Source organism: Jatrophihabitans sp. GAS493, assembly GCF_900230215.1.
Taxonomy (GTDB): domain Bacteria; phylum Actinomycetota; class Actinomycetes; order Mycobacteriales; family Jatrophihabitantaceae; genus MT45.
Genome location: NZ_LT907982.1, coordinates 632083 through 1091067 on the forward strand (window position 1 = coordinate 632083; position 458985 = coordinate 1091067).

The 458985-nt window shown below is 67.5% G+C and carries 422 protein-coding genes, 3 tRNA genes, 1 pseudogene and 1 riboswitch (2 of these 427 cut by a window edge); of the genes and pseudogenes, 199 read left to right on the forward strand and 227 right to left on the reverse strand.

The annotated features are described in order from the left end of the window. A pseudogene (locus CPH63_RS23605) lies at nt 1-286 on the forward strand (DUF4157 domain-containing protein); its annotated part reaches 242 nt to the left of the window's first position; the annotation flags it as partial. Between the two features lie 2414 nt (nt 287-2700). After that, on the forward strand, nt 2701-3219 hold the full coding sequence (locus tag CPH63_RS02880) for a YbjN domain-containing protein (RefSeq protein ID WP_096301490.1): 519 nt from the start codon (nt 2701-2703) through the stop codon (nt 3217-3219). On the opposite strand, the gene CPH63_RS02885 is transcribed toward CPH63_RS02880, so the two are convergent. Beyond that, nucleotides 3212-4216: an oxidoreductase gene (locus tag CPH63_RS02885; RefSeq protein WP_096301491.1), complete on the reverse strand. Its 1005-nt coding sequence runs from the start codon at nt 4214-4216 to the stop codon at nt 3212-3214. The two genes, CPH63_RS02880 and CPH63_RS02885, sit on opposite strands and share 8 nt — an antisense overlap. Nucleotides 4217-4284: 68 nt before the next feature. Here CPH63_RS02885 and CPH63_RS02890 point away from each other — a divergent pair, with 68 nt between their 5' ends. Continuing rightward, complete coding sequence (locus tag CPH63_RS02890; RefSeq protein WP_096301492.1) at nt 4285-5502, forward strand: PLP-dependent aminotransferase family protein; 1218 nt, start codon at nt 4285-4287, stop codon at nt 5500-5502. 33 nt (nt 5503-5535) lie between these two features. Continuing rightward, a riboswitch (cobalamin riboswitch) is annotated at nt 5536-5743 on the forward strand. Between the two features lie 29 nt (nt 5744-5772). Continuing rightward, nucleotides 5773-6429 (forward strand): 5,6-dimethylbenzimidazole synthase, encoded by a 657-nt coding sequence (gene bluB, locus CPH63_RS02895; protein WP_096301493.1) that lies wholly within the window; start codon nt 5773-5775, stop codon nt 6427-6429. Here the strand turns inward: bluB and CPH63_RS02900 are convergent. Continuing rightward, nucleotides 6417-7205, reverse strand: a complete 789-nt coding sequence (locus CPH63_RS02900; RefSeq protein ID WP_157749235.1) for a DUF4328 domain-containing protein — start codon at nt 7203-7205, stop codon at nt 6417-6419. The two genes, bluB and CPH63_RS02900, sit on opposite strands and share 13 nt — an antisense overlap. Before the next feature lie 39 nt (nt 7206-7244). Here CPH63_RS02900 and CPH63_RS02905 point away from each other — a divergent pair, with 39 nt between their 5' ends. The 7 genes from CPH63_RS02905 to CPH63_RS02940 all read left to right on the forward strand — a co-directional run bounded on the left by CPH63_RS02905 (nt 7245) and on the right by CPH63_RS02940 (nt 15477). Continuing rightward, nucleotides 7245-7715 carry a GNAT family N-acetyltransferase gene (locus tag CPH63_RS02905; protein ID WP_096301495.1) on the forward strand — a complete coding sequence of 157 codons (471 nt, stop codon included), beginning with the start codon at nt 7245-7247 and terminating at the stop codon, nt 7713-7715. 212 nt (nt 7716-7927) lie between these two features. Then, nucleotides 7928-10585: a glucosidase gene (locus tag CPH63_RS02910; protein WP_096304903.1), complete on the forward strand. Its 2658-nt coding sequence runs from the start codon at nt 7928-7930 to the stop codon at nt 10583-10585. A 10-nt stretch (nt 10586-10595) separates the two neighbouring features. After that, nucleotides 10596-11084, forward strand: coding sequence for a hypothetical protein (locus tag CPH63_RS02915; protein ID WP_096301496.1), 489 nt, complete (start codon nt 10596-10598; stop codon nt 11082-11084). 237 nt (nt 11085-11321) lie between these two features. Further along, nucleotides 11322-11915 (forward strand): TMEM165/GDT1 family protein, encoded by a 594-nt coding sequence (locus CPH63_RS02920; protein WP_096304904.1) that lies wholly within the window; start codon nt 11322-11324, stop codon nt 11913-11915. 93 nt (nt 11916-12008) lie between these two features. Then, a complete protein-coding gene (locus CPH63_RS02925; protein ID WP_096301497.1) occupies nt 12009-13250 on the forward strand; it encodes a D-arabinono-1,4-lactone oxidase in 1242 nt (413 codons plus the stop codon). Between the two features lie 44 nt (nt 13251-13294). Further along, on the forward strand, nt 13295-13855 hold the full coding sequence (locus tag CPH63_RS02930) for a PH domain-containing protein (RefSeq protein WP_096301498.1): 561 nt from the start codon (nt 13295-13297) through the stop codon (nt 13853-13855). After that, nucleotides 13852-15477, forward strand: a complete 1626-nt coding sequence (locus CPH63_RS02940; RefSeq protein WP_197704545.1) for a PH domain-containing protein — start codon at nt 13852-13854, stop codon at nt 15475-15477. The genes CPH63_RS02930 and CPH63_RS02940 overlap by 4 nt, the downstream gene beginning before the upstream one ends. On the opposite strand, the gene CPH63_RS02945 is transcribed toward CPH63_RS02940, so the two are convergent. Further along, nucleotides 15470-16102 (reverse strand): TetR/AcrR family transcriptional regulator, encoded by a 633-nt coding sequence (locus CPH63_RS02945; RefSeq protein ID WP_096304906.1) that lies wholly within the window; start codon nt 16100-16102, stop codon nt 15470-15472. The two genes, CPH63_RS02940 and CPH63_RS02945, sit on opposite strands and share 8 nt — an antisense overlap. A gap of 128 nt (nt 16103-16230) precedes the next feature. Between CPH63_RS02945 and CPH63_RS02950 the strand changes: the two genes are divergently transcribed. Continuing rightward, nucleotides 16231-17133: an oxygenase MpaB family protein gene (locus tag CPH63_RS02950; protein ID WP_206745635.1), complete on the forward strand. Its 903-nt coding sequence runs from the start codon at nt 16231-16233 to the stop codon at nt 17131-17133. Here CPH63_RS02950 and CPH63_RS02955 read toward each other — a convergent pair. Continuing rightward, nucleotides 17130-17888 (reverse strand): SRPBCC domain-containing protein, encoded by a 759-nt coding sequence (locus CPH63_RS02955; protein ID WP_096301499.1) that lies wholly within the window; start codon nt 17886-17888, stop codon nt 17130-17132. The genes CPH63_RS02950 and CPH63_RS02955 overlap by 4 nt on opposite strands. Nucleotides 17889-18004: 116 nt before the next feature. After that, complete coding sequence (locus CPH63_RS02960) at nt 18005-19435, reverse strand: NarK/NasA family nitrate transporter (RefSeq protein ID WP_096301500.1); 1431 nt, start codon at nt 19433-19435, stop codon at nt 18005-18007. A gap of 257 nt (nt 19436-19692) precedes the next feature. Between CPH63_RS02960 and nirB the strand changes: the two genes are divergently transcribed. Genes nirB through CPH63_RS02975 form a run of 3 tightly spaced genes read left to right on the forward strand, consistent with a single transcriptional unit; the run spans nt 19693 to nt 23788 of the window. Further along, a complete protein-coding gene (gene nirB, locus CPH63_RS02965; RefSeq protein ID WP_096301501.1) occupies nt 19693-22257 on the forward strand; it encodes a nitrite reductase large subunit NirB in 2565 nt (854 codons plus the stop codon). Further along, entirely contained in the window at nt 22254-22670 is a 417-nt protein-coding gene (nirD, locus tag CPH63_RS02970) for a nitrite reductase small subunit NirD (RefSeq protein ID WP_096301502.1), read from the forward strand. The genes nirB and nirD overlap by 4 nt, the downstream gene beginning before the upstream one ends. Then, complete coding sequence (locus CPH63_RS02975) at nt 22667-23788, forward strand: uroporphyrinogen-III synthase (protein ID WP_241895791.1); 1122 nt, start codon at nt 22667-22669, stop codon at nt 23786-23788. Before nirD ends, CPH63_RS02975 begins: the two co-directional genes overlap by 4 nt. A 9-nt stretch (nt 23789-23797) precedes the next feature. On the opposite strand, the gene CPH63_RS02980 is transcribed toward CPH63_RS02975, so the two are convergent. The 4 genes from CPH63_RS02980 to CPH63_RS02995 form a co-directional block, all read right to left on the reverse strand. Then, nucleotides 23798-24919 (reverse strand): hypothetical protein, encoded by a 1122-nt coding sequence (locus CPH63_RS02980; protein WP_096301503.1) that lies wholly within the window; start codon nt 24917-24919, stop codon nt 23798-23800. Nucleotides 24920-24993: 74 nt separating this feature from the next. Next, a complete protein-coding gene (locus tag CPH63_RS02985) occupies nt 24994-29202 on the reverse strand; it encodes a bifunctional nitrate reductase/sulfite reductase flavoprotein subunit alpha (protein WP_096304909.1) in 4209 nt (1402 codons plus the stop codon). A 148-nt stretch (nt 29203-29350) separates the two neighbouring features. Beyond that, nucleotides 29351-30778, reverse strand: a complete 1428-nt coding sequence (locus tag CPH63_RS02990) for a gluconate:H+ symporter (RefSeq protein ID WP_096301504.1) — start codon at nt 30776-30778, stop codon at nt 29351-29353. Nucleotides 30779-30790: 12 nt separating this feature from the next. Then, nucleotides 30791-31351 (reverse strand): gluconokinase, encoded by a 561-nt coding sequence (locus tag CPH63_RS02995; RefSeq protein ID WP_096301505.1) that lies wholly within the window; start codon nt 31349-31351, stop codon nt 30791-30793. Nucleotides 31352-31460: 109 nt separating this feature from the next. On the opposite strand from CPH63_RS02995, the gene CPH63_RS03000 reads away from it, so the two are divergent. Both CPH63_RS03000 and CPH63_RS03005 read left to right on the forward strand, forming a co-directional pair. After that, entirely contained in the window at nt 31461-31952 is a 492-nt protein-coding gene (locus CPH63_RS03000; protein ID WP_096301506.1) for a GNAT family N-acetyltransferase, read from the forward strand. 32 nt (nt 31953-31984) lie between these two features. Beyond that, the gene (locus CPH63_RS03005) at nt 31985-32809 is read left to right on the forward strand and encodes a class I SAM-dependent methyltransferase (protein WP_096301507.1); all 825 of its coding nucleotides are present in this window, start codon (nt 31985-31987) and stop codon (nt 32807-32809) included. Nucleotides 32810-32822: 13 nt separating this feature from the next. On the opposite strand, the gene CPH63_RS03010 is transcribed toward CPH63_RS03005, so the two are convergent. Continuing rightward, entirely contained in the window at nt 32823-33332 is a 510-nt protein-coding gene (locus CPH63_RS03010; RefSeq protein WP_096304910.1) for a DUF664 domain-containing protein, read from the reverse strand. Between the two features lie 32 nt (nt 33333-33364). On the opposite strand from CPH63_RS03010, the gene CPH63_RS03015 reads away from it, so the two are divergent. Next, nucleotides 33365-33649 carry an acylphosphatase gene (locus CPH63_RS03015; protein ID WP_096301508.1) on the forward strand — a complete coding sequence of 95 codons (285 nt, stop codon included), beginning with the start codon at nt 33365-33367 and terminating at the stop codon, nt 33647-33649. Nucleotides 33650-33666: 17 nt separating this feature from the next. On the opposite strand, the gene CPH63_RS03020 is transcribed toward CPH63_RS03015, so the two are convergent. Beyond that, complete coding sequence (locus CPH63_RS03020) at nt 33667-34119, reverse strand: group II truncated hemoglobin (protein WP_096301509.1); 453 nt, start codon at nt 34117-34119, stop codon at nt 33667-33669. A 165-nt stretch (nt 34120-34284) separates the two neighbouring features. Here CPH63_RS03020 and CPH63_RS03025 point away from each other — a divergent pair, with 165 nt between their 5' ends. Both CPH63_RS03025 and CPH63_RS03030 read left to right on the forward strand, forming a co-directional pair. Further along, nucleotides 34285-34803: an OsmC family protein gene (locus tag CPH63_RS03025; protein WP_096301510.1), complete on the forward strand. Its 519-nt coding sequence runs from the start codon at nt 34285-34287 to the stop codon at nt 34801-34803. After that, a complete protein-coding gene (locus tag CPH63_RS03030; RefSeq protein WP_096301511.1) occupies nt 34803-35600 on the forward strand; it encodes an alpha/beta fold hydrolase in 798 nt (265 codons plus the stop codon). Before CPH63_RS03025 ends, CPH63_RS03030 begins: the two co-directional genes overlap by 1 nt. A gap of 14 nt (nt 35601-35614) precedes the next feature. Here CPH63_RS03030 and CPH63_RS03035 read toward each other — a convergent pair whose 3' ends face one another. After that, the gene (locus tag CPH63_RS03035; RefSeq protein WP_197704546.1) at nt 35615-36271 is read right to left on the reverse strand and encodes a TetR/AcrR family transcriptional regulator; all 657 of its coding nucleotides are present in this window, start codon (nt 36269-36271) and stop codon (nt 35615-35617) included. Nucleotides 36272-36366: 95 nt separating this feature from the next. On the opposite strand from CPH63_RS03035, the gene CPH63_RS03040 reads away from it, so the two are divergent. The 3 genes from CPH63_RS03040 (at nt 36367) to CPH63_RS03050 (ending at nt 38755) form a co-directional block, all read left to right on the forward strand. Next, complete coding sequence (locus tag CPH63_RS03040) at nt 36367-36972, forward strand: TIGR03086 family metal-binding protein (RefSeq protein ID WP_096301512.1); 606 nt, start codon at nt 36367-36369, stop codon at nt 36970-36972. Between the two features lie 30 nt (nt 36973-37002). Next, nucleotides 37003-38448: a PQQ-binding-like beta-propeller repeat protein gene (locus CPH63_RS03045; protein WP_096301513.1), complete on the forward strand. Its 1446-nt coding sequence runs from the start codon at nt 37003-37005 to the stop codon at nt 38446-38448. Between the two features lie 94 nt (nt 38449-38542). Further along, on the forward strand, nt 38543-38755 hold the full coding sequence (locus CPH63_RS03050; RefSeq protein ID WP_096301514.1) for a hypothetical protein: 213 nt from the start codon (nt 38543-38545) through the stop codon (nt 38753-38755). Nucleotides 38756-38763: 8 nt separating this feature from the next. Here the strand turns inward: CPH63_RS03050 and CPH63_RS03055 are convergent, their stop codons facing one another. After that, the gene (locus tag CPH63_RS03055) at nt 38764-40065 is read right to left on the reverse strand and encodes an ankyrin repeat domain-containing protein (RefSeq protein ID WP_096301515.1); all 1302 of its coding nucleotides are present in this window, start codon (nt 40063-40065) and stop codon (nt 38764-38766) included. A gap of 118 nt (nt 40066-40183) precedes the next feature. On the opposite strand from CPH63_RS03055, the gene CPH63_RS03060 reads away from it, so the two are divergent. After that, nucleotides 40184-40663 (forward strand): hypothetical protein, encoded by a 480-nt coding sequence (locus CPH63_RS03060; RefSeq protein WP_096301516.1) that lies wholly within the window; start codon nt 40184-40186, stop codon nt 40661-40663. Nucleotides 40664-40719: 56 nt separating this feature from the next. Here CPH63_RS03060 and CPH63_RS03065 read toward each other — a convergent pair whose 3' ends face one another. Beyond that, nucleotides 40720-41634: a LysR family transcriptional regulator ArgP gene (locus CPH63_RS03065; protein WP_096301517.1), complete on the reverse strand. Its 915-nt coding sequence runs from the start codon at nt 41632-41634 to the stop codon at nt 40720-40722. 73 nt (nt 41635-41707) lie between these two features. Here CPH63_RS03065 and CPH63_RS03070 point away from each other — a divergent pair, with 73 nt between their 5' ends. Next, complete coding sequence (locus CPH63_RS03070; protein WP_096301518.1) at nt 41708-42334, forward strand: LysE/ArgO family amino acid transporter; 627 nt, start codon at nt 41708-41710, stop codon at nt 42332-42334. Between the two features lie 22 nt (nt 42335-42356). On the opposite strand, the gene CPH63_RS03075 is transcribed toward CPH63_RS03070, so the two are convergent. Further along, nucleotides 42357-43589: a mannosyltransferase family protein gene (locus CPH63_RS03075; protein ID WP_157749236.1), complete on the reverse strand. Its 1233-nt coding sequence runs from the start codon at nt 43587-43589 to the stop codon at nt 42357-42359. A gap of 234 nt (nt 43590-43823) precedes the next feature. Between CPH63_RS03075 and CPH63_RS03080 the strand changes: the two genes are divergently transcribed. Together CPH63_RS03080 and CPH63_RS03085 are read left to right on the forward strand one after the other, a co-directional pair. Further along, entirely contained in the window at nt 43824-44855 is a 1032-nt protein-coding gene (locus CPH63_RS03080; protein WP_096301520.1) for an SPFH domain-containing protein, read from the forward strand. Nucleotides 44856-44930: 75 nt separating this feature from the next. Then, nucleotides 44931-45281: a hypothetical protein gene (locus CPH63_RS03085; protein WP_096301521.1), complete on the forward strand. Its 351-nt coding sequence runs from the start codon at nt 44931-44933 to the stop codon at nt 45279-45281. Nucleotides 45282-45322: 41 nt separating this feature from the next. On the opposite strand, the gene CPH63_RS03090 is transcribed toward CPH63_RS03085, so the two are convergent. The 3 genes from CPH63_RS03090 to CPH63_RS03100 all read right to left on the reverse strand — a co-directional run bounded on the left by CPH63_RS03090 (nt 45323) and on the right by CPH63_RS03100 (nt 47187). Then, nucleotides 45323-45805, reverse strand: coding sequence for a hypothetical protein (locus CPH63_RS03090; RefSeq protein ID WP_096301522.1), 483 nt, complete (start codon nt 45803-45805; stop codon nt 45323-45325). A gap of 105 nt (nt 45806-45910) precedes the next feature. Beyond that, nucleotides 45911-46633, reverse strand: a complete 723-nt coding sequence (locus tag CPH63_RS03095; RefSeq protein ID WP_096301523.1) for a ZIP family metal transporter — start codon at nt 46631-46633, stop codon at nt 45911-45913. Next, nucleotides 46630-47187, reverse strand: coding sequence for a TetR/AcrR family transcriptional regulator (locus tag CPH63_RS03100; RefSeq protein ID WP_371364831.1), 558 nt, complete (start codon nt 47185-47187; stop codon nt 46630-46632). The genes CPH63_RS03095 and CPH63_RS03100 overlap by 4 nt, the downstream gene beginning before the upstream one ends. 243 nt (nt 47188-47430) lie before the next feature. Between CPH63_RS03100 and CPH63_RS03105 the strand changes: the two genes are divergently transcribed. From CPH63_RS03105 to CPH63_RS03130, 6 genes are all read left to right on the forward strand, one after another. Then, nucleotides 47431-48798: a cytochrome P450 gene (locus tag CPH63_RS03105; RefSeq protein WP_197704547.1), complete on the forward strand. Its 1368-nt coding sequence runs from the start codon at nt 47431-47433 to the stop codon at nt 48796-48798. A gap of 67 nt (nt 48799-48865) precedes the next feature. After that, nucleotides 48866-50599: a VWA domain-containing protein gene (locus CPH63_RS03110; RefSeq protein ID WP_096301524.1), complete on the forward strand. Its 1734-nt coding sequence runs from the start codon at nt 48866-48868 to the stop codon at nt 50597-50599. 27 nt (nt 50600-50626) lie between these two features. Then, a complete protein-coding gene (locus CPH63_RS03115) occupies nt 50627-51721 on the forward strand; it encodes a DUF3533 domain-containing protein (RefSeq protein ID WP_096301525.1) in 1095 nt (364 codons plus the stop codon). Between the two features lie 45 nt (nt 51722-51766). Continuing rightward, a complete protein-coding gene (locus tag CPH63_RS03120) occupies nt 51767-52354 on the forward strand; it encodes a DoxX family protein (RefSeq protein ID WP_096301526.1) in 588 nt (195 codons plus the stop codon). A 27-nt stretch (nt 52355-52381) separates the two neighbouring features. Continuing rightward, nucleotides 52382-53314 carry an ABC transporter ATP-binding protein gene (locus CPH63_RS03125; protein ID WP_197704548.1) on the forward strand — a complete coding sequence of 311 codons (933 nt, stop codon included), beginning with the start codon at nt 52382-52384 and terminating at the stop codon, nt 53312-53314. After that, on the forward strand, nt 53301-54092 hold the full coding sequence (locus tag CPH63_RS03130; RefSeq protein WP_096301527.1) for an ABC transporter permease: 792 nt from the start codon (nt 53301-53303) through the stop codon (nt 54090-54092). The genes CPH63_RS03125 and CPH63_RS03130 overlap by 14 nt, the downstream gene beginning before the upstream one ends. Nucleotides 54093-54103: 11 nt before the next feature. Here the strand turns inward: CPH63_RS03130 and CPH63_RS03135 are convergent, their stop codons facing one another. From CPH63_RS03135 to CPH63_RS03165, 7 genes are read right to left on the reverse strand one after another with little or no spacing between them, the layout of a single operon-like run. Next, entirely contained in the window at nt 54104-54715 is a 612-nt protein-coding gene (locus CPH63_RS03135) for a helix-turn-helix domain-containing protein (RefSeq protein ID WP_096304915.1), read from the reverse strand. After that, on the reverse strand, nt 54712-55407 hold the full coding sequence (locus tag CPH63_RS03140) for an NRDE family protein (protein WP_241895793.1): 696 nt from the start codon (nt 55405-55407) through the stop codon (nt 54712-54714). Before CPH63_RS03140 ends, CPH63_RS03135 begins: the two co-directional genes overlap by 4 nt. Beyond that, complete coding sequence (locus CPH63_RS03145; protein WP_096301529.1) at nt 55373-56293, reverse strand: hypothetical protein; 921 nt, start codon at nt 56291-56293, stop codon at nt 55373-55375. Before CPH63_RS03145 ends, CPH63_RS03140 begins: the two co-directional genes overlap by 35 nt. Beyond that, complete coding sequence (locus tag CPH63_RS03150; RefSeq protein ID WP_096301530.1) at nt 56290-58182, reverse strand: twin-arginine translocation signal domain-containing protein; 1893 nt, start codon at nt 58180-58182, stop codon at nt 56290-56292. The genes CPH63_RS03145 and CPH63_RS03150 overlap by 4 nt, the downstream gene beginning before the upstream one ends. Then, complete coding sequence (locus CPH63_RS03155) at nt 58179-58697, reverse strand: hypothetical protein (protein ID WP_096301531.1); 519 nt, start codon at nt 58695-58697, stop codon at nt 58179-58181. The genes CPH63_RS03150 and CPH63_RS03155 overlap by 4 nt, the downstream gene beginning before the upstream one ends. Beyond that, entirely contained in the window at nt 58694-59446 is a 753-nt protein-coding gene (locus CPH63_RS03160) for a hypothetical protein (protein WP_096301532.1), read from the reverse strand. Before CPH63_RS03160 ends, CPH63_RS03155 begins: the two co-directional genes overlap by 4 nt. Then, nucleotides 59443-60006 (reverse strand): MauE/DoxX family redox-associated membrane protein, encoded by a 564-nt coding sequence (locus tag CPH63_RS03165; protein WP_096301533.1) that lies wholly within the window; start codon nt 60004-60006, stop codon nt 59443-59445. Before CPH63_RS03165 ends, CPH63_RS03160 begins: the two co-directional genes overlap by 4 nt. 182 nt (nt 60007-60188) lie before the next feature. Here CPH63_RS03165 and CPH63_RS03170 point away from each other — a divergent pair, with 182 nt between their 5' ends. Together CPH63_RS03170 and CPH63_RS03175 are read left to right on the forward strand one after the other, a co-directional pair. After that, nucleotides 60189-61376, forward strand: a complete 1188-nt coding sequence (locus CPH63_RS03170) for a hypothetical protein (RefSeq protein ID WP_096301534.1) — start codon at nt 60189-60191, stop codon at nt 61374-61376. A gap of 82 nt (nt 61377-61458) precedes the next feature. Beyond that, entirely contained in the window at nt 61459-62325 is an 867-nt protein-coding gene (locus CPH63_RS03175) for an oxidoreductase (RefSeq protein WP_096301535.1), read from the forward strand. A gap of 33 nt (nt 62326-62358) precedes the next feature. On the opposite strand, the gene CPH63_RS03180 is transcribed toward CPH63_RS03175, so the two are convergent. Both CPH63_RS03180 and CPH63_RS03185 read right to left on the reverse strand, forming a co-directional pair. Continuing rightward, nucleotides 62359-63801, reverse strand: a complete 1443-nt coding sequence (locus CPH63_RS03180; RefSeq protein WP_096301536.1) for a caspase family protein — start codon at nt 63799-63801, stop codon at nt 62359-62361. Continuing rightward, the gene (locus tag CPH63_RS03185) at nt 63774-64193 is read right to left on the reverse strand and encodes a hypothetical protein (RefSeq protein WP_096301537.1); all 420 of its coding nucleotides are present in this window, start codon (nt 64191-64193) and stop codon (nt 63774-63776) included. The genes CPH63_RS03180 and CPH63_RS03185 overlap by 28 nt, the downstream gene beginning before the upstream one ends. A 246-nt stretch (nt 64194-64439) precedes the next feature. On the opposite strand from CPH63_RS03185, the gene CPH63_RS03190 reads away from it, so the two are divergent. The 4 genes from CPH63_RS03190 (at nt 64440) to CPH63_RS03205 (ending at nt 69194) form a co-directional block, all read left to right on the forward strand. Next, a complete protein-coding gene (locus CPH63_RS03190) occupies nt 64440-66374 on the forward strand; it encodes a hypothetical protein (RefSeq protein WP_157749238.1) in 1935 nt (644 codons plus the stop codon). 22 nt (nt 66375-66396) lie between these two features. Further along, entirely contained in the window at nt 66397-68406 is a 2010-nt protein-coding gene (locus CPH63_RS03195) for an ATP-binding protein (protein WP_157749239.1), read from the forward strand. A gap of 50 nt (nt 68407-68456) precedes the next feature. Further along, the gene (locus CPH63_RS03200; protein WP_197704549.1) at nt 68457-68687 is read left to right on the forward strand and encodes a PIN domain-containing protein; all 231 of its coding nucleotides are present in this window, start codon (nt 68457-68459) and stop codon (nt 68685-68687) included. A 192-nt stretch (nt 68688-68879) separates the two neighbouring features. Then, on the forward strand, nt 68880-69194 hold the full coding sequence (locus CPH63_RS03205) for an SRPBCC family protein (RefSeq protein WP_206745636.1): 315 nt from the start codon (nt 68880-68882) through the stop codon (nt 69192-69194). 273 nt (nt 69195-69467) lie between these two features. On the opposite strand, the gene CPH63_RS22030 is transcribed toward CPH63_RS03205, so the two are convergent. Both CPH63_RS22030 and CPH63_RS03215 read right to left on the reverse strand, forming a co-directional pair. After that, complete coding sequence (locus tag CPH63_RS22030; protein WP_157749240.1) at nt 69468-69746, reverse strand: hypothetical protein; 279 nt, start codon at nt 69744-69746, stop codon at nt 69468-69470. 10 nt (nt 69747-69756) lie between these two features. Continuing rightward, on the reverse strand, nt 69757-70539 hold the full coding sequence (locus tag CPH63_RS03215; protein ID WP_096301542.1) for a hypothetical protein: 783 nt from the start codon (nt 70537-70539) through the stop codon (nt 69757-69759). A gap of 399 nt (nt 70540-70938) precedes the next feature. Here CPH63_RS03215 and lon point away from each other — a divergent pair, with 399 nt between their 5' ends. The 3 genes from lon to CPH63_RS03230 all read left to right on the forward strand — a co-directional run bounded on the left by lon (nt 70939) and on the right by CPH63_RS03230 (nt 74477). Then, entirely contained in the window at nt 70939-73275 is a 2337-nt protein-coding gene (gene lon, locus CPH63_RS03220; protein WP_096301543.1) for an endopeptidase La, read from the forward strand. A gap of 105 nt (nt 73276-73380) precedes the next feature. Continuing rightward, nucleotides 73381-73845 (forward strand): GNAT family N-acetyltransferase, encoded by a 465-nt coding sequence (locus CPH63_RS03225; RefSeq protein WP_096301544.1) that lies wholly within the window; start codon nt 73381-73383, stop codon nt 73843-73845. Further along, complete coding sequence (locus CPH63_RS03230; protein ID WP_096301545.1) at nt 73842-74477, forward strand: TMEM175 family protein; 636 nt, start codon at nt 73842-73844, stop codon at nt 74475-74477. The genes CPH63_RS03225 and CPH63_RS03230 overlap by 4 nt, the downstream gene beginning before the upstream one ends. On the opposite strand, the gene CPH63_RS03235 is transcribed toward CPH63_RS03230, so the two are convergent. From CPH63_RS03235 to CPH63_RS03255, 5 genes are read right to left on the reverse strand one after another with little or no spacing between them, the layout of a single operon-like run. Then, a complete protein-coding gene (locus CPH63_RS03235; RefSeq protein ID WP_096301546.1) occupies nt 74470-74676 on the reverse strand; it encodes an RNA-binding S4 domain-containing protein in 207 nt (68 codons plus the stop codon). The two genes, CPH63_RS03230 and CPH63_RS03235, sit on opposite strands and share 8 nt — an antisense overlap. Before the next feature lie 13 nt (nt 74677-74689). Then, a complete protein-coding gene (locus tag CPH63_RS03240) occupies nt 74690-75058 on the reverse strand; it encodes an FKBP-type peptidyl-prolyl cis-trans isomerase (protein WP_096301547.1) in 369 nt (122 codons plus the stop codon). A 7-nt stretch (nt 75059-75065) separates the two neighbouring features. Then, nucleotides 75066-75536: an NUDIX domain-containing protein gene (locus CPH63_RS03245; protein ID WP_096301548.1), complete on the reverse strand. Its 471-nt coding sequence runs from the start codon at nt 75534-75536 to the stop codon at nt 75066-75068. Next, the gene (locus CPH63_RS03250; protein WP_157749241.1) at nt 75530-75706 is read right to left on the reverse strand and encodes a hypothetical protein; all 177 of its coding nucleotides are present in this window, start codon (nt 75704-75706) and stop codon (nt 75530-75532) included. The genes CPH63_RS03245 and CPH63_RS03250 overlap by 7 nt, the downstream gene beginning before the upstream one ends. 32 nt (nt 75707-75738) lie before the next feature. Then, on the reverse strand, nt 75739-76107 hold the full coding sequence (locus tag CPH63_RS03255) for a hypothetical protein (protein ID WP_096301550.1): 369 nt from the start codon (nt 76105-76107) through the stop codon (nt 75739-75741). A 102-nt stretch (nt 76108-76209) separates the two neighbouring features. Between CPH63_RS03255 and CPH63_RS03260 the strand changes: the two genes are divergently transcribed. The 4 genes from CPH63_RS03260 to CPH63_RS03275 all read left to right on the forward strand — a co-directional run bounded on the left by CPH63_RS03260 (nt 76210) and on the right by CPH63_RS03275 (nt 78997). Continuing rightward, on the forward strand, nt 76210-77100 hold the full coding sequence (locus CPH63_RS03260; protein WP_096301551.1) for an Fpg/Nei family DNA glycosylase: 891 nt from the start codon (nt 76210-76212) through the stop codon (nt 77098-77100). Between the two features lie 15 nt (nt 77101-77115). Beyond that, nucleotides 77116-77463: a rhodanese-like domain-containing protein gene (locus tag CPH63_RS03265; protein ID WP_096301552.1), complete on the forward strand. Its 348-nt coding sequence runs from the start codon at nt 77116-77118 to the stop codon at nt 77461-77463. 194 nt (nt 77464-77657) lie between these two features. After that, a complete protein-coding gene (locus tag CPH63_RS03270) occupies nt 77658-78485 on the forward strand; it encodes a glycerophosphodiester phosphodiesterase family protein (RefSeq protein ID WP_241895794.1) in 828 nt (275 codons plus the stop codon). Nucleotides 78486-78598: 113 nt separating this feature from the next. Then, nucleotides 78599-78997 (forward strand): ATP-binding protein, encoded by a 399-nt coding sequence (locus CPH63_RS03275; protein WP_096301553.1) that lies wholly within the window; start codon nt 78599-78601, stop codon nt 78995-78997. Nucleotides 78998-79042: 45 nt separating this feature from the next. Here the strand turns inward: CPH63_RS03275 and CPH63_RS03280 are convergent, their stop codons facing one another. Both CPH63_RS03280 and CPH63_RS03285 read right to left on the reverse strand, forming a co-directional pair. Continuing rightward, nucleotides 79043-83809, reverse strand: coding sequence for an NAD-glutamate dehydrogenase (locus CPH63_RS03280; protein WP_096301554.1), 4767 nt, complete (start codon nt 83807-83809; stop codon nt 79043-79045). Between the two features lie 120 nt (nt 83810-83929). Next, nucleotides 83930-84514: an HhH-GPD-type base excision DNA repair protein gene (locus CPH63_RS03285; RefSeq protein ID WP_096301555.1), complete on the reverse strand. Its 585-nt coding sequence runs from the start codon at nt 84512-84514 to the stop codon at nt 83930-83932. Nucleotides 84515-85018: 504 nt separating this feature from the next. Between CPH63_RS03285 and CPH63_RS03290 the strand changes: the two genes are divergently transcribed. After that, the gene (locus CPH63_RS03290) at nt 85019-86215 is read left to right on the forward strand and encodes a glycosyltransferase family 2 protein (protein WP_256385812.1); all 1197 of its coding nucleotides are present in this window, start codon (nt 85019-85021) and stop codon (nt 86213-86215) included. A 287-nt stretch (nt 86216-86502) separates the two neighbouring features. On the opposite strand, the gene CPH63_RS03295 is transcribed toward CPH63_RS03290, so the two are convergent. Then, complete coding sequence (locus CPH63_RS03295; protein WP_096301557.1) at nt 86503-87189, reverse strand: DUF1684 domain-containing protein; 687 nt, start codon at nt 87187-87189, stop codon at nt 86503-86505. 55 nt (nt 87190-87244) lie between these two features. Here CPH63_RS03295 and CPH63_RS03300 point away from each other — a divergent pair, with 55 nt between their 5' ends. After that, nucleotides 87245-88231: an NAD(P)H-quinone oxidoreductase gene (locus CPH63_RS03300; protein ID WP_096301558.1), complete on the forward strand. Its 987-nt coding sequence runs from the start codon at nt 87245-87247 to the stop codon at nt 88229-88231. Here CPH63_RS03300 and CPH63_RS03305 read toward each other — a convergent pair. Then, nucleotides 88228-89421, reverse strand: coding sequence for an aminotransferase class V-fold PLP-dependent enzyme (locus CPH63_RS03305; RefSeq protein ID WP_157749245.1), 1194 nt, complete (start codon nt 89419-89421; stop codon nt 88228-88230). The genes CPH63_RS03300 and CPH63_RS03305 overlap by 4 nt on opposite strands. A 109-nt stretch (nt 89422-89530) precedes the next feature. Here CPH63_RS03305 and CPH63_RS23370 point away from each other — a divergent pair, with 109 nt between their 5' ends. Then, nucleotides 89531-90193, forward strand: coding sequence for a bacterial proteasome activator family protein (locus tag CPH63_RS23370; RefSeq protein WP_096301560.1), 663 nt, complete (start codon nt 89531-89533; stop codon nt 90191-90193). Here CPH63_RS23370 and CPH63_RS03315 read toward each other — a convergent pair. From CPH63_RS03315 to serS, 7 genes are all read right to left on the reverse strand, one after another. After that, entirely contained in the window at nt 90101-91018 is a 918-nt protein-coding gene (locus tag CPH63_RS03315; RefSeq protein WP_197704551.1) for an NAD-dependent protein deacetylase, read from the reverse strand. The two genes, CPH63_RS23370 and CPH63_RS03315, sit on opposite strands and share 93 nt — an antisense overlap. 10 nt (nt 91019-91028) lie before the next feature. Then, nucleotides 91029-91886: a helix-turn-helix transcriptional regulator gene (locus tag CPH63_RS03320; protein ID WP_096301562.1), complete on the reverse strand. Its 858-nt coding sequence runs from the start codon at nt 91884-91886 to the stop codon at nt 91029-91031. Between the two features lie 354 nt (nt 91887-92240). Further along, nucleotides 92241-94088 carry a fibronectin type III domain-containing protein gene (locus CPH63_RS03325; RefSeq protein WP_096301563.1) on the reverse strand — a complete coding sequence of 616 codons (1848 nt, stop codon included), beginning with the start codon at nt 94086-94088 and terminating at the stop codon, nt 92241-92243. Continuing rightward, nucleotides 94085-94684, reverse strand: coding sequence for a signal peptidase I (locus tag CPH63_RS03330; RefSeq protein WP_096301564.1), 600 nt, complete (start codon nt 94682-94684; stop codon nt 94085-94087). The genes CPH63_RS03325 and CPH63_RS03330 overlap by 4 nt, the downstream gene beginning before the upstream one ends. 27 nt (nt 94685-94711) lie before the next feature. Further along, a complete protein-coding gene (locus CPH63_RS03335) occupies nt 94712-95353 on the reverse strand; it encodes a hypothetical protein (RefSeq protein ID WP_096301565.1) in 642 nt (213 codons plus the stop codon). A 142-nt stretch (nt 95354-95495) separates the two neighbouring features. Continuing rightward, nucleotides 95496-96341: an HAD family hydrolase gene (locus CPH63_RS03340; protein ID WP_096301566.1), complete on the reverse strand. Its 846-nt coding sequence runs from the start codon at nt 96339-96341 to the stop codon at nt 95496-95498. Continuing rightward, nucleotides 96338-97621, reverse strand: a complete 1284-nt coding sequence (serS, locus tag CPH63_RS03345) for a serine--tRNA ligase (protein WP_096301567.1) — start codon at nt 97619-97621, stop codon at nt 96338-96340. The genes CPH63_RS03340 and serS overlap by 4 nt, the downstream gene beginning before the upstream one ends. Before the next feature lie 206 nt (nt 97622-97827). On the opposite strand from serS, the gene CPH63_RS03350 reads away from it, so the two are divergent. Together CPH63_RS03350 and CPH63_RS03355 are read left to right on the forward strand one after the other, a co-directional pair. After that, the gene (locus tag CPH63_RS03350; RefSeq protein WP_096301568.1) at nt 97828-99261 is read left to right on the forward strand and encodes a hypothetical protein; all 1434 of its coding nucleotides are present in this window, start codon (nt 97828-97830) and stop codon (nt 99259-99261) included. Between the two features lie 92 nt (nt 99262-99353). Then, the gene (locus CPH63_RS03355) at nt 99354-100739 is read left to right on the forward strand and encodes an HNH endonuclease signature motif containing protein (RefSeq protein WP_096301569.1); all 1386 of its coding nucleotides are present in this window, start codon (nt 99354-99356) and stop codon (nt 100737-100739) included. Between the two features lie 69 nt (nt 100740-100808). Here the strand turns inward: CPH63_RS03355 and ilvA are convergent, their stop codons facing one another. Then, nucleotides 100809-102113 (reverse strand): threonine ammonia-lyase IlvA, encoded by a 1305-nt coding sequence (gene ilvA, locus CPH63_RS03360; protein WP_096301570.1) that lies wholly within the window; start codon nt 102111-102113, stop codon nt 100809-100811. 168 nt (nt 102114-102281) lie between these two features. Here ilvA and CPH63_RS03365 point away from each other — a divergent pair, with 168 nt between their 5' ends. Both CPH63_RS03365 and CPH63_RS03370 read left to right on the forward strand, forming a co-directional pair. Next, a complete protein-coding gene (locus CPH63_RS03365) occupies nt 102282-103802 on the forward strand; it encodes an MFS transporter (RefSeq protein WP_096301571.1) in 1521 nt (506 codons plus the stop codon). Nucleotides 103803-103882: 80 nt separating this feature from the next. Continuing rightward, the gene (locus CPH63_RS03370; RefSeq protein WP_096301572.1) at nt 103883-104536 is read left to right on the forward strand and encodes a TetR/AcrR family transcriptional regulator; all 654 of its coding nucleotides are present in this window, start codon (nt 103883-103885) and stop codon (nt 104534-104536) included. A gap of 60 nt (nt 104537-104596) precedes the next feature. Here CPH63_RS03370 and CPH63_RS03375 read toward each other — a convergent pair whose 3' ends face one another. Beyond that, a complete protein-coding gene (locus tag CPH63_RS03375; RefSeq protein ID WP_371364834.1) occupies nt 104597-105370 on the reverse strand; it encodes an isocitrate lyase/phosphoenolpyruvate mutase family protein in 774 nt (257 codons plus the stop codon). Nucleotides 105371-105444: 74 nt separating this feature from the next. Further along, complete coding sequence (locus CPH63_RS03380) at nt 105445-106956, reverse strand: MFS transporter (RefSeq protein ID WP_096301574.1); 1512 nt, start codon at nt 106954-106956, stop codon at nt 105445-105447. Between the two features lie 95 nt (nt 106957-107051). Here CPH63_RS03380 and CPH63_RS03385 point away from each other — a divergent pair, with 95 nt between their 5' ends. From CPH63_RS03385 to CPH63_RS03405, 5 genes are all read left to right on the forward strand, one after another. Further along, a complete protein-coding gene (locus tag CPH63_RS03385) occupies nt 107052-107777 on the forward strand; it encodes a TetR/AcrR family transcriptional regulator (RefSeq protein WP_096301575.1) in 726 nt (241 codons plus the stop codon). A gap of 135 nt (nt 107778-107912) precedes the next feature. Further along, a complete protein-coding gene (locus CPH63_RS03390) occupies nt 107913-109097 on the forward strand; it encodes an inorganic phosphate transporter (RefSeq protein WP_096301576.1) in 1185 nt (394 codons plus the stop codon). 13 nt (nt 109098-109110) lie between these two features. Further along, a complete protein-coding gene (locus CPH63_RS03395; RefSeq protein WP_096301577.1) occupies nt 109111-109437 on the forward strand; it encodes a hypothetical protein in 327 nt (108 codons plus the stop codon). 40 nt (nt 109438-109477) lie between these two features. After that, the gene (locus CPH63_RS03400) at nt 109478-109825 is read left to right on the forward strand and encodes a metallopeptidase family protein (RefSeq protein ID WP_096301578.1); all 348 of its coding nucleotides are present in this window, start codon (nt 109478-109480) and stop codon (nt 109823-109825) included. Nucleotides 109826-109829: 4 nt separating this feature from the next. Beyond that, nucleotides 109830-110237 carry a hypothetical protein gene (locus tag CPH63_RS03405; RefSeq protein ID WP_096301579.1) on the forward strand — a complete coding sequence of 136 codons (408 nt, stop codon included), beginning with the start codon at nt 109830-109832 and terminating at the stop codon, nt 110235-110237. A gap of 6 nt (nt 110238-110243) precedes the next feature. On the opposite strand, the gene CPH63_RS03410 is transcribed toward CPH63_RS03405, so the two are convergent. Next, the gene (locus tag CPH63_RS03410) at nt 110244-110930 is read right to left on the reverse strand and encodes a TetR family transcriptional regulator (protein WP_172892152.1); all 687 of its coding nucleotides are present in this window, start codon (nt 110928-110930) and stop codon (nt 110244-110246) included. A 67-nt stretch (nt 110931-110997) separates the two neighbouring features. Here CPH63_RS03410 and CPH63_RS03415 point away from each other — a divergent pair, with 67 nt between their 5' ends. The 5 genes from CPH63_RS03415 (at nt 110998) to CPH63_RS03435 (ending at nt 115048) form a co-directional block, all read left to right on the forward strand. Then, nucleotides 110998-112455: an MFS transporter gene (locus tag CPH63_RS03415; RefSeq protein ID WP_096301581.1), complete on the forward strand. Its 1458-nt coding sequence runs from the start codon at nt 110998-111000 to the stop codon at nt 112453-112455. A gap of 204 nt (nt 112456-112659) precedes the next feature. Beyond that, a complete protein-coding gene (locus CPH63_RS03420; RefSeq protein WP_241895875.1) occupies nt 112660-112881 on the forward strand; it encodes a zinc-ribbon domain-containing protein in 222 nt (73 codons plus the stop codon). A 178-nt stretch (nt 112882-113059) separates the two neighbouring features. Then, nucleotides 113060-113833, forward strand: a complete 774-nt coding sequence (locus CPH63_RS03425) for a cutinase family protein (protein ID WP_096301582.1) — start codon at nt 113060-113062, stop codon at nt 113831-113833. 117 nt (nt 113834-113950) lie between these two features. Then, complete coding sequence (locus CPH63_RS03430; protein WP_096304919.1) at nt 113951-114244, forward strand: co-chaperone GroES; 294 nt, start codon at nt 113951-113953, stop codon at nt 114242-114244. Between the two features lie 51 nt (nt 114245-114295). Continuing rightward, nucleotides 114296-115048 carry a phosphatidylcholine/phosphatidylserine synthase gene (locus CPH63_RS03435; protein WP_096301583.1) on the forward strand — a complete coding sequence of 251 codons (753 nt, stop codon included), beginning with the start codon at nt 114296-114298 and terminating at the stop codon, nt 115046-115048. Nucleotides 115049-115078: 30 nt separating this feature from the next. Here CPH63_RS03435 and pheA read toward each other — a convergent pair whose 3' ends face one another. Continuing rightward, nucleotides 115079-116020, reverse strand: a complete 942-nt coding sequence (gene pheA, locus CPH63_RS03440; RefSeq protein ID WP_096301584.1) for a prephenate dehydratase — start codon at nt 116018-116020, stop codon at nt 115079-115081. Nucleotides 116021-116052: 32 nt separating this feature from the next. Then, on the reverse strand, nt 116053-116688 hold the full coding sequence (locus CPH63_RS03445; protein ID WP_197704553.1) for a DUF4446 family protein: 636 nt from the start codon (nt 116686-116688) through the stop codon (nt 116053-116055). A gap of 97 nt (nt 116689-116785) precedes the next feature. On the opposite strand from CPH63_RS03445, the gene hisC reads away from it, so the two are divergent. Together hisC and hutI are read left to right on the forward strand one after the other, a co-directional pair. Then, nucleotides 116786-117868, forward strand: a complete 1083-nt coding sequence (gene hisC / locus CPH63_RS03450; RefSeq protein WP_096301585.1) for a histidinol-phosphate transaminase — start codon at nt 116786-116788, stop codon at nt 117866-117868. Continuing rightward, entirely contained in the window at nt 117865-119019 is a 1155-nt protein-coding gene (gene hutI, locus CPH63_RS03455; RefSeq protein WP_096301586.1) for an imidazolonepropionase, read from the forward strand. Before hisC ends, hutI begins: the two co-directional genes overlap by 4 nt. 20 nt (nt 119020-119039) lie before the next feature. Here hutI and CPH63_RS22700 read toward each other — a convergent pair whose 3' ends face one another. Next, a complete protein-coding gene (locus CPH63_RS22700; RefSeq protein ID WP_197704554.1) occupies nt 119040-119807 on the reverse strand; it encodes a VOC family protein in 768 nt (255 codons plus the stop codon). A 12-nt stretch (nt 119808-119819) separates the two neighbouring features. After that, a complete protein-coding gene (locus tag CPH63_RS03465; protein WP_096301587.1) occupies nt 119820-120206 on the reverse strand; it encodes a VOC family protein in 387 nt (128 codons plus the stop codon). 100 nt (nt 120207-120306) lie between these two features. On the opposite strand from CPH63_RS03465, the gene CPH63_RS03470 reads away from it, so the two are divergent. From CPH63_RS03470 to CPH63_RS03515, 10 genes are all read left to right on the forward strand, one after another. After that, nucleotides 120307-121059 carry a Clp protease N-terminal domain-containing protein gene (locus CPH63_RS03470; protein WP_096301588.1) on the forward strand — a complete coding sequence of 251 codons (753 nt, stop codon included), beginning with the start codon at nt 120307-120309 and terminating at the stop codon, nt 121057-121059. A gap of 92 nt (nt 121060-121151) precedes the next feature. Continuing rightward, complete coding sequence (locus CPH63_RS03475; RefSeq protein ID WP_096301589.1) at nt 121152-122564, forward strand: cytosine permease; 1413 nt, start codon at nt 121152-121154, stop codon at nt 122562-122564. Beyond that, nucleotides 122557-123027: a nucleoside deaminase gene (locus CPH63_RS03480; protein WP_096301590.1), complete on the forward strand. Its 471-nt coding sequence runs from the start codon at nt 122557-122559 to the stop codon at nt 123025-123027. The genes CPH63_RS03475 and CPH63_RS03480 overlap by 8 nt, the downstream gene beginning before the upstream one ends. Before the next feature lie 12 nt (nt 123028-123039). Then, a complete protein-coding gene (locus tag CPH63_RS03485; RefSeq protein WP_197704555.1) occupies nt 123040-123582 on the forward strand; it encodes a GNAT family N-acetyltransferase in 543 nt (180 codons plus the stop codon). A gap of 58 nt (nt 123583-123640) precedes the next feature. Further along, nucleotides 123641-123943, forward strand: coding sequence for an urease subunit gamma (locus CPH63_RS03490; protein WP_096301591.1), 303 nt, complete (start codon nt 123641-123643; stop codon nt 123941-123943). Continuing rightward, nucleotides 123940-124269: an urease subunit beta gene (locus tag CPH63_RS03495; protein ID WP_096301592.1), complete on the forward strand. Its 330-nt coding sequence runs from the start codon at nt 123940-123942 to the stop codon at nt 124267-124269. The genes CPH63_RS03490 and CPH63_RS03495 overlap by 4 nt, the downstream gene beginning before the upstream one ends. Beyond that, complete coding sequence (locus tag CPH63_RS03500; RefSeq protein ID WP_096301593.1) at nt 124262-125986, forward strand: urease subunit alpha; 1725 nt, start codon at nt 124262-124264, stop codon at nt 125984-125986. The genes CPH63_RS03495 and CPH63_RS03500 overlap by 8 nt, the downstream gene beginning before the upstream one ends. Further along, nucleotides 125986-126690 carry an urease accessory protein UreF gene (locus CPH63_RS03505; RefSeq protein WP_096301594.1) on the forward strand — a complete coding sequence of 235 codons (705 nt, stop codon included), beginning with the start codon at nt 125986-125988 and terminating at the stop codon, nt 126688-126690. Before CPH63_RS03500 ends, CPH63_RS03505 begins: the two co-directional genes overlap by 1 nt. Nucleotides 126691-126781: 91 nt before the next feature. Then, nucleotides 126782-127387, forward strand: a complete 606-nt coding sequence (ureG, locus tag CPH63_RS03510) for an urease accessory protein UreG (protein ID WP_096304922.1) — start codon at nt 126782-126784, stop codon at nt 127385-127387. Then, nucleotides 127384-128088, forward strand: a complete 705-nt coding sequence (locus tag CPH63_RS03515) for an urease accessory protein UreD (RefSeq protein WP_096301595.1) — start codon at nt 127384-127386, stop codon at nt 128086-128088. Before ureG ends, CPH63_RS03515 begins: the two co-directional genes overlap by 4 nt. A gap of 3 nt (nt 128089-128091) precedes the next feature. On the opposite strand, the gene CPH63_RS03520 is transcribed toward CPH63_RS03515, so the two are convergent. The 8 genes from CPH63_RS03520 to CPH63_RS03555 form a co-directional block, all read right to left on the reverse strand. Beyond that, entirely contained in the window at nt 128092-129597 is a 1506-nt protein-coding gene (locus CPH63_RS03520; RefSeq protein ID WP_157749246.1) for a S9 family peptidase, read from the reverse strand. Between the two features lie 285 nt (nt 129598-129882). Continuing rightward, on the reverse strand, nt 129883-131145 hold the full coding sequence (locus tag CPH63_RS03525; RefSeq protein WP_096301597.1) for a hydroxyacid-oxoacid transhydrogenase: 1263 nt from the start codon (nt 131143-131145) through the stop codon (nt 129883-129885). Between the two features lie 64 nt (nt 131146-131209). Next, nucleotides 131210-131839, reverse strand: coding sequence for a hypothetical protein (locus CPH63_RS03530; RefSeq protein WP_096301598.1), 630 nt, complete (start codon nt 131837-131839; stop codon nt 131210-131212). Between the two features lie 59 nt (nt 131840-131898). Beyond that, a complete protein-coding gene (locus CPH63_RS03535; RefSeq protein ID WP_241895799.1) occupies nt 131899-133437 on the reverse strand; it encodes a nucleobase:cation symporter-2 family protein in 1539 nt (512 codons plus the stop codon). 76 nt (nt 133438-133513) lie between these two features. After that, complete coding sequence (pucL, locus tag CPH63_RS03540) at nt 133514-134386, reverse strand: factor-independent urate hydroxylase (protein ID WP_096301600.1); 873 nt, start codon at nt 134384-134386, stop codon at nt 133514-133516. An 82-nt stretch (nt 134387-134468) separates the two neighbouring features. After that, nucleotides 134469-137078, reverse strand: a complete 2610-nt coding sequence (locus CPH63_RS03545; protein ID WP_096301601.1) for a molybdopterin cofactor-binding domain-containing protein — start codon at nt 137076-137078, stop codon at nt 134469-134471. Continuing rightward, on the reverse strand, nt 137071-137883 hold the full coding sequence (locus CPH63_RS03550; protein WP_096301602.1) for an FAD binding domain-containing protein: 813 nt from the start codon (nt 137881-137883) through the stop codon (nt 137071-137073). Before CPH63_RS03550 ends, CPH63_RS03545 begins: the two co-directional genes overlap by 8 nt. Then, nucleotides 137874-139271: an 8-oxoguanine deaminase gene (locus CPH63_RS03555; RefSeq protein ID WP_096301603.1), complete on the reverse strand. Its 1398-nt coding sequence runs from the start codon at nt 139269-139271 to the stop codon at nt 137874-137876. Before CPH63_RS03555 ends, CPH63_RS03550 begins: the two co-directional genes overlap by 10 nt. 240 nt (nt 139272-139511) lie before the next feature. Between CPH63_RS03555 and CPH63_RS03560 the strand changes: the two genes are divergently transcribed. Then, nucleotides 139512-139946, forward strand: coding sequence for an HNH endonuclease (locus tag CPH63_RS03560; protein ID WP_096301604.1), 435 nt, complete (start codon nt 139512-139514; stop codon nt 139944-139946). A gap of 171 nt (nt 139947-140117) precedes the next feature. Next, nucleotides 140118-141359, forward strand: coding sequence for an EAL and HDOD domain-containing protein (locus CPH63_RS03565; protein WP_096301605.1), 1242 nt, complete (start codon nt 140118-140120; stop codon nt 141357-141359). A gap of 45 nt (nt 141360-141404) precedes the next feature. Here the strand turns inward: CPH63_RS03565 and CPH63_RS03570 are convergent, their stop codons facing one another. The 5 genes from CPH63_RS03570 to CPH63_RS03595 are packed head-to-tail and all read right to left on the reverse strand — an operon-like array spanning nt 141405 to nt 146211. Beyond that, the gene (locus tag CPH63_RS03570; protein ID WP_096301606.1) at nt 141405-141869 is read right to left on the reverse strand and encodes a hypothetical protein; all 465 of its coding nucleotides are present in this window, start codon (nt 141867-141869) and stop codon (nt 141405-141407) included. 30 nt (nt 141870-141899) lie between these two features. Beyond that, the gene (locus tag CPH63_RS22040; RefSeq protein WP_157749247.1) at nt 141900-142589 is read right to left on the reverse strand and encodes a hypothetical protein; all 690 of its coding nucleotides are present in this window, start codon (nt 142587-142589) and stop codon (nt 141900-141902) included. A gap of 9 nt (nt 142590-142598) precedes the next feature. Beyond that, a complete protein-coding gene (locus tag CPH63_RS23470) occupies nt 142599-143963 on the reverse strand; it encodes an ABC transporter permease (protein ID WP_096301608.1) in 1365 nt (454 codons plus the stop codon). Beyond that, the gene (locus CPH63_RS03590) at nt 143960-144727 is read right to left on the reverse strand and encodes an ABC transporter ATP-binding protein (protein WP_096301609.1); all 768 of its coding nucleotides are present in this window, start codon (nt 144725-144727) and stop codon (nt 143960-143962) included. Before CPH63_RS03590 ends, CPH63_RS23470 begins: the two co-directional genes overlap by 4 nt. Then, nucleotides 144724-146211 (reverse strand): efflux RND transporter periplasmic adaptor subunit, encoded by a 1488-nt coding sequence (locus CPH63_RS03595; RefSeq protein ID WP_157749248.1) that lies wholly within the window; start codon nt 146209-146211, stop codon nt 144724-144726. The genes CPH63_RS03590 and CPH63_RS03595 overlap by 4 nt, the downstream gene beginning before the upstream one ends. A gap of 171 nt (nt 146212-146382) precedes the next feature. On the opposite strand from CPH63_RS03595, the gene CPH63_RS03600 reads away from it, so the two are divergent. The 3 genes from CPH63_RS03600 (at nt 146383) to CPH63_RS03610 (ending at nt 149118) form a co-directional block, all read left to right on the forward strand. Continuing rightward, nucleotides 146383-147210, forward strand: a complete 828-nt coding sequence (locus CPH63_RS03600; protein WP_197704557.1) for an alpha/beta fold hydrolase — start codon at nt 146383-146385, stop codon at nt 147208-147210. Nucleotides 147211-147397: 187 nt separating this feature from the next. Then, the gene (locus tag CPH63_RS03605; protein ID WP_096304923.1) at nt 147398-148525 is read left to right on the forward strand and encodes an acyl-CoA desaturase; all 1128 of its coding nucleotides are present in this window, start codon (nt 147398-147400) and stop codon (nt 148523-148525) included. A 182-nt stretch (nt 148526-148707) separates the two neighbouring features. Next, nucleotides 148708-149118 (forward strand): hypothetical protein, encoded by a 411-nt coding sequence (locus CPH63_RS03610; protein WP_096301611.1) that lies wholly within the window; start codon nt 148708-148710, stop codon nt 149116-149118. A 531-nt stretch (nt 149119-149649) separates the two neighbouring features. Here the strand turns inward: CPH63_RS03610 and CPH63_RS03615 are convergent. From CPH63_RS03615 to uraD, 7 genes are all read right to left on the reverse strand, one after another. Further along, on the reverse strand, nt 149650-151563 hold the full coding sequence (locus CPH63_RS03615; protein ID WP_096301612.1) for a DUF6801 domain-containing protein: 1914 nt from the start codon (nt 151561-151563) through the stop codon (nt 149650-149652). 420 nt (nt 151564-151983) lie between these two features. Further along, complete coding sequence (locus CPH63_RS22045) at nt 151984-153381, reverse strand: DUF6801 domain-containing protein (RefSeq protein ID WP_157749249.1); 1398 nt, start codon at nt 153379-153381, stop codon at nt 151984-151986. Between the two features lie 404 nt (nt 153382-153785). Further along, complete coding sequence (locus CPH63_RS03630; protein WP_096301614.1) at nt 153786-155507, reverse strand: DUF6801 domain-containing protein; 1722 nt, start codon at nt 155505-155507, stop codon at nt 153786-153788. 277 nt (nt 155508-155784) lie between these two features. Further along, nucleotides 155785-158718, reverse strand: a complete 2934-nt coding sequence (locus tag CPH63_RS23475) for a DUF6801 domain-containing protein (RefSeq protein WP_172892125.1) — start codon at nt 158716-158718, stop codon at nt 155785-155787. Nucleotides 158719-158951: 233 nt separating this feature from the next. After that, a complete protein-coding gene (gene deoC, locus CPH63_RS03645; RefSeq protein ID WP_096301615.1) occupies nt 158952-159614 on the reverse strand; it encodes a deoxyribose-phosphate aldolase in 663 nt (220 codons plus the stop codon). Between the two features lie 6 nt (nt 159615-159620). Then, nucleotides 159621-159941 carry a hydroxyisourate hydrolase gene (gene uraH / locus CPH63_RS03650; RefSeq protein WP_096301616.1) on the reverse strand — a complete coding sequence of 107 codons (321 nt, stop codon included), beginning with the start codon at nt 159939-159941 and terminating at the stop codon, nt 159621-159623. Nucleotides 159942-159944: 3 nt separating this feature from the next. Continuing rightward, a complete protein-coding gene (uraD, locus tag CPH63_RS03655) occupies nt 159945-160499 on the reverse strand; it encodes a 2-oxo-4-hydroxy-4-carboxy-5-ureidoimidazoline decarboxylase (RefSeq protein ID WP_096301617.1) in 555 nt (184 codons plus the stop codon). Nucleotides 160500-160732: 233 nt separating this feature from the next. Here uraD and allB point away from each other — a divergent pair, with 233 nt between their 5' ends. From allB to CPH63_RS03675, 4 genes are read left to right on the forward strand one after another with little or no spacing between them, the layout of a single operon-like run. After that, complete coding sequence (allB, locus tag CPH63_RS03660; protein WP_172892153.1) at nt 160733-162127, forward strand: allantoinase AllB; 1395 nt, start codon at nt 160733-160735, stop codon at nt 162125-162127. Continuing rightward, the gene (gene alc, locus CPH63_RS03665) at nt 162124-163179 is read left to right on the forward strand and encodes an allantoicase (protein WP_096301618.1); all 1056 of its coding nucleotides are present in this window, start codon (nt 162124-162126) and stop codon (nt 163177-163179) included. The genes allB and alc overlap by 4 nt, the downstream gene beginning before the upstream one ends. Before the next feature lie 12 nt (nt 163180-163191). Beyond that, nucleotides 163192-164757, forward strand: a complete 1566-nt coding sequence (aceB, locus tag CPH63_RS03670) for a malate synthase A (RefSeq protein ID WP_096301619.1) — start codon at nt 163192-163194, stop codon at nt 164755-164757. A gap of 30 nt (nt 164758-164787) precedes the next feature. Further along, a complete protein-coding gene (locus tag CPH63_RS03675; protein ID WP_096301620.1) occupies nt 164788-166014 on the forward strand; it encodes an aldolase in 1227 nt (408 codons plus the stop codon). Here CPH63_RS03675 and CPH63_RS03680 read toward each other — a convergent pair. The 6 genes from CPH63_RS03680 to CPH63_RS03705 form a co-directional block, all read right to left on the reverse strand. Then, nucleotides 166004-166702: a hypothetical protein gene (locus CPH63_RS03680; protein WP_157749250.1), complete on the reverse strand. Its 699-nt coding sequence runs from the start codon at nt 166700-166702 to the stop codon at nt 166004-166006. The two genes, CPH63_RS03675 and CPH63_RS03680, sit on opposite strands and share 11 nt — an antisense overlap. A gap of 102 nt (nt 166703-166804) precedes the next feature. Then, a complete protein-coding gene (locus CPH63_RS03685) occupies nt 166805-167584 on the reverse strand; it encodes a hypothetical protein (RefSeq protein WP_096301622.1) in 780 nt (259 codons plus the stop codon). Then, nucleotides 167581-168264 (reverse strand): aminodeoxychorismate/anthranilate synthase component II, encoded by a 684-nt coding sequence (locus CPH63_RS03690; protein ID WP_096301623.1) that lies wholly within the window; start codon nt 168262-168264, stop codon nt 167581-167583. The genes CPH63_RS03685 and CPH63_RS03690 overlap by 4 nt, the downstream gene beginning before the upstream one ends. Then, nucleotides 168261-168422 carry a hypothetical protein gene (locus tag CPH63_RS22535; protein WP_096301624.1) on the reverse strand — a complete coding sequence of 54 codons (162 nt, stop codon included), beginning with the start codon at nt 168420-168422 and terminating at the stop codon, nt 168261-168263. Before CPH63_RS22535 ends, CPH63_RS03690 begins: the two co-directional genes overlap by 4 nt. A gap of 2 nt (nt 168423-168424) precedes the next feature. Beyond that, on the reverse strand, nt 168425-169273 hold the full coding sequence (locus CPH63_RS03700; protein ID WP_197704558.1) for a class E sortase: 849 nt from the start codon (nt 169271-169273) through the stop codon (nt 168425-168427). A gap of 2 nt (nt 169274-169275) precedes the next feature. Further along, complete coding sequence (locus CPH63_RS03705) at nt 169276-170079, reverse strand: DUF881 domain-containing protein (RefSeq protein WP_096301625.1); 804 nt, start codon at nt 170077-170079, stop codon at nt 169276-169278. Nucleotides 170080-170188: 109 nt separating this feature from the next. On the opposite strand from CPH63_RS03705, the gene CPH63_RS03710 reads away from it, so the two are divergent. After that, on the forward strand, nt 170189-170449 hold the full coding sequence (locus CPH63_RS03710; protein WP_096301626.1) for a cell division protein CrgA: 261 nt from the start codon (nt 170189-170191) through the stop codon (nt 170447-170449). 106 nt (nt 170450-170555) lie between these two features. Beyond that, the gene (locus CPH63_RS03715) at nt 170556-170987 is read left to right on the forward strand and encodes a PH domain-containing protein (protein ID WP_157749251.1); all 432 of its coding nucleotides are present in this window, start codon (nt 170556-170558) and stop codon (nt 170985-170987) included. Here the strand turns inward: CPH63_RS03715 and CPH63_RS03720 are convergent. Genes CPH63_RS03720 through CPH63_RS03730 form a run of 3 tightly spaced genes read right to left on the reverse strand, consistent with a single transcriptional unit; the run spans nt 170984 to nt 174091 of the window. Then, nucleotides 170984-171871, reverse strand: a complete 888-nt coding sequence (locus CPH63_RS03720) for a rhomboid family intramembrane serine protease (protein ID WP_096301627.1) — start codon at nt 171869-171871, stop codon at nt 170984-170986. The two genes, CPH63_RS03715 and CPH63_RS03720, sit on opposite strands and share 4 nt — an antisense overlap. A gap of 22 nt (nt 171872-171893) precedes the next feature. Beyond that, on the reverse strand, nt 171894-172418 hold the full coding sequence (locus CPH63_RS03725) for a peptidylprolyl isomerase (RefSeq protein ID WP_371364839.1): 525 nt from the start codon (nt 172416-172418) through the stop codon (nt 171894-171896). 20 nt (nt 172419-172438) lie between these two features. Then, nucleotides 172439-174091: a glycosyltransferase family 39 protein gene (locus CPH63_RS03730; protein ID WP_157749252.1), complete on the reverse strand. Its 1653-nt coding sequence runs from the start codon at nt 174089-174091 to the stop codon at nt 172439-172441. A 353-nt stretch (nt 174092-174444) separates the two neighbouring features. Here CPH63_RS03730 and CPH63_RS03735 point away from each other — a divergent pair, with 353 nt between their 5' ends. Then, nucleotides 174445-176175 (forward strand): GGDEF domain-containing protein, encoded by a 1731-nt coding sequence (locus CPH63_RS03735; protein ID WP_096301630.1) that lies wholly within the window; start codon nt 174445-174447, stop codon nt 176173-176175. Nucleotides 176176-176228: 53 nt separating this feature from the next. On the opposite strand, the gene CPH63_RS03740 is transcribed toward CPH63_RS03735, so the two are convergent. From CPH63_RS03740 to CPH63_RS03760, 5 genes are all read right to left on the reverse strand, one after another. Next, a complete protein-coding gene (locus CPH63_RS03740) occupies nt 176229-176762 on the reverse strand; it encodes a DUF2020 domain-containing protein (protein ID WP_157749254.1) in 534 nt (177 codons plus the stop codon). Between the two features lie 113 nt (nt 176763-176875). Beyond that, nucleotides 176876-177592, reverse strand: a complete 717-nt coding sequence (locus CPH63_RS03745) for a type 1 glutamine amidotransferase (protein WP_096301632.1) — start codon at nt 177590-177592, stop codon at nt 176876-176878. Then, nucleotides 177589-178854 carry a Mur ligase family protein gene (locus tag CPH63_RS03750; RefSeq protein ID WP_096301633.1) on the reverse strand — a complete coding sequence of 422 codons (1266 nt, stop codon included), beginning with the start codon at nt 178852-178854 and terminating at the stop codon, nt 177589-177591. The genes CPH63_RS03745 and CPH63_RS03750 overlap by 4 nt, the downstream gene beginning before the upstream one ends. Nucleotides 178855-178959: 105 nt before the next feature. Continuing rightward, nucleotides 178960-180843, reverse strand: a complete 1884-nt coding sequence (locus tag CPH63_RS03755) for a protease pro-enzyme activation domain-containing protein (protein WP_197704559.1) — start codon at nt 180841-180843, stop codon at nt 178960-178962. Nucleotides 180844-181140: 297 nt separating this feature from the next. Continuing rightward, entirely contained in the window at nt 181141-182793 is a 1653-nt protein-coding gene (locus CPH63_RS03760) for a hypothetical protein (protein ID WP_157749255.1), read from the reverse strand. Nucleotides 182794-182886: 93 nt separating this feature from the next. On the opposite strand from CPH63_RS03760, the gene mptB reads away from it, so the two are divergent. From mptB to CPH63_RS03775, 3 genes are all read left to right on the forward strand, one after another. Beyond that, nucleotides 182887-184374 carry a polyprenol phosphomannose-dependent alpha 1,6 mannosyltransferase MptB gene (gene mptB / locus CPH63_RS03765; RefSeq protein ID WP_157749256.1) on the forward strand — a complete coding sequence of 496 codons (1488 nt, stop codon included), beginning with the start codon at nt 182887-182889 and terminating at the stop codon, nt 184372-184374. Between the two features lie 195 nt (nt 184375-184569). Next, nucleotides 184570-185502 carry a PIG-L deacetylase family protein gene (locus CPH63_RS03770; protein ID WP_157749257.1) on the forward strand — a complete coding sequence of 311 codons (933 nt, stop codon included), beginning with the start codon at nt 184570-184572 and terminating at the stop codon, nt 185500-185502. Nucleotides 185503-185537: 35 nt separating this feature from the next. Next, nucleotides 185538-189446, forward strand: a complete 3909-nt coding sequence (locus CPH63_RS03775; RefSeq protein WP_206745639.1) for an ABC transporter ATP-binding protein — start codon at nt 185538-185540, stop codon at nt 189444-189446. Here CPH63_RS03775 and CPH63_RS03780 read toward each other — a convergent pair. Further along, nucleotides 189443-190834, reverse strand: a complete 1392-nt coding sequence (locus CPH63_RS03780) for an aminotransferase class V-fold PLP-dependent enzyme (protein WP_096301638.1) — start codon at nt 190832-190834, stop codon at nt 189443-189445. The genes CPH63_RS03775 and CPH63_RS03780 overlap by 4 nt on opposite strands. 120 nt (nt 190835-190954) lie before the next feature. Here CPH63_RS03780 and CPH63_RS03785 point away from each other — a divergent pair, with 120 nt between their 5' ends. The 7 genes from CPH63_RS03785 to CPH63_RS23610 all read left to right on the forward strand — a co-directional run bounded on the left by CPH63_RS03785 (nt 190955) and on the right by CPH63_RS23610 (nt 199316). Then, complete coding sequence (locus tag CPH63_RS03785; RefSeq protein ID WP_197704560.1) at nt 190955-191350, forward strand: hypothetical protein; 396 nt, start codon at nt 190955-190957, stop codon at nt 191348-191350. 2418 nt (nt 191351-193768) lie between these two features. Then, nucleotides 193769-193957, forward strand: coding sequence for a hypothetical protein (locus CPH63_RS03800; RefSeq protein ID WP_157749258.1), 189 nt, complete (start codon nt 193769-193771; stop codon nt 193955-193957). Nucleotides 193958-194481: 524 nt separating this feature from the next. Further along, on the forward strand, nt 194482-195375 hold the full coding sequence (locus CPH63_RS03805) for a DNA-processing protein DprA (protein WP_096301641.1): 894 nt from the start codon (nt 194482-194484) through the stop codon (nt 195373-195375). A gap of 203 nt (nt 195376-195578) precedes the next feature. Continuing rightward, nucleotides 195579-196139 (forward strand): hypothetical protein, encoded by a 561-nt coding sequence (locus tag CPH63_RS22540; protein WP_172892154.1) that lies wholly within the window; start codon nt 195579-195581, stop codon nt 196137-196139. Between the two features lie 907 nt (nt 196140-197046). After that, a complete protein-coding gene (locus CPH63_RS03820; RefSeq protein WP_157749260.1) occupies nt 197047-198018 on the forward strand; it encodes a hypothetical protein in 972 nt (323 codons plus the stop codon). A gap of 39 nt (nt 198019-198057) precedes the next feature. Further along, nucleotides 198058-198873: a hypothetical protein gene (locus tag CPH63_RS03825; RefSeq protein WP_096301645.1), complete on the forward strand. Its 816-nt coding sequence runs from the start codon at nt 198058-198060 to the stop codon at nt 198871-198873. 200 nt (nt 198874-199073) lie between these two features. After that, entirely contained in the window at nt 199074-199316 is a 243-nt protein-coding gene (locus CPH63_RS23610; protein WP_096301646.1) for a winged helix-turn-helix domain-containing protein, read from the forward strand. On the opposite strand, the gene CPH63_RS22710 is transcribed toward CPH63_RS23610, so the two are convergent. After that, a complete protein-coding gene (locus CPH63_RS22710; RefSeq protein ID WP_206745640.1) occupies nt 199291-200805 on the reverse strand; it encodes a hypothetical protein in 1515 nt (504 codons plus the stop codon). The genes CPH63_RS23610 and CPH63_RS22710 overlap by 26 nt on opposite strands. 32 nt (nt 200806-200837) lie before the next feature. Between CPH63_RS22710 and CPH63_RS03840 the strand changes: the two genes are divergently transcribed. From CPH63_RS03840 to CPH63_RS03855, 4 genes are all read left to right on the forward strand, one after another. Next, nucleotides 200838-201251 (forward strand): hypothetical protein, encoded by a 414-nt coding sequence (locus CPH63_RS03840; protein ID WP_157749261.1) that lies wholly within the window; start codon nt 200838-200840, stop codon nt 201249-201251. Between the two features lie 118 nt (nt 201252-201369). Next, on the forward strand, nt 201370-202905 hold the full coding sequence (locus tag CPH63_RS03845; protein WP_096301648.1) for a replication initiator: 1536 nt from the start codon (nt 201370-201372) through the stop codon (nt 202903-202905). 17 nt (nt 202906-202922) lie between these two features. Continuing rightward, a complete protein-coding gene (locus CPH63_RS23615; RefSeq protein WP_096301649.1) occupies nt 202923-203135 on the forward strand; it encodes a helix-turn-helix domain-containing protein in 213 nt (70 codons plus the stop codon). Between the two features lie 80 nt (nt 203136-203215). Then, the gene (locus tag CPH63_RS03855) at nt 203216-204271 is read left to right on the forward strand and encodes a site-specific integrase (RefSeq protein ID WP_197704562.1); all 1056 of its coding nucleotides are present in this window, start codon (nt 203216-203218) and stop codon (nt 204269-204271) included. 92 nt (nt 204272-204363) lie between these two features. On the opposite strand, the gene CPH63_RS03860 is transcribed toward CPH63_RS03855, so the two are convergent. Beyond that, nucleotides 204364-204436 (reverse strand) — tRNA-Ala (locus CPH63_RS03860). 92 nt (nt 204437-204528) lie between these two features. Beyond that, entirely contained in the window at nt 204529-205083 is a 555-nt protein-coding gene (locus CPH63_RS03865; protein ID WP_096301651.1) for a DLW-39 family protein, read from the reverse strand. Nucleotides 205084-205217: 134 nt separating this feature from the next. Between CPH63_RS03865 and CPH63_RS03870 the strand changes: the two genes are divergently transcribed. Continuing rightward, nucleotides 205218-206345 carry a geranylgeranyl reductase family protein gene (locus CPH63_RS03870; protein ID WP_096301652.1) on the forward strand — a complete coding sequence of 376 codons (1128 nt, stop codon included), beginning with the start codon at nt 205218-205220 and terminating at the stop codon, nt 206343-206345. A 125-nt stretch (nt 206346-206470) separates the two neighbouring features. Here the strand turns inward: CPH63_RS03870 and CPH63_RS03875 are convergent, their stop codons facing one another. The 9 genes from CPH63_RS03875 to dnaA all read right to left on the reverse strand — a co-directional run bounded on the left by CPH63_RS03875 (nt 206471) and on the right by dnaA (nt 218444). Beyond that, entirely contained in the window at nt 206471-207202 is a 732-nt protein-coding gene (locus tag CPH63_RS03875; RefSeq protein ID WP_096301653.1) for a polyprenol monophosphomannose synthase, read from the reverse strand. Between the two features lie 147 nt (nt 207203-207349). After that, nucleotides 207350-207423, reverse strand: a tRNA-Ile gene (locus CPH63_RS03880). Nucleotides 207424-207520: 97 nt separating this feature from the next. Next, nucleotides 207521-208333: a DUF3566 domain-containing protein gene (locus tag CPH63_RS03885; protein WP_157749262.1), complete on the reverse strand. Its 813-nt coding sequence runs from the start codon at nt 208331-208333 to the stop codon at nt 207521-207523. A 3-nt stretch (nt 208334-208336) separates the two neighbouring features. Next, complete coding sequence (gene gyrA, locus CPH63_RS03890; protein ID WP_371364841.1) at nt 208337-210808, reverse strand: DNA gyrase subunit A; 2472 nt, start codon at nt 210806-210808, stop codon at nt 208337-208339. 166 nt (nt 210809-210974) lie between these two features. Further along, on the reverse strand, nt 210975-212969 hold the full coding sequence (gene gyrB, locus CPH63_RS03895; RefSeq protein ID WP_096301656.1) for a DNA topoisomerase (ATP-hydrolyzing) subunit B: 1995 nt from the start codon (nt 212967-212969) through the stop codon (nt 210975-210977). 405 nt (nt 212970-213374) lie between these two features. Beyond that, nucleotides 213375-214007 (reverse strand): DciA family protein, encoded by a 633-nt coding sequence (locus CPH63_RS03900; RefSeq protein ID WP_096301657.1) that lies wholly within the window; start codon nt 214005-214007, stop codon nt 213375-213377. 161 nt (nt 214008-214168) lie between these two features. Beyond that, complete coding sequence (gene recF, locus CPH63_RS03905) at nt 214169-215299, reverse strand: DNA replication/repair protein RecF (RefSeq protein ID WP_096301658.1); 1131 nt, start codon at nt 215297-215299, stop codon at nt 214169-214171. A 100-nt stretch (nt 215300-215399) separates the two neighbouring features. Then, nucleotides 215400-216533 (reverse strand): DNA polymerase III subunit beta, encoded by a 1134-nt coding sequence (gene dnaN / locus CPH63_RS03910; RefSeq protein WP_096301659.1) that lies wholly within the window; start codon nt 216531-216533, stop codon nt 215400-215402. 357 nt (nt 216534-216890) lie between these two features. Next, complete coding sequence (gene dnaA / locus CPH63_RS03915) at nt 216891-218444, reverse strand: chromosomal replication initiator protein DnaA (RefSeq protein WP_096301660.1); 1554 nt, start codon at nt 218442-218444, stop codon at nt 216891-216893. A 564-nt stretch (nt 218445-219008) separates the two neighbouring features. Here dnaA and rpmH point away from each other — a divergent pair. From rpmH to CPH63_RS03955, 8 genes are all read left to right on the forward strand, one after another. Beyond that, nucleotides 219009-219146 (forward strand): 50S ribosomal protein L34, encoded by a 138-nt coding sequence (rpmH, locus tag CPH63_RS03920; protein ID WP_091352580.1) that lies wholly within the window; start codon nt 219009-219011, stop codon nt 219144-219146. Between the two features lie 43 nt (nt 219147-219189). Next, complete coding sequence (rnpA, locus tag CPH63_RS03925) at nt 219190-219561, forward strand: ribonuclease P protein component (protein WP_096301661.1); 372 nt, start codon at nt 219190-219192, stop codon at nt 219559-219561. A gap of 13 nt (nt 219562-219574) precedes the next feature. Next, nucleotides 219575-219880: a membrane protein insertion efficiency factor YidD gene (gene yidD, locus CPH63_RS03930; protein ID WP_096301662.1), complete on the forward strand. Its 306-nt coding sequence runs from the start codon at nt 219575-219577 to the stop codon at nt 219878-219880. Between the two features lie 14 nt (nt 219881-219894). Then, nucleotides 219895-221019 (forward strand): membrane protein insertase YidC, encoded by a 1125-nt coding sequence (gene yidC, locus CPH63_RS03935; protein ID WP_096301663.1) that lies wholly within the window; start codon nt 219895-219897, stop codon nt 221017-221019. Between the two features lie 111 nt (nt 221020-221130). Beyond that, a complete protein-coding gene (locus CPH63_RS03940) occupies nt 221131-221784 on the forward strand; it encodes a R3H domain-containing nucleic acid-binding protein (RefSeq protein WP_096304928.1) in 654 nt (217 codons plus the stop codon). 14 nt (nt 221785-221798) lie between these two features. After that, a complete protein-coding gene (gene rsmG, locus CPH63_RS03945; protein ID WP_096301664.1) occupies nt 221799-222458 on the forward strand; it encodes a 16S rRNA (guanine(527)-N(7))-methyltransferase RsmG in 660 nt (219 codons plus the stop codon). Nucleotides 222459-222541: 83 nt separating this feature from the next. After that, nucleotides 222542-223492 (forward strand): ParA family protein, encoded by a 951-nt coding sequence (locus tag CPH63_RS03950; protein ID WP_371364002.1) that lies wholly within the window; start codon nt 222542-222544, stop codon nt 223490-223492. 55 nt (nt 223493-223547) lie between these two features. Continuing rightward, on the forward strand, nt 223548-224615 hold the full coding sequence (locus CPH63_RS03955) for a ParB/RepB/Spo0J family partition protein (protein WP_096301665.1): 1068 nt from the start codon (nt 223548-223550) through the stop codon (nt 224613-224615). Between the two features lie 51 nt (nt 224616-224666). Here the strand turns inward: CPH63_RS03955 and CPH63_RS03960 are convergent, their stop codons facing one another. Beyond that, nucleotides 224667-225266 carry a nitroreductase family protein gene (locus tag CPH63_RS03960; RefSeq protein WP_096301666.1) on the reverse strand — a complete coding sequence of 200 codons (600 nt, stop codon included), beginning with the start codon at nt 225264-225266 and terminating at the stop codon, nt 224667-224669. Nucleotides 225267-225334: 68 nt separating this feature from the next. Here CPH63_RS03960 and CPH63_RS03965 point away from each other — a divergent pair, with 68 nt between their 5' ends. Then, nucleotides 225335-226570: a pyridoxal phosphate-dependent aminotransferase gene (locus CPH63_RS03965; protein WP_172892282.1), complete on the forward strand. Its 1236-nt coding sequence runs from the start codon at nt 225335-225337 to the stop codon at nt 226568-226570. Between the two features lie 51 nt (nt 226571-226621). On the opposite strand, the gene CPH63_RS03970 is transcribed toward CPH63_RS03965, so the two are convergent. Both CPH63_RS03970 and CPH63_RS03975 read right to left on the reverse strand, forming a co-directional pair. Next, a complete protein-coding gene (locus tag CPH63_RS03970; protein ID WP_096301668.1) occupies nt 226622-228478 on the reverse strand; it encodes a bifunctional diguanylate cyclase/phosphodiesterase in 1857 nt (618 codons plus the stop codon). 280 nt (nt 228479-228758) lie between these two features. Next, nucleotides 228759-229877, reverse strand: coding sequence for an N-acetylmuramoyl-L-alanine amidase (locus CPH63_RS03975; protein ID WP_096304930.1), 1119 nt, complete (start codon nt 229875-229877; stop codon nt 228759-228761). 188 nt (nt 229878-230065) lie between these two features. Here CPH63_RS03975 and CPH63_RS03980 point away from each other — a divergent pair, with 188 nt between their 5' ends. Genes CPH63_RS03980 through CPH63_RS03995 form a run of 4 tightly spaced genes read left to right on the forward strand, consistent with a single transcriptional unit; the run spans nt 230066 to nt 236678 of the window. Next, nucleotides 230066-231346 (forward strand): AI-2E family transporter, encoded by a 1281-nt coding sequence (locus CPH63_RS03980; RefSeq protein ID WP_096301669.1) that lies wholly within the window; start codon nt 230066-230068, stop codon nt 231344-231346. Nucleotides 231347-231378: 32 nt separating this feature from the next. Then, nucleotides 231379-232281, forward strand: coding sequence for an NADP-dependent oxidoreductase (locus CPH63_RS03985; RefSeq protein WP_096301670.1), 903 nt, complete (start codon nt 231379-231381; stop codon nt 232279-232281). After that, nucleotides 232281-236183: an ATP-dependent RNA helicase HrpA gene (gene hrpA / locus CPH63_RS03990; protein WP_096301671.1), complete on the forward strand. Its 3903-nt coding sequence runs from the start codon at nt 232281-232283 to the stop codon at nt 236181-236183. The genes CPH63_RS03985 and hrpA overlap by 1 nt, the downstream gene beginning before the upstream one ends. A gap of 24 nt (nt 236184-236207) precedes the next feature. Beyond that, the gene (locus tag CPH63_RS03995; RefSeq protein WP_096301672.1) at nt 236208-236678 is read left to right on the forward strand and encodes a hypothetical protein; all 471 of its coding nucleotides are present in this window, start codon (nt 236208-236210) and stop codon (nt 236676-236678) included. Nucleotides 236679-236859: 181 nt separating this feature from the next. On the opposite strand, the gene trxA is transcribed toward CPH63_RS03995, so the two are convergent. From trxA to CPH63_RS04030, 7 genes are all read right to left on the reverse strand, one after another. Further along, nucleotides 236860-237189: a thioredoxin gene (trxA, locus tag CPH63_RS04000; RefSeq protein WP_096301673.1), complete on the reverse strand. Its 330-nt coding sequence runs from the start codon at nt 237187-237189 to the stop codon at nt 236860-236862. A 15-nt stretch (nt 237190-237204) separates the two neighbouring features. Further along, complete coding sequence (locus tag CPH63_RS04005) at nt 237205-238173, reverse strand: DMT family transporter (protein WP_096301674.1); 969 nt, start codon at nt 238171-238173, stop codon at nt 237205-237207. 15 nt (nt 238174-238188) lie between these two features. Then, nucleotides 238189-239451, reverse strand: a complete 1263-nt coding sequence (locus CPH63_RS04010; protein WP_096301675.1) for a type III PLP-dependent enzyme — start codon at nt 239449-239451, stop codon at nt 238189-238191. Nucleotides 239452-239748: 297 nt separating this feature from the next. Continuing rightward, on the reverse strand, nt 239749-240759 hold the full coding sequence (gene trxB, locus CPH63_RS04015) for a thioredoxin-disulfide reductase (RefSeq protein WP_096301676.1): 1011 nt from the start codon (nt 240757-240759) through the stop codon (nt 239749-239751). A gap of 92 nt (nt 240760-240851) precedes the next feature. Beyond that, complete coding sequence (murJ, locus tag CPH63_RS04020; protein WP_096301677.1) at nt 240852-242855, reverse strand: murein biosynthesis integral membrane protein MurJ; 2004 nt, start codon at nt 242853-242855, stop codon at nt 240852-240854. Then, nucleotides 242848-245187 carry a hypothetical protein gene (locus tag CPH63_RS04025; protein ID WP_157749263.1) on the reverse strand — a complete coding sequence of 780 codons (2340 nt, stop codon included), beginning with the start codon at nt 245185-245187 and terminating at the stop codon, nt 242848-242850. The genes murJ and CPH63_RS04025 overlap by 8 nt, the downstream gene beginning before the upstream one ends. After that, complete coding sequence (locus tag CPH63_RS04030) at nt 245184-245618, reverse strand: NUDIX hydrolase (RefSeq protein WP_371364846.1); 435 nt, start codon at nt 245616-245618, stop codon at nt 245184-245186. The genes CPH63_RS04025 and CPH63_RS04030 overlap by 4 nt, the downstream gene beginning before the upstream one ends. Nucleotides 245619-245731: 113 nt before the next feature. Here CPH63_RS04030 and CPH63_RS04035 point away from each other — a divergent pair, with 113 nt between their 5' ends. Beyond that, on the forward strand, nt 245732-247150 hold the full coding sequence (locus CPH63_RS04035) for a CCA tRNA nucleotidyltransferase (RefSeq protein ID WP_096301680.1): 1419 nt from the start codon (nt 245732-245734) through the stop codon (nt 247148-247150). 136 nt (nt 247151-247286) lie between these two features. Continuing rightward, entirely contained in the window at nt 247287-248282 is a 996-nt protein-coding gene (locus tag CPH63_RS04040) for an SMP-30/gluconolactonase/LRE family protein (protein WP_096301681.1), read from the forward strand. Here CPH63_RS04040 and CPH63_RS04045 read toward each other — a convergent pair whose 3' ends face one another. Next, the gene (locus tag CPH63_RS04045) at nt 248283-249698 is read right to left on the reverse strand and encodes an HNH endonuclease signature motif containing protein (protein WP_096301682.1); all 1416 of its coding nucleotides are present in this window, start codon (nt 249696-249698) and stop codon (nt 248283-248285) included. A gap of 101 nt (nt 249699-249799) precedes the next feature. Continuing rightward, nucleotides 249800-251125 carry an MFS transporter gene (locus CPH63_RS04050; protein WP_197704563.1) on the reverse strand — a complete coding sequence of 442 codons (1326 nt, stop codon included), beginning with the start codon at nt 251123-251125 and terminating at the stop codon, nt 249800-249802. A gap of 84 nt (nt 251126-251209) precedes the next feature. Between CPH63_RS04050 and CPH63_RS04055 the strand changes: the two genes are divergently transcribed. Continuing rightward, nucleotides 251210-251803, forward strand: coding sequence for a YqgE/AlgH family protein (locus tag CPH63_RS04055; protein WP_197704564.1), 594 nt, complete (start codon nt 251210-251212; stop codon nt 251801-251803). A 17-nt stretch (nt 251804-251820) separates the two neighbouring features. Here CPH63_RS04055 and CPH63_RS04060 read toward each other — a convergent pair whose 3' ends face one another. The 4 genes from CPH63_RS04060 to CPH63_RS04075 form a co-directional block, all read right to left on the reverse strand. Then, on the reverse strand, nt 251821-252543 hold the full coding sequence (locus CPH63_RS04060) for a CPBP family intramembrane glutamic endopeptidase (protein ID WP_197704565.1): 723 nt from the start codon (nt 252541-252543) through the stop codon (nt 251821-251823). Further along, nucleotides 252540-253511, reverse strand: a complete 972-nt coding sequence (locus tag CPH63_RS04065; protein WP_096301683.1) for an NAD(P)H-binding protein — start codon at nt 253509-253511, stop codon at nt 252540-252542. Before CPH63_RS04065 ends, CPH63_RS04060 begins: the two co-directional genes overlap by 4 nt. 66 nt (nt 253512-253577) lie before the next feature. Continuing rightward, the gene (locus CPH63_RS04070) at nt 253578-254399 is read right to left on the reverse strand and encodes a transglutaminase family protein (protein WP_241895803.1); all 822 of its coding nucleotides are present in this window, start codon (nt 254397-254399) and stop codon (nt 253578-253580) included. Nucleotides 254400-254432: 33 nt separating this feature from the next. After that, entirely contained in the window at nt 254433-255047 is a 615-nt protein-coding gene (locus tag CPH63_RS04075) for a TetR/AcrR family transcriptional regulator (RefSeq protein ID WP_096301684.1), read from the reverse strand. A 129-nt stretch (nt 255048-255176) separates the two neighbouring features. On the opposite strand from CPH63_RS04075, the gene CPH63_RS04080 reads away from it, so the two are divergent. Beyond that, nucleotides 255177-256070 carry an MBL fold metallo-hydrolase gene (locus CPH63_RS04080; RefSeq protein WP_096301685.1) on the forward strand — a complete coding sequence of 298 codons (894 nt, stop codon included), beginning with the start codon at nt 255177-255179 and terminating at the stop codon, nt 256068-256070. 107 nt (nt 256071-256177) lie between these two features. On the opposite strand, the gene CPH63_RS04085 is transcribed toward CPH63_RS04080, so the two are convergent. From CPH63_RS04085 to CPH63_RS04095, 3 genes are all read right to left on the reverse strand, one after another. Further along, a complete protein-coding gene (locus tag CPH63_RS04085) occupies nt 256178-257278 on the reverse strand; it encodes an inositol-3-phosphate synthase (protein WP_096301686.1) in 1101 nt (366 codons plus the stop codon). Further along, entirely contained in the window at nt 257278-257913 is a 636-nt protein-coding gene (locus tag CPH63_RS04090; RefSeq protein WP_241895806.1) for a PadR family transcriptional regulator, read from the reverse strand. The genes CPH63_RS04085 and CPH63_RS04090 overlap by 1 nt, the downstream gene beginning before the upstream one ends. 230 nt (nt 257914-258143) lie before the next feature. Continuing rightward, nucleotides 258144-259118, reverse strand: a complete 975-nt coding sequence (locus tag CPH63_RS04095) for a TetR family transcriptional regulator (protein ID WP_096301687.1) — start codon at nt 259116-259118, stop codon at nt 258144-258146. An 86-nt stretch (nt 259119-259204) separates the two neighbouring features. Between CPH63_RS04095 and CPH63_RS04100 the strand changes: the two genes are divergently transcribed. From CPH63_RS04100 to CPH63_RS04115, 4 genes are all read left to right on the forward strand, one after another. Further along, entirely contained in the window at nt 259205-260512 is a 1308-nt protein-coding gene (locus CPH63_RS04100) for an acetyl-CoA C-acetyltransferase (RefSeq protein WP_096301688.1), read from the forward strand. Further along, the gene (locus tag CPH63_RS04105) at nt 260509-261831 is read left to right on the forward strand and encodes a 3-oxoacyl-ACP reductase (protein WP_096301689.1); all 1323 of its coding nucleotides are present in this window, start codon (nt 260509-260511) and stop codon (nt 261829-261831) included. The genes CPH63_RS04100 and CPH63_RS04105 overlap by 4 nt, the downstream gene beginning before the upstream one ends. Nucleotide 261832: 1 nt before the next feature. Further along, nucleotides 261833-262774: a MaoC/PaaZ C-terminal domain-containing protein gene (locus CPH63_RS23620; RefSeq protein WP_197704566.1), complete on the forward strand. Its 942-nt coding sequence runs from the start codon at nt 261833-261835 to the stop codon at nt 262772-262774. Between the two features lie 221 nt (nt 262775-262995). Next, on the forward strand, nt 262996-264423 hold the full coding sequence (locus CPH63_RS04115; RefSeq protein WP_096301690.1) for a DUF6801 domain-containing protein: 1428 nt from the start codon (nt 262996-262998) through the stop codon (nt 264421-264423). Nucleotides 264424-264590: 167 nt separating this feature from the next. Here CPH63_RS04115 and CPH63_RS04120 read toward each other — a convergent pair whose 3' ends face one another. Genes CPH63_RS04120 through CPH63_RS04130 form a run of 3 tightly spaced genes read right to left on the reverse strand, consistent with a single transcriptional unit; the run spans nt 264591 to nt 268018 of the window. Then, nucleotides 264591-265610, reverse strand: a complete 1020-nt coding sequence (locus CPH63_RS04120; protein WP_096301691.1) for an alpha/beta hydrolase — start codon at nt 265608-265610, stop codon at nt 264591-264593. After that, on the reverse strand, nt 265611-266480 hold the full coding sequence (locus CPH63_RS04125; RefSeq protein ID WP_096301692.1) for an SDR family oxidoreductase: 870 nt from the start codon (nt 266478-266480) through the stop codon (nt 265611-265613). Next, a complete protein-coding gene (locus CPH63_RS04130; RefSeq protein WP_096301693.1) occupies nt 266477-268018 on the reverse strand; it encodes an NAD(P)/FAD-dependent oxidoreductase in 1542 nt (513 codons plus the stop codon). Before CPH63_RS04130 ends, CPH63_RS04125 begins: the two co-directional genes overlap by 4 nt. A 78-nt stretch (nt 268019-268096) precedes the next feature. Between CPH63_RS04130 and CPH63_RS04135 the strand changes: the two genes are divergently transcribed. The 3 genes from CPH63_RS04135 (at nt 268097) to CPH63_RS04145 (ending at nt 271538) form a co-directional block, all read left to right on the forward strand. Beyond that, on the forward strand, nt 268097-268696 hold the full coding sequence (locus CPH63_RS04135; protein ID WP_096301694.1) for a TetR/AcrR family transcriptional regulator: 600 nt from the start codon (nt 268097-268099) through the stop codon (nt 268694-268696). Between the two features lie 122 nt (nt 268697-268818). Continuing rightward, the gene (locus CPH63_RS04140; RefSeq protein ID WP_096301695.1) at nt 268819-270429 is read left to right on the forward strand and encodes a molybdopterin-dependent oxidoreductase; all 1611 of its coding nucleotides are present in this window, start codon (nt 268819-268821) and stop codon (nt 270427-270429) included. A 41-nt stretch (nt 270430-270470) separates the two neighbouring features. Next, complete coding sequence (locus CPH63_RS04145) at nt 270471-271538, forward strand: glycosyltransferase family 2 protein (protein WP_096301696.1); 1068 nt, start codon at nt 270471-270473, stop codon at nt 271536-271538. Here CPH63_RS04145 and CPH63_RS04150 read toward each other — a convergent pair. Then, nucleotides 271535-273307 carry a substrate-binding domain-containing protein gene (locus CPH63_RS04150; RefSeq protein WP_157749264.1) on the reverse strand — a complete coding sequence of 591 codons (1773 nt, stop codon included), beginning with the start codon at nt 273305-273307 and terminating at the stop codon, nt 271535-271537. The genes CPH63_RS04145 and CPH63_RS04150 overlap by 4 nt on opposite strands. Nucleotides 273308-273420: 113 nt before the next feature. Here CPH63_RS04150 and CPH63_RS04155 point away from each other — a divergent pair, with 113 nt between their 5' ends. Next, nucleotides 273421-274518, forward strand: coding sequence for a branched-chain amino acid aminotransferase (locus CPH63_RS04155; RefSeq protein WP_096301698.1), 1098 nt, complete (start codon nt 273421-273423; stop codon nt 274516-274518). 22 nt (nt 274519-274540) lie between these two features. Further along, a complete protein-coding gene (locus tag CPH63_RS04160; RefSeq protein WP_096304936.1) occupies nt 274541-275299 on the forward strand; it encodes an SDR family oxidoreductase in 759 nt (252 codons plus the stop codon). Between the two features lie 31 nt (nt 275300-275330). Here CPH63_RS04160 and CPH63_RS04165 read toward each other — a convergent pair whose 3' ends face one another. Then, nucleotides 275331-276578: an MFS transporter gene (locus CPH63_RS04165; protein ID WP_157749265.1), complete on the reverse strand. Its 1248-nt coding sequence runs from the start codon at nt 276576-276578 to the stop codon at nt 275331-275333. Nucleotides 276579-276648: 70 nt separating this feature from the next. Between CPH63_RS04165 and CPH63_RS04170 the strand changes: the two genes are divergently transcribed. The 6 genes from CPH63_RS04170 to CPH63_RS04195 all read left to right on the forward strand — a co-directional run bounded on the left by CPH63_RS04170 (nt 276649) and on the right by CPH63_RS04195 (nt 283230). Next, entirely contained in the window at nt 276649-277188 is a 540-nt protein-coding gene (locus CPH63_RS04170; RefSeq protein ID WP_096301700.1) for a MarR family winged helix-turn-helix transcriptional regulator, read from the forward strand. Nucleotides 277189-277758: 570 nt separating this feature from the next. Then, the gene (locus tag CPH63_RS04175; RefSeq protein ID WP_096301701.1) at nt 277759-278469 is read left to right on the forward strand and encodes a SipW-dependent-type signal peptide-containing protein; all 711 of its coding nucleotides are present in this window, start codon (nt 277759-277761) and stop codon (nt 278467-278469) included. 13 nt (nt 278470-278482) lie between these two features. Next, complete coding sequence (locus CPH63_RS04180) at nt 278483-279661, forward strand: signal peptidase I (protein WP_096301702.1); 1179 nt, start codon at nt 278483-278485, stop codon at nt 279659-279661. Further along, a complete protein-coding gene (locus CPH63_RS22055; protein WP_157749266.1) occupies nt 279658-280611 on the forward strand; it encodes a hypothetical protein in 954 nt (317 codons plus the stop codon). The genes CPH63_RS04180 and CPH63_RS22055 overlap by 4 nt, the downstream gene beginning before the upstream one ends. A gap of 166 nt (nt 280612-280777) precedes the next feature. After that, entirely contained in the window at nt 280778-281644 is an 867-nt protein-coding gene (locus tag CPH63_RS04190; protein WP_157749267.1) for a hypothetical protein, read from the forward strand. Further along, nucleotides 281641-283230, forward strand: coding sequence for a GGDEF domain-containing protein (locus CPH63_RS04195; RefSeq protein ID WP_096301704.1), 1590 nt, complete (start codon nt 281641-281643; stop codon nt 283228-283230). Before CPH63_RS04190 ends, CPH63_RS04195 begins: the two co-directional genes overlap by 4 nt. 34 nt (nt 283231-283264) lie before the next feature. On the opposite strand, the gene dcd is transcribed toward CPH63_RS04195, so the two are convergent. Then, the gene (gene dcd / locus CPH63_RS04200) at nt 283265-283843 is read right to left on the reverse strand and encodes a dCTP deaminase (protein WP_096301705.1); all 579 of its coding nucleotides are present in this window, start codon (nt 283841-283843) and stop codon (nt 283265-283267) included. Nucleotides 283844-283940: 97 nt separating this feature from the next. Between dcd and CPH63_RS04205 the strand changes: the two genes are divergently transcribed. Beyond that, a tRNA-Gly gene (locus CPH63_RS04205) sits at nt 283941-284014 on the forward strand. Nucleotides 284015-284031: 17 nt separating this feature from the next. On the opposite strand, the gene CPH63_RS04210 is transcribed toward CPH63_RS04205, so the two are convergent. Beyond that, complete coding sequence (locus tag CPH63_RS04210; RefSeq protein WP_096301706.1) at nt 284032-284625, reverse strand: TetR/AcrR family transcriptional regulator; 594 nt, start codon at nt 284623-284625, stop codon at nt 284032-284034. Nucleotides 284626-284720: 95 nt separating this feature from the next. Between CPH63_RS04210 and CPH63_RS04215 the strand changes: the two genes are divergently transcribed. The 7 genes from CPH63_RS04215 (at nt 284721) to CPH63_RS04245 (ending at nt 291231) form a co-directional block, all read left to right on the forward strand. After that, on the forward strand, nt 284721-285968 hold the full coding sequence (locus tag CPH63_RS04215; RefSeq protein WP_096301707.1) for an MFS transporter: 1248 nt from the start codon (nt 284721-284723) through the stop codon (nt 285966-285968). A gap of 89 nt (nt 285969-286057) precedes the next feature. Further along, the gene (locus CPH63_RS04220) at nt 286058-286336 is read left to right on the forward strand and encodes a GlsB/YeaQ/YmgE family stress response membrane protein (RefSeq protein ID WP_096301708.1); all 279 of its coding nucleotides are present in this window, start codon (nt 286058-286060) and stop codon (nt 286334-286336) included. A gap of 69 nt (nt 286337-286405) precedes the next feature. Continuing rightward, on the forward strand, nt 286406-286648 hold the full coding sequence (locus tag CPH63_RS04225) for a MerR family transcriptional regulator (RefSeq protein ID WP_096301709.1): 243 nt from the start codon (nt 286406-286408) through the stop codon (nt 286646-286648). A 98-nt stretch (nt 286649-286746) separates the two neighbouring features. Continuing rightward, nucleotides 286747-287247: a hypothetical protein gene (locus CPH63_RS04230; protein ID WP_096301710.1), complete on the forward strand. Its 501-nt coding sequence runs from the start codon at nt 286747-286749 to the stop codon at nt 287245-287247. A 7-nt stretch (nt 287248-287254) separates the two neighbouring features. After that, nucleotides 287255-289150: a penicillin-binding transpeptidase domain-containing protein gene (locus CPH63_RS04235; protein WP_172892155.1), complete on the forward strand. Its 1896-nt coding sequence runs from the start codon at nt 287255-287257 to the stop codon at nt 289148-289150. Between the two features lie 193 nt (nt 289151-289343). Beyond that, nucleotides 289344-289772 (forward strand): hypothetical protein, encoded by a 429-nt coding sequence (locus CPH63_RS04240; RefSeq protein ID WP_096301712.1) that lies wholly within the window; start codon nt 289344-289346, stop codon nt 289770-289772. 91 nt (nt 289773-289863) lie between these two features. Then, the gene (locus CPH63_RS04245; RefSeq protein WP_206745643.1) at nt 289864-291231 is read left to right on the forward strand and encodes an MFS transporter; all 1368 of its coding nucleotides are present in this window, start codon (nt 289864-289866) and stop codon (nt 291229-291231) included. A gap of 5 nt (nt 291232-291236) precedes the next feature. Here CPH63_RS04245 and CPH63_RS04250 read toward each other — a convergent pair whose 3' ends face one another. From CPH63_RS04250 to CPH63_RS04270, 5 genes are all read right to left on the reverse strand, one after another. Then, nucleotides 291237-292241 (reverse strand): methyl-accepting chemotaxis protein, encoded by a 1005-nt coding sequence (locus CPH63_RS04250; RefSeq protein WP_096301713.1) that lies wholly within the window; start codon nt 292239-292241, stop codon nt 291237-291239. Nucleotides 292242-292340: 99 nt separating this feature from the next. Continuing rightward, nucleotides 292341-292586 carry a hypothetical protein gene (locus tag CPH63_RS04255; RefSeq protein WP_096301714.1) on the reverse strand — a complete coding sequence of 82 codons (246 nt, stop codon included), beginning with the start codon at nt 292584-292586 and terminating at the stop codon, nt 292341-292343. 27 nt (nt 292587-292613) lie between these two features. Continuing rightward, on the reverse strand, nt 292614-295424 hold the full coding sequence (locus CPH63_RS04260) for a hypothetical protein (protein ID WP_096301715.1): 2811 nt from the start codon (nt 295422-295424) through the stop codon (nt 292614-292616). Beyond that, nucleotides 295402-297477 (reverse strand): flagellar biosynthesis protein FlhA, encoded by a 2076-nt coding sequence (flhA, locus tag CPH63_RS04265; protein ID WP_096301716.1) that lies wholly within the window; start codon nt 297475-297477, stop codon nt 295402-295404. Before flhA ends, CPH63_RS04260 begins: the two co-directional genes overlap by 23 nt. A 121-nt stretch (nt 297478-297598) precedes the next feature. Continuing rightward, nucleotides 297599-298651: a glycosyltransferase gene (locus CPH63_RS04270; protein ID WP_096301717.1), complete on the reverse strand. Its 1053-nt coding sequence runs from the start codon at nt 298649-298651 to the stop codon at nt 297599-297601. A gap of 179 nt (nt 298652-298830) precedes the next feature. Between CPH63_RS04270 and CPH63_RS04275 the strand changes: the two genes are divergently transcribed. After that, nucleotides 298831-299163: a hypothetical protein gene (locus CPH63_RS04275; RefSeq protein WP_096301718.1), complete on the forward strand. Its 333-nt coding sequence runs from the start codon at nt 298831-298833 to the stop codon at nt 299161-299163. Nucleotides 299164-299185: 22 nt separating this feature from the next. Here the strand turns inward: CPH63_RS04275 and CPH63_RS04280 are convergent, their stop codons facing one another. Continuing rightward, nucleotides 299186-300577 carry an HNH endonuclease signature motif containing protein gene (locus tag CPH63_RS04280; protein ID WP_096301719.1) on the reverse strand — a complete coding sequence of 464 codons (1392 nt, stop codon included), beginning with the start codon at nt 300575-300577 and terminating at the stop codon, nt 299186-299188. A 157-nt stretch (nt 300578-300734) separates the two neighbouring features. Between CPH63_RS04280 and CPH63_RS22060 the strand changes: the two genes are divergently transcribed. Further along, entirely contained in the window at nt 300735-300872 is a 138-nt protein-coding gene (locus CPH63_RS22060) for a hypothetical protein (RefSeq protein ID WP_157749268.1), read from the forward strand. On the opposite strand, the gene CPH63_RS04285 is transcribed toward CPH63_RS22060, so the two are convergent. The 28 genes from CPH63_RS04285 to CPH63_RS04420 form a co-directional block, all read right to left on the reverse strand. Next, nucleotides 300873-301973, reverse strand: coding sequence for a flagellar biosynthesis protein FlhB (locus CPH63_RS04285; protein WP_096301720.1), 1101 nt, complete (start codon nt 301971-301973; stop codon nt 300873-300875). It abuts the gene before it with no gap. Next, nucleotides 301973-302737: a flagellar biosynthetic protein FliR gene (locus CPH63_RS04290; protein ID WP_096301721.1), complete on the reverse strand. Its 765-nt coding sequence runs from the start codon at nt 302735-302737 to the stop codon at nt 301973-301975. The genes CPH63_RS04285 and CPH63_RS04290 overlap by 1 nt, the downstream gene beginning before the upstream one ends. Before the next feature lie 13 nt (nt 302738-302750). Further along, nucleotides 302751-303020 (reverse strand): flagellar biosynthetic protein FliQ, encoded by a 270-nt coding sequence (locus CPH63_RS04295; protein WP_096304938.1) that lies wholly within the window; start codon nt 303018-303020, stop codon nt 302751-302753. A 63-nt stretch (nt 303021-303083) separates the two neighbouring features. Further along, nucleotides 303084-303965, reverse strand: coding sequence for a flagellar type III secretion system pore protein FliP (fliP, locus tag CPH63_RS04300; protein WP_096301722.1), 882 nt, complete (start codon nt 303963-303965; stop codon nt 303084-303086). 20 nt (nt 303966-303985) lie between these two features. Further along, entirely contained in the window at nt 303986-304576 is a 591-nt protein-coding gene (locus CPH63_RS04305; RefSeq protein ID WP_172892156.1) for a flagellar biosynthetic protein FliO, read from the reverse strand. Nucleotides 304577-304591: 15 nt separating this feature from the next. Further along, nucleotides 304592-305362, reverse strand: coding sequence for a flagellar motor switch protein FliN (gene fliN, locus CPH63_RS04310; protein ID WP_096301724.1), 771 nt, complete (start codon nt 305360-305362; stop codon nt 304592-304594). Continuing rightward, on the reverse strand, nt 305359-306309 hold the full coding sequence (locus CPH63_RS04315) for a flagellar motor switch protein FliM (protein WP_172892157.1): 951 nt from the start codon (nt 306307-306309) through the stop codon (nt 305359-305361). The genes fliN and CPH63_RS04315 overlap by 4 nt, the downstream gene beginning before the upstream one ends. A 202-nt stretch (nt 306310-306511) precedes the next feature. Beyond that, entirely contained in the window at nt 306512-307027 is a 516-nt protein-coding gene (gene fliL / locus CPH63_RS04320) for a flagellar basal body-associated protein FliL (protein WP_096301726.1), read from the reverse strand. A gap of 75 nt (nt 307028-307102) precedes the next feature. Then, entirely contained in the window at nt 307103-308041 is a 939-nt protein-coding gene (locus CPH63_RS04325; protein ID WP_096301727.1) for a flagellar motor protein MotB, read from the reverse strand. 2 nt (nt 308042-308043) lie between these two features. Next, the gene (locus CPH63_RS04330) at nt 308044-308814 is read right to left on the reverse strand and encodes a motility protein A (protein WP_096301728.1); all 771 of its coding nucleotides are present in this window, start codon (nt 308812-308814) and stop codon (nt 308044-308046) included. Between the two features lies 1 nt (nt 308815). After that, on the reverse strand, nt 308816-309163 hold the full coding sequence (locus CPH63_RS04335; RefSeq protein WP_096301729.1) for a flagellar FlbD family protein: 348 nt from the start codon (nt 309161-309163) through the stop codon (nt 308816-308818). 154 nt (nt 309164-309317) lie between these two features. Further along, nucleotides 309318-310118 (reverse strand): flagellar hook-basal body complex protein, encoded by an 801-nt coding sequence (locus CPH63_RS04340; RefSeq protein ID WP_096301730.1) that lies wholly within the window; start codon nt 310116-310118, stop codon nt 309318-309320. Between the two features lie 92 nt (nt 310119-310210). Further along, complete coding sequence (locus tag CPH63_RS04345; RefSeq protein ID WP_096301731.1) at nt 310211-310639, reverse strand: flagellar hook assembly protein FlgD; 429 nt, start codon at nt 310637-310639, stop codon at nt 310211-310213. Nucleotides 310640-310705: 66 nt separating this feature from the next. Next, nucleotides 310706-312298, reverse strand: a complete 1593-nt coding sequence (locus CPH63_RS04350) for a flagellar hook-length control protein FliK (RefSeq protein WP_096301732.1) — start codon at nt 312296-312298, stop codon at nt 310706-310708. Next, complete coding sequence (locus CPH63_RS04355; protein WP_096301733.1) at nt 312295-313347, reverse strand: NlpC/P60 family protein; 1053 nt, start codon at nt 313345-313347, stop codon at nt 312295-312297. Before CPH63_RS04355 ends, CPH63_RS04350 begins: the two co-directional genes overlap by 4 nt. Beyond that, complete coding sequence (locus CPH63_RS04360; RefSeq protein WP_157749270.1) at nt 313344-313781, reverse strand: hypothetical protein; 438 nt, start codon at nt 313779-313781, stop codon at nt 313344-313346. Before CPH63_RS04360 ends, CPH63_RS04355 begins: the two co-directional genes overlap by 4 nt. After that, on the reverse strand, nt 313781-315097 hold the full coding sequence (locus tag CPH63_RS04365; RefSeq protein WP_096301735.1) for a FliI/YscN family ATPase: 1317 nt from the start codon (nt 315095-315097) through the stop codon (nt 313781-313783). Before CPH63_RS04365 ends, CPH63_RS04360 begins: the two co-directional genes overlap by 1 nt. Further along, nucleotides 315094-315786, reverse strand: coding sequence for a FliH/SctL family protein (locus CPH63_RS04370; RefSeq protein ID WP_096301736.1), 693 nt, complete (start codon nt 315784-315786; stop codon nt 315094-315096). The genes CPH63_RS04365 and CPH63_RS04370 overlap by 4 nt, the downstream gene beginning before the upstream one ends. After that, on the reverse strand, nt 315779-316894 hold the full coding sequence (gene fliG / locus CPH63_RS04375; RefSeq protein WP_096301737.1) for a flagellar motor switch protein FliG: 1116 nt from the start codon (nt 316892-316894) through the stop codon (nt 315779-315781). The genes CPH63_RS04370 and fliG overlap by 8 nt, the downstream gene beginning before the upstream one ends. 61 nt (nt 316895-316955) lie before the next feature. Then, nucleotides 316956-318590, reverse strand: a complete 1635-nt coding sequence (gene fliF / locus CPH63_RS04380; RefSeq protein ID WP_096301738.1) for a flagellar basal-body MS-ring/collar protein FliF — start codon at nt 318588-318590, stop codon at nt 316956-316958. Further along, nucleotides 318590-318937: a flagellar hook-basal body complex protein FliE gene (fliE, locus tag CPH63_RS04385; protein ID WP_096301739.1), complete on the reverse strand. Its 348-nt coding sequence runs from the start codon at nt 318935-318937 to the stop codon at nt 318590-318592. The genes fliF and fliE overlap by 1 nt, the downstream gene beginning before the upstream one ends. 26 nt (nt 318938-318963) lie before the next feature. Continuing rightward, the gene (locus CPH63_RS04390; protein WP_096301740.1) at nt 318964-319383 is read right to left on the reverse strand and encodes a flagellar basal body rod protein FlgC; all 420 of its coding nucleotides are present in this window, start codon (nt 319381-319383) and stop codon (nt 318964-318966) included. Between the two features lie 5 nt (nt 319384-319388). Further along, nucleotides 319389-319730 (reverse strand): flagellar basal body protein, encoded by a 342-nt coding sequence (locus CPH63_RS04395; RefSeq protein WP_197704568.1) that lies wholly within the window; start codon nt 319728-319730, stop codon nt 319389-319391. A 165-nt stretch (nt 319731-319895) separates the two neighbouring features. Further along, the gene (locus CPH63_RS04400; RefSeq protein WP_157749271.1) at nt 319896-320291 is read right to left on the reverse strand and encodes a hypothetical protein; all 396 of its coding nucleotides are present in this window, start codon (nt 320289-320291) and stop codon (nt 319896-319898) included. Next, entirely contained in the window at nt 320242-320664 is a 423-nt protein-coding gene (gene fliS, locus CPH63_RS04405) for a flagellar export chaperone FliS (protein ID WP_157749272.1), read from the reverse strand. Before fliS ends, CPH63_RS04400 begins: the two co-directional genes overlap by 50 nt. 127 nt (nt 320665-320791) lie before the next feature. After that, nucleotides 320792-322093, reverse strand: coding sequence for a flagellar filament capping protein FliD (gene fliD / locus CPH63_RS04410; RefSeq protein WP_096301744.1), 1302 nt, complete (start codon nt 322091-322093; stop codon nt 320792-320794). A gap of 211 nt (nt 322094-322304) precedes the next feature. Further along, entirely contained in the window at nt 322305-323129 is an 825-nt protein-coding gene (locus CPH63_RS04415; RefSeq protein WP_096301745.1) for a flagellin, read from the reverse strand. A gap of 135 nt (nt 323130-323264) precedes the next feature. Continuing rightward, a complete protein-coding gene (locus CPH63_RS04420; RefSeq protein ID WP_197704569.1) occupies nt 323265-324176 on the reverse strand; it encodes a sigma-70 family RNA polymerase sigma factor in 912 nt (303 codons plus the stop codon). A 567-nt stretch (nt 324177-324743) separates the two neighbouring features. Here CPH63_RS04420 and flgN point away from each other — a divergent pair. From flgN to csrA, 5 genes are read left to right on the forward strand one after another with little or no spacing between them, the layout of a single operon-like run. After that, nucleotides 324744-325247, forward strand: coding sequence for a flagellar export chaperone FlgN (gene flgN / locus CPH63_RS04425; protein ID WP_096304939.1), 504 nt, complete (start codon nt 324744-324746; stop codon nt 325245-325247). Next, complete coding sequence (gene flgK, locus CPH63_RS04430) at nt 325244-326617, forward strand: flagellar hook-associated protein FlgK (RefSeq protein ID WP_096301747.1); 1374 nt, start codon at nt 325244-325246, stop codon at nt 326615-326617. Before flgN ends, flgK begins: the two co-directional genes overlap by 4 nt. After that, the gene (locus CPH63_RS04435; RefSeq protein WP_096301748.1) at nt 326614-327501 is read left to right on the forward strand and encodes a flagellar hook protein; all 888 of its coding nucleotides are present in this window, start codon (nt 326614-326616) and stop codon (nt 327499-327501) included. Before flgK ends, CPH63_RS04435 begins: the two co-directional genes overlap by 4 nt. An 8-nt stretch (nt 327502-327509) precedes the next feature. Continuing rightward, nucleotides 327510-327944, forward strand: coding sequence for a flagellar assembly protein FliW (gene fliW, locus CPH63_RS04440; protein WP_157749273.1), 435 nt, complete (start codon nt 327510-327512; stop codon nt 327942-327944). A 36-nt stretch (nt 327945-327980) separates the two neighbouring features. After that, the gene (gene csrA / locus CPH63_RS04445; RefSeq protein WP_091352301.1) at nt 327981-328217 is read left to right on the forward strand and encodes a carbon storage regulator CsrA; all 237 of its coding nucleotides are present in this window, start codon (nt 327981-327983) and stop codon (nt 328215-328217) included. Between the two features lie 38 nt (nt 328218-328255). On the opposite strand, the gene CPH63_RS04450 is transcribed toward csrA, so the two are convergent. Further along, nucleotides 328256-328732: a MarR family winged helix-turn-helix transcriptional regulator gene (locus CPH63_RS04450; protein WP_096301750.1), complete on the reverse strand. Its 477-nt coding sequence runs from the start codon at nt 328730-328732 to the stop codon at nt 328256-328258. A 455-nt stretch (nt 328733-329187) separates the two neighbouring features. Between CPH63_RS04450 and serA the strand changes: the two genes are divergently transcribed. The 3 genes from serA (at nt 329188) to CPH63_RS04465 (ending at nt 333363) form a co-directional block, all read left to right on the forward strand. Beyond that, nucleotides 329188-330399, forward strand: coding sequence for a phosphoglycerate dehydrogenase (serA, locus tag CPH63_RS04455; protein ID WP_096301751.1), 1212 nt, complete (start codon nt 329188-329190; stop codon nt 330397-330399). A 176-nt stretch (nt 330400-330575) separates the two neighbouring features. Beyond that, nucleotides 330576-332408, forward strand: coding sequence for an acyl-CoA dehydrogenase (locus tag CPH63_RS04460; RefSeq protein ID WP_096301752.1), 1833 nt, complete (start codon nt 330576-330578; stop codon nt 332406-332408). Between the two features lie 121 nt (nt 332409-332529). Continuing rightward, on the forward strand, nt 332530-333363 hold the full coding sequence (locus CPH63_RS04465; RefSeq protein WP_197704570.1) for a tyrosine-protein phosphatase: 834 nt from the start codon (nt 332530-332532) through the stop codon (nt 333361-333363). Between the two features lie 45 nt (nt 333364-333408). Here the strand turns inward: CPH63_RS04465 and CPH63_RS04470 are convergent, their stop codons facing one another. The 5 genes from CPH63_RS04470 to CPH63_RS04490 all read right to left on the reverse strand — a co-directional run bounded on the left by CPH63_RS04470 (nt 333409) and on the right by CPH63_RS04490 (nt 342109). After that, nucleotides 333409-335250 carry a thioredoxin-like domain-containing protein gene (locus CPH63_RS04470; RefSeq protein WP_096301753.1) on the reverse strand — a complete coding sequence of 614 codons (1842 nt, stop codon included), beginning with the start codon at nt 335248-335250 and terminating at the stop codon, nt 333409-333411. Nucleotides 335251-336137: 887 nt separating this feature from the next. Then, nucleotides 336138-337478, reverse strand: a complete 1341-nt coding sequence (locus CPH63_RS04475) for a dihydrolipoamide acetyltransferase family protein (protein WP_096301754.1) — start codon at nt 337476-337478, stop codon at nt 336138-336140. 3 nt (nt 337479-337481) lie between these two features. Next, nucleotides 337482-338456, reverse strand: coding sequence for an alpha-ketoacid dehydrogenase subunit beta (locus tag CPH63_RS04480; protein WP_096304941.1), 975 nt, complete (start codon nt 338454-338456; stop codon nt 337482-337484). 50 nt (nt 338457-338506) lie between these two features. Then, nucleotides 338507-339769, reverse strand: coding sequence for a thiamine pyrophosphate-dependent dehydrogenase E1 component subunit alpha (locus tag CPH63_RS04485; protein ID WP_096301755.1), 1263 nt, complete (start codon nt 339767-339769; stop codon nt 338507-338509). A gap of 222 nt (nt 339770-339991) precedes the next feature. Continuing rightward, nucleotides 339992-342109 carry an AAA family ATPase gene (locus tag CPH63_RS04490; protein WP_197704572.1) on the reverse strand — a complete coding sequence of 706 codons (2118 nt, stop codon included), beginning with the start codon at nt 342107-342109 and terminating at the stop codon, nt 339992-339994. Between the two features lie 284 nt (nt 342110-342393). On the opposite strand from CPH63_RS04490, the gene CPH63_RS04495 reads away from it, so the two are divergent. The 4 genes from CPH63_RS04495 (at nt 342394) to CPH63_RS04510 (ending at nt 347115) form a co-directional block, all read left to right on the forward strand. Then, nucleotides 342394-345045: a glucosidase gene (locus CPH63_RS04495; protein ID WP_096304943.1), complete on the forward strand. Its 2652-nt coding sequence runs from the start codon at nt 342394-342396 to the stop codon at nt 345043-345045. Next, on the forward strand, nt 345042-345701 hold the full coding sequence (locus CPH63_RS04500; RefSeq protein WP_096301756.1) for a nucleoside/nucleotide kinase family protein: 660 nt from the start codon (nt 345042-345044) through the stop codon (nt 345699-345701). The genes CPH63_RS04495 and CPH63_RS04500 overlap by 4 nt, the downstream gene beginning before the upstream one ends. Nucleotides 345702-345792: 91 nt before the next feature. Then, nucleotides 345793-346611, forward strand: coding sequence for a 2OG-Fe(II) oxygenase family protein (locus CPH63_RS04505; RefSeq protein ID WP_096301757.1), 819 nt, complete (start codon nt 345793-345795; stop codon nt 346609-346611). A gap of 72 nt (nt 346612-346683) precedes the next feature. Further along, nucleotides 346684-347115, forward strand: coding sequence for a pyridoxamine 5'-phosphate oxidase family protein (locus tag CPH63_RS04510; protein WP_096304944.1), 432 nt, complete (start codon nt 346684-346686; stop codon nt 347113-347115). 65 nt (nt 347116-347180) lie between these two features. Here CPH63_RS04510 and CPH63_RS04515 read toward each other — a convergent pair whose 3' ends face one another. The 7 genes from CPH63_RS04515 to CPH63_RS04545 form a co-directional block, all read right to left on the reverse strand. Next, nucleotides 347181-348620, reverse strand: coding sequence for a nicotinate-nucleotide adenylyltransferase (locus CPH63_RS04515; protein ID WP_096301758.1), 1440 nt, complete (start codon nt 348618-348620; stop codon nt 347181-347183). Between the two features lie 154 nt (nt 348621-348774). Continuing rightward, nucleotides 348775-350643, reverse strand: coding sequence for a glycosyltransferase family 39 protein (locus tag CPH63_RS04520; RefSeq protein WP_096301759.1), 1869 nt, complete (start codon nt 350641-350643; stop codon nt 348775-348777). A 225-nt stretch (nt 350644-350868) separates the two neighbouring features. Then, a complete protein-coding gene (locus CPH63_RS04525; RefSeq protein ID WP_096301760.1) occupies nt 350869-352692 on the reverse strand; it encodes a phosphoenolpyruvate carboxykinase (GTP) in 1824 nt (607 codons plus the stop codon). Between the two features lie 237 nt (nt 352693-352929). Then, nucleotides 352930-354315, reverse strand: a complete 1386-nt coding sequence (locus CPH63_RS04530) for a TldD/PmbA family protein (RefSeq protein ID WP_096301761.1) — start codon at nt 354313-354315, stop codon at nt 352930-352932. Further along, nucleotides 354315-355841: a TldD/PmbA family protein gene (locus CPH63_RS04535; protein WP_096301762.1), complete on the reverse strand. Its 1527-nt coding sequence runs from the start codon at nt 355839-355841 to the stop codon at nt 354315-354317. The genes CPH63_RS04530 and CPH63_RS04535 overlap by 1 nt, the downstream gene beginning before the upstream one ends. Before the next feature lie 68 nt (nt 355842-355909). Then, nucleotides 355910-357334: a hypothetical protein gene (locus CPH63_RS04540; RefSeq protein ID WP_096301763.1), complete on the reverse strand. Its 1425-nt coding sequence runs from the start codon at nt 357332-357334 to the stop codon at nt 355910-355912. Between the two features lie 75 nt (nt 357335-357409). Beyond that, the gene (locus CPH63_RS04545) at nt 357410-358048 is read right to left on the reverse strand and encodes a DUF998 domain-containing protein (RefSeq protein WP_157749274.1); all 639 of its coding nucleotides are present in this window, start codon (nt 358046-358048) and stop codon (nt 357410-357412) included. Nucleotides 358049-358168: 120 nt separating this feature from the next. Here CPH63_RS04545 and CPH63_RS04550 point away from each other — a divergent pair, with 120 nt between their 5' ends. Beyond that, nucleotides 358169-358702 (forward strand): NUDIX hydrolase family protein, encoded by a 534-nt coding sequence (locus CPH63_RS04550; protein WP_096301765.1) that lies wholly within the window; start codon nt 358169-358171, stop codon nt 358700-358702. Between the two features lie 62 nt (nt 358703-358764). Here CPH63_RS04550 and CPH63_RS04555 read toward each other — a convergent pair whose 3' ends face one another. Further along, nucleotides 358765-359631: an LppX_LprAFG lipoprotein gene (locus CPH63_RS04555; RefSeq protein ID WP_096301766.1), complete on the reverse strand. Its 867-nt coding sequence runs from the start codon at nt 359629-359631 to the stop codon at nt 358765-358767. Nucleotides 359632-359717: 86 nt separating this feature from the next. Between CPH63_RS04555 and CPH63_RS04560 the strand changes: the two genes are divergently transcribed. Beyond that, nucleotides 359718-361511: an acyl-CoA dehydrogenase gene (locus CPH63_RS04560; protein WP_096301767.1), complete on the forward strand. Its 1794-nt coding sequence runs from the start codon at nt 359718-359720 to the stop codon at nt 361509-361511. A gap of 64 nt (nt 361512-361575) precedes the next feature. Here CPH63_RS04560 and CPH63_RS04565 read toward each other — a convergent pair whose 3' ends face one another. After that, a complete protein-coding gene (locus tag CPH63_RS04565; RefSeq protein WP_096304945.1) occupies nt 361576-362316 on the reverse strand; it encodes an HAD-IIA family hydrolase in 741 nt (246 codons plus the stop codon). A gap of 124 nt (nt 362317-362440) precedes the next feature. On the opposite strand from CPH63_RS04565, the gene CPH63_RS04570 reads away from it, so the two are divergent. Both CPH63_RS04570 and CPH63_RS04575 read left to right on the forward strand, forming a co-directional pair. Then, complete coding sequence (locus CPH63_RS04570; protein WP_197704574.1) at nt 362441-363916, forward strand: amidohydrolase; 1476 nt, start codon at nt 362441-362443, stop codon at nt 363914-363916. Between the two features lie 25 nt (nt 363917-363941). Next, nucleotides 363942-364457 (forward strand): tRNA (cytidine(34)-2'-O)-methyltransferase, encoded by a 516-nt coding sequence (locus CPH63_RS04575; RefSeq protein ID WP_096301768.1) that lies wholly within the window; start codon nt 363942-363944, stop codon nt 364455-364457. Between the two features lie 129 nt (nt 364458-364586). Here CPH63_RS04575 and CPH63_RS04580 read toward each other — a convergent pair whose 3' ends face one another. From CPH63_RS04580 to CPH63_RS04595, 4 genes are all read right to left on the reverse strand, one after another. Then, a complete protein-coding gene (locus CPH63_RS04580) occupies nt 364587-365270 on the reverse strand; it encodes a hypothetical protein (RefSeq protein WP_096301769.1) in 684 nt (227 codons plus the stop codon). A 70-nt stretch (nt 365271-365340) separates the two neighbouring features. Further along, on the reverse strand, nt 365341-366732 hold the full coding sequence (locus CPH63_RS04585) for an aspartate aminotransferase family protein (protein WP_096301770.1): 1392 nt from the start codon (nt 366730-366732) through the stop codon (nt 365341-365343). An 83-nt stretch (nt 366733-366815) separates the two neighbouring features. Continuing rightward, the gene (locus CPH63_RS04590; RefSeq protein WP_096301771.1) at nt 366816-368306 is read right to left on the reverse strand and encodes a CoA-acylating methylmalonate-semialdehyde dehydrogenase; all 1491 of its coding nucleotides are present in this window, start codon (nt 368304-368306) and stop codon (nt 366816-366818) included. Between the two features lie 48 nt (nt 368307-368354). Next, nucleotides 368355-368822 carry a GNAT family N-acetyltransferase gene (locus tag CPH63_RS04595; RefSeq protein ID WP_157749275.1) on the reverse strand — a complete coding sequence of 156 codons (468 nt, stop codon included), beginning with the start codon at nt 368820-368822 and terminating at the stop codon, nt 368355-368357. Nucleotides 368823-368886: 64 nt separating this feature from the next. Here CPH63_RS04595 and CPH63_RS04600 point away from each other — a divergent pair, with 64 nt between their 5' ends. The 4 genes from CPH63_RS04600 to CPH63_RS04615 all read left to right on the forward strand — a co-directional run bounded on the left by CPH63_RS04600 (nt 368887) and on the right by CPH63_RS04615 (nt 374442). Continuing rightward, nucleotides 368887-369573, forward strand: coding sequence for a hypothetical protein (locus CPH63_RS04600; RefSeq protein ID WP_157749276.1), 687 nt, complete (start codon nt 368887-368889; stop codon nt 369571-369573). A gap of 80 nt (nt 369574-369653) precedes the next feature. After that, nucleotides 369654-371177: a carboxylesterase/lipase family protein gene (locus CPH63_RS04605; protein ID WP_206745644.1), complete on the forward strand. Its 1524-nt coding sequence runs from the start codon at nt 369654-369656 to the stop codon at nt 371175-371177. 107 nt (nt 371178-371284) lie between these two features. After that, the gene (locus CPH63_RS04610) at nt 371285-372901 is read left to right on the forward strand and encodes a GMC family oxidoreductase (protein ID WP_096301775.1); all 1617 of its coding nucleotides are present in this window, start codon (nt 371285-371287) and stop codon (nt 372899-372901) included. A 50-nt stretch (nt 372902-372951) separates the two neighbouring features. After that, nucleotides 372952-374442 carry an aldehyde dehydrogenase family protein gene (locus tag CPH63_RS04615; protein ID WP_096301776.1) on the forward strand — a complete coding sequence of 497 codons (1491 nt, stop codon included), beginning with the start codon at nt 372952-372954 and terminating at the stop codon, nt 374440-374442. A gap of 87 nt (nt 374443-374529) precedes the next feature. Here the strand turns inward: CPH63_RS04615 and CPH63_RS04620 are convergent, their stop codons facing one another. Together CPH63_RS04620 and CPH63_RS22545 are read right to left on the reverse strand one after the other, a co-directional pair. After that, nucleotides 374530-376467, reverse strand: a complete 1938-nt coding sequence (locus CPH63_RS04620) for an alpha-amylase family protein (protein ID WP_096301777.1) — start codon at nt 376465-376467, stop codon at nt 374530-374532. Nucleotides 376468-376613: 146 nt separating this feature from the next. After that, nucleotides 376614-376769, reverse strand: a complete 156-nt coding sequence (locus CPH63_RS22545; protein WP_096301778.1) for a DUF6131 family protein — start codon at nt 376767-376769, stop codon at nt 376614-376616. A 277-nt stretch (nt 376770-377046) separates the two neighbouring features. Here CPH63_RS22545 and CPH63_RS04630 point away from each other — a divergent pair, with 277 nt between their 5' ends. Further along, nucleotides 377047-378777 carry a thiamine pyrophosphate-dependent enzyme gene (locus CPH63_RS04630; RefSeq protein ID WP_096301779.1) on the forward strand — a complete coding sequence of 577 codons (1731 nt, stop codon included), beginning with the start codon at nt 377047-377049 and terminating at the stop codon, nt 378775-378777. Nucleotides 378778-378816: 39 nt separating this feature from the next. Here the strand turns inward: CPH63_RS04630 and CPH63_RS04635 are convergent, their stop codons facing one another. After that, nucleotides 378817-379425, reverse strand: a complete 609-nt coding sequence (locus CPH63_RS04635; protein WP_096301780.1) for a malonic semialdehyde reductase — start codon at nt 379423-379425, stop codon at nt 378817-378819. Between the two features lie 80 nt (nt 379426-379505). On the opposite strand from CPH63_RS04635, the gene CPH63_RS04640 reads away from it, so the two are divergent. Beyond that, nucleotides 379506-379883 (forward strand): helix-turn-helix domain-containing protein, encoded by a 378-nt coding sequence (locus CPH63_RS04640; protein ID WP_096301781.1) that lies wholly within the window; start codon nt 379506-379508, stop codon nt 379881-379883. A 10-nt stretch (nt 379884-379893) separates the two neighbouring features. Here CPH63_RS04640 and CPH63_RS04645 read toward each other — a convergent pair whose 3' ends face one another. Beyond that, entirely contained in the window at nt 379894-380649 is a 756-nt protein-coding gene (locus CPH63_RS04645; protein WP_197704576.1) for an SDR family oxidoreductase, read from the reverse strand. Between the two features lie 164 nt (nt 380650-380813). Here CPH63_RS04645 and CPH63_RS23110 point away from each other — a divergent pair, with 164 nt between their 5' ends. Next, nucleotides 380814-381368, forward strand: a complete 555-nt coding sequence (locus tag CPH63_RS23110) for an FKBP-type peptidyl-prolyl cis-trans isomerase (protein ID WP_241895810.1) — start codon at nt 380814-380816, stop codon at nt 381366-381368. Nucleotides 381369-381424: 56 nt separating this feature from the next. Here CPH63_RS23110 and CPH63_RS04655 read toward each other — a convergent pair whose 3' ends face one another. The 14 genes from CPH63_RS04655 to CPH63_RS04720 form a co-directional block, all read right to left on the reverse strand. After that, nucleotides 381425-381769: a hypothetical protein gene (locus tag CPH63_RS04655; RefSeq protein WP_096301782.1), complete on the reverse strand. Its 345-nt coding sequence runs from the start codon at nt 381767-381769 to the stop codon at nt 381425-381427. Between the two features lie 64 nt (nt 381770-381833). Then, the gene (locus tag CPH63_RS04660) at nt 381834-382295 is read right to left on the reverse strand and encodes a nuclear transport factor 2 family protein (protein WP_096304949.1); all 462 of its coding nucleotides are present in this window, start codon (nt 382293-382295) and stop codon (nt 381834-381836) included. A 34-nt stretch (nt 382296-382329) separates the two neighbouring features. Continuing rightward, nucleotides 382330-382950, reverse strand: coding sequence for an FMN-binding negative transcriptional regulator (locus CPH63_RS04665; RefSeq protein ID WP_096301783.1), 621 nt, complete (start codon nt 382948-382950; stop codon nt 382330-382332). A gap of 54 nt (nt 382951-383004) precedes the next feature. Next, on the reverse strand, nt 383005-383817 hold the full coding sequence (locus CPH63_RS04670; protein WP_096301784.1) for an HDOD domain-containing protein: 813 nt from the start codon (nt 383815-383817) through the stop codon (nt 383005-383007). After that, on the reverse strand, nt 383814-385286 hold the full coding sequence (locus tag CPH63_RS04675; protein ID WP_096301785.1) for a sensor domain-containing diguanylate cyclase: 1473 nt from the start codon (nt 385284-385286) through the stop codon (nt 383814-383816). Before CPH63_RS04675 ends, CPH63_RS04670 begins: the two co-directional genes overlap by 4 nt. An 83-nt stretch (nt 385287-385369) precedes the next feature. After that, on the reverse strand, nt 385370-386665 hold the full coding sequence (locus tag CPH63_RS04680) for an RNA polymerase sigma factor (RefSeq protein ID WP_096301786.1): 1296 nt from the start codon (nt 386663-386665) through the stop codon (nt 385370-385372). Nucleotides 386666-386794: 129 nt separating this feature from the next. Continuing rightward, nucleotides 386795-387217: a YciI family protein gene (locus CPH63_RS04685; RefSeq protein WP_096301787.1), complete on the reverse strand. Its 423-nt coding sequence runs from the start codon at nt 387215-387217 to the stop codon at nt 386795-386797. A gap of 619 nt (nt 387218-387836) precedes the next feature. Continuing rightward, a complete protein-coding gene (locus CPH63_RS04690) occupies nt 387837-388970 on the reverse strand; it encodes a winged helix DNA-binding domain-containing protein (RefSeq protein WP_096301788.1) in 1134 nt (377 codons plus the stop codon). Next, on the reverse strand, nt 388967-390103 hold the full coding sequence (locus CPH63_RS04695; protein WP_096301789.1) for an SLC13 family permease: 1137 nt from the start codon (nt 390101-390103) through the stop codon (nt 388967-388969). Before CPH63_RS04695 ends, CPH63_RS04690 begins: the two co-directional genes overlap by 4 nt. A gap of 64 nt (nt 390104-390167) precedes the next feature. Then, entirely contained in the window at nt 390168-391265 is a 1098-nt protein-coding gene (locus tag CPH63_RS04700; RefSeq protein ID WP_096301790.1) for a 3,4-dihydroxy-2-butanone-4-phosphate synthase, read from the reverse strand. 1 nt (nt 391266) lies between these two features. Next, entirely contained in the window at nt 391267-391761 is a 495-nt protein-coding gene (locus tag CPH63_RS04705; RefSeq protein ID WP_096301791.1) for a flavin reductase family protein, read from the reverse strand. After that, complete coding sequence (locus tag CPH63_RS04710) at nt 391758-392258, reverse strand: NADPH-dependent FMN reductase (protein WP_096304950.1); 501 nt, start codon at nt 392256-392258, stop codon at nt 391758-391760. The genes CPH63_RS04705 and CPH63_RS04710 overlap by 4 nt, the downstream gene beginning before the upstream one ends. Before the next feature lie 148 nt (nt 392259-392406). Next, a complete protein-coding gene (locus CPH63_RS04715) occupies nt 392407-392841 on the reverse strand; it encodes a nitroreductase family deazaflavin-dependent oxidoreductase (protein WP_096301792.1) in 435 nt (144 codons plus the stop codon). A gap of 79 nt (nt 392842-392920) precedes the next feature. Further along, on the reverse strand, nt 392921-393373 hold the full coding sequence (locus tag CPH63_RS04720) for a MarR family winged helix-turn-helix transcriptional regulator (protein WP_096301793.1): 453 nt from the start codon (nt 393371-393373) through the stop codon (nt 392921-392923). Nucleotides 393374-393612: 239 nt separating this feature from the next. Between CPH63_RS04720 and CPH63_RS04725 the strand changes: the two genes are divergently transcribed. Beyond that, a complete protein-coding gene (locus tag CPH63_RS04725) occupies nt 393613-395325 on the forward strand; it encodes an ABC transporter ATP-binding protein (protein WP_371364853.1) in 1713 nt (570 codons plus the stop codon). A 30-nt stretch (nt 395326-395355) separates the two neighbouring features. Then, nucleotides 395356-396249 (forward strand): amidohydrolase family protein, encoded by an 894-nt coding sequence (locus CPH63_RS04730; protein ID WP_096301794.1) that lies wholly within the window; start codon nt 395356-395358, stop codon nt 396247-396249. A gap of 43 nt (nt 396250-396292) precedes the next feature. Here CPH63_RS04730 and CPH63_RS04735 read toward each other — a convergent pair whose 3' ends face one another. The 3 genes from CPH63_RS04735 to CPH63_RS04745 all read right to left on the reverse strand — a co-directional run bounded on the left by CPH63_RS04735 (nt 396293) and on the right by CPH63_RS04745 (nt 401287). After that, nucleotides 396293-397924, reverse strand: a complete 1632-nt coding sequence (locus CPH63_RS04735) for an esterase-like activity of phytase family protein (RefSeq protein WP_096301795.1) — start codon at nt 397922-397924, stop codon at nt 396293-396295. Between the two features lie 73 nt (nt 397925-397997). Further along, nucleotides 397998-400544 (reverse strand): aminopeptidase N, encoded by a 2547-nt coding sequence (gene pepN, locus CPH63_RS04740; protein ID WP_096301796.1) that lies wholly within the window; start codon nt 400542-400544, stop codon nt 397998-398000. Next, nucleotides 400541-401287 carry a Type 1 glutamine amidotransferase-like domain-containing protein gene (locus CPH63_RS04745; protein WP_197704577.1) on the reverse strand — a complete coding sequence of 249 codons (747 nt, stop codon included), beginning with the start codon at nt 401285-401287 and terminating at the stop codon, nt 400541-400543. The genes pepN and CPH63_RS04745 overlap by 4 nt, the downstream gene beginning before the upstream one ends. An 18-nt stretch (nt 401288-401305) precedes the next feature. Here CPH63_RS04745 and CPH63_RS04750 point away from each other — a divergent pair, with 18 nt between their 5' ends. Then, nucleotides 401306-401617, forward strand: coding sequence for a 4a-hydroxytetrahydrobiopterin dehydratase (locus tag CPH63_RS04750; RefSeq protein ID WP_096304952.1), 312 nt, complete (start codon nt 401306-401308; stop codon nt 401615-401617). Between the two features lie 12 nt (nt 401618-401629). Here the strand turns inward: CPH63_RS04750 and CPH63_RS22550 are convergent, their stop codons facing one another. The 5 genes from CPH63_RS22550 to CPH63_RS04770 all read right to left on the reverse strand — a co-directional run bounded on the left by CPH63_RS22550 (nt 401630) and on the right by CPH63_RS04770 (nt 407797). Then, nucleotides 401630-401800, reverse strand: a complete 171-nt coding sequence (locus tag CPH63_RS22550; protein ID WP_172892158.1) for a hypothetical protein — start codon at nt 401798-401800, stop codon at nt 401630-401632. Nucleotides 401801-401839: 39 nt separating this feature from the next. After that, nucleotides 401840-402553, reverse strand: a complete 714-nt coding sequence (locus tag CPH63_RS04755) for an ABC transporter ATP-binding protein (RefSeq protein ID WP_096301797.1) — start codon at nt 402551-402553, stop codon at nt 401840-401842. Beyond that, nucleotides 402550-403416: an ATP-binding cassette domain-containing protein gene (locus tag CPH63_RS04760; RefSeq protein WP_096301798.1), complete on the reverse strand. Its 867-nt coding sequence runs from the start codon at nt 403414-403416 to the stop codon at nt 402550-402552. The genes CPH63_RS04755 and CPH63_RS04760 overlap by 4 nt, the downstream gene beginning before the upstream one ends. Then, nucleotides 403413-406559, reverse strand: coding sequence for an FtsX-like permease family protein (locus CPH63_RS04765; RefSeq protein ID WP_096301799.1), 3147 nt, complete (start codon nt 406557-406559; stop codon nt 403413-403415). Before CPH63_RS04765 ends, CPH63_RS04760 begins: the two co-directional genes overlap by 4 nt. Nucleotides 406560-406666: 107 nt before the next feature. Beyond that, nucleotides 406667-407797: a HoxN/HupN/NixA family nickel/cobalt transporter gene (locus CPH63_RS04770; protein WP_371364856.1), complete on the reverse strand. Its 1131-nt coding sequence runs from the start codon at nt 407795-407797 to the stop codon at nt 406667-406669. 187 nt (nt 407798-407984) lie between these two features. Between CPH63_RS04770 and CPH63_RS04775 the strand changes: the two genes are divergently transcribed. From CPH63_RS04775 to CPH63_RS04785, 3 genes are all read left to right on the forward strand, one after another. Next, nucleotides 407985-409388: a hemolysin family protein gene (locus tag CPH63_RS04775; RefSeq protein WP_096301801.1), complete on the forward strand. Its 1404-nt coding sequence runs from the start codon at nt 407985-407987 to the stop codon at nt 409386-409388. Continuing rightward, a complete protein-coding gene (locus CPH63_RS04780; RefSeq protein ID WP_096301802.1) occupies nt 409385-410437 on the forward strand; it encodes a hemolysin family protein in 1053 nt (350 codons plus the stop codon). The genes CPH63_RS04775 and CPH63_RS04780 overlap by 4 nt, the downstream gene beginning before the upstream one ends. Nucleotides 410438-410677: 240 nt before the next feature. Then, nucleotides 410678-412153, forward strand: coding sequence for a PAS domain S-box protein (locus CPH63_RS04785; protein ID WP_096301803.1), 1476 nt, complete (start codon nt 410678-410680; stop codon nt 412151-412153). Nucleotides 412154-412187: 34 nt separating this feature from the next. On the opposite strand, the gene CPH63_RS04790 is transcribed toward CPH63_RS04785, so the two are convergent. The 5 genes from CPH63_RS04790 to CPH63_RS04810 form a co-directional block, all read right to left on the reverse strand. Beyond that, nucleotides 412188-413351: an agmatinase family protein gene (locus CPH63_RS04790; protein ID WP_096301804.1), complete on the reverse strand. Its 1164-nt coding sequence runs from the start codon at nt 413349-413351 to the stop codon at nt 412188-412190. A gap of 206 nt (nt 413352-413557) precedes the next feature. Beyond that, nucleotides 413558-415831 (reverse strand): cation-translocating P-type ATPase, encoded by a 2274-nt coding sequence (locus CPH63_RS04795; protein WP_241895813.1) that lies wholly within the window; start codon nt 415829-415831, stop codon nt 413558-413560. Beyond that, complete coding sequence (locus CPH63_RS04800) at nt 415828-416067, reverse strand: heavy-metal-associated domain-containing protein (RefSeq protein WP_096301805.1); 240 nt, start codon at nt 416065-416067, stop codon at nt 415828-415830. The genes CPH63_RS04795 and CPH63_RS04800 overlap by 4 nt, the downstream gene beginning before the upstream one ends. A 51-nt stretch (nt 416068-416118) precedes the next feature. Beyond that, complete coding sequence (locus tag CPH63_RS04805; RefSeq protein WP_096301806.1) at nt 416119-416973, reverse strand: hypothetical protein; 855 nt, start codon at nt 416971-416973, stop codon at nt 416119-416121. Nucleotides 416974-417048: 75 nt separating this feature from the next. Then, entirely contained in the window at nt 417049-417537 is a 489-nt protein-coding gene (locus CPH63_RS04810) for a DUF4395 domain-containing protein (RefSeq protein WP_096301807.1), read from the reverse strand. Nucleotides 417538-417608: 71 nt separating this feature from the next. On the opposite strand from CPH63_RS04810, the gene CPH63_RS04815 reads away from it, so the two are divergent. Continuing rightward, nucleotides 417609-418880, forward strand: a complete 1272-nt coding sequence (locus CPH63_RS04815) for a multidrug effflux MFS transporter (RefSeq protein ID WP_096304954.1) — start codon at nt 417609-417611, stop codon at nt 418878-418880. Here CPH63_RS04815 and CPH63_RS04820 read toward each other — a convergent pair. After that, nucleotides 418868-419632 (reverse strand): class III extradiol ring-cleavage dioxygenase, encoded by a 765-nt coding sequence (locus CPH63_RS04820; RefSeq protein WP_096304955.1) that lies wholly within the window; start codon nt 419630-419632, stop codon nt 418868-418870. The genes CPH63_RS04815 and CPH63_RS04820 overlap by 13 nt on opposite strands. 95 nt (nt 419633-419727) lie before the next feature. Then, a complete protein-coding gene (ppk2, locus tag CPH63_RS04825; RefSeq protein ID WP_096301808.1) occupies nt 419728-420642 on the reverse strand; it encodes a polyphosphate kinase 2 in 915 nt (304 codons plus the stop codon). 473 nt (nt 420643-421115) lie between these two features. On the opposite strand from ppk2, the gene CPH63_RS04830 reads away from it, so the two are divergent. Both CPH63_RS04830 and CPH63_RS04835 read left to right on the forward strand, forming a co-directional pair. After that, nucleotides 421116-422009 (forward strand): diiron oxygenase, encoded by an 894-nt coding sequence (locus CPH63_RS04830; protein ID WP_096304956.1) that lies wholly within the window; start codon nt 421116-421118, stop codon nt 422007-422009. A 61-nt stretch (nt 422010-422070) separates the two neighbouring features. Next, nucleotides 422071-423741 (forward strand): FAD-dependent oxidoreductase, encoded by a 1671-nt coding sequence (locus CPH63_RS04835; protein ID WP_096301809.1) that lies wholly within the window; start codon nt 422071-422073, stop codon nt 423739-423741. Nucleotides 423742-423759: 18 nt separating this feature from the next. On the opposite strand, the gene CPH63_RS04840 is transcribed toward CPH63_RS04835, so the two are convergent. Beyond that, nucleotides 423760-424590 carry an SDR family oxidoreductase gene (locus CPH63_RS04840; RefSeq protein ID WP_096301810.1) on the reverse strand — a complete coding sequence of 277 codons (831 nt, stop codon included), beginning with the start codon at nt 424588-424590 and terminating at the stop codon, nt 423760-423762. A gap of 65 nt (nt 424591-424655) precedes the next feature. Between CPH63_RS04840 and CPH63_RS04845 the strand changes: the two genes are divergently transcribed. Next, complete coding sequence (locus CPH63_RS04845) at nt 424656-424955, forward strand: GNAT family N-acetyltransferase (RefSeq protein ID WP_096301811.1); 300 nt, start codon at nt 424656-424658, stop codon at nt 424953-424955. 18 nt (nt 424956-424973) lie between these two features. Here the strand turns inward: CPH63_RS04845 and CPH63_RS04850 are convergent, their stop codons facing one another. Then, entirely contained in the window at nt 424974-425249 is a 276-nt protein-coding gene (locus CPH63_RS04850) for a DUF2277 domain-containing protein (protein ID WP_096301812.1), read from the reverse strand. An 81-nt stretch (nt 425250-425330) separates the two neighbouring features. Between CPH63_RS04850 and CPH63_RS04855 the strand changes: the two genes are divergently transcribed. After that, a complete protein-coding gene (locus CPH63_RS04855) occupies nt 425331-426350 on the forward strand; it encodes a Gfo/Idh/MocA family protein (protein ID WP_096301813.1) in 1020 nt (339 codons plus the stop codon). Nucleotides 426351-426443: 93 nt separating this feature from the next. Here CPH63_RS04855 and arfB read toward each other — a convergent pair whose 3' ends face one another. Both arfB and CPH63_RS04865 read right to left on the reverse strand, forming a co-directional pair. Beyond that, nucleotides 426444-426836 carry an alternative ribosome rescue aminoacyl-tRNA hydrolase ArfB gene (gene arfB, locus CPH63_RS04860; RefSeq protein WP_096301814.1) on the reverse strand — a complete coding sequence of 131 codons (393 nt, stop codon included), beginning with the start codon at nt 426834-426836 and terminating at the stop codon, nt 426444-426446. Between the two features lie 66 nt (nt 426837-426902). Further along, a complete protein-coding gene (locus tag CPH63_RS04865; RefSeq protein WP_096301815.1) occupies nt 426903-428495 on the reverse strand; it encodes a succinic semialdehyde dehydrogenase in 1593 nt (530 codons plus the stop codon). A 99-nt stretch (nt 428496-428594) separates the two neighbouring features. Here CPH63_RS04865 and CPH63_RS04870 point away from each other — a divergent pair, with 99 nt between their 5' ends. After that, nucleotides 428595-429266 (forward strand): HAD family hydrolase, encoded by a 672-nt coding sequence (locus tag CPH63_RS04870; RefSeq protein WP_096301816.1) that lies wholly within the window; start codon nt 428595-428597, stop codon nt 429264-429266. A gap of 1 nt (nt 429267) precedes the next feature. Here CPH63_RS04870 and CPH63_RS04875 read toward each other — a convergent pair whose 3' ends face one another. Beyond that, entirely contained in the window at nt 429268-430305 is a 1038-nt protein-coding gene (locus CPH63_RS04875) for a PHB depolymerase family esterase (protein WP_157749277.1), read from the reverse strand. 122 nt (nt 430306-430427) lie between these two features. Here CPH63_RS04875 and CPH63_RS04880 point away from each other — a divergent pair, with 122 nt between their 5' ends. The 5 genes from CPH63_RS04880 to CPH63_RS04900 are packed head-to-tail and all read left to right on the forward strand — an operon-like array spanning nt 430428 to nt 435256. Beyond that, nucleotides 430428-432047, forward strand: coding sequence for an AMP-binding protein (locus CPH63_RS04880; RefSeq protein ID WP_157749278.1), 1620 nt, complete (start codon nt 430428-430430; stop codon nt 432045-432047). Continuing rightward, on the forward strand, nt 432044-433339 hold the full coding sequence (locus tag CPH63_RS04885; protein WP_157749279.1) for an acyltransferase: 1296 nt from the start codon (nt 432044-432046) through the stop codon (nt 433337-433339). The genes CPH63_RS04880 and CPH63_RS04885 overlap by 4 nt, the downstream gene beginning before the upstream one ends. Beyond that, nucleotides 433236-434063 carry a phosphosulfolactate synthase gene (locus CPH63_RS04890; RefSeq protein WP_096304957.1) on the forward strand — a complete coding sequence of 276 codons (828 nt, stop codon included), beginning with the start codon at nt 433236-433238 and terminating at the stop codon, nt 434061-434063. Before CPH63_RS04885 ends, CPH63_RS04890 begins: the two co-directional genes overlap by 104 nt. Next, on the forward strand, nt 434056-434454 hold the full coding sequence (locus CPH63_RS04895) for a VOC family protein (RefSeq protein WP_096301820.1): 399 nt from the start codon (nt 434056-434058) through the stop codon (nt 434452-434454). Before CPH63_RS04890 ends, CPH63_RS04895 begins: the two co-directional genes overlap by 8 nt. Nucleotides 434455-434482: 28 nt before the next feature. Continuing rightward, complete coding sequence (locus CPH63_RS04900) at nt 434483-435256, forward strand: SGNH/GDSL hydrolase family protein (protein WP_096301821.1); 774 nt, start codon at nt 434483-434485, stop codon at nt 435254-435256. Between the two features lie 12 nt (nt 435257-435268). Here the strand turns inward: CPH63_RS04900 and CPH63_RS04905 are convergent, their stop codons facing one another. Next, the gene (locus CPH63_RS04905) at nt 435269-436039 is read right to left on the reverse strand and encodes a peptidyl-tRNA hydrolase (RefSeq protein ID WP_096301822.1); all 771 of its coding nucleotides are present in this window, start codon (nt 436037-436039) and stop codon (nt 435269-435271) included. Between the two features lie 129 nt (nt 436040-436168). Here CPH63_RS04905 and CPH63_RS04910 point away from each other — a divergent pair, with 129 nt between their 5' ends. Next, complete coding sequence (locus CPH63_RS04910; RefSeq protein WP_096301823.1) at nt 436169-436642, forward strand: hypothetical protein; 474 nt, start codon at nt 436169-436171, stop codon at nt 436640-436642. A 14-nt stretch (nt 436643-436656) separates the two neighbouring features. Here the strand turns inward: CPH63_RS04910 and CPH63_RS04915 are convergent, their stop codons facing one another. After that, nucleotides 436657-437643 (reverse strand): alpha/beta fold hydrolase, encoded by a 987-nt coding sequence (locus tag CPH63_RS04915; protein WP_096301824.1) that lies wholly within the window; start codon nt 437641-437643, stop codon nt 436657-436659. 82 nt (nt 437644-437725) lie between these two features. Between CPH63_RS04915 and CPH63_RS04920 the strand changes: the two genes are divergently transcribed. From CPH63_RS04920 to CPH63_RS04945, 5 genes are all read left to right on the forward strand, one after another. Further along, entirely contained in the window at nt 437726-438136 is a 411-nt protein-coding gene (locus tag CPH63_RS04920) for a VOC family protein (RefSeq protein ID WP_096301825.1), read from the forward strand. Nucleotides 438137-438210: 74 nt separating this feature from the next. Further along, the gene (locus CPH63_RS04925; protein ID WP_096304958.1) at nt 438211-438969 is read left to right on the forward strand and encodes a DeoR/GlpR family DNA-binding transcription regulator; all 759 of its coding nucleotides are present in this window, start codon (nt 438211-438213) and stop codon (nt 438967-438969) included. Next, nucleotides 438962-440221, forward strand: coding sequence for an MFS transporter (locus tag CPH63_RS04930; protein ID WP_096301826.1), 1260 nt, complete (start codon nt 438962-438964; stop codon nt 440219-440221). Before CPH63_RS04925 ends, CPH63_RS04930 begins: the two co-directional genes overlap by 8 nt. Nucleotides 440222-440277: 56 nt before the next feature. Beyond that, nucleotides 440278-441576 (forward strand): hypothetical protein, encoded by a 1299-nt coding sequence (locus CPH63_RS22065; RefSeq protein ID WP_157749280.1) that lies wholly within the window; start codon nt 440278-440280, stop codon nt 441574-441576. Nucleotides 441577-441727: 151 nt separating this feature from the next. Then, complete coding sequence (locus CPH63_RS04945; RefSeq protein WP_172892159.1) at nt 441728-443413, forward strand: HNH endonuclease signature motif containing protein; 1686 nt, start codon at nt 441728-441730, stop codon at nt 443411-443413. 128 nt (nt 443414-443541) lie between these two features. Here CPH63_RS04945 and CPH63_RS04950 read toward each other — a convergent pair whose 3' ends face one another. Then, the gene (locus tag CPH63_RS04950; protein ID WP_096301830.1) at nt 443542-444006 is read right to left on the reverse strand and encodes a PaaI family thioesterase; all 465 of its coding nucleotides are present in this window, start codon (nt 444004-444006) and stop codon (nt 443542-443544) included. A gap of 32 nt (nt 444007-444038) precedes the next feature. Here CPH63_RS04950 and CPH63_RS04955 point away from each other — a divergent pair, with 32 nt between their 5' ends. Both CPH63_RS04955 and CPH63_RS04960 read left to right on the forward strand, forming a co-directional pair. Beyond that, nucleotides 444039-445631 carry a class I adenylate-forming enzyme family protein gene (locus tag CPH63_RS04955; RefSeq protein WP_206745645.1) on the forward strand — a complete coding sequence of 531 codons (1593 nt, stop codon included), beginning with the start codon at nt 444039-444041 and terminating at the stop codon, nt 445629-445631. 102 nt (nt 445632-445733) lie between these two features. Beyond that, a complete protein-coding gene (locus CPH63_RS04960; protein ID WP_157749281.1) occupies nt 445734-446270 on the forward strand; it encodes a hypothetical protein in 537 nt (178 codons plus the stop codon). A gap of 49 nt (nt 446271-446319) precedes the next feature. Here CPH63_RS04960 and CPH63_RS04965 read toward each other — a convergent pair whose 3' ends face one another. The 4 genes from CPH63_RS04965 to CPH63_RS04985 form a co-directional block, all read right to left on the reverse strand. Beyond that, nucleotides 446320-446688 (reverse strand): VOC family protein, encoded by a 369-nt coding sequence (locus tag CPH63_RS04965; RefSeq protein WP_096301832.1) that lies wholly within the window; start codon nt 446686-446688, stop codon nt 446320-446322. 138 nt (nt 446689-446826) lie between these two features. Next, nucleotides 446827-447744 (reverse strand): PAC2 family protein, encoded by a 918-nt coding sequence (locus CPH63_RS04970; RefSeq protein WP_096301833.1) that lies wholly within the window; start codon nt 447742-447744, stop codon nt 446827-446829. Nucleotides 447745-447922: 178 nt separating this feature from the next. Beyond that, nucleotides 447923-448807 carry a hypothetical protein gene (locus CPH63_RS22070; protein ID WP_157749282.1) on the reverse strand — a complete coding sequence of 295 codons (885 nt, stop codon included), beginning with the start codon at nt 448805-448807 and terminating at the stop codon, nt 447923-447925. Nucleotides 448808-448824: 17 nt separating this feature from the next. Further along, nucleotides 448825-449121: an STAS domain-containing protein gene (locus CPH63_RS04985; protein WP_157749283.1), complete on the reverse strand. Its 297-nt coding sequence runs from the start codon at nt 449119-449121 to the stop codon at nt 448825-448827. A 168-nt stretch (nt 449122-449289) separates the two neighbouring features. Here CPH63_RS04985 and CPH63_RS04990 point away from each other — a divergent pair, with 168 nt between their 5' ends. From CPH63_RS04990 to CPH63_RS05020, 7 genes are all read left to right on the forward strand, one after another. After that, nucleotides 449290-449808, forward strand: coding sequence for a flavin reductase family protein (locus tag CPH63_RS04990; RefSeq protein ID WP_197704580.1), 519 nt, complete (start codon nt 449290-449292; stop codon nt 449806-449808). A gap of 105 nt (nt 449809-449913) precedes the next feature. Continuing rightward, nucleotides 449914-450888, forward strand: coding sequence for a phosphatase PAP2 family protein (locus CPH63_RS04995; RefSeq protein ID WP_157749284.1), 975 nt, complete (start codon nt 449914-449916; stop codon nt 450886-450888). Between the two features lie 213 nt (nt 450889-451101). Then, nucleotides 451102-452727: a hypothetical protein gene (locus CPH63_RS05000; protein WP_157749285.1), complete on the forward strand. Its 1626-nt coding sequence runs from the start codon at nt 451102-451104 to the stop codon at nt 452725-452727. 56 nt (nt 452728-452783) lie between these two features. After that, nucleotides 452784-453884 carry a hypothetical protein gene (locus tag CPH63_RS05005; RefSeq protein ID WP_157749286.1) on the forward strand — a complete coding sequence of 367 codons (1101 nt, stop codon included), beginning with the start codon at nt 452784-452786 and terminating at the stop codon, nt 453882-453884. A 53-nt stretch (nt 453885-453937) separates the two neighbouring features. Beyond that, nucleotides 453938-454564 (forward strand): pentapeptide repeat-containing protein, encoded by a 627-nt coding sequence (locus CPH63_RS05010; RefSeq protein WP_172892160.1) that lies wholly within the window; start codon nt 453938-453940, stop codon nt 454562-454564. Nucleotides 454565-454630: 66 nt separating this feature from the next. Continuing rightward, a complete protein-coding gene (locus CPH63_RS05015; protein ID WP_096301842.1) occupies nt 454631-455830 on the forward strand; it encodes an LCP family protein in 1200 nt (399 codons plus the stop codon). A 7-nt stretch (nt 455831-455837) separates the two neighbouring features. Then, complete coding sequence (locus CPH63_RS05020) at nt 455838-456545, forward strand: GNAT family N-acetyltransferase (RefSeq protein WP_096301843.1); 708 nt, start codon at nt 455838-455840, stop codon at nt 456543-456545. 35 nt (nt 456546-456580) lie between these two features. Here CPH63_RS05020 and CPH63_RS05025 read toward each other — a convergent pair whose 3' ends face one another. From CPH63_RS05025 to CPH63_RS05035, 3 genes are all read right to left on the reverse strand, one after another. Then, nucleotides 456581-457990: a serine hydrolase gene (locus CPH63_RS05025; RefSeq protein WP_096301844.1), complete on the reverse strand. Its 1410-nt coding sequence runs from the start codon at nt 457988-457990 to the stop codon at nt 456581-456583. Between the two features lie 71 nt (nt 457991-458061). Next, on the reverse strand, nt 458062-458895 hold the full coding sequence (locus CPH63_RS05030) for a patatin-like phospholipase family protein (RefSeq protein ID WP_096301845.1): 834 nt from the start codon (nt 458893-458895) through the stop codon (nt 458062-458064). 56 nt (nt 458896-458951) lie between these two features. After that, nucleotides 458952-458985, reverse strand: the 3' portion of a protein-coding gene (locus CPH63_RS05035) for a cytochrome P450 (RefSeq protein WP_371364861.1). Its footprint extends 1346 nt past the window's final position; only the last 34 of its 1380 coding nucleotides appear in the window; its start codon lies beyond the right edge, outside the window; its stop codon occupies nt 458952-458954.

A 458985-nucleotide genomic window follows, 5' to 3' on the forward strand; every position in this document is an offset into this window, starting at 1 on the left:
GCGGGCCGGCGGCGCATTGGACGCCGGAACTCAGCTGGGGATCGACAGCGCGCGGGGCTCCGGGCGGCCGCTGGAGGGCGAGGTTCGGTCGAGCATGGAGACGGCGTTCGGGGCGGACTTCTCCCGGGTCCGCATCCATGACACCCCGACCGCCAGCCGCATCTCGCGCTCCATCTCCGCCACCGCCTTCACCACCGGCAACGACATCTTCTTCAGCCAGGGCGCGTACCAGCCGCAGTCGCCGGAGGGGCAGCACGTTCTGGCCCACGAGCTCGCCCATACCGTCCAGCAGAAATCGAGTGGCATTCAGCGGCTCTGGCCCTTCGACAAGAGCGATGAGGATAAGACCAACGAGGCGGCGGCCAAGGCGAAGAAGAAGGCGCTGATCAAGGCACGCGCCGAGATGAAGGCCAAAGACGCCGCGGCCCGCCTGGAGGCCAAGCGCATCAACGAGACGACCAAGGCCGAGAAAGCGAAGATCGCCGGCAGCTACGCCGGCGCCAAGACCGCGAAGAACGACAAATCCGGCCAGCACAAGACGCTCGAACGGGACTTCCAGATGTACCTGGACCGCGAGCAGGCCGCCCGGGCGCAGGCCCGCCACGACATCACCGGTGGGGTCGGCACGGCGGAGAAGAACGTGGCCGCCGATCTGGCCGAGGAGGAGGCGGCCGATCGGGTCTGGAGCGGAGCCCCGGTGCGCATCCGAGCCTTCCGGCCGCTGCGCTTCGATGAGTTCGACCGGGCGTTGAACGAGGTTCGGCAGGTGGCCGCGCAGGGCCTGGCCGACGAACAGGGGGAGGCCGCGAGTCTGCTGGAGGCCAACGAGAAGGCCCACGGCGCGCCCCTGAAGCCGGAGAAGGCGGTCAAGAAGGTCAAGGAGAAGCGGCAGCTCGATCGGGCGCAGGTACGAGCCGCCGAAAGCAAGGGCCAGAACCCGATCGACGCGGCCGCGGCCGACATGCAGAAGGCCGAGGCCACAGCGGCGGCGAAGATCAGCAAGCGCCCGATGGGGGTGGGCGAGACCGAGCGGGCGAAGGCCGACGCAGCCCGCAAGGGACCGGAGGAGAAGTACGGGCCCAACGACGACCTGGAGGACGCCAAGACCTACACCGGCTACGCCGCAACGGCGGCCAAAACCGCCGGCGGAGCCACCAAGACCGGGACGAAGGGCGTGGTGCACGGCCACGTCGGCGGAGCCACCGAGGGACCACAGTCAGCGATCGCCGAGGTGGTCGGGGCGAGCGTCGCCGGCCTCGGTTATGTCATGGCGCTTATCTCCGACCTGCTGGCCTTCGCCGGCACGGTCACCGACATCAAACGGGGAATCGCCGATCCGGGCGCCAAGCTGCAGGCCACCCGCCAAGCCGTCGCCGTCGTCTCCGACGCCGCCTCCGTCACCCGGGCCGCCCTCTACTCAGCCCGCGAGGGCGTGCAGAACTTCGGCGGTGCGGCCACGGTGGCCACCGAGGCGGGCAGCGCGCTACCGATCGTCGGCTTGATCATCTCGGTACTCGCGGCCATCGACGACGCGCTGGAACTGGTGCCGCGCTCACAGCGCCTGGGCACCGGCCTGGAGTCGGTCGACGTCGCCGTGCTGGCCGGGAAGGCGCCGCTGGCCGCATCACTGGACCGGGTGAACTCCCGCAACGCCCAGCTGGTCGAGCAGTCCACCTTCTCGCTGGCCAAGAACTCCACCATGATCGGCCTGCACGTCGCCGAGATCGCCAGCGCCGGCGGCTTCGGCATCCCGATGGCGGCCAAGCTCGCCGTCGGCATCACCAGCCTGGCTCACTCGCTCGGGCACACCATCTACGACACCGTCGGTGAGAGTCGCTCGTCGGATGCGAAGAAGGCGTTCAGCGTCAAGCACGAGGAGGGCGCGTCCCGCAACGTCGTGAAATACGACATCGGCAGCTCGGTCGACATCGTGATCGTCGCCGCCCAGAAGCACAAGCTCGACTACGCAAGGAAGATCCTCCTCGAGTACGGGGTCACCGAAACCGAGATCACCTCGATGCGGCTGCACGAACTGCGCGAGAAGGTGCTCGACGGGCTGGAGGCCGAAGGCGATCCGAAGACGGTCAAGGAGAAGATCGACGAGGCGAAGGAGTCGATCTCCGAGACCCTCGGCATCGAGAAGAAGCCGACCGGGCAGAAGAAGGAGGAGAAGTCGACCCTGGCCAAGGTGGTGGCCGCGCCGGTCGCCGTCGGCTCGGGTATCGCCGCGCTCCCCGGGATGATCGGGACAGCGCTCACCGACGTCAAGCACAAGCATTCCGAGGCCAAGGAGCTCGTCGATGCCAAGAACAAGCTGAACTACGGCGGCAACAGCGGTCGGGGCATCGGCGCCCGGGCCCAGCACATGGTGCGGGACAGCAAGAAGATCGAGAAGTCCTACGCCAAGGTTCGCTTCGACCTGGCCGCCGACGGGGCGGACGTCGAGACGCTCCCCCGCACGGCGGAGGACAAGAAGAAGCGGGCCAAGGTGGCGGCGGCCAAGATCGAGACGACGAGCCAGGGCGGGGCCCGCAAGATCGACCCGGCCTTCATTCAGCGGGTGACCGACGCCAGCGACGTCGAGCTCTTCACGATCTTCGAGAGCATCGACCGGAAGGACCCGCTCATCGTGCCGAACCTGGAGTTCCTCGAGTACGAAGCCACCCGGCGCTCGGCCGAGGTCAAGAAGAAGGCGAAACGATGAGCGGCCCGAAGCCACTTCACCGACCGTTACGGAGTTCGGCCGAGCGGGTCTACCTCGACAACGGCTGGCCGGCCACGGCGATGGAGGATGGCACCGGCTTCACCCTCTACATCGAGGGCAGCGAGAACGCCTGGTCGGCACTGGCCCTCACCGACGACGAGTCGTCCAGCTTCGCCTTCTATTCGCTGTCGCCGGTGGACGCCGCCCCGGCCGACCTCGACCGGATGGCCGAGTACCTGCATCGGGCCAACCTCGGGCTGCTCAGCGGCACCTTCGAACTCGACTACGACAGCGGTGAGGTGCGCCTGCGCAGCGGCCTCGACTTCGCGACGCTCTCCCCAGAACTGCTGGCCGACGACGCCGTCCTCGACTCGATCCTGCTGGACCTGTCGGCGGCCAACGTCGGCACCTTCGACCGCTACCTGGTCGGGTTGGTGGCGATCACGCTGGGCAGCGGCGATCCGGCCGACATCATCCGGGAGATCGAGCAACCGGAGCCCGACGAGATCAGCTGAGGATCTGCTCCGCCTGGAACCGCGCGATGAGCTCAGCCTCGCGCTGTGGGCTCAACCCGGCCTTGCGGGGACGGGTCAGACCGGCCGTCTGCTCCCAGGCCAGTGTGTCGGTCAGCTGTTCGGCGATGGAGCGATGACGCAGTCCAGCCGCCGTCGCGGCCGCGCCGGAGCGGGCCGCGAAGCCACCCCAACCGGGCTCGACGATCCACATCGGGATCGACTCCTCACCCATGAACTCCTCGACGCCCTGTTCGACCAGCCAACTGCTGGGAATCGACACGACCGGGCCGGAATGCCCTCCGATTGCGCGCGACTGCGCGATCCACTCCTGAAACGGAGTCGTCGCACCGACCGCGTTGAAGGTTGAAGTGAGTCCACTTTCGGCACCAGCCAGCAACCAGGCGGCGAGGTCACGGACGTCGATGGACTGGGTCGGGGCGTCGGGCGCATCCGGCACCAGCATCGGCGTCTGCCGATCGCGGGCGGCCCGGGCCACCCAGTACCCGGTGCGGTCGGAGTGGTCGCCCGGCCCGCCGATCAGGCCGGCCCGGGCGATCAGCAGCCGATCGCCGACGGCATCGCCGCAGGCCAGCTCGCAGGCCGCCTTCGCCGCGCCGTACTCGGCCCGGGTCACGACTTCCAGGTCGGTTGCCGGGAGGATGGGCGCTGACTCGTCGGCCCCGACCTCGTCGTGTGTGGCATAGACGCTGGCCGAGGAGACGTAGCTCCAGTGCCGGGCCGTCGGCGCGATCGCGGCCAGCGCAGCCCGGACGAAGCCGGGCTGCCAGGAGACCTCGAAGACCGCCCCCCACTCCCGTCCGCGGAGCGCGTCGTAGGCATCCGGGCGACTCCTATCGGCGGTGACGAGCTGCGCTCCGTCGGCCACCGATCCGCTCTCACCGCGAGCCAGGCAGGTGACGGAGTGGCCCCGCCGCAGCGCCGCCGCGGAGATCTCGCGCCCCAGCCAGGCGGTCCCGCCGAGCACCAACACGTCCATACCTGGCACTAAACCAGCCCTCGATAAAACGGTCGAGCATCGATCGCTCTCCGCGTAATGTCCCGGCCATGAGTCAGCCGACGACAGCCACCGCGCCACCCGGGCCGCCACCCGTCTTTGCCCGGCGGATCGCCGGGGTGGCCAGCTCACCGGTGCGCGAACTGCTGGCGCTCATCGCCCGTCCGGGGGTGATCTCCTTCGCCGGGGGACTTCCGGCGCCGGAGCTCTTCGACCTGCCCGGGCTGCGGGATGCCTTCGCCACCGCGCTCAGCGACGACGCCGGACGCCGCAGCCTGCAGTACGCCCCGACCGAGGGCAACCATGAACTCCGCGAACTCGTCGCGGCACGGCTGACCGACCGCGAGCTTCCGACCGCCCCTGAGCACCTGCTGGTCACCACCGGCTCGCAGCAGGCCCTCACCCTGGTCGCCACCGCACTCCTCGACCCGGGCGCGGTGGTCGCCGTCGAGGAGCCGACCTACCTGGCCGCGCTGCAAAGCTTCCAGCTGGCCGGTGCCCGCATCGTCCCGGTGGCCGGCGACCGCGACGGGATCCTCCCCGACGCGCTGGCCGCGGTGATCCGGCGCGAACGCCCGACGCTGCTCTACCTCGTGCCGACCTTCGCCAACCCGACCGGCCGCACCCTCACCGCGCCCCGACGTAGGGCGGTCGCCGAGCTCGCCGAGGCGCACGGGCTGTGGGTCGTCGAGGACGACCCGTACGGGGAACTGAGGTATGCCGGTCAGCGGCTGACCCCGCTGGCCGCCGAGCCCGCGGCCGCCGGGCGGGTCGTCTATCTCGGGAGCTTCTCCAAGGTCGGCGCTCCCGGTCTGCGACTGGGGTGGCTGCGGGCACCGGCCGACCTGCTGGCCCGCCTCACCGTGGTGAAGCAGGCGGCCGACCTGCACACCTCGACGGTCGACCAGGCGGCGGCCGCGGCCTACCTGCGCACGCACGACCTGAACGCTCATATCGAGACGCTGCGCACGGAGTACCGACGACGCCGGGACGCGATGACGGCGGCGCTGCCGCGAGTGCTTCCACCCGGCTCGGAGTGGAGCGAGCCGGACGGCGGCATGTTCGTCTGGGTGCGGCTGCCAGGCGCCGTGGACGCCGCCGCGCTGCTGCCGGTGGCGTTGAGCCACGAAGTCGCCTTCGTCCCCGGTGCGCCGTTCTACGCCGCTGAGCCGGATCCGGCCACCCTGCGGCTCTCCTTCACCGCGCACACTCCGGGCGAGATCACCGAGGGCATGCGGCGCCTGAGCCGGGTCTTCGCCGGCGTCTAGGGCAGGGGCTACGCTCTGGGCGGCAACACATGCGAGGTGCTCAGCCACCGCGGTGCAGCGATGTAGCGCAGCGGCCGAGAGAATCGGGAAGCCGGTGCGAATCCGGCACAGAGCCCACTGCGGTATTCGGGGAGTTGCCGGCCGGCGCGCGAGCGCAGCCACTGGGCCTCACGGTCTGGGAAGGCGGCCGGTGGATGGCGATCCGAGAGTCCGAAGACCGGCCTCGCAGAACTGGTCGCAGCGCTGCGACCCGACAGTGGGAGTTCTGCAATGCCGTTACCCGTAAGCCTTCCCCAGCAACCGACGACCGACCTGTACGACGTGATCAACCGCCGCCGCGACGTGCGGGCCCAGTTCACCGGCGAACCCATCCCGGGCGAGGCACTGGAGCGAATTCTGGGGGCCGCGCACGCCGCCCCGAGCGTCGGTATGACCCAGCCCTGGGACTTCATCCTGGTCCGCGACCAGGGGCTGCGCCGCAGCTTCCAGCAGCACGTCGCGACCGAGCGGGACGTCTTCAACTCCACGCTCAGTGACGTCGACGCCCAGACCTTCGCCCGGATCAAGGTCGAGGGCATCCTGGAGTCGACGCTCGGGATCGTCATCACCTACGACGCCGACCGCGGGTCGCCGGCCGTCCTCGGACGCCACGCTATCGCCGACGCCGGCCTCTACTCGACCTGCCTGGCCATCCAGAACCTCTGGCTGGCCGCGACGGCCGAGGGGCTGGGGGTCGGCTGGGTGTCGTTCTACCGTGAGCCGTTCCTACAGCAACTGCTGGAGATCCCGGCCGGTGTGCGTCCGGTCTGCTGGCTCTGCGTCGGGCCGGTGACCCACCTCGAGGAGGTGCCGGACCTGGAGCGTCTGGGCTGGCGGTCCCGGCGCCCGGTCGCCGACGCCATCCATCTGGATCGCTACACCGGCTGACCGGCGCCGATCCGTTCGGCGTGTGTCTGCCCGGACGCGGCGACTAGGAGGCGCCCAGTGCGGGCTGTGAGTACGGGGATGGCGCAGAGGAGCAGGGCGAGGATCACCGCGGTCGATGTGGAGAAGATCGCCGCCACAAAGATCGGCAGCAGTGCGAACGACTGCCCGAGCCACCCGGCCCACCACCAGCCAACCAGAGCTCGCTTGGGATGGCCGGGTGGGAAGAGGTCGGCGACGGATTGGTACGGAAACCAGTACTGGATGATCGGGATGATGAAACCGAGAACGCCCCAGATGGGCGAGCGGCGGGCCGGTAGCCCGGCACGCTGAGCGAAGACGGCCGACCGGTATAGCCAGATCATGAAGATGATCTGGACGGCGAGGGTGGCGACACCGAGCAACTCGACCCCGCCGAAGAGGAGGAAAACCCGCGACGCATGGCCGTCGAACGGGTCGGCGGCGGTGCCGTCGGTGTAGACCTGGCCCTGACTGATGGCCGTGCGTACCCCGTCGAAGAGGTAACCCATCGCCACCGCGACCAGGACGAAGGTGAGGCCGTAGATGGCCGGAGCGGCCATCAGGGCCCGATCGACCCACCGGGCGGCCTGGGTCTCGCGGGCCAGATCGGCCTGCGGATTGCCGGCCTGCGGATTGGGGAGGGTGTGGCCGGTCCACGAGATGCCGTCCCACCACCGCAGCAGTCCGACCTGCGCCGGATCGGGGTACCAGCCGGCCATCATCGGCACAGTCTCCCCCATGCTCGAGACATCAGCCACCGCACCGACCCGGAGCACCCGGCGGCCTAGGGTTTCGGTATGACCGACGAATTACCGGTGATCCGCCCAATCCGTCCCACTGAAATCGATCAGATCCTACAGTTCTGGAGCGTCGCCGCCGAGGACGCGCACCGCCCGCCGGACAGCCGAGATGCCGTGGAGCGGCTCATCGTCCGCGACCACGGTGCGCTGCTGGTCGCGGTCGAGCCTGATGCCACCGCCGGCGCTGGCGCCGCCGCCGGCACGGTCACCGCCGAGATCATCGGTTCGGTGATCGCCGGCTGGGACGGCTGGCGCTGCCACATCTACCGGTTGGCGGTCGCCCCCACCCGGCGCGGAGCCGGTCTCGGGCGGGCCCTGCTCAGAGCCGCCGAATCGCGCTTCCTCGAGTTCGGCGGCACCCGCGCGGATGCGATGGTGCTAGACGCGAACACCCTCGGGCAGGCCACCTGGTCAGCCAACGACTACCGGCGCCAGCCAGAGTGGTCGCGCTGGGTGAAGCCGTTGTGACCCGTCTCCGACTTCGTGCCGTGGCGCGGCCCGATGCCCCTCGCGCTACCCGTTGCGACGGGGACAGGGAAGGTTTTCGTCACCCCGAAACGTGGGTGACACGTGCGGGACGGCAGAGTTAGCCCGTGAGCACCTCCCAGTCCGCGAACGCGACGGCCTCCGGCAAGTCGCAGTCCCATCCCGACTCCCCCACCGTTGCGAGCAGCCAGCATCTGAGCGCCGAACACGCCCGGCTGGCCGAATCCCCGTCGGCCAGCGGCCCGTGGCGGCTCTGGGGTCCGTACCTGGCCGGACGCCAGTGGGGAACCGTCCGGGAGGACTACTCCGCCGAGGGAGACCCGTGGTCGTCGTTCACCTTCGACCAGGCCGTGGCCCGCAGTTACCGCTGGGGCGAGGACGGGCTGGGCGGCATCTGTGACCGCTTCGGCTTTCTGAACTTCTCCGTCGCCCTCTGGAACGGCAGGGACCCGATTCTCAAGGAGCGGCTCTTCGGCCTCACCAACTCCGAAGGCAACCACGGCGAAGACGCCAAGGAGTACTGGTGGGCTCTGGACGGAACCCCTTCGCACAGCTGGATGAAGTGGCTCTACCGCTACCCGCAGGCCGAGTACCCCTATCAGCAGCTGCGCGAGGAGAACGCCAAGCGCGGGCGCAATGAACGCGAGTACGAGCTCGGTGACACCGGCATCCTCGACGGTGACCGGTTCTTCGACATGACGGTCACCTACGCCAAAGCCGCCCCGGACGACATCTGCGTCACCATCACGGTCACCAACGAGGGTCCGGAGTCGGCCCCCCTGGACGTGCTGCCGCAGCTCTGGTTCCGCAACACCTGGGCCTGGGGGCGGGACACTCGCAGCGGACGCATCGATCAGCTCCTCCCACCCACCCTGGCCGTCGGCGGGGTGGAGGCCGTCGAGACCACGCACGGCTTCCTCGGCCGCTACTTCGTCGCCGCCAAGGGCAGCCCGGAGGTGCTCTTCTGCGAGAACGAGACCAACTCCGTGGCCCTCTTCGGGGCGAAGGCCAATCGGACCAAGTTCACCAAGGACGGCATCAACAACCGGATCGTCAACGGCGATACGAAGGCGGTGAACTCCCTCGGCGAGGGCACGAAGGCCGCCTTCTGGTACCACTTCGACGCCATCGAACCGGGCGAGACGGTGAGCATCGAGCTGCGCATGTCGCAGAACGCCCCGGACGAGTTCACCTTCGGCCCCGGCTTCGACGCGGTCAACCGCGACCGGCTGGCGGAGGCCGACGAGTTCTACTCCACCGTCATCCATCAGGGCATGAGCGCCGATGACTACCACGTGGCCCGGCGCGCCTACGCCGGCCTGCTCTGGGGGAAGCAGCTTTACCGTTACGACGTCGAGCAGTGGCTGGAGGGGGATCCGGTCGGCGCCCACGCCCCGGATGCCCGTCAGGGTAAGGGTGGGCGCAACACCGGGTGGCGGCACATGTCGCTGGCCGACGTCATCTCAATGCCTGATGAGTGGGAGTACCCCTGGTTCGCCGCCTGGGATCTGGCCTTCCACGCCATTCCGCTGGCCCACGTCGACCCCGAGTTCGCCAAGGAGCAGCTGGTACTGATGTGCCGGGAGTGGTCGATCCACCCCAATGGGCAGCTGCCGGCCTACGAATGGGCCTTCGGTGACGTCAATCCGCCGGTACACGCCTGGGCGGCCTGGCACGTCTACCGCATCGACGGCTACCGCGACCGCGACTTCCTGATCCGCGTCTTCACCAAGCTGCTGCTGAACTTCTCCTGGTGGGTTAACCGCAAGGACTCGACCGGTTCGAACCTCTTCGAGGGCGGGTTCCTCGGCATGGACAACATCGGCCTCTTCGACCGCTCGGCGCCCCTGCCGCCGGGGTATCGCCTCGAGCAGTCGGACGCGACGAGCTGGATGGCCTTCTACTGCCAGCAGATGTTCAAGATCGCCATCGAATTGAGCCGCAGCGACCCGGCCTGGGAGGATGCGGCGACGAAATTCCTCGAGCATTTCCTCTGGATCTCCCGGTCGATGAACGACTTCGGTTCGCAGGGCTCGTCGCTCTGGCACGAGGAGGACGGTTTCTTCTACGACGTGCTGGTCGACCCCGACGGCAACGCCCAGCCGATGCGGGTGCGTTCGATGGTCGGGCTGCTGCCGATCCTCGGCGCCACCGAGGTGCCCTCCTGGTTGGCGCTGGAGTGCCCGGACGTGACGGCCCGGCTGCGCTGGCTGCAGCGGCGCCGGCCGGAACTGGTGGGGCCGCTGCTCTCCCGCTCCGGGCCCGGTGGGCGTCAGATGCTCCTATCTTTGTTGAACCCTGAGCGTCTGCGCCAGATCCTGAGCCGCCTCTTCGACACCGACGAGTTCCTCTCGCCGTTCGGGATCCGGTCGCTCTCGGCCGCGGCGAAGGAGAGGATCACCGCCGAGGTGAAGGGCGAGAGCCAGTCGATCGAGTACGAGCCCGGCGAGTCGCGGACGGCGCTCTTCGGAGGCAACTCGAACTGGCGCGGACCGGTGTGGTTTCCGGTGAACGTGCTGCTGGCCGACAAGCTGCGAACCTACGGACGGCACTTCGGCGACTCCTTCAAGATCGAGATCCCGACCGGCTCCGGCGACTGGAAGACCCTTATCGACGCGGCCGATCTCATCGACTCCAGCCTCACCGCGCTCTTCCGTCCAACCGACGGGCGGCGACCGGCCGACGGCGAACGGATCGAGTCGAGCAAGAGCCCGCTCTGGAGCCAGCACCCCACCTTCAGCGAGTTCTTCGACGGCGACACCGGCGAGGGTCTGGGGGCGACCCACCAGACCGGGTGGACCGCGCTGGTCGCCCACCTGCTGAATCCCAGACTCCCGGCCGACCCTCGGTAACGTGTAGCCGGTGCCCGACTTCATCGAATGGTGCGGCTTCCTCGGTGCCTGGCTGCTCGTCGCCGGGGCGCTCTACCAGGCCGTCCTGGAGTTGCGGGATCAGGACATCCGCCGCGACGAGCTCATCGAGGCGTCGGCCAAGATCCCGCCACCGCCGCCCGTCTCGGCCTGGTGGTGGCTGCTGCCGCCGGCACATTTCTGGCTCACCCGCCAGCGCCGCGAAGCCAGCCGGCAGCAGGTGATGGCGCAACTCCCGGACGAGATCATGGATGGCCTGATCGACTTCATGAACAAGGCACGGGGCTGGTTCATCGTCGGCTCGGGTGGATTCCTCATCGCCATCGCCGAGACGTGGGATCTGACCGAGAAGTACGAATGGAACGACTGGACCTTCTGGGCGATCGTCGTCGTGATGGCGTCGCTCTGCATCTTCCATTCGATCTACGTGGTGGCCCGCTCCGAACGGGCCCGTAAGCACCATCACAGCAAGGCAGCGTGAAACCTCGGCTAAGCTGCATAGGCGAAGGGGAGTAGTCCCCAATCTGGCAGGTCGACATGCTGGCGCTACCGCGCCCGGCCGCCAGGCCCGTTCGACCGGCCGCCAGGCTCAGTACCTGGTCAGTAGGTCGGCTCCGGGTGGACGAGACCTTCGGTTCTAGCCAGTTGTCTTCCAAAGGCTAGGCCGAAGCGGGCTGTCCGGCTCACCTCGGTCCTGCCGCGACCGAAAGTGATCGACGTGAATTTCGCAGTAGTAGCAGTTGTGTTCGGCATCGTGCTGATCGCCGAGCTCCCCGACAAGACCATGTTCGCGTCGCTGATGCTCGGCACCCGCTTCGCCGCCCGGTGGGTCTTCATCGGGGCGGCGGCCGCCTTCCTCGTCCACGTCATCATCGCCGTCACCGCCGGCAGCCTGCTCGGGCTGCTCCCGCACCGCATCCTCGAGTTCATCATCGCCGCGCTCTTCCTGGCCGGCGCGATCTTCATGTGGCGTGAGTCCCGCAGCAAAGAGGAGGGCGAGGAGGAGGCCGCCGCCGCGAAGCCCGGCAACGGCACCGCGTGGGCGGCGATCGCGAGCTCCTTCGGCGTCATCTTCATCGGTGAGTGGGGCGACATCACACAGATCGCCACGGCCAACCTCGCCGCCAAGTACCACGACGCGCTCTCGGTCGCGGTCGGGGCCACGCTCGGGCTCTGGACCGCCGCGCTGATCGCCATCACCGCCGGCAAGACGCTGCTGCGGATCATCTCGGTGCAGCTGCTGCACCGCGTCGGCGCGGTCATCTTCCTGGGGTTCGCGGTCTTCTCCCTGGTCGAGGCCTTCCGCAGCTAACCCCCTCCCGCTCCGCTTTTGGCACACCTGCAGGGATTATCCCTGCAGGTGTGCCAAAAGCGGGGGGTGGAGAGGCGGGGGTAGCGTCGGGTGATGCCGTACAACTGGGCTCGTAACGTTCGGTTCACCCCGTCTGACGTGCAGCGGCCCGCCTCCCTGGCCGAACTGCAGTCCCTCGTCGCCCGCGCCGACCGCGCACACGCCCTCGGCAGTGGACACTCCTTCAATCGACTGGCCGACACGACCGGCGAGCTCATCTCCGTGGCCGACCTGCCGCAGTTCATCGCGATCGACGAGTCGACGATGACGGTCTCCACCAGCGCCGGCATTCGCTACGGCGCGCTCGGCGCCCACCTGCATGGACGGGGTTTCGCGCTGCGCAACCTCGCCTCCCTGCCGCACATCTCGGTCGCAGGGGCAGTGGCGACGGCGACCCACGGCTCGGGGGTGACCAACGGGAACCTGGCCTCGGCCGTCCGGGCCCAAGAACTGGTGCTGGCCGACGGGAGCATCCGCACCATCAGCCGCAGTGACGCGGAGTTCAACGCCACCGTGGTCGGGTTGGGGGCCCTCGGAATCGTCACCACCCTCACGCTGGAGATCGTCGATACCTTCGACGTCCGCCAGTACGTCTACGACGACCTTCCGTTCCCGACCTTCTACGAGCAGACCGAGACGATCCTGGGCGCCGCGTACAGCGTCAGCCTCTTCACCGACTGGCAGTCTCGGCGTTTCAACAATGTCTGGCTGAAGCGACTGGCCGACGACGTCGTTCCCGATCCGACCAGCTGGATGGGTGCGGCACTGGCCGACGGACCGCGACACCCGGTGCCGGGGGCCGATCCGCGGGCCTGCTCTCAGCAGGGTGGGGTAGCCGGGCCCTGGCACGAGCGCCTTCCGCACTTCCGGCTCGAATTCACGCCTAGCAACGGCGACGAGCTGCAGTCGGAGTATCTCCTGCCCCGCGCGCTGACCCGGCCGGCCGTGCAGGCGCTGGAGGCGATCGCACCGCAGATCGCCCCCGCGCTGATGATCTGCGAGATCCGCACGGTGGCGGCCGACGAACTCTGGCTGAGCACCAGTTACGGCACTGACAGCTGCGCGCTGCATTTCACCTGGCGTCCGGACGCCGAGGCGGTAGCCGTCGCGGTTCGGGCCATCGAAGCTGCGCTGGAGCCGTTCGCCCCCCGTCCGCACTGGGGGAAGGTCTTCAGCCTGCCCCCGGCGACGCTGGCCGGCCGCTACGGGCGGTTCGCCGACTTCCAGCGGGTGAGGCGCGAATACGACCCGGCCGGAAAGTTCGGCAACGACACGCTCGACCATCTCCTGGGCTGACCGAGCTTGCAGGGGAGATCGGCGCTTGTGGCAGGCTGGTGGCGATGGCTGATTCTGCGGATACGACAACATCGGCTCAGCTGCAGTTGCGCGACCCCGCGCATCGAGTCAGCCCTCGGGCCAAACGCTTCTGGACGCTGCGCGCCCTCATCCCGTGGCTGGTCATCGTGATCGTCGAGGTCGTCATCGCGGTGGCGATCAAGGTGCAGCACCACGGCAGTGTCAGCGGCCAGCACTCGGCTCAGCGTGGTTTTCGCGTCATGCTGATCATCCTGGCGGTGACGCTGCTGGTGGCGACGGCCCACCTGATCGTGATGCCCCGCTGGCGCTACCGCGTCCACCTCTGGGAGGTCACCGACTCGGCCGTCTACGCCCAATCCGGCTGGATCACCCAGGAGCGGCGTATCGCGCCGCTGTCCCGGGTGCAGACGGTGGACGTCCAGCGCGGCCCGCTGGAGCAGTTGTTCAAGCTGGCCAACGTCACCGTCACCACCGCATCGGCCGCCGGACCGATCAAGGTCCACGGTCTGGACACCAAGACCGCCGACGATCTGGTGGCCCGACTGACCATCGCCACCGCGGCCAGCGTCGGGGATGCTACGTGACCGACGTGCCGCACCACGAGCCCGAACTGGTCGAGGCGCCGCCGGTCGAGGTGCCGCTGGTCGAGGCGCCGCTGGTCGAGGCGCCGCTGGTCGAGGTGCCGTGGCGGCGGCTCAGCTCCCGGATGCTGCTGGTCCATCCGGTCCGCGAGGTCGGGCGCTTCATCCCGATTCTGATCGGGATCGTGCTCTTCGGCGGCCACAACGGTAACGGCCACTGGTGGGGTTTGATCGGCGTCGTGCTGGTGATCGGCGCGAGCATCATGCGCTGGGCGACGACCAGCTTCCAGATCACGCCGGATCAGGTGCAACTGCGAACGGGCTTATTTCGAAAGCGCATTCTCACCACGCCGGCGGATCGGGTTCGCACCGTCGATGTCACCGAGCACGCGCTGCATCGGCTGCTGGGACTGGCCAAGGTCAGCATCGGCACCGGCATCTCGGACGAGAAGAAATCAGGCATGGTCCTCGACGGCCTGAGCGTATCCGAGGCACGTTCCCTGCGCGGGGAGCTGCTGCATCGCACCCGGGTCAGCCCGCAGAGTCCGGGCCGACCGGTGGCCACAGCGCCGGAGCCGTTGCCGGAGCGTGAGGACGAGCTGCTGCGCCTGGACCCGTCGTGGATGCGGTACGCCCCCTTCACCTTCTCCGGAGCCATCACCGGCCTGGCCATCGTCGGCGTCTCCTTCAACGCGCTCGGTCAGTCCGACGTCGACGCCAGCAAGATCCGGGCCGTGCAGGACACCTCCCGGCACCTGGAGCGTCTGCCACTGTGGCTCAGCGTCATCCAGGTGACGCTGAGCCTGCTGGCCGTCGTGGCGCTGCTGTCGATCATCGGCTATGTCCTCTCATTCTGGAACTTCCGGCTGACCCGGCATAGCGGCGGCACCCTGCAGGTGACCCGCGGACTGCTCACCACTCGCTCCACCAGCATCGAGCATCGGCGTCTGCGTGGCGTGGAGATCAGCGAGCCGATCTTCCTGCGCGCGGTCCGCGGCGCACGGCTGGTGGCGGTCGCCACCGGGCTGCGCATGGGACGGGGCTCGCAGCGGGGCGGCACCGTGCTCGCCCCGCCGGCACCGTCGCGGGTGATCGCAGATCTGGCCGGCACCGTGCTGGGCGAGATCGCGCTGCGCGAGGCGCAGCGAAACTCCTCGGGCACCGACGCGGCAACGGTGACCCTCGTGCCGCATCCGGCGCGGGCGCGCCGCCGGCGCATCAACCGGGCGATAACCCCGTGGCTTTTACTGGTGATTCTCCTCATCGTGCTCTGGGCTACCGCAGGCCTTCCGAAGTGGTTCGCGGTTGCGGCGGCCGTCGGCGCGCTGCTCGCCATCCCGATCGGGGTGGATCGTTACCGCTCGCTCGGGCACCGGTTCGTCGACGGATTCCTGGTTACCCGTTACGGCAGCCTGGTCCGGCGGCGGGTGGTGCTCGAGGCGGACGGGATCATCGGCTGGAACGAGCGGCGCACGTTCTTCCAGCGGCGGGCCAGGCTCGTCAGCCTGATCGCCACCACGGCGGCCGGCGGGCAGCACTACGCGGTGCCCGATCTGGCCCCGGAGGAATCCCTGCGGCTCGCTCGTCAGGCCACGCCTGGGCTGCTGGAACCCTTCCTCAGGTGACGCCTTGGCTGGTCCCGCCCTCGCTGGCCAGCCGCAGGCCGGCCAGCAGCAGCGCGACGCAGTAGTCCACCAGCTGCTCCCGGGTCACCTTCAGGGTGCCCTCCAGCCAGCCGATGAAGAGGTTAGACAGCGCGCCGATGAGCGCGCTCGCGCCCAGCTCCGCTACGTAGGGTGCGGTGGCCACCGTGTCGAGCTGGGCCCGGATCAGGCCTTCAAAGGTGGGCATCCGGGCCAGCCCACGCTCGCGCAGGGTGAGATCGGCCTGCGGCTCCAGCAGCAGGATGCGTCCCTTGCGCCGGTCATCGGCCAGCACCGCGACGAAGGCATCCACGGCGGCTCGAGCCACCTCGACCGGATTATCGTTCGGCTGCGCCACCGCCCGCGTCAGCGCCTCCGAGGCCTCATCGAGAACCTGGTCGTAGACGGCCAGCACTAGCTCGTCGCGGTTGGCGAAGTTCTCGTAGAAGTATCGATCGGTGAGCTTGGTGGCCCGGCAGACCGAGCGCACCGTGACGGCCTGGCTGCCTTCGGTGCCGAAGAGCTCCAACGCCGCCGCCAGCAGCGCGCTTCGCCGGCCGTTGCGACGCTCCTCAAGGGTCGTCCCGGCCCAGACGCTGCTGCTCACACCGCTGATCATCCCTTATCGGCCGGTGCGTTCAAGTCCGCCGGCGAGGTTGACGACGGCCGTCCTCATACCCTAGGTTGAGGACAGATGTCATCAGTTGCCACTGACGCCGACCCGTGGAGGCAGTTGTGCCGGAGTACCTTGGCCCCGATTCACTCACCTGGAAGCACTTCGGTGATTGGCGCGGCATGCTGCTCACACTCTGGGCCGGCTCGATGCAGAACATGCACCCGCAACTCGGCGCCGGAGTGGAGGAGCACTCGCACTTCTTCGACGAGCGCTGGGAGCGCCTCTACCGCTCGCTCTACCCGATCGGCGGCGTGGTCTACGACGGGCCCCAGGCGGCCGAGACCGCCCGCAAGGTGCGCGACTATCACCTGAATATCAAGGGGATCGACAAGGCCGGGCGCCCCTACAGCGCGCTCAACCCGGAGACCTACTTCTGGGCCCACACCACCTTCCTGCTCAGCAGCGTGCTGGTCTGCGAGTACTTCGGCACGCCGTTGACGCTGGCCGAGAAGGAGCAGATCTACGCCGAGGGTGTGCAGTGGTACCGCCTCTACGGCCTGAGCATGCGCCCGGTCCCGCCGGACTGGGCGAGCTTCATGGAGTACTACGACTACATGTGCCGCGAGGTTCTCGAGGACAACTGGGCCACCCGGGCCGTCCTCGACCTGAAGGCCATCGCCGCTCCGCCGAAATTGGCCGGACTCCCGGATGTCGTCTGGCGGGTGCTGCGCGGGCCGACGACCCGGCTGCTGCTCTGGATCACGGTGGCGGCCTACCCGGACTCGGTGCGCCGCCGCCTGGGCTATCGCTGGACGAAACTCGACGCACTGTTGTTCAAACTGGTGGGACGCTCGATCGCCCTCGGCTGGCACCTGGTGCCGCTCGATCGCCGCTACCACCCGCGGGCCGCCGCCGGTTGGCGACGTAGCCGCGAGCTGGCCCGCACCGGTGAGTTCACCGACGAGCCGCTGGTCGAATCACCGGCAATCTACGAGCCGAAGTGGGCGGGCACGCACATCTAGCGCATGTACATCAGGGAGCCGGGCGTGGTCAGGATCTCGCCCGTCTCCAGCCAGGTCTTCAGGCCGGAGAGGATCATCGGCCAGCCGCCGTAGACCTGCGAGTTGGCCCCTTCGCGCAGTTGATCGTGGGTCACGACCAGGCGGCATGAGTCGCCCACGGGCTCGATCTCCCAGGTAACCCTGGAGGTTCCCTCGGCTTTGACCTCATCGTCCCAGAGGCAGTTCATCGTCTGGACGAGCCGCCGCGGCGGGTCGACCTCCAGGTTCACCCCGTCGCCGAGGACGACGCCCGGCGCCCCGGGGTTGGTCATCTCCATGCTCGAGCCGACGCTCCAGTCGGAGGTGACCCGGTTGCCGAACTGGAACTTGCCGCGAGTCTCGCCATCGGTGATCGCCTCCCAGAGACGCTCGCGCGTGGTGCGAATGTAGATCTCGAAGATCTTCTCCATCGAATTCTCCAGTCTCGTCTTGAGGTCACTGAGCCCAGCGACCCATGTTTCTGAGTACTTACTGACCCATCGATCGTGAACCAGACGGATGGGAACCGCGTTCAGGTAGTGCAACTTCTCCCGACCCGCACGTCGGGTCACCACCAGCCCGGCCTCCTCCAGCACCTTCAGGTGCTTCATGACGCCGAAGCGGGTGATCCCGAAGCGCGCCTCGAGAGCACTGAGGCTCTGCCCGTCGGTCGTGAAGAGCTCGTCGAGCAGAGCGCGCCGAGTCGGATCGGCCAGCGCGCGAAATACCTCGTCCACATCTCGAACGATAGGTGACCATTTAGTCACATGTCAATGCCTGAGACGCGAACGATCCTGCAGATCGGGGGCTCTGGCGCCCGATCTGCAGGATCGTTGCTGAAGCGAACCGGGAGTCAGACGCCGGCCAGCCTTCCGCGGCGGGGTGCGACGTACACGCCGACGGTGAGCGCCGCGCAGATCAGGTAGTACACGATGAACGCCACGTAGGCCGCATTGCCGTTGTGATAGTTCAGGAACGACTGCCGGAAGGCGATGTTGACGAAGACACCACCGAAGGCCCCGATCGCCCCGGCCACCCCGATCAGCGCATTGGAGAGCCGGCGGGCGTCATGGCTGGCCTTCGCAGCCGTCACCCCATCGGCCACCAGCACATCGGACTTCGCCTTGAAAATAGCGGGAATCATCTTGTAGGTCGATCCGTTGCCGATGCCACTGAAGACGAAGAGCAGGATGAATCCGACGAAGAAGACCGGCAGCGACTTCTCGATTGAGGCAATCAGCACCACGAGCGCGGCCGCCGCCATAGCCAGAAAGTTCACCATCGTCGTGCGCGCACCGCCGACCCGATCGGCCAGCCAACCGCCCACCGGCCGGATCAGCGATCCGATCAGCGGCCCCAGAAAGGTCAGGTAGGCCACCTTCACCGGATCCACGGCGAGCTTATGGGTCGTCGCGTTCATCGACAGGAAGTGCGCCGGGAACTGGTTGCTCAGCACCTGCCCGAAGGCGAAGCCGAAGCCGATGAAGGAGCCGAACGTCCCGATGTACAGCACCGACATGACCCAGGTGTTCGGATCCTTGCAGACGTCACGCAAGGCGTGCTTCTCGTTGCGGACCTGGCTGAGGTTGTCCATGTAGAGCGCGGCACAGGTGGCAGCGATCACCACCAACGGGATGTAGACACCCAGAATGACCCGGGGATGTTCCTTGCCCGCCGTCGCCAGCACGAGCAGACCGACGAGCTGGACCACCGCGACCCCGAGGTTGCCCCCACCGGCGTTGAGGCCGAGGGCTGCGCCCTTGAGCCGCTGCGGGTAGAAGGCGTTGATGTTGGTCATCGACGAGGCGAAGTTGCCGCCGCCGACGCCGGCCAACGCGGAGAGCACCAACAGCTCGCCGTAGGTTGAACCCTCTTTCAGGAAAATCGCGGCACCGACGGTCGGGATCAACAGTGCGAGTGCACTGACGATCGTCCAGTTCCGACCACCGAAGCGGGCCACGGCCAAGGTGTAGGGAATGCGCACGCCAGCTCCGAGTGCGGTCGGCAGCGTCGTGAGCATGAACTTCTGGGCCGCCGCATCAGCCGGTACCTTGCTCAGCCCGTACTTGGGTCCGAGAAAGAGAACGAAGACCGACCAGAGACTCCAGATCGAGAATCCGACGTGCTCGCTGAAGATGCTGACCAGCAGATTTCTCCGCGCGATCGGGCTACCGGTTTCATTCCAGAACGTCGGATCCTCCGGGTCCCAATGGTCTATCCAGCGTCCCTTACGCTCTAGGGCAGCGGTACTGCCGGCGGGCGGCGCCTCGGTTGTCGCGGTCATCGATTGCTCCTCGTTTTGGGTGTGAGCAGACCGTCGCCAGCGGATGTTTCGAGTGTGTGTCCGGACCTGCTACGGGTGTAGAAAATTCCTCGCACAGGCCGCTCAACTGGCTGTGAATTCGGATATTTCCGGTGCTCACAACGGTGCTCCGAGCGCGTGAGCAGTACTTAGCAATTGGGAAATCCAGCTGTCGCCCGACTGCCATCGGGCACTGCGAGATTGTGACGTCGCACAGACGAAACCGGAGGAACCCACGAATGTCAGAGCAGCTCGCACCGCCGCAGATCAAGCGCCTAGTCGTCGTCGGCAATGGCATGGTCGGGCAGCGCTTCGTGGAGCGCTTCGCCGCGGCCGACGCCGACCGGGCCTGGATGGTCACGGTACTCGGCGAGGAGCCGCTCGCCGCGTATGACAGGGTCGCGCTCTCCTCCTTCTTCGACGGCAAGAGCGCAGCCGACCTCGACGTCGTTACCGAGGGTTTCTATGAAGATCCCGGCTACACCCTCGTCGTGGACGAAGAGGCGATCGATATCGACCGGGACGCCAAGGTCGTCAAGACACGCTCTGGCCGCAGCTACCCCTACGATGCTCTGGTGCTCGCGACCGGCTCCTACCCGTTCGTCCCGCCGGTGCCCGGGCACGACCTGGACAACTGCTACGTCTACCGCACCATCGCCGACCTGGAGGCGATCCGCGAGGCGGTGGCCGCGGCCCGCCAGCGCGGCGGGGGACGGTCGGCCGGCATGGTGGTCGGCGGCGGCCTGCTCGGGCTGGAGGCGGCGCATGCCCTGCGATTACTGGGCATCTCGCCGCACGTCGTCGAGATGGCCCCGCGGTTGATGCCGCTACAGGTCGACGAGGGTGGTGGCCAGCTACTGAAGGGGTTGATTGAGGATCTCGACGTCACCGTTCACCTCGGCACGTCAATCGCCAAGATCGAGCCGGATCGGACCCGCCTGCTGGCCACGCTGACCAACGGCACCGAACTCGACCTGGATGTCGTCGTCTTCTCGGCCGGTATCCGCCCGCGTGACCAACTGGCCCGCGACGCGGGTCTCGAGGTCGGGCCGCGCGGCGGGATAGCGGTCGATCTGGGGTGCCGGACCAGCGACGAGAGTATCTTCGCGATCGGCGAATGTGCCCTGATTGATGGACGAATCTGGGGTCTCGTCGGGCCGGGCTACACGATGGCCGAGGTTGCGGCGAGTCAACTGCTGGACTCCGGGGTGCCCGCCACCTTCACCGGCGGCGATCTCTCGACCAAGCTGAAGCTGATGGGCGTGGACGTGGCGAGTTTCGGCGATGCCCTCGCCGGAGCCGAGGGTGCTCTTGAGGTGGCGATCAGCAATCCGATCAACGGCACCTACGCCAAGCTGGTGGTCGACGACGCCGCCCAGACGATCCTCGGGGGCGTGCTGGTCGGTGACGCGTCCAAGTACGCCGCGCTCAAGACCATGGTCGGCCAGTCCCTGAACGGTGATCCGGTCGGGCTCATCAGCGACGTCGAGGGTTCCAGCGGTGGCCTCACGCTCTCCGATGACGCCCTTGTCTGCTCCTGTGAGAATGTCACCAAAGGCAGCATCTGCTCCTCGATCGTCGAGCAGGGTCTCACCGACGTGGCCGGGATCAAGGCCTGCACCAAGGCCGGCACCGGCTGCGGGTCCTGCGTGCCGCTGCTGAAGACTCTGCTGGCCGAGACCGGAATCGAAGTGTCGACCGCGCTCTGCGAGCACTTCGCCATGAGCCGGGCCGAGCTATTCGACATCGTCCGGGTTCGGCAGCTGAGGACCTTCAGCGAGATCGTCAGCGCACACGGCACCGGGCGTGGCTGCGACATCTGCAAGCCGGCGGTCGCCTCGATCCTGGCCAGCCAGAACAACGGGCACATCCTGGACGGCGAGCAGGCGGCGCTGCAGGACACCAACGACCACTTCCTGGCCAACATGCAGAAGGACGGCACCTACTCGGTGATTCCACGAGTGGCGGGCGGCGAGATCACGCCGGAGGGGCTCATCGTCATCGGCGAGATCGCCCGCGACTACGGCCTGTACACCAAGATCACCGGCGGCCAGCGAATCGACATGCTCGGCGCCCGCGTCGAACAACTGCCCGACATCTGGCGGCGTCTCGTCGAGGCCGGCTTCGAGTCCGGTCACGCCTACGGGAAATCGCTGCGGACGGTGAAGTCCTGCGTCGGCTCGGACTGGTGCCGCTACGGCGTGCAGGATTCGGTGACGCTGGCCATCGACCTCGAACTGCGCTACCGCGGCCTGCGTTCACCGCACAAGATCAAGGCCGGTGTCTCCGGCTGCGCCCGTGAGTGCGCGGAGGCGCAGAGCAAGGACATCGGCGTCATCGCGACCGAGCACGGCTGGAACCTCTACGTTGGCGGCAACGGCGGATTCCGACCCCGGCACGCCGACCTACTGGCCACCGACCTCGATCGCGAGACGCTGATCCGCACCATCGACAGGTACCTGATGTTCTATGTGCGCACCGCCGACCGGCTGCAGCGCACCGCGGGCTGGGTGGAGTCGCTCGGCGGCGGCACCGACGGAATCGCGTATCTTCGCTCGGTGATCATCGACGACAGTCTCGGCATCTGCGCCGACCTCGACGCGGCCATGGAGGCCCACGTCGGCAACTACGCCGACGAATGGCGCGGGGTGCTCGACGACCCGCAGCGGCTCAGTCGCTTCGTCTCCTTCGTGAACGCCCCGGGAACCCCCGACCCGACCATCTCCTTCCGCGAGGAGCGCGGCCAGATCCGCCCGGCCCCACAGACCCCACTGCTTCAGATCCTCGAAGGAGCCGTCCGATGAGCACAGCCACCGTCGTCGAGATCAGCGAACCCACGTCCGCCGCTGCCCCCTGGCAGCGCGTCTGCGAGTTGACGCAACTGCAGCCGGAGCGGGGCGTCGCCGCGTTGATCGGGCAGACCCAGATCGCGATCTTCCGCACCTACGACGATTCCCTCTATGCGATCGGCAACATCGACCCTTTCACCGGCGCCGCGGTTCTCTCCCGGGGCATCGTGGGTACCCGGGGCGAGCGCCCGACGGTAGCTTCGCCGCTGCACAAGCAGGTCTTCGACCTCGCGACCGGGCGTTGCCTCGACAACGACGAGGTCACCGTGGCCAGCTATCCGGTACGCCTGGCCGGATCGGTGGTGGAGGTCATGGTGGAGGTAGCGGCGCAGTCCACGGGCCGCGACGCCGAGCTGTACCAACCGTGACCTCGCCGTTGGCGCAGATCGCTCCGGTGCCCCCACTGGCGGGCTACACGGTGGCGGTAACCGCGTCGCGTCGGCGGCGGGAGTTCGGGGCGGCCCTTGAACGGCAGGGGGCAGCCGTCGTCTACGCCCCCGCGGTACGCATCATCCCGCTCTCGGACGACGCGCTGCTGCGCGAGGCCACCCTGCACTGCCTGGCCCGGGGGGTGGACATCGTGGTCGCCACCACCGGCATCGGCCTGCGCGGCTGGATCGAAGCGGCCGAGGGGTGGGGCATCGGCGAGCAGCTGCTCGACACCATCGGGCGCGCCGAACTGATCGCCCGGGGGCCGAAGGTCCGCGGTGCGGTACGGGTAGCCGGCCTAACCGAGGCGTGGGCTCCGGAGTCGGAGTCCACGATCGAGGTCCTCAGCCATCTCGGGCAGCGATCGCTGCACGGCAAGAAGATCGCGGTCCAGCTGCACGGGGAGCCGCTAGCCTGGTTCCTCGACGCGCTGCGCTCCCAGGGGGCCGAGGTGATCGAGGTGCCCGTCTACCGTTCCGTGCTGCCGGAGGATCGTGCGCCGCTGACGCGCCTCATCGGCACGATCGCCGCCCGCGGCGTCGACGCGGTCGCGTTCACCAGCGCGGCGGCCACCGCGAACCTGCTGAAGGTCGCCCAGACGATGCAGTTCAGCGAGGTGATCACGGCGCTGAGCACGGACGTGCTCGCCGCCTGCGTCGGCCCGGTCACCGCGGCGCCACTGACCGCGCATGGAATCACGGTGGCCCAACCGGAGCGGTTCCGCCTGGGCGCGCTGGTGAAGACCATCGTCGACGAGCTGCCGAAGTGGCGCGGCCGCAGTATCGTCTCGGCCGATCGAGCCATCGAGATCCGCGGACAGGCGGTGGTGGTGGACGGGAAGCTGCTGCCGGTGGGGGGCACCGGGATCGCCCTGCTCCGGCGGCTGGCCGACGAACCGGGACGGGTGGTTCCGCGCGAGGAGCTGCTCAACGCACTCCCCGGTGGCGGCACCGACCCGCACGCGGTCGAGGTCGCGATCGGACGGCTCCGGGCCAGCCTGAACGATCCGCGAATCGTGGAGACGGTCGTGAAGCGCGGCTACCGTCTCTGTAGCTGAAGCCGAAACTTACTTCTTCGCCAGGCCGGCGACGAGCGCCCAGCAGGTGATCGCCGAGCCGACGGTGGTCCAGTACCCGTACTGCTCGTAGATGGCGGCCGCCTGCTTCGTCTCCTCGGCCAGGGTGGCCGCATTCATCTGCGGGTCCGAGGCATTGCGCACGCTCACCCAGGGCGGCGGATCGGCCAGGTCGCTGCAGGCCAGGCCCAGCGCGGCGTCGTCCATCTCGACGGCCTTCGCATCGGGCTGGAACGTCCTTAATCCGTAGTGGTTGTTGGCGTCATCGAAGGCGAAGAAGTCCGTCGAGAGCACCGACACGGGGTTCTTCGCGCTGTCGGCGACGATGCTCGGCCCACGCTCGGCCGGCGGCAGATGGGCGGCATTCACCGGAATCAGCTTGGTATTCGCCGTGTGGAAGTGCGAGTGCGACGGCTGCTTGCCGGCGCTGCTGTAGGACGCGGTCGCCCACAGGTCATGCTCGAAACGTTTCGTCGCATCCCAGCGCACCCGCGACGAGACGATGACGTCCCCGAGCAGCGTGTCGGCACCGACTCCGCCGGCGGTCCCGGTGGTGATGACCAGCCGCGGCTGAACCTGCCCGATCATCTGCCGCCAGAGGGCCCGGATCGGCAGCGCCGGCCCGTCGGTCGAGGGGTGCAGGTCTGACTTCACCAGCACGACGCTGAAGTCACCGATCCGGGTCATCGTCCAGATTCCGGCCTGATTCTTGCCGGCCATCAGCGACGGTGCCCCCTTCTGCACCGACTTCTTGAGCTCCTCCCACCCGTTGCGGTAGCGGGTCCAGGCCTGGGTCGGACGCCCCGGAGTCAGTACGTCGGCCAGTGCCTCGCCCTCGGCCACCGTGTAGGTGACGATAAGGGCATCAGCCTTCGGCAGCGGGTCGGTGTCGGCCGGCGGCGGGTTCAGCGTCATCGGCATCGGGACCAGGCCGGCCGGCCACGGGATCGGGTCCGGATGCAGCGATGCGACCAGAGCCTGCGCCTGCTCGGTATCCGGTGCGACGGCGAAGCGGTAACCCGACGCCGCCTTCGGATCGAACTCGATGATGTGACGGGCGACGGCGGCCGTCTGCGCATCCAACTCCAGATCCTGCGAAAGCGTGGCAACCACGAGCTGTCCCCCTCAAGCGCGCACACCGGATGCGGCAACCAGCTAGAGGCGGCTACTCGCCCGGTTGATACAGCTCAGTACACGTCGCGCAGGTATCGCTTGTCTACCGTCAATTGCTTGACGTACGCCGCGGCCGCCTCCTCGCTCAGCCCGCCATGGCGGGCGACGATCTCGCGCAGCGCCTGGTCGACGTCCTTGGCCATCCGGGAGGCATCGCCGCAGACGTAGAAGTGGGCGCCCTCCTGCAGCCAGGCATAGAGTTGCCCACCCTGCTCCCGCATCCGGTCCTGCACGTAGACCTTCGCCCGCTGGTCGCGGGAGAAGGCCAGGTCCAGCCGGGTGAGCAGTCCGTCGCGCTGCATCCCCGCCAGCTCGTCTCGGTAATAGAAATCGGTGGCTTCGCGCTGCTCGCCGAAGAAGAGCCAGTTGCTGCCGTGGTGACCCCGGGCCCGTCGCTCAGCCAGGAAACCCATGAAGGGTGCCACCCCGGTGCCGGGACCGATCATGATCATCGGGGTCGAGGGGTCCGCCGGCGGCTTGAATTGTTTCGCCCGCTGCACCGCCACCGCAACCTCGTGACGGTCCGGAGCGTCGGCCAGGTAAGTCGAGCAGACGCCCTTACGCCACAGGGACTGTTGGCTCTCATACCGCACCACCGACACGGTGATCCGGGCCGTCGCGGCATCGGTCATCGGGCTGGAGGAGATGGAGTAGAGGCGCCGCTGCAGCCGCTTCAGCACCCCGCACCACTCCTGCGCCGTCGCCGTCACCGGGAACTCAGCGAGTATGTCGACCGCCTGCCGCCCCCAGAGCCACTGGTTCAGAGCGTCCTTGGCCGCCGGGCGTAGCAACTGCTGCAACTCCCGTTCCCGGGAGCGTTCAGCAATGAATCTCAGCAGTTCCGGTGCCGCCCGGGCGATCTCGAGTGAGCTCTGCAGCGCCTCGCCGAAGGGTAGCGAACCGATCCCGGGAAGCTCCACCGGCTCACTCCCGGCCATTCCGGTGACATCCAGCCACTCGGCGACCAGGCGCGGGCAGTTCTGCGGCATGACGCCCAGGGCGTCACCGGCCTCGTAGCTCAGACCGGTCTGGCTCAGATCGAAGGTGAATTGGCGTACCTCCTTCTGAGCCCCGGGCAGGCTCAGCAGGCGATTGCCGACCAGCTGGGCTCGTTCGGTCGAACGGTTTGGTTGGGACGTCCCAGCTCCAGCCGCGCCCCCAGCAGCGTCCCCAGTCGCCCCGGCGACAGCCGGAGCGACAGCGCTCGGCCGCGGTGGGGCCTGCTGCTGCCGCAGCGAGTTGATCGCCTGCTCAAGCCATCCGCTGGCCTGCTCGTCGAAGTCCGGCTCACAGTCGACCCGGGGCAGCAGTCGCAGCGCACCGAGCTCGTCCAGGCGCTCGTCGATCTTGCGGCCGTGCCCGCAGAAGTCGTCGTAGCTGGAATCCCCCAGCGCCAGCACCGCGTACCGGATTCCGTGCAACTTCGGAAGATCCGTCGAATTCAAGGCGCTCCAGAAGGATGCGCCGTTGTCCGGGGAGTCGCCGTCGCCAAAGGTGCTGGTCACGACGAGCAGGTCGGTGCGTGGGGTGAGGCTGGTTGGGTCGCACTCATCCATGGCCAGCAGCCGGGGCGGGCGGCGCAGTCCGGCGGCGATCCGTTCAGCGGCGCTGGCGGCTACCTCCTCGGCGTTGCCGGTCTGTGATGCCCAGACGATCACCACCTCCCGACTACCGGCCGCCGGGCCCGTCTCGCCCGGCGGCCCAGCACTGCGACGCGGAGTTCGCGAGTACCGCCCGGCGAGCATGCCGTTCACCCAGAGCGCCCGTTCGGGATCGAAGGGAGCACCCGGGGGCAGCACCGGCACGCCGGTCACGCTGGGGTCGCTGATCGTCAACGCGGCCAGGAACCCACTCAGGTAGGTGCGCTGATCATCCGAGAATTCCGGTGGGTTGAGCGTGTCGATCGCCACCAAGCTCGCCAGCTCACGCGTCTCGAGCGCATCGCTCAGGCTCAGCTGACTGCTGATCGGTGCCGGCGCCGGCTGCTCCTGCGCCGGCGGCCGGGTCACCGCGCCGGCGACCCGGGTCACCGCGCCGGCGACCCGGGTCAGGCTCACCGCGCACGCTTTGAATTCGGGTTGGAAGGAGATCGGGTCGACGGCGTCATTGGTGACCGCGTTGACGCTCAGGTACTCACCGAAGACGTCGTTCCAATGAAACGGCGTGAAGCAGTTCCCCGGCCGCACCCGGTCAGTGAGCTGGGCCGGCAGCACCGCCCGCCCGCGGCGCGACGCGAGCTCCACCTGATCGCCCTCAGCTATCCCCAAGTGCTGCGCGTCGGCCGGGTGCAGCTCGACGAAGGGTCCGGGGTTGAGCTTGTTGAGTTTGGCGACGCGCCCCGTCTTGGTCAGCGTGTGCCACTGGTGCTGCAGCCGTCCGGTGTTGAGCACGAAGGGGTAGGTGTCGTCGGGCAGTTCGGCCGGCGGCAGGTGTGGACGGGCCTGAAAGACGGCCCGGCCGCTCGGCGTGGCGAAGGCCAGCCGTGGCGCGTGGCCGTCATCGCGGGCGAACAGGTGCTGACTGACGCCGTCGTTGAGGTAGCGGATCGGGCTGCGGTCGCTCAGCGAGCCGGGCGCACTCGGCCACTGCACCGGGTTGTCCCGCAGCCGCCGGTAGCTGATCCCCCGCAGATCATGACCGGTCTTCGGGTTCCAGGTCCGCTTGATCTCCTCGAAGATCTCCTCGGCGTTGTTGTAGGAGAAGCCGTCTGAGTAACCGAGCTCGCAGGCGATGCGGGCGATGATCTGCCAGTCCGGCAGCGCGCCGCCCGGTGGGTCGGCCGCGGCGCGCAGCAGCGTCACATTCCGCTCCGAGTTCACCATCACCCCCTCCGACTCGGCCCACATTGCGGCCGGGAGCACCACATCGGCGTAGGCGTTCGTCTCGGTCTCGGCGAAGACGTCCTGGGTGATGACGAACTCGGCCGCCTCCAGCCCGTCGATGACGGTCTTGCGGTTGGCGACGGAGGCGACCGGGTTGGTGCAGATGATCCAACACGCCTTGATCCGGCCGGCGGCCAACTGCTCGAACATGTCGATCGTCCCGGTCCCCACGTCGGTGCGCAGGGTTCCGCCCGGCACTCCCCAGAGGTCCTCGATGAAGGCGCGCTCCTCGGCCACCGCGACCGAACGCTGCCCGGGCAGGCCGCCGCCCATGTACCCCATCTCGCGGCCGCCCATGGCGTTCGGCTGCCCGGTCAGCGAGAACGGCCCGCTCCCCGGACGGCAGATCGCCCCGGTGGCCAGGTGCAGGTTGCAGATCGCGTTGGTGTTCCAAGTGCCGTGGGTGCTCTGGTTGAGCCCCATCGTCCAGCAGCTCATCCACTCGCCGGCCTCGCCGATCCAGGCCGCGGCCTGGAGAAGCTGCTCCTCGGGGATGCCGGTGACCTCGGCGACGACGGCCGGCGGGTAGTCGGCCAGGAACTCCTCCATCGCCTCCCACCCCTCGGTGAACTCCTCGATGAAATCCCGGTCGACGTGGTCACTGGCCACGAGCAGGTGCAGCAGGCCGTTCAGGAGGGCCAGGTCGGTGCCTGGCCGGATCTGCAGGAATAGGTCGGCCTTGTCGGCGGTGGCGTTGCGGCGCGGGTCGACGACGATGAGCTTTGCCCCGGCCTTCACCCGATCGAGCAGGCGCAGGAAGAGGATCGGGTGGCAGTCGGCCATGTTGGCGCCGATGACGAAGAAGACGTCCGCGCGGTCGAAGTCCTGGTAGGAGCCGGGCGGGCCGTCAGAGCCGAGCGAGGACTTGTAGCCGGTGCCCGCGCTGGCCATGCAGAGGCGTGAATTCGACTCGATCTGGTTGGTGCCGATGTACCCCTTGGCCAGCTTGTTGGCCAGGTACTGGGCCTCGGTGGTCATCTGCCCCGAGACGTAGAGGCAGAGCGCGTCCGGGCCGTGCTCGTCCAGCAGCTGACGCAGCCGCCTCGCCACCTGCGTGATCGCCACGTCCATCGCCGTCGCCTCAGCCTCGTCACCGCGGGCCGGGCGGACCAGCGCGTGGGCGAGGCGACCGGGCGCGGCGAGCATGTCGGCGGTGGTGGCCCCCTTCGTGCAGAGCCGCCCGAAGTTCGCCGGGTGTGACTTGTCGCCGGTCGCCTTGAGGACACGCCGGGTTCCGTCCTCGGCGGTGGCGACCTCCAGCACCATGCCGCAGCCGACGCCGCAGTAGGAGCAGACGGTCTTGACGCTCGTGGCCGGCGCCCGCTGGCTTACGGTCGTCATCTGCCCCTCGCTCTGCTGCCCACTGCGAAGCAAGCTATGTCGCGGGCATTACGCGAAGGTCACCGTCGGCCGTACGTACGGGTTTCGATCTCCTCACCGGCGCCGGGGCACCCTGTGAGGTCGGGCCGTGCCGGCCCGGGGCGAGGGATCAGAGAACCGTTGACAGCCCCATCACGAAGCTGAAGCCAACCACGGAGACGGCCGTCTCCATCACCGACCAGCTCTTGAACGTCTGCCCGATGGTGAGGCCGAAGAGCTCCTTCACCAGCCAGAATCCGGCGTCGTTCACGTGCGACAGGAACAGCGACCCGCAGCCGATGGCCAGCGCTAGCAGGGCGGCATGGGTCGAGGTCAGGTCCGTGGCCAGCGGGGCGACGATACCGGCCGCGGTGATGGTGGCGACCGTCGCCGAGCCGGTGGCCAGCCGCAGCGCAACCGCGATCAGGTAGCCCAGTACCAGGACGGAGATGTTGGCACCGTTGGCGAACTTGGCCACCGTGTCGCCGACCCCGGCGCCGATGAGGGTCTGCTTGAAGCCGCCGCCGGCCCCGACGATGAGCAGCACCGCGGCGATCGGGCCGACACTGGCACCGATCCGGCTGGAGATCCGGTTACCGGTGAAGCCGACCGCGTACCCGAACGTCACCATGGCCAGCAGCACGCCGAGGGTCAACGCGACCAGCGGCTCGCCGATGAAGTCGAAGAAGACCCGGATCTGCGGTGGGTTCTTGGGCGTGTCCCAGATGATGTCGGCCAGCGCCTTGCCGAGCATCAGCATGACCGGAAAGAGGATCGTCAGCAGGGTGACCAGGAACGTCGGCGGTCGCTTCACGTCGTCGCTCTGGGTCTTGGCCTTGGTGGTGTCGACGCCACCGGCAACCGCCGGCGGATCGACCGGGACCCAACGGGTGATCGGGATGGAGAGCAGCGGGCCACAGATGACGACGGTTGGGATCGCCACCAGCAGTCCGAGCGCCAGCGTGGTGCCCAACTGTGCGTGCAGGGCGGCGATCGCGATCAGCGGCCCGGGATGCGGCGGGATCAGTCCGTGCAGGGCGGAGAGGCCGGCCAGTGCCGGGATCGCCACCCGCATCAGCTTCAACTTCGAGCGCTGCGAGACGAGCACGATCACCGGCAGCAGCAGCACCAATCCGATCTCGAAGAACATCGGCAGGCCGATGATGACGGCGACCAGTGACATGGCCCAGGGCACCAGTTTCGGCGGCGTCTTGGAGAGGAGTTTGTCGATGATCTGGTCGGCGCCGCCGGAGTCGGCCAGCAGCTTCCCGAGCATGGCGCCGAGCGCGATGAGCAGGCCGACCTCCTGCAGCGTGGCCCCGACACCGTTCTCGAAGTTGGTGATGATCTTGGCCGACGGCACGCCGGCCGCGAAGCCGACGAAGGCCGAGCCGAGCATCAACGCCAGGAAGGGATGCATCTTGACGACGGTGATGAGCAGCACGATGAGGGCGATACCCAGGACCGTGACCACCATCAACCGCGTGTCATGGGAGTTCCACGGTTCAGAAGCTTTGGCCGCGGCGAGCGTCGAATTCGCGAGCAAGGGTGCTGTCATGCCAGCTCCGATTCAGTTGATTGGGGGAATGGGCTTCAGATCGAGGCGATTCACGATCTCGGTTACCTCGTGCTGGGGGGTACCGCCGACGGCGATCGTCAGCGCGTTCTCGTCGGCCGTCGGTGCTTCGAGGGTGTCGATCTGCGATTGGAGTAGCGAGGAGGGCATGTAGTGCCCGTGGCGCGCGGTGAGGCGGGTGGCGATCTGATCCTGGCTGCCGGAGAGAAACACGAAGACGACGTCGTGGCCCCGCAGCCGGTCGCGGTAGATCTTCTTCAGAGCCGAGCAGGTGATGATGCCGGGTGTGCCGCTCGCCTCGTGCTGGTGGATCCAGGCGGCGATGGTGTCGAGCCAGGGCCAGCGATCCTCGTCATCCAGCGGGTGACCGGCCGCCATCTTGGCGACATTGGCCGCTGGGTGCATGTCGTCGCCCTCGGCCAGGTCCCAGCCGAGGCGGCCGGCCAGCAGGCCGGCCACCGTCGACTTGCCGCTGCCGGATACGCCCATGATCACCAGCACCAGAGGGGTGCTTGGAGGAGTCGCCTCCGGGTCACGATTCTCATCCGCTGGCATACCGTCTCCTGACCTGGCACCGTCGTGGGACCAATTTCGGGGGTTGCCTTCGATCCTCGCATTGACGGTGTGCGGACAGAGAGGCGGCACGCGCGCGAGACTGGACGGCATGATCGAAGTTCGGGTTCTGACCGCCGATGACTGGCGACTCTGGCGCGCTCTGCGGCGCGACGCTCTCCGCGAGTCGCCCGGAGCCTTCGGCTCGACGCTGGCCGAGTGGTCCGGGCGGGGCGACACAGAGGATCGCTGGCGCGCTCGCCTCGACGACGTCGAATTCAACGCCGTGCTACTGCTCGACTCGGTGCCGGTGGGGATGGCAAGCGGCACCAGGCCGGGCGCCGACGGCATGGTCGAGCTGATCTCCCTCTGGGTCGCCCCGTCAGCTCGCGGGCTTGGCGTCGGCGACGCGGCCGTGGCCGCCGTGCTGCAGTGGGTCGCCGCCGGGCTGCAGTGGGCCGGCGCGGAGCCTGCGGTCCGACTGTCGGTGAAGGCGGGGAATTCCAAGGCCATCGCGCTCTACCGGCGGCACGGCTTCGTGCCGGCCGGCCCCTCACCGGAGGACCCCGACGAGATCTTGATGATCCGGCGAAAAGTCGCGTGACTTCGCCCCCGATGTCATGTCAGGGTGCAGTCATGGACGAATGGGCTGAGCTCAACCGCAGGCACTGGGACGAGCGGGCCGCACCGCACGCCGCCTCCGATAACTACGCGTTCTCGCAATTCGTCGAGGACCGGCAATTCCTCTCCGAGGTGATCCGCTTCGACCGGCCCCGCCTCGGCGACCTCACCGGACTGCGCGGCGTCCACCTGCAGTGCCATATCGGCACCGACACCATCTCGCTGGCCCGGCTCGGCGCGAGGATGACCGGACTCGACTTCTCCCCCGCCTCGCTCACCCAGGCCCGCATCCTCGCCGCCCGCACCGGCAGCCCGACCGACTTCGTCGAGGCGGAGGTCTACTCGGCTCCCGAGGTGCTCGAAGCGGGTTCCTTCGACCTCGTCTTCACCGGGATCGGCGCACTCTGCTGGCTGCCGTCGATCCGGCGCTGGGCCGATGTCGTCGCCACCCTGCTTCGTCCGGGCGGGCGGCTGCATCTGCGTGAGGGGCATCCAATGCTCTGGTCGCTGCAGGACGGCCGGGACGACGACCTGCTGGTCGTGGACTTCCCCTACTTCGAGCAGCCCACGCCGACGGTCTGGGATGAACCGGGCACCTACGTCGAGACCGACCACCAGTTCGTCCACACGACGTCAGCGGACTGGAGCCACGGAATCGGCGAGATCGTCACCGCCCTGATGGACGCGGGGCTGGAGCTCACCATGCTCGTCGAGCATGACAGCGTGCCCTGGGAGGCCTTGCCAGGACAGATGGTGAAGTTACCCAACGGCGAGTACCGGCTGCGCACTCGCCCGGAGCGACTGCCACACACCTACACGCTGCAGGCCGTCCGGCGCTGAGCGGTTGACCCGGCTACTCCCCGACCTCGCCACCGGCTATCTCGGCAACGATGTCCAGCTGCCCGAGGTGCCGGGCGTACTCCTGGATCAGGTGCAGCAGGATCCGCTCCAGCGTCGCCGGCGGCGCACCGTCCCAGCGGGGTCCAGGCGCGCCGACCGCGTCGAGGTCACTCCCCTCGACGATCTCGCGGGTACGCCGACCCTGCGCCTTGAGTCCGGCGATCAGATCGGTGAAACCCTCCTCCCGCGATACGTGGAAGCGCTCGCCGACCCGATCGCCCCACGGCCCGGCTACCTCGCGCCCCTGAAAGCCCCACTCCAGCCAGCGAAGCTCCACGAAAGTCAGGTGTTTGGCCAGCTCGATCGGAGTCCACCCGGTGGGCAGCCGGCTCACCCGCAGCTCGTGGTCGGGCAGGGACAGCAGCTTGTCGATGATCCGGGAGCGGAAATAGTCGAGGTAGCGCAGCAGCACCTCGGCCCGCGAATCGACGGGATCAGTCGGTGACGGAAAGGCCATGATCATGACGCATAGCATGCCGTGCTTAGGTGAAGGCCATGCAACCGGTTCGCCTGGAGGTGCTCGTCAGCGGCGACGTTCAGGGCGTCGGCTTCCGTTGGTGGACTCGGAGCCAGGCGGTGGCGCTCGGTCTGCAGGGTTCGGCCCGCAACCTCGCCGACGGCCGGGTCGCGATCGTCGCGGTGGGACCGGCCGAGAAGTGCCAGCAATTATTGGATAGTCTAGGCCTCAGTGACGCGCCGGGGCGGGTGCGCAGCGTCGACCCGACCTGGGCTGAGGTCGGCGCTGACGGCGACGTTCCCCCCGGTTTCGTCACCGGCTAGGAGGTCGTCGGGATCGCTCAGTCCTGCCGGCCATCCCACGACCAGTGAGGCATGGCGAGCCCGCGCGGTACGTCGACGCCGGGAGCGGAGTAGACGAGCACGTCGGCCACCGCCCACTCCATATACGCCCGCAGCGCCGCCCGGAACTCGGAGTCGGCCGGAAGGCCGGCATCGTCGGCGGCGACCACGAAGCACTCCACGAAGCGCCGCCCCAGATCGGTCATGTCGCCGTTGCCCGAGTGCATCTGCTGCACCTCAGACTGATCGCCCATCGCCGTCGAGTAGTCCGGTGGGCCGCCGAATACCTCACCCCAGTACGCCGCCAGCCGTTGTACGTGCTGCGGATTCTGGTCGGGGTGGGAGAAGGGATGGTTCAGTTCCGGGTCGGCCAGGCAACGCGCATGGTGGGCCGTGGCCAGAGCCAGGAAGGCCGGGGCCCCGCCCGCGAATTCGTAGAGCGTCGGACGCACGAGTCAAGCGTGCCACAGACGACCGGAGTCTGCTCGATGCGTGATTGCCCTCGATCCGCAATTGCGTAGTCGCCATGGCGCGAAAGTGGTTAGGTCGAGGTATGACCGAATCCGCTCCGAGTGTCGCCCGTCTGACGGCGCCCGGCAACCCATCATGAACGCCACATGATCCATCGCTACGTAGCCCAGCTGCGGTGGAGCGGGTCGACCGCATCCGGTTACCGCGACTACAGCCGGGCCCACCTGGTCCAGACGCCGCCGGCGGCCGCCGAACTGGCGGTGAGCGCTGACCCGTCCTTCCTCGGTGATCGGCCGCTGCAGAACCCCGAGCAACTTCTGCTCGCGGCCGCCGCATCGTGTCAGATGCTGTCGTTTCTCGCGCTAGCCGCACGCGCTCGCGTCGATGTGCTCGGCTACCGCGACGAGGCCGAAGCGCTCATGCCGGTGACGCGGGGCCCGATGCGGATCACGACGATCACGCTGCGGCCAGAGATCGTGGTCGCGGACGGGGTCGACCTGGAGCGGGTGTCGGCGCTGGTCGCTCAGGCCCACGAGGAGTGTTACATCGCGAACACGCTGAACGCCGAGATCGTGATCGAACCGGAGGTCAGCTGGGCGGCTGCCCAACCTTCCGAATCCCAGCGCTCAGCTTCCCAGCCGCCAGTTGTTGAGACGCCGGCCTGATGCTCGCCCGCCCGCCGCTCGGCAGCTTCAGCTGCGGGCTCGGTGCCCCGATCCTGGTACTGCCCTGGTTTGGACTCGACGGCACGGTCACCGCCGCCGCGATCGAACCAGCCTTCGAGCGGGTCGCCAGATCGGGCAACCCCGGCAACTGGCGTCGCCTGTACCTCGACCTTCCCGGCACCGGCGACTCCGACCCGGTCGCGCCCACCTCTGACGCGGTGCTGGATGCGATCGAGGAGACCGTCGAGACGCTGCTCGGCGACGCACCGCTACGTCTGATCGGCTGCTCCTACGGTGGCTACCTGGCCGCCGGGTTGGCCCGACGACGACCGGCGCAGGTTCGGGCGATGCTGCTGGTCTGCTCCGGGGTGAGGATCGACCCGCTGCGGCGCGACCTGAGCGGCGTCCTCGCCTCGGATCCCGAGCCGGAGTGGCTGGCCACGGTGCCACCGGCGCTGCAGGAGCATTTCAGGGTGGCCGTCGGGAATCAGCAGCAGCTGATCGCCGATCGCCTCACCACCGCCTTCGCCACCAATGCCCCGACCGACGAGGATTACCTGATGCGGCTGCGGGCGACGGGGTACCCGCTGTCGGATGAGGCGTCGGACCGGATCTTCGATGGATCGGTCGCGCTGATCACCGGACGGCGGGATCGGATCGCCGGGTTCCGCGACCAGTTCAGCCTGCTGGAACGCTTCCCGCAGGCGAGCTACGGCTGTCTGGCCCGTGCCGGTCACTACCTCCCCTTCGAGGAGGCGGAGCAGTTCGCCGGGCTGCTCGGTGGGTGGCTGGCCTGAGCGGCCTCGGCACGCTACTCGGGTTTCGGGGTCCGCCAGCGCTCGCCGAGGACTCCCGGCTTCGGCGCCGACCCAGGCAGCGGCGAAGGTGCCTGCGACTCGACGGCCCCGACGCGCAGGCCGTCCAGCACCAAGGCGAGATAGCGCAGCCGCAGTTGCCGGCCGCCATCGGCGCCAGGCAGTCGAACCTCCATCAGCATCTCCAGCAGGATCGTCACGTCCTCGACCGTGATCTCCGGACGGAGTACCCCGGCGGCCGCGGTGCGCCCGAAGAGCTCGGTCGACAGCCTCCCCGCGCGACGGGCGAGGGCGCTCGACTCCGGCGTCGCAGCGAAAGTGCCGGCCAGCCGCTGGGCCAGTGCCTGCGATCCGCCCTCGACCACCCGCTGCAGGAACTGGGCATAGACGCTCCAGGCGTCGTCGCGCCCGTCCTGCAAGGCGAGCTGCAGGTCGGCGATATACCGCTCCAGCCCGTCGAGTGCTAGCGCCCGTAACAAACCGTCTTTACCGTCATAACGACTGTAGAGGGCACTGATGCCGACTTCAGCCGCTGCCGCGACGGCCGAGATGGGTGCCCCGGGGTCAGCCAGGAACACCCGGCGGGCGGCGTCGAGGATGCGCTCGTTGTTCCGTGCCGCCTCAGCCCGCCGGCCGTTCAATGGGGAGTTCATCTCGCGAGAATAGCACTGGAACGAACCATTCCGTTCTGATACTCTGAACGGAAGGAAACATTCCGTTCAGATTTTCTGACGAAAGGGTAGCTGCAATGACCGAAGCATCACCTGCTCTCTGGGCCGTCTTGAACGGCTCGTTCTCGGCGCTCCGCAGCGTTGTCGAGGAGGTCGAACCGGACGCCTGGCCGAGCCCGAGCCCCTGCAACCAGTGGAGCGCCCGGCAGGTTCTCGAGCACGCCGCGGGTGATCAGCTGGCCTGGGCCGCGACCGTCGCCGGCGCCGGTCCGCTGCCGGACTATGACCCGTTTCAGCCGTCGGGAAGCGAGCCCGGCACCGCGGCCGAACTCCTCAACCCCGCACTGGCCGCTTCGGCGGCGGCCTGGGCCGCGGTCTCCGCAGCGACGGAGACGGTGCCGACCCCGCTCCCGCAGGGGAAAATGCCGCCGGAGTACGCCGTCGCCGCCTGCGCCATGGACGCGGCGATCCACGCCTGGGACATCGCCATGGCCACCGGCCAGCCTTCGCCGTTGAGCAACGAGCTGGCGGTCGCCCTGGAGCCCGCCGCGCAGATCATCGCCGAGCCGCTGCGCGAATACGGCGTCTTCGGTCCGATCGTGAGCGGCGCCGCGGGCGGCGATTCCGGGGCCGCCGAGCGCCTACTCCGCTTCCTCGGGCGTGACCCGAATTGGGGGGCGTGACCAGAACAGCGGGAGGCGGCACACTGAAGTATGGCGACGGGAGCGAACCGCACCGTGGCGCTGCTGATCATCGCGATCGCAGCGCTGGCCGGCTGCACGAGTTCCGCCGATAACGCCAGCCCCTCGGCAACAAGGGCATCCGACCCGTCCATCGCCGGCCCGTCCACCGCCGGCCGGTCTATCGCTGTCCCGTCCACGGCTGGCGTTTCGTCGGCCGGCCTGTCGTCGGCAGACTGGCCGATGTACCACGGTTCGCCCGACCGCAGCGGGCGCTCGACCAGCATGCCGGCCGCCAACGGGCCACTGCAGCTGATTCACTCCTTCACGCTGGACGGGGAGGTCCTCGCCTCGCCCTTGATCGTGCACGGGCTCACAATCCTCGCCACCGAGAACGATTCCGTCTACGCCTTCGACTCGAAGTTCCAACCGGTCTGGAGACGAAGCCTCGGTTCGCCTTCGCCGGCGCAGGAACGCCTCTGCGGCAACATCGACCCGCTCGGCATCACCGGCACTCCGATTTATGACCCGGGCACCGGCTCGATCTACCTGGTGGCCGAACATGGCGGGGCGGTGCGGCACGAGCTCTACGCGCTCGATTCGACGACCGGGGCGGTCCGCTGGAGCCGCAGCGTCGACCTACCGGGAGTGAGTGCGAAGGACATGCAGCAGCGCGGCGCACTGGCCATCGCTCACGGCCGGGTCTGGGTCTCCTTCGGCGCGCAGGCCGGTGACTGCGGCGACTACAAGGGGCGCGTGGTCGCAGTGGCGCTCGACGGCCGGGGCGCACCAGTTTTCTACAGCCCACCGACAGTGCGCGGCGGTGGAATCTGGAATCCGAATGGCCCGACGATCGACGCCGACGGGAACGTGCTCGTCGTGTCGGCCAACGGCGCGGCCTTTCCGGGCGAGGCCTACGACCACACCAACAGCGTGCTCAGGCTCGACGCGTCGGCCCGGTTGCTGGACTCCTTCGCCCCGTCGGACTGGGCCCAGAACAACCAGGGTGACGTCGGCCTCGGATCGCAGGGCGTCAGCCTGGTCGGCTCGAAGTGGATCGTGCTCGGTGGCAAGTCCGGACCCGTGTACGTGCTCCGTCAGTCGGCCCTGGGCGGTATCGGCGGCCAGGTCGACATGCAGGAGATCTGCCGATCCTTCGGCGGCGCGGCAGTCGAGGCAGACGACGTCTACCTTCCCTGCACAGACGGGGTGCGCGCGGTGCGAGTGGACGACACCGGGCACCTGCACGTGCGGTGGCACGCGGCGAGTTCGATAACCGGGTCGCCGGTGCTCGGCGGCGGGCGGATCTGGGTCATGGATACCCGCGGCGGCGTTCTGCACAGCCTCGACCCGGAGACCGGTCGCAGCGTCGCCCAGATCGCCGTCGGTGAGGCGAACCGCTTCGCCACGCCGGCAGTCTCCGGCCCGGACGTCGTCATTCCGACGTTGGCCGGCGCGGTCGTGGTCCGCACGTCGTAACGTCGCCGTTAGGTGTGCCAGTTGGGCCCGTTTGGACGAATTCCTTGTTGGGTAAATGGTTTCTGTGACCACAACTAGGCAACGTAGATACGGAATGACTCGCCGGGGATATGGCATTCTCGTCCCCATCGTCGTCGTCTGGCTGCTCATCGGAGTTCTCGCCGCCGGACAGCGTCACTACTTCAAGGATTCGACACAGACGTGCGCGAAGGCCAGCACGATCGCGGTGACCATCGTCGCCGGGCCGCTCAACTACCTAGGCCTCAACCCGAAGCTGAGCTGCGACCTTCCGCAGCCGTCAAAGTAACGTGATCGCTACTCGCGCTTCAGAACATCAATGATTTGTTGGTGATCGAAGTGTTCGGCCCACTCCAGCGGAGTTGAGTCGAAGCGCCGGTCGCGCAGTGCGCGATCGGCGCCGAGGGTGAGCAGCGTCTGCACCAGCTCAGCGTCTCCGTCGCCGGCCGCGGTATGCAGGGCGGTCTGCCACGGTTGGTCGACCGCAACGTCGGCTCGCCCCAAAGCATTCACCGAGAACCCTTTACTTACCAGCAGTTCGACGACCTCTGACCGTCCCCGTCCGGCCGCCCAGACAACTAGCGCGGGGCGCCGCTCCCGGGTCGCGGCGAGCACGCCCGGGTGGACTGCCTCTATTGCTTCGACCGCCCCGGCGTCGGCTGCCAGGAGCGCCGCGATGCAGGAGTCGACCCCGTCCAGCTCGGCCTCTGGCACGCCGAGGTCGCGAAGCAGTGCGGCAACGCCAGCATTGCCAGTGGTAAGGGCCAAGGCGATCGGCGTCGAGGTTGACCCTCTCGACCAGGGAACTCTGACGGTTGGCGAACTGACGTCGACGCCTTGCTCGGCCAGCAGCGCGACCCGCTCGCGCTGGTCATGGGTCACCGCCCAGCTCAGAACGCTGCCGACCATCGCGGCGGGCGAGTCGAGGGCGTCCCCGAGTAACTGATGCCAGACGCCGGGTGGGTCGTTCTGCCCCAATCCGAACTCGAAGAGCAGTCGAAGATGATCGTCGTCGGGTTGGAACATCCGGTTGTACAGGGTCTGAGCGTCGTTGGCCGCGGCCCCGAACTCGAGCAGCGTCCGGCCTAGCCCGGCCGCCTGCGGGTGCGCCGGTCGCTGCTCGTCGGCGGACCCGAAGACCCCGGTCAACACGGTGAATGGGGTAGCCAGGCCGAGGAAGAAGCGTCCGTCATTCGGATCGGCCCCGGCTTCGATGAGGAGTCGGGTGGTCTCGATCGTCGCCGACCGGCCGATCGGCGCGTCGAGCCGGGCGTAGGCCTGGTACATCAACGGGCTCCAGCCGTAGGGACCGGTGGGGCGGGTCGCGGCGGGCGGGTCGGCTTCGAGAATTCGTCGCACCGACGGCACGTCGGCGACCGCCGCGGCGACTGCGATGTCTGCGGCCGGCAAGTCCGGCTGCTCGGCCAACTGGCGGGCGGCCTCGGCTCGCTTACCTGGGCCGTCGCTGTCGAAGTTGAGGATCGCTAGACGCAGGAAGGAATCGGCCTGACTCTCCCCGGCGGCGGCCGGGGTGAGGAACCAGCTGCGCGCGTCGATCTCCGACTGGAGGTCGGCAGCGGTAAGTGGTTCGTTCGGCATTTGTCGCGATCGTATCTCCGATACCCGGTGTATCAGCCTGGCCACGGTGAACTCTGGTTCTGCATAGCTGCCTGCGGCGGACCTGAAGTGACCCGACGTCAATCAACCGGAGTCGAAGATGGAGAAGGAATCCAAGCCCTGCACGTGCCCCGAATGCACTACCGAGGCGTCCAAGCTCGGACGCATCGTCACCGTGTTTGCTCCGTTCTTCGCCATCTTCGCCGGCTGGCTGGCCGGATTCGTCGGGAAGAACGTCCCCGGTGTGGCACTGGATCCGAGCCAGATCGCCGCCTTCATGCTGACCGCGACAACCGCCGTACTGAGCACCACCTGGAAGTGGATGCAGGGCTGGCAGCAGCACGAGCTACTGGTCTCCCAGGGCAGTGTCGCGCCTCGACGGTACGTCCACAATGCGACCTGCCCGGTCACCCAGTCGGTGGCGGCGGCGCAGTCACGCAAGGTTCGTCGGGCCGCGAAGAAGGGACGCTCGTCTTCGGAGCCGGCATCGCATCGGCCGCCGGTCGACTCTGTCTCCCCCATTGCCGAGCCGGCGCAACCTTCGGTGGATCCATGGCAGTTGGAGTTGCAGCCGGTCTGAGGGTGAAGGAGGGCGTCGCCGCTACTCAGGTCGCACGGAGCCGGTCAAAGCGCCGGTCAGAGCATCTCTGCGGCGGCGACTCGCACCGCGTCGGCCACGAGGTCCAGCGACGGCGAGCGTAGCCGCCACTGCTGCCAGTAGAGGTCGACGTCGATTCGACCCCGTGGCTCGATCGGCACGAGTGCCGGGCCGACGGGCGGTCCGACGGGCACAGCTGGGTTCTGCAGGTCGGGGACCATGCCCCAACCGAGGCCGAGCCGGACCGCCTCGAGGAAGGCGCCTGAGCCCGGGACGTGATGACGCGGCGGATCGAGCGTCCGGCGCGATCGGGTGGCCAGGTAGTCGTCTTGCAGCCGGTCTCCGCGATCAAAGACGACGACCGGTGCCCGGGCCAGACTCGCGACGGTGGCGCCGTCGGCGAACCAGCGGTCGATGAATGCCGGCGAGGCCGTCGGGCGATAGCGCATCCGGCCCAGACGCTCGACGCTGCAGCCCGGCACAGCATCGGCCGACGACGTTACGGCGGCCATCACCGCGCCCTGTCTCAATAGTTCGGCGGTACGTTCCTGGTCGTCGCGGTGTAGGTCGAAGAGCAGCGAGGAGCTGACTGCGGCCAGAGCCGGGAGCAGCCAGGTGGCCAGGCTGTCGGCATTTACGGCCAGCGGGATCACCACCCGGCCGGGCGCACCGAGGGAGTCCGCTCGCCGGATCTCCTGCACCGCGTCGGCCGTGATCATCTGAATCTGCCGGGCCAGTCGCAGCAGCAGCTCGCCGGAGGGCGTTGGCTGCACCGGTTTGCCGCGGGTCAGCAGGACTCGACCGACCATCGTCTCCAGAGCCTTGATGCGTTGACTGATCGCCGACGGGGTCACGTGCAGCGCGCCGGCCGCCGCCTCGAAGGTGCCTTCCGAGACAGCGGCGGCGAGCGCCTCCAGCTGGGCCGGGTTCAGGTTCGCCGCGTCCGCCTGCATGATTAGCAATACTAATGGTTCATCAGAATCATTAGTTGGACTACAGCCTGGCCGATCGCTAGCTTTAGCAATCATGACCTCGCCCGCCCTAACCGCGCCGGCCGCGCTGGCCGCCGGCCTCTTCTTCGGGCTGTCGCTCATCGTGGCCATCGGCGCCCAGAACACTTACGTTCTGCGGCAGGGGCTGCTACGCAGCCATGTGCTGGCGGTAGTCGCGATCTGCGCACTCTCCGATGTTGTCCTTATCTTTGCCGGTGTCGGCGGGGTCGGTGTTGCGCTTCACGGTCGCGCCGGGCTACTCGAAGTGGTCCGGTTCCTGGGGGCGGGCGTGCTTCTCATCTACGCGGCGCTGGCTATTCGACGCCTGCTGCGCGGCGAGTCGGCGCCCGCCGCCGATCAGGGAGTCGTCACCTCGCTGGCCGTGGTGGTCGCGACGTCGCTGGCCTTCACCTGGCTCAACCCGGCGGTCTACCTCGACACCATCGTCCTGCTTGGATCGGTCGCCAACAGCCACGGCAGCCAGGAGTGGTGGTTCGGTCTCGGAGCCATGGTCGCCAGCATCGGCTGGTTCGTGGCGCTCGGCTTCGGGGCGCGGCTGCTGATCCCGTTCTTCCGAAGCCCGCGGGCCTGGCGCCTGCTGGACGGGTTCGTCGCCCTCGTCATGGCGACGACCGCCGTACGGGTGCTGCTCGCTGGCTAGTAGTTCGCTCGCGGCGGCACGGTCAGTCCGCCCAATATCCAAGACTGAAGGCGCTCGTGTTGTAGACGGCCAGGATGACGCATAGCGCGAATACCACCCGCAGCAGCGTCCTACTTCGTCCGGCGGCCGTGGCATAGTCGGCGAGTCCGATGAAGATCGGGAAGAACGACAACTCGTAGCGCGCCGCTGATACGTAGGTATAGCTCGTCATGAGACTGACCAGGGTGGCGACGATGAGCGTCGCCTCGGCATATTGGCGGCCTCGAAGGAACAGCACAGCTGCGATAACCGCTATCGCGACGAAGACCAGGTCCAGAGCGAACTGCACCCGACGGTCCGGGCTAGTCGCGTTGAGCGCTTTGCCGACCGTGTGGACCGCGGTCTGCCAGGGCCACTGCGCCCGACGCCCCCAGCCGAGTTGCTCCTGGCGCTGCCACTCGTTGAGATGGCCGGTTTTCGCGGCCAGGAACCCGAAGTACGCGACGAGGCCGACCGGGCCGAAGCAGAGCCCGACCAGGTCACGGGACAGGAGAGGTCGCCGCTGCTGTCGGAACTGCTGCCCGAACATGACCAGCAAGGCAATGAAGAGAAAGAGTCCATTGATCCGAGTGAACGAGGCCGCCGCGCAGAGTAGGCCGGCGAACAGCCACTGCTGCCGGGTCCCGCAGAGCCACGCTCCGATCGCAAATACCAGGAAGAGCGCCTCGGAGTAGGAGGCCAGGAGGAATACCGAATACGGGCTGAACATGAAGAGAACGGTTGCCGCCAGGGCGACTCGACGCCCGCCGACCTCGTTCGCCAACGTCCAGATCAGTAGAGCGACACCGAGGGACGCCACGGTCGTCACCAGCCAGAGGGCGACCTCGATGCTGAGCGGGGTGATCCGTCCACCGCTGATCACCTCGGCGACGCCCTTGGCCACCACCGGATACCCGGGGAAGAATGCCTGCGCGGTTCCGGCGATGTGAGAGCCGAAGTACCCGTGCTGGATGATCGCAACGTAGTAGCCGCTGTCCCAGTGCATGAAGAGGCGGAAGTACGAGCCACTTCCGGCGTAGCGAGGATCGACCGACCGATGGAGCGTGTTCGCCAGCAGGCCGACCGACGTTCCGAAGGCGCGGGCGGCAAGCCAGATAGCGACGGCGGGCCAGAGCACGGTACGTCGGCTGTCTCCAACGCCACGCGGAATTGGGAGGATCGGGCCGCGGCGGCGGAGTGCGGCTGACCCGCTGAAGAGTGCTGCTTCGTCTGTCACAGATTCCCGTCGGTTCAAGCACCCATCGCGCTCCAGTCGGTCAATCTAGCGCCAATTTCACAGCCAATCCACTGCGCTCCGGTGGATCTTCAGGATTGACGGAGCCGGAGTGAGACCTCGACTACCTGCAGTAGCGGGTCGATCAGACTTCGTCACTCCGAGCCACACCGGCGGCTGAGGGTTGGTAGCGTCCGACCGTCAAGCAAGCGTGCAGGCCTCAGGAGAACCAACTACATGATCAGCATTCGCAGCCGTCACAGTCCCCAGACCGATGAGTCGGCCAGCGTCGCCCATGGGCCGGGGCGCACTACGCTGATCGCCGGCATCGCCCTGCTGGTCTCGGTCGCGGTGATCTACTTCCTGGTCTGGGAAGGCGAGTCGTTCGGCAGCACCGACGGCGGGCACGTGGCCATCGTGCGCAACGGTGGCCCGTTCGACAACACCAAGATCCGGCAGGTCCTGCAGTCCTCGTCCGGGCGAACCAACATCGGTATGTACTCGTCAATGCATGAGTACCCGACGTCGCAACGGTTCTTCACGATCAGCTCATCGGCCAACGCCGACAGCAACGAGTCCGTCACCGTGCCGACCAGCGACGGCGTGAACGTCGGGATCGAGGGAACCGCTTACTTCACCATCAACACGCTGCCCGGCTCCGACGGCTCGTACTCGGTGCTCAAAGCCTTCGACAATGCCTACGGCACCCGTAAGTTCAACTGCCCGGACAAGAACTCGCGATCCGTCTGGGAGGGCGACGCCGGGTTCTCCTGCTTCCTCGATCAGATCGTGGAACCGGTCATCAACAACGATCTGCGCACCAGCGTGGGTGACGTTCGCTGCCAGGACCTGGTGAGCTCCTGCTCGCTGGTGCAGAACGCAACGGCCACCGTCGACCCGTCGACCGTCGGGGCCGGAAACGTCAACCTAGCCAAGATCGAGGCCGGCATCTCAAGCTCGCTGCTCTCCGACCTGAACGAGACGCTGGGCGGGCCGTACCTGACCAACGTGCGCTTCAATCTGGCCAAGATCGATCTGGACCCGAGCGTGCAGGCGGCCATCTCCAAGGCACAGTCGGCCTTCGCCTCGGTCTCCCAGAGCCAGGCCGATCTGAAGAATGCACAGATCGAGGCGCGCGCGAACGCAGCGAAGCAGGCTGGGTACGCCGCCTGCCCGGTCTGCGCCCAGATCGATCTGACCCAGGCGCTGCCCAAGGGAATCACGGTCTATGCGCCGGGCAACGGCAACATCGCCATTCCTACGAAGTAAGGCGATACGCTCTCGCCCGGACGGACTGGCAGACGGACCAGCAGACGGACCGAGAGACGGACTAGGAGACGGAAGATGGCGGCTCGGCTGATCGGCTTCGCGATTCTTGGGATCGTCCTGTTCATCGCGCTGTTGGCGGCGGTGTACCTGATCAGCAAGAGCCGCCAGCCGAACGGCGGCCGGCGCGAGAAGGACATCAGCGTGCGGCCGTCGCTCTGGTGGGCCGACTCGCGGGCCATCAACGAAGGCCATGCAACCGAGTTCAGCATCATCCGCGTCGATCAGCGAACTCAGGAGGTGTTGGAGCGCCGGATCCTGAGCCGGATCGCCAACAGCCTCCCCGACTATCAGGCCCGGCTGGACGCCGAGCAGGACAAGGCCTACGAGATCGCCCGTACGGCCAATGTCGGGCTGTACCGCCGATAGGCGAGGGCTATGGAGTCGACGCGCTAGCGGTCATCCCGCGGTCATCCCGTTGTCATCCCGTTGTCGATGACAGCCGCGCCGATCGGGACAAGGCGGCGGGCCAACTCGACCAGCACGACGACGTAGTGCTCCTCGGCCGTGGTCCCGGTTGCCGGAGCCGAAGGGGTGGCCGGGGTCAGCTCAAGGGTGAAGGCACGACTGGACGGATCGAAGAGGAGCCGGTCGATGCGCGGGGCCAGCGCGCTGAGCCCGGATGGCTCGCGGAAGGCCAGCAACGCCGAGGCGGCCGGCACGCTGGCCGGCAGGTTGGCCCCCGCAGTGCACCACGACCGAGCCTCGCCGGCGTCGAAGAGCACCCGCGTCGTGCGCACCAGCGAGTTCTCCGACGGCGCACAGATTGCCCATAGATTCCAGGCGGTTATCGCCCGAACGGCCTGACTCTGACTGCTCGGCGCGCATCCGGCCGTAGCGCCGAGGAGGAGCATCGACGCGGCGGCGAGAGCCAAGCTGCGAAGCGAGCGCATGAGTACCTTGAGTTGGGCCAGCGGCGAATAGTCGGGGTGGGGACGCGAGGTCCGGCGGAGGGCGCTTCTTCGAACGTAGTTCTCCGAGCCCGGAGTGGGAAGGGCTCAGCTGACCGTGGAGAGGGCGGCCGCGACGGCAAACCCCAGGACGGTGATCAGCCCGGCGGCATTCCCGGTCTTGCGGGTGGCCTCGGGGATCATCGCGTCGATCAGCATCACCAGGAGCGCTCCGGCGGCGAAGCCGTCGATTCCGGCCTGGAATCCGGGGGATGCGACCCCAGCGAGGGCGTACCCGCCTACGGTGGCCAGCGTGCAGACCGCGGCGATGAGCAACCACAGCCGGCGGATCCAACCAGCTCGCCGTCCCGCGGCCAGCATCTGCGTCGACGACCCGATCGCCTCCGGCAGGTTGGAGACGAAGATCGCCGCCAGCAGTCCGACGCTTACGCTGTCGCCGATCGCCAGGCCGATACCGAGCACCGCCTGCTCGGGTATGCCGTCAAGCAGGGCCCCGAGGGCGAGCGAGGCGCCGGAGCCGGCGGCCGAGTCCGAACCGGAATCCCTCGATTTTCCCAGGCCTTCGACGTAGCGATTGGCTAGGAAGTAGGTGATCGCACCGAGAGCGAGCCCGGCCGCCACCGCATGCGCACCACCGAGCGCGGCACCCTGTTCGGCGAGGTCGAAGCTCACGGCACTGATCAGCGCCCCGGCGCCGAAGGCCAGCACCGCTCCGATCCAACGCTGCGGCCAAGCGCGGAAGATGCCGAGCCACGCCCCGATGACCAGTGACGACGCGGCCAGCGCGCCCCAGCCAAGCGCAGCGATCAAGGCTTACCGACGCTCGCCGGCCCCAGCAGGAGCGTCGCCGCTCGAACGGCGACGCCGGTGACCCCTCGGATGTCACCGCCGTCCTCGACGATGGTCGCGGTGAGTTCGCGGATCCCACCGAGCAGCAGCGTCGCCATCTCCCGCGACACCGGACCAGCCCCGTCGCGCCGGAACTGGTCGTTGTCGGCCAGTTGCAGTAGCAGTTCGATGATCGTCTCGAGGGTGCTGCGCTGCACCTCGTGAGCGATGGCGCCGAGGCCGGGAAGTTCGCGGATCCAGCTCAGGGTGATCTCGGGCTCTGATACGACCGCCTCGACATAGGCCTCGATCGCCCGCTGGATCTGGGTTTCGCGGGGTGCCGCTGGGTCTACCGCCGCCGCGATCTGCAGCTTCATCAGCTCGTTCACCGTCGTCAGAAGCGCGATGTAGCACTCCTCGCGGCTGTTGAACTCGGCATAGAAGGTGCGGCGTGAGGTGCGGGCATTCCGGACGATGTCGGCCACCGTGGAGTCCCGGAAGCCCTTCTCCCGAATCGAGGCGGCGAGCCCGTCCAGGAGCCGGTGCCGGAACGAGCCCGGCTCGTCCGTTCCGGTCGATCGGGGCCGACTCGCAGGCCCGAAACCCGTGGCAACAACCTCGGTGGTCAGGGTTTCACGGGTCGTCACGTTATTACGGTATCCGATCTGTCTGATCTGTGGTGTTGTCCAATCAGTGTTTCGCTGAGCTTCCGGCAGTTTCTTAAGCCATCTTGCCAGCTCGCGGTACGCAGGCGTACCGTCTTCGAGAATGGAGTGCCCATGACGTGGACGATGCGGGGTGAAGAGGCGGTTCACGATGCGGTGCTGCCACCGGGTCCGGCGCTACCCCGAGCCGTGGTGGGCCTAGCCATCCTGGCCTCCCGGCGGCGCACACTGCGGTGGCTGCGCAACCGCTACGGGCCGGCCTTCTCAACCAACATTCCGATATTCGGACCCTCGGTCGTCATCAGCGATCCGGCTCTGGTGCGACAGCTGTTCATGACCAGCCCGGAGGTCGCCGGCACCGTGCAGCCGAATCTCGGGCAGGTGCTCGGCCGGAACTCCTTCTTCAACCTCGACGGGAAGGCCCATCTGCGGCAGCGAAAACTGCTCGTCCCGCCGTTTCATGGCAAGCGAATGCAGGGATACGAGGCGATCATCGAGGAGGAGACGCTGCTCGAGGCTGCGACCTGGCCGCTGGGGCAGGAGATCCAGACCCTCCCCCCGATGATGCGGATCACCCTCAATGCGATCCTGCGCGCGGTCTTCGGAGCGGAGGGCGCGGAGTTCGACTCACTGCGAGTGCTGCTCCCCAAGCTCGTCGAACTCGGTTCGCGGTTGATGTTCGTCCCGACACCGCGACTGGGCTACCAGCGGTGGACGCCGTGGGGGCGTTTCGCCGGCTACCGCCGCGAATTCGACGCCATACTCCAGACGCTGATCGACAAGGCCCGATCCGACCCCGGGCTGGCTGAGCGGGAAGACGTGCTCGCCATCATGCTGCGTAGCACCTACGACGACGGCCAATCCATGACGACCGAGGAGATCGCCGACCAGCTCCTGACGATGCTCGCCGCCGGGCACGAGACGACGGCGACCACTCTGGCCTGGGCGATCGAACGCCTGCGTCGGCATCCGGACATCCTGACTCGACTGGTCGCCGAGGTGGATGCCGGCGGCTCGGAACTGCGCCAAGCCACGATCCTCGAAGTTCAGCGCAACCGGTCAGTCATCGACCTGACCGCACGCAGCGTGCTCGCCCCGAGCATGCGCCTCGGTGAATGGAGCATTCCCCAGGGCTACACGGTGATGGTCGGCATCGACCTGGTGCACCATGACGACTCGATCTTCCCGAACGCGGCTGTCTTCGACCCGGACCGCTTCCTCGGCACCCATCCCGACACCTACGCGTGGGTTCCATTCGGCGGTGGGACCCGACGCTGCATCGGTGCGGCCTTCGCGAATATGGAGATGAACGTCGTGCTGCGCACGCTGTTGCGGGAGTTCGAGCTCATTCCGTCTGGCGAGCCGGACGAACGCTGGCACTCCCGTGGTGTCGCCTTCGCCCCGGCCAAGGGTGGGCGCGCCGTCGTGCGCCGTCGCGCAACGACGCAGAACGGTGTGACGCCCAACTCATCGGTAACATGACTCGAGCCGGCGAATCGCGAATCCGGCGGGCCATACCCGATCGCAAGTAAGTGAGGACCACCGGAGCATGGCAGGACGGCACAGTGCTTCAGGTGGGACGGGCGACTCGCCCCAGCCTGCTCGGCGGGCGCGGCCGGCCCGGGAAGCCAGGTCCGCGCGCCCCCGCCGCCGAGTGCTGACCGGCGTCGTCGTCGCCCTCCTGGTTGCCGGCACAGCCAGTTACTTCGCCTTCAAACCCGGCGACGACGCCACCACCGCCGGTCAGGCCGCGGCGACGAAGACACCCTGCACCGGCAATCTCAACGTGCCGGTGGTAGTCAGCGCCGAGCTCCTGCCGGCCGTGCAGGCATTGGCCAACAAATGGACGGCCAGCAAGCCGTCCGTCGACGGAGCCTGCGCGCAGGCCGCGGTCACCGTTCAGGACCCATCGTCGGTGGTCTCGGAACTGGCCTCAGCCGCGGCACCCACCGTCTGGCTTCCCGATTCGACCACGTGGAGCAGCAAGCTCACCGCCGTCCGCCCATCGCTGGTGACGCAGGTCGGCTCGGCCGGGACCTCGCCGCTCGTCGTCGCGGCGGCGGCGGGCAGCAGCGCCGCGCTCGGCAGCGAGGCCGCAGCCGGATGGAAGGGAGTTCTCTCCGGGAGCGTGCCGATCTCGATCGCCGATCCACGCACCTCCGGCGCCGGCGCGCTCATCACGACCACGGCGGCGTCGCAGGCCGGCACCGAGCCGGGAGCGCAAGCGCAGGTCGTCGGTCTCTTCATGCGCATGCAGACCGCTCCGCTCACCTCGCCCACCGACGGGTTCGCCAGCTTCAAGGCCAACCCGTCCACGGCCCGCTCGTTCGTGACCAGCGAGCAGCAGGTCTACGCCGCCAACCAGCAGGCCGGGACGGTGCTGGCCAAGGCGATCTACCCGGCCGGCCCGGCGGTGCTGCTGGACTATCCGATCCTCACCGTCGCCTCCACGAACCCGTCCCCGAGCGGCGCCGCCGGCGCGGCGGCCTTCGCCAAGACACTCACCTCCGCCGCCGCTCGGCTCCAGTTCGCCCAACTCGGCCTGCGGGACGAGCAGGCCGCGCCGCTGGCCGGGGCGGCCACGCTCCTCGGGGTCGAGTCGCCGGTCGTCGAGGCGGCGCCGGCCCCACCGGAGCAGCTGCAGGCCCTCTCCGGCCGGCTCTGGCAGGCCGCGCTGAAACCGTCGCACATGCTCTCGGTGATCGACGTCTCCGGTTCGATGAATGATCCGGCGGTCCCGGGCGGCAGCTCGAAGATCGTCATCGCCTCCAAGGCCACCCAGGTCGCCACCAGCGTGGTGCCGCCGAGTTGGACCGTCGGCCTCTGGGTCTTCTCCACCAAGGCTCCCCCGGCCAATCCCTGGACCGAACTCGTCCCGCTCGGCATCGTCGGCCGGAATCGGCCGCAGCTGCTGGCGGCGGACCGCGCCCTCCCGCAGCAGACCGGCGGGAACACGGCACTCTATGCGACGGTGCTGGCCGCCTTCGCCGACAGCAGCCGCCACTACGATCCGAAAGCGGTCAATGTCGTCGCACTCTTGACCGACGGCTCCAATGTCGACCCGAACAGCAGCATCACGCTGGCCGACGTACTGGCTACGCTGAAGACGCAGTACAACCCGGCAAAGCCGGTTCGCATCGTGACGATCGGCTTCGGCCATGATGCGGACACCGCCGCCCTGAAGAAGATCTCAGACGCGACGGGTGGGCAGTCATATCAGGTGAACGACCCGTCGCAGATCGGCGGAGTGCTCCTCGATGCAATCGTCGCCAACAACACCTGACCCGCCGGGCCCGACGAGAGGCGACGCATGCCCCGCCAGCACGACTCCGACGACGCCACGCCCGATGAGAACGGCCCCCTAGCCGCCCAGCAGGGCTTCCTCAGCGAACTCTGGGACGCCATCTCCCCCCGGACGGTGGCCCTGGTCGTCGGGGTCCTGGCCCTGCAGTTGGGGTTCATCCTCTCCTACGTGGGGGCCTTCCACGCGCCGAGGCCGCACAGCATACCGGTGGCGATCGTCGCCCCGGCCTCGACCTCGGCGCAACTGGTCGCGAAGCTCAACGCCATCGACGGCAGCCCGATCAAGGTCGACGCGGTAGCCAGCGAGGCGATCGCTCGGCAGAAGATCCTCGACACCTCCCGCTCCGGGGCGCTGATCGTCGACCCGACCGGTAAGCAGGACCGCCTCCTCATCGCCTCCGGTGGCGGCACGTCGGTCGCTTCGGCCGTCGAGCAGGTCGTGCAGCAGGCTGAGGCCAGCCAGCAGCGCACCGTCGCCGTGGAGGACGTCGTTCCGCTGCAGTCCGGAGACGGGCGGGGACTCACCGGCTTCTACCTGGTGATCGGCTGGATCGTCGGTGGCTATCTGGTCGCGGCCCTGCTCGGCGTCTCGAAGGGCGCCCGGCCGGCAACCCCCCGGCGGGCCCTCATCCGGCTGCTGGCCGTAGTGCCGTACGCCATCGCCTCCGGATTCGGCGGCGCCCTCATCGTCGATCAGGTACTGGGCGCGCTCACCGGACACTTCGTCGCGCTCTGGTGGCTCGGCGCCCTCATCGTCTACGCCAGCGCGGCGGTCACCATGGCGCTCCAGGTGCTCTTCGGAGTGCTCGGTATCGGCATCACCGTTCTCGTCTTCGTGGTGCTCGGTAACCCCAGTGCCGGTGGCGCGTACCAGCCATCCCTGCTGCCTCCGTTCTGGCGGGCGATGAGCTTCCTGCTCCCGAACGGTGCCGGCACCGACACCGTTCGCCGGATCGTCTACTTCGCCGGGGTGGGGATCGGCTGGCATCTGTTGGTGATCGCCGCCTACGCGATCGGCGGAACGGCCGTGGCACTGATTGGCTCACGGGCACATCAGCGCCGCGCCCTGGCCGGCGACCGCGAGGCCGGGCTGCTCGTGTAGCGGCCGCAGGAGCGGCGATCCGGACCGAGGTGCCAAGATGGATGAATGGCCCTCGTCCGAAAGCTCGCCCGCCCGCTGCTCGCCTCCGTATTCGTCGTCGGAGGGATCGACGCTATTCGCCACCCCGCGGGGAAGGCCCCGAGCGCGGAGAAGGTGACCGGACGGCTGGTCAGCCAGCTACCCGGCGTCACCTCGACCGAGCAACTGGTGCGCCTGGACGGAGTGGCGAAGGTAGTCGGTGGGATCGCCCTGGGCACCGGAACCTTCCCGCGATTGGCTTCATTGGTGCTGGTCGGCAGCATGGTGCCGACCACGGTGGCTGGACACGCGTTCTGGGATGAGCAGGACCCGTCCAAGCGCGCGGCCCAGCGGCTTCAGTTCATCAAGAACGGGGCGATCCTCGGTGGCCTGCTGCTGGCCGCGGTCGACACCGAGGGGAAGCCCTCGATCGGTTGGCGGGCCCGCCGCACGGCCCGCGAGCTCCGGCGTAGCGCAAAGTCAGCCGGCGCGGCGATCGGTGAGACCACGCACTCCTTCGGCCTATCGGCCCAGCAGCTCGGCCAGACGGCTCAGCAGCTTGGGCAGTCGGCCCAGCAGCTCGGCCAGTCAGCTCAGCAGCGCCTGCCGATCTAGGGCATCGCTCTTTCGTATCCTGTGGGCGTGACAAACGCCGCCGAACGATCCGAGGCGATCCGGACGGTCGCCCTCTGCAAGAACTACGGCCACCGGCCGGCCCTGATCGATATGGATCTGCGGGTCGGGGTCGGTGAGGTCTTCGGGTTTCTCGGACCCAACGGCGCTGGAAAATCCACCACGATCCGGGTGCTCCTCGACCTGCTCCGCCCCACCTCGGGCGACGTGACGATGCTCGGGCTGCGTCCGCGGCAGGACGGTCCGGCGCTGCGCCGGCGGATCGGCTACCTTCCCGGCGAATTCGTCATCTACGGCCGCCAGAGCGTGCGCGAAGCCCTCACCGGCCTGGCCCGGCTGCGCGGCGGTGTCGCCCCGCAGCGCATCGCCGAGCTGGCCGAACGCTTCGATCTCGACCTGAGCCGAACCTTTCGCGAGCTATCAAAGGGAAATCGCCAGAAGGTCGGCCTGCTGCAGGCGTTCATGCATGATCCGGAGCTGCTCATCCTGGACGAGCCGACGGACGGGCTGGACCCCTTGCTGCGGCAGCGCTTCGTCGAGTTGGTCAACGAGGTCCGGGCCGACGGCCGGACGGTCTTCCTCTCCTCCCACATCCTCTCCGAGGTGCAGGCCACCGCAGATCGCGTCGGCATGATCCGGGGTGGGCGCCTGGTGGCGACGGACTCGGTGGAGTCGCTGCGGGAGCGCGCGGTGCGAAGCGTCGAGATCCAGTTCGAGGAAGAGGTCGACGCTGCCGAGTTCGGGCGGCTGCCGAACGTCCTTGCTGTCTCGGTGACCGTTGAGGGCGAGGTCTGGGTGCTGCGCTGCCAGCTCGCCGGCGGGGCCGACGGGCTGGTCAAGGCCGCGGCCCGCCACCCGGTGCGCACGCTAAGGGTGGATGAGCCGGACCTCGAGGACGTCTTCGTGACGCTGTACCGGGAGGCCGACGATGGCGACCGCTGAGGTAGCCCGGCTGACGCTGCGGCAGAACCGGCGCGGCGCGTTCGGCTGGATCGTCGGGGTAGCGGCGCTGACCCTGCTCTACAGCTCCAGCTACAAGAGCATCGGCGGGGCCAAGTCGGCGGCGATCAGCAGCTACCCGGCCTCACTGAAGCAGGCGTTGAACCTTCAGGATCTCACCTCGCCGGTCGGCTACCTGAATGCGACTGTCTTCGGAATACCCTTACTTTTGTTGACGACTATCTATGTCGTCAGTGCCGCGACCCGCTCGGTGGCCGGTGACGAGGAGTCCGGTGCCCTGGACCTCATCCTCGCTTACCCGGTTAGCCGCAGCAGCCTGGTGCTGGCCCGGATGCTGGCGATGGTCGCCGTACTGGTCGGCTGGGGGGTAGTGCTCTTCGGTGTCGTGCTGCTGCTGCGCGCGCCGACCGGTCTCAGCATCGGCGTCAGTGCCCTGGCGGCCGAGACCTTCACCTGGCTGCTGCTGGGCTGCAGCCTGGCCGGGATCTCACTGCTCATCAGTGCCGCCATCGGGCACCCCTCGAACTCGCTCGGCATCGCCGCCGGCGTGATGCTGCTGGCCTATCTGGCTGATAGCTTCATACCGCTCATCGACGGTCTAGCCTGGGTGCGAAACCTCTCGCCCTACTACTGGTTCGTCGGTAGCGACGCGCTCTCCAACGGGCTGAGCCTCTGGCACTGCGCGCTGCTCGCCGGCACCGCCGTAGCCGCCACCGCACTGGCCGCAGTGGCGCTGAACCGGCGGGATATCGGGGTCTGATCCCGGCTGTACTAACGTCTGGCCGGTCGGGACCGGACGTGGAGGCGCTCGCCCTGCGGTCCGAAGAGGCTGAGGACCTCGGCTGGTTCCGGGCCTGGATTGCCAAAGAAATGCGGGATGTGTGTGTCGAACTCGGCGACTTCCCCCGGCGTCAGGATCATGTCGTGCTCGCCGAGGAGTAGGCGTAGACGTCCGGAGAGTATGTAGAGCCACTCGTATCCCTCGTGCACCTGCTGCTGCGGCTCGCCCGCGGGCCAGTTCTTTGCGATGACCATCTTGTAGGCCTGCAGGCCCCCCGGACGCCGGGTGAGCGGGATGATCGTCATCCCGCGGCGCTTCAGCGGACGGGCATGCACCCGCGGGTCGCCGGTCGTCGGCGCGTCGACCAGCTCGTCCAGGGGGACCTGGTGGACGCGGGCCAGCAGGAGCAACAACTCCAAGGTGGGTCGCCGCTGCCCGGACTCCAGGCGGGAGAGCGTGCTCACCGAGATGCCCGTTGAGGTGGAGAGTTGCGCGAGCGTTGCCCCTCGACGCTGACGAAGCGCCCGCAGGCGAGGTCCGACCGCATCGAGAACATGGTCGAGGTTGGACTCAGCATTGGGCGTGGGCTCTGCGCCGGTCATGGACTCGGCTCGGCCCACTGCCGGCTGCTCCACTCGGCGACCTCCCCTGAGGCGCTGTGGCCCAGTTGATAGGCATAGTCCACCCGCAGCAGCCCCGGACGGGCCGCAATGAACTGGCCATAGACCGTCTCATAGCTGTCCCCCTCGACCGGCATCCGGACGAGGAGCGCACCCGGCTCCGGCACCGGCTCGGCCGCCTCCAGCGGGGCCAGCCAGCCGGCCCAGAGTTGCTCAGTCGTTCCGGCCAGCGAAGGCGAGACTCCGGTCAACCGATCCATGAAACGTTCGTCACTGGGAGCAGCTTGGCCGTCGGGCTTGAACATGTGAGTCCCCGGGGCCAGCTCGTACCGTTGCAGCCGCGCGCCGTCGAAGCTCCACCAGGTGAGCGCGCCCGGCGTGGCCAGCACCAGATTGAAGGAGGCCATCGGCGCGATGTCAATGAAATCCGGCCAATCCTCCCGGTGCCGCAGTGCTAGCAGCGGCAGCACGCCCCGGCTCGCGGCGCCGGGCTCGGCCGTCCGCCGCTCCGGGCGATTGAGCACCACCGATGTCGCCCCGGCGCGCAGGTCGGAGGCGCACCAGGTGCCCCCGGCGCTGCGGTCACGGCCACCGATCACCGACGGCTGCTCCGGCCACCAGGCGCCCGGTCCGTCGAATTCACGACTGGCCAGTTCGTCCCGCAGCGTGAGCATCAGGATCGGGATAGCGGCCGACGGATCCCAGCGGCAGAAGACGGTGCACACGGGGCGAGCCTATGTCCATCCGTGCCGGCCGGCCCAATGAGCTCAGCGCTCGCACTACCAACGCGGTGACTATGACGATGATTATGGCGATGACTATGACTATGACGATGACGGCCAGGGGGATCGCCACCCGGGCCGCACCGCCAGCCTCACCGCCCGTCGACCCATAGATCAGCGACCAGCCGAGCAGCCCGACCACCGCGGCCTGGACCAGTTCAACCGCCCGCAGCGACCATGGGGCGAGCGCGTCCAGGCGTCGATGCAGCGTCATGAGATCGGCCGGGCGCCGTACCCGTGCGGTGAGCAGAACCGCGCAACCCCGCATCGCGCCGAAGGTGAGGCCGGCCAGCATCGCCCAGTACGGTTCGGCGCTCAGGGCGGCCAGCGCGGCGAAGAGGTAGGTGCCGGCGGTCATGATGTACGTCGCGAAGCCGACCCCGATCTGGGCACCGAAGCCCAACGCGTAGACCCAACGCCGGTAACGCATCAGCCACTCCTCGTCGACCTGACGGGGATGCATCGGTAACTGCCGGCCAACCACGCCCAGGTCGGAGCCGAGGCAGACGAGGGAGGCGACCACCCCGATTCCGACCCGGTTCGTGAAACCCAACGGTTGCAGTAGCAGAGCGATCGTAGCGGCGCCCGCCCCGAGGATGGCTCCGCCGGCGACGGCTCCCCCGACGAACCAGGCGCAGGTCAACCAGTAGCGATGGCCTCGGGCGCCTTCGGCGATCGGGTTGATGGCCGAGATCATCGACAGGCCGCAGGGTGACCAGGTGCCGCGCGCGCCGGCGGCGACGGCCATCACGAGGGCGGCCACCACAAGACTCGTCACGCCGTCACCCGTACCGTCCGCGAGCCGATCAACACATTGCGGCCCCTATCCACTGCGTAGGCCGCGACGGTGTGGTCGCCGGCAGTCGTGCTGACCTGCATGGCGAATCCGTAGTTGCCGTTGACGGCATAGATCCGGTTGACGTCCGGCCGCAGGTGCCCGCTCGGGAAGACGCCGACCTGGCTGCCGTCCACGACGACGGCGATCGGCAGCTCCGTCCCGTACTCGTCCGGGTTGAAGGCCCAGCCGTTGAGCGCCACCGACAGGCCCATCGGCGTCACCGCGTCAAGGCTGCCGAGCACGCCGGCCGGACCCACCCGAACCGTCCGCCGGCCGATCAGCGGATTTCCGATGCCGCCACCGACGTTGATCCCGTAGACGTAGATCGTGTGCAGTCCCGGTGCCAGCGTGATCCGGGTGTCGAAGCCATGCTGGCCGGTCAGGCCGAATGCCGCGTTGACGTCCGAGCGCGGGCGATCAGCCGGGAACCAACCGATCCCATGCGACTCGGTGTAGATGGCGACGTTGATGGAGTTGGCCGGCAGATTCGGGTCGAAGGCCCAACCATTGACCCGCACCGTGTCTGCGGCGACGACGCAACTATCCAGATTGCCGCGGGGTTGCGCGCCGAGATTCACCTCCAGTGATCGCTGCGCGATGAGGTTGTTGCCGCCGCCGGCGACGTTGATTCCGTAGACGGCGAAGGTGTGATGGCCGTCGGCGACGTTGAGATGCACGTTGTACCCGTGTTTTCCGGTGATTCCGAAGGCCCGGTCCACATCGGGGCGATCGACGCCGGTGGGGAACCATCCCGCCAGCGCACCATCGACGTACACCGCGACCTTGATCTCGGTGGAGGGAATGTCCGGGTCAAAGGCCCACCCGCCCAGGTGAACGTCGTTGCCGACGGCCGAAAGGACGTCCAGCTGCCCGACCGGCCACGCTTGGTTGACGTCGACACTTCGCCGGGCGATAAGGGGATTCCCCGATCCCGCCCCGACATTGATCGCGTACAGGTCGAAGGTGTGCCGACCGGTCGGGGCCTTCAGCGTGATGTTGAACCCGTGATTTCCATGCGCTGCGAAGGCCCGGTTCACGTCGGATCGGGGGGCGTTGGTGGGAAACCAGGAGATGCCACGTCCGTCCTCATAAACCGCCACGTAGACCGACGTGCCGGGCTGGTCTCTATCCAGCGCCCACCCGGAGAGCTGCACCGTGTTGCCCGAGGTCGTGATCCGATCGAGCGATCCGATCGGGACCGACCCCGAGTTCGATACGCAGGGTGCCGACTGGGTGGCGGTGTTGTTGTCGGTTGCGCTCGCGGTGCTGCAGACGCCGCCGTACTGCTGCCAGGGTGGGGTGCAGGAGACCAGGCGGCAGAGCACCGGTCCGGTGGCGGAGGAAGGAATGTGGGTGCTGCACTGCCCGTAGCGGAACTGGTTGCAGGCGACGAGCCGCTGATCGCAGGTCGTCTTGTTGCAGTGACAGGGGTAGCGACCGTCTCGATAGGCGTTGCAGTCTACGTAATAGCGGGCTGAACCACCGCAGAATGACGAGTGGTCCGCCTTCCACCAGCCGCCGATGAAGGAGTCGGGTGGGCAGACGTTCTGACCGCCGTTGATCGTGCAGCAGAAGACGGTGTACCCGTCGCTGCAGCTGGTCGCGGTGCCGCAGACCGTCGCGTACGCGCTGGCCGGGCGCACCAGGTAGTTCAGCGGATCGGTGACCACCGCCGCCCCCACGATCGCCGCGCCTCGTAGGAATCCGCGGCGATCCGGCCCCGCCCGCCGCCCGAGACGCGCAGCGACCCGCTCCACGATTCGCTCGACCCTCCGCTCGAACGTCCGCCCAGACGTCTGCTCCGTCGACTCACCAACGCCGCTGATCACCGGGCGGCCACCTCGACGCCGGCCAGAATCGTGTTCACTTCACGGCACAGCGGACCGACCCGCCCCCGGTCACCGAGCACGATGAACAGGCACATCGGGTGACCGCGGTGGGTGAAGAATCGCTGGTAGCCGGCCTGGCCAGCCACCCGCCGCTGCAGTGCGGCCGGGTCGAAGTCGGCCGGCGTGGGGCGCGGTAGGCCCGGTGCCGCGTAGAGCGCGGTCCCCAGCTCGTCCGGTCCGAACTGCAGTAGCGAGACGAAGATGTCGGACGATCCCATCCGCTCCACGGCACCGGTGCCGTAGTCACCCCGCCCGGCCGGCAGCGGGAAGTTACCCAGATGCAGGATCGGCCGGGTCACCTCTCCGGCCCATCCCAGGTCACCACCGGCCGAGGCGCGACTGACCGGCGAGGCGAAGGAGCTGACCGGTAGCGGGCGCTGATAGATCCGGCCTTCCCACGGCTTCGGCAGCGTCACGGCGAGTCCCAGACCGGAGAGACGGGCGGGCGCACTCATACCGGCGGGTACAGCGATGGATGGCCCGGCGCGATGCCCGCCTCCAGCAGCACGCGGTCGACGTCGCCCTCCCGTTCGGTGTCCCGGCGTGGCTTGCGAATGCCGTCGAGCGGCGGTTGCAGCTCACGCCGGTCGCCCTCGGATTGCGCGATCAAGGCCGTCACCTGGCTGAACGAGGTGCCCGACCCGGCGCCCTTGGTCCGGCCGGTCGGTCCGTCGACGACGACCACGTACGGCGATCCGGGGACGTCGTAATCCTGCCAGGCGGCGGTGGAGAGCAGCAGGTCGACGCCGGCCGGAGCGAGCTCGCGCAGGCTCGCGGGGCTTTCGTCCACTCCGTCCTTGGCGACGATCACCAGCCGGCTGCCCGCGGGGAGGGCCCAGCTTCCCGGGCGGCCCAGCTCCTCCCAGAACCCGGCGCAGCCGGCGCAGCCGGAGGAGAGGAAGGCGATCACCGTGTCGTGCTCCACCTCTACCGTGCGCAGGTGCACGACCTCGCCGTCCAGGGTCGAGCCGTCGATGTCGTGCCCCGGCGACCATTCGTCGCGTCGCTGCACCTGATGCGTAGTCGCCGACCGTGGGGTCTCCGGGTGCTGGACCCCGGGTGCGGTCTTGAACGGCGGCGGCTCGTCGCCTCCGTCCAACTCGTGCAGTCGCCGCAGCACACCGGCGTAGCCGCTGAGCAGTCCGGCGACCAGCACGCAGAGCACCAGCAGCAGCGCCGTCTCCACCGCGATCAACACGATCATGTCGTCTCCACCTTTCGGCCGGCCGGACCGGCTAGACCGGCTGGACCGGCTAGCCGTAACAGGGTCGGCAGCTGGGTCATCAGCAGATAGCTGCTCCAGGCCAGCAGCAGCACCGCGACGAGCAGGGGAATGCCGAGCAGCGGCTGGCCGGCGAATTCCGCGCGCAGCGACGGCGTCGGGTGCAGCGCGCCGATCGCCGCACTCACCCCGAAGAGCAGGTTGACCGCGACATGCCAGCCGCTGACGGGGCTCGCACCGGCGCCGAAGCAGCCACACTCCTGCTCGGGGGCAACCACCCGCATTCGCCAGGCGAAGGCGGCCAGCGTGGCGTAGCTGAGCGCCAGCAGCAACGCCGGGCCTCGGCCACCGACCAGCAGCACGACGAGCCCGATCACCACCTCGCCGACCCCGGTCAGCCGCGCGGCTGGCTTCGCCGCCCACCCCGATCCACCCGGGATCCGCGCGGCGGCCAGCGCCGCACCACCGGCCGCTGGATGGCGAATCTTGTACAGGCCGGCGGCGAGCAGCAGCAGTGCTCCGGCGGCCAGAATCCCCGTCACCGCTTCACCGTCCTACGAACCCGCCCGGAATCGCCGACTCGACACGCGGCGGAAGCAGATTTCCCGCCATGAACCGCTTAAGTAGCGGCGGCCCCGGACGATTGGGCTCCCTAGAGGACAGCGGCGGCCACGAGATCGCATGGGACAGCTACATACGTATGAGCAGAGCAGGATCGACGAGCTTGCGGCGGCGTACGTCTCGCCGCTATCTGGCATGTCTTCTGCTGCTCCTGCTCACGCCCTTCTACAGCTTCCTGGACAGCACCCACGCCGCCTGGACGGCCTCCGATGCCAACCCGGGCAACACCTTCACCACCGCCAACTGGCCCGCCAAACTCGCCTTCTCCACCCCTCCGGCCGACGCCACGATGGGTACAACCTTCACCACCTCACCCGTGGTGAGCGTCCAGGACGCCGCGGGCAACCCGATCGCGACACCGAACGTGCCGGTCACCCTGACCCTGAACGCGGCCCCGACGCCGGGCGGGACGCTGACCTGCACGACGAACCCGCTCACCAGCAGCGCGGCCAGCGCCACCTTCACGGGCTGCTCGATCAACATCGCCGGCACCTTCACCATCACCGCGTCGTCCCCCGGCCTCACCAGCGTCACCAGTGCCGTCTTCACCGTCTACGTCGCCCCGACCAAGCTCGTCTTCACCACCGCTCCGGGAACTCCGTACGCCTACATGTACTTCCCGACGGTCCCGGTGGTCAGCCTCGAGGACGCCAGCAGCAACGTGGTCGGCGGCGCGCCGCGCAACGTCACGGTGTCGGTCAGTGCCGGCTCGATCGCGTGTACGGCGACAACGGTGGCCAGCAGCGCCGGCACGGCCAGCTTCCCCAACTGTGCGATCAGCCCGACCGACACCACCACCAAGTCCTACACGGTGACCGCCTCGTCACCGGGGTTGACCAGTGCCACCACCAGCGTCACGGTTACCGGTGTCCGGGTCGGCTTCCAGACCTACACCTACACGTGTGGTGGAGTGCTCGCCCCCACGGTTGCGGCCCCCGGACCGTCCTATCTGCTGCAGGTGAACAACTGTGGCTTCACCCCGGGCAGCACTCTGACCACCAAGGTGGTCCTGCTGAAGGGCGGTGGCGACACCACCAGCACGCTGATCACCAACAACAGCGGCGCCGCCATCACCGTCTCCGGGATCGTCGCAACCTCGCCGGCGAGCCACAGCGGAACCCCGCCGCCGAGTCCGAACACGCTGACCATCCCGGTCGGGCAGAGCGCCTCGACTGGCACTGAGACCTCGAGCGCTGACGTGACCAACTGCAGCAGCACCGACTGCATCTGGCAGTGGAGCATCCCGACGATGCCGAACATTCAGTTCGGCGGGTCCCGGCTGATCCAATAGCCGCGGATCGCTGGTCCTACCCAACGCGCTGCTCTGAGGTGAAGGCTCGGTGCTGGAACATTCAGTCCGTGGAAGGAAGACCATGACGACCGCACTCTCAGCCGGCACCCTAACCCTCGCCGACGACCTCACGATCACCCGGATGGGCTACGGAGCGATGCAGCTGGCCGGCCCCGGTGTCTTCGGACCGCCGCGGGACCGCAGCGAGGCGATCGCTGTGCTGCGGGCCGCAGTTGACGCCGGAGTGACGCACATCGACACCAGTGACTTCTACGGCCCGCAGGTCGTGAACGAGATCATCAAGGAGGCGCTGTACCCCTACCCTGAGGATCTCCACATCGTGACCAAGGTCGGCGCCCGCCGTGGCGCCGACGCATCCTGGAACCCGGCGCTCGGCCGGGATGATCTGATTCTGGCCGTGCACGAGAACATCTCCCGTCTCGGACTCGAGGCGATGGACGTGGTGAACCTCCGACTGCACACCCACCTGCCGATCTCTGAAGACTCGATCGCCGAGGAGTTCGCGGTACTGGCCGAGTTGCGGGAGCAGGGACTGATCCGGCACCTCGGGTTGAGCGAAGCGTCGAGCGCCCAGCTCACCGAGGCACTGACGATCGCCCCGGTGGTGACCGTCCAGAACCTGTACAACGTGGCCAACCGGCAGGACGACGAACTCGTCGCTCGCTGCGAGCGGGAGGGTATCGCCTTCGTGCCCTACTTCCCGCTCGGCGGGTTCTCGCCGCTGCAGGCCGACGAACTCGACGCGGTGGCGGCCTCGCTCGACACGACCAAGCAGCAGGTCGCCCTGGCCTGGCTGCTGCAGCGCTCGCCGGCGATCGCGCTGATCCCGGGGACCTCGTCGCGGGAGCATCTGCGGGAGAACCTGGCCGCGGCGGACCTGACCCTCCCGGCCGCGGCGATCGCCGAGCTGGACGCGATCGGCGGGTAGCCCGCCGACGGACAGCTCAGGGGGCTAGCTCCGTTAGGTCTTGGCCGAGATCTGAACCGCGCAGTCGTCCTTGTTGAGATAGACCGTGGAGCGGCCGAGCGGGTCAAGGGTCACCGACTTCGTGCCGGCGGGTGCCTTGGCCACGCTGATCTCCTGCCCATCCACCGGGTTGTAGAGGCGGAAGGTGCACTCCGAGCTGTCCTGGAAGTCCTTGATCTCCACCAGCACCGTCGCCGGCGCGGCGAAGCTGTCGGTATCCAGGTCGTCCGTCTGCGTGAATGGAAGGACAGCCGACCCGGCACCGGCCAGCGCAGCGACGACACAGCCGCGGTCAGTGGTCTCCCAGGTGAAGGGACCCGTCTCGCTGACCTGCTTGGTGATCCGCTGGTAGGTAATCGGCAGCGACACCACTTCGTGAGTCGTCGAGTTGGTCAGCCTCAGCGTGCAGCCGACATCGTTCGCTTGAATGTCGTCAGTGACTCGCAGCCGCCACGGCGCGGTGGCGGTGTAGCTACCGCTGCCCGGGTTCAGCGAGGGGAGCGGTGTCTGGCCGCCGTTCGATCCCGAGCCGCCTGAACCTGAGCCGCCGTTGGTCAGCGCAATCACTACGCCGATCACTGCGGCGAAGACCACCGCGCCGGCTCCGATCAGCAGCGGACGGTTGGGGCGGCGGCGCGTCTGAATGGTTTCGGGTCGAGCGTCCGGTCGCTCAGCCGGTGGCGTTTGAGCCGGAGAAGACGGGGGATTGACTCGCTCTCGCTCCGAACGGCGCGCCAGCCGAACATCACCGTCGCCGTCGACCCGGCGCTGCGGGATCTGCTTCCCCTCGCGGCGGAGTTGCTCGTCGACGTAGGTGTACAGGTCGGTGAAGGTGATGAAGCCGTCGTCGTTCTGGTCGAGATCGGCATCCAGGAGTCCGTCGATGAGGTGCTGGGTGAAGGCGCTCGTGCCGTTGTCGATCGTCGCGTCATTCGCCAGCTGAGTGCCCCGGCAACTGGAGAGGACGTAACGCCCGGGTCCGGCCACCGATTCGCCGAGGTCCCCGCCGCGGAATGCCCCGGCGTAGCAACAGTCAAGAATTATCACGGTGTTCTGAGCCCGCGACGCTTCGGCGAACTCGTTGATACGGGCGCTGCTCACCGCCGTCGAGAGCAACTGACCGGATTCGGTGTCCTGCACGCACAGGTGTAGACGTCCGCTCTGGTCGAGCTTGCCGTGGCCGCTGAAGTAGAGCAGCAGCACGTCGTCGCGGGAGGCGCTGTCGAAGAAGGTGCCCAGGGCGCGGATCACTCGGGCCGAGGTGGCTTCGGGTAACAGGGTCACGTCCACATCGGCGAAGAGCCCGGTTGTGCGGTCGACCAGGGCGCGATTGAGCGCGGCGATGTCCTTCACCGGCCCTTTCAGCGTCTGCAGATTGTGCTCGTCGGCCGGGTAGGTCGAGTTGCCGATCAGGAGTGCGCGGTACCGTCCGGCCATCCCGATCCCCCCACCCGATGGGCGGCCGCGGCGGCGATCGCCCGAACGGAGTCGATGTCGATCGCCTCGCCGGTGAGGCTGACGAAATGGTCCACGCCATCGTCGTCCCAGCGGACCTCGATGCGGCGGCCGCGGTCGCGACTGAGCCAAGCCCGGAACGATTCGACCGCGGCGGTGAAGGCACCGGCACTGCCGAGGGCGACGATGAGTTCGTCGACGCCGCCCTTCGAGCCGGTGAACGGACGTGACTGCACGCGCGTGTCGACGATCCCGTGCAGTTCGGATTGATAGGCGTTCACCTGGCTGCGCCAGCGGTCGTCATCGGGGTAGTAGTCGCTGCTGCGCAGCTCGACGGACAGCTCGAAGGTCGTATTCGAATCGTCTGTGGACATCCCACACCCCTTGCTAGGTGGGCCGATTTTACCAACGCATCGGCACGCAAAGCGAGGAGTCCGAGCGACCCTGCGCTGATACACGGCTCATTGCACGCTGGAACTGCTCGCGCCATAACGGCGCCGCCTGTTCGCGTGGAGGGTTGGGCGGCGACGACAGAGAGTAGATACTTGTTCACACTGACGGACCGGTGAGCACTCACTGCACGCTCAGCCGAGCGAAGGTCTAGGGAGAGGTGAGCGCCCGTGACGCGCATGCAGGGCCAGAAACAGCTCAGCCACGATCCCGACGAGCAGGAGGGTGAACGAACACCGGCTGAGAAGCCGAAGGGCACCGCCGCGCTCAGCGGGCTCGCCAATGCGAAGCCGGGCATCACATTCGCCCAAAGCTGGTCCGACGTGACCCGAGGTGCTCCGTCCGCAACCTTGACCAAAGCGATCAATGAGCATCAGCGCTGCAAGATGGGCCTGGGTTCGCTGGGGCAGAAGCTCGCGGGCCTGAATCTGCCGCCGAATACCGTTGACATCTTCGGGCTCCGGCTCGACCTGATCAGGAGCAAACTCGCCGAATTCGAGGGCGCCGAGATCTCTGTCAAGGATCGCCAGCAGGCGATCGCCACGATCATGAGCATCTTCGGACTCATGAACGGCATCTGGCATGACGCCGTCGCCGCCCACCAGGAGAAGCTCCGTCAGGACGCGGCGGACGAGAAGGAGCGCCTACGCCGGGAGCAGGAGGAGAAGAACAAGCTGCCGGCCGACTTCGGCGGCAAGCCGGCCACCTACGACAAGGCGAAGACTCTTGCCGCCGGCCTGGCCAAGCCCGCCTTCGACCAGGCCTCCGAGTCGATAGCCACCACGAAGAAGGAGGGCCTGAATGCCTTAGAAGCGAGCAAACCCAACGAGTGGGACGAGAAGCCGAAGAAGCGCCGGAATCAGAAGAACCAGCCTAAGAAGCAGGAGCCGAAGGCGCAGACGGCAGAGGACTTCGAACTGGCGGCAGCCTCGGCGTTGAAGGTGGCCGAGGATCAGCGGGATTCGACTATCAACAGCGTCGTCGCCAAACTGGGCACCGTCGCCTCGTCAGCCAGCGGAAAGAAGCTCGACGACTCGATCTTGATGGAGATCTTCGGTCTGGGCCACGGCAACATCTCGCTCTGCCAGACCCTGACCGACGTCGCGGCGACCGCGGGGGGCCTTCGGCTGGCCCAGGATGTCGCGGCCGAGAAGGATGCGGCCGGAGTGGGTCGGGAGTGCCTGCGTCTGATCACGCTGAAGGTTGACCCGGCGTTCGTAGTCGCCCCGGCTCGGTTGCTCGCCCGCGCTGGTGGTGGCTCATTCGCCCCGTGGCTCTGCAGCCTGATCGGCGGAAACGACTTCGTCACGGCCACCAAGTTTGCCGGCGAGCATCTCTCCTGCCTGAACGTGGTACCGCTGGTGGCGCCGCAACTGGGATTCAGTCAGTTGGCCCACGACCTGGTCAGTTGGCTCGGCGAACGGCAGGAGAACACCGGCGACGTTACCTGGCTGTTGAACTTCCAGGCGCAAGACACATTCCAAACGTTCGTGGCGACGATAGTCAAGGGCAGTCTTTCAATCGGCGATTTCCGCAGTGTCTTCACGAAGGCGGGGGCCAAGTTCACCTTCGATGAGCTGAGCCCCCTCTGTATCAGCTTTCGCGCCCAATTGCCGACCCTGGAACTCGCACTAGCCGACGCACCCGCCCATCAAATGCGCTTCGTCAGCCTGGCCGCATCTATCGGCACGGGAAGCGACGTAACCCTCAAGAATGCGATGAAGGCGGAATCGTTCCTCTTCCACAAGACTGCCGGATTCGCCATCAATTGGAAGGTCGACAAGCCGGATATTCCGTACGGACGCGACGAAGATGGCGAGTACTACGCCGCCAACGTCGCCGGCGACAACCGCCTCGGCCGTCTATACATGACCTTTCCAGGCGTGACGGCGGAGATGTTCATACACACTCATTGGATGGCCACCAAATCGGGCAACATCACGTCGATGCACGTGAAGACCCTCGACAGGGCCGGTGGCCAGAACGGCACCGAATTGAACAAATTCCCCGCCCTTTTCTCGTTGCTTCCGAAGGAAATCGCGCGGGTTCAGGACCTCTCGCCTCATGTGGGCCCCACGCTGTTCTGGACACCACCGAAGCGCTGAGGTGCGTCCTGTGCATTTGCCTATGAGCGATCTGATCGATGGCCTCACCGTGGCCGGAAAGCGGCGACATGACCAGTCGTGGGGAGATTGGCGGCAGGCCGATTCCTTCGATGCCGCAGTCTCGGTTCTGACTGAGGACTACCTGTCCGGCACTGACGAGAACGTGCAGGCCGATCGCGTTGACATGGTGGCGGCGACCTTCGGGCTTGATCTGATCGATGCCGGACTGCTGTGGTCCATCGCCGCCCCCGACCTGGACGCGTCGGTCGCGCTGGCCTACGGGGCGCTGCGCGATAGCGGCGGCACGAGTGCGGCAACGGTGGCGCTGGCCCTGGAACTCGCGGCCATTCCCACCAATTCACGCGAGGCGTTCGCTCGGCTTGGCCCTGACTCACCACTCTCCGCTCATGGCCTGATCGAAGTCATCGAGGGCGACACCTGGCTGACCAGCACGCTGCGAACCCCCAACATCGTCACGGCCACTCTGGCCGGAGCCGAGCCGAAGGATCAGCTCGTCAGTCGCCTGCAGTGCACCCTGAGCCCGCTGTCGCTGCCCGGCGGGATTCAGGTTCAGCGAGCCCTGCAGCAGGGTGAGCCACTGATCTGGATCCATGCCCCATCCGGGAGTGCCGGCGATTCGATGGCCGCCGGTGCCGTCGAGGCGACCGGACAGGGATGGCTGGCGATCGATGCCCGGCGCTGTACGGCGGCCGCCACATCGACATCGGCGAACCGAATTGTGCGCGGAGTGCTGGGCGAAGCTATGGCCCGCGCGGCTCGCGTGGCCGGTTTGCGTGGACGCGCACTCATCGTCATCGGTGGCGAGCACCTGGCGGAGGCGGCCGTCGACGGAGATCTGGACGCTTTCGCCGTACTCGCCGCGGCAGCGATCCCGGTGGTGATCGTCGGTGCGACCGCCTGGACGTCCAGCTGGATGACCCGGCGCCCGCTGACGGTGACCGCCGAGCCACTTACCGCCGCGGAGCGGATTGAGCTCTGGGGCCGCGAAGTCGGTCCGATGGTCGAGCGCGACCACGCGCTGCGCCAGAATCTGGCCGGTCTGCGGCTCAGTCCGGAGGATGTCGCTGAGACGGCTCGGTACGCCCGGCTACTGGCCGCCAGTCAGGCTCGCGAACTCGATGCCGCGACGGTGCGGGAGGCCGCCCGGGAGATCGGCGGATCGCGCAGCGCCCGGGGCGGGCGGGTGCGCACCGATCCCGTCGGAGGTGAAGGGCCGACCTACGACGACCTCCTGCTTCCGGAGCGCGCGATCGCACCGATCCGGCAGCTGGTGACCTGGGCGCGTCACCGCAACGAGGTGACCGCCCATGGCCCGCTGCGGCACCGTGGGCGCGGGCTCACGGCGCTCTTCGCGGGCAGCCCCGGAACCGGCAAGACGCTGGCGGCCCACGTCGTCGCCGAACAGCTTTCGATGGAACTCTTCCAGGTCGATCTCGTGGGAATTGTGGACAAGTACATCGGCGAGACCGAGAAGAATCTGGAGCGGGTCTTCCGCGCGGCCGAGTCACTCGACGTGGTTCTCTTCTTCGACGAGGCCGACGCGCTCTTCGGCAGCCGATCCGAGGTCAGCGACGCTCACGATCGCTACGCCAATCAAGAGGTCGCATACCTACTTCAGCGCATGGAGCAGTTCGACGGTGTCACGATTCTGGCCACCAACCTGCGCGGGAATCTCGACCGCGCATTCTCCCGCCGGATGAGCTTCATCGTCCACTTCCCGGACCCGGATCCCGAGACCCGCAGACGGCTCTGGCACCATCACCTCGCCCAGATCACGCTCGATGCCGACGATCCGGTTCGCGTCGCCAACCTGGGTGACGAACTTGCCCTCACCGGCGGCGATATCCGCAATATCGTGCTGGCCGCGACCTACGACGCGACGGCGGCCGGCGAACCGGTTGGGATGCGCCACATCGTCGCCGCCACCACGAGCGAGTTTCAGAAACTCAGCCGAGTGCTACCCGAAGATGCGCTGCGGCGCCTCTACGCGCGGCGGGATGACGAGAACTAGCCGGTGAGTGCGGCCCACGGCTGAAACTTGAAATCCGGGTACCTACCCACTTGAATGCACTCAACACCCTCTGGACTGAGATGGAGATCGTGGAACCGGATGACCGCCTGGTTCGCGCCGCCGCCGACATTGCGCTGACCCACGGACTGCGTGGCTACGACGCGATTCACTGCGCGTCCGCTCAGCAAGTTGCCGACGACGATCTGTTGGCTGCGGCTGGCGACGCACGCCTGCTCAGCGCGTGGATGGAATCGGGCACCTCAACCCACGACACGAATTAACCGTGAGGGCATCAGTCAAGTAGGGGCGGCGAGATGGTAGATCTACGCTTACCCGTGCGGTCTCTCCGTCTCGAAAGGATCATCAACGCTTCCGTCCAAGAATGCTTCGACCTGTCACTGTCGGTAGATGCCCACACGGCGTCGATGGGTCTGTCAGATGAACGAGCGATCTCGGGCGTAACGAGCGGGACCATGAAGATGGGTGAGAGTGGGACGTGGCACGCGCGCCACTTCGGGCTTCCGTTCCGCATGATGTCGATGATCACCGCGTTCGAGCGCCCAACGCGCTTCGTTGACGAGCAAACACGAGGACCGTTTCGCTTCGGGTGGCACGAGCACACCCTCGAAGCGCAGGAATCTGGAGCCACACTCATGGTGGACAGGGTGGAATTCAAGTCCTCGCTCGCGCCACTCGGGACCACCGCCGACCGCGTCGTGCTCGACAAGTACATGCACAACCTTCTACGTCAACGAAACGATTGGCTCAAGGTTGCGCTGGCGGGATGACGGCCGAGCTACCCTGGCTCGCCACATGGACTCACGTTCCGTGAGGCGGAGCGACGACTACGTGGGGCCGCGCCCTCATTCGATGGTCAGCAGGTCCAACCGCCGGTGCGGTCGCTAAGGGGCAACGCACACTGATTGATGGTGTGTGAGCTTCTGGACCGCCAGTCCTCGTACTTGTTGCTGGCCGGTGCAGCTGCGAGGAGCAGAGTCGCACTGGCGAGCAGGCCGATGATCCAGAACGTGCGACGACGGGAAGTGCCAACATCGGTAATGTCAGCCATCATTATGTCCCCGTCGTAACGGTACAAGGTCCTGAATTTCTTCGGAGAAAATAAGTACATTGGGGCACCGGTCCGACGCCCATTCGATCACGTCGGCCTGCGGCCCGATAAATTCCTCGTGGCCGTTGTTTGCGTCTTGAGCCCAGACAGCGCGCCAGTCGCTGGAGCGCCCGACCGGTTGGAGCACGACGTTTGGAGTGAAGTCGGGGTTGGGGCTAGGTTCAGCGAGCGCGTCGCCGTCGGTGACAAAATCCTGATAAGGGATTTTCATGAGTTAGAGCCTATCCGTTGTAACCGGCGGCGGCGTAGCTGCCGGGGAGGGCAGAAGCGGTGGAGAACCGGTAGATCGCCTTGTCTGGTGCGTGCATGACTGGACTTCGTTGATACGCCCACCAGTACCCTTCGTACCCTGACAGCTTCCACGACGTCTCGATCACCATGTTGTGGTCGTAGTTGTGATTGTCGTACAGGTTGCATCCGCCGGGGTAGCTGACCAGGTAGCTGGCCGAGGCGGCCGGCCTCGTGTTTGGACCGCATGAATGCACAAGCGATCCGCCGTTGGCTTTGCCAACGGCACCGTTATACAAGGCCCCACTGAAGATGGTGTTGACCGTGTAGTTCGAGTTACGTGATTGCACCGGGGAGGCGACGGTTTGGGCACCGGTGAGGTGCCACTCGATGAGAATATGTTCGTTGCCGAGGACTTTGGCACCGATTCCGTAGGTGATCGTCGTGGTGTTGAACTCAGCGAAGAAGTCATTGAAGACTGTCCAGCAGCCGTGGTTGTCGCAGAACACCGAGCGTGATGGTGTGGCGTCTGGTGAGACACTGGGGGTTGCAACGGAGGACGTGTCGATGCAGGCCCAAGCGCCGGATCGTTCGGCTGGCTTCTTGGTGCACTGGATGGCAGGCGTCGCACCACTGGGGCTGGCGAAGTCGGTGTAGGGCACCGCGCTGATGGATGTCGCCGAAGCCACGGTTGTCAGGGTGCCGGAAATGGCGATCACGGCGACGCAGACGGCGATGATCAGATAGCGAATTGTGAACCTCTTCTGCCGTGGCATAGCCCCTCCAAGCTGTGTCGGCGCGGCAGTCGCAGTGTCGAAGCCGCGGTGCCGGAGTGGGAAGAGACTTACATAGACTGCTACCGCTAGTCAAGACACGAACACCCATAGTTCCCGCGCCTGCGCTGGGCCTACGGAATCTCCGAGCTAGCTGCCAAGCATCGGAGACGCCCGATCTACGGCAGTGCGGGTCCGTCGTTTGCGACGGGGGAGTTTCCTCCCGAGATCCGGCAAGAAGACTTCCCCGATTCCGACCGAGCAAGTGGCCGCTCATCACGGTGTCGCACGACGACCCACACCGGTCAGTTCGCCGAGAGCGATCACCCCTGGGAGCCGGAACAACGACCCCGCCGCCGGACTTGAGCCTCTATGACTCAATTCCCTGAAGGGGACAAGTACATGACGAAGACCCTTGAACTTCCGGTTCTCTCCCTGACCGACCAGGTCATCCTGCCTGGCATGGTCGTACCGATCGAGCTCGATGAGAAGGCCCAGGCGGCGGTCGACGCCGCGCAGGCCGGCTCCGACGACACGCTACTGATCACCGCTCGCCTCGCCGACCGCTACCCGACTTTCGGCGTGGTGGCGACGATCGAGCAGATCGGCCGACTCCCGGGCGGCCGTCCCGGTGCGGTGCTGCGGGCTGAGGCACGCGCCCGCATCGGGCACGGCGTAACCGGCGTCGGCGCCGCCCTCTGGGTCGAGGCCGAACTGGTCGAGACCCCGCCGGCCACCGAGCAGACGAAGGAGCTGGCCGACGAGTACAAGAAACTCGTCGTAGCCGTTCTGGAACGTCGCAACGCGTGGCAGATCATCGACTCGGTCAAGCAGATCACCGACCCGTCGACGCTGGCCGACACCGCCGGTTGGGCCTCCTACCTGACTCCCGAGCAGAAGCGCCAGGTGCTGGAGACGCCCGACATCTCCGAGCGTCTGGGGGCGCTCATCGAGTGGACCCGCACCCACCTGGCCGAGCAGGAGGTCACCGAGAAGATCCGCGATGACGTCCGTGAAGGCATGGAGGCCAGCCAGCGGGAGTTCCTGCTGCGCCAGCAACTCGCGGCGATCCGCAAGGAGCTCGGCGAGGGCGAGCCGGAGGGCGCCGATGACTACCGCGGACGCGTCGAGGCCGCCGATCTACCCGAGAAGGTAAGGGAAGCTGCGCTGCGCGAGGTCGGCAAACTGGAGCGGGCCAGCGAGCAGAGCCCGGAGTCCGGATGGATCCGCACGTGGTTGGACACGGTGCTGGAGCTTCCCTGGAGCGTGCGCACCGAAGACAGCACGGACGTGGCTGCGGCTCGGGCCGTCCTCGACGCCGATCACCACGGCCTGGACGACGTGAAGGACCGCATCACCGAGTACCTGGCCGTCCGCGCCCGGCGGGCCGAACGGGGCCTGTCGGTCGTCGGCGGCCGTGGCTCCGGTGCCGTGCTGGCCCTGGCCGGCCCGCCCGGGGTCGGCAAGACGTCGCTCGGCGAGAGCGTCGCCCGGGCCCTGGATCGCAAGTTCGTCCGGGTCGCGCTGGGCGGCGTCCGGGACGAGGCGGAGATCCGCGGTCACCGGCGCACCTACGTCGGCTCGCTGCCCGGACGCATCGTCCGGGCGATCGCGGAGGCCGGCTCGATGAACCCGGTGGTGCTGCTGGACGAGGTCGACAAGCTCGGCTCGGACTTCCGCGGTGACCCCGCGGCGGCCTTGCTCGAGGTGCTCGACCCGGCTCAGAACCACACGTTCCGCGACCACTACCTGGAGATCGAACTGGATCTCTCCGACGTGCTCTTCATCGCCACCGCCAACACGGTCGACCAGATCCCCGGCCCGCTGCTGGACCGGATGGAACTGGTGACCCTGGACGGATACACCGAGGACGACAAGGTCGCCATCGCCCGTCAGCACCTGCTGCCCCGGCAGCTGGAGCGCAACGCGCTGAGCAGTGACGATGTGGAGATCTCCGACGAGGCGCTACGACAGATCGCGTCCGACTACACCCGCGAGGCGGGTGTGCGGCAGCTGGAGCGAGGCATCGGCAAGGTGCTGCGCAAGGTGGCCACCAAGTTGGCCGGCGGTGCGGAATCTCCTTTGATCATCGGGGAATCCGAGCTGCGCGACTACCTCGGGCGGCCGCGTTTCACGCCCGAGACGGCTGAGCGTACCTCCGTCCCCGGGGTGGCCACCGGCCTGGCCGTCACCGGTCTGGGCGGCGACGTCCTCTTCATCGAGGCCGCCGCGCCCGAGCAGGCCGGAGAGTCGAAGGCAGGGCTGACCCTGACCGGCCAGCTCGGCGACGTGATGAAGGAGTCGGCGCAGATCGCGGTCTCCTACCTCCGTTCGCACGCCAGCCAGCTCGGCATCGACGCAGCGGCGCTGGAGCGTTCGGTGCACATCCACGTGCCGGCCGGGGCGGTGCCGAAGGACGGCCCGTCGGCCGGAGTCACGATGGTGACCGCGCTGGCCTCACTGGCCACCGGACGTCCGGTTCGCTCGGACGTCGGGATGACCGGCGAGGTGACCCTGAACGGTCGGGTGCTGCCGATCGGCGGGGTCAAGCAGAAGCTGATGGCGGCCCAGCGAGCCGGACTGAAGACGATCTTCCTGCCCGCTCGCAACGAGCCGGATCTGGACGACGTGCCGGCCGAGGTGCTGGAGGCGCTGGACGTCCGCCTAGTCGCCGACGTGGCCGACATCGTGGCCCAGGCCTTGGAGGCCACCACTCAGGAGGCCACGCAGGCCGCCTAACCCTCCACCTAGCCCTCCACCTAGCCCTCCACTTTTGGCACAGCGACAGGGACTATCCCTGTCGCTGTGCCAAAACCGGTTGGGGTGGCGGCTTACGCTCTCCCCATGCCCGACCCGAATTGGATCGTCACCGACCTCCGCCCCACCGATCACGACACCTGGCAGCGGCTCTACACCGGTTACTGCGACTTCTACGAGGTGCCGGCCAACGCGGAGAAGCTAGACCGGGTCTGGGGCTGGCTCAACGACCCGACCCACGAGGTCAACGGGATCGTGGTGCGCAGACACGAGGACGCACCCGCGTCCGGGCTGGCTCACTATCGGGCCTTCGCCCGCCCGCTCCACGGCGCCATCGGCTGCTACCTCGACGATCTCTTCGTCGCCCCGCAAGACCGAGGCAGCGGCGCGGTCGACGCACTACTGGCGCAACTGCGACACCTAGCTCGCACCAACGGCTGGGACGTGGTGCGCTGGATAACCTCCGACACCAACATCCGCGCCCGCACCGCCTACGACCGGGTGGCCACGGCCACCAACCTCATCACCTACAACATGTCGCCGCAGGAATGAGCAGCGTCGACTCGCGCCCCACCAAGGCCCGGATGGAGGCGTTCAGTGACGGCGTCTTCGCCGTCGCGATCACCCTGCTGGTGCTGGACATCAAGCTCCCCGAAGTCGACGCGCACGCCAGCCTCTGGCACGCGCTTGGGCACAACTGGTCGCACTACCTGGCCTACGCGATCAGCTTCCTGACGATCGGCGTCATGTGGGTCAACCACCACAACATGCTGCACACGGTTGAGTTCGCCGACCACGGCCTGCTGTACAGCAACCTCGGGCTGCTGGCCGTCATCGCCTTCATCCCGTTCCCGACGTCGGTGCTCTCGGAGTACGTGCGCGACGGCTCCTCCGAGCACCTGCAGGCGGCGGTCGGGCTCTACGGGCTCACCATGATCGCCCTCGGCACGACGTTCTCGCTGATGTGGCTGCACATCTACCATCACCCCGAGATCCGGCGGCGCGGCACGACGAACGCCCTTATCCGCAAGGACGTCCTGCGCTCCTGCGGCGGCACGGCCTGCTACGCGACGGGCACCCTGATCGGGATCTTCCTGCCCTACCTGGCCCTGGCCATCTTCGCCGGGCTGGTCGTTCTCTTCGCCGTCGCCCGGCCGGCGACGGCGCGAGCGACCGTCAGCTGACGAGCAGCTCCTCGACGCCGACCCGCACCCGGTCACCCCGCACCAGCTGCCGACCCCGGCGAAGCTCCACCTCGGAGTTCACCAGAACCTCGCCCGAGGCCAGCAGTTCCTTCACGTCCGACCCGTTCTGAACCACGTCGGCCAGCTTCAGCAGCTGCCCGAGACGGATCGAGTTCTCCCTGATCGGCACCTCGCGCATTGCGCTAGTCCGCTTAACGGACGCCGAGCAGGTCAATGACGAAGATGAGTGTCTTTCCAGAGAGTCGGTGGCCCGACCCGGCCGGCCCGTAGGCCTTCTCCGGCGGGATGGTGAGCTGGCGACGGCCACCCACCTTCATGCCGGGGATGCCCTCCTGCCAACCCTGGATGAGTCCCTGCAGTGGGAACTCGATCGATTCGCCGCGGTTCCATGACGCGTCGAACTCGGCGCCGCTGTCGTGCTCGACACCGACGTAATGCACCTTGACCGTCGCGCCGGCTACCGCCTCAGCGCCTTCACCGACGACGATGTCCAGGATGTCGAGATCCTCGGGCGCATCTCCGGCTGGGAATTCGATGACTGGCTTCTCGAGATTTGTCATGCCTCCATCAAACCGCACGGGACGCATCGAGCAGACCCTGGGCCACCAGTAGTTCCATCAACCGGATATCGGCCGGGGCCGTGATCGGGCCGTCGGAGAGGGCCAGCCAGCGCAGTTCGGCTATCTCCGACGCCGGGGCCGCCGGCGGCGAGCCGGGCAGCGGGTCGGCGAAGAAGCAGAGCATTCGCACCTGGCGCCCCTCGTGCACGCCATGGGCCGGCGCCTCGATGGTCGCGGCCAGGCGCAGCGACGACGGATCCAGCAGCACGCCCAGCTCCTCGCGCACCTCGCGCAGCAGCGCCTCGGCGTCACTCTCCCCCGGCTCGCGCTTGCCACCGGGGACGTAGAACGCGCTGTTGCCACGGGTGCGTACGTGCAGCAGCAGCCCGTCCCGCAGGCAGACCCAGGCCACCACGTCCAGCGGCGGCCGGCCGGCCGGTGGCTGCGCGTCCGGTACTTGCGCGTCGGGTGTCAGCATCGGAACTGCAGCAGAGCCTTGGCGAAACCGGCCGTCTGATACAGGTACTGGTAGGCCCATTCGACCGGTGAGATCCGCTCCGAACTCGCCGCCACCATGCTGATCTGCGCGCCGTCGGTGCAGTTGTTCAGGATGAACCGGGCCCGCGTGATGTGGTACTTCGAGGTCACCACGGCGAGCGACGTCCAGCCGTTCGCGCTGATCAGTTTCTGCAGCTCGCGCCCTCACCCCGCGTGGTCGGCGGGTCGGGGTGGAAGCAGTGCACGGTGATCCCGGCCGGCGGGTTCCGGCAGAGCGCGTTCGCCGCCCGCTGCTTGACGCTGTTCACCGAGATCACCAGATTCGTGGCTACGCCGTCGTCAAGCAGAGTCATCGCCTCCTTCAACCGCGCCGCACCGGGTGGGCCGAGCACGACCACCGCGTCGGCCTTCGTCGGCGAGTCCACCGAGGGGAAGACCAGCAGCATCGTGCAGGCCGCGAGCCAGACGGCCACCAGCGCGAGCAGCGCGACGAGCACCTTCCGGCGCCGGCTGAACCGGGCTCGCTCGGCGTTGTGTTCACCCCCCGGCACGACTTCAGGCTAGCCGGGCCGGTTTCCGCAGATCGCGCTGGGCGAACGCCGATCGGGTGCCCGGGCCTGCCGAAACCCGCCGATCCCGCTTAGGCTCGTAAGGTGCCCGAACTTCCTGAGGTAGAGGCGTTGGCCGCCTTCCTGCGCGAGCGCGCGGTAGACCGCACGGTGATGCGGATCGACGTCGCGTCCTTCAGCGCGGTGAAGACCTTCGACCCGCCGCTGTCGGCCCTTTACGGCGCACCGATCACCGGCGCCGGCCGGCACGGCAAGTTCCTCGACATCGACGTCAGCGGGCTGCATCTGATCACGCATTTCTCCCGGGCCGGCTGGCTGCAGTGGCGCGACTCGCTGCCGGCCGCGCCCCCTCGCCCGGGCGGCAAGGGGCCGATCGCGCTACGGCTGCACCTGGCGCCGGAGTTCGACGAGGCCACCGGGCAGGAGGGACCGGTCAGTGGCTTCGACCTCACCGAAGCCGGCACCCAGAAGCGGCTGGCCGTCTACCTGGTCCGCGACCCGCTGGAGGTACCGGGCATCGCTCGGCTCGGCCCGGACGCCCTCAGCCTCGACGAGGCGGAGTTCGCCGAGTTGCTGCGCTCGCACCGGGCCCAGGTCAAGGGCGTGATCACCGACCAGAATGTGCTGGCTGGAATCGGCAACGCCTACTCCGATGAGATCTTGCATGCGGCCCGTCTCTCGCCGTTCAAGAACACCGCGAAACTCACCGATGACGAACTGGCCCGGCTCTTCGAGGCGATGCGAGCCGAGCTGACCGAGGCCGTGCAGCGCTCGGTCGGGCAGAAGGCTGCGACCCTGAAGGGCGAGAAGCGCAGTGGCCTCGCGGTGCACGGGAAGGCCGGTCTGCCGTGCCCGGTCTGCGGCGACACGATCGGGGAGGTCTCCTTCGCCAGCAAGTCCTTCCAGTACTGCCCAACCTGTCAGACCGAGGGGCGCGGGCTGGCCGACCGGCGGATGTCCCGGCTGCTCAAGTAGGGCAGACTGGTCAGAATGCATCCCCATCACCAGATCCCCACGGTCGACGTCAGCGAGATCTCCGGCGACGCCGTCCTGCTGGACGTCCGCGAGGACTTCGAATGGAACGCCGGGCACATCGACGGTGCGCTGCACGTCCCGATGAACGACCTGCCGCAGCGCCTCTCCTACGATGCCGGCGCCATCACCCCGGACGCCAACGTGGTGGTCGTCTGCAAGATGGGCGGGCGTTCGGCTCAGGTCACGGCCTGGCTCAACCAGCAGGGCTACCGCGCGACCAACCTCGAGGGCGGCATGCTGGCCTGGGCCACCGCCGGTAAGCCGATGATCAGCGAGGATGGCACGCCACCGCAAGTGGCGTAACCGAACCATTCCGCCACGCGGCGCCGATTTCACCGGTTGGTCATGACGCGGCCACCTTCACCAGGCAAGATGAAGCCGTGCCCCCGCGCGAACGGCTTCGAAGCCCGCTGACGCGCCCCACTCCCACCAGCGTGGTGCGTGCCCGAATATCTCAACGAACCCGGCCCCCACTCCCCCGGGTCGAGCGCCCGCTCGTGGTCGCGCACCGCGGCTCGTCCTTCGACGTCGCGGAGCACACCCTGGCCGCCTACAAGGCGGCGATCGACGGCGGCGCGGACGCACTGGAGTGCGACGTTCGCATGACCCGCGACGGCCATCTCGTCTGTGTCCACGACCGGACGGTGAACCGCACCTCCGATGGGCGGGGCGCGGTCAGTTCGATGGATCTGAAGCGGTTGGAGAGCCTGGACTTCGCGTCCTGGCGGACTGACGCGTACCTGGCCGACGTTGCTCCGGACGAGGACAACCATGGGCGCGTCCTCACCCTGGACGCGCTGCTGACGCTGGTCCGGGATGCTCCGCGGCCGGTTCGACTGCTGATCGAGACCAAGCACCCGACCCGCTACGGCGGCCTGGTCGAGATCGAGGTGGTGAAGGCACTGCACCGCTTCGGCTGGGCCGGCGAGCTCGGTGATCTGAACGGGGAACCGAGCCGTCCACGCCCGTTCGATCAGGACCGGGCCAAGGCCGCACCGGTCACCGTGATGAGTTTTGCTCCGCTGGCGCTGCGCCGGATCCGGCTGCTCGCACCCGATCTGCCCACGGTGCTGCTCAGCGAGCGGTTGCTCCCGGGGCGCCGCGACGGTTCGCTGCCGGTCGGCGTTCCGATCAGCGGACCGGGCCTGCACATCCTGCGATCCAACCCCGGTTACGTCGACCGGGCGCACGCTCGCGGCTCATTTGTCTATGTGTGGACTGTGGACGAACCCGATGACATTGACTACGTTCTGCACCTCGGGGTGGACGCCGTCATCTCGAATCGTCCGGATTTGGTGCTGTCGCGGCTGGCTCAGGTTAAATGAGTGTGCAACCATAACTGCAACCGACCGCGGTCGAGGTTTACCGATCGTGACGCTTGGGCATAAGAGTTCGTATCAGGCTGGACAGCCGGTCGAACAAGGGAAGGGGCGCGCACATGTTCACGACATGGGCTTCCCCCGACGCGGACAGTGTGACTGCGGTTCGGCACGGACTGGCCCGAAATCTGCAGATGCTCTCGCTCGCTCCAGAGATCATCGACGACGCTGAGTTGGTGCTCGGCGAACTGCTGGTCAACTCCATCCGCCACGCCCGCCCGCTGGACTCCGGGCGGATCGAGGTCGCCTGGGATCTGCGTGATGACGCGGTCGTGCTGCGGGTGACCGACGGTGGAGGCGCGGAGACCCCTCACGTGCGCGAAACCGGCACCTTCGAATCCGGTGGACGCGGTCTGCGGATCGTGCAGGCGCTGGCCGACCGGTGGGGCGTGATCCGCTCGGACGCGACCAGCACCGTCTGGGCCGAGCTCGCACTGGGAAACGCAGCAGCCTCCTAACTGGCCGCGCTCACGACAAGACCGGACAGCTGTTCCCAATGCCGCTCAGACGGGGAGGCTTCGCATTACGCGAAGCGCCACCGACAGCGTGGCGAGGTCGACGTTGTCCCGGGCGAGCCCTTCGCCGATCGTGGTCAGCGTCCGGTTCACCCGCTCGACGTTGGCATCGCGCCACTGCTCCAGCCGCTCGGCCGGGCTCTCGGTGGCCGGGGTGCTGGCCAGCACCCCCCGCGTGATCGCCGACAGCGCCGCGTAGACGTCGTAGCGCAGCGCGGCTCGAGCCAGCGCCGACCAGCGATCGTCGCGGGGCAGCGCGGTGATCATGTTCAGCAACTCGTCGACCCGAAACAGCTCCGAGGCCTGGAAGTGCAGGGCCGCCACCTGCTCGGCCGGCTGGTCGGTGGCCACCGCGATCTCGACAACGTCCAGCAGCAGGAACGCCGTGAGCAGTTCCGCGGTCCGCAGCGCGATCTCGTCCGGCAGCCCGTCATCCTTCAGCCGCTGGATCTCGCCCTCCAGGTTGGCCCGCTCGACCGAACCGAGCAGCCCGAGCACCTTCGGAGTCAGCGCGGCGATCGTCGGGCCGAATCGCTCGACCTCGCGGGCCACTTCGGCGATCGGGAACCGCACGTCGACGAACCAGCGGGTGGCCCGGTCGATGAGGCGCCGAATCTCCTGGTAGCCCGCACACTGAGCCGCCGTCGGCACCACGTTGTCCAGCGCCTCGATGTCGCGCCAGAGCGCGTCGAGGCCGAAGACCTCCCGCACCAGCGTGTAGGCGCGGGCAATCTGGGCCACGTCGGCCCCGGTCTCCTCGACGACCCGATGAACGAAGGTCGCGCCGCTGCGATTCACCATGTCGTTGACGACGCAGGTGGTGATGATCTCCCGGTGCAGCGGATGGCTCTGCAGCCCGCCCTCGGCGCGCTGCAGGATCTGCGGCGGGAAGTATCCACTGAGCACACGCTGGAACCACGGCTCGTCGGGGAGCGTGGAGTCGTCGATGCGCGCGGCCAGCGTCATCTTCGCGTACGCGACGAGCACCGCGAGCTCGGGCGAGGTGAGCCCGTCGCCGGCCGAGCGGCGGGCGGCCAGCTCCTTCTCCGTGGGCAGGAACTCCAGCGCCCGATCCAACTGCCCCGATTTCTCCAGCGTGTTGATGAAGCGGGCATGCACGCTGATCATCTTGCGGGCATTGCCGCGACCGATCCCGAGGAGAACGTTCTGCTCGTAGTTGTCGCGCAGCACGTGCTCGGCGACCGCGTCGGTCGCCGAGGCCAGCAGGACGTTGCGTTCCTCGGCCGGCAGGGTCTTCGCGGCCACCATGCGGTCGAGCAGAATCTTGACGTTCACCTCGTGGTCGGAGGTGTCCACGCCGGCCGAGTTGTCGATCGCATCGGTGTTGATCCGCCCGCCGTTGCGGGCGTATTCGATCCGTCCCGGCTGGGTGAAGCCCAGATTGCCGCCCTCGCCCACCACCGCCGCCCGCAGCTGATTGCCGTCGATGCGAACCGCGTCATTCGCCTTGTCCCCGGCCGCCGCGTGTACCTCGGTCGAAGCCTTCACGTAGGTGCCGACTCCGCCGTTGAAGAGCAGGTCGACCCGGGCGGTGAGGATGGCCCGGATCAGCGCCTGGGGCGTCATCGTCGGCTCGTCACCCTCGATGCCGAGCGCGGTTCGGACCTCGGGCGAGATCGGAATCGCCTTCAAAGTACGGGGAAAGACCCCTCCGCCCTCGGAGATGAGACTGCGGTCGTAGTCACCCCAGCTCGATCGCGGGAGGTCGAAGAGCCGCCTCCGCTCGGGGAAGGAAGCGCTTGCGACCGGGTTCGGATCGAGGAAAATGTGCCGGTGGTCGAAGGCCGCGACGAGACGGATGTGCTCCGACAGCAGCATGCCGTTGCCGAAGACGTCGCCGGACATGTCACCGATGCCGACCACGGTGAAATCGTCAGTCTGGGTATTGACGCCCAGCTCGCGGAAGTGGAACTTCACCGACTCCCAGGCGCCTCGGGCGGTGATCCCCATAGCTTTATGGTCGTATCCCACCGAGCCACCCGAGGCGAAGGCGTCACCCAGCCAGAACCCGTAGTCGATCGCGATGCCGTTGGCGATGTCGCTGAAGGTCGCGGTCCCCTTGTCGGCCGCCACCACCAGGTACGGGTCGTCAGTGTCGTAGCGGCGCACCCCATCGGGGACGACGACCTTCCCCGAACCGTCGGCGGCATAGTTGTCGGTGAGGTCGAGCATCCCGCGGATGAAGAGTCGGTAGCAGGCGATGCCCTCAGCCAGCCAGGCTTCCCGGTCGTTCTGCGGATCGGGCAGCTGCTTGCAGACGAATCCCCCCTTGGCCCCAACCGGGACGATGACGGCGTTCTTCACCATCTGCGCCTTCACCAGACCGAGGACCTCGGTGCGGAAATCCTCGCGCCGATCCGACCAGCGCAATCCACCCCGCGCGATCGCACCGAAGCGCAGATGCACCCCCTCCACCCGCGGCGAGTAGACCCAGATCTCATAACGCGGGCGCGGCTCCGGCAGCTCGGCCACCAGCCGCGGGTCGAGCTTGATGGCCAGCGCCGAACTGCTCTCGTGCTGGTAGGCGTTGGTGCGCAGGGTCGCCGAGATGAGGCCAAGCAGCGAGCGCAGGATCCGGTCCTGATCCAGGCTGGCGACGTCGCTGAGTGCGTCGTTGATCTGTTCGAGCACCGGCCGGTCCACCGCCAGATCCACGTCCTGCGGGTTCGTTGCCCCGTTCGTGCCGGAGACGTGCGGCAGCCCCTCGCGTGACGGATCGAAGCGCACCTCGAAGAGCTCGACCAGCATGCGGGCGATCTGCGGATAGTCGGTCAGTGCCTGCACGACGTACCCCTGGCTGAACGGGATGCCGGCCTGCCGCAGGTACTTCACGTAGGCCCGCAAGACGTTCACCTGCCACCAGGTCATCCGTGCCCGCAGCACCAGTGCGTTCAGGCCGTCCTGCTCGATGTCCCCGCGCCAGAGCGAGCGGAGCGTGGCGATGACGTCGCTGGCCCGCTCGGCGTCAAGGTTCACATCGTGCGGTACGGCGAAGCCGAAGTCATAGATCCAGGCCTTCAGCGACCCGGGCCGATTCAATTCGTAGGGACGCTCGTCGAGGACCTCGATCCCCATCTGCGAGAGGATCGGCAGGGTCCGGGCCAGCGAGAGCGGACGTCCGGTGCGGTAGATCTTCAGCCGTCGATCGGCCTGTTCGCCCGCGGCTGGGGTGTAGAGCTGAAACGCCAACCCGTCCTCGGGCGGGAGGTCGTCCAGCCGGGATACATCCGTCACTGCGGTGCTGGCGCTGAAATCCGCCTTGTACGCCTCCGGGAACGCCCCGGCGTACTGCGGAAGGAGCCGGCGGGCGCGCTCCTCCCCGGCCGCGATGGTGAGAAGGTCGGCCAGATCGTCACTCCAGCGACGGGTCAGCCGGGCCACCTCGGCCTCGACGACCTGCCGGTCGGGCTGCGGCGTGGCCGCGTTCGGCCGGAGCGCGATGAGGAACTGCATTCGGGCCAGCCCGAGCTCGACGATCCGGTCGTCGCGGGAGATGACGGTGCCCGGCCAGTAGGACATCACCGTCTTGGCCACCTTTCGCCGCGTCTCCGGGCCGAGCCGGTCAGCCCCGAAATACACCAGCACGGTCACGAAGTCGCGGTTGAGGTGCACGCGGGCGAAGACGCCGACGCGATCCTGCTCGGCCCGATCCATCACCAGTTCGGCCAGCCGAAGCAGGTCGGTGGTCGGCGCGGCCAGCAGCTCGTCGCGGGGCAGCGTGCGCAGGGCGGCCAGCAGCTGACGCCCGGTGTGGCTGTTCGGCCGCACCCCGGAGCGGCGCATGATCTCGCCGACGCGCTTGCGCACGACCGGAACCCGAGCCATCCACTCCTCGCCGGTGTCGATGATGAGGCCCAGGAAAACATGGATGGTCTGCCCGGAACCGTCCTTGGCCGCGGTCACCACCGTGATGCAGTCATAACGGTCAGCGCGGCGCACCCGAGACACCAGGGGCGACTTGAAGATCACCAGCGGCGCTCCGCTGCGGAAGGCCGGGAGGATCTCCAGCGGGGATAGCTTGGTATCGCCCCGGAGAACGCCACGCAGCTCCCCCTCGGAGGGGTTTCCGCCACTAGCCAGTTCGTTGGCCGAGTAGGCGGCGTGCCCGACGATCATGCAGTTGCCGTCGACGAGCCAGCGCAGCAGTTCGCCGGCTTCGGCGCTGGTGGAGCGGTCGAACTGGCCGGGATCGGCGGCGAGACCGTCGGCCAGCGAGCGGGCCAGCGCGTACGTCTCGGGGGCGTCGTCGACCGCGAAGTGAACGTCCTGCAGCGCGAGTTCAAGCTCGGAGCGGACCAGCGACTCCTGCTCGACGCTGAGGGCCTCGACTTCGGTGTGGATCCAGGATTCGGTGATGACCCCGGGTGGCAGCTCGGCATCGTCGTCCAGGTCGAAGACCTCGACCAGATTCCCGTCGTCGTCGCGGCGCACCACGAGCTGCGGGTGCAGGACGGCCTCTACCTCGTACCCGAGCCGCTCCAGCTCGGCCCGCACCGAGTCGACCAGGTACGGCGCGTCATGCGTGACGATGTTGATCGCGGTGGTGTCGCCGTCGAGATGGGCGACGCTAACCAGATTCGCCTCGGCCGCCCGGACCCACCCGAGGGCAAGGTGATCCTGCGCCGCATCGTCGAGTTCGGCAACGCTGCGGTCGCTCAACTGGGCCTGGGCCTGGGCCAGATATCGGCGGAGGAAGACCTTCTTGAGGCTGTCGCTGCTGAGGTCATTCGTCATAGCTGGCTCATCGCGGTGCTCAACCTTTGTCAGGGTGTCGGCACACGTCGTTGTGGGCCGACCTCATGCATTCTTGCACTCAACTTGAGATTCGCCCGTTCGACCGACGCGTCGGCCCAGCTAATCGGCGGGCTGCATCGCCGCCTGTTTGAGTGCCTGCTTGGCCGCCTGTTTCGTGGCCCGCACGGCCTGCAGGGACTTGGCATCGGTCACATCAGCGACTGACCGCTGCGAACCCTCCTCGCCGTAGGCGCCGGCCGCCGCGCGCCAACCGGGTGGCTGAATCCCGAACTGTTTGCCCAGGAGCGCGGCGAAGATTCGCGCCTTCTGATCGCCGAAACCGGGAAGGGTGCCGATCCGGGCCACCAGCTCGTCGCCGTCCCGCACGCCGGCCCAGACACGCTGCGCGTTGCCGTCGTAGTCGGCTACCAGGATCTCGGCCAGCGCCTGGACCCGCTTGGCCATCGCCGCCGGGAAGCGATGCAGGGCAGGAGTCTGCCGGAAGATCTCCTCGAACCGCTCCGGATCGCAGGCGGCGATCTCGCGGGCGTCCAGGGTCACCGAGCCCATGCGTTCGGCGAGCACCGAGGGCGAGGTGAACGCCTTCTCCATCGGGATCTGCTGGTCCAGCAGCATCCCGATGAGCAGGGCCAGCGGATCGCGTTCGAGCAGTGCGTTGCCCTCGTCGGTGGTCGCCAGGTACATGACCCCATGCTAGTGCCGGCGTTCGACACCTCGCCGGACACCGCGGCCGACGCCGCCGTGAATGCGATGTTGTTTCCTCGGAATGTACAAACATGCAGCGTTTTATGAATTCGAGTACTTTCCGGCGAAGGCAATTTATCTGGTACACCGGGTACCAATTCGTAAACATCCCGGCTAACCTGCCTGAAATGTGGCACACAAGTGCGTTCTGGTGCAGCGCTTTGTACGAAGTGTCGCTATTTGCTTGTCGAGAATTTACATTGTGATCACACCCACCGACATTTGTTCAGCCGCTAGTTGCAGCAACTGGACAACCACGGGGAGAATTGGGCCACGTCGCAGTGGGCCCCAGCGGCTTCGCAAGACCGGAGCGGCGATGTGCATGCTTACCGTAATCGGGGGATTCGGTTGCAGCGCCGTCGCCGTTCCGGTCCTTCGGAAGTCGAATGACATTCGACCGCGGAAATCGCTAAGGCGCCTGAAGTAGCGGCCGATCTGAAACCCGTGGGGAACCTCGGCTGCGAGCTGTCGGCATGCTTGATCGTGCGCAATGAGCGGGGTCGCCTCGCCGACTGCTTGAGCTCGCTTCACCCCCTGGTCGACGAGATCATCGTCTACGACACCGGTTCGAACGACGGCACCGTCGAACTCGCCCGCTCCCTCGGCGCCCGGGTGATCGAGGGCTACTGGGACGACGACTTCGCCCGCGCCCGCAATGCCGCCCTGGTCGCGGCCACCGGCCGCTGGATCCTGAGCATCGACGCCGACGACCGCTTCACCGGCGATCCGGCGGCGCTGCGACCCCTGCTCGCCGCGGAGAACGTCGACGGCTATCGAGTCCAGATAGACAATCTCAGCGGCACCGACGGGGCTGACAGCTACACCTCCTTCCCGCTGCGCCTATTCCGCCGGGATCGGGCCAGCTGGCGCGGCCAGATCCACGAGCGCGTCTGCCACGCCGATGGCTCCGAACTGAAGCTCGGCATCGCCACTGCCCGCGGACTCCGGCACATCGGCTACGCCGACGCCGACGAGGCCCGCGGCAAGGCCGCCCGTAATGCCGTGCTCGGCCTGCGAGAACTGCAGCAGTTGCACGACGCGGGGTGTGCCGATCCGGCTGAGCTGGCCCGGGTGCTCCTCGACCTCGGACGGAGCCTGATGGCCTGCGAGCAGCGCCAAGGCGCCGTCGATGCCTTCGTCGGCGTGCGCGACCTTCCACTGCGTGGCCCCGAGTTCGTCCAGGCGACCGACTTCATGGCCCGCCTGGCCTTGGGGGCGAATCAGCCGGATGACGCGGCCAATCTCGTTCAACAGCTCCGCGCCGCCGGCGCCGACGCTGAGTACTGCAATTGGTTGGAGGCCCAGGTGCTTGCTCAACAAGGAGATGCAGTATCGGCGTACCGGATGCTCGCTGGGGTTAGCAGCCTCGTCGACCCGGCCGGCCGTGTGTACAACCAGGGTCAGGTCGTCGAGATGCGAGCCCTGGCCGCGGCGCTGGCCGGACGCAATGACGACGCGGTGGCCGATCTGGTCGAGGCGATGTCTCGCTATGGCCGGGTGGCCGGGCGCGGCAAGCTGCTCTTGGAGTGGTGGGGGGATCGGCCACTGGCCCCGCTCTGGGAGCAGATTTCCCAATACGGAACGACCTATTTGGACGGAATTCAACGCGAGTTGTCAGCCTGTGAAGTTGCCCCGGTCTGACTACAGTACCCATCAGTTGTGATCGGTAGCACATTCACAAATGGTCCTTGACTGAGACCCCCTTCCACGCGAATATCACTTATGTCGTACCTCAGGTACGACATAAGCTGCGCGGGAATGAAGATGCAGTTGCCTGATGGCATCGGGGGATTCGATCGGGCGATTGTGTAACGGGGCCCAGCGCGCTATTTCAAAAGCAGACGCCGTTCCGAGTGTCCACTTTGGACGCTCGGGGCGGCGTTCTGTGCATTCTGTGGCGTCGGAGCCGGTGCTGGGCGTGCTGCTCCTTACGCCGTCAGTCGCTCGCCGGCCTGGACGTCGAAGCCGATCGTGTTGCCCGGCTGAGCCAGCGGGCACTCCCACGCCGGGTTGTACCGACACGACGGGTGGTACAGGAAATTCAGATCGAGGACCAGCGTCTCGGCGCTGCCGCCCAGGTCCGCGCTCTTCGCCGTGTCGAGCAGATACCGCCCGCCGCCGTAGCTCGTCCGACCGGAACTGCCGTCGCGCAACGGCAGGAAGATGCCGCCCGCATACTGCTGAAGCCACCAGACGTCCAGCGAGGCATCGAGCGGGGCCGGAAGTTGCACCTGCCCGATCCGCCGCAGCGGGATGAGGCCGTCGCTCGCGGTCGGTACCTGCAGGGTGAGCGGCTCCGAGGTGGGCAGCAGCGGCACCTCGAAACGCAGCCGCGGATCGTAGGGCCAGTAGGGCAGGCCGGTGGTGAAGAGTTCGCTGTCGGGCAGGAGCGGACTCTGCGGGTGCTCCCGGAAGAGTTCGTCCCGGCCGGCCCGCCAGAGTGCGTGGCCGGCGGCCGGATCTTCCTCAGCCCGGACCTGCGCATAGAGCCGGGCGACCCGGCGCCGCCAGTCGGCCAGCTGCAGCCGCCCGGTAACCGTGCGCTGGGCGTCTCCCGCGGCTTGGTCGTCAACGCCGTCGGTGTCATCAGCGTCGTCCGTCCACAGCTTGGGCATGGCGCAAGCGTAACCAGCTGAACCGACAACGGGACGGGGTCATAGGGTCAACGGCATGCGCGCTGTCGTCATCACCGAACCCGGCCGGCCAGAAGTCCTTCAGGTGCAGGAGGTGCCGGACCCGGTACCCGCCGCCGGCGAGGTCGTCATCGACGTTGCCGCAACGGCGATCAACCGGGCCGACCTGCTGCAGCGGCAGGGTCACTACCCGCCGCCGAAGGGGGCGTCGCCGTATCTGGGCATGGAGTGCTCGGGCACCATCAGCGCGGTCGGCGAAGGCGTGAACGGGGGCGGCTGGCACGTCGGGGACCAGGTCTGCGCGCTGCTCAGCGGCGGCGGCTACGCCGAGAAGGTCGCCGCCCCGGCCAGCCAGTTGATGCCGGTCCCTGCCGGTGTCTCACTCGTCGACGCCGCGGCGCTGCCGGAGGTGACCTGCACCGTCTGGTCCATGGTCTTCGACACCGGACGGCTGCAGACCGGCGAGGCGTTCCTCGTCCACGGCGGTAGCAGCGGCATCGGCACCATGGCCATCCAGTTGGCCCACGCCTTCGGGGCGCGCGTCTTCGCCACCGCCGGCACCGAGCGGAAGGTCGGGATAGCTCGCGAGCTCGGAGCCGACGTCGCGATCAACTATCGCGAGCAGGACTTCGTCGACGTGGTCAGCAGCTCGACCGACGGAGGCGGGGTGGACGTCATCCTCGACAACATGGGCGCCTCCTATCTGCCGCGCAACGTGGACGCCCTCGGGCTGGGTGGCCGGCTCATCGTCCTCGGACTGCAGGGCGGTAACAAGGGCGAGCTGAACCTCGGCAAGCTGCTGATGAAGCGGGGCAGCATCATCGCCGCCTCGCTGCGGGCCCGCACGCTGGCCGACAAGGCGCGCATCGTCGCCGGCACCCAGGCCTTCGTCTGGCCGCTGATCGAGCAGGGCCTGGTGCGGCCGATCATCGATCGCACCCTGCAGCTGGACGACGCGGTCGAGGCCCATCGGCTGCTCGAGTCCAGCGAGCACGTCGGCAAGGTCGTTCTGCGGACCCGCTAGCGGCGGGCGATCATGCTCAGCGCGTCGATGAACTGGTCGATCTCGTCGCCGGTGGTGTGCGGCATGACTCCGAAGTGCACGGTGCCCCCGAGTTCGTCGGCGCCGATCGCTCGCATCAGCTCGGTGAGGCCGTTCTCGCCGGTCCAGACCGACACGTCGTAGTCGTAGAGCATCTCGCCGACCTGGGTCGGGCTGCGTCCGGCGACGGTGAATCCGGCAACGGGCAATCGCGTCTCGGAGGAGCCGAGCAGGGTCACTCCACGCAACCGCTCCAACCGATTCCGGGCCGCGTCGAAGAGCTTCGACTGATACTCGCCGGCCGCGGTCAACGAGGTGACCAGTCGCTCCCGGCGGCTACCGACCGCCCACTCGTCGAGTCCGGCCAGGTGGTCGATCGCGGCGGTGAGACCGTCGATGAGCTCGACCGGAAGTGAGCCGACCTCGAAGCGCTGCCGGCCCGGCAGCGAACCCGGCCGCTCCAGTTCACTCATCAGCCCCGGACGGGCCCCCATGATGCCCAGCGTCGGGCCGCCGAAGGTGGTGGCCGAGATGGAGAGGACGTCAGCGCCGAGCGCCACCATGTCGATCGGCATGTGGGGCAGCGCAGCACCGGCATCGACCACGACCAGCGCCCCGACATCGTGGGCCATCTCCGAGATGTGCCCGGTGGCCGGCACCGTGCCGGTGGCCGGATTGGCCAGCGGGACGGTCACCAGCCGGGTGCGCCGGTTGATCAGCTTCTCGTACTGCCAATCCGGCAGCTCGCCGGTCTCGACGTCCACCTCAGCCCACTGCACGATCGCGCCGCTGGCCTTCGCCGCCCGCAGCCACGGCCGCACGTTGGCGTCGTGGTCGAGCCGGCTGAGCACGATCTCGTCACCCAGCTGCCAGTCCTGAGACACGACATCGACGAAACGACCCAATAAAGTCGACACATTCGCGCCGAGCATGACGTCGTCGGCCGGGGTGTTGACCAGATCGGCGACCGCCCGCCGGGCGTCGCGAACGGCGGCGGCGCTGCGCTGCGAACGGGCCGAGCGGGAGCCGGGCTGAGCCGGGGAGGAGCGCAGCGTGGTGATGATCGCCCGCACCACGGTCTCGGGGAGTAGGGCACTGTAGCTGCCCTCCAGGTGCGCGATGCCGGATCCGAGCGTTGGGTACAAGCCGCGGACACGTGCGACGTCAAACACCGTGCCGTTCCCCCGATTCAGGTCAAATAGGTAAGTCAAAGTCTCTGCAACTACAAACGACAGCCCAAGCGGTTGACGTTAGCGGATCGTCATAGGCCAGACTGTGGGTATGAACATAGAGACGCCCGCCGACCACCAGACCGAAGACTATTCTCTCGCGTCGGGGCCAGCCGCGTCACTGGACACTGTGCCTGGTGAAGCTGTGAATGGCAACGCCTCGCAAACCGGTTCCGAGCGCGGCTCCGGCGGTGACGCCGACGACCTGGCCGCGATGGTGGAGCAGCCGGCCAAGGTGATGCGCATCGGCACGATGATCAAGCAACTGCTGGAGGAAGTGCGGGCCGCGCCGCTGGATGAGGCCGGTCGCTCCCGCCTCCGCGAGATCCACGAGTCCTCCATTCGTGAGCTGGAGCAGGGCCTGGCTCCTGAACTACGTGACGAGCTACACAGACTCACCCTGCCGTTCCAGAACGAAGTGCCCTCCGAGGCTGAGTTGCGAATCGCCCAGGCGCAGCTCGTCGGATGGCTGGAAGGGCTCTTCCATGGCATTCAGACCGCGCTGTACGCGCAGCAGCTGGCCGCGCGGGCTCAGCTGGAGGAGATGCGCCGCCGCGCCCTGCCCGGGGCCGGCGGCGACGCGGTGATCGTCGGGCCGGGTGGGCAGATCATCGGGCACACCTCAGGTAGCGAGTTCGGCGCCGGTGGCAGCCCGTTCGGCGGCGCTGCCGGGCAGGCCCCCGGCGAGCACAGTGGCACCGGCCAGTACCTGTAGCAACTCACCCAACGGCGCGTCGATGCGCAGGTCGGCGTAGGCGTCGCCCCGGGTCGGCCCCTGGTTGACGATGGCCACCGGCTTGCCGGCCTTGGCTGCGTGCAGCACGAACCGATACCCCGACATCACCTGCAGCGACGATCCCAGGACGAGGAGAGCACCGGCCCGGTCGACGGCGTCGAAGGCCTGCCGGACCCGCGGGCGGGGCACCGTCTCGCCGAAGAAGACGACGTCGGGTTTCAACGGCCCGCTGCCACAGACCGGACAATCGAGCATCACGAATCCGTCGAGTTCCTCCTCGGCGATGTCGGCGTCACCGTCGGGGTTGATCCGCTGGATATGGGCCTCGAAGGTGGGGTTGGCCGCGTGCAGCGCCTCCTCCAGCCAGGCCCGGCTACCGACCGCCTCGCAGTTGAGGCAGACCGTCCGCTCCAACCCGCCGTGCAGTTCGATGATGTCGGCCCGGCTGCCGCCGGCCACCCGATGCAGGCCGTCGACGTTCTGCGTGATGATCGTCGAGACGACCCCGCCCTGCTGCAGATCGGCGAGCGCGCGATGTCCGGAATTCGGACGGGCCGCCTTCATCGCCGGCCAGCCGAGGTAGCTGCGGGCCCAGTACCGGTGCCGGGCCTTCGCGTCCTTCATGAACGTCTGAAACTGCATCGGAGTGTGCCGCCGCAGCGAACCACTCGGGCCGCGGTAATCGGGTATCCCCGACTCGGTAGACATCCCGGCGCCCCCGAGCACCGCCGCCGCGGGTTCGGCCTGCGCGAGAAACTCGGCCAGCGCTACCGCAGCGGAACGGGTATCGGCGGCGGTCGTCACTCCCCCGAGATTACTCAGTGACCGCGGCCGGGCTCAGGTTCTGTGAACCGATCACCCGCAGCAGGTCGAGCCGGTCACGGGCATCCGTCCCCTCGGTCGGGAAGAAGACCAGCATCCGGACGTCCGCGCTCGGCGTCAGCAGCACCTCGCAGGTCAGCTCCAGCCGACCGACCTCCGGGTGCTCGATCCGCTTCCGGTCGAACTGCCGGGCGGCCACATCATGCCTTCGCCAGAGCTCGTCGAACTCGGCGCTGGCCGCCCGCAGGTCGGCGACGAAGGACTCCACGTCGGGGTCGCCCCCGCGCCGCGCTGCGGTGGCTCGCAGGTCGTTCACGTGCGCCGTGGCATGCCGCCGTCGATCCTCGACCGGGTAACGCAGCCGGCGCTGCGGATCGGTGAACCACTGCCAGGTGAAGTTGCGCTCCCGGCCCGGGCAAGGCGACAGCGGACCGAAGACCAGGTCGGCGGTCGAGTTCTGCCAGAGCACCTCGTCCAGGTCGGAGATGATGCAGACCGGCACATCGTCGAGGTGGTCGGCCAGCCGAACCAGCCCCGGCCGCAGATGCCCGGCGCTGGAGCGGCGCGGCGGTGGAGTCGCACCAGCCAGGTAGAAGAGGTGGTCATGCTGGTCGGCGTCCAGGCGCAGCGCCCGGGCCAGGGACGCCAGCATCTGGTCGGAGGGGTGCGGACCGCGGGCCTGCTCGAGCCGGCTGTAGTAGTCGGTGGACATACCGGCGAGCTGGGCCACCTCCTCCCGTCGCAGCCCCGGCGTGCGGCGACGAACTCCCGGCGCGAGCCCGACATCCGCGGGACGAAGGGACTCGCGGCGAAGCCGCAGAAACTCCGCCAGCTCCACACGATTGGTCATGACCCAATTATCGACGCCTGCGCAGAATCCAACCAGGGAGTAATAGTCCCTGGTTGGGGATGGCTACAGACTGCCTTACATATTAAGGAGAAACTCACAGAAACCAAGATACGTACCGACTCGACTGCATGAGTCTCGGGTCACACACGACGGCTCTTGCCCCGGGAACGGGACGAATCTGCGACCCGTCTCACATCTGTTGTTCATCGGGCGGGAAATTTCTCCGCTCAGCGCGAAAAACAGCATTCGGCATATGTCCATTCGACGAAGTACCAGCTACCGTGAGCACAGCGCCTCGCCGTCAACAACCCTCCCGCTGGCGGCGGGGCGCCTTCATGCCGCCGCCGTTAGCCGCTACGGCGTCACTGAACCCGATGGGCTCGACGCGGCTCCGACGCCTGCGGAGTTCGTCGCCGTCACCGTGAACGTGTACGGCGTCGAGTGCGTCAGCCCGGTCACCGTGCAGCTCGTCGTCGCCGCGCTGCAGGTCAGTCCGCCCGGACTCGAGGTCACCGTGTAGCCGGTCACCGACGCCCCGCCGTCCCAGGCCGGCACGCTCCACGAGACGGTGGCCGAGGTAGTGCTGGCAACACTGGCCGCGGCCGCGGTGGGCGCCTGCGCCGTGATCGCGATGCTCCACTTCCGGGCCATGTACTCCTGCAGCGTCCGCCGCTCCGCCGTCGACAGCGCCCGGCTAAAGGCCATCACCTCAGGGATCATCCCGCAGAAGCCGTTGCTGCTCTGATGCGCTCCGATCTGGATGCCGGCATCGGTGGGGTTGTTCGTGCTGGCTGTGCCGGTGACCGCCGGTGCCGCGTTCACGTCGACGCTTCCCAGCTTCGAAGTGTTCACGAAGGTACCGCTACCGATATAGGCGACATTGACGGTCTTGCCGAGCGTGGTGGTCGCGAAGGGTGCCGAGTGGTAGAGCGTCAGGCCACCACCGCTGTTGGTGTAGAAGACGTGGCCGGTGCCACTGGTCCCGGCGATGATGTTGTTGTGGCACGCGCCGCCATTCGTCGTCGCCTCGTATGTGGCGAGCACGCTGTAGTCCGAGGCGGTCGGGAAGCCGGTCGCCAAGGTCAGGTATCGGCTGGCACTGAACGTCGGGGCGACCTTGCCGCCGAAGGTGGCGGTGTCGGCCGTGGGGGCGGTCGTGCTCGGGGTTCCCGGCGCCAGCACGTCGTTGTTGGAACCGGATTTGTCCTTCCAGCGGGCGATGTACTGGCCAGCCGTCGTGACCGGGTTCGTCCCCGCCGTGTCCTGGAAGAGAGTGGTGAGGTCCGCGCCGTCCAGCCAGAGCACGTGCCCGGTCCCGATGATCAGCGCCGGGAACGGAATCGCTGATGCGCCGGAGGAGGCGCTGCCGGTGGCCGCGGAGTTGGTCGCGGAGACCTTTACCGTGTAGGTGATCCCGTCGGTGAGGCCGCTGATCACGCAGGTGAGTGCGCTCGTCGTCGTGCAGGTTCCACCACCGGGGGTGGCCGTCGCGGTGTAGCCGGAGACGGCCAGCCCGTAGCCGCCGGCCGAGGCGTTCCAGGTCGCGGTGAGCTGCCCGTCCCCGGCGCCCGCGGTGACCGTGGTGGGACTGGCCGGGCCGCTGGCGCCCCAGACGGTCAGCGTCGGCTTCGAGGTCAGCGCGCTGTACCCGACGGGGGCGGCGGCCGGGAGCGCGAAGCGGGCGCGGAGGTGATCGACACCCGGATTCGTCAGCGACGCCAGCCCAGCGGTCAGTTGGGCCGACGGGCTAGCCGCCTTCGCGGTGGCCAACGCCGTCGCTGCGAAGACCACCGTCGTCGTACCGGCGCAGGCCGCCGGCAGGCCGGGTGCACTCTGCTGCCAGGCGACACTGCACAGATCGATGGCGACGCGCAGGCCGTTGGTCGCATCGGTGTCCAGCGAAGTATTGGTCGCACTGGTCAGGGCAATCTCAATCGCCGGTGTGGTCGGCGTTCCGTCGTTGCGCAGGTTTACCAACTGGTCTGAGTAACTGCCCGGGGCCAGTCCGCTGATGCTGTAGGTCTGCGGCGAGGTGGCGGCCGGGGTGCCCGGCCCGACCTGGATGAGCGGCGCGGTACCGACCTGCTGCGACGAGTTCTGGCTTGAAACGTAGGAGGATTCTGTGCCGACGATCGAGGCACTGGCCACCAGCACGGTCGCGATCAGCGCGAAGAGCAACCGCCGCCGACCGGTCCCCGTCACGCCGTCACCGCCGGGGCATTGCGGGGCCGGGCCAGGATGGCCAGCGAGGAGTAGTCGTAATTATCAAGCAATTCCGCCGCATCGGGGAGCTGCCGGATGAGCCGCTCCAACCAGGGCAGGGCGAAGAAGAGCGGCAGGAAGCCGAGAATGAAGCCGACCCCGCTACGTCCGGTCAGGCGGTTGATCAGGCGCCCCACGCCGGAGATGACGCCGACCTCATGCCAGACCGTCTGCTGCGCTGGAAAGATCGCCTCGCGCGCGTCGACGGAGTCGTTGGCGTCGCCCTTGGTCACGATGTTCACCGTGCCGTCGGCGATGCTGAGCTGCGCGATGCGGTGGGTCACCGGCAGTTGGGTGCCGGCCCGGTTGAAGCTGATGATCTGCCCCGGACGGGCGTCTTCGGCCTTCTCGGGTCGGTAGATCACCAGGTCGCCGACGTGAATCCGCGGCGCCATACTGCCGGTCAGCTCGCCCCGAATGTGCAGCACACCGGTAAGACCGATCGCCACGACCACCGCGCTCAGCAGCACGGACGCCAGCAGGGCCGCGCTGACGAACCAGCGCAGCCCTCTGACCACCCACAGCAGCGCAGTCATCGCTGATCGAGTCTCCGCCCGCCCTGGTTAGTGGTAGGCACCGCCGGTGGCCTGCGTCGCCGTGAAGGCGAAGTTCAGCACCGAGGTGAGTCCGGAGGTCCCCGTCGAGCCGCTCGGCAGGTTGTAGTGAATGCGCAGGTAGTCGGTGCCTCCGGTGAGGGCCACCAGGCCGGTCGAGTACGAGGGTCCGGTGGCCTTCAGCGTCGCGACCGGGGTCAGCGCCGTCTCGGCTGTGGTCGTCCCGCTACAGGTCGCGGCGACTGTGGCCGAGGCCTGCGTCCAGGGCACCGAACAGTCGTCGACGGCGAGCTTGAGGCCGTTGGTCGCGTCGGTGTCCAGCAGGCTGCTGGTGGTGGGTGCGGTGACGGCAATCGCGACCGACCCATAGTTGATCGAGCCGGCGTTCACGACATTTACCAGGCGATCGGCGAAGTCACCCGGAGCCAGCCCGGAGACGTTGGTCGAGAAGAGCGCGCCGGCGCCGGGGTCATTGAGGGCGAAGGTGAAGGTGCCGCTGGAGATGGACTGGGCCTTGCTCTGGGTGGAGGTGAAGGTGGAGAGCGTCCCCGTGACGGCCGCGCCGCCGCCAACCAGGAGCACGGCGAACGAGACGAATAGGACGCGTTTGCGTCTCGTCCTCAGACTCTCTCTGAACTCGTCGATCCTCATGGCTACTGCCTCCCGATGGCCGACGGCTTCTTGCCGCTCGACTTGGGGACACCATCGACCTCAAAAACGGATACTTGAGTGTTTCGAATAATTTCCTGGATGAACTATTCCCGGACGATTACTCAATCCGCGAACTGCTCGTTCAGCGATAGGTGTGCAGCACCCGTTCGATGAGCTGGGCCACCGCGTCGTCGTCGTTCGACCCCACCACGTGATCGGCCGCCGCTTGCACGGACGGGTGGGCGTTCGAGACGGCGAAGGAGTGCCCGGCCCAGGCCAACATCGGCAGGTCGTTGGGCATGTCGCCGATCGCCGCCACCTCGCTGGGCGCGAAACCTTCCCGGGCCGCGATGTCGGCCAGCCCGGTCGCCTTGGTGATTCCGGCTGCGGCTATCTCCAGCAGCGCCGTCTTCGACGAATGAGTGACCGTCGCCTGGCCGTGCAGCAACTCCGCCGCCGCCGCCATGAACTCATCGGGATTGGCCGTGCGGTCCTTGGCCAGCAGCTTCACCGCCGGGTGCAGGCCGATCTCGTCGAGGTGGCCGACGGTCGGCGGGGCGATCGGGTTGCCGGCCCGGTCGTGGGTGGGGCTGATCTCCCAGTCATGACGGTATTCCGGCTCGTGGCCGAAGCTCAGCCCGTACTCCAGGCCGAAGGTGACGTCGGGGAAGCGATCCCGCAGCGCGCTCGTGACGCTTCGGATCAATTCGGGCTGCAGCGGGTGGGTGCTGATGATCTCGGCCGAGTGCAGGTCATAGGTGACGGCGCCGTTGGCCGCGACCGCCACACCGGTGTGGCCGGTCATCGAGCCGATCTCGTCCAGCCAGCGGGGTGGACGACCGGTGACGAAGACGATCAGCAGTCCAGCCTCGGCGGCCTGGGCGATCGCCGCCCGGGAGCGGTCGGAGATGGTGTAGTCCGAGCGCAGCAGGGTGCCGTCGATGTCCGTGGCGACGAGTCGCACACCCGGCAGCGGGCCGTCGATCAACGGGCCACCGGGGTGAGTAGGTCGCGACCGCCGAGCCACGGGCGCAGCGCCGCCGGGACGTAGACCGAGCCGTCCGGCTGCTGGTGATGATCGAGGAGACAGGCGATGGTTCGGGCCACCGCGCAGAGCGTCCCGTTGAGAGTGGCGACCGGCCCGACCACGCCCTTGCCGCCGTCGGTGGCCGCGGCCCGGGAACGGATGTTGAGTCGGCGGGACTGGAAGGTCGTGCAGTTGGAGGTCGAGGTCAGCTCGCGGTAGGCGCCCTGGGACGGGAACCAGGCCTCGATGTCGAACTTCCGCGACGCGCTGGAGCCGAGGTCGCCGGCCGCGACGTCGATGACCCGGTAGGAGAGTTCCAGTGCATCCATGAACTCGCGCTCCCAGGCCAGCAGCCGCTGGTGTTCCTCGGCCGCCTCCTCGACCCCGATGTAGGAGAACATCTCGACCTTGTCGAACCAGTGCACCCGGATGATGCCCTTGGTGTCCTTGCCGTAGGAGCCCGCCTCACGCCGGAAGCAGGATGAGAATCCGGCGTAGCGCAGCGGCAGTGCGGCCGCGTCCAGGATCTCGCCCGAGTGGTACCCGGCCAGGGCCACCTCCGACGTTCCCACCAGATAAAGGTCGTCGTCGGCCAACCGGTAGACCTCGTCGGAGTGAGCGCCGAGGAAGCCGGTTCCCTCCATCGTCTCCGGCTTCACCAGCGCCGGGGCGATCATCGGGATGAAGCCGGCGGCGGTGGCCTGGGCCATCGCCATATTCACCAGGGCGAGTTCGAGCTGGGCGCCGATGCCGGTGAGGAAGTAGAAGCGGGCGCCGCTTACCTTGGCTCCCCGCTCGGTGTCGATCGCCCCGAGCAGCGCGCCTATCTCGGTGTGTTCCTTCGGGTTCTCGACGACGGGCGGGGTGCCGACCAGTTCGAGGGTGACGAAGTCGGCCTCGCCACCGGGCGGAACACCGTCCTGAACGACGTTCGGAATAGCCAGGTGGGCCGCCCGAAGCGCCTCGTCGGCTGCGGACTGCTCGGCCTCGGCCGCCTTCACCCCGTCGGCCAATTCCTTGGCCCGGGCCAGTAGCGCGGGGCGGTCCTCCGGGGTCGCCTTGGCCACCAGCCGACCCAGCGGCTTCTGCTCGGCGCGCAGGTCATCGGCGCGCGAGACCGCCGTTCGACGGGCAGCGTCGGCGGCCAGCAACGTGTCGACAAGGGACGGGTCCGCGCCCCGGACGCGCTGCGAGGCGCGCACTAGTTCGGGTTCGTCGCGGAGCAGGCGGAGATCAATCACCTACCCAGATTACTGACGCCGCCGAATCGGCGCCGCCGGATTCACGGTTCACATCCCGCCACCAGCACTGTTCGACGGCAATCCACCCGCAGTTCAGGGGCCGTTCACGCGTGGTGGGAGGCAACTTCAGGCGTTAGGTCACGCCGATGTCACAGACCTGGCGAAGAACCCATTTCAACTTGCCTACCGTTCTGAATGTTGGCATCGTGACAGTCGACAAGCTGAATTTCGCCTGTCGCCGCACGAGCACGGGGGATGCCGTGACACCGTTCAACGCGCGCCACTCCCGCATCCTGCGCGCCTCGCGGATGCTCCTCGGTGCAGCGGTCGCGATCTCGGCCACGACGACGGCGGCCGTCTACCTGAGCGCCGGCGGTGCCGCTGCGGTCGGAAACTCCGACGCCCCGAACCCGGTGCAGTTGGGCTACGACTGCGCGTTCCCGGGAGCGACTTCGCACTCGATCACGGCCCTGGTCGCCTGGGCCGCCGGCGGCGCGGGCTCCGCCGTCAGTTCCAGCCCATCCTCGACCGCTCCGGGGGCCGGCAGTCCCTCCGTCGACAGTTCGGTGCGCCTGACGTCGGTCAGCCTGATCCTCTCGGCCGAGGTGGTCGATGAGCTTCGCCAGCTGCACGCGGCGTCCGTCGGGGGCGTCTTCGGTCCGCAGGTGTCGCCGAGCTCGCCGACCTCGACTTCGACGTTGGCCGCACTGCTCGCACTGCCGGCGACACCCGGTACGCCACTGGCGCTAGTCGGCGGTTGGCTGGGCGGAGCGCCCACCTTCTCCTATGCCTCCAGCACGCCGTACTCGTTGAAGGCCGATTCGTTCGTGCTGCAGCTGGCGGCGGCCACCGCCGATGGCACGTCGGTGAGCCTCCCGGCCTCGGTCGTCTGTACAACGACGCCCGGACGGGACAACACGATCTTCACTCACACCGCGCGCGTCTGCGCCGGTGGCTCCATCGCGGCCCCGGGGGGTACCTGCACGACTCCCTCGCCGCGGCCGGCAACGCCCACACCGTCGCACGCTCCGGCAACGACTCCTGCGCCGGGGAAGGCGCCGACACCGACACCCGTCGTGACGCGCACGTCGGCGCTCCCAGCCCCTTCGGCCGCAGCACCGCCGGTGGTGGCGACGACCTATTCGCTGACCGGGATCTTCACGCTTCCTTCGGTGAGTGGGTCCGGGCGGCTCGGCCCGGGGACGCTGCGGGTTCGACCAGCGTCGGCGGACGGCCGATTCACCGGCTCACTAACGGTGCCGCCGGCGGTGATCGACGGGACGCTCTTCGGATTCGTGCCCATCACGGTGACGGCGGCGTTCACGCCGGTTGGCGCGGTGACCGGGCGAGTGAGCGCGAACCTGAGCGCCACGGCCGAGTCGGTCTTCTCGGTGGCGTTGAAATCGGTGAAGCTATTCGGACTGCTTCCGGTGACCTCATCGGAGTGCCGCACCAAGGCGCCGGTAAAGCTCCATCTCGCGTCGGGTGGCGCCGGGACCTTCAACCCGGCTACTGGTGGCGGCCTGAGTGGGCAGCTTTCGATCGGTGAGTTCACTGGTTGCGGCGTGGCGACGAACGTGCTCAACGCAGTGGTTCCCGGCGCCGGAAGCTCGGTGACGTTCAGCGTGCTGCATCCGTAGACAGCCACTGCTCCCAGCGAATCACCCTGCTTTTACTCGGCATCTCCTCGCTTTCGACCTTTTTGTCGTACCTCACCGCTACGGTTCTGGGTATGGAGGGAACACCGTACGAGGGCCGCGAGGAGGACACCTCTGTCTCCTCGCGGGTTCCGTCGTTTGCCGATGCGGTGATGTTCCCCGACGGTGTGGCTTCGTGGTTGGCGGCGCATGAGCCGGGTCCTGAGACGGGGGCGTTGTTGGGGGTGCTGGATCCGGAGCGGTTGACCCATGCTGGGCGGGTGGATCTGTTGGTCGCGGTCCGCCGTCAGCAGGCCTGGTTCGCCGCGACCGAAGCCGGCCTGCTGGCTTCGATCAGTGCTCATGCGGCGGAGCTATCCCCGGTGCCGGAGTTGGCGTTCGAAGCCGCGGAGGCGGACGTGTCGTGTGCGCTGCAGATCCCGCCGCGGACAGCCGGGTTCGCGTTGGACCACGCCGTGACCCTGGTCCACCGGATCCCGACCACGCATCGGTTGCTGTTGGAGGGTCGGACGACACTGCGGCACGCGATGACCCTCGTCGGTGCCATCACCAACATCAGCGACGACCGGATCGCCTCCCAGGTCGAGGACGCGGTGCTGGGCAAGGTGGGGCATCAGACGCCGACCCAGTTCACCGGCACCGTCCGCCGCGCCGTCGCCAAGTTCAACCCCAAGACCGATGCCCAGGCCCACGAAGACGCGGTGAAGGAACGTCGGGTCGCCCGGTTCGCCCACGACGACGGGATGGCCGCGATCTGGGCCTACCTCCCCGCCGACGCCGCCGACGCGGTGATGGTCGCCGTCAACGCCGTCGCCGACCAGTCGAAAGCTCAGGCCCCCGGCGATGGGCGGACCGCCGACCAACGCCGAGCCGACGCGTTCCTGAACATCGCCCTGCGGGCGTTGAACGATCCGGGGCTGCCGAAAGCCCACGGCCTGCGACCCAGCGTTCACGTCACCGTCTCCGCAACCACCCTGTTGGGCTTGGATGAGTTGCCGGGGGACCTCGACGGGTACGGCCCGATCCCCGCCGCCCTGGCCCGACGCATCGCCGCCGACCCCACCGGCACCTGGCGCCGCCTGATCACCGACCCACTGTCCGGCACCCTCCTCGACCGCGGCCGCAGCACCTACACACCACCCCGCGACCTCACCGAACACGTCATCACCCGAGACCGGACCTGCGCCTTCCCCACCTGCACCCGACCCGCTCGCCGCTGCGATCTCGACCACCGCATCCCGTATCCCACCGGCTGCACAAGCGCCTGCAACCTCAACGCCCTCTGCCGCCGACACCACCGGCTCAAACACCAACTCGGCTGGAACATCACCCACCGCGACACCCACGGCAACTACCACTGGAGCACCCCAACCGGCCACCACTACCAATCCATCACCCCACCGCTGAGCGACCCCGACCCACCACCCGAGAAACCACCGGATACCGAGGCAAACACGTAGCGTCTAGCGGAGCGTCGTGAAGATGGCCAGCTGCGGTCAATGCTAAATGTCCAGCAAGATACTGGGGATTCAGGTCAGATAGGCATAGGCGGGCGAACCCGGGTCGATCTGCTCGATGCGCATCGGTGACTCCTCCATGCGCTGCAGCAGGCCGGGCAGCGCCTCGACCGCCCCGATCTCGATGCCGACCAACGCCGGCCCCGTGTCGCGGTTGTTCCGCTTCACATACTCGAAGAGCGTGATGTCATCCTCCGGACCGAGCACCTCGTCCAGGAATTGCCGCAGCGCACCCGGCTTCTGGGCGAACTCAACCAGGAAGTAGTGCTTCAGCCCGCTGTGCACGAGCGACCGCTCGACGACCTCGCCGTAACGCGACACATCGTTGTTCCCACCTGACACCAGCGCCACCACCACCGCGTCCTCCGGTAGCTCGAGGCGCAGCTCACCGATCAACCCGACCGCCGCCGCGGCCAGCGCCCCCGCCGGCTCGGCGATGATGCCCTCGTTCTGGTACAGCGCCAGCATCTCGGTACAGATCGCACCCTCGTCGACCTCCACCATCCGGAAGCTCTCCCGATCCCCGGCATCGTCCGCCGCAGCCGCCGCCGCGACGATCTCGTACGGCAAGTCACCGACCCGGCGCACCGCAGCTCCGTCGACGAATGGGTCCATCTCGTGCAGCGTCATCGGTGCACCCGCCGCCAATGCCGCCGTCATGGACGCAGCCCCGGCCGGCTCCACACCGACCACCCGTACCCGCGGCGCCCGCTCGGCCAGGTAGGCCAGCAGCCCGGCGATGAGCCCACCCCCGCCGACCGGCACCACGACGACATCGGGCGGCTTCGGCAACTGGGCCAGAATCTCGGCTCCGATCGTCCCCTGCCCGGCCATCGTCCGCCGGTCGTCGAACGGCGGCACCAGGGTGGCCCCCGTCGCCCGAACATCGGCCAGCGCCGCGGCCGCTGCGTCGTCGTAGGTGTCGCCGACCAGAATCAGCTCGACCCGCTCGCCACCGTGCACCCGAATCCGGTCACGCTTCTGCCGGGGCGTCGTCCGGGGCAGGTACACCCGCGCGCTGATCCCCAGCCGCTTGCTCGCGAACGCCACTCCCTGCGCGTGGTTTCCGGCGCTGGCACAGACGACCCCGGCCGCCCGTTCCGACTCATTCAGCTGCGACATCAGGTTGAAGGCCCCCCGCAGCTTGTAGCTGCGTACCGCCTGTAGGTCCTCCCGTTTGAGGTAGACCTGCCACCCTGATTCCCGCGAGAGCCGCTCGCAGATCTGCAGCGGCGACGACTCGATCACGTCGGCCAGTCGCAGCGCCGCCTCCTCGACGTCGGCGGCGCTCAGCGTTTCTGTGGTCACGCCGACCATCGTCGCAGTTCGCCGCGCGATTCGATGCGGCGCCGTCGAGAGTGACGAGGTAGACATCAAAACGAAGTGACAGCCTCCGTTTCCCTGGTAGCGTTTTCATCGAAACGGAGTCATTGGCTCCTTTTTCGGATTCCACTCTCACGATCCACCGCCAAGGAGCACCAAGAAATGACGCTAACCAGCGAAGAGGTGCGGCCGGACGGCAACGTCGCCGCCACCGCCGAGCACGAGAACCCTCACCACCGCCACCGCTGGAGCATCCTCGGCGTCCTCGGCCTGGCCCAGCTCATGGTCGTCCTCGACTCGACCGTCGTGAACATCGCCCTCCCGTCCGCCCAGCAGGCGCTTGGCTTCTCCGACAGCGAGCGGCAGTGGATCATCACCGCCTACGCGCTCGCCTTCGGCAGCCTGCTGCTCCTGGGTGGCCGCCTGGCCGATCTCTTCGGCCGCAAGCGCATCTTCCTCATCGGCCTCGCCGGCTTCGCCGTCGCCTCGGCGGTCGGCGGCGCGGCCGACGGCTTCGGAATGCTGGTCACCGCCCGCGCCGTACAGGGCGCCTTCGGCGCACTGCTGGCCCCGGCCGCGCTATCGCTGCTCACCACCACCTTCACCGAGCCCAAGGAGCGCGCGAAGGCCTACGGAATCTACGGTGCGATCGCCGGTAGCGGCGCCGGTGTCGGCCTGCTGCTCGGTGGGATCCTCACCGAGTACCTCTCCTGGCGCTGGTGCATGTACGTCAACCTGATCTTCGCGATCGCGGCGTTCATCGGTGGCTACATCTTCCTCAAGCACACGGTCGCCCAGGTGCGCCCGAAGCTCGACATCCCCGGCGCCATCGTCGTCTCGGTTGCCCTCTTCAGCCTCGTCTACGGCTTCGCCCACGCCGCGACCGGTGGCTGGGCCGACGCCGTCACGATCAGCTTCCTGGCCGCCGGCGTCATCCTGCTCGGGGCGTTCGTCTTCCTCCAGCAGCGCGCCGCGCACCCACTACTGCCGATGCGCGTGCTGGCCGACCGCAACCGGGCCGGTGCCTACATCGCCATCTTCATCTCCGGCATCGGCATGTTCGGCGTCTTCCTCTTCCTGACCTACTACCTGCAGGCAACTCTGGGCTACAGCGCGGTGCGCAGCGGCCTGGCCTTCCTGCCGATGGTCGGCGTGATCATGGTCGTCGCCACCGTCGGCACGGCGGTGCTGGCCACCAAGCTCGGCCCGCGCTGGCTCATCGGTCCGGGCATGCTGATCGCCGCCTTCGGCATGGTGCTGCTCACTCGAATCACGGTCGAACCCCAGTACGCCATCCACATCCTCCCGGGCATCATGGTCATCGGCGCCGGTCTGGGCCTGGTCTTCTCCTCCGCGATGAGCCTGGCCACCTCCGGTGTCAAGGCCGACGACGCGGGCGTCGCCTCGGCATTGGTGAACATCGGGCAGCAGGTCGGCGGGTCAATCGGCACCGCACTGCTGAGCACCCTGGCGGCCACCGCCGCGACCAACTACGTCATCGACCACGCCACCAGCAACCCGCCGGCGACCAGTGTCCTGGCCAACGCCGCCGTGCACAGCTACGTCGTCGCGTTCTGGTGGTCGGCCGCGATCTTCGCGGTCGGTTCGCTGATCGGTTTCGTCGTGCTTCGAGGAGCGGTGCCGGAGTACAACCCCGACGCCGAGCCGGTCATGGCTCACTAGAATCATCCAGCGAAATCCCTACAGTCGCCCGTCGGCGGCGCCACAGATAGCCGCCTGTCGGCGGTGGAGAGGAGAAACAGATGCTCATCGAGAAGTCAGTCCGTAAGGACGTGGCCCGAAACCGAGCTCTGCTCCTCGCCGCCGCCGACGAGGTCTTCTGCCTGCGCGGCGCGCACGCCACCCTCGACGAGATCGCCCAGCATGCCGGCGTCGGAGTCGCCACGGCGTACCGGCACTTCGAGAGCAAGCAAGGTCTGCTGGTCGCCCTCTTCCAGGACCGCATCAACAAGGTCCAGCAGATTCTCGAAGACGCCGAGACGATCAGCGACCCCCGTGAAGCGATCGAGTCGTTCCTCTACGGCGTCTGCGCAACGCAGGCCAACGACGCCGGGCTCCGCGAGGCGATGACCTCGAACATCGGCCTCCCCGACGCCAACGAAGTGCGCGACCGGCTGGCTCCGATCGCGACGCGCATCCTGAATCGGGCCCGCGCCGCCGGACTGCTCCGGCCCGAGGCCAACGAGAACGATATCCCAATAATTCTATGGATGATCGGCTCCATCACCGACTACGCCGGCCCCTCGAATCCAGAGATCTGGCGCCGCTACCTGGAGATCCTGCTGGACGGACTCTTCGCCGAGTCGGTGCCCCGTCGCGGACTGAGCATCCCCGCGCTGGACGAGGACGCGATCGCCCTCGCGATGACCGAGTGCGGCAGCCGAACACAGCGTTAGCCGTCCCGCCAGCGTTAGCCGTCCCGCCAGCGTTAGCCGTCCCGCCAGTTAGCCAGCCGGCTAGTTCAGGCGCCGCATGCTGGCCGGTAGCTCGCCACCGGCATAGACGCTCTCGGTCAACTCGGCCAACGCCGTGAGGGCGACGTTCTGGCTGTACGGGCCGTAGGAGACGCGGGCCACCCCGAGCTGCTCCAGCCGCTCGAGGCTGAGCGAGCCCGGAACGGCGATCACACTGATCCTTCCCCGACCCAGCGCCTCGACCAGCGCGCCGACCGTCGGCTCGTCCAGCTTTCCCGGGACGAAGAAGCAAGCGGCACCGGCGTCCAGGTAAGCCCGTCCGCGCTCGATCGCGTCAGCCAGCACAGCCTTGGGATCTCGGTCGGCTCCCCGCAGAAATGCGTCGGTGCGGGCATTGAGCACGAAGCCAACCCCGGCCCGCTCACCGGCCTCGACCGCGTCGCTCACCGCGCGTACCGCCTCGGGCAGCGGCTTGAGCTGGTCCTCCAGATTGGCCCCGACCACTCCGACGTCGATGGCCCGGCTGATGGTCTCGCCGACGTCGCCGTACCCCGCCTCCAGGTCTGCCGTCACCGGTAGCTTCACCGACGCGGCGATCCGGGCCACTGCATCGATCATGAGCACCCGCGGAATCTGCTCACCGTCCGGGTACCCGTGGGCCGCGGCGATCGAATGACTCGCGGTAGCCAGCGCCTTGGTGCCGGGAGTCGCGGCGACCACCTGCGCGGTGATGACATCCCAGACGTTCACCAGCTTCAGCAACTGCGGAGCTGTGTGCAGACGCAGCAGTTCGGTGGCCTTCTCGGCGGTGGTCAGGTCGGCCACCGTCAGATCGTCCGGGTTCAGCTCGGCAAACTCTTCGGGCTCTTCGAAGCTCTCTTCGGTGCTCGTCATCCTTCGAACTTAGCTGGTTGCTCCTGACTGCCCTCGCTGATGCCGTCGTTGATGCCGTCGTTGCCGGCCTGCTGCACGTCGCGCTCGAACTCGGCCATCGGGTCGCGGGCATGCTTCGGCAGCATCGCCGAGAGGCCGAGCAGCACGGGCGTCAGGCAGAGCTCGACGATGAAGCAGACTTCGATCGCCGAGACGAATCCGTAGTGCTCGACCCGGCTGAAGAAGATCGTCCCGAGGACCGCGACTCCGATCGCCCCGGCCAACTGCTGCACCGCATTGAGGACACCGCTGGCCGAACCGGTCTCCTCATCGGTGACGGCGGCGAGGATGAAGTCGAAGAGCGGGGCCACGATCATGCCGGTGCCGATACCCCAGACGAGCTGCGGCCCGACGAGCTCCAACGAGCTGGTGTGCAGTCCGTTGTTGTGCACGGTGAGCCACATCCAGGCGATGCCGACACCACCGATGAGGCCGCCGATCTGCAGCGCGGTGCGACCCAGTTTCGGCACCAGCACGGCCGATCCCAGGGCAGCACCGACGGCCATCCCGAAGGCGAACGGGCCGAGCGTCAGACCGGCATGAATGGCCGAGAATCCTTGACCAATCTGCAGGAACAGGGTCATCGTCAGCATGGTGCCGATCATCCCGGCGAAGAAGACGAGGATCATCACCAGGCCGGCGCTGTAGCCGCGATGGGCGAAGATGCTCGGCACGACCAGCGGGTCCTTGTGCCGGCGCTGTCGGGAGATGGTCCACAGAACCAGCAGCCCGAGACTCGCCGCGCTGGCCAGCATCATCGCGTACGTCCAGAACGGCCAGCCGTACTCACGGCCCTGAATGAGCGGGAAGACCAGCAGACCGGCGAACGCCGCGACCAGCAGCGTCCCGACGACGTCGAGGCTGGGTGGAGTCTCGTCCATCGACTCCGGGAAGTACTTCGACGCACCGAGCGCGGCGATCAGGCCCAACGGCAGGTTGATGAGGAAGACCAGCCGCCAGCCGGTGTTGAAGAGGTCCGCGTCGACGAGGACGCCACCGAGGATCGGCCCGAGCACCGCGGATAGGCCGATCACCGGCCCGAAGATGCCGAACGCGGTGGGCAGATCCTTCGGGGAGAAGGTGGCCCGCATGATGCCCAGCCCCTGGGGGATGAGCAGCGCGGCGGCGAAGCCCTGAATGAGGCGGAAGGTGATCAGCAGTTCGGCGTTCGGGGCCAGCGCGCAGGCCAGCGACGCCAGGACGAATCCGTAGGCCCCCATGATGAACAACCGTTTGCGGCCGTAGATATCGCCGAGGCGGGCGCCGGTGATGAGGCCGATGGAGAAGGTGAGCGCATAGCCACCGGTGATCCACTGCAGGGCGGTGGCGCTGGCGTTCAGATCCTCCTTGATCGTCGGCGCCGCGACGTTGACGATCGTGCTGTCGAAGAGATCCATGCACTCTGCGGCCAGCACGAGGGCGAGGATGAGCCACTTCCGCGGAAGGCTCACAACCGGTTGGACGGACATTACTTCTCCCTGTTTCGAAATATTGGAACACAAGTTGCGAGTGCAAATACAACGTTCGCACTCACGAACATTGTTCGTAGCGTAGATTCACGTTCGTGTCCGAGTCAAGCCCACTTCCCCCCGCGCCGCGACGCCCCGACCGCCTGGGGCGGGTCGATCGCAAGCCAGCCCTGAGCGTGGACGTCATCGTCCAGGCGGGAATCGACGTCCTCGACGAGGGCGGGGCCGACGCGCTCTCCATGCGCCGGGTGGCCGAACGGCTCGGCACCGGAGCCGCCTCCCTCTATGCCTACGTGCGCAATAAGGACGAGCTGCTCGAGTTGATGTACGACGAGTTGATATCCCGGGTGCCGATCCCGACCCCCGACCCGGCCCGCTGGCGGGAGCAGATTCGCGAGGTGATCGGCGGGATGCGCCGGATGCTGCAGGACCATGCCGAGGTCGCGATGGCCGGAGCCGGCCGAGTGCCGATGTCCGAGAAGGGCCTAGCCGGTGCCGAGGGGGTCACCGCCCTGCTCAACGCCGGCGGGTTGCCGCCCCGGATCGTCGGTATGGCGGCTGACCTGATCGGGCTCTACATCACGGCGATCGCCTTCGAGGAGAGCACCTTCTCCCGCTCGGGCATGGACCCGGAGACCGCCGCCGAGTACTTCACCCGAGTCCACGAGTTCTACGTCGCTCTCCCGGCCGATCGCTATCCGGTCATGGCGATGCTCGGCTCGGCCCTCACCGGTCCGGACGGCGACGAGCGCTTCGCCTTCGGCCTGGACGTCATCCTGGCCGGGTTAGTCGCCCTGGCCGACGACCCTTGCTGGGCCTGAGTACTGAACCTGACGATCTGATGCAAACCGTTCATGTTCTGTTCACCTAAAGTCGATAGCTTCGCCGAGCGGGGCGTGCTAGCCCGCGGGTCTCGTCCCAACAGCTAAAAATCCCCTCACAGACTGGGCTCGTACATGGACGTCTCGTTCTTGGTCGTCGTCGTGATCGTCACGGCCCTGGCGTTCGACTTCACCAACGGGTTCCATGACACGGCCAACGCGATGGCCACCTCCATCGCCACCGGAGCGTTGCGTCCGCGGGTTGCCGTCGTAATCTCCGGGATTCTCAACGTGATCGGTGCCTTCATCTCCACCGAGGTCGCCAAGACGATCTCGGGCGGGATCATCGACGACAGCAAACTCACCGCGCCGGGTGTCAACGGCACCGCGATCATCTTCGCCGGACTCATCGGCGCCGTCCTCTGGAACCTGGTCACCTGGCTCATCGGACTCCCCTCCTCCTCCTCGCACGCGCTCTTCGGCGGCCTGATCGGAGCGGTCTGGGTGGTGGTCGGTGTCGACGCCATCAACTTCAACATGGTCTTCTCCAAGATCATCCTGCCCGCGCTCATCTCCCCCTTCGTCTGCGGCCTCGTGGCCCTGATCGGCACGTACGCCGCGTACACGATCACCCATCGCGCCGATAAGAAGACGGCCGAGGGTGGCTTCCGACGGGGCCAGACCATGTCGGCCTCCATGGTCTCGCTGGCCCACGGCACCGGTGACGCGCAGAAGACGATGGGCGTCATCACGCTGGTCCTCATCATCAACGGCTACCAGGCCAGCGGCTCCGGCCCGCTGCCGTGGGTCATCCTGACCTCCGGCTTGGCGATCGGCCTCGGCACCGCCGTCGGCGGCTGGCGCATCATCCGCACGATGGGTAAGGGCTTGACCGACATCGAATCGCCCCAGGGCTTCGCGGCCGAGACCGCTTCGACGGCCGTCCTGCTCGCCTCCGCCCACATGGGATTCGCCCTCTCCACGACCCAGGTCTGCTCAGGGGGCATCCTCGGTGCCGGGCTCGGGCGACGGTTGGCCGAGGTGCGCTGGAACGTGGCTGGACGGATGGCCCTGGCCTGGCTCTTCACCCTCCCGGTGGCCGCGTTGATCGGCGCGATGGCCGGCAAATTGGCCAGCCAGGGCAACGGCGGAGTGCTCGCCGTCGCGGTCGTCGCCCTGCTGCTCGTCGGGTTCATCGTCATGCGCTCCCGCCGCGCGCCGGTGACCAGCGAGAACGTCAACGACCTCCCCTCGTCCCTGGCCCTCGTCCCTGACCCTGCCCCCATCCCGGAGCCCGCAGCGGCACCGATCGCGGTCTGAGCGGAGTCCACGCATGAGTCACAGCGCCATCGCCGCCGCTGCCAACGCAGCCACCACAGCCACCGCAGCCACTGGGTCGAAGCCGTTCATCGACTGGGCCTCGCTGGGAAAGGTCGTCGGGGTCAGCTTCGTGTTCGGCGTCGCGATCGTCGTGCTCTTCGCGATCGGGATCGTCGGAGTCTCCTGGATTCGAGGTGAGACCGGCACAGACGCCGACGGCGTCGCCCCGCCGGCCCAGAGCCGGCCGATCGGGTACGCGATCTCCGGAACCTGCTTCGCCGTCTGCGCCGGTGCTGTGCTCTACGGCCTCTGGCTGATGATCCCCCAGTTCCACAACTAGTTCCGCTGATGGCGGCGGCTCGTCACTAAGCTCGCTGAACATGATCACCATGTCGCGGGCACGTTTCGCCGCACTCGTGGAGGATGCCCTCGACGCGATCCCGGCGGAGTTCGCCTCCCGGCTGGGCAACGTCGTCATCCAGATCGAGGAGGAGAACCCCGACGAGCCCGAGACGCTCGGACTCTACGTCGGGGTTGCGCTGACCGAGCGTCTATCCGACTACAGCTTCGCCACCCCGGACACGATCACCATCTATCGACGGCCGATCCTGCAACTCTGTGCGACGGAGGAGGAGGTCGCCGACGAGGTGGCGATCACCGTGGTGCACGAGATCGGGCACTTCTTCGGCATCGACGACGACCGGTTGCACGACCTGGGATGGGCTTAGTTCCATGGGCGATTCGATCGTCGGGAGTTCGGCATCGTCGTCCCAGGCCCGAAAGCTCGGGCTGCGGCCGGGACTACGACTGGCGCTGATCAATCAGCCGGCTGGGTGGAGCCTGGCCGACCCGCCGGCTGACTTGGAGCTCATCGAGAGCGGGCCAGTCGACGTGATCCTGGCCTTCTTCACGGCAGCGGCCGAGGTCGTGGCCGGCTACCAGGTGCTCGGCACGCGCATCCGTCCGGCTGGTGGACTCTGGATCGCCTGGCCTCGACGAGCAGCCGGACACCGCAGCGACATCGACGGCGAAGTACTGCGCGAACTGATCCTGCCCTCGGGGCTGGTCGACAACAAGAACGCGGCCATCGACGAGGACTGGTCGGGGCTGCGCTTCGTGTGGCGGATCAGTCTCCGCTGACGAGGATCAGTCTCCGCTGACGCGCAGCTGGTGCATCCCCCGGACACCGGCGATGAAGAGGTCGATGCCGGCGCTGTAGTAGAACTCCTCGTCGTCGCAGTCGATGAGGTCGTCGGAAGCCTCGATCACATGCGGGTACCGGTCGGCCGGAAGTGAGGCCAGCCGCGCCCGCTTCGCCGCCAACGCGGCATCGGTATCCACGACGCCGAGCTCCAATCCGGGCTCAGCGCTGCAGAGCATGATCGCCGTATGCAGCGCCTGATGCGCAAGGTTGGCCGCTTCCGCGACGCTGAATCCGGCTGAGCGCAGCAGCGACAGCGTCTGCTCAGTGAGCTCGAGTCCGTGCTCAGACGCGACGATCCGGGTCGCCGCCAGGTTGGCGAGACTCGGGTGGGCCCGCAGCACGGTGACCAGGTTGGTCACGATCACCCGCAGTCGCTCGTCCCAGCGCGCAGCGGTGTCGGCGCTGAGCTCGATCCGGCCGATCACGTCGTCGCCGATCGCATCGAAGAGCTCGTCCTTGTTCTTGAAGTGCCAGTAGAGGGCCATCGGGGTGACGCCCAACTCCTGGGCCAGCCGGCGAATCGTCACCGCGGCCAGACCCTCGGCATCCGCGATGGTGAAGGCGCGGTCGATCACCGCCGAGCGGCTCAGCTGCGGACGCGCGTCAACCGGCGCGGTTTTGAGGATCACGCTTGACAACTATACGCGGTACAGGCCTACTATACGTTGTACATGTACGCCGTATAGGGAGCCCGAGATGACCACCGTTTCTGACAATCAGACCGCACCTCGCCGGGCGCGCTGGGCGCTGCTCGCCGTCGCCCTCGCGACCTTCATGACCTACCTCGACAACAACATCATCAATGTGGCGATGCCCGCCATCCAGCGCGATCTGCAGCTCTCGGTCTCCGGACTGGAGTGGGTGGTGAGCGGCTACATCCTGACCTTCGCCGGCCTCCTGCTCGTCGGCGGTCGACTGGCCGACGCCTTCGGGCGCAAGCGCCTGTTCCTCATCGGCCTCGGCATCTTCACGATTGCCTCGCTGGCCGCCGGCCTCTCCGACAGTTCGGTCACCCTGATCGCGGCCCGCGTAGTGCAGGGGCTGGGTGCTGCTCTGGTTACCCCGACGACGCTGGCGATCATCTCGGCGACCTTCACCAACACCAAAGCCCGCAACGCCGCGGTCGGCATCTGGAGTGCCGTCGGCGCACTGGCCCTGGCCGTCGGTCCGCTGCTCGGCGGGGTGCTGAGCCAGCACGCATCCTGGGGCTGGATCTTCTTCATCAACGTTCCGGTCGGTGTCGCGACGCTGGCCCTCGGGGCCTGGGCGATCACCGAGTCCCGCGAGAGCACAGCCCGCGGACTCGACCTCCCGGGACTCATCACCTCCGCGCTCGCCCTCTTCACACTGACCTACGCGCTGATCGAGGGCCACGACAAGGGCTGGACTTCAGTGACGATTCTCGGCGCATTCGCGCTGTCGGCGGTGATGCTCGTCGTCTTCATCCAGATCGAACGCCGCAGTGCCGCCCCCATGGTGGACGTTGCCCTCTTCACCGAGCGCGCCTTCAGCGGAGGCACGATTGCCTTGATGATGTGGGCCTTCGGCCTCTTCGGGATCTACTTCTTCACTTCGCTGTACCTGCAGAACGTGCTCGGCTTCTCCCCGACGAAGGCCGGGCTCGCTTTCGTCCCGATGGCGCTGCTGATGGCGGTGAGCGCGATCGTCTCCGAGCGGGTGGCCCTGCGCTTCGGCGCCCACCGCTCCACCGCATTCGCCATGTTCCTGATGGCCGCCGGGATCGCCTCGGTGAGCATGCTCGGCGAGTCGGCATCCTTCCTCGATCTGATGCCGAGTTTCGCGATCATCGGCATCGGCGGTGGCTTGACCATCCCGCTCACCACCTCGGTGCTGGCGGTGATGCCGGTCGAGCAGTCCGGAGTCGCATCCGCCCTCTTCAACGCCTCCCGGGAGGTGGCCGGACTGTTGGGGATCACCGTCATCGGCGCCATCCTGGTAGCGCGCCAGACAACCGCGCTGGCTCAGGGTCACTCGGCCACCGACGCCTTCCTGACCGGCTACCGCACCGGCCTGGTGGTGGCGGCCGTACTCGTCGCCGCCGGTGGCGTGGCCGCTTGGATCGCCCTGCGGCCCTCGACCGCGGTAACTCCGCCGAGTCCCACCGAGGCGGCTGAATTGGCCCTGGCCGGCTAACGGATCGCCCGCTCCGCGCGGCGTCGCTGTGGATAACTTTTCCGGTTATCCACAGTGGCGCCGTTCGTGCTTCCGGCGCCCGCGATTCGGCCTACATTCTCTGCGAGGGACCCGCTGAGCGGGTGCACCTCCAACTCGTCGCTCGGGAGGGAATTCGCAGTGATCATCGTCGGAACACGCACAAAATTCAGGGTGTTGGCTATCGTGCACTTCGTCTGCGGCGTCTGTCACCGTCCGGCTCCGCAGCAGATGCTCGAGCGGACGAGCAAGTTCACCCTCTTCTTCATCCCGCTCTTCCCGGTCGCCAAATCGCGCTACGCACGGTGCGCGCACTGCGGTCTGTCCACACCGATGAGTGCGGCCCGAGCCGACGAGTACGTGGCCTCTACGCGATCGCCTCAACTACTGCGCCTAACGGCAGTCTGACCTTCCTGTGTGTGGCCCGCGTCATGTGGATGGGACATATTCTTGACTTGTCTCAGGACCCGTTCTAGCGTCCCTTCCGTCCGTCAGCCGACGGTCGTCACGCCGCACCGGGACAGGGTCCAGCCCGTTCTTGGGCCCGCGCCAGTGCCCGTGACAGCGTCTGAGATTTGGAGTGCACATGATCAGCTTCAAGCGTTCGAGCATCGTGGCTCGACGTATCCCCAAGAAGGTCACCGGTGCCGCCGCCGTACTCGCGTTCGGTGCCCTCGGTGTCGCCACCCTCGCCATCGCACCCTCGGGTGCCTCTGCGACGGCGGCCTCCGGATCAGGGTGCGCGGCGGTGCACGTGCTGGCCGCCCGGGCCTCCACCGAGTCGTCCGGCCCCGGCATCATCACCTCGCTCGTCTCAAAGATCCAGAGCGGCGTCTCGGCGTCGGTGAGCACCAGTTCGGTGGACTACCCCGCGTTGCTCTTCCCGTACGACACGAGCAGCACCGCCGGTGACACGGCGATCAAGTCGGAGCTCACGGCGCAGGTTCAGAAGTGCCCGTCCCAGAAGATCGTGCTCGTCGGCTATTCGCAGGGCGCGCAGTTGGTCGGTGACGTCCTCGCCGGCGGCGGTGGGTCGCTCGGGCTCGGTGCCGCGTCGGCTCCGGTCAGCTCGTCGATCTCCTCGCACGTCGTCGCGGTGATCCAGTACGGCGATCCACGGCACATGCCGAACACCTCCTTCGACAAGGGGACGGCCAACGGGGCAACCGGCCTCTTCCCACGGACGAGCAACCAGTCACTGGTGCCGTTCGCGTCCAAGATCCAGTCCTACTGCGACACGGGTGACCCCTTCTGTGCAGGCGGGCTCAATGTCTTCGCCCATCTCGACTACACCATCAAGTACGACTCGTCGGCTACCCCGTTCGTGGTCGGCAAGTTGAACGCGGCCGGAATCCACTAGTCCGGCTCGCCGGCTGCCCCGCGCGGTCGCCCGGCGCGGAGACGTCCCTGCCTCGGACGCCTCCGCGCTGGGCATTCTCGGTATCGTGACCCTGTGACGACTGGCCTGCCCATCAAGATGCTGCACGACCGGGTGCTGGTGAAGATGCCCCGTGACGAGGGCGACCGGCGCTCCTCCGGCGGCATTCTGATCCCGGCCACCGCGCAGGTGTCGAAACGCCTCACCTGGGCCGAGGTGCTCGCCATCGGCAATCACGTCCGCACGATCGAGGTCGGCGACCGGGTGCTCTTCAGCCCGGACGAGCAGCACGAGGTCGAGATCTCCGGGGATGACTACCTGCTGCTGCGGGAGCGCGACATCCACGCGGTGGCCGCCGAACGGGTCGACTCCAACACCGGTCTCTACCTGTAGTTCGGGTCCACGCGGTTCAGCCGGAAGCCGACAGAGACTAAAGTTCGCACCATGCAGACCGCTACGCCCTCGACCGGAACGCCCACCCAGCGCGGGCAGGCGTGGGCACTGCATGTCTTCACCACACTCGGTGTCGTGGTCGGAATCCTCGCCCTTCGCGAGGTTCTGGTCGGCAACGCGAAGCTGGCGCTGATCTGGCTGCTCGTCAGTTTCGTCATCGACGGAGTCGACGGCCCGGTCGCCCGGGTGCTGGACGTCAAATCGCTGGTGCCGGTGATCGACGGCTACATCCTCGACGTGGTCATCGACTACGTCACCTGCGTCGTCGTCCCGGCCGCTTTCATGTACCAGTTCGACCTGCTGCCCAGTGGAAACTGGGGCCTCTTCCTCATCGGGCTGATCGTCTTCACCTCGGCGATCTGGTTCTCCCGCACCGACATGATGAGCGATGAGAACTGGTTCCGCGGCTTCCCGGCCGCCTGGAACCTGGTCGCCCCCGTTCTCTACATCTTCCAGGCCCGACCGGTGATCGGCGCGATCATCACGGTCGCCCTCTCACTGCTGTCGCTGAGCAACTTCCCGGTGCCGCACCCGGTGCGGGTCGTCTGGATGCGGCCGGTGACGCTGAGCGTCACGATTGCCTGGGTCGGCGCGATGACCGTCGGCGTGCTGGCCCTGCCCGACCACTGGTGGATACTGCGCCCGATCCTGCTGGCCGGCAGCATCTACTTCCTCGTGCTCGGCTTCGTTCAGATCGGCCGGCTGCGCAGCGGCGTCGCCAGTCGGCTCGACGCACCCCACTGATCCTCCCGCGCTGGCGGGTGGCGTTGGCCGCTAACTCCCGGCGGTCCGGATCCGCTGCAGCCAATCGCGTGCGCGGGCGAAGTCCTTGTCGGTGCGCCCCGGCGTGATCTCCTCGACGTCACCATCGCGGCGCGGGTAGGAGCCTAGGAACCGGATGTCCGAGCAGATCCGCTTCAGCGCGGCCACCGCATCACCCACCCGCTCGTCGGCGATATGCCCCTCGCAGTCGATGCTGAAGCAGTACTGGCCGATCCGCTCCTTCGTCGGGCGGGACTCGATGCGCGTGAGGTTCACTCCCCTGGTGGCGAACTCACTGAGGATCTCCAGCAGCGCACCGCTGTGATCGGCCCGCAGGTAGGCGACGACGGTAGTGCGGTCATTGCCCGTCGGCGGCCCGGGGACCGCCGGACGGGCCAGCAGGACGAACCGGGTGACGGCTGCGTGATTGTCGGCGATGTCCTTGGCCAGCGAGTGCAATCCGTAGATATCAGCCGCCACCGGTGGTGCGATCGCCGCGTCGAATTCACCGGCCTGCACCGACTGCGCCCCACCGGCGGTGGAGCCGACGAGGGCAACGGCCGCCTGCGGAAGATTGCTCATCAGCCATCGACGCGTCTGAGCCTCGGCGTGCGGGTGCGTGGCGACCGAGCGAATATCCCCCAGTCGCTGACCGGGGCGTGTCATCAGATCGAAGACCACCGGGAGGTAGGCCTCCTCGGCGATGCGCAGCGGTTCGCCACCGGCCAGCTCGTCCAGTGTGGCCGGCACCGCACCCTCGACCGAGTTCTCCAGCGGCACCAGCGTCCCGTCGGCGCGCCCGTCGCGTAGCGCGTCGATCGCCAGAGTCACGTTCGTCATCGGCAGCAGACGCGCGTGTAGGGCGGCCGGAAGGGTCAGCAGCGCGGCGTGGGCGAAGGTGCCGGGAGGTCCGAGAAAGGCAAGCGTCGGCCGGGAGTCGGCGGCATCGGTCACGGTGCTAGAGCCTAGTCGGTGTGTGCGGTCGTTCAGCTGGCTTTGCGGTATTCCCGGCGCTTCGGGCGGCGGGACAGGGCGGCATCCACGGCCTGCGCCTCCTCGGGAGAGAGATCGTGCTCGCCGGATCCCTGACTGACACCCTTGGCGTAGAGGCGACTGTCGGTACGCCCGGCGATCGAGGTGAGGGTGACGCCGTCACCGGAGTCGTCCAGCAGGGCGAGGGAGAACGACATCCGCCCGGACATGTCGTCGAAGGCGTCGAAGCGAACCAGGGCGACGTTGCGCAGCGAACGGGCCAGCGTCGACCCGAAGCCGGAGATCGTCTCGGCGATCTGGGTGTGTTCGGACGCCACCTCGCCGACCGTGCGGTTCTGCGTCTCTTCGACCTGACTACGCATAGCCTCGACCTGGGCGCGCAGCTCCTGGGTCGTCGCCGCCTGAGTCGTCTCCAGCTGAGTCTGCATCGCCTGCACTTGGGCCGCCAGCGCCTCGGTGGTGGCGATGTGCCGCTCCACCGCCTCCAGTAGCGACTCCTTGCTGGTTGCGCCTCGACTGAGCACCGCGGCGGCCCGGCGCAGCCGGTACAGCGAGCGCAGTGCACAGTACGCGCCGACGAGGGCCAGGTAGCCCAGAGCGAGCGCGAAGACGGCAGCGTAGGTAGTCATCAACAGCCAGGCTAGGGGGTCGCGGCAGCCCGGCGCGGTTGCAACGCTGAGACCGGTGAAATCGGGCCGCTCGGCCCCCGTGAGGAATGATGGGCTCATGACTGTTCGCCTGCGCTCAACCCTTGCCTCACTGCCGGCCTACGTCCCCGGCCGGTCGGTTCCGGGCGCGGTGAAGTTGGCCAGCAATGAGGTGGCGTATCCGCCGCTGCCGTCGGTACTGGCCCGCATCGCCTCCGCCGCCGCCACCGTCAATCGCTACCCCGACTCCTTCTCGACTGAGCTCACCGCCGCCATCGCTGCTCATCACGGCGTCCCGGTGGAGCAGGTCGTGGTCGGTTGCGGCTCGGTGTCGCTATGCCAGCAGCTGGTGCTGAGCACGGCCGGACCGGGCGACGAGGTGCTCTACGCCTGGCGATCCTTCGAGGCGTACCCGATCGTCACCACGATCGGGGGAGCGACTCCGGTGCAGGTGCCCCTCGCCTCGCAGGTACACGATCTGCAGGCCATGGCCGCCGCGATCACGCCACAGACGCGGCTGATCTTCGTCTGCAATCCGAACAACCCGACCGGAACCGTCGTCGGCGCCGCGGCCCTGACGCGCTTCCTGGATGCGGTTGCGCCGGACGTGCTGGTGGTACTGGACGAGGCCTACCGCGAGTTCGTCCGGGATAGCGACGTGCCGGACGGCCTTACTTTCCTTGATCGTCCGAACGTCATCGTGCTTCGTACCTTCTCCAAGGCCTATGGCCTGGCCGGACTGCGGGTCGGCTACGGCATCGCCGGCGATCCGGCGGTCATCAATGCACTGCGCCAGACCCAGGCCCCCTTCGCGGTCACCCATGTCGCCCAGCAGGCGGCGCTGGCCAGCCTGGAGCCGGAGGCCAGCGCGGAGTTGATGAGCCGCGTCGATGAGGTGGTACAGGAACGGACGCGGGTGCATGACGCGCTGGCCTCCTACGGATATGCGGTACCGCCGACGCAGGCCAACTTCGTCTGGCTGCCCCTCGGCGACGCGGCGGTCGACTGGGCCGCGGAGTGCGAACGAAGCCGGGTGATCGTCCGTCCGTTTGGCGGCTTCGGAGTCCGGGTCACCATCGGTAGCGTGGAGGAGAACGACCAGTTGCTGGCCGCCGCGAAGACGCTCGCCGCTGAATACGCTCACCGGACTGCCATCGGATGAGCATCCTGCTCACCGGCATCGCGCAGGTCGCCACCCAGGACGCTGAGCTGGGCGAACTGGCCGACGCCGCGCTGGTGCTGGACGGCGAGACGATCGTCTGGGTCGGCTCGGCCGGTCAGGCTCCGGCGGCCGACGAACGCGTCGACCTGGAGGGGCGAAGCGTCCTCCCCGGCTTCGTCGACTCGCACGCCCATCTGGTCTTCGCCGGCGATCGCACGCAGGAGTTCAACGCCCGCATGAGCGGATCCCCTTACAGCGCCGGGGGAATCAGGACAACGGTGGAGGCCACGAGAGACGCCACCGACGCGGCGCTGCGAGCCAATGTTGCCCGGCTGACCGGTGAGCTGCTCGCGGCGGGGGTGACCACCTTCGAGTGCAAGTCCGGGTACGGGCTGGACGTGGAGACCGAGGCCCGATCGCTGCGGGTGGCCGCCGAGTTCACCGACGAGACGACCTACCTGGGGGCTCATGTGGTGCCGCCCGGAATCGGGCGCGACGAGTACGTGCGGTTGGTCTGCGGCGAGATGCTCGATGCCTGCGCCCCGTTGGCCCGCTGGGTGGACGTCTTCTGCGAACGAGGCGCCTTCGACGCCGGCGAGACCCGCAGCATCCTGCGAGCCGGGATCGAGCGTGGCTTGATGGCCCGAGTGCACGCGAACCAGCTCAGCGAAGGGGCCGGCGTGCAGGTGGCCGTCGACCTCGGTGCGGCCAGCGCCGACCACTGCACCCACCTCAGCGATGCCGACGTCGCGGCCCTGGCCGGCTCGACTACGGTGGCCACGCTGCTGCCGCTGGCCGAGTTCTCGACCCGTTCGTCGTACCCGGACGCCCGACGACTGCTGGACGCCGGGGTTTCGGTGGCGCTGGCGACCGACTGCAATCCCGGGTCGGCCTACTCGACCTCGATGCCGCTGGCCATCGCACTGGCCGTGCGCGAGATGAAGATGACGCCGGCCGAGGCGGTGCGGGCGGCCACCGCGGGCGGTGCCCAGGCCCTGCGGCGCGACGATATCGGCGTGATCGCCGTCGGGCGTCGAGCCGATCTGCTGGTGCTCGACGCGCCGTCGTATGTCCATCTGGCCTACCGCCCCGGGGTTCCGCTGGTGGCGCAGGTCTGGCGCGGGGGACGGCTTGCCCACCAAGTCCACTGAGCCCACCTCGGCTCAGGCGGCTACTTCGTGCGGTGCATGCGGGCCCGGATCATCTCGCGTAGTTGCGAGACGGCCTCTTCATGCTGCTCCGCGGATTCGGGCTGCTCCGGCGTTTCGGGCTGCGCCGTGGATTCGGGCTGCTCAGGCGTTTCGGGCTGCTCCGTGGATTCGCGCTGCTCCGTGGATTCGGACGGCTCCGTGGATTCGGACGGCTCGGTGGACTCGGACTGAACGGCCGCCACTGGCGCGGGGTCGACGAACTCGGTTCGTACGGCATCCGGGATGGGTGCTGGCTCAGGTTCGGGTGCTAACTCGGGTTCGGGTGCTAACGCCGGTTCGGGTGCTAACTCAGGTTTGGGTGCTAACTCGGGTTCGGGCGCTGACTCAGGTTCGGGCGCGGATGCTGGCGGCGCCGCGAGCGGCTCGGCGTCGCGGAGCAGACAGAACTCATTACCCTCGGGGTCGGCCAGCACGTGCCAGCTGACACCGCCATCACCCTCACCGTCGCCCAATGCCAGCGGGCGAGCCCCGTGCCCGATCAGTCGCTCCAGTTCGCGCTGCTGATCGGTGTCGGTGGCGACCAGGTCGAGGTGGATTTTGTTACGCGTCTTCCCGCTCGCCTCGGGCATCTGCATGAAATCGATTCGAAACGGCGCTGTGGCCCCGGCGATCGTGACGTCGTCGCCGTTACGGGCGACGGCGCTCCACCCGAGCACCCGGCACCAGAAATTCGCCAGTAGCACCGCATCGCGGCAGTCGACCGTCAGCGTCGCGATCCGGTTTGCCATCAGGCAGTTCTATCAGCCCGCCGCCGTGCCTGCGAACGGAGCAACCTGCGAGCGGAGCAGGCAGAACTCGTTCCCCTCGGGGTCCGCCAGCACATGCCAGCTCACATCACCCTGGCCGATGTCCACTGAGACCGCACCGAGGTCCAGCAGCCTCGCCAGCTCCGCCGCCTGGTCCCGGTCGGTCGCATTCAGGTCGAGGTGCAGTCGGTTCTTCGCCCCCTTCGCACCGTCCGGCACCCTCAGGAAATCAATACGAAACGGTGGTCCATCACCGGCGATCGAGATGTCTCCCTCGTCGTCGACCTCACTGATCTCATACCCGAGCACCGCGCACCAGAAGTCGGCCAGCCGCCGCGGATCGGTGCAGTCCACGGCGAGGGCGCTGATTCGGTTAGCCATGACGTCTGTCTAGCAAACGTCACCGACAACGTCGCCCAGTCGATCCGGAAGGCGTCAACCTTCGGTTGACAACTCTGGATCGTCAACTTACGGTTGACGCATGAGCACCTCACCTGAGCAGCAACCGATCAAACTCGACGACCTGATCGAGCACGTCGTGGAGCAGCACCCTGGCGCCGACGACCTGGAACTTCTCTCCGAAGCGGTGGAGACCTCGTCCCACCTGGGCGAGGTGGCCGATCACCTGATCGGGCACTTCGTCGACCGGGCCCGGCAAGCCGGCGCCTCCTGGACCGACATCGGTCAGCACATGGGGGTGACCAAGCAGGCCGTCCAGAAGCGCTTTGTGGCCAAGGAGTCGGACGAACTTGATCACCCGAATCGGGGCCGCTGGAAGCGATTCACCCCGCGGGCTCGCAGCGTCATCACCCACACAACGGACGAGGCCCGCCGGCTGGGTAGCCGACAGGTCGGCAGCGAGCACATCCTGCTCGGTCTACTCGACGAACCGGACGGCCTGGCCGCCTACTGCCTGATCGGACTCGGCGTGCCGCTGGAGAGGGTTCGGCAGGCCACCCTCGATGTGCTGCCACCAGCCAGCGAGCCGACCACCGGGCGGGTCGGATTCGGCCGCGACGCCAAGAAGACGATGGAGCTCTCGGTACGGGAGGCCCTGAGAATGGGGCACAATTACATCGGCACCGAACACATCCTGCTCGGCCTGATGCGAGCGGAGTCGGACCCGGCGGCGCAGCTGCTGGCGGGCCTCGGCGTCACGCTGCCCAGGGCCGATGAGTGGGTGCGCGCCACCCTTGAGGCGCATCGGGCGTCTCTGCGCGACGTGACCGGCTGACCCGCGAACCAGCTGACGCGCGAACCGGCTGACACGCGACATTCACGCCAAGTCATTGCCAAGCGTCGCCTGCGGGCAGCAGAGTTATCAGCATGACGACTGCGCGGCAGGCTCCCCCCGAATCGCAGACACGGGAGTACGGCGACCGGGTGGCGGCCGTCGAACCCGGCGGCGTGGAGTTCATCCCACTTGCCGAACGGCACGGCTCGCCGATTCAACTCCTCTGGACCTGGGCCTCTCCGAACATGGAGTTCGCCACCGTATTCGTCGGTGTGCTGGCGGTGGCGGTCTTCGGGCTCAGCTTCTGGATGGCGACATTCGCGATCATTCTGGGCAGCGGACTCGGTGCGATCAGCCAGGGCGCGCTCTCCACCTGGGGCCCGCGGCACGGACTGGCGCAGATGGTGCTCGGCCGATCGGCCTTCGGATTCTTCGGCAACATCCTGCCGGCCGGACTCATGTCGATCACCGCCGGCATCGGCTGGTTCGCCGTCAACAGCGTCAGCGGCGCCTACGCCATCAACACCCTGACCCACCTGCCCAAGAGCGCGTCGCTACTGCTGGTCGTCGCGGTCCAGATCGTCGTGGCCTTCTTCGGGCACAACCTCGTCCAGACGTTCGAACGCTTCGCCTTCCCCTTCCTGGCCGTCATCTTCCTGATCAGCAGCGTCGACATTCTGAGCAAGTCCCATCTCTCAACCCCGGGCCATGGCGGCATTCCGACGCTCGGCGCCTTCCTCATCGAGGTCGGCGCCTCCTTCGGCTATGCGGCCGGCTGGAACCCCTACGCGTCTGACTACACCCGCTATCTGAAGCCCGACGTGAGTTCGAAGGCGGTCGGCCTCTACGCCGGCCTCGGAATCTTTCTCTCCTGCGCGATCCTGCAGATCGTCGGCGCCGCGTCGGTGACGATCACCGGCATCGACCCCAGCGGTACCCCGACGGCTCAATTCACCCAGGCGATGCCGACCGTCATTGCCGACCTGACGCTGCTGGCGATCGCGGTGGGTGCGGTATCGGCCAATGTGCTGAACATCTACTCCGGCACCATGTCATTCCTGGCCATGGGGTTCAACATCCCGTTCGCGCTGCGGCGAGCGATCATCGCCATCGTCTTCGGCGCGATCGGCTTGGCGGTTGCCTTCACCGGTCTGCACGACGCCGGCGAGAAGTACGAGAACTTCCTGCTCATCATCGCGTACTGGATCGGGCCGTGGCTGGGCATCGTCTTCACCGACCGCTGGCTGCGACGGCGATCGCTGGATCAGCTCAACGCGATCGTCACCGACCGCCGCTTCCAGAACTGGTGCGGGCCGATCGCGATGCTGGTCGGCATCGTCGTCTCGGTCTGGCTCTTCTCCAACCAGACGAAGTATCTCGGTCCCGTACCTTCGCACTTCCCCTCCGTCGGCGACATCACCTTCGAAGTCGGCTTCGTGATCTCGGCGCTGCTGTACCTGGCACTCTTCAACCTCATGAAACCGAAGGCAGCTGTCGATGTCTGAACCCGTGGCACTCGATTTCGACATCGCCTCCGGTTGGTTGCAGACGGCAGCGGAGGAGGCTCGCACCGGGATGGCGGAGGGCGGCATTCCCATCGGCGGCGCTCTCTACGGGGCCGACGGCTCCCTGCTGGGACGGGGGCGTAACCGCCGGGTTCAGGACGACGATCCATCCATGCACGGCGAGACCTCAGCGTTTCGCAACGCCGGCCGGCAGGCCACCTACCGCGGCACGACGATGGTGACGACGCTCTCCCCGTGCTGGTACTGCAGTGGGCTGATACGGCAGTTCGGGATCTCCCGCGTCGTCATCGGTGAGGCCCGCACGTTCTACGGCGGCCACGACTGGCTGGCCGCCAACGGGGTCGAGGTGCTGCTGCTGGACGATCCCGACTGCGTGACGATGATGACCGAGTTCATCGAGAAATACCCCCAGCTGTGGAACGAAGATATCGGTGTCGATTGACGGGACGGATCCGTGCAGACCGAACGGCTGATCATGCGGAGCTGGCGCGACGGCGATCGTGAACCATTTGCCCGGATGAACGCCGACCCCGAGGTGATGCGGTACTTCCCGGCGTTGCTCACTCGGGCCGAGAGTGACGCCGCGGTCGACCGGATTCAGGCCTCGATAGACGAGAACGGCTTCGGAATGTGGGCCATCGAGCGCATCGACACGGGCGCGTTCATCGGTTTCGTCGGGCTGGCCATACCCCGCTTCGAGGCCCCTTTCACGCCCTGCGTCGAGGTGGGCTGGCGGCTAACCCCTGAAGCCTGGGGACAGGGCTACGCCACCGAGGCCGCGCGTCGCTCGCTGGAGGCCGGCTTTGAGGAGTTCGGGCTGGAGGAGATCATCAGCATGGCCGTGGTGAGCAACCTCGCGTCGCGCGCGGTGATGGAGCGGATCGGGATGACCCTGGACCCGGACGGGGACTTCGACCACCCGCTGGTCCCCGACGGGCATCCGCTGCGCCGGCACGTTCTGTACCGAATCTCCCGGCCCGATCCCGCCGGCGGGTGACCCGAATCGCGCCACCGCGATTTACCGGCCCGAAATCGGGTTGGAATACCGTTTAGCCATGCGTCTAACTCAACATGAGCAGGAGCGGCTGCTCATCACGCTGGCGGCCGATGTCGCCGAGCGTCGACGGGCCCGCGGGCTGAAGCTGAACTACCCGGAGGCGGTCGCCATCATCACCTCCTTCGTGCTCGAAGGGGCCCGGGACGGACGAACCGTCGCCGAGCTGATGAGCAGCGGACGCTCAGTGCTGACCCGCGACGACGTCCTCGAAGGGGTACCGGAGATGATCGAATCGGTGCAGGTCGAGTGCACCTTCCCCGACGGCACCAAGCTGGTCACCGTCCACGGGCCGATCGCATGATCCCCGGCGAGGTCGTCCCGGTCGACGGCAACATCGAGCTCAACGCCGGGCGGGAGAAGAAGGTGATCACCGTGGAGAACTCCGGTGACCGCCCGATCCAGGTCGGCTCGCACTATCACTTCGCCGCGGCCAACCCAGCGCTGAGCTTCGATCGGGAGGCGGCCTGGGGCTTCCGGCTGGACATCCCGGCCGGTACGTCCGTGCGCTTCGAGCCGGGCATCACCCGGGAGGTCAACCTGGCCGCGCTGGCCGGCAACCGGATCGTCCCCGGGCTGCGTCTCGAGTCCGCCGGCCCGCTTGACCGAAGGGTGACAACTCATGAGTGAGATTTCTCGGGCTCGCTACGCGGCGCTCTACGGCCCGACGGTGGGTGATCGGGTGCGGCTGGCCGACACCGATCTCTTCATCGAGGTCACCGAGGATCGGGCCGGCGGCCCGGGCGGCCGGGCCGGCGACGAGGCCCTCTTCGGCGGCGGCAAGGTGATCCGCGAGTCGATGGGGCAGTCCGTCGCCACCCGAGCCGACGGGACGCCCGACCTGGTGATCACCGGCGTCGTCGTCCTCGACCACTGGGGCATCATCAAGGCCGACGTCGGCGTCCGCGACGGGCGCATCGTCGCCCTCGGCAAGGCCGGCAACCCGGACACGATGGACGGCGTGACGCCGGAACTGGTGATCGGCCCGTCGACGGAAGTGATCGCCGGCAACGGCATGATCCTCACCGCCGGCGGCGTCGACAGTCACGTCCACCTCATCGCCCCGCAGCAGATCCCGGTCGCCATCGCGGCCGGCATCACCACGCTGATCGGCGGCGGGGTCGGCCCGGCCGACTCGACCAAGGCGACCACCGTCACCTCGGGCTCATTCTGGCTCGAGGCGATGATGCAGTCGCTCACCGAGTGGCCGATCAACGTCGTGCTCCTCGGCAAGGGGAACACCGTCTCCCGGGAGGGTCTCTGGGAGCAGTTGCGGGCCGGAGCCGCCGGCTTCAAGCTGCACGAAGACTGGGGCACCACCCCGGCCGCCATCGACGCCTGCCTGAGCGTCGGCCTGGCCGCGGGGGTGCAGACCGCGATCCACACCGACACGCTGAACGAGGCCGGATACCTCGAGTCCACCCTGGCCGCCATCGACGGCCGCCCAATCCACACATACCACACCGAGGGGGCCGGCGGCGGGCACGCACCGGACATCATCCGGGTTGCCGCACACGCGAATGTGCTGCCTTCCTCGACCAATCCGACCCGGCCGTACACGCAGAACACGCTGCATGAGCACCTCGACATGCTGATGGTCTGCCACCACCTGAAATCCTCCATCCCCGAAGACCTCGCCTTCGCCGAGTCGCGGATCCGTCCGTCGACGATGGCCGCCGAGGATGTGCTGCACGACCTCGGCGCGATCTCGATGATCGGCTCCGACTCACAGGCGATGGGGCGCATCGGTGAGACGATCATCCGCACCTGGCAGACCGCGCATGTCATGAAGCAGCGCCGCGGATCGTTGCCGGGCGACACGGTCGCCGACAACCAGCGGGCTCAGCGCTACGTCGCCAAGTACACGATCGCGCCGGCCGTGGCCCACGGCCTGGACGGCGAGATCGGCTCCGTCGAGGTCGGGAAGCTGGCCGACCTGGTGCTCTGGGAGCCCGCATTCTTCGGGGTTTCGCCGCATCTCGTGCTGAAGTCGGGGGTGATCGCGTGGGCCAACATGGGTGACGCCAACGCCTCCATCCCCACTCCGCAGCCGCAGCTGCCCCGGCCGATGTTCGGTGCCTTCGGCGGGCTGGCCGCGCGCCTCGGGCTGCAGTTCGTCTCGCCCCTCTCGCTGGAGAGCGGCCTGCCCGAACGCTGGAACAGCGATCGCCCACTCGTCCCGACCCTCGACATCGCCGCTCGCACGAAGGCGGACATGCCGCAGAACACGGCACTTCCGAGGATCGATGTCGATGCTGACACCTTCGAGGTGCGCGTCGACGGAGAGCTCATCGAACCCCAACCGGCGACCGAACTGCCGATGGCCCAACGCTATTTCCTCTTCTGATGGCGCTACGTTCCGAACCCGGCCCGGTGGAGGTGTCGGCTCGCCTGCTCCTCCTGCTGGACTCCCGCTCACCGGCCGGGTCGCACTCGCACTCGGGCGGCATGGAGGCGGCCATCGGTGCCGGCTTCGTCACCGATCTGGCATCGGTGCAGGAGTTCGCGGCCGCTCGACTGCGCACCGCGGGGCGGGTCGCCGCGGCCTTCGCCGCCGCGGCCTGCCAAGCCTGGCTGGACGGCGCTACGCCCGAGGAGTGGCTCGAACTGGACCGTGAGTTCAGTGCGCGCACCCCGTCCGAGGCGCTGCGAAAGGCCTCCCGTTCGCTGGGCAGCGGGCTGCGGCGGCTGGTCCAGGCCACTGTTCCCGAAGCCGATCTGCGCACCCCCTGGCAACTGGTCGGGACGCCGCACCAGCCGCTGGTCCTCGGCGCCGGGTGCGCGCTGGCCGGCGGTACGCCGCTGATGGCCGCACGGGCGGCGGCGCTGGGCACCTGCACCGCACCGGCGTCGGCGGCGATCAGACTCCTCGGCTTCGACCCGTACGCGATCCACAGCATCACCGCCGGCCTCTCCGAGGAGATCGAGCTGACCGCACTCGGTGCGCTCGAATACTCCGCACCGGCCGATCTACCCGCCGACTCCGCCCCCGCCATCGACCTGCTGGCCGAGGTCCATTCCATTGAGGAGATGCGTCTCTTTGCCTCGTAACTCGCGAGCGTTTGCCCCGCCGACAGCACCGCGGCATAACGACGGCACCACCCACGGTCATCAGTTCAGCGATCCGCCGGGGGGAGGCAGCCTGGTCGCTGCGATCCCCCGTATCGGTATCGGTGGCCCGGTCGGCAGTGGCAAGACCGCTCTGGTCGCTGCGCTCTGTCGGGCGCTCAGCACCGAGTTGAAGATTGCCGTCGTCACCAACGACATCTACACCGAGGAAGATGCCGAGTTTCTCAGGCGGTCCGGCGTGCTGCCGGCCGAGCGGATTCGGGCCGTGCAGACCGGCGCCTGCCCGCATACCGCGATCCGCGACGACATCTCGGCCAACCTGGACGCGGTCGAGCAGCTGGAGCAGGAGTACCCCGACCTCGACCTGATCCTGGTTGAGAGCGGCGGGGACAACTTGACGGCGACCTTCTCCTACGGGCTGATCCACAAGCAGATCTTCGTGATCGACGTGGCCGGCGGCGACAAGGTTCCCCGCAAGGGTGGCCCTGGTGTCACCCGCTCCGACCTGCTGGTCATCAACAAGACGGACCTTGCTCCGCTGGTTGGCGCCGATCTGAGCGTGATGGACCGCGACGCCACCGCGGTCCGCGCCGGACGGCCGGTGCTCTTCACCTCGATCGCGGCTGACCCGGGGGCCGGTGAGGTCGCCGACTGGGTACGCAAGGTCGCGGCTGGATGAGCGCCGCGCTGGCCACTGCGGACCGGACGCTGCAGGCCGCTGCCTCCGCGACAGTAGCCGCCGGTGGGCGACTCATCGACGTGGTGTCGGCTCCGCCGCTCACGCTGCGTCGGGTCTTCTCGGAGGAGCCCGACGTCTGCGCACTCTGCCTGGTCGGATCAGCGGCCGGGCCGCTGCCCGGTGACAATCTCCTGCTGTCACTGGAGATTGGTGACGGGGCGCGGGCGTCGCTGATCGCCGCCGGCGCCACCATCGCGCAGGGTCGGGCCGCCTCGTCACCCCGCCCGGCGTCGGTGCGAACCCTGGTCACCCTTGGAGAGGCGGCTGCGCTCGACGCCGACCCAGGGGCGTTGATCGTCTGTGCCGGAAGTCAGGTCGACGTGACTCTGGAGATCGACCTGGAGCCGACGTCGACGCTGATCTGGCGTGAATTGCTGGTACTTGGACGCTCAGGAGAACCGGCGGGATCGGCCACCCTGCGCTGGAACGTGACCCGGGGCGGCGAGCCGCTGCTACGTCAGTTCCTCGATCTCTCCGACCCTCGGCTACTCGTCTGGCCCGGGATGCTGGCCGGTCAACGAACCGTGCTGACCGAACTGCGGGTCGGCCCGGACGTGGTGGCCGAGACGTTCGTCCACTCGGCCACCGACGTGACGCAGAGGGTCGCCGATCGGGCGACCCTCCGCACCACACTCGGTTGACTCCTAGCTGGCGGCCCCCACCGGGGCGGTCGGCAGGTTGAGTGATGCCGAGATGGAGACCGCGCCTAGCGACTGCTGGGCATAGAAGAGCCCCGATGAGTCGGTCAATTGCAGCACAACCTTGCTCGACGGGTCGAATCGCCACGGGTTGATGTTCAGCGCAACGGTGGTGCTGTGGCTACCGCCGTCGAGGATGAGCGGGAAGGCGGTCCCCTGGTCGTCCAGGATGTTGCCGGTGGTCGTGTCCAGCAGTTGCGCGACGACGGCGGTCGACTTCTTGGTCGCCAGTCCCCGGTAGTTCAGCGTGAGCGTTCCGGCGGTCACCGACTCCACCGGCGAAGTCGGTGCCTTCACCGCGATGTTGATGGCATTGGAGGCCTTGCCGGCCGCGATGAGCCCGCCGCTGCTGCTGAACGGGCCGACGCCGAGAGTCCCGCTGCCGGATGCCGTCACCGACGTGCTCGCCCCCGGTGGATAGTCGGCCTCGGAGTGCCAGCTGCCCGACTGGTCGATCCACTGGAATGGGGCACCGGTCGAGATGTCCTGCTTCTTCAGGTACTTGTCCAGGAAGGCCAACTCCAGCGTCGTCGTGTAGGTGGAGGGTCCTGGGTTGTTGTTGCAGATCCCGTGCCCGCCGCAGTACCAGACCATCTGCACGGGCGTGCCGGCCGACTTGAGCGCGCTGTAGGTGAGGATGTCACCGTCGAGCGGGAAGAGCGTGTCACCGGTGCCGGCCAGTAGCAGCGTCGGGGCGGTGATCTGCCCCATCACCGGGCCGGGGCTGGCCGCGTTGCCGTAGGCGATCTCGGCCGCGGTGACGTTGCCGTTGCCGACCGACTTGCAGAGGTTGGTCACCTCGGTGTCGTACTTGGCGCCGACGAGGTTGCCGGTCAGGCAGAGGAGATTCCCCCAACCCGCCTTGATGATCTGATTCGCGTAGACGCTGTGCACCAGGTCGAACCAGGACATGTTCGGCTCGATGGCGTCGATGCGGTGGTCGAAGGCGGCCGCCGAGAGTTGCACTCCGCCGCCGTAACTGAGGCCGGTCATGCCGACCAGCGGGTCGTTCGGCCCGTCGAGCTGCACCCCGGGCTGGGTGGCGACCCAGTTGATGATGGCGCTGACATCGCGACCCTCGACGCTCGGGCTGTCCAGGCTGGTCGCGCCGCCGGAGCCGAACCAGCCCCGGTTGTTCCAGGTGACGACGTTGTAGCCGTGGGCGGTGAGCGTCGCCGGCCCGACCAGCTCACCGTCGATGTGGAAGGAGCCAATACCGGCGTTGGTGATGTTCACCGTGTCCGGGCCGTAGGCGGGCAGCCCCCAGGCCGAGGGCTCCAGCACGGTGGGGGCGGTCTGCCCGGCCGTTAGCCCCTGGGCCGGGTAGAAGTTGGTGACGATATTCGTACCGTCGAAGGACTTGATGCCGACGTTGCTCTGCTTCGGGATGGCCAGCCCGACGGCGCCGGCTCCCGACTCGGCGGCGATGGACACCGCAGCGACTGCGCCCACCAGAGCCACTGCCCCAGTTGCCGCGACCCATCTCTTACGAACCTTGCGTTGGCGCATTTGTCTCCCCAGATTTGGTTGCGCGGTACTCAGCGGCGGAAGCGGTTTCGGTTACCCGTGGGTAATTCAGGGCAACGTTCGCATCAAGCTGTGAGTTTGGCAACCCGCAAAAACCCGGCAAACCAGGTGAATCTGGCGCCAATCTTGACAAGATTGCCTGCCGTGTCTAGGTCGTATTTGGTCGACTGCGGAGATCCGCAGCCCTGCCCGGTACGGGGTTAGTACGGGTTACCAGAGGGCGAGCGAGCGGGTGAAGATGCCGGCCAGATCCTCGGCCTCGACCGGTTTCGGGGCAATGGCCAGCAGGCGCTGCTGCTTCAACGACCCCTCCACCAGCAGGTCGATGTCGGCCTCGGCGAAGCCGACCGCATCGATCCCGTTCGGGATGCCGATGTCGCGCATCAGCGCGGTCAGCACTGCCGGTAGTACCGATTCGTCGTCGCCGGTAACGCTCGGATCGAGCAGCCGGGCCGCCCGCAGATGCCGCTGCGGAGAGGCCGAGAAAGTAAAGCGAAACGCCTCCGGTGCGGTGAGCGAGACGGACATCCCATGCGGCACCATCGGGTCGTCTCCGGGGTAGTCGGCCGGGTGGAAGCCGGTGACCCGGCCGGCAATCGGGTAGGCGTTGGCGTGTGGGATGTGCACCCCGGCGTTGCCGAAGCCCAGCCCGGCGAAGGTGGCAGCCATGGTCATCTCGCCGCGAGCCAGCACGTCCGAGCCGTCGCGGACCGCAGTACGGAAGGCGGTCGAGAGCAGCGACATCGCCTTCTCAGACCAGACGTCGGAGATCGGGTTCGACCCGCAGTAGGGGACGCGCTGGGCTGCGGTGCGCCGCTCGTAGGAGGAATACGGGCGCGCGGTGTAACTCTCCAGGGCGTGGCAGAGGATGTCCATCCCGGCGGAGGCGGTGACCATCGGCGGTTGGGTGATCGTCAACTCCGGATCGACCACCGCGAGCACCGGGCGCAGCCGGGCATGGCTGATCCCGGTCTTCACCTTCAGCGACAGCACGTCCATCACGCAGACCGTGGTGCTCTCGGCCCCGGTTCCGGTCGTGGTCGGAACGGCGACCAGGGGGAGCAGCGGCAGCGACGGCGCCTTCCCGCCGCCGATCGGGGCATTCACGTAGTCGAGCAGGTCCCCCGGATTCGTCAGCAGCAGATTCACCGCCTTGGCCGTGTCGATCGACGAGCCGCCGCCCACCGCGACCACCGCGTCGAACGGGCCGGCTGAGCGCGCCCATTCGGCGGCGCTGCGCATGCTCTCGTCGGTCGGCTCGATACTCACCTGGTCGTAGAGGACGGCCTCGATGGCGAACTGCGACATCTGCTCGGCGACGCGCTGCGGCAGGCCGGTCGCCGCCATCCCCGGGTCGGTGACCACCAGGGCTCGCTTAGAGCCGAGCTGGGCCAGGTCGTAGCCGATCTCGGCGGAGGCACCGGCACCGAACTTCAGGGCCGGGGCACCGTAGGTGAAGACGGTTTCGCTCATGAGAACGTTCTACTCCGCTCCGCTCGGCTCCCCGCAACCGGCTAGGACACTATTGCCGTTTGTGTCAGGCGATCGGGTCGGTGGCCGCCGCGGCCTGTCCGCGGCTGAAGAACGCGCTCACTGCGGCCGCGTCCGGGACCTCGTCCAGCGCTACCGCCGCCCCGAAGGGCGCGTTCCAGAAGTCACCCTGACGCAGCTTCTGCGGCCCGACATAGGCGTACGGCCGGTCGATGTAGGAGTCAGCGGCGCTGACGCCGTAGTTCACCTCGTCGATGGTCACGCTGATGTCGAAGTGCTCCGGCCAGAGCACCGGTACCGCCTCACCGTCGAGCGTGGCGATGGCGGTTACCCCGGCCGCGAAGGCGGCGGCCAGCTGCTTCGCCTCGGCCGGGTCGACCTGGATCTCATCGTCGATGTCGACGACCGGTCCGTCGCTGTAGAGGCTACGCAGGTCGGCGGCCAGGAAGCCGGCCTCGCCGGCCAGACTGCGATAGGTGTGCCCCTTCAGTGGAATCCGCAGGATCGCCCCGACCACCAACACGTCCGCCTCGACCCGCAGCACCGGATCGGCGACCGTGCCGAAGCCACCCTCGGTAGCCCGCAGCCGGATAGTCCCGGAGAGCGCGTACTGCGGCCCGGCCAGCACGTACTCGGCTATGCCATGCAGGGACTGGCGAGTGGTCGAAGCGCTCATCCCCCGATCCTAACCGCCCCTAGACGGCCCGAGACGACGCTAACCGGCCCGAGCTGGCACTAGCCGTCGATCACCGTGTTCGGCACCCCGGAGGCGGGCTGGTTGGTGACGGCCCCGGCGTCCAGCGCGGTGTCCATCAGGCTGTCCTGCTTGGGCTTGCGTACCCAGTGGTTGAAGACCAGGTTCAGCATGAAGACCACCACCACGGTGGACGTGATCGCGGAACCGAAGATCGTCTGGAAATTGTTGGGGAAATGCCGGTAGAAGTCGGGGGCGATGACCGGCAGCATGCCGACCGACAGCGATACCGCGATGATCAGGAGGTTGTGATTGTCCTCGTACTCGACCTTGTTCAGGGTGCGGATGCCGATCGCGGTGACCATCGCGAACATGACCGTGCCGGCGCCCCCGATGACCGGCCCGGGGAGACCGGCCACGACCGCCCCCATCTTCGGAATCAGTCCGAGAATCGTCAGGAAAAGCCCGCAGGTCGCGACCACCCAGCGACTCTTGATCTTGGTTATCTCGATGAGCCCGACGTTCTCCGCGTAGGCGGTGTCCGGGAAGGAGTTCATGAAGCCGGCCAGCAGTGCGGAGAGGCCGTCGGTGGCCAGTCCGCGAGCCAGGTCGTTGGAGGTCAGCGGACGGTCGACCATCTCGGCGACGGCCAGCATGTCGGCGGTCGATTCGGTGTAGGTCACCAGAATCACGATGCACATCGAGATGATGGCGGCCGCCACGAACTTCGGGTGGCCGAAGTGGAACGGCTCGGCGATGCCGACCCACTTGGAGCCGTGCACGGCGCTGAAGTCGAGCAGGCCCATCGGCCAGGCCACCAGAGTGCCGACGATGATGCCGATCAGAACCGAGATCTGCCCGATGAAACCCTTGAAGAAGCGGGCGATCAAGATCATCACCAGGATGACCAGACCGGCCAACGCGATGTGCGAGACGAGCCCGTAGTCGTGCGGGGTGATGCTGGCACTGCCGCCGTAGGTGGTGGTCTGCTTGAAGTCACCGTCGGTGACCGTGACCCCCGGCTGGAACGGCACGAACGGGAGGTTGCTGGTCGGGTTGTCGCCCTGACCCTTGCCGGTGATGAGGCCCGCGTCGGCGCCGACCAGGGAGAGACCGATGATCGTGATCACGGTTCCGGTAACCAGCGGCGGGAAGAACCTGATCATGGCCGAGAACGGCTTGGCGATGATGAGGCCGAAGACGCCGGCGCAGAGCATCGCGCCGTAGACCGCGGGCAGACCGTACTGCCCGGCGATGATGATCATCGGGTTCAGGACGGTGAAGGTGGCGCCGGCCACCACCGGCAGGCGGACACCGAGGATGCTGCGGATACCGATGGACTGAATCAGCGTCGCGATCCCGGAGACGAGCAGGTCCGCGCTCACCAGAATGGCGATGTCCTCAGCCTTCAGGCCGAGCGCCCCGCCGACGATGAGCGGAACCGCGACGGCACCGGCGTACATGATGAAGAGGTGCTGCAGACCCAGCACCACCAGCTTCTGTGGGGCTAGGAACTCGTCGACCGGGTGCACCGCGGCCTTGTGGGAGTCGCCCTGGGGTCGATCTTTCATCGTTGTCATCGGATCTCCTCAAAATTCAGGGGGGTGGGAGTTCCCGATGCTCGCCGTTGAGGCCGGGAGATGGTGCTCGGTGGCGCTACGTCCAGGCGATTCCGGCATCCGGGGCGTCGTCGGCCAGTACGTAACCCTCGATCAGCCCGTACGGGCGATCAGCCGCGTAGTACACCTCGTTGTCGTTGGTCAGGTCGAACGGCTCGAGATCGACCAGGAAGTGATGCTTGTTCGGCAGGGCCAGGCGGACCTCGCAGATCTCCGGCACGTCGGCCAGGATCCGCTCGCCCATCGCATAGAGCGTCTGCTGCAGCGAGTAGCTGTAGGTCGTGGCGAAGGCATCGAGGAGGGAGGCGGTGGCGGTGGCATACGCGTCGGCCCACTCCACCTCGGTTCCGCGGAAGCGCCAGGTGGCACTGACCTGGGTCGCCAGCATGCGGTCCTTCGTCTCACTGAGGGTGGTGTACGGATCCTTCGGAAAACCGAAGAATTCAGAGTTCGTCGTGTTGAGCACGACGAGCTCCTTCAGACCACCGATGACACTTGTACCGAGCTGCTCGTCGTGCAGCACGGTGGTCGTGCGGACGACGCCGCCGGTGCGGGAGAAGGAGTGCGGCCCGCCGGGGAGCGACGTCCAGGGGTACTCCTCGATGCTCAGACGAGCTCGGGTGATCGGCTCCTGGGTGCCGACGAAGTGCTCGGCCAGGGCGATCGCGAATGCCTCGGGCTCGACGCCACCGAGCTTCTTGGCGAAGGCATAGGCCGTGTTCTTCTGGGTGTCAGTGGCCAGCACGTTAGCGTTGTCGCCGGTGAGATGGGTGGCGGCCAAGTCCCCGGAGAGCGAGCTGGAGACGTTCCAATCCTTGATCTGATCGCCGCCGTCCGGGCCGGTGCCGCGCGACACGTGCACCACCCGCACCTCGGCCTTGCCGTAGCGGTTGAATCCCAGAACGCTCATGCCGTGCGCCTCTCTCGACTTAAGTCACCATTTCGGCTGCGTGTTTCATTCCGGTTCTGTTCACGTGCCGTTTCCATTTCCGTCAACTTTGCACAGCCTGCAGTCGGGCCCAGATCCGGTCGCGGGTCAGTGGCAGCGACTCGAAACGGACCCCGGTGGCGTCGCGGAGCGCGTTGGCCAGCGCCGGTGCGACCGGGTTGAACGGGCTCTCACTCATCGGCTTCGCTCCCATCGGCCCGAGGTCCTCGTAGCTCGGCGCGAAGTAGACCTCAGTCGACGGAACGTCCGCGAAGGTAGGGATGTGGTAGCTGCGCAGCGTCGGGGTGGTGACCGTACCGGTGTCGTCGATGTCGACGTGCTCGAACATGGCCGCACCCAGCGCCTGAGCCACCCCGCCCTCGACCTGACCGCGGCACTGCATCGGGTTGATAACCGTCCCGGCGTCGGCCGCCTGCACGCTGAAGAGAATGCGCAGCTCGCCGGTCGCCGGGTTGACGGCGACCCGGAAACCCTGCACGTTGAAGGTCACCGAGCGCGGCGTGCCGTCGGTGCGTCCATCGGCGGTGAGGGGCTCATGATCGGCCGGAGCAGCGTCGATCAAGCGGCGCAGCTCGGTGGCGGCGATGAGCGTCGCCTTCCCGGCCACCATGGTGCCGGTGGAGCCGTAGGCCCCGGTGTCGTGCGGTACATGATCCGTGTCCGACTGCACCACCCGGATCTGATCGGGGCGGACGCCCAGCGCGGTCGAGGCGAGCTGCACATGAACCGTGGTGGTGCCGTTGCCGAACTCCGAGGTCCCCACCTTCAGCTCGAAGGTGCCATCCGCCGCCTCGCTGATCTGCGCGTGCGCGATATGCCCACCGGGCGGCGTGGTGTCGAGCATGGTGAAGCCGACGCCTTCACCGACCAGCCAACCCGCCGGGGCCACCTCGCCGCGCCCGCTGGCCAGTGCCGTCTGGACGAGGTCGATGCAGTCCGGCAACCCGTAACTGCCGATCGAGACGTCCTCCAGTTCACCCTCGATGGCGTGCAGCTCATCACCGGCGCGTACGACGTTGCGCAGCCGGAACTCGATCGGATCGATGCCCATGCCACGGGCCAGCTCGTCGATAGCCGAGTCGACGGCGAAGGCCATCTGGCTCACCCCGTAGCCGCGGAATGCCCCGGCCGGAAGGGTGTTCGTATAGACGGCAACCGCGTCCACCTTCTTGTTGGTGCAGTTGTAAAGCGAGATCGCCTCCCCGCAGGAGTGAAAGAGCACCCCCGTCGAGTGATTTCCGTAGGCCCCGGCATTGGAGACGGTGCTCACCTGCATTGCGGTGAGCAGGCCATCGGCATCGGCTCCGAGCCGGACGCTGATCCGCATCGGGTGACGGGTGGAGGTGGCGATGAACTGCTCCTCGCGGGTGAACTCCAGCTGCACCGGGCGGTCGAGACGAAGCGCGGCCAGCCCGACGAGTTCCTCGACGAACATCTCCTGTTTGCCGCCGAAGCCTCCCCCCACCCGTTCGACGAATACCCTTACTTTCTCGCGTGAAAGCCCGAGGAGCTTGGCCAGCGCGTCACGGGTGAGGAATGGGGTCTGACTGCTGGTGCGCACCACGAGGCGGTCACCCTCGGTCCAGGCGATGGCCCCGTGGGTCTCCAGGTGCACATGCTGCACCCGGTGGATCGCAAAGGTGTTCTCATAGATCGCGGTCGCCGCGGCGAAGCCGGCCTCGACGTCACCGAGGTGGCTATGGATGTCGGCGGCGAGGTTGCGCGTCGAATCGGCGACGAACTTCTCAGGCCCCTTTCCCGGGTGCAGCAGCGGCGCGCCCGGCGCCGTCGCCGACTCAGGGTCGAAGACCGCCTCCCGGAGTTCGTAGTCGACGCTGATCGCGGCGCAGGCCTGGTCGGCGATCGCCAGCGACTCCGCCACCACCGCGGCCACTCGCTGCCCCTTGAAACGGACGTGCCGATCCAGCAGCAGGGTGTCCTGCGGGTCCTCGTCCGGGTTCTCGTGGCGGGCGGAGGAGAAGTGCCGCTCGGGGGCATCGGCGTAGGTGAGGACGAGGTGCACCCCAGGGATGGCGGTGGCGGCCGAGGTGTCGATGGAGCGGATCCAGGCCGAGGCGTGCGGAGAGCGGAGCAGCCGCATCTGTAGTAGGCCAGCCGGCGCCGTATCCATCGTGTATCGAGCCCGGCCGGTCACCACCTGCGGCCCGGCCGGAGCCGGCAGATTCCGTCCGACGGCGGCACCCTCCGGTACGAGGTCGGCCTGCTTCACCCCACAGATCGCGTCGCCGATGGCCCGGTAGCCGGTGCAGCGACAGAGATTCCCCTTGAGCGACCTGGGCAAGTCGGCCAGCTGGGCCTCGTCGAGGGCGGCCGTCGTCATGATCATGCCGGCCGTGCAGAAGCCGCACTGCAGCCCCTGGGCGTCCAGGAAGTTCTGCTGAACCGGATGCAGCTCAGCGCCGCCCAGCCCCTCGATCGTCGTCACTTCGCGACCCAGGGCCCGGGTGGCCGGGTAGAGGCAGCTGTGCACCGGCACCCCCTCGACGTGCACGGTGCAGGCACCGCAGTCTCCGGCGTCGCACCCCTTCTTGACCCCGAACCATCCCTCGCCCCGCAGGTAGGTGCGCAGACACTGGCCGGGCAGCGGGGGCGTCTCGGCCGGAACACCATTGACCACCGGTAGATCAGTCATCGCGCAGCTCGTCCCGTACTTCGCGACAGAACGTCGCCGTCATCGCCCGCCGCCACTCGGGGGCACCGTGGACGTCGTCGTAGTAGACCGCGCCGCAAGCTTTCAGCGTCTGGCCCAGCTGGGCGTCGGTGGGGATGGTGGCGAAGCGCAGCCGCACCGGGCGGGTGGTCGCAGCGGTCACGGTGATCTGCAGCGACCCGTCGCCGTCCCGCCGCCCGATCACCAGCGCGGCTGAGCGACCGAGATTGTTCAGTGAGATCTGACGGAAGGCGGTCCGCCCCCGCAGCGCCTCGGCCGGCAGTGTCACCGAACGCAGCAGGTCGCCAGCCGACAGCACGTTCTGGTTGGGCCCGGTGACGAAGTCGGCCACCGGGACCTCGCGGCTGCCGCCGTCGGCGCTCCAGATGAGGCAGACCCCGTCGAGGGCCGCGGCCAGGGAGGTCATCGGCCCAGCCGGGAGGCTCATGCAGATGTTTCCACCGACGGTGGCGACGTTCCAGATCTTGAAGGAGCCGAGCAGCGCCTGGCAGCACTGCAGCAGCAGCGGCGCGGCCCGGTACTGAGGTGCCAACTGGAGGCGAGCGAGGTCGGCGATGGTGCAGGTGGCCGCGATCTCCAACCCGTTCTCGCCGAGCTGCAGCGGGCTCCAGCCGAAGGCCGCCAGGTCGAAGAGCCGCTGCACGCCGGGCTGCGGCTCGGAGAAGAGCCAGGTGCCACCGGCCAACCACCGGTCACCCGGGCGCCACTCGGCTTGCGGGCGGCGATCGGTTGCGTCGGCTAAGGCGGTTACCCCGGTCAGGTCCAAGGAACGCTCCCCCCGGCCGGCCGCACCGAGGCGGCGGCGGCCGCCGCGTTCCGGGCCAGCGTCTCGACATCGGCGGTCAGCAGTTCGCCGCCGGCGACCACCGCCCGCCCGTTGACGTACAGCCGATCCAGCGTCGTCGCGCCGATGACCAGGGTCACCACTGGGTCTTCGATGCTGGCCCCAGCCAGGTCGTCAATCCGCCAGACCGCGATATCAGCCAGCTTCCCGACCTCCAGCGAGCCGAGTTCCTCCTGCCGACCGAGGCAACGCGCCCCGCCCATGGTGGCCAGGGCCAGGGCCTCGCGGGCGTTCATCGCGAGCTCACCGTCACGCACCCGGGCCACCAGCAGCGCCTGATGGAGCTCGTCGAGCATCCGCCCTGACTCGTTCGAGGCCGCACCGTCGACTCCCAGGCCGACGATGGCCCCAGCGTCCAGCAGGGCCCGGATAGGTGCGGCACCGGAGCCCAACCGCCCGTTGGAGGTCGGACAGTGGGCGACGCCGGTGCCGGTGGCGGCGAAGCGGCTGACCGCCTCGTCACTGAGATGGACACAGTGGGCCAACCAGACGTCCGGTCCGAGCCACCCCAATGACTCGAGGTACTGGGGCGGGGTCAGGCCGAACTTCTCCAGACAGAAGGCCTCCTCGTCCAGGGTCTCGGAGATGTGGGTGTGCAGCCGTACCCCTCGTGCGCGAGCCAGAGCGGCCGACTCGCGCATCAGCTCTCCGGTGACCGAGAACGGCGAGCAGGGCGCGAGGGCGATCCTGGTCATCGCATCGAAGGCGGGATCGTGCCAGCGGTCGATCGCCGACTCGCTGGCGGCCAGGATGGCATCCATCGTCTCGACGACGGAGTCCGGAGGCAGGCCGCCGTCGGATTGGCCCAGGTTCATCGAGCCACGGGTCGGATGGAAGCGCACTCCGATGTCGCGGGCGGCGGTGATCTCGGCCTCCAGCAGGTCGCCGACACCACTGGGGTAGACGTACTGGTGATCCATGCTCGTCGTGCAGCCGGTGAGAGCCAGCCAGCCCAGATTGGCCGCCGACGAGGCGTAGAGGGACTCAGCATTCAGCCTGGCCCAGATCGGGTAGAGCGTGGTGAGCCATCCGAAGAGCGTGGTGTCGGTGGCGTACCCACGGGTGATCCACTGGTTGAGGTGGTGGTGGGAGTTGACGAACCCCGCCGTAACCAGCCGCCCCGAGCCGTCGACCCGTATCGCCTCGCCCCGGGCGATCGCGTCCTGGTATGACTGCGGCGCCGGCCCGGAGCCGACGGCCACGATATGGGTCTGCTGCACCACAAGGTGGCCGCTGCCGTATTCGCGACCGCCCGCATCGCCGGTGACGACGTGCGCGCCCTCGATCACGGTTACCGCGTCGGGGGTCATCGCGTCGGGGTCATCGCGTCGGGGGTCATCGCATCCACAGGGTTCTCTCCACTTGTGTCTCCAGCAATTAGCGGCACCAGCCTGCCGGGCCCTTATTTCGCGGGTGTTGCCACCTCCGATTGAAGCAGTGTTTTGGCCCCGCGTAGAAGTAACCGCCAGCAGTCTCCGATTGCGCGAATTCGAATTCAGCCACATTATTTTCCTCGACAACTATTTCGATGCTCGAAGGTGGTGGTTCGCATGTTCGGCTCGGATGCAGTTCTGACCGCGCTGATCGCGACTACGGCCCTGATCTGTCTGGTCGTGATGGTGGCGCGGGGGGTCGCGCTCAAGCCATCCCGCGACCGTGACCCGATTCGGCGCTTCAGCCACGACGAACTGATCGAGGTGGTCTCCCGGGCCGGCGGGCGCTGCGAACACCACGACTTCCTGGGGCGCCGCTGCGAGGCGACCACTGGCCTGCATGCCGATCACGTCCATCCGCACAGCAAGGGCGGGCAGACGTCGCTGGCCAACGCCGCCGCCCTCTGTGCCTGGCACAACATGAAGAAGGGCGCGCGGGTCCCCTACGACTGGGAGATTCAGCGTCTGGAGGCCCGCCGGGTCGGCTATTTCCCGCCTGGTGTCCCGAGAGGCATCGTGCGTCGAGGCAGCCGTTCACAACACACGGCGTAGCTGGCCGAACCGGCTCGGTAGGAACGAGCTAAGAGTTCAGTCACACCTGCATCTTTGAAGCTGTTCAGTACGACACGGGGCGCCAGCCTCGCTAGCATGTGGATGCGCCTGTTGGACGGGTTCGGGGGGCTTCGGCCATAAGAAACGAGTACCACCGTGTCCCTTCCCTCGATGAGCAGTGCGACCTCCGATGTCGTCGTCGGACGGCAGAGTATTCACGGGCGAGACAGCAAGATCGTCGCCTACGAACTGCAGTTCCTCTCCGTCGACGAGGCGAGCGAGCAGACTGGCTTCTCCGGCGAGGAGATGACCGACACCGTGCTCTTCGGTGCGATCAGCATCGGCCTCAAGCGTCTGATCGACGGGAAGATGCTCTTCTGCAGCGTGCCCCGCGCGGTACTGATCGGCGACATTCCGCTCACGCTGCCGCCGCGAATCACCGTGCTGCAACTCGATAAGTCCGTGGCCTCGGACCCGGAGGCGATCGCCGGTTGCCGCCGCCTGATCGACGCCGGCTTCCAGCTCGCGATGGACGACTTCGAGTGGACGACGCTCTCGCCCGAGCTGCTTCCGATGCTTTCGGTGGTGAAGGTCGACGTTCACGATGTGCCGGTGAACCGGCTCGTACAGGCCCTGGAGCGTTACGACCCGTACCAGATGCGCCTGGTGGCCAAGAACATTCACACCGAACAGGAGTGGGAGACCGCCCACAGCCTTGGCTTCGAACTCTTTCAAGGGCAGTACCTGCACCGGCCGGTGGCCGTCGCCGGACGCAAGCTGGAGCCGAGCAACCTGGCCCGATTGAAGATGGCCGCCACCGTTCTCAGCCGCACCCTGGACTTCGAGGAGCTTGAGGACGTGCTGCGCCGCGAGCCCGGCCTCACCTATCAGATTCTGCAACTGGCCTCGATCGGGCGGGTCGGCGAGACCGGGCGCAAGATCCACTCGATTCGCGAGGCGCTGATCATGGCCGGCAGCTATCGGATCCAGAACTGGCTGTCCCTGCTGCTGGCCCGGTCAACCGGTCAGTCCTCGGGCGATGCCATGGTCGCCACGCTGACCCGGGCGCGAGCCTGCGAGCTGCTGGCCGCCACCCTGAAGACGCCGGATGCCAAGAGCGCCTTCGCGGCCGGGATGCTGTCGGGCTTCGACGCCCTGCTGCAGATGCCCTCATCCGAGGTGATCCGCACCCTGCCACTGGCCCCGGAACTGCAGGAGGCGGCCTTCGGCACCAAGACGCCGCTGGCGCGGGTTATCCGCGACGTCATCGCGTACGAGGATCTGCCGACCGGGACACCGTTCAGCGCCGGACCGGCCATCACCTCCGACGCCACCGCGTCGCAGATCGCGACGGCGCTGGCGCAGGGGTTCAGCTGGGCGATCGAAGCCAACGAATCTATTTCCGCTGCGTGAGCAGCAATTGAAACCAGCTGCGTAAGCGGGCCCCGGAACTTCGGCCTAGTTGTTGGCTGACGCCGGTGCTCCACCGCCGGCCGGCAGGGTGATCCCACAGGCCTTCAGCGCCGCCTGGATCTTGGCCTGCTGAGCGGAGTCCATCCCACCCGGCGCACCCGAGGGGCGCGTCCCGCCTGACGGCATGGCTCCCGACGGCATGGCTCCGGACGGACGGGTGCCACCCGAAGGCATGGCCCCCGACGGCGGCGTTCCGCCCTGACCGCCCGGACCGCCCTGACCACCGCCGGTTGGCTGGGAGATCCCCGCGGCCGTGAGGCACTGCTGGACCTTCGCGTTGTTGAAGAGGCCGCCCCCGCTTGCGGCCGAGCCATTGGCTGCGGCGGCCCCCGTGCTGGCTGCGGCCGAACTGGATGTCCCGGAGGTCGTCGAACCGCCGCAGGCGACCAGGGCGCCGGAGGCGAGCAGGATACCCGCGCCAGCCAGAGTGGCTCGGTGAATTGCCTTCATTTAATTGCCTTTCGGTACTTTCGATCAGGGTTAGCGGACGGTTATCGAGGTGGCGGTCACCGTTGCGTCGGCGGCGGTGCTTCCAACCACGGTCACCGAGTCGCCCGCGGCCAGGGCTGGCGCCGATACGGTCTTGGTGACCGTGGTCGTCTTGGTGAGGGTGACCTTGACCTGCTTGTCGGCCAGGTTCTTCACCACCATCGAGGTTCCCTTGAGGCTGACGACGGTTCCGATAACGGCTGGGACGGCGCTGCTGTCGGTCGAGGACGCCGTGCCGGTGCCGGTGCCGGTGCCGGTGCCGGTGCCGGTGCCAGCTCCGGTGCCGCTGCCCTGCGGTCCGAAGGCGCCGGCGCCAAAGCCCTCTCCACCGGCGGCCCGGGCTCCCCCTGGACCGGCAAAGGCACTGGTGGTGGTGGTCGCGTGGCTCTTCTGCAACTGGATGCCACCGAGCAACCCGACTCCGGCGATGACGGCCGCGATGAGCAGCAGGCTCAACCTTCCAAGGCGTTGCCTGGGGCGCGGAGCGAACTCATCGTCAACGGTGTCGACGAAATCATCCGAACCATCGGAGCCTGCCGGCAGGCCGGCTACCGACGTCTCCGCGTCGCCGGTGATCCACTGCCCGGCGCCGAGCACCGGTTCGGTACGAGCGTCGTCGTCCGCACTGCTCATCGGGAGCGAGCCGAGGTCGGCGGTGTCAGCTGGGGTATCTGATCTCATCGTGCGTCCTTATTCATATCGGAGGGCATCGATCGGTTTGAGCGATGCCGCTCGGTTCGCGGGGTAGATGCCGAAGAAGAGCCCGATCACCACGGCGACGCCGAAGGCGAGGCCCACCGACCAGGGCGCGACCACCGGTTGAATTCCGACTATCTGGAAGCGGCTGCCGATGAGCCCGACCACCACTCCGACCGCGGCGCCGAAGATCGTGAGCATCACCGCTTCAGCAATGAATTGCACGACAATGTCGGCCTTACCGGCGCCGATCGCCTTGCGGATGCCGATCTCGCGGGTCCGCTCAGTGACGGTGACCAGCATGATGTTCATGACGCCGATGCCACCGACGAAGAGACTGATCGCCGCCACCGCACCGAGCAGAATCGTCAGGGTGTGGGTCGTACTGGTAGCGGTCGCCACCACCGAGGAGGCGTTGCTCACCGTGTAGTCACGGGTCGAGGAGGTGACGTCGTGACGGGTGTCGAGCTCGCTGTAGATCGCGTTCTCGGCCTTGGTCACGTTGCTCGTGGTGGTCGCCTCGACGACGATGCTGGAGAGGCTCTGGCCGACTCCGGTGAACTCGTCCGCGACCGCGGTCAGCGGGGCCACCACGAGGTCGTCCTGATCGGTGAACCCGGTTGACCCCTTCGCGGTGAGGACACCGCGCACGACGAAGTTCTTCCCGTTGAACTGAACCGTCTTTCCGACCGCGTCCGAGGCGGTACCGAAGAGATCCTTCGCGACGGTCGATCCGATCACCGCGACGTCGCTGCGTGTGCTGTAGTCGTTGTCGCTGAAGGCGGTTCCGTACTGCACGGTGTCGTTGTTGATGGTGAGGTAGCTCGGTGTCGAGCCGATGAAGCTCGAGACGGTGTGGGTGACCCCGGTGTAGCCGGAGACCACGGACGATGCGGTCACCACCGGCGCGATGTCGGCGATGCCGGCGGACGTTCCCTTGGCGGCCACCGCCGCCGCGTCGGCCAGGGTCAGGTCGGTGGAGGAGGACCGGGTGCTCGAGGTGGAGCTCCCACTGCTGGAGCCACCCCCGGCTCCTCCACCGAACCCGCCTGCTCCGGGCGCACCCCCCGGTGCGCCCCCGCCGAATCCAGCGGCCCCGCCAGCCCCTCCAGAACCTCCAGGACCGACGGCCGACTGCCCGGCGCGTCCGTTCCCACTCGCTGAGCGGTTGATGGTGAGCGTCTTTGTACCCAGAGCCGAGATCCTCTTGGTTACCGCGGCACTCGACCCGGTGCCGACCGAGAGCAGGATGATGACCGCCGCCACGCCGATGAGAATGCCCAGCGTCGTAAGCAGCGATCGAAGCTTGTTCGAGCCGATTCCCCTGGCCGCAAAGCGCAGGGATCCGAGGAGATTCATGAGGCGACCGCTTCACTTTCGAGCGCCTCGCCCGACTCCGAACCGAGGGCGTGGCGTGCGGCCACCGACATCGGGAACTGGCGCACATCGGAGATGATCTGCCCGTCTTTCATTCGGATAACTCGCTTTGCGTGCGCGGCGACGTCCTCCTCGTGAGTGATGACGACGACCGTGCGCCCCTGCTGGTTCAGCCGGTCGAAGAGGGCAAGTACCTCCTCGGTCGAGTGCGAATCCAGTGCGCCGGTCGGCTCGTCGGCTAGCAGCAACACCGGCTCGGTGACGATCGCGCGGGCGATCGCCACCCGCTGCTGCTGGCCACCGGATAGCTGGGTCGGCAGGTGTCCGGTGCGATCTCCCAGTCCGACCGCCTCCAGCGCCGCAAGCGCCCGCTGTCGCCGCTGCGCCCCACGCACTCCGGCGTAGGAGAGGGGCAGGGCGACGTTGTCGACGGCTCGGGTGCGCGGAATGAGGTTGAAACTCTGGAAGATGAAGCCGATCTTGCGGTTTCGGATGATCGCCTGCTGATGCTCGTCCAGCTCCCGGACGTCCACGCCATCGAGTAGGTACTGCCCGCGGGTGGTGTCGTCTAGGCACCCGATGATGTTCATCAGCGTTGACTTGCCGGAGCCGGAGGCTCCCATGATCGCCAGGTATTCACCGCGCTCGACGATCAGATCGACATCGCTCACCGCATGTACTGCGGTGTCTGCGGATCCGTAGATCTTGCTGGCTCGGTGCAGGGCGATGACGGGGCGCCGGGTCATCGCCCGCCACCGCCGCCGAGCAGGCTGCCGGCACCGCTGTTGCCACCGAGCAGGCTTGAGGTCGAGGAGGTGGTCGTCGGGATGACGATCACCTCACCGGCGGTGACTCCTGAGGTGATCTCGGTGAAGCCGTCGCCGACCAGGCCGGTCGTCACGGTCACCCGCTTGGTGCTCGAGCCGTCCTGAACCTCCACGGTCTTCGACACACCCGCGGTGGTGACGGCGGTCGTCGACAGTCGCAGCACTCCGGTCTTGTTGGCTGTCGTAATGGTGATGGTCGCGCTCTGGCCGAGACGCAGGCCGGTTGGAACCGTGGTGAGGGTGACGGTCACCCCGTAGCTGACGACGTTGCTGGAGACCGTGCTGGTGAGGTCGACCGCGGTGACGGTTCCGGCGACGGTGGTGCCCGACGCGGTGGTGGTCACTCCCGGAACTGCGGCGGCGGCGGTGCCACTACTGCTCGAGGTGAGCGCGGCGAAGGTGATGCTGGCTGCGTCGCCGACCTTCACCGATCCGATGTCGGACTCCGAGACACTGGCCGGCACGGTGATCGCCTTCATGTTGGCGACAGTGATGAAACCACTGCTGGTGCTGGTCTTCGCCGCAGTACTGGTGCTGGTGCTGGTGGTCGAACTTGTGCTGCCGGTCGAACTTGTGCTGCCGGTCGAACCGGTACTGCTGCCGGTGGAGGAGGTCGCGGACGTCGTCGACGTGGAGGTGCTGGAACTGGAGGCCACCGAGCCGGAGCCCGGGGCGAGGCCGACCGAGCCGTTGACGGTCACCACGGTGGCGGCCACCGGGGAGGTGAGGGTGCAGTCGCCGAGCGTCGCCTTGGCCGCAGTGAGATTCGTCTGCGCGGTGGTGACGGCCTGGGCCTGCTGCGTCGAGCTGGCCTCAGCCGAGGCGAGCTGGCTCTCCGCACTGGAGATCTGCTGCTTGTCCTTCAGGACGGAGGCCTGGTACTGCAGCTTGGCGTTGGCGATGTCAGCGGCCAGCGTCGTCGCGTCCTTGGCGTCCTGCTGCTGGGCCTTGGCGACGCCCGCGGTGTAGGTGTTCTTCGCCTGCGCTATGTCCAGCGCGGCACTGCTTTTGGCGTCGCTCACCGCGGTGCTGGCCTGCGAGATCGACGTATCGAGTTCGCTCTGCGCTGCTGTGAGTGCGGTCTGGGCGGTGGCTACCGCCTCGTCGGCGGTGGTCGTGTCGACGGTGGCCAGTGCCTGCCCGACCTTGATCGTGTCTCCGGGCTTTACCAGCACCGAGGTGAGGGTTCCGGTGCAGTCGGTGAAGGAGATGCCCAGATTTGTGGCACTCTCTGCCGTGCCGCTGGCCGAGACGGTCGCCGATACGTCACCGGTCGTCACCGTGGTGGTGGCGATCGTTGCCGCCTTGGCCGAGGTCGTGCGTAGCATCGCCCAGCCGGTCACCGAAATCGCGATCAGGGCCACCAGTAGTACGCCGTTCACAATGAGAGTGCGTCGCCGCATCGAGTACCTCGTGTCATGTCAGGGTCGGCAGCCGGATGTTCGGCGGCTGCCGATCAGGGATTTCCAAGTCAGTGATTGATACTGGCGGAGCGAGTCCCAACGAGGTCTCAGCTTCAGATCAAGCTCAGGTCAACGCTTTCCATGCGCTGGCTGTGGAGACGAGGAACGGTTATGACTGCCACACCGACGGGCCTGCGCGGCGACTATCTGGAGGTAGCCGGGCTTCGGCTGTACTACGAGCGCAGCGACGAGTTCACCGCCGGGGGGCCCCCGCTGCTGCTCCTGCACGGCGGGTTGCTCAACATTGACCTGAGTTTCGCGGGGTTGCTTGCGGCACTGGTTTCCGGTCGCGGGGTGATCGCCCTCGAACTGCAGGGACACGGCCGCAGCAGCGACGGCGACCGGCCGTTCACGGTCTCAACTCTGGCCAGCGACGTGACGGCCCTGCTGGATGAGCTGGGGCTGGAGCAGGTCGACATCCTCGGCTTCAGCCTGGGCGGCCTGGTCGCAACCGAGTTCGCCGTCGAGCATCCCGGGCGGGTACGCCGGCTGATCCTGGCCTCCACGCATTTCCGCGGCGACGGCTATCACGCCGAGATCAACGATCCGGGGTTGCACGCTACGTCGACCCGGATGCCGAGCGAGGCTGACTTTGCGGCGATGCAGCAGTCTTACGCCGAACTGGCGCCCGACCCGGACCACTTCGCCGAATTCCTGGCGAAGGCCTCGGCCGCGGTCGGCTCCTTCGACGGCTGGAGCGACGAGGCGATCGCGGGCCTGCCCGGGCCGACCCTGCTCGTGGTCGGGGACCACGATTTCGTCAGGCTGGAGCACTCGGTGGATTTCCGGCGCACCTGCGCCGAGGCCAACTTGCGGTGCTGCCGGCGACTACGCACATGCAGGTCATGGACCGGATCGAGGTTCTGGTTCCGCTGCTTGAACGGTTCCTCGACGAACCGGATGGGAGTACGTCTGTTCACTGACGTCATGCTCTCGTAACGGGATGGACACCGTCCCTTTTGTCAATTGTTTCCGGTACTGCAGGCCTCGTTGCAGGCAACTCGCCACAATTTCGACATGAGCATTGACAATCTTCCGGATAAGATGCGAGCCTGTCAGTGAACGTTCGTTCACCGAAACTTCGGTCCGGCCCAGAAGCTTGCGAGCCGATCATGAGGAGCTGATCATGACTACCGCACATCTCACCTTCGAACAGACCGAAGAGCTGGGGCGGGAGCTCGACGCGATTCGGGCCGAGCTGGTCGCGAAGCTCGGCCAGGAAGACCGCGACTACATCTACAACGTCATCAAGGCTCAGCGGGCGCTTGAGGTCGTCGGCCGGGGAGCCATGTTCCTCGGCTTCCTGCCTCCGTTCTGGTTCGCCGGGGTGGCCGCGCTGTCGATGTCGAAGATTCTCGACAACCTCGAGATCGGTCACAACGTCATGCACGGGCAGTACGACTGGATGCGTGACCCGGCGGTGAACTCGAAGATGTTCGAGTGGGACAACGTCTGCCCGTCCGAGCAGTGGCGCCACTCGCACAACTACATGCACCACACTTACACCAACATTCTCGGCAAGGACCGCGACATCGGTTACGGCCAGTTGCGCATGGACGAAGGCCAGAAGTGGCAGCCGTACTACCTGGGCAACCCGATCTACGCCTTCCTGCTGATGATGGCCTTCGAATGGGGCGTCATGGCCCACGACCTCGAGCTCAACAAGATCTTCGACGGACGCAAGCCCTGGAATGGACCGGAGACCCGAGCTCAGCGCAAGCAGATCTGGGAGAAGGGCGTCAAGCAGGTGATGAAGGACTACGTCCTCTTCCCGGCGCTCACCGGCCCGCAGTTCATGCACACGCTGGCCGGCAACGCGGTGGCCAATGTCGTCCGCAACATCTGGGCCTTCGGCGTCATCTTCTGCGGGCACTTCCCGACCGGCGTGCAGGTCTTCAGCCGGGCGGAGACGGAGAACGAGACCCGCGGCGAGTGGTACATCCGGCAGATGACCGGCTCCGCCAATATCTCCGGCGGTCCGATCCTGCACATGCTCTCAGGGAATCTCTCGTACCAGATCGAGCATCACCTTTACCCGGACATCCCGGCTCGTCGCTACGCCGAGGTGGCCCCGCAGATCCGCGAGATCTGCGAGCGCTACGGCCTCGCGTACACCACCGGCCCGCTGCCGCGGCAACTGGCGCAGGTTGCGGTCAAGATCTGCAAGCTGGCCCTCCCGCCACGTAAGAAGTCGCGCAGCGCCCGCAGTAGTGAGATCCAGCGTCCCGAACTCAGCGCGGTCGCCGCAGCCTAGCGATCACCTCGTACGCTGCTTCGCCTCCCGGCTCGCGGGGGTCCAGCGAGTAGGAGCAGCCAGCCAGACGCGGTAGCTACCCGATGCGGGTCGCTACCGCTTCTGTGTTTCTGGATCGGCGGGGCTAATGCCAGGGCGAGCTGCTGCCGATAGGTCAGGGGAGAACTGACGATAGGAGCAGTGTGTCCGGCGAGAGCCTGCGCTACCGGCTGACGGTGGGGTGCGAGAGTGGCGGCGTTCGCATGCCCATTCTGCAGACCGCTGGCGTCTGGGTTGAGGCGGCCGTGGCGCTGAACCTGGCCTGCTCGATCATCGGCAAGCCGCTCAACGTCGCCGACGAGACGCTGCAGCGCAACGGAGTCGTGGCAGCCCCCTGCATTCCGTTCGGCTGGCGGTACGTGAAGCACCTACCGGTTGCCGGCGTCTCGATCGATCGGGTCAAGCTGGACGCCGACGGGCACGAGACGGCGGTTGACACGTCGTTCCCCGGGCTGCATCTTGACGCGAAGCGCGCGGGAGGGCTGCCGAGCGTGGGCGCCATCGGGCGACGGCCGGCCAGCCGTATCCTCTGGCGCGCCGACGACGCCGCCTAACCCAGCGCGACCCCCGACCTGGGGAGTTAAGTTCCCGGATTCCGGGAATTTGACTCCCCAAGATCGGCAAAGATCCCGTGCTACGTGCACCCCAGCGCGCACATAGCCGGATCGTTCGGTGAAGCGAGGCGTCCGTGCCTGTTTGGGGGCTTACCACTTGGGGCCTGACCAGTTGGGGCCTGACCAGTTGGGGGCTGACCAGTTGGGGGCTGACCAGTTGGGGGCTGACCAGTTGGGGGCTGACCAGTTGGGGGCCAGGCAGGAGAAGCACGGCCTCGCCCCCCGGCGAGTGGCTTCTCCTGCCTTTCGGCCTAGGAGCTCTTTCGACGTCCCCCGACGCCCGGCCCGAACTCCTACTTACGACACTAAACGATAATCACACATTTGTAATTTCGAAGTTGGGATTTCTTAAAATTGGCCGGATGAACACGGCATAACCTGACAAAAACGGGCAGGATCAGGCCGGGCCACCCCGGTCGCAGCCGCTGGCGGCTTGCTCCCGGAGTGGCCCGGCTAACCTGCTTGAGCTAGCTACCCCTTCGTGGCCAGTTTCAGCGTGAGGGTGTTGGCGTTGCCCGGGAAGATCGCATTGAGCAGATCGGTCAGCGCGCCACAGTTGGCGAGCTTGCCGATGGCGAACTTGCTGCTGAGGGTGCCACCGGTGAACGGGCTGAACTCGCCCTTTCCGTTGGAGGCCAGGTGAATGCTGACCGGCGACGCGGTCGTGCAGTTACCTGAGGTCAGCGGCAGCACACCAAGAGCCTTGACCGACTTGACGCCGAGGTTGGCCTTCAGATCCGCCGTCACATCCGTCGCACCCGCAGCCAACTGCCCCGTGAGCAGACCCACCTGCGTGAACGACGACACGATCGTGGTCGGGATGAACCCGAACAGCGACGCATTCACCGTGATATCCGGAATCGAGGACGTACCGGTGAACGAACCACCCTTGAGGTTGACATCCGTCGAGATCGTCCCCGGACCAACCTTGCCCGTCCCATTCACCGTCGGCAGACCAATCGTCCCCGTGGCACTGAAATCGATGTGCGTCAGGTTCGGAGCCGGAGTCGGCGAGGGCGTGGCAACCGGTACGACCCTGGTGTCGACGATGTTCGAGGTCGCCGGGCCGTGGCCCGGGTCGCCGGAACTGACGCAGCACGTAAAGGTGTTTGCGACGTCAGCGTGGACGTGATGGGTAACGCCGACGGTCGGAAACGTGACAGCGCAAGACCCGGACGTGTAGCAGAGGGTCGCACCGGTCGCGTCGTCCACGTATGTGATTGACGTGCCCAATGGCTGCCCACTCCGCGGCCCGCTCGTGTAGAGGGCGGTCGCGGTGTAGGTGGCCGGCGAACCAAGTTCGACCGTGCTCGGACCGATCAGTTGGACGGACACGGAGTATGGGGCGAGATCACCGACCGGTGTGGGCGTCGGTGGTACCGGCGTCGGCTGGGGCGTCGGAAGCACCGATGCGATGACGACGGTGAGGGTGTTCGACACATTGTCCCGTCCGCCGTAGTCCAGCCCGTTCCAGCTCTCCGTCGTAGCGATCAGGTTGTGCGTGCCGGAGTTGAGGTAGAACGTCCCCGTGAAAGTGGTCGAGATCCCGTTGGGCGCGGTGCTCGTTCCCAGGAGCGTGGTGCCGTCGTAGAACGAGATGTGCCCGACCGGAAGTTGCGCCGTCGCTGTGTAGGTGAACGGTGTGGCCTCAGCCGCCGCGCTGGTCGGACCGGAGAGCACCACATGCTGGTTCACCGGAATCGGCGTGCCTCGCGGTGTCGGCGGTACGGGCGTCGGCGTCGGGAAGTCGAGCACCGGCGTCGGCGGCGCAGTTGTCGGCGTCGGGTCATGAACGGTGTTCGAACTGACCGGAATCGAGGCCAGGACGAGGTTGTCGCCGGCGTTGAACTTGCAGGGGATGATCTGCTTGGCCGCCGGGAGCACGCTGGTGCCGGCCGCGTTCTTCGGGTTGAAGACCGCGTTCACCGTCGTCGCGGTCAGCACGGCGGTGCCGGCCGAGGTGAGGGTCGCGGTCGGCGAGGGGCCGGTGGCCGTGATGGTGAACTCCGGACCGTCTCCGTTCTCGTCCTGCGTCTGCGGCACCGGGGTGACCGGTACCGTGGCGACGATCGAGAGATCCGACGGCGATGCATTGGTGAGCGTCGCGCCGGCCGTGATCGAGCCCTCGAGGGTCGTCGCCCCCAGGATCTGCAGTGCGTCGGTGGTGGCGACGTTCAGCACGATGCTGATGCTGAAGTTCAGCAGCTGGACGGTGTCACCAACCACCGCCCTGTCGGGAATCGTGGCACTGATCTTGGCGTCATACGACTCGGCGCCGGCGACCGGAATGGTGCAGGTAGTGGGAACCGTCGCGTCGATCGTCGCTGCAGCGGCCGGCGATCCACCGGCGTTCAACATCGCGAACGCGCCGGCGGCGAGTCCCACAACTCCCAGCCCGGCAATTGATCTAGATCTGCTCCACCGCTTCAGCGATGAGGGCGTGGCTTTACCACCCATGGACATAACTCCCTCGATTGGCGGCCGCGACGGGCCCCGTGCCATCGGTCAACTTAAGAGATGACTGTGTCGCCACCGCGCCTTGAAGTTACGTCCTGTTGCACCCAAATACAACAGTTTGCGCCAAGGCAATATACCGTTATTACCGGTACTGCCTCGACTGCCGAGTAGTCAAGTTCTCTATTTCCCAATCAACGTGAATCGTCAACGAAGTTCGAGGGAATCTCGACGGCGATGCCAGTGCGTTCGCAGCACAATGGCCGGGCATCACCGTACTTGGCGGCGATACCCGGCCATTGGCCTTACTTCTTACCTACTGGTGGACTTACTTATCGACGAGCGATCTGGTCAGCTGTCCTGCGCAACCAGGTCAAGCGTCAGGGTGTTGTTCGGACCCGGGAAGATGACGTTCAACAGCGGCGTCAGCAGCCCGCAGTTGGCCAGATTCCCGATAGCGAACTTGCTGCTGACGGTGCCACCGGTGAACGGGCTGAACTCGCCCTTTCCGTTGGAGGCCAGGTGAATGCTGACCGGCGATGCGGTCGTGCAGCTACCGGAGGTCAACGGCAGCACACCGAATGCCTTGACCGACTTGACTCCGAGGTTCGCCTTGAGGTCGGCTGTCACGTCCTTCGCCCCCGGTGCCAGCTGACCGGTGAGGTCACCGAGCTGCGTGAAGGAGGAGACGATCGTGGTCGGGATGAAGCCGAAGAGCGAGGCCTTCACCGTGATGTCCGGGAAGGTGGACTTCCCGGTGAATGAACCACCCTTGAGGTTCACGTCGGTCGAGATGGTGCCTGGACCAACCTTTCCGCTGCCGTTGACCGTCGGAAGTCCGATGGTCCCCGTCGCGTCGAAGTTGATGTGAGTGATGTTCGGCGCCGGAGTCGGCGACGGCGTACCACCCGGGGTCGGCGTCACCTTCGGCGTCGCAACCGGAGTCGGCGTCACCTTCGGCGTCGCAACCGGAGTCGGCGTCACCTTCGGCGTCGCAACCGGAGTCGGCGTCACCTTCGGCGTCGCAACCGGAGTCGGCGTCACCTTCGGCGTCGCAACCGGAGTCGGCGTCACCTTCGGCGTCGCAACCGGAGTCGGCGTCACCTTCGGCGTCGCAACCGGAGTCGGCGTGCTGCCGGCGGTCACCGGAATCTTGGCCAGTACGAGATTGTCACCGGCGTTGAAGCTGCACGGGATCTTCTGCTTGGCGACCGGAAGCACACTCGTACCGGACGCGTTCTTCGGGTCGAAGACGGCATTCACGGTGGTCGCCGTCAGCGTCGCGGTGCCGGCCGAGGTCAGCGTCGCCGCTGGCGAAGGGCCGGTTGCGGTGATCGTGAACGCCGGGCCGTCGCCGTTCGCATCCTGCGTCTGCGGCACCGGCGTGGATGGCACGGTGGCCACGATGGACAGATCGGACGGGTCGGCGTTGGTCAGCGTGGCGCCGGCGGTGATCGAGCCCTGCAGGGTCGTCGCCCCGAGAATCTGTAGCGCGTCAGTGGTCGCGACATTCAGCAGGATGCTGATCTTGAAGTTATCCAGCTTGACCGAGTCACCGACCTTCGCAGTGTCCGGCACGGTGGCGGTGATCTTCGCGTCGTACTGCTCCGCGCCAGCCACCGGAATCGTGCAGGTGGTGGGGACGGTCGCGTCGATCGTCGCGGCCGAGGCCGCAGATCCGCCGCCCATCAGCGCGGCAGTGACGCCGGCGGTGAGACCGACGACCGTCACACCCGCAATGGATTTCATGGTTCTACGCCGCACAAGAGGTGCTGGCATCATAGATCTCCCTTTGATATACGGCGAGACGCGAACGAGCCCCGTGCCCATTTCTTGGTAGCTGTCTATATCGCCGTAATTTGAACCTACGGACCAGTAGCAAGAAATTCAACTCCTTAAGCAATTCAGATTTTGTCGGCCTTACGAACTATCCAGCTATCGGAGGGATGCTGCGTTTGTCCACGTATTTGTTCCGTGTTCTGTGGTCGCTTGTACGCCTAGTAGGCGGATTCCCATAAACGTAAAGGCCGGGTTACGCCCGCCTGACGGACGCAACCCGGCCTTTAATGCCCAGCTAACTTAGCGGGTTCAGCAATTGCGGAATATACCCAGCGAATTGATATCTCTAACGCAAATTCGCGTGGCATTCATAATTACGTGACGGTAATCGTTCCCAGCACCAGGCTCTGGCCGGAGTCGAACGAGCAGGGAATCTTCTGCTGCGTCGCGGAGAGCACGCTCGTGCCGGCGGCGTTCTTCGGATTGAAGACGGCGCTGACAGTGGTCACCGAGAGCACGGCCGAGCCGGCCGAGGCCAGCGTCGCATAAGGCGCGGTACCGGTCGCCACGACGCTGAATGCCGGGCCGTCACCATTGGCGTCGACCGTCTGTGGCACGGCGGTCGTGGGCACGGTGGCCGTCGCCTTCAACGCTGTCGGAGTGGCGTGGGTCAGGGTGACCCCGGCCGTCACCGAGCCGGCGATGGTGGTCGCCCCCAGCAACTGGAGGGCGTCGGTGGTGGGGACGCTCAACAGGATGCTGATCTTGAGGCTGGAGAGCGTCACGGCCGCGCCGACCTTACCGCTGATCGGCAGAATTCCGGTGACCTTGGCGACGTAGTGCTGAACTCCGGCAACCGGAATGGTGCAGGTCGCGTTGAGCGTCTTGCTCACCGCGACCGTGGTGGCCGGGGTGACGGTGATCGATCCGAGCACCAAGCTCTGACCGGCGTCGAAGGTGCAGGCGATCTTCTGCTTGGCTACCGGAAGGACACTGGTTCCGGCCGCGTTCTTCGGGTTGAAGACCGCGCTGACGGTTGTCGCCGACAGCACGGCGGTGCCGGTCGAGGTGAGCTTGGCCGTCGGAGCTGTGCCGGTCGCGGTGATCGTGAAGGGCGGCCCGTCGCCGTTCACGTCGACCGTCTGCGGAACAGCCGTGGTCGGGACGGTCGCGGTGGTGGAGAGTGTGGCCGGAGTGGCGTGGGTCAGCGATGTCCCGGCGGTGATCGACCCGGCAATCGTGGTGGCGCCGAGGATCTGCAGTGCGTCAGTGGTTGCCACGTTCAGCAGGATGCTGATCTTCAAGCTCGACAGCGTGACCGAGGCTCCGACCTTGGCGGTTATCGGCAAGGTGCCGGTGATCTTCGCCGCGTACTTCTGCGCGCCGGCGACCGGGATCGTGCAGGTGGTGTTGAGCGTCTTGCTCACCGCGGTGGTCGTTGCCGCCACCGGGATGGTTGCCAGCACCAGACTCTGCCCCGTGTTGAAGGAGCAGGCGATCGCCTGCTTGGCCACCGGTAGAACGCTCGTGCCGGCCGCGTTCTTCGGGTTGAAGACCGCACTCACGGTTGTCGCGGTCAGAGTCGCGGTGCCAGCCGACGTGAACGTGGCCGTCGGCGAGGTGCCGGTTGCGGTGATGCTGAACGCCGGGCCGTCACCGTTGGCATCCACGGTCTGCGGAACCGCGGTGGTGGGCACCGTCGCGGTGATCGAGAGCGGCGATGGCGTGGCATGGCTCAGCGTGGCGGCCGACTTTATGGAACCCTGCAGCGTGGTCGCGCCCAGGATCTGGAGTGCGTCAGTGGTGGCGACGTTGAGCTTCACCGAGATGGAGAAGTTCTGCAATGCCACCTTGTCACCTACCTTCGCACTCGTCGGGATGGTGGCCTTCACGACGGCTGTGTATTGCTGCGCACCGGCCACCGGGATCGTGCAGGTGGTGTTCAGCGTCTTGCTGATGGTCGTGGTGGTGACGGCGGACGCGACGGCGGCACCACTGACAACGGCGACCGCGGCGGTGGCGAGGCCGGCGACCAGGCCGACCACCGTCACACCGGATACGGATTTGATCAGCTTTCGCTTCTCAAATGAATCCATTGGAACTCTCCCTTGGTTAGCGGCGACCACTCGCAAGCCGGGTGCTCGCTACGGTAAGTAACTGTCCGGTCGCCGCAGGAAGTAACCTACGGACTACTCTGCGCAATTACAACGGTTTGCGTGACTTATTCGAATTTTACGATTCGGCCGCATTTGTCAGCATCCTGCCGCGTGGGTCGCCCCCGCTCTGTCTGCCGAACAACCGGTATCGGGCTGGAGACCGGTCGTTCGGCAGACAAAGCAGCATGGTGTGGAGCGGCGGCGATGCGAAGGCGGACTAGCTGGTCTTGGCTGCTGACAGTTTGAGGGTGAGGGTGTTGTTCGCACCCGGAACGACCAGGTTGAGCAGATCAGTCAACGGACCGCAGTTGGCCAACTTCCCGATGGTGAACTTGGAGGTGACGGTGCCGCCCTGGAGCAGGCTGAACTTGCCGGTGCCGTCGCTGGCGAGATGGATCTTCGCCGGGGTGGCCGTCGCGCAGGTGCTTGAGGCGAGCGATATGCCGAGCGTCTTGAGCGAGACGATCCCCAACCGTGCGGTCAGGTCGACCGAGATGTCCCTGGCGTTTGGAGCGACGCTGCCGGAGAGCCCGCCGACCTGTAGGTAGGAGGCGACCAGCGTCACCGGGACGAACCCGAATACCGTCGAGTTGATGGTGAAGTTCGGAACGGTGGTCTGGCCGGTGAAATGACCGGCGGTTAGGTCCACGTCCACCGAGATCAGTGCCCCGGAGATCTTCGCCGTCCCGTTGACGCTGGGGACGGTCGCCGATCCGGTCGCCGTGTAGCTGGCCTTAATGTGTGCCGGCGGCACAACAGGCGTCGGAAGAGGCGTCGGAAGAGGCGTCGGAAGAGGCGTCGCAACCGGCGTCGGATGCGCAGTGGGGATAGGAGTACCCGTCGGCGACGGGACCGGCGTTGGCGTCGGTAGCGGGACCGGCGTGCCACCAATGGGCGTCGGGTTCGGCGTCGGTGTCGGCTCTGGTACTCCCCCGGGCGGAACCGTGCCAATGGCCGCGTTGTCTCCCGCATTGAAAACACACGGAATGATCCGCTTCGCCGGCGGCAGGACGCTCACCCCGGCTGCGTTCTTCGGGTCCAGGGTCAGCGCGAAGGTGGTGGGGAAGAGGCTGATGAACCCGTTGGCGGTGGCCTGCAGGGTCAACGTTCCGCCGCTGGCGACCAGGTCGAACGGTGGACCGTCGCCATTTTCGTTCATCTCCTGCGGTACCGCTGTCGAGGGGAACGTGCCGTTGAAGGCGAGGGCGGACGGGTTGGCATTAGTGGCCGAGAGCCCGAGATCGAGGCTGCCTTCGACGGTGGTCGCCCCCAAGATCTGGAAGACGTCGGTGGTGGCGGCGTTACCCGGGATGCGCACATAGAAGTCCTTCAGCGTGACCGTGTCACCCGCCCTGACCGCGGTCGGCACGTTGGCGCCGATGTGCAACTGGTAGTCCTCGCTGCCGGCGACCGGGACGGCGCAGGTGACGCCGATGTCGGAGTTGAAGTTGGTCGAGGGCGGTGGCGGCCCGGGCGTGGGTGGCGGACCGCTCGGCGTCGGTGGCGGGCCACTCGGCGTCGGGGTGGGGGGTGGCGCGCCCGGCGTCGGGGTCGGGGGTGGCCCGCCCGGCGTCGGGGTGGGCGAGCCACTCACCGTGGTGGTGAAGATGTCCGAGATGGCCGGGGCATAGCCACTGGCTACCGGCCCGCTGCCCCAGGTCGCGGACGCCACGATGTTGTGCACCCCTCCGGCATCGGTGAACGTCGCCTGGCAGGAGGCGACGGTATCCGTGGAGGCCAACTGCAGCGGCGGGCAGAGGACCGTCGACGCTGATCCATCCACCTCGCTGAAGGAGATCGTCGCCCCCGGGGCACTCGCTACCGCGGTGTAGGTCGCCAGCCCGTCGACGCTGCTCGGGCCGTCGAGGGTGAGGGTCGTCGCCGTGATCGTGCCGCTACCGGTGATCGTGATGTGGCCCAGGTCGTACGTCTGATTGGAGCCGAGGGAACAGGGAATTGCCCGCTTACTCAACGGCAGCGTGCTCTGCCCCGCCTCATTCTTCGGATCGATGACCAGCGAGAAACCAGTGGGCGAGAGCACCGTCGATCCGGGTGCCAGCATGATCGCCGTAGTAGAGGTCGCGACACCGCTCACGTCGAACGGAGGTCCGTCCCCGTTGACGTCCACATCCTGCGGAACGGAGGCGGAGATGGGCGCGACGGCGGTCAGCCTGCCGGGACTGGCGTCACCTATCGAGGCCGAGAAGCTGATCGATCCGTCGAGGGTGGTGCTGCCCAGAATCTGCAGCGCGGTCGTGGTCTGCGCGGTGAACGGCACAGTCAGCTTCACGTTCTGCAGGGCGACCGTGTCTCCGACGGCGGCGGTGGGCGGATAGGTCGCCTGAACCTTCGCGTCGTACTGCTGGGATCCGACGACCGGCAGGACGCAGGTGACGGGCACCGTCGTGTCGATCGTTCCGGCCGGAGCCGGGGTCGGGGTCGGCCCGGGAGTCGGTGAGTCGGTCGGTCCGGGCGTGATGTGCGGCGTCGGAAGGGGCGGCGTGGGGGCCGGAGTGACCGGCCCGGAGGACGGTATGGGTCCGTTGGTCACCGAGATGCTCGCCAGCACTTGGCTGCCGGCGTCGAAGGAACACGGGATATTCCGCTTGGCGGCCGGCAGCACGCTCGCACCGCTGGCGCTCTTCGGGTCGAAGAAGGCGCTGACCGTGGTCGCGGTGAGCACCGCCGTACCGGCTGACGTGAGAGTCGCCGTCGGCGACGGGCCGGAGGCGCTGATGGTGAAGGCCGGGCCGTCTCCGTTCTCGTCCTGCTCCTGCGGTACAGCGGTTGTCGGGACCGTGGCGGTGATGGAGAGGTCTGACGGCGTCGCGTGGGTGAGGCTCGCGCCGGCCGTGATCGACCCCTCCAGGGTCGTCGCCCCAAGGATCTGCAGGGCGTCAGTGGTGGCGACGTTGAGTCGGATGCTGATGTTGAAGTCCTGCAGGGTGACGCTCTGTCCGACGACGGCGTCACTCGGGATCGTCGCGGTGACTCGAGCGTCGTACTCCTCGCTGCCGGCGACCGGAATCGTGCAGGTAGTCGGAATCGTGACATCGATGGTGTCGGCTGAAGCCGGGCCGGCGCCGGCGACCAGGACGGAGGTGAGGCCGGCGACGAGGCCAACGATGGCGACCCCGGTGACTCTTCTCATTGTGCGCTCGGACCGGAATGCACTCGGCATGAGTTCGCTCCCTCGAACCGCGACGAGCACCGAGGGGCAACCCCGCGTTGCCCCCACCTGCGGATGCGCACTCGTCGCAGGGTTGAAGCTACGGAGCAGTAACCCAGAACACAATGGTTTTACATGCCGAACTGCTGGTAATTGGAAATTCTTCCAATACCGGGTGGTACGTCAACGTTTTATTGGTATTTTTGGACACCCGTTCAGGCTGGCGCATCCGCCAAGACGGCCGCCGGCCGGGAGACCCCCAGGCGCGAGGCACCGGCATCGATCATCGCCAGCGCCTGCGCGGTGGTGGCGATTCCACCCGACGCCTTAACCCCGAGCCGGTCCCCGACGGTCGTCCGCATCAACTGGACCGCCGCCGTGGATGCTCCGCCGCTGGGGTGGAAGCCGGTGGAGGTCTTGACGTAGTCAGCTCCGGCCGCCTCGGCAGCTCGGCAGCAGGCCACGATCTCATCGTCGGTGAGCGCCGCCGATTCGATGATGACCTTCAGCAGCACCGGGGAGGCGGGCCTAACCGCCGCGATCTCTGCGGTGACGGCCTCCCACTGCTGGGCCTTCACCAGTGCGAGGTTCACCACCATGTCGATCTCCGCCGCTCCGGCCTCGACCGCGGCCGCCGCCTCGACGGCCTTCACCGTCGCCTCGTGGGCACCTGACGGGAACCCGCAGACGGTGGCCAGCGCAACCGTCGACGGCAGGACCGCGGCGGCGACACTCACCAGCGACGGCGAGACACAGACGGCGAAGCCCCCGACCTCGACCGCCGTCGCGCAGAGCGACTCGACGTCGGCCGCAGTCGCGGTCGGCGCCAATAGGGTGACGTCCAGGTACTTCGCCAGTTCGGATCGGGAGAGGCTCATCGCCGGTTAACTTCCTCGGTAGGTGGAGTAGGCGTAAGGGCTTAGCAAGACCGGTACGTGGTAGTGCTGAGAAGCGTCCCGCACCCGGAAGGCGATGGCCACCTCCGGATAGAAGGTGTTCTCGGCGAAGACCTGCTCGACGTCGAAGGTGAGCCGGTAGATCCCGGCGCCCAGGTCGGGAGCGAGATCGGCGATCCGGCCGTCTTCGCTGGTCGTCCGCTGCTCGATCGGGCGCCAACCGTCGTCGCCGCGCTGCTCCAGCAGCACCGGCATCCCGGCCACCGGGCGTCCGGTGACCGAGTTGAGGACGTGCGTGGAGAGGCTCATCGGCTACAGCGCAATCGTATCGTCGTCGGGGCTAAACGACTTAGCCAAGCGCAGACGGACGATCTTCCGCAGCTCGGTGGCGACCACGTCCCGTTCGCTCTCCTCATCATTGACCAGGCGCGCGTTGAGGTTCATCAGCATCTCGTCGGTGCTCAGACCGGTGGCACAGATCAGGAAGACGAAACCGAACTTCTCCTCGTAGAGCCGGTTACCGTCCAGCAACTCGCTGCGGGTGGCCTCATCGACCCCGGCGGCGCCGGCCTGCTCGGCCCGCGACCAACCGGACTCCCGGTCAGCACCGCCGACCCGCTCGCCGATGCGCGGGTGGGCGTCGAGCGCCTCCAGCACGTCCTCCCAGCCCAGACCGGCTAGCACCTGATCGGAGGCGGCGGTGAGAACCTCCAGGGTTGCGAAGGGGCGGGCGTTGACCACCTCGGTGATCCAGCGCCGGCTGGCGCAGCAGGGCAGCAGCTCGGCCGCCGCATCGATCGCGGTGGCGCCGTCGAATTCGCCCACGGTCAGGGTCGGCGGCGCAGTCGCACCGTTGGCCTCGCTCATGCCATCACCTGTTCTTCCTCCGCTGGTATCTCATCAACGGTTGCTCGGGCTGGTCGCTACCAGTCGGATATACCTGTACCGAACGCTATCCGAAACATTTCCGACGTACCGTGGGCCCCGGCGAAGCTGCTGCGGGTGGTCCGGAATGGGCACCTGCGAAGGCAACTCGCACTTCATGCAAGCCAGCAGCCACCTCGGGCGACGGCGCCGGAGAAGAACGTAGGGGGTGCACTGTGGGGTCCGCGGTCCGCGCTGTTCGAGCGCGCCGAATCGTCAGCGCCGACGGTGAAGTACCGGGCCTGCTGCGGTTGCGCGATGGAGTCGTCGAATCGATCCACCCCTTCGACGAGATGGCCGGGTTGGTCGGGTTATCGGAGGCGGAGATTCTCACCGTCGACGACAGCTGCGTGCTGCTGCCCGGCCTGGTCGACACCCACGTCCACGTGAACGAGCCCGGACGCACTGAGTGGGAGGGCTTCGCCACCGCGACCGCGGCCGCCGCCGCCGGCGGTGTAACGACGCTGGTCGACATGCCGCTCAACAGCATCCCCCCGACGACCACCAAAGCCGGCCTGCAGGCCAAGCGGACCGCGGCCACCGGGCAGACCCAGATCGACGTCGCATTCTGGGGCGGCGCGGTGCCGGGCAACGTGGAGGATCTAGAACCGCTCTGGAATTCCGGAGTGGTTGGCTTCAAGTGCTTCCTCCTGCCATCCGGGGTCGAGGAGTTTCCACCGCTGAGTCCCACCGAGTTGCACGAGGCGATGGCCCGGATCAGCTCGTTCGGCGGGCTGCTCATCGCCCACGCGGAGGAGCAGTCGGTGCTCGACGCCGCACCTGCCCCCAACGGCCGTAGCTACCACGACTTCATGAACTCACGTCCGCCGGCGGCGGAGTCCACCGCCATCGCGCTGCTGCTCAACGCGGTGCGGGCCACCGGCTGCCGCACCCACATCGTGCACCTCTCGGCGGCCAGCGCATTGCCGCTCATCGCCGCGGCCAAGGCCGAGGGGCTGCCGCTTACCGTCGAGACCTGCCCGCACTACCTGGTACTCACCGCCGAGACGATCCCGGACGGAGCGACCCAGTTCAAATGCTGCCCGCCGATCCGCGAGGAGGCGAACCGGGAGCTGCTCTGGCAGGCCCTGCAGGATGGGCTGATCGACTGCGTGGTCAGCGACCACTCGCCGTGCACACCGGACCTCAAACTCCTCGACGTCGGCGACTTCGGGGCGGCCTGGGGCGGGATCGCCTCAGTGCAGCTCGGCCTGCCGGTGATGTGGACGGCCGCCTCCGAGCGCGGCCTTCAGCTGAGTGACCTGGTGCGCTGGATGGCGGTGCGACCGGCCGCGCTGGCCGGCCTCGGCCTGCGCGGCACGCTGCAACCCGGTGCCAGTGCCGACTTCAGCATCTTCGCCCCCGACGAGACCTTCACCGTCGATGTGGCCGCGCTCCGGTATCGCAATCCGATCAGCCCGTATGCGGCGACTACGCTTCGCGGCGTGGTGAAGCAGACCTACCTGCGCGGCGAGCTGATCGACGGCAAGAGTGTGCCTGGGCGCCTCATCGAGCGTGAGAACGCGCAGCAGACTGGCCCGCAGAACGACATGCAACGGAGCACCTCATGACCGAAGACTTCCGAGCCCTTCCCGATCTGGCCAGTGGCGCCCTCGGCGGAGCCGTGGTCTGGTGCAACGACGAGTTCTACGCCGACGCCTTCAACCTGGTGAGCCCCGGCAAGCCGACGCACGATCCAGCGGACTTCAACACCAAGGGGAAGATCTATGACGGCTGGGAGACCCGACGGCGTCGCGACCCGGCCCGCGACGGTGACTCCCACGGACTGGCCGACTGGGCCATCGTGCGGCTGGCGACCCCAGCGGTGGTGCGCGGGGTGAATGTCGATACTTCCTTCTTTCGCGGCAACTTCCCGCCGTTCGCCTCGGTCGAGGCCGCCACGATGCTCGGCCATCCGACGCTCGAGGACCTCGAGAACGCGCAGTGGTTCACCGTTGTCGAGAAGACCGGCCTGGAGGGCGACTCGGCCAATGTGATCGCCGCCGAGCCGGGGAATCAGCTGGTGACCCACGTTCGCCTGACGATCTACCCCGACGGGGGTGTGGCCCGCTTCCGGGTCTACGGGGAGGCGCTGCCCGATCCGCGCTTCCTCGGCGGCCGAATCGATCTGGGTGCGACCATCAACGGTGGACGGATCACCGGCTGTTCCAACATGTTCTACAGCTCGCCGGCCAACGTTCTGGCCCCGGGACGCGCCGCGATCATGTCCGACGGCTGGGAGACCGCGCGGCGCCGTGACGACGGCAATGACTGGCTGATCGTCGATCTCGGTGCCGCCGGGGTGCTGCACAACGTGGTGATCGACACCCTTCGTTTTGTTGGCAATGCGCCTGGCTGGGCTCGTCTCACCGATGCCGATACCGGTGAGGAGTTGCTGGAGTACACCGCGCTGCTGCCCGACTCCGAGCATCGATTCCGAATCGCCTCGGAGTCGGTGGTCTCACGGGTTCGCCTGGACATCTACCCGGATGGCGGCATCTCCCGGTTGCGTATCAACGGGCAGGTCTCGGCGGCGGCCGGCGAGGAGTACGGCGCCCGCTGGCTTTCGATGCTGCCGCCGGATCAGGCAAAGTTGTGCGACACCGCCGAATTCTTCGAGTAGATAGGTAGTCCCATGGTCGACCACGTCGCGGTATCCGGGCCACCGGTCGAGCGCTCCGAGGAGATCCTCACCGAGGGTGCGCTCTCCTTCGTCGCGATGCTGCACCATGCCTTCGCCGATCGCCGCAACAAGCTTCTCGAGTTGCGCGAGGAGCGTCGGGCCGAGGTGGCCCGCACCGGCCGGCTCGACTACCTCCCGGAGACAGCCGATATTCGCTCGGGATTCTGGCGCGTTGCCCCGGCGCCGGCCGACCTGCTGGATCGGCGGGTCGAGATCACCGGGCCGACCGAGCGAAAGATGATGATCAACGCGCTCAACTCGGGAGCCAAGGTATGGCTGGCCGACCTGGAGGACGCCAACACGCCGCATTGGCAGAACGTCATATCCGGTCAGGTGAATCTCCGTGACGCCACCGCCGGAACCGCTTCCTTCACCAACCCGGACGGGCGCGTCTACGCACTACGCACCGACGCGCCGCTGGCCACCATCGTGGTGCGCCCCCGGGGCTGGCATCTGGACGAGCGGCACATCACGATCGACGGATTCCCGGCCATCGGCGCCCTGGTCGACTTCGGCCTGCACTTCTATCACAACGCGAATGCGCTGATAAACAAGGGATCCGGGCCGTATTACTACCTCCCCAAGATGGAGAGCCACCAGGAGGCGAGACTCTGGAATCAGGTGTTCCGCCTCGCCCAGTCGACGCTCGGCATCGATCACGGCACGATCCGCGCAACCGTGCTCATCGAGACAATTCCGGCCGCCTTCGAGATGTCGGAGATCCTCTACGAGCTGCGGGAGCACGCCTCCGGCCTGAACGCCGGCCGCTGGGACTACCTCTTCAGCATCATCAAGTATTTCCGGGATGCCGGCTCCGAGTTCGTCCTCCCCGACCGCGGTGACATCACCATGACGGCCCCGTTCATGCGCGCCTACACCGAACAGTTGGTACGTACCTGTCACGCCCACGGGGCGTTCGCGATGGGCGGCATGGCCGCCTTCATCCCGTCCCGCCGCGACGCCGAGGTGAACGCCATCGCCTTCGCCAAGGTGCGCGAGGACAAGCTCCGTGAGGCGAACGGGGGCTTCGACGGCTCCTGGGTGGCCCACCCCGACCTGGTCCCGGTGGCCCAGGAGGTCTTCGACGAGGTGCTCGGCTCCGCACCCAATCAACTACGGGTAAACGACGAGACGACCCCGGAGACGGTCGGGCTCATCGACCTCTCCGGCGTCCCCGGATCGGTCACCAGCGCGGGCCTGCGGGCCAACATCGATGTCGGCGTCCGCTACCTGGCGGCCTGGCTCGGCGGACTGGGTGCGGTCGCGATCCACAACCTCATGGAGGACGCGGCGACCGCCGAGATCTCCCGCTCCCAGATCTGGCAGTGGGTCCACGGTTCGGTGGTGCTGGCCGACACCGGCGAGACGGTGACGTCCGAGCTGGTGGCGAAGATTCTGGCCGAGGAGGCCTTCGATGATCCGCACTACGAGCAGGCCCGCGAGCTCTTCGAGCAGGTCGCGCTAGCCGATGACTTCGCCCCGTTCCTCACGGTCCCGGCCTACGACCTCATCGACTGACCGGCCGTCGCGAATGGAAGCGATTCACCCATGAAATTGACCGATGACGTACTGGCCGGGCTCGACCAGGCCCTGGCCGACGACGACGCGGCCCGAACCCAGCGCTACCCCGGCCCACCGGCCGGGCGGCAGCCGGTGCACACCGCCTACGTCCCGGCCGATCTGTTCAGCCCGCAGACGCCGCTCGTCTGGGGTACGGCGGCGCTCACCGCGATGGACGAATTCGGGCCCCTCCCGGGCACGAGCAGCGAGATCGAGGATCGGGTACGGGCGAAGCTGGTGGCCGAGCCGATCGAGGATGTCCGTATCGACTTCGAAGACGGCTACGGCCTGCGTTCGGACGCCGAGGAGGATCGCGATGTCCTCACCGCCGCCGACGCGCTCGCCCAGCTGCTCAGCACCGGCTCCGCCCCGCCGTTCAGCGGCCTGCGGATGAAGTCCTTCGAGGGGCCGGAGCTGCGGCGCCGAGGCGTGCGCACGCTGGACGCCTTCATCGGCGCGCTGCTGGACAGCGGCGGCTGGATTCCGCCGGGGTTCCGGGTGACGCTGCCCAAGGTGACGTCGGTGCCCCAAGTCGAGGCGATGGCCGTTCTCTGCTCGGCGTTGGAGGCGGCCTACGGGATCGAACCGCTGCGGTTGGAGCTGCAGGTGGAGACACCTCAGGCCATCCTGGGGGCCGACGGCACAGCGCTCATCGCCCCGATGATCCACGCCACCGCTGGTCGCTGCGTCGGACTGCACTACGGCACCTACGACTACAGCGCGTCGGTCGGCGTGGCTGCCGCCTTCCAGAGCATGGAGCATTCGGCGGCCGACTACGCGAAGTCGGTGATGCAGGTGGCCGCCGCCGGTACCGGAGTCGCGGTCAGTGACGGTTCGACGAACATCCTGCCGATCGGCGACCGGGCCCAGGTGCAGTCGGCCTGGGAACTGCACTCACGACTGGTGACCCGCTCGTTGGAGCGCGCGTTCTACCAAGGCTGGGACCTGCACCCGGCGCAGTTGCCGACCCGCTTCGCGGCGACCTACACCTTCTACCGTCAGGGAGTGCAGGCCGCCGGGGAACGGCTGCGCAACTACCTCGGCCGGGCGGCGAGCGGTGTCCTCGACGAACCGGCGACGGCGGCCGCGCTGGCCGGCTATCTGGTGCGCGGCCTGGACGCCGGCGCGGTCGATGAGGCCGAGGTGCGCAGCACCTCCGGTGTCGAGCGGGATGAGCTGGAGCGATTGATGCGACGAACGCCGGCTACTCGCTGAGCGTCAGGCTCAGCGCCAGCGTGTTGGAGACACTCTGGAAGAGGCGGCTGAGGGAGGTGTTCAGCGACCCGCAGCCGACCAGTGGCCCGGTGGCGAAGGTGCCGACCATCTTGGCCGCGCCGGCCGCGCGGAAGCGCGCGTTCCCGTCAGTGCTGAGGATGATGTCGATCGGGGCCTGCACCCGGCAGCCCGGCCGCGACAGCGGCATCGACCCGAAGGCGTTGATCGCCTTGAGAGCGAGTACCACGGTGATCTCCGCCGTCACCTCGCCGGCCGGATTGAGACTCCCGGTCAGCGGCCCGGACTGACGCAGGGCCGCGGTCACCACGGAGGGGACGAAGCCGAAGATGGCTCCGGTGATCTTGATGTCGGGCAGTGTCGCCTTGCCGGTCAACTCGCCGGTGCGCAGGTTGACGTCGGCGGCCAGGGTTCCCGGCTTCAGCGTCCCGTAACCCTCTATCGCCGGCAGCTCAAGCGAGCCGCCCACCGCGTAGACGATGTGAATCGGGGCCACGATCGGCGCCATGATCGGCGCACCGGCCGCCGGTTTCGCCGCTGCCGTGAGCAGGCCGAAAGTGAGTAGAGAGACGGTGAGCAGGGAGACGGTGAGCAGCCGCACCGAGAGCCGCCGCACGGCAGGCGGCACGGTGGAGCGGCGACGGTATCCGTCGCTAGCCACTGCAGGCACGGCGCCTCCCCCGAGATGCACGGAATGTAGCTGCGTCCGTAAAAGCTACTGACGCCGATGGTCGATCACAAGCGATCTGGGGGAATTCTGCGGTATGGGCGGCTACCCCGTCCAATCCTGACGAAAAGCCGGCTCACCGGTCGGCGCAGAGCCAGCGGGCGTACTCGCCGGGTGTTCAGAGGGGTATCCGGCGGGTAACCGGCCGGGGTATGCGGACGGGTGACCGGCGGGAGCGATCCGGTCGCCCCGTGAGTAGAGGAGCACATCGATCGCGAGCAGGATGCCGGCCGCGGCACCGAGTCCGGTGACCAGCGCCAGCCACACCCCGGGCCCGACGGTGGCGGTGTAGGTGCCGTCGGCGCGCACGTAGTTGTAGGAGCGGCGGGAGGCGACGTCGAGGCCGAGCAGGCAGACGATGGCGAAGAGGAACGTGCTCCCCATCAGCGCCAGGATGCCACCCCACGCTGCGGCCGGACGCCAGAGCAGCAGCACCGCCGCCGAGACGAGTACCACCGCCGCCACGGCGAAGGCGTAGCCATACACGGTGTCGTGCCCGGCGATCCGGGCGGCCAACGAGTCGTAGCGCCCCCAGCCGTCGGCGGTGACCTGATTGCCACTGCGGCCGGCACCGGTGGTGCTCCAACCGTTGAATCGCAGGTACGGGATCCCGGCGCTGAGCAGCGCGAGCACGACCCAGAGTGTGATGGCGGCGATGCGGCGCGGACTCGCCCGGTCCCACGACGGGGCTGCGGCCGGCTCGGGCTGGACGGCGAAGTAGGACTGCCCGGCCAGCGGGGGTGCGGGCAGGTAGCCGTGCTCATTGGGGTGATTCGGGGGCACCGGCAGCGACGGTGGAGGTGGGGAATACTGCTCCCCGGTCATGACGATACGAAGGCGGTCTCGCGGAGGGCTTCCATTCCGGACTCCAGTTCCTGCACCCGGTCCCAGTCGATGGCGAAACCACAGCGCAGCAGCCAGTTGGCCACCATCCGGTGCCCGCCCTGAGTGAGCACCGACTCCGGGTGGAACTGCACGCCGTCGATGGGCAGGTCCCGATGGCGCAGGGCCATCACCACCCCGGACGCCGTTCGTCCGGTGACGATCACCGAATCGGGCAGTTGCGACTCCACGACGGTGAGGGAGTGATATCGAGTGGCGATGAACGGTGACCGGATGCCGGCGAGCACCCCGGTGCCGTCGTGCAGCACGTCAGAGGTCTTGCCGTGCAGCAACTCAGGTGCCCGCACGACGTCGGCGCCGAAGACGGCACCGATGGCCTGGTGACCGAGGCAGACGCCGAAGAGCGGCAGGCCGAGGTCGGCGCAGGCCTGCACGATCTCCATGCTGTTTCCGGCCTCCTGCGGGATACCCGGACCGGGCGAGATGAGCACCCCGGCGAAGTCTCCGTGGCGCAGATCGGCAGCCGCCACCACATCGTTGCGGCGTACGTCGACCTCGGCACCGAGCTGCCCCAGGTACTGCACCAGGTTGTAGACGAAGCTGTCGTAGTTGTCGACGACGAGAATCGGCTTCGACGCCGACTGCCCACTGGCGCCGGTCATTGCTGGTTCACCGTGACGTTGTCGAAGGGCAGCCGCGGCTCGGCGAACGGGAAGATGACGAAGAGCAGCAGCAGGCTGACCACGACCAGCAGCAGCACCACCTGGGCGATGCGCACGGCCAATGGGCCAGGCAGATGTCGCCAGATCCAGACATACATGACTAGATCGTCCCTCCCGGTAGTTCCTTCGGTAGCGCCGACCCGGATGCCTGGACCGTGCGGGTGAGCGTGCCGTGAATGATCATGCGCTGGGTGGCGCTGAACTTCGGGTGGCAGGTGGTGAGCGTGATCAGCGATTCGGTGGCCTTCGACGCCGGGACGCCGGCGTGGCCGGGCACCGGGTCGATCACCGTCGTGTTCGACGGGTGCACGATCTCGCGGCCGGGTACGCCGAGCGCGTTCGGTGTGGAGAGGTTCTTCGTCGCCTGGTCACCGAGAACCGTGTAGACGTACCAGGTGGCCTTGGTCTGCACCACGATGGCGTCACCGGGCTGCAGCTCGTCCAGGTTCAGGAAGGGCTCGCCCTTGCCGACCCGGTGGCCGGCGATGGCGAAGTTGCCCTTCTGCCCGGGAAGCTGGGTGCCCACGTAGTGGCCCGGCCCCTTCTCCAGGTCGGAGGCGTCCGTTCCCTCGACGATCGTCTTGGCGTAGTCCTTGCCGAAACGTGGGATGTAGAGGACGGCGATGCCGGTTCCGCTCGGGATGGTGTACTGGCCGCCGCTGGGGAGACCGAGCTCGGCCTTCACCACCGGGTCGTCGCCGGTCGGCGACTCCCACTCCTTGATCAGCTCGGTATGCACCTTCTCCTGCTTGGCCGCGCTGAAGATGTTGGTGACCCAGACTTCGTAGACCACGAAGAGCAGCACGATGACGCCGGCGGTGATGAGGGTCTGGCCAAGCCCGCTCAGCAGCAGGCCAAGGCGGTCGCGCTGCGGTTTGACCGGCAGCGGCGCCGGCGGCTCCGGAGGCTCTAGGACGTCGGTCGCGCCGTCGTCAGGGGTGTTCGCCACGTCTACTTAGATCCTGCTTTCGCATAGGTGAGGCTGATCGCCTGTCCGTAGGCCGGCAGAGTCAGCTCATCCGAGGTGGCGGTGGAGTAGTCCAACCCGTAGTAGGTCGCCGCCTGCCGGAAGAGCCGCACCCCCGCCGACGCGTCGAGTGCTTTCTGCATTGTCCTTGATGGGCCGATCGCCGCCACCCGGAAGGGTGGGGAGTAGACGCGGCCGTTGAGCAGCAGCGTGTTACCCACGCAGCGCACCGCACTGGTGGCGATGACCCGTTGACCGGCGATGGTCATCGCCTCGGCGCCGCCCTCCCACATCGCATTGACGACTGCCTGCAGGTCCGATTGGTGCACGACGAGCTCGTTCAGGTCGACGTTGGGATCCGACGGCACACTCTTGGCGTCGTCGAGCGTGACCGTCAATCCAGGTCCCGAGACCGCGGTGAGGCCGGCCGGGGCCCGCAACGGAGCCGCCGCCGCCTGGGCCCGGGCCACCGCCTGGTTGCCGACCGCCGCCGCGTCAGTCTCGGACTTCACCTGGGCCTGCAGCTTGGCCAGCGTGGCCGCCTGGGCGTCAAGATTGGCCTGCGCGGTGCGCACCAGGCTGGCCAGGTTCACGTCGGATGAGCTGCGCAGGTCGGTGCCCCGAGAGACGCTGTGGCTGGTCGCGAACATGACGCCCGCGACTACGAAGACGACCGGAACGCCGACCTGCCACCGCCAGGATCGCCGTGGCGGAGGCGGGATGACCCGCTCACCGGACCGGTGCGACGCATCGGAGGCGGGCACCGACTGCGCGTCAGCGCTGCTCATCGGTCCTCCGCTTCGCTCTCGGGTGGTAGTGAATTTGGGTGTTCGCAGGCTCAGTAGTGCATCATGGTCAGCGAGTTAGCCATAACCATTTCACGTTGTAGGAGAGACAGTGCCCAAGTCAAAGGTACGCAAGAAGGTAGTGCACGACCGGGCCGTCTCAGCCTCTCACCAGGCACCGGTCCTCGCGCCGAGCCCGCGTTGGTACCCCATCGTCATCGGCATCGTATTGGTCTTCGGGCTGGCGTACATCGTGCTGTACTACCTGGCCGGCGACAAGATCGGCTTCATGAACGACCTGGGCAACTGGAACCTGGCGATCGGCTTCGCGTTCCTCGTGCTGGGGCTGACGCTCACCGTTCGCTGGCGCTGATCCAGCGGCGAGTATCGAGCGCACCCCAGTGTTCATCGGTATCCACAGAGATTTCCACGCCTGTGATTACACGGCTGTAATTTTGTCCCCAGGTGTGTAGAACACTGTGGATATAGACCGCAGGCCAACCTGTCGCTACGGCCCGGACCGGCGGCTGGCCTGGGGTGCCGCCGTTTTCGCGGTGCTCGCCGTGGTCGCCGCGTTGACCATGACCGACCCGGCCGGGCGGCTGGTCGCGGGCCTGCTGGCCGTGGTTCTGGGGGCCTACGCGTTCGTCGGTCTCAAGTACTCGCCCTGCCTGGTGGCGACCAGCGAGGGCCTCCGGATCCACACCCTCTCGGTGACAACCACGCTGCGCTGGGAGGAGATCAGCTCAGTGCGGGTGGATAACGCGACCCATCTCGGCATCGCCAACCGAGCCCTGGAACTGGACTTCGACGAGCGACTGGTCGTACTCGGCCGCCATGCCCTCGGCACCGATCCCCAGGAGGTCTGCGGGGTGCTGCGCAGCTTCGGCGCCGCGCCGGGGAAGAGCTAGTCGATCAGGGTCGGGAAGGTGGCCGTCCGCCAGGCGACGGCCAGAATCAGCACCGCCAGCAGCAGCAGAAGCAACGCCGCTTGCGTGTTGTTGGCCAGCTTCCCGCGGTGCTTCGGCAGTCCGCCGATCGCAAAGGCGGCCGCGGCGCCGGTGAGGAAACCGCCGATGTGCCCGAGGCGGGAGATGTCGGCCACCGCGAAGGTGAAGATGAAGTTGAGCACCAAGGTCATGATCAGCGACCGCGGATCCAGGCCGAGCTCACGGACGAAGATCAACGCCGCCGCGAAGAGTCCGAAGATGGCCCCCGACGCCCCGGCCACCCCCTGCAACTGGGCACCGAAGAGGTAGACGGCCACCGAACCGCCGAGGGCGCTGAGCAGGTACAACCCCAGATAGCGGGCCGGCCCGAGCAGCCGCTCGAGGTAGGGACCGATGATCCACAGGGCCAGCATGTTCACCGCGATGTGCAGCAGCGACACGTGCAGGAAGGCGGAGGTGAGTAGCCGCCAGTACTGGTGATTCTGATGTACCGCGTAGGGAAAGAGCTGCCAGTCGGTGAACAGCCGGGACTGGGTGGGGTTGTTCAAGCCACCCGGGGAGCCGATCGCCGAGGCCAGATACACCAGGACGTTGATCCCGACGATCGACCAAGTGACGATCGGTGCGCCGGAGCCGATCCGGGCCCCGACCGCCGTGCGGGGCCGGGCCCGGTCGACCTGGCCCAACCGGACGTCGTCCGGGCACTGGAAGCCGACCGACGCCGGACGCATGCAGTCAGGGCAGATCGGGCGGTCGCAGCGCACGCAGCGAACCCCGGTCTCGCGAGTGGGGTGGCGGTAGCAACGGGCGATCGGATCAGCTGGTGCTCCGACCTCGCCGCTCATCGGCCCTGACATGCCCCGCGACTCAGGCGTCGGTGACGTCGATCGAGTTGATGACGATCTCGGTCTTGGGACGATCCCGACCATCGGTGGCGGTCGTGGCGATGGCGTCGACTACCTTGCGGCTGTCGGCGTCGGCCACCTCACCGAAGATGGTGTGCTTGCGGTTGAGATGCGGGGTGCGGGCCACCGTGATGAAGAACTGCGAGCCGTTGGTGCCGGGGCCGGAGTTCGCCATCGCCAGCAGGTACGGCCGGTCGAACTGCAGTTCCGGGTGGAACTCGTCGCCGAACTTGTAACCCGGGCCGCCGTAGCCCTGACCGAGCGGGTCGCCGCCCTGGATCATGAAGTTGCCGATGACGCGGTGGAAGACCGTGCCGTCATAGAGCGGGTCGCTGCTCTTCTTGCCCGTCTCGGGGTGCGTCCATTCACGCTCTCCCTTGGCGAGCTCGACGAAGTTCTTGACGGTCTTCGGAGCCTGATCGGCGAAGAGGTTGATGACGATATCTCCGGCGCTGGTGTGCAGCGTTGCGGTCTGAGACACGGTGATGAACTCCTTGGTAAGGCCGGTTAACGGAAAGTTACGTCCTCCACCATCCTGCCACGTCGCGATGACTCATCGCCCCGCCCGCCGCTGGTCGGTCGCCAAAGGCTCACGAGCATCCAAGCGCCAGCAAGCACCGGGAAGACGAAAGTGAGCAGGATAGTGATCACGGATGGCAACGGTGACCATCGGAGCAGGCTGTGATATCCGTTGAGCACGCTCGGCGAGGCGCCCCGCGCGATGTGTGCATACCAAGTGCGAAGCACCACCCGCCAAGCAAGCAGGTTTGTCAGCAAGGCGGCAATCGCCAACGCCCGTGCGAGCCAACGGATGAGACGCTCTGGCACGAGCGAAGCCCAGCCGATCGCCGCCAGTGCGGCCACCGCGACGATGCCGTGGTAGACATAGCGACCCTGCACGCCGGCGAGAACCAGGTATTGGTGATATTCACTAAACGAGCCTGCGAAGACGATCAGGAAACTCAGCAGCGGCACGGCAAGCAGAATCATCGACCGCAGCCGGTCGCCGACGTCGCGTCGCCGCAGCAGACTGACGACCACGCCGAGAAGCACCAGAAAGAACCAACCGTAGACGAGCCACCCGGCGAGGGCCGGCTTGTCCAGCAGACCGAGCCCACCCCAGAGCCGGAGGACGAAGCCACGCACGAAGGGTTGCCAGAATCCGCCCAAGGTGCCGGTGTTCTTGGGTTCCCCGCGGATGAGGCGGGTAAAGGTCGGCCCGAGCCCGTTGATCTGGACCGTGCCGAACTCCAGAAGGTTGCGCAGCCACCACAAACCGCCAACAACTGCGCCGCAGAGGCTGATCAGCAGCGGAACGAGAACGGCCCGCAGCCCTAGGCGCGACCCTCGGCTAGCGCCGCCCGCCGGGTCGACGTCGACGGACCCGGGTTCTTCAACACCTTCCGCCCCGCTCGAGGGATCCACCACCATGACCCTGCGGGTCGCGGCGAAAACATAAGCGGCGACCACGATCGGCGGAAACCCCAGTGCGAAGCCCTTGGTCCAAAGCGTCGCGCAGAGGGCTACCGCGACCCCTACTGCCGTACGACGGCTCAGGTCACCGGTGAGGACCCGACATAGCAGGTATAGCAATACCGAGGTGGCGGCGATCAGCAATGAGTCGTTGGTAACTGCGGAGCCATCCCGAACGAGGTTCGGAACGGTCAAGGGAACCAACGCGGCCAGCAAGGCCGTCGAGTCACTCCGTGTGCCCAATGGCAACAATCGTCGGGTACTGGCCCAACAGAGCAGCGGAACCGGGAGCATAAACAGCATACTCAGGCACCGGACGAGCCAGACCTGAATGTCCCAGGCCAGGTTATTCACGCCCGGCAGGCGCAGCACTACCGCGGCCCCCCAGTAGTACAGCGGCGGGTGCTGAACCATCTGATTCGGCTGTGAGCCGACCACAAACGCTGTCCCACCGAGATCGTCGAAGCTTGGCCGCAGAGACCTGGGAGCGACCGGCACGTCAGCGAACCGCTTGACCGGCGGGAAGCCATCCACGAGACGCTGGGCGCCCACGCTGCCGCTCGTCAGCGGCAACTCGCCGGGACCGAAGAAGGTGAACGGGTGTTGGGAGTAGACGTACCCCATGTCGAGGTGCTGTGGCTCATCAAAGCCGTAGAACATTGGCCAGATAATGCTGGCACCGAGCAATAGTGCCGCCCAGGCGATCGTTATGCCCCAGACGGATCTTGGCACCATTCGGAGGCGACCCTTTACCGAGCCGAATCGACCCGGCACCCGGCCTTGGCTAACTGCTGTCGAGGACAAGATTGGTTGGCTCTCTCGCGCTGAGACCGCTGCGGTACGACGACCCGACCGGCGGTAACGCACCGCGCTCATTAGGCAGACATGCTCACCGACCCTAGAGCACGTCAATCATGGTCGGAGTGAATTTGACGTCAGCGTACCCGAGTGCCGACGGCGCAACGAGTTCTATACGGTGTGGCCGCTTTCCGCGGGTCATTGCCGCTCACATTTCGACGTTTACTGCCGATAAGAGCCCCATGAACGCGTATCAGGACACCTCAGCTTCTGAGGGCGACGGCACGGAGCCACGAAACACGGCGGGAAATGCTCCCGAATTGGACATCTTCGACCCGCGGGCTGAGCCCCGGACGGAGCGTCTGGGCGAAGCCGAATGCAGCCACATCCTGAACCGCTTGCTGAGTACCCATCCCTATGCCAGTGTCGTCGCGATCGTCCCCGACGGGCGCTTCACCCCCATGCCGTCCGAGGTGCCGCTCACCTCGCAGACCGTCATCAGCGGCCACTCCACCGCGCTGGAGCTGGTGATGCCGTCGGATATCGAGCCGGTGATCGACGCCTGGAAGCGGCTGCTCGTACAGGGCGCGGCAATGGTCGACGTACACCCGCTGGACGGGGGCGACCTCACGATGGGAATCTTCTTCGTCGACGTGCGCCACGAGTACGGCGTGATTCTGGGCGTCATCGTCCACCCGGAAGGCTCGGTGACCACCTCCCGCGGCGCGCAGAACCTGCTCCGGGCCCGCGTCACCACGATCAAGAAGAACAACCTCTCCGAGATCGTCGAGGTCGACGCGGCCTTCGAGCAGATCCTCGGCTACGCCCGGGACGAGCTCACCGGGCGACGCAATCTCGATTTCGTGCACCCGGACGATCACCCGCGGGCCATCGCCAACTACGTCGACATGCTCGGGTCTCCGGGCGGCAGCCGCCAGGTGCGGCTGCGCCAACTGCACCGCGACGGCCACTGGTTGTGGTTCGAAATCACCAACCACAACCATCTCGACGACCCCGACGACCCGTGTGTATTGGCCGAGATGATCGACATCTCCGAGGAGATGGCGGCCCAGGAGTACCTGCGGGCCAGTGAGCAACTGCTGCGCCGCCTCACCGAAAGCCTCCCGGTCGGCGTGCTGCAGATCGACACCGAGGGCGGTGTCATCCATCGCAACCCCGGCGTGACGCAGATTCTGCACTGCATCTCGGCCGAGAACATCACCGAGGCCTTCGCCAAGGTCGACCCACGCGATCGGGGCGCCCTCGACAAGGCGATCCACGCCGCGACGACCACCGCCGAAGACGCCGACCTGGAATTGAGCGTCCTGGCCAACGACGACGTACGCCGCTGCAAGGTCAGCCTGCGGGCCCTTATCGGCGACGACGGCACCCCGACCGGTGTTCTCATCTGCATCGACGATGTCACCGAGGCAGCGCGGCTGCGCGAGCAACTGCGTGAACGGGCCACCTTCGACGCGCTCACCCGCTGCTACAACCGGGCCGCGACGCTCGCCGCGCTGGACCGTGCCCTTGACGAGACAAAGTCGACCCAGTCCGGTGTCGCGGTGATCTTCATCGACCTGGACAGTTTCAAGGCCGTGAACGACCGCCGCGGTCACGCCGCCGGGGACGCACTGCTGCAGAAGGTGTCCCAGTGTCTGAGCCGTGCGCTTCGCCCGCAGGATCTGGTCGGGCGCTTCGGGGGCGACGAGTTCGTCGTCGTCGGCTGCACGGTCGCCTCGGCCGACGAAGCGCTGGCGATGGGCGAGCGGCTGGCCCGCGCCCTGGCGGCCACTGTCACCCCGGAGCCGCCGAGCCGGTCGGTGGCCAGCATCGGCGTCGCCTGGAGCGACGGCAGCCAGACGGCCGATGCGCTTCTGCACGACGCCGACGGTGCGATGTACCTGTCCAAGCGGGAGGGCATGGGGCGTCCGATGATGCTCGGCATGTCAATCGAGGCGGCCGCCAGCTAACCACGCCGACTGATCCGACCTCTGAGGGGTTGTTGCCACGGGGCAGCAACCCCTCAGAACTTTCCTACGACCAGTCGTGCGACGTGGCGGGCGTCCTCGGAGACGTTGTTCTGCTGCGTGCGGACCAGCACCATCGTCTTCCCCTTGGCGAAGACGGCGGCCCAGTCCTTCCCCTTATCCGGTGCGTACATCTGGGTCTGGAAGCTGATCAGGTCGACACCGGGCATGAAGTTGGGGTAGCTGGAGATGCTGCTCGGCACCGGCGAGGCCTTCGCCGTGAGCACCATCGCGTTGTGCGCCTCGGTCGCCGTGGCGAAGGTCGTCGGCAGGATCTCCAGGACGGCGTTGTACGGGTCGGAGTAGAAGTAGAAACGGCAGGCGGTGGGCTTGCTCTTACTCACCGTCGTCAGATAGATGTGATTGCCTTCGGCCTGGGCCGCGTCTTCGGTGCTGATGTACGGGCAGTCGCCCTTGATCCAGCCACTCGGGACGGTGCCACCCGGCGGTATGTCACCGAGGGGCACCTGGGGCTTGGCCACGAAGTCAACCGGTGTCGCGGTGGGTGACGGCCCCGGCTCGGGGGTCACGGTGATCGTGCGGTACACCGTTGTCCCGGGCGCCGCGGTCGGGGTCCGAGAACAGCCGGCGGCCGTAAGTACTGCGATCAGAGACAGTAAAAGTAGGGTCTTTCTCAATCGGCTCATCGCGGCCGTCCGATCGCCACCTCGGCCGCGCGCCGGGCCAGCGAGTCGTCCAGTTCCTCCAGCTCGCTCGACTCACCCAGCCGGGCATAGGCGCGTCCGAGCAGATCATCAGCAAATTGCGGGCTCTTGGCCAGCACGGGTCCGTGGAGATACGTACCGAAGACGTTGTCCCGCACCGCCCCCTCGGTACGGTCGCCGCCGTTGTTGCCCCGGCCGGCCGCGGTCTGACCCAGCGGCTGGACACCGGGTCCGAGCGTGGTGAGCCCACTGTGGTTCTCATAGCCGACGAGTCGCCCCGCGAAGGCGGTCTGCACGGAGTTGTTCCCGATGAGACGCTCAGTCGAGCCGGTCGTTCGGACATCGAGTACGCCGATACCGGGAATTCGCAGACCCTCCTGGGTGACGAACTCATGCCCCAGCAACTGGTAGGTGCCGCAGATCGCCAGCATCACCACGCCGTCATCGGCCATCGCCCGCAGCGTCGCGCCGCGGCCGACGAAGTCGGCGCCGATGTCGCCCTGAGCCGCGTCCTGCCCGCCACCGCCCAGGATGATGTCGGCGTCGGTGGGCAGCGAATCACCAACACTCACCGGCACGATCTCCACCGGCCGTCCGCGCCACTGCAGGCGCCGCCTCAGCACCATGACGTTGCCGGTGTCGCCGTAGATGTTCATCTCGCGCGGGTAGAGGTGAACCAGCTTCAGTGCCTTCATTCGGCGACGCCTGTCTTGGTCAGTACCGCGTGCAGCGCCCACATCGCGGTGTAGGTGCTGAACACGACCACCTCGTCGCCCACCCCGACGGCGGCGACGGCGCAGCGCAGCGCCTCGGGCAGGGACGGCTGCACCTCGGTCACCTCGACGTCGTCGTAGTGCAGTCGGACGGCCATGTCGGCGGCCCGGGTGCCCGAGGTCGACAGCCGGGTCCGACGGCAGGTGAAGGCGGACACGAAGTCGACGTCCCAGAGCCAGGACATGTCACGCCCGTCGGCGTAGTCGTCGTTGATCGCGATCACCACCGCTTCGGGCGTCGCCCCGTCGAGGATGCGCAGGCTCTGCCGGAAACCGGCCGGGTTCTTCACCAGGTGCAGCACCACCCGTCGCTGATCGACCAGGAAGGTCTGGCCCCGTCCGAAGGCTGGCTCCACCTTGCCCAGCCCGGCGAAGATCTGCTCCGGGCTCAGTCCGAAGCTCAGCGCCACCGCCGCCGCGCCGGCTGCGTTCTGGGCGTTGTGGGCTCCCTGCGCCCGCAGCTGTACGGCCTCGCTGCGGTCGTCCAGGCGGATCGTGCAGGTTGCCTCGTCCAGGGTGGGGAGGGTGAGCAGCTCAGCCCGGGCGGGCTCCACCGACACGTAGAGCGGGCCGCCGTAGAGCTCCTCGTCATTCGGGAAGGCACTCCGTAGTTCCGGCGCGACTCCGTAGAAACTCACCTCGGCCTTGGTCGGCTGGGCCAGCGCGGCGATCCGCGGGTCGTCGCGGTTGAGGATCAGGTGCGCGGTCGTGGCGGCGGCTACCTGTCCGAGGAGCCGCGCGGTGGTGTCGATCTCGCCGAAGCGGTCGAGTTGGTCGCGCATCACATTCAGCAGCAGTGCCCGATCGGGTTCCACGACCTCGACGAACTTCACCGCCCACGCCTCGTCCAGTTCGAAGACCGCGACGTCGTAGTCCAGGCGGCCGCCCCAGCTCGCATGCTCGATACAGGCGGTGATGGTGCCCCGGACGAAATTACTGCCGGTGTCGTTGGTGAGCACCCGATACTGCTCGCTGAGCAGGGTGGAGACCATCTTCGTCGTGGTGGTCTTCCCATTCGTGCCGCTGACGATCACCACGCCCTGCGGGAGGGCGGCGAGGGCCCGTGGAAGGTAGCCGGGGAAGAGCCGCTCGACCACCAGGCCGGGCAGCGCATTGCCGCGGCGGCTCATGAGACGCAGGGCGAGCAGCGTCAGCTTCCCGAACCACACTGCCAGCACCGTCATGATGGCACTGAGGCTACCGAATCCCGCCGGCTCAGGAGATTCGGCACGATTTCACCGAAGACGGTCTGAGGCCCACCCCCAAGGAGGGAGTGGGCCTCAGACTGACTAACTAACCGGGTGGCCTGCCACCGGGTGGCCGGTCTTGCCGCCACCCGCCTTGCCGCCGGCCGTTGCGGCGACCGCACCCAACCAACCGGCGTTCGGCGTACCGATTCCGGTTACGTCGTCCCAACCCTTGGCCGTGGTCAGGCTCGAGTCCTGACCGAAGGTGCGGATCGAGTAGAGCAGCCCGCTGGCGCGGGTGTTCCCATCCTTGTAATCGACGCGGACGTTGCCGGCATCCACCGGGGCGCCCTTCACGTCAGTGAAGTTGCCCGACTTCGCCTGGCTGTAGAGCAGCGGGTTGAGCAGCCCCAGGCCAGTCTTGCCGCCGGCCGCCTGCAACGTGAGGGCGGTCATTCCGGCGAAGAGCGGAGACGCGAGGCTCGTACCGCCGATGCGGTATTCGCCGTACGCCACACCGCCGTTCGGGTAGGTCTGCGTCTCCCCGATCAGCATGCCGGTCGTCGGGTCGGCGTCCATCGCCACATCCGGGACTGCACGTCCGGACGGAGCATTGGCCGGGACCACGCCATCCTGATACGACGGACGGTTGAAGAGCGTCGAGTAGCCACCGCCGGCACCGTAGAGGTAACCGACCGGGGTCCAGGACTTGCCGTCAGTGGAGAGGCTGTACTTCTCGGTGCCCCAGCCCGACTGCCAGGCCAGCTGGCCGAAGCCGTCGATCGCCGTGCTGGTGCCGCCGACCGCGGTGACGTACGGGTCGGACGCCGGGTAGTCGGCCGACTTCAGGCCGATGTCCTGAAGTTCGTCGCCGTTGTCGCCCGAGGAGTACATGAAGCTGATGCCCTGCATCGCGCCCTGTAGGAAGACGCTCTCCCACGCTGCGATGACGTCCGCCGTCTGACCCTCTTCACCGGCGTCGCCGTAGGAGTTGGTCACCAGCTGAACCTTGTTCTGCACGACCACGTTGTGGATCGTGTCGAGCAGGTCGTCGTCGTAGCAGCTCTTGGCCCCGTAGTAACGGATGTTGGCCGTGGGAGCCATGGCGTGCACGGCCTCCACGTCCAGCGTCTCCTCGCCGTACCACCCGGAGGCGTCGCACTCCTCGGTGTTCGTCACCGTGGAGGGCAGGACCTGGGTGAGCTGACCCTTGGCGTAGGAGCCGTCGCCGTGGTTGTTGGTGTACGTCGCCGCGTCGGAGGCGATCGTCGGCGACGCGTAAGCGTCCACGATGCCCACCGTCACGCCGGTTCCGCTGAGATCCGTGGTGCCTTCATAGGCGGTACGGAACTGCACACCGGTGTAGCCGCAGACCGCATACGGCAGGACCTTGCCATTGAACTTCGGCAGCAGCGTCTTGTAGTCCGCCCGGTACTTCGCATCGACCTGGCCGTAGAACTGCGAGCAGGGACGACCGTTGGCGAAGGAGGCCGGGGGCGGCGGGGTGGTGTCGTGGTGGGTCATCGTCCGGATCGTGGTGTCCAGACCGCTGACCGCCAGCACCGCCGAGCTGACGCTGTTCGGCACCGAGAGGGCGCCGGCCGGCGCCTGCACACTCTGGCCGTCGTGCTTGTAGGTGTTCACCGTGGTGGCGAAGGCATTCTTCACTGCGGCCACGTTGCCGGTGACCGCCAGGTAGCTGTTGGCTACGCCGACTCCGGTCACCTTGAGGCCAGCCGACTGCAGCCAGGACCGGACTGCGTTGACGGTCGCCGTGGTCGGCGCGTACTTCGCGTTGTACTGGGCCGTGGTGAGGAACTTGCGGTAACTCGAACTGCCGGGGGTGGAGGTGGCCACCGCAGCCGCCTTGAGCGCGTCGAGACCACCGTTGGGGGCGAGGTAAATGCGAGCCGAGACGCCAGCCTTGGCGCTGGCGGTGCCGGTCTTCTGAGCGTGGCCCAGCCACGTCGGCGCGCTGTTGGGCACGACCTTCCTACTGACTGCGGCATTGGCCGGATTGGCCCCGATTACTGACAATGCGGCGACTGCCGAGACTGTAGTCAAAGTGACTACACCTCGTAAAACAGACTTTCTCTGCATTCGTTACCTCCGCGCACGATTGGTAGGAAGGCCCTAAGAATTTGGGTCCTATCGCTGACCATAGGGCCGATGTGAACGCTTCCGCTAGGCCCAAATGCCGCTTTCTGTAAGGTCGTCCCAACTAAACGTAACTTTTACACGGGTTGGGAAAACTCGCGGCCGTTTACGTATGCGTCGGGCCGATTACGAATGCGTCGGACAGTCCTGGCCGTCGAGCAGCTTGGCCACGTCGAACTTCGCCTGGAGCAGGTATAGCCCTGGTGTAGTGATGGTCGCGGTGACCGCGGTGTCGCCGGCCGGGAGCAGGCAGACCGAGTCGCTCGGGTCGTCGACCCGGGTGAGCGTGAGGTACTTGGATTGGCGAATACGCATCGTGAGTTGGCCGGCCTTCGGAACCTCGATGCGCATCGTCGTCTCGGTCGCGTTCACTACCCGACTCGGAGCCGAGACGATCGGCTGCGGATCATCGACGGCATAGAGGCGCCAGTTCGAGTCGTGCCAGATCTCCTTGACGTAGCCCAGCCCGCCGGTCACCAGTTTGGCCTCTTCGTCGTTGCGAGCCAGCGGACGGCTCGGCACCGCGATCCAGGCCACGGCGGCGCTGTCGATCCAGCGCCGGTACAGCTGCGCGGTCAGTGGGGCCCCGGTGTAGAAGATCGGATTCGCCTCGGCGTCGCTCTGGTTCTCCCAGCCGCGGGCCAGGTAGACGGTGGGGACCAGCTCGACGTCAGCTCGGTGGGTGGAGGTGTCGATCACCTCGACCCGGTGATCCTGTAACCCGGGCAGGCCGGCCAACTCGCCGCGCAGCGCGGTGTAGAAGGCCGACTTCGCCTCCGGAGCCGAGGCTCGATGCAGATCACCGATCACCTGGAAGCCGCTGTAGACCATGGCCGGGACGAGGGCGAGGGCGATGATCCGCTTCGGTGCCTCGGTGAGCGCCCAGACGACCGGTGGCATCACCAGAAACGCGTAACGCCCCATGTTGGCGCCGACCCCGTTGGGTATGAGGAAGAGCAGGATGGCCGCCGCCGCCCCGACCAGCAGGCTGATGCGGATATCCCGGGGCAGCCGCAGCAGCGACGCCGCGAGCAGGATGCCGACCGTCCAGCAGAGCGTGGTGAAGGCGTAGGGCATGTCACCGGGGGCGCCGAAGAGCACGGTAGGCAGCGCGAGCCCGATCAATGAGACGCCACTGAAGCGTAGGATCGCGCCCCGCCAGGTCGGACGGGTCAGGAACGGGCCGGTCAGTCCGATGAGCACGAAGGCCGGGGCCAGCGGGGAGAGCAGGGCCGCCGCCGCATTGATACCGCCGCCCAGCCAGGGACGTCCACGGCGGAAGGCGACCAGAGCCCCGATCGACCCGGCCACGCCGAGACTGAACGCGATCCGGCCGGACCAGAGATTGCAGAGCGCGCAGACCACCAACAGGTACGCGCCGGTGCGCTGCCGGCGGGCCCCCTCCAGCAGCGGCCGGGCCAGCACGGCGATGACGACCACGGAGAGCGCCGCGGCGAAGGCGACGCCGAGCCAGGCACTGATCGTCGGTGTGAGCACGGAGTACCCGCCTGGGGCGGATCCGGCGAACCAATTTAGCCAGTAACTCGGCCCCACTCCGCGGGCCGCAGCGGCGGCCCGGGCGTCGGCGGCCTGCAGGTCGGCCACCGGCGGGCGGGCGAAGACGAAGAGGCTGGCGCCGACGATCGCGAGGAGGATGTGCCCGTAGGCGGCCAGCAGGGAGCGCAGCGAGTGCTGCGGGGTCAGCTCGGAGGTGCTGATCTCGGTCGTCGAGTCCGCCGCGTCGAGGGTGGACGGGCTGGTGGTTTGGGACGTCATCATCCGTCCTTTCTCGTGTGGACGATACTTGCCGTTGAGCATCTCGCGGGTGTCCGCGCAGATCCAGGTTCGATCATTCTGAGAGGAACTCTGCTGGTGGCTGTGCGAGGTGGCTCCCCCACGCGCCACCTGCGATCACCTCAACTGTGGCTCACTATCGGCGGATTCGCCGCCGCCGCCGTCGTGGTCATCGGCGGCGGCCGGGTCGGTCCGGTGACCGGGGCTACCTTCCCCTCCTCCTGGCTCGGGGTGCTCGCGCGCAATCACGTGAACCCGAAGACCGCACCGTTTCCCGGCCTGCTGCTGGTCTGCGGCATCGCTACGCTGGTAGCAGTCTGGCTGGTCACACTGCGGATCGCGACCCGCGCACAGTGGAGCCTCAACCAACTCTGGCTCACCGTCGGCTTCTGGATGATGCCGCTGGCCCTCGGTCCGCCGCTGCTCTCCGGCGATGTCTACAGCTATGCCGCGCAGGGTTATCTGGCCCAGAGCGGCAGCGATCCGTACACCTCGACCCCGAATCGGCTCGACCCCATCCTGGCCGCCGCCGTCGACCCGTCGTGGCGCAGCGCGCACAGCCCCTACGGCCCGCTGGCCACCGCCCTGGAGCGACTGGCCGTCTTCGCCGGCGGCGGCACCCCCTTCGGCGGGGTGCTGTTCCTGCGCGCGCTCGCCGTCGTCAGTGTGCTGGTCATCGGCTGGGGCGCCACCCGGCTCACCACATCCGCCCGCGGCCCGGTGGTGCTGCTGCTCACCGCCGGCAATCCGCTGGTACTGCTGCACTTCGTCTCCGGCGCGCACATCGACGGCGCCATGATGGCCATGGTGGTGCTGGCCCTGCTGGCTGAACGCCGGGGTCATTTCAGCACCGCGCTGGCCCTGGGGTGCTCGGCCGGCATGATCAAGGTCCCTGGTTTCCTGGTCGTCGGCGTCATCCTGATCTCGCTCTGGCACAACGTGCGGGTGAACCGGGGCCCCACCCTGCTCCGTGCCGCGGCGGTCACGCTGGCCTCCTGCGGCGTGCTGACCCTGCTCGTCCCGCACGGTTGGGGGTGGATCAGCTCCTGGAACACCCCGGGCCAGGGCAACACACCCGGGGCTCCGGCCGCGCTGCTCGGAGCGGCGCTCAAACCGCTGGTCGACGTGGCCTCCTACGACGACCTGATGGCCGGCGGCCGGATCACCATGCTCTCCATCGGCGCGGTGGCGATCATCTGGTTCCTGGCCACCGCCCAACACCGACCGATCCCCTCGACCACCGGCTGGTGCCTGCTCGTCTTCTCGGTGATCAACCCCGTTCTCTACCCCTGGTATCTGGCCTGGGGGATCGTCTGCCTGGCCGTCGACGCTCGCCGCTGGCGACGGGATTGGCTGATCGCGCTCTCGGTGTGGGGCACCACCTTGAATGTGCCGGGGGTGGCTGGGTGGATGGCCGCCGTCATCTTCGGGGTGACCGATTTGGCGATCGCGCTGTGGCTGGTCTGGGCGCTGCGTGGACGGCCGGCCTTCTGGACGTCCTTCTCGGCCGCGCTGACTCCCGGGGATCGCCGCAACCACGGCGCCACCGTCCTCGGCCCGGATTGACCACGACGGCCGGCTGGGCCGTTAACGCAGGGATTGCAATCCGTCCACTCGAAGTGCCGTTTCGTTCATAACGAATTGATAACGGTCCGGTGCGGGCTGCACAAACCGCCGAGAACGTGTTTGCGGCACGGGACCATTGTCTCCAACGTCGATGCAACAAAGGAGCGCGTCTGTCCAGACCGAGGGGGTCGAGTCTTGGTTGCTGAACCTCCCCGCGTATCGGTGCTGGCGCCCCGGGCCCGACGGGTCGCTCGCTCGCTGTTGGGGCGGCGCGCGGTCGACGTGACCCAGAGCATCGGACCGCGCAGCGCGCTTGTGGTGGCTCCCCACCCCGACGACGAGACGCTCGGCTGCGGTGGCCGAGTGCTGCTCGCCCGGCGTGCCGGGGCTCGGGTCACCCTCGTCATCCTGAGCGACGGCGGCGCCTCCGAGGCCGCCGACGGCACCGACCGGGTTGCCCTGGTCCAGACTCGCAGCGCCGAGTTGGCAGAGGCAGCGACGCGCCTCGGCGTCCAGCCCGACGACGTCCACGAGTTGGGGTACCCGGACGCGGCCCTGATCGACCACCTCGCGCCGATCCAGGCCGACCTGCAGCGCCTGATCGCGGCGGTGAACCCCGACGACGTCTACGTCACCTGCATCCAGGAGTGGCACCCCGACCATGCGGCGGCGGCCGCAGCCACCCGCGGCGCAGTCGCTGCCTTGAGCCACCCGCCGCGGCTGCTCGAGTACCCGATCTGGCTCTGGAGTGACTGGCCCATCTCGCGTCGGCTGGTCAACGGCCGGGGGCTCTGGGAGTGCCTGATGCTGCTGGTCAGCGGTCGGGTGGAGCGAATCTCCCTGGACGGGTTGACGACCGACAAGCGCGCGGCGCTGGCTGCGTATGCCAGCCAGATCGGCGGCCCCCGGCGCCTGGACGAGCAGGACACCGGCACGGAGGACGCTCCGGTCGGCCTCGGACCGGAACTCATCGCCCGCACCATCGCCGGCCCTGAGCTCTACTTCCGCCCGAAACTGCAGCGGCGGCCGCTCGGGCAGCGGCTGCTCCGCCGCCTTGGGATCGGCGGCCATTCTGATCCACCACCAGCACCTCCGAGCCAGCGCAGCTCCGCTCCCAGCGATATTTAGTTCGCCGGGCGAACTACCTTGCTACCCTGGGCCGAGTGAGCCGCACGCCAGAACCCACCGCTGAACCGGGCTGGCTGAGCCGCCTCTGGGGCTACCTGATGCGCCACCGCCGCGACGTCTACCTGGCGATGTTCACCGCCGTGCTCGGCGGCCTCTGCCAGACCGCCGTACCGCTGATCGAGCGGCAGATCGTCGACAACGTGATCCTGCAGCCCGGCGCGGCCCTCTGGCCGTGGCTGCTGCTGCTGATCGGGGTCGCCGTCGCCAGCTTCGGCTTCGCCTACATTCGCCGCTACCGCGGTGGCCGGGTTGCCCTGTCGGTGCAGAACGACCTCCGCAACGACATGCACGACCACCTGCAGACGATGGACTTCGCCAACCTGGATCGGATGCCGACCGGTCAACTCGTCTCGCGGGCCAACTCCGACTCGGCCCTGGTTCAGGGTCTGCTCGCGTTCCTGCCGATCATGAGCGGCAACGTGCTGCTGATGGTGCTCTCCATCGCCGTCATGATCTACCTCTCGCCGCTGCTGGCCGTGGTGAGCCTGCTGGTCGCGCCGGCGTTGCTGATCGTCTCCTATCGCATGCGCTGGCGGATCTTCCCGGCGACCTGGGATGGGCAGCAGCGCGAGGGCGACGTCGCCCAGATCGTCGACGAGGACGTCAACGGAGTTCGGGTGGTCAAGGCCTTCGGGCAGGAGCAGCGGGAGCTGCAGCGGGTCGCCGATGTGGCCGGAAATCTCTACGGATCACAGATGCGCGCGGTGCGGCTGCAGTCCCGCTACCAGCCGCTGCTGCAGGCCATCCCGGCCCTCGGGCAGGTGGCGATCCTGGCGCTCGGTGGCTGGCTGACCCTGCACGGCCACATCACCCTCGGCACCTTCCTCGCCTTCTCCACCTACATCGCGCAGCTGATGGCGCCGGCCCGTCAGCTGGCCGGGATCCTCACCGTGGGGCAGCAGGCCCGGGCCGGGGTGGAGCGCATCTTCCAACTCCTCGACCTGAAACCGGCCATCGCCGACGCCCCGGATGCGCTGGAACTGCCCGATATCAAGGGCGAGATCGAGTTCGCCGCCGTTGACTTCCACTACCGGGCCAGCTCATCCGGGCCGGACGACGGGCATCCAGCGGCGCTGAGCGCGCTGAATCTCCATATAAAGGCGGGGGAACGCGTCGCGATCGTCGGCCCCAGCGGCAGCGGAAAGTCGACCGTCACCGCCCTTGTCTCCCGTTTCTACGACCCCAGCGCCGGCGTGGTGCGGGTGGACGGGCACGACCTGCGGGATGTCAGCCTGCAGTCGCTACGCCGCCGGATCGGAGTCGTCTTCGAGGAGAGCTTCCTCTTCTCCGACTCGGTGCGGGCCAATATCGCCTATGGACGTCCAGATGCCACCGACGAGGAGGTCATCGCCGCGGCCCGCGCGGCGGAGGCTGACGAGTTCGTGCGGCAGCTGCCCCGCGGCTATGACACGGTGGTCGGCGAGCGGGGCCTGACTCTCTCCGGAGGGCAGCGGCAGCGAATCGCGCTGGCCCGGGCCATCCTGGCCGACCCGCGGATCCTGATCCTGGACGACGCGACGAGCGCCGTCGATTCGCGCACCGAAGAGTCGATTCACCACGCGCTGCGTGAGGTGATGGCCGATCGCACCACCCTGCTGGTGGCCCACCGCCGTTCGACGCTGCACCTGGCCGATCGCATCGTGGTGCTGGAGGGTGGCAGCGTCGTCGAGGAGGGAACCCACGAGGAGCTCTTCGCCAGCAGCCCCGGGTACCGCCACCTCCTCACTGGCCTCGACGAGGAGGTCGCCGCGCAGATCGGCGACCGGGTCGAGGCACTGGTCGACCTCTCCCGCAGTCTCGACGGGGCGGGCAGCTCCGATGCCGTCACGGCCGCCGCCTGGTCCGGCGGGCGCGGTGCCGAAGCCGGATCGTCCTACCGTGGCGGCCGGAGCATCGGCGCGCCCAGCATCGGAGCCGGTCTGGGCGGAGGGGGGCGCGGGGCCTCCGGGAGTTGGCGGATGAACCTCGCGCCGACTCCGGAGCTGCTGGCCCGGGTCGCCGCCCTGCGCCCGATTCGCGACGAGGCGGTGGTCGACCTGGCCCAGGAGTCGCGGCATCAGCGTCGCTTCAGCCTGGTCCGGGTGCTGCGTGAGTTCCGCCGTCCGCTGCTGATCGGTCTGGTGCTGGTCGTCCTCGACGGGGTGGCCGCCCTCGCCGGGCCGGTACTGGTCAAGACCGGAATCGACAACGGCGTCGCGGTCGGATCGACGAGCGTGCTCTTCGCGGCGTCCGCCGCCTTCCTGCTGATCACCCTCTCGGACCTGCTGGTCGAGGTGGCCGAGACCTTCGTGACCGGGCGCACCGCGCAGCGGGTGATGCTCTCGCTGCGAATCCGGATCTGGGCCCAGCTGCAGCGGCTTGGGCTGGACTACTACGAACGTGAGATGGCCGGCCGGATCATGACCCGGATGACCACCGACGTCGACCAGTTCGAGTCGCTGATCCAGAACGGTCTGCTCTCCGCGCTGGTCTCGGTGGTGACCTTCGTCGGGGTTGGCGTCGCACTGCTGCTGGTGAATCCCGAGCTCGCCGTCTGCACCCTGACGGTGATCGTCCCGCTGGCCATTGCCACCGCGATCTTCCGGCGCAAGTCCTCTCACCTGTACGACATCTCCCGGGAGCGGGTGGCGATCGTCAACGCGGATTTCCAGGAGAGCCTCTCCGGTGTCCGCGAATCACAGGCATTCGTGCACGAGGCGGCGACGAAGACTCGCTTCCACCAGCTCGGTCTGGACTACCTGACGTCCCGGATCGCCGCCCAGCGGCTCGTCGCGACCTACTTCCCGTTTGTCCAGTTCCTGGCCGCCGTGGCCGACGCGATCGTCCTCGGTGTCGGGGCCGGCCTTATTTCACAAGGGCATCTGTCGACCGGAGCGCTGATCGCATTCATCCTCTACGTCGACATGTTCTTCTCCCCGATCCAGCAGCTGTCTCAGGTCTTCGACTCCTGGCAGCAGACTCGGGTCTCGGTGAACCGCATCGCCGAGCTGATGCGGCTGGAGACACTCACCCCGCAACCGGCCGACCCGATCGATCCCGGGCGGCTGCACGGCCAGATCACCCTGGAAAACATTAGGTTCTCCTACCCGTCGGCGCCGGCCCGCGCGGCCGGCTCAGCGCCGAGCGGCCCGGCTGATCCCCGGCTGCTGGAGGTGGCTGACGCGGCGGCGGTGAAGCCACCCGAGGCGCTGCACCGCATCGACCTCACCATCGCGGCCGGCGAGACGGTGGCGCTGGTCGGCGAGACGGGGGCCGGCAAGTCGACGGTGATGAAGCTGCTGGCCCGCTTCTACGATCCTGACGACGGGGCCGTGCTCATCGACGGCCACGATCTTCGCACCCTTGATCTGGCTGCGTTCCGGCGCCAACTGGGATACGTGCCTCAGGAGGCGTTCCTCTTCACTGGCACCGTGCGCGACAACATCGCGTATGGGCGGCCGGAGGCCTCTGACGCTGAGGTCGAGGCGGCGGCCCGAGCCGTCGGCGCGCACGACTTCATCGCCGGTCTCAGCGGCGGCTACCTGCATGAGATCTCCGAGCGGGGTCGGTCGATGTCGGCCGGTCAGCGGCAACTGCTCGCCCTGGCCCGGGCCGAGCTCGTCGACCCGGTGGTGCTGCTGCTGGACGAAGCGACCTCCAACCTGGACCTGGTTACCGAGGCGCGGGTGTCGGCGGCGATGAATCAGTTGGCGCGGGGGCGGACCAGCATCGTCATCGCCCATCGCATGCAGACCGCCCGTAGCGCCGACCGGATCGTGGTGCTCTCCCGGGGCGGCATCAGCGAGGTCGGCAGTCACGATGAACTGCTGGCGGCCGAGGGTCAGTACGCAGCAATGTGGCGGGCCTTCGAGACCGTCGCCGGCGGCGAGGCAGTGGCGAGTTAAGCGCTGGGCTCAGTCGCGGTGATCGCCCGTCGGACGGCGGCGATGGACTCGGTGACGTCCTCGTCGTCGGTCGTCCAGTTGCTCACCGAGATCCGGATGATCTGCCGGCCGTTCCAGCGAGACCCGGACATCCAGGTTGCCCCGTCGGCCAGCAGACTCTGCTCGACCGCCCGGGTTCGCTCGTCGTCGCCGATACTGATGCAGACCTGCGTGTAGACCACGTCGTTGAGCACCTCGACCCCCTCCAGCCCGCCGATCCCGGCCGCGAGCGCCCGGGCATTGGCGACGAGGCGGTCGATGAGATCGGCAACCCCGGAGCGTCCGAGTGATTGGAGTGCGGCCCACACCGGCACACCGCGGGCGCGCCGAGACATCTCTGGCACCTTGTCGAGCGGGTCTCCGGCCGAGTCATGGAAGAGATAGCTGGCCTGGATGCCCAGGGCGGCCCGCAGGCTCGCCGGGTCAGCCACGATGCAGACGCCACAGTCATAGGGAACGTTCAATGTTTTATGGGCATCCGTGGCCCACGAGTCGGCCGCTTCGTAGCCGGTGACCAGGCTTCGATGCGCGCCGGAGGCGGCGGCCCAGAGGCCGAAGGCTCCGTCGACGTGCACCCAGGCCCCGTGCTCGTGAGCAACGGCGATCGTCTCGGTGAAGTCGTCGAAGCTCCCGGAGTGCACGTTCCCGGCCTGCAGGCAGAGGATGGTCGGCCCGGGCTCGAGGCCGGTGAGAAGCTGGGCCAGCGCATCCGGCTGGATTCGCCCCTGCTCGTCAGTCGGTACCGCGATCGGGGCGCCGAGGCCGAGGTAGCTCAGTGCGATGTCGATCGAGGCGTGCCGCTCGGCACCGACGATGACTCGTACTTTGGGTGATCCGCTGAGACCGTGCAGCGGCAGGTCCCAACCGGCGTCGGCCAGCACCCGCTGTCGGGCGGCGGCCAGACAGCTGAAGTTGGCCATCGTGGCCCCGGTGACGAATCCGACGTCGGCGGTGGCCGGCAGGCCGAGGAGATCGAGTAGCCAGCGTCCGGCCGCCTCCTCGGCGGCGACCACGCCGGGCGAGGCGCCGCGCATGCCGGCGTTCTGGTCCCAGGCGCTGACCAGCCAGTCGGCTCCGAGGGCTGCAGGTAGGGTCCCGCCGATCACCCAGCCGTAGAAGCGGCCCGAGGCCATACTCATCAGACCGGGATCCGCCGCCTCGGCCAGCAGGTTCACCACCGAGGCCGGGTCGGATCCGCCGTCGGGGACGGACTCGCCGAAGGCGCTGCGTAACTCGTCGGCGTTTCGCTGTGGCGGCACCGGACGATCAGGGACGGAGGCGAGCCAGCGCTGCGCCTGATCGGCGGCGGCGGTAAGGGCGGCGGTGTATTCGCTGGGTCGGGCCGTCATTCGGTTGCACCTTTCGTAGCTCGTTGCCGTTCGTTGCCGCCCGCGTATCACCAATGCGTGCGGTGTCCTCTGAGGTCATGAACAGCCTGTCATGCCCCACAAACGGTTAGGGAGATCCGGATGCCCAAGCGAAATACAACGACGAGTGGCTCGGTTGGCTTCATCGGCGCCGCGCTGGCGACCTGGCGAGTCGCTCATCTGGTCTACGCCGAGGACGGGCCGGGTGACCTGGTGATCCGGCTGCGACGGCGCGCTGGGAATTCGCTCGCCGGGCAGTTGATGGATTCGTTCTACAGTGCGAGCCTGGTGGCCGCCCTCCCCGCCGCACTGCTGCTCGGCGAGAACCGGCGTCGACGGCTGCTCTACTGGCCGGCGCTATCGGCGGCGGCGATCCTGCTGGAGCGTGGCGTGTCGGCGCTCGACCCCGGCTTGGAGCCGGACCTGCAGCTGCTGCCGACGCTCGGAGCTGAGGATCTGCCCTTGTTCTACGAAGACATCCGGGAAGAGGTCGAGTAATCTGCGGCGTCGCTGCGGGTGGCTCGGCCTAGCTCGATGACCCCGGGCGACGCGCCGGCTTCGATTCCGGGGATGATCTGGATTTCGTGACGGTTTGAGTTGCGGACCATCCGGCGGCGTGGAGTTGGTGGACGACGGGTTCCGACGGCTCTGACCGATATTCGCACGTGACTGTCCGGTTCTGTGGGAGCGTGTACCAATGATCCGCTCGATAGTCCTTGCGCTCACGGTGTGCGGGGTCGGAGTGATCCTCACTGGCGTGATGGTGGCGATCGCCGGGCCAATGCTCCTGGGCATCGTGGTAGGCGCGCTCGGGTTTGCGTGTGTCGCATTCGGACAGGCCGTCTTGGCGTTCAGTCGCCATTCTGGCTCACGCGATCCTGGTCGCTTGTTCTCTAGCCATGACCTCTGCAACGGACTTAGCGGGCCGGGCGGTTAGCGGCGGATAGTGCTATCCCAAATTGCTGATACATCTCTCGGAGGTAGAAGGCGCTCGGAATGTATGCGGCCCGATCGAGGAGTGTCTGTTCGTCTCCAACCGTGAACGCCTGGTAGCAGCCGTCGCATGCGCCGAGGTTGTAGCAGACCGTCCAATCGCATCCGGCGGAATGTTATCGAACGTCAGGTCCCAGTCCCAGTCATCCGATTGGCAGAATGCGCAATGATCGGGAGGAGCCCACTGCGGTGGGGTCGGGTTAAGCGGAATGTATTCACCCACGTACGTAACGCCCTCCGGCGTGGTGACTTCGTCGGACAGCGTTAGCCGAATCTCGTCCATTGGTAGGTCCTCCATTCGGCGGACAGCGATGTACTCGACAGAGTAAGCCACCGTGGTGTCCGGACTTCCGACTGCCAGGTGCTCTCACCGATCAGCGTTACGCAGCCAGAATTGCAATCTAAACATGGTGACCAGTCGGTTCCAGGCCCTCGCGCGGGCCGCTCAGACGAGCGATGTGCCGAACGATCACGAACCGTCATTCTTTCTCTGCAAGGCGGCAGGCTGGCCCGCTGGCGCGTCCTAACCGTAATCGGCGCAAATCTTGCTCGCCTCCGGCTCTTCTAGCCACTCGATTCGAACGACCTCACCATGGCTCAGTGTGAAACGACCGGATTCCCACTCGTCGACCTCCGCATCGATGTCATCGACAATGTTGTCGTCCCAACCGTCCGGGTGATCTCGCGGATCGCTCCGGACGTAGTCGAGGAGCCATTCAACCTTTTCGACCGGATCGACCCCATGACGTCGCCAAAATGGGCCGGCGATGGTCCACCAGACCTTGACGCGGGTCGCGAGATATCCGACCAGTTCCTCGCCAGCCCAGAGCCGCGCGATGCCTCGACGGTAAGGATCCAGTCGTGGGTTCGGCGCGGCTCAGGGGCGCTGTTTACCGGAAGCACTGATCGATCTTCACCCGACCTACGTCTGGCCGTCGCTCCCCCGCGACGCGCGGCGGGTTCACGGGGATTCTGGATTCTCGCGCCCGCGTTTGGCACGGTTGTGGACTCCCGGCGCAGCGATCAGCGCAACTCCAAGAACCAGCAGCGCGGCCGCGACTGCAGCCATCGCCGGAAACCAGGATGGATCCTGCTTCACTTCGCCCGGACCCGGATCGCCGGCGATGAATGGGAACGACCCCAGCATCAAAGCGAACGCCGTACCAGCACAGAGGCAACCCCAAACCCAAGGGCGGCGGTACCAAACGATCCGACGGCTGGCTGACATCAACCCATTGTGCCGGCGAGCGAAGTGTCACGCTCGGGATATATCGCGATGAGTAGCAGCCAGATTTTGCGCGCAGGAGAGACCGAAGGCGCCAGTACCGCGCCTCCCTCATCTCCAGCCGCCGGGCTCGCTCGCTCACCAAGTACAGTGCACGCTCATGCCGCACGTAGTGTGGTCGCCTGAGCAATGTCGTCTCGTCCTTCCAGAGAAGGTCGGCCAAGTGACGGCAGGCAAGATCCTCGCTCGGAAGCGATCGGAGGTCCGTTTCGAGTCCACGCTCGGAGTAGTAGACGACCCATTCGGAACGCCGATCGTCAAGGACGTATTTCTCTGAGGGGTGGCCACCGTGGAGGCTGTAGGCGTCGGGATTGAAGCCACGCTCTGCAAGGAGATCTCGGAGCCGTTCTTTGTTCAGGGCACCACTGAATTCGACCTCGGTGGAATCGCCTGACTCGGTCCGGCGACGCGCGCACAGGCCGTCGATGGTGCGTGAGGCTGGCCGGACCTGCCGAATAGAGGATGTTCTGAAACGGCATGATGGTGCGATGAAGATTCCCCCGGGTCCGAACGTGTGGGGCGGTGAATCTGGCGACTTGTTCGCAGCCCTGGTACGTCGGCGCCTCGAGTGCGAGGGGGTACCGAGCGACACTTCGGTCCGCCCTATCCGTGCGGAGTCGGTCGCACCGGGAGCGTTCTTGGTCGACGTGGCCGTGAAAGGCAGCCCGTCCGTCGTGTTTGCTGTGGTCAACTGGGCTGACGGTGTCCAGGTGGTCGATCCGAACAGAGAGGATCTCTCCGTGGAGCAGGGGCTGGACTACCTTGCCTACCGGGCAGCAGGCGTGGCGCCTCGTGCCGCCCTGAACCTGGTGCGCGAGACCCGGTAAGTGCACGCAAGGCAGTCGCGGTCGACCTGAACTGCCGCGGTCAGCGTGTGGGACTGGCCGGAGCCGGGCGCGCCACCGGCCTTCGACTCCGCGCAAGTTCCGCGGGTCTACATCCAGGATCTGCGCACTTGGGCAACTCTCTCGCGGCCGAGAGTGAAGCGAACAGCGAAGGCCAGCGTTTCCGGGGCCTGTAGGTGGGTGGAGACGAGGGGAATCGAACCCCTAACCCCTGCCTTGCAAACCCTAGTCGAGTGACCGTGAGGCTCCCAAAATCCAGGGTTTTACTCGTGCCCCGGGCGAGAGACCGGACCGCCCGAGGCCCCATTTCACCCTCTAGAACTGCCTGATGTGGCACGTGCGTGGCACGAATCGAGTCCGCGACCGATCCGCGTTAAATGCTTGAAGCTAGACTCGCTCACATGTACGATTAGATGGGGAATCGTTTCACGGGGGTAACCGAATTGAGAGTCGAAAATTGGCCACCGAGACGGCTAGACGCTAGTCCCGTCAACTACGCTGCACCTATGGACAGCAGAGAGGAAGCCGCCGCTCTGGTATGTCTCCTCTCGCGCCCGAAGGCCAGCTGGCCGACTATCGCCGACGAGGTGGAACGGGCTGGTAGCGCGATCCACGTACTACGTCAGGACGGCGTAGGTATCCAGACGGACTTACTTGCCTCCGTCGGCTCGGCTCCCGAGGACGATGAGATGACGGCTGCGCAGGCGGCGCTATCTGGCTGGGAGGGGGAGGGTATCCACGTCGTAACACTCCTCGATCCGGATTATCCGCAGCAGCTGCTCACCATCCATCAGCGCCCACCGCTACTGACCTATCGCGGCCAGCTATCCACCTCCGATGCCGGCGGCGTAGCCATCGTCGGCACCCGCAAAGCCTCGAGCGCGGGCCTCGACCGTGCTGCATCGATCGCCGACGGGCTCGCGCTGCGTGGCGTCACCGTCGTGAGCGGACTCGCGGCGGGCATTGACACCGCGGCCCACACTGCCGCATTGGCTGCGGGAGGAAGATCGGTCGCCGTGATCGGGACGGGACTGAACAAGACGTACCCAGCCGAAAATCGAGCACTCCAAGAGACCATCGGTCGGGATCATCTTGTCCTCTCACAGTTCTGGCCCGACTCGCCTCCTACTAAGTTCTCATTCCCCATGCGGAATGCTGTGATGAGTGGCTTTGCAGCCGCTACCGTGGTGATCGAGGCTGAGTGGAAGAGCGGCGCGCGTATGCAGGCGCGCCTCGCACTCGAACATGGCAGACCGGTGTTCCTCCACGAGTCATTGCTTCGCCACGATTGGGCGCAAGGCTACGTAACTCGGGGCGCGGTGGTTGTTCGGACTGCGACGGATGTTCTTGATCAGCTCGCTCCCCGCTTGGCCGTCGCTGACGAACTCGTCTGGCATTGAGTAGCCCACCACCTCGGCCGCTCACGGTTGCCGCCGTTGCAGCTCCGTACGCCAACTTCCTGGTTCCTATACCGCCGCTAGGTTTTGACGTATGCGAGGTGTGCCACGGCCCGCTCGATCCAGCGTTCCCGCGATGCTTTCCATGTAAGCAGGCGGTAGATCAGTTCGGCGGGGGCGTAGCCGACGTCGTTTCTTTTGTGTCGATGGCACCTACCCGCGAGCAGGTGGCAAGGGACCTCTATACCTACAAGCGCCCGACTGTGCCTGACGGATTGCGGCTTCCGCGTCTTCGGGGCCTCTCGGCCGTCCTGTGGCAATGGCTCTCCATGCATGAAGCATGCTTAGCTAATTCTGTTGGAATCGCGCAGTTCGACCGGATCACCGTGGTGCCGACGACGAGCGGCAGGCCCGGCCTCCATCCGCTGCAAGTGTTGGTCGCAGATATTGTCGTCGGCTCCGCGGATCGATTCGAGATGCTGCTTCTGCCTGGCCCTGTGCCGGTCGGTCAGCGGGAGTTCAGCCCCGGTCGATACGTCGCCGCGCGTAACTTGGAGGGCACCAGCGTCCTGATCATCGATGACACCTGGACCACTGGCGCGCACGCGCAATCGGCGAGTATCGCACTCAAGATGGCCGGCGCTGGACCAGTTGGCATCCTGTGCATCGGCAGGTGGATAACGCTCGACTACGGAGACAATCGAGCCTGGATGGAGAGCCACCGTGGGCGTCCCTGGTCGTGGACGAGCTGCAACGTGCGTCCGTGATGCGCACCAGCCGATGACTCCCCGGACGCCGCCCGGACTTCGTGGTTGCACCCATCAGCCCTGACTCCCCCACGTGATCCCCTGGTTGGGTGTGTGGGCAGGTGGTTCCTATACCTGCCCGGACACCTCAGGGACCACGGCGGAGGTACCCGGGTGTCAAGGGCGGCCCCATGCTTTTCGGGGCTGTGCATTTCACCCTTGACATCCGGCCCGAAGGGTCCGCCGTGGTACTACGTGAGCGCCTGAACCTGAAGTAGCTCCATGTCGTGCGATGAGTGAGTGCGCCCCCGGCGCTCCTTGGTTGATGCCGCTCAGACTTGACGGTGATCGCCGTGAGCGCCGGTTCCATCTCCGGGTCCGGAATCGGCTCACGCATACGGGCGGGCGTGGCGGTGCGGCTCGACGACGTGGTGATCGTCGACTTGATCGTGTTGACGCTGTGTGGATTGATCTCGTCGTCGGTGGCTTCTGACGGGCGGGGTCGGTGGCGGCGGACGAGGACGGCGCGCCAGCGCCGCCCGCAGGGAGCCGACGCAGGCCCCGTGCGGCCGAAGGCCGCCTTGATCTACAAGAGGTCTACTCGGCAATGACAGAAGACACAGAACGAGTCAAGAGATAGCGGTCAAGAGTTCCATTGGCACGCCCGGAGGTGCCCTTCGCTTTGCGTGGAACTTATCGCAGTTCCGGCGTCTCGTTGGCGACGCGTGGGCAACCAGCGCAGCCAATTGTTCAGATGTTGTCACAGGTGAGCAGGGCCGCGAGTGAACGGCTCCTGGTAGGTACAGCCTGCAGCCTCGGGAGTGGTCCGTCATGCCCCCAGTGCCCCTTGCGAGTTACAGCGCTCGCGGCTTGCAACGTCAGACCGCGCTCCATGATTTCGTCCCCCGGTAAGACGTACCATCGTGGAATGTCTCAGTCGCCACCCGATTGGCTACCCGATTCACTAGTCCCGGTTGCGTACAAGCTGGCGCGCGCTGACGAGTTGGCTTGGGAGATCTTCACGATCGCAATCGGCTGGTCGTCTAAAGGTCCTCTGCATTTGGAGTCGCGAATCGCCAACGGCCGAGAGTTCGTACATCTTCGCGGAATTGATCCGATTCCGCCGATTCTCTCGCTAGTGCTTGGAGACGCTATCAATCAGCTGCGGTCAACGCTGGATCACGCAGTACTTGCATTGATCGAGGATTTCCGCCAGGAGAGCATCCCCGAGAGCGTCGCGCACAGGGTCAACTTCCCGATCTACGAAGATCGAGAGAAATTTGACAGGTGGGTCCAACGCGCGCCGCTTGCGGAAATGGCGCCAGACGCGGAGATAGGCCATAGAATCTTTCAGCTTCAGCCCTTCAACGATCTACACGAGACCCACTTCGTGATGTCGCGTACCAATGCGGATAGTCGGCATCCCGGACCGGGCGACCACCCTTTGCTGCTTCTGCAGGCCTACTCGAATAACGACAAGCATCGCCGCCTTGTTCTGTCCGCTGCACGAAACGTTGTCACCACCTCGTCCGTAAGCTTCGACCAGATCGAACAACACACGCCGGAGGATGGCGAGCTCGTTGCCGGGACTGATCTATATTCCGTGCGCGCGGGCACTACCGCAGTGCTCGATCTCAACCCATACGCAGCTATTCGCAGGCCAACAACTGGTTCGTGGCAGCCACCTGGTCGCGAGATATGGCTATTGCATTCTTACCTTGCAGAACGTGCCCTGCCTATCCTTTCGACTGGGACGACGGATCACAGCATCCCTCCTCAAATCGATCTAAGGGGTCCCGAGATCGATCCGTATCAGCGTCTACGGGAAGCAGGCCGCACCTACGCGTTTCAACGAACCTTCCCTATGATCTCGAAGCTCCTGGGTGATCGACCGATGTGACACTAGTATTCGGCGTAAGGCAGCCTCTACTGTGTTGTTGTGGGGACTTCGGCTTGGTACTCGGACTACGAGCAGTACGAGGTAATCGACGCACTCCACGAGGCCGGTCACGCCCTCGCAGCCAAGCTCCTTGGGGCTGCGAGCGTCGCGATCAGCCTTACCCCTTGGGACTACGAAATTCGCGGAACAACAAGCTTCAATTTCGACCCGTCGTCCACGGAGCTGGCACCGGCCGACTATGAAATCGATCTACCCGGCGCCCCTCCCGCGACCTTCACGCGGCTCACAGCTGAGCTCGACATCCCGACGCGAACTTGGATCGTGACGCGCTCGGGCGGTGTCGCGAGTCTGATCGGATGCCATTCACTCGACTTCGAAGTCGATGAGGCACGCGTAATGGCCGACTGCGAGCACGACGATAGGGCGCTCGACAAGATGCCGCAATCATCGTCGCCCGTCGTCGTTCAACAGTGGATCGAGCAGCGGTATCGAGAGACGTGGGCACTCTTAGTCCTTCACGAAACCGCGATTCTGTCCGTTGCTCGCTGCGCCCTTGGGCACGACAACGAGGGCGTGCAGGCAGCGCTCAGTACGGCAAGGGGCACTGGCTCCGGAACCTTCCCTCTGATCTCCGACGCGGCCCTTGCGCGGGGGGACAGCTACGCGTCCGATATCGGGTTTTCGTGCTGGCCGGACTGGCGGGCGCACGAGCGTCTTCGTGTTGAGGCAATCAAGAAGTTCATCTGCGGGCCGGACGGCCCATTCGAGCAGGCCGACGCAAAACTCGGGTCCTCGGAGCCCGGCGAACACAGCGGGGCGAATTCGAAAGGAGACGTACCACCTATAGCGCGGTAAAGCTATTACGACTGCGCTGCAGACCGACGAGCATGCGATTCGCGGAGGTCGATTCGCAGCCGCTATCGAAGAGCAAAGGCCTCCGCCCGGCTTAAGAGCGATCCCAAGACTGTCACGGCGAGAGTAGCTAGATGAACCGGACGGACTGCGCGACCGTGGTGTCCGGGATCGAGTCTGCAGGGCACTTGTAGTCTGGTCTGGTGGGCGAGATCTCGGATCGGATAGAGCAGGCGCTGCTCGGCATGATCGAGACCGGCGAGCTAGGCGCGGGCAGCAAGCTGCCGTCTGAGCGTGTGTTGGCGGAGCGTCACGCGTCGAGTCGGACGACTGTGCGCTTGGTTCTGACGAAGCTGACGGCGCAGGGGATTATCGAGCCGCAGCATGGTCGGGGTTATTTCGTTTGCCCCCGGCCGAAGGCTAGGAAGCCAGCGAAGGCCACCTAACGGTGACGACGACGGTGTCTTCTTCGGCTTGCCAGGAGTGGTCGATGCCGGGTCCCCAGGTGGCGTAGTCGCCTTGTCGGGCGAGGGTGGTGCTCCCGACTGGCCGAGCGGTGCGGTCGAAGAGTTGAAGTTCCTCTCGGCCGAACAGTTCTTCCTCCACTTCCCGCTCCAGGGTCGCGGCCAGGTGGGCATCATCGCTGAAGTCAACGAGGGGCTGGTGGAACGCCTTCGGAATCACGGACAGTTTTCGTGCGGAGTTCAAGACATCGCTTGAACGTTCCTGGATGAGCATGACGTAGTCAGCTCCACGTCCGCGCCGGTTGGCCGGTCGGGCGGCCGCGAACAGAGCGAGTGTTCCGCCGGCACAGTTGCGACTGGCGATATCGAATGCCGAGTCTGTGTCCTGCAGGTAGGCCTGTCGTAGCGGCAATCGGTCGAGTTCGACCTGTGGGTGTTGTGCGAGTGCGTCGAGGAGTTCTTGCTCCATCAGGTCGGAGGTGAATGCGTAGTCGATGAAGTCCGTGAGGGCTACCGTTCCAGCCAGGTGTCCGGGACTGATGTCAACGGACTTGAGCGTGTACAGCGCCGCGTTGAAGAGGCGCGCATCGGTTGCGATGACTTCAGCGACTCGGCGTATCGCGGCACTCTCCGTCGCCAGCCCGAGTTCGTGTGGCGCGGGTGGAAGTTTGGTGTCGATGCGGAAGCATTCGGCTTCACCGAGGGGCTGTCGTAGGTCGCACCATGTAGGCCTGGTGAGGATGCTGGTCCGCATCGGTTCGCCGTCGATTCTTGCGTTCCACGTATGACGATCTTCTGATCTGTCGTGGTAGAGGCCGGCGACTGCGGTGGCAATCTGATCTCGCGTGACACGGCTGCGTAGCCGCTTGTTTTCGCGTAGATCATGGGGGTCTAATGCGCTTACTGCGTTGGCGACTCTGGCCTCCACGCTCAGTTCGTGAGCGGACGTGTTCTCGTGCAACCAGTCGAGCAAAGGCGTGAACGCCGGCTCATTCAGGCAATCCAGATCGTCTGCCGTCTGCCCCGAGAGGTGGGGCTGCGTCGCTGCCGCCAGCCGTTCGAAACGTGCCTGTTCCTCATCACTTGCGCGGGATAGAAGCACGTCCAACGCGCTCTGCATCTCCGGACTTGGAACGATCTTCGCCTCTGCGTTCCACTTGGCGATCGTGCGCACGGCGGTGCCCAGCTCGGCGGCGAACGATTCGTTGGTGTGGCGAAGAGCCGTCTTTAGCGCATTCGCCCGCTGGCCAGTCCAGACATCAACTACGTGAACGACCACGATCCGCCTCCCTTCGTCATGTCCGGTGAGCTGAGTGCACTGACGATGCACTGCTAGGTCATCGCTTGTCTGATTGCACCGTACTTCACTAGGACTTGCGAGCAGAACTTGCACACCAAACGTGAAGTCATCTTCCCAACTGGTGTGTACCAGTTGTACGCTACTGGTGTGTACCAGTTGGCTGGTTGACATGCCCGCCCGCAGACGACGAGGGAGAGATCGAGATGGTTAGTTCTGTAGTCCATAGCCGGCGGCCGGTGCTGGCGGAATCGCAGATGGTTCCGGAGCTGCGAGAGCGGTTACTCCGTGAACTGCCCTCCAACGACCACATCGGCAACCCCGTGCTCCAAGTCCTGGTCCCGGTTGCGTTGTCACGGGAGGAGTTAGTGAGCGCCTTCTACATCAGCATTGACCCTGGCGACACGCCGAGCGCGCTCACTCAATCCGAGGCCGAGGAGTCGTTGCTCGCTGCGGTGATCGGTCGGGGCGTGTGGGAGATCCAAGACGAAGCCCGCACCCTCGTATCGACGAGCCGGCAGGACATCGACGCTGCTCGATTCCTGCGTGGCTGCGAAGTCTTGGCCGACCGGTACTTGTCTCGGTTCGCGCCAGGAGAACGGCGAGGAAGTACAGACTGATGGCCGGGCCGCTGCTGATCCGATTCCGTCTCGACCTGCCCCACGGTGCACCGGCCGCTGGCGCGCCGCCTGTTGTCAACATGACCTTGACGGCCGGTTCCCCCATTGGCGCGGCGTGATGACCAAGAGCACCGGGGTAACGGATCGGCTTGCGCATGATCTGGCCGAAGCTGAAGGGGTCTGCGTCCGGCCGCTGCTACGTCGTTTGATCGACCGCGACACCGGCCACGCCAACGTCGTGATCCTCCCCTGTGGCTCCACCCAGGCATCTCGGTGTGTGCCGTGCGCCGAAAAGGCCCGCCGGTTGCGGATGCAGCAATGCACCGAAGGGTGGCACCTCACCGACGAACTCCCCGACAAAGAAACGGGAAACCCCAGCGACGACCAGGGCGCCGACGACTCCGAGGAAGTGGGTGAGCGTCGAGTGCGGTCTACCCGTCGCCGGCAAGACGCACCAGACCTCCCCCGGCTGCCGATCGACGATCGGACCGTCGGGACTTCCTTCATCGGGCGGGAAGGGAAGGTGTTCCGCCCGTCGATGTTCATCACCCTCACCCTGCCCTCCTACGGCAAGATCAGCCCCGGCACTGGGGTGCCGGTCAACCCCCGCACGTATGACTACCACCGCGCCGCACTTGACGCCCTGCTGTTCCCGAAAGTGATCGACCGCTGGGTGCAGAACCTCCGCCGCGCCTCCGGCTACCAAGTCCAATACTTCGCCGCCGTCGAACCCCAGAAACGACTCGCCCCGCACCTGCACGCCGCCGTCCGGGGAGCGATCCCCCGTGCCCTGGTCAAACAAGTCACCGCCGGCACCTACCACCAGGTCTGGTGGCCCTCCACCGACGAACCGGTCTACCAGGACGGGGACGTGATGCCCGTCTGGGACCGCGACCTTGGCGGTTACGTCGACCCGATCACCGGCGAAGCGCTACGCACCTGGGGTGACGCCCTCGACGACCTTGATGTTGACCCGGACGCAAGGCCGATGCACGTCGTGCGTCTCGGGAAGCAGGTCGACATCCAGGGCATCATCGCCCCTTCCCCGGATGCAGACCGGGCAGTGCGGTATCTGACGAAGTATTTGGCGAAGTCGATGACCGACACCTACGACGACCCCGACGACATCGACCCGGCTCGCCAAGCCCACCTCAACCGTCTGCACGCGGAGATCCGGGTGCTGCCCTGCTCACCGAAATGCGCGAACTGGCTGCGCTACGGCATCCAACCCGCCGACCCCGGCCCCGGGCTCACCCCCGGCCGCTGCATCAGCAAAGCCCACGACACCGAGCACCTCGGCCTCGGCGGCCGCCGGGTTCTCGTGTCCCGCAAATGGACCGGCAAAACCCTCGACCAGCACAAGGCCGACCGGGCCGAGATCGTTCGTGCCGTGCTGGCTGAGGCCGGGATCGAGATGCAGGACCGGGACCGGTGTGCGGCTGACCAGCTCAGCGACGACGGGCTGCCCCGGTTTCGGTGGGAACCGATCGACGTCACTCAAGCCGACTACCAAACCGTCATCGGCCACGCCCTCATCCAGCACAGGACGTGGAAAGCCCAATACGAGCAGGCCAAAGCATTGGCTGCAACCGGCCCACCAGGGCCTGTGGACAGTCATTCGGCAACCAACCAACCCGCCGCAACAGCGGCCTAAATGGAGGAGATACAAAGGTGATTGATCGACTGCTTACTGTTGATGAGGCGGCGTCGGTGCTTGGGACGACGTCGCGTTTTCCTCGGCGTCTGATCGCTGAGCGGCGGATTCGGTTCGTTCGCGTTGGCCGGCACATCCGGATACCGGAGTCGGCGATTGACGAGTACGTCCAGGCGCAGACCGTGCAGCCGGTGGCCCGACGTTCGTCGCGTGGCCATCGGGCCGCATGACCAAGAAGCGGGGCTTCGGGACGATCCGCCAGTTGCCGTCTGGTCGGTGGCAGGCACGGTATCGCGGTGACGATGGACTGATGCGCTCGGCGCCGACGACCTTCGGCCGGAAGAAGGACGCCGAGCTGTTCCTGGTCCAAACCCAGTCGGACATGGCCCGTGACGACTGGATCGACATCCAGCTTGGTGAGGTGCCGATCGTCAAGTACGCAACCGACTGGTTGAACGAGCGGCCCGGCCTGAGTGAGACGACGTGGGAGCGTTACGAGAGTGCCCTTCGGCGACAGATCGTTCCGTTGCTGGGTGACATCTTCGTTGGTGATTTGCGTGAGGCCCGGGTGCGTCGCTGGCGCAAGGAGCTTCTCGACCAGGGCGTCGGTCACGCGTCGGTGGCCAAGGCCTACAGCCTGCTGCGAACGATCATGAATACGGCGGTCGATGACGGGATGATCCGTCGCAATCCGTGTCGTATCAAGGGCGGCGGTGCTGAGCAGTCACCAGAGCGGCCGGTGCTGACCTTGCCCGAGGTGTTCGCCGCTGCCAATGCGGTCCCTGCGCACTTCCGGGTGCTGGTCTTGTTCGCGACGTTCACGAGTCTGCGGTTCGGGGAGCTGGCGGCGCTGCGCCGGTCGGATCTGGACCTGGCCGCCGGGCTCGTGACCGTCCGGAGGTCTCAGGCGGAGTTGCGCAGTGGACGGCTGAAGCTCAAGGAGCCGAAGTCGGCGGCCGGTCGTCGGGTGGTGCCGATTCCCGCTGCGATGCTGCCCGACTTGAAGGCGCACCTCGAGAAGTTCTCTGAGTCCGGTCGGGATGGCGTCGTCTTCGTCGGGCCGGCCGGTGGCGTCCTACGCCGGCAGAACTTTCGCCGCATCTGGATTCAGGCGCTGACGACGGCGGAGGTTCCGCAAGTCCACTTCCACGATCTGCGCCACACGGGCAACTCGCTGGCGGCGGAGAGTGGAGCGACGCTGCGGGATCTGATGGACCGGATGGGCCACTCCAGCACCCGCGCGGCACTGATCTATCTGCACTCGTCCAGCCGTCGTGGGCAGGCCATCGCTGACCACATCAGCGAGCAGATCGAAGCCTCGAAAGCGGCCGAAACAGAGGGCGATGACGCCCCGGAGACCGTCTGATGTGGCACGTACGTGGCACGAAAGCACTTATCGCTGGGAGGCCGAAATAATTCGAACAGTGAAGGCCAGCGTTTTCGGAGCCCGCGGGTGGGTGGAGACGAGGGGAATCGAACCCCTAACCCCTGCCTTGCAAAGGCAGTGCTCTGCCAATTGAGCTACGTCCCCGGGTGGCGCTGCCCGTGATGGCCACGGTGCCCTAACAGGCTACCCGGTATTGCCTCCGGTCACGACCGCTGCCGGCCGTGACCCGATCGGCGCTAGGCCTTCTTCTCACCCTTACCCGACGCACCCTTCGGCGGTCCGGGCTTGGGTGCCGGTTCCTGTGCGGCGCTCTCAGCGGGCAGTGGCTGGGGCGCTGATCCGTTCAGCTGCGCCTCCGGCGCCGGTAGCGTCACCGGCTCCTCGGACGGCGCGGGAACGGGCTGTGGTGCGGAGGCGACGACCGTGGTGTCGGCGAGCGACTCCTCCGCCGGATCGGCGGCGGCGTGCGCGCCCACCCGGGGCGCATTCTCCGGCTCCGACTCCGCCTCTGCGGTCGTCGGCTCGGCCGGGGTCGGCTCCGCTGCGGCCACTGACTCGACGGTCGCCTGCTCGGCCTGCGCCGGGGTCGCCGTCTCGGCCGGCTCCGCCGCGGCAGCCGGTGCTGCGGCGGGCTTCGTCGCCGGCTTGGTCGGTGTGGCGGCCGAGCGGGAGGGAGCCGGTCCGGACGTCGCCTCACGCCACATCGCCGCATCGGCGGCCCCCGACTGACGCTTGCGCAGGATGACGCCAGCTGCGACCGCCACCACTACCAGGGTGAGGGACTTCTTCATCGCGATACCTCTTCCACTCCGTCGGTTCTGGGGGATAGTTGTCGAGACTATCGGCACCCGGCCACGCCCGTTGGGGCAGTCTCCCCATCGCCGGAGCGGGCTCCGGGTGACGTGACGGTATCGTCGGCAGCGTCATGGACCTCGCCCCAACCGCCGATAATTCCGAGTACGTCTGGGACGTGGCGGTCGTCGGCGCCGGTCCGGCCGGGTCGAGCGCGGCCCGCGCCGCCGCAGCCACAGGCGCGAGCGTCATCCTCCTCGACCGGGCCGACATGCCCCGCTACAAGACCTGTGGTGGCGGCCTCATCGGCTATTCCCGGGGTGCCCTTCCAGCCGGCTTCGAGATCCCAGTCCGGCAGAGCGTCCACACCATCCTCTTCACCCTCAATGGTCGTTGGCGGCGCACCCGGCGTGACGGCCAGGGTGAGATCCTCGCCCTGGTCAACCGCTCCGAGTTCGACGAAGCACTCGCCCAGGTCGCGACGCTGGCCGGTGCCCAATTCCGGCCCGGCACCGCCGTCCAGTCGATCACCGGGCAACTCGATGCCGTCACCCTCGCCCTGGCCGACGGAACCCGGTTGCGGGCCCGCGCGGTCGTCGGTGCCGACGGGTCCGCCAGCCGAATCGCACGCTACGTCGGTGTCGAGTTCAGCCAGGTCGATCTGGGCCTCGAGGCAGAGATCCCGGTTCCGGCGGAGGTAGCGGCCAAGTGGAGCGGCACCGTGCTCGTCGATTGGGGACCGCTGCCCGGCTCCTACGGCTGGGTCTTCCCCAAGGGCGAGACGCTCACCGTCGGGGTGATCGGCGCCCGCGGCTCGGGTGAGGCCCTGCGCGGCTACTACCGCGACCTGATCAGGCAGCACGGGCTGACGGGCTACGAGCCGACTCACGATTCCGGGCATCTGACCCGGTGTCGCGGCGATGACTCGCCGCTGTCCCGCGGTCGGGTGCTGGTGGCCGGCGATGCCGCTGGCTTGCTGGAGCCACTCACCCGCGAGGGAATCTCGTATGCGCTGCGCAGCGGGGCGTGGGCCGGCGCGGCGGCGGCGCGGGTCGCCGGCGCGGCCGACGAGGAGGCGGTGCACCAGGCGACCGCTGAGTACCGCCGCCAGGTGGTGACGGTTCTCGGAGCCGAGATGGCGTCGGGGGCTCGGAAGCTGCGGATATTCAACCGCGGCCCGTGGCTAGTGCATGTAGCCATCTGGGTGTTGCCGGCGGCCTGGCGACGCTTCGCCGAATTCTGCCGCGGCACCGACCTCTAGCGGCGGCCAATTCGCACGCCTTTCACCCGGAATTCGCGATTTTCGCCTTCAGATCGCAAGTTTCGGCCGCAAGGCCGCAAGGGTGAAAGACGCGCAAGGCCGAAAGGTAGCGCTGCGCACCGAGTTCAGTGCTTGCCGAAGCGCAGCTTCCACGGCATCAACGCCGACTCGACCTGCACCGAGAAGTCCATCTTCGACGAGCCCTTGGCTCGCTCCTCGAAGTTGATCGGAACCTCAACGATCTTCAGACCATGCTTGATCGTGCGGTAGTTCATCTCGACCTGGAATGCGTAGCCATCACTCTGGATGGTCGACACCTCGATGTCACGCAGCGTCTGCGCCTTCCACGCCTTGAATCCGGCGGTCACGTCCTTCACCTTCAGGCGCAGGATGGCATCCACATAACTGTTCGCGAACGCCGAGAGTGCCTTCCGCCGCCCCGACCATTCGCTGGCCACCGAGCCGCCCTCGACATAGCGCGACCCAATGACGACCGCCGTCTGTGGGTCCTGCAGGGTCTTGAGCATCAGCGGAATGACGTCGGCGGGGTGCGATAGGTCCGCATCCATCTGCACGACGATGTCGGCTCCCTCGGCCAGTGCCTGGGTGATGCCGGCGACGTAGGCCCGGCCGAGACCGTTCTTCTCGGTGCGGTGCAGCACGCTGTGGACGTTGTCGGACTCGACCACCATCTTGTCGGCGATATCGCCGGTGCCGTCCGGGGAGTTGTCATCGACCACGAGGACGTGCAGGTTGGGGACTCGCAGCGCCTCGAGTTGGGCCACCAGCACCGGCAGGTTCTCCCGCTCGTTGTACGTCGGAACGACGACAACAACCTTGGGCGGGACGTCACTCATAGTCATTCCTTCGCGATTCTGCGGCCAGCGTGCTGCTCAACTCTTACACAGGGCCGACCGGCCCGACGTCTGCAACTAGACGTCGTCTCAGGTTCCACAGATGCTGGACTGACAGCAGCCCCGCCGCACGCGGCGGGACCTCTACGGTGGGCCTGGGAGGACTTGAACCTCCGGCCTCATCCTTATCAGGGATGCGCTCTAACCAACTGAGCTACAGGCCCGTAGACGCGAAGAGTCACCCTACCGGGCAGGTGCCTCAGACTTCAAACCGGTACCGGCCCGACGGTGCCGGAGGAGACGTGAATCTCAAAACTGACCTCAGGATTCAAGCTCGGAGAGGGTCACTTCGACGCCACCCACCAGGTCGGCGCAGAGGTTGTAGACGACGGATCCGATCGTCGCCAGCGCGATCGACAGGATGACGTTGAGCACCCCGAGGATGGCCGCCCCACCCAGCACCCGCCACGCGGTGATCGGCGCCGACGAACCGGTGCCGTTGATCTTGGTGACCGTGTCATTGATGCTGCTCACCACGCCGGCGCCCTGCAGCACGCCGTAGAGCACGGCGACCGCGATCAGCCAGACGAAGAACGACATGATCGCCCAGACGCAGGAGAACTTCAGCACCGTCCACGGGTCGATGTGACGCAACTGCAGGCGAGCCCGACGAGGCCCGCGGCTACGCGCCGACCCACGGCCGGCGGCCGGACGGGCTCCGCTCGCGGTAGGCGTCCCCGGTGGTACGGAAGACCCGGCTGCTCCAGCCGGAGCGCCGGTTGGGCGCGGGGCCGGCGGGGTAACGGTGGTCGCGGCCGCAGCGGCAGCGCCAGCACCAACCGGAGTCGCAGCCGTCGGCCGGGAGGGACCGATCGGCGTGGAGGCCGGGGAGGCCGGCGCGGCGGTCCGAGCTGCCGGGGCGGCTGGACGCGGCTGCGGTGCTGCGGCGGGAGTAGCCGGTCGAGCTGCCGGCGGGGGTGGCGTCGGCGCCGCCCCCGGCGCCGAACGGGCCGGCTTGCCACTCAGGCGTGGCTCACCGAAATCCTCGTCCGACATGTTCAACCCGTGCAGATCGTCAGCCGTCGCGCCTGGGACAGGCGGGTAGCCTGCCGCTCCGCTTGGCGGTTGCGTCATCCGTTACTCCTGCTCGTCCGGCTCATCAGCGTTACGGGCAACAGCCAAGAGGTTGACGCCGTCCGGGAGGTTCATCAGGCGAACTCCCATCGTCTGACGCTGTGCGCGCCGTACCTCCGCTGCCTTGGTGCGGATGACGACGCCGTCCGAGGTGATCGCGTAGATCTCATCGTCCGGGCTAACCGCCGCCGCACCAACCAGGCCGCCTCTAGTAGAGACGATACGCGCTGTGAGAACGCCCTTTCCGCCTCGACCTTGGACCGGGTACTCGGCAACCGGGGTCCGCTTGGCGAAGCCACCTTCGGTCGCCACGAGGATTTCGACGTCCTCGTTGTTGACAACCTCCATGGCCAGCAGCACATCCTCGCCGGAGAACCGCATGCCGATGACCCCGGAGGTGGCGCGCCCCATCGGGCGCAGGGTGTCGTCGTCCGCCTTGAACCGAATCGACATCGCGTTACGGCTCACCAGCAGCAGGTCGTCGTCGGCCGAGATGAGCGCCGCGTCGATCAGTTCGTCGTCCTCACGCAGGTTTACCGCGACGATGCCGCCGGTGCGGTTGGAGTTGAAGTCGGTGAGCTTCGTCTTCTTCACCAGACCGGACTTCGTCGCCAGCACCAGGTACGGCGCAACCTCGTAGTTGCGGATCGTGATGACGTCGGCGATCGTCTCATCCGGCTGGAAGGCCAGCAGGTTCGCCACATGCTGGCCGCGGGCGTTGCGGTTCGCCTCCGGCAGTTCGTAGGCCTTCGCCCGGTAGACCCGACCCTTGTTGGTGAAGAAGAGGATCCAGTCGTGGGTGGAGGCGACGAAGAAGTGCGCGACCAGATCGTCGGTCTTCAGCGCCGCTCCCTGCACACCCTTGCCGCCACGCTTCTGCGCGCGGTAGAGGTCGGTCTTGGTGCGCTTGGCGTAGCCGGTGCGGGTGATCGTGATGACCACCTGCTCGTCGGCGATGAGATCCTCCATCGAGACGTCGCCTTCGAAGGGCACCAGCACCGTGCGCCGCTCGTCGCCGTACTTCTCAACGATCTCGTTCATCTCGTCGCGGATGATCTGCCGCTGCCGCAGCGGCTTGGCCAGGATGTCGTTGTAGTCATCGATCTCGGCCGCGATCTCGTCGTGCTCGTCGATGATGCGCTGACGCTCGAGGGCGGCTAGGCGACGCAGCTGCATGTCGAGGATGGCGACGGCCTGGATCTCGTCGATCTCCAGCAGCTCCATCAGGCCACCGCGGGCCTCCTCGGCTGAGGCCGAGGCGCGGATCAAGGCGATCACCGCGTCCAGCTGGTCAAGTGCCTTGAGGTAGCCGCGCAGGATGTGGATGCGCTCCTCCGCCTTGCGCAGCAGGTACTGCGTGCGCCGGACGATGACCTCGATCTGATGCTCGACGTAGTGGCTGACGAACTGGTCCAGCCGCAGCGTGCGCGGCACACCATCAACAATTGCCAGCATGTTGGCGCCGAAGGTGGTCTGCAGCTGGGTGTGCTTGAAGAGGTTGTTCAGCACAACTCGGGCCACCGCGTCACGCTTGACTGTGACCACGATGCGCATACCGATGCGGTCGCTGGACTCGTCGTTGATGTCGGCGATGCCGGCGATCTTCCCGTCTTTTGCCAGCATTGCGATCGACTCGACGAGGTTGTCCGGGTTCACCTGGTACGGCAGTTCGGTGACGACGAGGATGGTGCGTCCCTTGACGTCCTCCTCGATCTCGACCACCGCGCGCATCCGGATCGAGCCGCGACCGGTGCGGTAGGCGTCCTCGATTCCGGAGCGCCCGACGATGAGGCCCTTGGTCGGGAAGTCCGGACCCTGGATACGGGCGATGAGCGCATCCAGCAGTTCCTCGCTGGTGGCCTCGGGGTTGTCCAGCGCCCAGGTCACACCGGCCGCTACTTCGCGCAGGTTGTGCGGCGGGATACGGGTGGCCATACCGACGGCGATGCCCTCACTGCCGTTGACCAGCAGGTTGGGAATGCGGGCCGGCAGGATGACCGGCTCGGTGGTGTTGCCGGCGTAGTTCGGGATGAAGTCGACGGTGTCCTTGTCGATGTCGCGCAGCATCTCCATGGCCAGCGGCTTGAGCCGGCACTCGGTGTAGCGGTACGCGGCGGCCGGGTCGTTACCCGGCGATCCGAAGTTCCCCTGCGGGTCGATCATCGTGTAGCGCAGTGACCAGGTCTGCGCCATCCGGACCAGGGCGTCGTAGAGCGCGGTGTCACCGTGCGGGTGGTAGTTACCCATCACGTCGCCGACGACCCGGCCGCACTTCACGTAGTTACGGTCCGGCCGGAAACCCGAGTCGTACATGCCGTACAGGATCTTGCGGTGCACCGGCTTGAGCCCGTCACGAACATCGGGCAGCGCGCGGCCGACGATGACCGACATGGCGTAGTCGATGTAGCTACGCTGCATCTCGGTCTGGATGTCGACCGGCTCGATGCGGTCGTGTCCGCCGTCGTCGGCGGCGATGGTGCCCGAACCCGGCAGATCCGGCCCGTCCGGTCCGTCGCCTGAAGCGCCTGTCGGGGGGCCGTCGATGGTGTCAGTCACCTGAGGTCATGCCTTTCTTGGTCAATGCTGTCTCGCTGCTGGAGCACGGGGGGCGGATCACTGCCGAGTCGGCCGAGAATGTCCTTTAGATATCGAGGAAACGGACGTCGCGGGCGTTGCGCACGATGAATGAGCGACGTGCCTCGACGTCCTCGCCCATCAGCACACTGAAGAGCTCGTCCGCGGTGGCGGCGTCGTCGAGGGTGACCAGGCGCAGGATGCGGTGCGCCGGATCCATCGTGGTCTCCCACAATTCCTTGGAGTTCATCTCACCGAGACCCTTGTACCGGGCGATGGCGTCCTCCTTGGGCAGGCGGCGGCCAGCCTCCTGGCCGACCTTGACCAGACCGTCGCGCTCGCGGTCGGAGTAGGCGTAACCGGGCGCACCCTTGCTCCACTTGATCTTGTAGAGCGGCGGCTGCGCGAGGTACACATGCCCGGCCTCGATGAGCGGACGCATGAAGCGGAAGAGCAGGGTCAGCAGCAGCGTGGTGATGTGCTGCCCGTCCACGTCGGCGTCGGCCATCAGGACCAGCTTGTGATAGCGGAGCTTGGCGACGTCGAAGTCGTCGTGGATGCCGGTGCCGAGAGCGGTGATCAGCGACTGCACTTCGGTGTTCTTCAGCACCCGGTCGATGCGGGCCTTCTCGACATTGATGATCTTGCCGCGGATCGGCAGGATCGCCTGGAACATCGAGTCGCGGCAGGACTTGGCCGAGCCGCCGGCCGAGTCACCCTCGACGATGTAGAGCTCGCTCTCGCGCGGGTCGGTGGAGCGGCAGTCACTGAGCTTGCCCGGCATGCCCATGGTGTCGAGGGCGTTCTTGCGGGCCAGCTTCCGTGCCTGCTGCGCGGCCTTGCGGGCGCGGGCGGCCTGCGAGGCCTTGAGAATGATCTGCCGACCCTCGGACGGGTTGCGCTCGAACCAGTCGGCGATCCACTCGTTGCAGACCTTCTGTACGAAGGACTTGGCGTTGGAGTTGCCGAGCTTGGTCTTGGTCTGACCCTCGAACTGCGGGTCACCGAGCTTGATGGAGACGATCGCGGCCAGACCCTCACGGATGTCGTCGCCGGTGAGTTTGTCTTCGTTCGGCTTGAAGATCTTCTTCTCGGTGGCCCACTTGTTCACGACGGTGGTGAGCGCGGCCCGGAAGCCCTCTTCGTGGGTGCCGCCCTCGTGGGTGTTGATGGTGTTGGCGAAGGTGTACACGCTCTCGGAGTAGGACTCGTTCCACTGCATGGCGATGTCGACCGAGAGGCGCTGCTCCTTGTCCTCATCGCTGAAGCTGATCACCGTCTTGTGGATCGGCGTCTTGCTGCCGTTGAGGTGCTTGACGAAGTCAGCGATGCCACCGGGGTAGGAGTAGACGACCTCGACCGCCTTCTCGGCCGCGCCGGCCTCGGAGGCCGCCACGTCGTCCTCGAGGGTGACCTTGTTCGTCCGCTCGTCACGCAGCACGATGGTCAGCCCCTTGTTGAGGAAGGCCATCTCCTGCAGGCGGCGGCTGATCGTCTCGAAGGAGTACGTCAGGGTCTCGAAGATGTCGCCGTCAGCCCAGAAGGTGACCGTGGTGCCGGTCTTGTTCGACTTCTCGCCCCGCTTGAGCGGTTCGGCCGGCTTCTGGTTCACGTATGGCTGGGACCACTGGTAGCCGTCGCGCTCGATCTCAACCTCGAGGCGGGAGGAGAGCGCGTTGACGACCGAGATTCCGACACCGTGCAGGCCACCGGAGACGGCGTAGGACTCGCCGTCGAACTTTCCACCGGCGTGCAGGATGGTGAGGATGACCTCGACGGTCGGCTTCTTCTGGGTGGGGTGCATGTCGACCGGCATGCCACGGCCGTTGTCGACGACCCGGACGCCGCCGTCGGCCAGCAGAGTCACCACGATGTGATCGGCGTACCCGGCCAGGGCCTCATCGACGGAGTTGTCGACAACCTCCCAGACCAGGTGGTGCAGACCCCGCTCCGAGGTCGAACCGATGTACATACCGGGACGCTTACGAACTGCCTCCAGACCTTCGAGGACCTGGATTGAACTACCGGAGTAGCTCGGCTTGTCGCCCTTGGCATTGCTCACGTATTTCCCACTCTCTGCGTGACGGCCTGCTTGCGCGCCTCACCGGCACCGGACGAGCGCTGAGACACGCGCACCGAGCCGCTGCTGACATGAAGCTGGGCCGAGCCAGCCGCTGAGTGGGCGAGAGAAGAGTTGCAAGCTGCCCCAGCGATAGGCATCGACCCGTTTCTACGCTCCATCTTACTGCATCGGGACGGCATTTTTGGTGATTGTGAGCGCTCAAACCGCCCTCTGAGCGGTCTACGGGGCGGGGGGCGCAGGCAGATACGCGAACGTCCAACCGGAGGCGCAGCGTTGCGTTCGCCCCGCTTTTCACCCGCAGTTGCCGGTTTCATGCTCCAAACCGGCAATTTCCGGGGAAGAGGCGGCGCGCCGAGGGTCAGCTGATGGCGCGGTTAATGCCGCTCACCCGTAGGTGTCGCGGGGGCCGCGATGCCCCCGCACCGACCAGGCGCCGTGCTTCCACGACGGTCCCACCGGTCCCGTGATCATCAACTTGGTGACGACGGTGGGGCCGAGTTCGCCCACCAACCGCTTGAGGATCGACGAGCTCATCATCCGCAGCTGGGTGGCCCAGGCGGTGGATTCGGCGGAGATCTTCAGCTCGCCGTCGCGCAGCAGCACCGGCTGACAGCGGGCCGCGATCTCGGCCCCGACCAGGTTCTCCCAGTCCGCGAAGACCCGGGCCTCGGCCAGTGGCCGATCCCATCCCCGCTCCGTGAAGAGGTTCGCCAGGATTCCGCCCACCGACTGTGGGTCCCGTTCGTCCGGTCCGCTGCCGGAGTAACCGCCGCGGCGACGGTTCGCCTGCCGGTTAGCCGATCGTCGGCGAGCATCCCGGCCCATCGGTGCGGGAAGGGCCGAGGCACTACGACGGGCGCTCTCCAGCGCCGCCCGGGCCAGGTCACCACCGCTTAGCCCGTTCGCCTGCAACTGCTCGATCTCGGCGTCGATGCCGGCGGTTTCGCGGTCATCTGGGGTGTTTTGGTGATTGCCTTGAGGTTCCTCTGGCGTACCATTTACGAGGCTCTTATCCATAAATGCACCTTTTAGAGGTTTCATTGGATATTGCTGGCTTAAATCGGCTTATGTTGCGATCTTCATCCACAGCATGACGCGGTTTTCCACTACACGTTGTGGGAAACGCGGTGACCCGCGCCACACTCTCAAGTAGCACTTCACACTTAGATGACACACCACTAGATAACACGGTGCACCTCACCACCATGGACGTCGTAACGCGCTCCCTGCAGCTCAGCCGGGACGTCTGAGGCCACCGCCGCGGTGATCAGCACCTGCTCCGCCTTACCGGCCACCAGGGCCAGATGCTCGCGCCGGCTCGCGTCAAGCTCGGCGAAGACGTCGTCGAGGATCAACACCGGCTCGGCGCCATCGGCGCGCAGCAGCTCATAGGAGCCGAGCCGTAGCGCCAATGCCGCGGACCACCCCTCACCATGACTGGCGTAGCCCCGAACCGGTAGCGGACCGAGGCGCAGTTCGACATCGTCCCGATGGGGGCCGATCAGGTTCACGCCCCGATCCAACTCCTGTGGCCGGACCCGGACCAGCTCACCCTGCAGCGCCGCCTCGATGACACCGGCGTCCCGCTCCGAACCATCCAACGTGCTGATCGAGTGCAGATAGCTGAGAGTGAAGGGTTCACTCGCCCGCGCCACCGAGGCGTAGCTGCTCTGCGCCTCTGGGGCCAATGCATCGAGCAGGTTGAGCCGGGCCGCGATGAGCTGCGATCCATGGGTGGCCAGATGTGAGTCCCAGACGTCAAGGGTGGAGAGATCCCCGGTGCGCCCGCTACGCCGAGCAGCGCCCGCCGATTTCAACAGCGCTGCCCGCTGCTTCAGCACCCGCTCGTAGTCGGCCCGAACGCCGGCCAGACGCGGTGTTCGCTGCACCAGCAGGTCATCCAGGAAACGGCGCCGCTCGGCCGGATCACCGCGCACCACCGAAAGATCCTCCGGGGCGAAGAGCACCGTCCGCAGCAGCCCCAGCAGCTCGCGCGGCCGCGGAATCGGGGAGCCGTTCAGGCGGGCCTTGTTCGCCCGGCCGGCCGTGAGCTCCACCTCCAGGCGCAGTTCGCGCCCTTCAGAGACCACCGCGGCTCGCACGATGGCCCGCTCGGCGCCGAAGCGGATCAGAGCCGCATCGCCGGAGACTCGGTGGCTGCCGAGGGTGGAGAGATACCCGATCGCCTCGACCAGGTTGGTCTTGCCTTGCCCGTTGGAGCCGACGAGCACGCTGGTACCCGGCTCCAACGCCAGATCAGCGCTGGGCCAGCTCCGGAAGTCCGCGACCGTCAGATGCCGGACGTACACGGCGCAGGCCTCATCCGATCACTTGCCTTCACGCGAGCGCTCATCGGGTCACTTGCCTTCGCGCGAGCGCTCATCCGGTCACTTGCCTTCGCGCGAGCGCTCATCCGGGAAGCCGCACCGGCATGATCAGGTACGTGTACTCCTGCGCCGCGCCGTCGGAGCTCTCCAGCGTCGGACGTAGTACCACCGGCTTGTTGGCCGAGGTGAAGAGCAGCCGGGCCGACGATGTGTCCAGCGCGCCCAGCCCGTCCAGCAGGAACTGCGGGTTGAACGCTGTGGTGATCGACTCTCCGTCGTAGCTGACCTCGAGCTGCTCCTCGGCCTGGCTCTCGTTTTCGCCGCTGGCGCTGAGCCCCACCGCTCCGTCGCCGAACTCCAGACGAACCGGGGTGCCACGGTCAGCGACCAGAGCGACCCGCTTCACCGCCTCGACGAGCGGGGAGACGACGACCTCGGCCGTCGACGACCAGTCGGACGGGAGCAGCGTGCGGTACGGCGGGAACTGCGCATCCAGCAGGCGGGTCGTAGCCCGCCGGCCGGGGCCCGCGAACCCGATGATCCCCTCGCCGACACCGGTCGAGGAGAGCGCGACGGTCATCTCGTCACCGTGGCTGAGGCTGCGAGCGGCGTCGGCCAGGGCCCGGGCCGGGACGAGCACCTGAATCGGCTCGGCGTTCGGGTCGCTCGGGGTCCAGTCCAGCTCCCGCACGGCCAGCCGATAGCGGTCGGTGGCCGCCAGCGTGAGGCGGGTGCCGTCGATCTCCAGGCGCACACCGGTCAGCATCGGGAGCGTGTCGTCACGGCCGGCGGCGATAGCCACCTGCGCCACGGCGGTGGCGAAGGCGGAGCTGGAGACGGTGCCCGCGGTGGTCGGCATCGACGGAAGTTTCGGGTAGTCCTCGACCGGCATGGTCGGCAGGCTGAACTTGGCCGCGCCGCAGCTAATGTTCAGCCGCGCGCCGTCGACGGTTACATCAACGGGGTGCGGAGGAAGCGCCTTGCTGATCTCAGCCAGGAGGCGACCGGAGACGAGCGCGGTGCCATCGACACCCCCGGTGATCTCGACGTCGACCTGGGTCGAGGCCTCGAGGTCGAAACCGGATACCGCGAGCGTCGAGCCATCGACGTGCAGCAGCAGTCCGGCGAGCACGGGAATCGTCGGCCGGGTGGCCAAGCTCCGGGCAGCCCAGGCAACGGCCTCGGCCAGCGCGTCGCGTTCGACCCGGAACTTCATATGTCCTCCAGAGCATTCGTCGTGTTGTCCCCAGTTGGGGCCTGCTTGTTGATGTTGTAGTTCATCTCTATTAAAAGAAATCTATCGTCGTACTACTTCGCATCTGTGGACGGTGGGGATAACGTCCAGATCCTCTGTAGAACCAACGGTTTCTGCCGTCTGAGCCTGTGGAGGCGACGGGGAGAAGTGGTTGGCTAATGACAACGCCTCGGTGGACAAGCGATGAACGCGTGGTTTCGTCAACATGGCGTCCCCAACTGTCCACAACATGTTCCACATTGGGGACAACCGAATCGGAGGCCTCCCACGCGTGATCCGCGGCGGTCGCTGAACGAACCAGAACCGGGCTATTCGCGCTCATGTTCGCGACCGTGCGCGGGCCTTGATGCGGCTGGTGAGCTCAGTGATCTGGTTGTAGACGCTCATCCGCTCCGCCATCAGCTTGCGGATCTTGCGATCGGCGTGCATGACGGTCGTGTGGTCGCGTCCGCCGAAGGTCTGGCCGATCTTCGGTAGCGAGAGCGCGGTGAGTTCACGGCACAGGTACATGGCGATCTGGCGGGCCTGCACCAGCATCCGGCTGCGGGAACTGCCGGTGAGGTCGTCGAGGGAGACCGAGAAGTACTCGGCGATGACGGCCATGATGATGGCGGCCGTCACCTCCGGGGTGTCCGACTCGCTGACCAGATCCTTCAGAACGATCTCGGCCAGCTGCAGTTCGACGTCCTGCTTGTTCAGGCTGGCGAAGGCGGTGACCCGAATGAGCGCGCCCTCGAGTTCACGGATGTTGGACTGGATCCGGGTCGCGATGTACTCGAGCACGTCCGGCGGTGGGCTCTGGCCGTCCTGCGCCGCCTTCTTACGGAGAATCGCGATGCGGGTCTCGAGGTCGGGCGCCTGGACGTCGGTGATCAGCCCCCACTCGAAGCGGGTGCGGAGGCGGTCTTCGAGGGTGGAGAGCTGACGCGGCGGCCGGTCGGAGCTGATCACGATCTGCTTGTTCGCGTTATGCAGGGTGTTGAAGGTGTGGAAGAACTCTTCCTGCGTGCGTTCGGCCCGCTCCAGGAACTGGATGTCGTCGATCAGAAGTACGTCGACCTTGCGGTACCGGGCCTGGAAGGCCTGCATCTTGTCGTCCCGCAGCGAGTTGATGAAGTCGTTGGTGAACTCTTCGCTGCTGACGTAACGCACCTTCATACCCGGGAAGAGGCGCTGGGCGTAATGACCGATGGCGTGCAGGAGGTGTGTCTTGCCGAGCCCCGACTCTCCGTAGATGAAGAGCGGGTTGTACGCCTTCGCCGGTGCCTCAGCGACGGCAACCGCGGCGGCGTGGGTGAAGCGGTTGCTGGATCCGATGACGAAGGTGCCGAAGGTGTACTTCGGGTTCAGGTGCGCGTCCCGGTCGAGGCTCGGCAGATCGAGCCGGTCGACGGCCGACGGGGTGGCCAGTCGGGGCGTCCACTCGTCGAAGCGGGGTTCCGGTTCCAGGAGGTCGTTGAGGGAGTCCGGGTCGGTGCCGTCGCTGGTCGGGTCGCCGGCCAGATAGGCCGTGTCGGTGAAGGCGTCACCGAAGGTGTCGCTCACCTCGCCCCGGAAGGTGCGATCCACCTCAGCCAGCGGGCTGCCGGTGTACTCGGCGATCTCTTCGCGGGATTGGACGGTGACGGCGACTCTGATCTCGCGCCCCAACTCCTCGCTGAGTGCGGTGACGATCAGCGGCCGGAGCCGGTTCTCGAGGTAGTCCTTGGCGAACTCGTTGGGAGCGGCCAGCAGTGCTGTGTCCTCCACCAGGCCAATCGGGTAGGTCAGTCCGAGCCAGGCCCGGTGGTGTGGTCGCACCGAACCCTCGTCAAAACGAGTGATGGCCCGCGCCCAGACTTCCCCGAGGTCGTTGGTGCTTTCGTCCTCCACGTGGCGTTTCTACTCCATGCCTGGCGATGCCGTCGGTTGTGCCTGTGCGTCCTGCAAGGTGCCAGTCACACGGTAGTTGTACGGCCAGGCCTGCCTTACCTCGTCGATTCTGCTCGGTCGATCTGGTGCACCCAGCGGCGGGTAGCGAAGATTCATCCACAGAGTTGTCCACCGGCTGTGTATTAGCCGGCGCTCTGTGGATGCCAATGTCGGGAGCTGCGGTCGGGGGGTCGGGAGCAGACTTGGTCTCGGTGGCAGACCGTAACAGTGCCCGCGGTCAAACAACAATGGCCCCCGGCGTGTCGCAAGGACAACTGGTGTGCACGGCCCTACGGTGCCTAGTTCCGCCCCGGTTGGGTTTGACCTGCAGGGCAGGTAATCCGTACCGTAGGTGTGTCTCACGCGTCGTGAGATCTATTGTGCTGTGCCTACGAGGGCTCGCCGGCGGTTCGCTGGAGGGTTCTCGGCCGCCTAGCGCAGTGGTCATGTCGGGTGTCGCAGATGTTGCGGCGTCTAATTTCCCAAATTCCTTTTGCGAATTTTCAACAGTGATGGAGCTCGACCGTGAGTAAGCGGACCTACCAGCCGAACAACCGCCGACGCGCCAAGACGCACGGCTTCCGGTTGCGTATGCGCACCCGCGCTGGCCGTGCGATCTTGTCGTCGCGCCGCCGCAAGGGTCGCAACGAACTGTCGGCCTGATTCGCCCCGCTCACCGCGGTTACCCGCGAATCAGCTGAGACCGGTGCTGCCTGCCAAGAATCGTCTACGGCGTTCTGCTGATTTCAGCACCGTCGTACGGTCTGGCGCGCGAGCACGCCGCGGATCCGTCGTCCTGCACCTGCATCACGGTCTAGCTGTGCCCATTACGGGGCCGGCGAGCGAGCAGTCCGCGCTCGAGGCTCCCAAGGTCGGTTTGATTGTGGGTAAGTCGGTGGGCAATTCGGTGATCCGGCACCAGGTGAGTCGCCGACTCCGGGCGCAGCTCGCAGCACGCGTGCCGCGGTTGCCCCTCGGCAGCTACACCGTCGTGCGGGCGCTGCCGGCGTCGGCGGCGAGTTCCTCACAGGAGCTCGGCTCCGACCTGGACGCGGCGATCGCCAAGGTCCTCCGATGACGAAGGTGCTCCGATGACCAAGCTGGTGTTGAGCATCATCGCCTTCTACCGCAGCGCTATCAGCCCGGCGTTGCCGCCGCGTTGTCGCTTCACCCCGAGCTGCAGCGATTACACCGCGCAGGCAATCACTCGTTTCGGTCTGGCCAAGGGCAGCTATCTCGGGTTACGCCGCTTGCTGCGCTGCCATCCGTGGCATCGTGGAGGGCACGACCCGGTACCCGAGGGCGTTGGTTTGAATAGTCGTGTCCGTTCCAGTCAGCCGGCTGGAGCCGTTGTCAGCCACTCGGCTGCCGTCTTACCTGGCCGCAGGGCTGTCTAGGAGAGAAACTCGTCGTGCTTGATTTCCTCTACACCGCTGTCTCATGGGTGCTGCTGCGGTGGCACAGCCTGTTCAGCGCGATCGGCATCGACGAGGACAGCGGTCTGAACTGGTCCCTCTCCATCGTCTTCCTGGTCATCACCGCGCGTCTGCTGCTCTTCCGGGTTTTCATCAAGCAGGTCCACTATCAGCGGCGCATGCAGGAGATGCAGCCGAAGCTGACTGAGATCCGCAACAAGTACAAGAACGACAAGGCCGAGCAGCAGCGGCAGATGATGAAGTTCCAGCAGGAGGAGGGCTTCAACCCCATCACCGGCTGCCTGCCGATGTTCCTGCAGTTCCCCATCTTCATCGCTCTCTTCCACGTGCTGCGGCACCTGTCCAACTCGGTCGTTCAAGCGCAGCAGTACCGGGCCTACGAAGCCGGAAAGCTGACGCTGACGCCGGCCCAGCTCGAGTCGCTCAACCATCAGCTCAGCCTCTACAGCTTCACCCCCTCCGAGACGGCCAGTGCTGCACTGGCCAAGCTCTTCGGTGCCCCGCTGGCGGGGTCGCTGCACGACAGCGCTGCTCACATCCTGCTGCTTGGCGGTGATGTCGCCTCGACTCGCACGGTGACGCTGATCCTGGTGCTGATCAGTGCATCCGCCACCTTCTACACGCAGGTGCTGGTGCGCCGGGCCGCGACGGTCACCCCGGAGGGAACGGCGGCGACGGTTCAGAAGCTGATGTTCGTCGGTATCCCGATCTCGGTTCTCTTCTCCGGCTTCTTCTTCCCGCTCGGTGTCTGCCTCTACTGGTTCACCTCCAACACCTGGACGATGGCCCAGCAGCTCTACATCAACAAGTTCCACCCGCACAACAAGCCTGGCGAGGTCGAGGTGGTGGGTGCGGTCGGCAAGACGCTAGCCCCGAAGCCCGGCGCCAAGCCGCAGCGTCGCGCGAACGTTGATCTGAGTAAGGACGCCCCGACGGCTGGTGAGACTGCCGGCGACGCAGCTGCGAGCCCGAATGGAACCGCCGCTGACAGCACGCCCGGGGCGGCACCGAAGCCGGGTGCCCGACCGAATCGCTCCGGAACGTCGAAGCCGGCCAACCGCCCGAACAATCGACCCAGTCAGTCGAAGAAACGCCGATAGCGACCGCACCACACCCCAGCCTCCGGACGAGCGTCAGCTAGAGAAGCTAGCGATCCGACGACCGTCTCCAGCAATACCGCCCGTGAAAGGACGATCAATCCCGTGACCGACATGCAGAACCCCACCTTGGATAGCGAACCGGACGTCGAGCTCGAGCTCGAGGATGCCGTAGCCGCCGCGCCCGAAGCTGCTGTGGACGAGGCTGAAGCCGTGGATGCGGACGAAGCCACTGACGAAGCCGACGACGATGCCGACGGCGATGCCGACGACGAAGCCACAGACGACGGCGACGAGCGTGACAGTTCCTCGCTGTTGGTGCAGGAGGGTGACATAGCGGCTGACTACCTCGAGCGCCTGCTGGACATCGTCGACTACGACGGCGACATCGACCTTGACGTGGAGAACGATCGAGCCGTCGTGGCGATCGTCGGTACCGGACTGCAGTCCCTAGTGGGCCCGCAGGGTAAGACGTTGGATGCCCTGCAGGAGCTGACCCGTCTGGCTGTGCACCAGAAGACCGGTGTCCGTAGCCGCCTGATGCTCGATGTGAGCGGACATCGCCAGGCTCGGCGTAACGAGCTCGGTGCATTGGCGGCCGAGACGGCCCGAGAGGTGCTGGCCAGTGGCGAGTCGATCCGCCTCACGCCGATGAACCCCTTCGAGCGGAAGGTTGTGCACGACGTCATCGGCTCGATCGATGGCGTTCGTAGTGACTCCGACGGTGAAGAGCCGAACCGTTGCGTGGTCGTTCTCCTCGACCAGTGACCTGAGCTGTCCCCGTGCGTGAAGTGGCGGAGCTGGTCTTCGGTGAACGGTTGCCGATCGCTCAGCGCTTCGCAGACTTCCTGTCCGGCCCCGGCCTCGACCGTGGGTTGATGGGTCCTCGGGAACTCCCCCGGATCTGGGACCGCCACCTGCTCAATTGCGCCGTTCTCACTGAACTGTTGCCGATTGGTGCGCGGGTGGTGGACATCGGTAGCGGTGCCGGGCTTCCCGGTCTGGTCCTAGCCTGTCGACGTCCAGACCTGCGGGTTGATCTGGTCGAATCGCTACAGCGGCGCGTGGACTTCCTCAACGAGGCGGTCGAGCTTCTCGAGCTGGGCGACTCGGTGCGGGTGGTGCGTGGACGGGCAGAGGACTCCGCGGTGGTGGCGGAGGTCGGTTCGGCCGAGTGGGTGACGGCTCGGGCAGTGGCGCCACTGGACCGATTAGTGCGATGGTGTCTACCACTGCTGGATGTCGGTGGATCGTTGCTGGCCATGAAGGGCGAGTCGGCCGACCAGGAGTTGGTGGAGCATCGAACGGTGATCAAGAGCCTTGGCGGCTCCGCTGGTCGATTGGTCGAGTGCGGTTTCGGGGTCATTACTCCCCCGCTGCGAGTTGTCATTATTGAGCGCGAGAAGTTCGTGAGACCGAAGAAGGGACGCGTGAGTCGGTGAACGAGTCAGTCACTGAGAGGGTCTCGGATCCCGATGTTTCACGTGAAACATCACTCGATCTCTCGCAGGAGCATCACCCAGCAGTGAATGTTTCACGTGAAACATCGCCTGACCAGGATCTTGAGTTCGATACGCCGATCGCTCGCGAGGCCGCCACCGCGATGCACGTGCAGAACATCCATCAAGAGACATGGCCGGCACCGTATGCCGTCAGGGTCTTAACGGTGGCCAACCAGAAGGGTGGGGTCGGGAAGACCACCAGCACGGTCAACATCGCCGCGTCGCTGGCCATGCATGGCCTCCGTGTCCTGGTGATCGATCTGGATCCGCAGGGGAACGCCAGCACCGCCCTTGGCGTGCCGCACGGCGTCGGTACACCTTCTATCTATGACGTCCTGCTTGGTGAGCTCTCGCTGGCTGAGGTGGCGACGGCGACGGACTTCGCCCCGACCCTGAGCGTGGTGCCGTCAACGATCGACCTGGCCGGCGCCGAGTTGGAGCTCTCCTCGCAGGTCGCCCGCGAATACCGTCTCCAACGAGCACTGAGCGCGTATTTGGAGGGCGGGGCCGAGGTCGACTACATCTTCATCGACTGCCCGCCATCGCTTGGGCTGCTCACCTTGAACGCCCTGGTGGCGGCCCGCGAGGTGCTCATCCCGATCCAGTGCGAGTACTACGCGCTGGAGGGGCTGGCCCAGTTGCTCGGCACCGTGGAGATGGTGCAGTCGTATCTGAACAAGGTCATCGCCGTCACGACGGTGCTGCTGACCATGTACGACAGCCGTACCAAGCTGGCCGATCAGGTCGCGGACGAGGTGCGTCGACACTTCGGGCCATTGGCCATTGACGCGGTAATCCCCCGCAACGTCCGAGTCTCCGAGGCACCCGGCTACGGTCAGACGGTGATGACCTACGACGCCGGCTCCCGAGGCGCGGTCGCCTATCTGCAGGCCGCGCGAGAGGTGGCCTTCCGGGCCGAGACGGCTGAGATGCACAACGCGAAAGACGCAACAGAGAGAGATGGCGAAGAGTGAGCTGGCAGAGCACCGCAGCCCCGCAGATCCACGTCCCACGCGAGGGGAGTCGTTGATGAGCGGGAAGCGCCGGGGTGGCCTTGGGCGTGGAATTGGAGCACTCATCCCCACCGCTCCCCCGTCCGCCGGTTCGGCTGACGTGAACGTGACGACCAACGCGACCACATCAGCGCCAGCCGGCGGCGACCCGCGACCCATGGGTGGAGAAGCCACTGAGCCCATCGTTGATCAGGGCGCTGGGTCGGTCGTCACAGCAGACGTGGGTGAGCAGATCACCGCCACGCCGACCGACCTGGCTGAGGTGCCGGGCGCTACCTTCGCCGAGCTGCCGATCGCCGAGATTCACCCCAATACGCATCAGCCCCGGCAGGTCTTCGACGAGCAGGCACTGGAGGAACTAACCCACTCCATCCGTGAATTCGGCGTGCTGCAACCGGTCGTGGTGCGGGTCGATCCGTCCGGTGGCTATGAGCTGGTGATGGGTGAGCGGCGACTACGAGCGAGCGCGGCAGCTGGCCTGACCGAGATTCCAGCGATCATCCGCAGCACCGCCGACGATGCGATGCTGCGGGACGCTCTGCTGGAGAACATCCACCGATCGGCGCTGAATCCACTGGAAGAGGCGGCCGCCTACCAGCAACTCCTGGAAGAGTTTGGGGTCACCCACGACGAGCTAGCCCGGCGCATCGGGCGCAGCCGCTCCCAGGTGAGCAACACGATCCGGCTCATGAACCTCTCCGTGCCCGTGCAGCGGCGGGTGGCGGCCGGCGTTCTCTCGGCTGGACATGCACGGGCGCTGCTCGGCCTGGAGGATCACGAGCAGCAGGACGAGCTCGCCAGCCGGATTGTCGCCGAGGGGCTGTCGGTGCGAGCCACTGAAGAGCTGGTGACGCTGGCGGCGCATGACGCCAAGCCGGCGGCGCGGCGGGTGCCGACGAAGCGGATCACCGCGCCGGCCATCGCGGAGTTGGCTGAGAAGCTCTCGGACACGCTTGATACCCGGGTCCGAGTGGACCTGGGGAAGCGCAAGGGGAAAATCACCGTCGAATTCGGCTCGATCGATGACCTGGAGCGCATCGTGGCCGCGATTGCGCCGCACTTGGCCACCCGCCAGCCGTCCTGATCTAACCGGCCGACCAGACCGCCACCGCACCAGAGGCCGGCTGCCGGTTGCCTAGAACCTCCCGAAATGCGCGACTTCGCTGACCGGGCGCCGTCCGCGTCGCAGTGACGGGGAGCGCCTATCCGGCGCCGGGTAGCCCAGACTGATCACCCCGATCGGCGTTAGCCGACTCGGAACCGCGAATGCCTCTCGTACGGCCGCTTCGGCGCTACCTGGAACTCCGAAGAAACATCCGACGAGGCCCGCGTCGACGGCACCGAGCAGGATCAGCAGCGACGCCATTCCGGTGTCGATATGCCAATACGGCACCGGCCAGCGGGCCTCATCGCGATCCGTCCAGCCCTTGTCGGCCTCGGCGTACCGGTCAATATAAGCGGATTTATCAGAGAATGGCAGGATAAGTACGGGCGCCTGACTCATCCCCTGCAGCCACGGGTCAGCGGGGGCGTCCGGCTCGGTGGTCGCTTCCCAGTAGCGCCGCACATCTTCCGGCCGATCCAGCACGAGAAACTCCCACCCCTGGCTGAAACCGGCCGAGGGGGCCCGAATCGCCAAATCGAGTAACTCAGCCACCGTCTCGGGTGCGACCACCCGATGCCGGTCATAGCTACGTACCATCCGCCGCGCTCGCACCACATCGCTGAATTCCATTCCATCAGCCTGCCACTCGAATCTACGGCCCCGACATGGCTGCGCCGGGAATTCAGTTTCGAAGCTCGATGGCGCTGTGGGATCGTGTGGGGGTGGAACTCACTCAGTCGCGCAAGCTCTCCAACGTCTGCTACGACATTCGGGGCCCGGTCCTCGACGAGGCAAAGCGACTGGAGGCACTCGGCCGGCGGATCATCAAGCTCAACATCGGTAACCCGGCACCCTTCGGCTTCGACGCCCCGGAGGAGATTCTGATCGACGTCGTCGCGAATCTGGCTAATTCTCAAGGGTATTCCGATTCACAGGGCCTCTTCTCGGCCCGCACCGCCATCGCCCAGCACTACCAATCGCGCGGCATCGACATTCGCGACGTCGACGACATCTGGCTCGGGAACGGGGTCAGCGAACTCATCACCATCGCGTTACAGGCGATGCTCGATGACGGTGACGAGGTGCTCGTTCCGGCGCCGGACTACCCGTTGTGGACGGCGTCGACGAGCCTGGCCGGTGGCACGCCGGTGCACTACCGCTGTGACGAGTCGGCCGACTGGTACCCCGACGTCGAGGACATCGCGTCGAAGATCACCAGTAAAACTAAGGCGATCGTCGTCATCAATCCGAATAACCCCACCGGTGCCGTCTACCCGGTGGCGATCCTCGAGCAGATCGCGGAGCTGGCCCGAAAGCACGATCTGGTGGTGATGGCCGACGAGATCTACGACAAGATCCTCTACGACGGCGTCACGCACACGCCGTTCGCCGCGATTGCGCCGGACGTGCTCTCGCTGACGTTCAACGGACTCTCCAAGGCCTACCGGCTGGCCGGCTTCCGCTCCGGTTGGATGATGGTGCGCGGACGCACGCAGCGGGCCGCCAGCTACCTCGAAGGCATCACGATTCTGGCCAACATGCGCCTCTGCTCGAACGTGCCCGGCCAGCATGCGATTCAGACTGCGCTCGGCGGGCGGCAGAGCATCAATGACCTGGTGCTGCCGGGTGGTCGGTTGCACGATCAGCGCGACGCCGCGGTGGCCGCCCTCACCAAGATTCCCGGTGTCACCTGCGTGGTTCCGAAGGGCGCGCTCTACGTCTTCCCCAAGCTTGATCCCGAACTGTACCCGATCAAGGATGACCAGCAATTGGTGCTTGATCTGCTCCGGGAGAAGCATGTCCTGCTGGTTCAGGGGACCGGTTTCAACTGGTACGACACCGACCACCTGCGGATCGTCACGCTGCCGTCGGTCGAGTTGCTGACCGAGGCGATCGGACGTCTCGGGGACTTCCTCGTCGACTACCGGCAGTAACTCACGCAGCGGTGTTGGATGGCTGCTTACGCAGCGATGCCTGATGGCTGCTTACGCAGCGGTGCTGACGCCTTCGAGGAGGATCAACGACTCCGGCACCCGGGTCGCCTGCTGGTCGGGGTGCGGACGTCCGAAGTAGTAACCCTGAGCATGTGAGCAGCCGAGCCCGGCCAGCACCTCGGCCTGGTGCAGCGTCTCGACGCCCTCGGCGATGATGCGCAGGCCAAGTGCATCGGCCAGCGCCACAATCGCCTTGAGAATAGGCACCTCGGCCCCGGTGACCGGGATGGCCGCGACGAACGAACGGTCGATCTTGAGAACGTTGGCCGGCAGGTGATCGAGGCGATTGAGCGAGGAGTAACCGGTGCCGAAGTCGTCGATTGCGATACCGACGCCCAGTTGACGCAGATCGTGGAGCACCGAGATGACGTGCGGGTGGTCGGCGTCGAAGGTGGACTCGGTGACCTCGATGACCAGCGCCGACGGGGGCAGCCCGGTCGAGGCGAGTACCGCCGCAACGTTGGCCGCGTAGTCGGTGCTCTTCAACTCGTGTCCGGAGGCATTCACCGACACCCGACGCGGGAGACCGGACGTCTTGATATATGCGGCTGTTCCGGCACAGGCTTCGTTGAGGATCCACTGCCCGAGGGCATGGATAGCGCCACTCTTCTCGGCGGCCGGGATGAAGTCATCCGGCGCGACCAGGCCCTTGGTCGGGTGGTTCCAGCGAATCAATGCCTCGTCGCCGATAACTTCCCGCAGGTTGAGATCAATGATCGGCTGGTAGTAGACCTCGAACTGGCCGAGCTGCAGACCCGCGTGAATATCGTCGGCGGCAGCGACATCGACCACACCGAACTGAATCGAGTGGCCTCCGCCGTTGCGCTTGGCTTCGTAGAGAGCAACCTCGGCCCGCCCGACGAGCATGGAACGGGAGTCATCAGCCTGAAGCTCGGCGACACCGGCCGAGCAGAGGGACTCGTCGGCGACGGCCGCCCGCAGCTGGTCGGCGAAGGCGGCGGCTCGATTCGCGGTGTAGCCCGGGAGCATGATGGCGAACTCGTCGTCACCCGGACGGGCCAGCAGCATGCCGTCGGTGACGAGCCTCTTCCAGATGTTGGCGACCTCGCGCAGGCAGCGATCACCCTCCGGATGACCGCTGCGCTCATTGATCGACTTGAAATCATCCAGATCCAGCAGCAGCACGGAGAGGCTGTCTCCAGTATGCTGCGCATCGACGATGGCCTCACGGAGCCGGCGGTCGAAGCCACGCCGGTTGAGCAACCCGGTAAGCAGATCCCGCTCGGCTGCCGCGGTCGCGCGGGTCATGTAACCAACCACGATGCCGACCGCAATCATGCAGCCCTGCTGCACGATCACATCCGACTCGGTGACGCCGGCGACGGTAAAAGCGAACATAGAGCAGATCTCGATAAAGGCCAGATGCACCAGCGCAACCGACCAGGCGAAGCAGAAGAAGCAGCCGAGCGAAACGAACATGAAGAGGCTGGCCAGACCGACCGACCGCGCGCCGCCGCCGGCCAGATATACCCCGACCGCAATCAGAACCGTGCCGAGTGCGATAAAGAAATGGTGGGTCCAGGCTTCCAAACGCTCGCCCCGAAGCATCATGAATATGCCGGCAAGGACGCAGAGGCCGGCGATCGCCACCATCGACCAGACGTTTCGCGGCATTGGCCGAGACAACAGGATCATGGCTAGCGCGAGGCCGCCCCCAGCGGCGTAGAGCAGGCCGGTCGTCCGGGCGAAGATCTGGCGCGTGGCTACCGCGGGACGCAGGGATGCCGACGTTTGCAGGCGCCGGGCGAGGTCGCCGAGCGAGCGTCGCGTCTCATGTTCAGCGCGTGGCAGTGCCCTAACGCGCTCCGTAGCAGTATTCGGTTCCATGACACTCCGGCTTTGTTTCTCATGTTGTTAGTTTCCTAGACAACAAGGGGGGAATTAGAGTGTTACATCCGAACGCCGGTTTCGCCTCCCGAAGTAGGCAATCAATAGGGTGTCCCCTACTTGCCAGTACCCGCCGTACCACTCACTTGATAAGTGGTGAATTCAAGTTATGTGAGCACGCAACTTAATTGCGGTACCGCAATGGACGGCGTCTACGACGCTGGTCGGACGGCGTCTACGACGCTGGTCGGACGGCGTCTACGACGCTGCTCGACGGCGTCTACGACGCGATAGCCGGGATGCGCATGACTCCGGTTGGCGGGTCGTCAGCCAACGGTAGATACAGGCGCTGAATTGCGACGAGCAGACCTTCAGCGACGGTGTCCCGGAATGCCGGGTCGACGAGCCGGGCGCGGTCGGTCGGTGAACTGATGTATCCGAGTTCAACCCGCACGGCCGGCATTCGCGTCATGCGCAGAATCGACCAGGTCTTGCCGTGCACCCGCCCATCGAGCAGCCGCGTGCGGGCGACGATCTCGCGCTGGACCAACTCGGCCAACCGCTCACCCATGGTCGATACGACGCCACCGGTGCCGTAGTAATAGCTGGCCACGCCATTGGCCAGCGGATTCGGTGCCGCATCTACGTGCAGCGAGAGCAGCAGATCGGCGCCGACCTCATTGGCGAAGCGCGCTCGCTCCTCGTCGGCCCCACCGTTCTGCGGTCCCCGGGTGAGCAGCGTGGTAACCCCGACCGCAGACAGACGCCCCTCCAGGCGGGTCGCAAGGTCCCAGACGATCGAAGACTCATCGAACTCGTCGGTGCAGACGCCGGTGTCCTGACCGCCGTGACCGGGATCAATGACGATTCGCTTCCCGAGCAGGCTCGGCCCCGCCTCGGCGACCGCCACCATCTCACGCAGCAGCTGTGGACGGCCGCCGACCACCCGCCGTCCGAGCTGCTTGAGGGCTCGCAGCGTCTCCGGCCCGCAGACTCCATCGGCGACCAGGCCGTAGTCACGCTGGAAGCCGCGCAGGGCCTCCTCGGTGTGCCGCTCGAAGAGCCCGTCCGGACGGGCCAGGTTGTAGCCCATCTCCTGCAATTGCGCCTGCAGCTCACCGACGTCGTCGCCGAAGACCGGAGCGCTCGCGTTGTGGACCAGAACCCGGTCACCCAGGCGCCATCGCGCGCTGGAGAGCGCAGCGTAGGTCTCGACGCCGACGACGCCGTCGGTCACCAGGCCGCGACGCTGCTGGAAGTGGCGCACCGCGAGCTCAGTGGAGCGGTCGTAGAGGGCCTCTGAGCCGGGGTCAGTATTGGCCAGCAGACCCAGTCCGGCCAGAATCCGACGGATCTCAGCGACCAACGGTCCGTGGTCGTCACGACGCGCTGGCTGCATGAAACGCGGAACCTCACTCACTCAGATCGGACGATACGGACCGCTATCTATTGTGCCCCAGCCGTCGACGTTCCTAAACCAAGCGACCCCGCGCGCGTGGCGGACGGGCAACACGCACGGTGCTGCCCGCTGGGCCGATATCGTCGACGAGACAAGGAAAATCGGACCCTCGGACGGACACTGCTGCGATGACCTCACATGACCCAGGACCTGGCGACGAGTCTGGGGCTGCGGTTCAGACGCCAGCGGTCCGGGCGCCGGCGGTTCAGGCCCCAGCGGTGACGACGCCCGTGCTCTCAGACACCCGACGGGATGCGGTTGAGGCCGTCACCTGGCCGGTGCGGGTGGCTTCGGCTTGGACCTGGCGACTGATCGTGCTGGCGGTCGGCGTGTACCTAGCGCTCCGGGCCCTTCAGGCGGTTGAACTCGTTGCCTTCTCCATCGTGCTGGCCCTGCTCTTCACCTCCGTTCTGCATCCGGTGGAGCGCCGGCTGCGACGGGTGCTGCCCGGGCCGAAGTCCTTCCCGGCCGCGATCACGCTGCTGCTCGGGGTGGTGGTGCTGGCGGCGATCGGCTGGTTCATCGCCTGGCAGATCACCTCGCACTCCAGTCAGTTGGGCGATCAGCTCAGCGCCTTCGTCACGCGCACAAAAAATTGGCTGCAGACCGGGCCGCTGAAGCTCAAGCAGGCTGACTTCGACCAGCTCACCAACAACATCACCAACACCATCAAGACGCATCAGTCCGACCTGGTCAACGGCGCCATCGCCACCCTGCAGACCTTCGCCGAGATCGCCGGGGCCGCGCTGCTGGTGTTGCTGACCACCTTCTTCATGCTCCGCGACGGCGAACTCATCTGGAAATGGGTGGTCAGCCTGCTGCCGCGGGAGGCCCACTTCCGCTTCAACACCGCCGGTCGGATGGGGTGGCGGACCCTTGGTGGCTACATGCGGGGAACGGTCCTCATCGCCGGTTTTCACGGGATCAGCATCGCGCTGGTGCTCTTCATCCTGCATGTTCCGCTGGCCGCCGCGCTCGGTGTGCTGATCTTCCTCGGATCCTTCGTCCCGCTGATCGGGTTGACCGTCACCGGTGCGTTCTGTGTCGTCGTCGCCCTGCTGGAGCACGGGGTCACCTCAGCGATCGTCGTCGCGATCGCCATCATCGTGCTGGTGCAGGTCGAGGGGCAGGTGCTGCAGCCGCTGATCATGAGCCGCGCGGTTGAGGTTCACCCGCTGGCGGTAGCCGTCTCGGTGCTGGCGGGCACAGCGCTGGCCGGCATTGCCGGAGCGCTCATCGCGGTGCCACTGGTCGCCTTCCTCAACACCGCGATCAGAGCACTGCGCGATGACCTCGACGATCCGGAGGCATCCACCTTCCCAGTGGCTGAACGATTCGATCTCGACTCCCCGACGCAGCCGGAGGGTTCGACGCGACGCGTCCCCGACGGGCCGGCCGAGCCCGCGTAGGGGCGGAGGCCCGCCCGCGTAGCGTTAGCCATATGAAGGCCATCAGCTTCGCGTCGTTCGGTGATCCGGACGTGCTGAGTCTCCTCGATCTCCGCGAGCCCCAGGCCGCGACCGGGCAGGTTCGCGTCCGGGTTCGTACCGCCGCCGTCAACCCCTTCGACATCAAGGTTCGCCGGGGGTTCCTGCAGCCGCACCTGCCGCCGGCCCTCCCGTTCGTCCCCGGGTACGACGCGGCCGGCATCGTCGACCAGATCGGCCCGGGAGTCACCGATCTAGCCATCGGCGACGAGGTGCTGGGGAATGGCTTCGTCGGTGCCTACGCCGAGTTCGCGGTGGCTGACCCCGCCGAGCTGACCCGCAAGCCCGCCTCGGTCGATTGGGAGACCGCCGGCGGGTTCGCCTCCGTCGCGGCCACCGCGGCCCGGGTACTGCGGCAGCTGGACCTGCAAGCCGGTCAGACGCTGCTCATCCATGGGGCCGCTGGAGCGGTCGGACGCCTCGCCGTACAGCTGGCGGTCGCCGGCGGGATCAACGTCATCGCCAGCGGTGGAGCGACCAACCAGGAGCAGTTGCAGGCGCTGGGGGCGACAGCAGTGGTCTACGGCGAGGGCCTGGCCGAGCGGGTCCGGCTGGTAGCGCCGCGAATTGACCGGGCCTTCGACCTGGGCGGGCGCGGTGATCTCCCCACGCTCATCGAACTCACCGGCACGCCGGACCACGTCATCACGATCGCCGATCCGGCCGCGGAGGCCCACGGGGTGCGCTTCTCCACCGGCGGCGAGTTCGGCGGGCTAGCCCCGCTGGTGACGAAGTTGGCCGATGGACAACTCTCGATGGTGGTCGGCGAGACCTTCCCGCTGGCCGAGGCGGCCGCCGCCCAGGCGCTGAGTGAGAGTGGCCGCGCCTCCGGGCGGATCATCCTGCACGTCAGCTGATGACTGAGGAGAGGACGACGCGTCCGGCCCACCGCGGACGCGGCCGGAGATCAGGTTCAAATCGAGACGGCCGGACGGGCCGCGGCTCGCGGCCGATGACTGCGGAGCTGCTTGCCCGTCGAGCGGCCGCGGTGCCGAGCATCAGCTATCCGGCTGAACTTCCGGTCTCCGCTCGCCGGGAAGACATCGCCGCCGCGATCGCGGCCAATCAGGTCGTCATCGTCGCCGGGGAGACCGGCTCCGGGAAGACCACCCAGCTACCGAAGATCTGTCTCGAACTCGGGCGCGGGGTTACCGGGATGATCGGGCACACCCAACCCCGCCGGCTGGCCGCACGCACGGTGGCCCAACGCATCGCCGACGAGCTCGACGTGCCACTGGGGGACGCGGTCGGCTTCGCTGTCCGGTTCACCGATCAGGTACGCGACACCACGTTGGTGAAACTCATGACCGACGGGATCCTGCTGGCGGAGATCCAGCGCGACCCGCAGCTGAACCGGTACGACACCCTCATCCTCGACGAGGCCCACGAACGGGGCCTCAACATCGATTTCCTGCTCGGGTACCTGAGACGGCTGCTCCCGCAGCGGCCCGACCTGAAGCTGATCATCACCTCGGCCACCATCGATCCGGAGCGGTTCGCTAATCACTTTAACCAAGCGCCAATCATCGAGGTCTCGGGGCGGACGTACCCCGTCGAGATCCGCTACCGCCCGCTCGGCGTTGAGGCCTTCGACGCTGCGGTCGCGGAGAAGACGGGCGACCCCGACGACGCAGACGACGTAGACGATCCGGACGACCCGGATCACGATCAGGCCCCCCGGCCGGAGCGCGATCAGGTCGAAGGGATCGTCGACGCGGTCCGGGAGCTCAGCGCGCCCGGGCTGGATGGCGACATTCTGGTCTTCCTCAGCGGCGAGCGGGAGATCCGCGACACCGCCGACGCCCTCAATGCGCTCGGCCTCTACAACACCGAGGTGCTACCGCTCTACGCCCGGTTGAGCACCGCCGAACAGCATCGGGTCTTCGCCCCGCACCAGACCCGGCGGATTGTGCTGGCCACCAACGTCGCCGAGACATCCCTTACCGTGCCGGGCATCCACTACGTCATCGACCCGGGCACCGCCCGGATGTCGCGCTACAGCCACCGAACCAAGGTGCAGCGGCTGCCCATCGAACCGATCTCGCAGGCTTCGGCCAACCAGCGCTCCGGACGCTGCGGTCGGATCGCCGACGGAATCTGCATCCGTCTCTACTCGGCGAAGGATTTCGGCGCCCGTCCCGAGTTCACGGAGCCGGAGATCCTGCGGACGAACCTGGCGTCGGTGATTCTGCAGATGGCCGCGCTGCGCCTCGGCGAGGTGGCCGACTTCCCGTTCCTGGACCCGCCCGACCCCCGCGCCATCCGTGACGGCGTGGCGCTGCTGCACGAACTCGGCGCGGTCGACACTGACGGAGCGTTGACGCCGGTGGGGCGGCAGGTCTCCCGGCTGCCGGTCGACCCGCGTATCGGGCGGATGATCGTGCAGGCCGGAGCCGAGGGGTGCGTCAGCGAAGTGCTGACCATCGCCGCCGCCCTCTCGATCCCCGATCCGAGGGAGCGTCCGGTCGAACAGGCGCAGGCCGCCGCGGCCAAGCACGCCCGCTTCGCCGACGAGACCTCCGACTTCCTCAGCCTGCTCAACCTGTGGAACTTCCTGACCGAACAGCGCGCTGGGCTCTCCGGGAATCAGTTCCGCCGGATGTGCCGGGAGGACTTCCTGCACTACCTGCGAATCCGCGAATGGCAGGACCTGCGGGGCCAACTAACCCAGCTAGCCAAATCTCTCGAGTTGCGCGAGAACGGCGAGCCGGCGGCCGAGAACGCCGTGCACAGCGCGATCACCGCTGGGCTGCTCTCCCATGTCGGACTGCGCACCGGCGAGGGACGTGAGTACACCGGCGCCCGAAACTCCCGATTCATACTGGCCCCGGCGTCGGCGCTGAGCCGTAAGCCGCCGCAGTGGGTCGTCGCCGCCGAGATTGTGGAGACCTCCCGCCTCTACGCGCGGATGGTGGCTCGGGTCGACCCGCAGCAGATCGAGAAGCTGGCCGGCCATCTGATCCAGAGAACCTACAGCGAACCGCATTGGGACCAGCGGCGCGGTGCGGTGATGTCCTACGAGAGGGTGACCCTCTTCGGAGTGCCGCTGGTGGCCCGACGGCGAATTAACTACGGATCGATCGATCCGGCGGTCTCGCGCGAACTCTTCATCCGGCACGCCCTGGTTCTGGGCGAGTGGAGCACCACACAGAAGTTCTTCGCCGCCAACACCGAGCTGATCGAGTCGCTGCGCGACCTCGAGGAGCGGACCCGGCGCCGCGACCTGCTCGTCGACGACGAGGATCTCTTCGAGTTCTACGACAAGCGGGTCGGGGCGGACGCCGTATCGGTGCGTCACTTCGACAGTTGGTGGAAGCAGGCCCGGCGGGAGCGCCCCGACCTGCTCACGCTGACCCGCGAGGACCTGCTGCGAGCGGATGTCGACGACGAGCACCCGGACGTCTGGCAGCAGGGCGACGTGGAGCTGCCGCTGAGCTACCGCTTCGACCCGGGCGCCGAGGACGACGGGGTGACCGTGCACATCCCAGTCGCGGTACTGGCCCGACTCGGCGGGGCCGCGTTCGGCTGGCAGGTGCCGGCGCTGCGCGAGGAGCTGGTGACGGCGCTGATCAAGAGCCTGCCCAAGGATCTGCGACGAAACTTCGTTCCCGCTCCGGACACCGCTCGCGCCGTCCTCGCCGCCGCAGATCTGGACGAGGCGGCCGACGAGCCGCTGCCGCAGGTGGTGCAGCGCGAACTGCATCGCCTGCGCGGAATCCTGGTACCGCTGGACGCCTTCGACCTGAGCCGGATTCCGGCCCACCTGCGGGTGAACTTCGCGATCGAGTCGGCCGACGGAAAGCTGCTGGCCACCGGGCGGGACCTGGATGCGCTGCAGGCCGAGCTCGCGGCCCCGGCTCGGGCCGCGGTGGCCTCGGTCCTCGGCGCGAATCTGCAGCGGATCGGGCTGCTGGACTGGCCGACCGATCTGGCTGAGATTCCCCGGGTGGTCGAGGAGACCGTTCACGGGCAGCTGGTCCGCGGGTTCCCGGGCTTCGTCGACGCTGGGGCCACGGTGGAGTTGCGGATCTTCGCCAGCGAGTCGGAGCAGCGCACCGCCCACCAGATCGGCCTGCGCCGGTTGCTGCGGCTACGGGTCAGCTTCTCCGAGCGGGGGCTGGTCAGCGGCCTCTCCACCCGGTCCCGCTTGGTGCTCGCCAGTAATCCCGACGGTGGGTTGGAGCAGCTCGTCAACGACCTCGTCGAAGCCGCCCTGGCCGCGATGATCTCCGCGCCGATCTACCAGCGCACCGCCTTCGACCAGCTGCTGGCCAGGGCTCAGGGCGAGCTCCCGCGCCGGGCGGCCGAGCTGCTGGCCACCGTCGAGAAGGTTCTCACGGCGGCCCATGAGGTGCGCCGTCAGTTGAGTGAACGGGTGCCGCCGTCGGCTGAGGATGCGGTGCGGGATGTGCGCACGCAGTTGGACGAGCTGATGCCGGCCGGTTTCATCACCGCTACCGGCGCCGAGCGAGTGCGTGACCTACAGCGCTATCTCACCGCGATGCACCGGCGACTCGTCCAGCTTCCGCGCGAGGTCGAGGTCGACCGAGCCCGGATGCAGCGGGTGGAGCAGGTGCAGGATGCGTACCGGCAACTGCTCGGCGCGCTCTCCCCGGCCCGCGCGCAGGCCGAGGACGTGCAGGCGATCCGCTGGCAGCTGCAGGAGCTGCGGGTCAGCCTCTTCGCCCAGCAGCTGGGGACGCCCCGCCCGGTCTCCGAGCAGCGCATCTATCGGGCGATCGACGGCATCGTGCCGTAACACCTATAAGACAAAGGGAGATTCATGAGCGCGAAGAGCTACCTGCGGGCCACCATGATCGGGCTGGCGACGGGTTCCCGGAGCCAGTCCGGGGTTGCCGCGCTGGCCTGGACCTCGAACTCGGGATCGGGGCCGATCGGTGGGATCCTCGATCGACGGTGGGCCCGTACCTCGACCGCGCTGGCGCTGGCCGGTGAGTTGGCCGGTGACAAGGCACCCTCGACTCCGAGTCGGACCGCACCCGGGCCGCTGGCCGCGCGCTTGGTGCTCGGTGCGGCCGCAGGCTACGCGCTGGCTGAGCGGGACGGGGCGAGTCGGGTGCTGAGCCTGGCCCTCGGGCTGGCCGGTAGCGCCCTGACAAGCTTCGCCGGCCCGACCTACCGGGAGCTGGCCGCGAAGCGGATTCCGGCGATCGGCGCCCTTCCCCGAGATCTCCCGGGCGCAGTGGCCGAGGACGCCGTCGCCGTCACCCTGGCCTGGCGCGCCGCCCGCTGAGCCGGTCACCCCGAACACCGGCATCGCGAACACCGGCATCGCGAACAAAAAAAGAGTGCTGGGGTGTTCGTCGAAACGAACACCCCAGCACTGAAAACCTGGCTGGACGGCACCAGCCGATTAGCATGGCCGATCAGGTTTGGCCGATCAGCTCTGGCCGATCGAACTGCCGCCGGTCGAATTAACCGATGTAGTCGGCGAGGTCCTTGAGGATCGCGGCCTTCGGCTTGGCGCCGACGATCGACTTGACGACCTGCCCACCGGAGTAGACGTTCATCGTCGGGATCGAGAGGATCTGGTAGTCGCGGGCGATGCCCGGGTTCTCGTCGATGTTGACCTTGGCGATGGTGATCTTGCCCTTGTACTCGCCGGCGATCTCATCGAGCACAGGCGCGACCATGCGGCACGGGCCACACCACTCGGCCCAGAAGTCCACCAATACCGGCCCCTCGGCCTGCAGTACGTCCGTCGCGAAGGTGGCGTCGGTGACGGTGACGGTGTTTGCGCTCATGTATCTCTCTCCTGGTTAGCCAGTGTTGGTGAGTGTCGGCTGTAGCTGATCAGTAGAACCTACCGCCGACGGAGAACATTCCCGCTCGACCACCCCGAACAGCAGCACCGAGCCACCGACCAGACCGGCCCCGACGGCCTGCTGCAGCGACAGCGACTCGCCCAGAAAGAGCACGGCGGTGAGCAGTCCGAAGGCCGGGATCAGATTGAGAATCACCGCCGACGGGCCGGCCTCGACCGAGACGATGGCCCAGTTGTAGAGGACGAAACTCAGCGCGTAGCCGATCGTGCCGACCCCTATGGCGGCCAGCCAGAACCCGAGGGGGACGTGCAGGGGCATCGGCTCCGCGCCGCGGTGCCACTGCAGCAGCGCGGCCGGGGTGATCGCCACCGAGGCGACGGCGAACTGGTGCGCGGTGAGGGTGAGGGAATCCGTCTCGTCGGCCGTCCCGTCGGCCGTCCCGTCGACTCTGCCGGCGGCACTGCGGGCGACGATGGTGAACATGGCGGCGCAGAGAACGCCAGCGACGACGAGGAGGTCACCCAGGCCCGGCCCGCTGAAGGCGTCCGAACCCTCCAGCACCACCAGCCCGGCCGCGGCGAGGAGCACGGCCGAGGTGACGCTGCGGGTCATCGGCTCCCGAAGGATCACCGCGGCCAGGATGACCACGGCGGCCGACTCCAACCCCAGCAGCAGTGCCCCGTTGGAGGCGGTGGTTCGGGCCAGTCCGGCCGTCTCGCTGAGATAGGCCAGAGCCGGCTCCAGCAGTCCGAGGAGCATCACCCGACGCCAGGAGCCGGGTCGGCGGTATCCGCGCAGGAGCACGAGAATCCACAGCAACGCATTCGCGGCCAGCAGTTCGATGGCCAGCAGCGTCACTGGGGCGAAGGCGCCGAGGGCGTACTTCGTCGCGGTGGTGGCCGCGCCCCAGGCAACGGCCGCGAGGACGAGCGCCGTGATCGGCGCCCGTGGGCTGGCGGCCATTACATCTGCGCCGCCTTACCGCGGTTGAACCGGCGCCGAGACCGGGTAGGTCGGGGCGGGGGAGATCGAGGCGGGCAGATAGTGCGACACGAGCGGCGTGAAGCCGTTGAACCAGACCGACGAGTAGGACGAGGTGTAGGCGCCGGTCGAGAGGAACTCGATGCGGTCGCCGATCTTCAGGTCCAGCGGGAGTTGGTACTCATACGTCTCGTAGAGCACGTCCGCGCTGTCGCAGGACGGGCCGGCCAGCACGACCGGGCCGCATCCGGCGTCGGTCGCGGGGTGGCGCAGCCGGTAGCGAATGGCCTCGCCGAGGGCCTCGGTGAGGCCGTTGAACATGCCGAGGTCCAGATATATCCAGCGCCGACCCGGATCCGAGTCCCGCTCCGTGATGAGCACGACCTCGGCCTGGATCACGCCGGCATCGCCGACGAGGTAGCGCCCGGGTTCGATGATCGTGAAGTAGGCGTCTTCGCGTCCGAAATGACGGGCCAGGGCCGAGTTGATCGCCGCACCGTAGGCCTGCACCTCGGGCGTGGGGTCGGTGTAGACGCTCGGGAGCCCACCACCGAGATTGATCCCGGCTGGGGTGAAACCACGGGCCCGCAACTGCCGGAAGAGCTCAGCCACCTCGCACAACGGCTGGTCCCAGGCCTGCGGATTGCGCTGCTGGGAGCCGACGTGGAAGGAGACTCCGACGCCCAGACCCGACTCGGCGGCTCGCAGCATCAGCGGCCACGCCTCCTGAACGCTGCAGCCGAACTTGCGTGACAACGGCCAATCGGCCCCGGCCCCGTCGGTGACGATCCGGATGTAGACGGTTCCCTGAACTGCGCCGGTGACGCTCTCCAGTTGGGTGATCACCTTCTCCAGCTCAGCGGACGAGTCGACGGTGAAGATGCGGATGCCCCGCGACGCCGCGTAGGCGATATCCCGTTCCTTCTTGATCGTGTTGCCGTAGGAGAGGCGGGACGGGTCGGCACCGAGGTCCAGGCAGAGGTCGATCTCGCCCGGGCTCGCCACGTCGAAGGAGGAACCTAGGCCGACGAGCAGGGCCACGACCTCGGGCGCCGGGTTGGCCTTCACCGCGAAGAAGATCGACGTCGAAGGCAGCGCGGTGTTCAGCTGCCGGTAGCGGTCGGCGACGACGTCCAGGTCGACCACCAGAAACGGGGTCGGCAGCGCGGGGTTGGCCGCGATGAAGTCGTCGGCCCGAGCACTCACGGATCCGGTGGCGGACAGGTCGGCGAGCAGCGGTAGCTCGTTGGTGCTGTACATAACTCTCCCGGGAGTCGTCAGATGCCACCGCTGCGTCAAAAGGACCTTCTCAGCAGGAAGAGAAGCGCGGCGAGGCTCTGATACTTCTACCAGGAAAATTCAGGGAGAGCGGCAGCCGGACGGGCTATCCGGCCCGCGCCTGAAGGCGGGTCCGGAACAGCGCCGTCGCCGATTTCGCCGATCGAGACGCAGGCCGTCGCCGAACGTGGAATCGGCTGGCGACAAGCGCCGCCGACCGGTCGCGGCGCGACGTTTTCAGTCGAAGGCGACGAACTCCGGAACTAGCTGTGATTAATCTCAGACGCTGGCCGCGACCGTGCGCGACGCGTCGGTGAAGCCGGCCGGCTCGCCGGCAACCAGGGAGTGCTCGAGGTCGGCCAGGTAGTTCTGCGCGTCGAGGGCGGCCTCGCACCCGGTGCCGGCGGCGGTGATCGCCTGCCGGTAGGTGTGGTCGACGAGGTCACCGGCGGCGAATACGCCGGCCAAGCTGGTGCGGGTCGAACCCGGCTGCACCACGACGTATCCCTCGGCGTCCAGCTCAACCTGATCGGCGACCAGTTCCGAACGTGGCTCGTGCCCGATCGCGATGAAGAGTCCGGTGGCCTCGAAGTCCCGCTCTTCGCCGGTGACGGTGTCCTGCAGGCGCAGGCCGGAGACCTTGTTGTCCGCGTCGCTCTCGATACCGACCACCGCGCTGTTCCAGATCCAGTGGATCTTCGGGTCGGCCTCGGCCCGGTCGCACATCACGCGGCTGGCCCGAAGCGTGTCGCGCCGGTGCACGACCGTCACCGACTTCGCGAAGCGGGAGAGGAAGGTGGCCTCCTCCATCGCGGTGTCGCCACCGCCGACGACCACGATGTCCTGATCACGGAAGAAGAAGCCATCACAGGTGGCACACCAGGAGACACCGCGACCGGAGAGCTCGTCCTCGCGCTCGATCCCGAGCTTGCGGTAGGCCGAACCGGTGGCCAGGATCACCGCGTCGGCGGTGTATTCGGCGTCGAGGGTGCGGACGATCTTGACGGTTCCGGTCAGGTCGACCGCGGTGACGTCGTCGCTGACGATCTCAGCACCGAAGCGCTCGGCCTGGCCGCGGATGTTCATCATCAGGTCGGGACCCATGATCCCGTCGGTGAAGCCGGGGAAGTTCTCCACCTCGGTGGTGTTCATCAACGCACCGCCGTATTGGGAACCCTCGAAGAGCAGCGGCCTCAGGTCGGCCCGGGCGGTGTACAGCCCAGCCGTGTAGCCCGACGGGCCGGAGCCGATGATGATCACGTTGCGGTGGTTGCTCGAAGTGTCGCTCACGTCGTCCTCAAATCTTCGGATGTATCCCGGGGCTTGCAACAATCGTAGAGGGGACAAGCATTCCCAGCTGCCTGTCCGCGCCTCGGAGCTGGTTAGCGGCGAGCCATCCGCACTATGTCCTGCACTTCGGGGATGCGCATTCGGACGGCTACCAGGCCCATGACGACGAGGCCGGCGGCGGAGGCGAGCAGCAGGCCGAGGGCGTCACTGAGCATGCCCGTGCCGAGCGCTGCGGTTACTCCGTGGAGTACGGCGAAGGCGACGACCGCGCCGACCGCCGATGCGGCCCCGACCTGCAGCATGGTGCGCCAGACACTGCCGAACTGCAGGCTTCCAAGCCGCTTCTTCAGTAGTAGATGTCCCACTACGGCCCCGACCAGATAGGACGCGGAGGTGGCGACGTTCAGGGACTCGACCACGTGGCTGGAGTCCAGCGTCGCTGCCGAGAGCAGCACCAGGACCATCTTGGCGGCGACCATTCCGATGTTGATGATGGTCGGCGTCTTGGCGTCGCGCATGGCGTAGAAGACACGAAGCTGCAGCATCACCAGTGCGAAGGGCACCAGGCCGAAGGCGGCCAGCGCGATCGCCACGCCGGCGTGCCGGGCCTTGTCCGGCCCGTTGGCTCCGTGGTCGAAGAGGACGGTGCCGAGGGTGGGTCCGAGCACCATCAGCCCGGCCGTGATGGGCAGCAAGGCGACGCTCGACAGACGCGCCCCCAGCGAGAGGTCGCGGATCACCGCCTCGGTCTCACCGCGGGCGGCCGAGCGGGACATCCGCGGCATCAGCGCGGTGAGCAGCGAGACGCCGATGATGCCGTAAGGCATCTGGAAGATGAGATCGGCTGCGGCGAAGGCCGCCGCACCGCCCTCGTGCCGGTTGGCCACCTTGAAGACCAGCCAGAGCCCGATCTGACTGGCCACCACGTAGCCGATCACCCAGCCAGCGAGGTTGCCGACCTCGGCCAGGCGCCCACGCTCCTCCGGACGGGCCCGGAAGCGCCACTGCCAGCGGAAGCCTGAGCGCCGCAGGAACGGCAGCAGGACCAGCGACTGAGCAACGATTCCCATTGTCGTGCCGATGCCGAGAACGAGGATCTGAGCCGTCGTGATCGTGGTCGGGTTGAGGGTGGCCGGCCCGGGCATGCTCCAGAAGACCCCGACCGTGGCGATGACGATGACATTGTTGAGCACCGGTGCCCAGGCGCCGGGGCCGTAGACCCGGCGGGTGTTGAGAACAGCGACGACCAGCGCCCCCAGGCCGTAGAAGAAGATCTCCGGCAGCAGCAGGGTGCCGAAGATACTGGTGAGTTCTCGCTTGGAGCCGGGCTGCACGTAGGCGGCGGCGATGAGCGGGGCGGCGGCGACGGCGACCAGTGTGGCGACGGCCAGCGCGGCGGTGGCTATCGAAAGTAGCCGCTGGGTGTAGGCGACGCCGTGGTCGCCGTCGTGCTCCTGAGCGTGCACGATGAGCGGGATCAGGACGCTGGAGAGCACACCCCCCAGCAGCAGTTCGTAGACGATGTTGGGGAAGTTGTTGGCGGTGTTGTAGGCATCGCCGACACTGAGGAAGCCGAGCGCGGCGATGAGCAGCAGGCTGCGCGCGAAGCCGGTCAGCCGGCTGACCAAGCTGGCGATGGCCATCGTCCGGCTGGAGGCGAGAACCCGCTGGTTCGACTCGCCCGTTCCTTCGCCGGTGCCGACCTGGTCGGCCAGAATCTGATCGACACTGATCTCCGGGCCGGCTGCCACCACCGGCTGGTCGGGTGCGATCTCGGCGTCGATCGCGCCGAAGATCGTCGTCATCGGTCCGTCGTCGTCCGGCGGGACCGGCGGGGGTTGCACTGGCGGTGGCTCTACTGGCTGTACCGGCGGCTCGCGCCGCGGCCGGTACTTGCGCCGGCCGCCGTAGGTGGGCTGACTCCACGGCACCTCGGCGGCCGCCGCCTCCTCGGCGTCGGTCAGCTGCTGCCATTGCGGCAGCATGACGCCGGGAATGGGTGCGGCGCCGGCGTAGAGGCTCGGTTCGATGGTGACCAGACCGCGGCCGTAGACCGACGCTGCGCCCCAGTCCTCTTCGTCGCTCTGCTCAGGCATGCAACGGCGCCGGCGGCTCGGAGGGCGTCTTCCGGCCGCGGCGCAGACGCCGGATCAATCGCAGCAGCAGGGCCAGGGCCAGCACCACACCGGCGATGACCGTGATGATCACCCCGACGCCGCCGAGCGCGGTGCTGCGCACGTCGAGCTCGATCGGATCGCCGAGCCCGGCGCCGAGCGGGGTGAGCAGGGAGGCCTCGACGACGAACCGTCCCGGTCGCTGGGCGTGGGCCGGAATACGAAGGGTCACCTGGCTTCCGTCGCCCTGAATAACGTGCACCCCGGTGTCGTCGGTGGTGACCCCGCGAACCATCCCCACGGTCGTGATCGCGACCTTCACCCGCACGGGGTAGGCGAGGGTATTGAGCACACTGACGAAGAGCGGGGCGTCGGAGGAGGCCAGCGTGTAGCTCCCGGTGGTCGGCCGGACGATCCGCACGGCCGACTGCAGCGTCTCCACCTGCCGGGTGAGCGTCGTGTTGAAGGTCAGGGCCGAGGCGTCGTGCCCGCGCCACCCGTTCGAGGCAGCCCGCTGTGCGGCGGCCGGGTAGCCGGCGAGTACCTGAGCCGCGTCAGTTGCCGAGACGAAGATGGTCGCGAAGTCCCGGACGAAGCTCGAGGTGGTGGCGCTGGTGTGGATCATCGTCGCCGAGACGCTGGAGCCATCGCCTGGGCTGGTCAGGGAGGCGCGCTGGTCGGGGGTGAGGGTGCTGACCGCATCGTTGACGGTGACCGGCGTCGACCAGTAGGTCGCGCTCGTCTCGTGGATCGCCCGGACGGCGGCGGCGACCGAGGGGTTCACGTCCCGCGGTGCGGTGATGACGAGATAGGGCGCCGCCGTGGGTTGGGCGACGGCGCGCATCGCCACCGCGGCAACGAGTTTGGGCAGCGCCGAGGTGTTCACCGTCGAAGGCGTACTGACGCTCACCGCGGTCGCGGCGAGACTCTGCACCACCGAGTCGGTGACGACGGCGTGGGCCTTGGTCCCGTCCGGGAGCGATTGATCCAACTGGGCCACCGACGACGGTGGGTAGACGGCGTCGCTCAACGCGGGGAGCACCGAATCGCTGAGAACCAGGGCGCGCGCGCCGCCGGAGATCAGCGACTTGATACCGGCGGCGGTGGCGACGCCGTCGGCCGGCCAGGCGAGATCGTGGGTGCCGACGCCGGTTGCCTGCCCGGCCACCGATGGGTCGACCGTCGTGCTCCAGTGCAGGTTGGCCCGGACCATCGCTTCGGTGTCGGGGTCGGCGTCCGGAGTGAACTCGACCTGGCTGGCGGCGGCGACGGTGTGAAAGCGGGCCAGCCAGTTGGCCGCATCCTCGCTGTGGGTGCCGTCGACGGTTGTGCTGGCTGCCGGGTGGGCGCCGCTGGCCGGGGCGGTGGTCGGCTGGCTGGCCGGGGCTGGCCGGATCACCTCGTAATGGTCAGACATGGTCAGCAGTTCGGAGATGAGCTCGGGGTCGACCATCAGGGTGGCCCGGGTGAAGCTCTGGATCCCCTCCAGCACCGAGAGTGAACGGAATAGCCGCCCCCCCGGCGCGACGGAGACGCCCAGGTCGTCGTCGAAGAAGACCTGTTCGGCGGTGACCCGGTGCGGCCGGTCGATCAACGGCCAGACCCAGCTCACCTTCATCGGGGTCGGCGGCTGCAGGAAGGACGGCACGTAGCTCTGCGCCGTGCCGACGGCGGTGGTCGGGCCGTCGCTGCTGGCCGCGGCCGAGACGGTGAAGTCGATCGGGTAGATCCCGGTCGCGCAGAGGCAGATGTCGGAGGAGCCGTCGTCGAGAGTGCTCGCGGTGCCGACATAGGTCTGGATCCGGGTGGCGTGGGCCGGCAACGGGGCGAGTTCCATGGAGTGCATGACGATCGCGGACGACGAGGGTTTGGCGGGGTTGTCGAAGTTGTCCTGCAGGGCTGCCTGCTGGGTGGTCGGCACGTCGCGGCGGACGGCGAGAGTGAGCTGGGTGAGCGCGGAGCCGGTGTTGTTGGTGAGCGAGAGGGTGAAGGTGAGCGGCTGCGGGGTCGCCGAGATCGCCGGTGTGGTCGGGCTCAGGTTGATGACGCTAAGGGTCACGCTCTTGCTGGTCAGCGGGCTCGGCGAAGGTGTGCTGGCGGCCGCGAGCACGCCGGTGGAGCTGAGGGAGCAGCAGAGCCAGATCGTGAGGACCAGCGCCAGCACGCCGACGAAACGGCTACGGACGGCGAACCGGGCCCGGCGAACGGAGCCTGCGGGGCGGGTTGAGCCTGCGGGATGGATCGGGCCTGCGGGACGAATGGTGCCTGCGGGTCGAGTGGTGCCTGCGGGTCGAGTGGGCCGTACTGGTGTCACGCGCTCTCCGCGAGCAACCGTCCGGCGGTGTCTACGAGCTCCCGTTCATCGGCGTGAGCCAGCCGTCGGGTGATCTCGCTCAGCGGTACCCAGGCGACCTCGGTCACCTCGATGTCCGCATCCGACAGCGCGCCGCCGGTGGCGCGGAGCAGGAAGTGGTGCACGGTCTTGTGGATGCGCCGCTCGCCGGCGATGAACCAGTAGTCGACGCTGCCGAGGCGGGCCATGATCTCGCCCCGGATGCCCGTCTCCTCTTCAACCTCCCGGACCGCGGCCTGCTCAGCCGTCTCACCGTTCTCCAGGTGTCCTTTCGGCAGCGACCAGAGCAGGCGTCCGCGTCGGTCGGTGCGACCGATGAGCGCGCCCATCAGGACCGTTCCGCTGAGGTCGACGACCAATCCGCCCGCGCTCGTCTCCTCGACCCGCTGCAGGCGACGGGTCTGGCGGGATTTGCCGCCGTCCCGACCGATGCTCGCGCCACGCTCAGGTTTCTGCGAGGAGGGCATCTGCTGATGGTAACCGGCGGGCAGTACCGTGGGGGCTCGTGACACCGGCCCAGGGACCTCAGGACCTCATTTCAATACCACCGGTGGCGACGCGCCTCGGAGCGGCCTTCCGTGCGGCCGGCTTCGAACTGCATCTGGTCGGTGGGCCGGTGCGGGATGCGCTCATGGGGCGCCCGGCCGACGACCTCGATTTCACCACCGATGCCCGTCCCGAGCAGATCCTGAGCGTCGTCGAACCCCTCTCGAACGCGATCTGGACGACGGGCATCGAATTCGGCACGGTAGGAGTGCAGCTGGAGGGGCAACTGCTGGAGATCACCACATTTCGGGCCGACCGCTATGACCGGGTGAGCCGTAACCCGGAGGTCGCCTTCGGTGACTCGCTGCGCGACGACCTGCTTCGCCGTGACTTCACCATGAACGCGATGGCGCTCTCTGTCTCGCACCCCGTTGGCGAGCCGGCGGAGTTCAGCGACCCGTTCGGCGGCCTGGCCGATCTGGCCCGAGGTGTGCTCAACACGCCGGCGACCCCCGAGGAGTCCTTCGCCGACGATCCGCTGCGGATGCTGCGCGGGGCACGGTTCGCCTCGACGCTTGGGGTCGCGGTGGCGGAGCCGGTACTCGCGGCGATGACGGAGATGGCACCCCAGCTGGCCCGGATCACCGCCGAGCGAGTGCAGGTGGAGCTGTCGAAGCTGCTGCTCGGAGCGAACCCACGGGCGGGGCTCGAGGTGCTCGTCGACACCGGCCTGGCCGATGTAGTGCTGCCCGAGCTGCCGGCGCTGCGAATGTCTTCGGACGAGCATGGGCAGCACAAGGACGTCTATGCACACACCCTGCAGGTGCTGGAGCAGGCCATCGACCTGGAGACCGACGGCCCGGACCTGGTGCTTCGCTGGGCGGCGCTGCTGCACGACATCGGCAAGCCGAATACGCGGCGTTTCGAGGCTGGTGGCCGGGTGACCTTCCATCACCATGAGGCCGAGGGGGCTCGCATGGTGCGGGCCCGGCTGCGGGCGTTGAAGTTTCCCAAGGAGATGACCGAGAACATCGCGGAACTGGTCTTCCTGCACCTGCGCTTCTATGGGTATGGCCGGGGGGAGTGGACCGACTCGGCGGTGCGGCGTTATGTCATCGACGCCGGGCCGTTGCTCGAGCGGCTGCACAAGCTGGTGCGCTCGGACTGCACCACCCGTAATAAGCGGAAAGCGGCCGCGTTGTCGGATGCGTACGACGAGTTGGAGCAGCGGATCGCGATGCTGCGCGAGCAGGAGGAGCTGGACGCGGTGCGTCCGGACCTGGACGGCAACGAGATCATGCGGTTGCTGGAGATTCCCGCCGGGCCACTGGTCGGGAAGGCGTACCGCTACCTGCTCGAGTTGCGGATGGAGAACGGCCCGCTCTCCCATGAGGACGCGGTGTCGGCGCTGCGGAGCTGGTACGCCGCGCAGGCCTGATTCTGGCCGGGCGGGCAAACACCAAATTTACCGTCAAATATGTACGTAACTGTTGAACCTGGGTCATAGCTACCGCGTAGTAACTGCTGGAGCGCGCCTCTATCCGGAGGCGCCCCGGCTACGTGGAGGTTCACCGATGGCCCGATCCCGCTCGACCCATTCCAAGTCTCATGTTCGTCGCCGCTGCGCGGCCGTCGCGGTGGCGGCGGCCACCGGCGCCGCTGCGCTGGTGGCCACGATCGGCTCCGGTGCCGCCTCGGCCTACAGCGGTGTCGTCTGCCCGGTTGAGAAGCCCCCGGTGCAGGTCGGTGATGCCGGCGGGGCGGCGCTGGAGGGTGCGGTGGTGGACAACCTAGGACGGCTGTACGTCACTGATCTCTTCGGTGGTCGGGTGCTGCGCTTCGACCGGCCCGGTGCGACCCCGACGCTGATCGCCACCCTCCCCGGCGCCTCGGGAGGCGGGGCGTTGGCCCTGCTGAACGACGGCACGCTGATCGTCGGGAGCGGTGCGGATGCCCGTGTTTTCCTGGGTGATCTACTGCATCCCGGTGCGATCTCGAGAGTGAACGTCACAACGGGGAAGCTCACTCAGATCGCGTCGGGGTTCAGTGCGGCCGACGGTCTGGCGGTGGCCCGCGATGGAACGATCTATGCGACGAACGACTTCGGCGGCCAGATCGGGAAGGTATCGCCGACCGGGGTAGCGACTCCGGAGTGGGCTCCCTTCCTCAGCGCCAATGGCGCTGTGCTGAGCCACGATGACAAATACCTCTATGTTTCAAGGACATTCGTGAACCCGGGGGTGAGTCGCATTCCCATCGCGCATCCGAACCAGCCGGAGAGTCTGCTCGACCTCACCGGTTCGCATTCCTTCGACGCGCCGGACGGTCTCACCCTTGATTCGGCTGATCGACCGGTTGTGCCGACGGATGTAAGCGGCGTCGTGCTGCGGATCGAGAAGCCGGGGGTGACGTGCGAACTGGCCAGCGGCATCACCAACTCCAGCGTGGTGGTCTACGGCAAGAGCAGGCAGGGATTTGCCGCCGGGCATCTCTATCGTGCCGGTTTCGACGGGAAGATCTACGAGATCCCGTCCGGCTTCGACGCGGTGGCCGCGGCCGCCGCGAGCTAGCTACGTCAGGGTTCGTCGCTTGGGTCCGGGTCCGGCGCGTCGGATAGGCGCGTCGGATAGGTCCAGATCGGGTGGTGGGTCGGGGTCGCTCAGCGGTGGGGTGATGGATTTGTAGTGGTGGCCGGTTGGGGTGCTCCAGTGGTAGTTGCCGTGGGTGTCGCGGTGGGTGATGGTCCAGCCGAGTTGGTGTTTGAGGCGGTGGTGTCGGCGGCAGAGGGCGTTGAGGTTGCAGGCGCTTGTGCAGCCGGTGGGATACGGGATGCGGTGGTCGAGATCGCAGCGGCGAGCGGGTCGGGTGCAGGTGGGGAAGGCGCAGGTCCGGTCTCGGGTGATGACGTGTTCGGTGAGGTCGCGGGGTGGTGTGTAGGTGCTGCGGCCGCGGTCGAGGAGGGTTCCGCTGAGGGGGTTGGTGATCAGGCGGCGCCAGGTGCCGGTGGGGTCGGCGGCGATGCGTCGGGCCAGGGTGGCGGGGATCGGGCCGTACCCGTCGAGGTCACCCGGCAACTCATCCAAGCCCAACAGGGTGGTTGCGGAGACGGTGACGTGAACGCTGGGTCGCAGGCCGTGGGCTTTCGGCAACCCCGGATCGTTCAACGCCCGCAGGGCGATGTTCAGGAACGCATCAGCCCGGCGCTGGTCGGCGGTCCGCCCATCCCCGGGGGCCTGAGCTTTCGACTGGTCGGCGACGGCCTTGACGGCGACCATCACCGCGTCCGCCGCATCGGCGGGGAGGTAGGCCCAGACCGCGGCCATCCCGTCGTCATGAGCGAACCGGGCGACCCGACGTTCCTTCACCGCATCTTCGTGGGCCTGGGCATCGGTCTTGGGGTTGAACTTGGCGACGGCGCGGCAGACGGTGCCGGTGAACTGGGTCGGCGTCTGATGCCCCACCTTGCCCAGCACCGCGTCCTCGACCTGGGAGGCGATCCGGTCGTCGCTGATGTTGGTGATGGCACCGACGAGGGTCATCGCGTGCCGCTGCGTCGTCCGCCCCTCCAACAGCAACCGATGCGTGGTCGGGATCCGGTTCACCAGGGTCACGGCGTGGTCCAACGCGAATCCGGCTGTCCTCGGCGGGATCTGCAGCGCACACGACACGTCCGCCTCCGCGGCTTCGAACGCCAACTCCGGCACCGGGGATAGCTCCGCCGCATGAGCACTGATCGACGCCAGCAGACCGGCTTCGGTCGCGGCGAACCAGGCCCGCTGCCGGCGGACCGCGACCAACAGGTCCACCCGCCCAGCATGACTAAGACGCTCCGGGTCCAGCACCCCCATCAGGGCTGATGTCTCCGACCCCGGCTCATGCGCCGCCAACCACGCAGCCACACCATCGGGAAACATCACCGCATCGGCAAACGACGGAACCCGCACAGCAGCCCCATCATCCGTCTCGTCGTACGGTGTTCCTCCCATACCCAGAACCGTAGCGGTGGGGTACGACAAAAAGATCGATCAACCGATCAATCCAGAGGCAAAGCCCAACAAAACCTGGATGATTCCGCTGCGGGCCGTCGTCAGCTATCCGGAACGAGATCTGGCTGCGACGCGATCGTCACGTCCCGTCCGTCCTGCGCCGCACGGTCGGCTGACCGTAGGTAGAGCAGCGCCGTCAGGAAGTAGGCCAGCCCGATCACGATCACCGCAGCCGGTGAATGCCCGTTGGCCGGAAGGAGAATCGCGGTCACCACCGTCGCGCTGACGAAGGTGAGATTGAAGAGAGTGTCGTAGAGCGAGAAGACCCGGCCGCGGAATTCATCCGACACCTGCTGCTGCACCAGGGTGTCGACACAGATCTTCACGCCCTGCGCCACGAACCCCAATCCGAAGGCGGCGATGAGCAGCATCGGCATGGTGAACGGCAGCCCGAAGACCAACTGCAGCGCGCCGCCGAAGAAGAGCAGCGCGGCCGGCCACCGCACGTATCCGAGGTGCCGAGCGGCGACCGGAGTGACCACTGCGGCCAACCCGCCGCCGAGCGCCGTCGCGGCGACGACCTGAGCCAGCCCGGTGATGCCGGCCCGGAAGAATCCGTCGTCGGTGAAGTAGTTGCGATACAGCAGGAGCGTGCAGATCGTCGTTATTCCGTAGCAGAAACGCTGGACGCCGATCATCGTGAGGGCCCGTGCGACCGGTGGGTGCGAGGCGATATGTCGCGCACCGGCCACCAGGCCGGCCAGCACCATTCGCGGCGTCTCGCGCGCACTGCGTTGCACGTCATCCGGCCCGAGTGCCGTCCGCTCGAAACCATGGGCGGCTAGCGCCGACATGAGGTACGGCACCGTCGCCGCCACCGCCACGACGGCATAGGCCCCGTTGGTGTCGCCGATCCAATGGCGCACGCCGATCGCCGCCCCGCCTCCCACTGTTGTGGCGATCGCTCCCGCGGTAGTCGAGAACGCGTTGCCGGTGATCAGCTCAGCGTCGTCCACCACGTGCGGCAGCGACGCGGAGAGCGCGGAGAGGAAGAAGCGATTCACCGAGATGACGACGAGCGCACTGGCGAAGAACGGCTGCCCATGCACATCGGAGGCGATCTCGGCGGCCACCCCGACGATGCAGAGTGCCCGGACAACATTGGCGAAAACCAGCACCCGCTGCCGCCACCAACGGTCGAGCAGAACCCCGGCGAATGGGCCGACGAAGGAGTACGGGAGCAGGATCACCGCGAAGCCGGCCGCGACGTCGCGGGGAGTGGTCGCCCGATCAGGATTGAAGAGGACGGCGCCGGCCAGGGAGGCCTGAAAGACCCCGTCTCCGATCTGAGCGGAGAGCCGAGTTGTGAGCAGACGCTGGAAACCGGGTCGCTGGAACGCGGCTCGTAGGTGCCCGCGGTGACTCACCCCTGCAACGCTAGTGCTCATTCCGAGGTGCCGCCTTGGAGGGTGCAGGCGCATCTTCGACCCGGACCAGGCAAGATAGTCCCTGTGGCGGATGCAGAGGAGCCCTGGACCGGGCTGCTCCCTGCATCCGGACGCCTCCTGGTCGCCGCGCCGTCGCTGATCGAGTCCACCTTCAGCCGCACCGTCATCTTCCTGCTCGAGCACGACGGCGGAGGCACGGTGGGGGTAATCCTCAACCGCCCCTCGCGGACGCCGGTCGGGCAGGTGCTGCCGGACTGGCACGACGCCGTCAGCGATCCGGCGGTCGTCTTCACCGGCGGTCCGGTGCTTCCCGACGGCGCGCTCTGTATCGGCGCGCTGCGCGAGGCCGAGGCGGCCCTGCTCGGACGCGATAGCGTCCGGGTCGTCTCCGACGAGCTCGGCACGGTTGACCTCGACGCGGATGTCGAGCTGGTCAGCTCAGCCACCACCAAGCTGCGTGTCTTCGCCGGGCACGCCGGCTGGGCGCCGTCGCAGCTCGACGACGAACTCCGCGAGGGGTCGTGGTTCGTGGTCGAGGGCTCCCCCGACGACGTCTTCGCCGAGTCTCCGCAGACTCTCTGGCGGGACGTCCTGCGCCGCCAGGGGCCGCCGCTGAGTCTCGTATCCACGTATCCCTCCGAGGTCGGGCTCAACTGATCTGCCGCGAGAGCGAGTCAGGCGAACAGCGGCGGGAGGGCGAAGAGCATGATGACCGACCAGGTGACGTGGGTCAGCGCCGGAGCAAGCACTCCCCCGGACGCGCGGCGTTGTAGCGCGAGCACGAGCCCGAGGGTGACGGCGGCGAAGACCAGCATTGGGTTGCGCGTGGCGATGGTGACCAGCGCGTAGATGACCGTGGAGACGGCCACCGGATGGCGGCGGCCGATCGCGGCGAAGAGCGCGCCCCGGAAGAAGATCTCCTCGGCGACCCCGTTCAGGACCGTCACCACCAGCACCAGTGGCGTAGAGCCCTTCCGAGCGTGGGCCAGCACGTGCTCGGTGAGATCACGCAGCGCCGGGATTTCCCGGACGACCAATGCACCGACGACGAAGATCGCCGCGGCGACCAGGCCGACAACAATCGGAGTGATGATCGGGCGGCGTAGGTCGCCGCGCCAGTCGATCCAGCCGAGGTGCAGCGGGCCGGAGAGAAAGCCGCCGACGGTCCAGACGGCGGCCAGTAGCAGAGTGAGCGGATAGAAGGCGGCGCTTCCCGGCGCCGCGGCGAGCGAGAAGCCGAGGACGACGGCGCCGACGACCAGCGTCAGACCGACCACGACGCGGCGCCGCATGAACTCGCTATCGGGTTGGGTGTGGTCGCGCGGGACCCGCTCTACCAGCGCCGGACCGAGGAGGCGACGAACCGTCCGCTCAACTCCGGGCGCCCGACTGGTCACCGGCCGGCTTCCGCTCGTTCGGCTTCGGCTCGTTCGGCTTCGGCTCGTTCGGCTTCGGCTCGTTCGGCTTCGTCACGCTGGGCCAGGGCAAGTCGCACCGCTTCGTCGTACCCGATGCGCTCCCCGGGCACAACGTCGAGGATCGAGTCGTCGTGTACCACGACCTCGTTGCTCATCGAGTCGATGAGGTTCCGGGCGGTCGTCAGGTCGACGTCGGTGACGAGGGCGAGCCAGAGCGACGAGAGGGACGGGGTGAGCATCGGGACCCCGATCATCGGTAGCGGCCGGTGATTGCTCAGACGGGCCGCCCGCTGCAGCATGTCGGCGTAGCGCAGCACCTCCGGCCCGCCGATCTCGTAGACCTGCCCGGCGGCAGCCGGAACGTCGAGCACGCCGACCAGGTACCGGATCACGTCGAGGAGCGCGATCGGTTGGGTGCGCGTGTAGACCCAGCGCGGCGTGACCATCACCGGCAAGTGGGCCACCAGCTGTCGGGTGAGCTCCCAGGAGATTCCTCCGTGCCCGATCACGACGGCGGCCCGCAGCACGGTCACCGGTACACCGGCTTCGCCGAGGAGGTGCTCCACCTCTCGCCGGGAACGCAGGTGATCGGAGAGCTTCTCGTCGTCCGCGCCCAGACCGCCGAGGTAGATGATCTGCTGAACTCCCGCTTCGGCCGCCGCCGCACCGAAGGCCCGGGCCGCTGCGGCGTCGGTCTTCACGAAGTCCGCCGAGTCCAGCGAGTGCACCAGGTAGTAGGCCGCACTGACACCGTCCAGCGGGCCGGCCAGACTGGCCGGATCGCTGACGTCGCCGGCCACCGGCGCGCCGGCCCCGTGGTAGTCGTCCGGGTGGCGGGTCATCGCCCGCACCTCGTAACCTGCATCCTCCAGCGCGCCGGTCAAGTGCGAGCCGATGAACCCGGAGGCGCCGGTTACCAGCACACGGTTCGTAGGAGGTTTGGTCACGGCTGCAGCCTGCCCCGGTGGGCAGCCGCCCAAACGCGCCGCGCCGAGCTGGCCGAGCCCGACCGGCTAACTGAGACTGACCAGGGCTCGGACGTCCTCGATCGGCAGGTCACCCGACGCGACGTAGGCGGTCACCTCGGACTCCTGCAGTTGTGCCGCGCCGCCATAGATGGAGAGGAACGCGGTGTCCGCCGCGTCACGCCCGGTCGAGATGCGCAGCAGCGTCTCCCGCGGCGCCAGCAGCGTCGCGTCGACGACCCGCCACACGCCGTCGACCAGCGCTTCGGCGACCGCGTGGAAGTCCATCGGCTCCAAGCCGGGGGCATAGACGGCGACGAGCCGAGCCGGCACCTCCATCGCCCGCAGCAGCGCGACCACCAGGTGGGCGTAGTCGCGGCAGACGCCTTGGCGATGCAGCAGCGTATCCACCGCTCCGTCGGTCGGGCCGCTGCTGCCCGGAACGTAACTTAGTTGCGAGCCGACCCAGGACGAGACGGCCGCCAGCAACTCGGCCCGGGACTCGATCCCGCTGAACTCGGCCAACGCGATCGCGCCGAGCCGATCGGACTCGGCGTAGCGGGACGGGCGGATGTAAGTGATCTCGTCGGTGATGGTGGCACTGATCGGCTCCGAACGGCCGGTGGCGGTGGCGGTGTAGTCGAGCACCAGCCGTCCGGGCTTCGCATCCAGCAGGTGCACCCGTCCGACGTCGGCCAGATGCACCTCGCGGGCCTCGATCGCGGTTCCGCCGAGGGTGATCTCCAGGTCGTCGGTCACCCGGGCCTCGTCGGCCACCGCGACCTGCAGCATCATCCGCACCGGGTCGTAGACGTCCACCACCAGATGGGCGCCGACGATGCGGGTCAGGTCGGAACTCAGATCAGGCATTCATCCATACTGCGCTACCGGTGTTACGGCTGGTTACGGCAGTTCGTGACCGGAGGCGGCCAGTGCGGTGACCAGCATCTGACCGCAGAGATGCATGACCTCCTGACGGCTCACCTCTGGAGTGTCGAGCCAGCGCAGGCAGGTCGAGGTCAGGAAGGTCATCCACGAGCGGACGGCCAGTTCCGTGGCCGGTGACGGATTGTCGAGCCAGCTCAGGATCCGCTTGCTGTAGATGTCCTGGTTGTTGTCCAGCAGGGCCCGGGTCTCGGCATTGGCCGCGGCGAAGCGGTAGATGAGCCGGTAGGCGTGCGGGTGCTCCTCGACGTAGTCGAAGTAGGCATCCAGGGCGGCGGCGAGCCGGGCCGCCCCGCGCAGGGTCGGATCCTGCTCGGTCATGTGGGTCAGCCGCGCGCTCTCGGTGCGAGCCGCGGCGGCGATCAGCGCGGCCTTCCCCGGGAAGTAGTGGTAGACGAGGTTGCGAGAGATTCCGGCCGCCCGGGCCACGTCCTCAAGCGAGACGTCGCCCTTGGCCGGGTCACCGAAGAGGTCGATGGCGATGTCGACCAGTTGCTCTCGGCGCTGTTCGGGGGGAAGCCGGGCACCGGTGAGCCCCGGGGCTCGGCCCGCTGGAGGGAGGGAGTTGGACATTTGTCAGAGACGCTACTAGTTTCGGTGCCCCAGGCGCCATTGGAACGTCGTACAATAGCGCCCAACACGGAGAAATTGTCGCCCCTGCGTATCGGCGGGTGCGGCGCACGTGTGCCGGGAGGGGAGAGCATGACCGGGAGGGTCGCAAGTCCAGGAGAGGTGCTGCGTCCGATGGCGCGCAGATCGGGGTACGGGCGCGCCACGCCGCGGTTGGAGGAGGTGGCGGCCGACGTCTGGGCGTGGCTCTATCCGGTGCAGTGCCGGGGCGAGGCCAACGCCGGAATCGTGGTCGGTGCCGATTCGGCGCTGATCGTCGACACCCTGTGGGACGAGGTGCAGGCGCGCACGATGCTGGCGGCCATGCAGCCGATGTTGGGTGAGACCGCCCGGCTGACCGTGGTGAACACACATGCCGACGGCGACCACTGGTGGGGAAACGCGGCCATGCCAGAGGAGGCGACGATCGTCGCCAGCGCGGCCAGCCTGAGCGAGATGCGCTCGGAGGTGAGCGCCACCACGGCCGAGTGTCGACGCTTGCCGGATCGCAGCTTCACCGGACGGATGAATCTCGACGTGAGCGGAAGGCATGTGGAGATCATCGAGGTCGGTCCGGGGCACTCGGCCGGTGACGTGGTGGTGCACGTGGGTGACCGCGGCGTCGTCTTCGTCGGTGATCTGGTGTCGGTGGGGAGCACTCCGGTCGCCTGGCACGGCCCGATCAGTAACGTCATCGCGGCGCTCGACACGGTGCTGGGATGCGATCCGGTGGCGATCATCCCCGGTCACGGTCCGGTGGCCAGGCGCAGCGATGTGCTCGCGGCCCGCGATTACTGGTGCTGGGTGGCAAGCGAGTCGCAGCGGCTCTGCTCCGGCGGTCATGATCCGGTCCACGCCGCCCGTCTGATGAGCCGGTCGGAGCAGTTCGAACGGTGGCGGCTCTGGGATCAGCCCGAGCGCCTGGTCGGCAATGTGCTCACTGCTTATCGAGATCTGCGCCAGCCGCCGCTGAGTCTCGGCGCCTGAGCTGACCGAAGATTCGCCGGCTGGCGAGTGAGACGCCAAGAGGGGCGGACCAAGCGGTCCGCCCCTCTTCACGTCTTGCTCGTAATACGACCCGCTAGCTATGAGACTTAGCGCTCCACGGTTCCGGCGATGAAGTCGTCGACCGCGCGGCGAGCCTCGTCATCGTTGTACTGGACCGGTGGGGACTTCATGAAGTACGAGGAGGCCGAGAGGATCGGTCCACCGATGCCACGGTCGAGCGCGATCTTCGCAGCGCGCAGCGCGTCGATGATGACACCGGCCGAGTTCGGGGAGTCCCAGACCTCGAGCTTGTACTCCAGGCTCAGCGGCACGTCACCGAAGGCCTTGCCCTCCAGGCGGACGAAGGCCCACTTGCGGTCGTCCAGCCAGGCAACGTAGTCCGACGGGCCGATGTGCACGTTGTCGGCACCGAGGTCGCGATCGATCTGCGACGTGACCGACTGCGTCTTGGAGATCTTCTTCGACTCCAGACGGTCGCGCTCCAGCATGTTCTTGAAGTCCATGTTGCCGCCGACGTTCAGCTGCATCGTGCGCTGAACCTCGACGCCGCGGTCTTCGAAGAGCTTCGCCAGGACGCGGTGGGTGATGGTGGCACCGACCTGCGACTTGATGTCGTCACCGACGATCGGAACACCGGCGGCCTCGAACTTGGCGGCCCACTCCGGCGTGCCGGCGATGAAGACCGGAAGCGCGTTGACGAAGGCGACCTTGGCGTCGATGGCGCACTGGGCGTAGAACTTCGCGGCCTTCTCCGAACCGACCGGCAGGTAGCAGATCAGCACGTCGACCTTGGCTTCGCGAAGGGCGGCCACGATATCGACCGGCGCCTCGTCCGACTCCTCGATCGTCTCGCGGTAGTACTTGCCGAGACCGTCGAGGGTGTGGCCGCGCTGCACGGGAATGTCCAGTGGCGGGACGTCACAGATCTTGATGGTGTTGTTCTCGCTGGCGACGATCGCCTCGGAGAGGTCGCGGTTGACCTTCTTCGCGTCCACGTCGAACGCGGCGACGAAGTCGATGTCACTTACGTGGTACGGGCCGAACTTCACGTGCATCAGGCCGGGAACCTTGGCCGACGCATCGGCGTCCTTGTAGTAATGCACGCCCTGGACCAGGGATGCTGCACAGTTACCGACGCCAACAATGGCGACGCGAATTCTGCCGCCGGTCGCATTCTGCGAGACCATCAGCGGTCCTCCTTCGGGTTGGTGGTTCTCTGGGTTGATGTATTGCTGGTCTTCTCGTTTTCAATCAATTCGTTGAGCCAGCGAACCTCGCGGTCCACTGATTCCAGGCCGTGCTCCTGTAGTTCGAGCGTGTAGCGGTCCAGCCGCTCCCTGGTGCGAGCCAGGGCGCTCTTCATGCCGTCCCGCTGCTCCTCGACCCGACGGCGTCGACCCTCCAGGATCTGCATCCGGATGTCCGACCTCGTCTGGGCGAAGAACGCCAGCCGGGCTCCGAATCCCTCATCGTCGAAGGCGTCGGGTCCGACTTCACTCAGCAGTTCCGCCAGGCGTTCCTTGCCCTCCGCGGTGAGCATGTAGACGCGCTTGCCGCGTCGTGCCCGGCCGCCCGCGCCCGCCGTCGGCGTGACCTCTTCCTCGGTGGTCCAGCCGGCTTCGGAGAGCTTTCGCAGGGTTGGGTAGAGCGAACCGTAGGAGAACGCGCGAAACGTCCCCAGCAGGCCGGAGAGTCGCTTGCGAAGCTCGTATCCGTGCATCGGGCTCTCGTTCAAAAGGCCCAGGATCGCAATCTCCAGCAACTGACTCACCCCCATCGGTGCACTCATCCCCAGTGCCATCGCACCCGCCGGAGCGGGCATCAGGAGCGTCAGTGGATGTGTCGTCCCGATGTATCAGCGCGATAGCTTGATGTATCAGCACGATACATCAGCCCGAGACGCCAGGTAACCACCCGTTGGCTATGAGATGAACAACAGGGGTGATTCCGGTCGGATTGGGCTGCGGCACCCCGACACTGCCCCGGTGAACGTCGGTTTGCGGTGCCGGATCGACGTTTCGCGGGGCAGAGTGAACTCCGGGCGGGGGCGCGCTACTCGCTGAATGCCTGCCGGACGCTCTGAATCGCGGCGTTGATGTCAGTTCCGGTGTTCTTCTCGGTCGTTGCCCGAGCCTCGACGCGGGCGTCCTTGGGCAGGATGGGGAAGATTCCCGGCGGCGGTGCGATCTCGACGTCCATGCCGGCCGAGATGTACAGCCCGCCCATTCCGCTCCATAGCAGCGCCGAGAGGTATTCGGAGAGCTCGTCGCGCGACATGGAATCGCGGTGTTCCAGCCACCAGTCCCCGGCGCTGCGGATGAAGCCGACGATTGCCACGCCCCAGGGGCGGGCTCGGATCGGGTCCAGTCCGCTGGTCTTCATGTAGAAGGCGATCTGCATGCTCACCAGCTCGCCGATGATGCTCGGGTAGTCGAGGACCCGGCGTCGCTCGTCGCGCGGCGAGAGGGCCTCGCTGTTCTGGGCGACCCGCATCATCACGAAGCGGTACACCTCGGGCCGTTCGTCGATCTCGGTGAGGAATGCGCTGACACCGGCGGCCAGCGTGTCGCGGGGCAGGGTAACCCCCTCCAGGGCCGCCACCAGACCCTCGATGAGGTGGGTCGCCGCCTGCTCGGCGACGGCCTGGTGGAGGTCGGCCTTGTCGCTGAAGTAGCGATAGATCACAGTCTTGCTGGTCTTGGCGGTGGCCGCGATCTGGTCCATGCCGACGTTCGCGCCGTACTCGATGACGGCTTCGGTGGCCGCGTCGATCAGCTCCGACCGCCGCGCCTTGCGATGTTCGGCCCAGCGCTCACGGCGTCCGTCCGTTCGTGTCGCCCCGTGTTTCTTGGAGGATTCAGCAGTTGGACGCTCGCCCGTGCCGCGGCGCACACTGGACGCGGCAACCTCCACGACCTCGTTGGCGGTGCCGACTGCCGTGCCCACTGTGTGGCCAACGACATTGGCGACGCCATCCTGAACTGCTTCGACTATTGCCGCGGCGGGACCCGACGTTGGACGCTTCATGTGTCTCAAGGTAGCCGATACTGGCAAACTCAAGTATGTTACCCCCCAGTAACTCTAAAAATTAGCGTGCAAGGGAAGGACCAGTCGTGGCCACAGCAAAACCGCGAAGGGCCGCCATCGTCGGCGGCAATCGCATTCCGTTCGCCCGGTCGAACGGACCGTATTCACACGCGTCGAACCAGGACATGCTCACCGCCACCATCGACGGTCTGGTCGCGCGCTACGGGTTGCAGGGAGAGCGTCTGGGCGAGGTCGCGGCGGGCGCGGTGCTCAAGCACGCACGCGACTTCAACCTCACCCGCGAATGCGTCCTCGGCTCGAAGCTGAGCCCACAGACCCCGGCCTACGACGTGCAGCAGGCCTGCGGCACCGGGCTGGAGACGGCGATTCTGGTCGCCAACAAGATCCGCCTCGGCCAGATCGACTCGGGCATCGCCGGCGGCACCGACACCACCTCGGACGCGCCGCTCGCGGTCTCGGACGATCTGCGCAAGACGCTGCTCGACGCGAACCGGGCCAAGGGCGTTCCGGCTCAGCTGAAGACTCTGCTCAGCGTGCGTCCGGCCCACCTCGCGCCGGAGCGCCCGGAGAACTCCGAACCCCGCACCGGGTTGTCGATGGGCGAGCACGCTGCCATCACGGCCGAGCAGTGGGGCATCACCCGCGAGGCGCAGGACCAGTTGACGGTGGAGAGCCACCAGAAGCTGGCCGCCGCCTATGACCGCGGCTTCTTCGACGACCTCATCACGCCGTTCCGCAAGCTGTCCAAGGACAACAACCTTCGCGGCGACTCGACGATCGAGAAGCTGGCCAAGCTCAAGCCGGTCTTCGGCAAGGGACTGGACCACCCGACGATGACGGCGGCGAACTCCACGCCCCTCACCGACGGCGCCTCGGCGGTGCTCCTCTCCACCGACGAGTGGGCCGCCGAGCACAAGCTGCCGGTCTGGGCCTACCTCACCGACGCCGAGACCTCGGCGCTGGACTACGTCCACGGCGACATCAAGGACGACGGCCTGCTGATGGCGCCGATCTACGCGGTGCCACGTCTGCTGGCCCGCAACGGGCTCACCCTGCAGGACTTCGACTTCTACGAGATTCATGAGGCGTTCGCCTCTGTCGTGCTGGTCAACTTTGCCGCCTGGGAGGACCCGGCGTTCTGCAAGGAGCGCCTCGGCCTGGACGCGCCGCTCGGCGCGATCGACCGCAGCAAGCTGAATGTCAACGGATCATCACTGGCCGCCGGTCACCCGTTTGCGGCAACCGGTGGGCGCATCGTCGCGTCGCTGGCCAAGCAACTTCACGAAGCCGGCCCGGGCAAGCGGGGCCTCATCTCAATCTGTGCAGCAGGCGGCCAGGGTGTCGTCGCGATTCTGGAGAGTGCAGCCAAATGAGTGACAAGTACCAGGAGATAGTCAGCGGCGGCGTGGGCAAGACGGTCGCCACCAAGCTCGGCCTGCCCCGCCCGGCCATCCTGCGCCGCTACAAGGCTGGAGCGCCGCTGGTCAACGGGCCGGTGCTGGTCGGTTCGATCGGCGAGGGCGTCAAGGAACTCAGCGACATCCTGCGCGATGCCGGTGCCGAAGTGCAGACCGAGGACTCCGACGCCGCCAAGTGGGGCGGACTCGTCCTCGATGCCACCGGTGCCGAGTCGCCGGCCGACCTGGCCGGGCTGCAGTCGTTCTTCGGCGGTGCGCTGCGACGCCTCAAGGGCGGTGGCCGGGTGATCGTGCTCGGTCGAGTTCCCGATGGTGAGAACCCGGTACGCGACGCCGCCCGTCACGGCCTGGACGGGTTCATCCGCTCACTGGCCAAGGAGGTGCGAGGCGGTGCCACGGCCAACCTCGTGCTGCTGGACGGAGAGGCCTCGCCGGAGTCGGCGCTGCGCTTCTTCCTCTCCGGCCGTTCGGCCTACGTCGACGGCCAGGTGGTGCGCGTCGGATCCGGTGCCGCGCCGGCGCCGGCCGACTGGAACCAGCCGCTGGCCGGCAAGATCGCCGTCGTGACCGGTGCCGCCCGCGGTATCGGGGCGGCGATCGCCGAGGTGCTGGCCCGCGATGGGGCCACCGTTATCTGTGCCGACCTCCCGTCGGCCGGTGACAACCTGGCCAAGGTCGCCAACAAGGTTGGGGGGACCACGCTGCAGTTGGACATCTCCGCGCCCGATGCGGCGGAGAAGATGCTGGAACTGGCCAAGGAGCGCTACGGCAAGCTCGACATCGTCATCCACAATGCCGGCATCACCCGCGACAAGCTGCTGGCCAACATGAAGCCTGAGGTCTGGTCGTCGGTGATCGCGGTCAACCTGGAGTCGCAGCTGCGGGTCAACGCGGCGCTGCTGGCCAGCGACGTCTTCAGCGACGACGGACGCATCGTCTGCCTCGCCTCGACCAGTGGCATCGCCGGCAACCGCGGCCAGACGAACTACGCGGCCAGCAAGGCGGGCGTCATCGGGATGGTCCGCTCCTTCGCTCCGGCCTTCGCCCAGACCGGCGCCACCATCAACGCCATCGCACCGGGCTTCATCGACACCGACATGACGCACGCGATCCCCTTTGCGACGCGGGAGGTCGCTCGGCGTCTGAATGCCCTGCAGCAGGCCGGACTTCCGGTCGACGTGGCCGAGACGGCCGCCTGGTTCGCATCGTCTTCGGCCGGTGGCGTAAACGGTCAGGTGCTGCGCGTCTGCGGTCAGAACCTGGTCGGGGCCTGAGGTGACCGCTTCGGTCAAGAACGAGACGTCGCTCCCGCCGAAGATCCGGGCGCTCAGCGCGCCACCGAAGATGGGGCCGCTCTTCCTGCGGGCGGCCCTCGGCGCCCGCGGGCCGCACGGCAAGACGACGCCATCCACGGTCTTCACGCTGAACGACCAGAAGATCGACGCCGCTCACCTCGCGGCATACCAAAGCGTCTGCGGGTTCGGTGGACGGGACGAGTTGCCGGTCACCTATCTACATGTGCTGGCCTTTCCGCTGCAGATGTCGCTGATGGTCGAGCCGGAGTTCCCGTTCCCGGCGCCGGGCACGGTGCACGTCAACAACACGATCAGCCAGCTTCGCCCGGTCACCCTGGACGAGGTGGTGAACCTGCGGGTGCATGCGGAGAACCTCCGACCGCACGACTCGGGTCGCCAGATCGATCTCGTCTCGCAGGCGTTCGTCGGTGACGAGCTGGTCTGGACCGATCGCAGCACCTACCTGCGGCGTGGCAAGCCGAGCGGTTCAGCTGGCGAGAAGTCGGCTGGTGAAAAGTCGGCTGGTGAAAAGTCGGAAGCCAAGCCGAAGGTGCGTCCGGTCGAGCAGTTGCCGGGCGGAGTCGCGGCACTGATCAAGGTCCCCGGCGACATCGGCCGCAAGTACGCGGGCGTCTCGGGAGATAGCAACCCGATTCATCTGCACAACCTCACGGCCAAGGCCTTCGGGTTCAAGGGTGCGATCGCCCACGGCATGTGGCTCAAGGCCCGCACGATTGCCTCGCTCGAGGGACGCTTGCCCGACAGCTTCACGGTGGATGTCGCCTTCAAGACACCGGTCTTCCTGCCGTCCCGAGTCGCCCTACGCTCCGAGCAGCATCGGTCGGCCGGCGCGAGCCGCACGTCGTTGGATGTGCGTAATGCCAAGAGTGGGAAACCGCACCTCAGCGGAACGGTCTATTAACTGGCGGTAATTGCCGAAAAACACGGCAACGTACCACGAGAGCCAGCCTGTGAAGGAATATCCACAGGCTGGCTCTCTACTGTTGTGAGGGACGTTACCGTCGGGTAGGTTGAGCGGTCTGTAGGTGACCCAGATCTCGTCTACTCGTGAGTTTTCATAGACTCGTGGGTAACGTGGATGGGTGACCGAAGAGACAATGCAGTCGAGTCGGGGGATGGCACATGAATTTTAAGAAGAAAATCTCAGTCACCAAGCCGGTGGGGATCGCCGCTGTGATCGGCGGAGTCGCCTTGAGCGTGGTCGGAGTCGTCGCCGGGGCGACAGGTGCGTCGGCGCTCTCCACCATCAACGCCACGGTGCTGACGAACTGCACGATTCCGGTGGCCGGACTCGAGCAGTATTCGGCCCATGTGAAGGCCGACATCCCCTCCACGGCCAAGGTCGGTGACCAGGTCACCCTGCAGAACTTCTCGATCAGCATCACGCTGAACGTCGCGACCACCGACGCGCTGCAGATTTTGGGTGCCACCACCTTGGAAGGCTCGATCACCGCCGGTGCATCGCTGACCAATGCGTCGCCCAGCAATCTGCAGATCACCGCGACCGTGCCGAAGACCCCGGTCCCGCAGACCCAGAACGCCCAGGGTGACGGCCCGGAGTTCACCATCACCGCCACCGGCCCGTCGCCGACCGCGACCCTGACGGCGCAGGGCACGGCCACCCTAACCGCTACGACGGTCAACGCGGTCTTCAATCCCAAGAACGCGGCCGGCACCAGCGTCCTTCCGGTCGCGAAGCAGACCATCCCGTGTAGCTACGATCCGAAGGCGAATCTCGTCCTCGGCTCGATCCCGGTCACTGCGGCCGGCCCGGTTGTGACCGCGACCCCGGTCCCGACGGCCACGCCGGCTCCCACCGCGACGCCGATCCCGACGGCCACACCCGCACCGACGGCCACCCCGGAGCCCGGCTCGACCCCGACGCCGGAGCCTGCGGCCACGGCGACACCGGTCCCGACGGCCACACCCGCGCCGACCGCCACCCCGGAGCCGGTAGCTACTGCCACTCCGGCGCCTGAGGCGACTGCCACCCCGGAGCCTGAGGCGACTGCCACTCCGGAGCCGACCGAGACGCCGCTTCCGCCGCTAGTCTTCGCAGTCGATGCGTCCGGTTCGCCGATCGCCAACGGAACCACGCTGACGCCGGGCCAGAACGTGTTGATCGGACTCTCCGGCGTTGCCCCGGACACGGCGATGGACATCGTTCTCCACTCGACGCCGCAGGACTTGGGCACGACCACCTCGGACGAAGACGGGGACGTCGTCTACCCGTTCACCGTCCCGACCGGACTTGAGGCCGGTGCGCACAAGCTGATCTTCACCGGCGGCGGCACGAGTGCTGAGTTCGACTTCGTGGTGGCGGCGGACGCCTCGGGCGTCGATCCGCTGGTGGTCACGCCGGTGCCGACGAACACGGACACCAACCTGGCCAGCACCGGCTACGACTCACGCCCGGTGGTCTTCGGCGGCGTTGCCCTTGTCGTCGGCGGTGTCTTCCTGCTGGTCTACGGCCAGCGTCGACGGGCCTCCTCGCCAGCCCATGACGCCGGAGCCAACTACTTCTCCGGCTGGTTCGACAACCTCCGGTAGGTCAGTAGGCCCCTAGTTCGAAGGGGGAGTTTTCTTCCCGGATTCCGGGAAGAAAACTCCCCCGTTTTGCATCATCCGAATACGACGGAAGCCGCCACCCGAGTGATCGGGTGACGGCTTCCTGGTTTCATGGTCTCGCCATCACGGGGCAGGCGAGACCACGAACCCTAAGCGGAGGGGTTGGACGCCGAAGCGCTCGTTGCCCTCCGCCGCCGACGCGGCGCTGGGATCGCCTCGCCGTCTTTGGCGGGCCCTGTGCCGACGGCCCCGGCGGCCGAGGCCGCGTAGGCAGAGTCGAGCTGGGCCCGGATGAAGACTCCGACTGCATGTACAGCGTCGGCCGCCTCCCGCAGCATCCCCGCCTGTGTGTGACCGCTATGCCAGAGCTCCGGAAACTCCCGGTACTCAACATCCACGCCGCCCGCTCGCGCCGTCTCGACGAAGCGGCGAATCTGCGGCAGCAGCAACTCTGAAGTTCCCACGTGCACCAGCATCGGTGGCAGCCCACTCATGGTGGCGTACATCGGTGCGTAGCCCGGGGTCTTCGGGTCGGCGTGCCCGCGGTAGGCGGCAGCGTTGTTGCGGCCCCACGCGGTGTTCACCACCAGATCTCGGCTCTTCGCGACGTCCTCGTCACTCGGGTCGGTCCACGGAGAAAGCAGAGCCAGCGCGCCCGGGGTCACGCCATGGTCGTCGATGAGGCGTCGGGCGGTGGCCACTGAGAGACCGCCGCCGGCCGAGTCGCCGCTGATGGCGATCTGGTCGGGAGCGAAGCCGTGGGCCCGGACGATATCCATGAACGCCGCAACCGCATCGTCCACCGCCGCCGGGTACGGGTTCTCCGGAGCCAACCGGTAGTCGAGGGCGAAGACGACCGCGCCACTCTCGCGAGCCAGAAACGCGGCCAGCGAGCGGTGGGTGGTCAGCGAACCGACGGTGTAGCCACCGCCGTGCAGGTAGAGCACGGCCCGCGGGCGGTCGGTGGCGCCAACGGTGATCCGTTCGGCCGGCCGGCCGCCCAGCGTCAGTGGCTCGACCACGCTTCCCGAGGGCAGCGGCTGGCTCGCTCCGGTGAAGTCGAGGATGCGCCGCGACGCCTTCGTCGGCATCCGGTGGTGCAGCGTCACCCAGTACATCGGCTTGAGCGTGGCGACCACCGCGCCCCGGGGCAGGTAACGAGGCTTCATCTACTTGCCGTCGGCGATGGCGGCCGCCTTCAGCTCGGTCGGAACCTTGCGCTGCGGCACCGTCCGGCGCGCGTAGCGGGCACCGAAGCGCTGGTAGCTCGAGCCGACGGCGCGGATGACTAGGTCGAGAGCCTTGGCGTCGGGGCCGACGAGCACCCGGGCCTTTCCCCGTTCGGAGGCACGCAGGATCGTCTTGGCCGCCGCCTCCGGCGAGGTGATGGCCAGCTTCTTGTCGAAGAAGTTGCCGAGCACGGCCGCGTCCAGGCCGTCGACTGCCCCTGCGTTGCGCGCGATGGCTGTCTTGATGCCGCCGGGGTGAACGCAGGTCACCAGCACCGGGTGACCCTGCACCAGCATCTCCTGCCGCAGCGCCTCGGTGAAGCCGCGCACCGCGAACTTGGCGGCGTTGTAAGCACCCTGGCCGGGAACGGAGAGGAGGCCGAAGAGCGAGGAGACGTTCACCAGCCGGCCGTCGCCGGAGGCGATCAGGTGCGGCAGGAACGCCTTGGTGCCGTTGACGACACCCCAGAAGTCGACGTTCATGACCCGCTCGATCTGCTCGAAGCTCATGTCGTTGATATCGCCGGTGAAGGCGATGCCGGCGTTGTTGATGACGATTCCAACGGTGCCGAACTCGGCGATCACGGCATCGGCGTAGGCCAGGAACTCGGCGCGGTCGGTCACGTCAAGGCGATCGGACTTCACGGTCGCGCCGAGAGCCCGGGCCTGGCGGGCGGTCTCATCCAGGCCGGTGGTGTCGACGTCGCTGATCGCGAGCTTGGCGCCGCGCTTGGCGAGGTCGAGCGCCAGGGCCCGTCCGATACCCGAACCGGCGCCGGTGATGACCGCGACTCTGCCGCTGAATGTCATGAAGCATCCTTAACTGAGGTGAGCGCACGACGGTCGTTGTGCGCAGTGCTGCGGTAGGCCGCGAGATCGAAGTTGCGGGTGATCCGCCGGAAACTAAAGGTGAAACTCGACCAGAGGGTGGTGTTGTTACCGTGGGCATCGAGGTACCAACTGGCGCAGCCGCCGGTCGTCCAGACGCTCTTGCTCATCTTCTGCTGCACTGACTTGTTGAAGCTGTCCTGCTTGTCCTTACGGACCTCCACGGTGGCCAGATCGTGCTTGCGCATCGCGTCCAGGGCGGAGAGCAGGTAGTTGATCTGGGACTCGATCATGTAGACCATCGAGCTGTGGCCGAGGCCGGTGTTCGGGCCGACCAGGAAGAAGAGATTGGGGAAACCGGCCACGGCGGTTCCCTTGTAGGCCTGCTGTCCACCGGTACGCCAGACCTCGCCGAGCGTCGAGCCGTCCGGACCCTTGATCGAGTCGGCGATCGGCGGGTCGGTGACGTGGAAGCCGGTGGCCAGGATGATCGCGTCGACCTCGCGGACGGTGCCGTCCCGGCTGACGATGGCATTCGGACGGACCTCGGCGATTCCGTCGGTGATGAGTTCCACGTTCTCCCGCTGCAGGGCCGGGTACCAGGTGTTGGAGATGAGGATCCGCTTGCAGCCGATCTGCCAGGACGGGGTGACCTTCTCGCGCAGGTCGGCGCTCTTCACCTGCCGCGCGATGTGGCGCTCGGCGATGCGCTGGGGAACGTTGAGCAGCTTCGGGTTCTTGGCCATCCCGAGCACGATCAGCTCGCGGGCCCAGTAGATGGAGGAGCGGGCGATGCGCTGGGTGATCGGCAGGCGCTTGAACATCTGCCGCTCGGCCGAGGAGTACGGACGATCACTGCGGGGCATGATCCACGGCGCGGTGCGCTGGTAGACGTCCAGGCGCCCGGCGATCTTCGCCACCTCGGGGACGATCTGGATGGCCGAGGCGCCGGTACCGATGACCGCGACTCGCTTCCCCTCCAGGCTGATGTCGTGGTTCCACCGGGCGGAGTGGAAGAAGTCGCCGGTGAAGGTCTCGATGCCCTTGATGTCGGGCAGCGACGGCTCGCAGAGCGCACCGCTGGCACTGACCAGCACATCGGCGGTGAAGGTGCCGTTCGAGGTGTCGACGATCCAGGTGTTCGTGTCGGAATCCCAGTTGGCGGAGTTCACCTCGGTGTTGAAGAGCATGTTGTTGAGCACGCGGTACTTCTTGGCCGTCGTGCGCAGGTACTGCTGGATCTCCGGCTGCGGGGAGAAGGAGCGACTCCAGTTCGGGTTCAACTCGAACGAGAACGAATACAGGTGCGACGGGACGTCGCAGGCCGCACCGGGGTAGGTGTTGTCGCGCCAGGTGCCGCCGACCTCACTGCCCCGCTCGATGACGAGGTAGTCGCGGTCTCCGCGCTGGGTGAGGCGGATAGCGGTGCCGAGCCCCGCGAAGCCGCTGCCGACGATGAGGGCGCGCACATGGCGCGGGGTGGTGGCCGGGTCTGCGGCCAGCTGCGATTGTGCGGTCATGGAGGTAGGGTAATACCCTCATTGAACGTCAGTCAATAGTTAATGACAGATCGTCAGTAAGAGGGTTAGGGTGAACCGGTGACGACAGCGAAGCGGGTCCGGCTGGCCCCGGAGGAGCGGCGGGCGCAGCTCATCGCCTTGGGGCTGCAGATGCTGGCGACCCGCCCGCTCGAGGAGCTTTCAGTGGAGGAGCTGGCCGATCAGGCCGGCATCTCGCGAGGGCTGCTCTTCCATTACTTCAACTCCAAGCAGGAGTTCCACCTGGCGGTGGCGACCGAGGCGGCCCGGCACATGCTGGAGGTGACGGCCCCTGATCCGGACCTGCCGGCCGAGCAGCGCCTGGTGACCTCGCTGGGCAAGATGATCGACTACGTCACCGAGAACTCCGACACCTACATATCGCTGGTGCGCGGCGCGGCCAGCGGGGACGACGAGCTCCGTGCCCTCTTCGACGCGACCCGGTCGGCCAACGCGAACCGGATCCTGCAGTCGGCACCGGAGTTCGGGGTGACCCCCACCCCCGAGGTCGAGCTGGCGGTACACGGGTGGGTCGCCTTCGCCGAGGAGGTCATCGTGCGGTGGCTGCGGGCCGGCCAGCCCGGGGTCACCTCCCGGGAGCAGTTGATGCAACTGCTCGCCAACGCGCTCTTCGCGCTCGCCGGCGCCGCCAACGTTTGAGCGGCGACGTCCGAGCCCGCTTCCACACCACGTCACCGACCGGTGACGCCGTAAGCGATCAGTAATGGTCGCTCGGCCCCGATCCAGGGGTGTCTCACAGTGATCCGGCGCAGTATTGAGAGATGAGCGCTGCGGTGACACCCGGCTCATCGCAGACGGCTCGCTGGGCGCGTTGGAGCATCGCCGCCCTCTTCGGCCTGCTCAGCGCCGGGGTGGCCGTCGGCGTCGGCGAGCTGGTCGCCGCCTTCGTGCGGCCTGCGGCGTCGCCGATCATCGTCGTCGGCAACCGCATCATCCTGCTCACCCCGGAGCCGGTGAAGCGCTGGGCGATCCGTGAGTTCGGGACCAACGACAAGTCGACGCTGCTCACCGGGATCTACTTCGGCATCGCCCTGCTCGCGATGGGGCTCGGCCTCCTCGCTCTGCGCCGCCGCGTCTACGGCGTCGTCGGCTTCGGTGTCTTCGGTGTACTCGGCGTCTACGCCGCCCTCACCACCAATGCCCACCACGCCGCAGACGCCATCCCGGCCGTCTTCGCGGCCGCGGCCGGGATGGTTACGATCTGGTACCTCTTCTCCACCCTGAACCCGGCACCCGTCGCCGCCGAGGCCGGGCTGATCGCCGACCGACGCCTCTTCCTGCGGGGCACCCTGGCCGCGGCCGCGGTGACGCTCTTCGGCAGCCTCGGCGGGCGGGCCCTGCAGCGCAGCCGTTACAACGCCGCCGCCGCTCGGGCCGCGATCACCCTGCCGTCGCCGGCCAGCGAGGCGGGGACCCCAGCGGCCCCCGTCGCCGCGAGCGACCTCGGGGTCACCGCCAACGCCGCCACCTACGACCTCGGCAAGAGCGGGGTCCCGTTCCTCATCCCGTCCAAGGACTTCTACCGGATCGACACCGCCCTCACGGTCCCCCAGATCGATCCGGCTAAATGGCGACTACGCATCCACGGCATGGTCGAGCGCGAGATCACCCTCAGTTACGACCAGCTGCTGGCCCGGCCGCTCATTGAACGGTGGATCACCCTCACCTGCGTCTCGAACGAGGTGGGCGGGAACCTCATCGGCAACACCAAATTCCGCGGAGCCCGGCTGGCCGATCTACTGCGGGAGGCCGGGGTGCACCCAGAGGCCGACCAGCTCGTCGCCAGCTCCAGTGACGGTATGACGATCGGCTCCCCAACCACCGTCGTGATGGACGGCCGGGATGCCATGCTCGCGGTCGGGATGAACGGCGAACCGCTGCCGACCGAACACGGCTTTCCGGTTCGGATGGTTGTCCCCGGGCTCTACGGCTACGTCTCCGCCTGCAAGTGGATCGTCGATCTGGAGGCGACCACCTTCGCGTCCAGTCAGGCCTACTGGGTGCAGGGCGGCTGGGCACCGCAGGGCCCGATCCTGCTCGCCTCCCGCATCGACACGCCGTCGCCGAACCAGGTCGTGTCGGTGGGTGACACGGTCGCGGTGGCCGGGGTGGCCTGGGACCAGCACGTCGGCGTCTCCGCCGTCGAGGTGCAGGTCGACGACGGCGCCTGGCAGCAGGCCCGGCTGGCCGGCGTCCCCTCGGTCGACACCTGGCGGCAGTGGGTCTACCCGTGGACGGTCGCCGGCTCCGGCCCGCACACGCTGCGGGTGCGGGCGACCGACGCGACGGGGAAGGTGCAGACCAGCGATCGGGCCGAGCCATACCCGTCGGGGGCCACCGGGCTGCACGCGGTGACGGTCCGGGCCCGGTAGCCGCGGTTCAACAACCGGCCCCGGCTGCCGATCAGAGGTACATGAGTCGTCTCCCGGTGAGCATCGTCGTCCCGGTCTGGAACGCCGTCGAGGTGACGCTGCAGTGCCTGGCCGCGCTGCGGCCGACCCTCGGACCGGCTGATCAGGTGATCGTGGTGGACGACGGCTCCAGCGATCCAACCGCGGCGGCGCTGGCCGAGCGCGCGGACTGGCTCGAGGTGGTCACCCACCCGGCCAACCTCGGTTTCGCGGCCGCCTGCAACGACGGCGCCGCGCTGGCCCGCCACGAGCTGGTCATCTTCCTGAACAACGACACCATCCCGAGCGCGGGTTGGATCGAGGACCTCACCGCCCCCTTCGTCGACGACACGATCGGTGCGGCCGGGCCGATGAGCAATGCGGTCAGCGGTACCCAGCAGGTCGTGGACGCCACCGGTGCGCCGGTCGTCGATGCCGCCGCGGCTGAGATCGTGTCCGATCTCCGGGCCCGAGAAGGGGCCAGCTGGAGCGACGTCTCCCGCCTCGTCGGGTTCTGCCTGGCGGTGCGCACCGAGGCGTTCCGCGAGCTCGGCGGCTTCGACCTCTGCTACGGCCAGGGCGGCTACGAGGATGACGATCTCTGCACCCGGATGCTGCTCGCCAGCTGGCGGCTGGTGATGGCCGAGAGTGCCTTCGTCTATCACCAGTACCACTCGACCTTCGACGCCAACGGCATCGACTGGTACCGCGTGCAGCAGGGCAACGGCGAGCTCTACCGGGCCAAGCTGGACCGGGCCTTCCCGTTGAGCGTGCTGGTGCGCTGCGACGGCGACCAGCTGACGCTGCTGCAGAGCCTGCTCAGCATCCAGCGCTCGCTTGGCGAGTCCCGCTACGAGGTCGTCCTGCTGGTCACCGACCCCGAGCCGATCGCGCAATTGCTTGCCGCGCTGGAGGGCGACGTCGTGGTCGTCCGGGTGCGCCCCGACGACCGCAGCTGGCGGCGCGGTCAGCACGTCGCGACCGGGCTGCGCCGCATCTCGATGCGGGCCGGCGACGAGCTCAGCCCCGAAGAGGTCGAGCTGGTGCTCGCCGCCCCGATCGGGACGCAGCTGCAGCCGGTGGCGGCCTAGAAGCTCGCGAAGGCGCTGGTGAATGCCTCCGCCGCGGTCGAGGTATCCGTAGCGTCGTAGAGCTGCCCCTTCGTGACGTCGGAGTAGGACTGCAGAGCGGGCTTGTCGGCTCCGCTGCCGTAGGCGATCGAGTAGATCTGCACCCCGGACGTCGAGCGCTGCAGAGCGGCGACCAGCCCGGCCTGGTCGTTATCGGCCGCGAAGTTGTTCTTCGCGTTGTTGAGCAGCACGACCGCGTTGATATGTCCGGGCTCGACGTCTTCGGTCAGCTGGCTCGTCGCCGCCCGGACGGCCGGGATCAGCGTCGAATCGTTCTTCGGGGTCAGCGTCGAGATCGCCGCCGTGATCTGGCTCTTGTCGATGTCGAAGTGCCCGACCGGCACGAGTTCCTGATAGGTCTGCGCCCCCGGTGGCAGCGCCGAACTGTACTGCCAGAGCCCGACCTCGTCGGCTCCGTTGAACTCGTCCAGCGCACTGAGCGCGGCCGATTTCGCCTGCTCGAGCTTCGTCGGTCCGTTTTCGGCGGTGCTGTCGCCCATCGAGCTGGAGACATCCATCATCAGCAGCACCCGAGCCGGTTTGCGCAGCAGGCCCCAGGCCGAGCGCAGCGCGGCGATGGTGCTGCCGGACGGGGTGGAGAGGGTGACCGTCGGGCCGGCCGCCGACACGTTCGGGCTGGCCACGATGCCGGCACCCGGCTTCTTCGTCGGGCCGCGGAAGCCGGCGTCGGTGAGAACCTTCTGCTGGGCCGGGAGCACGACGTAGTCGAAGAAGTCCTTCGCCCCGGCCTCCCGGTCGCGGGTCGACCAGGGCGCGTTGAGCACCGCGTAGGGGTTGTCGCTGAAGAGCGTCCCCTCGGTCGGGTAGATGGCGACCAGCGGGACCCTCGGCTTCGCGTGCGTCCCCGCCGTCTTCGGGTCACCGCTCGGGTTGCCGGCGTCGTAGTCGAGCACCGCCTTCTCGTCCACGGCATAGGCGCTGGCGTAGCTGAGCGGCTTGCCCTCGGTGTCGGCCCGCTGCTGGGTGCGGAGGAAGGCCGTCGGGTCGTCGCCGTAGTTGACGACCGCCTGCTCCAGCGACGCGTCGAGGCGGCGCGCGGTGATCGAAGCGACGCTGCCGCTGCTCAGCGGGGTGGGTGAGCCGGCGCCGGCGTTGAAGGCGGCGATCGTCGCGTTCAGCCCGGAGGTGGAGTAGTTCGGGTTCGCCTTGACGAAGGTGAAGGCGCCCCACTCCGGGTGCCCCTTCGACCCCCAGCCGGCTGGGTTACCGGCCAGCGCGGCCAGCTCGCTCCAGCCGATCGGGGCCTTCGGCCACCCCAGTGCGGTCGCCATCGGCTTCGGCATGGCGATGGTGAGGGCGGTGGAGGCGATGGAGCTGGCGGAGCTCGGGACCAGCGCCGTTGAACGGTCGGCCTCGGCCGCGTCGTCGCCGAAGATCGCCAGCCAGCTGGAGGAGGCGGGGGCCCAGACGTCCGGGGCGTCGCCGCGCCGGACATCCCAGCCGGCCACCAGCTGAGCTTCGGCGTCGGCCGAGTCGACCGCGTCGATCTTGATGCCGAAACACTTGCCGTTGACCGTCCGCGCGCTGTGGTTGTACGTGTCGGCGATCTTGGTCAGCAGCGGCGCCATCTCGGTGGCGGCGGCGACGGTCACGGTGTCGCAGCCCGGCCGGGGCGGGGTGACGGCAGCGATCTGCTCCTTGTTGCTGTGATCGGCGTGGTACTTCAGGCCTGCGAAGGTGCCGAGCCCGACCACCAGCACGGCTAACACAATTTGCTTCTTCGACGGCCGCACGGGTGCCCCTTTGTACTGGCGAGTAGTGACGCCAGCGTGCCAGCAAATCCCTGTAACGCAAAGCGTTTCGGCGAACTAAGATCGAAGCCATGGCCACCACCGTCGCACTCAACCCGCAGCCGCGCAGCGCCGACGAACGCGCGGCAATCCTCGCCAACCCCGGCTTCGGCCGGTACTTCACCGACCACATGGTGCGCATCGACTGGACCGCTGACGGTGGGTGGAGCGACGTACAGCTGGTGCCCTATGGGCCGCTGACCCTGGACCCGGCGACCATGGTGTTGCACTACGGCCAGGAGATCTTCGAGGGGCTGAAGGCCTACCGCCAGGCCGACGGCTCGATCGGCACCTTCCGTCCGGACGCCAACGCGGCCCGCTTCCGCCGTTCGGCCCGGCGGTTGGCGATGGCTGAGCTGCCGGAGGCGCTCTTCGTCGAGGCGGTGCGGCTGCTCGTCGAGACTGATCAAGCCTGGGTGCCGAGCGACGGCGAGGCCGCGCTCTACCTGCGTCCGTTCATGATCGCCACCGAGGTCGGCCTGGGCGTGCGACCGGCGAACGCGTATACCTTCCTGCTGATCGCCTCCCCGGCTGGCGCCTACTTCAGCGGTGGGGTCAAGCCGGTGACGGTCTGGCTCTCCACCGAGTTCACCCGGGCCGCTCCCGGCGGCACCGGTGAGGCCAAATGCGGCGGCAACTACGCCGCGTCGCTGGTGGCCCAGGCCGCCGCCGCCGCTCAGGGCTGCGACCAGGTGGTCTGGCTGGATGCGGTTGAGCACCGCTGGGTCGAGGAGATGGGCGGAATGAACCTCTACTTCGTCTACGGCAGTGGAGCCACCGCCCGGATCGTGACACCGGCGCTCACCGGCACCCTGCTGCCGGGGGTGACCCGCGACTCGCTGTTGAGCCTGGCCGCGGATCTCGGCTACTCGGCCGAGGAGGGGAAGATCTCCACCGACGACTGGCAGGCCGGCTGTGCCTCCGGCGAGATCACCGAGGTATTCGCCTGTGGAACGGCGGCCGTCATCACGCCCGTCGGGGTGGTGAAGAGTGCCGCCGGTGGCTGGAACGTGGCTGACGGGGCACCCGGTCCGGTGACCCTGGCCCTGCGTGAGGCGCTGCTCAGCATCCAGACGGGCAAGTCGGCCGACGACCACGGCTGGATCCACCAACTCGTCGCGGCGGGCTGAGCGGGTGCCGGCGCAGCCGCACATGCGCAGGAACATCCTGATCACCGGCGCCAGCGCCGGACTGGGCGAGGGCATGGCCCGTCTCTTCGCGGCCGCCGGGCACAACCTGGCCCTGACCGCACGCCGTCTGGACCGCCTGGAGGCGCTGCGCGAGGAGTTGCTGGAGTCCCACCCGGAGATCACCGTCGTCTGCCATCCGCTGGATGTGAACGACCACGATGCGGTCTTTACCGTCTTCGAGAAGGCGGCGGCCGATCTGGGTGGGCTCGACCGGGTGATCGTCAACGCCGGACTCGGCAAAGGCGCGCGGGTCGGCAGCGGCCGCTTCGCCGCCAACCGGCAGACGGCCGAGACGAACTTCGTCGCGGCGCTGGCCCAGTGCGAGGCGGCGATGGGGCACTTCTATGCGAAGAAGTCAGGGCATCTGGTCATCGTCTCTTCGATGTCGGCGATGCGGGGCATGCCGGGTGCGGCCACTGTCTACGCGGCCACGAAGTCGGGGATCGCGGCTCTGGGTGAGGGGATCCGCTCCGATCTGCTCGGCCAATCCGGACACGACATCGTCGTCACCACCCTCTTCCCCGGCTATATCGAGTCGGAGATGAACGACAAGGTCACCCGGAAGATGCCGCTCATGGTGGACAACGAAACCGGCTGCCGAGCGATGGTGAAGGCGATCGAGCGGGAGAGCGCCACCGCAATCGTGCCGCCGTGGCCGTGGCGGGCAATCGCGGTCTTCACCCGTAACGCCCCGCTGCGGCTGGTTCGCCGCTTCACCTGAACCGCGGGACGGACCACCCACCCGGGCAGCGTCAGCCAGCCAGCCCGTAGGCCTCGGTCTCGGCGTCGGCGACCTGCTTGACCATGCGCATGTGGGCACCGAGGCGTCGCGCGAGCACGATCGCGCCGATGCAGCAGGCCAGCTGGAGCACGATGAATCCGGCCGGCACTCCGGCGGCGATGAGGACACCGGACAGCGCCGGTCCGATGGCGCAGGCCAGTGTGGTGGCACCGCTGACCGCGGAGAGCGTCCGTCCGACCGCGCCGTCGGGGGCGATTGAGGCGGCGAGCGGGTTGAGGACCGGAGCCAGCATCGTCTCGCCGACCGAGATCGTGGCGAGACCGGTGATGAGCGCGACCGAGGCCATTCCGTGCAGCACCAACGGCACCGCGATGATGAGCCAGCAGCCGATCCAGATCGAGGCGCAGGCGGCTAGCAGGGTGGTTGGCGCGTAGCGCTTGGTCAGGGCGACGACCGGGCCGGTGAGGATGGCGACCAGAATCGCGTTCACCGCGACCGCGGTACCGATGACCTTGGTCGAGACGTGCAGGGCGTTGATGGCGAAGGCGGGCAGCCCCGACTCGTACTGGGCGTAGCAGGCCAGCGTGATGAGCATCGTGACGCCCAGTAGCAGGCGCAGGCTGCGATTGGCGAGCATCTCGCGGTACCGAACCGGTGCCTCCACCGCCTTCTTCGACGGCACCCGGGTCGTGCTGATGCCACGTCCGGCCGAGTAGACCGTCACGGCGCTGGCGACGGCGGCGAGGGCGGCCAGGTAGTAGACGCGGTGTGTGCCGGCCGGGCTGTTGAGGTCGATGATCAGACCACCGACGAACCCACCGACGGCCAGCGTCAGGTTCTGAGTGATGAACTGCCAGGCGAAGACGTCGCGGTGACGCCGCTGCGGGGTGCTGGCCAGTAGGAGCACCGAGATCGACGGCTGGGTGAAGGCGACCCCTGCTCCGAGCGCCGCTGCGCTGTACCAGACCCCGAGGGTCGAGGTGCTGAGGCCGAGGGCCAGGACGGCCAGCGCCATGACCAGTCGAGCCAGCGCTGCGACCCGAACCGGATTGCCGCGATCGGCGGCGGCCCCGGCACTGGGCGCGGCCAGCAGCGAGCCGACGGCAAAGGCGATGAAGGTGGCGGCGGCGACCATGCCGCCGAGATGCCGGGTGGTGCTGATGTCGGAGTAGATGAAGGGGAGCACTGCTCCCCAACCGCCGGAGGCGAGGGATGAACCGATGAGCAGCACGGCGACGTGGCCGCGGTTGGAGCGCATTTCACTTTCCTGTCTAACTTTGATTTCAAACTTCGATATCGAAGTACTACCTCGAACGTACAGTAGGGCCATGCCACCGGCAAAGCGAAAGACTGATAGCTCCGCCACAGCCAAGCCGGTCACGCCGTACGCCGAGTTCGAGCGGGCGGTGGCCGTCTACACGGCGGCTGGTGGCCAGGAGTCGGTGCAGCGCATCGTCACCGCGATCAGCCGCGTGGGGCGGCGTCTTGATATCTACTACCGGCAGCAGTTCCTGGATCTCGACATCTCCCCCGGCGAGTGGAGCGTCCTCACCAGCTTGGCGGTCGAGGGGCCCGAGGGGCATTCGACGCCCTCACACCTGGCCGACGTCTGCGGAGTCTCTCCGTCGACGATGACTCATCGCCTGGACGGGATGGTGGCCCGGGAACTGGTCGCCCGCGAACCGGACGCCACTAACCGGACCCGCATGCAGGTGACGCTCACCTCAGCCGGCTGGGAGCTGTTCCGGCGGGCGGTCACCGAAGCCGACGTTGTCGAGTCGAACCTGGTGACCCCACTCGACGATGACGAGCGGCGCCAATTAGCGATGCTGCTGGAGAAGATCGTGGCTGGACTCCGCGCGCACTGAGGGAGATTTAGCACTATCGGCGGCCTAGCTGCCGGGGCATAGTCCGCCGGCTGGTGGCCGCCTACGAATTATCGTTGAAATATACGAAACTGCCCCTGATGCTTTCGCAGTAAAGTATGTGCCGATCTGAGCATCGGCATTGGGGTTCATCCCGTCGGCCGTACTGTTATGCAGTCCCGATGGCTACCTCACCCGGTTCGGCCGGGGGCCCGGATCTCCAGCAAATCCAGGCAACCTGTGGCCCAGGTCTCAATCTTGTCGAGCCCTGCATCGCTCGACTTGACCGAACGTGGAGCAGCTTCCACGACGTCATCCACGGGAGGGACGCCCGCGGGATATCCGGTACTGGACGTGTCCGAAGCATCTTGTGCGCGCTCGGTAGTTTTCCTCACGATGCGCTACCAGTCGATCAAAGAAGTCCATCGATATACGCCTGCAGCGGAAAAAAAACAAGATCAACAAGAAGTTTCGGCGGCAATCACTTAACTTTTTCCTTGCACGACCGATACCACCGATACAGCGGGGAATCGGGCGCTGCAGCGGACGACCAAGTACACGGAAGGTACTGACATGAAACACGCCAAGGAATCAGGCGACCGGGATCGGCGAAGAGGTGGGTTCTTCTTGCTGACGTCCCCGCTGCGCACCCTGCTTCAACTCTCCAAGACCAAGCTGCTGATGAGCATCGCGGCGTTGCTGGCTGTGGGTTCGCTGGCGGTCGCCGGCACCTGGGCCGCGTGGACCGCGCAGGATGTGAACGGCGGCAACACCTTCACAACCTCGACGATCCTCATCGACGACAACCAGGGTGGTGAGGCCGGTTCGGCCACCGCGACCGGTGTCGCGATGTTCAACGTCACCAACCTCTCCCCCGGATCCTCGGCGACCACCAAGTGCATCGAGGTGGACTACACCGGTACGGCCACCGGGATGACGCTCGCTGGAACCCTCGGTGGAACCGGTCAGGCGACGCTGCAGTCGGAACTGACGATGACCACCGCGGTGTACAACTCCACGGCGGGCGCGGCGGTGACCACCCCGGGCACGAACACCAACTCCGGTGGCTGCGGCAGCTACCCCGGTGGTGCGGATAACAGCATGGGCACGCAGGGCGCAACGCTCGCGTCCTGGGCCAACGGCACCGCGTACACCGCGTCGACGATGAACCACACCTGGTACAAGTTCACCGTCAGTGGCCTGCCGGGCGCCGACTCCAACTGCGCCACCTACTGCAACAAGACGATCACGGTCACGCTGACCTGGACCCTCACCGCTTCCTGATCGGACCCGCAAGATGACTTCCGTAGTGGACGCCCCGCTGGGCGATGCCGCGCCGACCTCCAAGGTCGGCGCGGCATCGCCGCGGCCCGAGCGAACCCGCGGCCGACACGCCGCCGGCCGTCGAGAACTTGAAGAACCGAGCACGCTGCAGCCCGCTGTCGTACGCGCCGTCACCCCAGCCGTCACCCCAGCCGTGACCGCCGCTGTCGCCCCCGTTGAGCGGCCGCGTGTCTCGGCCGCCCTGCTACAGCGCGTCTCGGTTGACCGGCCCGATTGGGGACCGACGACGTTCGGCCCGACCACGGTCGCCGCCAGCACTTTGACCAATGTTTCCCAGTACGAACCCAGAAGCGACGTTGTTCTGCCCGACGTTGTTCTGCCCGAAGTTGTCCCAGCCGAGGTCGTTGTGCCTGAGTTCGCCCGGCCGGCGGTCTCGCTGAACCGCGCCTCCGAAGTCGCCCTGGAGCAGGCGCCAGCCTTCGTCCGGGCCCTGATCGAGGACCCGCAGGTTCAACAGCAATTGGCCGCTGAGCAGGCCGGAAATACGGAACGGTCCGAAGCGGCCGAGCGGGCGATGATCCGGGCCAAGCCCGAGCAACTCGCCCTCGAGTCGAAGGAGGCGGCCCGGTACCGGGCCCGCCACTCGGCGCCGCCCTCACTCGCGGCCCACCTGAGCCACGTCGGTACCTTCTTCATACGCCGCGGCTTCAGCATCGGCGTCTCAGTCGCCCTGCTGGCCACCATCGCCGGAATCCTGTTCTGCTTCGTCGGTGCGGCCATGGGTTACCGGGGAGCGGTTGTGCTGAGCGGGTCGATGCGCCCGACCATGCAGGTCGGCGCGCTGGTGATCAGCCGCTCGGTCACGCCCGAGGAACTGCACCCCGGCGACCTGGTGACCTTCCGCAGCCCGGCGGTGCACAACCAGTCCGTCACCCACCGCGTGGTCTCGCTGCACCGCGACGGCGCCAACATGGACTTTGAGACCCGGGGCGACGCAAACAAGGTCAGCGAGCACTGGCAGGTGCCGGTGAACTCCAAGCTCGGGCTCGGCGTCTTCCACATCAACCACGTCGGCCGCTGGCTGGCTGCGCTGGGGTCGTCACTGGGACGCAGCATCGCGGTCCTGCTCATCGCAGGAGTAGCCCTCACCCTGATCCTGCGCCGGCTCTGGCGCGCGGAACCAGAGCAGTGACCGATGTCCCACGCCGCTCCGCCGCCGCCCGTCGACAGACCACGCGACGGCGTAACCACCGTGCTGCCTGCATCGCAGTCCTCGCTACGGCGGTCCTGATGCTCACCTCCTCCTTCCTCGTCAGCCCCACCCATGCGGTCTGGACGGCGACGTCGACGAACCCGTTGAACACCTTTCAAACCCCGCCCGTCTTCTCCCAGACGACCTCCTACACCTGCGCCACGGGGCAGACCACCCTCACCGTGGGCGCCGGCTTCACCCTCGCCACGGTGACCCTCTCCGGAGGCGCCGGACAGGACACCGGCAGCAGCGGCGCATCCGGCCTCGGAGCTGTCATGAACGTGACCTTCGCGGTCACCGCCGGGGAGGTGCTGACCATCAGAGCCGGGTGTAAGGGCAGCCAGAGCACGACCGCCGGCGGCGTTGGTTATGCGGCCGGCGGCAAGTCCGGCTCGATGACCTGGTCCGGTCATGACGGGGGCGCCGGGGGCGGCGCCAGCGGAATCTCCTGCTCTGGCACGGGCTGTACCACCGCGACCCTGCTCAGCGTTGCCGCCGGTGGCGGCGGCGGTGGCGGAGACGGCAGCACTGGAACCGGCGGGGATGGTGGCGACGCGAACAGCGGAGGCACGACAGGCATCGCGGCCGGAACCGTCTACCTGGGCGGCGCCGGAGGCGCGGCGGTCGGGTCGGCTGGGTCGGCGGGTGGTTCCGGCGGAACTCCTCCTGGCGTTGGTTCAGCCGGGTCCAATGGCTCGATCACAGATGGCGGTGGCGGCGGCGGTGGCGGCGGTGGTTACGCCGGCGGCGGCGGTGGCGGCGGTGGCTCGGCCTCCGGTAGCGGCGGTGGCGGCGGCTCCGGGTCGTCCTTCAAACAGACGGCCGTGACGCTCGTGTCCCAATCGAGTACGAACGCCGGTGACGGCTCGGTCGTGGTGACCGTCAGCTAAGCAGCCAGCTAAGCAGTCAGCCGGCCCCGAGCGGCACCCGAACCTCAAGTTCGGCGCGTTGGGTGCCGATGTACCAGTAAGAGCAGACATTTCGAGAGACGGAGAGGAGTTGAGGTGAGTGGCGTGGCGACGGCTCCTGCAGAATTGGATGCGGAGCTGGATCTGTGTGCCCGCAGCACTCGCCGGACTCTTCGTCCTGGTCGTCGCCGGGGTCGCCTCCGCCAGCCCGACCCCGACGCTCTCGGACGGGACCGTCTCCATGTTCGCTGACAACGACGGGAAGCCGCTCTTCACCGTCAACGACATGGCCGCCGGTCAGGTGAACACCGCCTGCACCGACGTCACGGTGGAGAACGCCGGAGCCGGCGACACCGTCGCCTTCGCCGGCCAGCAGATCTCCGGACCCCTGGCCAAGTTCCTCACCGTCACTGTGGTCGCCGGGCCGGCCGATGCGAATGCCTGCGGCGCCTTCTCGGGAACTGAGATCTATCACGGCCCGCTGACCGGTCTGGCCGTGCAGCAGGGGAAGGGCGTCGTCACCGGTTGGCTGCCCAAGAGCGCGCCGACCTGGCGATTCCGCATCACCGTGCAGGCCGCAGAGCAGTTGCCCCTGGTATCCACGGCCGAGGCGTCCTTCGCCTGGCACTACAACACCGGGTCGCCGGCGGCGATCATCGCGCCGACGCCGCGCCCATCTGTGCACCCGACGGTCTCGCCGCGCCCGGCCGCGGTCGCGCCGCACGTGCCCCCGCCGCCGTCTGGCAACGCGAACCTCGCCCACCGACCGGAGAATCCGACCGTCACCCTCGGCCGGCCCGAGCAGCCCTGGCTCAGCCAGGCCGTCTCCACCGCCGGCGCCGTCTCGGCCGCGCTGCTACGCCACCCGCAGTACCCGCTGGTGCTGCTGGCACTGGCCTTCGCCTTCTTCATCGCACAGGAGAGCGTGGACCGCCGCGACCCGAAGCTCGCGCTCGCGCCGGTGCGCAATGATGACCTGCGCTTCACACTGCGTCCGTCGGAGGTGCAGCTGTGAACGCGGTATCGGCCGGGGCCAAGGGCCTGCGTAGCCAGCAGGCGGACGAGATCGTTCCGCTCTCCGAGCGCGTCCTCGTCCTCATGTGTTTCCGCTTCGCGGCCGCCATCACGGTCGGCGTGCTGCAGGTGTCCCTGGTGCCGAACGCGGCGGTGGTCGCGCAGTGGCTCGTCGTGGTGCTTTACCTGTTGACCACCTCGCTGCTGAGTGCGCCGGTCCTCACCGCCCGTCGTGGCCTGGCGCTGCGGACCTTCGGTATTTCACTGCTCGTCGACGGCGTCTTCCTGCAGGGCGAGCGCGTCTTCGGCACGCCCGTGGGGCTGGACATCGTCATCGCCGCCTACCTGGTCGCCGTGTGCTTGTTGGTCTCCTTCCGCACCGGCTTGAAGGTCGCACTCTGGCACAGCCTGCTGGTCTTCATGATCCGCCAGGCGGCGCTCATCGGGTCGATCTCGCACCCGTCGATCGAGATCAAGGAGCAGTCGGAGGTGATCGCCTACCTGGGCGTGCTCTGGCTGACCGTCATCGCCACCGCTCAGTTCGCCTCGCTCAACGAGCGGGAACTGCGCCGTCGCCGCTACGACGCCGAGTCCTTCCGGCTCTTCGCGGTGAAGCTCGCGGGCGTGGAGCGCGTCAACGACGTGCGCGAGTTGCTGCTGCAGTTCTGCCACGACGAGCTGGATGTGGGCCGGGCGGCCTGGATCTCACCGGCCGCGCAGGGTTACACACTGGAGCTGGGCCTCGGGCTCGACCAGCAGGCCGACACCGAGTCGGGCGTCTTCTTCTCGGAGCTGCTGCGATCCGGTTCGGCGACCGCGCCGCCGCGGGTGGTCTACCGGCTTGGCTCCGACGACAAATGGCTGGCCTCACTCTTCCCGGAAGCGCGCCGCCTCATCGCCCTGCCGATCGCCGCCGTCGAAGGCACCGAATGGGTCGTCCTCGAGCACCGTGGCCGCGGCAACCGGCTGGAGCGCCGGGTTATCAGCAGCGCCTCGCAGGCCTGCGTCGCCGCCGGATTGGCTGCCTCCCGTACCGCGATTCTCGCCCAGCTGCGCCGTGCGGCCACCACCGACGGCCTCACCGGTGTGGCCAACCGCCGGACCTTCGACGAGACGGTGGCCAAGCTGCGGGTCACCCCGGCGGCGCTGCCCATCTCGCTCTTCCTGGTCGACATCGACCACTTCAAGTCAGTCAACGACGTGCATGGTCACCAGATGGGTGATGTCGTGCTGCAGTCGGTGGCCGGTCTCATCGACAAGAGCGCCCGCCCGGACGATCTGGTCGCCCGCTACGGCGGTGAGGAGTTCGTGGTGATCCTGACCAACACCACGTCGGCTCAGGCCTTCGAAGTCGCTGAGGGAATGCGGATCAAGGTGCACGCTCAGCAGGAGCCGCTGCCGGTCACCATCTCCCTCGGGCTGGCCCAGGCCGATGACGCGGCCGGCCTCGACGACCTGGTGGCCCGCGCCGACGCGGCGCTGTACCGGGCCAAGGAGGGTGGCCGTAATCAGGTCGTCGTCGACGTCCCTGCACGATCGTTCCCGGCAACCACGGTCAACCTCGGCGAGATCTCGTCCGCGCTCTAGCCGAGATCGCTTCGCGGCCCGGCGACCCGTCGGCTCAGCTCGTCGGCCAGCGCTTGAAGTTCAGGTGTGCGCGGCTCGGCGTCGGGCCCCGCTGGCCTTGATAGCGCGAACCGTAGACGGCCGAGCCGTACGGGTGTTCGGCGGCCGATGAGAGCTTGAACAGGCAGAGCTGCCCGATCTTCATTCCGGGCCAGAGCGTGATCGGGAGATTGGCCACGTTCGACAGCTCCAGGGTGATGTGCCCGCTGAAACCCGGGTCGATGAAACCGGCCGTCGAGTGGGTCAGCAGGCCGAGCCGCCCGAGCGAGGACTTCCCCTCCAGGCGGCCGGCCAGATCGTCGGGGAGGGTCACCACCTCCAGCGTCGAACCGAGCACGAATTCGCCGGGGTGCAGCACGAAGGGGTCCTCGCCGGCCGGTTCGACCAGCGCGGTGAGCTCGTCCTGCTGTTCGGCCGGGTCGATGTGGGTGTACTGCGAGTTGTTGAAGACACGGAAGAAGCGGTCCAGCCGCACGTCGACGCTCGAGGGCTGTACCAGGTCGATGTCCCAGGGCTCCAGCACCAGGCGCCCGGCCGTCACGGCGGCTTTTATGTCACGATCGCTGAGTAGCACGCCGCTGACCCTATAACGCGGCCAGATTGCGGGCCGGGCAAACACTGGGGTTCGTGTAGCATTTTCCGAGTTCGCCCGTGTCTGTTCACGAGTGTTCGCGGGTGTAGCTCAATGGCAGAGTCTCTGCTTCCCAAGCAGATTGCGCGGGTTCGATTCCCGTCACCCGCTCCAAGATCAGTTGCCCGGCGTCAGCGCGGGAGCGCCGCGTCGACGAGCGCCGTAGCCACCGCGCCGGCCTGCGCCGCGGCGTCACGGTTGTGGTCCATCCAGGCCGAGATCGATGCACCGTCGTAGAGGAAGACCAGCTGCTGGGCCAGGGCGGCCGGGTCAGCGGCGCCGGCGTCAGTGGCCAGTTCGGTGATGAACCCGCGCAGCCAGCCCCGGTAGTCGGCCGACGCCTTCTCCTCGCAGCCACCGGGACGGGATTCGACGGTGGCCCCCACGAAGGCGCAGCCCCGGTAACCGGGACGGGCGAAGCTCTCCCCCTGAACCTCGAAGAGACCGATCAGCTTCTCGCGCGGCGTGTCGAAGCGCGCCGCGAGCTCGCGGGTGATTCGAGCCTGGAGGGTGGCGGAGCGGCCGGCCAGGTACTCGCGGATCAGCTCTTCCTTGCTGCCGAACGTGTTGTAGAGCGAGGCCTTGGCCACTCCGGCTCGCTCGATGACCCGGTCGATACCGACGGTGTGGACGCCCTCCTCGTAGAAGAGCTCATTCGCGGCGGCGAGCAGGCGGTCCCGAGCTGAACCGGGGGTGTCGGTTGCTCCAACGGTCTTGGTGGGCATGACTTGACAGTACCAGACAGATCTGTCTAATGTGAAGCAAGGTTAGACAGACCTGTCTACTCAATACGTGCCCGCACCTCCGAGGAGCCGACCCCATGACCACGGCCGCCGCCATTCCTGCGCTGGACCTCGACGACCTCAACCTGCTGCGCGACGAGCAGGGCGGCCGCTGGCGCCTGCCGCGCCGTATCGCGTTCTACCTGCAGGCCTCCATCGTGGTCACTTTCCTGGCTGGGTCGAGCGCCCCGACGCCGCTCTACGCGCTCTACCAGGGCGAGTGGCACTTCTCCCCGATCACCACCACCGTCATCTTCGGCATCTACGCGCTGGCCGTGCTGGCGGCACTGCTCACCGTCGGTTCGCTGTCGGATCACGTCGGCCGCCGTCCGGTGCTGCTGGCCGCGATCGCGGTGCAGGCGGTCACGATGCTGATCTTCGCCTCCGCCCAGGGCGTGCCGGAGCTGCTGCTGGCTCGGGTGATTCAAGGCCTCTCCACGGGCGCCGCGGTGGGTGCGGTCGGCGCCGGCATGCTCGATTTGAACAAGGCCAAGGGCACCATCGCCAACTCCGTGGCGGCGCCGATCGGCACCGCCCTCGGCGCGATCGGATCGGGGCTTCTGGTGCAGTACCTGCCGGCCCCGCTGCACCTGGTTTACCTGGTGTTGTTCGCGACCTTCGTCCTGCAGGGCGTCGGGGTGTACCTGATGGCCGAGTCCTCCTCGCCGCGGCCCGGTGCGCTCGCCTCGCTACGAGTGCAGCTGGCGCTGCCGCCGGCGGTGCGGCGGCCGTTCGCGCTGGCCGCGCCGGCGCTGGTCGCGGCCTGGTCACTGGCCGGCCTCTACGGTGCGCTCGGACCGACGCTGGTGCGAATGCTGATCGGACACAACTCCTTCGTCCTCGGCGGAGCAGCGCTCTTCGTGCTCGCCGCGATGGGTGCCCTCACCGTGCTGCTGCTGCGCAATGCCCCGCCGCATCAGGTGATGCTGCTGGGCACGGTCGCATTGCTGGTCGGCGTCGGTGTGACGCTGCTGGCCATCAACGAGTCGTCGACGGTCGCGTTCTTTGTCGGCACCGCCATCGCCGGAGTCGGCTTCGGTGGCGGCTTCCAAGGGGCGATCCGGAGCGTGATCCCGCTGGCTAAACCGCACGAGCGGGCCGGTGTGCTCTCGCTGGTCTACGTCGTCTCCTACTTGGCGATGGGGGTGCCGGCGGTCCTGGCCGGAGTCCTGGTCGTGCACGGCGGCGGGGTCCTCGACACCGCCCGGGAGTACGCCGCGGCCGTCATGCTGCTGGCCGCCCTCGCCCTGCTCGGGCTGGCCCTCCCGCGGCGGGCGCCGAGATGAGCGGGCGGGCGGGATTGCAATTCGACCGATGTGGGTAACTCCTGAGCGTCGCCGGCGTCCGGCTGGTGGCCCTTAAAAGGAGAAGACGAATGTTCGGCCTCATCATCAGCCTCATCGTCATCGGCCTCATCGCCGGTGCAATTGCCCGCCTCGTGGTCCCCGGCAAGCAGGACCTGTCGATCCCGATGACCATCGTGATCGGCATCATCGGGTCGTTCGTCGGTGGATTCCTCGGTTACCTGATCTTCCACAAGGACGGCCAGGACGGATTCATCCAGCCGTCAGGGATCATCGGCTCCGTCCTCGGCGCTATCCTCGTGCTCCTCATCTGGCTGCGGGTCGGGGCGCGTAGCTCCATCCGCGGCTGATCGCCGGGCTTGACCCTCCCCCACGGTGAGGCCAGATGATGGCCTGACACAGGTAGGGAGGTTCGGCGTATGACCCAGTTGTTGATGATCGGCGACTTCTCGGCGCAGAGCCGGTTGTCCCCCAAGGCGCTGAGGCTCTATGACGAACTGGGGCTGCTGGTGCCGGTGAGAGTGGACCCCGACTCGGGCTACCGCTGGTACTCACCGACCCAGCTGCCCCGGGCCCGGACCGTGGCGCTGCTGCGTCACCTCCAGATGCCGCTCGCCCAGATCGGCGGCATCCTCGAACTCCCGGCCACGGACGCCGCGTAGCCGTCCGTCAGTTCTGGAGAGAGAAGGCCGAGCACGTCGCCTCCGAACGCACGACCGTCGAGTACCTGTGCCAGATAATCGGTGAAGGTGAGGACTCCATGGAGCAGAACTTCACAGTCGCGGTGCGGCGGGTTCCGCAGCGGGCGCTGCTGAGCGCGATCCGCTACGTCCACGACAACGACGCCGGCAGCGTGATGGGGGACCTGCTCAGCCGAATGCGAGCCGCCGCCCCCGGCCTGCCCGGCGTCGATGGCTGCCCGTTCGCGATCTATCACGGTGAGGTCAGCGCCGACAGCGATGGACCGATGGAGATCGTTCGTCCGATCGCCGACCGGCTGCTGGCCCAGGCGGCGGCCGACGGCCTGCCGGACGTGCAGGTCCGGACCGAACCCGAGCACGACGAGGCCTTCGTTGCGCTCACCCTCGCCCAGACGAACTGGCCGGCGCAGCTGCCCGCACTGGATGCGATCCACGCCCACCTGGAGTCGCTCGGACGCCTACCCGGCGGTCCGCCGCGTCAGGTGATGATCGCTGACTGGCGCCATGTTCGCGCCGACGAACCGGCCTGCCTGCTCAGCCTGCCGATTCTCGGTGTTTGATTGTCGAATGGGGAGCGGGCCGCGGAGGGCGGCAGCACTGGCCGTCGCTGGACTCTTGGTCTCCGGGCTCACCGCCTGCGGCGGGTCATCGCCCAAGCCGGATCGGCAGGCCGCGCAGCGGTTCCTGGACGACCTCGGACGCGGGGATGCCGCGGCCGCCGCGGGCCGGACCACCGACCCGGCGGCGAGTAAGGCGGCGATCTCGGCGAGCGTCACCGGCCTGGGACACCCGACCGCCCGCTTCACCGTTGACGGTGTGACCGGCCACGGAAGCACCTCTTCGACCGTCGCCTACAGCGCCACCTGGAACCTACCCGGCGCGAAGACACCCTGGAAATACAACGGATCCCTGGAGATGTCGAAGACCGCCGCCGACGGGTGGAGGGTGGCCTGGCAGCCCAGCGTGCTCTACCCCGGTCTGGCCGCCGGGCAGCATCTGGCGAGCGAGCGGGTGCAGCCGCCACGGGCCGACCTGCTCGACAGCAGCGGCGTGCCGCTATTCTCCGCGCAGCCGGTGGTCACAGTGGGGATCGCGGTTGGCGAGAACCCGAGAATTCCGCAGCTGGCGGCGACGCTGGCATCGGTGTTGCAGATATCGGCGGGCGACATCGTGAACAGCGTCAAGGGCGTGCCGGCCGGACAGTTCGTACCGGTGATCACCCTGCGAAAGGCGGCCTATCTGGCCGTTAAGCCGAAGATTCATGAGCTTCCCGGCGTGCACTTCCAGACCGGCACTGAACTGCTCGGGCCGACCTCGCGCTTCGCCCAGCCGCTGCTCGGGCAGGTCGGCAGCGCCACCCAGGAACTCATCGACGCCTCCAACGGGACGATCGTCGCCGGTGACGAGACCGGACTCTCCGGGCTGCAGTTGGCCCTCAATTCGCAGCTCAGTGGCACGCCGGGGATCGCAGTAGACGCGGTCAGCGACGCCGATCCGTCGAACCGGAGCAAGCTGGTCGACGTGAGCGCACCGGGGCCGGGGAGCGCCGTTCACCTCACCCTGGACCGCGCCACCCAGACCGCCGCCGAGGCTGCGGTGGCCACGGTGGCACTCCCGGCTTCGATCGTCGTCACCCGGCCGTCGACGGGCGAGGTCCTGGCCGTGGCCAACAACGCGGCCACCGGCTCAGACGCCGCCCTGGACGGGCAGTTCCCGCCCGGATCAACCTTCAAGATCGCGACCTACGCGGCCGTCTTCAGCAGCGACCCGGCCCTGCAGCCCACCTCGCCGCAACCGTGCCCGGCCACGATCACGGTCAACGGGCAGACGATTCGCAATGAGAACGATTTCGCCAAAGGCACCATTCCCATCTCGTCGGCCTTCGCCTTCTCCTGCAACACCACCGCCGCCGCCCTGGGAATGAAGCTTCCGGCCGGTGCCCTGCTCAAGGCGGCGCAGTCGCTCGGGCTGGGTCAGCCGTGGTCGCTGCCGGTGGATGCCTTCTCCGGAAGCCTCCCCGAACCCGCTTCGGTGAATGAGCAGGCGGCCGACGCCTACGGCCAGGGGAAGGTGTTGGTGAGCCCGCTGCTCATGGCCGAGATGGCCGGGGCGGCGAGCACGGGGCGGCCGATCGCGCCGTCGTTGGTGGTGGGCCGACAAGCTACGCCCGGCGCCGCGCTGCCGGCGTCAGTTGTAGCCAACCTGAACGTGCTGATGCGCGATGTCGTCACCGTGCCGGGGGCGACCGGGCGCGCGCTGGCCGATCTGCCGGGTGGGGTCGAGGGGAAGACCGGCACGGCCGAGTTCGGTACTGCGGTGCCGGCCCGGAGTCACTCGTGGTTTGCCGGCACCCGCGGTGATCTGGCCTTCAGTGTCTTCATCAACGGCGGTGGCAATTCCGACTCCGATCATGGGGCGGTCTCGGTCACACATGCACTCCTCAGCGCGCTGCCGGTCAAGTAATCGCGGACCGGTAGAAGGTGCGGGCAGACTGCCTTTGCCCGGGGTTGATTGCGAGAACAACCTTAATTTATATGGGCAATCTCACTCGCTGCTGAGGGGCAGGTCACGAAGTGCGAACCCGCCCGCTCCGTCCGAAGTCGGTAATCGAAGGTTAACTGACCGTTGCCGCACTTCTTGGGGAGAAGAGCTGACCATGGAACTCATTCAGACATCAACCGACGGGCTCACCGAGCTTCGTAGCGATGACCGCGAGATCGACCAGCTCGAGGCGGTGCTGGCCTCATTGCCAGAGGTGCCAGAGGTGGCAGAGGTGACCGTTCGTGCATTGCCCAGCCGCATCGAGGTCGCTGAGCCGGAGGGATCGGCGGCGGTGGATCTCCTTGTCGAGCTGGCCGGTTACGTCGCCGTCATCGCGACCACCATCGTCGCGTTCTTCACGATGTACTCGCACATCGGCGACTTCGACGCCGGAGCGCCGGCCTTCATCGCGATCGGTGACAAGGCCCTGCTGCTGGCCGGCACCCTGGTCGGAACCGCCGTCGGTGCGCTCATCGCCTACCTGATGCGGCGCACCCTCAAGGACTACCGTCGCCGTTCGGCGATCACCCGCTACACCAGATAAGCGGCGAGGTTGCCGCTAAACGTCCGTATCTTGCGCAGAGACGGCCGGATATTCCGGCGACTTCACTGGGCGGGTGCGCGAGGATGGTCTGGTGACCGAAGACCTGGATCGCCAGCGAGCTGAACTGGACCCCGTTGGCGATCCGGCGGCGCGCGGGTTGCATCCGGCCTGGATCGTCGCCGCCGTCGGCTTTCTCTCACTCCTGCTCGCGGCTGGCTTTCGGGCCACGCCCGGGGTGCTGCTGGTGCCGCTGCAGAACGAGTTCGGCTGGTCGCGAGCGGCGATCGGTGGAGCGGTTTCGGTAAACCTGGTGCTCTACGGCCTGGCCGGCCCCTTCGCGGCTGCGCTCACGCAACGCTTCGGGCTACGGCGGGTGGTGCCGTCGGCGATGGCGCTCATCGCCGCGGGATCGGCGCTGACCGTCACCATGACGCAGCTATGGCAGCTCTACCTGTGCTGGGGAGTCATGGTGGGGGTGGGCACCGGAGCCGTCGCCCCGGTGCTGGCCGCGACGATCGCCAACCGCTGGTTCCACGAGCGCCGCGGGCTGGTGCTCGGGGTGCTGACGGCCGGCAGCGCGACCGGCCAGTTGCTCTTCCTGCCGCTGCTGGCCGCCCTCAGTCAGGACGGAGACTGGCGCCGGGCCGCGTGGGCCGTTGCCGGTGCGGCGCTGCTGGTGGTGCCGATCTCGGCCCTCTTCCTGCGGGAGTATCCGGTGGACCTGGGTCGGGCACCGTACGGGGGTAGCAGTATCGAGGCGCGACCGGTGATCACCGCCCGCCCGATCGCGACTGCCTTCTCGGTCCTGCGCCGGGCCGCCCGGACGAGACAATTCTGGATCCTCTGCGGCACCTTCTTCGTCTGTGGCGCGTCGACCAACGGGCTCATCGCGACGCACTTCATCCCGGCCGCGATGGATCACGACATGCCCGAGACGACCGCGGCCGGGATGCTCGCCGCGATGGGCATTCTGGACGTCGTCGGGACCTCCGCCTCGGGGTGGCTGACTGACCGTTACGACCCGCGGAAGCTGCTCTTCGCCTACTACGCCCTGCGCGGGCTGTCGCTGCTGGCGCTGCCCCGGGCGCTGGTCGCGCAGCATCTCTCGCTCGGTGCCTTCGTCGCCTTCTATGGTCTGGACTGGATCGCCACCGTGCCGCCGACCGTGGCGCTGGTCAATCAGACCTTCGGCCGCCAGGAGGGGATCGTCGTCTGGGGTTGGATCTTCGCCGCCCATCAGCTCGGCGCGGCGATCGCCGCCTTCTCGGCGGGCTGGATTCGCGACGCCTCCGGTAGCTACGGCCCGGCCTTCGTCGGAGCGGGGACACTCTGTCTGCTGGCGGCGGCCGCCGTCTTCACCATTCGCGGCAGCGCGGTCGATCGCTTCCGGGAACGAGGAGAACCACCCGCGCTGGACGGCACGGGTGGCTCTCTTCTGACAGCTGGATCAGCCAGCTAGTTCGGTTAGCTGTTGGCCGCGACGAAGGTCGCGATCTCCTCGGCCCGACGGGCCGCCTGTACCAGGTTGGCGTTGATCTCCTGGGTGGCCGACGTCTGCTGCTCGACGGCGGTGGCGATCGAGGTCTGGTTCTCGCCGACCCGGGCCACCACCTGCGCGATGTTGGCGATCGCGTCGATGCCGGCCTGAGTAAGGCGCTGCACCTCGGTGATCATCTGGTTGATGCTCTCGGTCGCAACCTGGGTCTGCTTGGAGAGTTCCTTCACCTCACCGGCGACGACCGCGAATCCCTTGCCGGCCTCGCCGGCCCGGGCGGCTTCGATGGTGGCGTTGAGGGCGAGCAGATTGGTCTGGCTGGCGACGGCGCCGATCGTCTTGACGATCTCGCTGATCTGCATCGAGGCGGCACCCAGCTCGCCCATCGTCCTGCTCGTCGACTCGACGACACCGATGGCGGTCTGCACGGTGGCGCTGGCCTCGGCGGCGTTGCGGCCGATCTCGTTGACGCTGGCCACCATCTCCTCGGTGGCGCCGGCGACCGTCTGGACGGCCGCACTCACCTCCTGCGTCTCGTTGAGACGAGCGATGAGGGCGCGGTTCCGCTCCTCGTCGGCCTTGCGGGCGGTGATGTCGGCGCAGGCCACGACGTAGCCGAGCAGCTCGCCCTGCGCGCTCTGCACCGCGTTGACGTGCATACCCAGCACCATGCCGTCCAGGGTCATCGTGGCGTTGCGGGGTGCGGTCGGAGAGAATGCCGAACCCGTCGTCGAGTCCATCGCGTCGCGGAAGCGGGCCCGGAACGTGGTGTGGATGCTGCTACCGACGGCCTTGAGGGTGTCGGCCGCTTTCGGGTTCATCCAGAGCAGGTTCATCTGGGCGTCGGTGACGATGACGTTGGCCTGCACCGCTTCGAGGACGGCGTGCGAGGTGGCGAGGCTGCCCAACGGGCCCTCATCGACGATGGTCGTGGATGTGCTGGCCGGTGCCTCGCTGCGAAGCTTCGTGAACATGTGATCTCTCCTGGAGCATTAGGGCATTGCTGCTTGTCGATCTCGATTGGCGGACGGGCGGTGCAGGCGCGACCTCGCTGGCGCCTGTCTTGCGCTGGTCTAGGGGCGGTCGCGGGCTCCTCGGCTGCGAGGGGCACCGGCCTCTTCAGCCAGTTCGTCGGATTCAACCGGCGCGGGGCGATTGAAGGTCATCCGGAGGATCCAGAGCAGGACGGCGCAGACCGGGACGGCGATCAGGAAGTGGATCACCGCGGTCTCGACGCTGATCGTCTGCAGGTAGAGCGCCTGCCAGATCGTCCGGGCGTTCACTACAAGGGCAAAGAGAATGACGGAGCCGCGGAACATCGTTGATTACCCTTCCGGCTCGATGGATCAGGCGCTCGCGGCGACATCGTCGCGCGTGATGTCGCGCTCGATGCGGTCGATGAGCAGGGCCGACCAGGCGCCGGCACTGGCCGGACGGCCGTCGAGCAGGGCGACCGGAACACCCAGCGACCAGACCGTGGCCGGCGTGCTCGACTTCCAGGCGTCGTGCACTACGAGCGCCTGGACGGCGGGCATGCCGGCGAGCCAGTTGCGGATATCGGCGGTCTTGCGAGAGGCGTCGGTGACGGCCCAGACGGTCGTCGGTGCGATGGCCGCCAGCACCTCGCCGACGACGTTGGCCGGGGTGGTCGCGCCATTGGCGGTGACCAGCATCGGGGCGTCGTCGAGTTCGGTGTCGACCACGATGATCCCGACGCCACCGCTGACCCGGATCGTCGCCGCGGCGAGTGCCGCCTGGGCGACGGAGCCCGCACTCTGCTTCAGCGGGAAGTCCGGGTTGGTGGTGACCACGCGCAGGGACTCGGCCGGGAGGCGGAGCTCGGTGGCCAGGGCGCGCCCGGCGCGCAGGGTGGCGATGAGCGGACCAACCAGGACGAGGATCTCACCGGCACCGCTCGGCGGGTTCGGTGCGGCCGGGAGAGCGAGCGACAGCTGGCGCACGGTGCGGTAGATGTCCTGACCCTTGGCCGTGGTGAGCATCTCGACCGGGACGCCCAGTTCGCGGAGCTGGCTTGTGGTGTCGTCGCCGAAGTCGTCGGAGATCGGGATGACCTCCGGCGCCGGAGCCTCGGTGGGGTCCGACTCGGACTCCGTCTCCGGCTCGGGTGCCGCGTGGCGCAGGTCGCTGCTGCGGGTGATGTCGATGACGGTCCCGTTGACGACGTCGACCTCAGCAACGACGTCGGCAACGGTCTCGGCAGGGACCTCTTCGGCAATGATTTCCTGCTCGACCTCGACCTTGACGACGGTGTCGACCTCAGCGACGACATCGGCTTCGATTTCGATGACGCACTCGGCGGTGTCAGCCATAGTGCTGTCAGCCATAGTGCTGTCAGCGGTAGTGCTGTCGGCAGTAATACTCTCGGCGAGGGTGTTCTCGGTGCTGAGCATCTCTGCCGGGACTTGCTCTTCAGCGATCTCGATGATGTCGGGCTCGATGAAGTCGGTGACCGTCGTAGTATCGACGGTGGCTGGGATGGCCGGAATTGCTGGGATGGGCGGCTCAACAGGAGCGGCGGCGGACGGGCTGCCGAGGTACTGCGAAGCCTGCATGATCGCGGCACCGCGTCGGAGGGCCTTGCTCTTCTTGCCCCCGCCCTTCTTCTTTTCGTGCTTGCCCATCTGCGGCTCGCTAACCTTCTCGTCCTCGGTGAACGCTGCCACCGGCTCGGGGATCGCCGTCGGTTCTGCTCCGATGGCCGGAATAATCTGCGCGGTCGCCGGAGCGACGCGCGGGTGCAGCGGCTCGAAGGCGGGGGCACTCTTGGCCGCCGCCTCGGCTGCGCTGCGAAGCTTCTCGTTGCGCGCGAGCTCGATCCGAGCCGCGTTGATTCGGGCCGCCTCGATGCGCTCGGCTTCGGCCCGCTGGGTCGCCGCGATGCGCTCGTTCTCCAACTGCTGAGCGGCCAGGCGGGCGGCGGCGGCCCGGTCGGCCTCGATCCGCTCAGCCTCGATACGAGACGCCTCGACGCGGTCGGCCTCGATCAGCGCCGCCTCGTGCAGCTGGCGCTGGAAGAGTTCGGCGGCGGCATGGTCGGCTGCCTCCTGCGCGGCTGCCTCGGCTGCCTTCCGGGCGGCCGCTGCCTCGGCGGCCAGTTTCTCAGCGGCCAGCTTCTCGGCCGCGATGCGCAGGGCTTCCCGCTGCTCGGCTGCACGCTGCTCAGCTTCCCGCTGCTCGGCTGCACTGCGCTCGGCTGCACTGCGCTCGGCTGCACTGCGCTCGGCTGCAACGCGCTCGGCTGCAACGCGCTCGGCTTCGACGCGGGCTGCCTCGATGCGGGCGGCTTCAACACGGGCTGCTTCAACACGGGCTGCCTCGATGCGCGCAGCCTCGATCCGGGCAGCCTCGATCCGGGCAGCCTCGATCCGGGCGGCCTCGACGCGCTGAGCCTCGGCTCGCTCGGCCTGCGCGCGCTGGGCCTGGATCAGCATCGCCTCCACGCGCTTGGCCTCGGCCTGCTGGGCGATCCACTGGGCGCTCTCGGCCGATATGCCGGTGTCGGCGGGGGTCGTCGCGGCCGGGTTCGTCCCAACCGTCTCCAGCTCGGCTGTGGTGTCGACGGTCATCTCGATCGGTGCCTCTTCGGGGGTGGTTTCGGGGGCCTCTTCTGGCGCGTAGTGGCGCGGACGACGGCCATCCCGGGTGGACTCACGGCTGGATTCCCGGGCCGCTTCGCGAGCCGCGGCGATCGCCTGCAGGGTGGCGGCGAAGTCGGGTTCGTCATCGCTGGTCGCCGACTCGCTCTGAGCCTCGGTGACGGGCAATGAGGTGCCTATGCTCGACTGCGCCGGTGCCGCGAGGGCAGCCGGGCGGCGGGCGGCGGCGAGGGAGCGCTCGGTCTGCTCGGCGATGTCGAGTAGTTCATCAAGATTGCTGGCAGTGTTGCCGGCGCTGTTGGCGGTTGCCGGCCCCGCGGTGACGGTGACCGTCTCGGCCAGTTCGTCGACGGTCTCGACATCCACGGCGTCATCGACTTCGTAGGTGATGCCGTAGGCCTTGCGAGCGAAGAACCCGAGGACGCCACCCTGACGGTGCTCCTCGAGGGATACGACGGTAGCCGCGCCGGCGTGCCGCTGGCCGATCTCAGCGATAACCGCGTTCAGATCCGAGCCCTCAGAGTACAGCGTTGCGGACATCTTCAATCACTCCAACTGTGTCGATGCGAGCGGTGCCCGCGGATATATCCGTGTAGGAAAGGATGGGCATTTCTGGGACGGTCATCCGCATCAGACGGCGCAGCGGAAGTCGTAGCTGGGGGGCGCAGACGAGCACCGGGTGGCGTCCGCGCGAGGTTGCTTCGGTGTAGCGCTGGCGGGCGGTCGCGACGACCGATTCGGCCAGGTCCGGCGGCAGCACGAGCTGGGGGCCACCTTCACCGGGGCGCAGTGACTCCATGATCGTCTGCTGCAACTGCGGGTCGAGGGTGAGGACGTCCAGATGTCCGTCGACGCTGTGCTCGGCGACGATCGCCGGAGCCAAGGCGTTGCGGGCGGCCTCAATGAGCCGGTCGGGCTCGGTGCCGCTCTTGGCCGCCAGGGCCAGCGCCTCGAAGATGCGGACCAGATCGCGAATCGGGATGCCTTCGTCGAGCAGGGCGTGCAGGACACGCTGGATCTCGGCCAGCGTGAGGAGGGCCGGGGTGAGGTCCTCGACCACTGTCGGGTGGCTGTTCTTGAGCGACTTGGTGGCGAGGGCGACCTCTTCGCGGCCGAGCAGTCGGCTGGCGTTGCGGCGGACCGCCTCGGAGAGGTGCGTGATGATGACCGACGAGCGGTCGACGACGGTTGCGCCAAGCAGCTCGGCCTGCCCCCGGAGCTCGACCGGGACCCACTTGCCTTCGAGTCCGAAGACCGGCTCGTGACCGACCTGGCCGGGTAGTCCGTCGAGGTCGTCGCCGATGGCCAGCACCGTGCCGGTCGGGGCCTGGCCCCGAGCGACCTCGACGCCGTTGATCCGGATGGCGTATGTGGCGTGCGGAAGGTCCAGGCTGTCCCGGGTGCGGACCGGTGGCATGACGACGCCGAGTTCCTGGGCCAGGCTGCGGCGTAGCGAGCGCACCCGGTCCAGCAGGTCGGCGCCGGCACCGTCGACGAGGGAGATGAGGTCGGGCGAGAGCATGAGCTCCAGTGGCTCGACCATGATCTGGGAGAGCAGGGCCTCCGGGGTGTCGGGCACCTCGGCCGCCGAGACGGTGGCCGCTTCGGCCTCCGTCTCCTCCGCCTTGGGCGGCCCGTTCTGCTTGACCCGGCTGGCGATGACGAGGAGCCCGCCACCGACGATGAGGAACGGAATCTTCGGCAGCCCCGGCACCAGGCAGAGCCCGACGGCGGCGGCGCCGGCGATCTGCAGGGCCTTGAGCTGGCTGCTGAGCTGGCGGGTGACGACGGTGCTCATGTCGTCGGAGTCGCTGGCCCGGGTGACGATGAGGCCGGTCGAGACCGACAGCAGCAGGGCCGGGATCTGCGAGACGAGGCCGTCGCCGACGCTCATCAGGCTGTAGCTGCTCAACGCCTCGCTCAGCGGCATGTGCTTGCTGAGGACACCGATCGCGAAACCGCCGATGAGGTTGATGAAGGTGATGATGAGCGCGGCGATCGCGTCACCCTTGACGAAGCGTGAGGCACCGTCCATCGCACCGTAGAAGTCGGCCTCGGCGGCGACCTCACGGCGGCGGATGCGCGCCTGCTTGTCGTTGATCAGGCCCGAGTTGAGGTCGGCGTCGATCGCCATCTGCTTACCGGGCATGGCGTCGAGGGTGAAGCGGGCGCCCACCTCGGCGACGCGGGCGGCACCATTGGTGATGACGACGAACTGGATCACCAGCAGGATCGCGAAGATCACCAGGCCGACGATCAATGAGCCACTGATGACGAAGTGGCCGAAGGAATTGATGACGTTGCCGGCGAAGCCCTTGGAGAGAACCAGGCGGGTGGCCGAGATATTGAGCGCGAGACGGAAGAGAGTGGCGATCAGCAGCAGCGACGGGAAGCTGGAGAACTCCAGCGGGCGGCTGACGTACATCGAGACGAGGACAACCAGCACCGCGAACGTGATGTTCATGGCGATGAGCAGGTCGAGCAGGAAGGTCGGGATGGGCACGACCATCATGACGACGATGCCGACGACGCCGATCGGCACAGCGAGCTGGTTCAAGCTCGCGCGCGGCGCTTTCGTCTTCGGAGTTGTCACAGAATCCTCAGGATGATCGGCGGTCAGGTTCACTACGGACAGATGTGGTGCAGTGGACGTCCGAGTCCTGGGTTCGCCATCCTGGCAATGATCTGATCGGTCGGTTGAGCCCCGACCTGAGCTATTTCGCGAATACCTCTGCGGAGGTGGTTGCCGGGGTGCGGCCGGGGCCGTCGTTGCGGAGCTTGGTCAGCACCTCGGCGTAGACCGACTCCCAGCGGCCGTAGTTGCCATGGATCGTGCGACCCGCTGCCCATTTACGGGCGTTTGCCCCGATTTCACTGCGGAGCGAGGCATCGTTGACCAGGGCTTGGAGGTAGAGGCCCCAATCGCGCTGGCTCTTGGCCAGGAAGCCGGTGACGCCGTGCTGGATGGTGTCGGCGTAGGGGCCGAAATCGGTGGCGACGGTCGGGATTCCCAGCGCCGCGTACTCGACGAACTTCAGATCGCTCTTGGCCCGGTTGAAGTCGTTGTGGGCCAGCGGCGCGATCGCGATGTCGAAGTCGATCTTGGGGAAGAACTCCTCGGGGGTGGCCGACCAGGGCGTGAACCGGTCCAGCGGGCGGCCGATGAGACCGGAGAAGCGGCCGCCGATGAGGTGTGACTCGACCTTGGCGTTGCGCCGGAAGAATTGGCGCAGCTCCTTGCTGACGCTGGCGAAGTCCTCGCGGTGTGCGCTGCCACCGGCCCAGCCGACAGTCAGCCGGCGGGTTGGGGGGCGCTGCATGAAGATGAGTGACGCGTCCACGCAGTTCGGTAGGACGTACACGTTGGGGTTGTACTGACCGACGACCTCGGCCAGCCGCGGGGTGCTCACGGTGACGGCGTCGGATAGTTCGAGATTGCGCTGCAGGACGCGCAGACGCTCGGGTGTGTAATACTCGCGGGCCGGATTGTCGGCGTTGATCGCCCACGGATCGTCGTCGATCTCGAAGATCATCGCGAAGTTGCGGTCGGCGCGGGTGGCCATCTCCTGCCAGATCGCGTCGCGGGCATCGTCAGTGACGAGTTGGCCGACCAGCACGTCGATGTCTGGGCTGATGCCCGTGGTGCTGCGATCGATCGAGATGGTCTGGTGACCGGCGATGCCGAGCGCCCACATCGGCATGGCGATGCGGTAGTACCCCTGCCCGGCGCCGTTCTGCGCCCAACCGACGATCTTCAGTGGCTGCACTGGTTCGATCTCCTTGCATGGGTTGTCGGCTGGTGTGGCCCTTGTGGGCCTGTTCGGTTAAACCTGCTGGCCCTCCCATCGGCCGAGATCCTGTGAAGCTGAGTGACGGGCGCCGACTGGACTTCCATAACTCGATTCGGCCGAGTGCGGGAGGGACCATTGCCCCGCATACTCGTGGGATGCCTGATCAACCCGACGAAGTCGTAGCCGGCAGCGACGCGGCTTCTACCGTCGCTTGGAAGAGGCTGGCCCGTGAGCGGCCTTGGTATCGCAAGCTCGCCTCCCGCCCGCTCGCCGAGGCCACAGTTAGCTCGCCCAATGGGAAGGTCTACTTGGTTCGGGTTCGCAGGAACTCACCCGTGAAGGCAGAGAGGGTTGACGCCTCGGACCCCCCCCTCCACCGCGTTCGGGTTGGTCGGGTCGCAGCTCGGGCGATCCTCGTTGATGTGGTCCTCGCAGTCACGAACGCCTTGGAACGCGGTGACAAGCTGTGGTTGGACGACGAGGAGTAAGGCAGCACTGCGATGCCCATCCTTACGGAGGCGTCTCCCTATTGCTGCTCGGTGGGTCATCTTCGGGTGGGGGGTCGGGGTCGGCTGTCGGGGGCGTGATGGATCGGTATCTGTGGCCGGTAGGGGTGCTCCAGTGGTAGTTGCCCTCGTGGTCGCGGTGGGTGATGGTCCAGCCCAGTTCATGCTTCAGCCGATGATGTTTTCGGCATAAGGCGTTGAGGTTGCACGCACTTGTACAGCCGGTTGGGTAGGGCACTCGATGATCTAAGTCGCAGCGCCTCGCGGCCCGGCTGCAGGTGGGGAAGGCGCAGGTCCGGTCTCGGGTGATGACGTGGTCGGCTAGGGCTTGGGGTGGGGTGTAGCGGGTCCGACCGTGATCGAGCAGGGTGCCGGACAGTGGGTCGGTGACTAACCGCCGCCAGGTGCCAGTCGCGTCGGCCGCGATCTTGCGGGCCAGGGCGGCGGGGATCGGGCCGTAACCGTCGAGCTCACCCGGGAGGTCGTCCAGGCCCAACAGGGTCGTCGCCGCAACGGTGACCTGAACCGATGGGCGCATGCCGTGGGATTTCGGCAGCGTCGGATCGGTCAACGCGTTCAGGGCGATGTCGATGAACGCGTCGGCTCGGCGTTGGTCGGCGGTCCGCCCATCATCCGGACACTTGGCCTTCGACTGGTCGGCGACGGCGTTGACGGCGACCATCACCGCGTCCGCGGCATCCGCGGGCAGGTAGGCCCAGACCGCGGCCATCCCGTCATCGTGGGGGAACCGGGCCACCCGACGCTCCAGCACCGCGTCCTCGTGCTTCCTGGTCTCCGTCTGCGGGTTGAACTTCGCCACCGCCCGACGGAGCGTGCCGGTGAACTGGGCCGGCGTCTGATGCTCCACCTTGCCCAACACCGCTTCTTCGACCTGGGCAACGATGTCGGCTTCAGCGATGTTGGTGACCGCACCGACGAGGGTCATCGCGTGCCGCTGCGTCGTCCGACCCGCAGCAAGCAACCCGAAGGTGGTGGGAATCCGTTGGACCAGGGTGGTGGCGCGGAGCAGGGCGAACGAGGCGGTGGTTGAGGGGATCTGCAACGCGCACGACACGTCCGCCTGCGCCGCCTCCGAGGCCAACTCAGGATCCGGCGCCAGCTCTTCAACATGATCACTGATCGAGGCCAGCAACCCGGCCTCAGTCGCCGCGAACCACGCATGCTGACGACGGACCGCGACCAGCAGATCCACCCGCCCAGCATGAGTAAGACGTTCGGGATCCAACGCCCCCAACAGGGCTGACGTCTCCGGACCGGGCTCATGCGAGGCCAACCACGCGGCGACCCCGTCGGGGAACATCACCGCATCGGCAAACGACGGAACCCGCGAGGAGACAGAATCATCCTCGCGGCCCTCGTACGGTGTTCCCTCCACGCATCTAATCGTACAGGTGAGCTACGACAGTAATCGCCGAGAACCCGACCAATCCAAACACAAAATCCAAGAAAAGTAAGGTGATTCGCCGACGTGAAGACTGTCACTCCAGCCACTGTGCCGTCGATCCGACTAGCCGGACGTCGAACCCTGCGCGGTGCTGAACATCCTCGTCGAGGGAATGCTGCTGGGTGCCGTCGTGCTGGGTGCCGTCGTGCTGGGTGCCGTTGTGCTGGCTGTCGTGGCCTGCTTCCGGCGCGCCCGGCGCGCCCGCGGCTCTTGGCGGATGGGCTAGCTATCTGGCCGGGGCCAACGGTCGCACAGTGTGCGTGCCGGCGGCCGAACCCCGGCGCTTCAGCGTCATGATGAAGGCGAGCACCGTCGCCACCGCCTTGTAGAGATCCGGTGGAATCTCGCCGCCGATCGTGCAGGTCTGATACAGCGTGCGCGCCAACGGGATGTCGGCCACCATCGGGATGCGATGCTTCTCGGCCAGCTCACGGATCCGAGCGGCAACGTAGTCCCCGCCCATCGCGACCACCCGGGGAGCACCCTTCTCGGCGTCGTACTTCAAGGCCACCGCGATGTGAGTCGGGTTGACGATCACAACGTCGGCGGTGGGGACATCGGCCATCATCCGGTTGCGGCTCATCGAGATCTGCTTGGAGCGGATGGCCCCCTTGAGCTGCGGGTTGCCGTCGCTGCTCTTGTTCTCTTCCTTCACCTGCTGCTTGGTCATCTTCAACGACTTGTTGTTGCGCCGACGGACGACGACGTAGTCGGCGATCGCCATCAGGATGCCGGCGGCGGCGGCGACGCGCATCACCCGCAGCGCCATCGAGATCGCGGTGGAGACCAGCGTGTCCAGGGAGAGCGCACCGGCCCCGATCAGCGTCGGAATCAGATTCCGCACCGACATGTAGACCACGACGCCGACCACGGTCGTCTTCAGCAGCGCCTTGAGCGCGGCCCACCATCCATGCGGACCGAACATCCGCTTGACGCCGGACAGCGGATTCATCCGAGAAAATTTGGGCGCCAGCGCCTTCGGGGAGAAGTAGATGCCACCCTGAGCGCCGACCGAGATGATCGAGACGACGATGAAGACCAACGCGAGCGGAAGCACCGCCAGCATGCCGCGCTGCGCGGTATTGCGGGCGATCCCCAGAACCTGGCTCACCTGAGGATTCTGAATCACCTCGGTCGACTGCAACAGCGCGATCTTGCAGGTATTCATGAGCGATTCGGCGACGTGGGGAAGCACGAAGCTGGCGACCAGCAGGCCGACCCATGACCCGAACTCAGGAGTATTGCCGATCTGTCCTTCGCGGCGAGCCTTCTTCTTCTGTTTCGGGGTCGCCTGCTCAGTTCTCTCCTCGGTGGGCTTCTCTGCCATTAGCCGGTCACCACCCTGAGCAGGTCAGTGGCCGACGTGGTCAGATGAGCAACCACCTGGGGCAGCAGCAGGAACGTGAAGCCGATCAGCGAGAGCGTAAGGCCGATCTTCAACGGAAAACTCAGTGCGAACGCGTTGAGCTGCGGCGCAATCCGGTTGAGCAACCCCAGCCCGAGGTCGGCGATGAAGAGCACGACCAGCAGTGGTCCGGCGATCTGCAGCGCCCCGACGAACATGTTGGTCACGCCGTGAATGAGCGACGCGCTCAGCTTCGGCATCGAGATCGTCCCGTCCAGCGGCAGGGTGTCGAAGGTCCGCATGAAGCCCTGCAGCAGGAAGAGGTGGGCACTGGAGGCGAAGATGAGCGTCGAGGACAGTAGCGCGTGAAAACGGGAGAAGACGGCGCTCTGGTTCTGCATCAGCGGGTCATAGCCGAAGGAGAGCGAGAAGCCGCCGGCGAGGTCGATGAGCCCACCCGCCGCCTCGATCGCGGTGAAGACGAGGCGGCACATGAATCCCAGCCCCACCCCGATGAAGATCTGCTCGACCCCGATCCCGACGATGGTCCAGGCGTCGACCACCGGCGGCACATGCTTCACCTGGCTGGGTGACAACGCCAGCCCGATCGCCACCGAGAGCATCACCTGAACCGTCCGCGGCACACCACTGGTGGCCAACGGCGGTGCGAAGATCGTCCAACCCAGGACGCGCAGCGACACCAGCAGCAGAGCCAGCAGGTTCGCGGTCGCGATTTGGACGGTCATGGTCTTCGCGTGATCAGTGCAGCAGAGACGGAATCTGCGCGAATAGCTCGTGAGTGAAGGTGATCATCGCGTGCATCATCCAACGCCCCGACAGCAGCAGAGCGACTCCGACACCGAGCGCCTTCGGCACGAAGGAGAGTGTGAATTCCTGAATCTGGGTCGCCGACTGGAAGAGCGAGACGGCGAATCCAATCAGGAGCGAGGTGACCAGAGCGGGAGCGGCCAACTCGGCCGTGATGATCATGACCTTCATGGCCAGGCTGACGATCGCGGCATCAGTCATCGGATTCACCTCTTGGATTCAACGGAAGGGAGCGGGGGCGGGAGGGCAACACGGTGAGCGTCGCTAACTGGAGTTGTAGCTCTGAACCAGAGCCGTGATGATCAGGCCCCAGCCGTCGACGAGGACGAAGAGCAGCAATTTGAAGGGGAGTGACACCGACACCGGCGGCAGCATCATCATGCCGAGCGACATCAGCGAGGAGGAGACGACGAGGTCGATGACCAGGAACGGAATGAAGATGACGAAGCCGATGATCATCGCCGATCGCAGCTCGGAGAGCACGAAGGCTGGAATCAGCGTGGTCAGCCCGACGTCGGAGATCTTCTCCGGGTTCGGCAGCTTGGCCGCCCGCAGCATCAGCGCGATCTCCTCCGGACGGGTATGCGCCGTCATGAAGACTCGCAGCGGCACCATGCCATCGTGGAAGGCGGTCTGCTGGTTCTTGGTGCCGTGAATGTAGGGCTGAATACCCAGCTCGTTCACCTTGCTGAGCACCGGCCCCATGATGAACATGCTGAGGAACAGAGATAGTCCGGCCAGCACCTGGTTCGGCGGCACCGTCTGCAGACCCAGTGCGTTGCGAGTCAGCGACAACACCACGAAGATCTTCGTGAAGCTCGTCATCATCAGCAGCAGCGACGGAGCCACCGAGATGACGGTGAGTAGCAGCAGGATGGTGATCGACGTGCTCGGCTTGGTGTTGCCGCCGACGTCGATCGTCGTGGGGCCGGTCGGTGACGACGGGCCCGCCGGTGCGGCCGGCGAGGCCGGCGCCGCCCGCGGACCAGCCAGCGGTGCCGCCAACTGAACGGCCTGCCGATCACCCGCCACCACTGCATGACTGACACTGTCGGGGACGGTGGCGGCCGACGCACTTCCGGTGCCCAGAGTCAATACTGCGATGCCGGCGACGACGGTCGCGATCAGCAGTAGAAGTAAGCGCATCAACGTGCGCAGGGGCGCCCTCACCTGGTACGGACGGTCAAGTCGCGTAGCGACTCCACCGTTTGCCGCCAGGTCGCCGGCGACAACGCCGAACCTGACAGAGCTGAGGACTTCGCATCCTGCGTAGTCTTCGGGGCGCCAACGCTTCCCTGCTTGGCGCCTTGATGTGTAGCTGATGCTGCGGCCGGCCCGGCGACGGGCTTGGCGGCGGCAGGCTTTGCGGTCGAACGGGCCGCCTTGTTGAGCAGGTCCGCCCCCGGGATGTCGGCCGGGATGTACACCGGCGCGACCGGGTTCGGGTCAACCGGCACGGCACGGCTGCGCTTGGTCTTGGACTGAGTGGCGGCGGCCGCGAGTTGCACCTCGACGGCCTCGAGGTCGACCTCGCCGATGAGCGAGACCTGCCCGTCGGTGACGCCGACGATAAGCGCTTGATCCAGCACTCGGACCACGGCGATCGAGGAGTTACGGGTGAGCTGTTCGCGCGACACGATGTCGAGCAGCTTGCCGTTGCGTGACCGAGCGGTGGGACGTTTGACGAATCGCGCCAAACCCCACATCAATCCCAGGACGACGGCAAGCGATAACACCACCCGTCCCAGCTCGGCCACGTTCTGCATGGTTGGTCAGCGGCCCGTCTCGTCGGAGACGATCTCGGTGATGCGCAGGCCGAAGTTCTCGTCGATGACCACGACCTCGCCGCGGGCGATGAGGCGGCCGTTCACCAGCAGGTCGGCCGGCGCTCCGGCCGGACGGTCGAGCTCGACGACGGCGCCGTCGCGCAGCGACAGCAGTTCGGAGACGGTCATCTTGGTGCGGCCGATCTCGGCGGTGACGTCCATCTCGACGCCACGCAGCAGGTCCAGCCGCTGGGCCGAGACCTCGGCCGGCGCGGTGCGGGCGGCGGCGAGCTTGGCGCCGGCGGAACCCGGGATCGGGGTGAAGCTCTCCGGCGCGTTGGAGCTGGCGTCCAGGCGCAGCGCGACGGCGGCCTCGATGCTGCTCTCCTCGCTCCACAGCGGCACGACGAACCCGTCGGTGTCGCCCTGCAGAATCTGCTCGAGCGCGACGGCCGTCTCGCTGACCGTGATCTCGCCGAGTGCGACCGGGCCGAGTGTTGCGGCCGCCGCCTGGACGGTCGGAGCCAGCGCCTGCGCCGGGTCGACGTCGCCGTCGGTGAGCGCCGTCGCCAGCGAACGTCCGATGACGACGATCAACTCACCACTGAGCGAACCGCTGAAGGTGACGCCCACGGCCTGGCCGAAGAGCTCGTCGGCATCGAACTCCCGGGAGGGTTCGCCCGGGTGCAGGGTGCTGCCCGAGGGCAGCGCCGCAGCGGCGGCCGCGGCGACGCCGGCGATCAGCTCGACGGCGGATGGGGCGAGTACGTCTGTCACAAGCGCTCCTGAGTAGCGGGTTGGGTCTGGAGAGGTTCGATGATGAGTGCCGCGAGGCGTTCGCCCGACTTGCCGGCGATGGCATGGGCAAAGGTGGTGCCACCGGCCTCGACGGTGAGCGGGGCGTTGACACGGTGGGTCAGCTTGATGACGTCGCCTTCAGCCAGGGTCAGCAGGCGTGAGGTGTCCAGGGCGATCGCGTCGAACTGGACCACGACGTCGATCTCGACCCCACCGAGGCCGTCCCGGACCTTGCGGGCCGAGGCGTCACGGTTCGGGTCTTCCTGGTCACGGTGGCTGCGCTGGGCCCGCTCGGCCTGCAGTTGGGCCACAACCGGGGAGAGCGGCAGGCAGAGCGTGAGCAGGCAGGAGGAGGCGCCGACGGTGAGGTCGAAGGAGGCGACGACCACGGCGTCGGTGGCGGCCGCAGCCTGGACGAACTGGGGGTTGTACTCGATCGGGGCGAGCTTCGTCTTCATCGGAGCCATCGACTCGAAGCCGTAGCGGAGCACGCTCAGCATCTGCTCCATGAGGTCGTTGAGCAGTCCGGTCTCGGTGTCGGTGAGGGTTCGTCCGGGCTGCTCACCGCCGGGGCCGCCGAGCAGGTGATCGATGCTGGTCATCGCCGTGGAGAGGGCGAACTGCAGGATCGCGGTGCCCTGCAGCGGGTCGATCGAGAAGGGGGCCAGGATCGTCGGGGACTCGAGGGTGGTGACGTACTCCTCGTAGCTCTGCTGCTCGATCGAGACGAGATCGATGTGGCATACCTGGCGCAGACTTCCGGTGAGCAGCGTGGTCAGCCGCTTCCCGAAGAGCTCGCAGCACATCTGTAACGCCCGCACATGTTCGCGGGAGAGTTTCGTCGGTCGACGGAAGTCGTAGGCCACAGGTGCGTCCCGGGGAGGGGACGCGAGCGCACGCTTCGCAGCGATATTGATTGCCGTCACGTGATCTCTGATCGGCTGCCCGGACCCGAACATGAGCCGTGGCCGCAGTTCGGTATTCACCTCCCTCCGGGAGGCTGTTGCTAGGTAACGGCATCCGTGCCGTCGTGAACGCTGCGCGCACTAACCAAATGTGTGGATTTTCCTTTTGACGAGTTCTGTTAGAGGGGAATCTGAGCGACGGGACCTGATCCGATCCGGACGACTACTCCGAGACGAACTGAATGAAGTCGGTGTCGAAGATCTGCCCCGGGTAGGCCCCTTGCAGGTTCTTGACCAGATCCTTCTTCAGCGCCTCCCGCTTGGCCTTGCTCGAGATCTGCGGGACGGTCAGGTTGCTGAACTCATCGATGATGATGTTCGCGGCCTTGGTGGTCTCCATCCCGGCCTCGTGACCGGCCACCAGCGTGAGGGCGACCTGGACCTTCAGGTAGTGACCGCCGGCCAGGTTGAGGGTCATCGCGTCCATGGTGACGATGTTTCCGGCCTTCGGCACCGCGACGGCGTTGGACTTCGGCATCAGGAAGAAGTACCCGGCACCGCCCAGGGCTAGGACGACCACGGCAATGATGATGAAGAGCTTCTTCTTGCTCTTCTTCACCGGCTCCTCGACCTCGGTAGCCGCGCCGGGGATGTTCTTTCCGCCGACTGTCGAGCCGGCGCCGGTCTTGACCGACGACTGACCGACGACCTTGCGTTCGGTGGGTGCGGCGATAGCCATGATGATCTCCTCGGTACTTACTGTTCGTTGTCGTAGCTGGACTGGACGTTCGGTGGTCTGGGTAAATCGGGTGGGTCAGGGCGTCGCGGCGGCGACGACCGGAAGCTTGGACTTGTCGGTCGCCGAGAGCATCGACAGGATCACCACGTCGACCCGGCGGTTGCCGGCGACCGAACGGGGATCGCTCGGTGCGTAGAGCGGTCGCTGGTCGGAGAACCCGGCCGCCGACAGTCGGCTGGAGGGAACCTGGCGCTGCACCATGAAGCGCACCACCGCGGAGGCCCGAGCCGACGAGAGCTCCCACCCCGATGGGTACTCCGGTTCGGTGCTCACGCCGAGCTGGTTGGTGTGCCCGTCCACTTCGATGGGGTTCGGGATGTGCACCAGCGGCGGGACCACCGCGTCCAGGATGGTCTGGCCACCCGGCAGCAGCGTTGCCTTGTTACCGGGGAAGACCAGGCTGTTGGTGACGATGGTGACCACCAGGCCGCGCTGGTCGATGGTGTACTGAGCGACGCCGGCCAGACCCTTGGAGGCCAGTGACTTGGCGATGCTCTTCTCGATCTTCTCGAACTCGTCGACCTCGGCCTTGACCGCGGCGGCGCCCTGTTTGGCCGCCGCCACCGCCTGGGCCGCCTCGGCTGCGGCCGCGGCATCGACTGCGGCGCTGGCCGCAGACTGCGACAGGTTCGGGTTGGGCAGCGTCGGGGCGTTATCCGACGAGGCCGAGTTGTCCTGGTTCGGCGAGAGCTGGGCGGCGATGGTGTCGCCCTCCTCGTTGCCGAGGCCGGTGCTGCCGTCCAGGATGGACTGCTGTCCACCGCCGAACGCCGACGAGAGTGAGGCCCGAAGCTGGGAGAGCTTCGAGGTGTTCACCTGCGAGATCGAGTAGAGAACGATGAAGAGCACCAGGAGCAGTGTGAGCATGTCGGCGTATGTCACTAGCCAACGCTCGCTGCCGCCTTCACCCTCTTCCTCCTCATGATGCTTCTTCTTTCGTCCGTGCCCGCTCATGATCAGGCAACTTCCTTCTTGCTCTGCTCGACCGGTGGCAGCAGGCTGTGCAGCTTCTGCTCGACCAGGCGCGGGTTGGAGCCGTCCTGGATGGCCAGCACACCCTCGATGGCCAGATCCATCTGCGCGCACTCCATGTCGCTGATGCGGCGCAGCCGGTTGCCCATCGGGAACCAGAAGAGGTTGGCCGACAGCACGCCCCACAGGGTGGCGACGAAGGCCGAGGCGATCTCAGCGCCGAGCTCGGCCGGCTCAGCAAGGTTGCCGAGCACGTGGATCAGGCCGATGACGGTACCGATGATGCCGATGGTCGGCGCGAAGCCGCCCATGTCCTGCATGACCTTCGCTCCGCGGCGGTCGCTGTCGCGTTTGGTGTCGACCTCGGCGCCGAGGATCTCAGCCACGGCGGCCGAGTCGGTTCCGTCGACGGCCATCTCCAGAGCACGCTTCAGGAACGGGTCCTCGATGTTGGCGACGTCGTCCTCCAGCGCCAGCAGGCCCTCGCGGCGGGCGCGCTCGGCCAGCTTGACCAGGATCTCGACCGAACGGTCGGGCGGTGCCACCTTGGCCGTCAGGGCCAGTTTGATGAGCTTCGGGAGTGCCTTCGCGTCGGGGAGTACACCGCCGGCGACGGCGGCACCGATGGTGCCGATGAAGACCAGCATCAGCGGCGCCGGAAGGAAGATCGCCATCGGGCTGCTGCCTTCGAGGATCATCGATCCGAAGACTGCGGCCAGGGCGGCTCCGATTCCGATTAAGGTAGCCGGATCCACGTCAGACTCCCTTGCGGTGCAGGGCCACTACCGAAGAGATGTGTCCTGAGGTCTGGCCGCTGTTGCCGGAGCCACTGTGCCGCTGATGCGGCGACGGGTCCTTCGCGAGCCACTGGTTGGGTCCGGCGGTGATGGGCGCAGCGTTGTCATTGCCCATCGACAGGGCGATCGCGATGACCTCCGAGCGCCAGGCGCGGATCGCGTCGACGAGTTCGTCGAGGGATTCCTGAATGACGTACTTGTTGCCATCGACGAGCGTCACGACGGTGTCGGGCGTCGCCTCGGCGCGCTCGATGAGGTCGGGGTTCAAGGCGAAGACCGGGCCGCCCAACCGATGTACCTGCAACATAGGGATCCATCCTTGAATTTCGAAGAGGCCGTCCGTGGCCCCGTTGAATTTTTTATCGGCTGCCCACGACCGAACCTGAGCCCGAAGGCTTCAGGTCCGGCCGTGGCGCATGCCTCGTTGATTCAGCGGTCCCTCTGGCGAGGGTCAATCCCTACTAGCTGAGCTGGACCAGCGTCTGCAGGACCTCGTCCGAGGTGCTGATGACGCGCGAGTTCGCCTGGAAACCGCGCTCGGCGATGATCAGGTTGGTGAGCTCGGCGGCCAGGTTGACGTTGGACATTTCCAGCGCGCCGGCCGTGATCTTGCCGAAGGCACCGGTCTCCGGGGCGCCGATGATCGGCGGGCCCGAGTTGCCGCTGACGGCCCACTCGGAGTCACCCATCTTCTGCAGGCCGGCCGGGTTGGCGAAGGTCGCGAGGCCGATCTGGCCGAGCTGGGTGGAGGCGCCGGTGGAGTCGACGGCGTTGATCGTGCCGTCCTGGGCGATGCTGTAGCTCTGGTACGTGCCGTTGGTCAGACCGGTGAGGGTGATCACCGCGCCGGTCGGGTCCTCCAGCATTCCACCGGCCGGGGTGACCAGGTGGCCGACCTGGTCCAGGGAGTACGAACCCTGGCGGGTGTACATGGTGGCGCCGCCCTGGGAGACCATGAAGAAGCCGTCGCCGTCGACCAGCATGTCGGTGCCGCGGCCGGTGACCTGGGTCGAGCCCTGAGTGAAGTCGGTGACGACGCCGGCCAGCTTCACACCGAGGCCGACCTGCTTGCCGTTGGTGCCGCCCTGGGTGGCCGTTCCGGCCGAGGCACCCTGCAGGGTCTGGCTGAGCGTGTCGGAGAAGACCGCCGAGCTGCTCTTGTAGCCGGTGGTGTTGACGTTGGCGATGTTGTTCGACGCGACGTCGAGCATCTGCTGGTGTGCTGCGAGACCGGAGATGCCGGTGAAGAGTGAGCGCAACATGGTGGGGGTACTCCTTTGTTGGGGGTGACGCTGTGGGGGATTTACGTTTTGGGTGGTGCCGGTGCTGACTGCTGCTTTGGATGCAACGGCGGTTAGCTGGAGAGAACCTGCTGGACGTCGGTCAGGGCGACCGTCTTGGTGCCGACCTGCAGTGACGGTGTCGTGCCGGAGATGGTGGCGGCGCTGACCAGGCCCGTCGCGAGGTTGCCGGCGCTGTCGGTGTAGCTGATGTTGTGCCCGACCATGCTCGTCGCCGCCTGCACCTGCTGCGCGTTCAACGTGTTCACGCTGTTGCTGGAGAGCGTCTGCATGGTCTGCACCTGGGACAGGGTTGCCGTCTCGTTCATGAAGGTCGAGGTGTCAACCGGCTTGCTCGGGTCCTGATACTTCAGCTGCGCGACGAGCAGCTGCAGGAATGCGTCCGGGGACAACGAGGTGTTGTCGACCGAAGCCGCATTCAAGTTCGTGGTCGATGGCACCGTCGCCGTCGGCGTGCTTACCGAACTAACTGGGCTTGTCATCTGTTCTCCTTATTGAGCCGGTTGAGCGGTAGTGCGTTCGTGTAGGTCATCGTTCGTGTCGTCATCTCAGAGCAGCCGATCGAGTGCGGTGTCGGTCGAGGCGCTGCGCAGCCGAGCGGTGGGCTGGACGCGCCCCGCTCCGCCCTCGCCGCCGTCGCCGTGTCCCGCGTTGCCGCCTCGGGTCGAGGCGTCGTCGTTGCCGCCGCGACCGTTGCCGAGGGATACATCAACCCCGGTGAAGCCGTGGCTCTGCAGGTTCCGGCTGAGGTCACCGAGGCTGTCGCTGAGGGCATCGTGGCCGCTCGCGGTGGCGGCGTTGAGCGTGACGCTGATCTGGCCGTTCTCGATATGTGCGATCACCCGCACCGCGCCGAGCTCAGCCGGGTGCAGGTCGATGGTGAGCTGATGCTGCCCGCTGGCCGTCGCGAGGAGCGCGTTCAGCGGAGTGCTCAGCTGCTGGGCGACCGCGGCCGGCGGAGCCGCGGCGGCGATCGGGGCCGCCGGTGCCGCCACCGGGACGGGCTGGGTGAGGGCGTTGATCGCCTGCTGCACCGAGACGGAGTTTCCGGTCTGGCTGACCACCAGGGCATCCGCGCTGAGCGGCGCGTTGGGTACGGCCGGTCGGTCGCTGGCCGTGGCGACGCCGGACGTCGCCGAAGTGGCGGCAGCCGGCGCGGTGGCTGCGTCGGCGGTGGCTGACTGGGTGCTCGATTTGGCGGTGCTCGATTGGGCGGTGCTCGATTGGGCGGTGCTCGATTGGGCGGTGCTCGATTGGGCGGCCAGCGCGGCGGCGAAGGACGCCGGGATGGCCGTGCCCGCCGCCGGGGTGGTGGCGGATGCGCCTGCGGCCGACGGGGTTGCGGCCGCCCCGGTCGCCGGTCGGCCGGTCTGCGCGGTCAGCGGATCCTGGGCCGCGCCCAACTCCGGGTCGGCGGTCGAGGCGTCCTGGGCCGTGGCTGAGTTGGCTGAGGTGCCTGAGTTGGCTGAGTTGGCTGAGTCGGCAGCCGCTATCGCTGTCGCGTCGGCCACCAGGGCGGTGAAGGCGGCGCTCGGGGTCCCGCTCGCAGTCGCCAGCGTTGTCGCCGTCGCAGTTGCGGTCGGTGCGGTGGCCGGCGCCGCGGCGGAGCCGAGCGTCGCATCGGCGAGGCTGAGCGTCGTATCGACGCTGCCGGTAGCGGTGGCCGGTGCTGAAACATTGGCCGTCGAGGTGCCGGCGGCCGGGGTGGCGAGCAGCGCGGCCAGACCGGCCAGCAGCGCTGGGTCGCCGGAGGCGCTGGTGGTTGGATCGACCGCAGCCGTCGCGTCGGTCGCCGGGTTCGGTGCGGACGGCACCGTTGGCGCGGCTACCGGAGTGACCGAACCGGCGGCGATTGAGCCGGCCAGCAGCGCGGCGAACTCGGTCGCAGCGGCGGTCGAGGAGTGCCGGCGAGCCGCCGCGCCACTCTTCTCGCTGCCCTGAGCCGTGGTGGTCGCGTCGGTGCTCGCCGAGGCGTCGGTGCCAGTTGCAGTGCTCGCCGAGGTGCTCGTGGTTGCGTTCGAGGTGCTGCCCTCCTGCTGCGAAGACGACTCCTCTTCGCTGCGGCGCTGGACCCGCGGTGAAGTCGGCTGGCTGAGCGGGGTGGCGGCGACGCTGAGCAGGGCGACGTTGGTTGCGCTCATGACAGCTGCGCTCCCTTCGTGGTCATCAAGGCGGTGACTTTCTTTACGTAGTTCTGGGTCTCGCTGTACGGCGGGATGCCCCCGTACTTGTCGACCGCTCCGGAGCCGGCGTTGTAGGCGGCCAGAGCCAGTGGGACGGAGCCGCTGTATTTGCTGAGCAGGCCGGCATACATGCGTCCCGCGCCGTCGATGGCCGAAGAGGGGTTCAGCGGGTCGACACCCAGACCGGCCGCGGTGCTCGGCATGAACTGCATGAGGCCGACCGCGCCGGCCTTGCTCATCGCCGACGTGTTGCCGCCGGACTCCTGCTGGGCCACCGCGGCCAGCAGGCCGGTCGGCAGACCGTACTTGGTCTCGGCCGCCTTGAACTGCGCGGAGTACTTCATCACGGCGGCGTTGAGGCCGGTGCCGCTCACCGCCGGCGAGGTGGCCGAGCTGTAACCGGAGGAGACGCTGGAGTCGGAGACGACTCGGCGGATCGAGGAGGGGTGGCCGTAGACGGTCTTGATGTGAACGCTCTGACCCTCGGTGGGAGCCTCGATGAGCTTGTTGTTGCCGATGTACATCGTCACGTGGTGGGCCGGATTGCCATAGAAGATGAGGTCGCCCGGCTTGGCGTCGGCGATACTGTCCACCGCGGTGCCGACCTTCTGCTGCTCGGCGGCGGTGCGCGGCAGCGAGATCCCCAATGATTTGTAGGAGGCCTGGGTCAGCCCCGAGCAGTCGATGCCGGTCGAGCTCTCGCCGCCCCAGACGTAGGGCGTGCCGAGGTAGGACTCGGCGGCCGAGACGGCGGCGTCACCGGTGGCCGTCGAAGTCGAATCGGTCGCCCCGGGGCCACCGGTGGCATCGCTGGATCCGTTGAGCTGGGAGAGCAGCGAGGAGAAGTCGGTTCCGGAGGCGCCCGAGGTCGACGAAGACGCCGCCGCGGTGGTGCTCGCCGTCGCGGTGGTGGACGTGGTCGGTTTGACCCCGGCGAGCGTGTTGATCTGGTTCTGGATCGCGGCGACGCGGCTGAGCACGTCGGCGATAGCGGTGGGTGCGGTCATCCGCGGCCTCCGATCATCTTCTTGGCGTGGCCCACCGCGGCGATCTCGTCGAGCTCGCGCTCGCCGGCCAGCTTCTCGTGGGCCAGTGCGGCCGCGGTCTGGCGCTCCAGCAGTTCTTCGGCCGTGCGGCGTCCCCGAGCCGCCTCGACCAGGTCGTCGAGGGACTGGTTGGCCGCGACGCGCGCACGCTCGGCGGTACGGTGCGCCTGATCGGCGGTTGCGGCCGCGGCCTGGCGGGCGACGATCGAGGCCAGGAAAGCCGGTGTGCTCTGCGCGATGTTCTCAGCCCGGCCGGAGGCCCGGCGGCGTTCGGACGCGGCGTGGGCCGCGGTCTCCTGCTCACGGCGGCGGGCCGCGCCCAGGCGCTGCTTGGCCAGGTCTTCGTTGGCGGCGCGGGCGCGCAGCAGGGTGGTCACCCAACGTTGTGCAGCCATCAGTCCTCCAGATTCAGGATCGAGGCGAGCATCTGCCAGGACTGGGTCGCGTCAGCCTCGGTGTGCAGGCCCTGGCGAAGGAAGTGTTCGAGCTGCGGCCAGAGGGTGAGCGCCACATCGGCCCGCGGGTTGGTGCCGGCGACGTAGGCCCCGATCTCGACCAGCTCCTTGACGTCGCGTCGGGCGTCGAGCAGCTGACGGGTCACCTGGGAGAGCTCACGCTGCTCCGGCGTCGTCACCGCGTTGGCGACCCGCGACACCGACTGCAGTACGTCGATGCTCGGGAAGTGCCCGGCGGTGGCGAGCTTGCGGTCCAGCACGATGTGCCCATCCAGGATCGAGCGGGCGGTGTCGGCGATCGGCTCGTTGTGGTCATCACCCTCGACGAGGACGGTGTAGAGCCCGGTGATCGAGCCCTTGTCCGAACCGCCGGCGCGCTCCAGCAACTGCGGCAGCATGGCGAAGACCGAAGGCGGGTAGCCCCGGGTGGCCGGTGGTTCGCCGACGGAGAGGCCGATCTCGCGCTGGGCCATGGCCAGGCGGGTGATGCTGTCCATCATGAGCAGCACCTGCTTGCCGCTGTCACGAAACCATTCGGCGATCCGGGTGGCGACGAAGGCGGCGCGCAGGCGCACCATCGGTGGCTGGTCGGAGGTGGCCACGACGACGATTGCGTTGCGCATCCCCTCCGGGCCGAGGTCGTCCTCGAGGAACTCGCGGACCTCTCGGCCTCGTTCACCGACGAGCGCGAGGACGGTGATCTCGGCCTGGGTGCCGTGCATGATCATGGAGAGCAGGCTCGATTTGCCGACGCCGCTGCCGGCGAAGATACCCATCCGCTGGCCGCGCCCGACCGGGATGAGGGTGTCGATGGCCCGTACCCCGAGCGGCATCGCGACGTCGACCCGCTGTCGGGTGAGTGCATCCGGCGGGGTCGACTCGACCGTTGCGGTGTGCAGCCCGCTGGGCAGCTTCCCGCCGTCGAGGCGGTGGCCGAGCCCGTCCAGGACGTGGCCGAGCAGCGCCTCGCCGACCTCGATCTCGAGCGGTCCACCGGTGCTGGTCACCCGGTCGCCGCTGCCGATTCCGGCGAGCGTGCCGAGCGGCAGGCAGGCCGCCGAGTCGCCCTGGACCGAGACGACCTCGGCCGGGGTCGAGATCTCGCCATGGTGCAGGTGCACGATGTCACCGACCCGGGCCGAGATGCCGCGGATGGTGGCCGAGAGTCCACGGACCTCCGACACGATCCCGGAGATCTCCGGCGGCGCGGTGTGCAGCGCGTGCACGACGCGGTCGCTGTTGAGGAGTGTGGTCATGAGGCGAGGGCCTCACGGACGCGCTGCATGCCGGCGCTGAGCCGTCCGTCGACGGTGGTGGCTCCGCACTGGACGACGGCGTCACCGGGCTGCAGCGATGCGTCGGCGGCGACGGTGATGCTGCGGCGGTAGGTCGAGACGAGGGCCGGGTAGACCGCGCCGGACGGGTCGACGGCCAGCGTCGCGTAGTCGCGCGGGGCGAGGGAGATCGTCACCGGTTCGCCGGCCGGCGCCAGCGCCAGGGTGCGGGCCAGCGCGTCGGAGGCGGTGTCGATGCTGCTCAGTTCGCGGGTCAGCAGGGCCTCGGTGAGCTCGACGGCGCAGCCGATGAGGCTCTCCTCCATCTCCTCGGCCCCGGGCACCGACTGCTGCTCGAGCGCGGTGGCGGCGACGTCGATGGCGACGAGGACGGTGGCCAGCCGGGCGCGGGTGTCGGCGATCAGCGCCGCCGCCTCGGCCTCGGCGGCCGCAAGCTTGGCCGCCATCGCTTCGCGGGCCTCCCGGACGCCGGTCGACCAGCCGGTGGCGTAGCCGACGGCGCGGGCCTCGGAGCGAGCCTGTTCGGTCAGGGTCGACGGGACCCCGGCCGACGTCGCGATGTCGAAGCCGAGCGGCGCCAACTTGGGTGCGCCGGGGAGCTCCGGCAGCGGTGAGGTGACCGCAGCGGCGGCGGCGGGAAGGTTAGGCAACGAACTCCTCCTCGTCGCCGCGGCGGACCTGGATCTGGCCCGACTCTTCGAGTTCGCGGATGACCCGGACCACGTTGGCCTGTGCCTCCTCGACGACCTGGATGCGCACCGGACCGAGCACGTCGATCTCCTCGGCCAGGGTGAGGGCGGCGCGTTCGGACATGTTCTGCATGACCCGGTCACGGACGTTCGCCGCGACACCCTTGAGCGCGGTGGCCAGGTCGGCGGCTTGGATCTGACGCAGCACCAGCTGAATCGCCCGATCCTCCAGGCCGACCAGGTCTTCGAACATGAACATCTGGCTGCGGACCTCGTCGGCCAGGTCGGCGTCGTGCAGCTCCAGACCCTCGAGGATCTGCCGCTCGGTGCCCCGATCGGCACGGTTGATGATCTCCACCAGCGGTCGCACACCACCCACCGCCGAGGCGAGCTCGCTGGCCACCCCGAGGGAGGAGATGCGCCGCTCCAGGCTGGACTCGACCTTGCGGATCAGGTCGGGCGAGGTGCGGTCCATCACGGCGATGCGGTGGGCCACGTCCGATTGCTGCTCGCGCGGCAGTCCGGTGAGGATGGCGGCGGCCAGTGGCGCCGGGAGGTGGGCCAGGACCAGCGCGATCGTCTGCGGGTGCTCGTCGCCGAGGAAGGAGACGATCTGACGGGAGTCGAGGTTCTGCATGAAACTGAAGGGGAGTTCGACGATGCTGGCCGAGAGCCGCTCCAGGATCGCCCCGGCCCGCTTGTCACCGAGGGCCCGGATCAGCATCTCGCGGGCCTGGTCCATGCCGCCGCGGGTGGTGGCGCCGGTGGCCAACTCCCCCGCGAACTCGGCCAGTACCGCAACCGAGACCTCGGTCGGCACCTTCCCCATCCGCACGATCTCAGCACTGAGCTCCTCGAGCTCGTCCTCATCCAGCCGGCCCAGAACCTTCGCGCTCTCCTCGCGACCGAGCTGCAGCATCAGCACCGCGGCCTTCTGCTTACCGGTCAGGCCGGCCAACGGGTCGGGCGCGACGATCGGAGCAGGGGCCAGTGACAGAGCAGCGGGGTTGGCGGAGGCATCGTTCGGAACCACCGTGAGAATCGGGGTGGCGGTTGCAGTCGCGGCCATGGGTTACATCCCTTGCTTGTCGGGTCGAGCGGGTCGAACGGGATCGTGCTGTGTTTCTCTACTAATTGTTGGAGCTGAGCCAGCTACGCATGACTCGGGCGACGTCCTGAGGCTGGTTCTCGGCCAGGCTCACCAGCACTCGGCGCTGGTTGGCCAGCTCCTCCTGCCCGGCGGAGGCCTGGGTGAGCGATGGTGACGGCTCGACGATGACCTCCTGCGGCGTCTCGTACTGCAGCTGGTGGATCAGGTCGTCCATCTCGTCGGGCTCCTCCAGCGCCGCTCGTTCGGCGGCCTTGCGGCGGCGTCGACCGGCGATCAGAGTTCCGATGATGACGGCCAACACGAGCACCACCAGGCCACCGGTACGCAGCATCGAGTTGAATTGGGCCTTCTTCGCCGCGGCCTTGGCTGCGGCGTCGGCGGTGGCCGAGGCCTGAGCCGCCTGCTTGGCCGCGCTGGTGTCGAAGGGCATCGCCTCGATGGCCAGCTGGTCGCCGCGGGCCGGGTTCAACCCGGTGGCCGAGGTGATCAGGTTGGTGATCGCGGTCTTGTTGACGTTGGGGACACTGCTGTCCAGCACCACGGCGACGTTGAGCTTGCTGACCGCGCCCGGGGCGGCGACGGTGTTCGTCGTTACCGTCCCGACGGCGTTGTCCTTGGTGTCGCTGGTCTTGCTGTAGGCACCGTTGGCGGTGGCGCTGCTGGCCGACGTGCCGGCGACGCTTACCGCCGACTGCTGCGCAGCCGACGTGCCACCGGCGCCGAGGATGCCACCGCCGGCGTTGCCGGTTCCGGTGTAGGCCTCGTTGGTCGTCGACTCCGAGGTCGGCGGCGTGCCCGGCGTGTAGACGTAGGTCTTGGAGGAGGAGTCGGTCTTGTCGAAGTTCAGCTGCGCGTTGGCGATGACCGACGAGTGGCCGGCCCCGACGAGCTGATCGAGCATCGTCTGCAGCGAGCTGGAGAGCCGGCTGTTGTAGTCCTTGGTGGCCGCGGTCTGGGTATCGGCGCTGGTCGAGGAGTCAGTGCCATCCCCAGCGGAGAGCACCTTCCCGGTCGAGTCCGAGACGGTGACGTCGGCGGTGGCCAGACCCGGAACGCTGTTGGCGACGAGATTGACGACCGACTGCACCTGCCCGCTGTTCAGCGTCGTGCCGGGGGCGGTGGTGAGCAGCACCGATGCGGTGGTCTTCACCGTCCCGTCGTTGAAGACGTCCTGCTGCGGGATCGCGAGGTGAACGGCCGCGGCGTTGACGCCCTGGATCGACTTGATGGTCATCGAGAGTTCGCCCTCGACGGCGCGCTGGTAGTCGACCTGCTGCTTGAAGTCCGAGGTGGTGACGCCCTCCTTGTCCAGCAGGCTGTAGCCGCTGGAGCCCGAGGAGGGTAGGCCGGCCGCGCTGATCGCCAGGCGCTGCGCGTAGAGGTTGGCCTGCGGAACGTCGATCTCGGTGCCACCGGCGGCGAGCTGGTACGGAACCTTGTTGGTGTTCAGCTTGTCGATGATGGCGCTGGCGTCGGTGGCCGAGAGGTTGGTGAACAGCGGCGAGTAGGTCGGCTTGGCCGCCCACTGGGTGAAGACGTAGCCGCCGATGGTGACGGCGAGCAGGGCGACGATCGACACCGCCTTCTGCCCCGGTGAGAAGGCGAGGAAGCCATTCCAGACACGCTGGAGGAACCCCAGAAGTTGGTCCTTCATCAGGCCTGCATCCCCATGACCTGGTTAAAAGCGTCGACGGCCTTGGTGCGCAGCGTCGAGGCCAGGCTGGTCATCAGCGAGGCCTGCGTCGCGGCGATGGTGTAGTCGGCGACGTTGGTCAGCTGACCGGTCGCCGCCTGCACGGCCAGGTTGTCTGCGTTGCTCTGGGCGGCCTGCACCGAGTTCAGCCCGTTCGAGAGCATGTCGCCGAACGAGGTGCCGGAGGCGGCCGACGTCCCGGTGGTCGCCGGTGCGGCGCTGGCCGTGCCGGTGAGGCCGGAGAGGTCGGCGACCGAAGTGGTCGAGGGAAGAGCAGCGGAGATCGCACCGATGGCGGGGATAGTCATGAGGGAGCCTTAGAAAGTAGGGGGAATCAGGATCGAGCGTTCTTGCCGATGTCGAGCGCGGCCTGGTAGCACTGCTTGGCGCGGTCGACGACGGCGGCGTTGGCCTGCAGCGCTCGCTGGGCCATGATCATGTTGCCCATCTGCTCACCCATGTCGATGTCGGGAAGGCGGACATAGCCGTCCTTGTCGGCGACCGGGCTGCTCGGGTCGTAGGTGACACGCCCTTCGGCTGAGCCCTGGGCGAGCTTCTCGACGTGCACGCCGGTGCCGACACCGGTCGAACCGGCACCGTTCGCGGCCGCCTGCACGTAGGTCGCCTGAAACGCCGGGCCGGAGGTCGGGCTCACGGTGTTGATGTTGGCGATGTTGTTGGCGATGGTGTCGAGCCACGTCTGGTATGTCTCCATACCGGTGCCCGTGGTCGAGATCGCGTCAAAGAGTGGCATCGGGATCAGCCCTGCAGAACAGTGCTGATCAGCCCGTACTTGGCGGTCAAGGCGCCGGCGACGAGCTGGTTCTGCATGGTCGTCTCTTCATCGATGACGATCTCAGAACTGAGGTTGACGTTGTTGCCGTTCACACCGGAGTTGTCGGTGGAGGCTGTCTGCTGCACAACGGTCGAGGCAGGGTTGCCGGCGTTGAACGCACTGGCCAGGCTGTCCTCGAAGGAGACGCGCTGGGCTATGTAGCCAGACGTCTCGACGTTGGCGATGTTGTTGGCAGTTACTCGTTGGCGCTGCGCGAGGCCGGTCATGGCCGCTTGCAGTGTCACCGACGTGACGTCGTCGAGCACGATGCGAAACCTCCGATGGGTTTCGCCATTCCTTTGGCTGATGGCGAGCAATCCGTGCTCAACCTCATTCATCGGCCTCGCCGGGCCGGACTTGAGCGCCAATCGGAGAAAATTCGCGGATGATCCGCGGGTCGCTACCGCCTATACAACGAGCTATACGACGAGCTATACAACGAGGTCGATGTATGACGACGGATTGGGCTCGCGGTGCCGGCTGCGGTGGTGGCCGAGGGACGGCGGCAGCGCGTCAATCTCCTCGGAGATCCGAAGCTGGAGGGCGTCCATGCGGTCGCGGATCGCGGTCGCCCGGTCGGCGAGCACCGGCGGCAGCGGCGGCAGTGCGTCGCGGCTCGGGGGCGCCCAGTTCCACGGGGCCAGACCCTCGGGGGCCGGCTGCCCGTTGACCGATGGGCTCGGGGCGATCGGGCTGGTGTTGAGCAGCAGTTCGGTGGTGTCGGCGTGGGCCTCGAGGATGGCTAGTACGTCTAGCCAAGAGCGCTGGGCGCTCATCTCAGGCCACTCGTCCGGCGAGGTGGCCACCGGCGGCGTGGGTGCGCTCATCGCTGAGGTCATCAGCGGCCTGCCCCCACGCGGTACGCAGGTCCAGCACGATGGTGGCCAGGTGCGGGAGGAGTTCGGCGCCCTCCGGGCGGCCGGCGTCGAGCAGCTTGACCAGCAGGTAGCTGTAGAGCGACGCCAGATCCTGCGCGCCCTTCCACGTCGTGATGTTGAGGCTGGAGCGGAGTTCGGCGACGATCTGAACGGCGTGCGAGACGTGCGTGGCGGCGAGCGTCGCATCGTCGGCCTCGTGGGCCGCGCGGGCGCGGGTGATGTCCAGGCCGAGGCGGTCGTAGAGCATGACGACCCGCTGGGCCGGTGAGGCCGTCAGTACGCGGTCGGACAGGTATCGCGCGCGTGCGTCGTCGGATGCCACGATCATTCCTCACTTTCGCCGTGCGTCGAAGAGTCGCGAGACTCTGGAAGTCTGTAAAAGCCGGTGAATCATGCAGATGCGGTGCCGGATCGTCAGGTTGAGTCGACGATCGAGCACCGCCGCGGTGTTACGAGCTGGAGGAGCTCTTGCTGCCGTCGATGCTGGCCAGCGTCGAGGTGAGCCAGGTCGACTCCGACTGCAGCTTGGACAGCGCCGACTCCATGGCCGAGTACTTCGCGGTCAGGGCGGTCTGCATGTCGGCCAGCTTGCTGTCCCACTTGCTGATCTGCTTGGTGTAGTCGGCGGCCGTCGCCTGGTCGTTCTTCACCGCGAGGGTGAGTGAGCCCTTGACCGAGTCGGTCGCGGCGATCCCGAGCGTGTCGTAGGCGCCGCCGAGGGCGGTCCCGAGCGCGGCCTGGGTACCGGCCGGGTCAGCCGAATACGCGTTCGCGAACGCGGCCGAGTCGAAGGTGACCTGGCCGGTCGAGGTGAGCGTGACGCCGTACTGGTTGAAGCTGCCGCCACTGAAACCCTGGGCCACCGTCGACAGCAGCGACTGCTGCAACTTGGTGGAGAGCGAGTCGCTGGGCAGGATGCCGCCCTGGGCGGTGGCCTGGCCGATGATCGTGAAGGCGGCGTTCACCGAGTCGACAAGAGCCTGAACTTTGCTGCTCATTCCGGCCGAGTCACTGCTGAGGGAGAGGTTGACGCCGGTCGCCAGCGAGCTCACCGTGAAGGTGACGCCGGGGATGACATCGGTGAAAGTATTGGTCGAGCTCGACACCGTGTAGCCACCGTTGTTCGGGTCGCCGACGGTGATCTGCGCGTTCTGGGCGGTGACGACATCCTGCTGGGGGCTGTCCAAGCCGCTCGTGGTGAAGGAGTTCGCGGTGCCGGTTCCGGTCGAGGTGAGCTGCAGAATCGGGCCGGCGTCGGTGTTCACCACGGAGGCGCGCACCCCGACACCGGCCGAGTTGATCGCGGCGGCGACCGCGGCTGGGGTTCCCGACGCGGCGGTGATCGAGGTGGTGTTCCCACCGGTGGTGATGGTGAAGTTCGGCGGCGTGCCGCTGATGACGACTCCGCCAGCGGTGGCGAAGGTGCTCGTCTGGGCGCGGGCGACCTGGGTGACGTCGAAGGTGGCCGAGGAGCCGGCAGCGGCGGTGGCCGAAGCCGTGGCAACCACGGAGGTGTTCGAGGAGGCGACCGTGGCGGCTGACCACGTCGAGGCGGACTTCAGGGCCTCGGCGGCGGTCTGCACAGCAGCGATCTTGGTGTTGATGGCCTGGTAGGCGGCGATCACGCTGTTCTCGGTGTTGAGTTGAGTTTTCAACTGGGTCTGCGGCGCGGCGGCGACGACCATCAGCTGAGAGATCAGCGAGGCGGTGTCGATGCCCGAGGCCAGGCCCGAGATGCTGAAGGCTGCCATTGTCGGCTCCCTAGGTGGTATTGCAAAAGTCAGGCGAACAGGTGAAGCGTCACGGACGCGGAACTAGCGGAACTAGCGGAACTAGCCGCGATGCCCTGCAGAATCAGGGGATTCGTGAAGTTCAGTGATGAAGCGGTCCGTCCGTGGAGCAGGCGACTCGGCTGGGGGGAAAGCCACCTGCTCCACGAACACCTCTACTGGCTCTTAAGGACTACTGGAGCAGCTTGAGGATGGACTGCGGCGCGGAGTTGGCCTGAGCCAGCACCGAGGTAGCCGCGGACGTCAGGATCTGGGCCTGGGTCATGGTGGTGACCTCGGTCGCCAGGTCTGCATCGGTGATGTTCGAGCGCGATGCGGTGACGTTCTGGATGGTGCTCTGCAGGTTGCTCACCGTGTAGTTGAGCTGGTTCTGCGTGGCACCGACACCCGCGCGGTCCGTCGACAGGGTCGTCAGAGCGGTCGCGATGGTGGCGAGGGCAGCCTGGGCACCAGAGGTGGTGCTCATGTCGACACCCGAGGTACCGAGGGTCGTCGAGTCGGTCGCCGACAGCGTGAGGGTGACCTGGTCGGTGGACGCCGAGGTGGCACCAACCTGGAACACCATCGGGCTGTTGGCGCCGTCGAGCAGCGTCTTGCCGCCGAAAGCGGTGCTGGCGGAGATGCTGTCGAGCTGCGCGTTCAGGGCGACGACCTCGGACTGGATTGCGGCCAGCGAGTTCGTGTCCTGGGTGCCGTTGGAGGCCTGCACGGCGAGCGTGTTCATGCGCTGCAGGATGGACTGCTGAGTGGCCATGGCGCCATCAGCGATCTGGGCGACGTTGATGCCGTCGTTGGCGTTGCTGACAGCCTGGGTCAGTCCGTTGATCTGGCTGGTCAGGCCCTGGCTGATGGCCAGGCCGGAAGCGTCGTCGGCTGCCTTGTTGATGCGCAGACCGGAGGAGAGCTTCTGGAACGCGTCCTGCAGGTTGGCCTGGTTGGTGCTGAGGCTGCGGTAGGCGTCCATTGCCGCGGTGTTGGTGTTGATACGAAGACTCATTGTTATTCCTCCTGAATGATTGAGTCTGGTTCGCCCGGGGGGTTGGGCTTTACCGTCCCATCCGTGGGGCGGTACATCTATAGCATCGGCGGCGTCGTTGCAGACTTAAGCCGCTGATGAGCTTATTTTTGTTGCTCAGCCACTCTGTGCGAGGCCGAACGGGGCACCCTGGACCTCGCCGAGGGCGTTGGTCATGGCCAACCGGGCCGAGAGGGTGCTGCGGGTGGCGACGGCGGTGGCGTAGGCGGCGCGCTGCGCGGCCTGGCGGGCACTGCCCTCGGCGCGGGCGTTGGTCTTGCGGGCGGTGGCCAGCTCGTCGTCGGCCGGCTCCATGGCGGTGGACATCCCGTCGCGCAGGATCTTCAGGGCCTCGGCCCGCATCTGCGAGACGCGGGACTCGGTGACCCCGAGCTCGGCGGCGATGTCGCTCATCTTGCGCTCGGAGAAGAAGTAGTCCTCGACGACCGTGCGCAGACGCTCCGGGAGCTCGGCGATCGCGTCGTGCAGGTAGCCGATCTGCTCGCGCTGGACGAGCAGAGCCTCCGGACCGACGGCGGCGTCGGAGAGAAGCTCCGGTCCGCTGTTCGGAGCGAAGCCCTGCAGGCTGAGTACGGAGGCACGCTGTACGTCGTGGTCGATCGAGTCGACCTCGGCGACGGTGACGCCCATTGCCTGGGCGACCTCCTCCGGCTTCGGGCTGCGGCCCAGGGTGGAGGCCAGCTGGGCCCGAACGGTGTCGGCCTGGCGGGCCCGGCCACGGACGGAGCGGCTGGCCCAGTCGAGGCCGCGCAGTTCATCCATCAGCGCGCCGCGGATTCGGATCGCAGCGAAGCGTGCGAAGGGCACGCCGCGCGAGTCATCGAAGTTCTGGGCGCTCACGACGAGGGCGAAGAGTCCGGCGGACGTCAGCTCGTCACGGCTTACATGGGCAGGGACGCGGCCAAGGGTCTCGCGGACCAGGTGACCGACCAGAGCGAGGTTGGCGGTGACCATCGCGTCGACCTCAGTCGCGGACGGACGTGCAAGCGCGGGGGCGTGGGATTCCACGATTCCTCCATTGGGACCAGGCTGGAAGGCGACTCTGCGAGGCGCCTATTTACTTCCCCAGTTACTTCCCCGAGTACTACGTGGAGCTAAGTGGTGCGGTGTGGTGCCGACGCTCTTCCCGGAGCGTCATGCGGCTCTCCCGAGAGCCGCAGCCGCTCTTCCCGAGAGCGACCGTGTCGGTGTTAAGTCGACGTGAGTAGCATTAAGGCTGCCGGGTAGCACGTCAAGTTCAACTGAGATGTAATTTACATGAGCTCGGCGTTTCGTCCGATTCTGAGGCATATGCCCGGCCAAAAACCTTTACAGGACCCGTGAGTAGCTCGATCTTTAGGGGTGTCCCTACCCCTAATCGGGGTATCGGCTCACGTCTACTTCACGGCGGCCGACGGGCTGATCGGGTCTCACATCATGCCGATCTCACATCCCGGCCGGCCTACGTCCGACGAGGCGTCTCTCCTACTGCTCTATATGCAGTGCGGTCGGCGAATCTAAAGTGCCCAGATCGCTAAGATTTGACAGACGTCCGGCGATGGTTCATTTGTGGGCAATCATCAGCGAGGGAATCTCATGACTAGCAGCGACAACGCGCAGTCCTATTCAGCAGTGAGCAGCATGCTCTGGCGTGAACGCGAACTACTGGATCTGCTTCTGTTCAAACTGACCGAGGAGCGACTCATCCTCACAGACGGGGCGACCCGCTGGTTGGCACACGCCAACCGCGAGGTCGAGACCGTCCTCGGCGAACTGCGCGGTATCGAGGTACTGCGCGCCGCCGAGGTCGACCACCTCGCCGAGGGGCTGGGGCTCCTATCGGCACCGACGCTCTCGTCAATCATCGACGGGTCGCCGGAGCCGTGGCAGACCCTGCTGGCTGAGCACCGCAGTGCGCTCGCCGGCCTGGTGGCCGAGGTTCGGGCGATCACGGCCGAGAACCACCAGCTGCTCGCGGCGGGTGCCCGGTCGGTGCGTGAGACTCTGATGAGCCTGCGCGCCGAGGCCGGCACCTACGACGCCCGCGGCGAAGCCGTCACCCGGACCCGTGGTCCGCTGATCGTGGACGAGCAGGCATGACCGGCTTCGGGAGCCTGGTGCGGGCCAACAACGCACTCGGCGCGGCCAGCTACGGCCTCGACGTCACCGGACAGAACATCAGCAACGCCAACACCACCGGCTACACGCGCCAGCGCGCCGATCAGGTCTCGGTTGGACCGGTCAGCAACGTACCTTCTATATACGTATCGCGGCAGAGGGGTGACCAGGGCGTGGCGATCAGCGGCACCTCACGGTTGAACGACCCTGTCATCGATGCCCGCGACCGCCTGGAGAACTCCCGGTCGAGCTACCTCGCGACCGCGGCCTCCACGGCCTCGGCCATCGAGACCGCCTTCCCGGAGCCGACCACCTCCGGCCTCTCGGCCCAGCTCGACACCTACTTCCAGTCCTGGTCGGCGCTGGCGAACCAGCCGAACGCCAGTGGCACCGCCTCCACCGCTCTGCGCCAGGCCGTCCTCTCGGCCGGAACCGCGGTGACCACGTCCCTGAACACGGCCGCCCAGAACCTGGCCGACACCTCGGCCACGCTCACCTCGCAGCTCTCCTCCACGGTGACGGCGGCGCAGAACTCGGCCACCCAGCTCGGGCAGCTCAACGCGGCGATCAAGGTCGCCTCGAGCACCGGGCAGAACACCAACGCGCTGGCCGATCAGCGGGACATGATCCTGGCCGACCTGGCCAAGTCGGTGGGTGGCACGGCCACCATCAACTCCGACGGCACGGCGGATGTCACCGTCGGCGGACAGGCCCTGGTCACCGGCAACACGGTGAGCACGCTGGCCATCGACCCGACCTCGCAGGTCACGGTAAACGGCACCGTCGCCACCATGACGACCGGTGCCGCCGGCGCCCTCGTCACCGGCATCACGGTCACCGTCCCGGCGTACCAGGCGAAACTCGACAACGTCGCGGCGACACTGGCGAGCACGGTCAACGCCGCGCACCAGGCCGGCTACGACGCCAACGGAGTCGCCGGTGGCGCCTTCTTCTCCGGCACCACCGCCGCCACCATCGGCGTCGCCATCACCGATCCGGCCGAACTCGCAGCCAGCGCCAGCGCCAGCGCGACCGGTAACAATGACGGCACACAGGCCACCACGATCGCGAACCTGGCCACCCAGCCGGGCAGTGCCAGCACCACCTACGTGAACCTGGTCGGCGACGTCGGCTCGATGAGCGCCCTGGCGACCCAGCAGCAGACCATCCAGGACTCGGTGACCACCAACATCGACGCCACCCGGCAGTCCAACTCGGGCGTCAACTACGACGAAGAGGTCACCAACCTCCTCATGTACCAGCGCTCCTACCAGGCGGCGTCGCGAGTACTCACCACAGTCGACGACATGCTCGACACTCTGATCAACCGGACTGGAAAGGTCGGGTTATGACCGCGCTACGTATCACCGCCGGCTCCACGCAGTACGCCTCGATCCAACGGGTGCAGGCGGCCGCTCAGCGGCTGGCCGAGCAGCAGGCGAAGCTCTCTTCGGGGCAGCAGATCACCAAGCCCTCGGACAACCCGGGTGGCGCCATCAGCGCGCTCTCGCTGCAGGGGCAGATCTCGCGGAACACGCAGTACACCGCGAACGCCAACGACGCGATCGGCTTCCTGACCACCGCCGACTCCGCTTACTCCAGCATCGTCACGCAGGTCCAGAAGGCCCACGACCTGGTGCTGCAGGGCATGAGCACCGGCGGCAGCACTCCGGCCTCGGCCGGAGCCATCGCCCAGCAGATCGATTCGCTGCGCAGCGGCCTGCTGGCGGTCGCGAATACGACCTACAACGGCGCGCTGGTCTTCGGCGGCACCAGCTCCGGCACGGTGGCCTACGACAGCAGCGGCACCTACCAGGGTGACAACGGCGCGGTAACCCGCACCATCGGCCCCGGTAACACGGTGACGATCAACCAGACCGGTACCTCGGTCTTCGGCGCCAACGGCAGCAACATCTTCGATACGCTCACCGCGATCTCGACGGCGCTGACCACCAACCCGTCCAGTCTCGGCACGCAGCTCACCGCGCTGACCAATCAGCTCAACAGCCTCAGTGCGAGCCAGGCCAGCGAGGGTGCCACCTACAACCAGGTGCAGACCGCGCTGACGGTGGCCGATACCGCGGCCACCCAGCTGAAGGTCAATCTCGCCGATGTCTCCGAGATCGACTTCCCGCAGACGGTGATCGACGTGACGTCGGCCAACACCGCCTACCAAGCGGCCCTGCAGACCACCGCTACGATCTCGCAGCGCTCCCTCCTGGACTTCATCCAGTGAGCGCGGCGATGAGTCACGAGGTCAGCCACGGCGACCCGGCCGACTTCACCGGATCGGCCAGTGCGCTGACCCTGGTCGAGTTCGCCGAGCCGATCGCCGGCTTTCCGAACGAGCAGATCTACACGCTGAGCACCATCGACGACGCAGGTGCGTTCTTCTCGCTGCGGGCCGCGGCCTCGCCGGAACTGCGGTTCATCCTGACGCCGCCGGCTCTCTTCTTCCCGCAGTACGCCCCGAAACTCGACGAAACGCTGCTGTCGACCATCGGCGCGCCCGACGAATCGGACGTTCTGCTCTTCGCGATTCTGACCGTTCAGAAGAGCATTTCCGACGCCACAGCGAACCTCCGGGCCCCCATCGCACTCTGCCGGAGTACCGGTCGAGCTGTGCAAGTTGTGCTCGATGACGAGAGTTTGTCGTTCCGAGAGGCCATCGACCGGTAATCTGAACCTTCCGAACCATTATCGGGAGGATTCCCCGTGCTGATACTTACCCGCCGCTCCGGTGAGAGCGTGATGGTTGGGGATGACATTGTCATCACGATCTTCGAGGTACGCGGCGATGCGGTACGCATCGGAATTCAGGCACCGCGCTCGGTAGCAGTGCATCGTGAAGAGGTCTACCTCGAGCTACAGGCGGCCAATCAGTCCGCCGCATCCCCCGACGACGACGTGATCGACGCGCTGCGACTCAACGAACGCCGGCCGCCGGCCTGAGACGCTAGTTCGCTCGGCTCGCTTCTGGCTGGGCCGGCTTAGCTGGCGACGCTGGCCTCGGGGTCAGTGAATCCGGCGATTACGGTGTCACCGATCTCCTCCAGCGCGGCCAGCTGAGCCGGGCTCAGCCGGTCGATGACGTAAGCGCGTACCGCCTCGACGTGCTTCGGAGCGGCCTCGCCCAGCGCGGACAGCCCCTGTGGTGTCAGTTGGGCGACCTGGCCCCGGCGGTCGGTCTCACAGTCCACCCGGTCGACCCAGCCCCGCTCCTGCAGCCGGGCCACCGCGTGCGAGAGGCGACTGCGCGAGGAGCGGGTGACGTCGGCCAGTTCGCTCATCCGCATCGACTGATCCGGTGCCTCAGACAGCCTGACCAGAATGACGTAGTAGGCGTGCGGGATGCCGGCGTCCTGTTGCATATCCCGATCCAGGGCGTCGAACAGCAGAGTCGCCGACTCGACGTAGGCACGCCACGCCCGCTGCTCCGGCGGCGTCAGCCAGCGGTTTTCGTCCATTTAAGTGAACAATGCCCCTTATGTTGATTGCGTACGCAACTAGAATGATGTTAAACCGGCCCCTAAGCCTAAACCGGAACCGGCTCAGAACCCGGTTACCTCGACTTCCAAACCAAATGGTATGTAGAAAGTTCCTACTTACCGGCGTACGATTCTCTTTGCGTTGGGGGGCTTGCCCTGTGGTTCACGCATTAGGGCGCGCCGTGCCGGATTGTGAAACACGGCAGAAGTAACCTCCCCCCGTGTAATGATCTATAGACGCGTACCTGCGGGTCGCCCATAAGCTGCCGCCCCCATCGACCCCCCCGCGATGGGGGCGGCCCCCTTTTCCGGCCGCCTTTCCGGCCCCCCTCCGGGCGGCGGCTATTCGGTCGAGTCAGCCAGCGGCGGCACCTAGACTGGGGTGGCCCGATCCGCCTCCCACCTCTGAAGGACGTCGCGTGTCATATCGACGCATGCCGGATAGCCCCGTCCGTGCCCTACTGCTGGAGCAGGTCCACCCAGACGCCACCTCGATCCTCACCGCCGCCGGCTTTCAGGTTGAGAATGTCGCCCGCGCCCTGGACGAGGACGAGTTGATCGAGCGCATCGCCGGCGTAACGCTGCTGGGCATTCGCTCGAAGACCAACGTCACCGCCCGAGTCCTGGAGGCGGCCACCGAACTCGAGTCGATCGGTGCCTTCTGCATCGGCACCAACCAGATCGACCTGGAGGAGGCTTCGGCCCGGGGGGTCACCGTCTTCAATGCGCCCTTCTCCAACACCCGCAGTGTCGTCGAGCTGGCGATCGCTGAGATCATCTCGATGACCCGCCGCCTCACCATCAAAGACCGCCTCATGCACGAAGGGGTCTGGGACAAGTCGGCCGACGGCGCCCACGAGGTGCGCGGACGCACGCTCGGCATCATCGGCTACGGCAACATCGGCACTCAGCTGTCGGTGCTGGCCGAGAACCTCGGCATGCGAGTCCTCTTCTTCGACACCGCAGACCGGCTCGCGTTGGGCAACGCCTCGCGCTGCACCACGATGGCCGAGCTGCTCTCCCAGTCCGACGTGGTCACCCTGCACGTCGACGGACGGGCCTCGAACAACGACCTCTTCGGCGAGGAGGAGTTCGCGCTGATGAAGGCGGGCTCGCTCTTCCTGAACCTCTCCCGCGGCTTCGTGGTCGACTACGCCGCGCTACGCGAGCACCTGGAGTCCGGCCACATCGCCGGTGCCGCGGTCGACGTCTTCCCGGTCGAACCGAAGGGGCGCGGCGATGAGTTCGTCTCCGAACTGCGGGGCCTGCCCAACGTCATCCTGACCCCACACATCGGTGGTTCCACCGAGGAGGCGCAGCAGGACATCGGCCGCTTCGTGGCCGGCAAGTTCCGCGACTTCGCGCTGGACGGCTCCACTGCGCTGAGTATCAACCTCCCCGGCGTGGCGCTGCCGCAGCGGCCCGGCGGCCACCGGTTGATGCTGATTCACCGCAACGTGCCGGGCGCATTGGCAACAATTAACGGGGTGTTCGCCGAGCACAAGGTCAACGTCGAGGCCCAGCTCCTCGGCACCCGTGGCGAACTCGGGTACGTGGTAACCGATACCGCCGCCGCTTACACCCCGGAGATTCTCGCTGAACTCACGGCCCTGCCGGAGACGGTGCGACTCAACGCGCTCTCCTAGACGGCGCGCCCGACTTCTTAGACGGTCTATAAGGGCTGACACGGTATACCGGTCGCCTAGTTGCGCACGCGCCTCAGTGGAATTATGATTATGTTACCCGTCAGTAACTAAAAGGACCGTCACAGGTAACTCTCCTGGACGGAATCTGCACAATCATTCAGGGAGAGCCACCCGCTATGGGCCACTACAAGAGCAACGTCCGTGACATCGAGTTCAACCTCTTCGAGGTACTAGGTACCAGCGCGAACTGGGATCCGAAGGTGTTCGAGGGAATCGACGAGGACGCCGTGCGCGGCCTCCTTCCCGAGATCGCCCGCCTCGCCGAGGGGCCACTCGCCGAGTCCTTCGCGGACGCTGACCTACACCCGCCGGTCTTCGACCCGGCCACCAACACCGTCAAGATCCCCGAGTCGCTGAAGAAGTCCTACAAGGCCCTTCAGGACGGCGAGTGGTGGCGGCTCAGCTGTATCCCCGAGCTCGGCGGCACCCGCGTCCCGAACTCGGTCGCCTGGGCCGTCGCCGAGCAGGTCCTCGGCTCCAACCCGGCGCTGCACATGTACGCCGCCGGTGCCCCGTTCGCCGGCATTCTGTACCGCAACGGCAACGACACCCAGAAGAAGATCGCCCAGCTGATGGTCGACAGGCAGTGGGGCTGCACCATGGTCCTCACCGAGCCGGACGCGGGCTCGGACGTCGGCGCCGGCCGCACCAAGGCCATCGAGCAGGCCGACGGCAGCTGGCACATCGAGGGCGTCAAGCGCTTCATCACCTCGGCCGAGCACGACATGACCGAGAACATCATCCACCTGGTGCTGGCCCGTCCCGAGGGCGCTGGGCCGGGCACCAAGGGCCTGTCGCTCTTCGTGGTCTCGAAGTACCACTTCGACGTCGAGACCGGCGAACTCGGCGAGCGCAACGGTGCCTACGTCACCAACGTCGAGCACAAGATGGGCCTCAAGGCCTCCACCACCTGTGAGCTGCGCTTCGGTGAGAAGGAGCCGGCCGTCGGCTACCTCGTCGGCGACATCCACGACGGCATCGCGCAGATGTTCCAGGTCATCGAGAACGCCCGCATGATGGTCGGCACGAAGGCCATCGCCACCCTCTCCACCGGCTACCTGAACGCGCTGGCCTACGCCAAGACCCGCGTCCAGTCGGCCGACCTCACCAAGGCCGCCGACAAGGCCGCGCCGCGCGTGACGATCATCAACCACCCGGACGTGCGCCGCAGCCTGATGCTGAACAAGGCCTACGCCGAGGGGCTGCGTTCGCTGGTGCTCTACACCGCCTCCTCGCAGGATCGCATCCAGGTCGGCGAGCAGAACGGCTCCGACACCGCGCTCGACGAGGCGATCAACGACCTGCTGCTGCCGATCGTCAAGGGCGTCGGCTCGGAGCGTTCCTACGACCAGCTGGCCCAGGCGCTGCAGACCTTCGGTGGCTCCGGATACCTGCAGGACTACCCGCTCGAGCAGTACATCCGGGATGCCAAGATCGACACCCTCTACGAGGGCACCACGGCCATCCAGGGCCAGGACTTCTTCTTCCGCAAGATCATCCGCAACAAGGGGGCCGCACTCGGTGCCCTGTCGGGGGAGATCACCACGTTCCTCGCCTCGATCGCCGACGAGGGACGTCTGAAGGAGCAGAGTGCCGCCCTGCAGAAGGCGCTGGAGGACTTCGGTGCCTCGGTCGGTTTCATGACCCAGCAGCTGATGAGCGCCCAGGACGACATCCGCAACATCTACAAGGTCGGCCAGAACACCACCCGCCTGCTGATGTCGGCCGGTGACCTGATGGTCGGTTACCTGCTGCTGCGCCAGGCCGCCGTCGCGCTCACCAAGCTCGACGCGAACGGTGTATCGGCCGCCGACCGCGCCTTCTACGAGGGTAAGTACGCGGTCTCGCAGTTCTTCAGCGCCACCGTGCTGCCCGAGCTGACGGCCCGCCGCCTCATCACCGAGTCGACCGACAACTCGCTGATGGAACTCTCCGAGGACGCCTTCTAAGCAGCAGCATCCAGGCGAACCGCAGACGGGCGCCGCTCGGGACCTTGATCCTGGGTGGGCGCCCGTTTTGCTGTTCGCCTAGATTCGTAGCTGACCGAGCGTGAACGGGAAGGGAAGCTCAGTGCCTCAGTGGATTGACCTCGACGGTGCGGTCAATGTCCGAGACGTCGGCGGGATGACGACCACGGGCGGGCGCCGGGTGCGTTCCCGTCGGCTGATCCGGTCGGACAACCTGCAGGACCTCTCGCCGAAGGACCTACGGCTGCTGATCGAGGACCTGGGAGTGCGGGCCGTCTCAGATCTGCGCACCTCCGACGAGGTTGGTGCTGAGGGGCCGGGGCCGATGACGCGCCAGCCGGGTGTCCTCATCGAGCACAACTCGCTCTTCAGTGAGGCCGGTCAGAACACCGACGCCGCAGCCGCCGAGGATTCCGCCGACGAGATCGATCCCGTGGAGGCGGCGCTCACCGCCGCCGACCCGGTGCTGCTGCCCTGGCAGATCCGCGACAGCCACCACGACTACGCCAACCGGGGCGCGGTGGACGTCTACTGGCGCTACCTGCTCGATCGGCCGGACTCCATCGTCGCGTCGCTACGCCTGATCGGGCGAACCGACGGCGCGGTCATCGTGCACTGCGCGGCCGGCAAGGACCGGACCGGTGTGGTGGTGGCGATGGCACTGGCCGCCCTCGGTGTCGAGCCGGAGCAGATCGTGGCCGACTTCGCCCTCACCGCCGACCGGATCGAACTGATCTTCGCCCGGCTGGGTGCCTCACCGACCTACGCCCGTGACGTCGCCGACGGCGAGATCGACAAGCACCGCCCGCGGGCGGAGACGATGCGGTCGCTGCTGCGGCGCCTGGACGAGGAGGTCGGCGGAGCCTCCGGGTGGCTGGCCGGGCACGGGTGGAGCGAGATCGACCAGTCCGCGCTGGAGGCGGCCCTGCTGGAGTAGAGCTGGCTCAACCCGACCTCGACCCGCACCCCAGGCCGGCCGTCCTCAGCCGAAGAGGATCAGTTCCAGCTCGCTCGAGCCGTCCGGGCTCAGGGTCACCGGGACTCCCCAGTCCTGCCGGGCCAGATGGCAGGCCGGGTACTCGATCGACGGATCGTCGTCGCAGGAGGCGGCCTGGGCACTGATGTGCAGCACCCCCTCGGTGAATCCCGGCGCCAGCCGCAGCCGACGCTGCAGCGCGCTGCCCTCGCCGGCGCCGTCGAGCAGCAGCTCCGGTGGCGAGGCACTCACCGACAGCCGGGTGGCCGGCCCGTCGCGGTCATCGAGCTTGCGCCCCGGGGGCGCGTCGAACATGACGTGCAGCTCGACCACCTCGTCGCTGATCTGGCTCGGGGGGCGCTTCGTCTGCAGGCGCGCCCCGCTGACCAGCTCATCGCCGGTCCCGGGCACCGCTTCGCCGAACGGGACGCGGGTCAGCCGGTTGGCCGCCGACTCCACCACCAGCAGGTCGTCGCCGAGCAGGATGGCGCCGCTGGGCTCGGCTAGCCCCTGGGCGATCGTCGAGACGGTGGCGCGGCGCGGATCGTAGCGGCGCACGCTGGAGTTGTAGGTGTCGAGGACGGCCAGCGAGCCGTCGGTGAGCAGGGTGACCCCGAGCGGGTGCTGCAGGCGGGCCTGGGTCGCCGGCCCGTCGACGTGTCCGAAGTCGAAGAGACCCTCGCCGACGACGGTGTGCAGCTGCGCCGCCCCGTCCTCGGCCAGCTCGAGGTAGCGCAGCGCCGAGGTCTCGGCGTCGACGAACCAGAGCCGCTCGCCCTGCACGGCGAATCCGGACGGCTGGGCCAGCCACCCATCCAGCGCGTCCCCGTCGCCGAGACCCTCGACGGTGGTGCCGGCCAGCACCTCGGTCTGCCCGGCCGCCGGATCTACGGCGAGCAGCAGATGTACCCCGGCCGCGGCGACGACCAGGCGCCCGAGGTGCGGCCACCAGACGACGTCCCAGGGCGAGAGCACCGCGGGGACCGGCCCGGTGACTGTGGTTGCGCCGGCCAGCTCGGCCGGCAGGTCGATCGTGTGGATGACCGCGCCGTCGCTGAGCCGGACGCCGCGCAGCACGTGATTCACCGTGTCGGCCACCACCACGTCGTAGCCGAGAGCGAGTTCAGCGGGGAGGAGGCAGAGCCCGTTCGGCTCGGCGAACTGGGCGTCGGCGGCGGGGCCATCGCGGTGGCCCCGCTCCCCCGAACCGATGCGGCGAAGCACCGTCTTGGCATCCAAGGCGAGCTCGACGAGTGAATGGCCGCCGGCATTGGCGACCAGCAGCGACGCCTCGTCGCGGCCGTTTCGGCCAGCCGGGAGCTCGATCACCTTGGCCGGGAAGTAGAGCGTGCCGGCCGGCCGATCGGAGCGCGATCGGAGGCTGAGCGGTGAGGAGTCGGTCGGGGTGCTCAGCAGTTCGTCGATCACCATCTCCAGCGAGCTCACCTGCCCCTCGCCGGCCGCTTGGGCCACGACGTAGCCCTGCTGATCGATGAGGACCAGGGTCGGCCAGGCCCGCACCGCGTACTGCTTCCAGAGGGTCAGTGCCGGGTCGCTGCGCACCGGGTGGTGGATGCCGTAACGAGCGGTCGCCGCGGCGACGCTGGCCCGGGTCGACTCGTGGGCGAACTTCGGCGAGTGCACACCGATGACGACGAGCTCGTCCGGGTGCTTGGCCTCGAGGGGTCGCAGCTCGTCCAGGACGTGCAGGCAGTTGACGCAGCCTGATGTCCAGAAGTCCAGCAGAACCACGCGGCCGCGCAGCCCGGCCAGCGTCAACGGCTCTTCGGTGTTGATCCACTCGCCGTCGGTGCGCAGCTCGGGGGCACGGACTCGGAATCGCTGCATGACCTCCCCATGCTAGCCAGCCCGCTAGCCGACCCCCCGCTTCTCGCCCTGTCCCGTGTCCCCGCCTTGTCCTTCCAAGAACCGGTTCCGGCGCGGAGAGCGGTACTTCGACAGACAAAGCAGTGCCCCGGACGGAGGTTGCGTGAACGACCGGCCGCCCAGCGGCGCATTGAGACCCGGAAATTGAACCGGCCCCCGTCACAGGGTGACGGGGGCCGGAAGGCCCAACACAGCCATGTGCCGTCGGGGGGCGACTCATGGTTGCGTCAGGGTTGAGCAGCTGCCATCGGCCGTTCGGGGGGACGGCCTGCGGCATTGACTCGCGCAAGTACAGGGGAGAACTAACGCGAGTCATTGACCTGACGTTGTGCTGGGGGGATACAACGCCAGATCTCCCATGCGACTTCGGAAGTAAGTCGCATTGGCTATGGCGTGAAGGCAAGCGAAGCTTGCGATCACGAGTATGTGACCGCCGAAGGACTTTGATTCCAACGGTGGAGGTGGATCCAGACAGTGCATGTCCGCACAGTCCGGGATCAATACCGGAAATCAACCGGCACGGTTTCTCGCTGACTGAGGCGCACTCGGATCGCGTTGATGACCACCGGGCAATTCGTGCTGGTCTTCAGTCGTTCCTTAGTTGCAACTGCAATTAATTTGTTTTGGTGCAGAACAAATCATGGCACAGATCCATTAGGGTGTCTAGCTTGTGTTGGCCTACTTCACATTGCTTTCACTCGGCATTTCCTTAACAAAGTGATGGTGCGATGCTCCAGAGAATGCAAATGGCAGCGTCGAGCCAGCCTTGTGAGCTGACTGATTCGGTTCAGGTTCGGTTTCGATCCCGTGCCGTCGACGCTGCCATCCAACTGATCGGCAGCTGCGGCTCAGAGTTGCGCCAAACCGGGAGTGCGCAGCACATCCGCGACGTCGACCAGGAAGTGCGCCCCCTGCTCACCGTCCACCAACCGATGGTCGAACGAGACCGCGAGCTGAGCCACCCACCGCGGCTCGATGCGCTCGGACGCATCTCGACCAACCACCCACGGCCGGCGGGCGATCGACCCGAGAGCCACGATCGCAGCCTCCCCGGGGTTGATGATCGGCGTACCGGTGTCGACTCCGAGCGGGCCGATGTTGGTGATGGTCAGCGTGCCCCCACTCATCTGCGCCGGTGTCGTCCGTCCGGCCCGGGCGACCCCGGTCAGCTCGTCGATGGCCAGCGCCAAATCGCGCAGGCTGAGGGACTGTGCCTGCTTGATATTCGGCACGATCAGCCCGCGCTCGGTGGCCGCCGCAATACCCAGATTGACGTCGTGATGCAGCACGATCTCCTGCGCCGCCTCATCCCAGCTGGAGTTGATCTCGGGCGTGCGAGCCGCGGCCAGGGTCACCGCACGAGCCACGAAGACGAGCGGGCTCAGCTTGACCCCGGCGAACTCGCGGCGGGCGGCCACCTCGTCGCGCAGGCTCATCATCGCGCTCACGTCCACCGAGATGAACTCGGTGACGTGCGGTGCGGTGAAGGCCGAGGCGACCATAGCCGCGGCGGTGTGTTTGCGCACGCCACGGATCGGGATACGGGTCTCGCGCACCCCTGCTGGCTGTCCGTTCAACGGCGGCGGTGTTTCGGCGACCGGCTGACCGCCTTGCCGCCCGGCCGCCTGCTCGACGTCGGCCCGGCAGACCGTCCCGTGCGGACCGGTCGGCGCCACCTCGCGGATGTCGACGCCGAGCGACTTGGCCAGCTTCCGGACCGGTGGCGTGGAGAGCACAGCCGCGGTAGCCGGGGCGGGTGGGGCTGGAGCGGCCACCGGGCTCGACGGAGCGGGCGCCGGCGTCCCCGGATGACTCGTTGTCGGTCCGCGCCGACGGCGGCCGGGAGCGGTCTCCGTGGGGGGTCCGTACCCGACCAGGACGGGCTGCCGTTCGACCCGCTCGGGCTGCTCGGTCTGGGCCGGCTGCTCGGCCGCCGCTCCGACGGCGATCGAGATGATCGGGCGCCCGACGTCGACCGTCTCCCCGGCGGCGGCGTGCAGTTCGACCACCACCCCGGTGAACGGGGACGGCAACTCGACCGCCGCCTTGGCCGTCTCCACCTCGACGATCACCTGATTCACCTCGACCGTGTCACCGGGCTGGACCGACCAGGTGATGATGTCGGCCTCGGTCAGCCCCTCCCCGACGTCGGGCATCAGGAACTGCTTGACCTGCTGCGTCTCCAACATGGCTCAGTACTCCATCGATCGGTCGACGGCGTCGAGGAGGCGGTCCACATTGGGCAGCCACTCCTCCTCGAGACGGCTCGTCGGATACGGAGTGTCGAAGCCGGTCACCCGCATGACCGGCGCGGCGAGGGAGTAGAAGGCGCGCTCCTGGACGCGGGCCGCGACCTCGGCCCCGACACCGAAGCTCGAACTCGCCTCGTGCACCACCACCATCCGCCCGGTGCGCTGCACCGACTCGACCAGCGTTGCCGTATCCAGCGGTGAGATGCTGCGCAGATCGATCACTTCCAGGTCGCGCCCCTCGCCGGCGGCGACCTCGGCGCACTGCAGCGCGGTGTCGACCATCGGCCCGTAGGCGACCAGCGTGAGGTCGCGGCCCGGCCGCAGAATTCGCGCCTGGTGCAGCTCCGGAGCCGTCGAGGCCACCGATCCCTTGGTCCAGTAACGGCGCTTCGGCTCCAGGAAGACGACCGGATCGTCGCTGGCGATCGCCTGCTGCAGCATCCAGTAGCCGTCCGAAGGGTTGGAGCAGGCGACCACCTTCAACCCGGCGGTGTGCGCGAAGTACGCCTCCGGCGATTCGGAGTGATGCTCCACCGCACCGATTCCACCGCCGAACGGGATGCGGATCGTCAGCGGCACGTTCACCAGCCCGGCTGAGCGGGAGTGCATCTTGGCCACCTGGCTGACGATCTGGTCGAAGGCCGGGTAGACGAAGCCGTCGAACTGGATCTCGCAGACGGGCCGGTAGCCGCGCATCGCCAGACCGACCGCCGTGCCGATGATGCCGCCCTCGGCCAGCGGGGTGTCGAAGACGCGCTCACTGCCGAACTGGGCCTGCAGCCCGTCGGTGATCCGGAAGACGCCACCCAACTTGCCGACGTCCTCCCCCATCATCAGGACCTTCGGGTCGGCCGCCATCGCCCGGTGCAGTCCGGCGTTCAGCGCCTTGGCCAACGTGAGCGTGCCGGTCGGCACCGACTCCCCGGCGCCGTCGAGCCCGGCGGGGGCGGTGCTGAGGGTGGCGGTCATTCGGCGCCAGCCTGAGAGGCACCGTGGGAGGCGTCAGTCGAGTCACCGAGGGAATCGAGGAAGTCACCGAGCTGGGCCCGCTGCTCGCGCAGTTCATCGGTGAGCTCGGAGTAGACGTGGTCGAACATCGACAGCGGTGCCGGCTCCGCAAGCTCCCGGCAGCCAGAGCGCAACCGCTCGGCCAGCTGCTGAGCCTCGGCGTCGATGTCGGCGAAGAAGTCGTCCCCGTAGCCGGCGTGGCGGGTCAGGTAGGCCCGTACCCGGGCGATCGGGTCGCGCTGGCGCCACTCTTCGACGTCCGCGCTCTCGCGGTAGCGCCCCGGGTCGTCGGAGGTGGTGTGCGGGTTCATCCGGTAGGTGAAGGCCTCGATGAGCATCGGCCCACCGCCGCTGCGGGCCCGGTCCAGGGCGTGGCGGGTGACGGCGAGGCTGGCCAGCACGTCGTTACCGTCGATGCGCACACCGGAGAAGCCGAAGCCGCTGGCTCGTCGGTAGAGCGGGTAGGAGGTCTGGGTCGACACCGGGGCGGAGATGGCCCACTGGTTGTTCTGGCAGAAGTAGACGACCGGCAGGTTCTGCGCGGCGGACCAGATGAAGGACTCGTTCACCGAGCCCTGGGAGCTGGCCCCGTCGCCGAAGAAGGCGAGCACTGCGGTGTCGGTGTCGGGGTTGCCGGTGGCCACCGCGCGGTCGCGCTGCACACCCATGGCGTAGCCGGCCGCGTGCAGCGTCTGGGCGCCGATGACGATCGTGTAGAGCGCGAAATTGTGCTCGAAGGGGTCCCACCCGCCGGCGGTGGTGCCGCGGAAGAGACCGAGTTGGGTCAGCGGGTCGATGCCGCGACACCACCCGACGCCATGCTCGCGGTAGGTGGGGAAGGCCATGTCCTGGGTGCGGAGGGCGCGCCCGGCCCCGATCTGAGCTCCCTCCTGGCCGAGCAGCGAGGCCCAGAGCCCGAGTTCGCCCTGGCGCTGCAGGGCGATCGCTTCGGTATCCACCCGGCGGACCAGGAACAGGTCGCGGTACATGTCGGCGATCTCGGCGTCGGTGACGCTGAGCGGGAAGTCGGGGTGCTCGACTCGGTCGCCTTCCGGCGTGAGGAGCTGAATCATGTCAGGGTCGGGGTCGGCTGCCCCCGCGCCGGCGTGAGGCTGCGGCGCCACGGCCTCGACGGGAGGAGCGGTCGTACTGCGCTCGCTGCGTCCGGCGATCCGGTGGTCCCGGTTGGCGATACTGCGCTTTGAGAAAGCGGTGGTCATACTCGACACACTCCCTGCTCGACGGCATCGACGGGTGGGATCGCCACCGTCAACGCCAACGTGGTCCACCGGCGTGGTTACGCCAATGGGTCATGCCGGCACCGGTGCGGGCCACGAGGGTGGTGCGGCACGAACCGGGTGAACCCCTCCACGGTAGCTGTGATGCGAGCCACTGACCAATTGCCGTCCCGACTCGCCGAAAGCTACTCGCCGGTTAGTCGCTCAGGCGGCGATCAGCTCGCTGGGCAGCGGCTCGTCGTGAACCACCACCAGCCGCGAGACGGCCCGGGTGAGCACCACATAGAGGCGGCGTAGGCCGGCGACGCGCTGGCTCTCAGCGGCCACGATGGCCGCCGGCTCCAGCAGCACGACCGAGTCGAACTCCAGTCCCTTGGCCGCGGTGGCTGGGACCACGGTGACCCGAATCTCCGGCGTTTCATTGGGGTCGGACGCGGTGGCCGGTCGATCCCCGGAGGGTGTGTCGTCCTCGGCGAAGGAGCTGGCCGCCGTGTCGTCGGTGACCTCCGAGCTGTCCAGCGTCGCCGCCTCCACGCCAGCGTCTCGCAGCCGCTGCAGGATCGCCTCGGCTCGGTCGTCGGCCACGATCACCGCCACCGACCCTTCGCGGCTCAGGCAGTCCTGTACGGCGCTGACCAGGGCGGCCGACGCGACGAAAGTCAGGGCGTCGACCCCGGCCCGGATCGAGGTCGCGGGCGGGACGTCGACCGCGACGTGCGGCAGTAGCCGGTTGGCCAGCTCCAGCACCTCGCCCGGCACCCGGTAGCCGGCCGTCAGCGGACGGATCTCGGTCTTCGGGTGGCCCAGGTGCTCCAGCGTCACCGGCCAGGCACCCGGTGCCCAGGCCGTGGTGGCCTGGGCCAGGTCCCCGAGCACCGTCACCGAGCCGAGGGGGCAGCGCCGGGCGATGGCCCGGCACTGCATCGGGGAGAGGTCCTGCGCTTCGTCGACCACCACGTGCACGTAGGTGTCGGCGCTGTTGAGCAGGCCGTGAAGCTCGTCGATGAGCACCGCGTCGGCCGCGCTGAACTTGGCTGCGCGCGCCGTACGGGGCACCTTGGCCCACAGCAGCGTCTGCTGCTCCTCCTCGCTGAGCAGGTCGCCGCCGTGGCGGCGCAGCAGCTCGGGCTCGCTGAAGAGGCGGATCAGCAGGTTCGCCGGATCAAGGGCCGGCCAGAGCTCGTCCACTGCGGCCCGGACGGGCTTGGAGCGGGCCACCTTCGCCGTCTCCGAGTCGCTCGGTGCCCCCCCGCGATCCTCGCGCTGGCGTCGGACGTCCTCGGCCAGCTGCTGGCGCAGCCGATCGCGGGCCACCCCCCAGCGCAGCGTGTCCCCGAGATCGCGGCGGGCGTCGTCGACATAACGGCGCACCCGGTACTCCGGGATGCGGTAACGCTTGTCCCCGACCGTCGCGAGCACGTCGTCGACCGGCTTGCGGATGTGACTGCGGACGAGCTTGGCCAGCACCGTGGCCAGCCGCGGGTCGCCCTTCAGGGTGGCCACCTCGTCGGGCTCGACCGCGCGCACCGGCACGTGGCCGACGAGTTCATCCACCGTCGTCTGCGCGATGCCGCCCTCACCGAGGGCGGGTAGCACCTGGGCGATGTAGCTGAGGAAGGCGGCGTTCGGCCCGACCACCAGCACCCCGGAGCGACGTAGCCGCTCCGGATAGGTATAGAGGAGGTAGGCCGCGCGGTGCAGGCCGACGGCCGTCTTTCCGGTGCCCGGCGCTCCCTGGATGCAGAGCGATTCGTCGAGCTGGGCTCGAACCAGGTCGTCCTGGTCGGGCTGGATGGTGGCCACGATGTCGCGCATCGGGCCGCTGCGCGGGCGTTCGATCTCGCCGCGCAGCAGGTTGGAGTCGAGGCCGGACTCCTCGCCCCGATCGAGGTGTTCATCCTCGAACGAGCTCAGCGCGCCGGCGTGGAAACCGAAGCGGCGCCGCAGGGTGACACCCATCCGGGACTTGCTGGTGGCCCGGTAGAAGGCGCGGGCGATCGGCGCCCGCCAGTCGATGACCACCGGGTCGCCGGCCGGGTCGCGGATGTGCCGGCGGCCGATGTGGAAGGTCTCGACGCCGGATCGGTTCGCCGCTGTGCCCTCGGTGATGTCGTTGTCGGTGCGGCCGAAGAAGGGCGGGGCGTGTGGGTCTATCTCCAGCGCGGCCAGGCGTTCGGCCCGAATTCGTCCGAGCGCCTCACTGGCCAGCGCGTCCACACCGTAGTCGGCGATCCGCTCCGCGGCGTCCCGCATAGTCACCAGACAGGTGCGGGCCAAGTCGAGGTGGGCACGCTCGGAGTCGAGAACCGAGTCAGCGGTCACGATCTGCCTTTCGGTTCGGAGTAACTTTCACACCAACCGACAAAACTACCGCTTACCTCGGACGAAGGCAGGCCCGCGTGGCGAAACACTCGGCAAAGGACCGCAAGGCAGACGGCAAACCGGCAAAGGGGGACGGTAAACCGGGCAAGCCCGAGACCCGATCCGGCAGTGACGCCCAAGAGCGAGCGCTATCAGAGGCAGCCGGGACGCTGGCCGCCTCCGCGGCCGCCCGTCGGCACATCCAGCACAGCAGCGCCGAACATGCCCGCCTCGCCGAGTCGCCGATGGCCAGCAGTCCGTGGCGTCTCTGGGGGCCCTACGTCTCCGGCCGGCAGTGGGGCACGGTCCGCGAGGACTACTCAGCCGACGGCGACGCCTGGTCGTACTTCCCGTTCGAGCAGTCGCACGCCAGGGCCTACCGCTGGGGCGAGGACGGTCTCGGCGCGATCTGCGACCGGCTCGGCTTCCTGAACTTCTCGGTCGCGCTCTGGAACGGCCGGGACCCGATCCTGAAGGAGCGCCTCTACGGGTTGACCAACGGTCAGGGCAACCATGGCGAGGACATCAAGGAGTACTGGTGGGCCGTCGACGGCACCCCGACCCACTCCTGGATGAGCTGGCTCTACCGCTACCCGCAGGCCGAGTTCCCCTACGAGCAGTTGCGGCGGGAGAACGCCGCCCGCAACCGGGACCAGCGTGAGTACGAGCTGGCCGACACCGGAGTGCTGGATCAGAACCGCTTCTTCGACGTGACCGTCGACTACGCCAAGGCCTCCACCGACGACATCTGCATCGTCATCAGCGCGACCAACCACGGCCCGGAGGCGGCGCCGCTGGACATCCTGCCGCAGGTCTGGTTCCGCAACACCTGGGCCTGGGGACGAGACGACCGGCGGCCGTCGCTGCAGTCGGTGACCCCGGCCCAGCAGGCGATCGGGGACCTGCGGGCGGTGCACTGCCGGCACGAGCAGCTGGGCAGCTACCTGCTGGCCGCCGAGGGGACGCCGCAGGTACTCGTCTGCGAGAACGAGTCGAATGACGTGGCCCTCTTCGGGTCGCCGGCGAACCCGGCGCCGTTCTGCAAGGACGGCATCAACCGTCGGGTCGTGAACGGCGACCTCGACGCGGTCGCCCCGGAGCTGTCGGCCGACGGCACCGCCCCGACCGGAACCAAGGCGGCGTTCTGGTATCACTTCGATGCGGTCCCGGCCGGCGAGACGGTGCAGGTGCGGCTGCGGCTGGCTCCGGAACTACCGACGGAGCAGACGTTCGGTCCCGGCTTCGCCGCCGTCGTCGCCGACCGGCGCAGTGAGGCCGACGAGTTCTACGACCTGGTCATCCCGCCGCCGACCGACGATGAGGCGCGCGCGATCGCCCGGCAGGCCTTCGCCGGGCTGCTCTGGGGCAAGCAGCTCTACCGGTATCGGGTGAAGGAGTGGCTCGACGGCGATCCGGGGCAGCCTGCCCCGCCGCCGGATCGACGGCTGCCCGGTGGCCGCAACGTCGAGTGGCAGAACATCGCCATCGCCGACGTCATGTCGATGCCCGACGACTGGGAGTACCCCTGGTTCGCCTCCTGGGACCTGGCCTTCCACTGCGTGGCGCTGGCCCACGTCGATCCGGCCTTCGCCAAGGAGCAGCTGGTGCTGCTCTGCCGGGAGTGGTCGATGCACCCGGACGGGCAGCTGCCGGCCTACGAATGGTCCTTCGGGGACGCCAACCCACCGGTGCATATCTGGGCCGCCTGGCGCATCTATCTCATCGACGGCTCCCGTGATCGGGACTTCCTGGAGCGGATCTTCACCAAGTCGCTGCTGAACTTCGGCTGGTGGGTGAATCGCAAGGACCCGGACGGGTCGGGGCTGTTCGAGGGCGGCTTCCTGGGGATGGACAACATCGGCCTCTTCAACCGCTCGATGCCGCTGCCGCCGGGCTACCGCCTGGAGGAGTCGGATGCGACGAGCTGGATGGGCTTCTACTGCCTGCAGATGCTCACCATCGCCATCGAGCTTGCCCTCTCCTCAGGTACAGGCGGCGGGGCCTGGGACGACCTGGCCACGAAGTTCCTCGAGCACTTCCTCTCGATCGCCGACGCCATGCAGCAGTTCGGCTCCCAGCAGGTGCAGCTCTGGGATGAGGCGGACGGCTTCTTCTACGACGTGTTGGTGCACCCCGACGGCGGCTATCAGCAGCTGCAGGTGCGCTCGATGGTCGGGTTGCTGCCGCTGCTGGCGGTGGCGACCGCGCAGGGTGGGGTGGCGCAGCGGCTGCCCGACTTCTCGGCCCGGCTGGCCTGGCTGCAACGCCGGCGACCCGATCTGATGCGGGGCTTGGTGGCCCAGCAGGGGGTTGACCCCTTCGACGGCGGCGTAGTTCTCGGTGACCGGCCCCTGATGCTCGCGCTGGTCGACGCCGAACAGCTGCGGCGTCTGCTGACCAGGATGTTCGACGAGCAGGAGTTCCTCTCCCCACACGGGCTGCGCTCGCTCTCGGCCTCCTACCGGACCCCGTTCAACACAGTGGTCGAGGGGCAGCAGGTGAGCATCGACTACGAGCCCGGCGAGTCGCGGACCGGGCTATTCGGCGGCAACTCGAACTGGCGGGGTCCGGTGTGGTTGCCGGTGAACATCCTGCTGGCCGATGCGATGCGGGCCTTCGGGGCCTTCCACGGTGACGAGGAACTGGTGGCCGGCTACACCGGGACGGGCGCGGCCGACGAGATCGACCGACGCATCATCGGCCTCTTCCGGGTCGGCGACGGGGGCACCCGTCCCTGCGACGGATCCCGCATCGAGGCCAGCTCCGATCCGCTGTGGCGCGACCACCTCACCTTCAGCGAGTACTTCGACGGCGACACCGGCGAGGGACTCGGGGCCACCCACCAGACCGGCTGGACGGCGCTGGTCGCGCACCTGATCTGCAGCGGAGACCGTTGAGCGGCATCCCCTCGCCGACCGTCGCCCTGCTGGCGGCCCGGGCCGCCCTCCTCGCGGTGCCCGGGCAGCGGCGCATTCTGGGCATCAGCGGGGCGCCGGGCAGCGGCAAGTCCACGCTGGCCGATCAGCTGGCGGCGGCGCTGGGCGAGCGGAGCAGCGTCGTCGGGATGGACGGCTTTCACCTGGCCAACTGCCAGCTCGAGGCCGACCAGCGTCCCCGGAAGGGAGCCTCGGATACTTTCGACGCGGACGGCTACCTGGCCCTGCTGCGCCGGCTTCGGGAGAACGCCGAACCGGTGATCTATGCCCCGCGCTTCAGCCGGGAGCTGGACGAGCCGGTGGCCGGCGCGGTTGCGGTGCCCCAGCGCGTGCAGCTGGTGATCACCGAGGGAAACTACCTGCTGCTGGACTCTGCCCCCTGGGTCGGCGTGCGGGAGCTACTCGATGAGGCCTGGCAGCTCGTCGACGAATCGCCGCAGCTCAGACGCGATCGTCTGGTCGAGCGCTACCTCGGCTTTGGCTGGAGTCGGGCGCGGGCTGAGGAGAAGGCGGCCGGGGTGGATGAGCAGAATTCGGCGCTGGTCGACGCGGTCGCTGGGCGCGCGGACCTGCTGGTGGAGCTCTCCGGTAATTCGCGACACGAATCTGAGAGCTAACCGGTTCACCGTTGGGAATTGTCGACTTGGCGAAGTAAGCTCGCCGAGGCCTGCAAATCTGGCAGGTTTATCCAACTGAGGGGCTTTTTCTATGCCGACGACTGCTCACGAGGCGACCGACAGCATCTTTTCATCCGGATACGCCCGGGTAGTTCTCGACGATGATCAGGCCGCCGTACTGGCGAATGCACTGGACCGTTGCAACAAGTTCTTCGCCGAACCGCTGGACGTCAAGACCGCGTACGCCAGCGATGACTTCAACTACGGCTACCGCCCGATGGGCCACGAATACTCGGTCTCGCCGGACCGCCTGGACATCAACGAGGTATTCACCCTCTGGTCCGACCGCACCGATCTCATCCCGAACCGCGAGCAGCTCGGTGAGCTCACCGACGCGCTCCTGGGCTGGCGCGGAGTGCTCTACCCGCTGGTCGCCGGTATCTTCGCCGAGATCGCCAGCCGCTTCGACGGTGCCACGGCACCAGAGTTCGGCGCCGCCTCCTACCTACAGATCAACAACTACTTCCTGGCCCCGGCCGATCGTGACCTGCTGCAGGATCGGCACGAGGACGGCCACCTGGTCACCGTGCTCTACGGCACCGCCCCCGGCCTGGAGATCTACCTCGACGACGACGCCGCCACCCCGGTGAGCACGGCCCCGAACGAGGTGCTGATCATGCCGGGATCGGCGATGACGCTCATCACCGGCGGTGTCATCAAGCCGCTGTACCACCAGGTCCGCAACCTGAACCTGGATGACCGCCAGTCGATCATGTTCTTCGTCAACCCGGAGATGGCCGTGCCGCTGCACGCCTGGAGCGGCACCGACGAGGAGCGCGCGATCGACATCCGCGAGCCGATTCGCCAGGCTCCCGGCATGTTCGGCCTGCCTGAAGTTCCGGCGCTGTAGCCGGCTGAGTTGAGCCTTCACGCCGGTTCGGACGCGGCCGCCTCGACTCAGAAGCGGGGTCGGCGAATCGCCATGTCGTCGGACGAGGTGGACGCCTTCCTCGGGGTTCAGCGCACCTGCCGGGTGGCCACCAGCAGCCATGACGGCCCGCACCTGACGCCGCTGTGGTTCGTCTGGCACAACCAGGCACTCTGGCTCTACTCGCTCAACCGCAGTCAGCGTTGGGCCGACATCATCCGCGCGCCGCGAGTCGCGGTGCTGATCGATGCCGGCGTCGAGTACGCCAGCCTGCACGGCGTGGAGATCCGGGGCGACGCGGTCGTGATCGGTGAGGTGCCGCGCACCGGAGCCGAGCTGGCGCCCGATGAGCAGGAGCTGCTGACCGTCGAGGGAATCTTCGCGCGGAAGTACTTCGACATCGCCGAACTCTGGCACGACGGGCGGCACGCGTGGCTGCGAGTCACCCCGGAGGCGCTGCGCAGCTGGGACTTCCGCAAGATCTAACCGCTTTTGGCACACCTGCAGGGATAGTCCCTGCAGATGTGCCAAAAGCGTTGGGGTTGGATGGGTCAGCGTTCCCAGTCCCGCGCCTCCTGGTAGCCGAAGAACGCCCGTTTGCGGATCAGTTCGGCCACCTCGACCGGCACCATCGCCTCCCAGCTCGGGTCGCCGGCGGCGATGCGCCGCAGCACGTCCCGGCTCAGGATCGGCAGGTACTCGGGGTGGTAGTTGTCCAGCTCGACGAAGCTGCCGCGCCCAGCCAGGTAGTCATAGAGCGGCTGCAGCTCACTGGAGACCCGCAGCGTCTCCACGGTGACCGTCTCCTCGCCGGTCGAGTCTGAGCCGTCTGCGCCGGCCTTACGCATCGGATAGACGTAGAGCTTCAGATCGTTCTTGAACAGACGCCCGAAGCTCTCCAGGATCCCGCCCGGCAACTCCTGGTAGTTCGCCTCGTCGAAGAGATCGATCAGGCTGGGGACGCCCATGACGATGCCGATCGGCCCGTCGGTACGCCAGGCCAGGTAAGCGGCGAGGCGGTGGTAGGCGACGTAGTCGGAGATGAGCACCGTCATGCCGCAGGCGGCCAGCAGGTCGGCCCGGGCCAGGAAGTCGCGGCGGTCCACGTCGGCTCCGCCGGCCAGCAGGTTGGCCATCGTCAGTTCGGTGAGGCGCAGAAGTTCCCGTCCGGCGACGGTGGGCAGCGCCTTGAACTTCTCCTCAGCCGAGTCGAGCATGTCGATGTTGACCACGGTCGGCGGCCGAAAACTACCGCGTTCGACCAGGATGGCCTTCTTGCGCAGCACCTCGCTGGGCTGCAGCACCTCACGGTCGGGTCCGAACATAGCCGCGCCGGAGAGTCCGAGTTGCACGAGCTTCAGTGCCATCAGACGGTTATCCACCGAGCGGAATTCGATGCCACGGAACTGGATCATGTCGATCTCGATGCGATCAGTGGTGAGGCGGTCCAGCAGATTCTCGATCACCTGATCGGGCTCGTGATGCTCGAAGAACGCGCCGTGCAGGAGGTTCACCCCGACGATGCCCAGTGCCTCCTGCTGCAGCGAAGCCTCGTTGTCGAGCATCCGCACGTGCAGGATGATCTGGCTGGCCTCGTCGTTCGGGCTGGCCTGGAACTTCACGCCCATCCAGCCGTGGCACTCATTGCCACCCCGGTAGCTGCGGGCGACTACGGTGTCGGCGAAGGCGAAGAAGGCGGTGCTCTCGCCACGCGCCTCGGCCAGCCGGTCGACGTTGAGCTTGTACTCGTGGTCGAGCATCGCCTGCAGCCGGGACATCGAGACGTAGCGGCCGGACTTGCCGTAGACGGCGTCGCTGACCGCCATGTCGTAGGCGGAGATGGTCTTGGCGATGGTGCCGGCCGCCCCACCGGCCCGGAAGAACCAGCGCGCGACCTCCTGCCCGGCTCCGATCTCGGCAACCGTGCCGTACCAGCGCGGGTCGAGATTGATGCGCAGCGCCTTCTGATGGGTGTCGCCGACGATGTCCATGCTGGGCTCCGTTCGCGGTGGGCGATCCGTGCGGTGTCCGGGCAGCGGCTTCGGTGACGCCGCGCTCACGATAACCCGCGCGCCCACTCCCTCCCAATCGATCCGATCGGCCCGGTGATCGCGAATAGCAGTGGCGCATCGCCGTGATCTGGGTTCAGGGGGTCCGCTGGCTCAGGTCGTAGACGATCGAGGTCCCGACCTGCATCCGGCGAAAGTACTTGTGGACCCACCGACGGATCGCGGTCGACGTGGCGTTGAGTTGGGGCGCGGTGCCGTTCGGTCCGAAAACGTCGAGAAAATAGCCGATCTCGCCCCGTTTGACGTCACTCTGGAACTGCTTGAGCGTCGGTGTCGCGTCAGCGTCCTCGAAGCCGCCGATCGCCATGATCGGCAGTCCACCCGAGTCGAGCTCAAGATTCGCCACCTTCTGCGAGGTGATCGCGGCCAGCACCCAGCGGTCGCGATTCTGGCGGAGCAGTGCGATCAGGTCGACCACGCTGCGGCCGGGTGGCCCCGGTGGCTTGCTGGCCGCGCGCACCCCGGCCATCGGGTTGGTACCGGTCTGGACCAGGGAGGCGGTCTGCAGCGAGAGACCGAGCGGCGCCACCAGCAGCGCGACCACCGCCACTGCGGCGACGACCTGCGGTCGAAGGACGATGCTGCGCACCGGAGCGCCCGTCCGCCAACTCCCCAGACTCGCCATCATCAGACTCGCCAACATCAGTGTCGCCCCGGCGACAGAGGCGCCCAGCGCGATGTAGCGGAGCTCCGGCTGCCAGTTTGGGAGACGGCCAAGCAGCAGCCAGGCCGTCCAGCCGGTGCCGATCAGGGTGAGCGCAGCTACGAGCTGAATCAGCGGCTCCCCTCGGCGCGGCCAGAGCTCGCCGGCGCCGGCGGCCACCAGTGCGCAGCTGGCGGGGGCCAGTTGCACCGTGTAGTAGGCGTGGCTGGGGCCGCTCATGAAGCTCAGTACGACGCCGGTGACGACGAGCCAGCCACCCCAGAGCAGCAGACTCGCCGCCGCCGGGTCGAAGGGTCGGCGATCCGGCAGTGCTCGGCGGTGACGCCACGCCCAGGCCAGCACCAGCAGCGCGACGAAAGCCGGCGGCAGCAGCCAGGCGATCTGGCCACCGAGTTGCTCGCTGAACAGCCGCCCGGGTCCGGGGGCGCCACTGAACCGGGATCCCGCGACGCTGGCTCCGTCGAGTCGACCGACCCCGTTGGCCCCTAGCGCCAGACCCAACGGCGTGTTGTCCTTGGAGCCGCCGATGTAGGGGCGGCCTGACGCCGGCCAGAGCGTCACGATGAGCACCCACCAGCCGGCGCTGGCCAGGAAGGCCAGCAGTGCGGCCGTGAGCTGGAGCAGGCGTCGCGTCAGGCTGGCCTGAGCCGTCAGCAGGTAGGCGAGCGCGATGCCGGGGATGAGGGTCAGGGGTTGGAGGCCCTTGGCCAGGAACGCGAATCCGAGCGCGGAGCCGGCCAGCAGTAGCCAACCGGTCGACGCCGACTCGATCGCCCGTACCGTGCAGTACCCGGCGAGGACCAGCAGCAGCGCCATGGCGGCGTCGGGGTTGTTGAAGCGGAACATCGCCACCGCGACCGGCGTGACCGCCAAGGCGGCTCCGGCCAGCAGTCCCGCTCCGCGGCCGTACCAGCGACTCACCGCCGCGTAGAGCAGTGCCACCGCCGCGACACCTTCCAGCGCCTGCGGAGCCAGCATGCTCCATGACGAGAAGCCGAAGATCCGACCCGAGAGCTCCATGATCCAGAGCGACGCCGGCGGCTTGTCGACGGTGATGAAGTTGGAGCGGTCCAATGACCCGAAGAAGAAGGCCTTCCAGCTCTGCGTACCGGCTTGGACGGCCGCCGCGTAGAAACTGTTGGCATAACGCGACGCCGACAGCCGCCAGAGATAGAGCACGGCGGTCGCGACGAGCAGGACCGCGAGCCCCAGACGGTGCCGGAGCTCGACGTCGGGGACGGGGCCGTGCCCGAGCTCGCGATCGGTTCGAGTGCTGGTCATCGACCAAACCAGGCGGACGACGAAGCGGGTGCGGACACCCGCCCATTGCACCGCAGCCCACCTGTGGGGGTCCGGAGAACCGAGCTGCGTTCTTGGCAGCACGACCGGCAATCCCCGGTCATCCCGGCAAAACCGGGGAAGCAGAGCGCGGCGGCCCCACCCGGAGTGGGACCGCCGCGAAGAGTGCTATTCGAGGTGGCGATTCGAGCTCAAGCCGCCCGGTTACTACTCGGCCAGCCGCAGCTTCAGCGAAGCGAGTTCGTCCTGCAGCGACGTCGGAAGCTGGCTGCCAATCTTCTCGAACCACTCGTCGATCTGCGGCAGCTCGTTGCGCCACTCGTCAACGTCCACCTTGACGGCGATGGCGAGCTGCTCCTCCGTCATGTCCAGACCCTCGACGTCGAGTGAGCCCGGCGTCGGGACCCGGCCGATCGGGGTGTCGATGGCGGCCGCCGTACCGGCGATGCGCTCCAGCGCCCACTTGATGACCCGGATGTTCTCACCGAAGCCCGGCCAGACGAACTTGTTGTTCTCGTCGCGGCGGAACCAGTTGACGTAGAAGATCTTCGGCAGCTTGACCGCGTCGGCGCTCTTGCCGACCTCGATCCAGTGCGCGAAGTAGTCACCGGCGTTGTAGCCGATGAACGGGAGCATCGCCATCGGGTCACGACGCACGACTCCGACCGCACCGGTGGCGGCGGCGGTGGTCTCCGAGGAGAGGGTCGCCCCCATGAAGACACCGTGCTGCCAGTCGCGAGCCTCGGTGACCAACGGGACCGTGTCGCGGCGACGCCCGCCGAAGAAGATCGCGTCCAGCGGCACGCCGTTCGGGTCGTCCCACTCGGCGGCCTTCGTGTCGCACTGCGAGATAGGGGTGCAGTAGCGGGAGTTCGGGTGGCTGGAGAGGCCCTCCGACTCGGGCGTCCAATCGTTGCCCTTCCAGTCGGTGAGGTGCGCCGGCGGCTCGCCCATGCCCTCCCACCAGATGTCCCCGTCGTCGGTCAGGGCGACGTTGGTGAAGAGCGAGTTGCCCTTGGCGATGGTGCGCATCGCGTTCGGGTTGGTGTGGAAGTCGGTGCCTGGGGCAACGCCGAAGAAGCCGAACTCGGGGTTGACGGCGTAGAAGCGGCCGTCCTCTCCGATACGGATCCAGGCGATGTCGTCGCCGATGGTCTCAAGCTTCCAGCCCGGCAGCGTCGGCTCGAGCATGGCCAGGTTCGTCTTGCCGCAGGCCGACGGGAAGGCGGCGGCGATGTAGGAGACCTTGTTCTCCGGAGAGGTGACCTTGGCGATGAGCATGTGCTCGGCCAGCCAACCCTCGTCACGGGCCTTCACCGATGCGATGCGCAGCGAGTAACACTTTTTGCCGAGCAGGGCGTTGCCGCCGTATCCCGATCCGTAGGACCAGATGAGGCGCTCCTCCGGGAACTGCACGATGTACTTGGTGTCGTTGCACGGCCACGCGACATCGGCCTGACCGGGCTCCAGCGGAGCGCCGACCGAGTGCAGGCCTGGAACGAAGTCGGCGTCTTCTCCGAAGAGGGCCAGTGCCTTCGACCCGAGGCGCGTCATGATGTGCATCGAGGCGACGACGTAGGCCGAGTCGGTGATCTCGGCGCCGAGCATCGGCTCCTTGGCGTCGAGCGGGCCCATGCAGTACGGAATGACGTACATGGTTCGCCCGCGCATGGCACCGCGGAAGTGCTCGGTGAGGAGCACCTTCATGTCGTCGGGGTCCATCCAGTTGTTGGTGGCACCGGCGTCGCGCGGGTCGCGGGAGCAGATGTAGGTGCGGTCTTCGACCCGGGCGACGTCCGTCGGGTCGGAGGCGCAGTAGAACGAGTTGGGCTTGATGTCTTCGTTGAGCTTGACGAAGGTGCCGGCGGCGACCAGCGCATCGGTGACTCGGACCCATTCCTCGGGTGAACCGTCAACCCAGGTAATGGAGTCGGGCTGGAGTAGCTCAGCCGATTCACGAACCCACGCGAGGAGCCGGGCATGGCTGGTCGGCGCGTCTTCCAAGCCGATAATAGTTGCGGAACTCGTCATACTGATCTCCTAGACAGTCGGCATTGACTGATCGTGAATTGCGAATGAATCGCACCGGAATCATCAGACTTTATCCGCTGTAATCGCTTGCAAATGGGCCTTCGTCTGCGTCTCTTGTCACAAGAAGGCACTCAGGGTGTCACTAAATCGATCTAGTAGGCGTGGGCCTCGTCACGATGCCTTCGCTGTGCCGTCAAGCCGCGGGTCAACGGGCGTCAAGACGCTGATCGACGGGCGTCAAGACGCCTTACTCACCGTTGACATGTTGAAGTCGGCAACCCGCACCGGAGGCATGCTGGCCCGGGTGAAGTAGTCACTCCACTCCCGCGGCAGCGTGTGCACGCTCTGCCCCACTTCGGTGATCCGGCCCAGCAGGTCGATCGGTGATTCATTGAAGCGGAAGTTGTTCACCGCCCCGACCACCTTGCCGTCCTCGATGAGGTAGACGCCGTCACGAGTGAGCCCGGTGAGCAGCAGCGTCTGGGGGTCGACCTCCCGGATGTACCAGAGGCAGGTCAGCAGCAGGCCGCGCTTGGTGGAGGCGATCATCTCCTCCAGCGAAGCCGTGCCACCGCCTTCGAGAATGAGGTTGCCGGTCATCAGGCGCGGCGGCTCTGCACTGCGCTGCGCCCAGGAACGGCTGCGGGCCAGGTTGCTGAGGACGCCGTCGCGGATCCAGTCGATGGGTGAGATCTCGGCACCGTTGTCGAAGACCGACTGGGTGCCGGCCTCGGATGAGGTGACGATCTCGAACGGGGCGCATTCGATTCCAGCCGCGGCCGGGTCCGAGCGCAGCGTGAGCGGGAGGGTGGCCAGCCGCTCGCCGATTCGGGTCGCGCCGTCGGGACCGGCGAAGACGCTGCGACCCTCCTCAGCGTCCCGCGACGAGGTGGACCAGTAGGCGTCGATCAACAGATCGGCGACGGCGGTCGGCGGCAGGATCGTCTCGTACCTACCGGCCGGCAGCGAGATGGAGTTGGCCGCCCAATCCAGGCGGGTATGCAGCTCGTCGGTGAGGGCCGTGACGTCGATGTCGCTGAAGCTGGTGGTGTGCGCACCGATCCAGGCCGAGCGGGCGAAGTCACCGGACTTGGCGTTGATCTCAACCCGGCCGTTGGGCTGGTCGTAGCGGCGGCGCAGCCCGGTGGAGCTGGCGACGAAGGTGGAGCTGAGTTGGTGCTCGGCGAAACCGAAGAGCAGCCGGTCGCTGCCCCGCGCCTTGTCGAAGGCCTGACCGAGGGCCGTCGCGAAGTCGGCGAACACCGTGACGCTGGTCTGCGCCGGATCGTCGGCGTATCCCGCGTCAGGTGCCCCGGCCTCGATCAGTGGCATGACGTCCTCAGCCGGTCCGGAGGCCCGGGCCGCCGCCTCGCTCTCGGAGACCAGCGCGCCGAGCTCCTCAGCTGTGGTGACCGAGCGGGTGATAACGCCGACGCCGGTGCCGGCGTCGCTGCGGATCAGGGAGATGACCGCCATCGAGCGCGAGGTCATCTGCCCATTGGTGGTGAGGTTGTTGTTGGCCCAACGCAGATTCGTCTCGCTGTGCTCGGTGGCCACGACGATGCAGTCGTCGGCCGTTGAGACGAGTAGCGCCTGCTCGACAAGTTCCTGGATCTGAGCCATCAACGGCCTCCCTCAGCCTGGGTGTTGAGCACGTTGACGCCTCGGAAGAGCGCGGACGGGCAGCCGTGCGAGACCGCGGCGACCTGCCCGGGCTGCCCCTTGCCACAGTTGAAGGCGCCACCCAAGACGTAGGTCTCGGGCCCTCCGACGGCCTCCATCGAGCCCCAGAAGTCCGTGGTGGTGGCCTGGTAGGCCACGTCGCGCAGCTGCCCGGCCAGCTTGCCGTCCTCGATCGCGTAGAACCGCTGCCCGGTGAACTGGAAGTTGTAGCGCTGCATGTCGATCGACCAGGAGCGGTCGCCGAGGATGTAGATGCCCCGCTCGACCCGGGAGATCAGCTCCTCGGTGGAGGGGCCGTCGGGCTCCGGCTGCAGGGAGACGTTGGCCATCCGCTGCAGCGGAATATGCCCGGAGGAGTCAGCGAAGGCGCAGCCGTTCGAGCGGGGACCCGAGCCGGGCTGGGCGGCCAGGTTGTTGTCCTGAGCCATCTGCCGGTTGAGCTGATACCCGACCAGGGTGCCACCGGAGACGATGTCGAACGACTGCGTCTGCACGCCCTCGTCGTCGTAGCCGATGGTGGCCAGGCCGTGCGGCACCGTCCGGTCGCCGACGACGTTCAGAGCCGCGCTGCCGTACTCCAGCGAACCGAGTTGGTCCAGCGTGGCGAAGGAGGTTCCGGCGTAGGCCGCCTCGTACCCCAGTGCGCGGTCGAGCTCGGTGGCGTGCCCGATCGACTCGTGGATGGTCAGCCAGAGGTTGGACGGGTGGATGACCAGGTCGTAACTGCCCGCGGCCACGGTCGGAGCCTTCGCGTGCTCGGAGAGCAGGCCGGGCAGCTCGCCCAACTCGGCCTCGAAGTCCCAGCCGGTTCCGGTGAGGTACTCCCAGCCGCGCCCGACCGGTGGGGCGAGAGTACGCATCGAGAAGAACGCGCCGGCCGCCCGATCGACGTGCACGCCGGTGAACTGGGGGTGAATTCGCACCCGCTGCTGGGTGGTCGAGGTGCCGCTGGAGTCGGCGTAGAACTTGTTCTCGATCACCTGCATCAGCATCGCGTCGGCGTGGTCGACCCCGTCCCCGGCCAGCAGCCGCTCGCTCAACTCGACCATCCGGGCGACCCGCTCGCTCTCCGGGATGTCGAAGGGATTGACCTCGTAGGCCGAGATCCAGGTCGCCCCCGGGTAGGAGGGCTCGGGAGCCAGTAGCACCGGCTCGCTGCTCAATACCCGGCTGACTTTCGCGGTGGCCACGGCCTGCTCGGCGAGCCCGGCGGCCGCCTCCGGAGTGCGGGCGATCCCACTGGCGAAGCCCCAGGCCCCGTTGTGAATCACGCGAACCGCGAGCCCGAGATCCTCGCTGTCGCTGCTGGAGTCCAGCGCCGCATCCCGGATGCTCAACATCGCCGTGCGGATCCGTTCGAGGCGGAAGTCGGCATGCTCAGCACCGAGCTCCGCCGCCCTGGTCAGCGCCGCGTCGGCCAGTGCGGTCAGCGGAAGCGCGACGAACGAGGGATCGAGTTCAGCCATGCGTAGCAACCTACCGGGGAGGCATGACAATTCTTCGCTGGCCGGCCCGACGGGCCGGGACGGCACCCTCAGCAGGCGGAGAGGCCGCCGAAGTAACCCTTGTTGAACGCGGTGATCCGGGTCAACCCGGTGGTACCGCGTTCGCCGAGGGCCTGGTTGGTCCCCACCACCGAGAGCACGGCGGTGGTGGCCTCATCCATGTCCGAGGGAGAGAGGTAGAAGCCGCCCTGGGCTTCGCTCGACGGCACGTTGACCGAGGCCGCGTAGGCGCCGGTGTAGCAGCTGGCACTGATCAGCGCGGTCGAATCGTCGAGTGAACGGCTGAACAGCTGCGAGCGCACCGCGAGCCCCCATCCGTAGGCCAGCAGTGTGCCGAGTGAGAAGTCTCCGGCTTGGTAGGCCCGCTGGGCGAGCGCCGTGCTGTAGTACACCGTGTTGTCGTCCGGGCAGTAGGCGAACTGCGTCTGCGGATGCGTTGCGCACGGCGGGTGGTCGGCCTGGGCGATCTTCACATCCGACCACGGCTTGCCTATCGTCTTGGCCGCGCTGCGCCAGAACTGGTTGAGGTCCGGCTCCAGGCCACCGCCACCGCCGCCGCTCGGGTTCACCGGCGCCTGGTTGAGGACCTGAGCCATCGGCTGATTGCCGCCCTGGGTGTAGTCGGCGTCGCTGGTGTAGCCCCGCTCGGTGAAGGAGCGGTCGGCCCACTTGTCGCTGAAACAGGCCTTCACGCCTTCGTTGATTCCAGTTGCGAAGGCGCCGACCCGGTCGAACCCGTTGCCATGGGTGCCGCTGTCGCTCTCCGAGTGCGGCTCCGGGTCGCGGAGCTGGATGTAGCCGACCAGCACCTCGTCCAGCGCGGCCTGGGTGACCCGCACGTGCGATGACTTGAAGTTCATCACCCACGCCGTGAATGCACCCGCAGCGCAGTCGGCCTGGGTCTCCTTGGCGATGGAGGACTGAGCGTGCATGATGCCGAGACGGGCCTGAATCGCGTGCCCGAACTCATGGGCGAACATGGCCGCGACGAAATAGGGGCCGTACTCCTTAGCCAATTTCGGGATCAGCCCGACCCGGTCGTAGGCGATGGAGTCGTCAAGTGAGCAGTAGAAGGCGTTATCCTCGACGATTCTGATGCCGACCTCGGCGATGCAGGCGTTCCGCTCGGCCGACGGCGTCGGTGCCGTGTCGTCAACCGAGTAGATGTCGCCCTTGAGCGAGCTGAGGCTCTTCCCGCCGGAGATGCTGGGGTAGTTGAGCCGCCAGAACGCCTCGATGTCGGTGAGCGCGTTCTTGGCCAGCCGGTCGAAGTCGGTGGTGGTCGAGCCCTGGATGCTGAGGTTGGCGTCCGGGGCCAGCGGCGGGATCCCGGAGGTGGCCTGGCCGCTGACCAGGTCCGAGCATCCGGCCAGCGCGAGGGTAAGGGCGATCATCACCGTGCTGACGAGCAGCGGGACCCAGCGTCGTGAGGCGACGCGACTCCGGTGTTGCATGTGAGCCGATCCCTCCGGTGGGGCCCTGAATTACCCAACTGACCACGCGAATATTGCCGCGCATCAGGCAAAAGTCTAATCGGAATCGTGCGCTGAGGTCTTCGGTCGCCTGCCCAACGGCTCAGCTGCATGGGCGCTCGCCCGGGCGGAGAGGACGACGGCCAGCGGCCAGAGCGCCTGCGCGCCGGCGGCAATGCGCTCGCTGAGCCCGACCAGGTCCCCGTCGAGCCGGGCGCCGAACCATCCGGTGGCCGCGACCAGCACCGCCGCGACCGGGAACGACCAGCGCGGACGAAGCGCCCATACCCGGCTGCCCCGACGGGCGGCCAGCGCGGGCCAGACGGCCAGGCAGCCGAAGGCCAGCGACGCGGCTGCGGTATGGACGGCGGAGGAGCCGACGGCCGGAAAGGGTTCGTCGGGGGAGGCTGGAATCGGCGAGGCGGCGACGACGAGGGTGGCCAGGCCGCCGAGCGCGAGCAGGCCGCGACCGGCCGCGCGGGCCGGGGTGAGTCCGGCCGCAGTCGCCACATGGCAGCAGCCGACCACCACGAACCCGGCCGTCATGACCCAGCGGTGCTCGGCTGACGGGGCGGCCAGCGCGCTGATCGTGTCGTGCACCGAACTGAAATCCGACTGCAGTGCGGCGGCTAGAGTCCAGCCCCCGATGAGGGCGACCGGCGCGCCGGCGGAGGAGACGACGGCCCAACGTGGCACCGTCGAATCGGTCCGGCTAAGCGCTATCGCTTGACCTCGCATCCCTCGAGCCTGCCAGAGGGTGACGAATCCCGCTGAGCATCCGTGCCCAGTGCGTCCAAACGCGATAGAAATAGACCCATGACGCAGACCACCTCACAATCCGAGAGCAATTGGCTGGAGCCGACGGAGCTGGAAGCCGCCCGTCAGCGATTGCCGATTCTGTATGTCGACGCGATCCCGGTCCGCGTCGACGCGGCCGGCGCGGTGACCTCTGTGGGTCTGCTGCTGCGGGTCACCGGGCAGGGCGACATGACCCGAGCACTCGTCTCGGGCCGGGTGCTCTATCACGAGCGGGTGCGCTCAGCGCTGCTGCGGCACATCGAGAAGGATCTGGGGTCGTTCGCGTTGCCGCACATTCCCCCGTCGCCGCAGCCCTTCACAATCGCCGAGTACTTCCCGACGCCGGGGGTCACGGCCTTCCACGATCCCCGGCAGCACGCGGTGTCGCTGGCTTATGTGGTGCCGGTGCAGGGCGACTGCGCCCCGCAGAACGACGCGCTGGAACTGACCTGGTTCTCCCCGGAGGAGGTCCTGCAGGAGACCGTGCTGGCCGAGATGAGTGGCGGCCAGGGCGTGCTGCTGCGCCAGGGGCTGGCCCACGTCGGCGTCTGAGTCGGCGTCTGAGTCGGCGGGCGGGTGGTTTCCGGTGACTAGCCGGTTGACTAGCCGGTTGACTAGGTCGGGGTGATCTCGTCGGCCGACGGCGCGGTGATGCTGATCGGTGCGTTGAACTTCGAGAAGGAGGTGCTCGTCGTGGTCACCTTGCCCTTGAGAGTCAACGACTGATTCACCTTCACCAGATGTCCGTCGGTAGCGATCCAGAAGTCGCTCGGGAAGGTCGTCACACCGAGTTGGGTGAGCTGCCGCGCGGTGTCGGACGGAAGCAGCGAGGCGTCGATCAGTGCCGCGACGTGCGTGGTGCTCGCTCCGTTCACCGTCTCCTTGCCCACGACGTGGACCTTGGTCGCCGCCTGGGCGTAACTGAGGGCGCTGTTCAGCCCACCCTGGTCGATTGCGCTGGCCAGGCTGGAGTTCAACGCCCGGACGATCTGGTTTCCACTGGTGGCGGTGAGGTGGACCCACGGCTTGTCGGCGGTCGTCTTGACCATGTTCTGCGGCAGCTTGGCGTACATGTCGGAGCCGACCAGCACGAGCTTGACCGGTGTCCCGCCGACCGACTCATCGATGATGGCCGCGGCCAGGGCGCCCCCGTTCAGCTTCTCGTCACTGGTCGACTCGACGGTCGATCCCGCGCTCAGGCGCACGTCGGTGACGGTGTGTACGGAGGTGAGTGAGTCGACGCTGTGCTGCAGCGCGGTGGCCAGCGAGGGTCCGTCGGAGATCGTCCCGGTTGCTGTGGTTTCTGTGCTGGCCGGCGCGGTGGGCGATGCGGCGGCAGCCGTGCTGAGGGACGGGGCGGCCGACTTCACAGCGTGCCCGGCGGCGGAGGTAGAGCAGCCGGCGAGGGCGGCGGCGGCGGCCAGAGCGCCGGTCAGTACGAGCGAGCGGGAGGCGAGAGGGCGCGCGGTGCGGGTGGGCATCGGGCCAAGTTACCGCACGTTAGGTATGTCCGCCTGCGAGATTCTGCTGTGCTTCGTTCTCCACGGGCCTGGGTTACGGTGGCCAGATGGGTTCCCTGATCCTCTCCCGGCGCGATCTCGACTTCGTCCTCTACGAGTGGCTGCAGGTCACCGACCTCACCACCCGCGAGCGCTACACCGAGCACTCCCGCGAAACCTTCGACGCCGTCCTCGAGTTGGCCGAGAAGATCGCCACCGAGAAGTTCGCCCCGCACAACAAACTGGCCGACGCCAATGAGCCGCACCTCGTCGACGGCAAGGTGGTGCTCATTCCGCAGGTGCGCGAGGCGCTGGACGCCTTCGCCGAGTCGGGGCTGCTGGCCGGCACCTTCGATCATTCGATCGGTGGCATGCAGCTGCCGGTCGTGGTCTCCAAGGCCGCGATGATGTGGTTCCAGGCCGCAAACGTCGGAACCTGCGTCTACCCGTTCCTGACCCTGGGGAATGCGGCACTGCTCGTCGCGCACGGCAGTCAGGAGCAGATCGATACCTGGGCCCGTCCGATGCTGGACGGACGCTTCTTCGGCACGATGTGCCTCTCCGAGCCGCAGGCCGGTTCGTCGCTGGCCGATATCACCACCCGCGCCGTCCCGCAGGACGACGGCAGCTACCGGCTGGTCGGCAACAAGATGTGGATCTCCGGCGGTGACCACGAGCTGTCGGAGAACATCGTGCACCTGGTGCTGGCCAAGATCCCCGACGGGCCACCCGGGGTGAAGGGCATCTCGCTCTTCATCGTCCCCAAGTTCCTGCTCAACGCGGACGGGTCGACCGGTGAGCGCAACGACGTCGTGCTGGCCGGCCTCAACCACAAGATGGGCTACCGCGGCGGGACGAACACGCTGCTGAACTTCGGCGAGGGGACGCACCGTCCGGGCGGGGTCGGCGGAGCCGTGGGCTATCTGGTCGGTGAGCCGCACCAGGGGCTGGCCCAGATGTTCCACATGATGAACGAGGCGCGGGTCGGTGTCGGGCTCGGCGCCACCGCGCTGGGCTATACCGGTTACCTGCACGCGCTGGAGTACGCGCGAACCCGGGTGCAGGGTCGGCCGGTGCAGAGCAAGGACCCGGCACAGCCCCCGGTGCCGATCATCGAGCATGCCGACGTGCGTCGGATGCTGCTGGCCCAGAAGTCCTACGCCGAGGGTGGGCTGGCGCTGGGGATGTACTGCGCCAAGCTCGTCGACGAGCAGGCGAGCGCGCCGACGGCGCAGGAGTGCGAGCGCGCGGCGCTGCTGCTAGACGTGCTCACCCCGATCGCCAAGAGCTGGCCGTCGCAGTGGTGCCTGGCCGGCAATGACCTGGCGATCCAGATCCACGGCGGCTACGGCTATACCCGCGACTACAACGTGGAGCAGTTCTACCGGGACAACCGGCTCAACCCGATCCACGAGGGGACGCACGGCATCCAGGCCATCGACCTACTCGGGCGCAAGGTGACGATGGCCCGTGGCGCCGGGCTGCAGTTGCTGCTGGCGACCATGCGGGCGAGCACCGCCCGGGCCGCGTCGGTGCCGGGGGCGGCTGGCTACGCCGCGACGCTGGAGGCGGCGATCTCGCGGGTCGAGACGGTCACCGGCAAACTGCACGGCAGCGGCGATGTGGCGCTCAGCCTGGCCAACGCTTCGGTGTACCTCGAGGCGGTCGGGCACGTGGTGCTGGCCTGGGTCTGGCTGGAGCAGTTACTAGCCGCCGGAACGTCCGAGGGGGCGTTCTACGACGGGAAGCGGCAGGCCACCCGGTACTTCTTCAACTGGGAACTGCCCAAGACCTCCCCGCAGTTCGACCTGCTGGAGAGCCTGGACGACACCACCCTGGCGATGTCCCCGAGCTGGTTCTGACTCTGCGCTTTTGGCACACCTGCAGGGACTATCCCGGCCGGTGTGCCAAAAGCGGTGGGCAGTTCTAGATCAGGTCGACGACGTCGGCGATGGAGTTGAGCACCCGACTCGGACGGAACGGGTACTTCTCGATATCCGCGCGCTGCGTCGAGCCGGTGAGCACCAGAATCGTCTCCAGCCCGGCCTCGATTCCCGCCACCACGTCGGTGTCCATCCGGTCGCCGATCATGGTCGTCGTCTCCGAATGGGCCTCGATCCGGTTCATCGCGCTGCGGAACATCATCGGGTTCGGCTTGCCGACGAAGTACGGCTCCCGGCCGGTGGCCCGGGTGATCAGGGCGGCGACCGACCCGGTGGCCGGCATCGGGCCTTCGGCTGAGGGTCCGGTGGCGTCCGGGTTGGTGGCGATGAAGCGGGCCCCGCGCTCAATGAGCCGGATCGCGCTCGTGATCGCCTCGAACGAGTAGGTGCGAGTCTCGCCGAGGACGACGTAATCCGGGTCGGCATCGGTGAGGGTGTAGCCGACCTCGTGCAGTGCCGTGGTGAGTCCGGCCTCGCCGATCACATAGGCCGAACCCTGTGGGAGTTGATCGCTGAGGAAGGTGGCGGTGGCCAGCGCGGACGTCCAGATCGACTCCTCGGGGACGGTCAGCCCGGAGCGGGCCAATCGGGCCGCCAGGTCGCGCGGCGTGTAGATCGAGTTGTTGGTGAGCACCAGGAAGCGCCGCTCGCGCTCGATCAGCCGCTGCAGAAACTCCTTGGCTCCGGGCAACGCCTGGTCCTCATGGACGAGAACCCCGTCCATGTCGGTGAGCCAGCACTCGCTCTCCGCTCGCTGCGTCACGATCGCTCCAATCGCTCGGGATCCCCCGACTCGTGGCTGACTGTCGAACACCGTCGAAACTACCAGCGTGTGATGGAATCAATGGGTGAGTGAACTGCTGCTGCGTTCGGGCCGATTGAGCGAAGCGGGCCAGCCGATGGACCTCCTGATACGAGACGGGGTCATCGAACGCATCGGCGCTGACCTCTACTCCTCGGCGGAATCCATCGATCTGGACGGGCGATTCGTACTCCCCGGCCTGTGGGATCACCACGTGCACTTCGACCAGTGGGCCCAGGTGAGTCGCCGCCTGGACGTGTCGGCGGCCGAGTCGGCGGAGCACGCCACCGCGCTGGTGGGCGACCGGCTCAACTCCACCTCGACCGATGGACCGCTCGTCCAGGGCGAGTTGCTGGTCGGCTACGGGTTCCGGGACGCGCTCTGGCCGGACACCCCGCACCGCGACGACCTCGACGCGGTCAGTGGCACGACCCCGGTGGTACTGGTCAGCGGCGACCTGCACTGCGCGTGGGGGAACTCGGCCGCCCTGGCCCAGTTCGGTCTGGGTGAGCATCCGACCGGACTGCTGCTGGAGTCCGAGGCGATGGGGATCTACGGCCGGCTCGGCGAGGTCGCGGAGGAGGTGCTCGACCAGTGGGCCGCCGACGCCGCGGCGACGGCAGCCAGTCGCGGGCTGGTCGGCCTGCTGGATCTGGAGGCGCCCTGGTCGATCGACGCCTGGACGCGCCGCGTCAACCAGGGGAACCGGTCCCTCCGGGTCGCCTGCGGCGTCTGGACGCCGAAGCTGGAGGAGGCGATCGCCCGGCGGCTGCAGACCGGCGACGTCATCCCCGACACCGACGGTCTGGTGAGCATGGGCCCGCTGAAGATCATCACCGACGGATCGCTGAACACGCGCACCGCCTACTGCCACCGGCCCTACCCGGGACTGGAAGAGTCCGAGAACCCCTATGGATTGTTGGTCGTCGATCCGGCTGAGCTGACTGAGCTGATGAGCCGGGCCGCCCGCTCCGGCATCGAGTCGGCGATTCACGCCATTGGTGATCACGCCAATTCGCTGGCCCTGCAGGCCTTCGCCGACTCCGGCGCTCGCGGGAGCATCGAGCACGCCCAGTTGCTGACCCGAGGTGACCTGCCGCGCTTCGCGGAGCTGAGCCTGGTCGCCAGCGTGCAGCCCGAGCACGCCATGGATGACCGTGACGTCGCCGACCGCTACTGGGCCGGCCGAACCGATCGGGCCTTCATGCTGCGCTCCCTGCTCGATGCCGGAGCGATGATCGCGCTCGGCTCGGATGCTCCGGTGGCCCCTCTCGACCCGTGGATAAGTATCGCGGCGGCGGTGAGTCACAGCCGGGGCGGCCGTCCGAGCTGGCACCCGGAGCAGGAGATCACCTTCGACGAGGCGCTGGAGGCGTCGACGGCGGGTCCGGTGGTCGAGGGGGCGCCGGCTGACCTGGTGATCGTCGACCTGGATGCCTGGGGCGCCTCGGCCGAGCAGCTGCGTCACCTGCCCGTGACGGCGACCGTGCTCGGCGGCCGCTTCACCCACGACGCGCTGTGAGCCGGCAGCGGGGAGAGATCCTGGCATGTTCCGGATAGCGTTCGTCGAGCCGAAGATCCCGCCAAATACAGGGAATGCCATCCGCTTGGTGGCGGCCACCGGATGCGAGCTGCACCTGATCGGGCCGCTCGGCTTCGATCTCTCGGACGCGAAACTGCGCCGGGCGGGCCTCGACTACCACGACCTGGCCTCGGTCACCGTGCACGAGAATCTGGAGGCGGCCTGGCCGGTGCTGGCGGTGAATCCAGTGGCGCCGGAGCAGCCCGCCAGGACTTTCGCCTTTACCGGCAAAGCCGATCGCATCTATAGCGACGTCAGCTATCGGTCCGGGGACGTGCTGATGTTCGGTGCCGAACCCACCGGCCTGGCCGACGAGGTGCTGGCCGACCCGCGGATCACCGAGCTGGTACGAATCCCGATGCTGCCCGGCCTGCGGTCGTTGAACCTGGCCAACTGCGCGGCCTTGGTGACGTATGAGGCGTGGCGACAGAATGGCTTTGCCGGATCCAGCGATACCGGCCCACGGCCAACGCGAGAGTAAAGATGCGCGGGGGCGTCCGCAGTCACCACCTGCTCGTCAGCCCCCGCGCACCGTCTGCGGCGATCGCCACTCAGCGAGCACTCCACGCAGGGGCGCGGGGATGCTCGCTGAGGGCAGATCGTGTTGTTTCTACTTGGTATTGACGGTGATCTTGGCGACGCCGATCAGCAGGCCGCCCTTGACCGCGTCGGTGTTGAACGTCTTGTCCAGCAGCGTGGCGGCGTTCTCCGACATCAGCACCCGGGTGCCTTCGAGGATCGCGGTGTCACCCGAGGTCTCCAGTGGCTTGAGCGTCGTACCGTCCAGGTCGAAAAGCTTGGTGTGGGTGGCGGCTGTCTTGCCGTCAACTGCGACGTCCCCGTAGAGCGTGGAGTTGTTGCCCGGATCGATGTCGAAGTTGGTCAGATTCACGACGGTCGCGGTGGCACCGGTGCCCGCGGTGAGCGACAGACCCGAACCCATGTGCTCGATGTTGCCCTGAACGTAGGGCTTCACCGAACCAGGCGTGTAATACGTTACATTCCCGCCGGTGATCGGGAAGCTGATGGAGCCGTCGGCCAGCGTTGCGGTACCGACCGTTCCCGGCGTGAGCTTCAGCGTCGTCAGCGCGTCGGTGAAGCCCTTGTCCAACGCGACCGCGGTCGAGACGCCGGTGAGGCTTGGGATGGTAGCCACCGGCGCGGTCGAGAGAGCCGAGGACGGTGCCGCGGTGGTCGACGCGGCGGAGGTGCTGTCCGAGGAGCAGGCGGTGAGGCTGATCGCGCCGGCGGCGGCTAACACGGCTATGGTCGAGGCAATCTTCTTGGAAAACATTGAATCTTTCCTAACGTCGGTGATGACTGTCAGGAATAGATTCGAAGCTCAGCCCCGTATCGGTTTCACCTCAGCTACCGACGTAGTACTGATCGGCCGTCTCCAGCGCCTCGTCGAGCATCGCCAGTCCCGCACGGGCTTCGTCGGCGGTGATGGTGCACGGCGGCACGACGTGAGTCCGGTTGAAGTGCACGAACGGCCAGAGTCCCTTAGTTTTACAGGCCGTCATGAACTCGTTCATGGGTGCTGCGTCTGCGCCGGCGGCGTTGAAGGGGACGAGCGGTTCGCGAGTACTGCGATCCTTCACCAGTTCGAGCGCCCAGAACACGCCCAGCCCGCGCACCTCGCCAATGCTCGGGTGCCGTTCGGCCATCTCCCGCAGCGCCGGCCCGATGACGGATTCGCCTATTTCTCGGGCATTTTCGACGATGCGTTCCTCTTTGAAGATGTTGATCGAGGCTACGGCCGAGGCGCAGGCCAGCGGGTGCCCGCTGTAGGTGAGACCGCCGGGGAAGGGGCGCTCGGCGAAGGTGTCCGCGATGGCGTCGGAGATGATGACGCCACCGAGCGGCAGGTAGCCGGAGTTGACGCCCTTGGCGAAGGTGATGAGGTCGGGGGTGATCGACCAGTGATCGACGGCGAACCACTCACCGCAGCGGCCGAAGCCGGCCATCACCTCGTCGCTGATCATGAGGATCCCGTACTCGTCGCAGATCGCCCGCAGACCGGCGAGGTAGCCCGGCGGCGGGACGAGAATGCCATTGGTCCCGACCACCGTCTCGGAGATGATGGCGGCGATCGTCTGCGGTCCCTCGAGCTGGATCACCTGGCGCAGGTGGGCCAGCGCCCGCTCGGTCTCCTCCTCGGGCGTCTGGGCGTAGAAGGCTGAGCGGTACAGGTACGGCCCGAAGTAGCGCACCACCCCGGGGATTCCGGAGTAACCGAGCTCGTTGGCCCAGCGCCGTGGGTCACCGGTGAGGGCGATCGCGGCCGCGGTCGAGCCGTGGTAGCTACGGTAGGCCGACATCACCTTGGGGCGGCCGGTGTGGATGCGAGCCATCCGGATCGCGTTCTCGTTGGCCTCGGCACCGCCGTTGGTGAAGAAGACCTGGTTCAGGCTGCCGGGGGCCAGTTCGCTGATCAGCCGAGCCGCCTCGCTGCGGGACTCGTTGGCGAACGACGGGGCGATCGTGCAGAGTTTCCCGGCCTGTTCCTGGATGGCGGCGACCAGTTTCGGGTGCTGGTAGCCGATGTTGACGTTCACCAGCTGCGAGGAGAAGTCGAGATACTTCTTCCCCTCGTAGTCCCAGAAGTTCACCCCGAGGGCCCGTTCGATCGGCAGCGGGTCGATCTTGGCCTGCGCTGACCAGGAGTGGAAGACGTGCGCCCGGTCGTCGCGGCGGATCGTTGCCTCGAGAGCGGCGAGAGCGGCGAGAGCGGCCGAGTCGGTGGTGGTGGTCATGCGGGTCACCTTTCGTTACTCCGCTTTTGGCACAGCGACCGGGATAATCCCTGCAGCTGTGCCAAAAGCGTGGAGGTCGAGGGTCAGTGGTTGCGGGGGAAGCCGAGGTCGACGCTGGAGCTGGCCGGATCCGGCCACCGCGACGTGACCACCTTGCCCCGGGTGAAGAAGTTGACCCCCTCCGGCCCGTACATGTGGGTGTCGCCGAAGAGGGAGGCCTTCCAGCCGCCGAAGGAGTAGTACCCCACCGGCACCGGGATCGGTACGTTGATGCCGACCATGCCGGCCTCCACCTCGAACTGGAACTGCCGGGCCACCCCGCCGTCGCGGGTGTAGATGGCGGTTCCGTTGCCGTACGGGTTGTCGTTGATCAGCTCCAGCGCCTCGGCGTAGGTCTCGGCCCGCACGACGCAGAGGACGGGGCCGAAGATCTCGTCGGTGTAGACGCTCATCGCCGGCGTGACGTGATCGAGCAGCGTCACCCCGAGGAAGAACCCGTCGGTCGGGAGGTCGGCGTCCCGCCCGTCCACCACCACGGTGGCGCCGGAGGCGGCCCCGGCCTCGATGTAGGAGGAGACCTTGTCCCGATGCTCGCGGGTGATCAGCGGACCCATCTCCGAATCGGGGTTCGTGCCCGGGCCGATCTTCAACTTGGGCAGCCGCTCGGAGATCGCGTCGATGAGCGCGTCACCTACGCCACCGACGGCCACGGCGACCGAGATCGCCATGCAGCGCTCACCGGCCGAGCCGTAGGCGGCCGAGACAGCCGCGTCGGCGGCCATGTTCACGTCCGCGTCCGGGAGCACCACCATGTGGTTCTTCGCGCCACCCAGGGCCTGGACGCGCTTGCCGTTCGCGGTGCCGGTCGCGTAGATGTAGCTGGCGATCGGGGTGGAGCCGACGAAGCTCACCGCCTTCACCTGCGGGTTCGTGAGGATAGCGTCCACCGCCTCCTTGTCGCCGTTGAGCACGGTGAAGACGCCGTCGGGCAGGCCGGCCTCCTTCCAGAGCGCGGCGATGAACAGCGCACTGGACGGGTCCTTCTCACTCGGCTTGAGGACGAACGCGTTGCCACAGGCGATCGCGTTCGCGCACATCCAGAGGGGCACCATCGCCGGGAAGTTGAACGGCGTTATCCCGGCGACCACGCCCAGCGGCTGCCGGATGGAGTAGACGTCGATGCCGGTCGCGGCCTGTTCGGAGAAGCCGCCCTTGAGTAGCTGCGGGATGCCGCAGGCGAAGTCGACGTTCTCCATGCCGCGGGCGATCTCGCCGCCGGCATCCGAGAGCACCTTGCCGTGCTCGGCGGTGATGATCGCGGCCAGCATGTCGGCCCGGTCGTGCAGCAGCGCCCGGAACGCGAAGAGAATCTGTGAACGGCGGCTGAGCGAACTGTGGCGCCACTGCCGGGCCGCATCGGCCGCGCCGCTGATCGCGTGGTCGACCTCGGCCTTGCCGGCCAGCTCGACCTCGGCCGCGATCTCGCCGGTGGCCGGGTTGTAGACGGGGGAGGTGCGGGAACTCGGCGTCGAGCTGAGTCGGCCGTCGATCCAATGCGGGATGCGCGTTGTCATGAACAGAGATTACGTCCGCTCGGGCCACCGCCTCCAGCCCCGGACGGGTTACCCGCGCGTCATCCGGACCTCCGCCAGGCCGGTGTCCTCGTCGATCTTGGCGGTACCGTCCGGTGCGAATCCCTGCTTTCGGTAGAAGGCGATCGCCCGCGGGTTCGCCTCGAAGACCCACAGGTGGGCCGCCCGCTCACCGATCACCGCCTGCAGCAAGGTTTCGGCCAGGCCCGTACCCCAGTGCGCGCGAGCCAGATACAGGGTGATGAGTTCCAGCCCGCCGTCCTTGCTGCCGGAACTCGCCACCGCGACGAGTTCGCCACCGGTCTCGGCCAGCATGATCAGCCGCTCGCCGGCCAGGATCCGCTGCGCCCAGCGTTGCCGGCGCACCTGCACCGTCGTGCGGTCCAGGTAATCGGCGGAGACGATGCCCGCATAGGCGTCGTTCCAGGCCGCCGTCTGGAAGGCGGCCACTGCGCCCGCGTCGTCGAGGCCGGGCGGGCGGAGCCGGTAGTCGCTCATTCGCTCATTCTCAAGCAGTCGCCCGATCTGCAGCTGGGCCGGGCCCGGCTGCGATGATGTGCCGGTGCCGAACCCCACCGCCGATCGACGCGTCAACTCGTATTGGCGCCCGCGTATGCCACCCCGGCAGGTGGCCGGCGCCGTTCCCCACGGCGCCACCAGACGCGGCGGGACGACCCGCGGCACGACCCGGGCCGGTGAGCATCCGGCCAAGCGCCAGCCCGCGATCCCGGAGGCCGCGTCGCGGGGGCTGAACTACAACAATCACCAGCGCCGGCTCGTCGGCAACCCGGCGAGCGCCATCTACGGGAGCATCATGTCGGCGTCGCTGCTGGTGGTGGCCAGTTCGCTGGAGAAGTCGCTGTGGGACGTCATCGTGCTGATCGTCTCCACGCTGATCGTCTTCTGGCTGGCCCACGCCTACACCGACGCCGTCGGCGACGGTGTCAGCTTCGTCGGCACCAGCAGCGTCCCGATCGGACGGGTCGTCCTGCATCACCTGCGGGCCCAGTGGCCGATCGTGGAGAGTGCGTTCTTGCCGATCGCGACCCTGGTCGTCCTCACCCTCTTCGGGGTGAAGCTGGATACCGCCCTCACCGTCGCGCTGATCGTCGACGTGGCCGAACTCTTCGGCTGGGGCGCGCTGGTGGCCCGGCGCATGCGAATGCCGATGCTGCGGGCCGTAATCTTCGTCCTCTTCACCGGAAGCCTGGGCCTGATCATGGTGCTGCTGAAGGTGCTCGTCCACTAGCTGCGGCCGTCCGGATGAACTTCGCCTGAGACACATCCCAGATCTGGCCTACCCGCTTCGAGAGTGCAATAGTCACCCCCGTGACCACCTCCCAAGCGACTACCCAGTCCGCCCAGTACGCAACTGTGTCCGTCGAGATCGAGCAGGGGACCCTGCGGGGCATCGTCATCGACGCCGTCAGCTCCTTCAAGGGCATTCCCTACGCCGCCCCGCCGTTCGGTGAACTGCGCTTCCAGGCACCGGCGGCACCCCCGCACTGGGTGGGCGAGCGCGACGCCAGCCAATACGGACCGACCGTGCCGAAACCGCCGTACCCCAAGCCGATCGATGAGATTCTCCCCGAGCCGAGCATCGACGGCGATGACGTGCTCAACCTCAACGTCTGGACGCCGGCCGGCGCGACCGGCGGCCTTCCGGTCTTCGTCTGGATCCACGGTGGCGCCTTCGTCAACGGAACCGGCGCGGTGAGCACCTATGACGGGTCGAACTTCGCCCGTGACGGCGTCGTCTGCGTGACGATCAACTATCGCCTCGGGGCCGACGGGTTCCTGCTGCTCGACGGGGCCCCGGCCAACCGTGGCCTGCTCGACCAGATCGCGGCGCTGCAGTGGGTCCAGCGCAACATCGCCGCCTTCGGCGGGGACCCGACCCGGGTGACGATCGGCGGTGAGTCGGCCGGCGCGATGAGCGTGACGACCCTGCTCGCGCTACCGGCGGCGCGTGGTCTCTTCCGGGCAGCGATCACCGAGAGCGGCGCCGGCCATCACGCCCACTCGGCCGAGACGGCGGCCAAGGTCACCGCCGCACTGGCCCAGCGCCTGGGCGTGGAGGCGACCGTAGCGGGCTTCGGTGGCGTCCCCATACCGGAGCTCATGGACGCCCAGGCCGCGCTGTCTCGCGACATCGCCAAGATGCCCGACCCGACGAAGTGGGGCGAGGTCGCGGGCAACATGATGGCGTTCGAGCCGTGCATCGACGGCGAGTTGATCACCCGGTTGCCGATCCAGGCCCTGGCCGACGGTGCCTCAGCCGACGTGGCGCTGCTGACCGGAACCAATACCGACGAGCACACCCTCTTCCTCGTCCCGACCGGCATCGAGGACGCCGTCAACGACCAGGCGCTGCTCTACATCCTGGGCTCCCTCGGCGCCGACGCGACGAAGGCGGTGGCGGCCTACCGCGAGGGGCTGCCCGACGCCACCGACGGCCAGCTCTTCACGGCGGCCCTCACCGACTGGTTCTTCCGGGTCCCGGCGATTCGCCAGGCCGAGGCCCGAGCTGTTCACGGCGCCGACACGTACATGTACGAGTTCGCCTGGCGCTCGCCGCAGTACGGGGGGCGGCTGGGCGCTGCGCACGCGTTCGAGATCGGCTTCGCCTTCGACAACCTCGACGACGTGAACCTGCTCGCGGCCACCGGTCCGAACCCACCGCAGTCGGTCGCCGACACGATGCACGCCGCCTGGGTCTGCTTCGTCACGAGCGGTGCGCCGGGATGGCCGGTCTATGGCGAAGCCCGGACGGTGCGGGTCTTCGATACCGACAGCCGGGTCGTCACCGATCCGAGGGCTGCGCAGCGACAGATCTGGGACGGAATCCGCTGAAGCTGGCGCCCCGCCCGGGCTTTCCGCGGTGCCGTTGTACGTGACACGATGTCCAAGGTACGTTCGTTGCCAGTGTGAACGGCGTCACCGATTCTGAAGGAGCGCAGGTGTCTGACCGCGAAGAGTTCGACTACATCATCGTGGGAGCTGGCAGCGCCGGAGCAGTGCTCGCGGCACGTCTCTCGCAGAACCCGCAGGTGCGGGTGCTGCTGCTGGAAGCCGGCGGCGAGGACGATGCCGACGAGATCAAGATGCCGGCCGCCTTCTCGGCCCTCTTCAAGACCAAGTGGGACTGGCAGTACTACACCGCCGAGCAGAAGCAGCTCAATGGTCGCCGCGCCTATTGGCCGCGGATGAAGGCGCTCGGCGGCTGCTCGTCGATGAACGCGATGATCTACATCCGGGGCAACCGGGCTGACTACGACGGCTGGCGCGACGCCCACGGCGCGACCGGGTGGGGCTATGACGACGTGCTGCCGTACTTCATCAAGGCGGAGACGAACACTCGTCTGCACGACAGCTACCACGGCCAGGCCGGCCCACTGCACGTCGAAGACCGGCGTTACACCAGCGAGTTGGGGACGGCCTGGGTCGAGTCGGCGGTGGCCGCCGGTCTCAAGCCGAACGACGACTTCAACGGCGCCGAGCAGGAGGGCGCCGGTCAGTATCAGGTCACCTGCAAGAAGGGCGTCCGCTGGTCGGTGGCCGACGCCTATCTGCGCCCGGCGCTCGAGCGGTCGAACCTCACCGTGCAGACCGGAGCCCTCGTCCAGCGCGTGCTGCTGCAGGGCACCCGGGCGGTTGGAGTCAGCTACCGCCTGGGCGGGCACGTCTATGAAGCGATGGCCGAGCGGGAGGTCATCCTCTCCGGCGGTGCCGTCAACAGCCCACAGCTGCTGATGCTCTCGGGCATCGGCCCGGCCGGGCACCTGCGGGAGCAGGGGATCGACGTGGTGGCCGACCTTCCCGGTGTCGGGGAGAACCTGCACGACCACCCGGCGGTACCGATGATCTGGCGGACCAGGAACACCCGCGACATCGTCGAGCAGCTGACCCTGCGCTACGTCCTGCAGTGGAAGGCGACCGGCCGCGGCCCGCTGGCCTCCAACATCGGTGAGTCGGGTGCCTTCTTCCCGACCCGCGACGGCCTGGCGGCGCCGGACATGCAGATCCACCTGGCCCCGACCGCCTTCTACGACAACGGCATGCACGAGGCTTCGGTCCGGGCGGTGACGGTCGCTCCGACCCTGGTCAGCGTGGCCAGCCGCGGTCGACTGCGGCTGCGCTCGACCGACCCGAGCTGGCACCCCGAGATCGACGCGGCGTACTTCGACGACCAGAGCGATATGGACGCGATGGTGGCCGGCTGCCGCCGGGCCGCCGAGATCGCCAACTCCGGCGCCCTGGGCAAGCTCATCGCCGGCCCGTTCCTGCCCGGCGCGGCCAACCCGACCGACGCCGAGCTCGTCGAGCACATCCGGGCTCAGGCCCAGACGCTCTATCACCCGGTCGGCACCTGCGCGATGGGAACGAGCGAGCAGTCCGTCGTCGACGCGCAGCTGCGGGTGCGCGGCATCGACGGGCTACGCGTGGTGGACGCTTCGGTGATGCCGGTGGTGGTCCGCGGAAACACCAACGCGCCGACGATCATGATCGCCGAGAAGGCCGCCGATCTGCTGAAGGCCTCCGATGCCCCAGTGCTCGCGGCCGCCGATCATCTGTAGTTCCAGCTCCTGCTTCTGTTCCAGTTACTCCTAAGAAATAAGGACATTCGATGACCGAGAAGTTCGAGTCGCTCAACCCGGCCACCGGCGATGTCGTCGGCACCTATCCGATTCACGACGAGGCAGACGTCGCGGCCGCCGTGGCCCGGGCCCGCGAGGCCGCGGTCTGGTGGTCGACGCTCTCCTTCGCCGGACGCCGCGAGTACCTGGACAAGTGGAACGCGGTTATCACCCGCCGGGTCATGCAGCTGGCCAACGTCTCGCACGAAGAGACCGGTAAGCCGCATGGTGACGCCCAGCTGGAGATCATGATCGCGATCGATCACATCGCCTGGGCCGGCTCGCATGCGGAGAAGGTGCTCGGCCCGAAGAAGGTCTCCTCCGGCCTGCTGATGGCCAACCAGGCCGCCACCGTGGAGTACCGCCCGCTCGGTGTCGTCGGTGTCATCGGGCCATGGAACTACCCGGTGCTGACGCCGATGGGCTCGATCGCCTATGCGCTGGCTGCCGGGAACGCAGTGGTCTTCAAGCCGAGTGAGTTCTCGCCGGGCGTCGGCACCTGGCTCGCCGACGCCTGGACCGAGATCGCGCCCGAGCACCCGGTGCTCCAGGTGATCACCGGCCTCGGCGCCACCGGAGCGGCGCTCTGCAAGGCAGGGGTGAACAAGCTCGCCTTCACCGGATCGACGGCCACCGGCAAGAAGGTGATGGCCGCCTGCGCCGAGACGCTCACCCCGGTGGTGATCGAGGCCGGCGGCAAGGACTCGATCATCGTCGACTCCGATGCCGATGTGCCGGCGGCGGCCGACGCCGCGCTCTGGGGTGCCATGTCCAACGCCGGGCAGACCTGCATCGGAATGGAGCGGGCCTACGTGCATGAGCGCGTCTACGACCAGTTCATCCGCGAACTGAAGGCGAAAGCCAAGGCGGTCGAGCTAAGTGCTGAGCCGGGGGGGCTCGTCGGGCCGATCACCATGCCGTCGCAGTTGAAGGTGATCGCCAGCCACATTGCCGACGCCGCCGCTCGTGGTGGGACGTTCGTGCTGGGGGGCCCGAACTCGGTCGGCGATCGCTACGTGCAGCCGACGATCATCACCGACGTTCCCGAGGACTCGATCGCGATCACCGAGGAGACCTTCGGCCCGACGCTGACCGTCAAGAAGGTGTCGTCGATGGACGAGGCGGTGGAGCTCACCAATGCGACCCGCTACGGGCTGGGCGCGTCGATCTTCGCCAAGGAGCGGGGGATGGAGCTGGCCCGCCGGGTGCGTTCGGGGATGGCGTCGGTGAACTCGGTGATGGCCTTCGCCGGCGTGCCGTCGCTGCCCTTCGGCGGGGTCGGCGACTCCGGCTTCGGACGCATCCACGGTGCCGACGGGCTGCGCGAATTCACCTACGCCAAGGCGATCACCCGGCAGCGCATGAAGCCGCTGCTGGCCGCGATGACCTTCGAGCGGACCGCGAAGACGGAGAAGGCGGCGGCACAGCTGATGACGGTCCTACGCGGACGCGCCACCACGATGCCCAAGTTCAAGAAGTAACCCGCGCTGGTCGCCCGGGGCCACGGGAATCTCCTGCACTATGCGCACCCAGGTACGCAGAGTGCAGGAGATTCGCCGTCGGAGGGGTCAGGCCGATGTGATCCACCGGGTGACGTAGGGGCCGAGCCAGATGTTGCCGTCGGGCTCGGCGACCAGCAGCGCCCCGCTCAGCTCGTCCTTCGGGTTGTGCAGCCCCAGGTTCGTCAGCACCTGCATCGGGAAGGCGCGCCAGGTCTCGGTGACGTTGTAGAGCCCGAGCATCGGCCCGATCGGGTGGCGGTGCAGCACCGGCAGCACACCCGGGTCGGACACCTCCAGCACCTCGGCCGGCACCGACGCGCTCAGATAGGGCAGCCGTCCGCGTACCTCGCCCAGCCGGACCAGCCCGGCGAAGACCCGCCCTTGGATGCTGGCCGGATCGTGGCGCAGCGAGGCGACGTCCCACGGCATCTTCGGGCGGTGCACCCAACGGTTGTCATTCTTGTGGGCCGGGTCCTCGGCCCAGTGCGAGTCGTTCGGCAGGGCCAGCTCGTCGCCCATCCAGAGCACCGGGACCCCGCCCCAGCCGTACGCGATCGCGTGGGCGACCAGGATGCGTCCGACCAGCAGGTCGACGGCCTGCTGATGGTTCACCGCGTCGTGCGGCGGTAGGGCGTCGATGCCGGCCAGGCTGGCCAGACTGCCGCTGATGCGCCGATCCCCGGTGGCCGGGTTGTATTGGAAGACCAGGCCCCGTCCCGGGGATCCCTGGTACTTTCCGCTGTAATAGTCGGCTAGAAACGCCCGATGGCCCGGTCCGCTGGCGCCGGCCGCGTCGGCATCGCGGTCGCTGATCGCCCAGCCGATGTCGTCGTGGCAGCGAACGTAGGTGATCCAGGCGGTGCCGGCCGGTATCGGTGGCAGCGCTCGTAAGGCACCGGCGGCCATCCGCACATCACGGGAGGCGAGCATTGACCAGATGTGCACCATCAGGCTGTTGTGGTAGGCCAGCTCACTGACCTTGCCGTAGTGGGTTCCCTGCCCGAGGTACTGGACGAGCTCGGTCGGGTCGACGATCGCCTCGGCCTTGAAGGCGAGCGCCGGGGCGGCGATCCGGGCCACCGCTCGCAGCGCCTGCGTGATCGAGTGCACCTCGGGTTGATTCTGCGAGTCGGTGCCTCTGCGCTTGTAAAGAAAGGCGATTGCGTCCAGCCGGAGCACCTCGACGCCCTGGTTGGCCAGGAAGAGAATGATGTCGGCGTAGGCGTAGAAGACGTCCGGGTTGGTCCAGTTGACGTCCCACTGCCAGGAATTGAACGTGGTCCAGACCCAGGCGTTCATCTCCGAGTCCCAGGTGAAGTTGCCGGGAGCGAAGTCCGGGAAGACCTCGGGGAGGGTGCGCTCGTAGGCGTCGGGGGTACGCCGATCGTCGAAGGCGTAGAAGAAAGCGCGGTACTTCGGGTCGCCGGCCCGGGCCGCCTCGGCCCACGGATGCTCGCGGGCCACGTGGTTGAGGACGAGGTCCAGCACCAGGCTGATCCCCTCGGAGCGCAGTTTCGTCGCCAATTCGCGCAGGTCGTCCATCGTGCCGAGGTCGGGGCGGACGGTGCGGTAGTCGGCCACCGCGTACCCGCCGTCGTTGTCCCCATCGCGCGGACGCAGCAGTGGCAGCAGATGCAGATAGGTGACGCCGAGTTCCTTCAGGTACTCGACCTGTTTTCCGACGCCCTCCAGGTCGTCGGCGAACCGGTCGGTGTAGGTGGCGTACCCGAGCATGCGGGGAGCCTGCAGCCACTCCGGATCGAGTGTCCGCTGCATGTCCAGACGGTGAAGTTCGGCCTCGCGGTCCCGGTAGGCGTTGGCGGCCAGTTGCACCAGACGAACCGCCAGCGCATCGGCGCCCTCGCCGTAGACCGCGACCAGACCCTCGTAGAGATCGCGCCACCAGCGGTCCAGACGCAGTGCGAACAGCTCGCGCTTGTACTTGGAGACCCCGGCCAATTCAGCGGTGGCAATGGAGTGGATCGAACTCGACGCGATGACCATGGCGCCATTGTTACTCACCAGTCAAGTTGGGGGAACAGGGGTTGAAATAGGGCGAGCCACCGCCCGACGGGACGGTGGCTCACGCTATTAGCACTTGCTAACTACTGCGTAGCGGTATGGCTACGCGAAGTGGTTGTGCGATGTGTTTAGTACCAGTGCCGACGGCCACCAACCTCGTGGCCGGCACCGCCGACGATGGCCAGAACTGCGCCGACTACGACCGCGATGATTCCTAGCGTCCAGATGATCGAGACGTGGGCCAGGAAGCCGATGACGAGCAGAACGATACCGAGCGCAATCATGTCGTTACCCCTATGTTTGTGGTGACTGCTTTCGAAAGACGTTCTGCCCATCGCCGATAATTCCCAAACATCGCCCAGCCCCGGGAATCGCCCAGCAGCCTGGTAATTCGTCGCGGAATCCACTTTCGGTTTCATACCAGCTGAGCCGTCGATGGCTCTGCCGCTGATTGCTATCCCAGGCAGATGGGTAAACAAATACGGATGAAGCCCGCTCCGGTCGAGCTCATGCAACCGGAAGTCGAGTTCGACAAGAGGAGAACCAAAGAGAGGAGACGCGATGACGACGGTCGCCGAGATGATTGTGGAAGCCCTTGCGGAGCAGGGGGTTCGCACAGTCTGGGGCGTAGTGGGGGACGCGCTGAACCCGATCACCGATGCGATCCGCCGTGACGAGCGGATCGAGTGGCTCGGGGTCCGGCACGAGGAGGTGGGCGCCTTCGCCGCCGGCGCGCAGGCCCAGCTCACCGGCACGATCGGTGTCTGCATGGGGACGGTCGGGCCGGGCTCGATCCATCTGCTGAACGGTCTCTACGACGCCAAGAAGTCACACGCGCCGGTGCTGGCCATCTGCGGTCAGGTGCCGTTGGCCGAACTTGGTAGCGACTACTTCCAAGAGGTGAACAACGACCTCCTCTTCACCGATGTCGCCGTCTACAGCCGGACGGTCACGGCGGCCGAGCAGGCACCGACCATGCTGCAGGCCGCGATCCAGGCCGCGCTGCAGTCCCCCGGCGTCGCGGTGCTGACCCTCCCCGGCGACGTCGGCGAGCTGGAGCTACCGAAGGGGACGGCGTCGCCGCGAATCGTCGCGGCTCATCCGCCGACCCAGCCGAGCGCCGCGGCGCTGGCCGAGGCGACGAAACTTATAGACGCGGCCGAGAAGGTCACCCTGCTGGTCGGCATCGGCGCCCGGGGAGCTCGCGATGAATTGCTGGCTCTGGCCCGGAAGCTGAACGCGCCGATGGTGCTCAGTCTGAAGGCCAAACCCGGGCTGGAGCAGGACAACCCGTACCAGGTCGGCCAGAGCGGGCTGATAGGCAACCCGGCCGCCTCGAAGGCCTTCGACGACTGCGACTTGCTCCTGATGGTGGGGACCGACTTTCCGTACCGGGAGTGGTATCCGGTCGGTAAGACCGTCGTCCAGGTCGATGTGCGGGCCGAGCAGATCGGACGACGGACCTCCGTGGACCTGGGGCTGGTCGGACACGCGGCGCCGACGCTGGCTGCCCTCGCGGCCAGCGTTGCGCCCAAGGACGACGAGCTGCACCTCTCGAAGAGTCGAGAGGCCTACGAATCATGGGTCAAACGACAGCAGGTCCTCACCGACCCGCAGCGGGACAAGGGGCTGGTCGGGCGTATCCGGGAGCGCTTCGACAACAGCGAGGACCTGATCCGTCCGGAACTGCTGGCCGATCTGGTCGGACGGCAGGCCGACGAGGACGCCATCTTCACCACTGACACCGGAATGTCCACCGTGTGGCTGAGTCGCTTCGTCACCATGTCCGGCCGCCGTGAGCTGCTCGGCTCGTTCAACCTCGGCTCGATGGCCAACGCGATGCCACAGGCGCTCGGCGCACAGGCCCTGGACCGGCGGCGCCAGGTCATCGCCTTCTGCGGCGACGGTGGGCTGTCGATGCTGCTCGGCGACCTGATCACCGCGGTGAGTCACAACCTGCCGGTGAAGCTCTTCGTCTTCAACAACGGGCGCCTCGGCATGGTGAAACTCGAACAGGAGCAGGGTGGACTGCCCGAGTTCGGCACAGTGCTCGATAACCCGGACTTCGCTCAGGTCGCGCGGGCCATCGGCCTGCACGCGAACCGCGTGGAGGATCCGCTGGCGTTGGAGCAGGCCGTCCGGGACACGCTGAAGCAACGCGGCCCGGCGCTGCTCGACGTGGTAACCAATCCGCAGGAGATTGCCCTACCGGGAAAGGTGAAGCAGGCCCAAGCCTGGGGGTTCGCCATCGCCAAGATCCGCGAATCGGTGCTCAGCGAAGGCGATTCCTGACCGGTCGGTCGGGCCGGAGCCTCCCCGACCGGTCACGGATCAGGCGTACTGGACGACGGCGTCGTGGTCGAGTCGCGGGAGCCGGTCGAACCACGGGTTCTCACCCGGGTGGCCGATGTTCACTACGAGCAGCGACTTGAAGCGGCCGTCGGCGAAGAACTCCGCGTCGACCCCCGCGCGGTCGAAGCCGGCCATCGGGCCGGCGACGAGGCCGGCGGCCCGCACCGCAAGGATGAAGTAGCCGATCTGCAGCGATGCGTTGAAGCTGGCCATCGCGCCCCGGTTCGGGTCACCGGCGAAGTGCTCGCGCATCTCCGGGCGGATCGGGAAGACGGTGGGGATGTGCTCGTGGAAGTCGTTGTCCGCGGCCAGGATGGCGACCACCGGGGCGGTGGCGGTCTTGGCCCGGTTGCCCTCGCCGATGTGCGGCAGCAGGCGCGCCTTGCCCTCGTCACTGCGGACGAAGACCACGCGCAGCGGCTGGGTGTTGGCGGCGGTCGGAGCCCACTTGGCGAGCTCCCAGATGTCGGCGAGCACCTCATCGCTCACCGGCTCATCGGTGAAGCTGTTGGCGGTGCGGGCTTCGGTGAACAGAAGTGCGCGACCCGCATCGTCTAGCGAAGGGTGCTGCGCGAGTGTTTCAGTCATTGCTGGCTCCAGTCCGGCGAGTTACTAGTTATTTGCTAGTTACATGCGGAACACTAGCACCACGGCGTATGATTCCCTAGATGACCGCCTCCGAGACCCCGATCACGGCGAGCCTGCAGTGTGATGGCGCCCTCGACCGGGCCTTCCACTTCCTCGGCAAGCGTTGGAATGGCGTCATCCTGGCTAATCTCTTCGACGGGCCGGCCAGCTTCTCGACCCTCTCCCGCGGCGTTAGCGGTATCAGCGACTCGATGCTGTCAGATCGTCTCAGCGAACTTGGGCGGGCCGGTCTCGTGAAGCGAACCGTCGCCGAGGGTCCGCCGGTCATGGTTGTCTACGAACTCTCCCCGAGCGGTCAGGCGTTGCTGCCGGCGCTGCAGGAGCTCGCCAAATGGGCCGGTGCGAACCTCACGCCGGAGGCGTGTTCCCAAGCCACGGCTAAGGGCAGTCCCTGCTGAGCTAGCAGGCTTAGCTTCGTCGTGCCGCCAGCCATTGATCGAACGTGATGGTCGAGATGCGCGCTCCGGCTCCGGTCGTCAGTGCCCCATTGGCCATCGCCCGACCCGCCGAACCGGGGATGCGGACGGGTACCACCCGCACCTTCTCCTGGTTGGCGGCCAGGAATTTCCTCACCAATTCTGGGAGCTCGTGACGCTCCGGGCCGCCGAAGTCGACGCCCCGGCCGGCCGGTTGAGTCGGGACGAGCTCAGCCAACAGGTCCCCCACCTCGGCCGCCGCGACCGGCTGGGTCAGCATCTTCGGAACCAGCGCGAGTGGCCCCTTCTGGGTGCGGGCCAGGATCTGTCCGGCGAATTCATGGAACTGGGTGGCGCGCTGGATCGTCACCGGCGCGCCGGAGGCCAGCAGCATCTGCTCCTGCCGCCGCTTCCCCTCGTAGTAGGCGAAGTCGACGTCGTCTATGCCGACGATCGACAGTGCAATCAGGTGCTGTACCCCAGCCGCGGTGGAGGCGGCGATCAGGTTCTCCGTGACCCGGGAGAAGAAGTCGACGGAGGTCTTGCGGCTGCTGGTGTTCACGTTGCTGACGTCGATGACGCCGGCGCAGCCGGAGAGGGCCTCGGCTAGACGAAGGCCGGTGGTGAGGTCGACGCCGTTGGAGCGGGAGATGACGACCGGTTCGTACTCGGCGCCCCGCAGCGCTGCGACGACATGCCGACCGACGACGCCCGTTCCTCCGGCCACCGCTACCCGCAGAAGAGTCACCCGTTCAGCTTGGCATATGACCGGTTGGCCGAGGTCGGATGGCCGACGGAAGGTTGGCCAGCTGACGACGCCTGGTGTTCGACACAGCGCGTACCGCTATCCTCACCTAGACTTTTTCCGTCCGCCTTTACGCCGGCTTTTACCCTCGCCTATCTGGAGTTTCTGTGTCGAAAAGAATCACGGTCGCCGCTGGCGCGCTACTCGCGCTGGCCCTCGTGTTGACCGGATGCGCGAGCAAGAGCAAGCCGGCGACCAGCGCGGCCAGCGGGTCGGCTTCGGTGGTCAGCGGCGCGACGGCGACCTTCAAGGGGGTCACCGTGGAGAACGCGAACGACATCACCAAGGAGCCGAAGGTCACCTCGAAGTCGACCGATATGCCCACCGAGCTCGAAGTGGACGACCTCATCGTCGGTGGCGGGGCGCCGGCCACGCCGACCTCCACGGTGAAGGTCCAGTACGTCGGGGCGCGGCTTTCGGACGGTTACAACTTCGACTCCTCCTGGTCGCGGGGCGAGCCGACCAGCTTCCCGCTCACCGGGGTCGTCCCCGGCTTCACGCAGGGGATCGCCGGCACCGACAGCATCCCGGCCATGAAGGTCGGTGGGCGGCGCATCATGATCCTGCCGCCATCGCTGGCCTATGGCGCCTCCGGCCAGGGCGCCGACATCCCGCCGAACACCCCGCTCGTCTTCGTGGTCGACCTGCTCGGGGTGTCGTAGCCGGTACTGCGTAGCCGGGGTGTCGTAGCGGGCCGCTCGTTGCCGGTGTCTCGTCGCTAGTTGAGCAGCGAAGCCGCGGCCAGGATCGCCTCGGCCTTCAGGTCCTCCGGCAGCACTACGGTCATCTCCTCGCCGACGGTGTAGCCCACCGACTCGATCGACAGGCCGATCATCGCCAGCACCCCGGCCCGATTTCGCAACTTGCTCTGGGCCGGGGTCTCCTGCGACGGCAGCGCCGCGCTCTCGTCGCGATGCCAGGCCGCGATGGCGGCGTCGGAGAGGGTCGGGGTCAGCCGCACGGCGATGGCTCGGGGTTGCTCCAACAGTGCGCGGCCGATCTCGGCCAGCGTCTGGGCGTCGGCCGCGAAGCGCAGGTACGGTCCCTCGAACTCCTCCCCCATGACTGCATCATGCCCACACTGGCACCGAGAACTCCAGAGTCGGAAGGTGTCAAACCCGCCCCGGTCAGTGGTCGGCGAGGTAGGCGTCCAGTTGCTGGCGCGCTGTCGCCCGGGCCTTCTCATGCAGATAGGAGGTCCGTCCGAGCAGCCGCCCGCCGATGCCCAGGGCCTGCCCGGCCCAACGGGGCCAGTCGAAGACGTCCGTGTGCTCGATGATGAGCCCGTCACGGAAGCCGAAGGTGGCGTCGATCGAGTTGTGGACCTTTCGCGCACCGAAGGTGTAGTAGGCGTCCCAGTGCGCAGCGCCGGTGTCGTCGTCGGCCCGCACGCCGGAGAGCTCGGCGCGTAGGTCCTTCGAGCGTCCCAGCAGCATGCTCCACATCCCGCGCACCTCGGTCGCGTTCAGCCGCCCGAACGCGGGATCGGTGAAGGTCGCGGTGTCGGCATAGCAGGCGCCCATCGTCTCGGCGTCCTTGTCGTTGAGCGCGCGGTAGAAGCGATGGATGAGTTCCTCGTTCGGGTGCATCGGCTCATCGTCGCGCACGGGGTGTGGGAGGTAGTTACTCGACCCGCAGATTCTGCTGCATCGCTAGCGCGACAGTGTCGTGCGGATCGGCGCGCTGCAGCCCCTCGACCACGCCGAGCTGGTCGTCGATCGAGCGGTTCTGCCCTAGTTTTGCTTTCGATTCGACGCGGCTGATGTGCAGCTGGACCCCGACGATCGCCTTCAGCTGCCCATCGATGTACTTGCGGGGTGCGTCGGTGACCTGCCACGGCTGGGCGAAGACGCTCTCCTGCCGCTGCGTGAGCTGGGTGACCAGTTCCTCCAGCCATGCGACGTCGTCGTGAATCTGCAGCCTTCCGTGGACGTGCAGGGTGCTGTAGTTCCAGGTCGGCACCACCCGTCCGTGTTCCCGCTTGGCGGCGTACCAGGTCGGTGAGATGTAGGCGTCGCCGCCGCGGGCGATCACCAATGAGTCGCCGGTGGGCTCCACCGACCAGTGGTCGTTGGCCCGGGCGAAGTGACCGAGCAGCGACTTCGTCTGGTCGTCGTACAGCAGCGGGAGGAAGGTGGCGACCAGGCCGGAGGCCGTCGGGGTCACCAGCTCCGCCGCGGTGATCGACGCGAGCATCGCCTGGGTCTCTTCGTCGGAGACGGCGAAGTGATGGGGGACGTACATGGTCACCAGTCTGCCTCAGCGGGCAACCGAAATCGCCGGATCTGGCGGCTCAGGTCAGGTCGGCAGCAGTGCGAGGAGGGACTCGGCGTCTCGCTCCAGGTCGCGAGCCAGGCCGTCGACGTCCGACGGTGAGATTCGCCCCTCGCTCATCCAGACCAGCGAGTGCACGATGCGCTCCCGGTTGGGGTCGGCACTCAGCACCAGGTCGCTCAGTGATCGGGAGGCGTGCAGCACCCGCTCCAGCGGAGCCGCATTCGGCAGCGGCAGCGCGTGGTGGCCGGCGATGAGGGCACAGAGACGCTCCGGGAAGTGCCAACCAGCCAGCACCTGGGCACCGGCCGCGGCGTGCCCGATGCCGTAGAGCTCCCGCTCCTTCACGTCCAGTTCGTAGGCGTCATCCGGGAACGGCAGGCAGAGGGCAGGCAGCGGCTCGTGCTGATGAAGTAGCGCCGAACCGAGGGTGTGCACCAGCCCGAGGCTGAAGGCATCTCCCGCGCTGGCACCGAGCAGCGGCGCCAGCAGGTTCGAGGCGGTGGCGGCGGTGGCGGCCTGCTCCCAGAAGCCGGTCGGAACCGCCTTCGGGTTGTCCAGGCCTGCGGCGAGGGTGACGGCGAGGCTACGGATCGTCTGGAATCCGATCACCGAGACGGCATAGTGCAGCGTCGCCACCCGGCCGCCCAGGCCGTAGTACGCGGAGTTGGCCAGCGAGATGACGAGCGCGGCGAATGCCGGATCGGTGCCGATCGCGTTGGCCAGGTCGGTGGCGGTGGTGTCCGGGTCATCGGCCAGCACAAGTACTTTCGCCGCCGCACCGGCGCGCGAGGGCAGGTCCTCGAAGCGGGCCAGTACGTCGACCGCCGTGATCATCGGCCGTCCGGTAAGTCAGGTTCGAAGGTCGGCTCGCTGATGCCCTCGCGACCGAGTGCCGTGGCCGACTGGAACGTCCCCTGCCCGGTCCCCTTGGCGATGTACATGCCACGGTCGGCTGCCCGCAGCAGCGACGTCGGATCGTCGTAGTCCTCGGCCAGGGCGAGCCCGATGCTGGCCGAGATACGCACCGACTGACCGGCCACGTGGAAGGCCGGGACCAGCGCCGCCAGTTGTCGTCCGGCGGCCGCTTCGGCGTCGGCGATGTCGTGGATCTCCCGGATGACGACGACGAACTCGTCACCGGCGATGCGTGCCACCAGGTCATGGTCGCGGGCCGTCGCCGAGAGGCGCTGGGCCACCTCGATCAGTACCCGGTCGCCCGCGTCGTGTCCGAGCGTGTCGTTGATTCGCTTGAAGCCGTCCAGGTCGCAGAAGAGAATCGCCAGCTTGTGGTCGCGGGTGCGCCGGCTGGTCAGCAGTTCTGAGAGCGTCTCCATGAGATTGCGGCGGTTGGCCAACCCGGTGAGGGCGTCGTGGCCGGCCTGGTAGGCCAGCTGGGTCTCCCACGCCCGGCGGGCGGTGATGTCCTCGACGGTGCCGATGAAGCCGCCGGCCCGCCGTGGCGTCGTCACCGGGGAGAGCCGGAACTGGGCCCAGCGCTGCGAGTCCGACGCCGAGACGATGCGGACGGTGGCCTCGATCGGTTTGCCGGCCATCACCTCGTCCAACGACTCGAGGAGGCCGGGGAGGTCTTCGGGGTGGATGGTGTTCAGCCACCGGGTGCCGAGCAGTGCCGGGCGCTCGCGGCCGGTGATCTCGGCGAAGCGGGCGTTGACGTAGCCGACTCGCACGCCGGCCTCGGAGGCGAGAATGCCGACCGGGGCGTACTCGGCCAGGGCCCGGAAGCGGTGCTCGGACTCGCGTTGGGCCTCCTCGGCGACGCGCACCTCGTCGCTCACCTGGCGCAGTGAGGCGATCCAGCCGCCGTCGGCCGCGCCGGTCACCTTGACCTGGACCTGGATGATTCTGCGGTCGGGCATCCGGGCGGTGGCGCTGTGCCACTGCGGCTGGTCGGTGGCCAGCGCCGGCTCCATCGCATCGAGGATGACCGAGCGCCAGTCCGCCCCGATCTCCGGGGTCTGTGGATCGACGACCCGCAGGTCCACCGCGCGAAGGTCCCGGTAGCCGGGATCGCGCGAGCCGAACTCGCGCTGGCCGGGCTCATGTTGGGTCAGCGCTCGGCCGATGAGATCCTCGGGCTCGACGTGTAGCAGATTCAGCATTGCGGCGTTGGCCCACACCACGCAGGGCGAGGCGCTGTTGGTGACGGCGACGGCGAGCTGGGGGGAGGCCGACTCCGCCGCGGCGACGCGCAGCAGTTCGAGCATGCGCTTACTCACTGGGGCGGCGGGCGCGTCAGCGGCAAGCGCTTCAATCCCCGATACCGGGAACGTCATTCCGGTCATGCCCTTCCATCGGCAGGATCCGGGAGATGCTGAGAGGAATCGCGTTAGAGGTTCCCCCAGACTTTCTGAACTGCCGGCGGCCGCTACTGCCCGCTCCCCGACCGGGCGGCGCAGCTGGCTGCGCGTTCACGCAGCATCGCCTGCTCACGGGTGTTGCGGGTCTGAGTGGCAGCGAGGGAGAAGGCCTGGCCGGCCTCCTCGAAGCGACCCAGCCGGGCCAGTAGGTCGCCCCGCACGCTCGGCAGTAGGTGGTATCCGTTCAAGCCCGCGGTGGCCACCAGTTGGTCGACGATCTGCAGGGCGTGGCCGGGGTCGCCGCTCATCCCGACCGCCACCGCGCGGTTCAGCTCGACCACCGGCGACGGGGTGAGCGCACCGAGCTGCTCGTAGAGCGTGACGATGCGCAGCCAGTCCGTCTCCTCGGCCCGGTGGGCGCGGGCGTGGCAGGCGGCGAGCTCGGCCTGCAGCAGGTACGGGCCGGCACCCCGCCCCAGCGCCTGCGCCCGGGCGATCGCCGCGAACCCCCGTCTGATCAGCAGCTGGTCCCAGAGTCTCCGGTTCTGCTCCAGGAGCAGGATGGGCGTGCCATCCTCCGCCGTCCGCGCGGCGGTGCGCGACGCCTGGATCTCCATCAGGGCGACCAGACCATGCACCTCCGACTCGGCGGGCGCCAGGCCGGCCAGGATCCGGCCGAGCCGCAGCGCCTCGGCGCAGAGCGTCGGGCGCATCCAGTCGTCACCGGCGGTGGCCGAGTACCCCTCGTTGAAGATCAGGTAGATGACCTCGAGCACCGAGGCGAGGCGCTCCGGTCGTTCGGACGGACTGGGCACCTCGAACGGCACCTCCGCCTTGGCCAGGGTTCGCTTGGCCCGCACGATCCGCTGGGCGACGGTGGCTTCGCTGAGCAGGAAGGCCCGGGCGATCTCCTCGGTCGAGAGGCCGCCGAGGACCCGCAGGGTCAGTGCGACCCGGGCGGTCGCGGCGAGCACGGGGTGGCAGCAGGTGAAGATGAGGCGGAGCAGATCGTCGTCGAGTTCGTCGTCCAGTCGATCGGCGACTTCATCGTCGAAGCCCGCGTCCAGACCCGGCTGGATCGAGGTCTCCAGCTGGTGGGCCAGCTCAGCCTGCTTGCGCCCCAATCGCTCATTGCGCCGGAAGGTGTCGATCCCGCGCCGCTTGGCGGTGGTCATCAGCCAGGCCCCGGGATTATTCGGAACGCCGTCCGACGGCCACGGCTCCAGCGCCGCGACCAGGGCGTCCTGGGCCAGATCCTCAGCCAGACCCACATCGCCGGTCATCCGGGCCAGTCCACCGATCAGTCGCGGCGATTCGATGCGCCAGACTGCTTCGATGGCACCGTGGGTAGCGCCGCTGGTCATCGCCCCAGCCTAGATCCGCCGCCTCCACCTCCGCCTCCACCTCCACCGCCACTTCCACTTGCAGCTTGGCGGCCGCGCACCCCGGGCCTGGCCGGTCACCGGCGGGAAACCGGCCAGAACCAAAGAGTGTCAGCTGGAGTTGGCGGCCGAGCGCTGGCGCAGCTGCTCCTCCTGTTCGCGCAGTTCCGGGGTCAGCGCCGGGCCGAAGTCGTCGGCGGTGAAGACCTGACGAACCTCGAGCTCAGCTCCCTCGCCGAACGGAGCGCGCTTGATCCACTCGATGACCTCGTCACGGGACTTCACTTCCCAGATCCAGTAGCCCGCGACGAGTTCCTTCGCCTCGGCGAACGGCCCATCGGTGATACTCGGCTTCCCCGCTGGGAACTCGACCCGAAACCCCTTGGAGCTCGGGTGCAGCCCCTCGCCGGCCAGCATCACTCCGGCGTTGACCAGCTCCTCGTTGTACTTGCCCATCTCGGTGAGGAGTTCCTCGGTCGGCATCACGCCGGCTTCGCTCTCGGCGTTTCCCTTGACCAGCACCATGAATCGCATCCCGATGTCTCCTTCGCTCGTATCCCTCGAGCAGGGCCCGGCCAGTCCGGCCGAGAATGAACCCTGCTTCAACAACGCGTCGTTCGGTTGAGACCGGAATCGACAGCTCGCTAAAAATTCTTTGCCGACGGTAACCCAGGCGAAAGACACGGCATTTGACCGATATGAATAGACGGTTTGTTAGACACGGGGGCGGACTTCAGAGGTCTTTCCTGAGTTTGCTTGACTTCGAGTACCACACAAGCTAAATTTCGCTTATCGGTACCGCGAGTTACAGCTAGAGGTAAGAGCGCGCGGGGATGGTGGCAACATCCTTCGAATGGATCTGGGGCTTCATTCGAAGGGGTGGTCGATCGGTTCTGGGGATCCGATCGAACGCAATGGGCTCAGTCGGTTCGGGGGTTCCGACGGCCCAGGCAGATCGGTCTAATGGCACGGGGGTTCCACCGAGACCGAGTCACCGGCGCCAATCGCTTCGGCGGTGCGGCGCTCCTCAGCGGCTAACCGGCTCCGGGCCTGTCCACCAGGACAGACCCGGAGCCGTTTCTCGTTTCTGACCGGCTGGTTCCGACACTGATCGCTGCGATCGGCCGCTACGGCTGGGCCCTACGGCTGGCCCCTACGGCTGGGCCGTGAACGTCACTTCAACCCCGCCGGCGCTCGGATCGACGAAGGCACCGAGACGGGCGCCCTCGGCGATGGTCTCCCGGCGCTGGGCGGCGGTGACCCGGCTGAAGAGCTGAATCGCCAGCCGCAGCGTCTGGCCGGGCTTGCCCTTCTCGATTCGCCAGGTGCCGGCGACGAAGCCGTCGACCAGCACCGTCGAGCTGATGAGCCCGTTCTGACTCATGATCTGCAGCCGATGCCGGTCATCGAAGACGTGACTGCGCTCGGCATGGGAGAGCAGGATGTTGTCGAACTCGGCGAGCAGGCGAACCGGAGCCGAGGTCTGCCCGTCGATCAGCTCGCCGTCCTCGCTGTCCAGCAGTTCGCGCCCGTCGGCGTCGAGGTAGCGACGTAGCGGCAACTCGTCGGCGACCTCGCGCAGCCTGGTCAGCCCCGACCACTTCTGCACGTCGGCCACACTGGCCGGACCGAAGGCCGACAGGTACCGCTGCACCAGACGTCCGAGGCGGGTCACGAGCGGTTCGGCCGGCTGCTCCGCCGCCGCCACGCCGAGCCAGTGCTCGGCCGTGTCATAGGTGGTCTGCCCCGAACGCCCCCACAACCCCCGCGGCGGGAGTTGCACCAGCGGGACCCAGGTCCGGATCGCCTGGGCCAGCGCGGACGGCTCGACGTCCGGCCAGCGCCGCCCCAACTCCGCTCCGAGGATGGCCGCGGTGCAGCGAGACTCCTCGACGACGTGGCGGCCGGCCGTGGTGAGTTCCTCCCGGTCGACGCCGGCCGTCACCAGCGCCCGGTTGAAGGGTGACGAGGCGAAGGCGCGGTCGAGCATTGGCTGTAGCAGCGGGCGGAGTGTCAGCGCGTCGGGCGAGGTCATCAGATGCACCGTGCTGCGCATCATCACCAGACGACTCACCTGCCGGTTCACCAGCAGCTGGGAGAGGTCGTCCGGGGCGAAGTCGGCCAGCCGCGACCAGAGTCCGTAGTACGGCGGCGTCGGGGCCTGAGACTGCAGCCCGATCAGGTGCCCGATCGCCTCGACCACCGAGAGGTTGCTCCGCTCCAGCAGGAGCTGGCGCTGCAGCAGAGTGCGGTTGCGGGTGCGGCGGTCGATCCGGTCGGCGCTCATCGGGTGCCGGTCACCAGTAGCGCACCCCAGGTGCCGAGCAGCATCAGCGGCACCCCGCCGATGCCCACCGCCGCGAACGTCCAGGCCGATACGTGCACCCCGCGGGCCTTGCAGCGCTCCCGCCACAGCAGGGTGGCCAACGATCCCCAGAGCAGCACCAGCGGCCCGGCGTTCGTCCCGAGAAGGGCGGAGAAGAGCTGTGTCGTATGACCCGGGGGGATCGTCGTCTCGACGGCCAGGTACGCGGGCAGGTTGTTCACCGCGTTGCTGGCGCCGGCCGAGACGGCGGTGGTGGCCAGCGTGTTGTCACCGGTGAGCCGCTCGATGAGGCGGGTTCCGCCGTGGTCGGCCAGTGCGCTGACGGTGAGGAAGAGGCCCTCGGTGAGGACCAGGATGCGCCAGGGCAGCAGCGACCAGGAGAGCGCGCGCCGCTGTCGGATTAGGAAGACGACGGTGGCGGCGCCGGCACAACCGACGGCGACGGCCCACGGCGCGGCGCCGGCGAGGACGCCGGGGGCGAGGGCGATGCAGGCCAGCGCGCAGACTCGAAACGTCCAGATGTCCTCGGGGGCCACCGGCTCGGGTGAGGTGTAGCGGGTGCGCAGATCCCGCCGGTATAGAAACCCGAGATAGATGACGGTGAAACTGACCGCGACGACCTCCGGCAGGGCCATCCGACCGGCGAAGCGCAGCGCGGAGATGCTGGCGTGCTGGACGGCGAGCAGGTTGGTCAGGTTCGAGACGGGCAGCAGCAGGCTGGCGGTGTTGGCCAGCCAGACCGCGAGGAGCGCGAACGGCAGCGGCCGCAGACCCAGCCGGTCGGTGAGGCTGAGCACGACGGGCGTCAGCAGCACCGCCGTGGTGTCGAGGCTCATCCCGATGGTGGTCAGCGTGCCGAGCAGGCTGATCAGGAGGAAGAGGCGGATGGTCGAGCCCCGGGCGGCCCGGGCGCAGGCGCGGGCCGCGGCGTCGAAGACTCCGGCGCGGTCAGCCAGTTCGGCCAGGACCGTGATCGCGAGCAGGAAGACCAGGATCGGGCCGGCCCGCGTGATCGCCACGTCGCGGGCGCGGTCGGGCGGCAGCCATCCGGTGACGACCACAACCAGACCGGCTAAGCCGAGGATCGCCCACACCGGGACAACTCTGCCAGACCGGGCTGACTACCGGGCCAGCCCGCGCGGCGGGCGATGCGACGGCTTACCGGGCCAGAAGTTGCGGGACCTCGCCCAGGCTCACGGTGCGCTCGATTCCGAGGTCGAGCAGCATCTCGGCCGCGACCGACTGCTGCTCCGCGGTGAGGGTGGCCGGGCAGGCGGAGCCACCGGCCAGACCGGCCAGCGTGTCAGTCAGCCGCGTCGAACCGCGCTGTCCGGTCCGCAGGTACAGCACCACACCGTTGCCCCACCGGCCGAGCTCCTCGAGGGCGGCCTGCAGGCGCTCGCCACACGGGCATCCGAAGGACCCGAAGACATCGCCGATGACGCACTCGGCGTGCAGGTAGACCGACGGCGGCCGGGTCGCCGTCCAGGTGCGGGCCTCAACCAGCGCCAAGTGCTCGGCGCCGTCGATCGTCGACCGGAAACCCACGGCGGTGAAGTTGCCGGCCGGAAGCGGCAGCCGGGCCTCGGCCTCCTGCTGAACCTGACGCTCGGTACGCAGCCGGTGGGCCTTCACCTGCCGGATCTCGACCACCTGCAGTTCGTGGGTCGCGGCAAAACTCCGCAGCTCCTGCGGTGCGGCCAGCTCCGTCGGGTTTAACTCGCTGACGACCGAGGCGAGCACGGCCACCGGCCGGAGCTCGGCCAGTGCCGCGAGGTCAGCCGAGGCCTCGGTGAGCCCGGCCCGGGCCAGCACGCCTCCGTTGACCGCGCGCACCGGAACGAGGTGGCCGGGTCGGCGCAGGTCGGCCGGTAGGGTCGTCGGGTCGGCCAGCAGTCGCGCCGTCCGAGCCCGGTCGAAGGCGGAGATGCCGGTGCTGATCCCCTCCGATGCATCCACGGAGACGGCGAACGCGGTCTGGCCGCGGTCCTGGTTCTGCGAGGTCATCGGTGGCAGCCCGAGGCGATCGGCCAGGTCGGCCGGAAGGGCCGCGCAGACGAAACCCGAACTGTGCCGGACCAGGAAGGCCATGGCCTCGGTGGTGACCGCCGCCGCGGCGACGACCAACACGCCCTCGCCCGTTCCGGTGGTGGTGTCGATCAGGATGACCGGACGCCCGGCGGCGAGTTCCTGCGCGGCGCGGGTCACTTCGGGCACACCCAGCTCGACCGGGGTCAGCGTCAGGGAGCGGGACATGTCAGGCCTCCAGCCGGCGGAATCGACTGGCGTGGAAAACCAGCGGGGCGACCTCGGGGTAGGACTGAACCGCGATCACCCGCAGCAGCACGATGTCATGGTCACCGGCCCGTACCTCGTTCTCGATCGAGCACTCCAGGCGCAGCGCGGAGCCGTCGATGAACACCGCACCGTTCGCGCTCTCCTCCCAGCCGACCTGGTCGAATCGCTCGGCCGCCCGGGCGGAGAGGCGGCGAGCCACCTCGTGGTGATCGGCCGCCAGCACGCTGACGCCCAGCCGGGCCGCCGGGCGTAGCCGGGGCCAGGTGGTGGAGGTGTGCGCGACGCAGACCGAGACGAGCGGCGGCTCAAGCGACACCGAGGTGAAGGAGCTGGCGACGAGGCCGGTCGGCTCGCCGTCAATGGTTGCGCAGACGGCGGTGACGCCGCTCGGGTGCGAGCCGAAGGCACTGCGCAGCACCTCGCCGCTGAGCTGGTCGTGGGTCAGCACGGTCATGACACCCTCGCCCCGGCACCCTCGGTCAGGAAGCGTTGCGCGCCGTCGACCCAGGGCTGTAGGGCGGCCGAGGTCTCCCACTCCGAGTCGAGTAGGTACAGCGCCCGCGACGGGAGCGACGCTCCGAGCTCAACCAGCACCGGCTTGAGCAGAAGCTCCGGGGCCAGCGCGTGCTGCGGCCCGGCCCCCAGCATGATCGCAAAGGCGGTGACACCGTCCAGTCCGTTGCTCGGGAACTGGTCGAGGAAGAGTTTCAGCAGGCCGGTGTAGGTGGCCTTGTAGGTGGGCGAGGCGCAGATCAGGTAGTCGCTCTGCTGTACCGCCGCCACTGCCTGCGCCACCGCTGGGTCACCCCAGCCGATCAGTCCAGGGCCGAGGGTGACGACGTCCACCACCACGTCCGCCGGCCGTCCGGTGAGCCGCTCGGCCACCAGGGTCGCCGCCGCGAGCGTGCGTGAGTTCGGCTTCGGGTTGCCGGCTACCACTGCTACCTTCATCGACTTGCCCATCCCCAATTACTGTTTGCCTATCGTCTTGATAGGGAAACTGTACTACGGGGAGCGCTCGCGCCACTGTCGTCAGTGTCACCGCTTTTGGCACAGCGACCGGGAATATCCCTGCAGGTGTGCCAAAAGCGTTGGTCGTTTAGGCGGGCTCCAGCACGAAGACGGGGATCTCGCGAGACGTCTTCGTCTGGTAGTCGGCGTAGGAGGGGTAGGCCTCGACGGCCCGTTCCCACCACTGGCTGCGCTCCTCGCCGGTGGCCAGGTGGGCCACCATGTCCTGGCGGGTCGGGCCGTCCTGCAGCTCGACCTGCGGGTCGGCGGCGAGGTTGTAGTACCAGACCGGGTGGGTCGGGGCGCCTCCCTGGGAGGCGACGACCGCGTACTGGCCCTCATGCTCGACGCGCATCAGTGGGGTCTTGCGGATCTTGCCGGATTTGGCGCCGACGCTGGTCAGCACGATCACCGGTAGCCCGAAGAGGGTCGTCCCCTCGGTGCCGTCGGAGGACTCGTAGAGCTCGACCTGATCCCGGGAGCGCTTGGACGGACTCGGTTCATATTCACCTTGTAGAGGCATGACTCCATTTAACCGCCGGTATGCGGTTGTGCACAGCTCTGGAGTCTCTCAAGCACCGCGGGCGTGCCAGATTCCGGGATCAGTCCGGGTCGGCGGCGCTGAGCCGGCTCAGGATCTGCATCAGGGTGGCCCGGTCGGCGGCGCTCAGAGTGCCGAAGAAGTTGGCCGCCTCGGTGCGGCGGGCGTCCCGGATACTGCGGTTCAGCTCGTCGCCGGCGGTGGTGAGCTCGACCAGCGTGGCACGCCGATCGGCCGGATCCGGGTGTCGCCCGACCAGGCCGCGCTCTTCGAGGGTGTCGATCACCTCGGTCGTCGAGCGGGCGGCTATCCGTAGATGATCGGAGAGTTCGCTCAACCGCATTGCACCGTGACGCTGCAGGACCCCGAGGGCCCGCGAGAGGGAGGGGGTGATCTCCAACGGTGCCAGCGTCTGGAGCGAGAGCCCCCGCAGCCGCCGGGCCACCCCCCAGAAGGCCTCGACCAGCGTCTCCTCGTTGACCGCGCTACTGGGTTCGCGCTCCTCCGCCGTCATCGGAATAGATTATCAGCAGAAGCTGTTGTAGCCTCATATTGAGGTTACCTCAGTAACAAATACGCAAGCATCTACTCCTATTCAGGGAGGTACGTCTTTTGCCGACGCAGACCCGAACCGAAAACCACATCACCCCGGACGCCGCCCCTCGCGGGTCGAACGGGGAGCCTACTGAGCATCGTCGGGGTGGCCCCCGTTCGGTCAGTGCGGCCGACAAGGCCCGCGCCCGAGAGGTCTCTCTGGGGCGCATCGCCCGCCTCTTCACCCCCTACCGTCTCGCGCTGACCGTCGTCACCGCGATCATCGTCGCGTCATCGATCGTCGCGATGGCCTCGCCCTTCCTGCTGCGCGCCGTCATCGACCAGGCCCTGCCTGAGCAGAACCTCCGGCTGCTGGTCTGGTTGGTGGTCGGCATGGTCGCCGTCGCCGCGGTCACCTCTGCCCTGGGCGTGATGCAGACGTGGATCAGCACGAAGGTCGGCCAGCAGGTCATGCACCGGCTGCGCACCGACGTCTTCGCCCATCTCCAGCGCCAGTCGATCGCATTCTTCACGCGGACGCGCACCGGCGAGGTGCAGTCCCGCATCACCAACGACATCGGCGGGATGGAATCGGTGGTCACCTCGACCGCGACATCGATCGCCTCCAACCTCACCACCGCGATCGCCACTGCCGTGGCGATGGTGGCGCTCTCCTGGCAGCTCTCGCTGGTCTCGCTGGTGGTCATGCCGCCGGCGATCTACCTGACCCGCAAGGTCGCCCGCATGCGTCGTGCGATCACCGCCGAACGGCAGCGGGAACTCGCCGATCTCAACGTCACCATCGAAGAGGGGCTGTCGATCAGCGGCGTCCAGCTCAGCAAGACGATGGGCACCGGGGCCGCCCTCATCGAACGCTTCACCGAGTCGTCCAAGCGGCTCATTGACCTGGAGCTGCGTTCCGAGCTCGCCGGTCGCTGGCGGATGGCGTCGATGAGCGTTATTTTCGCGGCGATTCCGGCCGTCATCTACCTGAGCGCCGGGCTGCCGGCGACCGCGGGAAAGCTGAGCATCGGCACCCTGGTCGCCTTCACCGCGCTGCAGTCCAACCTCTTCCGCCCGCTGATGGGGCTGCTCGGGGTCGGAGTCACGCTCACCAGTTCGCTGGCCCTCTTCGCGCGGATCTTCGAGTACCTCGACCTGCCGATCGATGTCGCCGATCCGGCGCACCCGGTGGCCGTGGACCCGGCACGCTCGGCCGGTCACGTCCGCTTCGAGGACGTCACGTTCCGCTACCCGGGCAGCGACAGCGCGGCCTTGAACGCCGTGAGTGTGGACGTCGCGCCCGGCTCGACGCTGGCCATCGTCGGAGAGACCGGCTCCGGCAAGAGCACGCTCGCCGCGCTGACTGCCCGTCTCTACGATCCGAGCGGCGGCCGGATCACCATCGACGGCGTCGACCTGCGCGACCTGCGCCTGGCCGATCTCTCCGAGATCGTCGGGGTGGTGAGCCAGGAGACGTACCTGCTGCACACGACGGTGCGGGAGAACCTGCGCTACGCCAAGCCGTCGGCGACGGACGCCGAGATCGAGCAGGCGGCCCAGGCGGCCCAGATCCACGGGCTGATCATGGGACTTCCGCAGGGTTACGACACGATGGTCGGATCGCGGGGTCACCGCTTCTCCGGCGGGGAGAAGCAGCGGATCGCGATCGCCCGGACGCTGCTGCGCAACCCGCGGGTGCTGGTCCTGGACGAGGCGACCAGCGCCCTGGACAACGACACCGAACGGGCCGTCCAGCGGGCCTTCGACGAGTTGTCGGCCGGCCGGACGACGATCACCATCGCCCACCGCCTCTCGACGGTCCGCGATGCGGATCAGATCGTGGTGCTTGACCACGGCCGCGTCATCGAGACGGGAACTCACCACAGTCTCCTCCAGGAGAACGGACGCTACGCCGGACTGGCGGCCTGACAACGGAGCCTGTGAAGTAGCGTCGCAGGCATGGTTGACGGGCCGAAGGCGGAGGCGTCCGAGGTGCGTCAACACTGGCAGTCGCTGGGCCTGCCGGGGCTGGCTGACATCCATGTGCACTTCATGCCGGAGCCGATGCATCGCAAGGTGCAGGGTTTCTTCGACAATGCCGAGATCAACTACGGCCGGGCCTGGCCGGTGCACTACCGCGGCACCGAGGAGCAGCGACTGCGGCTGCTGCGTGACTTCGGGCTTCGCGGGATCCCGTCGCTGACCTATCCGCACAAGCCGGGGATGGCCGCCTGGCTCAACGACTGGTGCGCGGAGTTCGCCGCCCGGGTGCCCGACGCGGTGCACTCGGCGACGCTATATCCGGAGGAGGGCGTCGGCGACTATGTCGAAGAGGCGCTGGCCGCCGGGGCGCGGCTGTTCAAGGTGCACGTCCAGGTCGGTCGTTTCTCACCGGCTGACGAGCTCCTCGACCCGGCGTGGGGGAAGCTACAGGAGGCCGGCGTCCCGATCGTGATTCACGCCGGTTCGGCACCGGCGCACGGGCGGTTCACCGGCGTCGGGCATGTCCGTGAACTGCTCACCCGGTTTCCCCGCCTGACCCTGGTGATCGCTCACCTCGGGATGCCGGAGTACGACGCCTTCGCCGATCTGGTCGACGATTTCGCGAACGTCCACCTGGACACCACGATGGCCGGTACCGAGTTCGCCGACGAGTACGCCCCGATGCCGGCGCAGTACGTGCAGCGGCTGGCCGATCTCGGCGACCGGGTGGTCCTCGGCGTGGATTTCCCCAATATTCCTTACCCGTATGTCACCCAGCTCCAGGCCTTGCGGCGGCTGGAGCTGGGTGACGATTGGCTACGGGCGGTGCTCTGGACGAATGGGGCCCGTCTGATGGGCCTCATCGCCTGATTAGTAGTGGTATCGCCCGAGCCGGTAGTGGATATCGCCGGAACTAGTGGTGGATGCCGGGCGGCGTCACGAAGATGGAGACCGTGGCAGTGCTGGTCGGGTCGTTCAGCTTCGTCGTGTCGATGGCCAGGTACTCCCCGTCGTCCTGCTGCCCGTTCGGCAGGATCTTCGGTGCCAGAGTGAAGGGCGCCGACGTCCCGGTGACCCCGGAGATTCCGAAGTCGTTGTCGTTGCTGACGATGAGCGTCTTCCCCTGGTCAGTGGTCGCCACGCCTTCGACCTTGTCGTGGCCGAAGAAACCGCCGGTCGGGTCCAGCCTGGTCAGCAGTCCGCCGAGGTCGACGTCGAGGGTCTTGCTCACCGGGGTGATGCCGACGCCGGCCAGGTCCGCGGTGGCGGTGGCCGTGTCGTCGGTTCCGACGTAGGCGTCGATCGACTGGGCGTTCGCGCCGACCAGCAGGCCGCCCTTGGTGGCGTCATAGGTCGCGCCGGGGACGCTGGCCTTCGGACCGACATCGGTCGCGTTCGTCAGGTCGATCGTGAAGAGCTTCTTGTAGGCGTTCGGCTCGAACTTCCCGTCCCGCTCGTCGACGACGAAGGTCGTGTTGGTGAGTGCGGTGATCTCGCTGACCGCTCCGCTGTTCACCTTCGGATCGTCGAGTAGGTACAGGTACTCGTGGGTGGCGTGCGACTTCAAGGCGTAGGTCACGATGCGCAGCGTGGTGACGCTGGCCGGCTTCTTGGTGAGGTCAGGGGTCTGCAGGGCGGACTGCATGATGCCGACCAGGGTCTTGCCGTCCGGCGTGACCGTCAGCCCTTCCATGCCCTTGTTCGGCACCCGCTGGGCCAGTTCGGCCGGCAGCGACGCGTCGAAGGGCGAGAGGCGTTCGATGGCCTTGCCGTGCTTGTCGAAGTGGGTGATGAACGGGCCGTACTCGTCGGAGACCCAGAACGTGCCGTCCTTGAGGGCGACCAGGCCTTCGGAGTCATAGCCGTTGGGGCTGGTCGGGAGTACGTTCCCGTCCAGATCGGTGATCGTCTCTCCGGTCGAGGCCTGCGAATTGACCAGACCGTTGTACGGCGTGCCGTCCCCGGCCTTCAGCGGGATCGTCTGCTCCAGCACCGCGGAGCCGTTCACCAGCTTGAACTTGCCGATCGCCGGATCGAAGGAGGAGATGGGCTCGATCTTGGTGCCGTTCGGGCCGTCGACGTTCGGCCCGCGGTCGGTGAGGCCGTAGACCTCGTTCTTCGAACCGGGCACCGGAGCCAGCGACGAACCGTAGGCGCCGCCGGTGATCTTCACGCCGCCGATCGTGGCCAGTGGGGGTAGGTGGGTCTGGTAGAGCGTCACGGCGTCACTGACGGTGTAGTCGAAGCTGTCCACGCCGCTGAAGCCGGCCGCCGGTACGTAGCTGAAGGTCCCGTCGGGGTTCAGTGTCAGGGTGCCGTGGGTCGGGTCGGTGTGCGAGACGATCGCGGTCGGTCCCCCTTGATCGTTGCCCAGCACGCTGGCGCGCGCCTTCAGCGTGTGGTCCTGGCTCAGCAGATAGGCATCAGACTGGGCCAGTAGCGCGGCGTCCGGTTTTCCGGCGTCGGCGCTGGCCGCGGCGCAGACGGAGACGGCAGTGAGGGCGAACGTGCCGGTGACAGCGAGCGCGATAGCTCGACGTTTCATCAAAACTCCCCATGATTTACTCAGGATCACGCGCCCGGTGGCGCAGTCCAGGGTGAGTCTTGACAGCCGAGGTTTACAGCAGCTGGCCGCGCGGCGACCGCAAGATGAACAAAGCTCGACCCAGATCGTCCATGCGGTCGGTGAAGTGCCGGCGCAGGGCCGGTGAGAGGCTGGGGTCGCTCAGGCAGGCATCGAGAGCGGCCAGCGTCGCGCCGCTCGCCGCGTGCCGGGGGAAGGCCGAATTCCCCAGGATCTTGGCGATCTGCGGCCCACGACGCTGCGCCGTCTCAGCGGCGGCTGGAAAGAACCGCGGCACCAGCTCGCTGGTCAGGCTGCGCTGCTCGGGCCACCAGAGTCCCTGCCCGGCGGCGGTGAATTGACGGGCACTGAGCTGACCCGACTCGGCCGTCCGGGCGAACATGGAGCTCCAGGCGGCCTCCTTCGCTTCGAGGTCCGGCCGGGCGGCCCGGCAGCGCAGTGCGCCTTCGTGGCCGATGGATGACCGGTCCCGCTGTAGCTCAGCGGTGATGTCGTCGGCCGAGCGGGCGCCGAGCACGGCCAGACGCAACTGGATTCGCCAACGCAGGTCCGGGTCAAGCACCGGGCCGTCCGGTACCCGGCCCGCGGCGAGCCAGCCCGGCAGCTGCGCGACCGAATCGGATGAGGTCAAGGAATCAATCAGCACCCGCAGCGCGACAAGCCGCAGATCGGAGCCCGCGGTCCCGGCCGCCGAGGTGGCCGAAGCCGCACGAAGCCGGGCGCAGACCTCGGCGATGACGGCCAGACTCTCGTCCCGCTCGGCATCGAGGAGGTACCAATCGATCACCTCGTAGCGGGCGGCGGCCAGCACGCTGCGCACGATAGCCGGGTCGACCTCCAGCGGTAGCTGTCGCCCGACCAGATCGATGTATTCGGTCGGCGGCAGATCACCATCGCGGACCATGTCCCGGGCCGTCGTCCAGAGCACGGCGCGGGTGATCGGCTGGGGGATCGAGCTGAGCGCGCCGCTCAGCGTGGCCCAGGAGTCGGCATCCAGCCGCAATTTACAGTAGTTCTCGTCGGACACATTGAGCATCACGGCGGTATTCCGGTCAGCTGTCTTCGGGTCGGCGGCCGGGAGTGGCAGCAGTGTCTCGTCGGTCGAAATGTCGACCGGCAGTACCTCAGCGGCCTGCAGACTCGCCTCTGTATCACTGATGAAAGTCTGAACCGAGAGGCGGTAAGGACGGCTTCCCTGGCGTCGCACGACGAAGTTCCCGGCCGCAGTGGTCGCGGTGCTCAGCCGCTCGACACCGGAGGTTCTGATCCACTCCGCCGCCCAGGCGTGGACGTCGAGTCCGGAGGTCAGGGCCAGCGAGTCGAAGAGGTCGTCGTGGGTCGCGCTGGCGAAGCGGTGACGGGTGATGAAGTGATTGATGCCGGCCTGGAACGCCTCGTCCCCGAGCCAGGCCGCGAGCTGCCGGAGCACCGACGCACCCTTGGCATAGGAGATTCCGTCGAAGTTGGCGAAGGCGGCGTCGGTGTCGCCGACGTCCTCGGCGGCCGGCGCGACCGGATGCGTGGTGGGCCGCTGGTCGGCGTCGTAGGCCCAGGTCTTACGGGCCATGGCGAAGTCCGTCCAGGGATCGGAGAAGGCGCCGAGTTGACCGGTGACTTCGAATCCCATGTATTCGGCGAAGGATTCGCTGAGCCAGAGGTCGTCCCACCAGCGCATCGTCACCAGGTCGCCGAACCACATGTGCGCCATCTCGTGAGCGATCACCATGGCCCGGCTCTGCTCCTCGGTGCCGGTGACCGCCGACTGGAAGAGCAGTTCGTCGCGGAAGGTGACGCAGCCGGGCGTCTCCATCGCGCCCCAGTTGAGCCCCGGTACGAAGGCCTGATCGTAGGAGTCATACGGGTACGGCTCGTCGAAGAGTTCGGCGTAGCGATCGAAGCAGGCGTGCGTGATGGCGAAGATCTGCGGGGCCTGCGCGTCGAGCTGCTCGGCGAGAGAGGCCCGTGAATACAGTGCGAAGGGCAGCTGAGCGTGCTCGGAGGTAACCGAGTGCAGCGGCCCGGCGACCAGCACGAAGAGGTAGGGCGACAGTGGCGGGGTTGGAGCGAACGACCAGCGGTCTGCCGCCGCGTCGCGAGCGGCCAGTAGCCCGTTCGAGACGACTGTCCAGTCCGGCGGGGCGATGGCGGACACCTCCAGCACCGCTTTGAGGTCCGGCTGGTCGAAGCAGGCGAAGACATGCTGGCTGACGTCGCTGCCGCCGTAGGCGCCGACGTAGGTCTGCCCGTCGGCCGGGTCGGTGAAGCGGTGGACACCCTCGCCGGTGCGCGAGTACGGGAGATTGGCCCGGATGAGAAGCTCGTTCTCCGCCTGCAGGTTGTTCAGCTCGATGCGGCTGCCCTCGGCCGCGGCGGGGATGTCGACACCGTTGAGGACGACGCCCAGGAGCGTCTCGCTGTGAATCTCAATGAAGGTGGCGGTTCCGGGCTCGGAGCAGCCGAAGCGGACCAGTGTGGCCGACCCGAAGACATCTTCACCGAGGGTCAGGTCCAACTCGATGCGGTAGCGGTGCACGGTGAGCAGTTCGGCCCGGCGCAGCGCCTCGACGCGGGTGAGGCTCATATACCGATGCTCTCCAGCGAGAGCGCGCTCCCCGCACCGTGGCGGGTGAGGACCGGGCCGTGATGCCCCGCCGCGATCTGGTGCACCCCGCCGGCCCCGGCGACGACGGCCGCACCCCCGTCGATGATCAGCGCCGTCTCCTCCTCTATCGCCAGCCCCGAGGCCACCAGACCGGACTGGACCGCGGCCGCAGCTCGACTCAGCGTCCCCCACGCGTCGGCATGAACGTCGACGCCGGCACCGATGAGTCCAAGACCGGGCGAGACGGTGATCTCGTCGAGGTCCTCGCCGGCATCGGCCGGGCAGATCGGGTGCCCATCGAGCAGCCAACCGCCGAGGATCGCGTCTCGAGAGGCGATCGCCGCACCGGCGGAGAAGCCGGCATACGGGCGGCCGGCGGCCAGCCAGGTTCGCAGGTCGGCCGCGACCGGGACCAGCGCGTGCGCATAGGCCGGGGTCAGACCGCCGCCGACGAGCAGGGCGTCGGCCCCGGTATCGACGAGCAGGTCCGGCTCGAACAGTTCGCCGACGGCGACCAGGAGCGGGATCGGACGGCACGGGGCGAGGGAGGTCAGCAGACCCTGCCATCGGGTGAACTCGTCGGCCCCGTGGCCCTCGTCGAGGAGGAGGCAGGCAACCGTGGGATTGTCGCCGGCGGCCCGCAGAAACGGCGAATACAGCGCGGCTGCCGTGACGCTGCTCCAGCCGCCGCCGATCAGCGTGATGTGCACAGGTTCGGCCACAAGGAGCAGTATGAACCCATGAGTGCCGCACTGATCAGCAAGGATGATTTGGAGGTCGGTCTCGCTCAGCTACCGGCCTGGCAGAGTTCAGGAGAACCGGGGGTTGCCGCCGGTGCATCGATCACCCGCAAGGTCGACGCGCCGAGCTTCCTGGCCGGTATCGGATGGGTACGCCGGATCGCCGAGGTGGCCGAGGATGCCGACCATCATCCCGACATCGATATCCGCTGGCGCAGTCTGACCTTCACACTGAGCACCCATTCGGCCGGCGGTCTCACTCGCAACGATCTGGATCTGGCCGCCCGCATCGACGAGATCGTGGCTGGCTGAGGTTGACCTGAGTCAGGCGCCGACGGGCACACTGTCCGGGTCGTCGGGGCCGGGCATCGGCTCGACCGGGGCCGGCGGCAGCGTCTCCGGTGTGTCCGGCAGCAGCGGCCCGGCGTCGTCCGGTACGGGTTCGTTCGGGTTGATCGGCGGCAGGCTGTCGGGATCGGGTCCAGGTTGGGTCATAGCTCTACTCCTACCCAAACTCGGCGAGTCCGCACCGCTTCAACCCCCGGGACGGTCGTCACGCACGATGGTGACGGCCCCCTCGTCGAGGCGCAACTCGGCGTCGCAGACCGCGGCCGCGTCCGGATCGTGGGTGGCCACCAGCACCCCGGCCCCACGCTCGGCCTGCAGCCGCAGCAGCGCCATCACCCGAGTTCGATTGGCGGCGTCGAGTTCGCTGGTGGGTTCGTCGGCCAGCAGCAGCGCACCCTCGACGACCAGCCCGCGGGCTACTGCGGCCCGCTGCTGCTGACCGCCGGAGAGCTCCTCGACCAACTGCCCCGACGCGTCCTCCAGACCGAGGAGGGCCAACGCCTGCTGGGCCCGGTCCCGGGCGTCCGCGCGGGTGCCGGCGCCGCCGAGTAGCGGCAGCGCCACATTCTCAAGTGCGGTGAGGACCCGCACCAGGGCATTCCCCTGTGGAATGAGAACCACCCGCAGTTCATTGGCCTGTTCCGCGCTGCGCAGCGGCTGGCCGTTGATCGAGATCTGACCGGAGGCCGGGTGGATCACCCCGGCGAGCGAGTTCAGCAGTGAGCTCTTCCCGGCGCCGGATCGTCCGGTCAGTGCTATCAACTCGCCCGGCCCGACCTGCAGCGAGACCGCAGCGACGGCCACCGTCTGACCGTAGGTCACGCTCACCTCGCTCACCTGCAGCAGGTGCTGTTCGTCGGTTGAGGCGTCATCTCCGGCCCGGGCATGGCGGGGCGTCATGGCGTTTCCCCCTCGGAGTCGGATTCGCGCGGACGCAGTTGGATGACACCCTCCTCGGTGATCTCGACCCGCAGCAGATCGCCGGAGGCGAATCGGGCACGAATTTCGGGCGGAAGTTGCACGGAACCGTCGCGGCCGACGACCACGAACTCCTCACCCCCACGCCCCTCGGCGCCGATGCGGCCGTCGCGGATGGTGATCGTGCGGGGCATCCGGGCCGCCACGTCGGGGTCGTGGGTCACCGTGATCACGGTTGTCCCCAGCTGCGCATTGACGTCGGTGATCGCGTCCAGCACCTCGTCGCGGTGACGATGATCGAGCTGGCTGGTCGGCTCGTCGGCCAGCAGCAGTCCGGGGAGGGCGGCCATCCCGGTGGCCACCGCGACCCTCTGCAACTGTCCCGGAGTGAGCGTCGCCAACGGATGGTCGAGCTCATCCGCCAGACCGAGCAGCGCCAGCACCTCGCCGGCCGCCGGCAGGTCACGGCGTCCCCGGCGCCGTGCGGCCCGCTGGGCGTAGGCGACGTTGCGCCGCGGTGTCGCGTAGGGCAGCAGGTTGCGCGCCGCCCCCTGCAGCACGATACCGACCTCGGTCGCTCGCATCCCGTCCAGGTCGTCGGGCTCGACCGCCGCCAGGTCGTGGGCGCCGACCCGCAGCCGCCCCGCGCTCGGGCGCTGCAGGCCGGCCAGCAGGGTGAGCAGCGTCGACTTCCCCGAGCCGGAGGGGCCGAGGAGGCCGACCATCTGCCCCGGGGCGATCTCGAGGTCGACCGAGGTCAGGGCCACCACATCGTTGCCTTCGACCCGGTAGATGTGCACCAGCCCGTGCGCGGAGACCGAGAGGCCACCCGATCCGGTCGTCACTGCGCACCCCGGTGTATCTCGGCGACATCCGAACCCGTCGTGAGCCGTAGTGCGACGAGCCAGCCGATCGCCCCGAAGAGGAGGGTCGTGACCACGGCGGTGACGGCGACCGCCGTCCAGGCGGTACCGAGCAGCGAGACGGGCACCAGCGGCGGGGTGGAGAAGATCGGTAGCGACGGCAGCACCAGTGCCGCGCCGACGACGCCGACCACGACACCGGTGAGGACGCCCAGCAGCACCCCGAGGAGCTGTTCACCAACCGCGGCTCGACGTAGCGTGCCACCCGGGACCCCGACCAGGCGCATCGCGGCGAGATCACTTCGACGCACGCGCCGCGAGGTCAGGGCGACGGCGATGATCATCAGTATCGCCACCAGCATCGCCACCACGGCGGCCAGCAGCGCGAAGGTGACGGCCCAGGCTGGAGGGGTCTGCGCCAGCAGTCGGCGAGCCTGGGACGCTGTCTGCCGCTCGTCGATGGTGATGCCGTGAGCGGCGAGCGCCGAGAAGAGTGGCCGCTCCCGGGCCGGGTCGTCCTGGCTCAGCCAGATCTGAAAGGTGTCCCCGGTCGTCGTGGTGCCGCTGGCCGCTATCGCCAGGCTCAGATCGGTGAGCAGCGGCGTCCCCGTGGTGCCCAGTCGCGGCAGGTAGGGCGCTTGAGCGACCACACCGAACGTCTGGGGCAGGCCGTCGATGCCGGTGGTGGCGGCGCTCGGCGGAAGGGGACCACCGCTGATCGCCGGAATCACGGCGGGTAGGTCCCGGTGCCGCAGCGCCGCCTCGCTCCCCTCGTTGACCGCTAGCAAGGCGAGACCCGGACCGCCGGGGTCGCTGTCGAAACGCAGGTACTCGTCGGGACCCGGAGGCGCCGAACCGTCGGCCGGCGGCACCACTCCCCAGTCGCCCGGGGTGCCCAGCGAGACCGGCGTGAGGACGCTGCCGCCGGCCACGTAGAGCTGGCTGATCCGCAGGTCGAGCTGCACCCGTTCGTTGTCCGACGCGGCGCGCTCGAGGGAGATCTCCCGTAGCTGGCACCCGGGCGCGCAGCCGCTGATCGGGATGCTGAGCAGCAGCCCGGAATGCTGCCCTTCGGGCACCGCCACGTCGGCCGCGGTCGACGATCCGTCGGAGCGGCGCAGCCCGAACCGCAGCGTCACCGGGCCGGGCGTCGAGGTGTCGTCCGGCACGCGGGTGAGTGAGGAGGAGCTCGCGGTGAGCTGCAGGCGGTCACCGGCGAAGCGAATCGGCGCGGCGGCCGCCGGTGGGCTGAGCTTGGCCAGCGCCTGCGGTGAGGGGCGGTCGGCGCTCTCCAGCCAGGAGGCGACGGCGGTGAAGGCCGCCGGTTCGGTGGCGATGATCGGCGAGACGGCGTTCTGCGGCTGCTGCAGCACCACCGGCACGGCGTACCCCTGGGACGGATCGGCCGACTTCACCGCGGCCTGCAGCTGCGTCGGCGTGGTGGCCGAGGTCGTCAGCACCACCGGGGCGCCGACCTCCAGCCCAGCGGCCTTCGCCCGGTTGTAGGCTGCCACGCTCCACTGGTCCACCGCGGCGACGGCCAGCGCGGTGGTGATGCAGACGAGCAGCAGTACCCGCCGGAAACCGCTGCGCCGGGCGGCCTGAAGCACGGCCAGGCCGGGGCCGAGGCGGCCCGACCAGACGAGCCGGCCACCGATACCGTCACAGGCGCGGGCCGCGAGCTGCGCCGCCAGCAGCCCGACGGCGACGGCCAGCAGCGCCGGCACCAGCGAGACCAGCAGATTCTGCCGATCACCGGAGAGAGCCACCACCACGCCGGCCACCGCGGCGGCGAAGATCGTCGCCTCGATCGCCCCTACGCCACGCCGCCCGACCACTCTCGCGACGGTGCGCAGTAGCTCCAGGACGGGGCGGCGGGCGGCGCGCAGCACCAGCATCGCGAAGATGCCCAGAGCGATGAGGGCGCCGGCGACGGCCGCGAGGACCGGCGCCCAGCGCAGTTCCAGGCCGACGCCGGCGGGCAGCTGCGATCGGGCCAGCATCAGCGTGACGAGCCAGGAGAGCGCGAGGCCCGGCAGCAGGGATCCGCCGACCAGCGTCGCCGACTCGGCCAGGAATGGGCCGGCCGCCGCACGACTACCGCGTCCGCGCAGGCGTCCGAGGGCCAGCTCCGGCTGCCGCTGCTCCACCTCGGCGGCCACCACCAGCGTCATCACGGCCAGTACGACGAGCGCCAGCTGCAGGGCGAAGGCCGGGATGATCGAGCGGGACTGGCTTCGGGCGTGCTCCACCGTGTCCAGCAGCGCCGGGAGGTCGGTGACCACGTTGATCGTCTGGCCGTTCTCCGCCGCCGTCTGCGCCACTGTTGCGCTGTGGGCGGCGGCGCTGCGCAACGGTGGGATGTCGTCGACGCCGACGTGGTCGACGACCAGGGCAGCCTGCGCGTAGCGATCGAAGGGGTCGGGGATCGGCGCGTCGGAGGGGCGCCCGGCGTTGAACTGCGTTACCTGGGTCATCAGGTTGGCGGCGTAGCTGGGGCTGATGAAGAAGGTGTCGACGTAGCGGGCCACCGCGCCGGCCTGCGACTGCGTGTAGGTGCCGGTCGCCGACGAGTATGTGCGTCCGAACCAGTAGTCATCGCCGGAATCGATCGGGGCGTAGAGCCCGACGATCGTGGCCGAACCGAGCGGATAGGACGGGCCGCCGTCGACTACTCCGTTGAGCGGGACCGCCTGCCCGAGTTGCAGCTTCAGCGCCTTGGCGCTGGCGGAGCTGACGACGATCTCGCCGATCGCCCGCGGGCAGCGTCCGGCGAGGAAGGTGAGATGGGCGCAGAGTTGGCTGCGCGTGGAGACGGTCGCCGAGTAACTCTGTCCCTGCAGGGTCGTCTGCAGGTGGTTGTTGTCGGCGCCGGTCACCGGCGCCCGGAAGAGCCGGGCGGCATCACCCGTCGGCATCGCGGTGAGGGCGTCGTCAACGGTGTCGGCGTGGGCGGCGATGCCGCGAGCCGACGGCGAGGCCTGACCCAGGGTCGTCTGCAGGGCTGCCTGCTCTACGGCTCGCTCGTAGAACGGGCCGACGGCGAAGGCGGCGACGGTGAGGGTCGAGAGAACGAAGAGGAAGGTGGAGTACCAGGCGCGGTGACGCAGCCGGCTGACAAGCACCGCGCTCCCTCCGCCGCTGGACTCAGGCTCCTTCTCTGCACCTTAGCCGGGGACACCCGGGATGGACCCCGCGGCTATTCGGCGGCTATTCGGCAGCTATCCGGCTGCTATTCGGAGGTGACGAGTTCCGGCTCGCGGACGCCGGCGCTCCACTTCTGCTCGATGTTGCCGAAGCGCCAGATGGCGACCGCGCCGAGCCAGGTGACGGCGAAGGCTCCGACGATCACGAAGCCGACGGTGTTCAGATCGAGCCCGGAGATCCAGTCCCAGAACGGGCCGCTGAGGTTCAGTTGCTGCGACAGCACCGAGAGCAGTTCGACGGTGCCGATGACGAAGGCCACCGCGATCGACAGGCCGGTGATCGTCAGGTTGTAGAAGACCTTCCGGACCGGCTTGGAGAAGGCCCAGTCGTAGGCGAAGTTCATGAACGTTCCGTCAATGGTGTCCAGCAGGCTCATGCCGGCGGCGAAGAGAATGGGCAGCACCAGGATCGCGTACCAGGGCAGCCCGGTCGCCGCCCCGGCGCCGGCCAGCACGAGAAGCGCCACCTCGGTGGCCGTGTCGAAGCCGAGCCCGAAGAGCATCCCCACCGGGTACATCTGCCACGGCTTGGTGATCGACTTCATCCGACCACCGAAGATCCGGTTCATGAAGCCGCGGTTGTTGAGCTGGGCCTCGAGTTCGGCCTCGTCGAAATCCCCGGAGCGCATGTTGCGGAAGACGCGCAGGATTCCGACGAGGACCACCAGGTTGATGGCGGCGATGATGTAGAGGAAGGTGCCGGAGACGCTGGTGCCGATGAGCCCGGTGTAGTGGTGCAGGTTGGAGTTGTCGTCCTGCACCGGCCCGACCAGATGCCGCACACCGAGGGAGAGAAGGACGGCCAGGCCGAAGACGATCGACGAGTGGCCGAGGGAGAACCAGAACCCGACCGAGAGCGGACGCTGCCCGTCACCCATGAGCTTGCGGGTGGTGTTGTCGATCGCGGCGATGTGGTCGGCGTCGAAGGCGTGCCGCATACCGAGGGTGTAGGCGGTGAGACCGACGCCGAGCCCGAACGCCTTGGTGCCGACGCTCAAATGCTGCGGAGCCACGGCCGCAGCCAGGATGACCCACCCCAGCACGTGCAGGAAGATGACGAAGCTGGCCATGCCGCCGACGCGGCCCCATTCGCGAGGGGTCAGCGCATACCGGATCCGCGTGAACCGCGACCCCGAGCCTCCGCTCACGCCGCGCACGCCGGTCGGGCGGGTCGGGGCAGTTGGGGCAGTTGGGGCTGATCTGGTGCTGGACAACGCAAGTACCCCCCGATGGCTGGCTGGTCGCTCTCCGTTCCAGCTTATTGCAAACACTTGGCAATAAGCGAGGAGGGGGTCGCTTCGGGCCAACCCGGGGTGGCGGCAATGCTCGCTTAGACTGCCGCTAATGTCCGAGCTCCTGCTGCTGCTCATCAGTGCGCTGCTGATACTGGCCTGCGGTCTCTTCGTGGCGGCCGAGTTCGCCTTCATCACCGTCGACCGCTCGAGCGTCGAGCGGGCGGCCAAATCCGGCGACCGGCAGGCGGCCGGGCTGCGCGCGGCGCTGCGCCACCTCTCCACCCAGCTCGCGGGCGCCCAGCTCGGGATAACCGTCACCAACCTGGCGATCGGCTTCCTGGCGGAGCCCGCGATCGCCTCCCTGCTGCACGGGCCGCTGACCTCGATCGGGCTCCCCTCCGGCGCAGCCGACACCATCGCCGTCACCGTCGCGCTGCTGATCGCCACCGCCCTGACGATGATCTACGGCGAGCTGGTTCCGAAGAATCTGGCCATCGCCAAACCGATGACGGTGGCTCGGCGGGTGCAGCGTTGGCAACGAATCTTCACGCGCGCCGTCGCCTGGCCGATCCGTCTCCTCGACGGCACCGCGAACCTCATCCTGGGCTGGTTCGGGATCGAGGCCCAGGAGGAGCTCGCCTCCGCGCGCTCGGCCGAGGAACTCCTCTCGCTGCTGCAGCGCTCGGCCGCGCAGGGGACGCTCGCCACCGACACCGCCGACCTGCTGCAGCGGTCACTGGGCTTCGGTGAGAAGCGGGCCGGTGACGTCCTGACCCCCCGCGTCGATATGCAGGTCGTCGCCCGCAGCGCGCCGGTGGCCGACGTCATCGCCCTCACGATCCGTACCGGGCACTCGCGCTTCCCGGTCACCGGTGATGGTCCCGACGACATCGTCGGCCTGGTCCACGTCAAGCACGCGGTGGCGGTCGCTGACGCCGAGCGGGGCCGGGTACCGGTCGGCGATGTGATGGTGTCGGTGCCGCAGGTGCCCTCATCGCTTCCGCTGGACCCGCTCCTCGAGTCGATGCGGGCCGGGGGCCTGCAGATGGCGGTGGTGGTCGACGAGTACGGGGGCGTCGACGGGCTGGTGACGATTGAGGATCTCATCGAGGAACTCGTCGGCGACGTGACCGACGAGCATGACCCGCTCAGCGCGCCGGCCTGGCAGCGGGCGGACGGGGCCTGGGTGCTCTCCGGGCAGTTGCGCCCGGACGAGATCTTCGACCTCACCGGCGTGCGCATCCCGGAGGGGCGCGGGTACGAGACGGTCGCCGGGCTGATCGCCAAGGAACTCGGTCGGATTCCGGGCGTCGGTGACGAGGTCGATCTTCCGGCCGGGGACGTGGCCGCTGCCCGCTCGTCGGACTCCTCCGGCACATCGGACACATCGGCAGAGGCGTTCCGGCTGAGTGTGCTGCAGGTGGTCGGTCGCCGCGTCGACCAGGTGCTGCTGACTCCAGCTGACCCTGATGCCGAGTCGGCCGGCCACCGCCCGACCGGGGAGGCCTCATGAGCAGCGGCTGGGGTCTGCTGCTGGCCGTGCTGCTGCTGGTGGCCAACGGTCTCTTCGTGGCGGCCGAGTTCGCGCTGGTCTCGGTCCGCCGCTCGGCCATCGAACCGCTGGCAGCCAAGGGTTCGCGCTCGGCCCGCACGACCCTACGGGCGATGGAGCAGGTATCGGTCATGATGGCCGGGGCTCAACTCGGAATCACCGTCTGCTCACTGGGCCTCGGGGCGATCGCCGAACCGGCGCTGGCCCACCTCCTCGAGGCTCCGCTGCACGCGCTCGGACTGCCCGATGACCTGCAGCACCCGCTGGCCTTCGCGGCGGCACTGCTGATCGTGGTCGGGCTGCACGTGGTGCTGGGCGAGATGGTGCCGAAGAACCTGGCCCTGGCCGGCCCCGAGCGCACGGCGACCGCGCTGGCGCCCGGGCTGGTCGCTCTCGTGCGGGTGCTCCGTCCCGTCGTCGCCGGCCTCAACGCGGCGGCGAATGCGACCCTGCGGCTATTCGGCGTCGCGCCGCAGGCCGAGGTCGCCAGCGCCTTCACCCGCGATCAGGTGGCCGACCTGATCGAGGAGTCGCACCGCGAGGGGCTGCTCGATGACGATGAGCATGAGTTGCTGGCGGGCGCCCTGGGTATCGACACCCTTCCAGTGCTGAGCGTGCTGATGCCGCTTGACGGGCTGGTGACGCTGCCCGTCGGCTCAACTCCGCGAGAGATCGAGGCGGTCGCCGCGTCCACCGGGTTCTCCAGATTTCCAGTGCGGGACGCGTCCGGAGACCTCACCGGTTACCTGCACCTCAAGGACGTCCTCTCGACCGAGGCGGCGACCCGCGACGCCCCGGTCGCGGCGACCCAGCTTCGTCCGCTGATCAGGATCGGCGCCGACGAGCCGCTGCGTTCGGCACTGAGCCGGATGAAGATAAGCGGCGCCCATCTGGCCCAGGTCAGCCAGGCCGACGGGACGGTGGTCGGCGTGGTCGCTCTGGATGACGTCCTGGAGGAACTGGTCGGCGAAATTCGAAGCGGCTCACCCGATGCTGGCTTATCGGATTAGCCGGTGTCGATTTGGCAGCATTTCAGGTATCTGGGCAGACTATCTATTGTCAGTGACACTTCGTATAATTTGGCGCCTACCCCGGTCGTAGGGGTACGCGCACTTCAGTGTTGGATGTAGGTGTAACAACGCATTTTTCATCGTCAGGCTCCGGACTCGCCGTAGCTCAGCTCAGGCCCGAAATGAGCGGCTGTGTACTGCGGAACCCGACGAATCTTAAGGTGATGGGGATGCACCTGAATGAGTTCCAACGACGCAATTCCGGGCGAGAGACGGACCGCCGCCGGGCGTGAGCCTGCGCCCGAAGCTCGGGTCGATCACGGCCTCACGGCGGTCGTCGCCACGACATTCAGCGGAGTGGTGACCTACTGGTCGGATGGCGCGCAGCGCCTCTACGGGCTACCTCGGCGAGGCGCCCTGGGCCAGAACATCGCCTCGCTCATCGATTGGCATATCGCCCCGGACGATCTGGCGCACCTGGCCCAGATCGGCGAGGGTGGCGTTCGAGTCTTCCGCCACCCGGTTCGGCTCGCGGACGGCAAGCACGTTCACTTCAAATCGACGGCGAGTGTCGCCGCCGGACCGGATGGCGCGCTCGAGATCATCTTCGCCTCCAGCCCGTTGCCCGCCTCGACCGGCGGTGGGGTGGAGCGCGCCGGTGCCCCCTCCGGCTTGGAGGCCGTCGCCGAGATGAGGTTCTTCTGCGACGAGACGATGAAGATCGAGTACGTCGGCGCGTCACTCACCGCGATCTTCGGCTACCTGCCGCGGGATGTCATCGGCCTGCGGGCGCCGGAGTTCATCTTCGAAGACGATCTGGCCGCCTGGATGGGGGCCTGGAACGCCGCCATCTCCGATCCCGGCCAGAGCCACGTCGCGCAGGTCCGGGTCCGGCACAGCAACGGCCAGTGGCTCTGGATCGAAGAGAGCATCGTCAGCAAGCTGGACGATCCCGAGGTCGCCTCAGTGGTGGTGAACGCGCGCAACGTCAGTGACCTGCGGCGTACCGAGGACGTACTGGCGGCAGCGGAGCAGACGCTGCTGTCGGTGCTGGAGACGTCCGTGGAGGGCGTCTGGATCGTCGACGCCTACGGCACCACCATCTTCGCCAACGAGCGGTTGGCCGAATTCCTCGGAATCAGCCGGAACCGAATCCTGCAGAGCCGGCTGGAGCAGCTGGACGACATCGCCCTCTGCCGGATGGTGCGCGAACAGAACGTGATCCGCCTCCCCGGAGCCCGCGAACAGCTTGAGGGCCCGTTCGCCGTACCAGGCGAGGGAACCCGCTGGCTTCGGGTGGCGATGGCTCCCCGCTACGACCACTTGGGAGCGTTCGCCGGCAGCATTGTCATGTGCAGCGAGGTGACCGAGCAGCGCGGCGTCGGCACCGGCCCGCTCTCCCGACTGCTGGGGGCGGCGCCGACGGTTCCGGTGCCGCTCGGGCAGGTGCCGCCGCGAGCCGGGAGCCTCGCCCCGCAGCTCGGTGACGAGCAGCAGGTGCGCAGTGCGGTCGCGCGATCGCTGACCATGATCTCGCCCAGGGAACTGGAGGTGGTCGTGCGGCTGGTGATGGGCGACCGGGTGCCGGCCATCGCCGAGCGCCTCTTCGTCAGTCAGAGCACGGTCCGCAACCAGCTCTCATCGGTCTTCCGCAAGGTCGGGGTCAAGTCACAGCAGGACCTGATTGCCCTGCTGCGCGGCGACATCGAGGAGTAGCGCCGCGACGCCGCCGCGCAACAGCAGAGCTGAGTTACTTTCCTTCGGGGTACGGGCCCCAGGCGTCCTTGCGCTGGGTCGACGGCTTCTTTCCGAGCTTGCCGACCTTGACCATGCTGGCCAGCGTGTCGAGCACCACCCGGGCACTGATGAGCGAAGTCTGCTCGGCCCAGTCGTAAGGCGGGGAGCATTCCACGATCTCCATGCCCGAGAGGCCGCCCTCGGCGATCATCCGGACCAGGCCGAGGGCCTCTCGCGGCAGCAGGCCGCCGGGCTCGGGCCAGCCGGTGCCCGGCACGAAGCCGGAGTCGATCACGTCGATGTCGAAGGAGAGGTAGACCGCCTTGGCCCCCTGCCAGGCCAGCTCCAGCGCCACCTCGGCCACCTTCTCGATGCCGACGCGCTCCACGTCGCCGACGGTCATGACGGTGGTGCCGCGGGCCCGCCCGACCTTGACGCCGGCGCGTGGTGCCTGCCAGCCGCCGATGCCGATCTGGACCAGGTTGGTCGCCGGTGCGTTCTTGATGTCGGTCGCGTGAAACCACGGAGTGGTGTGCATCCGCTCGTCCAGGTCGAGCTCCTGGGTGTCGACGTGCCGGTCGAAGTGGATGATGCCGATGTTTCCGTCGACGTAGGGCGCGAGTCCGCGGATCGTCGGGTAGCCGATCGAGTGGTCGCCGCCGAGCACGACCGGGAAGACGCCCTGGGACGCCACATGGCCGATGCCCTTGGAGATCTGGTCGAAGGACTTCTCCAGGTTGCCGGGTATCGCGCAGATGTCGCCGATGTCGACCATGTTCAGCTGCTCGCGCAGGTCGACGCCCAGTTCGAAGTTGTAGGTGCCGAAGAGGTTGGTCGCCCGTCGAATTCCCTGCGGGCCGAAGCGGGTGCCCGGCCGGTAGGTCGTCCCGGCATCCAGCGGTGCACCGAAGATGGCCACCTCGGCATCGCCCACCTCGTGCACGTCTTCGACATACGGGCACTTGAGGAATGTGCCTCTTTCGCCCGCAAAATGCGGGATCTCGCCGCGGGCGAAGGTTGGCAGGGTGCGGTCGGTGATCGAGTCAGCCGCCTCCAGTCCGAATGCGAGGCCGCGTTCGATCTCCTCCTGGAGTCGACGGGTCGGTAGCAGGGCCTCGGCCTGCTGGGCCCAGTGACCCTCGCGGTCGGGGCGATCTTCCTTCGGCGGGACGGTCATGATCTGCGCTCCTCAATAGTCAGCTGCGATCGAATTCAATCACGCTTTCGCAGCGACTCGGTGAGCGGCATGGCTGCTCGGGCGTACTGAATATTGGTCATCTGATCGACACAAACCTGTCGCCTGATCGAAACGACCTCATCCTTGAATGTTTTCCCGCATTTACCCGGATTCCGGTGATGCGCCACCGGTCCGCCGGGCGGCGGCTAGCCGCGCCGCAGCCGTAGCGAATTGGTGACGACGAAGACCGAGGAGAAGGCCATCGCCGCGCCGGCCAGCAGCGGGCTCAACAGGCCGAAGGCGGCAACCGGGATCAGCACCACGTTGTAGCCGAATGCCCAGAAGAGATTCCCCTTGATAATCCGAAGGGTTCTGCGACTGAGGCGGATCGCGTCGGCCGCGCCGCGTAGGTCGCCCCGCATCAGCGTGATGTCACTTGCCTCGATCGCCACGTCGGTTCCGCCGCCCATCGCCAGCGCGAGGTCGGCCTGGGCCAGTGCGGCGGCGTCGTTGACCCCGTCGCCCACCATCGCCACGACCAGTCCGGCCTGCTGCAGATCCTTGATCGTCTGCACCTTCTGCGCGGGAAGGACGCCGGCGATGACGTCGGCCGAGTCGATGCCGACATCGGCCGCGACGCTCTGCGCCGCCTGCAGGTTGTCGCCGGTGAGCAGCAGCGGTCGAAGCCCGAGGGCGCGCAGTTGCTGCACCGCCTCCCGGCTGGTTGGTTTCACCGAGTCGCCGACGACGAGCAGCCCCTGCGCCTTCCCGTCCCAGCCGACCAGCACCGCGGTGCCGCCGGCCGCCTCAGCCCGCCGCTGGCCGGCCGTGAGATGGCTATCCGAGCGCAGACCCTGCTCAGCCAGATATGCCGGCCGGCCGACGAAGACCCGCCGGGGTCGGCCTTCGAAGTCAACGTCGCCCTGAACTCCGAGGCCGGCCGCGTTGGCGAAGTCGCTGACCGCGGGCAGCGTCCCCAACTCCTCCTCCGCCGCCTGGCTGATGGCCCGGGCGATGGGGTGTTCGCTGCTCGCCTCCAGGGCGCCGGCCAGCGCCAGCACCTGCCGCCGGGAGACCCCGTCGCCCGCGTCGGCCGTTTCGCCCGTTTCGGCCGCCAACAGGGTCATCCGGCCGGTGGTGACGGTGCCGGTCTTGTCGAGCACGATCGTGTTCACCCGACGGGTGCTCTCCAGCACCTGCGGGCCCTTGATGAGCAATCCGAGCTGGGCCGCGTGCCCGGTGCCGACCAGTAGGGCGGTCGGTGTGGCCAGGCCGAGAGCGCACGGGCAGGCGATGATGAGCACGGCGACCGCGGCAGTGAAGGCGGCCGCGCTGCCCAGCCCGACCAGCAGGCTCAGGATGAGGGTGGCCAGGGAGATGACCAGCACAACCGGTACGAAGATCGAGCTCACCCGGTCGGCCAGCCGCTGCACCTTGGCCTTGCCGTTCTGCGCGTCGCTGACGAGACGGGAGATCTGAGCCAACTGAGTGTCGGAGCCGATCCGGGTCGCTCGCACCACCAGGCGCCCGCCGACGTTTACGCAGGCGCCGACGACCGGCGATCCGACGCCGACCTCGACTGGGATGCTCTCGCCGGTGAGCAGGCTCTGGTCCACCGCGGAGGTGCCGTCGACCACCACACCGTCGGTGGCGACCTTCTCGCCCGGACGCACTACGAAGAGATCGTCGACCGCCAGTTGCGCGATCGGGATACGCTCCTGCCGGCCGTCGAGTCGACCATCGCGCAGCACGGCTACGTCTCTGGCCCCGAGGTTGGCCAGTGCTCGCAGCGCCTCCCCCGAGCGGCCGCGGGCGCGGGCCTCCAGATACTTCCCGGTCAGCAGGAAGACGATCACCACGGAGGCGACCTCGAGGTAGATCTGGTCGCCGGCGTCCCCGCCGCTGGCCCCGAGATCGAAGTGCATCCGCATCAGCCGATCGCCGGCGTCGCCGAGCGTGAGCGCGTAGAGCGACCACCCGTAGGCGGCGAGAGTTCCCAGCGAAACCAGGGTGTCCATCGTGGTGCTCCGATGGCGAAGATTCCTCCAGGCGGCCCGGTGGAAGGGCCAGCCGCCCCAGAGCACCACCGGCGTGGCCAGGACGAGCGAGAACCACTGCCAGTAGTCGAACTGCAGCGCCGGAATCATCGCCAGCAGTAACACGGGCAGGGCCAGCGCGGCGCTGATCAGCAGCCGCTGCAACAGGGCGGACTGCTCGGCGTCCTCGTCCTCCTCGCGGTCGTCCCGCGCTGTCGGCAGTTGGGCCGAGTATCCGGCCGACTCCACCGTGGCGATGAGCTGATCAGGACTGACGAGCTGCGCGTCGAAGTCGACGGCGGCCTTGGCGGTGGCGTAGTTGACGCTCGCGCTGACCCCGTCCAGGCGATTGAGCTTCTTCTCCACCCGGGCCGCGCAGGAGGAACAGGTCATCCCACCGACGGACAGCTCGACGGCGGAGGTGGTGGGCAAACGGCCGGTCACGGTGCGACCGAGTAGCCCGCCTCGTCGACGGCGGCGGCGATGTCGGCGTCGGTGAAGTCGACGCCACTGACGTGGACGAGGCCGGTCGGGAGATCGACGGAGACCGCGGTGACACCATCGACGACCTTCACCTCGGCCCGCACCGCCTTCGCGCAGTGCTCGCAGGTCATGCCGCTGACGCTGTACGTCTTCCGGATCGTCCGCTCGATCGTCTTCTGGATCGACTTCTCAGCCATGGCGTCTCCTCACCGTCTCCGTATCGAGGCCGACTATACCCCCTGGGGGTATCAACCGCCTCTCGTTGGCGGTGCGGAGCGCAGCCCCATCGCGTTCGGGAACGGAATCCCGCCCGCGGCCGCCTCGGCCAGCGGGCGGAGTGAGTCGGCCAGCTGCGCAACGGCGTCGGCGTCGAACGCGGCGTAGGCCTCGGCGGCCAGTTCGTCCGTTCGGGCCTCGATCTCCTCGAGGAGGGCGATCCCCGCCGGCGTCGGCTGATCCTGCTGGTCGAGCAGGCCGCAGTCGCGCAGCTGGGAGGCAGCGGTGCGCCACTCCTGCTCGCTCCAGCCGCGGTACTCGCGCTGGTTCGCATCGAGCTGGCCGGCGGCGGCCAGCAGCACATGCGGCTGGGGCCACGTGAAGCCGGCCTCCACCAGGGCCAGCAGGTGCCCGTCGCCGCGGTGCTCCCGCAGCACGGTGCAGTCGTGCCAGAGCGCGGCCAGCGGCTCGTCGGGGCGTCCGAGGCCGGCCTGGGCCGCCGCCATCGGCCGTCCCGTGACCTCTGGCCTTGGGATGGTGACCGGAAATCCCCGGTCATCCGGCCAAATCCGCGGAGGGATCAGCCGGCGTAGCGCGGCCGTCGCTGCCTCCTGTCGGGCCGCCACGATGTCCGTCGGCGCAGCGATCCCCCACACCTCGGGGACCGCCCGCGCGACCATCGTGGGGGCGAAGCCGCCGAAGAGCCGCGTCACCAGTTCGGCCGACGGTGCCGACGACTGCAGCGCGAGCGCCGCGCCCCGGCTGGCGAAGTAGCCGCGCCAGTACCCGCGCAGCCCGAGTTCCAGGTAGGCCTGCTGCGCTTCGGGGGCGAAGTAGACGACGGCGTGGATCGACTCTGTCAGGCGTCCGAGCTCTCGCACGTTCATGGCGCCGATTCTGCTGCCAACGCCCCGGTTTTGGCACAGCAGCCGGGATAATCCCTGCAGGTGTGCCAAAAGCGATCAGGCGGTGCCGTAGCGGGCGGCAACGTTGTTGCAGGCCTCGCAGGTCTCCTCCGGGATGACCCCGACGCGCATCAGCCAGCCGAAGGCCAGGCAGCCCAGGCAGATGGCGAAGACGGACTCCAGCGTGGCGGCGACGACGATCAGCCCGAGCAGGATCTCGGTGGCCAGCGCCGAACCGGCCCCAAACCAAGCCAGCGTCGCACCACCGGTGACCACCAGCCCGATGGTCTGGGCGAAGCGCTTCGGTGGGCCTGCGACGAGTTTCGCTTCACCGAGCCGGGGAGCGATCACCCGAGTGGCGAGCTGCCCCAGTGGGCTGAACCGCGGCCCGCTGGCCACCCGCAGCGCGAAGCCGGCGAAGAGCACTGCGCTGAGCCAGAGCCATCCGGTGAGCAGGGCCAGCAGGGCGATCAGGACGACCCCGCCGGCGACCACCCGAGCCGCCTTCTCGTTGACCGGGTTCGGGAAGGAAAGAAGCTTGCTCATAGGAATACAAACCTAGCCCACCGACGGCCTATTCCAGCGCTCGATAACGGGCACCTGCAATGATCGACGAGATGAGCAGCGCAGCAGATCCGCCGAGCCCGTCAGAGGCGCATATCGGGCTCAAGCTGCTGCTGGTACTCGGCGGCCTCGCGTCCTTCGGCCCGCTCTCGATCGACATGTATCTGCCGGCTCTGCCGCGGATCGGCGCCGACCTCGACGCCAGCGCCGCCTCGATCGCGCTGACCCTCACCGCCTGCACGATCGGCCTCGGGGCCGGCCAACTGGTCGCCGGGCCACTTTCGGACACGTTCGGGCGGCGCCGGCCACTCTTCGTCGGTCTCCTGGTCTTCGTCGTCTTCTCCCTCGCCTGCGCCGCCGCCCCGGACCTCTGGTCGCTGGTCGCCTTCCGCTTCCTGCAGGCCCTCGGCGGCTCGGCCGGGATCGTGATCTCGCGGGCGGTGGCCCGAGACCTGCGGTCGGGAGTTGCGCTGGCGCGGCTCTTCAGTGCGCTGATGGTGGTGAACGGGCTGGCTCCGATCCTGGCCCCGGTGATCGGTGGCCAGCTGGTACGGGTCACGTCCTGGCGGGGCGTCTTCGTGGTGCTGGCGGTGATCGGTGCGCTGCTGATGCTCGCCGCCGCCCTCTTCATCCCGGAGAGCCTCCCGCCGCCGCGTCGCCAGCCGGGGAGTCTCGCGGTCACCGGTGCCAACTACCTGCGGCTCATCTCGGACCTGCGCTTCATGCTCCACGTGGTGGCCGGCGGTCTGGCCTTCGCGGCCATGTTCGCCTATATCTCGGGTTCGCCGTTCGTGCTGGAGGACTACTTCGGCCTCTCCCCGCAGATGTTCAGCCTCATCTTCGGCATCAACGCCAGCGGCATCATCATCTTCAGCCGGCTGCGGTGGCCCAATCCCCGTGGCGTGATGCTCATCGGCCTCGGGCTGATCCTGCTCGGCGCCACGCTGGTCCTGATCGCGGCGTTGACCGGAGTCGGCCTGCCGCTGGTCCTCCCCGGCTTCTTCCTGATCACCTCCGGCTACGGCGCGGCGGCGCCCAACGTCACGGCGCTGGCCCTGGCCGATCACCCGGACGTCGCGGGCTCCGCGGCCGCGGTCTACGGGGCGGTTCAGTTCGTCCTCGGCGGCCTGCTCGCCCCGCTGGCCGGCATCGGCGGACGGAGCACGCTGGTGCCGCTCGGGATCGTGCTGGTGCTCCTGGCGCTGGCCGCATTGGCCTGCGGGTCGATCCCCGGGTGGGCCTCAGGTGTATCGGCCGCGGTGGCCCCGGAGCGGGCCTCGGAGCAGGCCCGCGAGACCGGTGTCGAGGTCGGTCAGGCGACCTGAAACGACCGCTTGGCCAGCCCCATCCAGTAGCCGTCGATGAGCTGATCCGGAGCTGCCTCGCTGGAGGTGGCCGCGCCCAGGGTGACGAACATCGGCGCGAAGTGCTCCGTGGTCGGATGGGCGTAGGGCATCCCGGGGGCGCGCCGCTGGAAGTCGGCCAGCTGATCGAGGTCGCCGGCGGCCAGCACCTCGGCCAGCCAGGCGTCGAAATCCTTCGACCATCCCGGTGCCGCCGCCTCGGCCCGGAAGTCGCGCAGGAACGGCAGGCCGTGGGTGGCGAAGCCGGAGCCGATGATGAGCACGCCCTCCTCACGTAGTGGGCGCAGGCGCTCGCCCAGACGCAGCAGCTTCGCCGGGTCCAGCGTCGGCAGTGACATCTGAAGCACCGGGACGGACGCGTCCGGATACATCACCGTCAGTGGCACATAGGCACCATGGTCAAGGCCACGGGCCTCCTGCCGCGCCACCGCCTGGTCGCCGCTCACCAGCTTCTCGACCTGCGCCGCCAACTCCGGTGCGCCGGGGGCGGCGTAGGTGACGTCGTAGAAGCGTCGGTCAAAGCCGCCGAAGTCGTAGACCAGCGGGATCGTGGTCGTGGCGCCGAGCATCAGTGGCGCCGACTCCCAGTGCGCCGAGACGACCAGGATGGCCTTCGGGGTGGGTAGCTCTCCCGCCAGGGCGCGCAGCTGGGACGTCCAGAGCGCGTCGTCAACGAGCGGTGGGGCGCCGTGGCTCAGGTAGAGCGCCGGCATCTGTGCAGTCTCGGTCATGGCGTGATTCTCCCACTCGATAGTTGAGCATTCAACTACAGAGTCAACGAGGCTGCGGTGGTCTCTATTCCAGCCCGTCAGGCCGCGGTCTCCTCGCCCGTCTCGTAGAGCTCGGCCGCTCGCCCGACGATGAGCGGATCGGGCGTGCCGACGATCTCGAGGTCCTTGTTGTCGTAGTCGAAACGGGCGAGCACGTAGCGCATCGCCTCCAGTCGGGCCCGCTTCTTGTCGTTGCTCTTCACCACCGTCCAGGGCGACCGATCGGTGTCGGTGGCCCGGAACATCACGCTCTTGGCCGCGGTGTACTCCTCCCACTTGTCCAATGAGGCCAGATCCATCGGAGAGAGCTTCCACTGCCGGACCGGATCGATCTGGCGGATCAGGAAGCGGGTGCGCTGCTCGGACGGAGAGACGGAGAACCAGAACTTGATGAGCGAGAAGCCGTCGTCGAGCAGCAGGTTCTCGAAGGCCGGCGCCTGCCGAAGGAAGCGCGCGTGCTGCTCCGGAGTGCAGAAACCCATCACGTGCTCGACCCCGGCCCGGGTGTACCAGGAGCGGTCGAAGAGGGTGAGTTCGCCGCGGGCCGGAAGGTGGTTGATGTAGCGCTGGAAGTACCACTGACGCTCTTCGTAGTCGGTCGGCTTCTCCAGGGCGACCACCTTGGCCCCGCGCGGGTTCAGGTGCTCGGTGAAGCGCTTGATGGTGCCGCCCTTGCCGGCCGCGTCGCGCCCTTCGAAGACCAGCACATGCCGGCGCCCGCTCGCCTTGATCCATTTCTGCAGCTTGAGCAACTCGATCTGCAGGAGTCGCTTCTGCTGCTCATAGTCGTTTCGGTTCAGCCGATGGTCGTACGGGTAACTCTCGCGCCACGTATCGACGATCTGGCCGGCATTCGTGATGAGCACCGGGTCGTCGTCGTCGGTGTCTTCGACGCGGAAGCCATCCGTGCCGTACTGCTCGGACAGACGCGCCAGTTGCTCCTTGAGATCCATCCTGGTCACCCTCACTTGTCGTCACCGGCAGGACTGCAGACGCCCACCGCGTTGCTAGTTACTTACCGTTCGGCGGCGACGAATCGATGGCGGGCAGGTGAACGGCGAGTGCCACCAGCTGTCTTCGGGTGCGGCGCAGGGACCGATTTGGCATCGGAATCAGTGTGCGCCCAAAGTAGTGATGAAAGTATGTGTAAGTTACGGTACCGTGATATGAGTCACCTTGAGAGGAATTAACTGCGACACCAGTTGACGGACATCTCCTCGACGATCATGCTGAACGAATTGCTGTGACACAGCGTCACGGGTACACCGTGACGAGGCGATGACAGCCCGCAACCTAGCTTGCCGATCCACACGTCAGACCGCACACCTCAGACCGCACACCGACCCGCAACAGGAGCCGTTTCGTGACGATTCACCTCGACGCAGAGCCCACCTTGGTCAGCCCACTCTCGCTCGCACCCGTTCCGCTGAGTCGGGTGTCGCCGGAGTACGGCGAGGATGTGGCCCGCCGGCTGCTCGCGTCGGCCGCCACGCTCTCCTACGACCCGGCGACGGAGGTCGACTGGGACGAGCCGCTCGATCCGTCGCTCTACGGGCTCAACCCGGAGTGGAGCACGCTCTACGGCACCGCGCTCTGGGACGAGATGAGCGAGGAGCAGCGCATCACGCTCACCCGCCACGAGGTCAGCTCCATCATGAGCACCGGTATCTGGTTCGAGATGATCCTGCAGCAGATGGTGCTGCGCGACCAGTACGCCAAGGAGCACTCCACCGCGGAGTTCCGCTTCGCGCTCACCGAGATCGCCGATGAGTGCCGCCACTCCATCATGTTCTCCCGGGCCTGCGAGAAGATGGACGCCAACGGCTACTTCCCGAACCGGCTCAGCGTTGAGGCTGGTCGGATCTTCGCCGGCACCGCCACCGGCGAGATCTCCTACGCCGGCATCCTCGTCGCCGAAGAGGTCCTGGACGTCATGCAGCGGGACTGGATGCGCGGCGAGAACGTGCTGCCGCTGGTCCGCACCACCAGCAAAATCCACGTCGTCGAGGAGTCCCGGCACATGAAGTTCGCCCGCCAGGAGATTCGCGAGCGGATGGACGGAGTCGGCGCCGGACGCCGCTACCGCAGCGGCGTCGTCATCGCGGTCGCGGCGAACATCATCGTGAGCAACATGGTGAACAAGCGGGTCTATGCCGCGGCGGGTCTGGACACGAAGCGGGCGCTGGCCGAGGCGAAGAGCAACCCGCACCGCAAGGCGATGATGCGCTCCAGCTGCGTCCACCTGATGGAGTTCCTCTCCGAGTCGGGACTGCTCAGCAAGACGGCGATGGCGATCTACAAGCGCGTCGACATGATCTGAGCGCCGCCGCGCTCGCATCGAGTCTCTTCGACTCTTCCTGCTAACTAAGGACATCACCTCCGTGGCCTATGCCATCACCCAGACCTGCTGCAGCGACGCCACCTGCGTGGCGGTCTGCCCGGTCAACTGCATCCACCCGACGCCGGCCGAGCCGGACTTCGGTAAGGCGGAGATGCTCTACATCGATCCGCAGACCTGTATCGACTGCGGGGCCTGCGCCGACGCCTGCCCGGTGGATGCCATCTTCCCGGCCGATCAGCTCACCGGTCCGAAGGCCGTCTACGTCGAACTGAACCGCGACTTCTACCAGCGCCGGGCCGTGACGAACGCGCCGGATGTGCCGCATTTCCCACGTAGTCTGCCCCGCGACATCCCGAATCTGCGAGTCGCCGTCGTCGGCACCGGCCCGGCCGCCTGGTACACCGCCGACCTGCTGGTCCGCGACATCGGCGCCGAGGTCACCATGATCGACAAACTTCCGGTCTCCGGTGGGCTCATCCGCTTCGGAGTGGCTCCCGATCACCCAGACACCAAGAAGATCGGTGACAGCTTCAGCACCCTGCTGCATCACCCGCGGCTGCGCATGCTGATGAACGTCGAGATCGGCAAGGACATCACACCGCTCGACCTCACTGACCACCATCACGCGGTCATCTACGCCGTCGGTGCCTCGGCCGACAACACCCTGGGAATTCCAGGTGAATCGCTCGACGGTAGCCTCTCGGCGACCAGCTTCGTCGCCTGGTACAACGCCCATCCGGATGCCGCCGAAACCGAGGTCGACCTCTCCGGCGAGCGGGCCGTAGTGATCGGCAACGGCAACGTCGCCATCGACGTCGCCCGGATCCTCGTCTCCGATCCGGCCGCGCTGGCCCGCACCGATATCGCCGACCACGCGCTCGCCGCCCTGCGCGGTAGCTCGGTCCGCGAGGTCGTCCTCCTTGGTCGCCGTGGTCCGGACGAGGCGTCCTACACCGACTCGGAGCTGCTGGCCCTGAAGCACCTACCGGGGGTCGAGCTGGTGGTCGAGGACCACCCGATGGTGCGCTCGGCCATCGCGGCCGCCGCCCCCGGGTCGAAGGCCGCGCTGCTGGCTGACCTGCCCTTGGTCGAAGTCGACTGGACGGCGCCGGCGGCAACCAAACGAATCGTGCTGCGTTTCCTCTCCTCAGCCACTGAGATCGTCGGACGCAAGTCGGTCGAGGCGGTGGAGGTGACCCGGAACGTGGAGCACCACACTGCCGCCGCCGAGGAGCTGGCCGCCGTGGCGATCACGGCCGCGCACGACACCATTCCGGCTGGCCTGGTGCTGCGGGCCATCGGCTACCGCGGGCGTCCGCTCGACGGACTTCCCTTCGACCCGCTGACCGCAACCATCCCCAATGACGCCGGACGGGTCATCGATCCGCAGACCGGCGCGCCGGTGCCCGGAACGTATGTGGTCGGCTGGATCAAGCGCGGGCCGAGCGGCGGGATCGGGGCGAACCGCGAGTGTGCCGCCGAGACGGTGGACACCCTGCTGGACGACGCCGAAGCTCACCTGCTGCGGGGCGAGGTGGAGTCGGCGCGGCACTTCGACCGGCTGGTGCATCGGCAGAAGCCGGCGGCGATCAACCGCAAGACGCTGCTGGCGATCGACCGGGCCGAACGTGAGCGGGGTGCGCAGGTGGGTCGTCCGCGGGTCAAATTCGGGACGGTCGAGGAGTTGCTGGCCGCCGCAGAGCACGGCTGATCCCGGTTGTCGGGCCGTCTAGCGGCGGAGCAGTTCGGCCAGCGAGGTCGCTGGACGACCCGTGATCTGCTGGATGTCATCGCTGATATCGCAGACCTCACCGGTGGCGATCGCGGTGTAGGTGGAGACCCACGCGTCGACCTGCCACCCCGGTGCGCCGTAGCCGGCGCGTGACTCGTAGGCCTCGGCAACCGTCTCCGGTTGATAGCGGAATGGCTGACCGAGCTCGGCGCTGAGGGTCGCTGCGACCTCGTCCAGGCTCAGCGACTGCGGGCCGGTGAGGTTATGGGTTGCGCCAGCGTGGTCGTTTGCTCGCCGGAGCACAGCGGCCGCCACCTCGGCGATGTCGTCCCGGGCCACGATGCTGACCCGCCCGTCGGCGGCCGGCCCCCGGATCACTCGATCCGGCCCCGCCATAAGGGTCATGAAGTCGGCGTAGAAGTTATCCCGCAGGAATGTGAAGGCGACGCCACTGGCTCGGATGTGCTCCTCCGTGGCGAAGTGGTCACGGCCGAGGGTGAAGGCGCAGTCCGGACCGGCGCCGTAGAAGGACGTGTAGACGAGTTGCCGGACGCCGGCCGCCACTGCCCCGTCGACAAAGCTGAAGTGCTCCGCGCGCCGGTCGACCGACTCCGCGGCCGAGACCATGAGCACCACCTCGACTCCGGTCAGCGCCCGCTGCACGGCGGCGGTGTCGCGGAACTCGGCCTGGGCCACCTCGGCTCCGGGAAGCTGCGGAGCACGCGTGGGGTCTCGCACGACGAGCCGGAGCTCGACACCGTCGTCCGCCAGTCGGCGGGCTACTCGACCGCCCAGCTGGCCGGTTGCCCCGGTGATCGCGATTCTCATGGATGACTCCCAAGTGCCGGTGACCGCCGAACGGTGGCCATCGCTCAGTCTGACAGGATTGGCTGATGATCGATGTTCGCGATGATCCCGACCAGTCCTGTTTCCGGGTGAGCCTGGACGGCGAGGACGTCGGCAGCGCGTTTTACCAACTCCGGCCGGCTGATGAGACGCGGCCCGAACGTGTCGTCTTCACGCATACCCGCGTCTCGTCCGAGGTCTCCGGCCGTGGTGTCGGGGGCGCGCTGGCTCGTGGCGCCCTGGATGCGGTACGTGCCTCCGGCCGGCGGGCGGTCGTGGTCTGCCCCTTCATCGCGGCCTTCATCAGCAAGCACCCGGAGTACCAGGACCTCGTCGTCGCCAGCTAGTCAGACGTTGCCAGTTGGTCAGGCTCGCGCGCCGAAGCGCAGCTCGCTGCGAGCTCGCGCCTTCGCGGCCTCGACCGCCCGGTCGCGGGGCGCGGCGGCGGTGACCAGGTCGTCGAGCAGGTGCTGGGTGATGTGGGCGATCTCGTGGACGGCCCGGTCGAAGGCCGCCTGATTGGCCGCCGACGGCTTGCTGGTGCCACTTATCTTGCGCACATACTGCAGCGCGGCATTGTGCACCTCGCTCGAGGTGGCGGGCGGCTCGAAATTGTTCAACGGGCGAATGTTTCGGCACATGTCTGTTCAACGAACGGGAATGCACCGGTTGTTCCCATGGAGTACCGCCGCCGCGGGGATTAGGGTCAATTCGTGACTGCGATGGAGAGCGAGACTCTGGCCGAAGCTGCGCAGTTGGCGGAGGGGCCGCCGCCGATCAGATGGGGAATCCTGGCCACCGGCGGGATCGCCCGCATGTTCACCCGAGATCTTCGGCATCTTCCGGATGCCCGGGTCGTGGCGGTTGGATCGCGCAGCGCGGCCGGTGCCGAGGCCTTCGGCCATGAGTTCGGCATTGCCCACCGGCACGGCAGCTACCAAGCGCTGGTCGAGGACCCCGAGGTGGACGTCGTCTACATCGCAACGCCGCACCCCGGCCACCACGAGGCCGCGCTGCAGGCGATCGCCGCCGGCAAGGCGGTGCTGCTGGAGAAGCCGTTCGCCATGGACGCGCTGCAGACCAACGACATCATCGAAGCGGCGGCCGCGGCGAACGTCTTCGTCATGGAGGCGATGTGGACGCGCTGGCTTCCGCACATCGTCCGGGTCCGGGAGATCGTCGCCTCCGGGGTGCTGGGTGAGATCGTCTCGGTCACCGCCGACCATGGGCAGTGGTTCCGCCACGACCCCAACTTCCGACTCTTCAAGCACGAACTCGGTGGCGGAGCGCTGCTGGACCTCGGCATCTACCCGATATCGTTCGCGTCGATGATTCTCGGTGCGCCGAGCCGGGTGACGGCGGTGAGCGCGCCGGCCTTCAGCGGAGTCGATGCCCAGACCTCGATGATCCTCGAATACCCCGGCGTGGCCCAGGCGATCCTTACGACTACCTCCTACGCCGTCACCCCGTGCGCAGCGGTCATCTCCGGCACCCAGGCCCGTCTGGAGATAGAAGGCATCTTCTACCAACCCTCGACGTTCAAGGTCATCGGCCGCGACGGGGCCGAGCTGGATCGGTGGGACGCGATCCCGCCGGGCCGGGGTATGCAGTTCGAGGCGGCGGAGGTGCAGCGCTGCCTGCGCGCCGGGTTGCTGGAGAGTCCGGATCTGCCACTGCGCGAATCACTGCAGATCATGCAGACGATGGACGAGGTTCGCCGCCAGATCGGCCTCACCTACTAACCCGGTTTACTCTCCCTCAACCGCGATTTGGGGAGTCAAGTGCCCGGAATCCGGGCATCTGGCTCCCCAAGTCGACGTCGGTGGAGCTGTTGGTTACTCCGGCGGTGGCCGCCGGCGGGTCGTTTTGATGTCGCCGCGCTGTCTCTTCCCGTCCAACCGGCGCTGCCGGGCCGCCCGGGACGGACGGGTCGGGCGCCGGATAGCCACCGGCGCGAGCGCGTCGGCAACCAGTTCGGCCAGCCGGGCCCGGGCCAGCATCCGATTCTGCAGCTGCGAACGCTGCTCTGAGGCGGCCAATGTGATGACCCCGTCCACGATGCGTGAGTGCAGGCGCTCCAGCAGCCGGCTGCGCTGCTGGTCGTTGAGCACGACCGACTCCGCAATGCTCCAGCTCAGCTCGACCCGGCTGTCGGTGGTGTTCACCGACTGGCCGCCCGGGCCGGAGGAGCGGCTGAACCGCTCGGAGAGCTCGGCCGCCGGAATCATCAGGCCGTGTGGCAGCCCGCGGGCTGGTGCGACTCGTAGATCATTGGTGGCGGCGGGCACGATTGGTTAGGGCCACGGGAAGCGGGTGCGCTGGCTGGCCTTGGCCGCGAAGGTGATGAACTTGCCGTAGAACGCGCCGCCCCGGTCGTAGAGCGGCTTCAGCGGCACCGCCTGAATCGCGATCGTCTGGACCTCGGTGTAACGGGTGATCCCGACGGCGCCGTGGCGACGACCGACCCCGGACTGCTTCCGACCCCCCATCGGGCTGGAGATCGCCGACCAGACGACGGTGAAGGCATCGTTCACGGTGACCGTCCCCGACTCGATCTGCCGGGCCAGGTCCCGTCCCCGCCGTCCGCTACCGGACCAGACGGTGGCGTTCAGGCCGTAGATCGTGTCGTTCGCCCGGGCGATCGCCTCCTCGTCGTCGGACACCGGGTACACGGAGACCAGCGGGCCGAAGGTCTCGTCGGCGTAGCAGGCGGCCGTCTCGGGGACGTCGGCCAACACGGTCGGTTCGAAGGCCAGTGGCCCGATGTCGGGACGGGCCTTGCCGCCGGCGACAACCCGGGCACCCTTGGCCGTCGCGTCGGCCACGTGCGCTGCGATGGTGTCGAACTGGGATTGGTTGGAGATCGAGCCAACGTCGTAGGACCAGTCCAGCTTGGTGCCGATCCGTAGTGCGCTGGACCGGGCGGCGAAGGCCTTCAGGAACTCCTGGTAGATCGCCTGGTGTACGTAGATGCGCTCGATCGAGACGCAGGAGTGGCCGGTGTTGCCGAAGCAGTCACGGACCAGACCCTCGGCCGCCCGTTCGATGTTCGCATCGGCGGCCACGTACGCCGGGTTCTTGCCGCCGAGTTCCAGCGATACGCCCTTGAAATCGCGGGCCGCCTGCTCGGCGACGGTGCGGCCGGTGGCGGTCGAGCCGGTGAAGGAGACGTGGTTGCTGAGCTTGATGATCTCTGGTCCGAGGGTGGTGCCCGAGCCGTAGACGATCTGGAAGAGCCCCTCCGGCAGGCCGGCGGCGGCGGCGATCTCGGCGGCCCAGAGGGCGATGAGCGGCGTCTGGCTGTCGGGCTTCAAGACGACCGCGTTGCCCGACATCCAGGCCGGCATCGCGTCGGAGATGGTGAGGATGAGCGGGTAGTTCCACGGCGCGATCATGCCGACGACGCCCTTGGCGTGGTAGACCTCGCGAACTGGGGTGCCCAACTGCAGCACCCCGAAGTGTCGCTTCTCCTTCAGCACTGACGGGCCGCTGCGCGAGATCCAGGCCGAGTTGGCGGCGACGTCGAAGATCTCGTCGAAGGCGTGCGCGCGGGCCTTGCCGGTCTCGGTCTGGAGGATGTCCAGGCCCTCCTCCTGGCGCTGCACGGCGATCTCGCCGATCTTGCGGATGATCGCCGCCCGCTCCTTCGCCGGCCGCTTGGCCCAGAGCTTCTGGGCGGCCGCTGCGGTGGCGAAGGCGGTACGCACGTCCTCGACGCTGGAGACCGGGATGGCGGCGATCGGCGCACCATTGGCCGGGCTCGTCGTAGTGCGTGTGGTGCCCGAGGTGGCGACGATGCGGGCGGTGAGCCGCCGGGCAACCGAGGGGCTCATGCTCCAGGTGGCCGTGGGGTCCTTCTCGGGATCGACGATCAGCGACTCAGTCATTCGTCGAGACTAGGGTGCCTAGCCCCCCAATTGCCAGAGCCAAGTGAGCTGAGTCGCAGCGCTCAGGCGCCGCACAGCCACGCGTTGAATCCTGATTCGATGAGCAGCGAGTGGAGTCAGCCGCCGAAGGTCTCGGCCGTCTACTTCGACATCGGCGAGACGGTCCTTGACCGGAGTCGGGAGTACGCGGCCTGGGCGGCCTTCCTCGGGCTGCCGTCGCACACCTTCTCGGCGGTCTTCGGTGCGATCGTGAGCCGGGGTGGCGGTGTCAGCGACGTGCTGCACTATCTGCGTCCGTCCGAGAGCGTCGGTTCGCTGCGGGACGGGCTGCAGCGTTCCGGGTTGGTGCCGCCGCTGACCGATGAGGACCTTTACCCTGGTGTCCGGATCTTGCTCAAGCAGCTGCGGGCGGCCGGGCTGGCTGTGGGAATCGTCGGCAATCAGCCGCTGGCGCTGGGTGAGCAACTGCGGCGCCTCGATCTCGACGCTGACGTCGTCGCGGTCTCGGCCGAATGGGGTCTGGAGAAGCCGGATCCGAGATTCTTCCAGCGCTGCGTCCAGACCGCGGGCTGCGCGTCGGCCGACGTGCTCTACGTGGGCGACCAGCTCGACAACGACGTGCGGGGGGCGCTGGCCGCCGGGCTGCAGGTGGTGCGGGTTCGTAGCGGACCATGGGGTCTGTTGACCGGTGATGATGAGTTGGAGGCTCGCTGCCTGGCCGTCATCGACTCTATCGCCGACCTCGCGGATGTCCTCGATCTGGAGAACTAGGTCAATGCAGGGTTCGGTTGAAGAACCGCCACAGGAGCAAAGCGGCACCGGGTGTGGAGGGCGATGTGGTGGGCCAGCCGTGCTCCTGCCCGGTGTAGAGCACGGTGCTGACGGCCGTCCCGCCGGAGCAGCTGGACCAACTCGTGATGGTGGCCAGACCGTCACGAACACTGGTGGACGTGGCCGAGCAGGCGTCGCGGGTGCGCAATGCGATCGCCGCCGCGGCGAGGGCCGCACCGGCTGGCATAGCGTCGGTGGAGATCGGCAGTTCCGGGTCGTCCGCCCCGACCACGACCAGGGCCGACGTGTGGCTGCTCGCCGCGCAACTGGTCAGCGGGGTCGCGCTGACTGCGGCAAAGGCCGCGAAGAGCTGCGGTTCGCGGCACATGACGTCGTAGGCCAACTTGCCACCATTGCTGTAGCCCGCGAGGTAGACGCGCCCGCTCGTCACCGACTGGCTGCTCTCCGCGGCGGCGACGACATCGGCCACGAAACCGACATCATCGACGTTGGAGGGGCCGGCCTGGCCGCAGCAGCTGTCGGCGTCCACATTCCACGACTTCTGGTATCCGGCCGGGTACACCAGGATCGCCTCGCCGCGATTGGCCAGCGGCAGGAGTTCGTCACGCAGCGCCTCCTGCGTCGGTGACGCATTCTGACCGGCCAGCACCACGATCAACGGCAGCGGCCCGCTCCGCCGTGAGGGCGCGATCGTCAGGTATGTGCGGAGGATCCCGCCGGAGATCAGCGTTGACGTAGCGACGGTGGTGGCCGGTGCGAGGAGCTGTACCGCGCTCACCGGGTAGCCGGCCGACGTGACGCTCGAAGTCGGCTGAAATGCGGATGCCGACGTCGCCGGCGCTGCGGCGGCGACCGAGCGATCGGTCCCGCCGGCCGCGCCGAAGAGGGCGAGCGAGCCCGAGACGAGGACGCAGATAAGCAGAGCGGCCGTCGCCTGCTGCCAACGATTCCTCCGGCGCGGATTGCCCCGTCGGCCGCCACCCCACCGCCCACTCCGCCCGCTCCACCCGCTCCGCACGGATCGAGACTGCGGGTCGTTGCTACGGGTGGACCATGAATTCCTGGTGAATCGCCTTTCCCCTCGCCAATTCACAACGTTCCCTGGGCGTGCACCCAGCGGCCTCCAGCAGCGTGCTGGGAGTGACTACTCACCTGAATGCCATCGGAGGTGGCAGGCAGCGTGGCGGGTCCCTGCGCGCCAACGGGTCCCTGCGCGACATCATTCGCTGGCAGCGGGCGCGACGGCCGGCCAGCAGCTATCTGGAGGATGCCCGCAGCGACCGAAGCCTGAGCTATGCGGCCCTGGAACGGATCGTCGAGTGCTGGTCGCTCGTGCTCGCTCGCCGCGACGGCGAGCCCAGCCGAGGAGCGGGCCCGGCGCAGGAGCCCGCCGATCCGCTGGCCGCGCAGCCCCGGATCGCGCTGCTGATCGACGATCCGTTGGTATTCGCAGCCGTATATCTCTCGGTGATCGCGGCCGGCTGCACCGTCGCTCCGATCGATGCCGGCGTCCCAGCGGCTGAGTTGCGCCGAATCATCGACCGGCCGGCTGCCGACGCCCCGAACCTGCTCATCACCGACCAGCGAGGGCTCGACGCGGTGGCCGGGTGCCAGATCGTCACGGTCGACAGCGAAGAGCAGGGCCTGCCACCGGACGAGTTGATCCTGAGGTCTCGGCTGGGCGCGCGGAGTCGTCCGGCGGCGGCGGGCGCGCTTCGCCTCAGCACCTCCGGCTCAACCGGCCAACCGAAGGTCGTCGAGCTGGGCGAGGCGCAGTTGCTGCACGTCGCCCGGCAGGTCGCCGCGCACAACGAGCTCAGCGACGCGGACCGGGGCTTCTGCTCGCTGCCGCTGTTTCACATCAACGCGCAGGTGGTCGGGCTCCTCTCCACGCTGGTCAGCGGTGCGACCATGGTCCTCGATCGACGATTCCATCGCACGGGCTTCTGGGACCTGATGCAGGCCCGCGAGATCACCTGGATCAACGCCGTCCCAGCTATTCTCTCGATACTGTCTCGCGAGGACTTCCCGCCACCGCTGCCGAAGCTGCGCCTCATCCGCTCGGCCTCCGCGCCGCTACCGTCGTCGGTCCGGACGACGATCGAGACATCGCTGCAGGTGCCGCTGGTCGAGAGCTACGGCATGACGGAGGCAGCGAGCCAGATCACCGCGACCCCGCTGCACGACCGGGCGCGCCCCGGCAGCGCCGGACGGGCGGTCGGAGTCGAACTCAGCGTGCGTACCGGTACCGGCGAGTGCGCAGCCACCGATGAGGTCGGACGCATCTGGATTCGCGGGCCCGGGGTCATCACCGGGTACGTCGGAGGGCGGGCTGCGGAGCGCTTCGACCCGGCCGGCTGGCTCGACACCGGTGACCTCGGGCTCCTCGACGCCGACGGGTACGTGTACCTGCGCGGGCGGGCCGACGACGTCATCAATCGCGGGGGCGAGCTGATTCACCCCCGAGAAATACAGGAGATTCTCCTCGCTGACCGGCGAGTGCTCGAGGCGATAGTGGTCGGGCGTCCGGATCCGGTTCTCGGTGCGGTTGCGGTTGCTCGGGTGATCACGGCCCCGAGCTGTCGCACCGAGCTCGAGCGTGCGGCGTTACTGGCCGACCTCGACCAGCTGTGCCGAACGCGGCTAAGCCGCTTCAAACGACCAGAGGCGGTGGAGATCGTCGACGACCTGCCGCGGGCCGCCACCGGGAAGATTCGCACCCACCTGGTGCGTGAACTCGTCTGCCACGGACGCCTGTGAGCATCGTCGAACCGGCGCCGGCTCGCAGCCGGCACATTCACGAACTCGACGTGGTGCGGGTGCTGACCTTCGCCTGCGTCATCGCCGTACATACCGTGTCCCACACCAACCCGGCTCAGAGTGTCACGGCCGGGGGGTCGTTGATGCTACTGCACTTCACCCGTGAGGCCTTCTTCGTCCTCACCGGATTCGTCCTTGTTCATCAGTACATTCGTCGTTCCATCGATCTTAGGCGCTTCTACTCTCGTCGCCTGGTCACGGTCGGAATCCCCTACCTGCTCTGGACAGTTATATACACCTACCTGCCTCAGCACTGGACGGTACCGCGGACGCCGCTCGCCACCCTGTTCGCGAACATCTTGACCGGGGCGGCGTGCTATCACCTGTACTTCCTGCTGGTGTCGCTGCAGATCTACCTGCTCTACCCGCTGCTGGCCATGGTGATTCGAGCCACCGCCGACCACCATGGGCCGCTACTGGCGGTGAGCGCCCTCACGCAGCTGGGATTTCTTGCTTACCTCACTTACGGGTCGCTCCCCTCGGGATGGGCGGCGACGCTGCTGCGGCACCAGGACGCACTGCTGATCTCCTACCAGTTCTACGTCATCCTGGGTGCCGTCTGCGCCTTCCACAGTGATCTGCTCAGGTCCTGCGTCGCCCGGCATCGAGGAGTCATCGGTAGCGCGCTGCTCCCGGTCGCCCTGATCGCGATCGGGGTCTTCAGTCTGCAACTAGGGGCCGGTTGGACGCCGATTCACGCCTCGGCCGTACTGCAGCCGGTAATGGTGATCTGGTCGATTGCGGCGGTGTCCGGACTCTTCGCGCTCGGATCGCTCTGGTCCGAGCGGCGGGTACCCGGAGCATGGTTGGATCGCGGACTGGCCTACGGATCTGACCGGTCGTTCGGCATCTTCCTCGTCCATCCGGCGGTTCTCGCCTACGTGCTCGATGTCGGTTGGCTGCGACGGACGCCCGCCGTTCCGCAGACCCTCCTCGCCTACGCGGCCACGGTCGCCGGATCCGTCGTCGTAGTCGAGTTGTTCCGGCGAACGCCGCTGAGCAGACCGCTCACCGGACGTTCGATGCTGACCGGCACCGGTGTTCACAAGTGGTTCACGCAAAATTCTCAGCCTTACCTCGAGACCCCGGACGAACATTCAATACACAACGAACGAAAGGGAAAACATCATGCACTCAACGGCACTGGATCTTCCCGAACATCAGAGCAAGCCCCGCTCGATCGGCGTCACGATGGTGATGGACGGCGGCCTACCGACCCGGTACTTCATTGACGTCGTCTCCAGCTTCGGTGGGCTAATCGACGTGATGAAGCTCGGCTGGGGTACCTCGCTGGTCACCGACGACCTCAAGTACAAGATCGACGCGCTGGCCGATGCCGGGGTGGACTTCTACTTCGGTGGCACTCTCTTCGAGAAGTTCCTGAGCCAGGATCGCTTCGATGACTGGCGACGCTTCTGCGATCGCTTCGACTGTCGCTATGTCGAGGTATCCAACGGAACGATCCCCCTCAGTAATCAGCGAAAAGCTCAGTATGTCGACTTGCTCGCCAATGATTATCGAGTCTTCAGCGAGGTCGGATTCAAGGACCAGGCCAAATCCGAGGCGATGACCGCGCAGGTCTGGATCGACTACATCCGCCAAGATCTCGCCGCGGGAGCCCACATGGTGATCACCGAGTCCCGGGAGAGCGGCAAGAGCGGCATCTGCAGTGCGGACGGGCGCCTCAAGCGCGACCTCATCGACCAGATCGCCGAGTCGGACATCAACCTCGATCGGGTTCTCTTCGAAGCGCCGACGAAGGACGTGCAGATCCAGTTGATCCGCCGCTTCGGTTCGCAGGTGAATCTGGGCAACATCAGCACCAGTGACATCGTCGCGCTGGAGACACTTCGGCTCGGGCTGCGGGGCGACACCCTGCTCGACTTCGCCACCGTGTCCCGGCCAGACTATGACGCCGCGGGTGAGGCCGTGGGGCGCGAGGTTCAGCATGCGTGAGAGCGGCGACGCCTTCCACCTGGCGATCCCGGCGCGCGACCTGGATGAGGCGCATGAGTTCTACGTGGGCGGCCTGGGCTGCAAGCTGGCCCGGCGCTACGGAGACCGGATCACCCTGGATTTCTTCGGCGATCAGGTCGTCTGCCACCTCTCTGCCAAGTTCGAGCGGGCGCCGGAGCTCTACCCCCGTCACTTCGGCGTCACATTCCGCAGCATCGAGGACTACGACCGACTGGTTCACCTGGCCGAGACGCGTGGCCTTCGCTTCTATGCCAAGCCCTTCACCCGGTTCGAGACTATGGTGGAGGAGCACAGCAGCTTCGTGCTGCAGGATCCCTCGAACAATCTCCTGGAATTCAAACACTATTCCGACCCGCGGATGATGTACTGAAGCTGGATCTGCGTCCGATCGAGCGAGAATGGGTGGCGCGGTTGTGAAGGGCGCCGGTCGCCGCAAGTTCTGGGTCAGTGCCACCGCGTTGGGCGTCGCAGCCGCCGCCGGTACCGTCGCCCTGGTTCAGCATGAGGCGCCCTCCCCGGTTAACGACGCGGGTGCTGCGGTTGGAGCACACTCGAGCGAGACGCCGATCCGGCTCGGTACGGTGCGCTCGCGTCGGTTGTTGGTGGTGGGCGCGTCCTACACCGAGGGTCTCGGTGCGTCGTCGCCCGAGCAGGGTTACGCCTACCAGTTGGGTCGAGAGCTGGGTTGGCCGACCACTGTCGATGGGGCGTCGGGAACCGGCTTCCTCAACCCCGGGCCGCGGGATCAGGGCACCTTCGCCGCCCGGATACGCCGCCTTCCATCGTCGGTAGCTCCGGGTATCGTCCTGCTGCAGTGCGGCCGAAACGACGCGCAGTATCCGGGCGCCGAGGTTCGGCGTGCGGTGATTAGCACAATTAAGCTCATCCGGTCGCTCTACCCCGAGGCTCAGCTCACCTTCCTCGGTCCCATCCCGGGGGCACTGCCGGTTCAGCCGGATTTAGCGGATGATCAACGCCTGCTCGCGCAGACGGCGCGAGCCGAACGAGTCCCGTTCATCGACCCGATCGCGGAGCGGTGGATCACGCCGAAGAATGAGCGGCGCTTCTCCGGGCCGGTGCCGGCGCACCCCGACGACGCGGGCTACGCCTACATCGCCGGACGGGTAGCGGCTGACCTCCGGGCGTTGATGGGTGCCCCGACTCAGATCTGACGGCGGTGCTGGTCAGCGCCAAGTTGCGGCGGCGGTCATGGTGTTCGGCTCGACGACTGTGAACCCGGCGTCGACCACGGTGACTGGTGCTTGGGAGCTGAACTTCAACCAGTCGGCCGGGGTGGGATGCGTGACGAGTAGCGGGAACCCGGCACCCGCCCAGAGCTGAAAGCGTTCCTCCGGCATGCTCATCGCCGCGAGCTGAGCAGCGTGGCCCGCCGCGGCGGCCGCCTTGCCGAGCGGTAGTGGCGGAAGCGGCGTGATCGCGATGACTAGAGCGCCGTCGGGCTGCGGCTCGGCGGCACTGTGGTCATCGACCCGGTCCGGGTCCTCGAGTTCGGTTCCGGAGAGCTGGAGCTTTCGCAGCTCGGGCGGGAGTCCCGCGGTTGACATGGGTACGAACGCTCGCGCCTCGGCTCCCCGGTGCGTGACGGTCACGCCGGGCAGTTGCTGGGACTGCTCCCATTGCGCGCCGCGGGCCCGGCGGACGTGCTTGCGGATGTGCCCGTCGAGCCAGCGGTGGATCGCCGGCTCCCACACGCCGTCGGCCTGGGCGCGGTCGTCGGTGAGCAGCATGACGGTGGCCAGTGCGGCCGCCTCGAGCGCGGCGGTCCGCGACGGGGGGTCCGCCTTCTCGATGCGAACCACCAGTTGCATGGCCCACGGCGCCTCCCCCTTCGGGTCACGATGCCCCGGGGTGCTGCGGTGCTCGGGTGCCGCAGCTGCGGCTGACTCGGCCGCCGGCTCGGCGGCTGGCTCGGCGGCGTTGGCGGGAACGCTCATGACACACATGGTGCCGTACGTTGGTATTGGATGGTTTGGAACTGCGACCGCGGGGTATAGCAGTGGTAGGCCGGCTGCGCAGTGCAGGCCGGCGGGACGCTGACGATCAGGAAAGCGAGACAGCTCGACATGACTACCTTGGAATCGATCCCGAGCGACACCAAGCAGGTCGCAAACGATGTCGCGAGCGGAGTCGCGGACGCGATCACCACCGCCGTCGCCACGGCCTCCGATGCGGTCTCCGACGCGGTCGAGTCGGCCAAGCGTCAGGGACGTCGCGCCCGCCGCAAGGCACACCGCGCGACGAAGGCGCAGAACCGTCGGGCCCAGAAGCAGGTCAAGAAGACTCGCAGTGACGCGGCTACGCTCCTTTCCGACTTCAGCGAAGAGGCAGCCCGCCGGGCGACCGACGTCGCCGCCGCCGCGCAGGGTCGCGGCAGCAAGAAGGCAAAGAAGCACGGCAAGTTCTACTGGACCGTGCTCACAGTGGCGATCCTCGGTGCGGCCGCAGGAGGCGGGAAGTACCTCGCCGACAAGGCCGCCGACAAGAGCGCAGCCAAGAGCGCGCCGCCGGTGCAGCCTCGTGAGCCCGCCGCGATCTAGGCCGTCCCTGTGCTCTAGACCCGCGCTGGGAGGCCGTTCAGCCAGTCGATGAGCAGCCGGTTGACCGCCTCGGGGTGCTCCTGCTGGATCCAATGACCGCAATTCGCGAGGATGTGTGACGACACCAGACCCGGAAGGGTGGTCGGGTAGCGCCGAATCGCGTCGGCCAGCCAGCTACTGGATGCGTCGAGTTCGCCGCCGATGAACAGCGACGGCTGGGTGATGGGTGCGCCGTCCCAGTCGGCGAGGTCCTCCCAGTCACGGTCGATATTGCGGTACCGGTTCAGCGCGCCGGTGAAGCCCGTCCGTTCGAACTCCTCGGTGTAGGCGTCGAGTTCCTCCGCGCTGAGCCAGGCCGGACGCACGCCGGCGGCGGCGGGGAAGCGATCGGAGAGCCGCCCACCCCGTTTCACCATGAAAATGCTCCTCATCTCATCCGCCGTGACGACGTCGGCGGAGAGACCGGCGTAGATTCCGGCCAACCACCCGCGGACGTCGGGCTCGATCTCGGCCTCGGCCCGTCCGGGCTGCTGGAAGTAGCTGATGTAGAACTCCTCTCCCTCCCCGCCGATGCGGCCCATCGACTCGGTGGGCCGGTACCGGCTGCGCGGTGAGTAGGGCACGCTGAGCAGCGCCACCGCGGTGAAGACCTCTGGGTGCAGCAGCGCCGAGTTCGCCGCGATGGGTGAACCCCAGTCATGACCGATGATCGCCGCCGTATCTTCGCCCAGGGCGCGAACGACGCCGACGTTGTCCGCGACCAGTTCGAGCATCCGGTAGGCCTCGATCTCGGACGGTTTCGATGAGCGCCCGTAGCCGCGCACGTCGATGGCCACCGCCCGGTAGCCCGCCGCGGCGAGCGCCGGGAGCTGGCGCCGCCAGGAGAACCAGGACTCCGGGAAGCCGTGGACGAGCAGAACAAGTGGCCCAACCCCCTGCTCGACCAGGTGAATCCGGCCGCCGGCTACTTCCAGAACTCGATGCTGCCCCTCGTCGCTCATGGGCCGAGTCTAGGGATCGTTCGCACCGTCGCGGCTGGCGACGGCTGGATGGATGGTCGAACGGGGAGCTAGGTTGGGTCACATGGATTGGACTCTTGAGGTCGTCATCGTGCCCGTCAGTGACATCGCCCGCTCCATCGAGTTCTACCGGGACAGAGTCGGCTTCCATCTCGATCACGACACCACCAACGAGTACATGCATGTCGCCCAGCTCACCCCGCCCGGGTCGGGCTGCTCGATCGTCATCGGCGATCTCCCAGCCCAGCGCGCGATGGAACCGGGATCGTTGAAGGGCGTGCAGCTGGTGGTGGCCGATGCTTACCGGGCGCGGGAGGAGTTGCTCGCCCGCGGCGTCGAGGTGAGCGAAATAACCGTTTTCGACGAGCGCGACGGCGGCACCTTCTTTGGTTTCGACGACCCAGACGGAAATTCCTGGGCCGTTCAGCAGCTGAAGGCTCGCGCCCAGAAGCCACTGATTCCGAAGAGTGAGTGACGGCGGAGCGCGCTGGGTGCGCCGAACGCCCATACTGAATGTGCGTACGAACATATGACATGTACGATGCGGTGATGGATGCAACTGAGCGGAGCAGCCGGCTCGTCGATGCGCTGCGGCGCAACGGCCGGATCGACGTCTCCTGGGCCGCCCTAGAGTTCGGAACGGCTGAGATGACGATCCGGCGCGACCTGGACCTGCTTGTCGACCGCGGGGTTGCCCGCCGGGTACGTGGCGGCGCGGTGAGCCTGTTGATGCGCGGCGAGGAACTGCCCTTCGGCATGCGCGAGCTCGATGCGGTGGAGACGAAGCGTCGGATCGCCGCGGCCGTCGCCAACCTGATCGACGATGGTGAGGCGGTCGCCCTCGATAGTGGCACCACCGTCACCGAGGTGGCCCGGTCACTGGCTGACCGGCGGCTGGTCGCCATGCCGCTCTCGCTGCACGCAGCGATGGCGCTAGCCGGGTCGTCCTCGGCCCGATTGATGATGCCCGGAGGTGAGACGCGCCCCGGCGAGCTGTCGATGATCGGGCCGCTGGCCCTGGCCAGCATCGCCGCGCTGCGCTTCGACACGGCAGTGCTGGGGTGCTGCGGTGTGTCGCCCGAGGGTCAGGTAACTGCCCATGATCTCGGAGATATGGCAGTAAAACAAGCGCTCTTCGCCTCATCCCGACGCCGCATCCTGGCCCTCGACGGAAGCAAATTCAGTCAGGCTGCGCTGGCCGTGGTCTGCGCTGTTTCGGACTTCGACATCGTCGTGACCGACCAGACGGCTCCGGAGTCGGCGACCGCGCCGCTTGAGAAGGCCGGGGTGGTGGTGCACCGTGTCTGACGTCGCCGCCCTCACCGCCTACTCACCGCAGCGAATCGCGGCGGCTAGCCGAGCGACGTACGCCGCCTTCATCGGGGCCGGGTTCGCCTTCGCCAGCTGGGCTTCGCGCATTCCGCAAGTGCGAAGCCGTCTCGAGCTCTCGCCGGCTCATCTTGGGTTGGTGCTGCTGGCGATCGCGGCCGGATCGGTGGTTGCGCTCCCGATCTCCGGCCTGATCCTGCACCGGCTGAACACCCGGGTGACGGTCACGGTCATGGCATTCCTGCTCTCCGCCGCACTCTGCATCGTCGGCGTCGGGTATCTGGGCGGTGTGGTGCCGGTACTGGTCGGGCTCTTCCTCCTCGGTTTCGCCAATGGTGCCTGGGACGTGGCGATGAACGTCCAGGGCGCGGACGTCGAACGTCACCTGGGGAAGGCGATCATGCCGAGATACCACGCCGGATTCAGCTTGGGCACGGTCTTCGGCGCACTCATCGGCGCCGTGATGATCGCCCTCAGCGTGCCGGTCACCGCGCATCTCGTCGGCGCCGCCGTCGTCGTCGCGGTCGTCGTTCCGCTCATGGTGCGTCAGTTCCTGCCTGACCCGGTTCACCTGGATGTCGATGGCGAGTCGAATAGTTCAGCGCCGAGTACATTGGCCCGCTGGCGGGAGCCGCGCACGCTGCTTGTCGGTGTCTTCGTCCTCGCCTTTGCCTTCTCGGAGGGAACCGGCAACGACTGGATCAGCGTCGCGCTCATCGACGGGTATCACGCCGAGGCCGTCGTCGGCACCCTTGGTTTTGCTGTCTTCCTCACCGCGATGACGGTCGCCCGGTGGTCCGGGCCAGGGCTGCTCGACCGCTACGGCCGCGTTGTCGTGGTGCGCTGGCTCGCGCTGGTTGCGGTGGTCGGGCTCATCCTCTTCGTCTTCAGCCCGAACGTGCCGCTGGCCTTCGTTGGGGCACTGCTCTGGGGCACCGGAACGTCGCTGGGCTTCCCGGTCGGAATGAGCGCGGCGGCCGACGATCCGGCTGCGGCGGCGGGGCGAGTCAGCGTGGTCGCCTCGATCGGCTACTGCGCGTTCCTCGGCGGCCCCCCGCTCATCGGATTCCTCGGCTCCCGGGTCGGAGTGCTCCATGCCCTGACCGCCGTCGCGGTCTTGCTGGCGATCGCCATGATGCTGGCCAATGCACTTCGCCCCCTTTCGGTCACTGCGCCGGTGCCCACGACGGAGTCGCAAGTTGAGGTCGACCGGAGCGCGACCGGTCGGTGAGTGGTCGCCATCGTGGCGGACGGATATTCAGCTGACGATCTGGGTATCGTCGGGGCGTGAGAAGGCAACGCGCCGTACCTGGACTCGGACTCGGACTCGGCTTTCGGGCCTCGAGGCGGGCGTCGCTGCTTCGGTTGGGTGTCGTGGCCGCGATGCTCACGTCTTTCGTGGCTTCGTGCAGCTCGTCCAGCGGCACGCAGGCCTCGAGCACGGTGTCGTCGACCATCGCCCCCTCCGGCGCCCAATCATCTTCCGGTGGTGCCGCTTCAACCGGCAGCAGCACAGCGCCAGTGAGTTCGGCATCCTCGGCCACCTCGGCTCCGTTGGCCGGACCCGCCGGCGGCCCGGTTCCCAGGGGATTTCAGCCCTACTCAGCAACCTTCGTCTCCGCTCTCGCCGGATGGGTGCTGGGGAGTGCCCCCTGCTCTTCGCCACCCTGCACCTCGATCGTCCGTACCCGTGACGGTGGTGCGACCTGGCGCGGAATTCCGGCGCCGAAGGCGGGTATCGGAACGGGGTACGACAACCAGTCTTCGGCCGTGGTCGACTCACTGCGTTTCGCTGACGCCACCGACGGGTGGGCCTCCGGTGGTGCGCTCTTCGCCACCCACGACGGTGGGGCGACTTGGCATAGCGTTCGGGTCGGCAGCGCCGGCTCGGTGGTGATCGGACTGGAGACGACAGGCGGTTCGGTCTACGCCAGCGTGGACCGCTGCGCACCGAGTGCCGACTCGTGCACGCCGAATACCGTCACCATCTACTCGGCGAAGGTCGGGTCCGACTCCTGGTCTCCCGTCTCGGCGGCGGTCCCGGCCCAGGCCATCGGTCACCTGGTGGTTCACGGCTCGACCTGGTACCTGCCCTCAACCACCGGCATCTATACCGGATCGGCAACAAAACAAGGCAGAACATTGCCCAACCCGTGCCCCAATGATGAAGGATTCGGGGCGACGGCGACGATTGCGGTGGCCGACGCATCGCATCTTGACGCCATGTGTGTGAGCGACGGTGCCGCCGGTTCGGCGCGGTATCAGCTGTACGGGACGGTGGATGGCGGTCTGCATTGGTCCAAGGCCGGTCCATCCCGGATCGAGGCGAGTGGGCTCTCCGGAATCGCTGACAACGCCCGGCGGGTACTGCTGGTGGCGACGGCCAGCGGCGCGAGTCAGATCCTGCGCACCACCAACGACGGGGTGACTCTCACACCGGCCCGAATTGCCGCACCGAGCGGTGGCCTCGAGTGGGCCGACCTCGGTTTCACCACGCCGTCGCACGGGATCGTCGTGCTGCTGAAGACCGCGTTCTACCTGAGTCGTGATGCCGGGGCGACCTGGTCCGCCGTCAAGTTCACCTAGCTCCTCTTCACATAGCTCCTCCTCACTTAGCTCATCTTCACCTAGCTCGCGGCGTCCCAGTTTTCGCCGACCGCCAATCGGGGGAGTTTCCACCGAGCTTTTAGGCGGATTGTCCATGGGCCAGTATATCGAACTGGTGTACTATTATTGCATGGATGACGATGCGCGCGAACCCCTGGGCGGCTGCGAGTCGGCCGATGGGTCAGCTGCTGCGTCCGACAATGAGGCTGACTTCACTCAGTATGGGATCGAGCTGGGTGAGCCGTTCTGCGCCGAGAGCGTTGCCGGTCTGCTGGACGGCGAATCGGGTTCTGAGTCAGCGTCTCATCTCGCTCTGACAGTTTTGGACGTTCTGGCTGCCCCGGAGACGTTCGCGAAGCACTTCGCCATTTCCGATCCGGATCCGGCGGATCTGTCATTGCTCAGCGCGCTGGATCCGCGGGCTTTGACCGCGGCTGGTCGGGTTGACTTGCTAGCTGCTCTGCGTCGTCAGTCGGCGTCGGTGAAAGCTGCCATCACTGAGGGGGTTGCGGTGGTGGTGGAGCGGGTCACCGAAGATGGGTTGTCATTGGAGTTGGGGTATGAGTGCGCCAACGCCGAGATTTCAACGGCGTTGATGATCTCCCCGAGGGTGGCGGCATTCGAGCTGTCCCACGCCACCCAATTGGTCACGAAACTCCCGGCGACGATGAACCTGCTGAGACGGGGCGTCATCACTGATGCTCATGCCGCGGTGCTGGCGCGGGAGACGGTCGGCATCGATGACCGGGCGGTGCTGGCGGCGGTGGAGAATTCGGTACTCACCCGGGCTCCGGGGCAGACGGCGCAGTTGTTCAGCCGCTCGGTGAAACGTGCGGTGCTCAAGCACAACCACGTCACCGTCGAGCAGCAGCAGCGAGACGTGATGGCGAAGCGAACGGTGGAGCACACACCCCGCCCCGATGGCATGGCCGAGATCTGGGCGCTGCTGCCCGCCGAGGATGCTGCGGCGGTGATTGCGGCGGTGAACGCCCTGGCCTGGCATACCAGTTCTGACGATCCACGGACGGCCGATCAGCGCCGAGCTGACTCGTTTACCCACGTGTTCATCGACGCTCTGAACACTCCCGGGTACGTCCCGACCCAGCACGGGCGCCGACCGTCGATTCAAGTGACCGTTGCGATGACGACGTTGATGGGAGTGAATGATCTGCCTGGTCAGTTGGAAGGGCATGGGCCGATCCCGGCGTCGGTCGCGCGCCGCATCGCCGCCGACCCGACTGGAACCTGGCGACGGCTGATCACCGACCCGGCGACCGGCGAGTTGATGGAGTACGGGAGAACTCGCTACACCCCGCCGCAGGATCTCACCGACTTCGTCATCACCCGCGATCAAATTTGCTCGTTCCCGACCTGCAACGTACCGGCCATCCGCACCAACCTCGACCACGAAGTCCCGTTCCCACAGGGCCCGACCAACAAGGTCAACCTTCGCTGCAAATGCCGCCGGCACCACCGCCTCAAACACCAAACGAGGTGGAGAGTGAAGACAACCGAAGGCGACGCCGGCACCACCTCCGAATGGACCTCGCCGAACGGGCACACGTACTCCAACCAGGCACCGCCACTCCATGACCCCGACGCCGACACCTGGGGAGCTCTCGACCCCGAAAGTACCTACCGAGAAGGTGCGGGCCGAGAATGGGCCGATCCCGGAGGTGCCGGCCGGCAAGGTGTCGACCGAGAAGGTGTCGACCGAGAAGGTGTGGGCCGAGAAGGTGTGGGCCGACAACGGGCCGACCCCGAACGGGCCGACCCCGAAGGGGCCGACCCCGACGATGACCCGGCGCCCTTCTAGTCGCGCGCCGTCGCGGCACTCAGCTCGACCGTCGCACCAGTTCGGCTCACGCAACCAGTTTCGGCTGACGCAACCAGTTTCGGCTGACGCAACCAGTTTCGGCTGACGCAACCAGTTCGGCGGCGCGATCAGGAACCAGTCAGGGACCGAGATCCGGGGTGGTCGGCGGGGAGAACCACCTGCGTGCATCGGCTCGCCGCCAGCAGGGTGCCGTCGGCGTCGTGCAGCTCGCCGGCGCAGAAGACCACCCGGGGCGTTGAACGCACGACCGTCCCCGTCGCCCGCAACGCACCCACCCGAGTGCTGCGCAGAAACTCGACGCGAAGGTCGGCGGTGAGAAAGATCTGCGACTGATCGAGAACCGTCCAGCAGGCACTGCCCATCGCCGCATCAAGCACAGCCGTGACCAGCCCGCCCTGCACGACATACCCGCTCTCGGCGGCGAAGCCATACTCCTCGGTGGCCGTCCAGCTGACAACGGCTCGGCCAACCTCCCAGCTCTCCAGCTCGTACCCGAGCGTGCGCCAGAGACCGCGAACGGTATTGCGCCGCGCCCGCTCCTCACCTAGGTTGCGAAGGGTTCGTCCACTCATGCTTGAAGAGCCTGTCACAGCCTGTTTCGGAGGTGCGTATCACCATCAGTGCTGCCGATTCGATCGCCGATGCCCGCATGCTGACCCAACCGTGTGGTGCGTCGCTCGGGCTGCTTGAAGACGCCGCGCTCGAGCGTTTCGGCGAGTCGAGTCTCCTCGTCTTCGAGGGAGCCGTCCGCACCAACGCCGACCTAGCCGCCCAGGCCCGACGGCTGGCCACCGGTCTGGCCGACATCGGGGTCCGGCTCGGCGATCGGGTCGCCGTCTGCATGGCCAACTGTCCCGAAGTTCTCGTCGCCTACCGGGCGATCTGGCGAATGGGCGCCGCCGTAACGCCCCTGCTCTTCCTGCTCAGCGAAGACGAGTTACGGCATGCGATCCGCGACTCCGCTGCCACCTTGGTCATAACCACCCCGAAGTTCCTGCCGAAGGTGCAGGCAGCGACAACCGGGCTAACAGTCCGTTGCGTGACGACCGGGAGGGCTCCCGAGGGTGCCGCCGGTTCCGGTGTCATCACCTTCGACGAACTCTCCTCCGGCGCTGAGGCGGCGCTGATCCGAGTCGGCTCGCAGGAAATGGCCGCCCTGCTGTACACCGGGGGAACGACCGGACGGGCGAAGGGCGTCGTGCTCAGCCACGATGCGCTCTCGGCCGCGGCCTGGTCGGCGACACTGGCTGGGGTCGAGGAGCATTACGCGGTGACACTGCTGCCGCTGCCGCTGGCCCACGTCTACGGATTGATGGTGTCGTCGATGGGGCTGCACGCGGTGCAGCCCTCACGGGCAGTGTTGATGCGCTGGTTCGAGCCGGCGGCCTGGCTCCAACTCGCACAGGACGAGCAGGTCGAGGTGGGTGTCGTGGTGCCCACGATGCTGCGGCTGCTCGCCACCCAACCGCTGGAGTCCTACAACCTCAGCCGGCTGCGTCGGCTGGTCAGCGGGAGCGCGCCGCTGCCGGCCGAGATCCGGGAGGAGTGGGCGCGGCGAGCGCCGCACGTTGAGGTCGTCGAGGGGTACGGCTGCTCGGAGACGGCGGCACTGGCCACCTCGACACCGCCGCACGCCGGCCGTCCGGGCAGCGTCGGCACCGCCGCGCCCGGGGTCGGGCTGCGCATCGAGGATTCCTCCGGCGCGACCGTCGGCCCCAATGTCGACGGTGAGGTCTGCGTGCAGACACTCTCCATCATGAGCGGGTACTGGCACGATGCCGAGAGCACGGCCGAGGCGCTTCACGACGGATGGCTACACACCGGCGACATAGGGCATCTCGACGATGACGGCTACCTGTTCATCGTGGACCGGTTGAAGGACCTGATCATCCGGGGCGGCTTCAACGTCTATCCGCGCGACGTCGAGGAGGTGCTCATGCGCCACCCGGAGGTCGCGGTCTGCGGGGTGGTCGGCCGACCGGACGTCGAGCACGGTGAGGAGGTGGTCGCCTTCGTGCAGCTCAAACCAGATGCCAGGGTTACCGCGGCCGAGCTAATCGGCTTCGCCAAAGAACACCTGTCGGCGGTGAAGTATCCCCGCGAGATCCATCTCATCGACCAGCTCCCGCTGACCAGCATCGGGAAACTGGACCGCAAGGCGCTGCGCCAGCGGCTCGAGCTAAGCGAACAGTCCTAGCAACGCAACCGAGCCCACGCAACCGAGCCCACGCAACCAAGCCAGGACGGGCGACGGACGGAAGCGGCCGTGACCGGCCGCCATCTTTGCGAGAATGGCCGTATGCCTCATCTGACGTGGGAATTCTGGCGGGCCCGTCCGCCGTCATTGCCGCCGAACGCCGAACTTCAGCCGCCCACGGCGACGTCGGGGCCGGAGAACCGTCCATCGAAGGTGATGGTCGGCGGCCTGGTGCTGCTGGTGATCTTCGACGTCTCCGTGCTCCTGCAGAGCTCGCCCCAGCGGCTATTGGGGATAGCTATCGTGAGCCTGGCTGCGCTTCGTCAAGTGATGGCCAGCCGGCGGCGGTACGCCGCCGTCGGGCCGGACTGGGTCTACCTGCGCGAAGGCGCATTGGCCCGTGGCCGCTGGACCCGCATCTCACAGCTGAAGAAGGTCACGGTATTCACCGGCCGGAAGAAGTCGACGATCTTCCTGAAGCCGGCCAAGCACGCACGCATGCTGCGGCTAGAGGTCCGCTCCACCGGTCCAACCGAAGCCCTTCGCGCCGAGTTGGCCCGACAGCTCGTCGCGGCCCAGACTCCGGGCAGCAACTTCACGATTCAGTCGCTCACCAAGTGGCTGGCCGCGTCGGTCTAATGGGCCGACCGCCCATCCCACGTGCACGGCAGAGACGACGGCGTCGTCGCTACTCAGCCTGCTGGCAGACGGCTTCGATGTTGTTGCCGTCGGGGTCACGGACGAAGGCAGCGTAGTAGTCCGGGTGGTACTGCGGCCAGATCTTGGGTGCGTACAACGTCTCGCCACCGAGAGCGACGGCCGCGGCATAGAACGCGTCGACGTTGCTACGCCTCGCCGCGGTGAAGGCGATGTGTGACTCACGAAAGCCTTCGCCGTAGCGATGAGTCCCGATCCAGAAGCTCGGTTTGCCTTCGCCGTAGCCGAGCACCTCGTTGTTGTCGACGAGTAGGTGCATCCCCACCGTCGGTAGCACGCTGCTGTAAAACGCCGCGCTGGCTTCGAGGTCCGAGCATTGCAGTGAGATGTGATCAAGCATCCCTGTATTCGATCAGATTCGAGGCAACATTGCCGCAAAGTCGCGCCGACACGAGCTGTTCCGTCCTGGATCGGTCTGGGATCCATCGCGGCGAATGCCGGCTCAGACCCGCAGCGTGAGACCCACAGCGTGAGACCTTTACAGCGTCTCGGGATTCTCGCCTGAACCGGGCTGGCGAAGCAGGTACTGCTCGAACTCGTCGCCGATCTCGTCCGCCGTAGGTAGCCGCGAGCCGTCGGCCAGCAGGCTGTTGGCCCGTCCCGCCGTGATCTCGTCGTACTGCTTCTCCAACGCCCGCACCACGCCGGCGATCTCCTCGGACGCGCTCACCTGGGCATCGATGTTGCTCAGCACCGCCGCCGACGCTTCGGTCAGGGCCTCGGTCGGAATCATCAACTCGCCGGAGGTCGCGATGCAGTCAAGCAGCGTTATCGCCGCCTGCGGGTAATCGACATTGGCCAGATAGTGCGGCACGTTCACCGCGAAACCCATCGAATTGAAGCCCGCCTGGGCCATCCGGAACTCCAGCAGATGTCCGGCGCTAGCCGGAACCTGGACGGTGCCGAGCCAGTTGGTGTATCCGGCGATCAACTCGATCGGGCTGCCGTGCGCGATCACCGCCGTCGGCCGGGTGTGCGGCACGTTCATCGGAATCGCGTTCAACCCGACCAGCAGCCGCACGTCGAACGTCTCGATGATCAGCTCGACGGCGGCGACGAAGCGCTCCCACTGGAAGTCCGGCTCCGGCCCGTCGAGCAGCAGAAACGGGACGCCGGCGCTGTCCCAAACCGCGTGGATGGCCAACTGCGGGGCGGCGAAACTCTCCCAGTGGTCCGTCGCGAAGATCATCTCCGGACGACGGCCGCGATAGTCGAAGAGCTGGTCGACATCGAACGTCACGATCAGCTCGGAGCGCATCGTCTCCAGCAGGTGGGCGCGAGCCAGCCGGGCGGCGCCGCCGGCATCGACGAACCCCTCCATCGCCTGGACGAGCACCGGCTGACCGAGGTCGGGGACCGACTCGGCGAACTCAAACAATCCGCGGGGGTCTTGCACTGGTGCTCCTTCCAAATAGCTGACGGCCGATCCACAGCTGACGACCGGTAGCCGGCGAGCTGACGGCTAGCAGCACCGACCGATTTGCCGCCGAGGGGTACCGCCGACGGCAGGCGTCGCGCTGGTTCAAGCCTATTCTTTACAGCCAGCCTATTCGTTATTGCTGGGTGGGCGTCGGTCAGGGAGCGCGGTGGCTCGCCAGCACGGCCTCGAGCTCGGCCAATTCGACGCGAAGCTGTTCGGCCCGAGCCTGCGCCTCTTCGCGAGCCGTGTCGTTGACCGCGCCGACGGCTTCGGTGATACCGGCGTCGTCGAGCAGCTCGGCGATGGCCGCGATCGTGCCAGGCGTGACGGCCAGATTCTTGCTCACCACCCGTGCTCCGCGCTGCGCGGTGACGCTCCAGGTGGCCCCAGTCGAGGTGATCGTCACCACGACCTTCGGGGTGCTGTTGGACTTCTTCGCCGCACCGGCGCGGGCATTGGCGGGCGGTGCGGTGGCCCTCGACGGTGCTGTGGCCCTCGACGGTGCTGTGGCTTGCGACGGTGCTGTGGCTTGCGATGGCGCCGTGCTGCTTGATGGCGCGGGTTTCGACGGCTCGGCTGGGACAGGTGCCGCTGGGGTCTCAGCCGCTGATCGGGTTTCGTGTGCTGGTCGGGATTGGGGTGCTGGTCGGGTTTCGGGTGCTGGTCGGCCCGCGGCCCGGGGTGCTGTGGACGTGGCGGCAAGCGAGGAGGCCGCATTCGTGCTCGCGGCCTTCTGGCCGGCTCGCGGAGCGCGCGGCGCTGGCCGCTTCGCCGCCCGCGATGCCGGTTTCTGCCCCGGCAGGGTCAACTCGGCCGGGGCGAAGGCGAGCTCGTCGGTGACCCCATCGACCTTGACCCGGACGGTGATGAAGTCGTCCCCATCAGCCTCGACGCTGCCGATCCGGACCACGGTTGCGACTGTATCCGGCGGGAACTGAGGTCCGGAGAGGACGACCCGGGGTCGGCCGCCGCCGTCGCTCTTGCTGCGGAGTTCGGCCAGTTGCTCGTCGCTGAGCCCGGCCTTACGTCGTGGTGCCACGTATCTCAGCTCCGTCCCTAGCCGAGGAAGACGGATCCGAGGCCGGTGAGCTCGAGCAGCCGGTGCACCCGGCTCGACGGGTTCACGATGGTGACCTGCTGGTCGCGCTCGATCGCCGCGGTGCGCAGCTCGACCAGCCCGCCGACCCCGCTGGAGTCGATGAACGTCACGCCGGCCATGTCCAGCACCAGCTCGGTGCAGGCCGGATCGGTCAACGCCCTTTGCCCTTCGGTGACCAGCCCGTCGCGCGCTGCCAGATCCAGCTCGCCGGCCACCTGCAGTGTGAAACGCCCGGCTTCATTTGTCGTGGACACCGTGAAATCCATGCCTCAACCCCCGCAATTCGCTGCCGCAGAATGCTCGTCCGGTATTGCCGGACGAGGCTACACAAGCAAGGCAGCCACCGGGGTTGGGGTGCAACCCGTCGTCTGCCGATTTGCATGCTAGTCGACGTACCCGGTACGAGCAGAGACGATGGTCGGGTGACGATCCACAGCGCTCATCCGTTCCAGCCCGACGAGAGTGCCCGCAACCCGGTCCGGCAGTTTCGCGGGCGGCTAGCCTCACCGGTCTCGATCTGGACCTCGAATGGCCGCGGGCAGCCGGCCGGCCTCACCGTCTCCTCCATGCTGGTCGCAGACGGCGACCCGGGCATCGTCGTGGGCATCGTCGATCCGCTCGCCGATCTGTGGGACGCCCTGCAGGTGTCACAGGTCGCGGTGGTGAATCTGCTGGGCTGGGCGCAGCGCGGACTGGCCGACGTCTTCGGCTACGTCGCTCCGGCGCCGGGCGGCCCATTCCGCCAGGGCGACTGGGTCGAGACGCCCTGGGGTCCAGCGCTGTCGGCCACCACCTGGGCCGGTTGTCGGCTGGCTCCGGAACCGCCGGCCAAGGTCGGTTGGGGGTTGGCCGTCCACCTGCGGATCGAGCGCGTGGAGCTCGCCGAACCGGAGGTCGACGCCCCCCTGGTGCACCGCCGCGGCCGCTACGGCACCTTCTGATCCACACTCGGGCTCACTGGATAGACGGACCTGTGCCGACGCCGGCATGAACGTTCGTTGAGAGTTGCCCGTGAAGGCACAGCCGTCACCACTACCTTTCATCAGGTGAGCCGTCCGCAGATCATTGATCGCCCCGTCCTCGGGCGGCCGGCGGCTGCGACGGCGAGGCCACTGTTGTGGTGGCGGCTCGGCTGCCTCGCACTGATGCTGGGCTCGGTGGCCGCCTTCGTCGTCGTCGCCGCGATCGCGCTGCATACCGTCCTCGGTCAGCAGCTGGACACGGCCTCCTTCCAAGCGGCCGCGCACGGCCAGACGCTGCTCTGGCGCTTCGGTCACCGGGTGCTGGACACCATGTCGATAGTGCTGACCGCGCTGCTGGTCGCGGTGGCGATCGCCGCCCTGCGCCGCCGCTGGCTGCTGGCCGCGCAGGCCGCGCTGGTGATGGGCGGGGCCAGCCTCACCACGGAACTGCTCAAACTCGTCGTCCTACAGCGCCCGAACCTCCTCGGCGCCTACACGGAGCTGGCCAACTCGCTGCCCAGTGGGCATACCACCCTTGCCGCGTCGGCCGCCGTCACCGCGATGCTCTTCGCTCCGCGCCCGGCCCGTCCGCTGGTCGCCCTGCTCGGGGCGGCGTACACGGCAGCCGTCGGCGTCTCCACGCTCACCGGACGCTGGCACCGCCCGAGCGACGTCGTCTGTGCCCTCCTCGTCGTCGCGTTCTGGGGCGGGCTGGCCGCGTTGGTGGCCAGCTACGAGACGGGAGCGCGGGCGAAGCGTGAGGTAGGCGGTGCCGGTCGGGTACCAAGGCGTAGTCGGGGCCTGCCGGCCGTGCTCGTCACCTGCTTCGGTGTAGCCGTGGCAACGGGCGCCGGCGCGGTCTTCGCGCTGCTGCGCACCGCTTCGGTAATGCCGGCCGGCGGGGTGCCGACCGATCTTGACCGCAGTAGTGAGCTGCTCGCCTACGCCGGAGGTGCGCTCGGCATCGTCTCGGTCACCGCGCTCGTCTTCGCGCTGCTGCTCGTACTGCGGGAGCGGCCGGGTTCGGCTGCGCCCGAGTTGTGGGAAACGAGCGCGTAACACCGCATTCGCACGGCAGGTGTAAGAATGACTGCGCGCGGAACCCAACCCCAGTACTCTGGGTACCCGCTAAACAAGAATTCTGGGCGCACATCTGCGACGATGTGCGTATGCACGGCGAATCCGCGCTGCAGATGATCGACGGTCGGCCGACCACGCAGCGAGGTGTGCCAGATGGGGACTCACGTGCCGCACTCCGGTGAAGTGGACCAGATGAGTCGCGCTGTCCACGAAACCGAGAACTTCGCGCAGTTGGACCTGCAGGCCCCTATGGAACCAGCCAACGCAGTCGACGCGGTCAGCCCAGCCAGCCCAGCCAGCCCGGCAAACCCGGCGCTGCCCGCGGCGGACGGGACGTCGCAGCGCCGCCCCATCGACCACCTCGGCCTCGACTCACCCCTCAGCGGCTCCTCCCTCGGCGGCTCCTCCCTCGGCGGCTCGGATGAAACCGGGCTGATCGAGGGTTCGAGCACGCCGGCCGACGTCCACGACGCCCTGCTCGCGGCGCGGCACAAGCTGTCCGCGGCCGAGGCCCGTCTCAGCGAGGCCCACGACGAGGCCCAGTCCATCATCGCCGACGGGCTCGAGCAGGCGAGCATGATCGCCCGTAGCGCTGAGCTGGCCGCCGAGAGCCTCATGCCGCAGGCGGAGGAGGAGGCCGCCGAGATCGTCGCCCGAGCCCAGGGCGACGCGCAGATCATCCGCGACCAGGCCGATGCCCTGCTCGCCGAAGCGAAGACGCTCCGCGCCGATGCCCACCTCGGACTCGCTGAGGAGCTGGCCGCCGAACGCGCCGAGCACGACGCCATCCTGCAGTCGGAGCGCGAGGCGCTGGCCGCTGAACTGCGCACCAGCGCGGAGCAGGCCGAGCAGGACTTCGTCGACCGGCACGCCGAGACCCACGCCCGCGTCGAGCAGCTGCTCGCCTCGGCCAAGCGTGAGCATGCGGACGCGACGGTGGATGCCGACATGATGCGCGCCGACGCCCGCAAGGAGGCTCGGATGCTGCTTGAGTCCGCCCGCGCCGACGCGGCGGCGGAGATGTCGGCCGCCGCCGAGCAGACGGCCTGGGCGCAGCAGGTGGTGGCCGGACTGATCGCCGCCGCCGAACTCGACGCACAGCGCATCCGCAAGTCGGCTCATCTGGACTCAGCGGCTGTCGCCCGTCAGGCTCGCACCCGGCTCAGCGCGCTGCTGGAGGCCTCCGGCGAGGCCCGCCGCAGCCGTCAGGCCGCCGCCGAAAGCGATGCCGCGGCCCTCACCGACGCGGCCGAGCAGGCCCTGCTGCGAGCGAAGTCGGACGCTATCCAGATCCGTGAGCAGGCTCGGGCAGAGGCCGACGAGGCGATCGCCGAGGCCGAGGACGTCGCCTCCGCGCGCATCGCGCGGGCCGATCGTCGCCTGGAGGAGGCTGAGTCGGGCGCCCGCGCAGTGCGGGAGCGGGTCGCGGAAGAGACGTCCCGTTCGCAGCGCGAACTGCACGAGTTCCGGCGCAACACCAAGGCCGAGGCGATCGGAATCATCGCCGATGCCCGGTCGGAGGCCGACGAGCTGCGGACGCTGGCCCGTCAGCTGCTGGTAGACGCCCGCGCCGAGGTAGTGACGCTGGCGCAGCGACGTGACACCATCGCGAGTGAGTTGGGTAATCTCTCCGGAATCATCGAGGCCCTCGCGGTGCCAGATGTGCTTCCGCAACCCGATCCACAGCCCGATCCGCACTCTGATCAGGCAGCTTCACAGCTAACAGCAGCGGCAACACCTGAGCCGACTCACGGGCCGCCTCATGGCTCACCCGATGCTGCCGACGAGGAGATCCGTACACCGGTCTCCGACTCGTAACACCGATCAACCCGAATTCCGCCGATGCCCGCACCAACCGAAATGATGAGAGTCGAATGAGCGATACCACCACAACTTTCCGAACTGTCATGCGAGGCTACGAGCCCAGCGAAGTTGATCGGCGAATCGCCGAGCTCTCGACTGCGGCCGCATCAGCGCATCAGTACGCCAACGACGCCGCGAAGCAGGTCGAGGAGCTGACGGCGGCGGTTGAGCAGGAGAGGAAGAAGGCCGCCGCGGCCGTCAGCGCCGCCAAGGCCGCTCCGGCGGCTCCGGTGGTGGCGAACTTCGATCACTTGGGTGATCGGGTTGGCCAGATCCTCAGCCTGGCCGAGCAGGAGGCGGCGGAGATTCGCGCGTCGGCCACTGCCGACGCCGACCAGAAGCTGGCCGAACTCGAGGACGCCAACGCCAAGCTTCGCTCCGAAGCCGAGCGGTACGCCGGGGAGATCCGGGCCCAGACCGAGCGCGAGGCGGCCCGGGTAATGGAGAACGCCAAGCGCAACGCCGACCAGATCCTCGACGAGGCCGACCGCCAGGCGACGGCGCGGCGCGCCGAGGCCGAGGCGGTCTACGAGCGTCAGCGGGCGCACGCGGCCAAGGCCGCGGCCGACTTCGAGCAGACGCTCGCCGAACGGCGGGACAAGGCCGAGCAGGTCTTCCAGGAGCGCACCGCGCTGGCCGAGAGTCAGCTCGCGCAGGCCCAGGAACACGTCGCTCAGCTGCGCGCGGAGACCGAGCAGGCCTCGTCCGAAGCCGCTCGCAAGGCCGCCGCGCTGACGGCGGAGTCGCAGCAGAAGGCGGAGCAGATCGTCTCCGAGGCCCGCACTCGCGCCGACCGGATCCGTTCCGAGTCCGAGCGGGAGCTCTCAGCCGCCACCCAGCGTCGCGACAGCATCAATGCACAGCTGGCGAACGTGCGCGGGATGCTCGCCACGCTCGGCGGTGCATCGATCACCGTCGACGACGCCCCGGCCAAGGTCGCCGCGCCGGTCGCCGAGGCACCGGAATCGGTCACCGATGAGGTCACGGATGAGGCAACGGAGGTCGCGACCGAGGAGTCAGCTGAATCCACGGTGTCGGATCAGGTCGAGAAGCCGGATGAGGTCGAGGAGCCGGCCGAGGCTGACGCCGAGACGGCTAAGGCATCTCGCTAGCAACTGCTGATCGACTAAAGGCTCTCGGTCGTCGGGTCCGCTACGGTGGGCCGGTGACCGAGAGCCTTTCTTCTGCGCCCGGCGAGAGCTTCACCGGTGTGACCTTCAGCCGCGATGACTGGTACGCCGAAGAGATCGTCGGCCGCAGCTACACCGATTGCCAGTTCCATCAGATTGAGCTCACCGAGGCTGTGCTGCAGAACTGCACGTTCACGAACTGCATCTTCGGCAACGTCAGCTTCAACGCCTCCCGGCACGTCGACTCCGCCTTTCTCGGTTGCACCTTCCGGCGCTGCAACTTCTTCGACGTGGAGTTCAGCGGGTGCAAGCTGCTCGGCAGCACCTTCGAGCAGTCCGCCTCGCTGCGGCCGATGCGCGTCATCGGGGGCGACTGGTCTTTCGTGGTGCTGGCCGGTGCCGACCTGCGCGGATGCAGTTTTCAGAGCGTCCGGATGCGCGAGGCCGATCTCACCGCGGCCAACTGTGTCGACACCGTCTTCGCCGACGTAGATCTCTCCGGCGCGATGCTGCACGGAGCGAGGTTCACCCGGGCCGACCTGCGGGGGAGTGACCTGAGTTCACTGGATCCGCAGGGAACGGACGTGCGGGACGCGCAGATCCTTCCCGAGCAGGCCGTCGCCATCGCCGAGGCGCTGGGGCTGCGGGTGCTGGCCCGCTAGCACGCTGGCTCGATCGCCCGCAAAATTCTCAGCTTCGTCACGGGTTGGCGTCTATACGCTCTGGCGATGCCTCAGCACTCGGAGCGCGACAGCGCTGTGGGCTCGCGGCTCGCGGGTTGGCTCGGCGTCGGATTGGTCGTTGGATCGCGGGCGATCGCTGCGCTCATCTCGTTGGTCATCGTGCTCGGTAGCGGATATGCCTGGGCGACCTATCGCAGCTTCACGGCCAACGTCACCCACGTCGACGCGATCGACCCGTCGGCCCCCGACGCACGGGCGCCGGACCTCGACGGCAAGGCCGAGAACATCCTGCTCGTGGGTGACGACCATCGACCGGCGAACGCGTCGGCCGCGCTGCTGGCCGAACTGAGCACGCAACTGGATGGTGGCGGGACCAACACCGACACGATGATGGTCATGCACGTGCCGGCCGACGGGTCGAAGGCCACGCTGATCTCGTTCCCGCGCGACTCGTGGGTGAAGGTGCCCGGTCATGGCCTGAACAAGCTCAACGCTGCGTTCTCCCTCGGGTCACGCAACGGCGGTGGCGATCGGGGTGGCTCCCGGCTGCTCATCGCGACCATTCATGATCTGACCGGCCTGCACATCGATCACTTCGTGCGAGTCTCGCTGGTCGGCTTCTATCAGATCGCGAAGGTGCTCGGCCCGATCCCGGTCTGCCTGAAGCACGCGTCGGTCGACCCCTACTCCGGCACCGACCTGCCAGCCGGCCCCTCCGACCTCACCCCCAAGCAGGCCCTCTCCTTCGTGCGACAGCGCCACGATCTCCTCGGCGGCGACCTGGGTCGCGAGATCCGGCAGCAGTACTTCCTATCCCAAGCCTTCAGTCAGATCGCATCAGCCAAGACACTGCTGAACCCCCTGAAATTGCGGGATCTTCTCTCGGCGGTCAGCTCGAACATCGAGACCGACTTCGCCGGTGACGGGTTGCTGAAGTTCGCCCAGCAGATGGAGAACCTGCAGTCGGGGAACTTGAAATCGGCCACCATTCCGACCACCGGCACACCAACCATCTATGTCGATGGCGCCCCGGTGTCGATCGTCGCCGTCGATCGTGCGGCGATTCCGTCCTTCATCGCCGCTGTCGTCGGGCCGTCCGCCCCGGCGCCCAAGTCGGCCACGCCCGCGGTCAAGCCGTCCGCGACTCCCGCCCCCGGTGCTGCGCATGACCCCGCCGCTACCCATCGCCCCACTCCGACAGTGACTCCTCCCCGCTCGTACTCGTCGACGGACTGCATAAACTGACCGTCTTGTGACGACGAATTCAGATCACCCACTCGACAACCCGGTCCGTTCGGCGCTGCGTGGTCCGCAGGCGGAGCTGGCCGAGAGCTACCGGTCGGCTCGCCGCTACCCCGACGATGTGTCGCCTTTTGCGGCCCGTCCGGTCGACGGTGACGAGTGGCAGGATCTCGCCACCCTGGTCGGAGCCGGTGGCTTCGTCGTGATGGCCGGGCTCGAGGCGGCGCCGCCGGCTGACTGGGAGCTGACGATGGAGATCCCCGGAGTGCAGCTCGTCGGCGACTCGGTGGCGGGATCAGCTGACGCCTTCGACTCAGACGGCGCGGTTCGGCTCACCCGGGCCGACGTACCGGAGATGCTCGACCTCGTCGAGCGGACCCGACCGGGCCCCTTCCTGCCGCGCACCATCGAGCTCGGAACCTACCTCGGCGTGCGTCGTGGCGGGGCACTCGTGGCGATGGCCGGTGAGCGGTTCCGTCCCGCCGGTTGGACTGAGATCAGCGCCGTCTGCACCGACCCCGACTTCCGCGGCCAGGGCCTCGGGACGCGCCTGGTGCTCGCGGTCGCCCTCGGCATTCGCGCTCGCGGCGAGACGCCGCTGATGCATGCGGCCGGCTCCAACGAGAATGCGATCCGCCTCTATACCTCGCTCGGCTTCACCCAGCGTCGGGAGATCAGCTTCCGCGGCTTGGTCGCACCGGCCGCGCCGACCAGCTAGCGGCGGCCGGACCAGCATCGGGTTGCTCCGGCGGCCTAGAGGTCAGCGCTGCCCCGCCAACCCTGCGCATCCACCCCACCGGGCACCGGGTCGTCGCCGCGTCCGGGCTCGTACGGCTGGCGGGTGTAGACGAAGCTGCCGATATCGAGGTGGCTCACCGTGCCGTCCGAGCCGCGGACCGCCTGCAGCGTCTCGCCCAGGTAGTACCCGTCGAGGCCGAGCCAGGTTCCGTTCGGCTGGGCGCGGAAGCGGGAAGTGCGACCGAGCTGGTTCAGGGCCACCAGCTCCAGGTCGCCCCCCTCCCGCAGCCGCAGCGCCATCGCCGTCGCCCCCCAGTACCAAGGCCCGGTCAGCTCCAGCAGGACCGGGTCGAACCCCTCCGCGGGACGCCACGGTGGCGGGATCGTCGGCTCGTGCTTGGCGACCAGGGCGATCATGTCGGCCGCGATCGCTGCGACCAGCGGCCCGGAGGTGGCATTGGCCAGGCAGATTCCGGCGAGGGCATCGGCCGGGCTCGTCCAGAGCGTCGCGACGAAGCCGGGCATTGAGCCGGTGTGCCCGGCCAGACTCCGTCCCTCGATCCGGGCCAGCTGAAGCCCCAGCCCGAAACCTGACTCCCAGCTCGGTCCGGCCGGGGTCGAGGACGGCGGCGAGGCGGGCGTGCGCATCTCCTCGAGGGTCGCCAGCGGCAGCACATCCGGGTGGCCGTCGAGCAGGAAGGCGGCATAGGTCGCCAGGTCGTCGATGGTTGACCAGAGCTGACCGGCCGGCGCCATCAGCTCGGCATCCGGAGTCGGCTCGGGCATCAGCAGATCAGCCCACGGATGGACGGCCCAGCCGAGTGCATGCGGTGGTTGTGGCATCGGCGTGGTGCGGCCCATGCCGAGTGGATCGAGGATCTCCGACCGGGCGACCTCCAGCCAGTTGGCGCCGCGCAGCACCCCGACCAGGGCACCCAGCAGTCCGAACCCGGTGTTGGAGTAGTGGAAGTGGCGCCCGGCGGTCAGCTTGGCGGGTGTCTCGCCGTAGATGTCGGCCAGCTGCGGACGGGACGAGCCGTGCGCGCGCTCCCACCAAGGCGGCGGCGTCTCGGAGGCGATGCCGGAGGTGTGCGCGAGGAGCTCTCCGATGCGGGCGGTGCCCACCCCGGGCGCGGCGGCGGTCTCCGGCAGGAAGGTGCTCAGCCGGTCGGAGAGGTCCAGGCGCCCCTCGTTGCGAAGCCGCATGATCAGCACGGCGACGAACGTCTTGGTGATCGAGCCGATCCGGTACTGCGTGTTGGTGTCCGGTGGCACGCCGGGGCTGAGGAAGCCGTGGCCGCCGGCCCAGGCCAGCGACGAGCCGCGGACCACGCCGGCGATCAGCGACGGGGCACGCCCGGCGACCTGCCCGGTGGCTACCCGATGGGCGAGGGTGTGGCGGGTCTCGGGGAGGAGTTCGCTCATGCCACCAGTTCACCGCATCGCGGTTTCGTCGTGGCGAGCGGGTTCGCGTCAGTTGCCGGAGAGGGGAGCGCTCAGTCCCAGAACTGGCGGACTGACTCGGCGATCAGCTGCCCCTGCGCGAACCCGGCCCGCGCCGTGGGCGCCCGCACCGAATTGTCGAGCGGGTCCGGGCCGATCGCCTCCCGCGAGGCGGCGTCCGGCACGATCAGATTCACCGCCGAGGTCGAGGAGATCGCCGCGATCTGCAGGTTCAGGGCGACGTCCAGGTCCGGGGCCATCGGGGCGATCACCAGCACCTTGTCGTGGGTTCCGACCAGGTCGACGTTGGCTCCGGAACGCACCCCGCCGTCGATGTAGCGGTGCGCGCCGAGGGTGACCGGGGGCCAGACGCCGGGGACCGCGCAACTGGCGGCGACGGCGTCGACCAGTCGTACCCCGCTGCCCTGCCCGAAGATCGCGGTCTCGCCGTTGTCGGCCCGCACCGCGACCACGTACAGCGGCGTCCGAGGCCAGTCATGGGATGGCAGGCGTTCGGCGATCACGGCCCGGCGGGTCGGCTCGTCGACTGTCCATTGGGTGAGGGCGAAGACGCCGATGGCCCGTCGCAGTGCCGTCTGCTCCGGGTACTGCACGGCCAGCTCACCGATGCGGGTGAACACGTCGGCGACCGGGATCGGTGGCTTCAGCTCGGCGACCTGCAGAGCCGGGTCGGTCTGGCGGCGCATCAGCTCGGTCAGCGACATCGGGCTGGTGACCTGAGCGGCCACGGTGGCTCCGGCCGAGGTCCCGAGAATCATGTCGACGTTCAGCGCATTGGTGCCGGAGAACTCCAGCCCGGCGAGCAGGCCGGTCTGCCAAGCGATTCCGGCGGTTCCGCCTCCGCCGAGGACCAGTGCGCGACTCACGGTAAGACTTTAAAGCACGGCAGCACCGTGTGCGGCCAAAGTCGGTAGCGGAGGGTCTAACGCCGCGACAGGGTCATCTGGAAACCGTCC

Bases quoted from the DNA above. Each gene is read 5' to 3' on its own strand.
- CPH63_RS03805 (WP_096301641.1), top strand. From the start codon at position 194,482: ATGGACAGCAGAGAGGAAGCCGCCGCTCTGGTATGTCTCCTCTCGCGC.
- CPH63_RS03705 (WP_096301625.1), bottom strand. From the start codon at position 170,079: ATGAGCAGCGCTGACGCGCAGTCGGTGCCCGCCTCCGATGCGTCGCAC.
- CPH63_RS03055 (WP_096301515.1), bottom strand. From the start codon at position 40,065: ATGCCGAACGAACCACTTACCGCTGCCGACCTCCAGTCGGAGATCGAC.
- CPH63_RS03335 (WP_096301565.1), bottom strand. From the start codon at position 95,353: ATGAGGATCGACGAGTTCAGAGAGAGTCTGAGGACGAGACGCAAACGC.
- CPH63_RS03435 (WP_096301583.1), top strand. From the start codon at position 114,296: ATGCAGACCGCTACGCCCTCGACCGGAACGCCCACCCAGCGCGGGCAG.
- CPH63_RS04360 (WP_157749270.1), bottom strand. From the start codon at position 313,781: ATGGCTGCACAACGTTGGGTGACCACCCTGCTGCGCGCCCGCGCCGCC.
- CPH63_RS04640 (WP_096301781.1), top strand. From the start codon at position 379,506: ATGACCGCCTCCGAGACCCCGATCACGGCGAGCCTGCAGTGTGATGGC.
- CPH63_RS03500 (WP_096301593.1), top strand. From the start codon at position 124,262: ATGAGTGAGATTTCTCGGGCTCGCTACGCGGCGCTCTACGGCCCGACG.
- CPH63_RS04365 (WP_096301735.1), bottom strand. From the start codon at position 315,097: ATGACCACACTCCTCAACAGCGACCGCGTCGTGCACGCGCTGCACACC.
- alc (WP_096301618.1), top strand. From the start codon at position 162,124: ATGACCGAAGACTTCCGAGCCCTTCCCGATCTGGCCAGTGGCGCCCTC.
- CPH63_RS03685 (WP_096301622.1), bottom strand. From the start codon at position 167,584: ATGACCGGGGAGCAGTATTCCCCACCTCCACCGTCGCTGCCGGTGCCC.
- CPH63_RS03845 (WP_096301648.1), top strand. From the start codon at position 201,370: ATGACCAAGAGCACCGGGGTAACGGATCGGCTTGCGCATGATCTGGCC.
- bluB (WP_096301493.1), top strand. From the start codon at position 5,773: ATGCCGTTACCCGTAAGCCTTCCCCAGCAACCGACGACCGACCTGTAC.
- CPH63_RS04890 (WP_096304957.1), top strand. From the start codon at position 433,236: ATGCACTCAACGGCACTGGATCTTCCCGAACATCAGAGCAAGCCCCGC.
- CPH63_RS22710 (WP_206745640.1), bottom strand. From the start codon at position 200,805: ATGTCAACCAGCCAACTGGTACACACCAGTAGCGTACAACTGGTACAC.
- fliF (WP_096301738.1), bottom strand. From the start codon at position 318,590: ATGAAGGACCAACTTCTGGGGTTCCTCCAGCGTGTCTGGAATGGCTTC.
- CPH63_RS03045 (WP_096301513.1), top strand. From the start codon at position 37,003: ATGGCGACGGGAGCGAACCGCACCGTGGCGCTGCTGATCATCGCGATC.
- CPH63_RS03195 (WP_157749239.1), top strand. From the start codon at position 66,397: ATGAGCGATCTGATCGATGGCCTCACCGTGGCCGGAAAGCGGCGACAT.
- CPH63_RS04390 (WP_096301740.1), bottom strand. From the start codon at position 319,383: ATGCCACTCTTTGACGCGATCTCGACCACGGGCACCGGTATGGAGACA.
- CPH63_RS04895 (WP_096301820.1), top strand. From the start codon at position 434,056: ATGCGTGAGAGCGGCGACGCCTTCCACCTGGCGATCCCGGCGCGCGAC.
- CPH63_RS22545 (WP_096301778.1), bottom strand. From the start codon at position 376,769: ATGATTGCGCTCGGTATCGTTCTGCTCGTCATCGGCTTCCTGGCCCAC.
- CPH63_RS03970 (WP_096301668.1), bottom strand. From the start codon at position 228,478: ATGGAACCGAATACTGCTACGGAGCGCGTTAGGGCACTGCCACGCGCT.
- CPH63_RS02985 (WP_096304909.1), bottom strand. From the start codon at position 29,202: ATGACGACCGTAAGCCAGCGGGCGCCGGCCACGAGCGTCAAGACCGTC.
- CPH63_RS04680 (WP_096301786.1), bottom strand. From the start codon at position 386,665: ATGACCAGCGGCGCTACCCACGGTGCCATCGAAGCAGTCTGGCGCATC.
- CPH63_RS03445 (WP_197704553.1), bottom strand. From the start codon at position 116,688: ATGACTACCTACGCTGCCGTCTTCGCGCTCGCTCTGGGCTACCTGGCC.
- CPH63_RS04520 (WP_096301759.1), bottom strand. From the start codon at position 350,643: ATGACCAGCACTCGAACCGATCGCGAGCTCGGGCACGGCCCCGTCCCC.
- CPH63_RS04230 (WP_096301710.1), top strand. From the start codon at position 286,747: ATGGAGCAGAACTTCACAGTCGCGGTGCGGCGGGTTCCGCAGCGGGCG.
- CPH63_RS03760 (WP_157749255.1), bottom strand. From the start codon at position 182,793: ATGATGACGTCCCAAACCACCAGCCCGTCCACCCTCGACGCGGCGGAC.
- CPH63_RS03505 (WP_096301594.1), top strand. From the start codon at position 125,986: ATGGCGCTACGTTCCGAACCCGGCCCGGTGGAGGTGTCGGCTCGCCTG.
- nirB (WP_096301501.1), top strand. From the start codon at position 19,693: ATGTCAGAGCAGCTCGCACCGCCGCAGATCAAGCGCCTAGTCGTCGTC.
- CPH63_RS04435 (WP_096301748.1), top strand. From the start codon at position 326,614: ATGACCGCGCTACGTATCACCGCCGGCTCCACGCAGTACGCCTCGATC.
- CPH63_RS03405 (WP_096301579.1), top strand. From the start codon at position 109,830: ATGGGCGATTCGATCGTCGGGAGTTCGGCATCGTCGTCCCAGGCCCGA.
- CPH63_RS04250 (WP_096301713.1), bottom strand. From the start codon at position 292,241: ATGTTCACGAAGCTTCGCAGCGAGGCACCGGCCAGCACATCCACGACC.
- CPH63_RS03330 (WP_096301564.1), bottom strand. From the start codon at position 94,684: ATGACTGCGCTGCTGTGGGTGGTCAGAGGGCTGCGCTGGTTCGTCAGC.
- CPH63_RS03265 (WP_096301552.1), top strand. From the start codon at position 77,116: ATGCATCCCCATCACCAGATCCCCACGGTCGACGTCAGCGAGATCTCC.
- CPH63_RS04590 (WP_096301771.1), bottom strand. From the start codon at position 368,306: ATGACAACGCGCATCCCGCATTGGATCGACGGCCGACTCAGCTCGACG.
- CPH63_RS04615 (WP_096301776.1), top strand. From the start codon at position 372,952: ATGACCGAGAAGTTCGAGTCGCTCAACCCGGCCACCGGCGATGTCGTC.
- CPH63_RS03010 (WP_096304910.1), bottom strand. From the start codon at position 33,332: ATGATCATGGCCTTTCCGTCACCGACTGATCCCGTCGATTCGCGGGCC.
- CPH63_RS03050 (WP_096301514.1), top strand. From the start codon at position 38,543: ATGACTCGCCGGGGATATGGCATTCTCGTCCCCATCGTCGTCGTCTGG.
- CPH63_RS03365 (WP_096301571.1), top strand. From the start codon at position 102,282: ATGACGCTAACCAGCGAAGAGGTGCGGCCGGACGGCAACGTCGCCGCC.
- dnaN (WP_096301659.1), bottom strand. From the start codon at position 216,533: ATGAAGTTCCGGGTCGAACGCGACGCGCTGGCCGAGGCCGTTGCCTGG.
- CPH63_RS04005 (WP_096301674.1), bottom strand. From the start codon at position 238,173: ATGGCCGCCAGCCCACGGGCGCCGATCACGGCGCTCGTCCTCGCGGCC.
- CPH63_RS03475 (WP_096301589.1), top strand. From the start codon at position 121,152: ATGACGACTGCGCGGCAGGCTCCCCCCGAATCGCAGACACGGGAGTAC.
- CPH63_RS04475 (WP_096301754.1), bottom strand. From the start codon at position 337,478: ATGTTGGAGACGCAGCAGGTCAAGCAGTTCCTGATGCCCGACGTCGGG.
- CPH63_RS03060 (WP_096301516.1), top strand. From the start codon at position 40,184: ATGGAGAAGGAATCCAAGCCCTGCACGTGCCCCGAATGCACTACCGAG.
- CPH63_RS03080 (WP_096301520.1), top strand. From the start codon at position 43,824: ATGATCAGCATTCGCAGCCGTCACAGTCCCCAGACCGATGAGTCGGCC.
- CPH63_RS03245 (WP_096301548.1), bottom strand. From the start codon at position 75,536: ATGCTGACACCCGACGCGCAAGTACCGGACGCGCAGCCACCGGCCGGC.
- CPH63_RS03885 (WP_157749262.1), bottom strand. From the start codon at position 208,333: ATGACGCAACCGCCAAGCGGAGCGGCAGGCTACCCGCCTGTCCCAGGC.
- CPH63_RS03370 (WP_096301572.1), top strand. From the start codon at position 103,883: ATGCTCATCGAGAAGTCAGTCCGTAAGGACGTGGCCCGAAACCGAGCT.
- CPH63_RS04220 (WP_096301708.1), top strand. From the start codon at position 286,058: ATGTTCGGCCTCATCATCAGCCTCATCGTCATCGGCCTCATCGCCGGT.
- CPH63_RS03300 (WP_096301558.1), top strand. From the start codon at position 87,245: ATGCGCGCTGTCGTCATCACCGAACCCGGCCGGCCAGAAGTCCTTCAG.
- CPH63_RS23370 (WP_096301560.1), top strand. From the start codon at position 89,531: ATGAACATAGAGACGCCCGCCGACCACCAGACCGAAGACTATTCTCTC.
- CPH63_RS03565 (WP_096301605.1), top strand. From the start codon at position 140,118: ATGAGCAGTGCGACCTCCGATGTCGTCGTCGGACGGCAGAGTATTCAC.
- CPH63_RS23475 (WP_172892125.1), bottom strand. From the start codon at position 158,718: ATGAGAAGAGTCACCGGGGTCGCCATCGTTGGCCTCGTCGCCGGCCTC.
- CPH63_RS02995 (WP_096301505.1), bottom strand. From the start codon at position 31,351: ATGCCAGCGGATGAGAATCGTGACCCGGAGGCGACTCCTCCAAGCACC.
- CPH63_RS04685 (WP_096301787.1), bottom strand. From the start codon at position 387,217: ATGCGATTCATGGTGCTGGTCAAGGGAAACGCCGAGAGCGAAGCCGGC.
- CPH63_RS04495 (WP_096304943.1), top strand. From the start codon at position 342,394: ATGGCCAGCAGTCCGTGGCGTCTCTGGGGGCCCTACGTCTCCGGCCGG.
- CPH63_RS04240 (WP_096301712.1), top strand. From the start codon at position 289,344: ATGGAACTCATTCAGACATCAACCGACGGGCTCACCGAGCTTCGTAGC.
- CPH63_RS04595 (WP_157749275.1), bottom strand. From the start codon at position 368,822: ATGAGCGACTACCGGCTCCGCCCGCCCGGCCTCGACGACGCGGGCGCA.
- CPH63_RS03855 (WP_197704562.1), top strand. From the start codon at position 203,216: ATGCGCTCGGCGCCGACGACCTTCGGCCGGAAGAAGGACGCCGAGCTG.
- arfB (WP_096301814.1), bottom strand. From the start codon at position 426,836: ATGATTCCGGCGGCCGAGCTCTCCGAGCGGTTCAGCCGCTCCTCCGGC.
- uraH (WP_096301616.1), bottom strand. From the start codon at position 159,941: ATGAGCCTCTCCACGCACGTCCTCAACTCGGTCACCGGACGCCCGGTG.
- CPH63_RS04340 (WP_096301730.1), bottom strand. From the start codon at position 310,118: ATGTTGCGCTCACTCTTCACCGGCATCTCCGGTCTCGCAGCACACCAG.
- CPH63_RS03415 (WP_096301581.1), top strand. From the start codon at position 110,998: ATGACCACCGTTTCTGACAATCAGACCGCACCTCGCCGGGCGCGCTGG.
- CPH63_RS04540 (WP_096301763.1), bottom strand. From the start codon at position 357,334: ATGCAACACCGGAGTCGCGTCGCCTCACGACGCTGGGTCCCGCTGCTC.
- CPH63_RS03955 (WP_096301665.1), top strand. From the start codon at position 223,548: ATGAGCGGGAAGCGCCGGGGTGGCCTTGGGCGTGGAATTGGAGCACTC.
- CPH63_RS03840 (WP_157749261.1), top strand. From the start codon at position 200,838: ATGGTTAGTTCTGTAGTCCATAGCCGGCGGCCGGTGCTGGCGGAATCG.
- CPH63_RS03535 (WP_241895799.1), bottom strand. From the start codon at position 133,437: ATGACAACGATGAAAGATCGACCCCAGGGCGACTCCCACAAGGCCGCG.
- CPH63_RS03240 (WP_096301547.1), bottom strand. From the start codon at position 75,058: ATGACAAATCTCGAGAAGCCAGTCATCGAATTCCCAGCCGGAGATGCG.
- CPH63_RS03785 (WP_197704560.1), top strand. From the start codon at position 190,955: ATGCCCAAGCGAAATACAACGACGAGTGGCTCGGTTGGCTTCATCGGC.
- CPH63_RS03780 (WP_096301638.1), bottom strand. From the start codon at position 190,834: ATGACGGCCCGACCCAGCGAATACACCGCCGCCCTTACCGCCGCCGCC.
- CPH63_RS03560 (WP_096301604.1), top strand. From the start codon at position 139,512: ATGTTCGGCTCGGATGCAGTTCTGACCGCGCTGATCGCGACTACGGCC.
- CPH63_RS03630 (WP_096301614.1), bottom strand. From the start codon at position 155,507: ATGGATTCATTTGAGAAGCGAAAGCTGATCAAATCCGTATCCGGTGTG.
- CPH63_RS03490 (WP_096301591.1), top strand. From the start codon at position 123,641: ATGCGTCTAACTCAACATGAGCAGGAGCGGCTGCTCATCACGCTGGCG.
- CPH63_RS04915 (WP_096301824.1), bottom strand. From the start codon at position 437,643: ATGAGCGACGAGGGGCAGCATCGAGTTCTGGAAGTAGCCGGCGGCCGG.
- fliG (WP_096301737.1), bottom strand. From the start codon at position 316,894: ATGGCCGCGACTGCAACCGCCACCCCGATTCTCACGGTGGTTCCGAAC.
- CPH63_RS04145 (WP_096301696.1), top strand. From the start codon at position 270,471: ATGAGTCGTCTCCCGGTGAGCATCGTCGTCCCGGTCTGGAACGCCGTC.
- CPH63_RS04530 (WP_096301761.1), bottom strand. From the start codon at position 354,315: ATGGCTCAGATCCAGGAACTTGTCGAGCAGGCGCTACTCGTCTCAACG.
- CPH63_RS04350 (WP_096301732.1), bottom strand. From the start codon at position 312,298: ATGAGCGCAACCAACGTCGCCCTGCTCAGCGTCGCCGCCACCCCGCTC.
- CPH63_RS04225 (WP_096301709.1), top strand. From the start codon at position 286,406: ATGACCCAGTTGTTGATGATCGGCGACTTCTCGGCGCAGAGCCGGTTG.
- hrpA (WP_096301671.1), top strand. From the start codon at position 232,281: ATGACTGAGGAGAGGACGACGCGTCCGGCCCACCGCGGACGCGGCCGG.
- CPH63_RS04965 (WP_096301832.1), bottom strand. From the start codon at position 446,688: ATGCTTGATCACATCTCACTGCAATGCTCGGACCTCGAAGCCAGCGCG.
- CPH63_RS03225 (WP_096301544.1), top strand. From the start codon at position 73,381: ATGCCCGACCCGAATTGGATCGTCACCGACCTCCGCCCCACCGATCAC.
- CPH63_RS02890 (WP_096301492.1), top strand. From the start codon at position 4,285: ATGAGTCAGCCGACGACAGCCACCGCGCCACCCGGGCCGCCACCCGTC.
- CPH63_RS04140 (WP_096301695.1), top strand. From the start codon at position 268,819: ATGAGCGCTGCGGTGACACCCGGCTCATCGCAGACGGCTCGCTGGGCG.
- CPH63_RS04550 (WP_096301765.1), top strand. From the start codon at position 358,169: ATGACGCAGACCACCTCACAATCCGAGAGCAATTGGCTGGAGCCGACG.
- CPH63_RS04630 (WP_096301779.1), top strand. From the start codon at position 377,047: ATGACGACGGTCGCCGAGATGATTGTGGAAGCCCTTGCGGAGCAGGGG.
- CPH63_RS04905 (WP_096301822.1), bottom strand. From the start codon at position 436,039: ATGAGCGTTCCCGCCAACGCCGCCGAGCCAGCCGCCGAGCCGGCGGCC.
- CPH63_RS03425 (WP_096301582.1), top strand. From the start codon at position 113,060: ATGATCAGCTTCAAGCGTTCGAGCATCGTGGCTCGACGTATCCCCAAG.
- CPH63_RS03230 (WP_096301545.1), top strand. From the start codon at position 73,842: ATGAGCAGCGTCGACTCGCGCCCCACCAAGGCCCGGATGGAGGCGTTC.
- CPH63_RS04675 (WP_096301785.1), bottom strand. From the start codon at position 385,286: ATGACCGGAATGACGTTCCCGGTATCGGGGATTGAAGCGCTTGCCGCT.
- CPH63_RS04780 (WP_096301802.1), top strand. From the start codon at position 409,385: ATGAGCAGCGGCTGGGGTCTGCTGCTGGCCGTGCTGCTGCTGGTGGCC.
- CPH63_RS04275 (WP_096301718.1), top strand. From the start codon at position 298,831: ATGCCTGATCAACCCGACGAAGTCGTAGCCGGCAGCGACGCGGCTTCT.
- aceB (WP_096301619.1), top strand. From the start codon at position 163,192: ATGGTCGACCACGTCGCGGTATCCGGGCCACCGGTCGAGCGCTCCGAG.
- CPH63_RS04655 (WP_096301782.1), bottom strand. From the start codon at position 381,769: ATGGGGGAGGAGTTCGAGGGACCGTACCTGCGCTTCGCGGCCGACGCC.
- CPH63_RS03215 (WP_096301542.1), bottom strand. From the start codon at position 70,539: ATGCCACGGCAGAAGAGGTTCACAATTCGCTATCTGATCATCGCCGTC.
- CPH63_RS04945 (WP_172892159.1), top strand. From the start codon at position 441,728: ATGGATGACGATGCGCGCGAACCCCTGGGCGGCTGCGAGTCGGCCGAT.
- CPH63_RS03120 (WP_096301526.1), top strand. From the start codon at position 51,767: ATGGCCCTCGTCCGAAAGCTCGCCCGCCCGCTGCTCGCCTCCGTATTC.
- CPH63_RS03105 (WP_197704547.1), top strand. From the start codon at position 47,431: ATGACGTGGACGATGCGGGGTGAAGAGGCGGTTCACGATGCGGTGCTG.
- CPH63_RS04130 (WP_096301693.1), bottom strand. From the start codon at position 268,018: ATGACCGCACAATCGCAGCTGGCCGCAGACCCGGCCACCACCCCGCGC.
- CPH63_RS03865 (WP_096301651.1), bottom strand. From the start codon at position 205,083: ATGAAGAAGTCCCTCACCCTGGTAGTGGTGGCGGTCGCAGCTGGCGTC.
- CPH63_RS04070 (WP_241895803.1), bottom strand. From the start codon at position 254,399: ATGCCTGATCTGAGTTCCGACCTGACCCGCATCGTCGGCGCCCATCTG.
- CPH63_RS02885 (WP_096301491.1), bottom strand. From the start codon at position 4,216: ATGGACGTGTTGGTGCTCGGCGGGACCGCCTGGCTGGGGCGCGAGATC.
- CPH63_RS03285 (WP_096301555.1), bottom strand. From the start codon at position 84,514: ATGTACCTGGCGACCACCGACGAGGGCAACGCACTGCTCGAACGCGAT.
- CPH63_RS03115 (WP_096301525.1), top strand. From the start codon at position 50,627: ATGCCCCGCCAGCACGACTCCGACGACGCCACGCCCGATGAGAACGGC.
- CPH63_RS03235 (WP_096301546.1), bottom strand. From the start codon at position 74,676: ATGCGCGAGGTGCCGATCAGGGAGAACTCGATCCGTCTCGGGCAGCTG.
- CPH63_RS03015 (WP_096301508.1), top strand. From the start codon at position 33,365: ATGCAACCGGTTCGCCTGGAGGTGCTCGTCAGCGGCGACGTTCAGGGC.
- CPH63_RS03750 (WP_096301633.1), bottom strand. From the start codon at position 178,854: ATGACGGTGCTGGCAGTGTGGTTCGGGAAGCTGACGCTGCTCGCCCTG.
- CPH63_RS03030 (WP_096301511.1), top strand. From the start codon at position 34,803: ATGCTCGCCCGCCCGCCGCTCGGCAGCTTCAGCTGCGGGCTCGGTGCC.
- CPH63_RS04785 (WP_096301803.1), top strand. From the start codon at position 410,678: ATGAGTTCCAACGACGCAATTCCGGGCGAGAGACGGACCGCCGCCGGG.
- CPH63_RS04470 (WP_096301753.1), bottom strand. From the start codon at position 335,250: ATGCAGCGATTCCGAGTCCGTGCCCCCGAGCTGCGCACCGACGGCGAG.
- CPH63_RS03745 (WP_096301632.1), bottom strand. From the start codon at position 177,592: ATGAAGGCACTGAAGCTGGTTCACCTCTACCCGCGCGAGATGAACATC.
- deoC (WP_096301615.1), bottom strand. From the start codon at position 159,614: ATGAGCCTCTCCCGATCCGAACTGGCGAAGTACCTGGACGTCACCCTA.
- CPH63_RS03980 (WP_096301669.1), top strand. From the start codon at position 230,066: ATGACCTCACATGACCCAGGACCTGGCGACGAGTCTGGGGCTGCGGTT.
- CPH63_RS04485 (WP_096301755.1), bottom strand. From the start codon at position 339,769: ATGACCACCGCTTTCTCAAAGCGCAGTATCGCCAACCGGGACCACCGG.
- CPH63_RS03675 (WP_096301620.1), top strand. From the start codon at position 164,788: ATGAAATTGACCGATGACGTACTGGCCGGGCTCGACCAGGCCCTGGCC.
- CPH63_RS04730 (WP_096301794.1), top strand. From the start codon at position 395,356: ATGGTTGACGGGCCGAAGGCGGAGGCGTCCGAGGTGCGTCAACACTGG.
- CPH63_RS04165 (WP_157749265.1), bottom strand. From the start codon at position 276,578: ATGCGCTCCAACCGCGGCCACGTCGCCGTGCTGCTCATCGGTTCATCC.
- CPH63_RS04920 (WP_096301825.1), top strand. From the start codon at position 437,726: ATGGATTGGACTCTTGAGGTCGTCATCGTGCCCGTCAGTGACATCGCC.
- CPH63_RS03180 (WP_096301536.1), bottom strand. From the start codon at position 63,801: ATGGCCGGACGGTACCGCGCACTCCTGATCGGCAACTCGACCTACCCG.
- CPH63_RS04670 (WP_096301784.1), bottom strand. From the start codon at position 383,817: ATGATCACGGCGGTCGACGTACTGGCCCGCTTCGAGGACCTGCCCTCG.
- CPH63_RS04525 (WP_096301760.1), bottom strand. From the start codon at position 352,692: ATGACGAGTTCCGCAACTATTATCGGCTTGGAAGACGCGCCGACCAGC.
- CPH63_RS04415 (WP_096301745.1), bottom strand. From the start codon at position 323,129: ATGAGTCTTCGTATCAACACCAACACCGCGGCAATGGACGCCTACCGC.
- CPH63_RS04660 (WP_096304949.1), bottom strand. From the start codon at position 382,295: ATGCACCCGAACGAGGAACTCATCCATCGCTTCTACCGCGCGCTCAAC.
- CPH63_RS03480 (WP_096301590.1), top strand. From the start codon at position 122,557: ATGTCTGAACCCGTGGCACTCGATTTCGACATCGCCTCCGGTTGGTTG.
- CPH63_RS03070 (WP_096301518.1), top strand. From the start codon at position 41,708: ATGACCTCGCCCGCCCTAACCGCGCCGGCCGCGCTGGCCGCCGGCCTC.
- CPH63_RS04810 (WP_096301807.1), bottom strand. From the start codon at position 417,537: ATGAGCAAGCTTCTTTCCTTCCCGAACCCGGTCAACGAGAAGGCGGCT.
- CPH63_RS04095 (WP_096301687.1), bottom strand. From the start codon at position 259,118: ATGAAGCGTCCAACGTCGGGTCCCGCCGCGGCAATAGTCGAAGCAGTT.
- CPH63_RS04400 (WP_157749271.1), bottom strand. From the start codon at position 320,291: ATGAGCGCACCCACGCCGCCGGTGGCCACCTCGCCGGACGAGTGGCCT.
- CPH63_RS03735 (WP_096301630.1), top strand. From the start codon at position 174,445: ATGAACGCGTATCAGGACACCTCAGCTTCTGAGGGCGACGGCACGGAG.
- pepN (WP_096301796.1), bottom strand. From the start codon at position 400,544: ATGAGCCTCACCCGCGTCGAGGCGCTGCGCCGGGCCGAACTGCTCACC.
- CPH63_RS03380 (WP_096301574.1), bottom strand. From the start codon at position 106,956: ATGTCCGTCCAACCGGTTGTGAGCCTTCCGCGGAAGTGGCTCATCCTC.
- CPH63_RS04705 (WP_096301791.1), bottom strand. From the start codon at position 391,761: ATGACCGTGCTGACCCACGACCAGCTCAGCGGCGAGGTGCTGCGCAGT.
- CPH63_RS03960 (WP_096301666.1), bottom strand. From the start codon at position 225,266: ATGGAATTCAGCGATGTGGTGCGAGCGCGGCGGATGGTACGTAGCTAT.
- CPH63_RS04510 (WP_096304944.1), top strand. From the start codon at position 346,684: ATGTCGTCGGACGAGGTGGACGCCTTCCTCGGGGTTCAGCGCACCTGC.
- CPH63_RS02880 (WP_096301490.1), top strand. From the start codon at position 2,701: ATGAGCGGCCCGAAGCCACTTCACCGACCGTTACGGAGTTCGGCCGAG.
- CPH63_RS04560 (WP_096301767.1), top strand. From the start codon at position 359,718: ATGGGTTCCCTGATCCTCTCCCGGCGCGATCTCGACTTCGTCCTCTAC.
- lon (WP_096301543.1), top strand. From the start codon at position 70,939: ATGACGAAGACCCTTGAACTTCCGGTTCTCTCCCTGACCGACCAGGTC.
- CPH63_RS04960 (WP_157749281.1), top strand. From the start codon at position 445,734: ATGCCTCATCTGACGTGGGAATTCTGGCGGGCCCGTCCGCCGTCATTG.
- CPH63_RS03555 (WP_096301603.1), bottom strand. From the start codon at position 139,271: ATGACCCCCGACGCGGTAACCGTGATCGAGGGCGCGCACGTCGTCACC.
- CPH63_RS04355 (WP_096301733.1), bottom strand. From the start codon at position 313,347: ATGACCGCACCCACCGCTATCGCCGACGTGCTCAGCCGCGTCGCCGCG.
- fliL (WP_096301726.1), bottom strand. From the start codon at position 307,027: ATGGCTATCGCCGCACCCACCGAACGCAAGGTCGTCGGTCAGTCGTCG.
- CPH63_RS03870 (WP_096301652.1), top strand. From the start codon at position 205,218: ATGGACCTCGCCCCAACCGCCGATAATTCCGAGTACGTCTGGGACGTG.
- CPH63_RS04850 (WP_096301812.1), bottom strand. From the start codon at position 425,249: ATGTGCCGAAACATTCGCCCGTTGAACAATTTCGAGCCGCCCGCCACC.
- uraD (WP_096301617.1), bottom strand. From the start codon at position 160,499: ATGAGCGAGGCCAACGGTGCGACTGCGCCGCCGACCCTGACCGTGGGC.
- CPH63_RS03820 (WP_157749260.1), top strand. From the start codon at position 197,047: ATGTCTCAGTCGCCACCCGATTGGCTACCCGATTCACTAGTCCCGGTT.
- CPH63_RS03590 (WP_096301609.1), bottom strand. From the start codon at position 144,727: ATGACCCGGCGCCCCGTCATCGCCCTGCACCGAGCCAGCAAGATCTAC.
- CPH63_RS04290 (WP_096301721.1), bottom strand. From the start codon at position 302,737: ATGACCGTCCAAATCGCGACCGCGAACCTGCTGGCTCTGCTGCTGGTG.
- CPH63_RS05000 (WP_157749285.1), top strand. From the start codon at position 451,102: ATGAGTCGCGCTGTCCACGAAACCGAGAACTTCGCGCAGTTGGACCTG.
- ppk2 (WP_096301808.1), bottom strand. From the start codon at position 420,642: ATGGATCTCAAGGAGCAACTGGCGCGTCTGTCCGAGCAGTACGGCACG.
- CPH63_RS04565 (WP_096304945.1), bottom strand. From the start codon at position 362,316: ATGGACGGGGTTCTCGTCCATGAGGACCAGGCGTTGCCCGGAGCCAAG.
- CPH63_RS04900 (WP_096301821.1), top strand. From the start codon at position 434,483: ATGGGTGGCGCGGTTGTGAAGGGCGCCGGTCGCCGCAAGTTCTGGGTC.
- CPH63_RS03875 (WP_096301653.1), bottom strand. From the start codon at position 207,202: ATGAGTGACGTCCCGCCCAAGGTTGTTGTCGTCGTTCCGACGTACAAC.
- CPH63_RS04155 (WP_096301698.1), top strand. From the start codon at position 273,421: ATGGCCACCACCGTCGCACTCAACCCGCAGCCGCGCAGCGCCGACGAA.
- CPH63_RS04840 (WP_096301810.1), bottom strand. From the start codon at position 424,590: ATGAGAATCGCGATCACCGGGGCAACCGGCCAGCTGGGCGGTCGAGTA.
- CPH63_RS03185 (WP_096301537.1), bottom strand. From the start codon at position 64,193: ATGTCCACAGACGATTCGAATACGACCTTCGAGCTGTCCGTCGAGCTG.
- CPH63_RS04345 (WP_096301731.1), bottom strand. From the start codon at position 310,639: ATGACAAGCCCAGTTAGTTCGGTAAGCACGCCGACGGCGACGGTGCCA.
- CPH63_RS04260 (WP_096301715.1), bottom strand. From the start codon at position 295,424: ATGTCCGCAACGCTGTACTCTGAGGGCTCGGATCTGAACGCGGTTATC.
- CPH63_RS04950 (WP_096301830.1), bottom strand. From the start codon at position 444,006: ATGAGTGGACGAACCCTTCGCAACCTAGGTGAGGAGCGGGCGCGGCGC.
- CPH63_RS03140 (WP_241895793.1), bottom strand. From the start codon at position 55,407: ATGCTCACGCTGCGGGACGAACTGGCCAGTCGTGAATTCGACGGACCG.
- CPH63_RS03130 (WP_096301527.1), top strand. From the start codon at position 53,301: ATGGCGACCGCTGAGGTAGCCCGGCTGACGCTGCGGCAGAACCGGCGC.
- CPH63_RS03965 (WP_172892282.1), top strand. From the start codon at position 225,335: ATGGCGCTGTGGGATCGTGTGGGGGTGGAACTCACTCAGTCGCGCAAG.
- CPH63_RS03280 (WP_096301554.1), bottom strand. From the start codon at position 83,809: ATGACGAATGACCTCAGCAGCGACAGCCTCAAGAAGGTCTTCCTCCGC.
- CPH63_RS04750 (WP_096304952.1), top strand. From the start codon at position 401,306: ATGAGTGCCGCACTGATCAGCAAGGATGATTTGGAGGTCGGTCTCGCT.
- hisC (WP_096301585.1), top strand. From the start codon at position 116,786: ATGACTGTTCGCCTGCGCTCAACCCTTGCCTCACTGCCGGCCTACGTC.
- CPH63_RS04255 (WP_096301714.1), bottom strand. From the start codon at position 292,586: ATGTTCCGCGGCTCCGTCATTCTCTTTGCCCTTGTAGTGAACGCCCGG.
- CPH63_RS04820 (WP_096304955.1), bottom strand. From the start codon at position 419,632: ATGCCGGCGCTCTACCTGAGCCACGGCGCCCCACCGCTCGTTGACGAC.
- CPH63_RS22535 (WP_096301624.1), bottom strand. From the start codon at position 168,422: ATGTATGTCTGGATCTGGCGACATCTGCCTGGCCCATTGGCCGTGCGC.
- CPH63_RS04450 (WP_096301750.1), bottom strand. From the start codon at position 328,732: ATGGACGAAAACCGCTGGCTGACGCCGCCGGAGCAGCGGGCGTGGCGT.
- CPH63_RS04665 (WP_096301783.1), bottom strand. From the start codon at position 382,950: ATGTACGTCCCCCATCACTTCGCCGTCTCCGACGAAGAGACCCAGGCG.
- CPH63_RS03135 (WP_096304915.1), bottom strand. From the start codon at position 54,715: ATGACCGGCGCAGAGCCCACGCCCAATGCTGAGTCCAACCTCGACCAT.
- CPH63_RS04160 (WP_096304936.1), top strand. From the start codon at position 274,541: ATGCGCAGGAACATCCTGATCACCGGCGCCAGCGCCGGACTGGGCGAG.
- CPH63_RS04235 (WP_172892155.1), top strand. From the start codon at position 287,255: ATGGGGAGCGGGCCGCGGAGGGCGGCAGCACTGGCCGTCGCTGGACTC.
- CPH63_RS22045 (WP_157749249.1), bottom strand. From the start codon at position 153,381: ATGAAATCCATTGCGGGTGTGACGGTCGTCGGTCTCACCGCCGGCGTC.
- pucL (WP_096301600.1), bottom strand. From the start codon at position 134,386: ATGAGCGTTCTGGGATTCAACCGCTACGGCAAGGCCGAGGTGCGGGTG.
- CPH63_RS03090 (WP_096301522.1), bottom strand. From the start codon at position 45,805: ATGCGCTCGCTTCGCAGCTTGGCTCTCGCCGCCGCGTCGATGCTCCTC.
- CPH63_RS04580 (WP_096301769.1), bottom strand. From the start codon at position 365,270: ATGTTTTCCAAGAAGATTGCCTCGACCATAGCCGTGTTAGCCGCCGCC.
- CPH63_RS02960 (WP_096301500.1), bottom strand. From the start codon at position 19,435: ATGACCGCGACAACCGAGGCGCCGCCCGCCGGCAGTACCGCTGCCCTA.
- hutI (WP_096301586.1), top strand. From the start codon at position 117,865: ATGAGCATCCTGCTCACCGGCATCGCGCAGGTCGCCACCCAGGACGCT.
- CPH63_RS05025 (WP_096301844.1), bottom strand. From the start codon at position 457,990: ATGAGCGAACTCCTCCCCGAGACCCGCCACACCCTCGCCCATCGGGTA.
- CPH63_RS04115 (WP_096301690.1), top strand. From the start codon at position 262,996: ATGAATTTTAAGAAGAAAATCTCAGTCACCAAGCCGGTGGGGATCGCC.
- CPH63_RS04870 (WP_096301816.1), top strand. From the start codon at position 428,595: ATGAGCAGCGAGTGGAGTCAGCCGCCGAAGGTCTCGGCCGTCTACTTC.
- CPH63_RS03995 (WP_096301672.1), top strand. From the start codon at position 236,208: ATGAGCGCGAAGAGCTACCTGCGGGCCACCATGATCGGGCTGGCGACG.
- ilvA (WP_096301570.1), bottom strand. From the start codon at position 102,113: ATGGTCGGCGTGACCACAGAAACGCTGAGCGCCGCCGACGTCGAGGAG.
- CPH63_RS22040 (WP_157749247.1), bottom strand. From the start codon at position 142,589: ATGAGATCAGATACCCCAGCTGACACCGCCGACCTCGGCTCGCTCCCG.
- CPH63_RS04925 (WP_096304958.1), top strand. From the start codon at position 438,211: ATGGATGCAACTGAGCGGAGCAGCCGGCTCGTCGATGCGCTGCGGCGC.
- CPH63_RS03720 (WP_096301627.1), bottom strand. From the start codon at position 171,871: ATGAGCGGCGAGGTCGGAGCACCAGCTGATCCGATCGCCCGTTGCTAC.
- CPH63_RS05015 (WP_096301842.1), top strand. From the start codon at position 454,631: ATGCCTCAGCACTCGGAGCGCGACAGCGCTGTGGGCTCGCGGCTCGCG.
- CPH63_RS04180 (WP_096301702.1), top strand. From the start codon at position 278,483: ATGACTTCCGTAGTGGACGCCCCGCTGGGCGATGCCGCGCCGACCTCC.
- trxA (WP_096301673.1), bottom strand. From the start codon at position 237,189: ATGAGCGCAAACACCGTCACCGTCACCGACGCCACCTTCGCGACGGAC.
- CPH63_RS03605 (WP_096304923.1), top strand. From the start codon at position 147,398: ATGACTACCGCACATCTCACCTTCGAACAGACCGAAGAGCTGGGGCGG.
- CPH63_RS22540 (WP_172892154.1), top strand. From the start codon at position 195,579: ATGGCACCTACCCGCGAGCAGGTGGCAAGGGACCTCTATACCTACAAG.
- CPH63_RS03320 (WP_096301562.1), bottom strand. From the start codon at position 91,886: ATGACCAATCGTGTGGAGCTGGCGGAGTTTCTGCGGCTTCGCCGCGAG.
- CPH63_RS23470 (WP_096301608.1), bottom strand. From the start codon at position 143,963: ATGAATCTCCTCGGATCCCTGCGCTTTGCGGCCAGGGGAATCGGCTCG.
- CPH63_RS04075 (WP_096301684.1), bottom strand. From the start codon at position 255,047: ATGTCCAACTCCCTCCCTCCAGCGGGCCGAGCCCCGGGGCTCACCGGT.
- CPH63_RS03205 (WP_206745636.1), top strand. From the start codon at position 68,880: ATGAAGATGGGTGAGAGTGGGACGTGGCACGCGCGCCACTTCGGGCTT.
- CPH63_RS03985 (WP_096301670.1), top strand. From the start codon at position 231,379: ATGAAGGCCATCAGCTTCGCGTCGTTCGGTGATCCGGACGTGCTGAGT.
- CPH63_RS04755 (WP_096301797.1), bottom strand. From the start codon at position 402,553: ATGACGCCCCGCCATGCCCGGGCCGGAGATGACGCCTCAACCGACGAA.
- CPH63_RS04620 (WP_096301777.1), bottom strand. From the start codon at position 376,467: ATGGTCATCGCGTCGAGTTCGATCCACTCCATTGCCACCGCTGAATTG.
- CPH63_RS03025 (WP_096301510.1), top strand. From the start codon at position 34,285: ATGATCCATCGCTACGTAGCCCAGCTGCGGTGGAGCGGGTCGACCGCA.
- CPH63_RS04635 (WP_096301780.1), bottom strand. From the start codon at position 379,425: ATGACTGAAACACTCGCGCAGCACCCTTCGCTAGACGATGCGGGTCGC.
- CPH63_RS02925 (WP_096301497.1), top strand. From the start codon at position 12,009: ATGCCGTACAACTGGGCTCGTAACGTTCGGTTCACCCCGTCTGACGTG.
- CPH63_RS04865 (WP_096301815.1), bottom strand. From the start codon at position 428,495: ATGACTGAGTCGCTGATCGTCGATCCCGAGAAGGACCCCACGGCCACC.
- CPH63_RS04125 (WP_096301692.1), bottom strand. From the start codon at position 266,480: ATGACATTCAGCGGCAGAGTCGCGGTCATCACCGGCGCCGGTTCGGGT.
- CPH63_RS04335 (WP_096301729.1), bottom strand. From the start codon at position 309,163: ATGTTGCAGGTACATCGGTTGGGCGGCCCGGTCTTCGCCTTGAACCCC.
- CPH63_RS04700 (WP_096301790.1), bottom strand. From the start codon at position 391,265: ATGTCCCGCTCCCTGACGCTGACCCCGGTCGAGCTGGGTGTGCCCGAA.
- CPH63_RS03295 (WP_096301557.1), bottom strand. From the start codon at position 87,189: ATGCCCAAGCTGTGGACGGACGACGCTGATGACACCGACGGCGTTGAC.
- CPH63_RS04715 (WP_096301792.1), bottom strand. From the start codon at position 392,841: ATGCCTCTACAAGGTGAATATGAACCGAGTCCGTCCAAGCGCTCCCGG.
- CPH63_RS04085 (WP_096301686.1), bottom strand. From the start codon at position 257,278: ATGGTCTCGCAGAATGCGACCGGCGGCAGAATTCGCGTCGCCATTGTT.
- flgK (WP_096301747.1), top strand. From the start codon at position 325,244: ATGACCGGCTTCGGGAGCCTGGTGCGGGCCAACAACGCACTCGGCGCG.
- CPH63_RS04910 (WP_096301823.1), top strand. From the start codon at position 436,169: ATGACTACCTTGGAATCGATCCCGAGCGACACCAAGCAGGTCGCAAAC.
- CPH63_RS04690 (WP_096301788.1), bottom strand. From the start codon at position 388,970: ATGAGCGCCGACCGGATCGACCGCCGCACCCGCAACCGCACTCTGCTG.
- CPH63_RS03175 (WP_096301535.1), top strand. From the start codon at position 61,459: ATGACGACCGCACTCTCAGCCGGCACCCTAACCCTCGCCGACGACCTC.
- fliE (WP_096301739.1), bottom strand. From the start codon at position 318,937: ATGACTATCCCCGCCATCGGTGCGATCTCCGCTGCTCTTCCCTCGACC.
- CPH63_RS04040 (WP_096301681.1), top strand. From the start codon at position 247,287: ATGGCCCGATCCCGCTCGACCCATTCCAAGTCTCATGTTCGTCGCCGC.
- CPH63_RS04215 (WP_096301707.1), top strand. From the start codon at position 284,721: ATGACCACGGCCGCCGCCATTCCTGCGCTGGACCTCGACGACCTCAAC.
- CPH63_RS04175 (WP_096301701.1), top strand. From the start codon at position 277,759: ATGAAACACGCCAAGGAATCAGGCGACCGGGATCGGCGAAGAGGTGGG.
- CPH63_RS04775 (WP_096301801.1), top strand. From the start codon at position 407,985: ATGTCCGAGCTCCTGCTGCTGCTCATCAGTGCGCTGCTGATACTGGCC.
- CPH63_RS02905 (WP_096301495.1), top strand. From the start codon at position 7,245: ATGACCGACGAATTACCGGTGATCCGCCCAATCCGTCCCACTGAAATC.
- fliP (WP_096301722.1), bottom strand. From the start codon at position 303,965: ATGCGCTTACTTCTACTGCTGATCGCGACCGTCGTCGCCGGCATCGCA.
- CPH63_RS04120 (WP_096301691.1), bottom strand. From the start codon at position 265,610: ATGAAGCCTCGTTACCTGCCCCGGGGCGCGGTGGTCGCCACGCTCAAG.
- CPH63_RS03530 (WP_096301598.1), bottom strand. From the start codon at position 131,839: ATGAGCGCTTCGACCACTCGCCAGTCCCTGCATGGCATAGCCGAGTAC.
- CPH63_RS03690 (WP_096301623.1), bottom strand. From the start codon at position 168,264: ATGACCGGCGCCAGTGGGCAGTCGGCGTCGAAGCCGATTCTCGTCGTC.
- CPH63_RS04045 (WP_096301682.1), bottom strand. From the start codon at position 249,698: ATGGGAGGAACACCGTACGACGAGACGGATGATGGGGCTGCTGTGCGG.
- CPH63_RS03355 (WP_096301569.1), top strand. From the start codon at position 99,354: ATGGAGGGAACACCGTACGAGGGCCGCGAGGAGGACACCTCTGTCTCC.
- CPH63_RS03430 (WP_096304919.1), top strand. From the start codon at position 113,951: ATGCTGCACGACCGGGTGCTGGTGAAGATGCCCCGTGACGAGGGCGAC.
- flgN (WP_096304939.1), top strand. From the start codon at position 324,744: ATGACTAGCAGCGACAACGCGCAGTCCTATTCAGCAGTGAGCAGCATG.
- CPH63_RS03155 (WP_096301531.1), bottom strand. From the start codon at position 58,697: ATGAGTGCGCCCGCCCGTCTCTCCGGTCTGGGACTCGCCGTGACGCTG.
- CPH63_RS03940 (WP_096304928.1), top strand. From the start codon at position 221,131: ATGCAGAACCCCACCTTGGATAGCGAACCGGACGTCGAGCTCGAGCTC.
- CPH63_RS04295 (WP_096304938.1), bottom strand. From the start codon at position 303,020: ATGACTGATGCCGCGATCGTCAGCCTGGCCATGAAGGTCATGATCATC.
- CPH63_RS03465 (WP_096301587.1), bottom strand. From the start codon at position 120,206: ATGGCTAACCGAATCAGCGCCCTCGCCGTGGACTGCACCGATCCGCGG.
- CPH63_RS04505 (WP_096301757.1), top strand. From the start codon at position 345,793: ATGCCGACGACTGCTCACGAGGCGACCGACAGCATCTTTTCATCCGGA.
- CPH63_RS22030 (WP_157749240.1), bottom strand. From the start codon at position 69,746: ATGAAAATCCCTTATCAGGATTTTGTCACCGACGGCGACGCGCTCGCT.
- CPH63_RS03040 (WP_096301512.1), top strand. From the start codon at position 36,367: ATGACCGAAGCATCACCTGCTCTCTGGGCCGTCTTGAACGGCTCGTTC.
- CPH63_RS04710 (WP_096304950.1), bottom strand. From the start codon at position 392,258: ATGAAGGTAGCAGTGGTAGCCGGCAACCCGAAGCCGAACTCACGCACG.
- serA (WP_096301751.1), top strand. From the start codon at position 329,188: ATGCCGGATAGCCCCGTCCGTGCCCTACTGCTGGAGCAGGTCCACCCA.
- CPH63_RS03035 (WP_197704546.1), bottom strand. From the start codon at position 36,271: ATGAACTCCCCATTGAACGGCCGGCGGGCTGAGGCGGCACGGAACAAC.
- CPH63_RS04105 (WP_096301689.1), top strand. From the start codon at position 260,509: ATGAGTGACAAGTACCAGGAGATAGTCAGCGGCGGCGTGGGCAAGACG.
- CPH63_RS04515 (WP_096301758.1), bottom strand. From the start codon at position 348,620: ATGGACATCGTCGGCGACACCCATCAGAAGGCGCTGCGCATCAATCTC.
- CPH63_RS04325 (WP_096301727.1), bottom strand. From the start codon at position 308,041: ATGAGCGGGCACGGACGAAAGAAGAAGCATCATGAGGAGGAAGAGGGT.
- CPH63_RS04170 (WP_096301700.1), top strand. From the start codon at position 276,649: ATGCCACCGGCAAAGCGAAAGACTGATAGCTCCGCCACAGCCAAGCCG.
- CPH63_RS04805 (WP_096301806.1), bottom strand. From the start codon at position 416,973: ATGAACGTGCGAGAGCTCGGACGCCTGACAGAGTCGATCCACGCCGTC.
- CPH63_RS04090 (WP_241895806.1), bottom strand. From the start codon at position 257,913: ATGCCCGCTCCGGCGGGTGCGATGGCACTGGGGATGAGTGCACCGATG.
- CPH63_RS03545 (WP_096301601.1), bottom strand. From the start codon at position 137,078: ATGACTGATCTACCGGTGGTCAATGGTGTTCCGGCCGAGACGCCCCCG.
- CPH63_RS04735 (WP_096301795.1), bottom strand. From the start codon at position 397,924: ATGAAACGTCGAGCTATCGCGCTCGCTGTCACCGGCACGTTCGCCCTC.
- CPH63_RS03395 (WP_096301577.1), top strand. From the start codon at position 109,111: ATGAGTCACAGCGCCATCGCCGCCGCTGCCAACGCAGCCACCACAGCC.
- CPH63_RS03495 (WP_096301592.1), top strand. From the start codon at position 123,940: ATGATCCCCGGCGAGGTCGTCCCGGTCGACGGCAACATCGAGCTCAAC.
- CPH63_RS22550 (WP_172892158.1), bottom strand. From the start codon at position 401,800: ATGACCCAACCTGGACCCGATCCCGACAGCCTGCCGCCGATCAACCCG.
- CPH63_RS03390 (WP_096301576.1), top strand. From the start codon at position 107,913: ATGGACGTCTCGTTCTTGGTCGTCGTCGTGATCGTCACGGCCCTGGCG.
- CPH63_RS03085 (WP_096301521.1), top strand. From the start codon at position 44,931: ATGGCGGCTCGGCTGATCGGCTTCGCGATTCTTGGGATCGTCCTGTTC.
- CPH63_RS03000 (WP_096301506.1), top strand. From the start codon at position 31,461: ATGATCGAAGTTCGGGTTCTGACCGCCGATGACTGGCGACTCTGGCGC.
- CPH63_RS02930 (WP_096301498.1), top strand. From the start codon at position 13,295: ATGGCTGATTCTGCGGATACGACAACATCGGCTCAGCTGCAGTTGCGC.
- CPH63_RS04010 (WP_096301675.1), bottom strand. From the start codon at position 239,451: ATGTACAGCACCAACGAGCTACCGCTGCTCGCCGACCTGTCCGCCACC.
- CPH63_RS03110 (WP_096301524.1), top strand. From the start codon at position 48,866: ATGGCAGGACGGCACAGTGCTTCAGGTGGGACGGGCGACTCGCCCCAG.
- CPH63_RS03005 (WP_096301507.1), top strand. From the start codon at position 31,985: ATGGACGAATGGGCTGAGCTCAACCGCAGGCACTGGGACGAGCGGGCC.
- CPH63_RS04285 (WP_096301720.1), bottom strand. From the start codon at position 301,973: ATGGCAGAGAAGCCCACCGAGGAGAGAACTGAGCAGGCGACCCCGAAA.
- CPH63_RS03975 (WP_096304930.1), bottom strand. From the start codon at position 229,877: ATGCAGCCAGCGCGTCGTGACGACCACGGACCGTTGGTCGCTGAGATC.
- CPH63_RS04720 (WP_096301793.1), bottom strand. From the start codon at position 393,373: ATGACGGCGGAGGAGCGCGAACCCAGTAGCGCGGTCAACGAGGAGACG.
- CPH63_RS05005 (WP_157749286.1), top strand. From the start codon at position 452,784: ATGAGCGATACCACCACAACTTTCCGAACTGTCATGCGAGGCTACGAG.
- nirD (WP_096301502.1), top strand. From the start codon at position 22,254: ATGAGCACAGCCACCGTCGTCGAGATCAGCGAACCCACGTCCGCCGCT.
- murJ (WP_096301677.1), bottom strand. From the start codon at position 242,855: ATGCCTGAGCAGAGCGACGAAGAGGACTGGGGCGCAGCGTCGGTCTAC.
- CPH63_RS03160 (WP_096301532.1), bottom strand. From the start codon at position 59,446: ATGATCGTGTTGATCGCGGTGGAGACGGCGCTGCTGCTGGTGCTCTGC.
- CPH63_RS03275 (WP_096301553.1), top strand. From the start codon at position 78,599: ATGTTCACGACATGGGCTTCCCCCGACGCGGACAGTGTGACTGCGGTT.
- CPH63_RS03515 (WP_096301595.1), top strand. From the start codon at position 127,384: ATGAGCGCCGCGCTGGCCACTGCGGACCGGACGCTGCAGGCCGCTGCC.
- CPH63_RS04855 (WP_096301813.1), top strand. From the start codon at position 425,331: ATGGAGAGCGAGACTCTGGCCGAAGCTGCGCAGTTGGCGGAGGGGCCG.
- CPH63_RS04460 (WP_096301752.1), top strand. From the start codon at position 330,576: ATGGGCCACTACAAGAGCAACGTCCGTGACATCGAGTTCAACCTCTTC.
- CPH63_RS03595 (WP_157749248.1), bottom strand. From the start codon at position 146,211: ATGCGGCGACGCACTCTCATTGTGAACGGCGTACTACTGGTGGCCCTG.
- CPH63_RS04845 (WP_096301811.1), top strand. From the start codon at position 424,656: ATGATCGATGTTCGCGATGATCCCGACCAGTCCTGTTTCCGGGTGAGC.
- CPH63_RS22700 (WP_197704554.1), bottom strand. From the start codon at position 119,807: ATGGCAAACCGGATCGCGACGCTGACGGTCGACTGCCGCGATGCGGTG.
- CPH63_RS04815 (WP_096304954.1), top strand. From the start codon at position 417,609: ATGAGCAGCGCAGCAGATCCGCCGAGCCCGTCAGAGGCGCATATCGGG.
- CPH63_RS04585 (WP_096301770.1), bottom strand. From the start codon at position 366,732: ATGACCACCACCACCGACTCGGCCGCTCTCGCCGCTCTCGCCGCTCTC.
- CPH63_RS03525 (WP_096301597.1), bottom strand. From the start codon at position 131,145: ATGAGCGAAACCGTCTTCACCTACGGTGCCCCGGCCCTGAAGTTCGGT.
- CPH63_RS03570 (WP_096301606.1), bottom strand. From the start codon at position 141,869: ATGAAGGCAATTCACCGAGCCACTCTGGCTGGCGCGGGTATCCTGCTC.
- CPH63_RS03065 (WP_096301517.1), bottom strand. From the start codon at position 41,634: ATGCAGGCGGACGCGGCGAACCTGAACCCGGCCCAGCTGGAGGCGCTC.
- fliW (WP_157749273.1), top strand. From the start codon at position 327,510: ATGAGTCACGAGGTCAGCCACGGCGACCCGGCCGACTTCACCGGATCG.
- CPH63_RS02990 (WP_096301504.1), bottom strand. From the start codon at position 30,778: ATGACAGCACCCTTGCTCGCGAATTCGACGCTCGCCGCGGCCAAAGCT.
- CPH63_RS04535 (WP_096301762.1), bottom strand. From the start codon at position 355,841: ATGGCTGAACTCGATCCCTCGTTCGTCGCGCTTCCGCTGACCGCACTG.
- fliD (WP_096301744.1), bottom strand. From the start codon at position 322,093: ATGGCAGCCTTCAGCATCTCGGGCCTGGCCTCGGGCATCGACACCGCC.
- CPH63_RS04575 (WP_096301768.1), top strand. From the start codon at position 363,942: ATGTTCCGGATAGCGTTCGTCGAGCCGAAGATCCCGCCAAATACAGGG.
- CPH63_RS04555 (WP_096301766.1), bottom strand. From the start codon at position 359,631: ATGCCCACCCGCACCGCGCGCCCTCTCGCCTCCCGCTCGCTCGTACTG.
- CPH63_RS03900 (WP_096301657.1), bottom strand. From the start codon at position 214,007: ATGGATAAGAGCCTCGTAAATGGTACGCCAGAGGAACCTCAAGGCAAT.
- CPH63_RS04080 (WP_096301685.1), top strand. From the start codon at position 255,177: ATGACCGGGAGGGTCGCAAGTCCAGGAGAGGTGCTGCGTCCGATGGCG.
- yidD (WP_096301662.1), top strand. From the start codon at position 219,575: ATGACCAAGCTGGTGTTGAGCATCATCGCCTTCTACCGCAGCGCTATC.
- CPH63_RS04790 (WP_096301804.1), bottom strand. From the start codon at position 413,351: ATGACCGTCCCGCCGAAGGAAGATCGCCCCGACCGCGAGGGTCACTGG.
- CPH63_RS03470 (WP_096301588.1), top strand. From the start codon at position 120,307: ATGAGCACCTCACCTGAGCAGCAACCGATCAAACTCGACGACCTGATC.
- CPH63_RS03600 (WP_197704557.1), top strand. From the start codon at position 146,383: ATGACTGCCACACCGACGGGCCTGCGCGGCGACTATCTGGAGGTAGCC.
- CPH63_RS03400 (WP_096301578.1), top strand. From the start codon at position 109,478: ATGATCACCATGTCGCGGGCACGTTTCGCCGCACTCGTGGAGGATGCC.
- CPH63_RS04210 (WP_096301706.1), bottom strand. From the start codon at position 284,625: ATGCCCACCAAGACCGTTGGAGCAACCGACACCCCCGGTTCAGCTCGG.
- CPH63_RS04800 (WP_096301805.1), bottom strand. From the start codon at position 416,067: ATGGCTGAGAAGTCGATCCAGAAGACGATCGAGCGGACGATCCGGAAG.